Annotated in this window: 442 protein-coding genes, 6 tRNA genes, 16 pseudogenes and 1 riboswitch (2 of these 465 running past the window's edge); of the genes and pseudogenes, 194 read left to right on the top strand and 270 right to left on the bottom strand. The window is 73.0% G+C overall.

Annotation, left to right across the window (positions count from 1 at the left end; genetic code table 11):
- Positions 1-203, top strand: the 3' portion of a protein-coding gene (locus H1D33_RS29325) for a TetR/AcrR family transcriptional regulator (RefSeq protein WP_181570124.1). It extends 367 nt beyond the left edge of the window; 203 of the gene's 570 nt are visible here — the last part of the coding sequence; its start codon lies beyond the left edge, outside the window; the stop codon is at positions 201-203.
- Positions 204-213: 10 nt separating this feature from the next.
- On the opposite strand, the gene H1D33_RS29320 is transcribed toward H1D33_RS29325, so the two are convergent.
- On the bottom strand, positions 214-726 hold the full coding sequence (locus tag H1D33_RS29320) for a GNAT family N-acetyltransferase (protein ID WP_181570125.1): 513 nt from the start codon (positions 724-726) through the stop codon (positions 214-216).
- Positions 723-938, bottom strand: a complete 216-nt coding sequence (locus tag H1D33_RS29315) for a biotin/lipoyl-binding carrier protein (RefSeq protein WP_013735733.1) — start codon at positions 936-938, stop codon at positions 723-725. The genes H1D33_RS29320 and H1D33_RS29315 overlap by 4 nt, the downstream gene beginning before the upstream one ends.
- Before the next feature lie 224 nt (positions 939-1,162).
- Between H1D33_RS29315 and H1D33_RS30375 the strand changes: the two genes are divergently transcribed.
- Positions 1,163-1,237: a 50S ribosomal protein bL37 gene (locus tag H1D33_RS30375; RefSeq protein WP_369700219.1), complete on the top strand. Its 75-nt coding sequence runs from the start codon at positions 1,163-1,165 to the stop codon at positions 1,235-1,237.
- Positions 1,238-1,329: 92 nt separating this feature from the next.
- Here the strand turns inward: H1D33_RS30375 and rsrA are convergent, their stop codons facing one another.
- From rsrA to H1D33_RS29290, 5 genes are all read right to left on the bottom strand, one after another.
- A complete protein-coding gene (gene rsrA, locus H1D33_RS29310) occupies positions 1,330-1,617 on the bottom strand; it encodes a mycothiol system anti-sigma-R factor (RefSeq protein ID WP_181570126.1) in 288 nt (95 codons plus the stop codon).
- A gap of 2 nt (positions 1,618-1,619) precedes the next feature.
- Positions 1,620-2,423, bottom strand: coding sequence for a sigma-70 family RNA polymerase sigma factor (locus H1D33_RS29305; protein ID WP_181570127.1), 804 nt, complete (start codon positions 2,421-2,423; stop codon positions 1,620-1,622).
- A gap of 514 nt (positions 2,424-2,937) precedes the next feature.
- Positions 2,938-3,552: an alpha/beta hydrolase family protein gene (locus H1D33_RS29300; protein WP_181570128.1), complete on the bottom strand. Its 615-nt coding sequence runs from the start codon at positions 3,550-3,552 to the stop codon at positions 2,938-2,940.
- Between the two features lie 128 nt (positions 3,553-3,680).
- Complete coding sequence (locus tag H1D33_RS29295; protein WP_181570129.1) at positions 3,681-4,073, bottom strand: WhiB family transcriptional regulator; 393 nt, start codon at positions 4,071-4,073, stop codon at positions 3,681-3,683.
- Between the two features lie 212 nt (positions 4,074-4,285).
- Positions 4,286-4,993, bottom strand: a complete 708-nt coding sequence (locus tag H1D33_RS29290) for an SOS response-associated peptidase (RefSeq protein WP_181570130.1) — start codon at positions 4,991-4,993, stop codon at positions 4,286-4,288.
- A gap of 103 nt (positions 4,994-5,096) precedes the next feature.
- On the opposite strand from H1D33_RS29290, the gene aroA reads away from it, so the two are divergent.
- The 4 genes from aroA (at position 5,097) to H1D33_RS29270 (ending at position 9,398) form a co-directional block, all read left to right on the top strand.
- Positions 5,097-6,398 (top strand): 3-phosphoshikimate 1-carboxyvinyltransferase, encoded by a 1,302-nt coding sequence (aroA, locus tag H1D33_RS29285; RefSeq protein ID WP_181570131.1) that lies wholly within the window; start codon positions 5,097-5,099, stop codon positions 6,396-6,398.
- Positions 6,399-6,602: 204 nt separating this feature from the next.
- On the top strand, positions 6,603-7,502 hold the full coding sequence (rsgA, locus tag H1D33_RS29280; RefSeq protein WP_246412117.1) for a ribosome small subunit-dependent GTPase A: 900 nt from the start codon (positions 6,603-6,605) through the stop codon (positions 7,500-7,502).
- Positions 7,503-7,562: 60 nt separating this feature from the next.
- Positions 7,563-8,381: a histidinol-phosphatase gene (gene hisN / locus H1D33_RS29275; RefSeq protein WP_181570133.1), complete on the top strand. Its 819-nt coding sequence runs from the start codon at positions 7,563-7,565 to the stop codon at positions 8,379-8,381.
- 60 nt (positions 8,382-8,441) lie between these two features.
- The gene (locus H1D33_RS29270) at positions 8,442-9,398 is read left to right on the top strand and encodes a hypothetical protein (RefSeq protein ID WP_181572546.1); all 957 of its coding nucleotides are present in this window, start codon (positions 8,442-8,444) and stop codon (positions 9,396-9,398) included.
- Here H1D33_RS29270 and H1D33_RS29265 read toward each other — a convergent pair.
- Complete coding sequence (locus H1D33_RS29265; protein ID WP_181570134.1) at positions 9,296-10,549, bottom strand: glycosyltransferase; 1,254 nt, start codon at positions 10,547-10,549, stop codon at positions 9,296-9,298. The genes H1D33_RS29270 and H1D33_RS29265 overlap by 103 nt on opposite strands.
- Before the next feature lie 190 nt (positions 10,550-10,739).
- Here H1D33_RS29265 and H1D33_RS29260 point away from each other — a divergent pair, with 190 nt between their 5' ends.
- From H1D33_RS29260 to H1D33_RS29250, 3 genes are all read left to right on the top strand, one after another.
- Positions 10,740-11,741, top strand: coding sequence for an SDR family oxidoreductase (locus H1D33_RS29260; RefSeq protein WP_181570135.1), 1,002 nt, complete (start codon positions 10,740-10,742; stop codon positions 11,739-11,741).
- Between the two features lie 56 nt (positions 11,742-11,797).
- Positions 11,798-12,481 carry an ATP-binding protein gene (locus H1D33_RS29255; protein WP_246411806.1) on the top strand — a complete coding sequence of 228 codons (684 nt, stop codon included), beginning with the start codon at positions 11,798-11,800 and terminating at the stop codon, positions 12,479-12,481.
- 80 nt (positions 12,482-12,561) lie between these two features.
- The gene (locus tag H1D33_RS29250; RefSeq protein ID WP_181570137.1) at positions 12,562-13,134 is read left to right on the top strand and encodes a DUF5709 domain-containing protein; all 573 of its coding nucleotides are present in this window, start codon (positions 12,562-12,564) and stop codon (positions 13,132-13,134) included.
- Between the two features lies 1 nt (position 13,135).
- Here the strand turns inward: H1D33_RS29250 and H1D33_RS29245 are convergent, their stop codons facing one another.
- Positions 13,136-13,768 (bottom strand): response regulator, encoded by a 633-nt coding sequence (locus H1D33_RS29245; RefSeq protein WP_181572547.1) that lies wholly within the window; start codon positions 13,766-13,768, stop codon positions 13,136-13,138.
- A gap of 11 nt (positions 13,769-13,779) precedes the next feature.
- The gene (macS, locus tag H1D33_RS29240; RefSeq protein WP_181570138.1) at positions 13,780-14,904 is read right to left on the bottom strand and encodes a MacS family sensor histidine kinase; all 1,125 of its coding nucleotides are present in this window, start codon (positions 14,902-14,904) and stop codon (positions 13,780-13,782) included.
- A 115-nt stretch (positions 14,905-15,019) separates the two neighbouring features.
- On the opposite strand from macS, the gene H1D33_RS29235 reads away from it, so the two are divergent.
- Positions 15,020-15,484 carry an ATP-binding protein gene (locus tag H1D33_RS29235; RefSeq protein ID WP_181570139.1) on the top strand — a complete coding sequence of 155 codons (465 nt, stop codon included), beginning with the start codon at positions 15,020-15,022 and terminating at the stop codon, positions 15,482-15,484.
- 24 nt (positions 15,485-15,508) lie between these two features.
- On the opposite strand, the gene H1D33_RS29230 is transcribed toward H1D33_RS29235, so the two are convergent.
- Positions 15,509-16,447 carry a ribose-phosphate diphosphokinase gene (locus tag H1D33_RS29230; RefSeq protein ID WP_181570140.1) on the bottom strand — a complete coding sequence of 313 codons (939 nt, stop codon included), beginning with the start codon at positions 16,445-16,447 and terminating at the stop codon, positions 15,509-15,511.
- A 65-nt stretch (positions 16,448-16,512) separates the two neighbouring features.
- Between H1D33_RS29230 and glpK the strand changes: the two genes are divergently transcribed.
- A complete protein-coding gene (glpK, locus tag H1D33_RS29225) occupies positions 16,513-17,997 on the top strand; it encodes a glycerol kinase GlpK (RefSeq protein ID WP_220138727.1) in 1,485 nt (494 codons plus the stop codon).
- Positions 17,998-18,188: 191 nt separating this feature from the next.
- Here glpK and H1D33_RS29220 read toward each other — a convergent pair whose 3' ends face one another.
- Together H1D33_RS29220 and H1D33_RS29215 are read right to left on the bottom strand one after the other, a co-directional pair.
- Complete coding sequence (locus tag H1D33_RS29220) at positions 18,189-18,926, bottom strand: VOC family protein (protein WP_181570142.1); 738 nt, start codon at positions 18,924-18,926, stop codon at positions 18,189-18,191.
- Positions 18,927-18,948: 22 nt separating this feature from the next.
- On the bottom strand, positions 18,949-19,782 hold the full coding sequence (locus H1D33_RS29215; RefSeq protein ID WP_181570143.1) for a phosphoribosylaminoimidazolesuccinocarboxamide synthase: 834 nt from the start codon (positions 19,780-19,782) through the stop codon (positions 18,949-18,951).
- Between the two features lie 123 nt (positions 19,783-19,905).
- On the opposite strand from H1D33_RS29215, the gene H1D33_RS29210 reads away from it, so the two are divergent.
- Positions 19,906-21,243 carry an ABC transporter substrate-binding protein gene (locus H1D33_RS29210; RefSeq protein WP_181570144.1) on the top strand — a complete coding sequence of 446 codons (1,338 nt, stop codon included), beginning with the start codon at positions 19,906-19,908 and terminating at the stop codon, positions 21,241-21,243.
- Between the two features lie 79 nt (positions 21,244-21,322).
- On the opposite strand, the gene H1D33_RS29205 is transcribed toward H1D33_RS29210, so the two are convergent.
- From H1D33_RS29205 to H1D33_RS29185, 5 genes are all read right to left on the bottom strand, one after another.
- Positions 21,323-21,574 carry a hypothetical protein gene (locus H1D33_RS29205; RefSeq protein ID WP_181570145.1) on the bottom strand — a complete coding sequence of 84 codons (252 nt, stop codon included), beginning with the start codon at positions 21,572-21,574 and terminating at the stop codon, positions 21,323-21,325.
- A gap of 107 nt (positions 21,575-21,681) precedes the next feature.
- Positions 21,682-21,755, bottom strand: a tRNA-Met gene (locus H1D33_RS29200).
- A 118-nt stretch (positions 21,756-21,873) separates the two neighbouring features.
- A tRNA-Met gene (locus tag H1D33_RS29195) sits at positions 21,874-21,947 on the bottom strand.
- 61 nt (positions 21,948-22,008) lie between these two features.
- Positions 22,009-24,990, bottom strand: a complete 2,982-nt coding sequence (locus tag H1D33_RS29190; RefSeq protein ID WP_181570146.1) for a UPF0182 family membrane protein — start codon at positions 24,988-24,990, stop codon at positions 22,009-22,011.
- A 127-nt stretch (positions 24,991-25,117) separates the two neighbouring features.
- Complete coding sequence (locus H1D33_RS29185) at positions 25,118-26,131, bottom strand: YlbL family protein (protein ID WP_181570147.1); 1,014 nt, start codon at positions 26,129-26,131, stop codon at positions 25,118-25,120.
- Between the two features lie 114 nt (positions 26,132-26,245).
- On the opposite strand from H1D33_RS29185, the gene H1D33_RS29180 reads away from it, so the two are divergent.
- Positions 26,246-27,517 (top strand): zinc-dependent metalloprotease, encoded by a 1,272-nt coding sequence (locus H1D33_RS29180; protein WP_181570148.1) that lies wholly within the window; start codon positions 26,246-26,248, stop codon positions 27,515-27,517.
- A gap of 15 nt (positions 27,518-27,532) precedes the next feature.
- Here H1D33_RS29180 and H1D33_RS29175 read toward each other — a convergent pair whose 3' ends face one another.
- Both H1D33_RS29175 and H1D33_RS29170 read right to left on the bottom strand, forming a co-directional pair.
- Positions 27,533-28,135, bottom strand: coding sequence for a hypothetical protein (locus H1D33_RS29175; protein ID WP_181570149.1), 603 nt, complete (start codon positions 28,133-28,135; stop codon positions 27,533-27,535).
- Positions 28,136-28,271: 136 nt separating this feature from the next.
- Entirely contained in the window at positions 28,272-28,790 is a 519-nt protein-coding gene (locus H1D33_RS29170; protein ID WP_181570150.1) for a M48 metallopeptidase family protein, read from the bottom strand.
- Positions 28,791-29,263: 473 nt separating this feature from the next.
- Here H1D33_RS29170 and H1D33_RS29165 point away from each other — a divergent pair, with 473 nt between their 5' ends.
- From H1D33_RS29165 to H1D33_RS29155, 3 genes are all read left to right on the top strand, one after another.
- Complete coding sequence (locus tag H1D33_RS29165) at positions 29,264-29,431, top strand: DUF5679 domain-containing protein (RefSeq protein ID WP_007464795.1); 168 nt, start codon at positions 29,264-29,266, stop codon at positions 29,429-29,431.
- Between the two features lie 181 nt (positions 29,432-29,612).
- Entirely contained in the window at positions 29,613-30,725 is a 1,113-nt protein-coding gene (locus H1D33_RS29160) for a TOMM precursor leader peptide-binding protein (protein ID WP_246411808.1), read from the top strand.
- A gap of 10 nt (positions 30,726-30,735) precedes the next feature.
- Positions 30,736-32,082, top strand: a complete 1,347-nt coding sequence (locus H1D33_RS29155; protein WP_181570152.1) for an ABC1 kinase family protein — start codon at positions 30,736-30,738, stop codon at positions 32,080-32,082.
- 305 nt (positions 32,083-32,387) lie between these two features.
- Here H1D33_RS29155 and H1D33_RS29150 read toward each other — a convergent pair whose 3' ends face one another.
- The 3 genes and pseudogenes from H1D33_RS29150 to H1D33_RS29140 all read right to left on the bottom strand — a co-directional run bounded on the left by H1D33_RS29150 (position 32,388) and on the right by H1D33_RS29140 (position 35,424).
- A complete protein-coding gene (locus H1D33_RS29150; RefSeq protein ID WP_073828771.1) occupies positions 32,388-32,753 on the bottom strand; it encodes a WhiB family transcriptional regulator in 366 nt (121 codons plus the stop codon).
- A 132-nt stretch (positions 32,754-32,885) separates the two neighbouring features.
- Positions 32,886-33,137 (bottom strand): hypothetical protein, encoded by a 252-nt coding sequence (locus H1D33_RS29145; RefSeq protein WP_181570153.1) that lies wholly within the window; start codon positions 33,135-33,137, stop codon positions 32,886-32,888.
- Positions 33,138-33,260: 123 nt separating this feature from the next.
- A pseudogene (locus tag H1D33_RS29140) lies at positions 33,261-35,424 on the bottom strand (ATP-dependent DNA helicase UvrD2).
- Positions 35,425-35,514: 90 nt separating this feature from the next.
- On the opposite strand from H1D33_RS29140, the gene H1D33_RS29135 reads away from it, so the two are divergent.
- Complete coding sequence (locus H1D33_RS29135; RefSeq protein WP_091068606.1) at positions 35,515-35,757, top strand: mycoredoxin; 243 nt, start codon at positions 35,515-35,517, stop codon at positions 35,755-35,757.
- A gap of 57 nt (positions 35,758-35,814) precedes the next feature.
- On the opposite strand, the gene H1D33_RS29130 is transcribed toward H1D33_RS29135, so the two are convergent.
- Positions 35,815-37,080 carry an MFS transporter gene (locus H1D33_RS29130; protein ID WP_220138728.1) on the bottom strand — a complete coding sequence of 422 codons (1,266 nt, stop codon included), beginning with the start codon at positions 37,078-37,080 and terminating at the stop codon, positions 35,815-35,817.
- 203 nt (positions 37,081-37,283) lie between these two features.
- Here H1D33_RS29130 and H1D33_RS29125 point away from each other — a divergent pair, with 203 nt between their 5' ends.
- The 3 genes from H1D33_RS29125 (at position 37,284) to H1D33_RS29115 (ending at position 39,033) form a co-directional block, all read left to right on the top strand.
- Positions 37,284-38,255: a helix-turn-helix domain-containing protein gene (locus H1D33_RS29125; RefSeq protein WP_181570156.1), complete on the top strand. Its 972-nt coding sequence runs from the start codon at positions 37,284-37,286 to the stop codon at positions 38,253-38,255.
- Between the two features lie 71 nt (positions 38,256-38,326).
- Complete coding sequence (locus H1D33_RS29120; RefSeq protein ID WP_181570157.1) at positions 38,327-38,566, top strand: DUF397 domain-containing protein; 240 nt, start codon at positions 38,327-38,329, stop codon at positions 38,564-38,566.
- A 197-nt stretch (positions 38,567-38,763) separates the two neighbouring features.
- Positions 38,764-39,033, top strand: a complete 270-nt coding sequence (locus H1D33_RS29115; protein WP_181570158.1) for a hypothetical protein — start codon at positions 38,764-38,766, stop codon at positions 39,031-39,033.
- 138 nt (positions 39,034-39,171) lie between these two features.
- Here the strand turns inward: H1D33_RS29115 and nudC are convergent, their stop codons facing one another.
- Genes nudC through H1D33_RS29100 form a run of 3 tightly spaced genes read right to left on the bottom strand, consistent with a single transcriptional unit; the run spans position 39,172 to position 42,751 of the window.
- Positions 39,172-40,119: an NAD(+) diphosphatase gene (gene nudC, locus H1D33_RS29110; protein ID WP_181570159.1), complete on the bottom strand. Its 948-nt coding sequence runs from the start codon at positions 40,117-40,119 to the stop codon at positions 39,172-39,174.
- A complete protein-coding gene (locus tag H1D33_RS29105; protein WP_181570160.1) occupies positions 40,116-41,444 on the bottom strand; it encodes a M16 family metallopeptidase in 1,329 nt (442 codons plus the stop codon). Before H1D33_RS29105 ends, nudC begins: the two co-directional genes overlap by 4 nt.
- The gene (locus tag H1D33_RS29100) at positions 41,441-42,751 is read right to left on the bottom strand and encodes a M16 family metallopeptidase (RefSeq protein ID WP_181570161.1); all 1,311 of its coding nucleotides are present in this window, start codon (positions 42,749-42,751) and stop codon (positions 41,441-41,443) included. Before H1D33_RS29100 ends, H1D33_RS29105 begins: the two co-directional genes overlap by 4 nt.
- Before the next feature lie 148 nt (positions 42,752-42,899).
- Between H1D33_RS29100 and H1D33_RS29095 the strand changes: the two genes are divergently transcribed.
- From H1D33_RS29095 to H1D33_RS29080, 4 genes are read left to right on the top strand one after another with little or no spacing between them, the layout of a single operon-like run.
- A complete protein-coding gene (locus tag H1D33_RS29095) occupies positions 42,900-43,961 on the top strand; it encodes an ABC transporter substrate-binding protein (protein ID WP_181570162.1) in 1,062 nt (353 codons plus the stop codon).
- Positions 43,958-44,737, top strand: a complete 780-nt coding sequence (locus tag H1D33_RS29090; RefSeq protein ID WP_181570163.1) for an ABC transporter ATP-binding protein — start codon at positions 43,958-43,960, stop codon at positions 44,735-44,737. Before H1D33_RS29095 ends, H1D33_RS29090 begins: the two co-directional genes overlap by 4 nt.
- Positions 44,727-45,611, top strand: coding sequence for an ABC transporter permease (locus tag H1D33_RS29085; protein ID WP_181570164.1), 885 nt, complete (start codon positions 44,727-44,729; stop codon positions 45,609-45,611). Before H1D33_RS29090 ends, H1D33_RS29085 begins: the two co-directional genes overlap by 11 nt.
- 4 nt (positions 45,612-45,615) lie before the next feature.
- Entirely contained in the window at positions 45,616-46,053 is a 438-nt protein-coding gene (locus H1D33_RS29080) for an RrF2 family transcriptional regulator (protein WP_181570165.1), read from the top strand.
- A 298-nt stretch (positions 46,054-46,351) separates the two neighbouring features.
- Here H1D33_RS29080 and H1D33_RS29075 read toward each other — a convergent pair whose 3' ends face one another.
- The 8 genes and pseudogenes from H1D33_RS29075 to H1D33_RS29040 all read right to left on the bottom strand — a co-directional run bounded on the left by H1D33_RS29075 (position 46,352) and on the right by H1D33_RS29040 (position 57,778).
- Entirely contained in the window at positions 46,352-46,516 is a 165-nt protein-coding gene (locus tag H1D33_RS29075) for a hypothetical protein (protein ID WP_181570166.1), read from the bottom strand.
- A 186-nt stretch (positions 46,517-46,702) separates the two neighbouring features.
- Complete coding sequence (locus H1D33_RS29070) at positions 46,703-47,956, bottom strand: DEAD/DEAH box helicase (protein WP_181570167.1); 1,254 nt, start codon at positions 47,954-47,956, stop codon at positions 46,703-46,705.
- Positions 47,957-48,170: 214 nt separating this feature from the next.
- Positions 48,171-48,374: a transcription antiterminator/RNA stability regulator CspE gene (gene cspE / locus H1D33_RS29065; RefSeq protein ID WP_013288421.1), complete on the bottom strand. Its 204-nt coding sequence runs from the start codon at positions 48,372-48,374 to the stop codon at positions 48,171-48,173.
- A gap of 228 nt (positions 48,375-48,602) precedes the next feature.
- On the bottom strand, positions 48,603-52,082 hold the full coding sequence (locus H1D33_RS29060; RefSeq protein ID WP_181570168.1) for an ATP-dependent helicase: 3,480 nt from the start codon (positions 52,080-52,082) through the stop codon (positions 48,603-48,605).
- Positions 52,083-52,110: 28 nt separating this feature from the next.
- A pseudogene (locus H1D33_RS29055) lies at positions 52,111-55,577 on the bottom strand (ATP-dependent helicase).
- Positions 55,578-55,806: 229 nt separating this feature from the next.
- Positions 55,807-56,067 (bottom strand): hypothetical protein, encoded by a 261-nt coding sequence (locus H1D33_RS29050; RefSeq protein ID WP_307755276.1) that lies wholly within the window; start codon positions 56,065-56,067, stop codon positions 55,807-55,809.
- A 297-nt stretch (positions 56,068-56,364) separates the two neighbouring features.
- Positions 56,365-56,910 carry an LOG family protein gene (locus H1D33_RS29045; RefSeq protein WP_181570169.1) on the bottom strand — a complete coding sequence of 182 codons (546 nt, stop codon included), beginning with the start codon at positions 56,908-56,910 and terminating at the stop codon, positions 56,365-56,367.
- 1 nt (position 56,911) lies between these two features.
- The gene (locus H1D33_RS29040; protein ID WP_181570170.1) at positions 56,912-57,778 is read right to left on the bottom strand and encodes an LOG family protein; all 867 of its coding nucleotides are present in this window, start codon (positions 57,776-57,778) and stop codon (positions 56,912-56,914) included.
- 156 nt (positions 57,779-57,934) lie between these two features.
- Here H1D33_RS29040 and H1D33_RS29035 point away from each other — a divergent pair, with 156 nt between their 5' ends.
- Complete coding sequence (locus H1D33_RS29035) at positions 57,935-58,096, top strand: hypothetical protein (RefSeq protein WP_181570171.1); 162 nt, start codon at positions 57,935-57,937, stop codon at positions 58,094-58,096.
- A gap of 48 nt (positions 58,097-58,144) precedes the next feature.
- On the opposite strand, the gene dapE is transcribed toward H1D33_RS29035, so the two are convergent.
- Positions 58,145-59,218 carry a succinyl-diaminopimelate desuccinylase gene (gene dapE, locus H1D33_RS29030; protein ID WP_181570172.1) on the bottom strand — a complete coding sequence of 358 codons (1,074 nt, stop codon included), beginning with the start codon at positions 59,216-59,218 and terminating at the stop codon, positions 58,145-58,147.
- 103 nt (positions 59,219-59,321) lie between these two features.
- Here dapE and dapD point away from each other — a divergent pair, with 103 nt between their 5' ends.
- Complete coding sequence (gene dapD, locus H1D33_RS29025) at positions 59,322-60,281, top strand: 2,3,4,5-tetrahydropyridine-2,6-dicarboxylate N-succinyltransferase (RefSeq protein WP_181570173.1); 960 nt, start codon at positions 59,322-59,324, stop codon at positions 60,279-60,281.
- 115 nt (positions 60,282-60,396) lie between these two features.
- On the opposite strand, the gene H1D33_RS29020 is transcribed toward dapD, so the two are convergent.
- Entirely contained in the window at positions 60,397-63,732 is a 3,336-nt protein-coding gene (locus H1D33_RS29020; protein ID WP_181570174.1) for a S8 family serine peptidase, read from the bottom strand.
- A gap of 144 nt (positions 63,733-63,876) precedes the next feature.
- Here H1D33_RS29020 and H1D33_RS29015 point away from each other — a divergent pair, with 144 nt between their 5' ends.
- Positions 63,877-64,434 (top strand): sugar O-acetyltransferase, encoded by a 558-nt coding sequence (locus tag H1D33_RS29015; RefSeq protein ID WP_181570175.1) that lies wholly within the window; start codon positions 63,877-63,879, stop codon positions 64,432-64,434.
- 96 nt (positions 64,435-64,530) lie between these two features.
- Positions 64,531-67,104, top strand: a complete 2,574-nt coding sequence (locus H1D33_RS29010; protein ID WP_181570176.1) for a hypothetical protein — start codon at positions 64,531-64,533, stop codon at positions 67,102-67,104.
- Between the two features lie 127 nt (positions 67,105-67,231).
- Here H1D33_RS29010 and H1D33_RS29005 read toward each other — a convergent pair whose 3' ends face one another.
- The 3 genes from H1D33_RS29005 to H1D33_RS28995 are packed head-to-tail and all read right to left on the bottom strand — an operon-like array spanning position 67,232 to position 69,551.
- The gene (locus tag H1D33_RS29005) at positions 67,232-67,879 is read right to left on the bottom strand and encodes a nucleoside/nucleotide kinase family protein (protein ID WP_181570177.1); all 648 of its coding nucleotides are present in this window, start codon (positions 67,877-67,879) and stop codon (positions 67,232-67,234) included.
- Complete coding sequence (locus H1D33_RS29000; protein ID WP_181570178.1) at positions 67,879-68,520, bottom strand: SIMPL domain-containing protein; 642 nt, start codon at positions 68,518-68,520, stop codon at positions 67,879-67,881. Before H1D33_RS29000 ends, H1D33_RS29005 begins: the two co-directional genes overlap by 1 nt.
- 5 nt (positions 68,521-68,525) lie before the next feature.
- The gene (locus H1D33_RS28995; protein ID WP_181570179.1) at positions 68,526-69,551 is read right to left on the bottom strand and encodes a prephenate dehydrogenase; all 1,026 of its coding nucleotides are present in this window, start codon (positions 69,549-69,551) and stop codon (positions 68,526-68,528) included.
- 304 nt (positions 69,552-69,855) lie between these two features.
- Between H1D33_RS28995 and H1D33_RS28990 the strand changes: the two genes are divergently transcribed.
- On the top strand, positions 69,856-71,697 hold the full coding sequence (locus H1D33_RS28990; protein ID WP_181570180.1) for a M48 family metallopeptidase: 1,842 nt from the start codon (positions 69,856-69,858) through the stop codon (positions 71,695-71,697).
- 45 nt (positions 71,698-71,742) lie between these two features.
- Here H1D33_RS28990 and dapC read toward each other — a convergent pair whose 3' ends face one another.
- Both dapC and fdxA read right to left on the bottom strand, forming a co-directional pair.
- A complete protein-coding gene (gene dapC, locus H1D33_RS28985; protein ID WP_281370512.1) occupies positions 71,743-72,852 on the bottom strand; it encodes a succinyldiaminopimelate transaminase in 1,110 nt (369 codons plus the stop codon).
- A complete protein-coding gene (gene fdxA / locus H1D33_RS28980; protein WP_007464872.1) occupies positions 72,849-73,175 on the bottom strand; it encodes a ferredoxin in 327 nt (108 codons plus the stop codon). Before fdxA ends, dapC begins: the two co-directional genes overlap by 4 nt.
- 79 nt (positions 73,176-73,254) lie before the next feature.
- On the opposite strand from fdxA, the gene H1D33_RS28975 reads away from it, so the two are divergent.
- On the top strand, positions 73,255-74,205 hold the full coding sequence (locus H1D33_RS28975) for a GNAT family N-acetyltransferase (protein WP_181570182.1): 951 nt from the start codon (positions 73,255-73,257) through the stop codon (positions 74,203-74,205).
- Between the two features lies 1 nt (position 74,206).
- Here the strand turns inward: H1D33_RS28975 and H1D33_RS28970 are convergent, their stop codons facing one another.
- From H1D33_RS28970 to mshB, 3 genes are all read right to left on the bottom strand, one after another.
- Positions 74,207-74,671 carry a hypothetical protein gene (locus H1D33_RS28970; protein ID WP_181570183.1) on the bottom strand — a complete coding sequence of 155 codons (465 nt, stop codon included), beginning with the start codon at positions 74,669-74,671 and terminating at the stop codon, positions 74,207-74,209.
- 85 nt (positions 74,672-74,756) lie between these two features.
- Positions 74,757-75,254 carry a hypothetical protein gene (locus H1D33_RS28965; RefSeq protein ID WP_414685460.1) on the bottom strand — a complete coding sequence of 166 codons (498 nt, stop codon included), beginning with the start codon at positions 75,252-75,254 and terminating at the stop codon, positions 74,757-74,759.
- Positions 75,251-76,174 (bottom strand): N-acetyl-1-D-myo-inositol-2-amino-2-deoxy-alpha-D-glucopyranoside deacetylase, encoded by a 924-nt coding sequence (gene mshB, locus H1D33_RS28960; RefSeq protein WP_181570184.1) that lies wholly within the window; start codon positions 76,172-76,174, stop codon positions 75,251-75,253. The genes H1D33_RS28965 and mshB overlap by 4 nt, the downstream gene beginning before the upstream one ends.
- Positions 76,175-76,261: 87 nt before the next feature.
- On the opposite strand from mshB, the gene H1D33_RS28955 reads away from it, so the two are divergent.
- Entirely contained in the window at positions 76,262-78,409 is a 2,148-nt protein-coding gene (locus tag H1D33_RS28955; protein ID WP_181570185.1) for a S9 family peptidase, read from the top strand.
- A 95-nt stretch (positions 78,410-78,504) separates the two neighbouring features.
- Here H1D33_RS28955 and H1D33_RS28950 read toward each other — a convergent pair whose 3' ends face one another.
- The 5 genes from H1D33_RS28950 to H1D33_RS28930 form a co-directional block, all read right to left on the bottom strand.
- The gene (locus tag H1D33_RS28950; RefSeq protein WP_181570186.1) at positions 78,505-80,247 is read right to left on the bottom strand and encodes an ABC transporter substrate-binding protein; all 1,743 of its coding nucleotides are present in this window, start codon (positions 80,245-80,247) and stop codon (positions 78,505-78,507) included.
- A 108-nt stretch (positions 80,248-80,355) separates the two neighbouring features.
- Positions 80,356-81,342 (bottom strand): ABC transporter permease, encoded by a 987-nt coding sequence (locus tag H1D33_RS28945; protein ID WP_181570187.1) that lies wholly within the window; start codon positions 81,340-81,342, stop codon positions 80,356-80,358.
- Positions 81,343-81,353: 11 nt separating this feature from the next.
- The gene (locus H1D33_RS28940) at positions 81,354-82,361 is read right to left on the bottom strand and encodes an ABC transporter permease (protein WP_181570188.1); all 1,008 of its coding nucleotides are present in this window, start codon (positions 82,359-82,361) and stop codon (positions 81,354-81,356) included.
- Positions 82,358-83,404, bottom strand: coding sequence for an ABC transporter ATP-binding protein (locus H1D33_RS28935; RefSeq protein ID WP_246411810.1), 1,047 nt, complete (start codon positions 83,402-83,404; stop codon positions 82,358-82,360). Before H1D33_RS28935 ends, H1D33_RS28940 begins: the two co-directional genes overlap by 4 nt.
- A complete protein-coding gene (locus tag H1D33_RS28930) occupies positions 83,401-84,495 on the bottom strand; it encodes an ABC transporter ATP-binding protein (protein ID WP_181570189.1) in 1,095 nt (364 codons plus the stop codon). Before H1D33_RS28930 ends, H1D33_RS28935 begins: the two co-directional genes overlap by 4 nt.
- Before the next feature lie 237 nt (positions 84,496-84,732).
- Between H1D33_RS28930 and H1D33_RS28925 the strand changes: the two genes are divergently transcribed.
- The 6 genes from H1D33_RS28925 to H1D33_RS28900 all read left to right on the top strand — a co-directional run bounded on the left by H1D33_RS28925 (position 84,733) and on the right by H1D33_RS28900 (position 92,241).
- Positions 84,733-85,281 carry a Uma2 family endonuclease gene (locus H1D33_RS28925; protein WP_181570190.1) on the top strand — a complete coding sequence of 183 codons (549 nt, stop codon included), beginning with the start codon at positions 84,733-84,735 and terminating at the stop codon, positions 85,279-85,281.
- Between the two features lie 33 nt (positions 85,282-85,314).
- Positions 85,315-86,748: a TldD/PmbA family protein gene (locus H1D33_RS28920; RefSeq protein ID WP_181570191.1), complete on the top strand. Its 1,434-nt coding sequence runs from the start codon at positions 85,315-85,317 to the stop codon at positions 86,746-86,748.
- Between the two features lie 53 nt (positions 86,749-86,801).
- Positions 86,802-88,226, top strand: a complete 1,425-nt coding sequence (locus H1D33_RS28915) for a TldD/PmbA family protein (RefSeq protein WP_181572550.1) — start codon at positions 86,802-86,804, stop codon at positions 88,224-88,226.
- 213 nt (positions 88,227-88,439) lie between these two features.
- The gene (locus tag H1D33_RS28910; protein WP_181570192.1) at positions 88,440-89,246 is read left to right on the top strand and encodes a hypothetical protein; all 807 of its coding nucleotides are present in this window, start codon (positions 88,440-88,442) and stop codon (positions 89,244-89,246) included.
- 11 nt (positions 89,247-89,257) lie between these two features.
- Complete coding sequence (locus H1D33_RS28905) at positions 89,258-91,171, top strand: fumarate reductase/succinate dehydrogenase flavoprotein subunit (RefSeq protein ID WP_181570193.1); 1,914 nt, start codon at positions 89,258-89,260, stop codon at positions 91,169-91,171.
- On the top strand, positions 91,171-92,241 hold the full coding sequence (locus H1D33_RS28900) for a succinate dehydrogenase/fumarate reductase iron-sulfur subunit (RefSeq protein WP_181570194.1): 1,071 nt from the start codon (positions 91,171-91,173) through the stop codon (positions 92,239-92,241). Before H1D33_RS28905 ends, H1D33_RS28900 begins: the two co-directional genes overlap by 1 nt.
- A 125-nt stretch (positions 92,242-92,366) precedes the next feature.
- Here the strand turns inward: H1D33_RS28900 and H1D33_RS28895 are convergent, their stop codons facing one another.
- Positions 92,367-92,807: a (deoxy)nucleoside triphosphate pyrophosphohydrolase gene (locus H1D33_RS28895; protein ID WP_181570195.1), complete on the bottom strand. Its 441-nt coding sequence runs from the start codon at positions 92,805-92,807 to the stop codon at positions 92,367-92,369.
- Positions 92,808-92,991: 184 nt separating this feature from the next.
- Between H1D33_RS28895 and H1D33_RS28890 the strand changes: the two genes are divergently transcribed.
- From H1D33_RS28890 to H1D33_RS28875, 4 genes are read left to right on the top strand one after another with little or no spacing between them, the layout of a single operon-like run.
- Positions 92,992-93,300, top strand: a complete 309-nt coding sequence (locus H1D33_RS28890; protein ID WP_181570196.1) for a 4a-hydroxytetrahydrobiopterin dehydratase — start codon at positions 92,992-92,994, stop codon at positions 93,298-93,300.
- Between the two features lie 31 nt (positions 93,301-93,331).
- Complete coding sequence (locus H1D33_RS28885) at positions 93,332-93,694, top strand: PH domain-containing protein (RefSeq protein WP_181570197.1); 363 nt, start codon at positions 93,332-93,334, stop codon at positions 93,692-93,694.
- A 22-nt stretch (positions 93,695-93,716) separates the two neighbouring features.
- Positions 93,717-94,433: a SanA/YdcF family protein gene (locus H1D33_RS28880; protein ID WP_181570198.1), complete on the top strand. Its 717-nt coding sequence runs from the start codon at positions 93,717-93,719 to the stop codon at positions 94,431-94,433.
- 17 nt (positions 94,434-94,450) lie between these two features.
- Positions 94,451-94,945: a GNAT family N-acetyltransferase gene (locus H1D33_RS28875; RefSeq protein ID WP_181570199.1), complete on the top strand. Its 495-nt coding sequence runs from the start codon at positions 94,451-94,453 to the stop codon at positions 94,943-94,945.
- A 26-nt stretch (positions 94,946-94,971) separates the two neighbouring features.
- On the opposite strand, the gene H1D33_RS28870 is transcribed toward H1D33_RS28875, so the two are convergent.
- The 4 genes from H1D33_RS28870 to H1D33_RS28855 form a co-directional block, all read right to left on the bottom strand.
- Positions 94,972-95,787 (bottom strand): ABC transporter permease, encoded by an 816-nt coding sequence (locus tag H1D33_RS28870; RefSeq protein ID WP_181570200.1) that lies wholly within the window; start codon positions 95,785-95,787, stop codon positions 94,972-94,974.
- Positions 95,784-96,731 carry an ATP-binding cassette domain-containing protein gene (locus H1D33_RS28865; protein WP_181570201.1) on the bottom strand — a complete coding sequence of 316 codons (948 nt, stop codon included), beginning with the start codon at positions 96,729-96,731 and terminating at the stop codon, positions 95,784-95,786. The genes H1D33_RS28870 and H1D33_RS28865 overlap by 4 nt, the downstream gene beginning before the upstream one ends.
- 13 nt (positions 96,732-96,744) lie before the next feature.
- Positions 96,745-97,584: a DUF4097 family beta strand repeat-containing protein gene (locus H1D33_RS28860; RefSeq protein WP_181570202.1), complete on the bottom strand. Its 840-nt coding sequence runs from the start codon at positions 97,582-97,584 to the stop codon at positions 96,745-96,747.
- Between the two features lie 81 nt (positions 97,585-97,665).
- Positions 97,666-98,184 (bottom strand): toxin-antitoxin system HicB family antitoxin, encoded by a 519-nt coding sequence (locus H1D33_RS28855; RefSeq protein ID WP_181570203.1) that lies wholly within the window; start codon positions 98,182-98,184, stop codon positions 97,666-97,668.
- A 399-nt stretch (positions 98,185-98,583) separates the two neighbouring features.
- Here H1D33_RS28855 and H1D33_RS28850 point away from each other — a divergent pair, with 399 nt between their 5' ends.
- Positions 98,584-99,138 (top strand): DinB family protein, encoded by a 555-nt coding sequence (locus H1D33_RS28850; protein ID WP_181570204.1) that lies wholly within the window; start codon positions 98,584-98,586, stop codon positions 99,136-99,138.
- On the opposite strand, the gene ychF is transcribed toward H1D33_RS28850, so the two are convergent.
- From ychF to H1D33_RS28835, 3 genes are read right to left on the bottom strand one after another with little or no spacing between them, the layout of a single operon-like run.
- Positions 99,128-100,213, bottom strand: coding sequence for a redox-regulated ATPase YchF (gene ychF, locus H1D33_RS28845; protein WP_181570205.1), 1,086 nt, complete (start codon positions 100,211-100,213; stop codon positions 99,128-99,130). The two genes, H1D33_RS28850 and ychF, sit on opposite strands and share 11 nt — an antisense overlap.
- A gap of 20 nt (positions 100,214-100,233) precedes the next feature.
- On the bottom strand, positions 100,234-100,986 hold the full coding sequence (locus tag H1D33_RS28840; protein WP_181570206.1) for a Type 1 glutamine amidotransferase-like domain-containing protein: 753 nt from the start codon (positions 100,984-100,986) through the stop codon (positions 100,234-100,236).
- 30 nt (positions 100,987-101,016) lie between these two features.
- Entirely contained in the window at positions 101,017-101,535 is a 519-nt protein-coding gene (locus H1D33_RS28835; protein WP_181570207.1) for a MarR family winged helix-turn-helix transcriptional regulator, read from the bottom strand.
- 93 nt (positions 101,536-101,628) lie between these two features.
- Here H1D33_RS28835 and H1D33_RS28830 point away from each other — a divergent pair.
- Positions 101,629-102,399, top strand: a pseudogene (locus tag H1D33_RS28830) (EamA family transporter); the annotation flags it as partial.
- 218 nt (positions 102,400-102,617) lie between these two features.
- Here H1D33_RS28830 and H1D33_RS28825 read toward each other — a convergent pair.
- Entirely contained in the window at positions 102,618-103,082 is a 465-nt protein-coding gene (locus H1D33_RS28825) for a hypothetical protein (RefSeq protein WP_246411812.1), read from the bottom strand.
- A 242-nt stretch (positions 103,083-103,324) separates the two neighbouring features.
- Here H1D33_RS28825 and H1D33_RS28820 point away from each other — a divergent pair, with 242 nt between their 5' ends.
- The 4 genes from H1D33_RS28820 to H1D33_RS28805 are packed head-to-tail and all read left to right on the top strand — an operon-like array spanning position 103,325 to position 109,109.
- A complete protein-coding gene (locus H1D33_RS28820; RefSeq protein ID WP_181570209.1) occupies positions 103,325-104,776 on the top strand; it encodes a DNA-3-methyladenine glycosylase 2 family protein in 1,452 nt (483 codons plus the stop codon).
- A complete protein-coding gene (locus H1D33_RS28815) occupies positions 104,773-105,285 on the top strand; it encodes a methylated-DNA--[protein]-cysteine S-methyltransferase (protein WP_181570210.1) in 513 nt (170 codons plus the stop codon). The genes H1D33_RS28820 and H1D33_RS28815 overlap by 4 nt, the downstream gene beginning before the upstream one ends.
- A 36-nt stretch (positions 105,286-105,321) precedes the next feature.
- The gene (locus H1D33_RS28810) at positions 105,322-107,136 is read left to right on the top strand and encodes an ABC transporter ATP-binding protein (RefSeq protein WP_181570211.1); all 1,815 of its coding nucleotides are present in this window, start codon (positions 105,322-105,324) and stop codon (positions 107,134-107,136) included.
- Positions 107,133-109,109, top strand: coding sequence for an ABC transporter ATP-binding protein (locus H1D33_RS28805; protein ID WP_246411814.1), 1,977 nt, complete (start codon positions 107,133-107,135; stop codon positions 109,107-109,109). The genes H1D33_RS28810 and H1D33_RS28805 overlap by 4 nt, the downstream gene beginning before the upstream one ends.
- 35 nt (positions 109,110-109,144) lie before the next feature.
- Here the strand turns inward: H1D33_RS28805 and H1D33_RS28800 are convergent, their stop codons facing one another.
- Entirely contained in the window at positions 109,145-110,608 is a 1,464-nt protein-coding gene (locus H1D33_RS28800) for a hypothetical protein (RefSeq protein WP_181570212.1), read from the bottom strand.
- Positions 110,609-110,728: 120 nt separating this feature from the next.
- On the opposite strand from H1D33_RS28800, the gene valS reads away from it, so the two are divergent.
- Positions 110,729-113,293 carry a valine--tRNA ligase gene (gene valS, locus H1D33_RS28795; protein ID WP_181570213.1) on the top strand — a complete coding sequence of 855 codons (2,565 nt, stop codon included), beginning with the start codon at positions 110,729-110,731 and terminating at the stop codon, positions 113,291-113,293.
- 50 nt (positions 113,294-113,343) lie between these two features.
- Here valS and H1D33_RS28790 read toward each other — a convergent pair whose 3' ends face one another.
- The 5 genes from H1D33_RS28790 to H1D33_RS28770 form a co-directional block, all read right to left on the bottom strand.
- Positions 113,344-113,829: a hypothetical protein gene (locus tag H1D33_RS28790; RefSeq protein ID WP_246411816.1), complete on the bottom strand. Its 486-nt coding sequence runs from the start codon at positions 113,827-113,829 to the stop codon at positions 113,344-113,346.
- 113 nt (positions 113,830-113,942) lie between these two features.
- Entirely contained in the window at positions 113,943-114,653 is a 711-nt protein-coding gene (locus tag H1D33_RS28785) for an ABC transporter permease (protein ID WP_181570214.1), read from the bottom strand.
- Positions 114,653-115,615 (bottom strand): ABC transporter ATP-binding protein, encoded by a 963-nt coding sequence (locus H1D33_RS28780; RefSeq protein ID WP_181570215.1) that lies wholly within the window; start codon positions 115,613-115,615, stop codon positions 114,653-114,655. Before H1D33_RS28780 ends, H1D33_RS28785 begins: the two co-directional genes overlap by 1 nt.
- Positions 115,612-116,490, bottom strand: coding sequence for an ABC transporter permease (locus H1D33_RS28775; protein ID WP_181570216.1), 879 nt, complete (start codon positions 116,488-116,490; stop codon positions 115,612-115,614). Before H1D33_RS28775 ends, H1D33_RS28780 begins: the two co-directional genes overlap by 4 nt.
- Positions 116,483-117,397, bottom strand: a complete 915-nt coding sequence (locus H1D33_RS28770) for an ABC transporter ATP-binding protein (RefSeq protein ID WP_181570217.1) — start codon at positions 117,395-117,397, stop codon at positions 116,483-116,485. Before H1D33_RS28770 ends, H1D33_RS28775 begins: the two co-directional genes overlap by 8 nt.
- Positions 117,398-117,540: 143 nt before the next feature.
- On the opposite strand from H1D33_RS28770, the gene H1D33_RS28765 reads away from it, so the two are divergent.
- The 4 genes from H1D33_RS28765 (at position 117,541) to galT (ending at position 121,743) form a co-directional block, all read left to right on the top strand.
- Positions 117,541-118,098, top strand: a complete 558-nt coding sequence (locus tag H1D33_RS28765; RefSeq protein ID WP_181570218.1) for a DM13 domain-containing protein — start codon at positions 117,541-117,543, stop codon at positions 118,096-118,098.
- Positions 118,099-118,209: 111 nt separating this feature from the next.
- A complete protein-coding gene (cysC, locus tag H1D33_RS28760) occupies positions 118,210-119,739 on the top strand; it encodes an adenylyl-sulfate kinase (protein ID WP_181570219.1) in 1,530 nt (509 codons plus the stop codon).
- 145 nt (positions 119,740-119,884) lie between these two features.
- Complete coding sequence (locus tag H1D33_RS28755; RefSeq protein ID WP_181570220.1) at positions 119,885-120,673, top strand: DeoR/GlpR family DNA-binding transcription regulator; 789 nt, start codon at positions 119,885-119,887, stop codon at positions 120,671-120,673.
- Positions 120,670-121,743, top strand: a complete 1,074-nt coding sequence (gene galT, locus H1D33_RS28750) for a galactose-1-phosphate uridylyltransferase (RefSeq protein ID WP_181570221.1) — start codon at positions 120,670-120,672, stop codon at positions 121,741-121,743. Before H1D33_RS28755 ends, galT begins: the two co-directional genes overlap by 4 nt.
- A gap of 242 nt (positions 121,744-121,985) precedes the next feature.
- On the opposite strand, the gene H1D33_RS28745 is transcribed toward galT, so the two are convergent.
- Positions 121,986-123,203, bottom strand: coding sequence for an NADP-dependent isocitrate dehydrogenase (locus H1D33_RS28745; protein ID WP_181570222.1), 1,218 nt, complete (start codon positions 123,201-123,203; stop codon positions 121,986-121,988).
- Between the two features lie 100 nt (positions 123,204-123,303).
- Here H1D33_RS28745 and H1D33_RS28740 point away from each other — a divergent pair, with 100 nt between their 5' ends.
- Positions 123,304-124,149 (top strand): MBL fold metallo-hydrolase, encoded by an 846-nt coding sequence (locus H1D33_RS28740; protein ID WP_307755275.1) that lies wholly within the window; start codon positions 123,304-123,306, stop codon positions 124,147-124,149.
- Between the two features lie 95 nt (positions 124,150-124,244).
- Here the strand turns inward: H1D33_RS28740 and mdh are convergent, their stop codons facing one another.
- The gene (mdh, locus tag H1D33_RS28735) at positions 124,245-125,195 is read right to left on the bottom strand and encodes a malate dehydrogenase (RefSeq protein ID WP_181570224.1); all 951 of its coding nucleotides are present in this window, start codon (positions 125,193-125,195) and stop codon (positions 124,245-124,247) included.
- A gap of 99 nt (positions 125,196-125,294) precedes the next feature.
- The gene (locus H1D33_RS28730; protein ID WP_181570225.1) at positions 125,295-126,158 is read right to left on the bottom strand and encodes a bifunctional methylenetetrahydrofolate dehydrogenase/methenyltetrahydrofolate cyclohydrolase; all 864 of its coding nucleotides are present in this window, start codon (positions 126,156-126,158) and stop codon (positions 125,295-125,297) included.
- 243 nt (positions 126,159-126,401) lie between these two features.
- Between H1D33_RS28730 and H1D33_RS28725 the strand changes: the two genes are divergently transcribed.
- From H1D33_RS28725 to H1D33_RS28705, 5 genes are all read left to right on the top strand, one after another.
- Positions 126,402-128,000 carry a peptide ABC transporter substrate-binding protein gene (locus tag H1D33_RS28725; protein WP_181570226.1) on the top strand — a complete coding sequence of 533 codons (1,599 nt, stop codon included), beginning with the start codon at positions 126,402-126,404 and terminating at the stop codon, positions 127,998-128,000.
- A 90-nt stretch (positions 128,001-128,090) separates the two neighbouring features.
- Positions 128,091-129,029 (top strand): ABC transporter permease, encoded by a 939-nt coding sequence (locus H1D33_RS28720; RefSeq protein ID WP_181570227.1) that lies wholly within the window; start codon positions 128,091-128,093, stop codon positions 129,027-129,029.
- Positions 129,022-129,978: an ABC transporter permease gene (locus H1D33_RS28715; protein ID WP_181570228.1), complete on the top strand. Its 957-nt coding sequence runs from the start codon at positions 129,022-129,024 to the stop codon at positions 129,976-129,978. The genes H1D33_RS28720 and H1D33_RS28715 overlap by 8 nt, the downstream gene beginning before the upstream one ends.
- A 5-nt stretch (positions 129,979-129,983) precedes the next feature.
- On the top strand, positions 129,984-130,997 hold the full coding sequence (locus tag H1D33_RS28710) for an ABC transporter ATP-binding protein (RefSeq protein ID WP_181570229.1): 1,014 nt from the start codon (positions 129,984-129,986) through the stop codon (positions 130,995-130,997).
- The gene (locus tag H1D33_RS28705; protein WP_181570230.1) at positions 130,987-132,009 is read left to right on the top strand and encodes an ABC transporter ATP-binding protein; all 1,023 of its coding nucleotides are present in this window, start codon (positions 130,987-130,989) and stop codon (positions 132,007-132,009) included. The genes H1D33_RS28710 and H1D33_RS28705 overlap by 11 nt, the downstream gene beginning before the upstream one ends.
- A gap of 127 nt (positions 132,010-132,136) precedes the next feature.
- On the opposite strand, the gene H1D33_RS28700 is transcribed toward H1D33_RS28705, so the two are convergent.
- The 3 genes from H1D33_RS28700 to purN form a co-directional block, all read right to left on the bottom strand.
- Positions 132,137-132,598 (bottom strand): hypothetical protein, encoded by a 462-nt coding sequence (locus H1D33_RS28700; RefSeq protein ID WP_181570231.1) that lies wholly within the window; start codon positions 132,596-132,598, stop codon positions 132,137-132,139.
- A 293-nt stretch (positions 132,599-132,891) separates the two neighbouring features.
- Positions 132,892-134,463, bottom strand: coding sequence for a bifunctional phosphoribosylaminoimidazolecarboxamide formyltransferase/IMP cyclohydrolase (purH, locus tag H1D33_RS28695; protein ID WP_181570232.1), 1,572 nt, complete (start codon positions 134,461-134,463; stop codon positions 132,892-132,894).
- Positions 134,460-135,080, bottom strand: coding sequence for a phosphoribosylglycinamide formyltransferase (purN, locus tag H1D33_RS28690; RefSeq protein ID WP_181570233.1), 621 nt, complete (start codon positions 135,078-135,080; stop codon positions 134,460-134,462). The genes purH and purN overlap by 4 nt, the downstream gene beginning before the upstream one ends.
- Before the next feature lie 176 nt (positions 135,081-135,256).
- Between purN and H1D33_RS28685 the strand changes: the two genes are divergently transcribed.
- Both H1D33_RS28685 and H1D33_RS28680 read left to right on the top strand, forming a co-directional pair.
- Complete coding sequence (locus tag H1D33_RS28685; RefSeq protein ID WP_181570234.1) at positions 135,257-135,553, top strand: CD225/dispanin family protein; 297 nt, start codon at positions 135,257-135,259, stop codon at positions 135,551-135,553.
- Positions 135,554-135,587: 34 nt separating this feature from the next.
- A complete protein-coding gene (locus tag H1D33_RS28680; protein ID WP_181570235.1) occupies positions 135,588-136,151 on the top strand; it encodes a DUF4190 domain-containing protein in 564 nt (187 codons plus the stop codon).
- Positions 136,152-136,215: 64 nt separating this feature from the next.
- Here H1D33_RS28680 and H1D33_RS28675 read toward each other — a convergent pair whose 3' ends face one another.
- Positions 136,216-137,556 (bottom strand): cell division protein PerM, encoded by a 1,341-nt coding sequence (locus H1D33_RS28675; RefSeq protein ID WP_181570236.1) that lies wholly within the window; start codon positions 137,554-137,556, stop codon positions 136,216-136,218.
- Between the two features lie 160 nt (positions 137,557-137,716).
- On the opposite strand from H1D33_RS28675, the gene H1D33_RS28670 reads away from it, so the two are divergent.
- Positions 137,717-137,986, top strand: coding sequence for a DUF4190 domain-containing protein (locus H1D33_RS28670; protein ID WP_181570237.1), 270 nt, complete (start codon positions 137,717-137,719; stop codon positions 137,984-137,986).
- Between the two features lie 57 nt (positions 137,987-138,043).
- Here the strand turns inward: H1D33_RS28670 and sucD are convergent, their stop codons facing one another.
- The 3 genes from sucD to H1D33_RS28655 all read right to left on the bottom strand — a co-directional run bounded on the left by sucD (position 138,044) and on the right by H1D33_RS28655 (position 140,940).
- Positions 138,044-138,931 (bottom strand): succinate--CoA ligase subunit alpha, encoded by an 888-nt coding sequence (sucD, locus tag H1D33_RS28665; protein ID WP_181570238.1) that lies wholly within the window; start codon positions 138,929-138,931, stop codon positions 138,044-138,046.
- Positions 138,932-138,933: 2 nt separating this feature from the next.
- Positions 138,934-140,112: an ADP-forming succinate--CoA ligase subunit beta gene (gene sucC / locus H1D33_RS28660; protein WP_181570239.1), complete on the bottom strand. Its 1,179-nt coding sequence runs from the start codon at positions 140,110-140,112 to the stop codon at positions 138,934-138,936.
- 423 nt (positions 140,113-140,535) lie between these two features.
- The gene (locus H1D33_RS28655; protein WP_181570240.1) at positions 140,536-140,940 is read right to left on the bottom strand and encodes a coenzyme B12-dependent isobutyryl CoA mutase small subunit; all 405 of its coding nucleotides are present in this window, start codon (positions 140,938-140,940) and stop codon (positions 140,536-140,538) included.
- 386 nt (positions 140,941-141,326) lie between these two features.
- On the opposite strand from H1D33_RS28655, the gene H1D33_RS28650 reads away from it, so the two are divergent.
- On the top strand, positions 141,327-142,043 hold the full coding sequence (locus H1D33_RS28650) for a M23 family metallopeptidase (RefSeq protein ID WP_181570241.1): 717 nt from the start codon (positions 141,327-141,329) through the stop codon (positions 142,041-142,043).
- A gap of 261 nt (positions 142,044-142,304) precedes the next feature.
- Positions 142,305-143,072 carry a M23 family metallopeptidase gene (locus H1D33_RS28645; protein WP_414685458.1) on the top strand — a complete coding sequence of 256 codons (768 nt, stop codon included), beginning with the start codon at positions 142,305-142,307 and terminating at the stop codon, positions 143,070-143,072.
- Positions 143,073-143,134: 62 nt separating this feature from the next.
- On the opposite strand, the gene pcrA is transcribed toward H1D33_RS28645, so the two are convergent.
- The gene (gene pcrA, locus H1D33_RS28640; RefSeq protein ID WP_181570243.1) at positions 143,135-145,525 is read right to left on the bottom strand and encodes a DNA helicase PcrA; all 2,391 of its coding nucleotides are present in this window, start codon (positions 145,523-145,525) and stop codon (positions 143,135-143,137) included.
- A gap of 287 nt (positions 145,526-145,812) precedes the next feature.
- Here pcrA and H1D33_RS28635 point away from each other — a divergent pair, with 287 nt between their 5' ends.
- Positions 145,813-146,166 (top strand): chorismate mutase, encoded by a 354-nt coding sequence (locus tag H1D33_RS28635; RefSeq protein ID WP_181570244.1) that lies wholly within the window; start codon positions 145,813-145,815, stop codon positions 146,164-146,166.
- 77 nt (positions 146,167-146,243) lie between these two features.
- Here the strand turns inward: H1D33_RS28635 and H1D33_RS28630 are convergent, their stop codons facing one another.
- The 7 genes from H1D33_RS28630 to H1D33_RS28600 form a co-directional block, all read right to left on the bottom strand.
- Complete coding sequence (locus H1D33_RS28630) at positions 146,244-147,260, bottom strand: ABC transporter ATP-binding protein (RefSeq protein ID WP_181570245.1); 1,017 nt, start codon at positions 147,258-147,260, stop codon at positions 146,244-146,246.
- The gene (locus H1D33_RS28625; protein ID WP_181572552.1) at positions 147,253-148,281 is read right to left on the bottom strand and encodes an ABC transporter ATP-binding protein; all 1,029 of its coding nucleotides are present in this window, start codon (positions 148,279-148,281) and stop codon (positions 147,253-147,255) included. The genes H1D33_RS28630 and H1D33_RS28625 overlap by 8 nt, the downstream gene beginning before the upstream one ends.
- Before the next feature lie 25 nt (positions 148,282-148,306).
- The gene (locus tag H1D33_RS28620) at positions 148,307-149,290 is read right to left on the bottom strand and encodes an ABC transporter permease (RefSeq protein ID WP_181570246.1); all 984 of its coding nucleotides are present in this window, start codon (positions 149,288-149,290) and stop codon (positions 148,307-148,309) included.
- 75 nt (positions 149,291-149,365) lie between these two features.
- Complete coding sequence (locus H1D33_RS28615) at positions 149,366-150,292, bottom strand: ABC transporter permease (protein WP_181570247.1); 927 nt, start codon at positions 150,290-150,292, stop codon at positions 149,366-149,368.
- Between the two features lie 144 nt (positions 150,293-150,436).
- The gene (locus H1D33_RS28610) at positions 150,437-152,080 is read right to left on the bottom strand and encodes a peptide ABC transporter substrate-binding protein (protein ID WP_181570248.1); all 1,644 of its coding nucleotides are present in this window, start codon (positions 152,078-152,080) and stop codon (positions 150,437-150,439) included.
- Positions 152,081-152,648: 568 nt separating this feature from the next.
- A complete protein-coding gene (locus H1D33_RS28605; RefSeq protein ID WP_181570249.1) occupies positions 152,649-153,326 on the bottom strand; it encodes a response regulator in 678 nt (225 codons plus the stop codon).
- A 2-nt stretch (positions 153,327-153,328) separates the two neighbouring features.
- Positions 153,329-154,606, bottom strand: a complete 1,278-nt coding sequence (locus H1D33_RS28600) for an ATP-binding protein (protein WP_181572553.1) — start codon at positions 154,604-154,606, stop codon at positions 153,329-153,331.
- A gap of 150 nt (positions 154,607-154,756) precedes the next feature.
- On the opposite strand from H1D33_RS28600, the gene H1D33_RS28595 reads away from it, so the two are divergent.
- The 3 genes and pseudogenes from H1D33_RS28595 to H1D33_RS28585 all read left to right on the top strand — a co-directional run bounded on the left by H1D33_RS28595 (position 154,757) and on the right by H1D33_RS28585 (position 158,591).
- Positions 154,757-156,634, top strand: coding sequence for a PspC domain-containing protein (locus H1D33_RS28595; protein ID WP_181570250.1), 1,878 nt, complete (start codon positions 154,757-154,759; stop codon positions 156,632-156,634).
- Positions 156,631-156,825 (top strand): annotated as a pseudogene (locus H1D33_RS28590) (hypothetical protein); the annotation flags it as partial. The gene H1D33_RS28595 and the pseudogene H1D33_RS28590, both read left to right, overlap by 4 nt.
- A 518-nt stretch (positions 156,826-157,343) precedes the next feature.
- Positions 157,344-158,591 carry a phosphatidylserine decarboxylase gene (locus H1D33_RS28585; RefSeq protein ID WP_181570252.1) on the top strand — a complete coding sequence of 416 codons (1,248 nt, stop codon included), beginning with the start codon at positions 157,344-157,346 and terminating at the stop codon, positions 158,589-158,591.
- 68 nt (positions 158,592-158,659) lie between these two features.
- On the opposite strand, the gene H1D33_RS28580 is transcribed toward H1D33_RS28585, so the two are convergent.
- The 3 genes and pseudogenes from H1D33_RS28580 to H1D33_RS28570 form a co-directional block, all read right to left on the bottom strand.
- Complete coding sequence (locus tag H1D33_RS28580; protein WP_181570253.1) at positions 158,660-159,571, bottom strand: CDP-alcohol phosphatidyltransferase family protein; 912 nt, start codon at positions 159,569-159,571, stop codon at positions 158,660-158,662.
- A gap of 346 nt (positions 159,572-159,917) precedes the next feature.
- Positions 159,918-160,828, bottom strand: a pseudogene (locus H1D33_RS28575) (NUDIX domain-containing protein).
- Between the two features lie 108 nt (positions 160,829-160,936).
- Entirely contained in the window at positions 160,937-161,884 is a 948-nt protein-coding gene (locus H1D33_RS28570) for an NUDIX hydrolase (protein WP_181570255.1), read from the bottom strand.
- A gap of 144 nt (positions 161,885-162,028) precedes the next feature.
- Here H1D33_RS28570 and H1D33_RS28565 point away from each other — a divergent pair, with 144 nt between their 5' ends.
- The gene (locus H1D33_RS28565; RefSeq protein WP_181570256.1) at positions 162,029-162,346 is read left to right on the top strand and encodes a PspC domain-containing protein; all 318 of its coding nucleotides are present in this window, start codon (positions 162,029-162,031) and stop codon (positions 162,344-162,346) included.
- A 7-nt stretch (positions 162,347-162,353) separates the two neighbouring features.
- Here H1D33_RS28565 and guaA read toward each other — a convergent pair whose 3' ends face one another.
- Together guaA and H1D33_RS28555 are read right to left on the bottom strand one after the other, a co-directional pair.
- Positions 162,354-163,910 (bottom strand): glutamine-hydrolyzing GMP synthase, encoded by a 1,557-nt coding sequence (guaA, locus tag H1D33_RS28560; protein WP_181570257.1) that lies wholly within the window; start codon positions 163,908-163,910, stop codon positions 162,354-162,356.
- Between the two features lie 120 nt (positions 163,911-164,030).
- Positions 164,031-165,713: an FAD-dependent oxidoreductase gene (locus tag H1D33_RS28555; RefSeq protein WP_181570258.1), complete on the bottom strand. Its 1,683-nt coding sequence runs from the start codon at positions 165,711-165,713 to the stop codon at positions 164,031-164,033.
- Positions 165,714-165,846: 133 nt separating this feature from the next.
- On the opposite strand from H1D33_RS28555, the gene H1D33_RS28550 reads away from it, so the two are divergent.
- Positions 165,847-166,947: an LCP family protein gene (locus tag H1D33_RS28550; RefSeq protein WP_181570259.1), complete on the top strand. Its 1,101-nt coding sequence runs from the start codon at positions 165,847-165,849 to the stop codon at positions 166,945-166,947.
- A 53-nt stretch (positions 166,948-167,000) separates the two neighbouring features.
- On the opposite strand, the gene H1D33_RS28545 is transcribed toward H1D33_RS28550, so the two are convergent.
- The 4 genes from H1D33_RS28545 to guaB all read right to left on the bottom strand — a co-directional run bounded on the left by H1D33_RS28545 (position 167,001) and on the right by guaB (position 172,783).
- A complete protein-coding gene (locus tag H1D33_RS28545) occupies positions 167,001-168,458 on the bottom strand; it encodes a M1 family metallopeptidase (RefSeq protein ID WP_181570260.1) in 1,458 nt (485 codons plus the stop codon).
- Positions 168,459-168,593: 135 nt separating this feature from the next.
- Positions 168,594-169,994 carry a M1 family metallopeptidase gene (locus H1D33_RS28540; RefSeq protein WP_181570261.1) on the bottom strand — a complete coding sequence of 467 codons (1,401 nt, stop codon included), beginning with the start codon at positions 169,992-169,994 and terminating at the stop codon, positions 168,594-168,596.
- 71 nt (positions 169,995-170,065) lie between these two features.
- Positions 170,066-171,184 (bottom strand): GuaB3 family IMP dehydrogenase-related protein, encoded by a 1,119-nt coding sequence (locus H1D33_RS28535; RefSeq protein WP_181570262.1) that lies wholly within the window; start codon positions 171,182-171,184, stop codon positions 170,066-170,068.
- A 36-nt stretch (positions 171,185-171,220) separates the two neighbouring features.
- On the bottom strand, positions 171,221-172,783 hold the full coding sequence (guaB, locus tag H1D33_RS28530) for an IMP dehydrogenase (protein WP_181570263.1): 1,563 nt from the start codon (positions 172,781-172,783) through the stop codon (positions 171,221-171,223).
- Between the two features lie 197 nt (positions 172,784-172,980).
- Between guaB and H1D33_RS28525 the strand changes: the two genes are divergently transcribed.
- A complete protein-coding gene (locus tag H1D33_RS28525) occupies positions 172,981-173,385 on the top strand; it encodes a DUF5319 domain-containing protein (protein WP_181570264.1) in 405 nt (134 codons plus the stop codon).
- A gap of 12 nt (positions 173,386-173,397) precedes the next feature.
- On the opposite strand, the gene H1D33_RS28520 is transcribed toward H1D33_RS28525, so the two are convergent.
- Positions 173,398-174,210: a response regulator transcription factor gene (locus H1D33_RS28520; protein WP_181570265.1), complete on the bottom strand. Its 813-nt coding sequence runs from the start codon at positions 174,208-174,210 to the stop codon at positions 173,398-173,400.
- A gap of 252 nt (positions 174,211-174,462) precedes the next feature.
- On the opposite strand from H1D33_RS28520, the gene H1D33_RS28515 reads away from it, so the two are divergent.
- The gene (locus H1D33_RS28515; RefSeq protein WP_181570266.1) at positions 174,463-174,846 is read left to right on the top strand and encodes a WhiB family transcriptional regulator; all 384 of its coding nucleotides are present in this window, start codon (positions 174,463-174,465) and stop codon (positions 174,844-174,846) included.
- 731 nt (positions 174,847-175,577) lie between these two features.
- Here H1D33_RS28515 and H1D33_RS28510 read toward each other — a convergent pair.
- From H1D33_RS28510 to groES, 3 genes are all read right to left on the bottom strand, one after another.
- Positions 175,578-177,227: a molybdopterin-dependent oxidoreductase gene (locus H1D33_RS28510; RefSeq protein ID WP_181570267.1), complete on the bottom strand. Its 1,650-nt coding sequence runs from the start codon at positions 177,225-177,227 to the stop codon at positions 175,578-175,580.
- Between the two features lie 124 nt (positions 177,228-177,351).
- Complete coding sequence (groL, locus tag H1D33_RS28505) at positions 177,352-178,998, bottom strand: chaperonin GroEL (RefSeq protein ID WP_181570268.1); 1,647 nt, start codon at positions 178,996-178,998, stop codon at positions 177,352-177,354.
- A 70-nt stretch (positions 178,999-179,068) separates the two neighbouring features.
- The gene (groES, locus tag H1D33_RS28500) at positions 179,069-179,383 is read right to left on the bottom strand and encodes a co-chaperone GroES (RefSeq protein WP_088998427.1); all 315 of its coding nucleotides are present in this window, start codon (positions 179,381-179,383) and stop codon (positions 179,069-179,071) included.
- Between the two features lie 252 nt (positions 179,384-179,635).
- On the opposite strand from groES, the gene H1D33_RS28495 reads away from it, so the two are divergent.
- The 7 genes from H1D33_RS28495 to H1D33_RS28465 all read left to right on the top strand — a co-directional run bounded on the left by H1D33_RS28495 (position 179,636) and on the right by H1D33_RS28465 (position 186,929).
- Entirely contained in the window at positions 179,636-180,868 is a 1,233-nt protein-coding gene (locus H1D33_RS28495; RefSeq protein WP_181570269.1) for a THUMP-like domain-containing protein, read from the top strand.
- A gap of 69 nt (positions 180,869-180,937) precedes the next feature.
- A complete protein-coding gene (ybaK, locus tag H1D33_RS28490) occupies positions 180,938-181,417 on the top strand; it encodes a Cys-tRNA(Pro) deacylase (protein ID WP_181570270.1) in 480 nt (159 codons plus the stop codon).
- Positions 181,418-181,605: 188 nt separating this feature from the next.
- Positions 181,606-182,709, top strand: a complete 1,104-nt coding sequence (locus H1D33_RS28485; RefSeq protein WP_181570271.1) for a sugar ABC transporter substrate-binding protein — start codon at positions 181,606-181,608, stop codon at positions 182,707-182,709.
- 106 nt (positions 182,710-182,815) lie between these two features.
- A complete protein-coding gene (locus tag H1D33_RS28480; RefSeq protein WP_181570272.1) occupies positions 182,816-183,634 on the top strand; it encodes an ATP-binding cassette domain-containing protein in 819 nt (272 codons plus the stop codon).
- The gene (locus H1D33_RS28475) at positions 183,631-184,890 is read left to right on the top strand and encodes a sugar ABC transporter permease (RefSeq protein ID WP_181570273.1); all 1,260 of its coding nucleotides are present in this window, start codon (positions 183,631-183,633) and stop codon (positions 184,888-184,890) included. Before H1D33_RS28480 ends, H1D33_RS28475 begins: the two co-directional genes overlap by 4 nt.
- Before the next feature lie 19 nt (positions 184,891-184,909).
- Positions 184,910-186,097, top strand: coding sequence for an ROK family protein (locus H1D33_RS28470; protein WP_181570274.1), 1,188 nt, complete (start codon positions 184,910-184,912; stop codon positions 186,095-186,097).
- 94 nt (positions 186,098-186,191) lie between these two features.
- On the top strand, positions 186,192-186,929 hold the full coding sequence (locus H1D33_RS28465; RefSeq protein ID WP_181570275.1) for a DUF4142 domain-containing protein: 738 nt from the start codon (positions 186,192-186,194) through the stop codon (positions 186,927-186,929).
- A 66-nt stretch (positions 186,930-186,995) separates the two neighbouring features.
- On the opposite strand, the gene H1D33_RS28460 is transcribed toward H1D33_RS28465, so the two are convergent.
- From H1D33_RS28460 to tsaB, 6 genes and pseudogenes are all read right to left on the bottom strand, one after another.
- On the bottom strand, positions 186,996-188,744 hold the full coding sequence (locus tag H1D33_RS28460) for an ABC transporter ATP-binding protein (RefSeq protein WP_181570276.1): 1,749 nt from the start codon (positions 188,742-188,744) through the stop codon (positions 186,996-186,998).
- Positions 188,741-190,447, bottom strand: coding sequence for an ABC transporter ATP-binding protein (locus H1D33_RS28455; RefSeq protein ID WP_181570277.1), 1,707 nt, complete (start codon positions 190,445-190,447; stop codon positions 188,741-188,743). The genes H1D33_RS28460 and H1D33_RS28455 overlap by 4 nt, the downstream gene beginning before the upstream one ends.
- An 80-nt stretch (positions 190,448-190,527) precedes the next feature.
- Positions 190,528-190,782, bottom strand: coding sequence for a hypothetical protein (locus H1D33_RS28450; protein ID WP_181570278.1), 255 nt, complete (start codon positions 190,780-190,782; stop codon positions 190,528-190,530).
- Positions 190,779-191,845 (bottom strand): annotated as a pseudogene (gene tsaD / locus H1D33_RS28445) (tRNA (adenosine(37)-N6)-threonylcarbamoyltransferase complex transferase subunit TsaD). Before tsaD ends, H1D33_RS28450 begins: the two are co-directional and overlap by 4 nt.
- A gap of 5 nt (positions 191,846-191,850) precedes the next feature.
- Positions 191,851-192,294: a ribosomal protein S18-alanine N-acetyltransferase gene (rimI, locus tag H1D33_RS28440; RefSeq protein ID WP_181570280.1), complete on the bottom strand. Its 444-nt coding sequence runs from the start codon at positions 192,292-192,294 to the stop codon at positions 191,851-191,853.
- The gene (tsaB, locus tag H1D33_RS28435; RefSeq protein WP_181570281.1) at positions 192,291-192,968 is read right to left on the bottom strand and encodes a tRNA (adenosine(37)-N6)-threonylcarbamoyltransferase complex dimerization subunit type 1 TsaB; all 678 of its coding nucleotides are present in this window, start codon (positions 192,966-192,968) and stop codon (positions 192,291-192,293) included. The genes rimI and tsaB overlap by 4 nt, the downstream gene beginning before the upstream one ends.
- Before the next feature lie 161 nt (positions 192,969-193,129).
- Here tsaB and H1D33_RS28430 point away from each other — a divergent pair, with 161 nt between their 5' ends.
- Positions 193,130-193,405 (top strand): helix-turn-helix transcriptional regulator, encoded by a 276-nt coding sequence (locus H1D33_RS28430; RefSeq protein ID WP_246411818.1) that lies wholly within the window; start codon positions 193,130-193,132, stop codon positions 193,403-193,405.
- Here H1D33_RS28430 and ung read toward each other — a convergent pair.
- The 5 genes from ung to H1D33_RS28405 all read right to left on the bottom strand — a co-directional run bounded on the left by ung (position 193,394) and on the right by H1D33_RS28405 (position 198,376).
- A complete protein-coding gene (ung, locus tag H1D33_RS28425) occupies positions 193,394-194,095 on the bottom strand; it encodes a uracil-DNA glycosylase (protein ID WP_181570282.1) in 702 nt (233 codons plus the stop codon). The genes H1D33_RS28430 and ung overlap by 12 nt on opposite strands.
- Positions 194,096-194,148: 53 nt before the next feature.
- Positions 194,149-194,631: a tRNA (adenosine(37)-N6)-threonylcarbamoyltransferase complex ATPase subunit type 1 TsaE gene (gene tsaE, locus H1D33_RS28420; protein ID WP_181570283.1), complete on the bottom strand. Its 483-nt coding sequence runs from the start codon at positions 194,629-194,631 to the stop codon at positions 194,149-194,151.
- Positions 194,628-195,719: an alpha/beta fold hydrolase gene (locus H1D33_RS28415; protein ID WP_181570284.1), complete on the bottom strand. Its 1,092-nt coding sequence runs from the start codon at positions 195,717-195,719 to the stop codon at positions 194,628-194,630. The genes tsaE and H1D33_RS28415 overlap by 4 nt, the downstream gene beginning before the upstream one ends.
- Entirely contained in the window at positions 195,716-196,834 is a 1,119-nt protein-coding gene (gene alr / locus H1D33_RS28410) for an alanine racemase (RefSeq protein WP_181570285.1), read from the bottom strand. Before alr ends, H1D33_RS28415 begins: the two co-directional genes overlap by 4 nt.
- A gap of 72 nt (positions 196,835-196,906) precedes the next feature.
- Positions 196,907-198,376: an NAD(P)H-hydrate dehydratase gene (locus H1D33_RS28405; RefSeq protein ID WP_181570286.1), complete on the bottom strand. Its 1,470-nt coding sequence runs from the start codon at positions 198,374-198,376 to the stop codon at positions 196,907-196,909.
- Positions 198,377-198,585: 209 nt separating this feature from the next.
- Here H1D33_RS28405 and H1D33_RS28400 point away from each other — a divergent pair, with 209 nt between their 5' ends.
- Positions 198,586-198,885: a hypothetical protein gene (locus H1D33_RS28400; protein WP_181570287.1), complete on the top strand. Its 300-nt coding sequence runs from the start codon at positions 198,586-198,588 to the stop codon at positions 198,883-198,885.
- Positions 198,882-200,510, top strand: a complete 1,629-nt coding sequence (locus H1D33_RS28395) for an alpha/beta hydrolase (RefSeq protein WP_181570288.1) — start codon at positions 198,882-198,884, stop codon at positions 200,508-200,510. Before H1D33_RS28400 ends, H1D33_RS28395 begins: the two co-directional genes overlap by 4 nt.
- Before the next feature lie 65 nt (positions 200,511-200,575).
- Here H1D33_RS28395 and glmS read toward each other — a convergent pair whose 3' ends face one another.
- Positions 200,576-202,489 carry a glutamine--fructose-6-phosphate transaminase (isomerizing) gene (gene glmS / locus H1D33_RS28390; RefSeq protein ID WP_181570289.1) on the bottom strand — a complete coding sequence of 638 codons (1,914 nt, stop codon included), beginning with the start codon at positions 202,487-202,489 and terminating at the stop codon, positions 200,576-200,578.
- Between the two features lie 930 nt (positions 202,490-203,419).
- On the opposite strand from glmS, the gene H1D33_RS28385 reads away from it, so the two are divergent.
- The 3 genes from H1D33_RS28385 to H1D33_RS28375 are packed head-to-tail and all read left to right on the top strand — an operon-like array spanning position 203,420 to position 206,259.
- Entirely contained in the window at positions 203,420-203,914 is a 495-nt protein-coding gene (locus tag H1D33_RS28385; protein ID WP_246411820.1) for an MmpS family transport accessory protein, read from the top strand.
- Between the two features lie 60 nt (positions 203,915-203,974).
- Positions 203,975-205,162 (top strand): pyridoxal phosphate-dependent aminotransferase, encoded by a 1,188-nt coding sequence (locus H1D33_RS28380; protein WP_181570290.1) that lies wholly within the window; start codon positions 203,975-203,977, stop codon positions 205,160-205,162.
- Positions 205,159-206,259, top strand: coding sequence for a threonine aldolase family protein (locus H1D33_RS28375; RefSeq protein ID WP_181570291.1), 1,101 nt, complete (start codon positions 205,159-205,161; stop codon positions 206,257-206,259). Before H1D33_RS28380 ends, H1D33_RS28375 begins: the two co-directional genes overlap by 4 nt.
- A gap of 37 nt (positions 206,260-206,296) precedes the next feature.
- Here the strand turns inward: H1D33_RS28375 and H1D33_RS28370 are convergent, their stop codons facing one another.
- On the bottom strand, positions 206,297-206,905 hold the full coding sequence (locus H1D33_RS28370; protein WP_181570292.1) for a PadR family transcriptional regulator: 609 nt from the start codon (positions 206,903-206,905) through the stop codon (positions 206,297-206,299).
- A 96-nt stretch (positions 206,906-207,001) separates the two neighbouring features.
- Between H1D33_RS28370 and H1D33_RS28365 the strand changes: the two genes are divergently transcribed.
- Both H1D33_RS28365 and H1D33_RS28360 read left to right on the top strand, forming a co-directional pair.
- A complete protein-coding gene (locus H1D33_RS28365) occupies positions 207,002-209,809 on the top strand; it encodes an ABC transporter permease (RefSeq protein ID WP_181570293.1) in 2,808 nt (935 codons plus the stop codon).
- Positions 209,810-209,811: 2 nt separating this feature from the next.
- Entirely contained in the window at positions 209,812-210,558 is a 747-nt protein-coding gene (locus H1D33_RS28360) for an ABC transporter ATP-binding protein (RefSeq protein WP_181570294.1), read from the top strand.
- A gap of 27 nt (positions 210,559-210,585) precedes the next feature.
- Here H1D33_RS28360 and glmM read toward each other — a convergent pair whose 3' ends face one another.
- The 7 genes from glmM to H1D33_RS28325 form a co-directional block, all read right to left on the bottom strand.
- Positions 210,586-211,941 (bottom strand): phosphoglucosamine mutase, encoded by a 1,356-nt coding sequence (glmM, locus tag H1D33_RS28355; protein ID WP_181570295.1) that lies wholly within the window; start codon positions 211,939-211,941, stop codon positions 210,586-210,588.
- Positions 211,942-212,051: 110 nt separating this feature from the next.
- Positions 212,052-212,516, bottom strand: coding sequence for a 30S ribosomal protein S9 (gene rpsI / locus H1D33_RS28350; RefSeq protein WP_089155217.1), 465 nt, complete (start codon positions 212,514-212,516; stop codon positions 212,052-212,054).
- 20 nt (positions 212,517-212,536) lie between these two features.
- Positions 212,537-212,980 carry a 50S ribosomal protein L13 gene (rplM, locus tag H1D33_RS28345; protein ID WP_091065920.1) on the bottom strand — a complete coding sequence of 148 codons (444 nt, stop codon included), beginning with the start codon at positions 212,978-212,980 and terminating at the stop codon, positions 212,537-212,539.
- Positions 212,981-213,177: 197 nt separating this feature from the next.
- Positions 213,178-214,551 (bottom strand): MFS transporter, encoded by a 1,374-nt coding sequence (locus tag H1D33_RS28340; RefSeq protein ID WP_181570296.1) that lies wholly within the window; start codon positions 214,549-214,551, stop codon positions 213,178-213,180.
- 123 nt (positions 214,552-214,674) lie between these two features.
- Complete coding sequence (locus tag H1D33_RS28335) at positions 214,675-214,980, bottom strand: type II toxin-antitoxin system PemK/MazF family toxin (protein WP_181570297.1); 306 nt, start codon at positions 214,978-214,980, stop codon at positions 214,675-214,677.
- Entirely contained in the window at positions 214,958-215,218 is a 261-nt protein-coding gene (locus tag H1D33_RS28330) for a DUF6364 family protein (RefSeq protein WP_181570298.1), read from the bottom strand. The genes H1D33_RS28335 and H1D33_RS28330 overlap by 23 nt, the downstream gene beginning before the upstream one ends.
- Positions 215,219-215,291: 73 nt before the next feature.
- Positions 215,292-215,990, bottom strand: coding sequence for a class I SAM-dependent methyltransferase (locus H1D33_RS28325; protein WP_181570299.1), 699 nt, complete (start codon positions 215,988-215,990; stop codon positions 215,292-215,294).
- A gap of 147 nt (positions 215,991-216,137) precedes the next feature.
- Here H1D33_RS28325 and H1D33_RS28320 point away from each other — a divergent pair, with 147 nt between their 5' ends.
- From H1D33_RS28320 to H1D33_RS28300, 5 genes and pseudogenes are all read left to right on the top strand, one after another.
- The gene (locus tag H1D33_RS28320; RefSeq protein WP_181570300.1) at positions 216,138-218,243 is read left to right on the top strand and encodes a molybdopterin oxidoreductase family protein; all 2,106 of its coding nucleotides are present in this window, start codon (positions 216,138-216,140) and stop codon (positions 218,241-218,243) included.
- Positions 218,240-219,736 (top strand): annotated as a pseudogene (locus H1D33_RS28315) (FAD-dependent oxidoreductase); the annotation flags it as partial. The gene H1D33_RS28320 and the pseudogene H1D33_RS28315, both read left to right, overlap by 4 nt.
- 197 nt (positions 219,737-219,933) lie before the next feature.
- Complete coding sequence (gene nirB / locus H1D33_RS28310; RefSeq protein ID WP_181570301.1) at positions 219,934-222,465, top strand: nitrite reductase large subunit NirB; 2,532 nt, start codon at positions 219,934-219,936, stop codon at positions 222,463-222,465.
- On the top strand, positions 222,462-222,809 hold the full coding sequence (gene nirD, locus H1D33_RS28305; RefSeq protein ID WP_181570302.1) for a nitrite reductase small subunit NirD: 348 nt from the start codon (positions 222,462-222,464) through the stop codon (positions 222,807-222,809). The genes nirB and nirD overlap by 4 nt, the downstream gene beginning before the upstream one ends.
- Positions 222,810-223,898 (top strand): uroporphyrinogen-III synthase, encoded by a 1,089-nt coding sequence (locus H1D33_RS28300; RefSeq protein WP_181570303.1) that lies wholly within the window; start codon positions 222,810-222,812, stop codon positions 223,896-223,898.
- Positions 223,899-223,905: 7 nt separating this feature from the next.
- Here H1D33_RS28300 and H1D33_RS28295 read toward each other — a convergent pair whose 3' ends face one another.
- From H1D33_RS28295 to H1D33_RS28275, 5 genes and pseudogenes are all read right to left on the bottom strand, one after another.
- A complete protein-coding gene (locus H1D33_RS28295) occupies positions 223,906-224,871 on the bottom strand; it encodes a ferritin family protein (RefSeq protein WP_220138729.1) in 966 nt (321 codons plus the stop codon).
- A gap of 160 nt (positions 224,872-225,031) precedes the next feature.
- Positions 225,032-225,649, bottom strand: a complete 618-nt coding sequence (locus H1D33_RS28290) for a GTP-binding protein (protein WP_181570304.1) — start codon at positions 225,647-225,649, stop codon at positions 225,032-225,034.
- On the bottom strand, positions 225,630-225,992 hold the full coding sequence (locus H1D33_RS28285) for a DUF742 domain-containing protein (RefSeq protein ID WP_091065900.1): 363 nt from the start codon (positions 225,990-225,992) through the stop codon (positions 225,630-225,632). Before H1D33_RS28285 ends, H1D33_RS28290 begins: the two co-directional genes overlap by 20 nt.
- A gap of 61 nt (positions 225,993-226,053) precedes the next feature.
- Positions 226,054-226,461 carry a roadblock/LC7 domain-containing protein gene (locus tag H1D33_RS28280; protein ID WP_013288588.1) on the bottom strand — a complete coding sequence of 136 codons (408 nt, stop codon included), beginning with the start codon at positions 226,459-226,461 and terminating at the stop codon, positions 226,054-226,056.
- Positions 226,458-229,483, bottom strand: a pseudogene (locus H1D33_RS28275) (sensor histidine kinase). The gene H1D33_RS28280 and the pseudogene H1D33_RS28275 overlap by 4 nt, the downstream one beginning before the upstream one ends.
- A 448-nt stretch (positions 229,484-229,931) precedes the next feature.
- On the opposite strand from H1D33_RS28275, the gene H1D33_RS28270 reads away from it, so the two are divergent.
- Positions 229,932-231,113: an ABC transporter substrate-binding protein gene (locus H1D33_RS28270; protein WP_181570305.1), complete on the top strand. Its 1,182-nt coding sequence runs from the start codon at positions 229,932-229,934 to the stop codon at positions 231,111-231,113.
- A gap of 255 nt (positions 231,114-231,368) precedes the next feature.
- Here H1D33_RS28270 and H1D33_RS28265 read toward each other — a convergent pair whose 3' ends face one another.
- Complete coding sequence (locus tag H1D33_RS28265; RefSeq protein ID WP_414685558.1) at positions 231,369-232,202, bottom strand: ABC transporter permease; 834 nt, start codon at positions 232,200-232,202, stop codon at positions 231,369-231,371.
- A gap of 110 nt (positions 232,203-232,312) precedes the next feature.
- The gene (locus H1D33_RS28260; protein ID WP_181570307.1) at positions 232,313-233,344 is read right to left on the bottom strand and encodes an ABC transporter substrate-binding protein; all 1,032 of its coding nucleotides are present in this window, start codon (positions 233,342-233,344) and stop codon (positions 232,313-232,315) included.
- Between the two features lie 286 nt (positions 233,345-233,630).
- Here H1D33_RS28260 and H1D33_RS28255 point away from each other — a divergent pair, with 286 nt between their 5' ends.
- The 4 genes from H1D33_RS28255 to H1D33_RS28240 all read left to right on the top strand — a co-directional run bounded on the left by H1D33_RS28255 (position 233,631) and on the right by H1D33_RS28240 (position 238,587).
- Complete coding sequence (locus H1D33_RS28255; protein WP_181570308.1) at positions 233,631-234,446, top strand: ABC transporter ATP-binding protein; 816 nt, start codon at positions 233,631-233,633, stop codon at positions 234,444-234,446.
- 2 nt (positions 234,447-234,448) lie between these two features.
- Positions 234,449-235,399 carry an LLM class F420-dependent oxidoreductase gene (locus H1D33_RS28250; protein WP_181570309.1) on the top strand — a complete coding sequence of 317 codons (951 nt, stop codon included), beginning with the start codon at positions 234,449-234,451 and terminating at the stop codon, positions 235,397-235,399.
- Complete coding sequence (locus H1D33_RS28245) at positions 235,396-235,704, top strand: cupin domain-containing protein (RefSeq protein WP_181570310.1); 309 nt, start codon at positions 235,396-235,398, stop codon at positions 235,702-235,704. The genes H1D33_RS28250 and H1D33_RS28245 overlap by 4 nt, the downstream gene beginning before the upstream one ends.
- Before the next feature lie 75 nt (positions 235,705-235,779).
- Complete coding sequence (locus H1D33_RS28240; RefSeq protein WP_181570311.1) at positions 235,780-238,587, top strand: hypothetical protein; 2,808 nt, start codon at positions 235,780-235,782, stop codon at positions 238,585-238,587.
- 43 nt (positions 238,588-238,630) lie between these two features.
- Here the strand turns inward: H1D33_RS28240 and thiC are convergent, their stop codons facing one another.
- From thiC to thiE, 7 genes are all read right to left on the bottom strand, one after another.
- Positions 238,631-240,214 carry a phosphomethylpyrimidine synthase ThiC gene (thiC, locus tag H1D33_RS28235; RefSeq protein ID WP_181570312.1) on the bottom strand — a complete coding sequence of 528 codons (1,584 nt, stop codon included), beginning with the start codon at positions 240,212-240,214 and terminating at the stop codon, positions 238,631-238,633.
- A gap of 17 nt (positions 240,215-240,231) precedes the next feature.
- Positions 240,232-241,020, bottom strand: a complete 789-nt coding sequence (thiD, locus tag H1D33_RS28230) for a bifunctional hydroxymethylpyrimidine kinase/phosphomethylpyrimidine kinase (protein WP_181570313.1) — start codon at positions 241,018-241,020, stop codon at positions 240,232-240,234.
- The gene (locus H1D33_RS28225; RefSeq protein ID WP_181570314.1) at positions 241,017-241,772 is read right to left on the bottom strand and encodes a thiamine phosphate synthase; all 756 of its coding nucleotides are present in this window, start codon (positions 241,770-241,772) and stop codon (positions 241,017-241,019) included. Before H1D33_RS28225 ends, thiD begins: the two co-directional genes overlap by 4 nt.
- A 44-nt stretch (positions 241,773-241,816) precedes the next feature.
- Positions 241,817-242,596 carry a thiazole synthase gene (locus H1D33_RS28220; protein ID WP_181570315.1) on the bottom strand — a complete coding sequence of 260 codons (780 nt, stop codon included), beginning with the start codon at positions 242,594-242,596 and terminating at the stop codon, positions 241,817-241,819.
- Complete coding sequence (gene thiS, locus H1D33_RS28215; RefSeq protein WP_181570316.1) at positions 242,593-242,793, bottom strand: sulfur carrier protein ThiS; 201 nt, start codon at positions 242,791-242,793, stop codon at positions 242,593-242,595. The genes H1D33_RS28220 and thiS overlap by 4 nt, the downstream gene beginning before the upstream one ends.
- Positions 242,784-243,914 carry a glycine oxidase ThiO gene (gene thiO, locus H1D33_RS28210; RefSeq protein WP_414685457.1) on the bottom strand — a complete coding sequence of 377 codons (1,131 nt, stop codon included), beginning with the start codon at positions 243,912-243,914 and terminating at the stop codon, positions 242,784-242,786. Before thiO ends, thiS begins: the two co-directional genes overlap by 10 nt.
- Positions 243,908-244,534 (bottom strand): thiamine phosphate synthase, encoded by a 627-nt coding sequence (thiE, locus tag H1D33_RS28205; RefSeq protein WP_181570318.1) that lies wholly within the window; start codon positions 244,532-244,534, stop codon positions 243,908-243,910. The genes thiO and thiE overlap by 7 nt, the downstream gene beginning before the upstream one ends.
- Positions 244,529-244,640: riboswitch (TPP riboswitch) on the bottom strand. (Overlaps the previous gene by 6 nt.)
- A gap of 119 nt (positions 244,641-244,759) precedes the next feature.
- Here thiE and H1D33_RS28200 point away from each other — a divergent pair.
- Positions 244,760-245,674: a DUF559 domain-containing protein gene (locus H1D33_RS28200; RefSeq protein ID WP_181570319.1), complete on the top strand. Its 915-nt coding sequence runs from the start codon at positions 244,760-244,762 to the stop codon at positions 245,672-245,674.
- Positions 245,675-245,982: 308 nt separating this feature from the next.
- On the opposite strand, the gene H1D33_RS28195 is transcribed toward H1D33_RS28200, so the two are convergent.
- Genes H1D33_RS28195 through H1D33_RS28180 form a run of 4 tightly spaced genes read right to left on the bottom strand, consistent with a single transcriptional unit; the run spans position 245,983 to position 250,094 of the window.
- Entirely contained in the window at positions 245,983-246,945 is a 963-nt protein-coding gene (locus tag H1D33_RS28195) for an aldo/keto reductase (protein WP_181570320.1), read from the bottom strand.
- 28 nt (positions 246,946-246,973) lie between these two features.
- Positions 246,974-247,771, bottom strand: coding sequence for a nucleotidyltransferase domain-containing protein (locus H1D33_RS28190; RefSeq protein ID WP_181570321.1), 798 nt, complete (start codon positions 247,769-247,771; stop codon positions 246,974-246,976).
- Positions 247,768-249,447: an ABC-F family ATP-binding cassette domain-containing protein gene (locus H1D33_RS28185; protein WP_181570322.1), complete on the bottom strand. Its 1,680-nt coding sequence runs from the start codon at positions 249,445-249,447 to the stop codon at positions 247,768-247,770. Before H1D33_RS28185 ends, H1D33_RS28190 begins: the two co-directional genes overlap by 4 nt.
- Positions 249,448-249,488: 41 nt before the next feature.
- A complete protein-coding gene (locus H1D33_RS28180) occupies positions 249,489-250,094 on the bottom strand; it encodes a class I SAM-dependent methyltransferase (protein WP_181570323.1) in 606 nt (201 codons plus the stop codon).
- A 125-nt stretch (positions 250,095-250,219) separates the two neighbouring features.
- Between H1D33_RS28180 and H1D33_RS28175 the strand changes: the two genes are divergently transcribed.
- On the top strand, positions 250,220-251,383 hold the full coding sequence (locus H1D33_RS28175) for a hypothetical protein (protein WP_307755274.1): 1,164 nt from the start codon (positions 250,220-250,222) through the stop codon (positions 251,381-251,383).
- 66 nt (positions 251,384-251,449) lie between these two features.
- Here H1D33_RS28175 and truA read toward each other — a convergent pair whose 3' ends face one another.
- From truA to H1D33_RS27875, 60 genes are all read right to left on the bottom strand, one after another.
- Positions 251,450-252,283, bottom strand: coding sequence for a tRNA pseudouridine(38-40) synthase TruA (gene truA / locus H1D33_RS28170; protein WP_181570325.1), 834 nt, complete (start codon positions 252,281-252,283; stop codon positions 251,450-251,452).
- Positions 252,284-252,357: 74 nt separating this feature from the next.
- Positions 252,358-252,918 (bottom strand): 50S ribosomal protein L17, encoded by a 561-nt coding sequence (gene rplQ, locus H1D33_RS28165; RefSeq protein WP_181570326.1) that lies wholly within the window; start codon positions 252,916-252,918, stop codon positions 252,358-252,360.
- 34 nt (positions 252,919-252,952) lie between these two features.
- Complete coding sequence (locus tag H1D33_RS28160) at positions 252,953-253,975, bottom strand: DNA-directed RNA polymerase subunit alpha (RefSeq protein ID WP_007073009.1); 1,023 nt, start codon at positions 253,973-253,975, stop codon at positions 252,953-252,955.
- Positions 253,976-254,070: 95 nt separating this feature from the next.
- Positions 254,071-254,697: a 30S ribosomal protein S4 gene (gene rpsD, locus H1D33_RS28155; RefSeq protein ID WP_091065834.1), complete on the bottom strand. Its 627-nt coding sequence runs from the start codon at positions 254,695-254,697 to the stop codon at positions 254,071-254,073.
- A 14-nt stretch (positions 254,698-254,711) separates the two neighbouring features.
- Complete coding sequence (gene rpsK / locus H1D33_RS28150; protein WP_014440747.1) at positions 254,712-255,119, bottom strand: 30S ribosomal protein S11; 408 nt, start codon at positions 255,117-255,119, stop codon at positions 254,712-254,714.
- A gap of 18 nt (positions 255,120-255,137) precedes the next feature.
- Positions 255,138-255,518: a 30S ribosomal protein S13 gene (gene rpsM / locus H1D33_RS28145; RefSeq protein WP_013288614.1), complete on the bottom strand. Its 381-nt coding sequence runs from the start codon at positions 255,516-255,518 to the stop codon at positions 255,138-255,140.
- A gap of 152 nt (positions 255,519-255,670) precedes the next feature.
- The gene (gene rpmJ / locus H1D33_RS28140; RefSeq protein ID WP_043965539.1) at positions 255,671-255,784 is read right to left on the bottom strand and encodes a 50S ribosomal protein L36; all 114 of its coding nucleotides are present in this window, start codon (positions 255,782-255,784) and stop codon (positions 255,671-255,673) included.
- Between the two features lie 89 nt (positions 255,785-255,873).
- Positions 255,874-256,095 carry a translation initiation factor IF-1 gene (gene infA, locus H1D33_RS28135; protein WP_007073013.1) on the bottom strand — a complete coding sequence of 74 codons (222 nt, stop codon included), beginning with the start codon at positions 256,093-256,095 and terminating at the stop codon, positions 255,874-255,876.
- 239 nt (positions 256,096-256,334) lie between these two features.
- Entirely contained in the window at positions 256,335-256,505 is a 171-nt protein-coding gene (locus H1D33_RS28130; protein WP_307755273.1) for a hypothetical protein, read from the bottom strand.
- Complete coding sequence (locus H1D33_RS30370; RefSeq protein WP_414685456.1) at positions 256,475-256,861, bottom strand: DUF1707 SHOCT-like domain-containing protein; 387 nt, start codon at positions 256,859-256,861, stop codon at positions 256,475-256,477. The genes H1D33_RS28130 and H1D33_RS30370 overlap by 31 nt, the downstream gene beginning before the upstream one ends.
- A 258-nt stretch (positions 256,862-257,119) precedes the next feature.
- Entirely contained in the window at positions 257,120-257,971 is an 852-nt protein-coding gene (gene map / locus H1D33_RS28120; protein ID WP_181570327.1) for a type I methionyl aminopeptidase, read from the bottom strand.
- A gap of 89 nt (positions 257,972-258,060) precedes the next feature.
- Positions 258,061-258,714 carry an adenylate kinase gene (locus H1D33_RS28115; protein WP_181570328.1) on the bottom strand — a complete coding sequence of 218 codons (654 nt, stop codon included), beginning with the start codon at positions 258,712-258,714 and terminating at the stop codon, positions 258,061-258,063.
- Entirely contained in the window at positions 258,715-260,040 is a 1,326-nt protein-coding gene (gene secY / locus H1D33_RS28110) for a preprotein translocase subunit SecY (RefSeq protein ID WP_181570329.1), read from the bottom strand. It abuts the gene before it with no gap.
- A gap of 235 nt (positions 260,041-260,275) precedes the next feature.
- Entirely contained in the window at positions 260,276-260,719 is a 444-nt protein-coding gene (gene rplO, locus H1D33_RS28105; protein WP_181570330.1) for a 50S ribosomal protein L15, read from the bottom strand.
- Complete coding sequence (gene rpmD / locus H1D33_RS28100) at positions 260,719-260,901, bottom strand: 50S ribosomal protein L30 (protein WP_091065818.1); 183 nt, start codon at positions 260,899-260,901, stop codon at positions 260,719-260,721. The genes rplO and rpmD overlap by 1 nt, the downstream gene beginning before the upstream one ends.
- Positions 260,901-261,515, bottom strand: coding sequence for a 30S ribosomal protein S5 (rpsE, locus tag H1D33_RS28095; protein WP_013288621.1), 615 nt, complete (start codon positions 261,513-261,515; stop codon positions 260,901-260,903). The genes rpmD and rpsE overlap by 1 nt, the downstream gene beginning before the upstream one ends.
- Before the next feature lie 33 nt (positions 261,516-261,548).
- Complete coding sequence (rplR, locus tag H1D33_RS28090) at positions 261,549-261,938, bottom strand: 50S ribosomal protein L18 (RefSeq protein WP_181570331.1); 390 nt, start codon at positions 261,936-261,938, stop codon at positions 261,549-261,551.
- Positions 261,935-262,477: a 50S ribosomal protein L6 gene (gene rplF, locus H1D33_RS28085; RefSeq protein WP_181570332.1), complete on the bottom strand. Its 543-nt coding sequence runs from the start codon at positions 262,475-262,477 to the stop codon at positions 261,935-261,937. Before rplF ends, rplR begins: the two co-directional genes overlap by 4 nt.
- Before the next feature lie 16 nt (positions 262,478-262,493).
- On the bottom strand, positions 262,494-262,901 hold the full coding sequence (gene rpsH / locus H1D33_RS28080) for a 30S ribosomal protein S8 (RefSeq protein WP_091065808.1): 408 nt from the start codon (positions 262,899-262,901) through the stop codon (positions 262,494-262,496).
- 98 nt (positions 262,902-262,999) lie between these two features.
- On the bottom strand, positions 263,000-263,185 hold the full coding sequence (locus H1D33_RS28075; protein WP_007073023.1) for a type Z 30S ribosomal protein S14: 186 nt from the start codon (positions 263,183-263,185) through the stop codon (positions 263,000-263,002).
- A 1-nt stretch (position 263,186) separates the two neighbouring features.
- Complete coding sequence (gene rplE / locus H1D33_RS28070; RefSeq protein WP_181570333.1) at positions 263,187-263,756, bottom strand: 50S ribosomal protein L5; 570 nt, start codon at positions 263,754-263,756, stop codon at positions 263,187-263,189.
- Positions 263,756-264,076 carry a 50S ribosomal protein L24 gene (gene rplX, locus H1D33_RS28065; protein ID WP_181570334.1) on the bottom strand — a complete coding sequence of 107 codons (321 nt, stop codon included), beginning with the start codon at positions 264,074-264,076 and terminating at the stop codon, positions 263,756-263,758. Before rplX ends, rplE begins: the two co-directional genes overlap by 1 nt.
- Positions 264,073-264,441, bottom strand: a complete 369-nt coding sequence (gene rplN, locus H1D33_RS28060; RefSeq protein ID WP_007465279.1) for a 50S ribosomal protein L14 — start codon at positions 264,439-264,441, stop codon at positions 264,073-264,075. Before rplN ends, rplX begins: the two co-directional genes overlap by 4 nt.
- Positions 264,442-264,538: 97 nt before the next feature.
- A complete protein-coding gene (rpsQ, locus tag H1D33_RS28055) occupies positions 264,539-264,817 on the bottom strand; it encodes a 30S ribosomal protein S17 (RefSeq protein WP_181570335.1) in 279 nt (92 codons plus the stop codon).
- Complete coding sequence (gene rpmC / locus H1D33_RS28050; protein WP_091065796.1) at positions 264,814-265,050, bottom strand: 50S ribosomal protein L29; 237 nt, start codon at positions 265,048-265,050, stop codon at positions 264,814-264,816. Before rpmC ends, rpsQ begins: the two co-directional genes overlap by 4 nt.
- Entirely contained in the window at positions 265,050-265,475 is a 426-nt protein-coding gene (gene rplP / locus H1D33_RS28045; RefSeq protein ID WP_073834927.1) for a 50S ribosomal protein L16, read from the bottom strand. Before rplP ends, rpmC begins: the two co-directional genes overlap by 1 nt.
- 3 nt (positions 265,476-265,478) lie before the next feature.
- The gene (rpsC, locus tag H1D33_RS28040) at positions 265,479-266,366 is read right to left on the bottom strand and encodes a 30S ribosomal protein S3 (protein ID WP_181570336.1); all 888 of its coding nucleotides are present in this window, start codon (positions 266,364-266,366) and stop codon (positions 265,479-265,481) included.
- Complete coding sequence (rplV, locus tag H1D33_RS28035; RefSeq protein WP_181570337.1) at positions 266,366-266,821, bottom strand: 50S ribosomal protein L22; 456 nt, start codon at positions 266,819-266,821, stop codon at positions 266,366-266,368. Before rplV ends, rpsC begins: the two co-directional genes overlap by 1 nt.
- Positions 266,822-266,861: 40 nt before the next feature.
- Positions 266,862-267,143 carry a 30S ribosomal protein S19 gene (gene rpsS / locus H1D33_RS28030; RefSeq protein WP_007073032.1) on the bottom strand — a complete coding sequence of 94 codons (282 nt, stop codon included), beginning with the start codon at positions 267,141-267,143 and terminating at the stop codon, positions 266,862-266,864.
- Between the two features lie 12 nt (positions 267,144-267,155).
- Positions 267,156-267,995, bottom strand: a complete 840-nt coding sequence (gene rplB / locus H1D33_RS28025; RefSeq protein WP_181570338.1) for a 50S ribosomal protein L2 — start codon at positions 267,993-267,995, stop codon at positions 267,156-267,158.
- A gap of 12 nt (positions 267,996-268,007) precedes the next feature.
- Positions 268,008-268,310 (bottom strand): 50S ribosomal protein L23, encoded by a 303-nt coding sequence (rplW, locus tag H1D33_RS28020; protein ID WP_076466668.1) that lies wholly within the window; start codon positions 268,308-268,310, stop codon positions 268,008-268,010.
- Positions 268,307-268,972, bottom strand: a complete 666-nt coding sequence (gene rplD / locus H1D33_RS28015) for a 50S ribosomal protein L4 (RefSeq protein WP_181570339.1) — start codon at positions 268,970-268,972, stop codon at positions 268,307-268,309. Before rplD ends, rplW begins: the two co-directional genes overlap by 4 nt.
- A complete protein-coding gene (gene rplC / locus H1D33_RS28010; protein WP_181570340.1) occupies positions 268,969-269,634 on the bottom strand; it encodes a 50S ribosomal protein L3 in 666 nt (221 codons plus the stop codon). Before rplC ends, rplD begins: the two co-directional genes overlap by 4 nt.
- An 11-nt stretch (positions 269,635-269,645) precedes the next feature.
- Positions 269,646-269,954: a 30S ribosomal protein S10 gene (gene rpsJ, locus H1D33_RS28005; protein ID WP_007073037.1), complete on the bottom strand. Its 309-nt coding sequence runs from the start codon at positions 269,952-269,954 to the stop codon at positions 269,646-269,648.
- Between the two features lie 355 nt (positions 269,955-270,309).
- Positions 270,310-271,503, bottom strand: a complete 1,194-nt coding sequence (tuf, locus tag H1D33_RS28000; RefSeq protein WP_181570341.1) for an elongation factor Tu — start codon at positions 271,501-271,503, stop codon at positions 270,310-270,312.
- 223 nt (positions 271,504-271,726) lie between these two features.
- A complete protein-coding gene (gene fusA, locus H1D33_RS27995; protein ID WP_181570342.1) occupies positions 271,727-273,823 on the bottom strand; it encodes an elongation factor G in 2,097 nt (698 codons plus the stop codon).
- Between the two features lie 77 nt (positions 273,824-273,900).
- Positions 273,901-274,371, bottom strand: a complete 471-nt coding sequence (gene rpsG / locus H1D33_RS27990) for a 30S ribosomal protein S7 (RefSeq protein ID WP_181570343.1) — start codon at positions 274,369-274,371, stop codon at positions 273,901-273,903.
- A gap of 1 nt (position 274,372) precedes the next feature.
- Complete coding sequence (rpsL, locus tag H1D33_RS27985) at positions 274,373-274,747, bottom strand: 30S ribosomal protein S12 (protein WP_007465318.1); 375 nt, start codon at positions 274,745-274,747, stop codon at positions 274,373-274,375.
- A gap of 486 nt (positions 274,748-275,233) precedes the next feature.
- Positions 275,234-275,605 (bottom strand): YidH family protein, encoded by a 372-nt coding sequence (locus H1D33_RS27980; RefSeq protein WP_181572556.1) that lies wholly within the window; start codon positions 275,603-275,605, stop codon positions 275,234-275,236.
- 614 nt (positions 275,606-276,219) lie between these two features.
- A complete protein-coding gene (locus H1D33_RS27975; protein WP_181570344.1) occupies positions 276,220-276,588 on the bottom strand; it encodes a hypothetical protein in 369 nt (122 codons plus the stop codon).
- 91 nt (positions 276,589-276,679) lie between these two features.
- Positions 276,680-280,567 carry a DNA-directed RNA polymerase subunit beta' gene (locus tag H1D33_RS27970; RefSeq protein ID WP_181570345.1) on the bottom strand — a complete coding sequence of 1,296 codons (3,888 nt, stop codon included), beginning with the start codon at positions 280,565-280,567 and terminating at the stop codon, positions 276,680-276,682.
- 80 nt (positions 280,568-280,647) lie between these two features.
- Entirely contained in the window at positions 280,648-284,079 is a 3,432-nt protein-coding gene (gene rpoB, locus H1D33_RS27965) for a DNA-directed RNA polymerase subunit beta (protein WP_181570346.1), read from the bottom strand.
- Positions 284,080-284,654: 575 nt separating this feature from the next.
- Positions 284,655-285,044: a 50S ribosomal protein L7/L12 gene (gene rplL / locus H1D33_RS27960; protein ID WP_089155263.1), complete on the bottom strand. Its 390-nt coding sequence runs from the start codon at positions 285,042-285,044 to the stop codon at positions 284,655-284,657.
- Between the two features lie 54 nt (positions 285,045-285,098).
- Complete coding sequence (rplJ, locus tag H1D33_RS27955; protein ID WP_181570347.1) at positions 285,099-285,647, bottom strand: 50S ribosomal protein L10; 549 nt, start codon at positions 285,645-285,647, stop codon at positions 285,099-285,101.
- 315 nt (positions 285,648-285,962) lie between these two features.
- Positions 285,963-286,652: a hypothetical protein gene (locus tag H1D33_RS27950; RefSeq protein WP_181570348.1), complete on the bottom strand. Its 690-nt coding sequence runs from the start codon at positions 286,650-286,652 to the stop codon at positions 285,963-285,965.
- Positions 286,649-287,674: an ABC transporter ATP-binding protein gene (locus H1D33_RS27945; RefSeq protein WP_246411824.1), complete on the bottom strand. Its 1,026-nt coding sequence runs from the start codon at positions 287,672-287,674 to the stop codon at positions 286,649-286,651. Before H1D33_RS27945 ends, H1D33_RS27950 begins: the two co-directional genes overlap by 4 nt.
- Positions 287,675-287,756: 82 nt before the next feature.
- On the bottom strand, positions 287,757-288,470 hold the full coding sequence (gene rplA / locus H1D33_RS27940; protein WP_181570349.1) for a 50S ribosomal protein L1: 714 nt from the start codon (positions 288,468-288,470) through the stop codon (positions 287,757-287,759).
- An 83-nt stretch (positions 288,471-288,553) separates the two neighbouring features.
- The gene (rplK, locus tag H1D33_RS27935) at positions 288,554-288,985 is read right to left on the bottom strand and encodes a 50S ribosomal protein L11 (RefSeq protein WP_091065740.1); all 432 of its coding nucleotides are present in this window, start codon (positions 288,983-288,985) and stop codon (positions 288,554-288,556) included.
- 152 nt (positions 288,986-289,137) lie between these two features.
- Positions 289,138-289,860, bottom strand: a complete 723-nt coding sequence (gene nusG, locus H1D33_RS27930; protein WP_181570350.1) for a transcription termination/antitermination protein NusG — start codon at positions 289,858-289,860, stop codon at positions 289,138-289,140.
- Positions 289,861-289,895: 35 nt separating this feature from the next.
- The gene (secE, locus tag H1D33_RS27925) at positions 289,896-290,300 is read right to left on the bottom strand and encodes a preprotein translocase subunit SecE (protein ID WP_181570351.1); all 405 of its coding nucleotides are present in this window, start codon (positions 290,298-290,300) and stop codon (positions 289,896-289,898) included.
- Positions 290,301-290,516: 216 nt separating this feature from the next.
- Positions 290,517-290,589, bottom strand: a tRNA-Trp gene (locus tag H1D33_RS27920).
- Positions 290,590-290,716: 127 nt separating this feature from the next.
- Complete coding sequence (locus H1D33_RS27915) at positions 290,717-291,109, bottom strand: MaoC family dehydratase (protein WP_181572557.1); 393 nt, start codon at positions 291,107-291,109, stop codon at positions 290,717-290,719.
- Between the two features lie 2 nt (positions 291,110-291,111).
- Positions 291,112-291,558, bottom strand: coding sequence for a MaoC family dehydratase N-terminal domain-containing protein (locus H1D33_RS27910; RefSeq protein WP_181570352.1), 447 nt, complete (start codon positions 291,556-291,558; stop codon positions 291,112-291,114).
- A gap of 122 nt (positions 291,559-291,680) precedes the next feature.
- Positions 291,681-291,848: a 50S ribosomal protein L33 gene (gene rpmG / locus H1D33_RS27905; protein ID WP_013288652.1), complete on the bottom strand. Its 168-nt coding sequence runs from the start codon at positions 291,846-291,848 to the stop codon at positions 291,681-291,683.
- Positions 291,849-291,979: 131 nt separating this feature from the next.
- Positions 291,980-292,052: transfer RNA gene (locus H1D33_RS27900), tRNA-Met, on the bottom strand.
- Between the two features lie 25 nt (positions 292,053-292,077).
- Positions 292,078-292,150 (bottom strand) — tRNA-Thr (locus H1D33_RS27895).
- Between the two features lie 95 nt (positions 292,151-292,245).
- Positions 292,246-294,771: a putative bifunctional diguanylate cyclase/phosphodiesterase gene (locus H1D33_RS27890; RefSeq protein ID WP_181570353.1), complete on the bottom strand. Its 2,526-nt coding sequence runs from the start codon at positions 294,769-294,771 to the stop codon at positions 292,246-292,248.
- 567 nt (positions 294,772-295,338) lie between these two features.
- A complete protein-coding gene (locus H1D33_RS27885; protein WP_181570354.1) occupies positions 295,339-295,596 on the bottom strand; it encodes a hypothetical protein in 258 nt (85 codons plus the stop codon).
- Between the two features lie 100 nt (positions 295,597-295,696).
- Complete coding sequence (locus H1D33_RS27880; RefSeq protein WP_181570355.1) at positions 295,697-295,948, bottom strand: hypothetical protein; 252 nt, start codon at positions 295,946-295,948, stop codon at positions 295,697-295,699.
- The gene (locus H1D33_RS27875) at positions 295,936-296,115 is read right to left on the bottom strand and encodes a hypothetical protein (protein ID WP_181570356.1); all 180 of its coding nucleotides are present in this window, start codon (positions 296,113-296,115) and stop codon (positions 295,936-295,938) included. Before H1D33_RS27875 ends, H1D33_RS27880 begins: the two co-directional genes overlap by 13 nt.
- Positions 296,116-296,328: 213 nt before the next feature.
- Between H1D33_RS27875 and H1D33_RS27870 the strand changes: the two genes are divergently transcribed.
- Positions 296,329-297,207, top strand: a complete 879-nt coding sequence (locus tag H1D33_RS27870; protein ID WP_181570357.1) for a helix-turn-helix domain-containing protein — start codon at positions 296,329-296,331, stop codon at positions 297,205-297,207.
- Positions 297,200-297,397, top strand: coding sequence for a DUF397 domain-containing protein (locus H1D33_RS27865; protein ID WP_181570358.1), 198 nt, complete (start codon positions 297,200-297,202; stop codon positions 297,395-297,397). Before H1D33_RS27870 ends, H1D33_RS27865 begins: the two co-directional genes overlap by 8 nt.
- 48 nt (positions 297,398-297,445) lie before the next feature.
- On the opposite strand, the gene H1D33_RS27860 is transcribed toward H1D33_RS27865, so the two are convergent.
- The 6 genes from H1D33_RS27860 to H1D33_RS27835 form a co-directional block, all read right to left on the bottom strand.
- Positions 297,446-297,673, bottom strand: coding sequence for a hypothetical protein (locus H1D33_RS27860; RefSeq protein ID WP_181570359.1), 228 nt, complete (start codon positions 297,671-297,673; stop codon positions 297,446-297,448).
- 449 nt (positions 297,674-298,122) lie between these two features.
- Positions 298,123-299,529: a hypothetical protein gene (locus tag H1D33_RS27855; protein ID WP_181570360.1), complete on the bottom strand. Its 1,407-nt coding sequence runs from the start codon at positions 299,527-299,529 to the stop codon at positions 298,123-298,125.
- A complete protein-coding gene (locus tag H1D33_RS27850) occupies positions 299,526-300,137 on the bottom strand; it encodes a hypothetical protein (protein WP_181570361.1) in 612 nt (203 codons plus the stop codon). Before H1D33_RS27850 ends, H1D33_RS27855 begins: the two co-directional genes overlap by 4 nt.
- Before the next feature lie 536 nt (positions 300,138-300,673).
- Positions 300,674-301,864 (bottom strand): DUF262 domain-containing protein, encoded by a 1,191-nt coding sequence (locus H1D33_RS27845; protein WP_181570362.1) that lies wholly within the window; start codon positions 301,862-301,864, stop codon positions 300,674-300,676.
- Between the two features lie 10 nt (positions 301,865-301,874).
- Entirely contained in the window at positions 301,875-302,513 is a 639-nt protein-coding gene (locus H1D33_RS27840; RefSeq protein WP_181570363.1) for a hypothetical protein, read from the bottom strand.
- A gap of 890 nt (positions 302,514-303,403) precedes the next feature.
- A tRNA-Tyr gene (locus H1D33_RS27835) sits at positions 303,404-303,487 on the bottom strand.
- 147 nt (positions 303,488-303,634) lie between these two features.
- On the opposite strand from H1D33_RS27835, the gene H1D33_RS27830 reads away from it, so the two are divergent.
- Both H1D33_RS27830 and H1D33_RS27825 read left to right on the top strand, forming a co-directional pair.
- Positions 303,635-304,129 carry a YajQ family cyclic di-GMP-binding protein gene (locus tag H1D33_RS27830; protein ID WP_091066126.1) on the top strand — a complete coding sequence of 165 codons (495 nt, stop codon included), beginning with the start codon at positions 303,635-303,637 and terminating at the stop codon, positions 304,127-304,129.
- 70 nt (positions 304,130-304,199) lie between these two features.
- Positions 304,200-305,384, top strand: a pseudogene (locus H1D33_RS27825) (MFS transporter); the annotation flags it as partial.
- Positions 305,385-305,390: 6 nt separating this feature from the next.
- Here the strand turns inward: H1D33_RS27825 and H1D33_RS27815 are convergent.
- On the bottom strand, positions 305,391-306,650 hold the full coding sequence (locus H1D33_RS27815) for an MFS transporter (RefSeq protein WP_181570364.1): 1,260 nt from the start codon (positions 306,648-306,650) through the stop codon (positions 305,391-305,393).
- Positions 306,651-306,827: 177 nt separating this feature from the next.
- On the opposite strand from H1D33_RS27815, the gene H1D33_RS27810 reads away from it, so the two are divergent.
- Both H1D33_RS27810 and H1D33_RS27805 read left to right on the top strand, forming a co-directional pair.
- Positions 306,828-308,462: an alpha/beta fold hydrolase gene (locus H1D33_RS27810; protein WP_181570365.1), complete on the top strand. Its 1,635-nt coding sequence runs from the start codon at positions 306,828-306,830 to the stop codon at positions 308,460-308,462.
- Between the two features lie 173 nt (positions 308,463-308,635).
- On the top strand, positions 308,636-309,820 hold the full coding sequence (locus H1D33_RS27805; protein WP_181570366.1) for an MFS transporter: 1,185 nt from the start codon (positions 308,636-308,638) through the stop codon (positions 309,818-309,820).
- A 76-nt stretch (positions 309,821-309,896) separates the two neighbouring features.
- On the opposite strand, the gene htpX is transcribed toward H1D33_RS27805, so the two are convergent.
- From htpX to H1D33_RS27770, 7 genes are all read right to left on the bottom strand, one after another.
- Positions 309,897-310,775, bottom strand: a complete 879-nt coding sequence (htpX, locus tag H1D33_RS27800; RefSeq protein WP_181570367.1) for a zinc metalloprotease HtpX — start codon at positions 310,773-310,775, stop codon at positions 309,897-309,899.
- 153 nt (positions 310,776-310,928) lie between these two features.
- Complete coding sequence (locus H1D33_RS27795; protein WP_181570368.1) at positions 310,929-312,392, bottom strand: NADH-quinone oxidoreductase subunit N; 1,464 nt, start codon at positions 312,390-312,392, stop codon at positions 310,929-310,931.
- Positions 312,389-313,891: a complex I subunit 4 family protein gene (locus H1D33_RS27790; protein WP_181570369.1), complete on the bottom strand. Its 1,503-nt coding sequence runs from the start codon at positions 313,889-313,891 to the stop codon at positions 312,389-312,391. The genes H1D33_RS27795 and H1D33_RS27790 overlap by 4 nt, the downstream gene beginning before the upstream one ends.
- Entirely contained in the window at positions 313,888-315,813 is a 1,926-nt protein-coding gene (locus tag H1D33_RS27785; RefSeq protein ID WP_181570370.1) for an NADH-quinone oxidoreductase subunit 5 family protein, read from the bottom strand. The genes H1D33_RS27790 and H1D33_RS27785 overlap by 4 nt, the downstream gene beginning before the upstream one ends.
- Positions 315,810-316,148 (bottom strand): NADH-quinone oxidoreductase subunit NuoK, encoded by a 339-nt coding sequence (gene nuoK / locus H1D33_RS27780; RefSeq protein WP_181570371.1) that lies wholly within the window; start codon positions 316,146-316,148, stop codon positions 315,810-315,812. The genes H1D33_RS27785 and nuoK overlap by 4 nt, the downstream gene beginning before the upstream one ends.
- Entirely contained in the window at positions 316,145-316,729 is a 585-nt protein-coding gene (locus H1D33_RS27775; protein ID WP_246411826.1) for an NADH-quinone oxidoreductase subunit J family protein, read from the bottom strand. Before H1D33_RS27775 ends, nuoK begins: the two co-directional genes overlap by 4 nt.
- Complete coding sequence (locus H1D33_RS27770) at positions 316,726-317,313, bottom strand: NuoI/complex I 23 kDa subunit family protein (protein WP_181570372.1); 588 nt, start codon at positions 317,311-317,313, stop codon at positions 316,726-316,728. Before H1D33_RS27770 ends, H1D33_RS27775 begins: the two co-directional genes overlap by 4 nt.
- A gap of 104 nt (positions 317,314-317,417) precedes the next feature.
- On the opposite strand from H1D33_RS27770, the gene H1D33_RS27765 reads away from it, so the two are divergent.
- On the top strand, positions 317,418-317,993 hold the full coding sequence (locus H1D33_RS27765; RefSeq protein ID WP_181570373.1) for a Uma2 family endonuclease: 576 nt from the start codon (positions 317,418-317,420) through the stop codon (positions 317,991-317,993).
- Here H1D33_RS27765 and H1D33_RS27760 read toward each other — a convergent pair.
- Positions 317,974-318,396: an ester cyclase gene (locus H1D33_RS27760; protein ID WP_181570374.1), complete on the bottom strand. Its 423-nt coding sequence runs from the start codon at positions 318,394-318,396 to the stop codon at positions 317,974-317,976. The genes H1D33_RS27765 and H1D33_RS27760 overlap by 20 nt on opposite strands.
- A gap of 105 nt (positions 318,397-318,501) precedes the next feature.
- Between H1D33_RS27760 and H1D33_RS27755 the strand changes: the two genes are divergently transcribed.
- Entirely contained in the window at positions 318,502-319,548 is a 1,047-nt protein-coding gene (locus H1D33_RS27755) for a glutathione S-transferase family protein (protein ID WP_414685455.1), read from the top strand.
- A 58-nt stretch (positions 319,549-319,606) separates the two neighbouring features.
- Here the strand turns inward: H1D33_RS27755 and H1D33_RS27750 are convergent, their stop codons facing one another.
- Both H1D33_RS27750 and H1D33_RS27745 read right to left on the bottom strand, forming a co-directional pair.
- A complete protein-coding gene (locus tag H1D33_RS27750) occupies positions 319,607-320,569 on the bottom strand; it encodes a complex I subunit 1/NuoH family protein (RefSeq protein ID WP_181570376.1) in 963 nt (320 codons plus the stop codon).
- A gap of 239 nt (positions 320,570-320,808) precedes the next feature.
- Positions 320,809-321,456, bottom strand: a pseudogene (locus H1D33_RS27745) (NADH-quinone oxidoreductase subunit C); the annotation flags it as partial.
- A 103-nt stretch (positions 321,457-321,559) separates the two neighbouring features.
- Between H1D33_RS27745 and H1D33_RS27740 the strand changes: the two are divergent.
- Complete coding sequence (locus tag H1D33_RS27740) at positions 321,560-322,606, top strand: glucose 1-dehydrogenase (RefSeq protein ID WP_181570378.1); 1,047 nt, start codon at positions 321,560-321,562, stop codon at positions 322,604-322,606.
- 6 nt (positions 322,607-322,612) lie between these two features.
- On the opposite strand, the gene H1D33_RS27735 is transcribed toward H1D33_RS27740, so the two are convergent.
- From H1D33_RS27735 to H1D33_RS27725, 3 genes are all read right to left on the bottom strand, one after another.
- A complete protein-coding gene (locus H1D33_RS27735) occupies positions 322,613-323,929 on the bottom strand; it encodes a DUF2252 domain-containing protein (protein WP_181570379.1) in 1,317 nt (438 codons plus the stop codon).
- Positions 323,930-324,043: 114 nt separating this feature from the next.
- Positions 324,044-325,945: a carboxypeptidase-like regulatory domain-containing protein gene (locus H1D33_RS27730; protein ID WP_181570380.1), complete on the bottom strand. Its 1,902-nt coding sequence runs from the start codon at positions 325,943-325,945 to the stop codon at positions 324,044-324,046.
- A gap of 90 nt (positions 325,946-326,035) precedes the next feature.
- Entirely contained in the window at positions 326,036-326,596 is a 561-nt protein-coding gene (locus H1D33_RS27725) for an NADH-quinone oxidoreductase subunit B (RefSeq protein ID WP_181570381.1), read from the bottom strand.
- Between the two features lie 134 nt (positions 326,597-326,730).
- On the opposite strand from H1D33_RS27725, the gene H1D33_RS27720 reads away from it, so the two are divergent.
- The 3 genes from H1D33_RS27720 to H1D33_RS27710 all read left to right on the top strand — a co-directional run bounded on the left by H1D33_RS27720 (position 326,731) and on the right by H1D33_RS27710 (position 329,553).
- Positions 326,731-327,291, top strand: a complete 561-nt coding sequence (locus H1D33_RS27720; protein WP_181570382.1) for a SigE family RNA polymerase sigma factor — start codon at positions 326,731-326,733, stop codon at positions 327,289-327,291.
- A gap of 312 nt (positions 327,292-327,603) precedes the next feature.
- Complete coding sequence (locus tag H1D33_RS27715; protein ID WP_181570383.1) at positions 327,604-328,482, top strand: hypothetical protein; 879 nt, start codon at positions 327,604-327,606, stop codon at positions 328,480-328,482.
- Positions 328,483-328,599: 117 nt separating this feature from the next.
- The gene (locus tag H1D33_RS27710; RefSeq protein WP_181570384.1) at positions 328,600-329,553 is read left to right on the top strand and encodes a hypothetical protein; all 954 of its coding nucleotides are present in this window, start codon (positions 328,600-328,602) and stop codon (positions 329,551-329,553) included.
- Positions 329,554-329,604: 51 nt separating this feature from the next.
- Here H1D33_RS27710 and H1D33_RS27705 read toward each other — a convergent pair whose 3' ends face one another.
- Genes H1D33_RS27705 through H1D33_RS27695 form a run of 3 tightly spaced genes read right to left on the bottom strand, consistent with a single transcriptional unit; the run spans position 329,605 to position 332,782 of the window.
- The gene (locus tag H1D33_RS27705) at positions 329,605-331,083 is read right to left on the bottom strand and encodes a pyridoxal phosphate-dependent decarboxylase family protein (RefSeq protein ID WP_181570385.1); all 1,479 of its coding nucleotides are present in this window, start codon (positions 331,081-331,083) and stop codon (positions 329,605-329,607) included.
- The gene (locus H1D33_RS27700) at positions 331,080-332,435 is read right to left on the bottom strand and encodes an MFS transporter (RefSeq protein ID WP_181570386.1); all 1,356 of its coding nucleotides are present in this window, start codon (positions 332,433-332,435) and stop codon (positions 331,080-331,082) included. Before H1D33_RS27700 ends, H1D33_RS27705 begins: the two co-directional genes overlap by 4 nt.
- 32 nt (positions 332,436-332,467) lie before the next feature.
- Entirely contained in the window at positions 332,468-332,782 is a 315-nt protein-coding gene (locus tag H1D33_RS27695; RefSeq protein WP_091065638.1) for an MGMT family protein, read from the bottom strand.
- Between the two features lie 13 nt (positions 332,783-332,795).
- Between H1D33_RS27695 and proB the strand changes: the two genes are divergently transcribed.
- Positions 332,796-333,953 (top strand): glutamate 5-kinase, encoded by a 1,158-nt coding sequence (gene proB / locus H1D33_RS27690; RefSeq protein ID WP_414685453.1) that lies wholly within the window; start codon positions 332,796-332,798, stop codon positions 333,951-333,953.
- A gap of 71 nt (positions 333,954-334,024) precedes the next feature.
- The gene (locus tag H1D33_RS27685) at positions 334,025-335,266 is read left to right on the top strand and encodes a glutamate-5-semialdehyde dehydrogenase (RefSeq protein ID WP_181570388.1); all 1,242 of its coding nucleotides are present in this window, start codon (positions 334,025-334,027) and stop codon (positions 335,264-335,266) included.
- 546 nt (positions 335,267-335,812) lie between these two features.
- Here the strand turns inward: H1D33_RS27685 and H1D33_RS27680 are convergent.
- The 7 genes and pseudogenes from H1D33_RS27680 to H1D33_RS27645 form a co-directional block, all read right to left on the bottom strand.
- Positions 335,813-336,682, bottom strand: a pseudogene (locus H1D33_RS27680) (prenyltransferase/squalene oxidase repeat-containing protein); the annotation flags it as partial.
- A 107-nt stretch (positions 336,683-336,789) separates the two neighbouring features.
- Positions 336,790-338,037 (bottom strand): adenylyltransferase/sulfurtransferase MoeZ, encoded by a 1,248-nt coding sequence (gene moeZ, locus H1D33_RS27675; RefSeq protein WP_181570390.1) that lies wholly within the window; start codon positions 338,035-338,037, stop codon positions 336,790-336,792.
- A 41-nt stretch (positions 338,038-338,078) separates the two neighbouring features.
- On the bottom strand, positions 338,079-338,882 hold the full coding sequence (locus H1D33_RS27670; protein ID WP_181570391.1) for a DUF3152 domain-containing protein: 804 nt from the start codon (positions 338,880-338,882) through the stop codon (positions 338,079-338,081).
- Between the two features lie 75 nt (positions 338,883-338,957).
- The gene (locus H1D33_RS27665) at positions 338,958-339,818 is read right to left on the bottom strand and encodes a DUF3152 domain-containing protein (RefSeq protein ID WP_181570392.1); all 861 of its coding nucleotides are present in this window, start codon (positions 339,816-339,818) and stop codon (positions 338,958-338,960) included.
- A gap of 5 nt (positions 339,819-339,823) precedes the next feature.
- On the bottom strand, positions 339,824-340,864 hold the full coding sequence (locus H1D33_RS27660; RefSeq protein WP_181570393.1) for an alpha/beta fold hydrolase: 1,041 nt from the start codon (positions 340,862-340,864) through the stop codon (positions 339,824-339,826).
- Between the two features lie 41 nt (positions 340,865-340,905).
- Positions 340,906-342,707: pseudogene (locus H1D33_RS30365) on the bottom strand (hypothetical protein).
- Positions 342,708-343,813: 1,106 nt separating this feature from the next.
- Positions 343,814-344,095: a helix-turn-helix domain-containing protein gene (locus H1D33_RS27645; RefSeq protein WP_181570395.1), complete on the bottom strand. Its 282-nt coding sequence runs from the start codon at positions 344,093-344,095 to the stop codon at positions 343,814-343,816.
- Positions 344,096-344,195: 100 nt separating this feature from the next.
- Here H1D33_RS27645 and H1D33_RS27640 point away from each other — a divergent pair, with 100 nt between their 5' ends.
- Together H1D33_RS27640 and H1D33_RS27635 are read left to right on the top strand one after the other, a co-directional pair.
- Positions 344,196-344,444 (top strand): helix-turn-helix domain-containing protein, encoded by a 249-nt coding sequence (locus tag H1D33_RS27640; protein ID WP_181570396.1) that lies wholly within the window; start codon positions 344,196-344,198, stop codon positions 344,442-344,444.
- Positions 344,445-344,640: 196 nt separating this feature from the next.
- A complete protein-coding gene (locus tag H1D33_RS27635) occupies positions 344,641-345,693 on the top strand; it encodes a hypothetical protein (RefSeq protein WP_181570397.1) in 1,053 nt (350 codons plus the stop codon).
- 46 nt (positions 345,694-345,739) lie between these two features.
- Here the strand turns inward: H1D33_RS27635 and H1D33_RS27630 are convergent, their stop codons facing one another.
- Together H1D33_RS27630 and H1D33_RS27625 are read right to left on the bottom strand one after the other, a co-directional pair.
- Positions 345,740-345,868, bottom strand: coding sequence for a hypothetical protein (locus H1D33_RS27630; protein WP_307755268.1), 129 nt, complete (start codon positions 345,866-345,868; stop codon positions 345,740-345,742).
- A gap of 84 nt (positions 345,869-345,952) precedes the next feature.
- Positions 345,953-346,075: a hypothetical protein gene (locus tag H1D33_RS27625; protein WP_307755267.1), complete on the bottom strand. Its 123-nt coding sequence runs from the start codon at positions 346,073-346,075 to the stop codon at positions 345,953-345,955.
- Positions 346,076-346,251: 176 nt separating this feature from the next.
- Here H1D33_RS27625 and H1D33_RS27620 point away from each other — a divergent pair, with 176 nt between their 5' ends.
- The 24 genes from H1D33_RS27620 (at position 346,252) to H1D33_RS27505 (ending at position 356,922) form a co-directional block, all read left to right on the top strand.
- Positions 346,252-346,509 carry a hypothetical protein gene (locus H1D33_RS27620; protein WP_181570399.1) on the top strand — a complete coding sequence of 86 codons (258 nt, stop codon included), beginning with the start codon at positions 346,252-346,254 and terminating at the stop codon, positions 346,507-346,509.
- Positions 346,509-346,931 (top strand): hypothetical protein, encoded by a 423-nt coding sequence (locus H1D33_RS27615; protein ID WP_181570400.1) that lies wholly within the window; start codon positions 346,509-346,511, stop codon positions 346,929-346,931. The genes H1D33_RS27620 and H1D33_RS27615 overlap by 1 nt, the downstream gene beginning before the upstream one ends.
- On the top strand, positions 346,928-347,272 hold the full coding sequence (locus tag H1D33_RS27610; RefSeq protein WP_181570401.1) for a hypothetical protein: 345 nt from the start codon (positions 346,928-346,930) through the stop codon (positions 347,270-347,272). The genes H1D33_RS27615 and H1D33_RS27610 overlap by 4 nt, the downstream gene beginning before the upstream one ends.
- Complete coding sequence (locus tag H1D33_RS27605) at positions 347,272-347,556, top strand: sigma factor-like helix-turn-helix DNA-binding protein (RefSeq protein WP_181570402.1); 285 nt, start codon at positions 347,272-347,274, stop codon at positions 347,554-347,556. Before H1D33_RS27610 ends, H1D33_RS27605 begins: the two co-directional genes overlap by 1 nt.
- Positions 347,553-347,783, top strand: a complete 231-nt coding sequence (locus H1D33_RS27600) for a hypothetical protein (protein ID WP_181570403.1) — start codon at positions 347,553-347,555, stop codon at positions 347,781-347,783. The genes H1D33_RS27605 and H1D33_RS27600 overlap by 4 nt, the downstream gene beginning before the upstream one ends.
- Positions 347,780-348,793: a YqaJ viral recombinase family nuclease gene (locus H1D33_RS27595; protein WP_181570404.1), complete on the top strand. Its 1,014-nt coding sequence runs from the start codon at positions 347,780-347,782 to the stop codon at positions 348,791-348,793. The genes H1D33_RS27600 and H1D33_RS27595 overlap by 4 nt, the downstream gene beginning before the upstream one ends.
- Positions 348,790-349,605 (top strand): ERF family protein, encoded by an 816-nt coding sequence (locus H1D33_RS27590; RefSeq protein WP_181570405.1) that lies wholly within the window; start codon positions 348,790-348,792, stop codon positions 349,603-349,605. The genes H1D33_RS27595 and H1D33_RS27590 overlap by 4 nt, the downstream gene beginning before the upstream one ends.
- Positions 349,602-350,054: a hypothetical protein gene (locus tag H1D33_RS27585; RefSeq protein WP_181570406.1), complete on the top strand. Its 453-nt coding sequence runs from the start codon at positions 349,602-349,604 to the stop codon at positions 350,052-350,054. The genes H1D33_RS27590 and H1D33_RS27585 overlap by 4 nt, the downstream gene beginning before the upstream one ends.
- A complete protein-coding gene (locus H1D33_RS27580; RefSeq protein WP_181570407.1) occupies positions 350,051-350,644 on the top strand; it encodes a crossover junction endodeoxyribonuclease RuvC in 594 nt (197 codons plus the stop codon). The genes H1D33_RS27585 and H1D33_RS27580 overlap by 4 nt, the downstream gene beginning before the upstream one ends.
- Complete coding sequence (locus tag H1D33_RS27575; RefSeq protein WP_181570408.1) at positions 350,637-350,939, top strand: hypothetical protein; 303 nt, start codon at positions 350,637-350,639, stop codon at positions 350,937-350,939. Before H1D33_RS27580 ends, H1D33_RS27575 begins: the two co-directional genes overlap by 8 nt.
- Positions 350,923-351,729, top strand: a complete 807-nt coding sequence (locus tag H1D33_RS27570) for a hypothetical protein (RefSeq protein ID WP_181570409.1) — start codon at positions 350,923-350,925, stop codon at positions 351,727-351,729. Before H1D33_RS27575 ends, H1D33_RS27570 begins: the two co-directional genes overlap by 17 nt.
- A 5-nt stretch (positions 351,730-351,734) precedes the next feature.
- Positions 351,735-352,151: a hypothetical protein gene (locus H1D33_RS27565; protein WP_181570410.1), complete on the top strand. Its 417-nt coding sequence runs from the start codon at positions 351,735-351,737 to the stop codon at positions 352,149-352,151.
- Positions 352,148-352,387 (top strand): hypothetical protein, encoded by a 240-nt coding sequence (locus H1D33_RS27560; RefSeq protein ID WP_181570411.1) that lies wholly within the window; start codon positions 352,148-352,150, stop codon positions 352,385-352,387. Before H1D33_RS27565 ends, H1D33_RS27560 begins: the two co-directional genes overlap by 4 nt.
- Positions 352,384-352,755: a hypothetical protein gene (locus H1D33_RS27555; RefSeq protein ID WP_181570412.1), complete on the top strand. Its 372-nt coding sequence runs from the start codon at positions 352,384-352,386 to the stop codon at positions 352,753-352,755. Before H1D33_RS27560 ends, H1D33_RS27555 begins: the two co-directional genes overlap by 4 nt.
- Before the next feature lie 57 nt (positions 352,756-352,812).
- Positions 352,813-352,977: a hypothetical protein gene (locus tag H1D33_RS27550; protein WP_181570413.1), complete on the top strand. Its 165-nt coding sequence runs from the start codon at positions 352,813-352,815 to the stop codon at positions 352,975-352,977.
- Positions 352,974-353,333 carry a hypothetical protein gene (locus H1D33_RS27545; protein ID WP_181570414.1) on the top strand — a complete coding sequence of 120 codons (360 nt, stop codon included), beginning with the start codon at positions 352,974-352,976 and terminating at the stop codon, positions 353,331-353,333. Before H1D33_RS27550 ends, H1D33_RS27545 begins: the two co-directional genes overlap by 4 nt.
- 121 nt (positions 353,334-353,454) lie before the next feature.
- Positions 353,455-353,922 (top strand): hypothetical protein, encoded by a 468-nt coding sequence (locus tag H1D33_RS27540; RefSeq protein WP_181572967.1) that lies wholly within the window; start codon positions 353,455-353,457, stop codon positions 353,920-353,922.
- 3 nt (positions 353,923-353,925) lie between these two features.
- Entirely contained in the window at positions 353,926-354,117 is a 192-nt protein-coding gene (locus H1D33_RS27535; RefSeq protein WP_181570415.1) for a hypothetical protein, read from the top strand.
- Positions 354,114-354,506 carry a DUF6248 family natural product biosynthesis protein gene (locus tag H1D33_RS27530; protein ID WP_181570416.1) on the top strand — a complete coding sequence of 131 codons (393 nt, stop codon included), beginning with the start codon at positions 354,114-354,116 and terminating at the stop codon, positions 354,504-354,506. The genes H1D33_RS27535 and H1D33_RS27530 overlap by 4 nt, the downstream gene beginning before the upstream one ends.
- On the top strand, positions 354,503-354,781 hold the full coding sequence (locus H1D33_RS27525) for a hypothetical protein (protein WP_181570417.1): 279 nt from the start codon (positions 354,503-354,505) through the stop codon (positions 354,779-354,781). Before H1D33_RS27530 ends, H1D33_RS27525 begins: the two co-directional genes overlap by 4 nt.
- A gap of 53 nt (positions 354,782-354,834) precedes the next feature.
- A complete protein-coding gene (locus H1D33_RS27520) occupies positions 354,835-355,743 on the top strand; it encodes a helix-turn-helix domain-containing protein (protein WP_181570418.1) in 909 nt (302 codons plus the stop codon).
- The gene (locus H1D33_RS27515) at positions 355,740-356,399 is read left to right on the top strand and encodes a hypothetical protein (protein WP_181570419.1); all 660 of its coding nucleotides are present in this window, start codon (positions 355,740-355,742) and stop codon (positions 356,397-356,399) included. Before H1D33_RS27520 ends, H1D33_RS27515 begins: the two co-directional genes overlap by 4 nt.
- A gap of 17 nt (positions 356,400-356,416) precedes the next feature.
- Positions 356,417-356,668: a hypothetical protein gene (locus tag H1D33_RS27510; protein WP_181570420.1), complete on the top strand. Its 252-nt coding sequence runs from the start codon at positions 356,417-356,419 to the stop codon at positions 356,666-356,668.
- Positions 356,665-356,922 (top strand): hypothetical protein, encoded by a 258-nt coding sequence (locus H1D33_RS27505; RefSeq protein WP_181572968.1) that lies wholly within the window; start codon positions 356,665-356,667, stop codon positions 356,920-356,922. Before H1D33_RS27510 ends, H1D33_RS27505 begins: the two co-directional genes overlap by 4 nt.
- 88 nt (positions 356,923-357,010) lie before the next feature.
- Here H1D33_RS27505 and H1D33_RS27500 read toward each other — a convergent pair whose 3' ends face one another.
- Positions 357,011-357,214: a hypothetical protein gene (locus tag H1D33_RS27500; RefSeq protein WP_181570421.1), complete on the bottom strand. Its 204-nt coding sequence runs from the start codon at positions 357,212-357,214 to the stop codon at positions 357,011-357,013.
- Between the two features lie 492 nt (positions 357,215-357,706).
- On the opposite strand from H1D33_RS27500, the gene H1D33_RS27495 reads away from it, so the two are divergent.
- The 13 genes from H1D33_RS27495 to H1D33_RS27435 all read left to right on the top strand — a co-directional run bounded on the left by H1D33_RS27495 (position 357,707) and on the right by H1D33_RS27435 (position 366,503).
- On the top strand, positions 357,707-357,964 hold the full coding sequence (locus H1D33_RS27495; protein ID WP_181570422.1) for a hypothetical protein: 258 nt from the start codon (positions 357,707-357,709) through the stop codon (positions 357,962-357,964).
- Between the two features lie 163 nt (positions 357,965-358,127).
- The gene (locus H1D33_RS27490) at positions 358,128-358,622 is read left to right on the top strand and encodes a hypothetical protein (protein ID WP_181570423.1); all 495 of its coding nucleotides are present in this window, start codon (positions 358,128-358,130) and stop codon (positions 358,620-358,622) included.
- Positions 358,612-360,258: a hypothetical protein gene (locus H1D33_RS27485; protein ID WP_181570424.1), complete on the top strand. Its 1,647-nt coding sequence runs from the start codon at positions 358,612-358,614 to the stop codon at positions 360,256-360,258. Before H1D33_RS27490 ends, H1D33_RS27485 begins: the two co-directional genes overlap by 11 nt.
- Before the next feature lie 16 nt (positions 360,259-360,274).
- Positions 360,275-361,663: a phage portal protein gene (locus tag H1D33_RS27480; RefSeq protein WP_181570425.1), complete on the top strand. Its 1,389-nt coding sequence runs from the start codon at positions 360,275-360,277 to the stop codon at positions 361,661-361,663.
- 3 nt (positions 361,664-361,666) lie between these two features.
- Entirely contained in the window at positions 361,667-362,557 is an 891-nt protein-coding gene (locus H1D33_RS27475; protein ID WP_181570426.1) for a VG15 protein, read from the top strand.
- 44 nt (positions 362,558-362,601) lie between these two features.
- The gene (locus tag H1D33_RS27470; protein ID WP_181570427.1) at positions 362,602-363,084 is read left to right on the top strand and encodes a capsid assembly scaffolding protein Gp46 family protein; all 483 of its coding nucleotides are present in this window, start codon (positions 362,602-362,604) and stop codon (positions 363,082-363,084) included.
- 51 nt (positions 363,085-363,135) lie between these two features.
- The gene (locus H1D33_RS27465; protein WP_181570428.1) at positions 363,136-364,083 is read left to right on the top strand and encodes a phage major capsid protein; all 948 of its coding nucleotides are present in this window, start codon (positions 363,136-363,138) and stop codon (positions 364,081-364,083) included.
- Between the two features lie 17 nt (positions 364,084-364,100).
- A complete protein-coding gene (locus tag H1D33_RS27460; protein WP_181570429.1) occupies positions 364,101-364,343 on the top strand; it encodes a hypothetical protein in 243 nt (80 codons plus the stop codon).
- Entirely contained in the window at positions 364,343-364,681 is a 339-nt protein-coding gene (locus tag H1D33_RS27455) for a hypothetical protein (protein ID WP_181570430.1), read from the top strand. Before H1D33_RS27460 ends, H1D33_RS27455 begins: the two co-directional genes overlap by 1 nt.
- Positions 364,682-364,697: 16 nt before the next feature.
- Positions 364,698-365,306, top strand: coding sequence for a hypothetical protein (locus H1D33_RS27450; RefSeq protein WP_181570431.1), 609 nt, complete (start codon positions 364,698-364,700; stop codon positions 365,304-365,306).
- Entirely contained in the window at positions 365,303-365,698 is a 396-nt protein-coding gene (locus tag H1D33_RS27445) for a DUF6093 family protein (RefSeq protein WP_181570432.1), read from the top strand. The genes H1D33_RS27450 and H1D33_RS27445 overlap by 4 nt, the downstream gene beginning before the upstream one ends.
- The gene (locus H1D33_RS27440; protein ID WP_181570433.1) at positions 365,698-366,081 is read left to right on the top strand and encodes a hypothetical protein; all 384 of its coding nucleotides are present in this window, start codon (positions 365,698-365,700) and stop codon (positions 366,079-366,081) included. The genes H1D33_RS27445 and H1D33_RS27440 overlap by 1 nt, the downstream gene beginning before the upstream one ends.
- Positions 366,078-366,503, top strand: a complete 426-nt coding sequence (locus H1D33_RS27435) for a hypothetical protein (protein ID WP_181570434.1) — start codon at positions 366,078-366,080, stop codon at positions 366,501-366,503. The genes H1D33_RS27440 and H1D33_RS27435 overlap by 4 nt, the downstream gene beginning before the upstream one ends.
- Here the strand turns inward: H1D33_RS27435 and H1D33_RS27430 are convergent.
- Complete coding sequence (locus H1D33_RS27430; protein WP_181570435.1) at positions 366,500-366,700, bottom strand: hypothetical protein; 201 nt, start codon at positions 366,698-366,700, stop codon at positions 366,500-366,502. The genes H1D33_RS27435 and H1D33_RS27430 overlap by 4 nt on opposite strands.
- Before the next feature lie 76 nt (positions 366,701-366,776).
- Between H1D33_RS27430 and H1D33_RS27425 the strand changes: the two genes are divergently transcribed.
- The 15 genes from H1D33_RS27425 to H1D33_RS27355 all read left to right on the top strand — a co-directional run bounded on the left by H1D33_RS27425 (position 366,777) and on the right by H1D33_RS27355 (position 379,409).
- On the top strand, positions 366,777-367,109 hold the full coding sequence (locus tag H1D33_RS27425) for a hypothetical protein (RefSeq protein ID WP_181570436.1): 333 nt from the start codon (positions 366,777-366,779) through the stop codon (positions 367,107-367,109).
- 2 nt (positions 367,110-367,111) lie between these two features.
- The gene (locus tag H1D33_RS27420; protein ID WP_181570437.1) at positions 367,112-367,333 is read left to right on the top strand and encodes a hypothetical protein; all 222 of its coding nucleotides are present in this window, start codon (positions 367,112-367,114) and stop codon (positions 367,331-367,333) included.
- Entirely contained in the window at positions 367,326-367,805 is a 480-nt protein-coding gene (locus H1D33_RS27415; protein ID WP_181570438.1) for a phage tail tube protein, read from the top strand. The genes H1D33_RS27420 and H1D33_RS27415 overlap by 8 nt, the downstream gene beginning before the upstream one ends.
- Before the next feature lie 76 nt (positions 367,806-367,881).
- On the top strand, positions 367,882-368,397 hold the full coding sequence (locus H1D33_RS27410; protein ID WP_181570439.1) for a hypothetical protein: 516 nt from the start codon (positions 367,882-367,884) through the stop codon (positions 368,395-368,397).
- An 80-nt stretch (positions 368,398-368,477) separates the two neighbouring features.
- On the top strand, positions 368,478-368,795 hold the full coding sequence (locus tag H1D33_RS27405) for a hypothetical protein (RefSeq protein WP_181570440.1): 318 nt from the start codon (positions 368,478-368,480) through the stop codon (positions 368,793-368,795).
- A 165-nt stretch (positions 368,796-368,960) separates the two neighbouring features.
- Positions 368,961-371,636, top strand: coding sequence for a phage tail tape measure protein (locus H1D33_RS27400; RefSeq protein ID WP_181570441.1), 2,676 nt, complete (start codon positions 368,961-368,963; stop codon positions 371,634-371,636).
- Positions 371,637-372,584: a phage distal tail protein gene (locus H1D33_RS27395; protein WP_181570442.1), complete on the top strand. Its 948-nt coding sequence runs from the start codon at positions 371,637-371,639 to the stop codon at positions 372,582-372,584.
- Between the two features lie 11 nt (positions 372,585-372,595).
- Positions 372,596-373,783, top strand: coding sequence for a siphovirus ReqiPepy6 Gp37-like family protein (locus tag H1D33_RS27390; protein ID WP_181572558.1), 1,188 nt, complete (start codon positions 372,596-372,598; stop codon positions 373,781-373,783).
- Positions 373,783-374,700, top strand: a complete 918-nt coding sequence (locus H1D33_RS27385) for a hypothetical protein (protein WP_181570443.1) — start codon at positions 373,783-373,785, stop codon at positions 374,698-374,700. Before H1D33_RS27390 ends, H1D33_RS27385 begins: the two co-directional genes overlap by 1 nt.
- Before the next feature lie 13 nt (positions 374,701-374,713).
- Positions 374,714-376,198 carry a hypothetical protein gene (locus H1D33_RS27380; RefSeq protein ID WP_181570444.1) on the top strand — a complete coding sequence of 495 codons (1,485 nt, stop codon included), beginning with the start codon at positions 374,714-374,716 and terminating at the stop codon, positions 376,196-376,198.
- Positions 376,199-376,230: 32 nt separating this feature from the next.
- The gene (locus H1D33_RS27375) at positions 376,231-376,890 is read left to right on the top strand and encodes a hypothetical protein (RefSeq protein WP_181570445.1); all 660 of its coding nucleotides are present in this window, start codon (positions 376,231-376,233) and stop codon (positions 376,888-376,890) included.
- 53 nt (positions 376,891-376,943) lie between these two features.
- Complete coding sequence (locus H1D33_RS27370; RefSeq protein ID WP_181570446.1) at positions 376,944-378,629, top strand: PH domain-containing protein; 1,686 nt, start codon at positions 376,944-376,946, stop codon at positions 378,627-378,629.
- Positions 378,630-378,632: 3 nt separating this feature from the next.
- Entirely contained in the window at positions 378,633-378,923 is a 291-nt protein-coding gene (locus H1D33_RS27365) for a hypothetical protein (RefSeq protein WP_181570447.1), read from the top strand.
- The gene (locus tag H1D33_RS27360) at positions 378,907-379,110 is read left to right on the top strand and encodes a DUF7620 family protein (RefSeq protein ID WP_181570448.1); all 204 of its coding nucleotides are present in this window, start codon (positions 378,907-378,909) and stop codon (positions 379,108-379,110) included. Before H1D33_RS27365 ends, H1D33_RS27360 begins: the two co-directional genes overlap by 17 nt.
- The gene (locus tag H1D33_RS27355; protein ID WP_181570449.1) at positions 379,107-379,409 is read left to right on the top strand and encodes a putative phage holin; all 303 of its coding nucleotides are present in this window, start codon (positions 379,107-379,109) and stop codon (positions 379,407-379,409) included. Before H1D33_RS27360 ends, H1D33_RS27355 begins: the two co-directional genes overlap by 4 nt.
- Here H1D33_RS27355 and H1D33_RS27350 read toward each other — a convergent pair.
- Positions 379,406-379,720: a hypothetical protein gene (locus H1D33_RS27350; RefSeq protein WP_181570450.1), complete on the bottom strand. Its 315-nt coding sequence runs from the start codon at positions 379,718-379,720 to the stop codon at positions 379,406-379,408. The genes H1D33_RS27355 and H1D33_RS27350 overlap by 4 nt on opposite strands.
- A 29-nt stretch (positions 379,721-379,749) precedes the next feature.
- Here H1D33_RS27350 and H1D33_RS27345 point away from each other — a divergent pair, with 29 nt between their 5' ends.
- Positions 379,750-379,983, top strand: coding sequence for a holin (locus H1D33_RS27345; protein ID WP_181570451.1), 234 nt, complete (start codon positions 379,750-379,752; stop codon positions 379,981-379,983).
- Between the two features lie 80 nt (positions 379,984-380,063).
- Positions 380,064-380,333: a hypothetical protein gene (locus H1D33_RS27340; protein ID WP_181570452.1), complete on the top strand. Its 270-nt coding sequence runs from the start codon at positions 380,064-380,066 to the stop codon at positions 380,331-380,333.
- Between the two features lie 107 nt (positions 380,334-380,440).
- Here the strand turns inward: H1D33_RS27340 and H1D33_RS27335 are convergent, their stop codons facing one another.
- Complete coding sequence (locus H1D33_RS27335; protein WP_181570453.1) at positions 380,441-380,632, bottom strand: hypothetical protein; 192 nt, start codon at positions 380,630-380,632, stop codon at positions 380,441-380,443.
- 84 nt (positions 380,633-380,716) lie between these two features.
- Between H1D33_RS27335 and H1D33_RS27330 the strand changes: the two genes are divergently transcribed.
- A complete protein-coding gene (locus H1D33_RS27330; RefSeq protein ID WP_181570454.1) occupies positions 380,717-380,995 on the top strand; it encodes a hypothetical protein in 279 nt (92 codons plus the stop codon).
- A gap of 63 nt (positions 380,996-381,058) precedes the next feature.
- On the opposite strand, the gene H1D33_RS27325 is transcribed toward H1D33_RS27330, so the two are convergent.
- Genes H1D33_RS27325 through H1D33_RS27310 form a run of 4 tightly spaced genes read right to left on the bottom strand, consistent with a single transcriptional unit; the run spans position 381,059 to position 383,940 of the window.
- Positions 381,059-381,532 (bottom strand): hypothetical protein, encoded by a 474-nt coding sequence (locus tag H1D33_RS27325; RefSeq protein ID WP_181570455.1) that lies wholly within the window; start codon positions 381,530-381,532, stop codon positions 381,059-381,061.
- A 1-nt stretch (position 381,533) separates the two neighbouring features.
- The gene (locus H1D33_RS27320) at positions 381,534-382,028 is read right to left on the bottom strand and encodes a hypothetical protein (protein ID WP_181570456.1); all 495 of its coding nucleotides are present in this window, start codon (positions 382,026-382,028) and stop codon (positions 381,534-381,536) included.
- Positions 382,029-382,054: 26 nt separating this feature from the next.
- Positions 382,055-382,291: a hypothetical protein gene (locus H1D33_RS27315; RefSeq protein WP_181570457.1), complete on the bottom strand. Its 237-nt coding sequence runs from the start codon at positions 382,289-382,291 to the stop codon at positions 382,055-382,057.
- Entirely contained in the window at positions 382,291-383,940 is a 1,650-nt protein-coding gene (locus H1D33_RS27310; protein WP_307755266.1) for a hypothetical protein, read from the bottom strand. Before H1D33_RS27310 ends, H1D33_RS27315 begins: the two co-directional genes overlap by 1 nt.
- A gap of 149 nt (positions 383,941-384,089) precedes the next feature.
- Between H1D33_RS27310 and H1D33_RS27305 the strand changes: the two genes are divergently transcribed.
- Complete coding sequence (locus H1D33_RS27305; RefSeq protein ID WP_181570460.1) at positions 384,090-384,287, top strand: hypothetical protein; 198 nt, start codon at positions 384,090-384,092, stop codon at positions 384,285-384,287.
- Positions 384,288-384,420: 133 nt separating this feature from the next.
- On the opposite strand, the gene H1D33_RS27300 is transcribed toward H1D33_RS27305, so the two are convergent.
- The 5 genes from H1D33_RS27300 to H1D33_RS27280 all read right to left on the bottom strand — a co-directional run bounded on the left by H1D33_RS27300 (position 384,421) and on the right by H1D33_RS27280 (position 387,388).
- On the bottom strand, positions 384,421-384,942 hold the full coding sequence (locus tag H1D33_RS27300; protein ID WP_181570461.1) for a hypothetical protein: 522 nt from the start codon (positions 384,940-384,942) through the stop codon (positions 384,421-384,423).
- Between the two features lie 292 nt (positions 384,943-385,234).
- Positions 385,235-385,414: a DUF397 domain-containing protein gene (locus H1D33_RS27295; protein WP_181570462.1), complete on the bottom strand. Its 180-nt coding sequence runs from the start codon at positions 385,412-385,414 to the stop codon at positions 385,235-385,237.
- Positions 385,386-385,751, bottom strand: a complete 366-nt coding sequence (locus H1D33_RS27290) for a hypothetical protein (RefSeq protein ID WP_181570463.1) — start codon at positions 385,749-385,751, stop codon at positions 385,386-385,388. Before H1D33_RS27290 ends, H1D33_RS27295 begins: the two co-directional genes overlap by 29 nt.
- A 44-nt stretch (positions 385,752-385,795) precedes the next feature.
- Positions 385,796-385,978: a hypothetical protein gene (locus H1D33_RS27285; RefSeq protein WP_181570464.1), complete on the bottom strand. Its 183-nt coding sequence runs from the start codon at positions 385,976-385,978 to the stop codon at positions 385,796-385,798.
- A 198-nt stretch (positions 385,979-386,176) separates the two neighbouring features.
- Positions 386,177-387,388: a helix-turn-helix domain-containing protein gene (locus H1D33_RS27280; protein WP_181570465.1), complete on the bottom strand. Its 1,212-nt coding sequence runs from the start codon at positions 387,386-387,388 to the stop codon at positions 386,177-386,179.
- 134 nt (positions 387,389-387,522) lie between these two features.
- Here H1D33_RS27280 and H1D33_RS27275 point away from each other — a divergent pair, with 134 nt between their 5' ends.
- The gene (locus H1D33_RS27275; RefSeq protein ID WP_246411831.1) at positions 387,523-387,942 is read left to right on the top strand and encodes a winged helix-turn-helix domain-containing protein; all 420 of its coding nucleotides are present in this window, start codon (positions 387,523-387,525) and stop codon (positions 387,940-387,942) included.
- 1,024 nt (positions 387,943-388,966) lie between these two features.
- Here the strand turns inward: H1D33_RS27275 and H1D33_RS27270 are convergent.
- On the bottom strand, positions 388,967-389,917 hold the full coding sequence (locus tag H1D33_RS27270; RefSeq protein WP_181570467.1) for a tyrosine-type recombinase/integrase: 951 nt from the start codon (positions 389,915-389,917) through the stop codon (positions 388,967-388,969).
- 317 nt (positions 389,918-390,234) lie between these two features.
- Between H1D33_RS27270 and H1D33_RS27265 the strand changes: the two genes are divergently transcribed.
- Both H1D33_RS27265 and H1D33_RS27260 read left to right on the top strand, forming a co-directional pair.
- Positions 390,235-390,873: a TetR/AcrR family transcriptional regulator gene (locus tag H1D33_RS27265; RefSeq protein ID WP_091065616.1), complete on the top strand. Its 639-nt coding sequence runs from the start codon at positions 390,235-390,237 to the stop codon at positions 390,871-390,873.
- A gap of 65 nt (positions 390,874-390,938) precedes the next feature.
- Entirely contained in the window at positions 390,939-391,166 is a 228-nt protein-coding gene (locus H1D33_RS27260) for a DUF3107 domain-containing protein (protein WP_030502928.1), read from the top strand.
- A 102-nt stretch (positions 391,167-391,268) separates the two neighbouring features.
- On the opposite strand, the gene H1D33_RS27255 is transcribed toward H1D33_RS27260, so the two are convergent.
- Positions 391,269-391,910 (bottom strand): ferritin-like fold-containing protein, encoded by a 642-nt coding sequence (locus H1D33_RS27255; protein ID WP_181570468.1) that lies wholly within the window; start codon positions 391,908-391,910, stop codon positions 391,269-391,271.
- Positions 391,911-392,194: 284 nt separating this feature from the next.
- Between H1D33_RS27255 and H1D33_RS27250 the strand changes: the two genes are divergently transcribed.
- Both H1D33_RS27250 and H1D33_RS27245 read left to right on the top strand, forming a co-directional pair.
- Positions 392,195-393,886 (top strand): DEAD/DEAH box helicase, encoded by a 1,692-nt coding sequence (locus H1D33_RS27250; protein ID WP_181570469.1) that lies wholly within the window; start codon positions 392,195-392,197, stop codon positions 393,884-393,886.
- A gap of 165 nt (positions 393,887-394,051) precedes the next feature.
- Entirely contained in the window at positions 394,052-395,212 is a 1,161-nt protein-coding gene (locus H1D33_RS27245) for a class I SAM-dependent methyltransferase (RefSeq protein WP_181570470.1), read from the top strand.
- Here the strand turns inward: H1D33_RS27245 and H1D33_RS27240 are convergent.
- Positions 395,209-395,640: a hypothetical protein gene (locus H1D33_RS27240; RefSeq protein WP_181570471.1), complete on the bottom strand. Its 432-nt coding sequence runs from the start codon at positions 395,638-395,640 to the stop codon at positions 395,209-395,211. The genes H1D33_RS27245 and H1D33_RS27240 overlap by 4 nt on opposite strands.
- A 150-nt stretch (positions 395,641-395,790) precedes the next feature.
- On the opposite strand from H1D33_RS27240, the gene H1D33_RS27235 reads away from it, so the two are divergent.
- Complete coding sequence (locus tag H1D33_RS27235; RefSeq protein WP_181570472.1) at positions 395,791-396,210, top strand: helix-turn-helix domain-containing protein; 420 nt, start codon at positions 395,791-395,793, stop codon at positions 396,208-396,210.
- 17 nt (positions 396,211-396,227) lie between these two features.
- Here the strand turns inward: H1D33_RS27235 and H1D33_RS27230 are convergent, their stop codons facing one another.
- The 11 genes from H1D33_RS27230 to H1D33_RS27180 all read right to left on the bottom strand — a co-directional run bounded on the left by H1D33_RS27230 (position 396,228) and on the right by H1D33_RS27180 (position 410,452).
- The gene (locus H1D33_RS27230) at positions 396,228-397,307 is read right to left on the bottom strand and encodes a hypothetical protein (RefSeq protein WP_414685452.1); all 1,080 of its coding nucleotides are present in this window, start codon (positions 397,305-397,307) and stop codon (positions 396,228-396,230) included.
- Complete coding sequence (locus H1D33_RS27225) at positions 397,300-397,530, bottom strand: heavy-metal-associated domain-containing protein (RefSeq protein WP_181570473.1); 231 nt, start codon at positions 397,528-397,530, stop codon at positions 397,300-397,302. Before H1D33_RS27225 ends, H1D33_RS27230 begins: the two co-directional genes overlap by 8 nt.
- Before the next feature lie 126 nt (positions 397,531-397,656).
- Positions 397,657-399,774 (bottom strand): RecQ family ATP-dependent DNA helicase, encoded by a 2,118-nt coding sequence (locus H1D33_RS27220; protein WP_307755265.1) that lies wholly within the window; start codon positions 399,772-399,774, stop codon positions 397,657-397,659.
- A gap of 59 nt (positions 399,775-399,833) precedes the next feature.
- Positions 399,834-400,589 carry an SDR family NAD(P)-dependent oxidoreductase gene (locus H1D33_RS27215; protein ID WP_181570475.1) on the bottom strand — a complete coding sequence of 252 codons (756 nt, stop codon included), beginning with the start codon at positions 400,587-400,589 and terminating at the stop codon, positions 399,834-399,836.
- 81 nt (positions 400,590-400,670) lie between these two features.
- Positions 400,671-401,780, bottom strand: coding sequence for a branched-chain amino acid ABC transporter permease (locus tag H1D33_RS27210; protein ID WP_181570476.1), 1,110 nt, complete (start codon positions 401,778-401,780; stop codon positions 400,671-400,673).
- Positions 401,777-402,667, bottom strand: a complete 891-nt coding sequence (locus tag H1D33_RS27205) for a branched-chain amino acid ABC transporter permease (protein WP_181570477.1) — start codon at positions 402,665-402,667, stop codon at positions 401,777-401,779. Before H1D33_RS27205 ends, H1D33_RS27210 begins: the two co-directional genes overlap by 4 nt.
- Positions 402,664-403,392, bottom strand: coding sequence for an ABC transporter ATP-binding protein (locus H1D33_RS27200; protein WP_181570478.1), 729 nt, complete (start codon positions 403,390-403,392; stop codon positions 402,664-402,666). The genes H1D33_RS27205 and H1D33_RS27200 overlap by 4 nt, the downstream gene beginning before the upstream one ends.
- Positions 403,392-404,135, bottom strand: coding sequence for an ABC transporter ATP-binding protein (locus tag H1D33_RS27195; RefSeq protein ID WP_181570479.1), 744 nt, complete (start codon positions 404,133-404,135; stop codon positions 403,392-403,394). The genes H1D33_RS27200 and H1D33_RS27195 overlap by 1 nt, the downstream gene beginning before the upstream one ends.
- Before the next feature lie 3 nt (positions 404,136-404,138).
- On the bottom strand, positions 404,139-405,341 hold the full coding sequence (locus H1D33_RS27190; RefSeq protein ID WP_181570480.1) for a substrate-binding domain-containing protein: 1,203 nt from the start codon (positions 405,339-405,341) through the stop codon (positions 404,139-404,141).
- Between the two features lie 295 nt (positions 405,342-405,636).
- Positions 405,637-408,903 carry a VWA domain-containing protein gene (locus tag H1D33_RS27185; protein ID WP_181570481.1) on the bottom strand — a complete coding sequence of 1,089 codons (3,267 nt, stop codon included), beginning with the start codon at positions 408,901-408,903 and terminating at the stop codon, positions 405,637-405,639.
- A 433-nt stretch (positions 408,904-409,336) separates the two neighbouring features.
- Positions 409,337-410,452 carry a glycerophosphodiester phosphodiesterase gene (locus tag H1D33_RS27180; protein WP_181570482.1) on the bottom strand — a complete coding sequence of 372 codons (1,116 nt, stop codon included), beginning with the start codon at positions 410,450-410,452 and terminating at the stop codon, positions 409,337-409,339.
- 308 nt (positions 410,453-410,760) lie between these two features.
- Between H1D33_RS27180 and H1D33_RS27175 the strand changes: the two genes are divergently transcribed.
- A complete protein-coding gene (locus tag H1D33_RS27175; RefSeq protein WP_181570483.1) occupies positions 410,761-411,312 on the top strand; it encodes a MauE/DoxX family redox-associated membrane protein in 552 nt (183 codons plus the stop codon).
- Here H1D33_RS27175 and H1D33_RS27170 read toward each other — a convergent pair.
- The 4 genes from H1D33_RS27170 to H1D33_RS27155 all read right to left on the bottom strand — a co-directional run bounded on the left by H1D33_RS27170 (position 411,293) and on the right by H1D33_RS27155 (position 414,444).
- Complete coding sequence (locus H1D33_RS27170; RefSeq protein WP_181570484.1) at positions 411,293-411,769, bottom strand: S26 family signal peptidase; 477 nt, start codon at positions 411,767-411,769, stop codon at positions 411,293-411,295. The genes H1D33_RS27175 and H1D33_RS27170 overlap by 20 nt on opposite strands.
- Positions 411,766-413,586 carry an ABC transporter ATP-binding protein gene (locus H1D33_RS27165; RefSeq protein WP_220138731.1) on the bottom strand — a complete coding sequence of 607 codons (1,821 nt, stop codon included), beginning with the start codon at positions 413,584-413,586 and terminating at the stop codon, positions 411,766-411,768. The genes H1D33_RS27170 and H1D33_RS27165 overlap by 4 nt, the downstream gene beginning before the upstream one ends.
- 11 nt (positions 413,587-413,597) lie before the next feature.
- Positions 413,598-414,161: a TlpA disulfide reductase family protein gene (locus H1D33_RS27160; protein WP_181570485.1), complete on the bottom strand. Its 564-nt coding sequence runs from the start codon at positions 414,159-414,161 to the stop codon at positions 413,598-413,600.
- Between the two features lie 97 nt (positions 414,162-414,258).
- Positions 414,259-414,444, bottom strand: a complete 186-nt coding sequence (locus H1D33_RS27155; protein WP_181570486.1) for a hypothetical protein — start codon at positions 414,442-414,444, stop codon at positions 414,259-414,261.
- Positions 414,445-414,692: 248 nt separating this feature from the next.
- On the opposite strand from H1D33_RS27155, the gene H1D33_RS27150 reads away from it, so the two are divergent.
- The 3 genes from H1D33_RS27150 to H1D33_RS27140 all read left to right on the top strand — a co-directional run bounded on the left by H1D33_RS27150 (position 414,693) and on the right by H1D33_RS27140 (position 418,411).
- Positions 414,693-416,279 carry an XRE family transcriptional regulator gene (locus H1D33_RS27150; protein WP_181570487.1) on the top strand — a complete coding sequence of 529 codons (1,587 nt, stop codon included), beginning with the start codon at positions 414,693-414,695 and terminating at the stop codon, positions 416,277-416,279.
- Positions 416,280-416,418: 139 nt separating this feature from the next.
- Positions 416,419-417,753: a TrkH family potassium uptake protein gene (locus tag H1D33_RS27145; RefSeq protein WP_181570488.1), complete on the top strand. Its 1,335-nt coding sequence runs from the start codon at positions 416,419-416,421 to the stop codon at positions 417,751-417,753.
- A 25-nt stretch (positions 417,754-417,778) separates the two neighbouring features.
- Positions 417,779-418,411: a potassium channel family protein gene (locus tag H1D33_RS27140; RefSeq protein ID WP_414685557.1), complete on the top strand. Its 633-nt coding sequence runs from the start codon at positions 417,779-417,781 to the stop codon at positions 418,409-418,411.
- Between the two features lie 68 nt (positions 418,412-418,479).
- On the opposite strand, the gene H1D33_RS27135 is transcribed toward H1D33_RS27140, so the two are convergent.
- The 7 genes from H1D33_RS27135 to H1D33_RS27105 all read right to left on the bottom strand — a co-directional run bounded on the left by H1D33_RS27135 (position 418,480) and on the right by H1D33_RS27105 (position 427,261).
- Positions 418,480-420,108, bottom strand: coding sequence for a serine/threonine-protein kinase (locus H1D33_RS27135; protein ID WP_181570490.1), 1,629 nt, complete (start codon positions 420,106-420,108; stop codon positions 418,480-418,482).
- A 71-nt stretch (positions 420,109-420,179) separates the two neighbouring features.
- On the bottom strand, positions 420,180-421,733 hold the full coding sequence (locus H1D33_RS27130; RefSeq protein ID WP_181570491.1) for a fused MFS/spermidine synthase: 1,554 nt from the start codon (positions 421,731-421,733) through the stop codon (positions 420,180-420,182).
- A 36-nt stretch (positions 421,734-421,769) separates the two neighbouring features.
- Positions 421,770-422,810, bottom strand: a complete 1,041-nt coding sequence (locus tag H1D33_RS27125) for a coiled-coil domain-containing protein (RefSeq protein WP_181570492.1) — start codon at positions 422,808-422,810, stop codon at positions 421,770-421,772.
- Between the two features lie 119 nt (positions 422,811-422,929).
- Positions 422,930-423,733, bottom strand: coding sequence for an inositol monophosphatase family protein (locus H1D33_RS27120; RefSeq protein WP_181570493.1), 804 nt, complete (start codon positions 423,731-423,733; stop codon positions 422,930-422,932).
- On the bottom strand, positions 423,726-424,178 hold the full coding sequence (locus H1D33_RS27115) for a response regulator (protein WP_181570494.1): 453 nt from the start codon (positions 424,176-424,178) through the stop codon (positions 423,726-423,728). The genes H1D33_RS27120 and H1D33_RS27115 overlap by 8 nt, the downstream gene beginning before the upstream one ends.
- Positions 424,175-425,902 carry a sensor histidine kinase gene (locus H1D33_RS27110; protein WP_181570495.1) on the bottom strand — a complete coding sequence of 576 codons (1,728 nt, stop codon included), beginning with the start codon at positions 425,900-425,902 and terminating at the stop codon, positions 424,175-424,177. Before H1D33_RS27110 ends, H1D33_RS27115 begins: the two co-directional genes overlap by 4 nt.
- Positions 425,903-426,022: 120 nt before the next feature.
- Entirely contained in the window at positions 426,023-427,261 is a 1,239-nt protein-coding gene (locus H1D33_RS27105) for a PP2C family protein-serine/threonine phosphatase (protein ID WP_414685451.1), read from the bottom strand.
- 219 nt (positions 427,262-427,480) lie between these two features.
- On the opposite strand from H1D33_RS27105, the gene H1D33_RS27100 reads away from it, so the two are divergent.
- A complete protein-coding gene (locus H1D33_RS27100) occupies positions 427,481-429,904 on the top strand; it encodes a M28 family peptidase (RefSeq protein WP_307755264.1) in 2,424 nt (807 codons plus the stop codon).
- Here the strand turns inward: H1D33_RS27100 and H1D33_RS27095 are convergent.
- Positions 429,901-430,737, bottom strand: a complete 837-nt coding sequence (locus tag H1D33_RS27095) for an SDR family NAD(P)-dependent oxidoreductase (protein WP_181570497.1) — start codon at positions 430,735-430,737, stop codon at positions 429,901-429,903. The two genes, H1D33_RS27100 and H1D33_RS27095, sit on opposite strands and share 4 nt — an antisense overlap.
- Before the next feature lie 107 nt (positions 430,738-430,844).
- Here H1D33_RS27095 and H1D33_RS27090 point away from each other — a divergent pair, with 107 nt between their 5' ends.
- From H1D33_RS27090 to H1D33_RS27075, 5 genes and pseudogenes are all read left to right on the top strand, one after another.
- Positions 430,845-431,441: a TetR/AcrR family transcriptional regulator gene (locus H1D33_RS27090; protein WP_181570498.1), complete on the top strand. Its 597-nt coding sequence runs from the start codon at positions 430,845-430,847 to the stop codon at positions 431,439-431,441.
- A gap of 86 nt (positions 431,442-431,527) precedes the next feature.
- Positions 431,528-432,130 carry a dihydrofolate reductase family protein gene (locus H1D33_RS27085; RefSeq protein WP_181570499.1) on the top strand — a complete coding sequence of 201 codons (603 nt, stop codon included), beginning with the start codon at positions 431,528-431,530 and terminating at the stop codon, positions 432,128-432,130.
- An 80-nt stretch (positions 432,131-432,210) separates the two neighbouring features.
- Positions 432,211-432,597: pseudogene (locus tag H1D33_RS30230) on the top strand (SET domain-containing protein); the annotation flags it as partial.
- A 216-nt stretch (positions 432,598-432,813) separates the two neighbouring features.
- Entirely contained in the window at positions 432,814-433,296 is a 483-nt protein-coding gene (locus tag H1D33_RS27080; RefSeq protein WP_181572562.1) for a GNAT family N-acetyltransferase, read from the top strand.
- A gap of 8 nt (positions 433,297-433,304) precedes the next feature.
- The gene (locus H1D33_RS27075; protein WP_181570500.1) at positions 433,305-433,760 is read left to right on the top strand and encodes a hypothetical protein; all 456 of its coding nucleotides are present in this window, start codon (positions 433,305-433,307) and stop codon (positions 433,758-433,760) included.
- Positions 433,761-433,775: 15 nt separating this feature from the next.
- Here the strand turns inward: H1D33_RS27075 and H1D33_RS27070 are convergent, their stop codons facing one another.
- From H1D33_RS27070 to H1D33_RS27060, 3 genes are all read right to left on the bottom strand, one after another.
- A complete protein-coding gene (locus H1D33_RS27070; protein ID WP_013288724.1) occupies positions 433,776-434,030 on the bottom strand; it encodes a Smr/MutS family protein in 255 nt (84 codons plus the stop codon).
- Between the two features lie 55 nt (positions 434,031-434,085).
- Positions 434,086-434,448, bottom strand: a complete 363-nt coding sequence (locus H1D33_RS27065) for a tetratricopeptide repeat protein (protein ID WP_181570501.1) — start codon at positions 434,446-434,448, stop codon at positions 434,086-434,088.
- Between the two features lie 86 nt (positions 434,449-434,534).
- The gene (locus H1D33_RS27060; protein WP_181570502.1) at positions 434,535-435,305 is read right to left on the bottom strand and encodes an ROK family protein; all 771 of its coding nucleotides are present in this window, start codon (positions 435,303-435,305) and stop codon (positions 434,535-434,537) included.
- Positions 435,306-435,390: 85 nt separating this feature from the next.
- Between H1D33_RS27060 and H1D33_RS27055 the strand changes: the two genes are divergently transcribed.
- From H1D33_RS27055 to H1D33_RS27045, 3 genes and pseudogenes are all read left to right on the top strand, one after another.
- Entirely contained in the window at positions 435,391-437,028 is a 1,638-nt protein-coding gene (locus tag H1D33_RS27055) for an ABC-F family ATP-binding cassette domain-containing protein (RefSeq protein ID WP_181570503.1), read from the top strand.
- A 38-nt stretch (positions 437,029-437,066) separates the two neighbouring features.
- Positions 437,067-437,312, top strand: a pseudogene (locus H1D33_RS27050) (hypothetical protein); the annotation flags it as partial.
- A gap of 223 nt (positions 437,313-437,535) precedes the next feature.
- Positions 437,536-438,259: pseudogene (locus H1D33_RS27045) on the top strand (methyltransferase domain-containing protein).
- A 132-nt stretch (positions 438,260-438,391) separates the two neighbouring features.
- Here H1D33_RS27045 and H1D33_RS27040 read toward each other — a convergent pair.
- A pseudogene (locus H1D33_RS27040) lies at positions 438,392-439,386 on the bottom strand (LacI family DNA-binding transcriptional regulator); the annotation flags it as partial.
- Positions 439,387-439,537: 151 nt separating this feature from the next.
- On the opposite strand from H1D33_RS27040, the gene arfA reads away from it, so the two are divergent.
- The 5 genes from arfA to H1D33_RS27015 are packed head-to-tail and all read left to right on the top strand — an operon-like array spanning position 439,538 to position 445,230.
- Entirely contained in the window at positions 439,538-441,049 is a 1,512-nt protein-coding gene (gene arfA, locus H1D33_RS27035; RefSeq protein ID WP_181570504.1) for an arabinosylfuranosidase ArfA, read from the top strand.
- 38 nt (positions 441,050-441,087) lie between these two features.
- Complete coding sequence (locus tag H1D33_RS27030; protein WP_181570505.1) at positions 441,088-442,422, top strand: ABC transporter substrate-binding protein; 1,335 nt, start codon at positions 441,088-441,090, stop codon at positions 442,420-442,422.
- A 6-nt stretch (positions 442,423-442,428) separates the two neighbouring features.
- Positions 442,429-443,391, top strand: coding sequence for a carbohydrate ABC transporter permease (locus H1D33_RS27025; protein ID WP_181570506.1), 963 nt, complete (start codon positions 442,429-442,431; stop codon positions 443,389-443,391).
- A gap of 10 nt (positions 443,392-443,401) precedes the next feature.
- Positions 443,402-444,226, top strand: a complete 825-nt coding sequence (locus H1D33_RS27020; protein WP_181570507.1) for a carbohydrate ABC transporter permease — start codon at positions 443,402-443,404, stop codon at positions 444,224-444,226.
- Entirely contained in the window at positions 444,223-445,230 is a 1,008-nt protein-coding gene (locus tag H1D33_RS27015) for a glycoside hydrolase family 43 protein (protein ID WP_181570508.1), read from the top strand. Before H1D33_RS27020 ends, H1D33_RS27015 begins: the two co-directional genes overlap by 4 nt.
- Positions 445,231-445,307: 77 nt before the next feature.
- On the opposite strand, the gene H1D33_RS27010 is transcribed toward H1D33_RS27015, so the two are convergent.
- Positions 445,308-445,426: the end of an amino acid permease gene (locus H1D33_RS27010; RefSeq protein WP_181570509.1), read on the bottom strand. The gene runs 1,375 nt beyond the window's last position; the window shows 119 of its 1,494 coding nt (coding positions 1,376-1,494); the start codon falls outside the window, past its right edge; it ends in the stop codon at positions 445,308-445,310.

Raw genomic sequence — 445,426 nt, 5'->3', positions numbered from 1 at the left:
GCGACCGGATGATGCGGCTGGCCGGCGAGCTGAGCCGCGGCGACGACTCGCCCGCCGCGCAACTGCGCGCCGCGCTCACCCTGTTCGCGGTGCACAGCAGTTGGTTCGCGGTGCGCGCGCCGGGCGTCACCGACGAGGAGCGCAAGAAGATCGCGCTGGAGGTCGCCGACGAGCTGCTCGCGAAGATCGGCGAGGGCGACTGATCCGCCCCGCTCAGCGGGCGGCGGTCAGGTCCAGCCGCAGGCCGAGCAGATCGACTCCGGGCGCCGGGGCCCAGTCCTTCTCCGGCGCGCGCACGAACCCGAGCCGGCCGTAGAGGCGTCGCGCGCTCGCCGACATACCGGCCCGCACGCAGATCACCACCGCCGCGCACCCCAGCTCGGCGGCGCGCGCCACACACGCCCGCGCCAGCGCCGCGCCCGCGCCCCGACCCTGCGCGGCCGGGTCGACCGCCAGCATCCGGAACTCCGCCTCGCCCGGCCCGGCGAGTTCCGCGTACGGCGTGCCGGACAGCACGAACGTCACCGAACCGAGCACGTCGCCGCCTGCCTCGTCCACCGCGACCAGCACCTCGCCGGTCCCCGCCCGGCCGGCCACGTCGGCGAGCACCGCCGCGTACCCGTTCTCGGCCTTGAGCTGGCCGTCCGCCTCGTACGCGGCCACCGTCAGGCGGGCCACCGCCGGGAAGTCCGCCGGCTCGGCGCGACGGACGAGCGGGCCGGTCAACCGATCACCGCGATCAGGTCGCCGTCCTGCACCACGTCACCCTCGTTCACCGCCAACTGCTGCACCACGCCGTCGGACTCGGCGACCACCGGGATCTCCATCTTCATCGACTCCAGGATCACCAGCGTGTCGCCCTCGGAGACGGTGTCCCCGGCCGCCGCGACGACCTTCCAGACGTTCGCCACCATCTCGGCGCGGATCTCCTCGGCCATTTCCCGGCCCTCCCTCAGTCCGACGGTCCTGCGAACGTATCCAACCATGACGCCGGTCACGCCGGCCCGCTGACCACCGGCCGGCCGATCGCGCCCCACCGCGCCCGGCGCGGAACCGGCGGCACTAGCATCGTGCGGGTCGGCGCCCGGCGATCCGCCGGCCGCACGCGACCTCCGCCGCGCTCGCCCGCGGCCGGACCGTGACCAGCACAAGGAGGCAGAGCATGGCGAAGAAGGCCCGGAAGAAGAAGGCCCGGAAGAAGAGCGGCGCCAACCACGGCAAGCGCCCCAACTCCTGATCACCGATCAGCGACGCCGGCCTCGGGCCGGACACACCGGTGGCCCGGGTCCGTGCGGACCCGGGCCACCGGTGTGTGATCGGTCGCCGGCCTCAGTCGGCCAGCTCGCGGGACTCGCTGGTCTCGAACACCACCAGCTCGGTCAGCCGCAGCCGCAGCCGCTCGCGCAGCTTCTCGGGCGCGGCCTCGTTGCCGCAGCACCGGGCCACGAGCGCCTTGACCTCCTGCTCGACGCCGTATTCGCGCAGGCACGGCCCGCACTCGTCCAGGTGGTGCCGGATCAGCATCCGGCGCTCCTCGGCGCACTCCAGGTCGAGGTAGAGGTAGACCTCGGCGAGCACCTCGCGGCAGTCCGTCTCGTGCGGTTGTCCACAGCTCACGGTCACACCTCCCGGCCGGCGGTGGCGGTCGGACCCTTCGGCGCGGCGCTGAACCCGCGCTCCGCCGCGTAACGCTCCAGGAGCTTGCGCAGGTTGCGCCGACCGCGGTGCAGGCGGGACATCACGGTGCCGATCGGCGTGCCCATGATGTCGGCGACCTCCTTGTAGGAGAAGCCCTCGACGTCGGTCAGGTAGACCGCCAGCCGGAACTCCTCCGGCAACTGCTGGAGGGCCTCCTTGACGTCGCTGTCCGGCAGCCGGTCGAGCGCCTCGGTCTCGGCCGAGCGCAGGCCGCTGGACGTGTGCGACTCGGCCTCGGCGAGCTGCCAGTCGGTGATCTCGTCGGTCGGCGCCTGGATCGGCTGCCGCTGCCGCTTCCGGTAGGAGTTGATGTAGGTGTTGGTGAGGATCCGGTACAGCCAGGCCTTCAGGTTGGTGCCCTGCTCGAACTGGTGGAAGGCGGCGTACGCCTTCAGGTAGGTCTCCTGGACCAGGTCCTCGGCATCCGCCGGGTTACGGGTCATCCGCAGCCCGGCGGCGTAGAGCTGGTCGACGAAGGGCATCGCGTCCCGCTCGAAGCGGGCCCTGCGCTCGTCCGTCTTCTCGGTGGTCAACCGCACATCCCCTCGCGTCGGATGCTTTCCCGCCGAGGATACGCGTACCCGCCTGCCGGCAGATTCACTTCCCGAGTGTGTGCCGGTGCTCACGGCCGACGCCACCGCGGGCCACTCCGGCGCGTCGAGCAGCCGTCGAAGCTGCCGTTCGTCCCGTTCGTCCCGCTCCCGGCTCCGTGTCTCGATCGGCACCGGTCACCCCCCTCGCGCTGACAATGTCGTCCAGGGGTGTCAACGCGGGCCACGGGCCGCCGCATTCCGCCACACCCGCCGAAGCCTCCGGCTCCCCGCTGTCGTCACCCCGAGCGGGGTACCGGCCGTCGCCGATTCGCCCTTGCTCTGCAGCCACCCACGCAGCCCCGCGTTGAGCAGGCACTTTCGCCTGATCGGCCGCTGCGTCGGAGGCGATCGGAACGTTTTCCCACCGGGCAGGAATGCCGTTCCACCCATCAGGAACCGAGGAGATCTTGGTAAACGACGGCCCCTATGGGGGCCGTTTCGTACCAAGATCTCGAAGACGGGGCGGTGGAGCGGCCACCCGTCCCGGCCCCAGCCTCGGCCGCGACCGACGCTGGGACCAGGAAGGGCCTGGGAGGTGGTCCCGGCCCCGCCCGAACCGGGCGGACGGCACCAACCGGTGCAACGACCGCCCACCGGGGGCGGTCACGCGTGCCGGTGCCCGCACCGCTTCGCCCTCGGGCCGACGTCACGGCAGCCAACCTCGGGCCGCGAGCCACCCGCGCACCACCTCGGCCGTGCCGGCCGGATCCCGCCGCAGGTCGTGCCGCTCCCCCGGCCGGAGGACCACCTCGATCCCGGGCCCCGCATCGGGTACGCCGAACGGGTCCCGGTCGCCGTTGACCACCAGCGTGGGCAGGCCGGTGCCCAGCTCGTCGGCCCGGGAACGCTCCGGCCGCCCGGGCGGGTGCAGCGGGAACGCCAGCGCCACCACGCCCACCGCCCCGACCGCGCCGGCGGTCCGGCAGGCCACCCGCGCGCCACTGGAACGGCCGCCCACCACCCAGCGGCCGGCCTCCGGCAGACGCCGGCGCAGTTCGGCCAGCACCGCGGTCCACGCCTCGTCCAGGTGCCCGGCCGGCGCGGGCGCGCGCCGGCCGGCGACCCGGTAGGGCTGGGTCACCAGCGCCACTCCCGCCCCGGCGTCGCACACCGCGTCGCGTACCGCCACGAGATCCGGCGCGTCGACGTCGCCGCCCGCGCCGTGGCCCAGCACCAGCACGGTGCCGCCGGCCGCCGACGGCGGGTCGAGCCGGACGCGGGCCGGCCCCCTCGGTGTGTCGATCTCGTCGTCGTGCCGCACCGGCCCATTCTGCGCACGGCACATCGCCCGGCGACGGCAGACCCGACGACCGCGTCACCGCCGGAGCACCCCGGTGCGGCAACTCCGTCGCTCGTGGGCCGGCGGGCGGACCACGGGCGACGTCGGCGTCAGCTCAACGGCACCAGCGTGAGCAGGCGGTCGCGCACCGGCGGGCCGGGCTCGTCGAGCGCATCCGGATCCGGCTGCACCTCGCTGCGCCAGGCGACCAGCATGGCCCGGCGTTCCCGCGGCGTGGTCGCGCCCCAGACGCCGTGGCAGTCGCCCACCTCCAGCGCCCAGGCCAGGCAGGAACCCTGGACGTCGCAGGTGCGGCAGAGCGCCACCGCCGCGTCGGCCGGCTCGTTGGGCGCCGGGAAGAACGTCTCCGGATCGACGCTCTGACAGGTTCCCCTGGTGCGCCACGCCTCGTCCTGGCGCCGTTCGCGCAAGGCCCGCAACAGTCGCGGATCACGCCGCGCGGCGGCCACCTCGTGCGGGCGCGGCATGCGTGCCCGTGTCAATACACCCACCTCCCCCGTGGGACCGGCAATGATCTTGATGGAGATCGATGAGTGTCATCCGCCCCGTGCGAACAGACGCCCACCACCGGCGCTGTGTTCTATCGCACTCGCGCACGCGGGGACAAGTGTCTTCGGTAAACATGACTAAACAGCCGGGCGACGTTTCAGGCGCAACCCCGGCAAATCAGCACCCGACAATGTGCTGAGTGTGATCAGAACAGCGTCGGCTCGGAGTCGGCCTCCACGCCCGCCGGAACCACCCGCGCGATCAGCTCCGGGCCGTCGTTGCGGACGTCGCCGACCGCCGTCGAGACCGGCCGGATCTCCAGCCCGGCGAGCTGCCCGGCGTCGGGCGGGACGAGCAACGCGGCCGGCTCCTCGGTCGGGCCCAACCAGGACGCCCAGCGTTCCGGGGGCAGCAGCACCGGCATCCGGTCGTGCACCTCGGCCAGCTCGCCGACCGCAGCGGTGGTCAGCACGCTGAAGGTGAGGCGGGTCGCCCCGGCCGACTCCCAGACCGACCAGATGCCCGCGAGGGCCAGCACCGAGCCGTCGCGCGGGGTCATGAAGTAGGGCTGCCGCGAGCCGTCGGGCTGGCGGACCCACTCGTACCACCCGTCGGCCGGAACCAGGCAGCGGCGGCGGGCGAACGACGGCGCGTACGCCCGGCTGGTGGCGACCGTCTCGGCCCGCGCGTTGATCATCCGGGCGGCGCCGCCCGGGGTGCGGGACCAGGGCGGGAGCAACCCCCAGCGGCCGAGGCAGAGCAGCCGGTGACCCTCGGGCGCGAGCCGGACCAGCGGGGCGGGATCGGTCGGCGCGACGTTGAAGTCGGGCCCGACCTCGCCGGTCGAGTCGACCGACTCGAACAGCGCGCTCAGGTCGCCCGCGCTCCGGCTCGTCGCGTACCTCCCGCACATGGCGCACACGCTAGCCCCACCCGACCGTTCCGGCTGTCCCGCCCACCGGGAGCAGGCCCGACGACCGCTCCCACCGGCCCGGCCGGGTTGGCAGAATGTGAGCGTGGGGAATCTGACCGCTACGCGTCCGCCGCAGCCGTGGACCGCGCCGACCGCGAGCGACCCGGTCGCCGCGACGCTGCGCCTGCCCGGCTCCAAGTCGATGACCGCCCGGGCCCTGGTGCTCGCCGCGCTGGCCAGCGGGCCGTCGACGCTCGACCGGCCACTGCGCGCCCGGGACACCGAGCTGATGGCCGGCGGCCTGCGCGAGATGGGCTCGCACATGTCGGTCTCCGACGACGACCGCTGGCTGGTCCGGCCGCACCCGCTGGTCGGCCCGGCGCACGTCGACGTGGGCCTGGCCGGCACCGTGATGCGCTTCCTGCCCCCGGTGGCCGGGCTGGCCGCGGGGCGGGTCACGTTCGACGGCGACCCGCACGCCCGCACCCGCCCGCTCGGCCCGCTGATCGACGCGCTGCGCGCCCTCGGCGTCCGCGTCGACGCCCCGCCGACCGGCAGCCTGCCGCTGGTCGTCCAGGGCGCCGGCCGGGTGACCGGCGGCGAGGTCGTGATCGATGCCTCCGCCTCCAGCCAGTTGGTCTCCGGGCTGCTGCTGGCCGCGCCCCGGTTCGAGCGCGGCGTGGTGGTCCGGCACCAGGGTCCGCCGGTGCCGTCCGCGCCGCACGTGCGGATGACCGTGCAGATGCTGCGCGCCGCCGGGGCGGCGGTGGACGACACCACCCCCGACGTCTGGGTGGTCGAGCCCGGCCCGCTCACCGGGCGCGGCTGGGCGATCGAGCCGGATCTCTCCGGCGCCGCGCCGTTCTTCGCCGCCGCCCTGGTCACCGGCGGCGAGGTCACCCTCCACGGTTGGCCGCGCAGCAGCCTCCAGCCGGTGGAGCGGCTGCGCGAGCTGCTGCACCGGATGGGCGGCGAGGTGACGCTGGGCACCGACGGCCTGCGGGTGCGCGGCACCGGCGCGGTGCGCGGGCTCGACGCCGACCTCTCCGACGTCGGCGAGCTGACCCCGGTGCTGACCGCGCTCACCCTGCTGGCCGACACGCCGTCCCGACTGACCGGGATCGGCCACATCCGGGGTCACGAGACCGACCGGGTGACCGCGCTGGCCAAGGAGTTCGCCGCGCTGGGCGCCGACATCACCGAGACCCGCGACGGCCTGGAGATCCGGCCCCGCCCGCTGCGCGGCGGGACCTTCCGGACGTACGCCGACCACCGGATGGCGCACGCCGCGGCGGTGGCCGGGCTGGCCGTCCCCGGCATCGAGGTCGACGACGTGGCGTGCACCTCGAAGACCATGCCGGAGTTCCCGGCACTATGGTCGGGCATGGTGACCGGCAAGAACTGAGAGCGGGGGGACGTCCTGGCGACCAGGCGGCGGGAGTACGACGAGGACGACGTCCGGGTGCGCCCCGGCCGCTCGTCGCGGCCCCGCACCCGCACCCGGCCCCGCCACGCCGACGCGGTCGACGGTTTCGTGGTCGCGGTCGACCGGGGGCGCTACACCTGCGTCCGGCCCGGGGCCGGCCTGGACGACCCGGTCGTCACCGCCATGCGCGCCCGCGAGCTGGGCCGCAAGTCGGTCGTGGTGGGCGACCGGGTGGGGCTGGTCGGTGACGTCTCCGGCGCGCCCGGCGCGCTGGCCCGCATCGTGCGGATCGCCGAGCGCACCTCGGTGCTGCGGCGCACCGCCGACGACGACGAGAGCACCGCCGAGGGCCGGCTGGAGCGCGTGGTGGTGGCGAACGCCGACCAGTTGGTGATCGTCAGCGCGCTGGCCGACCCGCCGCCGCGCACCGGGTTCATCGACCGCTGCCTGGTGGCCGCGTACGACGCCGACATCGAGCCGCTGCTCTGCCTCACCAAGGCCGACCTGGCCGGCCCGGAGGCGGTGCTCGGCTACTACACCGAGCTGGAGCTGCCGTACGTGCTGATCCGGCCGGGCTCCGAGCTGGCCGAGCTGCGCGCGCTGCTCGCCGGCCGCGTCTCGGTCATGGTGGGCCACTCCGGCGTGGGCAAGTCGACGCTCGTCAACCGCCTGGTCCCGGAGGCGGAGCGGGCGGTCGGCACGGTCAGCGCGATCGGCCGCGGCCGGCACACGTCGACCAGCGCGGTGGCGCTGCGCCTGCCCCCGACGCCCGACGCGGGGGCCGACGGCGACCCGGGTTGGATCGTCGACACCCCAGGGGTCCGCAGCTTCGGGTTGGCGCACGTCTCGGCGGAGAGCCTGCTGCACGGCTTCGGAGACCTGGTCGAGGCGACCGTCGACTGCCCGGCCAACTGCCCGCACACCGCCGACGAGGCGACCTGCGCGCTGGACGCCTGGGTGGCGGCCGGCCGGGCGGATCCGCGCCGGCTCGCCTCGTACCGCCGGTTGCTGGCCTCGCGCACCGGCGAGGGTGACGCGCGCGAGCCGGAGCGCAACCCCGGCGATCCGCTCGCCGGGTCCTGACCGGCGGGCCGGCGGGCACCCGCCGCCGCCGGCCGCCGGGCCGCCGCTAGCGTGTCGAGCATGACCGGGTACGCCGACGACCTCGCCCTCGCCCACCTGCTCGCCGACGCCGCGGACGCGGTCTCGTCGGCCCGTTTCCGCGCACTCGACCTGCGGGTGGAGTCGAAGCCGGACCTGACCCCGGTCTCCGATGCGGACACCGCGGTGGAGCGCGGGATCCGCGCGTTGCTGGCCGCCCACCGGCCCGACGACGGCCTGCTCGGCGAGGAGTACGGCGAGCAGCCTCCGGCCGGGCCGGACGGGCGGCGCTGGGTGGTCGACCCGATCGACGGGACGAAGAACTTCGTCCGGGGCGTACCGGTGTGGGCGACGCTGATCGCACTGCTGGAGCACGACCGGCCGGTGCTCGGCCTGGTCTCCGCGCCGGCGCTGGGCCGGCGCTGGTGGGGCGCGCTCGGCGCGGGGGCGTTCGCGGGCACCGGCCCGGCGGACGGCGCGCCGATCCGGGTCTCCGGCGTCACGGCGCTGGCCGACGCGAGCGTCTGCTACTCCTCGCTGACCGGTTGGGAACAGTCCGGCCGGCTGGACGCGATGCTCCAGCTCATGCGGGACACCTGGCGCAGCCGGGCGTACGGCGACTTCTACGGCTACATGCTGCTGGCCGAGGGGGCACTGGACGTGATGGTGGAACCGGAGCTGTCGCTGTGGGACGTCGCCGCGCTGGTGCCGATCGTCACCGAGGCCGGCGGCCGGTTCACCGACCTGGCCGGGCGGCCGGCGCCGGCCGGCACCGACTCCGCCGACATCAGCGCCGTGGCCAGCAACGGCCCGCTGCACGACGACATCCTCGGCCGGCTGGGCCGGCCGGCCGAGCGCTGAGGGGGCGCGAGCCTCTATCCTCGCCAGGTGGTCTCCTCAGGTTGGTGCTTCCTCGCGGCGATGATCGTCGCGTACGGCTTCGCCAATCTCCTCCAGTCGGTGGCCGCCGCGCGGACCACCGTGCACCACACCTTCGACCCGGGGCTGCTGCTGCGGCTGGCCGGTCACCGGACGTACCTGATCGGGCTGGGCTGCCAGGTGGTCGGGTTCGTGTTCGCCTTCCTGGCCCGCCGGGACCTGCCGCTGTTCCTGGTCCAGGCGTCCGTGGCGGCCGGGCTCGGGGTGACCGCCGTGCTGGGTGTGGTGGTGCTGAAGTGGCGGCTGCCGGCCGCCGAGGTGGTGCTGCTGGTGCTGCTGTTCGGCGGCATCACCGCGCTGGTGCTGTCGGCCGAGCCGGCGCAGTCCCGGCAGCTCGGCACCGCCGGGCTGGTCGGTCTGGTGGCGGCGCTCGGCCTGATCGCCGGGTCGGGTTTCTTCGCCGCCCGGTTGCGGGGCGCGCTCGGCTCGGTGGTGCTCGGGTCGTTGGCCGGGATGGCGTTCTCCGCCGCCGCGGTGGCGGCCCGGCCGCTCGCCTCCGCCGGCTCGGCGGAGGCGTTCGTCCAGGACCCGCTGCTCTACCTGCTGATCGCCCACTCGGTGGTCGGGCAGTTGCTGCTCGGCCTGGCCATGCAGCGCGGTTCGACCACGGCGGCGGTGGCGGCGATGGACGCGGCCGGCGCGGTGCCCGCGGCGGTCGTCGGCCTGCTGCTGCTCAACGACAAGATCTGGCCGGGCCGGGAGTGGCTGGCCGGGCTCGGCTTCCTGGTCACGCTCGCGGCCGTGGTGGGCCTGACCCGGTACGCCGAGCCGCAGCACCACCACTCGACCGCTCGCGACCGGAGCCCGGCCATGCTCGGCGCGCCGATGGTGCCGGCTCAGGCCGCCTCGACCGGCCCCCGCTCGGAGACGGCCACCTCGACCGGGGGCGTCGGCTCCACCGGGATGGCCGGCCGGCGACGGCCGATCACCCGCTCGTAGAGCCGCTCCAGCGCGGCGGCGGTCCGCTCCCAGGTGTAGCTGCACCGCACCCGGTCCACCGCCGCGTGCCCGTACGCGAACCGGCCGGCGTTGTCGGTGAGCATCCGGCGCAGGGTGACCCCGAGGGTCCGCACGTCGCCGGGCGGCACCAGCTTGCCGGTCACCTCGTCGACCACCGCGTCGGCGATGCCGCCCATGGCGTAGCCGACCACCGGCACGCCGCAGGCCATCGCCTCCAGCGACACCCGGCCGGCGGAGGAGTAGTGCGGGGTGCAGGCGACCACGTCGGCGGAGCGGTACCAGGTGGCCATCTGGTCGTGCGGGACCGCGCCGACGAGGTGGATGCGCTCCGCGACGCCGGCCCGCTCGGCCAGCTCGCGCAGCCGGCGCGCCTCGGCGTGCCCGGCCAGCCGCTCGGCGGGCGGGCCGCCGGCGATCACCAGTTCCGCGTCGCCGACCAGCCGCATCGCCCGGATCAGGTCATCCTGGCCGTGTCCGGGCGCGAGCCCGCCCACGGAGAGGATCCGGGGCCGCTGGTCGCGGGGGGCCGCCTCACCGTCGGGGTGGAAGTAGCCGGTGTCCACACCGGTCGGCACCATCGCCACCGAGGTCCGTTGCAGGCCCATCCGGGTCAGCTCGTCGACCTCGTCGTTGCACTGGGCGACCGCGACGTCCACGGCCCGGGTCAGCGCCCGTTCCAGCGGGATCCGCTGGCCCGGCCCGGTGTAGGCGCGGCCGAGGTGGCGCAGTTGCTCGACGCCGAGCGAGTGGAACGTCTGCACCACCGGGATGTCGGTGGCGCGTACCGCGTGCGCGGCGGCCAGCCCGCCCACCCAGTAGTGGCCGTGCACCACCTCGGGCGCCCAGTCGCCGGCCCACTCGCCGGCCAGCCAGCGGCCGAAGTCGGCCACGTACGGCACCAGCTCGGCGGTGGGCAGCGGATCGGCCGGGCCGACCGGCACCCGCTCCACGCGGTAGCCGTTCAGCTCGACCAGGGCCGGTTGGGCGGCCGCGTCGCGACGTTCGTACACGCGGACCTCGTGGCCCCGGGCGGCGAGCTCAGCCGCCACGCGCGCAATATGCTCCTGAGTCCCGACGATGGGACCGTCGGTGGACGAGCCGGCGTGCGCGCAAACAAGGCCGACGCGCATGGTGCACCTCCATGCGTTCTCGGTAGCGGGGTCTCCCGGTAGAGCGTCCCATTAACCCGGGGTCGGCGGCCCCAAACCTGGCAGATCGGCATGGCGTCCGCCGTCGCGTGGACGGGACACCGGGTCCGACCGAACCCGATCAGCGCGGTCTCGGCGGCATGACCGGCCGGCACCGGGGTACCGGCGGGGAATGCCGCTCACCCGCAGCCTCACCGACGCCACCGTCGTCATCACCGGCGCCTCCAGCGGCATCGGTGCGGCCACCGCGTACGCGCTTGCCGGCCGTGGGGTCGCGGTGGTGCTGGCCGCCCGGAGCGAGGCCGCGTTGCGGCGCGTCGCCGAGCACTGCCGGGATCTGGGCGGGCGGGCCCTCGTGGTGCCGACCGACGTGACCGATCCGTACGCGGTGGAGCTGCTGGCCGCCCGGGCCGCCGAGGAGTTCGGCCGGATCGACGCGTGGATCAACAACGCGGCCGTGGGCACGGTGGGGCTGTTCGACGAGATCCCGGTCGCCGAGTTCCGCCGGGTGGTCGAGGTGAACCTGCTCGGCACCGTGCACGGGACCCGGGCCGCGCTGCCGTGGCTCGCCGCGGCGGGCGGCGGTGTCCTGATCAACAACGCGTCCGTGCTGGCCGAGGTGGCCATGCCGTACCAGTCCGCGTACAACGCCACCAAGCACGCCATCCGCGGGCTGACCGACACGGTGCGGCAGGAGCTGCGGGTTACCGGCCGGGGAAACATCTCGCTCTGCACCGTGCTGCCGGCCAGCATCGACACCCCGTTCTTCCGGCACGCGGCCAACCACACCGGGCGGGAGCTGACCCCGCCTCCCCCGGTCTACCCGCCGGAGATGGTGGCCGAGACGATGGTGCGGCTGCTGCGCCGGCCGCGACGCGAGGCGTACGCGGGCGGCGCGGCCCGGCTGATGGGGCTCCAGTGGCGGCTCGCCCCGGCGCTGGCCGAGCGGGCGCTCGGCTGGTACGCCGCGCGGACCCAGTTCGGCCCGGGCGTCCGCCTGGACGCCGCCGGCACCGTCTTCACGCCCGACGCGACGGCCGAGCGGACCGACGGTTGGGCCGGTCGGCGCGGCCAGTTGCTGCGGATGACCGCCGCGTTCGGCCTGGCCGCCGCCGGCACCGCGGTCGGCACCGTCGCGGCGATCAACCGACGCTCCCGGACGGCGCGATCATGAGTCCCGTCGACCGGACTGATGCGCGCGCCGGAGCCGACGTGCACAATGGGACGATCATGCCGACGGACGCACGTTGCCTGGTCGAGACCGACGAATCCTCCGCGACGGTCCGGCTGACCGGCGTGCTCGACCGGGCCGGGGCGGAGACCGTGCGCGGCGCGCTGCTCGCCCGGCTCTGGCAGCGGCCGGGCCCGACCCGGGTCGACCTGTCCGGGGTGCTCATCCACGATCCGGCCGTGCACGACGTGCTCGACGGGGTCCGCCGCGAGGTGGCCGACTGGCCGGCCGCCGAGGTGCTGCTCGACCCGGCCGGCTCGCCGGCGCCCCGACCGGCGGCGGCCCCACCCGACCTGGTGGAGGTCGAGCTGTCGCCGGTGGCGGAGGCCGCGCGCGAGGCCCGGTCGCTGATCGCCGACGGGTGCGCCCGGTGGGGCCTGCCGGAGCTGGTCGAGCCGGCCTGCATCGCGGTCACCGAGATGGTCAACAACGTGGTCGCGCACGCGGTGACCCCGATGACGCTCCGGCTCGCGCCGCGCGGCGACGCCCTGCACGCGGCGGTCCGGGACCACGCCGCCGGGCGTCCGGCGTACGCCGGGCCGGCCCCGGTGGACTCGGTCGGCGGGCGCGGGTTGCTGCTCATCGACACGGTGGCCCGGCGCTGGGGCAGCACGCCGCTGCCGGACGGCAAGGTGGTCTGGTGCGTGCTGTACGCCGAGGACGAGACGGCCTTCCGCAACTGAGGTGCCGTTTCGACCCGTTGCTCCCGATTCACCCGCCCGGTCGCGGTTAATACGGTGAGCGCAGTGGGTAGTTCACCCGCATGCGCGACGACGAGTACCCCACCCCCGTGTCCGACCCCGAGGCGGAAGGTCTGCCGGACACCGCCGACGACGACTCGACCGCCAACGACGACGTGCTGACCGGGCGCGAGGCGGACGGCCCGGAGCCGGCCCAGATCCCCGGTGACCGCACCCCGGTCGCCGTCGACCGGTTCGGCACCACGGCCGAGGAGCAGCTCGACGGCGAGTCGCTGGACTACAAGCTCGACCGCGAGCAGTACGAGCGTCCCGCCGACGACCCGCTCGCCGGCACCGTCGACCCGGCCATCGCGGCCGAGGCGGACAGCGAGGAGGCCGCCGCGCAGGCCCAGCTCGACGCGGACGTGATCGACCCGGGCCCGGTCTCCGACCCGCACTCCCCGGTCTCGATCTACGACCACGGCCAGCTCGGGACCGTCGCCGACCACGAGGTGGGCCGGCTGGTCGAGCCGGACGAGGGCGCGCACACCGACCAGGAGACCGACAACGTCGCCTACGACGCCGGCGCGGCCGGCGGCGGCGCCACCGCCGAGGAGCTGGCCGTGCACGAGACGCTGCCGCCCGAGGCCCGCTGACTCACTCGTCCAGGCCCCGCTCGATGGCGTACCGGGTCAGCTCGACCCGGTTGTGCAACTGGAGCTTGCCCAGGGTGTTCTGCACGTGGTTCTGCACGGTCCGGTGGGACAACCGGAGCCGCTCGGCGATCTGCTTGTAGGACAGCCCCTTGGCGACCAGCCGCAGCACCTCGGTCTCCCGTTCGGTGAGCCGGGGCGCGTCGTCGTGCGGGGCCGGCGGCGCGGCGGCCAGCCGGCGATACTCGCCCAGCACCAGCCCGGCCAGCCCGGGCGTGAACACCGGCTCGCCCGCCGCGGTGCGGCGCACCGCGTCGAGGAACTCGGCCGGGGCGGCCGACTTGACCAGGTAGCCGGTGGCGCCGGCCTTGACCGCGTCCAGCACGCTCTGCGGCTCGCCGCTGGCCGAGAGCATCAGCACCCGCACCTCCGGCAGCGCGGCGCGCAGCCCCCGGACCACCTCCACCCCGGAGACGTCCGGCAGTTGCAGGTCGAGCACCACCAGGTCGGGACGGGCCGCCGCGGCCACCCGGACCGCCTGCCGCCCCTCCCCGCTGGTCGCCACCACGTCGAGGCCGGCCTCGGCGAGATCGCGGGCCACCCCCTCACGCCACATCGGGTGGTCGTCGACCACCATCACCCGGATGCTCACCGCCGTCGGCTCCTCGGCACGGTCAGCTCGATCTCGGTCCCGGTGCCCGGACCGGAGACGATCCGCACCTCGCCGCCCAGGTCCGCCACCCGGCCCCGGATGGACTGGGACATCCCGAGCCGGCCCTGCGCCGCGGCCTCCGCCAGCCGCCCGTCCGGGATACCCGGCCCCTCGTCGCGTACCGAGACGGTCACCGTCTCCTCCTCGTCCTCGATCAACACCCAGGCCCGCCCGCCGGCGTGCCGGGTCACGTTGTCCAACGCCGCGCCGACCGCCGCGGCCAGCTCACCGGCGGCCCGCGCGGGCAGCGGCACCGGGGTGGCCGGCGCGGCCACCTGGACCTCCGCCGAGGCGTAGCGGTCCAGCAGGTCGCGCAGGTCCCGGTCGGCGCCGGCCCGCTCCGGCCCGGCGTCGGCCCGGCCGATCAGCGAGCGCAGGGCGGCCTCCTGCTCCCCGGCCAGCCGGGCCAGCTCGGCCGCCTCGCCGTCCAGGTCCGCGCCGCGCCGCCGGACCAACGCCAGCACCTGGAGCACCGAGTCGTGGATGTCGCGGGCCAGCCGCTCCCGCTCCCGGGTCGCGGCCTCCAGCTCCACCGCCCGCTGCAACCGGGCCTCCGCCTCGGCGGCCAGCCGGGCCACGTGCCCGACCACCAGGCCGGCGAGCAACAGCAGGATCGCGCCGGTGAACGCCGACGGGTTGACCGGGTCCCGGGTGGCCAGGTCGGCGCCGCCGAGCACCAGCGCGGCCACCGTGCCGCGCCGCCGGCCGCCGGAGACCGCCCAGGCCAGCACCGGGCCGGCCAGCCAGGCCGAGGTCAGCACCGGCACGCCGGCGGCGAGCGCCGGCCGGCCGACCACCCACGGCGTGGCCAGGATGATCCCCAGCACCACGGCGAGGTCGGCCAGGAGCAGCGGCCACCGCCGCCCCGCCGGACGGCGGTAGCCGGCCGCCGTCACGCCGCTCCAGGCCAGCATGCCCAGCCAGACGGCGCCGGCCGCCACCGGGTGCGCGTACTCGCCGCCGTCGCGCAGCACGAGCACCCCGACGTACGCCAGCGACGCGAACCGGAACACCGCGATGGACCGCCAGAGGGGACCTTCCAGCCCGGAGGACGACGGCATGGGCGTCACCCTGCCACAGCCGGTTACGCCCGGGCCGTCGGGTGCGGTCCGAGAAACCCTGACGTACGGTGGAAAAGCCGCGAAAGTCGTCGGGAGCCATCGCCGGGACGGGGTCATGACAAACGCAGAACTCCCCGCACCGCGTACGGTTGTGCCCATCGAACCTTCCCTTCTGATCGCCGACGCCTTCGATCAGGCTCAGGTGACCGAGCTGCGGCACTCGGTCACCTCCTGCGCGCACGCGGCGGGGCTCGCCGGGCAGCGACTCGACGACTTCGTGCTGGCGATCAACGAGCTGATCACCAACGCGGTCCGCCACGGCGGCGGGCAGGGCTGGCTGCGGCTCTGGCTGCGCGGCGGTGACCTGGTCTGCGAGGTCGCCGACCACGGGCACGGGATCAGCGAACGGCGGCTGCGCGACCGCGACCGGCCGGCCCCGGAGACCGCCGGCGGCTGGGGCCTGTGGCTGGCCCGCGAGCTGAGCGACACCATGGAGGTCGAGACCGGCGACGCCGGCACGGTCGTCCGGATCACCGCGGCGCTGGCCACCCGGCCGACCGCCCGCCCGCTGGACGGCTGACCGGCCGCCGGGCCGCCGCTCGCCTCAGCCGAAGAGCGCGCTCACCGACTCACCGTTGTGGATCCGCCGCATCGCCTCGGCCAGCGCCGGCGCCACCGACAGCACCTCGAGCTTCGGCACCCGCTTCTCGACCGGGATCGGCACCGTGTTGGTGCAGACGATCTCCAGCACGCCGTCCTGCGCGCTCAGCCGCTCCAACGCGCCGCTGGAGAACAACCCGTGCGTGCAGGCCAGCCGGATCGAGCGGACCCGCCGCTCACGCAGGTGCGAGATCAGCTCGACCACCGTGCTGCCCTTGGCGATCTCGTCGTCCAGCACGATCACGTCCCGGTCCGCCACGTCGCCGATGACGGTGCTGATCTGCACCCGGTCGTCGCTGAACCGCTGCTTCGCGCCGGCCGCCACCGGGGTGCCGAGCATCCGGGCGAACGCCGCCGCCTCCTTGGCGTTGCCCAGGTCCGGCGAGACGACCACCGCGTTGCTCAGGTCGTGGCCCCGGAAGTGGGCGGCCAGCTCGCGCAGCGCGTGCAGGTGGTCGACCGGGACACTGAAGAAGCCGTGCACCTGCGGCGAGTGCAGCGTCATGGCCAGCACCCGATGCGCGCCGGCCGAGGTGAGCAGGTCGGCGACGAGCCGCCCACCGATGGAGATCCGCGGCGCGTCCTTCTTGTCCGACCGGGCGTACGCGTAGTGCGGCAGCACCACGGTGATCCGGGCGGCCGACGCGCCCCGGGCGGCGTCGATCATGAGCAGCAGCTCGACCAGGTGCTCCTGCACCGGCGGCACCAGCGGCTGGATGAGGAAGACGTCCCGCTCCCGGCAGTTCGCCTGCAACTGCACCTCCAGGCAGTCGTTGGCGAACCGGGACACCCGCACGGGGTGCAGCGGAACGGCGAGGTGGGCGCAGATCTCGGCGGCGAGCTCCGGATGGGCGGTCCCGCTGAACACGGCAATGTCACGCACGTCTGATGATCGTACGGGCCGGCCGGTGGGAGACGGGAGACGCGCCCGGCGGGTACGGTGCCTGCGTGACCGGAGAGTTCGTCGCCGCCATCGACCAGGGCACCACCTCCTCGCGGTGCCTCGTCTTCGACGCCGCCGGTGAGATCGTCGCGGTGGCCCAACGCGAACACCGGCAGATCTTCCCGCGACCCGGCTGGGTCGAGCACGACGCCGAGGAGATCTGGGCATGCGTCGAGCAGGTGGTGCGGGAGGCGCTGGCGAGCGCCGACATCGGCCCCGAGCGACTCGCCGCGGTGGGCATCACCAACCAGCGCGAGACCACAGTGGTCTGGGACCGGGCGACCGGCCGGCCGGTGGCCAACGCGATCGTCTGGCAGGACACCCGCACCGGCCCGCTGCTGGGCGAGCTGGCCGAGGCGTACGACGCCGACCGGCTGCGGGCCCGCACCGGCCTGACGCTGGCCACCTACTTCGCCGGGCCGAAACTGCGCTGGCTGCTCGACCACGTCGACGGGCTGCGCGAACGTGCCGAACGCGGCGAGGTGCTGTTCGGCACCATGGACAGTTGGATCATCTGGAAGCTGACCGGGCGGCACGTCACCGACGTGACGAACGCCAGCCGCACCATGCTGATGGACCTGGAGACCCTCGACTGGGCACCGGATCTGCTCGACGCGTTGCGCATCCCGGCCGCGATGCTCCCCGAGATCCGCTGCTCGGCCGAGGTCTACGGCACCGCCGAGGGCGTCCTCGCCGGGGTGCCGGTGGCGAGCGCGCTCGGCGACCAGCAGGCCGCGCTGTTCGGGCAGACCTGCTTCCAGCCCGGCGAGGCCAAGTGCACCTACGGCACCGGCAGCTTCCTGCTGCTCAACACCGGCGCGAGCCCGGTGCCGTCGCAGCACGGCCTGCTCACCACCGTGGCCTACCGGATCGAGGGGCAACCGGCCACGTACGCGCTGGAGGGCGCCATCGCGGTCACCGGCTCGCTGGTGCAGTGGCTGCGCGACAACCTGGGCCTGATCTCCACCGCCGGCCAGGTCGAGGAGTTGGCCCGCACGGTCGACGACAACGGCGGCTGCTACGTGGTGCCGGCCTTCTCCGGCCTGTTCGCCCCGCACTGGCGCAGCGACGCCCGGGGCGTGATCGCCGGCCTGACCGGCTACATCACCAAGGGTCACCTGGCCCGGGCGGTGCTGGAGGCGTCCGCCTTCCAGACCCGCGAGGTGGTGGACGCGATGAACGCCGACTCCGACGTGGCGCTGCGCCGACTGCGGGTGGACGGCGGAATGACCGGCAACACGTTACTGATGCAGTTCCTGGCCGACGTGCTCGACGTGCCGGTGGTGCGCTCCCGGATCACCGAGACCACCTGCCTCGGCGCGGCGTACGCGGCCGGCCTGGCCGTCGGCTTCTGGCCCGACCTGGCCACCCTGCGGGACAAGTGGCGCTCCGACGCCCAGTGGCAGCCGGCGATGGACCCGACCCACCGCGACCGCGAACTGCACCAGTGGCACAAAGCCGTCCAGCGCACCCTGAACTGGCAAGACTGACCCTCCCTCCCTCCCTCCCTCCCCGCGCCCCGGCCTGCCCCGCGATCTTGCACTTTCGGCCCGTGATTCGCCCTGAATGCCCCTTGTGTCGGGGCAGAAAGTGCAAGATCGCGGGGCGGGGCGGGCGGGGCGGGGCGGGGCGGGGCGGGGCGGGGCGGGGCGGGGCGGGGCGGGGCGGGGCGGGGCGGGGGTCAGGCTGGGGTGAGGAGGCAGAACTCGTTGCCCTCGGTGTCGATCAGGACCTTCCACCGGACATCGGTGCCGCCGAGGTCGGCGTCGGTGGCGCCGAGTGCCCGGAGCCGGTCCGCCTCGGCCGCCATGTCGTCACCCGGGTAGGGGCGGACGTCGAGGTGCACCCGGTTCCACCCCGTCTTCGGGTCGGGGTTGCGGACGAACTCCAGGTAGGGGCCGACACCCGCGGCGGAACGCAGCGAGGCGTGCTCGCCGGTCACCTCGTGCACGGTCCAGTCCGTCGCCTGGCCCCAGAACCGGGCCATCTCGTGCGGGTCCGCGCAGTCGACCACCACCGCGGCGATCGGCCCGGTGTCCCGGTAGATCGGGCGCGGCTCCAGCACGCAGAACTCGTTGCCCTCCGGGTCGGCCAGCACCGTCCACGGGACGTCGCCCTGACCGATGTCGACCGGCGTCGCGCCCAGCTCGGTCAGCCGCGCGACCAGCTCGGCCTGATGCTCCGCCGACGTGGTGGCCAGGTCGACGTGCACCCGGTTCTTGCCCACCTTGGGTTCGGTGGAGATGACGAGGTCGATGCAGACCGCGACCGGGTCGGGATAGACGAGGCCCACGGGTTCGAGGTTCGTCACGCCCGGCTCCTCGCTGGAGATGCCCCAGCCGAGCACCTTCGCCCAGAAGCCGCCGAGCGCGGCATCGTTCCGGGCCTTCATGTTGATCTGCACGAGCCTCGTCGCCATGCGGACGAGACTAGACGTCCGGTCAGTCCCAGCGGTTGCCGGTGAGCTTCTCGTACGCCTCGACGTACCGCGCGCGGGTCGCCTCGACCACGTCGGCCGGCACCTCCGGCGCCGGCGGGCGCTTGTCCCAGCCACTGGCGGTGGCCCAGTCCCGCACGTACTGCTTGTCGAAGGAGAACTGCGCCCGGCCGGGCTGGTAGGACTCGGCCGGCCAGAACCGGGACGAGTCGGAGGTGAGCAGTTCGTCGCCGAGGACCAGCGTGCCGTCCGGCGCCCAGCCCAGCTCCAGCTTGGTGTCGGCGATCAGGATGCCCCGGTCGGCGGCGATCTCCGCGCCCCGCCGGTAGACGTCGATGGTGATCTCCCGCAGCCGCTCCGCGACCTCCGGCCCGACCTTGTCCACCACCTGGTCGTAGGTGATCGGCTCGTCGTGCTCGCCGGTCGGCGCCTTGGTCGACGGGGTGAAGATCGGCTCGGGCAGGATCGACGCCTCCACCAGACCCCGGGGCAGCGGCACGCCGGAGACCGAGCCGGTGCGCTCATACTCGGCGAGGCCGCCGCCGGTCAGGTAGCCCCGGGCCACGCACTCGACCGGCACCATGTCCAGCCGCCGGCACCGGATCGCCCGGCCGGCGAACTCCGCCGGCACGTCGGTGGCGGACACCACGTGGTTCGGCACCAGGTCGGACAACTGCTCGAACCACCACAGCGAGAGCGCGGTGAGCAGGCGGCCCTTGTCCGGGATCGGGGTCGGCAGCACCACGTCGTAGATTGAGACGCGGTCGGAGGCGACCAGGATCAGGTCCGCGCCGTCGGCGTAGACGTCCCGGACCTTGCCCGAGTGCAGAAGTTCCACGGCGGTAAGTACACCATGGCCCGGGTACGCCCTCCGGCGCGCCCGCCGCCCGTCCCACCCGGCGTTGACACCCCCGGCCGGGGCCGGTGGAATGATCCGTCCAGCCCATCATCGGAGAGACCCGTGCGCGCTCAGCGGCCCGTCCCCCGTCCCGGCCTCGACCGGCGACGGTTCCTCGGCGCGCTCACCGGCCTGCCGCTGCTGGCCGGTGGGCTCGGCGGCGGGCTGGCCGGGTGCAGCCAGGCGGAGGACGACGGCGCGACCGACGACGGCCCGATCGAGCTGTCCGTGTTCTGGTGGGGCGGCAACCGCCGCGCCGAGGCCACCGAGCAGGCGCTGCGTCTCTACACCCAGCAGAATCCCCGGGTCAGTTTCCGGATCACCTGGCAGGGGTTGGCCGGCTACTACGACCGGCTCGCCACCCAGGCCACCGGCGGCAACGTGCCCGACCTGTTCCAGGTCGACGACACCCTGCTCACCGAGTACGACCGCCGCGGCATCCTGCTCGACCTGACCCGGCACACCACCGACGACCGGCTCGACCTGCGCGGCCTGCCGGAGCAGTTGGCCCGCTACGGCCGGGTGGGCGAGCGGACCGTGGCGGTGCCCGCCGCGGAGACCAGCGCGGCGCTGGTCTTCAACCGGGACCTGCTGCGCCGGCTGGACCAGCCCGAGCCGCGCACCGGCATGTCCTGGAAGGAGTACGCCCGCTGGGCCGCCCGCGTCACCCGCGCCTCCGGCAACCGGGTGGCCGGCACCATGGACCCCTCCGGTGACTACCGGGCGCTCTGGCTCTGGCTGCGCGGGCAGGGCAGCGAGCTGTACCAGGGCCGGCAGCTCGGCTTCAGCTCGGCCGAGCTGCTCGCCTGGTTCGAGTTCTGGGAGGTCGCCCGCTTCGACCGGGCCACTCCGAGCGCCGCGCTGGTGGAGCAGGCGGACACCGGCGAGCTGGCCCGCCAGCTCGTGGTCACCGGGCACACCGCGGCGTCCTTCGCCTGGTCGCACCAGCTCCCGGAGCTGCAACGCCTGACCGACGACGACCTGGGCGCGGTCGCCTTCCCGGGTACGCCGGCCGCCCAGTGGCCGCGGGCGTCGATGTACTGGGCCGGGTTCCACGGCACCCGCCATCCGGGTGTGGTGGTGGACGTGCTCAACTTCCTGACCACCAACGTGGCCGCCGGCCGGATCCTCGGTGTGGAGCGCGGGCTGAACCCGAGCACGCAGGTCCGCAGGTACGTGGCCGACGGGGTGACCGACCGGGCCGAGAAGCGGGTGGTGGCCCTCGGCGCGGAGCTGGACGAGCTGGCCGGCCCGGCGCCCGCGCCGCCGCCGCAGGGGCACGCCACGGTGCGGACCCTGCTGATCGAGGCGGCCGAGAGCATCCGCGGCAAGCGGGCCGGCGCCCGCACCGCGACCTCACGGTTCATCGCCCGAGCGAACGCCGCCCTCGCCGGAGGGTAAGGAGGGGCCCCCTCTTAACGCATTCGGTAGAGGAAGGGGCCCCGCCCAACGCCGGCGCGGCGCGCCACCGACCCGCGCGTCAGCGCGGCGGACGGTTACGCCGGTTGCGCATCAACATCAGCACCAGCAGCACGATCCCGCCGACCACCACGAGGCAGCAGAGCAGGCCGAGGACGCCGAACCCGCCGCCCCGGGAGCGCCGCCGCGCGGCCTCCACCACGATCTCGCCGGTGCCGGTCGACGCCCATGCCGCGACCGGTACGAAGACCGAGAGCGCGACCGTACCGATGACCGCGCTCAGGCGGCCCCACCATCTGTTCCATCCAGCCATGCCCCCATCCTCGCCGAGCCGCGCAACCGGGGCACGCCGGACGGGACGGAAAGATCCGGATACGACGAAGGGCCTCGGAGTTTCCTCCGGGGCCCTTCACGATCTCGTAGCGGGGACAGGATTTGAACCTGCGACCTCTGGGTTATGAGCCCAGCGAGCTACCGAGCTGCTCCACCCCGCGTCGGTATGTACAGCCTATCGCATCCGGATCCTGGAGATCAGCCGGGTCCCCGATCCCGATTCCGACGGGTCGGAAACGGCGAAGGCCCCGGAGCGAACTCCGAGGCCTTCGTCACGAGTAGCGGGGACAGGATTTGAACCTGCGACCTCTGGGTTATGAGCCCAGCGAGCTACCGAGCTGCTCCACCCCGCGTCGGCTCGTTAACCGTAGCGCACCGGCCCGGCGAGGCGCAAAACGGGGTGTCCGGCCCGGGTCAGCCGCTCGGTGTGGGCGACGGCGAGGCCGCCGCCGACGGGGAGGCGCTGCCCGAGGGCGCCGGGTTCGCCGATCCCCTCGCCGCCGCCTGGGCCTGCTGGAACGTCGTCATCGCCTCGTCCAGCGCCTTCAGCGCCCGCCCGTACCGCTCGAAGTCGCCGGACGCCTGCGCGGCCTTGACCTCGGCGATGGCGCTCTGCACCTTGCCGGCCGCGTCGGCCAGCTCGCCGGTGAGCGGCGGCGGGGTGTTGTTGCCCCCGGACGGCGGTGGCGTGCCACCGTCGTCGCTCGGTGGCGGGGTGCCCGAGCCGGCCCGCTTGCCCTGCTCGACCAGTTGCTTGATGCCGTCGCTCAGGTTGTTGGCGAGCACCACGTACGAACCGCCGTCACCGTAGGAGAGCAGCACCTTCTGCAACAGCGGGTACGCGTCCTGGCTGCTGCTCTTCACGTAGACCGGCTCGACGTAGAGCATCCCGTCGGCGAACGGCAGGGACAGCAGGTTGCCGTACTGCACCTGGGCCTGGTTGGAGGAGAGCAGGTTCAACTGCTGCCGGATGTCGCCGTTGTTGGTCATCTGTTGATGGACCTGGGTCGGCCCGGAGATCCGGGTCTGGTCCGGCAGCTCCAGCACCTCCAGGCGCGGCTGCCCGTCCACGTACGAGCCGGAGACCAGCGCGGCGAGGTTCTGCCGCCCGTTCGGGGTGACCGCGGAGGTCAACTGGAACCGTGGCCCCTCCTGCCCGGGGAACTGGGTGAACAGGTAGTAGGGCGGCTGCTTCTGCCCGCTGTCCGGCGCGTCCGGCACGTTCGGCACCTGCCAGAAGTCCTGGCCGGAGTAGAAGTCGCCGGGGTCGGTGACGTGGAACTTGGTGAGCAGGTTGCGCTGCACCTTGAACAGGTCGGCCGGGTAGCGGAAGTGCTCGGCCAGCTCCGCCGGGATGTCGCCCTTGGGCAGCACCAGGTCGCCGCCGAACGCCTTGTTCCACGCCTTCAGCACCGGGTCGCTGTCGTCGTACGAGTAGAGCTTGACCGTGCCGTCGTACGCGTCGACGGTCGCCTTCACCGAGTTGCGGATGTAGTTGACGTTCTCCCGGGCGAGCTGGAACGTGCCCCGGCCGGTCAGCTCGTCGGCGGTCTCCGACTGCAGGTTGACCCGCTCGGCGTACGGATAGGTGGCCGCCGTGGTGTAGCCGTCGATGATCCACAGGACGCGGCCGTTCACCACCGCCGGGTAGGGGTCGCCGTCGAGCGTGAGGAACGGCGCGACCTTCTCCACCCGGTCGCGCGGGTTACGCACGTAGAGCAGCTTGGAGTTCTCGTTGACCGCCTCGGAGAGCAGGAAGTTCGACTCCTGCTCCTTGATGGCGTAGAGCAGCCGGCGCGGGAACGAGCCGACCTTGACGCCGCCCTCGCCGCTGTAGGTGTAGTACTGCTCGCCACCGGTCTGGGTGGGCCGGTCGAACTCGACGTTGCGGTCGCCCTTCTGCCCCACGATCGCGTAGTCGTCGGGCTCCATCCGCTCGCCGTAGTAGATCCGCGGCTGCTGGGCCGGGATCTCCTCGGTCGGCGAGGAGCACGCCTCCTGCGCCTTCTCGCCGAGGAAGCCGGAGACGAAGTACGGCTGACCACCGCAGACCACCTGGTTGGCCGGGGCGGCGACCAGGCCGTAGCCGTGGGTGTAGACGGTGTGCCGGTTGATCCAGTTGCTCTGCTGGTCGGTCAGCTCGCCGTAGTTGATCTCACGGACGCCGACCACGTAGTCGGAGGTCTTGTCCTTGACCGCGTACCTGTCGATGTCGAGCTTCGAGCCGAAGTCGTAGAAGCCGCGCACCTGCTGCAACTGGGTGTAGGTCTCGGAGACGAGCTGCGGGTCGAGCAGCCGGACGTTCGACACCACCGAGGTGTCGGTGGCGAGACTGGCCGGTGGCACGAGGTTGCTCGCCGCGTACCCCGTGGTCTTCGTGCTGTCCAGACCGAACGCGGACCTGGTGGCCTTGATGCTGCGTTCGATGTACGGCGCCTCCTTGTCCCTGGCGCTCGGCTTCACCTCGAACGTCTGCACCGCCCACGGGTAGATCCCGCCGATCGCCACCGCGGAGACGCCCAGCAGGGCCAGCGAGATGCCCGGCCAGACCAGGTTCCGCATCACCGCGTTGGAGAACACGATGATCGCCAGCGCCACCAGGACGGAGATCCAGGCCAGAATCTCCTTCGCCGGCAGCAGCGCGTTCACGTCGGCGTAGCCGGCGCCGTAGAGCTTGGCGCCCTCGTTGTACTCCAGCAGCATGGCGCGCCGGTCGAGCACGTAGGCGACGGCCTTGAGCAGCACGAAGACGGCCACCAGCGTGCTCAGGTGGGCGCGCGCGGAGTTGGTCATCCGGTCGCCGACACCCTGCAGGCGCACCCCGCCGAAGATGTAGTGCACGGCCAGCGCGCCGAGCAGGGCCAGCACCACCGCGGTGAAGCCGACGCCCAGCACGTAGCGCCAGAACGGGAGCTGGAAGACGTAGAAGCCGACGTCGACGCCGAACTCGGGGTCCTTGACGCCGAAGTTGCCGCCGTTGCGGAACAGCAGCCACTGCGCCCACCGGGTCTGCGCGGAGAGCCCGGCGAAGAGCCCGATGACGGCGGAGACCAGCACGATCCAGGTGCCGAGCCGCGGGGTCAGCAGCATCCGGTAGCGCTCCAGCGTGGCCTGTTCGGCCGAGTGCGGACGCATCCGGGGTCGCAGCCGGTGGGCCAGCCAGAGGTTGCCGCCGACGATCAGCGCCAGGCCCACCCCGACGACCAGGAACAGCAGCAGCCGGGTGGCGAGCACGCCGGTGAAGACCTGGGTGTAGCGGACCTCGTCGAACCAGAGCCAGTCGGTCCAGGCGTTGACCCCCCAACCGAGCAGGGTGAACAACACGAACACCCCGACCAGGACCCCGATGGTGACGCGCCCGCGTCGACTCATCCTCGGCAGGGGACTGCTACGCATGACCACTATTGGCTCCGCACGTTTGAGGTGATCGGCTCCGACCAGGCACCCAAGAGTACGGGGTGTTCCTGAACACGTCGGGTCAAGGTCACGTCACGATCGCCCGGGGGCCGATGACCGGTCCTGCTCAGCAGCGCGTCGGCTGCCCCCCGGCGCGCAGCGTCTCCAGCGCCTTGAGCGCGTCGTCGAGCGTCGCCACCCGGAGCAACGGCAGATCCGGCTGCGGGTTACGGACCGCCTCGGCGCAGTTGTCCGCGGGCACCAGGAAGACCTTCGCGCCGGCCTCCTTCGCGCCGACCAGCTTCTGCGCGATGCCGCCGATCGGGCCGACCCGGCCCTCGTCGTCGATGGTCCCGGTGCCGGCGACGACCTTCCCGCCGGTCAGGTCCGCCGGCTCCAGCTTGTCGATGATGCCCAGGGTGAACATCAGGCCGGCGCTCGGCCCGCCGATGTCCCCGAGATCGATCTTGAGGGTGAACGGGTGCGGCTGCTGCTGGTCGATCTCGACGCCGATGCGCGGGCGGCCGTCCTGCTCGCGGCTGGTCACCGTGGCGGTGCCCGGGGTGTCGCCCCGGGTGTAGCCGATCCTCAGCGCGGTGCCGGCCGGCTTGGCCCGGATCAGCTCGGTGAGCTTGGCCGCGCTCGTCACCGGCGTGCCGTCGACCGAGGTGAGCACATCGTCGGCCCGCAGCGCGTCCACCGACGGCCCGCCCGGGGTGACGGTCTTGACCAGCACCCTGATCGGGTAGCCCAGCTCCCGCAGGGCGGCCGTCTCGGCGCTGGTCTGCGAGTTCTGGAAGTCCTCCGCGTTGCGCTTCTCGACCTCCTCCTGCGACTCGCCCGGCGGGTAGACCAGCTCCCGCGGCACCACCGCCTCGTCCGAGGAGAACCAGCCGGCCAGCGCCGACCGGAGCCGGACGGTGGGCTGCACGCCGACCGTGGTGAGCCGGAGCTGCCCGGCGGAGGTGGACGTCGCGCGGCCGGTCACCTGGATGACCTCCTTGCCGTTCTCACTGCCGAGCGTGTTGACGGTCGGGCCGGGGCCGAGCACCACGTACGGCAGGGGCACGCTCAGCACGCCGACGCTGAGCAGGGCGGTGAGCAGGGCACCGAGCAGGACGGTCACGCCGCGACGTCTCATGCGCCAGAGCGTACCGATCCGAGCCCCGCCGTCCGGCGCGGTGACCGACGGACTTCGCCCTCAGCGCAACGCCGACGGCACGACCTGCGGCGGGGCCCGCGTACCGTAGAGGTCGTGCCTGATATTCCGTTCGGCTTCGCGCTCCCGGGTGGTCAACCACCAGACCCCAACGATCCCGCGCAGATGCAGCAGTTCATGTCGCAGTTGCAGCACCTGCTGTCCGCGCCGGGCAGCGGGCCGGTCAACTGGGACCTCGCCCGGCAGGTCGCGGCGAGCCAGCTCGCCGCCGCCGGCGACCCGGCGGTCTCGCCGTTCGAACGCAACGCGGTGGAGGAGGCGCTCCGGATCGCCGACCTCTGGCTGGAACCGGCGACCTCGTGGCCCTCCGGCATCCACTCCTCGGTCGCCTGGAACCGCAACGAGTGGATCTTCAAGACGCTCGACGTGTGGCGCAAGCTGTGCGACCCGGTGGCCAGCCGGATGGTCGGCGCGATGGGCGACCTGGTGCCGCCGGAGGCACGTGCCCAGCTCGGCCCGATGCAGTCGATGGTCGCCACGTTGGGCGGCGCGCTCTTCGGCGGTCAGCTCGGCCAGGCGCTCGGCTCGCTCGCCGCCGAGGTGCTCTCCGCCGGTGACATCGGCCTGCCGCTGGGGCCCGCCGGCGCCGCCGCGCTCATCCCCGCCAACATCAAGGCGTACGGCGAGGGCCTGGAGCTGCCGGAGGACGAGGTCCGCCTCTACGTGGCCCTGCGCGAGGCCGCCCACCAGCGGCTCTTCCAGCACGTGCCGTGGCTGCGCGGGCACGTGCTCACCGCGGTGGAGAACTACGCCGCCGGCATCCGGGTCAACCGGGAGGCGATCGAGGAGGCGATGGGCCGGGTCGACCCGACCGACCCGGAGTCGATGCAGGCGATCGCCCTGGAGGGCATCTTCACTCCCGAGGACACCCCGGCGCAGAAGGCCTCGCTGGCCCGGCTGGAGACCGTCCTCGCCCTGGTCGAGGGCTGGGTCTGCCACGTGGTGGACAGCGCCGCCGGCGACCGCCTGCCCAACGTGGTGAGCCTCGGCGAGGCGTTCCGCCGCCGCCGGGCCGCCGGCGGCCCGGCCGAGCAGACGTTCGCCGCCCTGGTCGGGCTCGAACTGCGGCCGCGCCGGCTGCGCGAGGCGACCGTGCTCTGGGCGGCGCTGACCGAGCAGCGCGGCATCGCCGGGCGGGACGCGGTGTGGGGCCACCCCGACCTGCTCCCGTCCGACGACGACTTCGCCGCCCCCGAGGCGTTCGCGGCGACCTCCACCGATCTGGACGACGAGCTGGCGAACTTCGACTTCTCCGCGCCCGGCGGACCGGAGGAGCCGACCCCGGGCGAGGACGACGGCAAGTCCTGACGCCGGACGCGCTGGTCAGCCGGGGTGGCCGGAGAGCAGCGCCCGGGTCGCGTCCCAGCCCTCGAAGGCCGGGTCGAGGGCGCCGAGGTCGGCCGGGCCGCGCAGGCGCCGCCAACCGGCGGTGACCGCCACGTCGCCGGGCCGGGGCGCCGCGGCCCGCACCTCGGCCGGCGCGGTCGTGTCGAGGTCGAGCGCCGGCAGCCACTGCGGTACGGGCAGCCGCGCGGCCACCCCGAGCAGGCCCGGCCCGGCCCCCTCGACCGGGGCGACCGCCACCGGGCGGCTGGACAGCGGCCGGAGCAGCTTGCCGAGCGTCAGCCCGGGCACGTCGGGCGCGTCGGCGGCGACCACGGCCGCCTGGTCGTAACCGGCGAGCGCGGCGAGGACCGCGTTCGGGGTGGGTTCCGGCACCTCGTACACGGTGGTGCCGGGCCAGACCACCGCGTCGGCCAGCCACCGGTCGGCCGGCGTGACCGCCACCGCGGTCTCCACCTCGTTCAGCGTGGCCAGCAGGTCAACCACGTCCTCGGCGAGGGCGGTCCGCCACCGCGCCGGGTCGATCCCGGGCGGCGCCCAGACCACCGGACCGAGCAACGCCACCACCACACGTCGGACCATCCGCCGACCCTAACCCCACCACCCCACGCGGGCCCCACTCAGCGGTTGACCATGAGGTTGGCGGCGACAAAAGGGGCGAGACGCGCGGCCAACTTCATGATCGACGAGGCGGGGCGGGGGAGGGGAGGGAACCGGGTCAGATGCTGGCGGTGGCGGCTACGCCCTCCAGGTAGCCGCGGGCCCGCTCGGACTTCGGGTAGCGGGCGACCAGGGACCAGAACGCGGTGTTGTGACTGGGAACGATCAGGTGCGCCAACTCGTGGAGGAGGACGTAGTCGATCACCCAGTCGGGCATGTCCTGGATCCGGTGGGAGATGCGGATGGTGCGGTCGGCCGGGGTGCAGGAGCCCCAGCGGCCGTTCTGGTTGGTCACCCAGCGCACGCTCGCCGGCTCGGCGGCCGACCCGTGCTCCGGCAGGTAGAGCGCGATCAGGCGGCAGGCCCGGGCGAGCAGCTCGGCGTCCGAGCGGGCGAAGCGACCCTCCCGGGCGGCCAACCGGGCCAGCATCCGGTCGACCCACTCGCTCTCCTCGGCGCGGGAGAACTGGTCCGGGATGAGCACGACCACGCGCTCACCGTCCCGGTACGCGGACACCGTGCGTCGCCGACGCTGACTGCGCCGCACCTCGACGACCGGCTTCCGCGCCACGGCCATTACCGCGCCGCGCAGCCTCGGTTGACTGTCACGAAGGAAAGGTAATGCGTACTGACCAGGAGTCCGCAAGAGTCAACCCGACGACACGCGCCCGGAAAATGACAGTTGATGGTAAGGAGTCCCGAAAAATTTCTTTGCGGCGGTAGTTGACCATCACCAACCGGTCGCTCCCCACGTTAAATGATCTACGCCGAGTCGTCGGCTCGGGGGTCGCGCGAAGGGGAGCTGAGCGCATTTAACCGGCGTGTCCTCGCGAAACTGACTTATCAGACGTTACTCGGCGTGCACACTCTTGCCGTCGACTTGCTCACAGAGTCGGCGTGCAGCTGACATGGAACCGCCCATACCTGGGTAGGGTCCGCCAACCACGATCAGGTGACTGATCGCGGAGAACCCCCGGCGCCGGCGTCACGCGTGGCCCGCCGCAGGGAGACCCGCCGGGCACCTCCGGCGGACGAGACGAGGAGGCTACCGTGGCCGACCAGGCCCAGACCTACAACGGTTACTGCGTCAAGTGCAAGGAGAAGCGGGACTTCGAGGGGCACGTGGAGGTCTCGAAGACCGGCATGAACATGGCCAAGGGCAAGTGCCCGGTGTGCGGCACAACAGTGAACCGCATCCTGGGCAAGGCCAAGGTCTGACCCGTCCGGGTTCGTTCGGGGGAGGGGTGGCTGTCGGCCGCCCCTCCCCCGTCGCGGATCCGACACGGTTACCCGCCGGTTGTGGAAAACCGGCGATGTGCTGTGGACAACGCTGGCCATGGCGCGCCGCGCCTGTGGACAACGAACGACGGAGCGCGCGGAAGCGGTCACCATTCGTGGTGTGACCAAGCCGACGCCGCTCATCCGTCCCACCCTGCTGCCCGGCCTCACCCGCCTGTGGCGCGACCGGCGCACCCTCCAGCTCGGCGTGGAACCCGGGCCGGCGGTGCTGCTGGAGGTCTCCACCCCGGGCACCACCCACCTGCTCGACCTGCTCGACGGCACCCGCAGCGAGCGAGCCGTGCTGGCCGCGGCCCGCGCCGCCCGGGTCCCGCCGGACGAGGCGCGGGCCCTGCTCGACGCGCTCCGGGGCGCCGGTCTGCTCGTACCGGCGCAGACGCTGCTCCCGCGCGACCTCGCCGGACCGCTCCGGGCCCGACTGGTTGCGGAGGCCGACGCCCTGGCCCTGGCCACCGGGCACCTGCCCGGCACGCCGGCCCGGCTGCTGCGCCGCCGCCGCAGCGCCCGGGTGCTGGTCACCGGCTCGGGCCGGCTCGGCGCGGCGGTCGCCGTCGCGCTGGCCCAGGCCGGGATCGGGCACGTCGTACCCGACCTGACCGGCCCGGTGCGAGCCGGCGACCTGGTCGGGACCGGCCTGTCCGGCGCGGAGCTGGGCCGGCCGCTGGCCCCGGCGGTGCGTGCGGCGCTGGACCGGTGCGCGCCGGGCACGGCCACCGGTCCGCTCCGGTCCGCCCGGCCCGACCTGGTGGTGCAGCTCGGCGTGGGCCGCCCGGCCGAGCTGCTCGCCGCCGGCTACGCCCGCCGCCGACAGCCCCACCTGCTGCTCGACCTGCGCGGCGGGGTGCCGGTGGTCGGGCCGCTGGTCCGCCCGCCCACCGGCCCCTGCCTGCGCTGCCTCGACCTGCACCGGGGCGACCGGGACGCGGACTGGCCGGCGCTCGCCGCCCAGCTCGCGGCCGACGGCGGTGAACCGGCCTGCACGGCCACCACCCGGCTCGCCGCGGCGGCCCTCGCGGCGGCCGAGGCGCTGGTCCAGGTGGACGGCGGCACCCCGGAGACGCTCGGCTCGGCGGTGGAGGTTCGGGGCGCCGGCCACCTCCGGCGACGCCGGTGGTCCCCGCACCCCTCGTGCGGCTGCTGCGGGCGTCGCCCGATCCGGTCGGCCGCGCCCGCTCCCGGCCGCACGGCAGCAGCGGGACCCTCGCGTCGGTAACAATGGTCGGGTGACCGACATCCCGCGGCGGGCCGTGTCCCGCACCGCCAAACTCGCCGCCCTGCCGCTCGGATTCGCCGGTCGAACCGTCCTCGGCATGGGGAAGCGGGTCACCGGGCTCGCGTCCGACGTCATCTCCGCCGAGATCCAGCAGCGCACCGCCGAGCAGTTGTTCAGCGTCCTCGGGCAGCTCAAGGGCGGGGCGATGAAGTTCGGTCAGGCCCTGTCGGTGTTCGAGGCGGCGCTGCCCGACGAGATCGCCGCGCCCTACCGGCAGGCGCTCACCAAGCTCCAGGAGGCCGCCCCGCCGCTGCCGGTGGCGACCGTGCACAAGGTGCTCGCCGAGCAGCTCGGGCCGGAATGGCGGGACCGGTTCGTCTCCTTCGACGACGTCCCGGCCGCCGCGGCGAGCATCGGCCAGGTGCACCGGGCGGTGTGGCGCGACCCGGGCTACGGGCCGAACGGCGGCCCGCGGCACCGGGACGTCGCCGTGAAGATCCAGTACCCGGGGGCCGGTGACGCCCTGCTCGCCGACCTCAAGCAGCTCTCCCGCCTGGGCGGCATGTTCCGCGCCATCCAGCCGGGGCTGGACGTCAAGCCGCTCCTGGCCGAGCTGCGCGAGCGGATCACCGAGGAGCTGGACTACGAGCTGGAGGCCGAGTCGCAGCGGACGTTCCACGCCGCGTACGCCGACGACCCGGACATCTTCATCCCGGAGGTCCTCGACGCCGCGCCCCGGGTGCTGATCACCGAGTGGGTCGAGGGCATCCCGCTCTCCGAGATCATCCGGGAGGGCACCGAGGAGCAGCGGAACGAGGCCGGGCGGCTGATGGCCGAGCTGCACCTCTCCGCGCCGGAGCGGGCCGGGCTGCTGCACGCCGACCCGCACCCGGGCAACTTCCGGCTGCTGCCCGACGGCCGGCTCGGCGTGATCGACTTCGGCGCGGTGGCCCGCATGCCGGAGGGCACGCCGGAGCCGATCGGCCGGATCGCCGCGCTCGCCCTGCGGGGCGACGCCGACGGCGTGGTGGACGGGCTGCGCGACGAAGGCTTCGTCGGCCGCAACGAGTCGATCGACGCCCCGGCGGTGCTCGACTTCCTCCGCCCGATGCTGGAGCCGATCGCGGCCGACGAGTTCCGGTTCACCCGGGCCTGGCTGCGGGCCGAGGCGGCCCGGCTGGCCAGCCCCCGCTCGGCCGCCTACCAGCTCAGCCGGCAGCTCAACCTGCCGCCGTCCTACCTGATGATCCACCGGGTGACGCTGGGGTCGATCGGGGTGCTCTGCCAGTTGGAGGCGAAGGCGTCCTACCGGTCGATCCTGGAGCGCTGGCTGCCCGGGTTCGCCCCGGTGGCCTGAGCACGGAGCACGCCGAAGGGGCGGTGACCATCCGGTCACCGCCCCTTCCTCATTTGTCGATCTAGAGAACGCCCAGGTCGCGGGCCGACTGGCCCCGACCCCGCATGGCTACGGTACGGGCGGAACGGGTTGCCTCAGTGCTCGTGGTGGTGCGACCGGCCTGAGGCCGGGGCATTCGAGCCCTCGACAACGCTTCGTGGAGTAGTTGCATCTCGGTTCCGTTCGGCAGGTGCAGCATCGGTTTCTCTTCTCAGGTCGGCCGGTGGAGGGACACCGGCATCGGTCGGTCGTGGAACGTAGGTGTGTCAGGCTGCCAGCCGGACGGCGCTACGCGACTCGGACAGCCCGCTGGCCGCCAGTCGCGCCTCCGCCTCGACCCGGAGCTGCGCGTCGCGGGCGAGGTCCTCCTTACGCGGACGGCCACGGGGCCGCTTACGCGGGACGACCGCGCCACGCTCGAAGATCTCGCCGCCCCAGACGCCCCAGGGCTCGGCTCGCTCCACCGCCCCGGCCAGGCACTCGACGCGCAGCGGGCAGTCCCCGCAGAGCGACTTGGCCAGCTCGAGCTCGGCGGGCGAGTCGGAGAACCACAGGTCGGGGTCGAACTTCCGGCAGGGCAGGTTCGCCTCCACCTCGACGCTCACGTCGAGTGGGGCCAACGCCAGACTCATCCTCCGGTCACCTCTCTCTCACTTCGATCTCGTGGATCGCATTTCCGACGTACGGCGGCGGTACAAAAAACTGAGGCCGCGGATCCCGGTGTGCGGGTTCCGCGGCCTCGAGGTGAGCCGGTGGTCTGTGGATCAGACCGGTCTACCTCGAGGTGGAACGCCGCGGACATCAGTGCGCTTCTTGGCGCCGATGCCCATGCCCGTGAAGCCACTGGTCCCGTCGACCCCGTTGATCGGCGCGACGGTCAGGTTCAGCTCGGCCTGAACCTGGACCTGGTGCGCCTGCGGAGCCCACGGTCGAGCGGCAAGGGCCACCCGGACGGACGACAGGGGAACGCCGGCAGCTGGCATCGCCGCCGGACGCTCGTAGATGTAGATCTCCATTGGTGCCACCTCCCTGACCTTCCTCGTGCCGACCATGGACTCATCCCCCGTGAGCAGCCAGAACAGCGCCGCTTCGAGGTGTGTCCTGAGGCTATTCCTCGCCCTCGGGGGAGGGCAAACGATTTACGGCCAGATTTTGAAACTTTTCTGCGGGCAGAACCTGGTCCACCGTCGCCCCGGCCACCAGGGCCAGCACCGTATCGCCGTAAAGCCCCACTTTCCGGGGCCCGATCCCGGCGATCGCGACCAGGTCCTCGGTGCGTCCCGGCTTCCGCTCCGCCAACGCGGTGAGCGTGGCGTCGGTGAAGACCACGTACGCCGGCACCTTCTGCGCGCCGGCCACCCGCTGCCGCCACTCGCGCAGCCGCTCGTACAGCTCCTCGTCCAGGTCCGACGGGCAGGTCGGGCAGCGGCCGAGCTTCCGGTCGGCGCCGGCGAGCAGCGTGGCGCCGCAGATCCGGCAGGAGACCACCTGCGGTCGCCGCCGCTCGGCCTTCCGGGCCGGACCCGTGCCGCCGGCCCGCTCGCCGCCGCCGGAACGGTCCAACTGGGGCAGGAAACGCGACGGCCGCCGGGCCCGCCCGCCGGGCGAGCGCGCCGCCGCGTACGACAGCCAGAGCCACTCCCGGGCCCGGGTGATCCCCACGTAGAGCAGCCGCCGCTCCTCCTCGACCTGCTCCGGCGTCTTCGCGTACGTGGTGGGCAGCGTGCCCTCGGCCAGCCCGACCAGGAACACCGCGTCCCACTCCAGGCCCTTGGCCGAGTGCAGCGACGCCAACGTCACCCCCTCGACGGTGGGCACGTGCTGCTGGGCGGCGCGCCGCGCCAACTCCTCGGTGAAGGCGGCCAGCGTCACCGGCCGCTCCACGGCGGCGGCCTCGCCGATCGGCACCACCTCGGGCGTCGCGGCGTACTCCTCGGCGAGCTGGACCAGCGCGGCGAGCGCCTCCCAGCGCTCGCGCGCCGCGCCGCCGGCCGGGGGCGCGTCCGGGGCCCAGCCGACCGCGGCGAGCCCTTCCACCACGGCCGTCCTGAGCGGCGTCTCCCCCGGGACGGACCGGACGGCGGCGCGCAGCGCGATCATCGCCTGGCGCACCTCGGGCCGATCGAAGAACCGCTCCGCACCCTGCAACACGTAGGGCACCTCGGCCTCGGAGAGCGCCTTCTCGTACGCCTCGGACTGCGCGTTGGTGCGGAACAGCACCGCGATCTCCCGCGCCGGGGTGCCGCCGGCCACCAGCGCCCGGCAGCGGGCGGCGACGGCGTTCGCCTCGGCCGGCTCGTCGGTGAAGATCCGCAGCTCCGGCTCGGGGCCGGGCCGGCGCTGGCCGTGCAGCTCCAGGCGCAGCCGCGCCTCGGCGCCCCGGGCCGCCGAGATCACCGCGTTGGCCAGGCCGACCACCTGCGGGGTGGAGCGGTAGTCGCGGACCAGCCGGACCACCGTCGCGCCGCGATGGTGGCGCGGGAAGTCGACCAGGTAGGACGAGGTCGCGCCGGTGAACGAGTAGATGGTCTGGCTGGCGTCGCCGACCACGGTGAGGTCGTCCCGGCCGCCGAGCCAGACGTCCAGCAGCCGCTGCTGGAGCGGGTTGACGTCCTGGTACTCGTCGACCACGAAGTGGCGGTACTGGTTGCGCACCTGCTCGGCCACGTCCGGGTGCTCCTCGATCCCCCACACCGCGGCGCGCAGCATGTCCTCGAAGTCGATCACCCCGTTGCCGCGCTTGAGCCGCTCGTACGCGGTGAACACCTCGGCCACCCGGGCCGGCTCGTACGGCGTCTCGCGCAGCGCCTTCGCCGCGGCCACCGCGTATTCGTCCGGCTCGACCAGGGACGACTTGGCCCACTCGATCTCGGCGGCGAGGTCGCGGGCGGCGGCCCGGTCGGCGCGCAGCCCCACCTTGGCGGCGGCCAGCGTGACCACCCGCACCTTGCTGTCCAGCAGCTCCGGCATGGCCCGTCCGGCCAGCAGCCGGGGGGCGAAGTAGCGGACCTGGCGCAGCGCGGCGGCGTGGAACGTGCGCGCCTGCACGCCGCCCACCCCGGCCACCGTGAGACGACTGCGCATCTCGGCGGCGGCGCGGGCGGTGAACGTGACCGCCAGCACGTGTCGGGCGGCGATGTCGCCGGTCAGCGCCCGGTAGGCGATCCGCGAGGTCACCGCCCGGGTCTTGCCCGTGCCGGCGCCGGCCAGGATGCAGACCGGGCCGGCCGGGGCGGTGACCGCGGACCGCTGCTCCGGATCCAGCCCGGTCAGCACCCGTTCCGCCGCTGAGTGAACCCCCACAGCAGGGAATCATCCCAGCCCCGTCCGACGTTGCAGCGGTTAGCCTGGCCTGATCGGACCGGGCGTGAGCCACCCTTGGAGGACCAGACCATGCTGACGATGTATTCCACCCCGTGGTGCGGCTACTGCCACCGGCTGAAGTCGCAGCTCGACCGGGAGGGCATCGCGTACGAGGTGGTCGACATCGAGCAGGACACCGCGGCCGCGGAGTTCGTGATGGGTGTCAACGGCGGCAACCAGACCGTGCCGACGCTGCGTTTCGCCGACGGCAGCGCCCTGACCAACCCCTCGATCAACCAGGTGAAGCAGCACCTCGCCGCGCTCCCCGGCTGACCGGAGCGGACCTGCCGAGCGGCCGCACCCCGTCGGGTGCGGCCGCTGGTCGTCTGCTCAGCGCGTGCGGCGCCGGTCGGTGGTGGCGAGCATCTCGTCGTCGAGCGGCCGGCGGGGACCCGGCACGCGGGCCGGACCGGCGCCCGGCGGGGTGAGCCCCCGACCCCGCCAGAGATAGAGGCCGGCCGCCGTGGTGATCGCCCCGACCAGCGCGAACAGCAGCCGGTAGTCGAACACCCCGACGAGCAGCGCGCCGGTGCCGATGGAGACCGCCTGCGGCCCGCTGATCAGCGCCTTCGACGCGGCGGTGACCCGGCCCAGCAGCGCCGGCGGCGTCCGGCGCTGGACCAGGGTGTGCAGCCCCACCATGGTCAGCGGCAGGGAGATGCCGGCCAGCAGCAGCGCCACCACCCCGAGCCAGAGCCGGGGGTACGCCAGCGCCAGCGCGGCCGGGCCGAAGAACGTCACCCCGACGGCGAGCGCGCCCAGCTCACCGAGCCGGCGGACCACCGCGGCCGAGAACAGGCCGCCGATCAGGCCACCGACGCCCTGCACCATGACCAGCACGCCGACGAACGCGGCGTCACGGCGCAGGCCCAGATCGACGTACGCGAAGATCAGCGACTCGGTGAAACCCATCACCAGCGAGCCGAGCCCGTAGCCGACGAGCGCCCGGCGCAGCGCCGGCTGGCGGGCCAGGTGGCGCAGCCCGGCGCCCACCCCGGCCGACCAGTGGCGCCCCGGGTCCGGCGGCACGCTCTCGTCCGCCCGCAGCAGGCCGACCACCGCCGCGGCGGCGAGGAACCCGCCCATCGCCAGGGTCACCAGCAGCCAGCCGCCGACGGCGGCGTAGATGCCGGCCCCGGCGAGCGGCCCGACCAGCCGCAGCCCCTGCCGGACGGTCTGCAACGCCCCGTTCGCGTCGGCCAGCAGGTCGGCCGGCACCAGGTGCCGGATCAGCCCGTTGAGCACGGCGGTCACCGTGATCGAGGAGAAGCCGTAGAGCGCCGCCACCAGGTAGATGACCCACACGTCGGAACGGTCCCGGACGGTGAGTAGCGGACCGAGCAGCACGGCGGCGACCAGGTTGGCGGTGATGAAGAAGGGCCGGCGGCGGTAGCGGTCGACCACCCAGCCGACCAGCGGGGCGAACGCCATCGGCGCGATCACGGCGAAGACGGTGGCCCCGGCCATGCTGTCCGAGCCGGTCAGGTCCTTCACCCAGACCGCCAGGGCGAGCAGCAGGATCGACTCCGCCGCCATGCTCGCCACCATCGCGGCGAAGAGCAGGCGGAAGTCGGGGCGGCGCAGGACGGTGCGCATCGGTTCCCTCCGGCAGGGGTGCGCCCGCGGGCGCGTCGGGGGCGGGCGCCCCATGTAGGCGCTCTCCAGAGTCCTCTTTTTGTCTCGTGACACGCCCTCGCCGGACCCGCCGACACCGGTCGCGCCGTCCATACTGGCCGTGGGGGGCGAATTCCATACAGTTACCGTCGCGTCTCGCGACGGTCGACGGGAAAGAGGACGCCGTGCCTCCTGCCGCACCAGGCCCGTTTCTGCGTCGTCGCCGCCTCGGCACCGAGCTGCGCCGGCTCCGTGAACAGGCCGGTCTCACCGGTGACCAGGTCATCGAGCGGATCGGTTGGGCCTCCGCATCCAAGCTGTCCCGGTTGGAGAACGGCCGCAGCCGCCCCGACCCGGACGACGTCGACGCGCTGCTGACGCTCTACGGCGCCGACGACGAGCAGCGCGCGGATCTGACCGGCATCACCCACGAGGCCGGCGACATGCGGGGTTGGCTGCGCAACTTCCCGGTGATGACCCAGCAGCAGCGCGCCTTCGCCGAGCTGGAGGTGGGCTGCGCGGAGATCTCCGAGTACAACCCGGTGCTGGTGCCCGGGCTGCTGCAGACCCCGGGGTACGCCCGGCACCGGATCCTGTCCGCGGCCCGGGTGGCCGAGGAGGCCGGCGACCCGGATCCGGAGGACCCGGAGACCGAGGTGGCCGCCCGGCAGGCGCGCCAGTCCCTGTTGTCCCACGTCCCCCAGTACACCGCGGTGCTGGAGGAGGCCGCGCTCGGCCGGCGGGCCGGACCGCCGGAGGTGTTGCACGAGCAGCTCGTCCACCTCTGTGAGCTGGCCCTGCTGCCGAACGTGGAGCTGCGGCTGCTGTTGCGGGACACCCGGGTGGGCGACTGGTACCTTCCGCCGACCGCCTTCTCGGTCTATCGGTTCGCCGATCCCCTCGATCCGGAGACGTTGGCGATCGAAAGTGGGTTCACCGACGTCATGTCGACCGAGGCAAACACCCTAAATCGCTATAAAGTGGTGTTCGAGTGGCTATGCTCGTCGGCACTCTCCGCATCGGACACCCTCTCCTGGTTGATCGAGGCGACGGGACGGCTGACCGGCACGGCAGTCGAGTCCACCGTGGCGCACGGGCCGGCAACGGCGCCGACCCAGCGTCGCCGGGACTCGGGGCGTCTCACGACGGAACGGTGATCCCGCCGGACACCGTCCGGCGACGGCGTCGCTCGTTCCCCATCGGAGCACCTCATCAGGAGCAGGACACCATGAACGAGATCCGCCACAGCACGACCGCCCGCTCGGGGCACCTCGCCGGCGCCGCCTGGCGCAAGAGCACCCGCAGCCAGACCTCGAACTGCGTCGAGGTCGCGCCGCTCGGCACCGGGCCGGCGACCATGGCGCTGCGGGACAGCAAGGACCCGAGCGGGCCGGTGCTGCTGTTCAACCGGGCCGGCTGGCTCGGCTTCATCGCCGGAGCGAAGAACGGCCAGTTCGACCTGAACTGATCCGGCGAGTGCCCGGGGGCCGTCGGCGTCACGCCGGCGGCCCCTCGCATGTCCACCCCCGACAACCGTGCTGACCTGGGATCCCCCGAACGGTCGAGCCGGCCGGTTTCACTTGCTGGGACGAGGTGCGGGCGTACGATGACGCATGGAGTGACGTGGAAGTTCCACCGCGCATCCGTCCGTCTCCGGGGGACACCATGCGGTTCCTGATCGTCCGCACCGAGATCCGTAACGCCGCCGACGCCGACATCGCCGCCGCCTGGGCCGACGGGGGTCGCCTGCGGGACGAGACCCGCGCCCCGGAGCCCCGCCGCCAGGTCGTCCACGCCGAGGACCGGGACGCCGCCCTCCTGCTCGCCCGCGCGTTGTCCGCCGTCGGGGCGGTCCGCGCCGGCCGGCACCGGGTCAAGGTGCTGCCCATCGACGAGCCCGCCCCCGGCCACCCCTACCGCTGGGACGGCGGATGACCCGCCGCTGACGTCCGTCGTGGCCGGAACCGGCTCCCCCGCCGTGCTCCACGCCTCACCCGGCCACGACGGCCCGTGTTCCCGGCCCGAGACCGCCGCGGCAACGACGGTCCGGGCCGGGACCGCGTCCGCCCCGGGTCAGCAGTGGCCGTCGAGCCAGCGGTGCACCAGGAACAGCGCGATCGACGACGGCGGCGGCAGAAGCAGGCGGTCCCCGCCGTCCACCGGCACCGCCTCACCGGCCAGCGCGGCCCCGATCTCCCGCCGGCTGAACCAGCGCGCGTGCGCGATCTCGGCCGGGTCGACCCGGATCTCCTCGTCGGCGTTTGCCCGGGCCAGGAAGCCGAGCATCAGCGAGCCGGGGAACGGCCAGGCCTGGCTCGACACGTACCCGATCTCCTCGACCGCGACGCCGACCTCCTCGCGGACCTCGCGCAGCACGGCGGCCTCGGCCGACTCGCCGGGCTCGACGTAGCCGGCCAGGCAGGAGTAGCGACGCACGCCGGGGCTGCTCGGCCAGGCGGCGTTGTTGCCCAGCAGGCAGCGCCCCTCCGGGCCGTCCACCCCGTCGTGCACCAGCACGATCATCGCCGGGTCGGTACGCGGCCAGGTGCGGTGACCGCCCGGGTCGACCCGCGACCAGCCCGCCTCGTCGACCTGCGTGGGCTGCCCGGTCGACGCCGAGTAGCCGTGCCGCAGATGCCAGTTGAGCAGCGCCAACGCGGTGGTGAACAGGCCCGCGTCCCGGTCGGTCATCAGGTGGCCGACCTCGCGCAGGTGGGCGCGGCGGGTGCCGGGCAGCGCCGGCAGCGGCCCGTCCACCGCGAAGACCGGCACCCCGTCCGGCTCCAGGCCGAGGAACATCGGCACCGATCGGGGCACCTCGGGCAGCTCGCCGGCGCCGACCAGGACAAGTTCCGGCGGCGCGCCCTCGCCGCGCACCAGGGCGCGGCCCTCGTCGGCCGAGTCCAGCACCAGCACCCGGGAGACCTCCCACGCCTCCGCCAGCCAGGCCGGGTCGGTACGCCGGTGGGCGGCCCGGTCCAGGGTGGACCGGGCCAGCGGCGGCGCCGCCTCACCCGTCATGCGTCTTCCCTGTGCACCGGGGTGAGCGCGGCGAGCGAGTCGGCGATCCGGGCCGCGTCGCCGAGCACCACGGTGACCGCGTGCGCCGGGGCGAGGTAGCGGGCGGCCACCTCGGCGACGTCGTCCACGGTCGCGGCGGCCAGCCGGGCGGCGTGCTCGGTGAGGAAGTCCAGGCGCAGCCCGTTGCCGGCGTACGCGCTGGTCAGCGACGCGAGACCGGCCTGGGTGGACATGCCGAGCTGGAGTGTGCCGAGCGCGTACTGGCGGGCCTGCTCCAACTCGTCCGGCTTCGGCGGCACGGTGGCCAGCCGGCCCAGCTCGTAGCTGGTCTCCAGCAGCGCCGGCGCGGTCACCTCGGTCGCCACCTCGGCGCCGGCAACCAGCACCGAACCGGCCACCGAGTGCTCGACCAGCGAGTGCGGCCCGTACGTGTAGCCCTTGTCCTCGCGGATGTTCTCCACCCAGCGGGAGGAGAAGTAGCCGCCGAAGATCAGGTTCGCCAGTTGCAGCGCCGCGTGGTCGGGATGGGTGCGGGGCACCGCCGGCAGCGCCAGGCGCAGCGACGACTGCACCGAGCCGGGCCGGTCGATCAACAGCAGCGGCCCCGGCTCCAGCGGCGGGGCGGGCGGCAGCTCGGCCACGTGACCGTCGCCCCGCCAGCCGGCGAGCGCCGCCTCGGCCGCGTCCAGCGCCCGCTCCGGCCGCACGTCGCCGACGAGCACCAACACCGCACCGGCCGGGTGCACCCGCTCGGCGTGCAGCTTGCGCAGCGCGGCCGGCCGGACCGCCCGCACCTGATCGGGCTCGGGGGTCTGCACCGCGTACGGGTGGCGGCCGTAGATCCGCTTGAGCAGCGCGGTCCGGGCCAGGTGGGACGGCTGGCTCTGGGCCACCTGGATGTGGTCGACCAGCCGGTCCCGCTCGGTCGCCACCCAGTCGCCCGGGTAGCTCGCGCCGGTGAGCACCTCGGCGAGCAGCTCCAGCATCCGGTCCAGCCCGGTCACCAGGCTCGCGCCGGAGAGCATCAGCCGGTCCGGGTCGAGACCGGCGGAGAGCCCGCCGCCGACCTTCTGCAGCTCGGCGGCGATCTCGGTGGCGCTGTGCGCCTCGGTGCCGGCCAGCATGGTCTGCGCCAGCATCGCGCCGCGGGCCAGGTGGGTCCGCCCGAACGGCATCCAGAGCCGCACCTCGACCAGGGGTACGGCGGGGCGGCGTACCGCGATCACGGTGAGGCCGTTGCCGAGCGTGCGCTCGGCCTGCTTCGGCACGGTGAGTCGCCGGTTGGGCCCGAGGGCCGGCAGCGGCCGGACGGTGGTGGCGGTCACTGAGCACCTCCGGCGACGACCTCGACGGACGCGCGGCGCTCGGGGCGCAGCGTGGCGGCGGCGGCGCGGACCTGGTCCTCGGTGACCGCGCCGACCAGCCTGGGCAGGTCGTTGAGCAGCCCCGGTTCGCCGCGTTGCTGCTCCAGCACCGCCATCCGCAACGCCCGGCCGAGCACCGCGTCGGTGTCCCGCAGCAGGTGGGTGGCCATCCGGGCCTGGGTACGCGCCAGCTCCCCCTCGACCAGCCCGTCGGTGGCCAGCCGGTCCAGCTCCTCGTCGACGGTGCGCAGCACCTTGTCCACGTCGCCGCCGGGCGGCAGGTGCGCCTGGAGCAGCAGCGCGGTGGGGTCGCGCACGTCGAACGGGTCGCCCATGAAACCGAGGTAGCCGCCCACGCCGGTGACCGTGCGGTCCCGCTGCACCAGCCGCTCGACCAGCCGGGACGCGTCGCCGTCGGTGAGCACCTCGGCCAGCACCACGTAGGGCAGGTAGCCGGCGAAGTCGGTGACCGGGTCGGGCACCCGCCAGGCGCCCGCCACCGCCGGCAGCGGGGCCAGCGCGTCGGTGTACGTGCTGCGCCGCTCGGTGGTCAGGTCCGGCTCGGTGAAGTCGGGCCGTTCCGGGGCGGGGCGGGCCGGCACGTCGCCGAAGTGCCGTTCGATCAGCGCGGTCGCCTCGGCCACGTCGATGTCGCCGCTGACCGCGAGCACCGCGTTGCCGCTGGCGTAGTAGCGGCGGAAGAAGTCGGCCGCGTCGGCCACGGTCGCCGACTCCAGGTCGTCGAAGGAGCCGTAGCCGTCGTGCGCGTTGGGGAAGGTGTCGAACATCACCGGGGGCAGCGTCAGCCAGGGGAACCCGCCGTACGGCCGGTTGAGCACGTTGACCCGGATCTCCTCCTTGACCACGTCGACCTGGTTGCGCAGGTTCTCCTCAGTCAGCCGGGGGCCGCGCATCCGGTCGGCCTCCAGGAACAGCGCCCGTTCCAGGGCGTTGCTCGGCAGCGTCTCGAAGTAGTCGGTGTAGTCCAGGTGGGTTGAGCCGTTGAAGGTGCCGCCGGCGCCCTGCACGTGCCGGAAGTGGGCCAGCTTCTCCAGGTTCTCCGAGCCCTGGAACATCAGGTGCTCGAAGAGGTGGGCGAAGCCGGTGCGGCCCTCCGGCTCGGAGCGGATGCCGACGTCGTAGACCACCGCCACCCCGATCACCGGGGCGCTGCGGTCGGGAGTGAGCACCACTCGCAGGCCGTTGTCGAGGGCGAACCGCTCGACCGGGTACTTCGTGGCGGGAATCCTGGCTCTCCTGGTCGGCACGCGATCGACACTAGCGCCTCCGTACCGGCCGCACCGGCGGTGTGCCCTGGCCGAACGGTGGACAGACGCGGGACGGGGCTTGACGGCGGCCCCGTCCTGCCCCACTCTTCCTACCAACTAAATAGGAATACTGCGGATTGGACATTCGATGAGACGGCTCCCCCTGCGCCGCCTGGTCACGCTGGCCACCCTGGCCGCGGTCGGCGCGGCCACGCTCGGCACCACCGCCGCCTGCGGCGACGACAGCGACGCCGCCGGCGCCTCCGGTCCGGTGACGCTGCGCCTGGGCTACTTCCCCAACATCACCCACGCGCCGGCCGTGGTCGGCGTGGAGAAGGGGATCTTCAAGGAGAAGCTGGGCAGCGACGTCACGCTGGAGACGAAGACGTTCAACGCCGGCCCGGCGGCCATCGAGGCGGTCTTCTCCGGCGCGCTCGACGCCACGTACATCGGTCCGAACCCGACCGTGAACGCCTTCTCGAAGTCCAAGGGCGAGGCGGTCCGGGTGATCTCCGGCGCCGCGTCCGGCGGCGTCGCGCTGGTGGTCAAGCCCGGCATCACCTCGGCCGAGCAACTGCGCGGCAAGAAGATCGCCACGCCGCAGCTCGGCAACACCCAGGACGTGGCGCTGCGCTACTGGCTCAAGGAGAAGGGCCTGGAGACGACCAAGGAGGGCGGCGGCGACGTCAAGGTCGTCCCGCAGGAGAACGCGCAGACCGTCGAGACCTTCGGCAGCGGCGCCATCGACGGCGCGTGGGTGCCGGAGCCGTTCGTCTCCCGACTGGTCAACGCCGGCGGCAAGGTGCTCGTCGACGAGCGCGACCTCTGGCCGGACAAGAAGTTCGTCATCACCAACCTGCTGGTCAGCACGAAGTTCCTCAAGGCGCACCCGGACGTGGTGAAGAAGCTGGTCGAGGGCCAGGTGGCGGCGAACGAGTTCGTCAACGCCAAGCCGGACGAGGCGCAGCAGGCCATCTCCGAGCACATCGGCAAGATCACCGGCAAGCCGCTGGACATCAAGCTGATCAAGCAGGCCTGGCCGACGCTGGAGTTCACCAACGACCCGATCTCGTCCTCGCTGAAGACCGGCCTGGACCACGCGGTCGCGGTCGGGCTGACCCAGCCGGTCGACCTGAAGGGCCTCTACGACCTGACGTTCCTCAACGAGGTGCTGAAGGCCGCGGGCAAGCCCGAGGTCACCCAGCCGTGACGTCGACCACGACGACCCCGCGCAGCGCGACCGGCTCGGTCGCGCTGCGCGGCGTGACCAAGGTGTACGGCCAGGGCGAGCAGGCGGTCCTGGCGCTGGACGGGCTGTCGCTGGACGTCGCGCCGGGCGAGTTCGTCTGCCTGGTCGGCGCGTCCGGCTGCGGCAAGAGCACGCTGCTCAACCTGGTCGCCGGGCTGGACCGGGTCAGCGGCGGCACGATCGAGCTGGGCGAGGGCGTCAACCCGGGCCTGATGTTCCAGGAGCCGGCGCTGTTCCCGTGGTCGACCGTCGAGGGCAACGTCGAGGTGCCGCTGAAGCTGCGTGGCCTCCCCCGTGACCAGCGCCGGGAGCGGGTCGCCGAGCTGCTGCGCACGGTCCACCTCTCCGAGTTCGGCCGCAAGCGCCCGCACCAGCTCTCCGGCGGCATGCGGCAGCGGGTCGCGCTGGCCCGCACGCTCGCGTTGGACACGCCGGTGCTGCTGATGGACGAGCCGTTCGGCGCGCTCGACGCGATGACGCGCGACATCCTGCACGACGAGCTGGAGCGGATCTGGGGCGAGCGCAAGCTCACCGTCCTGTTCGTCACGCACAACGTCCGCGAGGCGGCGCGGCTCGCCGACCGGATCGTGCTGCTCTCCAGCCGGCCCGGCCGGATCATCTACTCCACCCCGGTCGACGTGCCCCGTCCCCGGCGGATCGACTCGCCGGAGGTGTCGGCCATCGCCGCCGAGGTCACCGACCGGCTGCGCAAGGAGGTGGGCCGGCATGGCCAGTGACACCCTCACCGGGTCGGCGCGTACCGACGCCGAGATCTCCGGCCTCGACGCACTGGAGATCGCCGGGCAGGAGAAGGGCCCGTCCCGGGTACGCCGGCTCTGGTCCGCCACCTGGCCCAAGTTCGCCGCGCTGGCGCTGGCCGTCGCCCTCTGGCAGGCGGTGGTGTGGAGCGGCTGGAAGGAGCCGTGGGCGCTGCCCGGCCCGGCGGTGGTCTTCGCCGACCTCGGTCACTACCTGGTCAGCGCGGCGCTGTGGGAGGGGCTGGCCACCACCGCCCGCCGGGCCGCCGTCGGCTTCGCCGCCGCGGTCGCGGTCGGCCTGCTGCTCGGCCTCGGGGTGGCCCGGGTCAAGGTGCTGCGCGCGGCGCTCGGTTCGATGATCACCGCGTTGCAGACCATGCCGTCGATCGCCTGGTTCCCGCTGGCCATCCTGCTGTTCCAGCTCAGCGAGCAGGCCATCTTCTTCGTGGTGGTGCTCGGCGCCGCGCCGTCGGTCGCCAACGGCGTCATCCACGGCGTCGACTACGTGCCGCCGCTGCTGGTCCGGGCCGGCCGCAACCTCGGCGCCCGGGGGCTCAACCTCTACCGGTACGTGATCGCGCCGGCCGCGCTGCCCGCCATCGTGGCCGGGCTCAAGCAGGGCTGGGCGTTCGCCTGGCGCAGCCTGATGGCCGGCGAGCTGCTGGTGGTCATCGCCACCCGCACGTCGATCGGCGCGCAGCTCACCTACGCCCGGGAACTGAGCGAGGCGCCCCGGCTGATGGCCATCATGATCGTCATCCTGGTGGTCGGCCTGCTGGTGGACACCGCGTTCGGCGCCGCCGACAAGGCGATCCGCCGCCGCTGGGGCGTGCTGGACCAGGCCGGCAACTGACGACGTGTACATCTCCGCGCGCGCCGACTACGCGCTCCGTGCCATGCTCGCCGTCGCCGACGCCGGCGCCACCGGCGACGGGCTCTCCGGCGGCGAGCTGGTCAAGGCGGCGAGCCTGGCCGACAGCCAGGACATCCCGCTCAGCTTCCTCCAGGGGATCCTGCTCGACCTGCGCCGGGCCGAGCTGCTGCACAGCCACCGTGGCACCGAGGGCGGGTACGCGCTGACCCGGCCGCCCGCCGAGATCAGCGTCGGCGACGTGCTCCGCGCCGTCGGCGGCGCGCTCACCAGCGTGCGTGGCCTGCCCGCCGACCGGGCCGGCTACCACGGGGTCGCCACCGGACTGCGCGACGTCTGGCTGGCGGTGGACGGCGCGATCGCGCTGGTGGTGGACCGCACCACCCTGGCGGACCTGCTGGCGGACCGCACGCCGGCGCCGTGACCCGGCCTGCCGCGCCGCCCGCCCGGACGTGCCGGTGCCGGGGACGCCGGGCGGGGCCCGGTGCCGGGGCCCCGCCCGGCTGCTCGCGCCCCGGGCGGTCGCGTCGGGCACGCCGATGCCGATGGCCACGACGTCCTCGACGGCGCTGACCGGCCCGGCCGGTGGATGCCACGGAAGAAGGCATCGCTCCGACGCGATATGACCGAGAGGCATTCTTATGCCTCTGAGGTATATCCCTTTTTATCGAACGGCCGCCGATCGACGTCACCGCGCGTGACGATCCGACCGGCGAAGATGATCAGCCGGGGTTGAACGTGCGGGCCGCACCCCGGTCCGGTGGACCGCCCCCGGTCGGATGCCAGGGGCCGAACGCGACCACCACGGCGAGCGCCAGGCCGGCACCCGCCACCGCGAGCACCAGCAGCACCTCCCGGGCCCCGCCCGGGCCGGCGTCACCCGCCATGGTCCCCTCCCGCCTCCGGCCGGTCCACCCGGACCGCCCGGGACCAGCTTCGTCGCCCCGACGACAGCGGACAGTCGGCCACCCGACTGAAGATTCGCTGATCCCCGACTCAGCGCCGTGGCGCCGAGCGAGCGGTCGGCGAGGCGGGCACGGGCCCGCCGAGGGAGGGCCGCCGGGACCCGCCGGTCAGCGGCGGCGCGGGCGGCGGCGGGGACGGGTCGCCGGAGCGGGGTGCGCCGCGGCCGGCGGCGTGATGGTCACCGGCGTGCCGGAGGGCTCCCGCGCGCCGGTCAGGCGGCCCAGCTCCGCGTCGCCGGGGCGTACCCGGGTGGTCTTCGGGTTGATCCCCGCGGTGCTCATCAGCCGGGCGACGTCGCGGCGCTGCTCCGGCAGGACCAGGGTGACCACGGTGCCCGACTCCCCGGCCCGCGCGGTCCGGCCGCCCCGGTGCAGGTAGTCCTTGGCCTCGGTCGGCGGGTCGGCGTTGACCACCAGGTCCAGCCCGTCGACGTGGATGCCCCGGGCCGCCACGTCGGTGGCCACCAGCGCGGTGACCTGGCCGGTGCGGAACTGCTCCAGGATCCGGGTGCGCTGCGGCTGCGACTTGCCGCCGTGCAGGGCGGCCGCGCGGACGCCCTTGGCCAGCAACTGGCGGGCCACCCGGTCGGCGCGGTGCTTGGTGGCGATGAAGACGATGGTGCGGCCCTCCCGCGCGGCGATGCTGGCCAGCGCGCCCGGCTTGTCCTCCGGCTCCAGGTGCAGCACGTGGTGGGTCATCGCGGTGACCGTGGCGGTGCCCGGGTCGACCGAGTGGGTGACCGGGTCGGCCAGGAAGCGGCGGACCAGCCGGTCCACGCCCCGGTCCAGGGTGGCCGAGAAGAGCATCCGCTGCCCGCCCGGCGCGACCTGCTCCAGCAGTTTCGTCACCTGCGGCAGGAAGCCCATGTCGGCCATCTGGTCCGCCTCGTCGAGCACGGTGATGTCCACCTGGTCCAGCCGGGCGGAACCCCGGTCGATCAGGTCGTGCAGCCGGCCCGGCGTGGCCACCAGCACCTCGGCGCCGGCGCGCAACGCGTCCGCCTGCCGGGTCAGCGAGAGCCCGCCGACCACGGTGGCGCAGCGCAGCCCGAGCGCGGAGGCGTACGGGGTGAGCGCGGCGGTCACCTGCGCGGCCAGTTCCCGGGTCGGCACCAGCACCAGCGCGAGCGGGCGGCCGGGGCGGGCCCGGCGACCGGCCGTACGGTGCAGCAGCGGCAACCCGAACGCGAGCGTCTTGCCGGAGCCGGTCCGGCCGCGGCCGAGCACGTCCCGGCCGGCCAGCGAGTCGGGCAGGGTGGCCGACTGGATCGGGAACGGCGCGGTGATGCCCTGCGTGGCCAGTTCGGCGACGAGCGCCGGGGCCAGGCCGGTGGAAGCGAACGTGGGCAGGGTCGTGGTCATGCGGACAGCCTTCCTCGAGGCGGCACGTGTCGAGGAAGGGCGCCGATCAGCGGCGCGTCACCGGCGTGGCCGGTGGTCACAAGCACGAACCGAAAAGGTACGGGCCGGCCCGCCTCGGCGCGCCACGTCCCGGGGTACGGGAGGGCGGCGCGGCGGGCCGGCCCGTGCACCACGCCCGGCGGGGCGCGGTGGTGGTGCCGGTTGATCTAAAAGATCAGAGCGGGCGGATGTTCTCCGCCTGCGGGCCCTTCTGGCCCTGGGTCACCTCGAACTCGACCCGCTGGTTCTCGTCCAGGCTCCGGTAGCCGGAGGTCTGGATCGCCGAGAAGTGGGCGAAGACGTCAGCGCCGCCGTCGTCCGGGGTGATGAAGCCGAAGCCCTTGTCAGCGTTGAACCACTTCACGGTGCCAATTGCCATGTGTTTCGTCTCCTTGACGGAACGGTCGGCCCGCACGTGTTGCGGGCCGGAGAGGAGCACCCCACGCATTGCTGCGTGGCGTGCCTGTCGCTGCTGGTCGCCCCGCCCGGAGAACTCCGGACACAACAAAGAGCGCCTGGGGCCACAATCCGCCAGGCGCACACAGAGTCTCTGGAAACCAAAACTGCAACGAGGACAACGTACCACGGATCTCGCCCGGTGGGGAGATCACGCCGCAAATTCCGGTACGGCGGTCACCAGGCCGGTCAGCCCCTCGACGTCGAGCAGGTCGGCCGGGCGGACCGTCACCGCGTCCCGGACGTAGTGGAACGCCGCGCCCACCCGGTCCACCGGCACGCCCGCCAGCTCCGCCCAGGCCAGCCGGTAGACCGCCAACTGCACCGCCGCCGCCTCGGCCTCCCGGCCGGCGGGCTGCCGGCCGGTCTTCCAGTCGACCACGTCGAAGCGCCCGCCCGGACGGGCGAAGACCGCGTCCATCCGGCCCCGCACCACCACGCCGGCGATCACCGTGGCGAACGGCACCTCGACCTCCACCGGCACCCGGTCGGCCCACTCGCTGGCCAGGAAGCGCTCCTGCAACTCGGTCAGCGCGTCGTCCGGCGCGGCGCCCTCGTCGGCGGCGCCGGGCAGCTCGTCGACGTCCAGCAGCCGGTCGGCGCCGAAGCGCTGCTCCAGCCAGGCGTGGAAGGCGGTGCCCCGCCGCGCGTACGGGCTGGGTTCGCTCGGCATCGGCCGGCGCAGCGTACGGGCCAGCGCCTCGGGGTCGCGCCGCAACGCCACCAACTGGGTCACCGAGAGCTGGCCGGGCAGTTCCACCTCGACCGCCTCGGCCCGGCGGGCCAGCTCCGCCCGCTCGGCGAGGAGCAGGTCGGCCTCCCGCCGCCACCGGGCCACCTCCGGATCCGCCGGCGCCGGCTCCTCGGCCCCGGCCACCCCGCCGGCTCCGGCCGCGGCGCCGTCGCCCACCCGGGTCCCGATCGCACCGGCGCCGGTCGCCGGGATCGCGGTGTCGGCGACGGTGGCCAGCAGGGCCGCCTCGCGGCGGGCCGCCTCCGGGTCGGCGAGGTGACGGCGGACCAGCGCCGCCGCCTCCGTCAACGCCGGCCGGCGACCGCCGAGCGGGTCGGCCGGCCACTCCGCGCGCAGCACCGTCTCGGTGGTCGGGTTCACCGCGTCCCCGGCCGGCTCCGGCGCCCACGCGTCGACCACGTGCCCGTCCGCGCCGGTGAGACCGGCGTCGTGCACCTCGCGCAGGAACACCGACGGCCCCCGGAACCGCTTCGTCCCCTCCCCCCACCAGTAGCCGGAGCAGAGCAGCAGCCGCCGGGGCCGGGTCACCGCCACGTACGCCAGCCGGCGCTCCTCCCGCTCGTCGTGCGCCCGCCAGGCGTCGGTGAACTCGGCCAGCGCGCGGGCCACCGCACGCTGGTCCGCGGCCTCCGGCAGGGCCAGCTCGGGCAGCCCGTCCGCGTCGCCGCGCAGCGGGAACGGCAGCACGCCGAGCCCGCCCAGCCAGTGGTCGGAGTTCCGTACCGGCCCCGGCCAGACGCCCCGGGTCAGCCCGGCCACCGACACCACGTCCCACTCCAGGCCCTTCGCGGCGTGCGCGGTGAGCACCTGCACCGCGCCCGCCACCACCTCGACCTCGCCCGGGGCCAGCCCACGCTCCTCGTCCTCGGCGGCGGACAGGTAGGCCAGGAAACCGGCGAGCGTGGCGCCCGGCGTCTCGCCGCTGAACCGGGCCGCCACGTCGCCGAGCGCGTCCAGGTGGGCACGGGCCAGCCCGGCGTCCCCGGCGCCGTCCCGGCCGGCCCGGACCGCCACCTCCACGTCCAACCCGATCGTGCGTTCGATGTCCGCGATCAGCTCCGGCAGCGACTGGTCCAGCCGGTAGCGCAGCAGCGCCAGCTCCATCCCGTACGACCGGAGCCGGGCGAAGCCCTCCGCCGAGTACGCCTGGGCCGGCCCGAGGTCGGCCAGCGCCTCGACCAGCGTCGCCTCGTCCAGCACGTCCACGACGATCTCCGGGCCGTCGTCCCCGGTCAGCTCCCGGCGACCGCGGGCGATGGCCCGGGCCCGCCGGTGCAGGGCGACCAGGTCACGCGGGCCGATCCGCCAGCGCGCGCCGGTCAACAGCCGCAACAGCGCCGCCCCGTCGGTCGGGTCGGCCAGCACCCGCAGGGTGCACACCACGTCCCGTACCTCCGGGGTGTCCAGCAGGCCACCGAGCCCGACCACGTCCACCGGCAGCCCCCGGGCCCGCAACGCCGCCTCGATCGCCGGGATCTGGCTGCGCAGCCGCACCAGCACGGCGGTGGTGGGCCGGCGGTCGGCCGGGATGTGCTCGGGCAGCGCGCCCGGCATCCCGGCCGCGCCCCGCCACGCCGCCAGCACGCTGTCCGCGATCCAGTCGGCCTCGTCGGCGTACGTCGGCAGCAGCGCGCAGTGCACGGTGCCGCCGGCCCGACCGGCGGGCGTGCGGTGCGGGATCGGATCACTGACGCTGAGCGCGGCGTGCAGCTCGGGCACCCGCGCCCCGGCGGCCCGCAGCGGCACCGAGAGCGCGTTGGCGACGTCGAGGATCTCCGGCCGGTTGCGCCAGCTCGTGGTGAGACCCAGCACGTCGGCGGGGGTGCCGTCGGCGCGGGCGAACTCGCCCGGGAACCGGTCCAGCGTGCCGGCGCTGGCCCCGCGCCAGCCGTAGATGGACTGGCACGGGTCGCCCACGGCGGTGACCGGGTGCCCGCCGCCGAACAGCGCGTTGAGCAGCACCACCTGCGCGTGGCTGGTGTCCTGGTACTCGTCGAGCAGCACCACCCGGTAGCGGTCCCGCTCGATGACCCCGACGCCCGGGTGGTCGCGGGTCACCCGGGCCGCGCGGGCGAGCTGGTCGGCGAAGTCCATCGCCTCGAAATCGTCCTTGCGCCGGCCGTACGCCCGGACCAGCGGCAGCAGCTTCAGCCTGGTCCGCTGGAGCTGGAGCGCCCTGCGCACGTCGGCGTAGACCCGGCCGGGGCGCGACTGCACCTCGGCGAAGAACCGGCCGGTCCAGCCGGCCAGCTCGTCCGGGTCGACCAGGTGCTCGTCCAGCTCGCCGGCGAGGGCCAGCACCGCGTCGGTGATGGTGGACGGCATCCGGTCCACCTCGGACATGTCCCCGTCGTAGTTGCGCACCAGCAGGTCCACCAACTGCCAGCGGGACGCCTCGGTGAGCAGCCGGGTGGTCGGCTCGTAGCCGGCGCGCAGCCCGTGCTCGGTGACGATCCGCCCCGCGTACGAGTGGTAGGTGGACACCGTCGGCTCGCCCGCGAACGGATCGTCGCGCGGATCCCGGCGCGGCCGGCCCAGTCGACGGACGAGCTGGTCGAGGCGGGTCCGCACCCGGTGCGCCAGCTCGCCGGCCGCCTTGCGGGTGAAGGTGAGCCCGAGGATGTGCTCGGGGCGCACGTACGCGTTGGCGACCAGCCAGACCACCCGGGCGGCCATCGTCTCGGTCTTGCCCGACCCGGCGCCCGCGACCACCAGCAGCGGCTCCACCGGCGCCGCGATGATCGCGGCCTGTTCCCGGGTGGGCGCCGGCAGCCGGAGCAGCCGGGCCAGCTCGACAGGCGTGTAGCGGGGGCCGGCGTCGGCGGTCCGGGGCGCGGGCGTGCCGGCGGCGTCGAACAGCGCCGGTTGGATGGTCATGGTCCGGTCCTCGTTCGGCTCCGCGCGCTCACGGCTGACTCTCCGGGGGCGGCTCGACCACCTGGCGACCCTGGCCGGAGACCGGGCAACTGGTGCGTACCGGGCAGACCCGGCACTTCGCGTTGGCCACGGCGGCGAACGTGGAGGCGGCCATCGTGTCGGCGGTCCGGCGGACCAGCGCGGTCGCCCAGCCGGCCTCCGGGCCCTCCCCGGCGGCGGCCTGGGCCTGCTCCCGGGCGTCCTTGGCGCCGGTGCCGAGCTGCACCAGCGCCGCGCCACCCGACTCCTCGCCGAACTCCGCGAACCCGCCCGCCTCGACCGCCGCCTGGTAGGCGCCGAGCTGCGGATGCTCGGCGACCTCCCGCTCGGTGACCGCGGTGGACTTGCCGGTCTTCAGGTCGATCACCACGAGCCGACCCTCCGCGTCGACCTCCAGCCGGTCGACCCGGCCGGTCAGCTCGATCGGCCGGGTCGGGTCGTCCAGGCGGACCGCGAACTCGTGCTCGATGGCGAGCAGCCGGCGCGGGTTGCCGGCCAGCCAGCGCAGCAGCTTGTCGACCATCGCCTCGGCGCGCTGCCGTTCCGGGCCCACCATCCAGCGGGCGGCCAGCTCGATCGCGTCGAACCGGGCGGCCACGTACTCCAGCAACGCCTCCCGGTCGACGCTCGCGTCCTCGGCCAGCATGGCGGCGGCGTGCACCAGGTTGCCGACGCCCTGCGCCGCGCTGGCCGGCCCGCTGCCGCCGTGCCGTTCCAGCAGCCAGCGCAGGCTGCACCGCATCGCGCTCTCCATGGCCGACGGGGTGACCCGCACCGGCTCGCCGTCGTCGACGAGCGGCCGGTCGTCGGAGAGGCCGCGCAACCCCCACCAGTCGTCCGGGTGCGCGCCGGGCACCCCGGCGGCGGCCAGCCGGGCCAGCTCACCCGCCGCCGCGCGCCGCCTGGTGATCGGCGCCGCCGGGTCGGTGATCGCGGTACGCAGCTCCGCCACCAGCGCGGACAGGGTGAGCCCGCGCGGCGGCAGGGTCACCGGCAGCGCGCCGGGCGGCCCGTCCTGGGGTGCTCGTCGCCGTGCGGCACCGGCCCGTCCCCCGCCGGTTCCCCTTCGGCCGGTCCCCCGCCGGCCGCGACCCGGTCCCGACCCGTCCCGGCCGGGTCCACGCCGGGCCCGTCCGGGTCGGCGCCGTCCACGCCGCGCCCGTTCGGAGCGGTGCCGTTCGAACCGGCGCCGTCCGGGTCGGTGCCGTTCGGAGCGGTGCCGTTCGGAGCGGTGCCGTTCGGAGCGGTGCCGTTCGAACCGGCGCCGTCCGGGGGTGGCGGGGCGGTGCCGCGCGCGCCGGTGGCGGGCGGGTCGCCGGCGGCCAGCTCGTGCAGGAAGCGGCTCGGCTGCTCCTCGTGGTCGTCGCCGCCGACCGCCGCCGAAGCGACCGCGGTGACCAGCAGCCGGCGCCGGGCCCGGCTGACCGCGACGTGGAACAGCCGTCGTTCCTCGTCCAGCAGCGCCGACGTCTGCCCGACCAGGCTGGCCCGCAGCCCGGCCCCGTCGGCCCGACCGGCGAGCACGTCGACCAGCCGCTCGGAGCCGAGCAGGCTGCCGCGCAGGCGCAGGTCCGGCCAGACGCCCTCCTGCACCCCGGCGACGGCGACCAGGTCCCACTCCAGGCCCTTGGCCGCGTGCGCGGTCAGCAGGCGGACCGCGTCGCCCCGGTCGGCCGCGGCGGCGAGCGTGTCGGCCGGCAGCTCCTGGCCGAGCACGTGATCCAGGAAGACCTCGGTGCGCGCGCCCGGCAACCGGTCGACGAACCGGGCCGCCGCGTCGAAGAGCACCAGCACGGCGTCCAGGTCGCGGTCGGCGGCCTCGGCCCGCCAGCGCTGGGCCGTCTCGTGCTCACCGGTGGCCGCCCGGCCCCGGGTGATCGCCCCGGCCCAGCGCTCGGCCAGGCCGCTCTCCCGCCAGAGGGCCCAGAGCACGTCCTCCACGGTCGCGCCGGGGGTGCCGGCGGCCTGCCGGGCGGTCGACAGCAGGTGCGCCACGGCCTGCGCGGGCGCGGCCCAGCGGCGCTCGATGGTGGCCAGCTCGGCCGGGTCGCGCAGCGCCTCCACCAGCAGCTCGCCGGAGGGACGGCGGTCGCCGCCGGCCAGCGCGAGCGCCCGCAGCCCCTGTCGCAGCCGCCGCTCGGCCAGCGGGTCGGCACCGCCCAGCGGGGAGTGCAGCAGCGCGACGGCCGCCTCCTCGTCCAGCCGGTCGGTGTCGAGCGCGCAGCGGAGCAGGAGCAGCAGCGGAGCCACCGCCGGCTGGAGGTGCAGCGGCAGGTCCTCGCCGTGCACCACGGTGGGCACGCCGGCGGTGTGCAGGGCGCGCCGCAGCGACGGGAGCTGCCGCCCGGTGGACCGGACCAGCACCGCCATCCGGGACCAGGGCACCCCGTCGAGCAGGTGCGCCTCGCGCAGCGCGTGGGCCAACCAGGCGGACTCGCTGGTGGCCGAGCGGAACGTGCGGACCTCGACCGCGCCGGCCGGCGCGTCCGGCAGCGGGCGCAACCGCCGGTGCGCCGCCGGGCCACGGAGCCGGCGGGCCAGCCGGGCGGTCGCCGCCAGCAACTCCGGCCCGGCCCGGTAGGAGGTGGTCAGCGTGACCTGGGCGGCCGGCGCGCCGGAGGCGGTGCGGAAGCGGTGGCCGAACGTGGCGACCGCGGCCGGGTCGGCGCCGCGGAAGGCGTACGTGGAGGAGTCCGGGTCGGCGAACGCGACCAGGGACTTGCCGCCGCCGGCCACCACGGCGAGCAGGTCCACCTGGGCCGGGTCGGTGTCGGCCAGCTCGTCGACGTAGATGTGGGTGAGGCGGCGGCGCTCGGCGGCGAGCAGCTCGGGGTCGTCGAGCAGCATGCCGGTGGCGGCCCGCACTAGCTCCGCCGGGTCGTACGCGATCGAGCCCCGGTTGCTCACGTCGCGCAGCGCGAGCACGGCGACGTACTCCCGGAGGAAGCGCGCGGCGGCCGGCCAGTCGTCGCGGCCCAGCTTCTCGCCCAGCCGGGCCAGCTCGACCGGGCCGACGCCCCGCTCGGCGGCCCGCATCAGCAGGTCGCGGAGCTGCTGGGCGAACGCCCGGGTGCGCAGCGCGGGAAGCAGGTCCTCCGGCCAGCCGACCGGGTCGTCGCCGGGCTCCCCGCCGACCACGTCGAGCAGTTCGCGGATGATCAGATCCTGCTCGGGGCCGGTGAGCAGTCGCGGCGAGGGCTCGCCCCGCTCGGCGGCGGCGCGGCGGAGCAGCCCGAAGGCGTACGCCGGGAAGGTGCGGACCAGCGGCTCGCGGACCACGCGGTGCCCGTCGCCGGCGATCCGCGCCTCGATCCGCCGGCGCAGCTCGGTGGCGCCCCGCCGGCCGAAGGTGAGCACCAGGACCCGCTCCGGGTCGACGCCCTCGGCCACCCGGGCGGCGACCGCCTCGACCAGGGTGGTGGTCTTCCCGGTGCCGGGCCCACCCACGACCAGCATCGGCCCGCCGGTGTGCGCGACGACCTCGGCCTGCGCCGGGTCGGCCCGACGCCGCCCGCCCGTGGCCCGCTCGTCCGTGGCCCGCCCGTTCGTGGCCCGCCCGGTCGCGGCCCGCCCGTCCGTGGCCCGCCCGGTCGCGGCGGGAGCCGGGACGACATCGCCCGGTGGAGATGCGGCGGCTGGCCCTGGGTGCGCGGCATCGCCCGCCGACCCCCGGATCGCGGCTCCGTCACGGCCGGCCCATCGGACCGGCCCACCCCTGCCCCGCCCCGGCGTCGTGGGTGACCCCCGCCCCCGCACCGCCGGGCCGGCGCACCAACCGGTACGCCTGCATCACGGACATCCCACCACGCCGGTACGACACCCGGAAACCGACGCCGTCCGGCGCGCCGCAGCTCACCGGACAGCAGGAACGGCCGCCACCCGGCGATCCGCCCGGCCGGCAGACGCGCTCGCCGTGCCCCGAGCGCCGGTCATCCAGGACGCCCACCGCCAGCAGACTCGGGACGCGCGCGGGCCAGCACCTCGGGCCGCACCCGAAGTCCCAGCAGACACCCATGCCGTTCCACCCGTCCGCCCCGCGCGCCATCAGTGGAACGGCATGGGTGTCAAACGGGGCCTGAGGCACCCATGCCGTTCCCCCACCCGGTCCGCAAGCGGTGAGTGGAACGGCATGGGTGCCAGGCGACGGGGAGGGCGGAGGGCGGAGGGTGGAGGGTGGAGGGCAGCGCAGGGCAGAGGGCTGGGGCGCGGAGGGCGGAGTGCCGCGCGGGGCGAGGGGGGAGCGTCAGGTGAGACGGGCGTCCAGGAGGTCCAGCGCGGCGGGGACGCTGTCGGCGACCATCAGCAGGTCGAGCCCGGCCGGCTTGAGGAAGTGGCGATCGGCCAGCGTGGTGAGCCAGTCGAGCAGCGGCCGGTAGAACCCGTCGGCGTCGACCAGCACCATCGGCTTGGCGTGCAGGGTCAGCGTGGCGGTGGTCCACACCTCGAACAGCTCGTCGAGCGTGCCCAGGCCGCCGGGCAGCGTGACGAACGCGTCCGACTTGTCGACCATCAGCGTCTTGCGGCTGGCCATCCCGTCGGTGACGAGCAGCTCGTCGGCGGCCAGGTCGGCGACCTCCAGGTCGACCAGGGCCTGCGGGATGACGCCCAGCGTGCGACCGCCGGCCGCACGCGCGCCGTCCGCCAGCGCGCCCATCATCCCGACGCAGCCACCGCCGCTGACCAGCGTGTGCCCGCGCCGGACCAACTCGGTGCCGGTCTCGGTGGCCAGCGCCAGCCAGCGGGCGTCGAGGGTACGGGAGGACGCGCAGAACACGCAGACGTTGGCCATGTCAGCGTGACCCGGCCGGGCCCTCGGGCGCGGCCTCGGCGGCGGCCTGCTGGTCGGCGGCGACCCGGGCGACCGCCTCCTCGCGGACCGCCTCCTGCTCGGCGGAGAGCACCGCCTCGGCCTCCACGATGTGCCGGACCGCCTCGTTGACGTCGTCGGTGACGCAGATCAGGTCGAGGTCGCCCGGCCCGATCTTGCCCTCGGCGGCCATGGTGTCGCGCAGCCAGTCGAGCAGGCCGCCCCAGTAGTCCACGCCCATCAGCACGACCGGGAACCGGGTCACCTTGCCGGTCTGCACCAGGGTGAGCGCCTCGAAGAGTTCGTCCATGGTGCCGAAGCCGCCGGGCAGCACCACGAACGCCTGGGCGTACTTGACGAACATGGTCTTGCGGGCGAAGAAGTAGCGGAAGTCGATGGCGAGGTCGACCCAGTCGTTGAGGCCCTGCTCGAACGGCAGCTCGATGCCGAGCCCGACGGAGAGGCCGCCGGCCTCGCCGGCGCCCCGGTTGGCGGCCTCCATCACGCCCGGCCCGCCACCGGTGATGACCGCGTAGCCGGCCCGGGCCAGCGCGCCGCCCAACTCCTCGGCCAGCCGGCACTCGGGGCTGTCCGGCTTGCTGCGGGCCGAGCCGAAGACGCTGACCGCGGGCGGCAGGTCGGCGAGCGTGTCGAACCCCTCGACGAACTCGGACAGGATCCGCAGGGCCCGCCAGGCGTCCTTGGTCTTCCAGTCGCTGCGTCCTCGGGAGTCGAGCAGCCGCTGGTCCGCGGTGCTGGTCGGGATCGCCCGGTTGCGCAGCGTGACCGCTCCCCGGTGCCGCTCCATCCGCGGCCCCTGGTCAGCCGGCCTGCCGCTGCTCTCACTCATGGGGCCACCGTAGTGGAGCGGCAGCGACACGGCGCGCGGGCCGGCGAGCCGGAGAAAATCTTTGCGATCAAGGCAACTAATTCGCTCGCTGGTACGTCTTACTATTCACATACCCGGTATGCCCGGGGGACGCGCCTTCGGGGGAGGAGCCAGCGTTTGATCAGCAACAGCGAGATGATCCGGATCCGCCGGCAGATGCAGCGGCGGATCCACGATGTGGTGGCCGAGCGCCGCCGTGCCCGGATGGCGGAGGCGCACCGCGCCGAGCCGACCGGCGGGACCGACGAGGCGGACACGCCGCTGACCACGAGCGTCTGAGCGATCCGGGGCCCGCGGGGCCGGCGCGGGCCCCGGATCATCGGTACGTCAGGCCGAGGCGAGCCAGCGGTGCAGGGTGGCCGCGCCGTCCCGGATCTTGGTCAGCTCGACGTGCTCGTCCTTGTGGTGGGCCAGGTTCGGGTCACCGGGTCCGAAGTTGAGCGCCGGGATCCCCATGGCCGCGAACCGGGCCACGTCCGTCCAGCCGAGCTTGCCGATCGGCGCCGCCCCCACCGCGGCCAGGAACTCCTGCGCGGCCGGGTTGTCCAGCCCCGGGGCCGCGCCGGCCGCCGCGTCGGTGACCCGGAAGTCGAAGCCGGCGAACACCTCACGCAGGTGGGCCTCCGCGCCGGCCGGGTCACGGTCCGGGGCGTACCGGTAGTTGATCTCGATCTCGCAGAGGTCGGGGATCACGTTGCCGGCCACCCCGCCGTGGATCCCCGTCGCGTTGAGGCCCTCGCGGTAGTCGCAGCCCTCGATGGTCACCCGACGGGCCTCGTACGCGCCGAGGCGGCGCAGCACCTCCCCGGCGCCGTGGATGGCGTTCACCCCGTGCCAGGACCGGGCCGCGTGGGCCCGCTCGCCGTGCGTGCTGACGATCGCCCGCATGGTGCCCTGGCAGCCCGCCTCGACGATCCCGTAGGTGGGCTCCAGCAGCACCGCGAAGTCGGCCTCCAGCCACTCCGGGTGGCTCTCCCCCACCAGGGTGAGGCCGTTGAAGCGCGACTCGATCTCCTCGGCCTCGTAGAAGAGGTAGGTGACGTCGTAGCGCGGGTCGGGCAGCGACACGGCCAGGTGCAGGGCGAACGCCACGCCGGACTTCATGTCCGAGGTGCCGCAGCCGTACATCAGGTCGCCGCGCATGGTGGACGGGAAGTTGCCGTTGAGCGGGACGGTGTCCAGGTGGCCGGCGAGCACCACCCGCTGCGCCCGGCCCAGCTCGGTGCGGGCCATCACGGTGTTCGAGTGCCGATAGGTGCGCAGGTGCGGTACGCCGCGCAACACCTCCTCGACGCAGTCGGTGATCGCCTTCTCGTTGAGGGACACCGACTCGATGTCGACCAGGGCACGGGTCAGCGCCACCGGATCGGCCAGGACCTCGGGGGTCAACGGGTTCTGCATGTCTCGCACGGTACCGTCATCCTCGGTGGGTGCGAGGCACACGTTGCGCGCCCGCGGCCGCGAGCAGCGGCGGACGCCGCCGCCGGAGCAGAGAGGTGTCACCGTGACGTCCGCACCATCCGCCTGGGGCATCGGGCTGGCCACCGTCACCGCCGACGACCAGGTGCTCGACACCTGGTACCCGACCGGCAAGCTGGGTCTCGGCGAGTTGCCCCTGGTGCCCGGGGAGGACCAGGCCGACGTGCTGGACCTGCCGCCGGGCGCGATCGGCGAGCGGGCGCTGCCCGGCCTGCGCACCGTCGAGGTGACCACGGTGATCGGCTCGCTGGACGACCCGATCAAGGACGCCGCCGACGCGTACCTGCGGTTGCACCTGCTCTCCCACCGCCTGGTGCGGCCCAACGAGCTGAACCTCGACGGCGTCTTCGGCAAGCTGGCCAACGTGGCCTGGACCTCGGCCGGGCCGTGCCCGCCGGAGCGGGTGGACGAGCTGCGCGTCATCGAGCGGGCCGCCGGCCGCCACCTGGCCGTCTACGGGGTGGACAAGTTCCCCCGGATGACCGACTACGCGGTGCCCTCCGGGGTGCGCATCGCCGACGCGGACCGGGTCCGGCTCGGCGCGCACCTGGCCGCCGGCACCACCGTGATGCACGAGGGCTTCTGCAACTTCAACGCCGGCACGCTGGGCACCTCGATGGTCGAGGGGCGGATCGTGCAGGGCGTGGTGGTCGGCGACGGCTCCGACGTCGGCGCGGGCGCCTCGATCATGGGCACGCTCTCCGGCGGTGGCACCGACAAGGTGCGCATCGGCGAGCGCAGCCTGGTCGGCGCGAACGCCGGCATCGGCATCTCGCTCGGTGACGACTGCGTGGTGGAGGCGGGCTGCTACGTCACCGCCGGTTCCAAGGTCACCCTGCCGGACGGGCGGGTGGTCAAGGCCCGCGAGCTGTCCGGCGTGGACGGGCTGCTGTTCTGGCGCAACTCGGTGACCGGCGCGCTGGAGGCCCGACCCCGCACCGGCCGGGGCATCGAGCTGAACGCCGCCCTGCACGCCAACGACTGACGTTCGCCGCGGGGAGTGAGCCGGGCTTGCGAGCCGCGCAGTCGCGAACATGAACGGCACTGACGACCCGTCCGGGTCCGCGGCCTGACATCGCCGCGGACCCGGACGGTCGGACTCACCGCAGGCGGTACGCCTGGATGATCCGCTGGGTCACCGTGTTGCCGGCGTCGTCACGGGCGGCGGCCCGCAGCGACACGTAGCCGGGCCCGGCCGGGTGCCGGACGGTGGCGGTCCAGCCGGCGCCCTGCTTCTTCAGCGTCGCCTTCCGCCAGGTCTTCCCGCCGTCGTAGGAGACGTCGACGGTGAGCGCCGCGACCGTGCCGGACGGCGCGCCGGGCTGGCGTTGCACCGTCACCGGGACGGTGAACGTCCGGCCGGCCGGCGCGGTGCCGTCCACCGAGAGCGACGGGGCGAACCGGACCGCCATCGCGGGCAGCCGGGCGGGCGTGTCACCCGGCACCCGCTTCGAGCGGAACGTCCAGCTCGCCGAGACCTCGGTGCTCAGGTCGGTGAAGCTGCGCGTCGCCAGCGTGTCGACCCGGTAGTTCGCGACACCCGGCGGCGCCTCGAACTCGCCGTACCCCGGTGCGTCGACCTCGGCGACCAGCTTGCCGTTGCGGTAGAGCGCGGTGCGTGCGGTGTCGGTGAGCGAACCGCCCGAATGCCCGGCCGCGTCGCTGAAGACCGGCAGCGCGACCACCACCCGGTTCCCGGCGCGGGTGATGCCCTGCTCCGGCCAGCGTGGCTGCGGGAACGACGGGCCGTACGGCGCGTTGTTCCAGTTCTCGGTGTAGTGGTGGCCGGCCCGGTAGCGGATCGGCCCGTCCTCCAGGATGGCCTGGTAGTCGAGCCAGCCCTCGGGCGCCCGCGTGCCGAAGTCCAGCTCGGCGTTCCAGCGGGTGCGGGCGGTGCTGACGTGCTCGATGCGCTTCCCCGGCACCTGGACCGGCAGGATGATCGCCGAGGCGCCCAGGTTGTAGTCGGGTTCCGGGTAGACGATCCGCTCGTTCTCCAGGCCCGGGTAGCCGTTGGCGAACCGGCTCGTCACGTGGGCCAGGTCGGCCGGCTGGTAGTGCCGGACGAAACCGGTCGGGAACCGGCCGGGGAACACCTCGCTCAGCGCGTAGAAGTAGGGGCTGCGTTCCGGCGCCTTCACGTCGGCCCACTGGCTGGCCAGCGATCCGACGAAGAGCTTGTCGGACACGGTGCGTCCGAGCTGGGCCGAGTAGAGGCCGTCGAAGCTGTCCGTCCAGAGCCCGAAGCCGGCCTGGAACTCGTCGCTGAACCAGGTGGCCCCGAAGTCGATCAGCAGCGGCGCCGCGCCGCGCTGCGGCACGGTGCTGCGGACCGGCTTTGCCCGCCGGGCGTCCAGGTCGAGGCGCTGGTGGCCCTTCACCACCAGCTCCGGCTGGGTCAGCACGGAGATCTCCGTCCAGCGCTCCTCGTCGCTCACGAAGAGCAGGCTCTGCACGCCGTACCGGCCCTTGGGCACCCGGATGGTGGCCGTCCCGTCGGCGTCGATCACGTCTCGGGTCGCGCCGTCGTCGAGCCCGAGCAGGGTGGTGTAGAAGTCACCGGTGAGCGCGCCGGACCGGTTGCGGTGGGTGATGGTCAGGTCGTAGCTCTCCACCTCGCGGTTGACCGCCAGCGGGGTCACCGCGACGGTGTCGCCGGACCGGGCGGTCAGCCGGCCGGTCCAGTAGCCGTCGACGCCGAGCCGGGTGTCCACCACGACGGTCACCTGGGCGGTGCCGCCGGCCGGGACGGTGAGCCGGGTCGCGCTGAGGGTGATCATGCCGGCCGGCGCGGACCGCCCGCCCGGGCCGGTGAACCCGGCGCCCAGGTCGAGCGTGAGCGCGGCGGCACCGCTGTTGCGGTAGGTGACGGTCTTGCTGATCGGCTTGTCGTCGGAGTGCGGCCAGAGGGCGGTGCCGAAGGAGACCGACGGCGGTTCGCTGGTCACCTGCTCGGTGATCGCGTGAGCCACGTCGACCCGGCCGGCGCCCTGCTGGAACGCGGTCTGGTCGGGGTGCGGCCGGGCCGAGGCCATCAGCGTGGCCTTGTAGCGGCCCGCGTTCCAACCGGGGTGCTGCTGGGCGATCAACGCCACCGCGCCGGCCACGTGCGGGGCCGCCATCGAGGTGCCGGAGAGGGCGACGTACCTGTCCCCCACCGGGTCGCCGATCTGGCCGTGGGCGGCCCTGGCGGCCACGATGTCCACGCCCGGTGCGGTGATGTCCGGCTTGATGGCCCCGTCGCCGACGCGCGGCCCGCGGCTGGAGAAGTCGGCCAGGTCGTCGTTCCGGTCGACGGCGCCGACCGACAGCGCGGCGTCGGCCGTGGACGGCGAGCCGACCGAGCCGTCTGCGCCGTCGTTGCCGGCGGAGATCACGAAGAGCGTTCCGGTCTGCGCGGTGAGCGTCTCGACCGCCTGCTCCAGCGGGTCGACCTCCGGGGTGTCCCATCCGCCCAGGCTCATGTTGATCACGGTGGCGTGCTGCTCGGCGGCGGCCCACTGCATGCCGGCCAGGATCGCCGAGTCGGTGCAGCCGAACTCCTCGCAGACCTTCCCGGACAGCAGCGTGGCGTCCGGGGCGACACCCCGGTACTTGCCGCCCGAGGCGGCGCCGCTGCCGGCGATGATGGAGGCGACGTGGGTGCCGTGCCCGACGATGTCGTCCGGGTTCGCCTCCTCGCTGAAGTTGCGCGACTCGGCGACCTTGCCGGCCAGGTCCGGGTGGGTGAGGTCGACGCCGGTGTCGAGCACCGCGACCTTCACCCCCTTGCCGGTCCAGCCGGCGGCCCAGGCGGCCGGCGCGCCGATCTGCGGCACGCTGTGGTCCAGTGTGAGCTGCCGCCGGCCGTCCAGCCAGATCCGGTCGACACCCCCCGCCGCGTCGAGCCGGGCTCCGGAGCGGTCCGCGCCGACGGCCCGCCAGAGCGCGCCCGCGTCGGACTTGGCCGCGGTGAGCGCCGCGCCGCCGATCGCCGGCAGGTCGCGGGTCACCCGGGTGCCGGCGAGCGGGGCCGCCGCCCGCCGGGCCACCCCCGGGCGGTACGACACCAGCAGCGGCGTGCTGTCGCGGTGCGCGTCGTCGTAGCCGGCCGCGATCAGCCCGGTGACGTTGAACAGGCGCGGGTCGAGCCGGCCGGAGCGGACCAGTGGCAGCGCGTCCTGGGGGACCACGCTCAGGCCGGTCTTCTCGCGGCGGACCAGGAACTGGAGTTCGGCGCGCCCGGCGCCGGGGCGTACCGCCGCGCGGTTGCCGTCGGCGACGGTGACCTGGTCGCCGGTGATCAGGGTGACGGTGGTGGGACGGCTGGCCGGCCCGGTGCGGGCGGGCGTGCCGGTCGGGGCCGCCGGGGCGGCGGCGTGTGCGGGCACCGGCAGGCCGAGTGCCAGGCCCAGGGTGAGGCCGAGTGCGGCCAGTTTTCTGCGGTTCCGGGGCAACCTTTTCTCCTCCGTGCGGCGTCATCATCGATGAGAGACACATCGACGCGGGTTATCAGAATTACATACCGGGTATGCAACGGGAAGTCACCATTCCGACGCAATCGGTTCCATCCCACCGGTCGAACCCGGGATGATCCCCCGATGACCTCCATGAAGGACCGGATGCTGGCCGGCGAGCCGTACCTCGCCGACGACCCCGCGATCGCCGCCGACCTGGACCGCGCCGCCCGGCTCACCGAACGCTTCAACCGCAGCTCCGCCGACGACCCGCAGGGGCGCGTCGCCGCGCTGCGGGAACTGCTCGGCACGCTCGGCGAGGACGCCTGGGTCCGGCCGCCCTTCCACTGCGACTACGGCTACCAGACCCACATCGGGCCCCGCAGCTTCGTCAACTTCAACGCGGTCTTCCTCGACGTCGCCCGGATCACCGTCGGCGCGGACGTCCAGATCGGACCGAACGTGCAACTGCTCACCGCCACCCACCCGGTGGAGCCCGAGGCCCGGCGGGCCAAGTGGGAGGCGGCCCAGCCGATCACCATCGGCGACAACGTCTGGCTCGGCGGCGGCGCGATCGTCCTCGCCGGGGTGAGCATCGGCGACAACACGGTGGTCGGCGCCGGCGCGGTGGTGACCCGCGACCTGCCCGCCAACGTGGTGGCGGTGGGTAGCCCCGCCCGCCCGGTCAGATCCCTGGAATAACCACCTGAGCTGCGAAAACAACTCCTTCGGGGGGATGCGGATTCAGGAATCAGCGTGCACTCTGGGTAGTGAGATGCTCACTCTGGGGAGGCCGCGATGGAGCGCGTGCTGGAACTACGGGTCCACGGGGTCTCGAACACCCCACCGGATCAACTGCTGGGTCTCGACCCCGGAGCGGGAGCCGGCGGCACACCACCGGACCTCGTGGCCGGCGGGCAGGTGACCGGTTTCTACCGCTCGGCCACCGCTGCGCGGGACGACCCGATCAGCGTCGAGGCGTACAGCTGGGGGAAGTTGACCTCCGGCGCGCGGACCCGGCGGGACGTCGAACGCGCCCTCTGGACGCTGCTGCTGCCCTTCGCCCTGGCCAACGTCGCGCTGCACGCCCGCGCCGGCATCCCGGCGGACCCGGACCGGGAGCGCTGGGCCAGCCGGTCCGGCATCACCGCCTGGCTCATCCGCCTGTTCTGCCTGAGCCTGACCTGCACCCTGGTGATCACCGTGACCGGGATCGGGGTGGACCTCGTCGGCTGGCAGTGCGTGAGCCGGGAGTGCCTCGGCCAGATCCCCGGACCGTGGGAGTTCCTCGGCGACCCGTGGTGGCGGGCGGGCGCCCGCACGCTGGCCCTCGGGCTGCTGCTGCCGCTGCTCGTGCTGGCCGCCATCGGCGTGCTCGCCTGGCGCACCTACCAGTACGAGGCGGAGATGCCCGCCGAGCCGCGCCACCGGCCCACCGGCCACGAGGACGAGCCCGCCGAGCCGCCCGAGCGGCTGGAGAACCCGCTGCAGGACCCGACGTTCTGGAACGGGGAGGGCCAGCTACGCCGGGCCGCCGTGTTGCACCTGTGCACCGGGGCGGTGGTCGCCGCCGCCGTGCCGGTCGCCGCGGTGCTCATCATGGATCCGCCGCGCGGCCTGCGGGCCGCCGTCGCCTGGCCCACCGTGCTGCTGTTCGCCACCGTGGTGACCATCGCCGTGATCGCGGTGGGCCGCCCGTGGCTCAGCCGACGCCAGGGCGCCACCCCGCTGGGCCGGTGGAGCGTCGCGGTGGCGGCGTGCACCGGGCTCGGGCTGCTCGGCACGTTCGTCCTCCTGCTGCTCCCCGACGGGCCGGCCGGCGCGCCGCTGGCCACCTACCGACTGCCCGTCGGGTGCGCCACCGCTCCGGACCTCGCCGGCTGCGACACCGTGCGACCGCTACCCGGCTACGAGACCGCGCTGGCCTGGCTGGTCACCTACCAGGTGCTGCTGCTGGTGGCCATCGGCGCCGCCAACCGCTCCGGCCGGCGGGCGCTGGTCGGGCCGGTGATCGCCGGCGCGCTGCTGCCGCTCGCGGTGGTCTGGATCGAACGCGGCCTGCCCGGCCTGCCCGCTGCGCCGGCCGGGCTGCACACCTGGATGCTCGTCGGCCCGGCCATCGCGGTGGCTGTCGCCGGGCTGCTGCTGCCCCGGCTCCGACCCGCCGTGCCGACCCAGCCACTCGGCGCGTACACCGGTCTGGCCTGGCACGGATGCGCGCCGGCGGTCATCGCCGGCTTCGGCTGGATGATGGCCGTCGCCTACTGCGCCGGGCTGCTCTACTGGGTCAGCGAACGACTGGCCGGTCCGGGCGAGCCCGGCGACCCGGGCCGGGTGGCGCCACCGCTCGCCGTCTTCTGGGCCGGGCTGGCCTGCGTGATCGGCCTGCTCACCCTGCTCGGGCTGCTGCTGCGGGTCGCGGTCCTGCTGCGCGGCCTGCGCCGTGCCGAGTACGCCGGACTGACCGCCGGTGGCGGCCTCTCCGCGCACGACAGGCGCCGCTGCCGCGACGTCAGCACCTACCGGGCGCTGCACCGGCTGGTGGGCGAGCACGCCGTCCGGTTGCTCGGCTGCTACGCGGCCGTGTCCGCGGTCCTGATCACGCTCTGCTGCGCCGCCGCGCTCTCCGGGCACCGGCCCGACCCGCTCTCCCCCGCCGGCTGGCAGACCGTGATCCACTGGACCGCCGACCTCGGTGACGCGGTGCTCGGCTGGCTGCCGGTGGTGACCAGCGCGCTCGGGTTGCTCGTCTACCGCACCGACTCGGTACGCCGCTCGGTCGGCGTGATCTGGGACGTGTGCACGTTCTGGCCCCGGGCCGCGCACCCGCTCGCCCCGCCCAGCTACGCCGAGCGGGCCGTGCCGGAACTCCAGACCCGGGTGGCCGGCCTGCTGGCGCTGCCGCCGCACCACCCGGACCGGATGGACGGCGTGATCCTCTCCGGGCACAGCCAGGGCACCGTCATCTGCGCCGCGGTGCTGCTGCAACTGCCCCGCCGCTGGCGCCGGCGGACCTGGTTCTTCTCCTACGGCTGCCAGCTCACCCGCCTCTACGGCCGGGTCTTCCCGTCCTACTTCGGACCGGAGCGGCTGCGCACGCTGGCCCGGGCGGTCACCTGGCCCGACGGGCACGTCGCCTGGACCAACTTCTGGCGGGACACCGACCCGCTCGGCTGGCAGGTCAGCGCCGGGCAGCGGGACGTGCCGGTGACCGACCCGGAGGCGCTGCACCCGTCCGGTGGGGAGGTGGCCGACCCGCCCATCCGCAGCCACAGCGGCTATCCGGAGGCGGTCGAGTTCGCCCGCGAGCGGGCCGTGGTGGCCCGCCTGCTGCGCCGAAGCGTGCCGTCACCGCGCCCCGGAACCGGCTGACCGCGCCCGGCCCGGGATCCGGCTGGACCGTGCCCCGGCCGGCGCGATCGGCCCCAGCGCGATCGGCCTGGCGCGATCGGCCCGGCGCGATCGGCCCGGCGCGATCGGCCCGGCGCTCGCCGGCCGGTCAGCCCGGTGGCGGCTCGGCCAGCCGGACCACCAGGTCGGCGTGCGCGGCGGTGCCGGTGACCAGCCGGGCGTTCTCCTCGTCGCTGCCGCGCGCCCAGGCGCGAGCCTGCTCCGGCGACTTCCCGTAGGCCTCGTGCCGGGCGGTCAGGCGGCGCAGCCGCAGCTCGGCGTCCAGGTCGAGGAACCACGCCTGGTGCAGCAGCGAACGCACCTCCTCCCACGGGTCGTCCCGCAGCAGCAGGTAGTTGCCCTCGGTGACGACCAGCCGCACCTCGGGCGGCACCTCGATCGCGCCGGCCACCGGCTCCTCCAGGTCACGGCGGAACTCCGGCGCCCACACCGAGGTCGGCTCCAGCCGGCGCAACCGGCGCAGGGTGGCGACGAAGCCGTTCACGTCGAACGTGTCCGGCGCGCCCTTGCGCGCCGCCCGACCCAGCCGGGCCAGCGCCGAACCGGCCAGGTGGAAGCCGTCCATCGGCACCAGCCGGGCGACCGGGCCGACCCCGGCGACGACCCGCTCCGCCAGGGTGGACTTGCCCGCGCCGGGCGCGCCGGCGATGCCGAGCAGTTGCCGCGGGCCGTCCTCGGCGAGCGCCCGCGCCCGGGCGACCAACTCGTCCAGCGCGAGCACCTCGGCCGGCGGCATCAGCCGAGCACCGGCTCGCTGATGGTGAACCGCGCCTCGACCGCCGCCTGCACCGGCTGCGGCGCCGGATCCAGCTCCAGCTCCGGCACGGACTCGCCGGAGCGGGCGTACGCCGCCTTGGCGAACATCGGCGGGGCCGCGGTCAGGCCGGTGTCGGCCAGCTCGCGCAGCGCGGTGACGCGGGCGCCGAGCGCCTCGGCGTACTCCCGGGCGCGGGCCAGGGCGTCGGCGATCGCGGCGTGCCGCGCCTCCCGGTAGGCCGGGCTGTCCGGCCGCAACGACCACACCGGACCGGCCACCTCGACCTGCTCCTGGTCGGCCAGGCGGAGCATCAGCTCACCCAGCGAGGTGAAGTCGGTGACCGTGACCGTGGTGCCGACGCTGCCCTGCCAGGCCACCACGCGGTCACCCGACCGCTTCGTCACCGGCCAGACGTTGACCTGGCCGGTCTCCCGCCGCTCCACCGCCGGTTCGGCCGCGTCGAGCAGCGCCCGCACCGCGGCGGCCCGCTCGGCCAGCCGGGTCAGCGTGGTCTCGCGATCCCGGTCCCGGACGGTCGCGGTCACCGTGAAGCGGGCCAGCTCGGGAGCGACCTCCCGGTAGGCCTCGCCGCGTACCGCCACGACCGGTGCGTCCGCCATGCCGCTCAGCCTAACGGCGGAGCGCCCGGCAGGTGCGCGGTGTATCCGACCGCGCCGTCGGTCACCCGGCACCCGGTCAGGTGGCCCCCCGCCGCGCCCACCTCGCGCAGGTAGGCCAGCTCGACCGCGGGGTCGGCGCCGGCCGGGAACTCCCGCCGGTGCGCGGTGAACGTGCGGCCCCGCAGCGCCTCCCGCGCCGTACGCGCCTCGGCCAGCCGGCCGGCCAGCGCGCCGGCGTCACCGGCGCGCAGCGCGCCGGCCAACTCGTCCAGGAACACGCCCACCTCGGCCAGCTCGGCCAGCACCCGGTCCCGGTTGCCGAGCAGCATGTTCGCGGTCCGCTCGGGCGGCCCGCCGGCGACCCGGGTCCCGTCGGAGAAGCTGCCGGCGGCCAGCGCCAGCACCGCGTCCCGCAACGCCGAGCGCTGCACCGCGCCGGCCAGCGCGCCGGCCAGCAGGTGCGGCAGGTGCGAGGCGAGCGCGGCGGCGGCGTCGTGCTCCGGGGCCGACATCGGCACCACCCGGGCGTGGAAGACGTCGACCAGCAGCGCGGCGAGCCGGCGGAACGGGTCCACCCCGGTCGGCCCCGGGCACAGCACCCAGGCCGCGCCGTCCAGCAGCTCCGGGCCGGCCGCGCCCAGGCCGGCCCGGTCGGCGCCGGCCATCGGATGCCCCGGCACGAACCGGTGCCCCAGCCCCTGCGCGGTGGCGGCGGTGGCCACCTCCGCCTTGACGCTGCCCACGTCCGTCAGCACGCACCCGTCGTCGGTGGCGGCGGCCACCCGGGCCAGCATGGCGGGCAACGTGGGCAGCGGGCCGCAGACGAACACCACGTCCCGGCCGGCGACCGCCGCCTCGACCTCGTCGGGGGCCTCGATGCCCCGCCGGCCCACCTGCCGCCGGGCGGCCGGGTCCGGATCCCAGGCGGCGACGTCGAGCCCCGCGTCGCGGAGCCGGAGCAGCACCGAACCACCGATCAGCCCGGTGCCGACCACCGCCGCGCGTGCCAGCCCGCCGGCCTCGCCCACCATCGGTCCACCTCGGCGTCCGCGTCGTCGGCGGAGCCCGGGCGGCCCCGCGGGAAGTCCCGCCGAGGATATCGCCCCACCCGCCGAGGCCGGGTTGTAAGGCGGGGGCCCTTCTTAACACCTCGCGTTAAGCGGGGACCCCGCCTCTACCGGAAGCGTTAAGCGGGGGCCCCGCCTTACGGATCGACGGTGGAGATCGATTCGGCCGGACGGGGGATGTCCGGGTTGGGGGCGCGTCGTACGGTCCTCCGGCGGCTCGACCGGACCCACCGGTCGGGCCTTCGTCAACGGGGGAAGAGGGACACACATGTCCGCGACGTACCGGGCGCTCGCCTCGGTGGTCATGTTGATCGGTTTCTACGTCGTCGCGCTGCTCCAGCTCGCCGCCGTGGTCGCGCTCGGGGTCTGGCTGTTCGGCCACACCAACGGCGTGGTCACCGGAAAGCTGCTGCTGCCGCTGGTGGTCGCGCTGGGCGCGGTGGGCGTCGGGATGTGGAAGGCGATCCGTACGAAGAACGAACCCGCGCCCGGCCTGGTCCTGGACGAGCGGGCGGCGCCGGGGCTCTGGGCCACGGTGCGCGAGCTGGCCACCGCGGTCGGCACCCGGGCGCCGGACGAGATCCGGCTGGTCCCGGAGGTGAACGCGGCGGTCGGCGAGCAGAGCCGGCTGCTCGGCCTGGTCGGCGGCCGGCGCACGCTCTACGTCGGGTTGCCGCTGTTGCAGGCCATGCGGATCGACCAGCTCCGCTCGGTGCTCGCCCACGAGCTGGGCCACTACTCCGGCCGGCACACCCGCCTCGGCGGGGTGGCCTACCGGGGCCGGCTGGCCATCGGGGAGACGATCGAGCGGATCAGCCCGCGCAACCCGATCGGCTGGGTGTTCAAGGGCTACGCGCTGCTCTACCTGATGGTGGACAACGCCGCCTCGCGTCGCCAGGAGCTGGAGGCGGACCGCGCGTCGGTGGCGCTCGCCGGCACCGAGGCGGCCACCTCGGCGCTGCGTACGCTGCCGGCGCTGGACGCCGCCTGGGCCTTCTACATGCGCCGCTACGTCGAGTCGGGCTGGTCGGCCGGGCTGGCCCCGGACGACCTCTTCGGCGGCTTCGCGCAGTTGCTCGACGCCCGCCGCGACGAGATCGACGCGTTGCGGGAGAACGCGCCGGAGCGCGAGCCGTCCCGCTGGGACACCCACCCGCCGATCGGCGTGCGGGTCGCCGCGATGACGGCCGCACCCGCCACCGGGCCCGGGGCGGACGAGCGGCCGGGACGGACGCTGCTGGCCGACGTGGCCGGCGCCGGCCGCCACCTCCAGTCGCTGGTGGTCGCGCACGGCTCCCGGCGGGTGCTGCCGTGGCCGGAGTTCGTCGCCGAGTCGGTGGCGGCCGGCGTGCAGCGGCAGGCCGACGGCATCTACCGGGCGGCCGGCCGGTTCACCGGCACCCCCTCCCCGGGCCTGCCGACGGTGCTGGAGCTGGTCCGGTCCGGCCGGCTCGGTGAGTTCGCCGAGCAGTTCTTCGACGGCGCCACCCGCAAGGAGGCGGCGGCCGCGTTCGCCGGCCCGATGGAGACGCTGCTGGACAACGCGGCGGTCCGCTCCGGCCGGGCCCGCTGGGAACTCTCCTGGACCGGCCCGGCGCGGCTGGTCGGGCCGGACGGCGAGCCGTGGGACCTGGCCGACGTGGCCGAGCTGGCGGTCGCCCCGGCGAGCGTGGACGAGGCGTTGGCCCGACTGGCCGAGCGGGGCGTCGACGTCGCCGGCGCCACCGTCGTGCAGTCCCGAGCCTCGGCCCGGAACGCCGACCTGATCGCCGGGCTGGCCAACATCAAGATCGACGGCCGGGAGCACGACGTGCTGGTGCTCGACAACGGCCTGGTGCTGATCGCCGACCCGGGCAAGGCCGGCGAGGGCGAGAAGCGGCTGACCGCGCTCGTCGGCTCGGTGCCGGTCGCCGACCTGGCCGCCCGCCACCCCTACCTGCCGTACGAGGAGATCACCTCGGTGGAGGTGCGGCGGGAGGTGCCGCTGAAGGCCACGCTGACGCTGTTCGACGGCCGGACCGTGCAGATGCAGGAGCTGATGGCCAGCGAGTTCCTGGAGAAGCGCAGCCGGGACACGCTGCTGACGGTGTTCCGGCGGATCAACGGCTGAGCCGCGCCGGCCGCCGGCCCTGCTCCGGGGCCGACGGTCGGCGTGTCAGGACTCGGCGAGCCGCCCGGCCACCGCGTCGACGTGTGCGTCGGACTCGGTCAGCGCCACCCGCACGTGCCGGGCGCCGGCCGGGCCGTAGAAGACGCCGGCGGCGACCAGGATGCCGCGCCGGGCCAGCCAGTTGACGGTGTCCCAGCAGTCCTCGTCGCGGGTCAACCAGAGGTAGAGCCCGGCCTCGGAGTGCTCGACGGTGAAACCGGCGGCGGTGAACGCGGCCCGCAGCGTCTCCCGCCGGGCCCGGTAGCGCTCCCGCTGGGCGTCGGCGTGCGCCTGGTCGGCGAGCGCGGCCACCATGGCGGCCTGCACCGGGGCCGGCACGATCATGCCGGCGTGCTTGCGCACCTTGAGCAGCTCGGCCGTCAGCGCCGGGTCGCCGGCCACGAAGCCGGCCCGGTAGCCGGCGAGGTTGGAGCGCTTGGAGAGCGAGTGCACCGCCAGCACGCCCGCGTACGAGCCGCCGCAGACCTGCGGCGAGAGCACCGAGACGGGCTCGGCGTCCCAGCCCAGCGGCAGGTAGCACTCGTCGCTGGCGACCACCGCGCCGCGCTCCCGGGCCCAGTCGACCACCTTGCGCAGGTGGGCGGCGGGCAGCACCCGCCCGGTCGGGTTGCCGGGCGAGTTGACCCAGACCAGGCGGACCCGGGGGTCGGGGCCGAGCGCGGTCAGCGAGTCGGCGCGCACCACCGTGGCGCCGGCCAGCCGGGCCCCGTCCTCGTAGGTCGGGTAGGCGACCGACGGCACCACGACCACGTCACCCGGGCCGAGCCCGAGCAGCGTGGGCAGCCAGGCCACCAGCTCCTTGGAGCCGATCGTGGGCAGCACGCCGAGCCCGTCGACGCCCGCGCCGCAGGCCCGGGCCACCCAGGCCGCGATGGCGTCCCGCAGGGCGGGCGTGCCGGCGGTCAGCGGATAGCCCGGCGCGTCCGACGCGTCGGCGAGCGCCTGCCGGATCAGCGGCGGCACCGGGTCGACCGGCGTGCCCATCGAGAGGTTGATGAGACCGCCCGGGTGCGCCGCGGCCGTGGCGGCCGCGGCGTCCAGCGTGTCCCAGGTGAACTCGGGCAGCCGCGCCGAGACCGGCGTGGGCCGGCTCAGTGGCCCTCGCCGCGCGGCGGCTGCGCGGCGACGAAGGTGGCGTCCTTCTCCACCTTGCCGATCTTCGAGGCGCCCCCGGGCGAGCCCAGGTCCTCGAAGAACTCGTAGTTCGCGCCGGTGTAGTCCTTCCACTGCTCCGGCACGTCGTCCTCGTAGAAGATCGCTTCCACCGGGCAGACCGGCTCGCAGGCACCACAGTCGACGCACTCGTCGGGGTGGATGTAGAGCATCCGGTTGCCCTCGTAGATGCAGTCGACCGGGCACTCCTCGATGCATGCCTTGTCGAGCACATCCACGCACGGCTCGGCGATGATGTAGGTCACCGGTCTTCTCCTCCGCAAGACTCGTCGCGATCATCCGCAACGGTAAGAGCCTAGTATCTCGCCGGGGAGGGGGTCGATCGTGCTCCGACAGCAGGACGTGGGACACCGGATCGTGGTCCGCCGGATTGTGGGGATTCGCGAGGGCCGGCCGCTGTTCACCGACGCGCTCGGCGAGCTGGTCGAGCTGAGCGAGACCCACATCACCCTGGCCACCGACGGCGGGCCGCTGCGCGTACCGGTCGGCGAGGTGCACCGGGCCAAGCGGGTGCCGCCGGCCCGGCGGCCGACCGCCGCGGCCGTCGTCGCGCTGGAGACCGCCGCCGACGAGGCCTGGCCGGCGCCGGTACGCGGGCGGCTCGGCGACTGGCGACTGCGCTCCGCCGCCGGCTGGACCGGGCGGGCGAACAGCGCGCTGCCGATCGGCGACCCGGACCGGCCGCTGCCCGAGGCGCTGGACGCGGTGCAACGCTGGTACGCCGACCACGGCCAGCCGGCGATGGTGAACACGCCGCTGCCGCTGGCCGCCCCGGTCGGCGCGGAGCTGGACGCGCGCGGCTGGACGTCGCGCCCGCCGGTGCTGGTGCAGACCGTCCCGCTGGCCACCCTGACCGCGCCGGCCGACCCGCACCTGCCGCCGGTGACCCTGCCCGGCGCGCCCGCCGACGACTGGCTGGCGGTCGCCGCCGACCGCAAGGGCGGGCTGCCGGAGGCCGCCCGGCACGTGCTCACCGCCGTGGACCGGATCCGCTTCGCCGAGCTGCGGGTCGACGGCCGGCTGCTCGCGGTGGGCCGGGGCACCGTCACCGGCGAGGGCCGGTGGCTCGGCGTGAGCCTGCTCGAGGTGCTGCCGGAGGCCCGCCGGCGCGGGCTGGCCGGCGCGGTGGTGCGCGCCCTGGCCGGCTGGGCCGCGGCCGAGGGCGCCACGCACGCCTTCCTCCAGGTCGAGCAGCGCAACGTCGGCGCGGTGGCGCTCTACCGCCGGCTCGGCTTCACCACCCACCACACCTATCTCACCCGGGTGGCGCCCTGACTCAGCGGCGGACGATCTTGCGGGGCCGGGACTGCTTCAGCTCGGCGTACCGCTTGAGCTGGCGGGACCGGAAGTCCCGGCCGAGCGCGGTGAGGGTCAGGTAGCCGACCAGCACACCGGCCGCGGTGGCCGCGAGATAGAGCCAGATCTGGGCGAAGAAGAGCCCGGCGCCACCGCCGAACGGGTTCTCGCCGACCAGCAACGGGCCGACGAAGACCGTCAGCGCCAGCGCCGCGACCACCGCCAGGGCCAGGTCACCGGCCCAGTGCCCGAGCGGGCGGGCGGCGCCCCAGCGGAACGCGGCGCCGGCCAGGACCAGGCCGATCGCCAGGAACATCACCAGGGAGACCCGGTTGGCGGCGGTGTCGTCGTCCGGGAAGGCGAACCTGATGACCAGCCGCGCCACCACGTTGACCGCGAACAACGCGGCCGCCAGCACACCGACCGCACGCCACCGCTGACCCATCGCACGCCTCCCGCCGTACCGCCCGCCACCGCGGCGGGCCTCTGGCAGGAATGTCTACCACCGTCGCCGGTGCGGCGTCAGCACCTCACCGGGCAGCGGGCGCGGGTGGCGTCACGACGTGCCGGAAGCCGAGCACCGCGAAGGTCACCGCGCCGGTCACGATCAGCGCGAGGCCGAGCACGTTGTCGCCGGCCAGCGCCAGATCGCCCTCGGTGGTGCGGAAGCCGCCCACCACGATCACCAGGAACCACGGCAGCGCGACCAGCGCGACCGCCCACCGGCTGCCCGTCGAGGAGTGCGCGAACCAGCCGAGCAGCACCGTCGAGGCCGCCACCGCGGCGATCCCGGCGACCGCCAGCCCGATGCCGACCAGCGCCTGGGCGCCGCCGGACCGGCCCTGCACCGTCTCCCACGCCCAGGTGGCGAAGATCAGGTCGAGCAGCGCGGCCAGCACGCCGGCCCAGAGGGCCACCACGCCGCCGGCCACCCGCAACACGCGGTCCAGCACCCGCTCCGCCCGGCTCGGCGGGGCGGGTGGCGGCGGCTCGGGCAGGACCGGCACTTCTACGGCGGGCGACGTCACCGGAGACCGGCCGCCGCGACCGGGGCGCGGTCTGGTTCGTCCCGCCCCACCCCGGCGAAGAGGTCGTCCTCCCAGCCGTACCGACCCCGGCCCGGGCCCTTCTCGCCGACCGCGAGCGTGAAGTATTCGACCCCCATGAACTCGGCGCCGAAGTTGCCGGCGATCGCGTAGAGCCAGGAGTTGGCCGGGATCTGGGTGGCGTGCGCGCGCATCGCCGCCTCCTTGGCCGCGTGCTGCTCGGTGGCGTCGATCCGCGCGGCGATCTGCGCGTCCGGGGTGCCGAAGGGCAGCTCCGACGCGTCGTCGATGCCGGCGAACGGATTGTCCGACGACCCGGTGAACGCCTCCAGGCCGGCGTCCAGCACGCTGCGCGGCATGGCCGTCCAGTAGACCTTCGCCGGGGCGATCCCCTCGGCCACGGCCAGCTCCACCGCGCGCATGGCGACCCGGTGCGCCTGGATGTGGTCCGGGTGGCCGTAGAAGCCGTTCGGGTCGTAGGTGACCAGGACCTGCGGCCGGATCTCGCGGATCACCTCGAGAAGCTGCCCGGCGGCGGAGTCGAGATCGGCCCGCCAGAACGCCCGCGGGTGGTCGTTGGTGGCCAGCCCCATCATCCCGGAGTCGCGGTAGCGGCCCGCGCCGCCGAGGAACCGGTGGTCGGTGACGCCGAGCGCGGCGCAGGCGTCGGCCAGCTCGCCGATCCGGTAGCCGCCGAGCTGGTCGGCCTCCGCCGCGGCGAGCCCGGCCAGCGCCGGCACGTGGATCTCGCCCTCCTCGCCCAACGTGCAGGTCACCAGCGTGACGTGGGCGCCGGCGGCGGCGTAGTGCGCCATCGTCGCGCCGGTGCCGATCGACTCGTCGTCGGGATGCGCGTGGACCAGCAGGAGGCGTCGGTCGGGCAGCGTCGTCACGCCCGTCACTCTAACCGGCGGTCCTGCCCCTCGGACGGTCATGCGTCCGCCCAGGTCGGCCACATCACGCCCGACGCCCGCCTACGATCTGCAGGCGTGGACTTCCCCGAGCTGGCCGCCCGTACCCGTCGGTTCAGCCATGGCGCGCCGCGCGCCGTGACCGTCACGGGCGACGGCTGCCGGGTGCTCTTCCTGCGCTCGGCGGGACCGGAGGACCCCACCGACGCGCTCTGGCTGCTCGACGTGGACAGCGGCGAGGAACGCCTGGTCGCCGACCCGGCGGTGCTGCTGGGCGCGGACGCCGACCCGGCCCGCCTGGCGCCGGGCGAGCGGGCGCTGCGCGAGCGGCTGCGGCTCAGCTCCGGCGGCATCGGCTCGTACGCGCTGGACGCCGCCGGGCGGATCGCCGCGTTCGCGCTGGCCGGGCGACTGTTCCGGGCCGACCTGGTGCACGGCGACGTGATCGAGGTGGCCGCCGCCGGCCCGGTGATCGATCCGCGACCCGACCCGACCGGCGAGCGGCTGGCATACGTCACCGACGCCACCGAGGGCGTCCGCCGGGGTCAGCTCCGGGTGGTCGAGCCGGACGGCACCGACAACCTGCTGGCCGGCGAGGACAGCGGCGTGACCTGGGGGTTGGCCGAGCACGTCGCGGCCGAGGAGTTCCACCGCTACCGGGGCTACTGGTGGGCCCCGGACGGGCGGTCGGTGCTGGCTGCCCGGGTGGACGAGTCCCGCCTGCCCCGCTGGTACCTGCACGACCCGGCCGAGCCGGCGAGCCCGCCGACGTCGTTGGCGTACCCGGTGGCGGGCGGCCCGAACGCGGAGGTCAGCCTGCACCTGCTCGACCTCGACGGCGGTTGGGTCGACGTGCACTGGGACCGGGAGACCTACCCCTACCTCAGCTCGGTCGAGTGGGCCGACGGCGGGCCGCTGATCACGGTGCTGCGGCGCTCGCAGCAGCACGGCCTGGTGCTCGCGGTGGACCCGCGTACCGGCGAGACGCAGGTGCACGCCGAGCTGGCCGACCCGCGCTGGGTGGAGCCGATCCCGGGCACCCCGGCGCACCTGCCCGACGGGCGGGTGCTGGTCGGCGGCGAACTGGCCCACGACGGGTACGACGCCCGCTGCCTGTTCGCCGACGGCACGCTGCTCACCCCGCCCTCGCTGTACGTCCGGCGGGTGGTCGGGCGGCTGCCGGCCGGCCCGGGCACGGCCGCCGACCTGCTGGTGGAGGCGAGCGAGGGCGAACCGAGCCAGCGCCACCTCTACCGGGTGCGGACCGCCATCGGCGGCGGGATGGACGCCCGCCGGATGGGCAGCGACCCGGGCTGGCACACCGCCACGATCGGCGGGTCCACGCTGGCGGTCGGCGTCGCCTCGCTGGAGCACGCCGGGGTCCGCTGGCGGGTGTGGCACGGCGACCGCGAGGTGGCCGAGCTGCGCTCGCTCGCCGCCACCAGCTCGTACGCCCCGCGGCCGACGCTGGTCCGGGTGACCGACCGGCGGCTGCCCAGCGCGGTGCTCTACCCCACCGAGCACGTCAAGGGCACCCGGCTGCCGGTGCTGGTGGACATCTACGGCGGCCCCGGTCACCAGGAGGTGATCGCGGCGCGCGGCGCCTGGCTGGAGCGGCAGTGGTGGGCCGACCAGGGCTTCGCGGTGGTGACCATCGACAACCGGGGTACGCCGGGCATCGCGCCCTCGTTCGAGAAGGCGATCCACCGCCGGGTGGCGGACGTGATCCTGACCGATCAGGTGGACGCGCTGACCGCGCTCGCCGGCAAGCACCCCGACCTGGACCTGGGCCGGGTGGCGGTGCGTGGCTGGTCGTTCGGCGGCTGGCTGGCCGGGCTGGCGGTGCTGCGTCACCCGGAGTTGTTCACCTGCGCGATCGTGGGCGCGCCGGTCACCGACTGGGCGTTGTACGACACCGCGTACAGCGAGCGCTACCTGGGCATGCCCGAGGACGGCTTGGACGTCTACGCCCACCACTCGCTGGTCGAGCTGGCCGCCGAACCGGTCGGCGACCCGGCCGAGGCCCGGCCGATGCTGCTGGTGCACGGCCTGGTCGACGACAACGTGCTGGCCGCGCACACGCTGCGGCTCTCCGCCGCGCTGCTGTCCACCGGCCGCCCGCACGCGGTGTTGCCGCTGACCGGGGCGAGTCACCTGGCGGCCGGCGGCGTGTCCGAGCGCCTGCTCCGCCTGGAGCTGGACTTCCTCCGCCGCCACCTGGTGTAAGGAGGGGGCCCCGCTTAACGCATTCTGCATAGGAGGGGCCCCCTTTTAACAACGAGTGTTAAAAGGGGGCCCCTCCTTACCGGCAGGGCCGGGGGTTACTGCTTGACGAAGGCGTTGACGAAGTTCGGGTAGCCGAAGACGGACGAGATGAAGACGCCGCCGGCCTTGGAGCCGTGCACGTTGTAGGCCACGTCGACGTAGAGCGGCACCACAGGCGCGTGCTCCTTCATGATCCGCTCGTCGAGCTTGCCCCACTCCGGGCCCTGGTCGGCCGGGGGCATGGCCAGGATCCGGTCCATCTCGGCGTTGATCGCGTCGTCGTTGAAGTAGGACTGGTTGCTGTTGCCCTCGGCCTTGATGGTGCGGCCGTCGTAGAGCACCGGCAGGATCGACGCGCCGCTCGGCCAGTCGGCGGCCCAGTTGCCGATGTAGAGGTCCCAGGGGTTGTTCTTCTTCTTGACCTCGTCCAGCTTCGCGTCGTCCGGGATGTTCCGGACGGTGATCTTGAAGCCGGCGCGCTCCAGGTTGCCCTTGAGCTGGACCGCGATCTGCTGCTCGTCGGTGTTGTCGGCGGCGCCGAGGACCAGCTCCGGCGTCTGGCCGCCGAGCAGTTCCTTCGCCTTCTCCGGGTTGCCGTTGGCACCCGCCGGATAGGCGTCGTACGCCTTGTAGCCGATGGTCGACGACGGCATCAGCGTGGTCATCGGCTGGGCGACGGTCTGGCCGCCGAGCGCCTTGACCAGGCCCTCCCGGTCGATCGCGTAGTTGAGCGCCTGGCGGATCTTCAGGTCCTTGACCCGCTGCGTGTTGATCACGAGCTGGTTCGCGCTCGGGGTCGGGGACAGCAGGGTGCGGGACTTCAGCGCCGGGTCACCGGCCACCTTGGCGACCAGCGCGGGTGGCACCGAGTTGAACGCCAGCGCGCTCTGGTCCGCGCCGTTGTCGGCGATCACCCGGTTGTTGGCGGCGTCCTGGGTCGGACCGAAGGTCCACACGAACTGGTCCGGGTACTGGTGCCGCACCGGGTCGGTCTTCGCGTCCCAGTTCGGGTTGCGGTCCAGGGTGAGCTGGACGCCGACCTGGTTCTTGGCGATCTTGTAGGGGCCGGACGAGAACGGCTTCTGGTCCAGGTTGACCCCGGTGTCCGCCTGCGGCTTCAGCGGCGCGGTGGTCGGCAGCGAGACCGCGAACGGCAGGTCGCAGCGGGGCTTGGCGAACTCGAAGCGCAGCGTCTTGTCGTCCGGCGTGGTCAGGCCGGGCGGCAGCGACGTCTTGTTCTTCTTGAAGTCCCACTTGGTGTCGAACTGCGGGCTGTCGGCCAGCCACTCCTGGATGTAGGTCGGGCCGCCGGTCAGGTCGGGGTCGAAGGAGCGGGCGATGCCGTACGCGATCTCCTTGGCGGTGATCGGGCTGCCGTCCTCGAACTTCACCCCGTCCTTGATGGTGAATTCCCAGACCTTGCAGTCGTTGTTGACGTTCTTGCCCGGGGTCTCGGCCAGGTCGCCCACCAGGACCAGGCCGCCCTTGCCGTCGTCCTTCCAGGTGGTCAGGTAGCGGGCGAAGAGCGGGTTGGCCATCAGACCGGCGAACGAGTACGTCCGCTGCGGGTCCAGGTGGGAGATGGGGGTCTCCCGGATGATGGTGAACGTCCCGCCCTTGGCCGCGCCGTCGATCTCGGCGGCCGGCCCCTGCGAGTCCTTCGGATCGGTGGCGATGACCCCGGTCTGCTGCCGGTTGCCGTCCACCTTGGTGCCCTCGCCCGTGTTCTCCGAGCAGGCACCGAGTGCCACAACCAGTGCGATGGCACCGCCCGCGGCGGCCGCTGCGCGTGGTCGCATGTCCTACCTCCTCCACCCGTTCGCCGAGCGCATCCGCCGACGTCCCGAGGATCGTAAAGAAGAAAAACTACAAGTTGGGTAACAGTTGTCGATAAATTTCGTCGCGGTTCAGCCGAGCCGTACCCGCGGGTCGATCACCGCGTAGAGCAGGTCAACCACCACGTTCGCCAGCACCACGAAGACCGCCGCGATCAGCACGGTCGCCATGATGGTCGGCAGGTCGCCGGAGCGGACCGCGTCGACAGCGGTACGCCCCATCCCGTTCAGGCCGAACGTCGTCTCGGTGATCACCGTCCCGCCCAGCGCCCCGCCGACGTCCAGCCCGGCGATGGTCACCACCGGGGTGATCGCGGCGCGTAGCGCGTGCCGGCCGTACACCGTGCGTTTGGCCAGGCCCTTGGCCCGCGCGGTGCGGACGAAGTCCTCCGACAACGTCTCCAGCATCTGCGCCCTCGACAGCCGGGCGTAGATGGCGGAGAAGAGGAAGGCCAGCGCCACCCAGGCCAGCACCAACCCGCTGACCCACTTCAACGGATTGTCGAACAGCGAGGTGTAGCTCGGCACCGGCAGCAACCGCAGGTTGTAGACGAAGACGATGAGCAGCACCGCGCCGACGAAGTAGAGCTGCAACGACGCGCCGGTCAGCGAGAAGCCGATCGCCGCCCGGTCCAGCCAGCTTCCCCGGCGCAGCGCCGAGAGCATGCCGAGCCCGACGCCGAGCAGCAGCCACAGGATCGCCGCCGGGATGACGATGCTCAGCGTCACCGGCAGCACCCGGGCGATGGTGTCCGACACCGCCTCGTTGGAGACGTACGACCAGCCGAGGCAGGGCGCGTCGCACCGGCCGCCCTGGGCGCTGCCCAGGTCCCGACCGGTGACGATGCCCTTCATGTAACCGGCGTACTGGCTGATCAGCGGGTCGCGCAGGCCCAACTCCTGCCGGACCCGCTCCAGCCGCTCCGGGTTGCAGTTCTTCGGGCACATGCCGGTGACCGGGTCCCGCGGCAGCGCGAAGAACATCAGGAAGCTGAGCACGCTGACCGCGAAGAGGGTGAGCGCGGCCGAGAGCAGCCGGCGGACGAGGAAACGCGTCATGGGTCGGCCTCCTACCGGGACGACTTCGGGTCGAGCGCGTCGCGCAGCGCGTCGCCGAAGAGGTTGAAGGCGAGCACGAGCGCGAAGATCGTGATGCCGGGGAAGAAGACGTACGACGGGTCGGTCTGCAGGTAGTCCAGACTGCGGTAGATCATCCGCCCGAAGCTCGGCGTCTCGTCGGTCAGGCCGACGCCGATGAACGACAGCGCCGCCTCGCTGGTGATGTACTGCGGGACCGCCAGCGAGAAGGCGACCAGGATCGGCGCCCAGACGTTCGGCAGCAACTGGCGGAACAGCATGTGCCCCAGCCCGGCGCCGCTGGCCCGGGCCGCCTCCACGAACTCGCGCTCACGCAGCGCGATGATCTGGCCGCGCACCAGCCGGGCCGTACTGGTCCAGCCGAACAGCGCGAAGATCGCGATGAGCACACCGATCTGGAAGTACGCGGGCACCGCCTCCCGCTGGCCGTAGAAGCGCAGCGCGACGGTGGGCATCAACGCCAGCGCGATGATCAGGAACGGCATGGCCAGGGTCAGGTCGGTGATCCAGTTGATCACCGAGTCGAGCCAGCCGCCGAGGTAGCCGGCGAGCGTACCCAGCGTCACGCCGATCATTGCGGTCAGCACGGCGGCGGCGAACGCGATGAACAGCGACGTCCGCAGCCCGTGCACCATCCGGATGAAGATGTCCCGGCCCAGGCCGGGCTCCAGCCCGAACCAGTGCTCGCCGGCGACGCCGCCGGCATAGCCCAGCGGCATGCCGTAGCCGTCGAGGCGGCTCTGGAACTGCTCCTTCGGGCCGACCCCGTACAGCGCCTGGATCAGCGGCACGGCGAGCGCGACCAGCACGAAGAAGACGAGCAGCGCGCCGCTGATCATGGCGGTGCGGTCCCTCCGGAGCCGTGCCAGCGCGAGTTGACCGGGCGAGCGGCCGACGAACTCCCGGTCCCGGCGTTCGTCGCCCTCACCTGGGGACTCGATCTCCGCGAGGGCCACACCCTCGACCGGGGAGAGGCTCATTCCGCCACCTCCTTCAGTTGCGGGGTGCCGCCGGCGACGGTCGCGGGCGCACCGGCGTCGACCGGTCCGCCCTCCGGGTAGTGGCAGGCGGTGAGTTGGGTGCCGCCGTCGCGGGTGGTCAGTGCGGGTGTCTCGGTGGCGCAGTGGTCGGTGGCTTTCCAGCAGCGGGTGCGGAAGCGGCAGCCTGAGGGTGGGTCGAGGGGGGTGGGGACGTCGCCGGTGAGGCGGATGCGGCCGGCGGGTCCGAGGGTGGTGACGTCGGGGATGGCGGAGAGCAGGGCTCGGGTGTAGGGGTGCTGCGGCCGGGTGTAGATGGTGTCGCGGTCACCGATCTCGACGATGGTGCCGAGGTACATGACGGCGACGCGGTGGGAGAAGTGGCGGATGACGGCGAGGTCGTGGGCGATGAACACGAACGCCAGGTCCAGGTCGCGTTGCAGGTCGCGTAGCAGGTTGATGACCTGGGCCTGGATGGAGACGTCGAGGGCGGAGACGGGTTCGTCGGCGACGATGAGTTTGGGTTTCAACGCGAGGGCGCGGGCGATGCCGATGCGTTGGCGTTGTCCGCCGGAGAACTCGTGTGGGTAGCGGTTGTAGTGCTCGGGGTTGAGCCCGACCAGTTCCAGCAGTTCCTGCACGCGGTGTTTCACGCCGCCGGGTGGGGTGATGTTGTTGACCTGCAACGGCATGGCCACGATCCGCCCGACGGTGTGGCGGGGGTTCAGCGACGCGTAGGGGTCCTGGAAGATGATCTGCAGGTCCTGCCGCAGTGACCGCAGGTCACGGCGGCCGGCGTGGGTGATGTCGCGGCCGGCGAAGGTGATGCTGCCGCTCGTGGGTTCCAGCAGCCGCACCAGCATCCGCCCGGTCGTGGTCTTGCCGCACCCGGACTCCCCCACCAGCCCGAGGGTTTCGCCGGGGCGCACGTCGAAGTCCAGCCCGTCGACCGCCCGCACCACCGCCTTGCCCCGCAAGCCTTGGCGGACCGGGAAATGCTTGGTCAACCCCCGCACCGACAGCAGCGGCTCGGTCTCGACACTCATCGGGCCACTCCCGTCTGCGCGACGTCCTGCCGATACAGCCGGGTGCGGTCCTGCGCCGACAGGTGACACGCCACCAGGTGCCCCGGCTGGCCGGCATCACGCAGTTCCGGCACCTGGGTGCGGGAGTGGTCGTCGGCGTAGCGGCAGCGCGGATGGAACGCGCACCCGGACGGCAGGTTGATCAACGACGGCGGGTTACCCGCAATGGGCACCAGGTCCGCGTCCGCGTCACCGTGCAACGACGGCACGCTCGACAACAACCCCCAGGTGTACGGATGCTGCGGCGAGCGCAACACCTGCGCCACGCTGCCCTGCTCCACCGCCCGACCGCCGTACATCACCAGTACGTCGTCGGCCACCTGCGCCACCACACCCAGGTCATGGGTGATCAGGATGATCGCCGAGCGGAACTCCTCCTGCAGATCCGCGAGGAGGTCCAGGATCTGCGCCTGCACCGTCACGTCCAGCGCGGTGGTCGGCTCGTCGGCGATCAGCAGATCCGGATCGTTGACCAGGGCCATCGCGATCATCGCCCGCTGCCGCATCCCACCGGAGAACTCGTGCGGATACTGCTCGAACCGCTTCGCCGGCTGCGGAATCCCCACCCGCTGCAGCATGTCCACCGCCCGCGACCGGGCCTCCCGCTTCCCGGCCTTCGGGTGGTGCACCCGATACGCCTCCGCGATCTGCCTGCCCACCGTGTAGTAGGGGTGCAACGCGGAAAGCGGGTCCTGGAAGATCATCGCCATGTCCCGACCCCGCAACCGCCGCACCTCCTCCTCGGGCAGCCCGACGAGCTGACGGCCACCCACCGAGATCTCCCCGGTGATCGACGCCCGCTTCGAGTGGTGCAGACCCAGGATCGCCAGCGACGTCACGCTCTTGCCCGAACCGGACTCCCCCACGATCCCGAGCGTGCGGCCCCGCTCGACGGCGAAGGACACACCGTCCACGGCCTTGACCACACCGTCCTCGGTGTCGAACCGCACCCGCAGGTCGCTGACCTGGAGATAGGGCGCTTCACCGGAGCGCTGCTCCGGCACCTCCGGGCGGTCCGGCTCCCCGGACGGCACCGCCTCCGACCTGCCCATGACCGCCTCCCCTTCGGTGATGAAGAGAACCTACAGGAAACCTCTGGAGGCGAAAATAAGCTACAAAGGCCGGGCTGTCAGCGGTCAGAGCGTAACGACTAGGTTTCCGACCTGAACAGCCCTCACCTGGGACATTCACCGCCGCAACTGACTGCCACCGCCCCGTCGTCGCATCGGAGGTGCGACCATGGTCCTGGCAACCAGGGGACCATTCCCGCCGACACGAGGGAGGTAGCCATGACCACGGCGGTGTTCGGCCACGACGGCCCGTGGACCGAAGAGGAGTACCTCGCCCTCGGCGAGACGCAGGAACGCGTCGAACTCTTCGACTGGAGCCTCTGCGTGACCCCAGGTCCCACCCCACGGCATCAGAACATCTCCGGCGAGCTGCGCGCCGCTCTACGGACACCGGTACGCCAAGCCGGGCTCCGCGTGCTGGAGGCGGTGAACGTCCGACTCAGGCCCGGTCGGATCCCGATCCCGGACCTCGCCATCGTCGAAGACGTCGACCTCCGCATTCCGGTGATCGAGGCGAACAGTGTCCGGTTGGTCTGCGAAATCATCTCCCCCAGCAACGCCGCCACCGACAAGGTGCTCAAGATGCACTACTACGCGGCCGCCGGCATCGAGTGGTACCTCCTCGTCGACCAGGAGTCCCTGACGATGCACCTGTACCAGCGGCGGGGCGCGCACTACGTCGAACGGTCCGTCACCAAGGCGGGCGAGACGCTGGAGCTGACGGATCCCGTCCGGGTCACGATCCGGCCGGAGGATCTGCTCGACTGACGGATGTCGGTGCGCTCGCCTAGGGTCGGGCGCATGGGATTCGACGCGGCGACCGCCGCCGTCCAGGCCGCCCTCGACGCGGGGGCCCGCTACGCGGACGCCCGGGTGATGCACCGGCGCTACGAGTCGATGTCGGCGCGCAACGGCGACGTCGAGGAGCTGGCCCAGCACGAGAGCATCGGGTTGGGCGTACGCGCCCTGGTCGGCTCCGGCTGGGGCTTCCACGCCGTACCCGAGTTGTCCGACGCCGCGGCCCGCGACGCCGGCCGGCGCGCGGCGGCGGTCGCCACCGCGAGCGCGCGGGTCCCGGGCCCGCCGATCGACCTCGTGCCAGTCGACGCGGCGGTGGCGAGCTGGGCCTCCGACTGCGCGGTCGACCCGCTCGGGGTGCCGCTGTCCGACAAGGGTGACCTGCTGGTCGGCGCCACCGCCACGATGCGCGAGCACGGGGCCGACCTGGCCGAGGGGCTCTACCAGATCTGGGACACCACGAAGTGGTTCGTCTCCAGCGAGGGCCACCGGATCGACCAGCACATCCGGGAGTGCGGCGGCGGCATCTCGGCCACCTCGATCGGCGACGGCGAGACGCAGCGCCGGTCCTACCCGAGCTACCGCGGGCAGTACGGCACCACCGGCTGGGAGCTGGTCACCTCGCTCGACCTGGCCGCGCACGCCGCCCGGATCGCCGAGGAGTCCCGGGAGTTGCTGACCGCCCCGGAGTGCCCGGCCGGCGAGACCGACCTGATCCTCGGCGGCGAGCAGCTCGCGTTGCAGATCCACGAGTCGGTCGGGCACGCCATCGAGCTGGACCGGATCCTCGGCTGGGAGGCGGCCTTCGCCGGCACCTCCTGGCTCGACCTGGCCCGCCTCGGCTCGCTGCGCTACGGCTCCGAGCTGATGAACGTGACCATCGACCCGACCATCCCGGGCGCGCTGGGCAGCTTCGGCTTCGACGACGAGGGCTCCCCGGCGGTCCGCCGGGACGCGGTACGCGAGGGGCGGTGGGTCGGCGTGCTCGCCGGGCGGGACTCGGCCGCCGTCGCCGGCCTGGACTACGGCGGCAGCGTACGCGCCGACGGCTGGGCCCGGCTGCCGATGGTGCGGATGACGAACGTGGGCCTGGAACCGGGCCCGCACACGCTCGACGAGATCATCGCGGCGACCGACGACGGGGTGCTGATGGACATCAACCGGTCCTGGTCGATCGACGACAAGCGGCTCAACTTCCAGTTCGGCTGCGAGGTCGGCTGGGAGGTGCGCAACGGCCGCCGGGGGCGGATGCTGCGCAACCCGACCTACACCGGCATCGGGCCGGTCTTCTGGCGCTCGATGGACATGCTCTCCTCGGAGACGGTCGCCTGGGGCACGCCCAACTGCGGCAAGGGGCAGCCCGGCCAGGTCGGGCACACCGGCCACCCGGCCGCGCCGGCCCGGTTCCGCGGCGTCCGAGTGGGGGTGCGCGCATGAGCGAGCGCACCGAGCGGAGCGAGGGCCGTGAGCGCATGCCCGGTCGGCACGGCATGAGCGAACGCACCGAGCGGAGCGAGCGGGATCTCGCGGCCCGGGTGGTGGAGCTGGTCCGGCGGGTGGCCGGTCCGGCCGCCGAGGCGGAGGTGCTGGTGACCCGCACCGACCTGGCCCTCACCCGGTTCGCCAACTCGTTCGTCCACCAGAACGTGGCCGAGACCGGCACCGCCGTGCAGCTCCGGCTGCACGTGGACGGCCGGACCGCCGCGGGTGGCGGCAGCCGGGTCGACCCGGACGGGCTGGCCGCGCTCGTCGAGCGGACCCGAGCGGCGGCCCGGCTGGTCCCGCCGGACCCGGCCTGGCCGGGGCTCACCGCGCCGGCCCCGGTGCCGGCCGGCGCGGAGGTGGACGAGGCGACCGCGTTCGCGTCGCCCGACGAGCGGGCCGCCCGGGTACGCGCGTTCGTGGACGCGGTCGAGGGGTTGGAGGCGGCCGGTTACTGCCGCACGTCCTACCGGTCCGGCGCGTTCGCCAACTCGGCCGGCCACTCGGCGGTGGGGCGGGCCGCCGAGGCGGCGATGGACGGCATCGCCCGGGCCGGCGGCGCGGACGGGGTGGCCCGGCTCTGCGCCGACCGCCTCGCCGACCTGGACGGCGCCGCGCTCGGCGCCCGCGCGGCGGCCAAGGCGCGGGCCGCGGCCGACCCGGTCGAGCTGCCGCCGGGTCGCTACGAGGTGGTGCTCGAGCCGGCCGCCGTGGCCGACCTGCTGCAGAACCTCGCCTGGTACGGCTTCAACGGCAAGCGGCACGCCGAGCGCCTGGCCTTCGCCGAGCCGGGCACGGCCCAGTTCGACCCGGCGGTGACGCTGGTGGACGACCCGTTGCACGCGTCGACGCTGCCGTTCGACCTGGAGGGCACGCCCCGGCGGGCGTTGTCCCTGGTGACGGCCGGCACCACCGGCGCGTTGGCGTACGACAGGCGCAGCGGCGCCGAGGCGGGCACGGGGTCGACCGGGCACGGCATGCCGGGCGGGTCGACCTTCGGCCCGATCCCGCACAACCTGCGCCTGCTGCCGGCGGAACGGGTGGCGGGCGCGACCGGCGACGGTCCGGCCGCGACGGTGGGCGCGGGGGTGACCGGGGCGGTCGGCGACCCGGACACCGCGGCCCTGGTGGCTGGTGTGCGGCGGGGGCTGCTGGTCAGCGACTTCTGGTACACGCGGGTGCTGGATCCGAAGCAGTTGGTGGTCACCGGGCTGACCCGCAACGGCGTCTGGCTGGTCGAGGACGGTGTGCCCGTCCGGGCGGTGCGCGACTTCCGGTTCACCGAGTCCTACCCGCGGGCGTTGGGGCCGGGGCGGGTGCTCGGCCTGGGCCGGTCGCCGGTGCGTCAGCCGGACCGGTCCGACGGGTCGTGGTGGGAGGCGCCCGCGGTGCGACTGTCCTCGTGGAACTTCACCGGCGGCGCGTCCGGCTGACCGGTCGGCCCGCGCGGGTGACCGGTGGGCGCGCCACGCGCGTCGCCACGCATATTGATCATGATTCGGGTCTTTCCAACCAGCGGGACACACGGGACACTGCGTTGCGCGGCCGGGCCGTGAAGATCGGCGTAACGTGTGTCACTTAGCCGCGCCGGTTCGCGGCGTGGTCGTGCGTGCGCAATGACGGGCAGTGACGTCAGGGAGACTCGAATGACATCAACGGCGACGAGGCCGCGGGGAGCGCGGGCACGTGCCGCCATCGCGGCGAAGACGTTGCGGACCGACCGATGGTGGCTCGCCCCACTGATCACCGTGGTCGGGCTCAGCGCCTGGGTCATCTACGCGACGGTCCGGGTGTTCATGCACAAGTGGTACTGGGTCGAGCAATACCACTACCTGACGCCGTTCTACTCCCCGTGCGTGACCGAGCGGTGCGTCGAGGGCTCCTCGCACTTCGGCAGCTTCCTGCCCGGCTGGTGGATCATCCCGGACGCGGCGCTGACCCTGCCGTTCCTGCTGCTGTTCCGGCTGACCTGCTACTACTACCGCAAGGCCTACTACCGGTCGTTCTGGCTGTCGCCGCCGGCCTGCGCGGTGCCGGACGGGCACCAGACCTACAGCGGGGAGACCCGGTTCCCGCTGCTCGGGCAGAACCTGCACCGCTACTTCTTCTACGCCGCCGCGATCATCTCGCTGATCAACACCTGGGACGCCGTCCTCGCCTTCCACTCCCCCGAGGGCTTCGGCTTCGGCCTGGGCAACATCATCCTGCTGCTCAACGTGGTGATGCTCTGGGCGTACACGATCTCCTGCCACTCCTGCCGGCACATCATCGGCGGCCGGCTCAAGCACTTCTCCAAGCACCCGGTGCGATACAAGGCGTGGACCGGGGTGTCCTGGTTGAACGTCCGGCACATGCAGCTCGCCTGGATCACCCTGGGCACCCTGGCGCTGACCGACTTCTACGTGATGGCGATCGCGGCCAACTGGTTCCCCGACCTGCGGTTCATCAACTGAGGGCCCCTGACATGACTGAAACGCGAATCGAACGACACCACTACGACGTCGTCGTGATCGGGGCCGGTGGCGCCGGCCTGCGCGCGGCGATCGAGGCCCGGTTGGCCGGCAAGAAGACCGCGATCATCTCGAAGTCGCTGTTCGGCAAGGCGCACACGGTGATGGCCGAGGGTGGCGCCGCGGCGGCCATGGGCAACGTGAACTCGCGGGACAACTGGCAGGTGCACTTCCGGGACACCATGCGCGGCGGCAAGTTCCTGAACAACTTCCGGATGGCCGAGCTGCACGCGAAGGAGTCGCCGCAGCGGATCTGGGAGCTGGAGACGTACGGCGCGCTCTTCGACCGCACCAAGGACGGCAAGATCTCGCAGCGCAACTTCGGCGGCCACGAGTACCCGCGCCTGGCGCACGTCGGCGACCGGACCGGCCTGGAGCTGATCCGCACGCTCCAGCAGAAGATCGTCTCCCTCCAGCAGGAGGACAAGCGCGAGTTCGGCAGCTACGACGCGCGGATCCGGGTCTTCTCCGAGACCACGATCACCGAGCTGCTGCTCGACGGGGACCGCGTGGCCGGGGCGTTCGGCTACTACCGGGAGTCCGGCGAGTTCATCCTCTTCGAGGCGCCGGCCGTGGTGCTGGCCACCGGCGGTGTCGGCCGGTCCTACAAGGTCACCTCGAACTCCTGGGAGTACACCGGGGACGGTCACGCGCTGGCACTGCGCAGCGGGGCCACGCTGATCAACATGGAGTTCCTCCAGTTCCACCCGACCGGCATGGTCTGGCCGCCCTCGGTGAAGGGCATCCTCGTCACCGAGTCGGTGCGCGGCGACGGTGGCGTGCTGAAGAACTCCGACGGCAAGCGGTTCATGTTCGACTACGTCCCCGACGTCTTCCGCAAGCAGTACGCGGAGACGGAGGAGGAGGCGGACCGCTGGTACACCGACCCGGACAACAACCGGCGCCCGCCGGAGCTGCTGCCCCGCGACGAGGTCGCCCGGGCGATCAACACCGAGGTCAAGGAGGGCCGGGGTACGCCGGCCGGTGGCGTCTACCTGGACATCGCGTCCCGCAAGTCGGCGGAGGAGATCCGTCGGCGGCTGCCTTCGATGTACCACCAGTTCAAGGAGCTGGCCGACGTCGACATCACCAAGGAGCCGATGGAGGTCGGCCCGACCTGTCACTACGTGATGGGTGGCGTGGAGGTGGACCCGGACACCGGCGCGGCGGCGGGCACCGTACGCGGACTGTTCGCCGCCGGCGAGGTCTCCGGCGGGATGCACGGCTCCAACCGACTCGGCGGCAACTCGCTGTCCGACCTGCTGGTCTTCGGCAAGCGGGCGGGCGGCCACGCCGCGACGTACGCCGATCAGCTCACCGCGCGCCCGGCGGTGCCGGTGGCGGCGGTGGAGGCCGCGGTGGAGACGGCACTGGCGCCGTTGCAGCGCGACACCGGCGAGAACCCCTACCAGCTCCAGCAGGACCTCCAGGTGGTGATGGGCGACCTGGTCGGCATCATCCGGCGGGAGGGCGAGCTGGCCGACGCGTTGGGCCGGCTGGCGGAGCTGCGGGAGCGGGTGGCGAAGGTGAGCGCGGTCGGCGGCCGGCGCTACAACCCGGGCTGGCACCTGGCGCTCGACCTGCGCAACATGCTGGTGGTCTCGGAGTGCACCGCGAAGGCGGCGCTGGAGCGGCAGGAGTCGCGCGGCGGGCACACCCGGGAGGACTATCCGGCGATGGACCCGAAGTGGCGCCGGGTCAACCTGGTCTGCGCGCTGGACGGCGACGCCGTCCGGCTGACCCACAAGCCGCTGCCCAGGATGCGCCCGGAGCTGATCGGGCTCTTCGACCGGGCGGAGCTGTCCAAATATCTCACCGACGAGGAACTCGCCGAGTTCGACGCCCTCACCGAGGAGGCGAGCAACTGATGGGAAGCAAGCGGCAGTTCCGCATCTGGCGGGGCGACGAGACCGGCGGCGACCTGCAGGACTACACGGTCGAGGTGAACGAGGGCGAGGTCGTCCTCGACGTCATTCACCGCCTCCAGGCCACCGAGGCGCCGGATCTGGCGTGCCGGTGGAACTGCAAGGCCGGCAAGTGCGGCTCCTGCTCGATGGAGATCAACGGCAAGCCGCGACTGGGCTGCATGACGCGGATGTCGACGTTCGAGGAGGCGGAGACCGTCACGGTCACCCCGCTGCGCACCTTCCCGGTGATCCGGGACCTGGTCACCGACGTCTCGTTCAACTACGAGAAGGCCCGGGAGACCCCGGCGTTCGCGCCGCCGGCCGACGTGGCGCCCGGCGACTACCGGATGCAGCAGATCGACGTGGAGCGGTCGCAGGAGTTCCGCAAGTGCATCGAGTGCTTCCTGTGCCAGAACGTCTGCCACGTGATCCGTGACCACGACGAGAACAAGCCGGCGTTCTCCGGTCCCCGGTTCTTCATCCGGGCCTCGGAGCTGGACATGCACCCGCTCGACGCGCGTACCGACCGCAAGGAGTACGCGCAGTCCGAGATGGGGCTCGGCTTCTGCAACATCACCAAGTGCTGCACCGAGGTCTGCCCCGAGCACATCAAGATCACCGACAACGGGATCATCCCCATGAAGGAACGGGTCGTCGACCGCAGGTACGATCCCCTTGTGTGGCTCGGTAACAAGATCTTCCGGAGGGGTCAGGTGCCTCAGACCAGCGCGACCAGCGGGCATTCCAGCGGTGCGGTGACCAGCGGCGCGGCCCATGGCGGCGTGCACTCGCACGCCGGCGGCTCGCACGACAGCGGCGCCGAGCGCCAGGCCCAGCAGGGCGTCAACTGGCAGCGCGAGGTGCCGCACCCGACGGCGCCGGCGGTCGACGCCAGCGGCAAGCTGCCGCTGACCGAGCTGACCTTCGACCGGGCCGCCGCGCCGTCGCCGTTCGGCGACGACGTGGAGTTCCCGCTGCCGGCCGAGCACCTCAACTTCGCCCACCCACAGCAGGACGAGCCGAAGCACTGAGCAGCGGCGCGACGATGACGGGGGCCAGCGGCACACGCCGCCGGCCCCCGTCCCGTTTCCGACCGGCTGTCCGGTTCGACGCCGTCCCCGCGCGGCGCGAGGGCGGCGCGCCCGACCGGCGCGGCTCAGGAGGCGGCGAGCAGCGGGCGCAGCGCGGAGACGATCGGCACGTCGGCCGGCAGCCAGTCGACGCTGTCCAACTCGGTCGCGGAGAGCCAGCGCAGGTCGCCGTGCTCCAGTGCGGTCGGCTGGTCGCCGTGGAGCAGGCGGGCCGCGTAGACCCGCAGCACGGACCGGCCGTGGGCCATCCGCACGTCCCGACCGACCCGGTCGCCGATCGCGACCCGGACGCCCAGTTCCTCGGCGCACTCGCGGGCCAGCGCGTCGGGCTCGGTCTCCCCCGGCTCGACCTTGCCGCCGGGGAACTCCCACCGGCCCGCCACCTCGGGGGGCGCCGCGCGTTCACAGGCGAGGACGCGGCCGTCCACGATGATCGCCGCCCCGACGACCACCTTCGGCTCGCGCCGGTCGGCCTGCCCGCTCCCGCTAAACCGTTCGGTCCGCACGAGCCACCAGCGTGCCAGATCAATCGGCGGTTCGGGTAACTGAGTCGGCCATCAGGCCAGCAGAACACGGAAGTGTGGGCGTGGACACACCATCTGTGCGACGACAGACTAGAGGGCGTCGACTGGGACACGGGATGGCGACGATTTGGCCACAAGCCGGCAACGACGCCTGGGAGGTGCGGTGATGCGCGTGCTGTTCAGCAGCCGGGCGAAGCACGACTACCTCAGCGACGCGCTCGCTCTGCTGTCCGGATGGACGCGCGAGGGTGAGCAGATCCGCCGCACGCTGGTGCTCGACGACACCCAGCACGCCGCGCTCACCGAACGGGTGGCCGTGGTCGCCGACGCGCTGCGGCTGCGCCCCGACATCAGCCGGCGGGCCGACCGGACCCAGATCCGGCTGGGTCACGACGACGGCGAGCCGCTCACCGAGGGTGAGGTGCTGCTCGCGGCGCGCATCGAGGACGCGGTCCGCGCGGTCACCGAGCACTGAGCGCTGGCGCGCCTGCCCTACCGTCGAGGTCATGTCTGGCCCGACGTACGACCGCAAGGAACAGTTCCAGCAGATCCAGAGCGGCCTGCTGCCCGGTGAGCAGATCATCGCCGTCTACGACGCGATCGGCACCGGCACCGGCTTCATCGGCCTGACCGACCGGCGGGTGATCGTTCAGGACCGCTCGTTCGTCGGCAAGAAGTACGCCATCACGAGCATCCCGTACTCGAAGATCACCAGCGTGAGCGTGGTGAGCAACAAGTCCTGGGGCGGCTCGTTCTTCTCCACCGGGGCGATCGCCGTGCACGTCGGCACGCACAGCTACGAGGTGGAGTTCCGGGGCGCGGACAAGAGCCACCACGTGCACAACGTGATCCTGCACCACATCTCCTGACCGGACTGACACAATCGCCGCCATGCGGGGGTTGATCGCACGCGGGCGCGCCTGGCGCGCCGACCACCGGCGGGCCGTACGCCTGCTCCGCCGGCTCGTCCTGGTCGCCGCGGCCGGTGTGGTGCTGCTGGCCGTGGCGACCGTGGCCAGCGCGGTCTGGATCCGCGGCGACGCCCGGGGGCACGTGTTCACCGCCGCCGACGTGCCGGACGCGCCGGTGGCGCTGGTGCTCGGCGCCAAGGTGGAGGCGGACGGCACGCCCTCGCCGTTCCTGGCCGCCCGGTTGGAGATCGCCCGGCAGTTGTTCGCCGCCGGCAAGGTCGAGGTGGTGCTGGTCTCCGGCGACCACATGGACTGGGACTACGACGAGCCGGACGCGATGCGCCGCTGGCTCGTCGAGCGGGGCGTGCCGGCGGAGCAGGTGGTGCTCGACCACGCCGGCTTCGACACCTACGACTCGTGTGCCCGCGCCCGGCGCATCTTCGGCGTGCGGCGGGCCACCGTGGTCACCCAGTCGTTCCACCTGCCGCGCGCGGTGGCGCTCTGCCGGGAGTTGGGCATCGAGACCAACGGCGTCGGTGACGACACGGTCCGCCGGTTCGACCGGCAGTGGCGGATCAGCACCACCCGGGAGTACGGCGCCGGCGTGAAGGCCGCGGTGGACGTGCTCTCCGGGCGGGACCCGGTGCACCTCGGCCGCCGGGAGACCGGAGTGGACGACGCCCTGCGGGCCGGCTGAGGCGGACGGACGAGTCGATGACCGTGACCATTGCCGCGATGGACGACACGCACGCCGACGCCGTGTTGGACATCTACCGCCTCGGGATCGCCGAGGGGCACGCCACCTTCGAGACCGAGCCGCCCGACTGGGGCCGGTTCACCGCCGGTCGGCTGCCCGGCCACCGGTGGGTGGCGCTCGACCCGGCGGGGCGGGTGCTCGGCTGGGTGGCCTGCTCGACGGTCTCCGATCGCTGCGTCTACGCCGGGGTGGTCGAGCACTCCGTCTACGTGCACCCCGAGGCGCGGGGGCGCGGCGTCGGCGGGGCGCTGCTGGACGCGTTGATCGACTCGACCGAGGCGGCCGGCGTCTGGACCGTCCAGTCCGGCGTGTTCCCGGAGAACACCGCCAGCCTGGCCCTGCACGCGGCGCGCGGGTTCCGGGTGGTCGGCACCCGGGAGCGGATCGGGCGCCACCACGGCGTCTGGCGGGACGTCACGCTGATCGAACGGCGCAGCCCCCGGATCCGCTGACGCGGTCCGGGGGCTGCGCGCCGGTTTCAGCGCGACTCGCGGTTGAACAGCCGCCGGGACCAGAGGTACCCGCCGAGCGCGATCGCCGCGCACCAGCCGAGCGCGATCCAGCCGTCGTCGCCGAGCGGCTCCGCCATCAGCAGGGCGCGCAGGCTCTCGATGATCGGGGTGAACGGCTGGTATTCCGCGAACCAGCGCAGGCCGGCCGGCATCGAGTCGGTGGGTACGAAGCCGCTGCCGAGGAACGGCAGCAGGATCAGCGGCATCGGCAGGTTGCTCGCGGTCTCCACGCTCTCGCTCACCTGACCGAGCGCGACGGCCAGCCAGACCAGCGCGAACGTCACCGCGGCGAGCAGGCCGACCGCGCCCAGCCAACCGGCCGGGCCGGCGGTGGGCCGGAAGCCGACCAGCAGCGCCACGCCGATCACCACGGCCAGGCTGATCGCCGCCTGGATCATGCTGCCGAGCACGTGCCCGGTCAGCACCGACACCCGGGCGATGTGCATGGTGCGGAACCGGGCGATGATGCCCTCGGTCATGTCCATGGCGATCGAGATCGCGGTCCCCTGCACGGTGGCCGCCACCGTCATCAGGATGATCGCCGGCGCCACGTAGTTGGCGTACGCGGCGCGCGAACCTGCGCCGGCCACCCCACCGTCGAGCCCGGCGCCCAGCGTGCCCCCGAGCACGTAGACGAAGAGCAGCAGGAACACCACGGGCATCCCGACCAGCATCACGGTCATCGACGGGTAGCGCAGCATGCGCCGGAGGTTGCGCCGCAGCATCGTCACCGAGTCGTGCAGCGGGTGGAAGCGGAGGTCGGCGGGGGCGGAGACGCTCATGACGTGGTCACCTTCTCGTCGGTGGGGTCGCCGGTGAGGGCGAGGAAGACGTCGTCCAGGTCGGGGGTGTGCACGGACAGCTCGTCGACCTCGACACCCTGGTCGTCGAGCCGGCCGATCAACGCCTTGAGCGAGCGCAGGCTCCCGTCGCCGGGCACCCGCAGGGCGAGCGCGTCGCCGTCGCGGGTGGCCCGGTCGAGCACGCGTACCGCCGCGTCGCGAGCCCTCGGGTCGGCGAACCGCAACCGGACGTGCCCGCCCGGGATGCGGCGCTTCAGCTCCTCGGGCGTGCCCTCGGCGACCACCCGGCCGCGGTCCAGGACCGCGATCCGGTCGGCCAGCTCGTCCGCCTCCTCCAGGTACTGCGTGGTGAGGAAGATGGTGACGCCACCGGCCACCAGGTCGCGGACGATCTGCCACATGTCGCGGCGGCTGCGCGGGTCCAGCCCGGTGGTCGGCTCGTCCAGGAAGATCACGCGCGGGTCGCCGACCAGCGTCATCGCCAGGTCGAGCCGCCGCAGCATGCCACCGGAGTAGGTGGACGCCGGCTTGCCGGCCGCCTCGGTCAGGCCGAACCGTTCGAGCAGCCCGGCGGCGCGCCGCCGGCCCTCCTCCCGGGGCAGGTGGTGCAGGTCGGCCATCAGCCGCAGGTTCTCCGCGCCGGTGAGCAGCTTGTCCACCGCGGAGAACTGCCCGGTGACGCCGATCGCGGCGCGTACCGCGTCCGGCTCGCGGGCCAGGTCGTGCCCGGCCACCCGCACCTCACCGGCGTCGGCGGAGAGCAGGGTGGAGAGGATCTTCACGGTGGTGGTCTTCCCGGCGCCGTTCGCGCCGAGCAGCGAGAAGACGGTCCCCTCGGGGATGCGCAGGTCGATGCCGTCGAGCACGACGTGGTCGCCGAACGACTTCCGCAGCCCGGTGACGGTGATCTGGTTCGTGGTCACGGTGCCCTCCCTCTCAGGACCGGTGGATGGTGATGTCGCCGTACGAGGTGCGACCGCGCACCTCGACGGTCTGCTCGGCGCCGCCGGGCCGGGCGGTGCTCTCCAGTTGGTTGTGCACCTGGCCGAAGCTGGTGTTGACCTCCAGCCAGGCGGCAGTGCCCTGGGCGACACCGACGTCCAGGTCACCCATGGCCGTGCCGAGTACGACCGAGCCGCGCACCACCTCGGCGATCCGGATGCCGCCGTTGGAGGTCTTCGCGTCGACGCCCGCGCCGGCGCGGGTCACCTCGATGCCGCCGTTGGCGTTGCGCACCCGCACGTCGCCGGTGGCCGCGTCGATCGTGGTGTCGCCGTTGGAGTTCTTCACCGCCACCGCACCCTCGACCCGGCCGACCTGGACGGCGCCGGAGCCGGTGGAGATCTCCGCGTCGCCGGTGACGCCGTCGATGCTGACCCGCCCGACGCCGGTGTGCAGGCGCAGCGGCCCGGTCTGCTCCAGCCGGACGTTGCCGGTGGTCTTCACCCGGGTCTCGCCGAGCCGGCCGGCGGCGCTGACGTCGCCCATCAGCAGGTGCGCGGCCAGCTTGGAGTCGCTCGGCAACTCGATGGTGACGTCCACCGACCTGCTCTTCTTCGAGAAGTCGAAGGCGCGCCTCGGTCCGGTGACCTGGAGCGTGCCGTCGGTGTAGTCGACGCGCACCTGCGCGGCGGCCTGCACGTCGGACTCGTCGTCGGCGTTGCTGGGGCGGACCTCGACCACGGTGTCGGCGCGGTCGCTCGCGGCGATCCGCACCGAGGCGACGCCGAGCTCCATCGTGACGGCGATCGATCCGGGTGTGTCGAAAACAGGCATGGTTGTCCCGCATCCTGGGTGGGTGGGTCGTCCCCGCAGGTCAGGGGGACGGGAGAGAAGGAGTGGCGCGGCGGGGTGCGGTCAGTGCACCCAGCCGGTGAACCGCTGCCGGGACCGCGTCCCGGCGTGGGGCGGCTCGGGACGAGGCTCCCGGTCGCCGCCGCGCAGGCCGGCGGCGGCGGCCCGGACCAGCCAGGCGTTGACCGAACGCCCCTCGGCTGCGGCGGCCTCCTCGACCGCGGCCTTGAGCTGCTCGGGCATCCGGACGTTGATCCGGGCGACCGGGCCGTCCTCGGTGATCGGCAGGTCGATGTCGGGCGCCGCGCCCGCCTCGGGCGCGGCGTGGGGCGGTTCGGCGGGCGGCACCGACACGACGAAGTCCGGGTCGCGACCGCGCAGGCGCAGTTCCACCGAGCCCGGGGCCAGCTCCCGGGTGATCTCGTCGGCGGCGGCCGACAACGCGTCCAGCAGGGTCATCCGGACCGCCGACTCCAGCGGCCCGGTCAGGCGCTCGACCAGCGCACGCGACTCCTCACCACCGGCTTCGGCGAGCGCGGCGAACTCCCGCCCGAGGTTGCTCACATACGAGGTCAGGTCCATGGCACTACTGTGACACAGGTCGTGGCACCAAGGCAAGCCATTCTGGCATCACATTGGCACCAAACCTGCCCCGGCTCTTCCCTTAAACGCGCTTCAGCAGCTCATATGCCTGCCGCCACCGCGATGCCACCGTGATGCCATCAGCCCTGCCCCCAGGAGATCAGCCAGCCCGGGATCGTGACCCGCACGCCCTGTCGACCTGATATCGCCAACAACTCAGCAGATCTTGGTACGCACCGGCCCCGGGAAGGGCGTGCTCGTACCAAGATCGCAACGTGACGCTTCGACGGGTATCGCGGGGCAAGCGGCGCTGGTCGGGCGTGCGCCCGGCGGCAGGTCACGCCGGCGTGGCCTCCGCGAGGGTCCCGACTAGGTCTCCGATGCCCGTACGGTGCGGAAGTGACAAGTAGTGAGCAGCTCTCGGAGCAGTTGGACTGGCACTGGCGTAGGAACCTGCGGCCACGGCTGGAGGGTCTCACCGACGAGGAGTACTTCTGGGAGCCGGTGCGCGACTGCTGGAGTGTCCGCCCACGGAGCACGTCGGCCCAGCCGATGCCGGAAGGTTCCGGGGAATGGACGATGGACCACGCGTTCCCCGAACCGGTGCCAGCACCGGTGACCACGATCGCCTGGCGGCTGGCGCACATCATCGTCTCGTGTCTGGGCTACCGGGTCGGATGGTACTTCGGCGGCCCGGACGTCGACTCCGAGACATTCGCCTACGCGGGGACCGCTGACAAGGCGCTGAACCAGCTCGATGACATGTACCGGAGATGGAACGCGGGGGTTCGCGGCCTCTCGGACGCCGACCTGGAGAATCCACCCGCGGTCGGTCCCGAGCGGTTTCCCATGGCGAACAGGATCCTGCACGTCAACCGGGAGCTGATCCATCACGGCGCCGAAATCTCCCTGCTGCGCGACCTCTACCGTCGGCAGGACGGGGTCAGACGTTGAAGCGGAACTCCACCACGTCGCCGTCCTGCATGACGTACTCCTTGCCCTCGATCCGGACCTTGCCGGCGGCCTTCGCCGCCGCCATCGATCCGGCCGCGACCAGGTCGTGGTAGGAGACCACCTCGGCCTTGATGAAGCCGCGCTGGAAGTCGCTGTGGATCACCCCGGCGGCCTCCGGCGCGGTCGCCCCGACCGGCACGGTCCAGGCCCGCGCCTCCTTGGGGCCGGCGGTGAGGTACGTCTGGAGCCCGAGCGTCCGGAAGCCCACCCGGACCAACTGGTCCAGCCCCGGCTCGGACTGCCCGATCGACTCCAGCAGCTCACGGGCCTCGTCCTCGGGCAGGTCCACCAGCTCGGACTCGATCTTGGCGTCCATGAAGACCGCCTCGGCCGGCGCGACCAGGCCGCGCAGCTCGTCGAGGAACTCGGCGTTGCCCAGCTCGGCCTCGTCGACGTTGAAGACGTAGAGGAACGGCTTGGTGGTGAGCAGGTGCAGCTCGCGCAGGTGTTCCAGCTCGACCTTGGCGGCGGCGGCGCCCGCGTACAGCGTGATGCCCTGGTCGAGCACTTCGGCGGCCTTCTTCGCGGCCTCGACCGCGGCGGCCCGGTCCTTGCGGAGCTTGGCCTCCTTCTCCAGCCGGGGCAGCGCCTTCTCCAGCGTCTGGAGGTCGGCCAGGATCAGCTCGGTGTTGATCGTCTCGATGTCGTCGGCCGGGGAGACCTTGCCGTCGACGTGCACCACGTTCGGGTCGGAGAAGGCGCGCACCACCTGGCAGATCGCCGAGGCGTCGCGGATGTTGGCCAGGAACGCGTTGCCGCGGCCCTGCCCCTTGGAGGCGCCCCGGACCAGGCCGGCGATGTCGACGAACGAGACCGGCGCGGGCAGCACCTTCTGCGAGGAGAAGATCTCCGCCAGCTTGCCGAGCCGCTCGTCGGGGAGCCCGACCACGCCGACGTTCGGCTCGATGGTGGCGAACGGGTAGTTCGCGGCGAGCACGTCGTTCTTGGTCAGCGCGTTGAACAGGGTGCTCTTGCCCACGTTGGGCAGGCCGACGATGCCGATGGTGAGACTCACGACGAGCCAGCTTACGCGGTCTACCGGCCGTCCGGCCCGGCGGGCAGCAGCCGGGGCTCGATCCGGGTCTCCCGCACCGTGCCGTCGTCGGCGCGCACCAGCTCGTACGCGGCCACGTCGGGTCGGTCGGCCACCGCCTCGGCCAGCCGGGTGCCCCGGTAGATCAGGCCGACGCCGTCGTCGGTGCAGTGGCTGGTCGGCAGCGTCCCGTCGGCGACCAGCCGGTGCATCAGCGGCCGGCGCTGCTCCTCGCTGTCGTAGTGCACGCCGTTGCCGTACGGGAGCCAGCCCAGCCCGTCGGTGAAGGCCCGCAGGTCGGGGCCGTAGCTGTCGGTGGCGCCGCCGGCATGCCAGCAGATCGAGCCGGCGGAGACCCCGCCGAGCACCACGCCGGCCTGCCAGCACTCGTGCAGGATCTCCGGCAGGCCGTGCACCCGCCACACCGCGCACAGGTTGGCCACGCTGCCGCCGCCGACCCAGACGATGTCCTGGGCGAGCAGGTGGGCGCGGATGTCGTCGACGGTCGGCATCGGGAAGAGCGCCAGGTGTGACGCGCGGTACCGGGTGTTCGCGAACGCGCCGTAGAACACGGTGAGGCCGGTGGGCTGGTCACCGACGGCCTGGCCGAGGTAGCAGACCCGGGGCGCGTCGCCGGCCTGCGCCAGCTCGGCCATGTGGTCGAAGAGCTGGCTTGGCCGGGCGTCCCACGGGCCTCGCCGCCGGCTGAAGTAGCCCATGCTGGTGGCGACGATCGTCGGTTCAGAGGCGGGCACGGGTGTCCTTCCGGTCGGCGGCGGTGGAGATCATTGTGCCCCGTCCGAGGCCGGTTCCGCCGCCTCGGCGGCGGCGAGCAGCGTCCGCAGCAGGTCGGCCAGCCGGTCCTGGTCGGCGGCCGGCAGCGCGTCGAGGATCCGGCGCTGCACCTCCAGCCCGGCCTCCGCGGACTCCTCCACCACCCGGCGGCCGGCGTCGGTGAGGCTGACCCGCAGCGCCCGCCGATCGGCCGGGTCGGGCGCGCGGCGCACCAGCCCGGCCCGCTCCAGCCGGTCGAGCCGGCCGGTCATCCCGCCGGACGTGAGCATCAGCGTGGCGGTGAGCGCCTTCGGCGCGAGGGTGTACGGCGCGCCGGAGCGGCGCAGCGCGGCGAGCACGTCGAACTCGCCGCGACCGATGCCCCAGTCGGCGTACACCTTCTCCTGGCGGTCGCCGACCAGCCGGGCCAGCCGGTAGATGCGACCGAAGACCGCCATCGGCTCGGGCCGCATGCCGGCCCGTTCCCGGCGCCACTGCTCGACGATCGCGTCGACCTCGTCCGTTGCCACGGCTGTCGATTGTGCCGTACCTCGCCCTTCCACTTTCACTCGACATCAAGTAGCTTAGAGCTAAGATACTTAGCGGCATGAAAAGAGGCCGGGATGACCCGTCGGACCGACGTCGCGCTCACCGCGCTCGCGCCCGCCACCTGGGGCACCACCTACCTGGTGACCGCCGAACTGCTGCCCGCCGACCGACCGCTCTGGGCCGGGGCGATCCGCGCCCTGCCGGCCGGCCTGCTGCTGCTGGCCCTCACCCGCCGGCGTCCGCACGGCATCTGGTGGGCCCGGGCCGCACTGCTCGGCACGCTCAACATCGGGGCGTTCTTCCCGCTGCTCTTCGTCGCCGCCTACCGGCTGCCCGGCGGCACCGCGGCCGTGCTCGGCGCCGCCCAGCCACTGCTGGTCGCGGTGCTCACCGTCGCCCTGCTCCGGGACCGGCCCGGCCGACCGGCCCTCCTCGCCGCCGTGGCCGCCCCGGCCGGCGTCGCGCTCGTCGTGCTGCGGCCGGACGCCGGGCTCGACCCGCTCGGCGTCGCCGCCGGCCTCGCCGGCACCGCGGCCATGGCCACCGGCCTGGTGCTCACCCGCCGCTGGGGACGGCCGCCGGGGGTGGGCACGCTCGCGGCCACCAGTTGGCAGCTCGTCGCCGGCGGCGTGCTGATCCTGCCGGTCGCCGCCGCCGTCGAGGGCGCGCCGCCCGCACCGGACGGCCCGGCCCTGCTCGGGTACGCGTGGCTCGGGCTGGTCGGCACCGCGCTCGCCTACGTGCTGTGGTTCCGGGGCGCGGGCCGGCTGCCGGTGTCGCAGGTGTCGATGCTCGGCGCGCTCAGCCCGCTGACCGCCGCGGCGCTCGGCTGGCTGGTGCTCGGCCAGGCGCTCGGCCCGATCCAACTCGCCGGCTTCGCGGTGGCGGTCGCCGCCATGGTGCTCGGCCAGCTCCCCGGCCGGCCGGCTCCGGCCGCGGTCCGGGCGGGGTCGGGTCAGCCGGCTCCCGGCGCGGTCCGCCCGCGGTCGGGTCGGCCGGCTCCGGGCGCGGTCCGGGCGCGGTCCGGTCTGCTCGGCCGGGCCAGGATCTCCGGACGAGCGGGTCAGCCGGCCCGCAGCCGGCGCCAGTCCGCCGGCAGCGTGTCGATCGCGACGCCCTCGGGAAGCGCGCCGGGCGGCAGTTCGGCCGCTGCGGCGAGCGGCAGGGTGAACCGGTGCGCGGCGGCGGGCCCGGCCGCGTAGGAGCGGTCGAGCAGCCAGCGCACCTCGTCGGCGGTCCAGCCGAGGCCGGGCCGGGCGGCGAGCTGGCGGACCAGCCGCACGCCGACCCGGGTGTCGTCGTCGTAGAAGCGCATGCACCAGTGGTGCGCCCACATGCCGAGCGCCCGCAGCCCGGCCGGGTCGAGCGACGCGACGAGCCGGCCGCAGGCGGTGTCGGTGAAGGCCCGTTCCGGGTCGCCGGCCCGGTCCCGCTCGATCGCGCCGTAGGCGGCCGGCGCCACCGCCCGCATCCGGTCGTAGAAGCCCTGCACCACCGCGGCGTCGATCCGTGCTCGCCCCGATCGCATCAGCGGACACCCCGCCCGGCCACGCTCGCCATGCCTCGCACCTCTTCTTGAGTTGGTGGCGGGACGGTACCGACCACTTACGACAGTTTCTCGGATCGGTCGGCAAGATCCACGCCACCTCGCCGGGACGGCGGCATCCGCAGGGCCGGGACACCGCCACGTCGCCGAGCTGGCGCGACTCCCGCACGTCATGTCCGAATCCCGCCAGCCGAGCGTCCGACCTGCAAGGCAGGATCGGTGTCATGGAACTGGACTTCGAGCGGTGCTACCGGGCCGTCGACAGCCGCGACCCGCGGTTCGACGGCTGGTTCTACACCGGTGTCACCTCGACCGGGATCTACTGCCGGCCGTCCTGCCCGGCGATGACGCCGAAGCGGCAGAACGTCCGGTTCTTCCCGTCCGCCGCCGCCGCCCAGGGCGCCGGGCTGCGGGCCTGCCGCCGGTGCCGGCCCGACGCCGCGCCGGGCTCGCCGCAGTGGGACGTCCGGGCCGACCTGGTGGGTCGCGCGATGCGGCTGATCGCCGACGGTGTGGTCGACCGGGACGGCGTGCCCGGGTTGGCCGACCGGCTGGGCTACACCGAGCGGCACCTGCACCGGATGCTCCGGGAGGGGCTGGGCGCCGGCCCGCTCGCGCTGGCCCGGGCGCAACGCGCGCAGACCGCCCGGATCCTGGTCGAGACCACCGGGCTCGGCCTCGCCGAGGTGGCCTTCGCCGCCGGGTTCGGCAGCGTGCGGCAGTTCAACGAGACGGTCCGCGAGGTCTACGGCGTCACCCCGTCCGAGCTGCGGGCCGGCCGGAGCACCCGACAGGCGGCCGGCGGGGCGGGCACCATCACGCTGCGCCTGGCCCACCGGCCGCCGCTGCACGCGGGCGCGCTGCTGGACTTCCTCGCGCTACGCGCGCTGCCCGGCGTCGAGGAGGTCCGCGACGGTGCCTACCACCGGGGCCTGCGCCTGCCGCACGGGCCCGCCACGGTGACGCTGGCCCCGGCCGACGGGCACGTGGCGGCCACGCTCCGGCTGGCCGACATGCGCGACCTGGCGCCCGCGGTGGCCCGGTGCCGCCGCCTGCTCGACCTCGACGCGGACCCGGTCGCGGTGGACGCCACCCTGGCCGGCGACCCGGCCCTGGCCCCGGCGGTCGCCGCCGAGCCCGGGGTCCGGCTGCCGCACGCGGTGGACGGCTTCGAAATGGCCGTCCGGGCCGTCACCACCCAGCAGGTCTCGCTGCGCTCGGCCCGGACCACGCTCACCCACCTGCTCGCCGCCGTCCGGCGTGCCGACGGGTCGGCCGTCGACCTCACGCCGGGCGGGCCGCGGGCGTTCCCGAGCCCGGCCGAGGTGCTCGCGGCGCCGGATGCGGCGTTCCGGATGCCGGGGGCCCGGCGGGAGACGATCCGGGCGCTGGCCCGGGCCGTCGCCGACGGTGAGCTGGACCTGGAGCCGGGCGGCGACCGGGAGGAGGCGGTGCGGCAGTTGACCGCGCTGCCCGGCGTCGGGCCCTGGACCGCCGGCTACCTGGCCATGCGCGCGCTCGGCGATCCCGACGTCATCCTCGCCACCGACCTGGGCGTCCGCCGGGGCGCAGCCGCGCTCGGCCTGCCCGACGACCCGAAGACCCTGCACGCCTACGCCGACCGCTGGCGCCCCTGGCGGTCGTACGCGACGATCCGACTCTGGAGAGCGACATGACCATGGTGGACAGCACCGTCATCGACACCCCCGCCGGCCCGCTGAGCGTGCTCGCCGGTCCCGACGGGGCGGTACGCGCCGCCGGCTTCACCGCCGACCCGGCGACGCTGGTGCCGTTGACGCACCTCAGCCTGCGCGGCGACCTGCGCGAGCGGGCCGACCTCGGTCCGGTGACCGCCGCGGTCCGGGCCTACCTCGACGGCGACCTGGCCGCGATCGACGCGGTCGAGGTGGAGCAGCACACCGACGGCGTCTTCCTGGCGCACGCCTGGCGGGTGCTGCGCGACGTCAAGCCGGGCGACCCGGTGACCTACACCGGCTTCGCCGCGCTGGCCGGGCGACCGGCCGCGGTCCGTGCCGCCGCGGCGGCCTGCGCGCGCAACGCCGCCGCGCTCTTCGTCCCCTGCCACCGGGTGCTGCGCACCGACGGCGCGCTCGGCGGCTACCGCTGGGGGCTGGACGTGAAGAAGTGGCTTCTCGGGCATGAGGGACGGGTGACGGCTAGCTGACCCCGCACCGTCACACCAGGCCGCTACCGTCGGCTGGTGCCCGCGCCCAGCGATGGCAATCCCGCGGCGCATCCCGGCGCCCGGTCCCAGCCGCTGCGCAACCTCTGGCGGCTGCGCCCCTACCTGCGCCCGTATGCGGCGGAGTTCGCCTGGCTGCTGGTCGCGGCGCTGGCCGCGACCGCGGCGAGCCTGGCCGTCCCGCTGGTGGTGCAGCGGGTGGTGGACGGGCCGGTGGCCCGGCACGACGAGGCCGGGCTGTTCCGCCTCGGCGCGCTCGCGCTGCTGCTCGGGCTCGCCGAGGCGGCGCTGATCTTCATCCGGCGGTGGACGCAGTCGTCCTCCTCGGTCGGCATGGAGGCGGCCATCCGCGCCGACATCTACGCGCACCTGCAACGGCTGCCGGCCGGCTTCCACGACCGCTGGCAGTCCGGCCAACTGCTCTCCCGGGTCACCAGCGACCTCTCGGTGATCCGCCGGTTCCTCTCCTTCGGCCTGCTCTTCCTGGTGCTCAACCTGGTCACCTACGCCGCCGTGGTGGTGCTGCTGATCCGGCTGCACCCCTGGCTGGGCCTGCTGGTCGCGGCCAGCGCGGTGCCGCTGTTCCTGATCAGCCGCCGGTTCGCCCGGCACTACCACGCGGCCTCCCGCCGCATGCAGGACCAGCAGGGCGACATCGCCACGCTGGTCGAGGAGACGGCGCAGGGGCTGCGCACCATGCGGGCGTACGGGCGAGGCCCGGAGCTGGCCGCCCGGTTCGCCACCGGTGCGCGCCGGCTGCACGACACCGGGATCGACAAGGCGCGGCTGCTCGCCCGCACGTCCGCGCTGTTCGACCTGGTGCCCAACCTGACGCTCGGCGCGGTCCTGGTCGCCGGCGCCGCCGCCGTGGCCGACGGCGCGCTCACCATCGGGCAGTTGGTCGCCTTCGTCAGCCTCCAGCTCATGCTGATCTGGCCGGTGCAGTCCCTCGGCTGGATCATCGCGAACGGGCAGGAGGCCGCCACCGCCGCCGACCGGATCCAGGAGGTGCTCGACACCCCGCCGACCATCGTGGACGCCCCCAACGCCCGGTCGCTGCGGCGCGCCGAGGTCAGCGGCCGGCTCCGGTTCGACCGGGTGAGCTTCCGCTATCCGGGCGCGCCCGCTCCGGTGCTGCACGAGCTGGATCTCACCGTCGAGCCGGGAGAGACGCTCGCGTTGGTCGGCGCCACCGGGTGCGGCAAGAGCACGCTGCTCTCGCTGGTCCCCCGGTTGCACGAGGTGACCGGCGGCCGGATCACGCTCGACGGCCACGACCTGCGCGACCTGCGGCTCGGCTCGCTGCGCCGGCTGGTCGGGGTGGCCTTCGAGGAACCGACCCTGTTCTCCATGTCGGTCCGGGAGAACCTCACCCTGGGCCGGCCGGACGCCGGCGACGAGGAGGTCCGGGCCGCGCTGGCGCTGGCGCAGGCCGACTTCGCGTACGACCTGCCGTGGGGTCTGGCCACCCGGATCGGCGAGCAGGGGCTGTCGCTCTCCGGCGGGCAGCGGCAGCGGCTGGCGTTGGCCCGGGCCGTGCTCGGCCGGCCCGCGCTGCTGGTCCTCGACGACCCGCTCTCCGCGCTGGACGTGCACACCGAGGCGCTGGTCGAGGCGGCGCTGCGCCGGGTGCTGCGGGACACCACCGCGCTGCTGGTGGTGCACCGGCCCTCCACGGTGGCGCTGGCCGACCGGGTGGCGCTGATGGAGGGCGGCCGGATCGTCGCGGTCGGCACCCACTCCCGGATGCTGGCCGAGGTGCCGGCCTACCGGGCGGTGCTCTCCGCCGAGCCGGAACGCCGGCCCGACGGCGTCGGCCTGGTGCGGTCGTGACCCGCCGCGGCGCGCGGGTGCCGCCACCTCGCGGCCCGGCCGCCCGGCACGCCGCCGCCACCAGCGACGCCGCCGGGCGCGCCGCCTCCGATTGCGACGCCGCCGGTCGGGACGCCGACGGTCGGGACGCCGACGCCGGACTCGCCAGGTGGCGAGGTCGGGCCACCGACCCGGACGCCGACCGCAGCCGCGCCGAGGACTCGTCACCGGAGGCGGTCACCCGGCTGCGTGCCCGCAGCCGGCTCCTGCTGCGGCGCCTGCTCCGCCCGCACCGTCGCCCGCTCGGCCTGGCGGTGACGCTGCTGCTGGTGCAGAACGCGGCCGCGATGGCCGGCCCGTACCTGGTCATGCTCGGCATCGACCGGGGCATCGGTCCGCTGCGGGCCGGCGACGCCGGGCCGCTGATCGCGGTGGCCGCCGTGTTCGTGGTGGCCACCGCCACCGAGTACGCGGCCCGGCGCGCGTTCCTCGCCCTCGCCGCGCGGATCGGCCAGGCCGTCCTGCTCGACCTGCGACGCCGGGTGTACGCGCACTTCCTCCGCCTCGACGTGGGCTTCCACGAGCGATACACCTCGGGTCGGATGGTGTCCCGGCTGACCAGCGACCTGGAGTCGATCGGCGAGCTGGTCGACGGCGGCATCGACCGGCTGGTCATGGCCGTGCTGTCGGTGCTGTCCGTGGCGGCCATCCTGCTCTGGCTGGACCCGCCGCTGGCCGCGGTCACCCTGGTCGCCTTCCCGTTCCTGTTCTGGCTGTCCCGCTGGTTCGCCCGGGCCTCGGCCGGCGCGTACCGGCGCACCCGGGAGGCGGTGGCGCTGGTCATCGTGCACTTCGTCGAGTCGCTGCGCGGGATCCGGGCGGTGCAGGCGTTCCGCCGGGAGGCCCGCAACCAGCGCATCTTCGCCGCGGTCAACGACGACTACCGGGCGGCCAGCCTGCGCGCGTTCCGGCTGATCGCGATCTACTCCCCCGGCATCCGACTGATCGGCAACCTCACCGCCGCGACGGTGCTCGCGTACGGGGGCTGGCGGGTGCTGGGCGGCCACACCGAGGTCGGCGTGCTCGCCGCGTTCCTGCTCTACCTGCGGCGGTTCTTCGAGCCGATGGAGGACCTGAGCCAGTTCTACAACTCGCTCCAGTCGGCGACCGCGGCGCTGGAGAAGCTGGCCGGGGTGCTCGACGAGCGTCCCGCGGTGGCCGAACCGGTCCGGCCGGCGTCGCTGCCCGCCGGGCCGCCACGCGGCGCGGTGACCTTCCGGTCGGTCTCCTTCGGCTACCGGCCGGAGACGCCGATCCTGGCCGGCCTGGAGCTGACCGTGCCGGCCGGGCAGACGGTCGCGTTGATCGGGCCGACCGGCGCGGGCAAGTCCACGGTGGCGAAGCTGCTGGCCCGGTTCCACGACCCGGACGCCGGGTCGGTCCGCCTGGACGGGGTCGACCTGCGCGAGCTGGCCGACGCCGAGTTGCGCCGCGCGGTGGTGCTGGTCACCCAGGAGACCCACCTGTTCAGCGGGTCCGTCGCGGAGAACATCCGGTTCGGCCGGCCGGACGCCGACGACGCCGCCGTGGTCGCCGCCGCGCGGGCCATCGGCGCGCACGAGTTCATCGCCGCGCTGCCCGACGGGTACGCCACCGACGTGCACCGGCGCGGCGGCCGCCTCTCCGCCGGGCAGCGGCAGCTCGTCGCGTTCGCCCGGGCGTTCCTGGCCGATCCCCGGGTGCTGATCCTCGACGAGGCCACCTCGTCGCTGGACGTGCCCACGGAACGGCTGGTGCAGCGGGCGCTGCGGAACGTGCTGCGCGACCGCACCGCGCTGGTGATCGCGCACCGGCTCTCCACCGTGGAGACCGCCGACCGGGTGCTGGTGCTGGACACCGGCGGGATCGTCGAGGACGGCTCACCGGCCGACCTGGCCGCCGCCGGCGGTCGCTACGCCGCGCTGCACCGCCAGTGGCGCGACTCGCTGCTCTGAGCAGGACGGCGGGTCCGCCGGCGCCGCGCCGCACCCTAGGGACGGGCGGCCGGCCCGGCGGCGGCCTCGGCGCGCAGGTCGCGCCGGAGCCGGTCGACCGCCCAGCCGAAGCCGTGCAGCAGCACGAGGAGCGCCGCGCAGGCGGTGACGAGCACCGGCACGGTCAGGGCCACCCCGCCGGACGGGACGGTGCCCAGCCCGACGAGCAGGGTCGGGGCCAGCGTCAGGGCGGACAGCGCCGTCGCGGCCGCCCCGAGCGCCAGGATCCCTGCCGTGCGCCCCGGCTCCGGCTCGGCGGCAGCTTCCGGACCGGAAGCGGCGAGTGCCAGGCCGAAGCCGAGCGCCAGGCCCAACCCGACGGCGGCGGGCAGCGAGACGAGGAGATCGGTGGCGCCCGGCAACTCGGCCCGGACCGCCGGGGCGGCCAGCGGCACCGCGAGCGCGGCGAGAAGCAGACCGACCGCGTCCCACGGCAGCAGGCCGGGACGCAGCCGGGCCACCACCGCACCGGCCACCGCCGCCGCCACGCCGGCCAGCACGACGAGGTACGCCTGGGACCGCTGACCGGCGAACCCGATCCGCAGCCCGAGGAAGAGCAACGGCCCGGCGGCGAACCCGAGCACCACCCAGCGGGCGGCCACCGCCCGGCCGACCCGGTAGGCGTAGCCGAGCAGGACCAGCCCGACCACCACCGCGACGGCCACCGGGGCGAAGTAGGCGACCGACTCGACGAACCGCGCCCGCCTCGGCCCGGCCAGCCCGTCCGGGCTGAGCCGGAACACGTCCACCACCCACCAACGCGCCGCCAGCCCGACCAGGGTGAGCACGGCCGCGAGGGCGGTGACCACCGCGGGACCGAACCGGGGCGGCCCGGCCGACACTCGACCACCGGGCCGGGCGAGATGCGCCAGCACCGCGGCCACCGCGACCACCGCCAGGCTGACCCCGGCCTGGGCCGGCCAGGCCCGGCCGACGCCCTCGTAACTGTCGCTCACCGCGACGCGGAACATGTCCTCGACGCCCGGATGCGCCACCAGGCCGGCGGCGAGCGCGGCGGCGACCGGCCAACGCCTCGACGGCCCGAGGCGGGCCAGGGCGGACAGCGCCCCGCCGAGCGCCAGACCCGCGCCGAGGGCTGCGGCGAACACGGTCAGCGCCTGCGCGGCGGTGGGCGGCTGCTGGGGCACGATCCCGGTCCCGCGCCCGAGGAGCACCCCGCCGGCCAGGTAGTCGAGCGCCAGGCCGGCCAGCGCGACCGGCCAGCCGGGCAGCCGGTCGACCACCGCGACCGCGACCAGGGCCACGGCGAGCAGGCCGCCGGCGACCAGCGGCACCAGCGTCACGCCGTAGCGCAGTGACCCGGTCGGGAAGCCCTGGACGAGATCGGCGAAGCCGGCCTGGCGGGCCACGGCGAGGCCACGGGTGCCGAAGTAGGCCCCGACCGCGAACGCCGCGACCGTGGCGGCGGCCAGCGCCGGGGCGCGTGTGTTTCCGTCCATCGTGGTGCCTCCCCCGCATCCGTGGACGGCCAGATGCTGTCACACCCGCCGACCGGCCCGCTGTCCCTCGACCGTGCGAAAGCCGTGGAGCGGCCCGCTGGGCCCGCCTACCATCGGCAGATGACCGACACGACGAGGACGGCCCGCGCTGGCGTCCCCGAGCGTCCGAGCCTGGACGGCCTCGAAGAGACCTGGTCCCGCCGCTGGCAGTCCGACGGCACGTACGCGTTCGACCGTTCGAAGGAACGCGCGGACGTCTACTCGATCGACACCCCGCCGCCGACCGTGTCGGGCGAGCTGCACATGGGGCATGTCTTCTCCTACACGCACACCGACGCGGTGGCGCGGTTCCAGCGGATGCGCGGGCGGACCGTGTTCTACCCGATGGGCTGGGACGACAACGGGCTGCCCACCGAACGCCGGGTGCAGAACGTCTACGGGGTGCGTCCCGACCCGGCGCTGCCGTACGACCGGGACTGGCGACCGCCGGCCGCCCCGGTGGGCGACGACGCCCGGAAGAATCCGACGGCGATCTCCCGGCGCAACTTCATCGAGCTGTGCGAGACGCTGACCGTGGAGGACGAGAAGGTCTTCGAGGCGCTGTGGCGCCGGCTGGGCCTGTCGGTGGACTGGTCGCTGACCTACACCACGATCGGGCGGCCGGCCCGCGCGGCGAGCCAGCGCGCGTTCCTGCGCAACCTGGCCCGGGGCGAGGCCTACCAGGCGGAGGCGCCGACGCTCTGGGACGTGGGCTTCGGCACCGCGGTCGCCCAGGCGGAGTTGGAGGACCGGGACCGCCCGGGCGCGTACCACCGGCTGCGGTTCACCGGCCCGGACGGGCGCGAGGTGCTGATCGACACCACCCGGCCGGAGCTGCTGCCGGCCTGCGTGGCGTTGGTCTGCCACCCCGACGACGAGCGGTACGCCGACCTGGTCGGCGCGTCGGCGCGTACCCCGGTCTTCGGGGTGGAGGTGCCGGTGCGCGCGCACCCGCTGGCGGACCCGGCCAAGGGCACCGGCATCGCGATGGTCTGCACGTTCGGCGACCTGGCGGACGTGACCTGGTGGCGGGAGCTGCGGCTGGACACCCGGGTGGTGATCGGCCGGGACGGCCGGCTGCTGCCGGAGGCGCCGGCCGGCGTGCCGGCCGGGCCCTACGCGGCGCTGGCCGGCCAGACCGTCAACGGCGCCCGGCGGACGCTCGTGGAACTGCTGGCCGACGCCGGTGACCTGGTCGGCGAGCCGCGCCCGATCACCCATCCGGTGAAGTTCTACGAGCGCGGCGACCGGCCGCTGGAGATCGTGTCGACCCGGCAGTGGTATCTGCGCAACGGCGGCCGGGACGCCGACCTGCGCGAGGAGTTGCTGGCCCGGGGCCGCGAGCTGCGCTGGGTGCCGGAGCACATGCGGCACCGCTACGAGCACTGGGTGGGCGGCCTCACCGGTGACTGGCTGGTCAGCCGGCAGCGGTTCTTCGGCGTGCCGGTGCCGGTGTGGTACCGGCTCGACGACGCTGGCGAGCCGGACTGGACCCACCCTCTCACACCGGACGAGGCGATGTTGCCGATCGATCCGACCAGCGAGCCGCCGCCCGGCTACCAGGAGGCGCAGCGTGGCGTCCCCGGTGGTTTCACCGGGGATCCGGACGTGCTGGACACCTGGGCCACCTCGTCGCTGACCCCGCAGGTCGTCGGCGGTTGGGAGACCGACCCGGACCTGCACCGGCGGGTCTTCCCGATGGACCTGCGCCCGCAGGGCCACGACATCATCCGCACCTGGCTGTTCGCCACCGTGGTCCGGTCCCATCTGGAGCACGGCGTGCTGCCCTGGCGCACGGCGGTGCTCTCCGGCTGGATCCTCGACCCGGACCGGAAGAAGATGTCGAAGTCCAAGGGGAACGTGGTCACCCCGATGGGGCTGCTGGAGCAGCACGGCTCCGACGCGGTGCGCTACTGGGCCGCCAACGGCAAGCCGGGCATGGACCTGGCCTTCGACCCGGCCCAGGTCAAGGTGGGCCGCCGGTTGGCCACGAAGGTGCTCAACGCGTCCCGGTTCGCGCTCGGGCTGGGCGCCGCCGACGCGCTGCGGGCCCCGGTGACCCAACCGTTGGACACCGCGATGCTCGCCGAGCTGTCCGGCGTGGTCGCCACCGCGACCGCCGCCTTCGACGGGTACGACCACACGGCCGCCCTGATGGCCACGGAGGCGTTCTTCTGGCGGTTCTGCGACGACTACATCGAGCTGGTGAAGGAGCGCGCCTACGGCTCCGGGCCGGCGGCCGACTCGGCCCGGGCGGCGCTCGCCACCGCGTTGTCGGTGCAGTTGCGACTGTTCGCCCCGGTGCTGCCGTTCGTCACCGAAGAGGTCTGGTCCTGGTGGCGGTACGGCTCGGTGCACCGCTCGACGTGGCCGACCACCTACGAGGTGGGCCGCGCGATGGCCGCGCCCGGTGACCCGGAGCTGCTGCGGCTGGCCGCCGACGCGCTGGGGCAGGTGCGCCGGGCCAAGTCGGAGCGGAAGCTGTCGATGAAGGCGGAGGTGCCGCTGGCCGAGGCGCTCGGGCCGGCGGCCCTGCTCGACCAGCTCACCACCGTGGCCGACGACCTGAGGGCGGCGGGCCGGATCGCGAAGCTCGACCTGCTGCCCGACCGTACCCCGGAGCTGGTCGTCGCCTGCGCGTTCTGAGCACGGCGAAGGGGCGGCCGGCACGAGGCCGAACCGCCCCTTCAGGTGGGTCAGCCGGCCGCGCAGGTCGCCTTGAGCTTGCCCTGGGCGGCGGTGAGGTCCGCCCTGCTGGGCGCCTTCTTCGGTGCCTTGGCCCAGGTGTCGGCGAGGTCGCCCATCTCGGTGGCGACCGCCTTCACCGCCTCGTTGACCTCGTCGCTGCTGGTGAACGCGTGCGTGTACATGGTCGCCGCGCCGGCGGAGTATTGCGCGCTCACCGCGGAGTGACCGGCCGGCGGGCCGATCTTCTCCGCCTCGGCGACCTCCTTGAGCGCGGCCGTGATGTCCTTCTGGGCGGTGGCGCAGGTGGTGCGGGTGGCCGCGTCGAGGCCCACCGGGGCGGGCGACGCGGCCGGCGCCGACGGCGTCGAGGCGGCCGGAGCGGACGCGCCGGCGGGTTCGGCCGCCGACGTGTCGTCACCGTCGGTGGTGCAGCCGGACATGATGATCAGCGCCACCGCGGCCGGAGCCAGCAGGGCGGGTCGAGCGGGACGCAATGTGTTCTCCCCGTGTCTGGTGTCGTCGACGCCGCAACCTAGCAGAGCGGGGAGCATGCGGCGGGACCCCTTTCCGCCACCGGACGGTCGGCGGAAAGGGGTCCCGTCAGGCCTCAGCTCGTCTCGCCGGCCACGCTGAACGACCGGAGCCGGTCGATCGCCAGGACCGTGAAACCGACCGCCACCAGGGCGGTCAGCACGGCGGCGACCGGCACCGAGACGGTGGTGCCGAGCAGCGGGGTGGGCGCCATCCGGTCGGCCAGCGCGATCACCCACTGCTGGACCGACAGCACCTTGGTGCCGTCGACGAACCGGCCGAGCAGGCCCTCCCAGATCAGCACGTAGACCAGGCCGAGCAGCACCGGCCGCCGGCTCACCAGGCTGAGCGCCAGGAACAGCGCCGAGTAGGCGAGCGCGCCCGCCGCCGACGCGGCGACCAGGGCCAGCCCGAGGCGTACCGAGTCGGCGAGCACGCCCGCGACGTAGATCGGGACGCCGACGGTGACGGCGGTGACCGCGGCCGCGACCGCGAGCTTCGGCAGCACGATCTGCCAGCGGGGCATCGGCTTGGTGAGGATGTGCACCACGGTGCCGTCGTCGATCTCGGCGCCGAGCACGCCGGTGCCCACGATCAGGGCGACCACCGGCAGCACCACCGCCAGGCCGAGACCGACCAGCACCGGCGGCCCCCACTGGCCCGGGTCCACGCCGAGCGCCCGGCAGAGCGCCGCCAGGCCGATCAGGATCAACGGCAACGGCAACAGCATGAGGAACCGGCTCCGGCCGAACAGGCCGCGCGCGGTGATCCAGGTAACGGTCGACATCAGGCCTCCACCAGATACGAGAAGACGCTCTCCAGCGACTCGTCCTCCGGCAGCAACTGCCGGACCCGGATGCCGTGGCGGAGTGCGATCCTGGGCAGCGCCCGGGTGAAGGCGCCGTAGTCGCCGGCCTTCACGGTCAGGCCGGTGCGGCCCAGCTCGACGCCGGACACCGACGGCTCGGCCATCAGCGCCACCGCCAGGGCCCGGTCGTCGGTGGAACGCACCGCGAAGACGTGCGGCCGGTTGGTCATCAACCGGCGGATGGTGCGGTAGTCGCCGGAGGCGGCCAGCCGGCCGGCGACCATCACCTGGACCGTGCCGGAGACCTGCTCGACCTCCTCCAGGATGTGCGAGCTGAACAGGATGGTCCGGCCGGCGTCGCCGAGCCGGTGCAGCAGCCCCATCATGTGCAGCCGCTGCCGGGGGTCCATGCCGTTGAACGGCTCGTCGAGCAGCAGCACCTGCGGGTCGTGCACCAGCGCGGCGGCCACCCGGGTGCGCTGCCGCATGCCCTTGGAGTAGGTGCCGATGCGGCGGCCCTGCGCGCTCTCCATCTCGACCAGCTCGATCGCCCGGCGGGCCGCCGCCTCCGGGTCGGGCAGCTTGTGCAGCTTCGCGCTGGCCAGCACGAACTCGTACGCGCTGAGGAAGGTGTGCACCGCCTCGCGCTCGCTGACCAGGCCCAGCCGCCGGTAGACGCCCGGGTTGCGCCAGGTCGGCTCCCCGTCCAGCGTCACCGTGCCCCGGGACGGGGCGAGGAATCCGGCCATCATGTGCAGCAGCGTGGTCTTGCCGGCCCCGTTCGGGCCGAGCAGGCCGGTCACCCCGGGGCCGAGCCGCATGGTGACGTCGTTGACCGCCACCACGTTGCCGTACCAGCGGGAGACGCCGGCCAGGTCGAGGGTGCTGGTCGTCGCGGCGGCGGGCGCGTCGGCCGCCGGTTGCGTGCTGATCGCCGTCATCGGGCGGCCACCTTCCGGTATCGCAGGAGCAGCAGGCTGACGCAGGCGGCGACCAGCAGCACGGCGACCACGGCGTAGACCGGGCCGAAGTCGCCGATCGGCATGCCGCCGCGACCCTGGGTCAGCTTGTCGCCGAGCGCCCAGTTGCCCACGCCGCCGACGAGCGTCGACGGGGAGGCGAGGAAGGACAGTTCGTTGACCGTCCGGGAGGGCATGATGTTCAGCACGCCGACCACCGGCGTGGTCATCAGGAACACCGCGACGATGCCGCCGGCGGCGAAGGCGCGCTTGCCGGTGAGCGAGGCGACCAGCAGGGCGATCGAGGCGAAGACCACCGCCCACAGCCCCGCGTAGAGCAGGCCGGGCAGCAGGTCGAGCAGCTCGTCCCACACCCCGCGCATGCCCTTCGAGGTGGTGAACGCGGCGCCCAGGAACATCACCAGTTGCGGGCCGCCGAGCAGCAGCCAGAGCGACGTGACCAGCGCCAGCAGCTTGGCCAGCGCGTAGTCGCCGCGCGGCAGCGGCCGGGAGAAGTAGAGCGGCAGCACGCCGCTGCGCAGGTCGCGGGAGACCAGCTCGGGGGCGGCCACCGCGGCGAAGAAGATGACCAGCCAGCTCATCGCGTCGGCGAACTGGGCGTACGTCATCACCACCTGGCCGATCTGGCTGCGCACCGCGGTCAGCCCGGCGGCCACCACGGTGACCACGGCGACCACCAGCCACGGGAAGATCTTCGCCTTGGCGCTGCGGCCCAACCCGAAGACGGTACGCACGCCGTGGCCGTAGAGCGCGCCGAAGACCTGCCGGCGGCCGAGCCGCGGGCCGGTGTAGCGCTGGTAGCCGATGTCGTGGATGACGCCGGTGGCTTCAGGCATGGCTGGGCTCCCTCGGGGCGAAGAGTTCGGCCACCCGGTGCCGCCGCTGGTCCAGCCGGTGCAGCGGCAGGTCCAGCTCGGCGACCGCGCCGAGGATCAGGTCGTAGGTGTGCTCGTCGGTGAGCGGGACGAGCAGCAGCCGCCCGTCCCGGGACACCGGCAGGTCGAGCGCGGCCAGCCGGGCGGCCAGCTCGTCCGTGCCCTCGCTCACCTCGACGGCGAGCACGTCCGTGGCGGTGGTCATCGCGGCGACCCGGTCGGCGCGCAGCAGCCGGCCGCCGTCGATCGCGACGAGCGTGTCGCAGATCCGTTCCACCTCGCCGAGCAGGTGCGAGCAGACCACCACGGAGATGCCGAACTCGGTGCCGATCCGGTGCACCAGGGCGAGCATGGCGTCCCGCCCGGCCGGGTCGAGGCCGTTGGTGGGCTCGTCGAGCAGCAGCAGGTCGGGGTCGTGCACCAGCGCCTGGGCGAGCTTCACCCGCTGCTTCATGCCGGTGGAGTAACCGCCGACGGCCCGGTGCCGCTCCTCGTGCAGGCCGACGTGGCGCAGCGCCTCGGAGGCCCGTTCCCGGGCGACGGTGCGCGGCAGCCCGCTCATCCGGCCCAGGTGGGTGACCAGCTCGGCGGCGGAGAGGTCCGGCGGGAGGGCGTCGTGCTCGGGCATGTAGCCGACCCGGGCGCGGACCGCGGCCGGGTCGGTGGTGGGGTCGAGGCCGAGCACCTGCACCCGGCCGGTGGTCGGCGGGAGCAGACCCAGCAGGATCTTGATCAGCGTGGACTTGCCGGCGCCGTTGGCGCCGACCAGGCCGATGATCCCCGGCTCGACCGACACGGTGAGGTCGGCCAACGCGGTGACCCGACCTCCGTACGTCTTGGTCAGCGACTCGGTCGCGAGCAGTGTCACGCTGCCAGCGTAGGAAGCGAGGGCTCACCGGTGCACCGGGAAACGCTCGGGGATGTCCCTGATTCCGCCCGGACACCGCCGGTAAGGCTTCCGTAAGCGGCCGGACCGGTGACCGCCCGGCCCGGCCCCGGCAGACTCGACGCATGCCGATGCGTCTCCTGCGGGCCCCGCTGACCTGGGTCGCCGTCGCCGTCCTCGCGCTCGGCGCGGCGACCGCGCTCTACTGGTTCCAGCCCTGGAAGCTGGTCACCGACACCGAGGTGCACGAGGAGTTGGCGGCGGTGCCGTCCGTGACCGCGCCGGCCCCGTCGCCGTCGGCCGCGCCCGCCTCGACGCCGGCCGGCCCGGTGCTGCTCGCCGGCGGCGAGTTCGTCAGCCACGAGCACGACACCCGCGGCGCCGCCCGGATCGTCCGCACCGCCGACGGGCGGCACCGGCTGGAACTGGTCGGGCTGGACACCTCGAACGGTCCGGATCTTCAGGTCTGGCTGACCGACCAGCCGGTTCGGACCGGGCCGTCCGGGTGGCACGTGTTCGACGACGGCCGGCACGTGGCGCTCGGCGCGCTCAAGGGGAACCGGGGCGACCAGGCGTACGCGATCCCCGCCGGAACCGATCTCGCCGGGCTGACCAGCGTCTCGATCTGGTGCGAGCGGTTCGCCGTCTCGTTCGGCGCGGCGGCGCTGGCGCCCGCCGGCTGAGCGGCCGGCGACGCCCGGCCGACCGCCCGGTGGCCGCCAGGTGGAGTGGCGCTCTCGACCGATCGCCGGTGGGCTGCGAAACTGTGTGCCGGCCGGCGAGTTGGGGGTTCGATGAGCAACGGGTGGATCCTGCCCGAGGATGTGCTGCGGGATGCGCCGTCGTACGCGCCCAGACCCACTGAGCTGGCCGATCTCGAGCTGTTGGTGACCGGGGCGTACGCGCCGTTGACCGGTTTCATGACCCGGGCGGACCTGGCGGCGCTCAGCCGGCGCGGCCGGCTCGCCGACGGCACGCCGTGGCCGGTGCCGGTGACCCTGCAGGTGCCGGCGGCGCTCGCGGACGGCCTGGAGCCGGCCGACCCGGCCCGCCGCGCGCTGGTGCTCACCGACGGCGAGGGCGCCCCGGTGGCGGCGATGGACGTGGTCGACGTCTGGCCGACCCGCGAGGGCATGGTCGGCGTGGGCGGCGCGGTGCGCCGGCTCGGCGACGGCGGCCATGGTCCGTTCCAGCGCCTGCGACGCAGCCCGGACGAGGTGCGCGGGCTGCTGCCGCCGGGCCGGGTGCTCGGCGTCTTCGCCGACCGCCCGCTGCACCGCCCGCAGTTGGCCCAGATCGCGCACGCGGCCCGCACGCTCGGCGCGCACCTGCTGGTGCTGATCCCGGTGGGCGAGGAGTCGACCGGCGGCCTGCCGGCCGAGGCGCTGGTGCGCAGCGTGTTCGCCGCCCGTGACCGGATGCCCCCGGCGACGCTGGTGGCGGTGCCGCTGGCCCGCCGGTCCGACGAGATCAGCGACGCGTTGCTGCGGGCGCGGGTCGCCGCCGCCTACGGCGTGAGCCACCTGCTCTCCACCGAGGGCATGCTCTCCGGCGCCGGCCTGCGGGTGCTGGTGCCCCGGGAGTTGGCCTACGACAACCGGGACGGGCAGTGGCGCTGGCGGGAGGACATCCCGCCGCGCAACCGCCGGTTGGCGCTCGGCCAGGCCGAGATCGACGACCTGCTCGACCGGGGCTTCCCGCTGCCCGAGTGGCACACCCCGCCCGCGGTGGCCCGGGAGCTGGCCCGGGCCCGCCCGCCCCGGCGGCACCGCGGCCTGGTGATCTTCCTGACCGGGCTGTCCGGCTCGGGCAAGTCGACGATCGCCCGGGGCCTCGCGGACGTGCTGCGGGAGCAGGGCGACCGGAGCATCACGCTGCTCGACGGCGACGTGGTGCGGCGGGAGCTGTCCGCCGGGTTGGGCTTCGGCAAGGCCGACCGCGATCTCAACGTGCGCCGGATCGGCTGGGTGGCCGCCGAGATCGCCCGGCACCGGGGCGTCGGCATCTGCTGCCCGATCGCGCCGTACGCGGCGGCCCGGGCGACCGCCCGGGAGATGGCCCAGGCGGCCGGGGCGGGCTTCCTGCTGGTGCACGTGGCGACCCCGTTGGCGGTCTGCGAGCAGCGTGACCGCAAGGGCCTCTACGCCCGCGCCCGCGCCGGTCTGATCACCGGGATGACCGGGATCGACGACCCGTACGAGGAGCCCACCGACGCCGACCTGGTGGTGGACACCTCGGACCTGACCGTCGACGAGGCGGTCCAGCGGGTGATGGAGCACCTCGGCGAGACCGGCTGGGTGGAGCCCCGCCTCCAGCCCGCCTGACCCGCACGGATTCGCCGGCCGCCGTCGTCCCCACCGGGGACGGCGGCGGTGTCGCGTTCGCCCACGCCGACCGGTAGTGTTCGTCTTTGTTGGAACACGTTCGACCGCGTTCGCACGGTCGGTGACGCTCGGGAGGCGAGGCGGGATGCTGGCGCGACAGCGGCAGACGACCATCCTGGAACGGGTCCGCGCCGAGGGCGGGGTCCGGGTCACCGAGCTGGCCGCCGAGTTCGGCGTGTCCGACATGACCATCCGGCGCGACCTGGAGACGCTGCACGAGCAGGGGCTGCTGGCCAAGGTGCACGGCGGGGCGACGGTGGCCGGGCCCGGCTCGACCGACGAGCCCGGTTTCCGGGCCAAGTCCGTCCGGCAGTCCGCCGAGAAGACCGCCATCGCCGAGCACGCCGCCGGGCTGGTCCGCCCCGGCGCCGCGATCGCCCTGTCCGCCGGCACCACCACCGCCGAGCTGGCCCGCCGCCTGGTCGACGTGCCGGCCCTGACGGTGGTCACCAACTCGCTGCCGGTGGCCGAGATCCTGCACGTCGGTGGCCGGCCGGACCAGACCGTGGTGCTAACCGGCGGGGTCCGCACCCCGTCCGACGCGCTGGTCGGTCCGCTGGCCGTGGCCGCGATCGCCGCGCTCCACCTGGACCTGCTCTTCCTCGGCGTGCACGGGATCAGCGAGCGGGCCGGGTTCACCACGCCCAACCTGATGGAGGCGGACACGAACCGGGCGCTGGTGGCGGCCGCCGACGCGCTCGTGGTGCTCGCCGACCACACCAAGTGGGGCACGGTCGGCATCTCGTCGATCGTCGGCCTGGAGGCGGCGGACGTGCTGGTCACCGACGACCGGTTGACACCCGACGCACGGCGGGTACTCGAGGACAGGGTGGGTGAGCTGGTGACGGTGCCGGCGACGAGGGGGGCGGCGTGAAGCGTACGCAGATCGAGCTGGCCGACGGCCGCGAGCTGATCTACTTCGACGAGCGCGACGACGCGGTGCGGGACCAGCCGGACCGGCGGGACCTGCCCCCGCCGCCGCCCGCCTCGCAACTGCGGTACGACCCGCTGACCGACGAGTGGGTGGCGGTGGCGGTGCACCGGCAGACCCGCACCTTCCTGCCCCCGGCCGACCAGTGCCCGCTCTGCCCGTCCCGGGGCGACCGGCACAGCGAGATCCCGGCACCGGACTACGACGTGGTGGTCTTCGAGAACCGGTTCCCGTCGCTGAGCCAGCGCCCGGCCGAGGAGCCGGCCGAGATCACGCCGTTCACCCCGGTACGCCCCGGGCTGGGCCGCTGCGAGGTGGTCTGCTTCACCGACGACCACAACGCCTCGTTCGCCCGCCTCTCCCCGCTGCGGGTGCGGACCGTGCTGGACGCGCTCGCCGACCGCACCGCCGCGCTGAGCGAGCTGCCCGGCGTGGAGCAGGTGTTCCCGTTCGAGAACCGGGGCGTGGAGATCGGGGTGACGCTGCACCACCCGCACGGCCAGATCTACGCGTACCCGTTCCTCACGCCGCGGACCCGGAGCCTGCTGGCCGCCGCCCGGCGGCACGCCGAGCGCACCGGCGGCAACCTCTACGCCGACGTGCTGGCCGCCGAGCGGGCCGCCGGCGACCGGGTGGTGGCGAGCAACGAGCACTGGACCGCGTACGTGCCGGCGGCGGCCCGCTGGCCGTTCGAGGTGCACGTGGCGCCGCACCGCCCGGTGCCGGACATCCCGGCGCTCGACGACGCCGAGCGGGACGCCTTCGGTCCGCTCTACCTCGACCTGCTGCGCCGCTTCGACGGGCTGTTCGACCTGCCGATGCCCTACATCGCGGCCTGGCACCAGGCGCCGGTGCGCGTCGACCGCGAGCTGGGCCACCTGCACCTGCAGTTGTTCAGCGTCCGGCGGGCGAAGGACAAGCTGAAGTACCTGGCGGGTTCGGAGTCCGGCATGGGTGTGTTCATCAACGACATCGCTCCCGAGCGCGCCGCCCAACTGCTGCGCGCCGGGTAAGGCGGGGCCCCCGCTTAACGCCTCCGGTAGAGGAGGGGCCCCCGCTTAACACCCCCGCGCCCCGGAGACAGGGCGCGGGGGCCCGGAGACCGGGCCCCCGCGGGGAAGGGACAGCTGGACGCCGACTGGCATCGCGTCCACCTGGTGCAACGAGTCCGGCCAGGCCCGGGTGACGCCCGCCCCGCGGGACACGACGGAGCCCGCCGGCGCGTGCCGGCGGGCTCCGTGGTGGTCGGCGAGGGTCAGGCCGCGAGCTTGCGGGCCAGGTTCTCGTCGAGCGCGTTCATGAACTCGTCGGTGGTCAGCCACGGGGCGTCCCGCGAGATGAGCAGCGCGAGGTCCTTGGTCATCTGGCCGCCCTCGACGGTGTCCACGATGACCTTCTCCAGCGTGTTCGCGAACTCGGTGACCGCCGGGGTGCCGTCCAGCTTGCCCCGGTGGGCCAGGCCCCGGGTCCAGGCGTAGATCGAGGCGATCGGGTTGGTCGAGGTCTTCTCGCCCTTCTGGTACTGCCGGTAGTGCCGGGTCACCGTGCCGTGCGCGGCCTCGGCCTCGACGGTGCGGCCGTCCGGGGAGAGCAGCACCGAGGTCATCAGGCCGAGCGAGCCGAAGCCCTGCGCGACGGTGTCGGACTGCACGTCACCGTCGTAGTTCTTGCAGGCCCAGACGTACCCGCCCTCCCACTTGAGCGCGGCGGCGACCATGTCGTCGATCAGCCGGTGCTCGTAGGTCAGGCCGGCGGCGTCGAACTCGGCCTTGAACTCGGCCTCGAACACCTCGGCGAAGATGTCCTTGAACCGGCCGTCGTACGCCTTGAGGATGGTGTTCTTGGTCGACATGTAGACCGGGTAGTTGCGGTCCAGGCCGTACCGGAACGAGGCGCGGGCGAAGTCCCGGATCGACTCGTCGTAGTTGTACATGCCCATGGCGATGCCGCCGCCGGGGAAGTTGGCGACCTCCATCTCCATCGGCGCGGAGCCGTCGGCCGGGGCGTAGGTGATGGTGACCTTGCCGGGGCCGGGGACGACGAAGTCGGTGGCCTTGTACTGGTCGCCGTGCGCGTGCCGGCCGATGATGATCGGCTTGGTCCAGCCCGGGACGAGCCGCGGCACGTTCGACATGATGATCGGCTCGCGGAAGACCACGCCGCCGAGGATGTTGCGGATGGTGCCGTTCGGCGACCGCCACATCTTCTTCAGGCCGAACTCCTCCACCCGGGCCTCGTCCGGGGTGATGGTGGCGCACTTGACGCCGACGCCGTGCTCCTTGATGGCGTTGGCGGCGTCGACGGTGACCTGGTCGTCGGTCTCGTCGCGGTACTGGATCGACAGGTCGTAGTAGTGCAGGTCGACGTCGAGGTAGGGCAGGATCAGCTGCTCCCGGATCTGCTTCCAGATGATCCGGGTCATCTCGTCGCCGTCGATTTCCACGACCGGGTTGTTTACCTTGATCTTCGCCATCGGCCGGCGCTCCTCTCGGGGGACACGTGCTCAAGCAGTACGAGCGTACTGGAAACCGACCGGGGCGCCCCAGCCGGCCTCACGGTGGCATCCTTCCCGGATGCCGTCGACGCACACGCTCGGGTCTATCACGGTCACCGCTCTGCTCGACGGGACGGGCCCCTTCTTCCAGCCGCGCGCGGCGGCGTTCGACGGCGCCACCGAGGCGCAGTGGCGCGAGGCGGACCGTCGGGACCCGGACGCGGTCGGGCCGGACGGCGGCTGGATGCTCCCGTTCCGCGCGTTCGCGCTGCGCCGCGGCGACGGTCCGGTCACCCTGGTCGACGCCGGCATCGGTCCGGCGGACGCGCTCGCCGCGGGCTGGGCGCCGGTGCCGGGGCGGCTGCCCGACGAGCTGGCGGCCGCCGGCATCGACCCGGCGGACGTCCGCACGGTCGTCCTCACCCACCTGCACAGCGACCACGTCGGCTGGGCCGGGCCGCTGTTCGGAAACGCCGACCATCTCGTCCAGCGCGCCGAGCTGGCCGCGCTGGAGCTGTTCCACCCGGAGCTGCCGGCCCGGCTGCTCGGGCCGTTGCGCGCCGACGGCCGGCTGCGGGTGGTCGACGGCGACACCGACCTGACCCCGGGGGTACGCGTGCTGAGCACGCCCGGCCACACCCCCGGCCACCAGTCGGTGCTGGTGGAGCAGGGCGACGACCGCCTCCTGGTCACCGGCGACCTCCTGGTGCACGCCATCCAGTTGATCGACCCGGCGCTGCCGTACGCCCACGAGGAGAACCCACCCGAGGCCCGCCGAACCCGCGAGCGGATCCTCCGGACCCTCTCCCCGTCCTCCTGGCCACCCCCACCTGACCGCCCCTTCACCCCCACCCCCACCTGCACCCCGCCTGACCCCGTCGATCATGAAGTTGGCGGCATTTTCGATCTCCGAAACTGCCGCTAACTTCATGATCGACGCGGCGAGGCCCGGGGAGGCGGGGACGCGGAAGGGCGGCCGGCGGGGAGCCGGCCGCCCTTCGGCGGGTGGTGCTGGGGGGGTCAGAGGGAGGAGATGTCGTTCTGCTTGGCGCGGACGGCCTCGGCGGCCTCCATCAGGGCGGCCCGCTCGTCGGCGTCCAGCTCGGTCTCCACGACCCGCTTTACGCCCTGCGCGCCGATCTCGGCCTCGACGCCGAGGTAGACGCCGGAGATGCCGTACTCGCCGTCGACCCAGGCGCAGACCGGCATCACGTCGCCGGAGTCCTCGGCCACAGCCTTCGCCATCCGGGCGGCGGCGGCGGACGGAGCGTAGTAGGCCGAGCCGGTCTTCAGCAGCGCGACGACCTCGGCGCCACCGTTGCGGGTCTTGACGACCAGCTCCTCGATCTGCTCGGCCGGCATGACGTCGCGCAGCGGCTTGCCGTTCACGGTGCTCTTGGACGGGACCGGGACCATGGTGTCGCCGTGCGAGCCGAGGGTCAGGGTCCGCACCGACTTCACCGGTACGCTCAGCGCCTCGGCGACGAAGTTGGTGAACCGGGCGGTGTCGAGCATGCCGGCCTGGCCGAGCACCCGGTTCTTCGGGAACTGGGTGGCGAGCTGGGCCAGCGCGGTCATCTCGTCGAGCGGGTTCGACACCACGATGACGACGGCGTTCGGGGCGTACTTGGCGACGTTCTCGGAGACCTGGCGAACGATCTTGGCGTTGGTCTCCAGCAGGTCCATCCGGCTCATGCCCGGCTTGCGGGGCAGGCCGGCGGTGATGACGACGACGTCCGAGCCCTCGATGGCCTCGTAGCCCTCGCCGTTCGGGCCGGTGGTGACGCCGACGATCGTGGTCTCGAAGCCCTCGACCGGCCGCGACTGGTTGAGGTCCAGCGCGAGACCCGCCGGCTTGCCCTCCACGATGTCGGTGATGACGACGGTGTCGAAGACGTCGTACTCGGCCAGACGCTGTGCGGTGGTGGAGCCGTAGAAGCCGGCCCCGACGACAGTGACCTTCTTACCCATGGTCGTCCCACTCCCTGATACCAGTCGGTTTCCCGGACCGTATCAGCCATCCTGGCACCGAACGGGCGAGGGGCGGACGGTTATGACCTGTCTGGGTGGTCAGCGGTCCCGCTCGGCCCGCTCGACCACGTTGGTCAGCAGCATGGCCCGGGTCATCGGCCCGACGCCGCCCGGCATCGGGACGATCCTGCCGGCCACCTCGGCCACCTCCGGGTCGACGTCGCCGGTGTAGCGACCCTTGCCGTCGTCGCCGATCACCCGGGTGATGCCGACGTCCACCACGGTCGCGCCGGGGGTGACCATGTCGGCGGTGAGCAGCCCGGGCACGCCGGCGGCGACGATCACCACCTCGGCCGCGCGGGTGTGCGAGGCGAGGTCGAGGGTGCCGGTGTGGCAGAGCGTGACGGTGGCGTTCTCGCTGCGCCGGGTGAGCAGCAGGCCGAGCGGCCGGCCGACCGTGTTGCCCCGGCCCACCACGGCGACGTTCGCGCCGCGCAGCGGCACGTCGTGCCGGCGCAGCAGTTCGACGATGCCGCGCGGGGTGCAGGGCAGCGGGGCGTCGTAGCCGAGCACCAGCCGGCCCAGGTTGACCGGGTGCAGGCCGTCGGCGTCCTTGTCCGGGTCGATGGACTCCAGCGCCCGCTGGGTGTCCAGGTGGGCCGGGAGCGGGAGCTGCACGATGTAGCCGTGGCAGGCCGGGTCGGCGTTCAGCTCGGCCAGCGCCGCGTCCAGTTGCTCCTGGGTGGCGTCGGCGGGCAGCGTCACCCGCAGCGAGGCGATGCCGACCTCGGCGCAGTCGCGGTGCTTGCCGTTGACGTACGCCTGGGAGCCGGGGTCCTCCCCGACCAGGACCGTGCCGAGGCCGGGGGTGATGCCCCGCTCGGCGAGCGCCTTGACCCGCGCCCGCAGCTCGTCCTTGATCTCCGCCGCCGTGGCCTTGCCGTCCAGGATCGTCGCCGTCACCAGGTGATCGTCTCACGTCCGCGAGGCGGGACCGCGACGCCCGCCGACAACGCGCTGACGCGTGGCCTTCATCACTCAGAGTCACGAGACATCCCTCAAAACGGAACATTCGGGCACGATGCGTCACCACTCCGTTACCCAACCGTTGTCGACCCGCCGCATCGCGACCTACCGTTACGGCTCGTTGCGCAGCGTCACCCAGCGCCGGGCCGACCGCGCAGCGTGAGGAGATGAGGAGACTCCATGCGTGTTCGTAGGCTCGCGGCCTGGACCGCGCTCCCGCTCGCGGTGACCCTGGGCCTGGCGGCCTGCGGCTCGGGCGGCGGCAGCGGCGGCGCAAGCGACCCCGATGCGGCCGTGCGGATCGAGATCGCCGAGCCGCAGCACCTGGTGCCGACCAACACCAACGAGACCAGTGGCTCGCAGGTGCTGTCGGCCCTGTTCAGCCCGCTCGTCGACTACGACGAGGCGAACAAGCCGCACGAGGTGGCCGCCGAGAAGGTGACGTCGTCGGACAACAAGGTCTGGACGATCAAGCTGAAGCCCGGCTACACGTTCCACAACGGCGAGAAGGTCACCGCCGACAACTACGTCGACGCCTGGAACTACGGCGCGTACGCGCCGAACGGCCAGAACTCCAGCTACTTCTTCGAGAAGATCGCCGGCTACGACGACCTGCAGGGCGAGACGCCGAAGGCGAAGACGCTCAGCGGCCTGAAGAAGGTCGACGACCTGACCTTCACCGTGACGCTCACCGAGCCGTACGTGGACTTCAAGACCATGCTCGGCTACACCGCCTTCTACCCGCTGCCCAAGGCGGCCTTCTCCGCGCCGGGCGTGCTCGCCGACGGCTACGAGCAGGCGCCGATCGGCCAGGGCCCGTTCAAGATGAAGGGCAACTGGCAGCACGACGCCAAGGTCGAGGTGGAGAAGTACGACGCGTTCCCGGGCCAGCAGCCCAAGGTGGGTGGCGTCGAGTTCCGGATCTACCAGCAGCCGACCGCCGCGTACGCGGACGTGCTGTCGGACAACCTCGACGTGATCAAGACGATCCCGACCGAGAACCTGTCGACCGCCGCCACCGACCTCGGTGACCGGTTCCAGCAGAGCCCGGCCTCGTCGCTGCAGGTGCTGGCGTTCCCGACGTTCCAGAAGGAGTTCGCCAAGCCCGAGGTGCGCAAGGCCATCTCGATGGCGATCGACCGGGACGAGATCACCAAGTCGATCTTCAAGGACTCGCAGCAGCCGGCCCGCTCGTTCGTCTCGCCGGTGGTCGCCGGCTACCGGGAGAACACCATCGGCACCGCCGGCTCGTTCGACCCGGCCAAGGCCAAGGCCATGTACGAGGCCGCGGGCGGCCCGAAGAAGATCGAGCTGTCCTACAACGGCGACGGCGGCCACAAGGACTGGATCGACGCCACCTGCAACCAGCTCAAGACGAACCTGGGTGTGGACTGCGTCGGCACCGCCGAGCCGAAGTTCGCGGACCTGCTGACCAAGCTCAAGCAGAAGCAGTCGGTCGGCCTGTTCCGGATGGGCTGGGTGATGGACTACCCGTCCATGGAGAACTACCTGGGCCCGCTGTACAGCACCAACGGCTCGTCGAACTACTACGGCTACAGCAACCCGGAGTTCGACAAGCTGCTCGCCGAGGGCGCCCGCGCGGCGACCGAGGACGAGGCGGTCAAGAAGTACCAGGCGGCGGAGGACCTGCTGGCGCAGGACATGCCGGTGATCCCGCTGCGGTACGGGCAGAACAACTTCGGCCACTCGACCAAGGTCAAGAACGTCCACGTGGACCTCTTCGACCGGGTGGACCTGCTGAAGATCGAACGCGCCTGACCTGACCGACCACAGGGCCGGGCCACCCCCACGGGTGGCCCGGCCCTGGCATTGGCCCGCATTTGCCCGGCTTTCGGCACACTGGCCAGCATGCTCCGGTTCATCCTGCGGCGACTGCTCCAGATGGTCCTCGCCTTCTTCGGGACCACGCTGATCGTCTACGCGTTGATGTTCGCCGGGCAGGGCGACCCGATCCAGGCGCTCGCCGGGGAACGACCGGTCACCGCGGCGCAACGCGCCTACCTCACCGAGAAGTACCACCTGGACGCGACCGGGATCGGCGGCTTCTTCTACCGCTACTTCAACTACCTGGGCGGCCTGCTCCGGGGCGACCTCGGCCAGTCGCTGACCGGCCGGCAGATCGGCGACATCCTCGCCGCCGCCTGGCCGGTCACCGTCAAGCTCGCCCTGATCGCGATGGCCGTGACCATCCTCGTCGGGGTCACCGCCGGAGTGATCGCCGGCATCCGGCGCGCCGGCGTCTTCGACCACGCGACGCTCGTCCTCACGCTGCTCGTGCTCGGCATCCCGACCATCGTGCTGGCCCCGCTGGCCCAGTACTTCCTCGGCGTACGCTGGCCGATCTTCCCGCCCACCGCCGGCGCGCAACCGTCGCTCTGGGCGCTGCTGCTGCCCGGCATCGTGCTCGGCTCGCTGTCGCTGGCCACCGCGCTGCGGCTGACCCGCACGTCGGTGTCGGAGAACCTGCGCGCCGACTACGTGCGGACCGCCCGCGCGAAGGGCCTGGTGCGACGCCGCATCGTCGGCGTGCACGTGCTGCGCAACTCGCTCATCCCGGTGGTCACCTTCCTCGGCGTCGAACTCGGCAACCTGATGAGCGGCGCGATCATCACCGAGGGCGTGTTCAACATCCCCGGCGTCGGCTTCAACCTGTTCCGCGGCATCCGCACCGAGGACGGCCCGCTGGTGGTCGGCATCGTCAGCGTGCTCGTCGTGGTCTACCTGCTGTCCAACCTGGTGGTGGACGTGCTCTACGCCGTACTCGACCCGAGGATCAGATATGAGTGACTTCGAGACGGTGGCGGCGACCGAGGACCAGTCGGCGCGGCGGGGCGTCTCCGGCGAGCCGGGCACCCCGGACCGGGCCGGCGAGCCGGGCCGGCCGCGCAGCCTGGCCGGCGACGCCTGGCGCGACCTGCGCCGCAACCCGGTCTTCTGGCTGAGCCTGCTGCTGGTCGTGCTGGTCGCCGCGATGGCCGTCGCCCCCGGGCTGTTCACCTCCAACGACCCGCGCGACTGCGTGCTGTCCCGGCAGCACGCCGGGCCGTCCGGCGGGGCCATCTTCGGGTACGACTTCCAGGGCTGCGACACGTTCGCCCGGGCGGTCTACGGCGCGCGCGCCTCGCTGCTGGTCGGCGCGCTCTCGGCGCTGATCACCGGCGCGATCGCGCTGGTGGTCGGGATGCTGGCCGGCTTCTTCGGCGGCTGGTTGGACGCGGTGCTCTCCCGGGTGATCGACATCGTGCTCGGCATCCCGCTGCTGCTGGCCGCGATCGTGCTGCTCAAGCGGGTCAGCACCAGCGGCGAGACGGTACGCCTGCTCGCGGTCATCCTGGTGCTGGCGCTGCTCGGCTGGACCACCGCGGCCCGGGTGGTGCGCTCCTCGGTCATCACCGCCCGGGAGCAGGACTACGTGGCCGCCGCCCGGATGCTCGGCGCCGGCAACGGCCGGATCATGTGGCGGCACATCCTGCCGAACGCGCTCGCCCCGGCGATCGTGGTGCTCACCATCGCGCTCGGGTCGTTCATCGCGGCCGAGGCCACGCTGAGCTTCCTCGGCATCGGCCTGAAGGCGCCGACCATCTCCTGGGGCATCGACATCGACGCGGGCCGGGTGCACATGCGCGAGTCGGCGACGCCGCTGATCGTCCCGTCGACGTTCCTCGCGCTGACCGTGCTCGCCTTCATCATGCTCGGCGACGCGATCCGCGACGCCTTCGACCCGAAGCTGCGGTGAGACCCATGCCGACACCCGCCTCCCCCACCCCGCCCGACGGGCACCTGCTGGAGGTACGGGACCTGCACGTCGAGTTCCGCACCGGCGAGGGCGTGGCCCGGGTGATCAACGGGGTGAGCTACCACCTGGACGCCGGTGAGACGCTCGCCGTGCTGGGCGAGTCCGGCTCCGGCAAGTCGGTCACCGCCCAGGCGATCATGGGCATCCTGGACACCCCGCCCGCCCACGTCCGCTCCGGCGAGATCCGCTACCGGGGGCGGGACCTGCTCACCCTCGGCGAGGAGGAGCGCCGGCGGATCCGCGGCACGGAGATCGCGATGATCTTCCAGGACGCGCTGTCCGCGTTGAACCCGGTCTTCCCGGTCGGCTGGCAGATCGGCGAGTCGCTGCGCGAGCGGGCCGGAATGTCCCGGGCCGACGCGCGCCGCCGCACGGTCGAGCTGATGGACCTGGTCCGGATCCCGGCCGCGGCGAAGCGGCTCGGCGACTACCCGCACCAGTTCTCCGGCGGGATGCGGCAGCGCGTCATGATCGCCATGGCGCTGGCGCTGGACCCGAAGGTGCTGATCGCCGACGAACCCACCACGGCGCTCGACGTCACCGTGCAGGCGCAGATCATGGACCTCCTGGCCGACCTGCGCCGGGACCTCGGCATGGCCCTGATCCTGATCACCCACGACCTCGGGGTGGTGGCCGGCGTGGCGGACCGGATCGCGGTCATGTACGCCGGCCGCATCGTCGAGCACGCCGACGTGCGCCCGCTCTACCGGGCGCCCGCGCACCCGTACACCAAGGGGTTGTTGGAGTCGATTCCCCGGCTCGACGTGCGCGGCCAGGCGCTGTCGACCATCCGGGGGCTGCCGCCGAACCTGATGCGGATCCCGTCCGGCTGCCCGTTCCACCCCCGCTGCCCGTACGCGCGGCAGGTCTGCGTCGACGAGGTGCCCCACGACCTGGTCCTCGGCGACGGCCGGACCAGCGCGTGCCACTTCGCGCAGGAGGTCCACGATGACCGCTGACCCGGCCAAGGTGCGCGGCGAGACGATCCTCGGGGTCGACGAGCTGGTCAAGCACTTCCCGATCACCCAGGGCGTGCTGTTCAAGCGGCAGATCGGCGCGGTGCGGGCGGTCGACGGGGTGAGCTTCGAGCTGCGCCGCGGCGAGACGCTCGGCGTGGTCGGCGAGTCCGGCTGCGGCAAGTCCACGCTGGCCCGGCTGCTCATGCGGCTGGAGACGGCGACCTCCGGCCGGGCCACGCTGGAGGGTCGGGACCTGTTCCGGGCCTCCGGGTCGGAGCTGCGCCGGCTGCGGCGGAACATGCAGATGGTGATGCAGGACCCGTACACCTCGCTCAACCCGCGGATGACGGTCGGCGACATCGTCGGCGAACCGTTCGTGATCCACCCGGACGCCGCGCCGAAGGGCAGCCGGCGCCAGCGGGTGCGGGAGCTGCTGGACGTGGTCGGGCTCAACCCGGAGCACATCAACCGCTATCCGCACCAGTTCTCCGGCGGCCAACGGCAGCGCATCGGCATCGCCCGGGCGCTGGCGCTGCGACCCGAGATCATCGTCTGCGACGAGCCGGTGTCCGCCCTGGACGTCTCCATCCAGGCCCAGGTGATCAACCTGTTGGAGCAGCTCCAGGACGAGTTCGGGCTCTCCTACATCTTCATCGCGCACGACCTGTCGGTGGTCCGGCACATCTGCGACCGGGTGGCGGTGATGTACCTGGGCCGGATCGTGGAGATCGGCACCGAGGAGCAGATCTACCAGCGCGCCACCCACCCGTACACCCAGGCGCTGCTCTCCGCGGTCCCGGTGCCCGACCCGGAGGCCCGCGACCGGCGGACCGTCATCCGGCTCACCGGTGACGTGCCCAGCCCGGCCGACCCGCCGTCCGGCTGCCGGTTCCGCACCCGGTGCTGGAAGGCGGAGGAGGTGTGCGCCGTCCAGGACCCGCAGACCGTGCCCCGGGCGGCCGACCCGCACCCGTCGGCCTGCCACTTCGCCGAGGTGCGTCCGGACGTCTGAGCCCCGCCCCCCGGAGGAAGTGGGGGCGGGGCTCGATTCGGCGTTCGGGTGGCGTGAGGCGCGCCCCCGTGAGCGACGTCGGCTCGCGACGGAACCGCCGGGTCGACGCGGCGGTTTCCGATGCGGCTCAGGCGGTGGGCGGCGGCGCCCGCGCCGCCGGCGCGCCACGCGGCGGCAGCGGCAGGGCCGGCGGCCGTGGCCCGGGCACGAACCGGGCCGGCACGACCGGGTCGGCCACCCTCGGGGGCGCGGCCGGAAGCGGGTCGTCCGGCCCGTCGCCGTAGGCGAGGCCATCGCGCCGGTCGCTCCACCGCCCGCCGGGAAGCTCCGCGCACCGCCGTTGCGGGTACCCGCCGACCGACGCGACCGGTCCGGCCCGACACCCCGAGGCGGGTACGACGGCGGACCGGGCGACGGCCGGGCCCGGGACGCTCGACCCTGCGACGACGGGTCCGGCGAGGAGCAGGTCGGCGGCGATCGACGCGACGGCGACGGGTCCGGCGGAAGGCGGGCCGGCGGCAGAGCCGGGCGCGGCCAGGGCGAACGACAGCGTGACGACGACGGCGGTCAACCGGTCGCGCACGCGCATGGCACACCTGCCGGGGCTCCTGAACAGCGGAGACGGTCGATCGATCGTCGCCGGGCACACGCTAGCAACCGCCCACGGCGGCCGGCAACGGCGCACGGCCGGACGCGCGGATGGCGGGCCGCCCGGGTCCGGCGCGTTGCGCCACCGGCCTTCCGGCGTGTCGGGGCCAGCGGCATTGAGGTGCTTGAAGCGGTATACCTCAGCGTCACAAATATGCCTCTGAGGTATACCGCTCAAATCTGATTGCTTCTTTCGCCGAGATCACGCACGGTAACCGGCGGCGAGGTGCGGACCTAGTGGAAGAAGTGCCGGGTGCCGGTGAGGTACATGGTCACGCCGGCCTCCTTGCAGGCCGCGATGGTCTCCTCGTCGCGGATCGAGCCACCCGGCTGCACGATCGCCCGGACACCGGCGTCGATGAGGATCTGCGGGCCGTCGGCGAACGGGAAGAACGCGTCCGAGGCGCAGACCGAGCCGCGGGCCCGGTCGGCACCGGCCCGGCTGACCGCCAGCCGCGCCGAGTCGACGCGGTTGACCTGCCCCATTCCGACGCCGACCGTGGCGCCGTCGCGGGCCAGCAGGATGGCGTTGCTCTTCACCGCGCGGACCGCACGCCAGGCGAACGCGAGGTCGCGCAGCGTGGACTCGTCGGCCGCGTCGCCGGTGGCCAGCGTCCACCCGGCCGGGTCGTCGCCGGGCGCGTCGACCGCGTCCCGCATCTGCACCAGCACACCGCCGGTGACCTGCCGCCACTCCGCCGGCCGCGGCGCGAACGCGGGCGCCCGCAGCAGCCGGATGTTCTTCTTGGCCCGCAGCAGCTCCAGCGCGTCGTCGTTGAAGCCGGGCGCCACCAGCACCTCGGTGAAGATCTCCGCCACCTGACCGGCCAGCTCCACGCCGACCGGCCGGTTCACCGCGATCACCCCGCCGAACGCGGAGACCGGGTCGCAGGCGTGCGCCTTGCGGTGCGCCTCGGCCACGTCCGCGCCGACCGCGATGCCGCACGGGTTGGCGTGCTTGATGATCGCCACCGCCGGCTGGTCCGGGAAGTCGTGGGCGGCGCGCCACGCGGCGTCCGCGTCGACGTAGTTGTTGTAGGACATCTCCTTGCCGTGCAACTGCTCGGCCTGGGCGAGCCCGGCCGGCGCGCCCGGGTCGGTGTAGAGCGCCGCCGACTGGTGCGGGTTCTCGCCGTAGCGCAGCACCGCCTGGCGGCGCAGCGCCAGCCCGGCGAACTCCGGCCAGCCGTCCTCGGCCGGGGCCACCGTGGCGGCGAACCAGTCGGCCACCGCCACGTCGTAGTCGGCGATGTCGGCGAACGCCCGGGCCGCGAGCGCCCGCCGACGCGCCAGCGTGAAGCCGCCGTCGGCGAGCGCGGCCACCACCGCCGGGTACGCGGCCGGGTCGGTCACCACCGCCACCGAGGCGTGGTTCTTCGCGGCCGCCCGCACCATCGCCGGGCCGCCGATGTCGATCTGCTCGACGCACTCGTCGGCGTCGGCGCCGGAGGCGACGGTGGCCTGGAACGGGTAGAGGTTGGAGACCAGCAGGTCGATGCCGGCGATGCCGTGCTCGTCGAGCTGGGCGGCGTGCGCGTCCTTGCGCAGGTCGGCCAGGAGACCACCGTGGATCTTCGGGTGCAGCGTCTTCACCCGGCCGTCGAGGATCTCCGGGAAGCCGGTGACCTGCTCGACCGGGGTGACCGGCACCCCGGCGCCGGCGATGGTCGAGGCGGTGCTGCCGGTCGAGACGATCTCCACGCCGGCCTCGTGCAGGGCCCGGGCCAGCTCGACCAGACCGGCCTTGTCGTAGACGCTGACCAGCGCGCGCCGGATCGGGCGGCGGCCTTCCTCGATGGTGCTCACGGAATGCTGACCTTTCTGCCGGTGATCGTCCAACCTTCACGGACCAGGCGGCCGACCTGCTCGACGAGCTGGCGCCGCTCGGCGGACTTGATGCGCTCGGTGAGCGTCTCCACGTCGTCGTCGTCGAGCACCGGAACGGCGACCTGGGCGACGATCGGGCCGGTGTCCATCCCGGCGTCGACGAAGAACAGCGTGGCCCCGGTGACCTTCACGCCGTACGCCAGCGCGTCGCGGGGGCCGTGGATGCCGGGGAACGCCGGCAGCAGCGTGTTGTGGGTGTTGAGGTAGCGGTCCCCGAACGCGGTCAGGAACTCCGGACCGACCAGCTTGAGGAAGCCCGCGCTGACCACCAGGTCGGGCCGGTGCTCGGCGACCCGGGCGGTGAGCGCCTTGTCCCAGTCGGCGCGGGTCGGGTGGTCCTTGACCCGCTCGACGAAGGACGGCACGCCGGCGGCGGCGGCCCGATCCAGGCCGGCGATCCCGTCCCGGTCGGCGCCCACGGCCACCACCCGGGCCCCGTAGCCGGGGTCGGCGGCGGCGTCCAGCAGCGCCTGGAGGTTGCTGCCGGAACCGGAGACGAGGACGACGAGGCGGGCGACGGACGCGGGCTCGGTCACGCGGCAACCCTATCGGGCAGGCCGGCCGGTCCGGCCGTCGGGCGGCGGCTTGTCGGATGATCTCCTGGGTGGCGCCGTCGCGGTACGCTGCCGGTCGCCCGGTGTCCGGCCCACGGCCGACCCGCATCCTGACGAGAACCCGGCACGTCGTGCCGCAGGACCTAGGAGTCACCCCCATGCAGCCCGGTTACCCCCAGCAGCCGCCGCAGCAGATCGACAACAACATGACGATGTCCATCGTCGCGATCTTCTTGTTCTGGCCGCTCGCGATCCCGGCGATCATCAACGCGTCCAAGGTCAACCCGCTGATCCAGCAGGGCGACTACGCCGGCGCCCAGGCCGCCGCCGCCGAGTCCAAGAAGTGGTCCAAGTGGGCCCTGATCGTCGGCCTGGTCTGGATCGGCATCATTGTGGTGTGTTGCCTGTTCGGTGGCCTGGCGGGTCTCGTCGGCGGCAGCACCGGCACGAACTGACCGACAGCCGACCCAACCTGAGGAGTTCCCTGACATGCAGCCCGGTTACCCCGGACAGGATCCGTACGGCCAGCAGCCGAACCAGGACCCGACCGCCCAGCCGCACGACCCGTACGGCCAGCCGCCGCAGGCCCCGCAGTACGGACAGCAGCCGGAGTACGGGCAGCAGCCGCAGTACGGGCAGCAGCCCACCTCCGGCCAGCCCTACGGGCAGCCCACCTCCGGCCAGCCCTACGGCCAGGACCCGTACGCGCAGCAGCAGCAGCAGCCGTACGGCGCCGCCCCGCAGTACCCGGCCGCCGGGTACCCCACCGGTCCGGCCGCGGGTCAGGGCCAGAACAACACCATGGGCCTGATCGGCATGATCGTCGGCATCGTGTCGATCGTGCTCGGCCTGTGCTGCCCGCTGCTGGGCGTCCCGGCCGGCATCGCCGGCGTGGTGCTCGGCGTGCTCGGCCAGAAGAAGGTCCAGGCCGGCGAGGCCAGCAACGCCGGCCAGGCCAAGGCCGCCCTGATCTGCGGTGGGGTCGGCGTGGTCGTCGGCATCATCAGCGCCATCGCCGGCACCATGATCAACATGGGCAACCTCGGCTCCTGAACCGGTCCCGACGAGGGGCGTCCGGCTGACCGCCGGGCGCCCCTCGCGCGTCGTCGGGGCCGCGTCAGCGTTGCGCGGGGTCGTCGCGGGGCGGGGTGACGCGCGGCGAGCGGGCCGGCGCGGCCGGGCGAATCAGGGTGCGGGTGGCGGCGGCGCCGAGCACCGCGCCGACCGCGACCACGAGCGTGGCCACGCCGAACACCGGCCAGGGCGACGGACCGACCTCGGCCAGCCGGCCACCGCCGAGCGGCCCACCGGAGGCCGCCGCGACCAGCCCCAGCAGCGCGCCGGCGACCGGCCCGGCGAGCGCGGCCGGGACCAGGAGCGCCGGCCAGCCGACCTCGGCGCGTTCCTCGGCCGCCGCGCGCAGCAGCCGCCGGGCGAGCAGCCAGCCGGCCGCCATGGCGACCAGCACCGGCACCGCGAGCAGCCCGGCGCCGAGCCCGTCGACCGGGCCGCGCGGCAGGCCGGCCAGCAGGGGTACGGCCGGCAGCGCGCCCACCGACACCTCGCTGGTGCGGATCGCGGTGTCGGTGCCGACGGCGAACCCGGGGCCGAGCAGGTAGCTGGCGGACCAGGCGGTGGCGTTCGGCGCGTAGGCGAGGCTGACCAGCGTGATGCCCGCCTGACCGGCCACCCCGGTCCGGTACGCCCCGATCATGTCGGCGGCGTCCCCGCCGCCGGTGGCCACCGACAGCCCGGCCGCGCCGGCGCTCGCCCCGAACAGCAGCAGCGCGGCGACCAGCCCGGCGCGCAACCCGTCGCGCACGGGCGGTGGGCAGCGCCTCGCCAGCAGCGCCCAGACCCCGGTGGTGCGCAGCGCGCCGACCAGGGCGGCCGGGGCGCCGAACGCGGCGAACGTGAGCGCGGCGGTGACCGGGGAGACCCGCAGCCCGCCGGCGCCGACGGCCAGCGCGGCGAGCGCGCCCAGCAGCGCGTACGCGATGCCGACCGCGACCGCGACGGTGAGCGCCTGGCGGGGCGACCCGCCGCCGCGCGCGCCCACGGCACGGCTGACGTGCACCCCGGCGCGGGTGAGCCGCCAGACGACGAGCGCGCTCAGGGCGAGCGGCGCCAGGCCGAGCGGCCCGGCGGCGGTCTGCAACGGCACCCCGTGCCCGAGCAGCCAGCCGGCGAGCCCGGCGCGCAGCGCGCCGCCGAGCGAGCCGGCGTCCTCGGTGAGCTGGGCGAGGCCGAGCACCACGGTGACCGGCAACCAGGAGGTCACCGCGGCCCAGAGGGCGGCCACCCCGGCGGCGACGGGCAGCGGGGGCCGGTTGCGGGACGGCTCGCCCGCCCGGGGCGTGGGCACCCGCCCGGTGGGGCGGGCACGGGCGCGCGGCCGGGCGCCGGCGGTCGGGCCGGTGGCCGCGCGGCGGGGCTGGTCAGGGGTGACACGTGACATCGCCGTCTACTCTGGCACGCCGCGCTGAGGACGGCAGTCCGATACCGGGCCGCGACGGTGGCGAGTTCGCCGAACCCGAGGATCGGCGCCGGTGATCCGGTCTAGCCTCGGCTTGAGGCGCGACCTTTCCTGTCGCGGCACCGACCGCTCGGAGGAAGCCGTGAACGCTCCGTACCCGCCGCCCCCGCCGCCACCGGCCGCCGGCCGGGACCGGACCACGCTCTGGGGCGTCCTCGGCATCGTGTTCGGCCTGTTCTGCTGCGGCATCCTGGGCATCGTCTTCGGCTGGTTGTCGATCCGGGACGCGCGGCGCAACGGCAAGTCGCAACTGCTCGGCTGGCTGGCCATCGCGTTCGGCGTGGTCAACATCGTCGCCAGCGTCATCGTGCGGGCCCGGGGCCACTACTACTACCCGTACTGGTACCGCTGAGCGACGAGGGGGCCGACCGGCGAACCGGTCGACCCCCTCGGCACGTCACGCGGCCGCTCAGCGACCGGACATGATCTCCCGCATCAGCTCGGCGGTCTCGGTCGGGGTCTTGCCGACCTTGACGCCGACCGCCTCCAGCGCCGCCTTCTTGGCGTCGGCGGTGCCCGCCGAACCGGAGATGATCGCACCGGCGTGGCCCATGGTCTTGCCGGGCGGGGCGGTGAAGCCGGCGATGTAGCCGACGACCGGCTTGGTGACGTTGGCCTTGATGAACTCGGCCGCCCGCTCCTCGGCGTCGCCGCCGATCTCACCGATCATGACGATGGCCTCGGTCTCCGGGTCCGCCTCGAACGCGGCGAGCGCGTCGATGTGGGTGGTCCCGATGATCGGGTCGCCGCCGATGCCGACGCAGGTGGAGAAGCCGATGTCGCGCAGCTCGTACATCATCTGGTAGGTCAGCGTGCCGCTCTTGCTGACCAGGCCGATCCGGCCGGCGCCGGTGATGTCGGCCGGGATGATGCCGGCGTTCGACGCGCCCGGCGAGGCGATGCCCGGGCAGTTCGGGCCGATGATCCGGGTCCGCTCGCCCTTGGCCACGTTGTACGCCCAGAACGCGGCGGTGTCGTGCACCGGCACGCCCTCGGTGATCACCACGGCCAGGTCGATGCCGGCGTCGATGGCCTCGACCACCGCGGCCTTGGTGAACTGCGGCGGGACGAAGATGACCGTGACGTCCGCCCCGGTCTCCTTCATCGCGTCCGCGACGGAGGCGAAGACGGGCAGCTCGGTGCCGTCGAAGTCGACGGTGGTGCCGGCCTTGCGCGGGTTCACGCCGCCGACGACGGTGGTGCCGGCGGCGAGCATCCGCCGGGTGTGCTTCGAACCCTCGGAACCGGTCATGCCCTGCACGATGACCTTGGAGTCCTTGGTCAGCCAGATAGCCATTGTCAGACCCCCGCCGCTGCCAGCTCGGCGGCCCGCTCGGCCGCGCCGTCCATGGTGTCGACCCGCTGGATGAGCGGGTTGGCCGCGCCGTCGAGAATGGCCCGACCGGCCTCGGCGTTGTTGCCGTCGAGGCGGACCACGAGCGGCTTGGTGGCCTTCTCGCCGCGCTGCTCCAGCAGCGCCAGCGCCTGCACGATGCCGTTGGCGACCGCGTCGCAGGCGGTGATGCCGCCGAAGACGTTGACGAAGACGCTCTTCACCGACGGGTCGGAGAGGACGATCTCCAGGCCGTTCGCCATCACCTCGGCGCTCGCGCCGCCGCCGATGTCGAGGAAGTTGGCCGGCTTGACGCCGCCGTGCCGCTCGCCCGCGTACGCGACCACGTCGAGCGTGGACATGACCAGGCCGGCGCCGTTGCCGATGATGCCGACCTCGCCGTCGAGCTTGACGTAGTTGAGGTCCTTCTCCTTGGCGGCCTGCTCCAGCGGGTCCACCGACGCCTGGTCGACCAGGGCCTCGTGGTCCGGGTGCCGGAACGCGGCGTTCTCGTCCAGGGTGATCTTGGCGTCCAGGAGCAGCAGCTTGCCGTCCTTGGTGGTGGCCAGCGGGTTCACCTCGACCAGGGTGGCGTCCTCGGCGACGAACGCCTGCCACAGCCCGACCGCGACCTCGACGATCTGGTCGGCGACCTCGGCCGGGAAGCCGGCCGCGCCGACGATCTCGCGCGCCTTGGCCTCGTCCACGCCGGTGTTGGCGTCGATCGGGGCCTTGACGACCTTCTCCGGGGTCTCGGCGGCGACCGCCTCGATGTCCATGCCGCCGGCGACGCTGGCGATGCAGAGGAAGGTGCGGTTCGCCCGGTCGAGCAGGTACGAGAAGTAGTACTCCTCGGCCACGTCCGCGGTCACCGTGATCATGACCTTGTGGACGGTGTGACCCTTGATGTCCATGCCGAGGATGTCGGTGGCCCGGGCCACCGTCTCCTCCGCGCCCTCGGCCAGCTTCACGCCGCCGGCCTTGCCGCGGCCACCGACCTTCACCTGCGCCTTGACGACCACCCGGCCGCCGAGGCGTTCGGCGATCGCGCGGGCCTCCTCCGGGGTAGTGGCGACGCCGCCGGCGAGCACGGGCAAGCCGTGCCGCTCGAACAGGTCCCGCCCCTGGTACTCGTACAGGTCCACGATTGCGCGTCCCGTCCCGTCTCCGCGGCGCGCCGTCGCGCCGCCACCAGCGTTGGAAAATCAGTTTGACGCCTGTCTTCAGAACAGACAGGCCATTTGCCGCAGCCTAACGAGATGGGAACCGGCGGCAACCGAGCGGGTGCGTGGTGTGCGGTAATGCACAGCCGTCGACGGAACCGCGGGCGCCGGCAGGCCCGGTACGGGGTCGCGCGTCAGCCGTCCGGGGGATGTCCGGACCGGGGCGTAACCCCCGGTCGGGGGCGTCGTTGAGTCTGATGTCGGAGCGCTGGTCAAGCGCGATGACGGGAGCGGCCGATGCCCTGTCGGTCGAGGGGTGGCGGCGGGGCATCGTGCATAGAGGGGCCGGGCGTGTGAGGGGTGCGTCCGGCCCCTCCCCCTGCCCGCGATTCGCCCGAGCGGCACTCAGCCGACCGGCTGCGCCACGTTCTCCCGCACCCAGTCGACGATCGAGCCGGTGGTGGCGCCCGGGGTGAAGATCTTGGCGACGCCGAGCCGCTGCAGCTCCGGGATGTCGCCCTCGGGGATGATGCCGCCGCCGAAGACCACGATGTCGGTCGCCTCGCGCTCGGTGAGCAGTTCGAGGACCCGCTTGAAGAGGGTCATGTGCGCGCCGGAGAGCACCGAGAGGCCGACCGCGTCCGCGTCCTCCTGGATCGCCGTCTCGACGATCTGCTCCGGGGTCTGGTGCAGGCCGGTGTAGATGACCTCCATGCCCGCGTCACGCAGTGCTCGGGCGACGACCTTCGCGCCCCGGTCGTGGCCGTCCAGGCCGGGCTTCGCGACGACGACCCGGATACGAGAGCTCATTCGCGTACACCTTTCACCGGCAGCGGCACTCCTGACCTGAACGAACGGTAACCCGGCCGGGCGGCGGGCCGGAAGCCGGGCCGTCCCCTACCGCCCGATCGCGCACGCCGGAAGTCGGACACCTCCGCCGAATGGTCACCGTCCGCGACGAATGGACGGTCGATGGGCCATCCATCCGGGGGCACGACCTATCACAAGACCGGACGGAAGCGGACATAAAGAATCGCCGGTTCGGCGCTTCGGCTTGTGACAGGAGTGGCGGTTGGCTAACGTGTCCACGGTTGTCATCGAGTCCACGGACGGGTGACGACGCGACACCGGAGGTTCGACCGAGCTTCACCGAACGGTCCGAGGTCGCATCGGATCCCCGACAACGGAGGGTGTGCGTGCGCCAGCGCCTGTCGTCTGAGCCCGATAGATATCGCGGCCGTCGCCGCGTACCCACCCCCCCGCGGAGCCGCTACGCGGCGGTCGTCACCACCGCCTTCGTCGGCGCCGGCATCGTCGCCCTCGGCGCGAACGCCCTCCCCGACGCCAAGAGCGTCAGCCCCTCGGTCCTCGACGAGCTCCGGCAGGCCTCGGTCGCCAGCCAGGACGCCGCCGACCGGGCGAGCACCGGCGACCGCGCCACCCGTGACGAGCGGTCCGGCGACGAGACCGCCGCCACCCAGCAGGACCCCTGGCTCCTCCCCCTGCACGGCTACGACTTCAAGTCGCCCTACGGCGTGCGCTTCGGCAAGTTGCACACCGGCGTCGACCTGGTCGCCCCGGAGGGCACGCCCTACCAGGCCATCCACTCCGGCACGGTCACCAAGGCCGGCTGGTTCGGCGGCTACGGCTACGCGGTGATCGTCAAGCACGCCGACGGCAGCGAGGCCATCTACGGCCACTCCTCCGCGGTGACGGTCAAGGAGGGCCAGGAGGTGAAGGCCGGCGACCAGCTCGGCCTGGTCGGCAACACCGGCCACTCCTACGGCTCCCACCTGCACCTCGAGGTCCATGTCAACGGCCAGCCGCTGGACCCGGTGCCGTGGCTCCAGGACCGCGGAGTGGACATCAAGCTCGAAACCGAGGCACTTTACAGCGATGTAGCCGCCTCCTGACGCTGCGCACCGCCCGATGACCGCCCGGATCCCGCGATCCGGGCGGTTTCGCGTCCGGGCAAGTCTGGCGCGTCACACCGACGGATGTGAGCGGCCGCACACCACCTCGTGATCGACTCTTGTCGGGAACCGCCCACCCGACGCGAAGCCGGACACTCGCCGGCGAGGCCCGCGCCCGGGCCGCGAACCCGCCACCCGCCGAAGCCGGGACCGACACCAGTATTTCCAGGTCCGTGTGCCCCTCGACCGGTGAAGGTTCTCGTGCAGCACAGCAGTCCCATCCCGAACGGCAACACCCCGGACCACGCCCCCGCCCGGCACCGCCGCACCGGCCGGCGTACCGCGTACCTGGTCACCGGCGCGGTCGCCCTGCTCGGTCTCGGCCTCGGCGGTGTCGTGGTCGCCACCGGCGACGACCCGGCCCCCACCCCGGCCGCGGTGGACTTCGACGCGCGGGCGCGCGCCGACGCCGCCGCCCGGGCCGACCGGTCGGCCCGCGAGTCGGTCAGCCCGGTCACCCCGTCCGCCACCCCGGCCAGCCCGACGCCGAGCCCCAGCGCCACCAGCCCGAAGCCGCGGAAGACGGCGAAGCCGAAGCCGAAGCCGAAGAAGAAGGTCGCGCCGAAGCCGAGCTGGGTCATCCCGATGAAGGGCGCCGACATCACCTCCTGCTACGGGCAGCGGTGGGGCACCCTGCACGCCGGCATCGACTTCGCCATGCCCGCCGGAACCCCGATCCGGGCCGCCGCCTCCGGCACCGTGGTCAAGGCCGGCGACGTGGGCGACGGCTACGGCAACTCCGTCTTCGTCGACCACCACAACGGCTACCTGACCCACTACGCCCACCAGAGCCGGCTCCTCGTCGACGTCGGCGACCGGGTGAAGGCCGGCCAGGTCATCGGCTACGAGGGCGCCACCGGCGACGCCACCGGCCCGCACCTGCACTTCGAGGTGCACAAGGGCGCCATGTGGAACCAGATCGACCCGGCGCCGTTCCTGCGCGCCCGGGGCATCGACGTGGCCTGCTGACGGCCCCGGCACGGGGAGGGGCCCGGCCCGGCGGCACGCCGGACCGGGCCCCTCCCCGTCGGTCAGAGCTTGTCGATCGGGGCGTGCCGCAGCACCAGCCACATGGTCTGGTCACCGAAGTCGATCTGGACCCGGGCGCCCGGCCCGGCGCCCTCCACCGCCAGCACCCGGCCCAGGCCGTAGCGCTGGTGGTTGACCCGGTCGCCCGCCGAGACCTTGGGCGCCTGCTTCAGCTCGCTCGCGGTGGCCAACCGGCTGGCGTCCACCCCGAGCCGCTTGGCGAGCTGGGTCGCCCTGGGTGTGCCGCCGGTGAAGCCGCCCGACATCCGGTCCGCCCGGCCGCCGACGCCGCCCCCACCACCGCCCCACGAGGTGTACGACCCCTCGGTGCGCTCCCACCGCACCAGCTCCGGCGGCAGCTCCTCCAGGAACCGCGACGGCGGGTTGTAGGCCGGCGCGCCCCAGGCCGACCGGGTGACCGCCCGGGACAGGTAGAGCCGCTGCCGGGCGCGGGTGATGCCCACGTACGCCAGGCGCCGCTCCTCCTCCAGCTCGCGGGTGTCGCCGAGCGACCGCAGGTGCGGGAAGACGCCGTCCTCCAGGCCGCTCAGGAAGACCACCGGGAACTCCAGCCCCTTGGCGGTGTGCAGCGTCATCAGGGTGACCACGCCCTGGTGGTCCGGGTCGTCACTGGGGATCTGGTCGGCGTCGGCGACCAGCGCCACCTGCTCCAGGAACCCGGCCAGGGTGGCCCGCTCGTCGTCGGCGCCCAGCGCCTCGATCCGCTCGGTGTACTCCCGGGCGACGCTCACCAGCTCCTGGAGGTTGTCCACCCGGCCGGCGTCCTGCGGGTCGAGGCTCTCCTCCAGCTCGGCCAGGTAGCCCGAGCGGGTCAGCACCGCCTCCAGGACCTCCTCCGGGGTCCCGGTGGCGGCCAGCTCACGCGCCGAGTCGAGCAGCGCGACGAACTCGGCGATGCCGTTGGCCGCCCGGGTGGAGATGCCCGGCGCCTCCCGGGCCCGCCGCAGCGCGGCGCCGAAGGAGACGCGGTCGCGCGCGGACAACGCCTCGACGCAGGCCTCGGCCCGCTCGCCGATGCCCCGGCGCGGGGTGTTGAGGACCCGGCGCAGGCTGACCGTGTCGTCGTCGTTCACCACGGCACGCAGGTAGGCCAGCGCGTCGCGGACCTCCTTGCGCTCGTAGAAGCGCACCCCGCCGACCACCTTGTAGGGCAGGCCGACCCGGATGAACACCTCCTCGAACACCCGGGACATGGCGTTCGTGCGGTAGAAGACGGCCACGTCGCCCGGACGGGTCTCGCCGGCGTCGACCAGCCGGTCGATCTCCCGGGCCACCCAGTCCGCCTCGGCGTGCTCGGTGTCGGCCACGTACCCGACGATCTGCTCACCGGCCCCGGCGTCGCTCCACAGCCGCTTGGGCTTGCGCGAGGTGTTCCGGTCGATGACCGCGTTGGCCGCGTTGAGGATGGTCTGGGTCGAGCGGTAGTTCTGCTCCAGCAGGATGGTCCGGGCGTCGGTGAAGTCCCGCTCGAACTCCAGGATGTTGCGGATGGTCGCGCCGCGGAAGGCGTAGATGGACTGGTCGGCGTCACCCACCACGCACAGCTCGGCCGGCGGGATGCCCTCGGTGCCGGAGACCAGCTCCTTGATCAGCACGTACTGGGCGTGGTTGGTGTCCTGGTATTCGTCCACCAGCACGTGCCGGAACCGACGCCGGTAGCTCTCCGCCACGTGCGGGTGCGACTGGAGCAGGTGCACCGTGGTCATGATCAGATCGTCGAAGTCCAGCGCGTGCGCCTCGCGCAGCCGCCGCTGGTAGAGCGCGTACGCCTCGGCCAGGGCCCGCTCGTTGGGCCCCTTGGCCCGGCCGGCGAACTCCTCCGGGTCGACCAGCTCGTTCTTCAGGTTGGAGACCTGGGCGGCGAGGCCCCGGGCCGGGTAGCGCTTCGGGTCCAGGTCCAGCTCGCGGGCGACGAGTTGCATCAGCCGCCGGGAGTCGTCGGCGTCGTAGATCGAGAACGTCGACTTGAGGCCGGCGTGCTCGTGCTCGGCGCGCAGGATGCGGACGCAGGCCGAGTGGAACGTCGACACCCACATCATCCGGGCGCGCGGGCCGACCAGCGCGGCCACCCGTTCCTTCATCTCGCCGGCGGCCTTGTTGGTGAAGGTGATCGCGATGATCTCGCCGGGGTGCACGTCCCGGGCGCCGAGCAGGTAGGCGATCCGGTTGGTCAGCACCCGGGTCTTGCCCGAGCCGGCGCCGGCCACGATCAGCAGCGGCGAGCCGGCGTGGGTCACCGCGTCCCGCTGGGGGCCGTTCAGGCCGTCGAGGAGGGCCTGCGGATCCGACCGCGCGCCCCCGGAACGGCGCGGCGGGGTCGGCCGGGACTCCGGCGCGGGCGGGGACGCGGGAATGTCGAAGAGAGGATGCATCGCAGTCCGAGTCTATGCCGCCGCCCGGACACTTCCCCGCCCGCGCCGCCGGTTCGCGCACGGCGTCGCGTCTCACCTGTTGGCCGGTTTCCTTGCGCGTCCGCCCCGCCGGTCGGCATACTCGACGACGTGTCCGATCAGCGCTTCTTTTACTACGGCTCCGGGAGTCCGGCAGCCGTGGGTCGCGCCTGATCGTCAGACCTACGAAAAAGCCCCGGGCTCCCAGAGCCCGGGGCTTTTCCGTCCCGGGATCCGGGTACCGGGCCCGAGCCCTGAGAGGGACGACGATGATGACTGACGTGGTGGAGTCCAGCGGCAGCCTGGCGCGGCACGACCGGCCGACCGGCAGCGACCCGACCGGCGCCGCGGCGTCGCGTACCGGCACCGACGACTCGGCGGCGGCCGAGCGGATCGGGGAGATCCGGCGACGCATCGACGAGATCGACCGCACGCTCGTCACGCTCTGGCAGGAACGCGCCGCGCTCTCCCAGGAGGTCGGTGCGACCCGGATGGCCTCCGGCGGGACCCGGCTGGTGCTCTCCCGGGAGCGGGAGATCCTGGAGCGGTTCCGGGCCGAGCTGGGCGCCGACGGCACCCAGCTCGCGCTGCTGCTGCTGCGCGCCGGCCGCGGCCCGCTGTGACCGGACCGGCGCGGGCGCCGGAAACGACGAACCGCCTGCCGGCGTCGAGGTGACACCGGCAGGCGGTCCGAGGTGGATCAGGCCACCTCGTGGGTGACGACGATCTCCCGCTTCTCGGCGAAGTGGCAGGCGCTCGGGTGGTCCGAGCCCGGCCGGATCTCCAGCAGCGGGACCTCCTGGGCGCAGACGTCCTGCGCCTTCCAGCACCGGGTGCGGAACCGGCAGCCCGAGGGCGGGCTGATCGGCGAGGGGACGTCGCCCTGGAGCCGGATGATCGCCTTGCTCTCCCGCACGGTCGGGTCCGGCACCGGCACCGCCGACAGCAGCGCCTGGGTGTACGGGTGGGTCGGCCGCTCGTAGATCTCGTCCTCGGTGCCGATCTCCACCATCTTGCCCAGGTACATCACGGCGACCCGGTCGGACAGGTGGCGCACGACCGACAGGTCGTGGGCGATGAAGACGTACGACAGGCCGAACTCGGCCTGGAGCTTCTCCAGCAGGTTCATCACCTGGCCCTGGATGGAGACGTCCAGGGCCGACACCGGCTCGTCGCAGACGATCACCTCGGGCCGCAGCGCCAACGCCCGGGCGATGCCGATGCGCTGCCGCTGACCGCCGGAGAACTGGTGCGGGTAGCGGTTGATGTGCTCCGGGTTGAGGCCGACCAGGTCGAGCAGTTCCTTGACCTTGCCCCGACGGCTGCCGCGCGGCGCCACCTCGGGGTGGATCTCGAACGGCTCGCCGATCAGGTCACCGACGGTCATCCGCGGGTTGAGCGAGGTGTACGGGTCCTGCATGACAAGCTGGATCTGCCGGCGCAGCCGCCGCAGCGCGCCACCGGAGAGCTTGGAGATGTCCTGGCCCTTGTAGAGCACCTGACCCGCGGTCGGCTTCTCCAGGTTCATCAGCACCCGGGCGAGCGTCGACTTGCCGCAGCCGGACTCGCCGACCACGCCCAGCGTCTCGCCGGCCTTGAGGTCGAAGGAGACGCCGTCGACCGCCTTGACCTGGCCGATGGTCTTCTTGAACACGATGCCCTGGGTCACCGGGTAGTGCTTGACCAGGTCACGAACCTCGATGATGTTCTCAGTCACGGTTCACGAGCTCCTCGGCGAAGTGGCAGGCGCTGGCCCGGCCGTTGCCCAACTGCAGCAGCGGCGGGACCTTCTCCCGGCACACCGGCTGCGCCATCGGGCAGCGCGGGTTGAAGGCGCAGCCCGGCGGGATGTTCATCAGGTTCGGCGGGAGCCCCTTGATGGTCCGGAGCTCCTGCCCCTTCTCGTCCATCCGCGGGATCGAGTTGAGCAGGCCGAGCGTGTACGGGTGCGCCGGCTTGGCGTACAGGTCGTAGACGTCGGCGTACTCGACGATCCGGCCGGCGTACATGACCGCGATCCGGTCCGCGACGTCGGCGACCACGCCGAGGTCGTGGGTGATCAGGATCATGCCCATCTGCCGCTCCCGCTGGAGCTCGCCGAGCAGGTCCATGATCTGGGCCTGCACGGTCACGTCCAGCGCGGTGGTCGGCTCGTCGGCGATCAGCACCTCGGGGTCCAGCGCCAGCGACATGGCGATCATCGCGCGCTGCCGCATACCGCCGGAGAACTGGTGCGGGTAGTTGCTGAACCGACCCTTGGCGTTGGGGATCTTCACCTGGTCGAGCATCTCGATCGCGCGCTTCTTGGCGTCCGAGCGGCTGAGGCCGCGCCGGATGCGGAACTGCTCGGCGATCTGGAAGCCGACGGTGAAAACCGGGTTGAGGGCCGAGAGCGAGTCCTGGAAGATCATGGCGATGCCCTCGCCACGGATCCGTCGCCGCTGCTCGGCGGACATCTTGAGCATGTCCTTGCCGTGGAAGCGCACCTGGCCGCCGGTGACGAACCCGGGCGGGGTGTCCAGGATGCCCATGACGGTCTGCGCGGTGACGCTCTTGCCGGAGCCGGACTCGCCGAGCACGGCGAGGGTCTCCCCCGCGTCGACGTGGTACGTCACACCGTTGATGACCTTGGCGACGCCGTCCCGGGTGCGGAACTCCACCCGCAGGTCGTCGACCTCGAGCAGGCGGCCCGAGGGGCGGCCGGATCCGTCGGCGCCCGCCGCGGACTGCTCGGACACGAGAATGTCGGACAACTCAGTTCCCCTATCGGAGCTTCGGGTCGAGGGCCTCGCGGACCGCCTCGCCGAGCATGACGAAGCTCAGCACGGCGGTGACGAGGAACGCGGAGGGGAAGAACAGCAGGAACGGCGAGACCCGGATGTAGTTCTGGGCTTCGCTGATCATGATGCCCCAGGAGACCACCGGGCTCTTCAGGCCGATGCCCAGGAACGACAGGGTGGCCTCGGCCCCGATGAACGAGCCGACCATGATCGTGCCGTAGACCAGCAGCGGCGCCAGGCAGTTGGGCAGCAGGTGCTTCAGGATGATCCGGCCGGTGCCGGCGCCCAGGGCGCGGGCCGCGACGATGTAGTCGGCCTCCTTGGTGGCGAGCACCGAGGAGCGCATCAGCCGCATCACGACCGGCCAGCTCAGCACGCTCAGGGACAGGATGACCAGCCCCATGATCGTCCACTCGCCGTTGTCGGTGCCGGAGCCGTTGAACGTGGTCAGGATGACGATCGAGCCGAGCACGAACGGCAGGCCGAAGAAGATGTCCGCGACGCGGGAGAGCACCGCGTCGACCCAGCCGCCGCGGTAGCCGGCGATGATGCCCATCGCGCCACCGAACAGCAGCGTGAGGACCGTGGAGACCACGGCCACCACGATCGACGCGCGGGCGCCGTAGATGACCCGCGAGTAGACGTCGCGGCCCTGCACGTCGTAGCCGAACCAGGCCGACGAGGACGGTTCGACCCGGCTGCGCTCCAGCGCGCCGTTCACCGCGTCGCCGGAGGTGAACAGCGACGGGAACGCGGCCATCACCAGGAAGAGCACGATGAACGCCGCCGAGATCCAGAACAGCGGCTTGCGCCGCAGGTCGATCCAGGCGTCGCCGAGCAGGCCACGGGGCTTCTGCTGCTTGGCGCTCTCCGGCAGGCCGGCGTTGGTGGGCGCGCCGGACCCGGCCTCGGTGGGCATGGTCGCGGGCGGCGTCGACACGATCGACGCGGTACTCGGGTCACTCATGCCCGCACCTCGCTGCGCTCGGCGCGGGCGTGGTTGCCCGCGCAGACTGCTGGGACGATTCGTTCGCTGCGACGGTCACTCATAGCGGATCCTCGGGTCGAGGGCGGCGTAGAGCAGGTCCACCAGCAGGTTCATCACGAGGTAGACGACCACCAGCACCACCACGATGCCGACAACGGTAGCGCTCTCCTTGGTGACGATCGAGCGGAGCACCTGCCGGCCGATGCCGTTGATGCCGAAGATGCCCTCGGTGACGATCGCGCCACCCATCAGGGCGCCCAGGTCGGTGCCGAGCAGCGTGACCACCGGGATGAGCGAGTTGCGCAGCAGGTGCACACCGACCACCCGGCGCATCGGGAGGCCCTTGGCGATCGCGGTACGCACGTAGTCGGCCCGCCGGTTCTCGGCGATGCTCGTCCGTGCCACCCGGGCGATGTAGGCCATCGAGGCGCTGCCGAGCACGAAGCCGGGGACGATCAGCTCGCTGAACCGCATCTCGTTGGAGACGGTCGGGTTGACGATGCCCCACTTCACGCCCAGCACCCACTGGAGCACGAAGCCGATGACGAAGACCGGCAGGGCGATCAGGAAGAGGGTGGAGACCAGGACCAGGTTGTCCAGGAAGCCGTTGCGCCGCAGACCGGTCAGGATGCCCGCGCCGAGACCGATCACGGCCTCGATGGCGAGGGCGACCACCGCCAGCTTCAGGGTGTTCGGGTACGACGTGGCGATGATGTCGCTGATCTCGCGACCGCCGAACGTGATACCGAAGTCACCCTGGAAAAGGTTCTTCATGTAGCTGGCGTACTGCACCCAGATCGAGTCGTCGAGATGGTACTTCTCGGTCATCATGGCCCGGTAGTTCGGCGGGCAGCCACGGTCGCCGCACTTGCCGGCGAAGGGGTCACCGGGCACCGACCAGACGAGCCAGTAGATCAGGAACGTCGTGCCGATGAACACCGGCACGAGTTGCAGCAGCCGTCTCAAGAGATAACGGCCCATGGGGTGGTCCTCCAGACAGGGAGCGCCGGGCACCCGACGCGGTGACGACAACGTGCGAGGGGTTTGTTGTACACCCCCTCGCGGAACGGCCCCGGGCCGGGCTCACCGGTGAGGCGAGCCCGACCCGGGGTCAGACCGTTCGGATCAGAGCTCGACCGAGGTGATGTCGAGCTCGCCGACGTTGGTCAGCTCCAGCTTCTTGATCTTCTCCGAGTGGCCGGACTGCTCGCCGCTGAAGTAGATCGGGATCGTCGGGACGTCCTCATCGATCAGCTTGACGGCCTCGGCGAACTTCTTGTGGGCCTCCTCGATGCTGGGGGCCGCGGAGGCCTCCTTGGCGAGGGCGTCCACCTGCGGGTTGCTGTACTTGCCGTCGTTCGAGGAACCGCCGGTCACGTAGAGCGGGTTGATCCAGTTCTCCACGTCCGGGTAGTCCTGCTGCCAACCGGCGCGGTACATGCCGGTCATCTTGTAGTTGTTGATGTTGGCGCGGAAGACCGCGAAGGTCGGCACGCCGACGGCGACCGCGTCGATGCCCAGGTTGGTCTTGATCTGCTGGGCGACGGCCTCCATCCACTCCTTGTGGCTGGCGTCCGCGTTGTACGACAGGGTCAGCTTGCCCTGGAAGCCACCGGCCTCGGTGAGGAGCTGCTTGGCCTGCGCCACGTCGAACTTGCAGGCGGTGCAGTTGCCGGGCGCGGCGCCCGGGGTCAGCGGGTTGGCCCAGCTGTCGGCCGGCTTGCGGTTACCGAAGAAGATCTTGTCGGTGATCGACTGCCGGTCGATGGAGAGCGAGATCGCCTTGCGCAGCTTCGGGTTGGTGAAGCGCTTGTCGTAGATCGGGAAGGCGATGATGCCGGTCGACGGGATCGTCGTGGAGATCGCCCGCTCGCCCAGGTCGGTCTTCCACTTGTCACCGGCCAGCGACGAGACCGGGACCTGCTGCTGGAAGTCCAGGTTGTTGGCGAGCAGGTCGTTGTAGGCCGCCGTGTCGTCCTGGTAGATCTTGACGGTGACGTCCTTGATCTTCATCTTGTCGCGCAGGCTGTAGTCGTCGAAACGAGTCAGCTTGATCTCGACGTCGTCCTGCCAGGCGGTCAGCTTGACCGGGCCGTTGCCGATCGGCTTCTTGCCGAACTCCGCCGGGGTGCTGGAGAAGAACGCGTCCGGCAGCGGCATGAAGGCGCTGTAGCCGAGCTTGGTCGGGAACACGGCGGTCGGCGCGGCGAGGGTGACCTCGAAGTTCCAGTCGTCGACGACCTTGAGGCCGGACATCTCCTTCTTCGCCGGCTCCGGGGCCTTCTTCGGGCCGTCCGGGCCGTCCGGGTCCTCGGTGAAGACGTCGCCGAAGCCCTGGATGTCGGAGAAGAAGGAGGCGTTCTGCGCGCCGTTCGGGCCGTACGCCGCCCAGTTCCAGGCCTTGACGAAGCTCTCGGCCTTGACGGTGGTGCCGTCGTGGAACTTGGTGTTCTGCTTGATCTTGATCTTGAAGACCTTCGAGTCGCTCGTGTCGATCGACTCGGCGAGCAGGTTCTGCGGCGCCCCACCGTTGTTGGGGTACTCGACCAGGCCGCTCCACACCCAGTCGATGATCTTGCCGCCACCGGTCTCGGTGGTGTTCGCCGGAACCAGGGGGTTCTCCGGCTGGGTGCCGTCGATGACGATCGCGCCGTCCGAGCTGGCGCCGGCGTCGCCACCGTCGTTGTTCCCGCTGGAGCAGCCGGACGCGATGAGCGCGAATGCCGCGCCCACCGCGAGCGCGCCGCTCGCCCGCTTCGAGACTCTCATTCCGAGGGGCCTCCTCTTTCTTAACCTGGTTCCGTCGTGGGTTTCACGCACGTGTGGGGGGTGACACCGCCGACGTCCCGAACCACAGGACGCCGGTTTACCGCAGAGGAAATCGGGACACCCCAGGGGTACCGATCCGCCGGGCGCCACACCCTTCGACGAGGACATCGCGCAGGGTCGACGACCACGGGGCGGCGCTGGTGGCGGCGTCACGTGGTCGGCAGGCCCGACGAGATGCCTCACACCGGGGGGTGAGGTGCTGCCACTGTGACACTCACCGGCCCTTTCCGTGAAGGTGCCGTTATCAAGCCGTTAGTTGCTCGCCACGTTGCCGATACTTGAGAAAAGATCACAAACGGCGCCTACCGCACCGCCCTGAACAGGTAAGACGTGCCCACACCGATCGACACCACCCGGTACCTCCGCCGTGGGGAGCGCGCCCAGGAGCGCGACCGCGCCCGGCGGACCGGCACCGGGATCGCGCAGTTCTGGCCGTCCGGACGATGGCACCTTCGGCTGTGCGGACACGCTCGCCGCCCGGGTGGACGAGGGCGTCGGGGTCGCGGGCTCAGACCAGCCGGCGGTCGGCGGCCCAGCGGGACAACTCGTACCGGTTCGACATCTGGAGCTTGCGCAGCACGTTGGAGACGTGCGTCTCGACCGTCTTGATCGAGATGAACAGCTCCTTGGCGATCTCCTTGTACGCGTACCCCCGGGCGAGCAGCCGGAGCACCTCGCGCTCCCGGTTGGTGAGCTGATCCAGCTCGGGGTCGGCGACCGGCGCGTCCGGCCGGGACGCGAACGCGTCCAGCACGAACCCGGCCAGCCGCGGGCTGAACACGGCATCCCCGTCGGCCACCCGGCGGATCGCGTCGGTCAGCTCCTCCGGCGAGATGGTCTTGGTGACGTAGCCCCGGGCGCCGGCCCGGATCAGGCCGATCACGTCCTCGGCCGCGTCCGAGACGCTCAACGCCAGGAACTTCACCTGCGGGTGGGTCCGCCGCATCGCCTCCAGCACGGCGCGACCGCCACCGTCGGGCATGTGCACGTCGAGCAGCACCACGTCCGGACCGGTGGCCGCGATGCGGGTGACCGCCTCGGCCACCGAGCTGGCCTCGCCCACCACCTCGACCCGGGTGCCCAGCTCGGCGCGGACGCCGGCGCGGAACATGGCGTGGTCGTCGACGAGGAACACCCGCAGCGGCCCCCGCGGCGCCGCGCCCTCGACCGGTTCCTGCTCGGACATGGTCATCTGTCCCTTTCCGCCGTGGAGCCCGAGCCGGTGATCGGCAGGATCAGCCGGACCTCGGTCCCCTCTCCCGGCTCGGACCGGATCTCCGCCCGGCCGCCGTGCCGCTTCATCCGTCCGATGATCGAGCCCCGGACGCCGTGCCGGTGATTCTCCACGGTATCCGGGTCGAAGCCCTTGCCCCGGTCCCGAACGAAGGCGCTGACCTGCTCGGGTTCCACCTCGGCGTAGAGCGACACGGTCTGCACCCCGGCGTGCCGGGCCGCGTTCACGAGCGCCTCGCGCGCGGCGGCGACGAGCGCGCCGACCCGCTCGTCGGTCTCCCGGTCGCCGACCACCACCGTCTCGACGGTGATCGCGAACGTGTCCTCCACCTCGGCGGCGGCCTGCTCCAGGGCGGCCGCGAAGCGTTCGGTCGGCGAGGCGGTCGGCTTGTAGAGCCAGTTGCGCAACGAACGCTCCTGACCCCGGGCCAGCCGCTGCACCGTCTTGACGTCGCTGGCGTTGCGCTGGATCAGGGCGAGCGTGTGCAGCACCTGGTCGTGCACCATCGCGGCCAGCTCGGCCCGCTCCTGCTCGCGGATGCGCCCCTCCCGCTCGGAGCGGAGCTGGTTCCAGGTGCGCCAGAGCACCGGGCCGGTCACCACGCCCACGCCGGCCAGCCCGACCAGCGCGAAGATGACGCCGTTGAGCACCGCGTCGAAGTTCTGCGCCGGCGAGTAGACCGCGGCCACGCCGATGATGCCGACCGCGACGAGCACCCCGCCGCCGATGAAGCGGAGCACGAACGCCCGCCGGTCGCTCTCCTCCACCACCGCGCCCAGCCAGGGCACCGCGGAGTCGCCCCACTGCCGGCGGCGCTCCGGCCCGGACTGGTGCCAGATGACCCCGGCGCCGACCGCGATGATCGCCACCAGCCAACCGGCGGTGCCGGCCGCGCCGACCGAGTCGAACGCGACGACCTGGAGCAGCAGCACGCCCAGCCCGATCACCACGAACGGCAGCAACTGGGCGAGATCGCGACGGGGCGGGGCCGCGGTGTCGCCGGGGCGGGGCGGGACCACCGCCCAGAAGGCGGCGTAGAGCAACAGGCCGAGACCGCTCAGCCCGAGCAGCACCATGAACGCCACCCGGACCCGGAGCACCGGGATGCCCAGGTGTTCGGCGATGCCGGCGGCCACCCCGGCGCCCAGCCGGTGCTCGGTGGCCCGGTAGAGACGCGGGGGGTGCGGCGTGACGGTGCTGGTGATCTCGGGCTCCCGGGTCGGCGCGGAGATGCCGGCGGCGGCCGACGCTCCGATCGTCACACGCTGGGTAGGCCCCGGACCACGGGGACGCCCCGGACATTCGCCGACGCCCGATCTCAGGGTGGGGTCAGGGTCGGTTCCTGAGGTCGTCCGGGCGGCCGGGGCCGCAGTATCGGAGGCATGACCGAGGACGCTGCCCGTCCGCCCCGCCCCTGGGCGGCAGCACAGGACGATCCGCCGCCGCCCCCGCCGGGGTCGGCGCCCGCCGGCGACGACACGCCCCCGCCACCCGGCGGCGCGCCGTTCGCCGACCCACCACCCGGTGGGTACGCTCCGCCGCCCGGCGCCGCCGGCTTCACCACCCGCTACGGGCTGGTCCGCCCCCGGGAGGGCCGCTACCTGGCCGGGGTGTGCGCGGCCGTCGGCCGGGCCACCAACACCGACCCGGTGCTCTGGCGCGTCCTGCTGGCCGTGCTCGGCTTCTTCGGCGGCATCGGGCTGCTCGTCTACCTCGCCGCGTGGCTGATCATCCCGGGTGAAGGGGACACCGCCTCCCCGGTGGAGTCGATGCTCGGCCGGGGCCGCTCCAGCATGTCGCCGGTCACCGTCATCGTGCTCGGCATCCTGGTCGCGGTCGGCTTCGCGTACGTCGTCACCGACGGCTTCCGGGCCATTCTGCTGGGCGCGGTGATCCTGATCGGCGGCGCGCTGATGCTCAACCGCGAGCAGCGCGGCCTCGCGTCCCGGGGCGGCACGGCGCCGGGTCCGCAGCCCACCCCCGGGGGCGGGCCGGCCGGGACGCCCTGGCCCGGCGGGCACGCGACACCGCCCGGCACCGTCGCCCCTCCCCGCCCCGGCGGACCGGTCGGGGTCACGCCGCCGGGCTGGCCCGCCGGCGGCGCGCCGTCCGGCGTCCGGGCCGAGCCGGGCTACCCGCCCGCGCCCTCCGCACCGACCGAACCCGGCCACCCGGCCTGGTCCGAGCCCGGCTACCCGCCCACGCCGTCCGATCTGACCGAACCCGGCCACCCGGCCCGGTCCGAGCCCGGCTACCCGGCCACGCCCTCCGGCCGGGTCGAGCCCGGCTACCCGGCCACGTCCTCGGTCGAGCCCGGGTACCCGGCCGCGCCGCTGCCGGCCCCCGGGTGGCCCGCCGCGGCCGGCACCCGACCGGTCCGGTCCGAGCCGGCGACCGCGGCGATGCCCGGGGTGACCGCACCGGCCGGTGACACCGGCGCGTGGCCCACCTCCGGCGCCGCACCGGCCTGGCCGGCCGCGCCGACCACCGGCGCCCCGGTCGGCGGGCCGGCCGCCGTGCCACCGCCCGCGCCGGTCGGCGCCCCGCTGCCGCCGGGCGGCTACCGGCCGCCGTTCGCCCCGCACGGCCCGTACGCCGGGTCGCCCGCCCCGGCGCCCGTCCGGCCGCCCCGGCCGCCGAAGCGGCCGAAGGAGCGCTCCCCGCTCGGCGCGATCACCTTCTCGCTGATCTTCCTGGCGCTCGGCCTGGTGGCGATGCTCGACCTGATGGGCGTGTTCCCGGTCGGCGCCGCCGGCTACTTCGCCGCGGTGCTGGCCACCATCGGCCTCGGGCTGCTCGTGGGCACCTGGTTCGGTCGGGCGCGATGGCTGATCGCTCTCGGTCTGGTGACCGCGGCGGCACTCGGCGTCGCCACCGTCGCCGAGTCCTACGACCGGGTCCGGGGCATCGACGGCAACGTCACCTGGGCCCCGACCGACCGCCGCGACCTGGCCGACCGGTACGAGAACAACTTCGGCGACGCGGTGCTCGACCTGCGCGGGATCGACTTCGACAAGCAGGACATCCAGGTGACCGTCGAGGTCAACCTGGGCAACGCGACAGTGGTGGTGCCACCGGACGTGGACGTGACCACGGTGGCCGACGTCAACGCCGGCGAGGCGAACGTCTTCGGCCGGCGCACCGGCGGGCTCGACGGCCGGCACTGGGAGAGCACCGACGCGGGCGCGGACGGCCCCGGCGGGGGCACCCTGCGCCTCTACGTCCATCTGAACGCCGGAAATCTGGAGGTGACCCGGTGAAGGCCCATCGGACGGACATCGTCTCGTTCGCCTTCGGCCTCGTCTTCCTGGGGCTCGCGCTCTGGTGGCTGCTGGCCCGCATCCTCGGGCTGGCCGTGCCGCCGGTCGGCTGGTTCCTGGCCGGCGGGCTGGTGGTGATCGGGCTGCTCGGCCTGGTCGGCGCGCTGCGCTCGGTCCGCGCCCCGGCGGCTCGTCCCGACCCGGCGGCTCGTCCCGACCCGGCGGCTCGACCGGACGCGGCGGCTCGACCGGACGCGGCGGGCGGGCCGGAGACGACCGTGGCCGCGCCGTACCTCGACGGCACCTCGACCGGCACCGTGGGCACCCCGGACGGGGCCGACGAGTGGGCCACCGACGCCGTGGGCGACGTGCCCGTCCCGGCGCGGGAGGACCGGGCGACGAGCTGGTCACCGGTCGGGACACCGTCCGGCCCCGAACCCGAGGACCGGTCCGACCCGGTCACCCGTGAGCTGCCGCCGGTCGACCCGGAGACCGGGGAACCGCCGACCGGGCGGCAGCCCTCCGGAGGGCCGACGGTCTGACCTCGCCGGTGCGGGAGCCCGGCGGCGCGGCCTATGCTGGTCGCGGGAGATCTCGCCGCTGCCGTCCGGTCCGTGCCACCGGTGACCGTGCCCGGCGCTCCCGGTCCCGGCCGGTCGCGACACCGGCGGTCCCCGTCCGTCTCTACCTCGTCAGGAGTTCATCCGACATGACCCAGTCCCCCGCCGTGCGCGTCACCGGTCCGTCCGGTGCGGTCCGCCTCGGCGAGCGCGCCGCCCGTACGCTCGTCGCCGAGTTCGCCCGGCGTAACGACCCGAAGGCCGGCCTGCTGGTCGGCGCGACGCCGGAGTCCGCGGTACTGGCCGCCGCGATCGAGGCGCTGCTCCCGGGTGACCGGCTGATCGTCGTGCCGGCCGAGGGGGCCGCGACGGCGGCGCTGCGCGAGCACGTGACCGCCCAGGGGCGCTGGGTCGCCGACCGGGTACGCGTGGTCGACACGCTCGCCGAGGCGGACGCCGCCGCGGTGGTGGTCGTCGCCGAGCCGTTCACCGGCACCGCCGAGGAGGCCCGCGCCGCGGTGGACGGGCTGTCCAAATATCTCGCCGAGGGCGCGGTGCTGAGCGTCGCCGCGCCGCTGTTCCGCACCGAGGGCGCCGGCGCCGAGCTGGACCGGCAGGGCGTGCTGCACGGCGTCCGCACCGACGTGGTGCTGCGCAACTCGCCGCCGGTGCGCGTGCACCACCTGCGCTTCACCCCGGCCCCGGCCGCGCTGGCCGCCTCGCTCTCGCCGGCGTACCGGCCGTCGAGCGTGCCGGTGACCCGGCAGATGCACATCGACTCCAACGGGGTGGCCGCCGCCGGCATCACGCTCGGCCTGGCCGCCCTGGCCCGGGCCGCCCGGCCGAAGTCCAAGCTGTGGCTGGTGCCGGCGCTGGCCGCCGGCCCGGTGGCCGCGTTCTTCCGCGACCCGGAGCGGGACGTCCCGGAGGACCCGTCGGCCGTGGTCGCCTCGGCGGACGGCCAGGTGCTGTCCGTGCAGCGGATGCAGGACGAGCGCTTCGGCGACGGCGAGTGGCTGCGGATCGCGGTCTTCCTGTCGGTGCTGGACGTGCACGTCAACCGCGCGCCGGTGGCCGGCAAGGTGGTCGACTACTTCGTCGCCGACGGCGGGTTCGTCAACGCCATGAAGCCGGACGCCGAGCACAACGTGGCGGCGTACACGGTGTTGGACACCGACCGCGGCACGGTGGTCGTGGCCCAGCGCACCGGGCTGATCGCCCGCCGCATCGTGCAGCGGGCGCCGGTCGGCTCACTGCTGGCCAAGGGCGAGCGGTTCGGCCTGATCCGGTTCGGCTCGCGTACCGACGTCTACCTGCCGGCCGACACCGCGGATCCGCTGGTCGGCCCGGGCGACAAGGTGGTCGGCGGGTCCACGGTCATCGCCCGCTGGCGCTGACGGGAGAGAACGGAATGAAAGGGGCGCCGCGCGATCGCGCGGCGCCCCTTTCGTCGTGCGTGTCCGCGCTAGGCGGCGCGACGCTGGTGCAGCCAGAGCAGCGGGCCGCTGACCAGGTAGCCCACCACCACGAGGGCGAAGGTGAGCCGGATGTCGACGAGCGCGCCGACCACCGGGACGAACCAGAGCCACGGCGGCAGCTTCAGCAGCCGGGCGAGCTTGGCGTAGGGGAAGCTCGACACCATCGCGAAGGCGAGCAGCGCCACGCCGGCGACCATGACCAGGCCAGGGACCGGTACGCCGATCGCCACGGTCAGGGCGAGCACCGCCGCCGCCATGGTGGTCGGCACGCCGCAGAAGAAGCGGCCGTCCTTCGGCGAGACGTTGAACCGGGCGAGCCGGATGGCGGCGCAGGCCGCGACCAGGGCGCAGGCGACCGCGGCGGCCGCCGGCGGCACCGAGCCGGCCAGTGAGGCGTAGACCACCACCGGCGCGGCGAGGCCGAACGAGCACATGTCGGCGAGCGAGTCCATCTGCGCGCCGAACGGGCTGGCCACGCCGAGCTTGCGGGCCAGCGCCCCGTCGAGGCCGTCGAACGCGACGCAGGCGATCAGGCAGACCGCGGCCAGCCGCACCTCGCCCTGCATGGCCAGGAAGATGGCCAGCATGCCGAGCATGAGGCTGCTCAGGGTGCACGCGTTGACCAGCGCGAACTTGGCGCGCCGGGCGGTGGTGCGCTCACCCGGCAGCAGCGGGATCGACATCGCCGGCGACTCGTCGACCGGCGCGGTCACCGGCAGCGCCGGGCTGATCGGGCGGATCGCCTCGACGTCGGCGTCGAGCCGGGGGTAGCGGATGCGCTGGCGGTCGGCGTAGCGGTGGTCGGGGGTGACCAGGTCGACCCCGGAACCGGCCAGGCCGTCACGGCGGCCCACCCGGACCAGAAGCACCTGGCGGGCGAACGTGCTGCTGCGGCGCAACCGGCCCGCCCAGCGACGCCCTGCGGGGCGCGGACTGTCAGTCGTACGACGCCGGCGCCATGGGGCTCTCGGCACGTTTCCTCCATCACCGGATCGACTGGCCGCCCACGTCGGGGCGGGTGTCCGGCTGTCTCGTGCCGGACCTTTCGGGCCCGGCAGCCCATTTGCGGAGTACACCATTGCACAGGGGACAAGGGCTTGGGTATAGCTGCCGGCGGTACTTATAACTCCCTTAACCGCGCGAACTGCTCGTTCATTCCCATCTCGGGCCTCAACGCCCATTTTTGTCTGCCGGTCCCAACTCCTGACTGTACCGGAGGTGGCCCAGGACGGCTCGGCGAGCGGTTCAGCTCACCCGTCGCCCGGTGGCCCGCACCGCCACCCCGGTCATCGACAGACCGGCCAACCGCTCCCGGGGGAACCAGGCGGCCCGGGCGGTCGATCCGCCGGCCAGCTCGGTCACCACGGCCTCGGTCGGCACGTCCACCCGCACCCGGTAGACCACCCGGATGCCGTGCCAGTCGAGCGGGCGTCCCTCCGGCCCCAGCGCGCCCGGCGTGTGCAGGTTGTCCACGTCCAGCAGGTCGACCACCCGGCCGAGCTGGCCGGCCTCCTCGACCAGCTCGCGGAGCAGCCCGGCCGCCGGCTGCTCGCCGTGGTCGGTGCCGCCGCCGGGCAGGTGCCACCGGCCGGCGCCCGGATAGCCGTCCGCGATCATGGTGAGCAGCACCCGGTCGTCCGGGTCGGTGACCAGCCCGTACGCGGCGAAGCGCTGCCGGCGGTCGGCGGCCGGGCCGGTCGGCGCGCCGGGCAGGCCCCGGGGCAGGTCGGCCGGCAGCGGCGTCACCGGCAGGCCGAGCAGCTCGGCGGTGAACGGCATCAGCGGTCGGGCCGAAGCCTCCTCGGCGCTGAACCAGCCCACGTCGTCGCTGCCGCCGTCCGGCTCCGGCCGCAGCCGCCCGCCCCGGGCCTCCACCTCGAAGATCAGCCGATCCGTGTGCACCGCGACGTCACCGGGCGGATAGGTGGCCACGTCGGCGACCGCGTCGGCGAGCCGGACGACCGCCACGGTCAGCCCGGTCTCCTCGGCGAACTCGCGGACCACCGCGGCGGCCGGGTGCTCGGCGTGCTCGACCCCGCCCCCCGGAAGCTGCCACACCCCCGGATACGGGCACCGCGTCCCCCGCGCGCCAGCAGAACCCGCCCGCCTTCGTCCCGCAAAACCCCGAACGCCGCCACCCGCCGCCGCTGCTCCACCCCACGCCTCCCCGTCCGTCCCTGCGTCGATCATGAGGTTAGCGGTCCCGGGACGGACATTTCGTCCCGTCAACCTCATGATCGCCGGGTCAGGGCGGTGGGCGCGGGTCAGAGGAGGTGGGCGGCCTGGACGGCCTCGGCGGTCACCTCGGTCAGGCGGTCGGTGGGGAGGGCGCCGAGCTCCTCGCGGCGGAACCAACGGGCCTCGCAGGTGGAGCCGCCGACGTCCGCCACGGTGGGCGGCGCGGGCTGGTCAACGACCACCCGGTAGAAGGCTCGCACGCCGTGCCAGTCGATCGGGTAGCCCTCCGGGCCGAGCGAGGCGGCGTCGCGGTGGCTGGCCACCCCGAGCAGCTCGACCAGGCGGCCGGTCTGCCCGGTCTCCTCGACCAGCTCCCGGATCAGCGCGGCGGCGGGCTGCTCGCCGTAGTCGGTGCCGCCGCCGGGCAGGTGCCAGCAACCGGCGCCCGGGTAGCCGTCGGAGACGCGGGTCAACAGCACCCGCTCCTCCGGGTCGGTCACCACCGCGTACGCGGCGAAGCGCTGCGCCCGGTGCAGCCCGTCCGGGCCGGGGACGGCGTAGAACGACGGGAACTCGGGGACCTCCTCCGGCACGATGTCGTCGGTGGAGGTGGGCAGGCCCAGCGCACGCGCGGTGAACAACCGCAGCGGCAGCTCCCGGGCCTCGTCGATGGTGAACCAGCGGGCCAGGTCGGTGGGGCGGTCGACCCGCTCGGTGAGCGTCCCGCCGCGCACCGAGACGGTGTAGAGCAGGCGGTCGGTGTGGATCGTGATGTGCCGCTCGGGCAGCGCCCGCATGTCGGCCAGCACGTCCTGCAGGCCGGCGACGGCCACCGAGAGCCCGGTCTCGGCCGCGGTCTCCCGGACGACGGTGTGCTTGGGGTCCTCACCGTGGTCGACCGCCCCGCCGGGGAGGGACCAGGTGCCGGGGGTGCCGGAGCGCTCCGATGCGCGGACCAGCAACACTCGGCCGTTTGAATCAGCACAAACTGCGTATGCCGCGATCCTGCGCAGCGGCTCCAGCGAGGTGGTCACGGAAGCAAATTCTCCCCGGACCGGGTTACCTCCATCGAAAAGAGTCAGATTCCTGACTCTTCGCTGGCGCCTCAGGGACGGGTCAGGGTAGGTCTCCGGGCGGTCACCGAGGTCGCCCGCCGACCGGCGCGGGACCGTGGACACATGACCTCCACGAACCCCTCGCAAGCGCCGTACAAGCAGCTCCGCCGCCCGGTCAGCGACCGCATGATCGCCGGGGTGGCCAGCGGGCTCGGCCGCTACTTCGCCCTCGACCCCACGCTCGTCCGGGTGGTCTTCGCGACCGCCACCGTGCTCACCGGCGGGCTCGCCGCGCTCGCGTACCCGATCATGTGGTTCCTGATGCCCGAGGAGCCGGCCGGCGCGCCCGCCTGGCCGCACCCGCCGGGCACCGCGCCCGGTTGGCCGCCGGTCCCGCCGGCCGGCCCGGGGCCGCAGGCCGGGCCGCCGCCCGCCGCCTGACCCGGCGTCACTCCCACTCGATGGTGCCCGGCGGCTTGCTCGTCACGTCCAGGACCACCCGGTTGACCTCGGCGACCTCGTTGGTGATCCGGGTGGAGATCCGGGTTACCACCTCGTAGGGCAGCCGGGACCAGTCGGCGGTCATCGCGTCCTCGCTGGAGACCGGGCGCAGCACCACGGGATGCCCGTAGGTGCGCCCGTCGCCCTGCACGCCGACGCTGCGGACGTCGGCCAGCAGCACCACCGGGAACTGCCAGACGCCCCGGTCCAGGCCGGCCGCGGTCAGCTCCTCCCGGGCGATCAGGTCGGCCTTGCGGAGCACGGCGAGGCGCTCCTCGTCGACCGCGCCGATGATCCGGATGGCCAGGCCCGGGCCGGGGAACGGGTGCCGCCACACCATCGCCTCGGGCAGCCCCAGCTCCAGGCCGATCGTGCGGACCTCGTCCTTGAACAGCGTGCGCAACGGCTCGACCAGCGAGAACTTCAGGTCCTCGGGCAGGCCGCCGACGTTGTGGTGGCTCTTGATGTTGGCGGTGCCGGTGCCGCCGCCGGACTCCACCACGTCCGGGTAGAGCGTGCCCTGCACCAGGAACTCGACGTCGCCGTGCGCGGCGATCTCCCGGGCGGCGGCCTCGAAGACCCGGATGAACTCCCGGCCGATGATCTTGCGCTTCTGTTCCGGATCGGTCACCCCGGCGAGCGCGCCGAGGAACCGCTCCCGGGCGTCGACCACCTTGAGCTTGATGCCGGTCGCCGCCACGTAGTCCTTCTCCACCTGCTCGGCCTCGCCGGCGCGCAGCAGCCCGTGGTCGACGAAGACGCAGGTGAGCTGGTCGCCCACCGCCCGGTGCACCAGCGCCGCCGCGACCGCCGAGTCGACGCCGCCGGAGAGGCCGCAGATGACCTCCTTGTCGCCGATCTGCTCGCGGATCCGGGCCACCTGCTCGTCGATGATGTTCTCGGGCGTCCAGGTCGGCGCGACGCCGGCGATGTCGTAGAGGAAGCGGGTCAGCATCTCCTGCCCGTGCGCGGTGTGCCCCACCTCGGGGTGGAACTGCACACCGGCCCGCCGGCCGGCCAGGTCCTCGAACGCGGCGACCGGGGCGCCCGCCGACTCGGCGGTCACCGTGAAGCCGGCCGGCGCCTCGGTCACGCAGTCGCCGTGGCTCATCCAGACCGGCAGGTCGGCCGGCAGGTCACGCAGCAGCACGCCGGGCTCGGTCAGGCGCGGGCGCAGCGGGGTGCCGCCGTACTCGCGGTTGCCGGTGCGCGAGACCGTGCCGCCGAGCGCCTGGGCCATCGCCTGGAAGCCGTAGCAGATGCCGAAGACCGGCACGTCGGCGTCGAACATCCCGGCGTCGATCTGCGGCGCGTCCGGCGCGTAGACGCTGGCCGGGCCGCCGGACAGGATGATCGCGGCGGGGTTCTTCGCCAGCATCTCGGACACCGGCATGGAGTGCGGGACGATCTCCGAGTAGACCTTCGCCTCGCGGACGCGGCGCGCGATGAGCTGGGCGTACTGGGCTCCGAAGTCCACCACGAGGACGGGGCGAGGCGTGCTCATGTGCGCAAAGCCTACCGACAGTCACCGGCCGCGTGGACGCGCCCCGGCGGCGCGTCGCTCGCCAGGTGTTAAGCAAGGGGCCCCGCCTCTACCGGAGGCGTTAACCGGGGGCCCCTCCTTTCACCTCAGCGCGGCGGGAGCGTGCGCCGGCACCGCTGGCGTACGCGGCGGCACCGCCGCCACCCGCGTGTACGCGGAGCCGGGCGCCGGGCGCGGGTCGGGCTCGCCCCTGTTGGGCCAGAACGACATCGCCCGCTCGGCCTGCGCGGTGATCGTCAGCGACGGGTTGACGCCCAGGTTCGCCGAGACCGCCGCGCCGTCCACCACGTGCAGCCCCGGGTGGCCGTACACCCGGTGCCAGGGGTCGACCACCCCGTCGTCGGGGGTGGCGCCGATCACCGCGCCGCCGAGGATGTGCGCGGTCATCGGGATGTTGAACGGCTCGGTCACCGCGCCGCCCGGGGTGCCGTCGATCTCCTCGGCGAGCAGCCGGACCGCCTCGTTGCCGGCCGGGATCCAGGTCGGGTTGGGCGCGCCGTGCCCGGGGCCGGAGACCAACCGGCGCCCCCGCCAGCGGGTGGTCAGCGAGTTGTCGACCGACTGCATGACCAGCGCGATGACGGTGCGTTCGGACCAGCCGCGCACGGACAGCATCCGCGCGGCCAGCCCCGGCTGCCGGACGATGCTGCCCAGCCACCGCCGGACCCGGTGCGGCCCGCCGTCGACCAGCAGCGACTGGAGCAGGCCCATCGCGTTGGAGCCCTTGCCGTAGCGGACCGGCTCGATGTGGGTCTGCGGGTCGGGGTGGAACGAGCTGGTGATCGCCACCCCCTCGGAGAAGTCCAGACCACGCCGCCGGGCCGCGCCGGATCCCACCGAGGCGCCGAGGATCGCCTCCGAGTTGGTCCGGGTCAGCTCGCCCAGCCGGGGCGACAGCGCCGGCAGCGCGCCGGTCGCCTTCATCTCGTGCAGCAGCCGCTGGGTGCCGAGCGCGCCGGCCGCGAAGACCACCTGGTCGGCGTGGATGACCGCGCGGCGCTTGCGCAGCCAGGCGCCGGTCCGCTCGGTGTGCACCGCGTAGCCGCCGGCCTCCTCCGGCCGCACGGCGGTGACGGTGGTCAGCGGGTGCACCTGCGCGCCGAGCCGCTCGGCGAGCCAGAGGTAGTTCTTGACCAGCGTGTTCTTCGCGCCGTGCCGGCAGCCGGTCATGCACGAGCCGCAGTGGCTGCACCCGGTGCGGTCCGGCCCGACGCCGCCGAAGTACGGGTCCGCCACCCGCTGCCCCGGCCGTCCGATGTGCACGCCGACCGGCGTCGGGTGGAACGTGTGCGCCACCCCCATCCGCTCGGCCACCGCCCGCATGGCCCGGTCCGCGCCGGTGTCGATCGGGTACGTGGTGACACCGAGCATCCGCTTCGCCTGGTCGTAGTGGCGGGCCAACTCGTCGCGCCAGTCGGTGATGTCCCGCCACTGCGGGTCGGCGTAGAACGCGTCCAGCGGCTCGTAGAGCGTGTTCGCGTAGACCAGCGACCCGCCGCCCACCCCGGCGCCGGAGAGCACCATCACCCCGCCGCCGGCCTTCCGGTCGGCGGAGCGGAGCAGGGTGATCCGTTGCAGCCCGAAGCAGCCGAGCTTCGGCGCCCAGAGGAACCGCCGCGCCTGCCAGGACGTCTTCGGGAACTCCTCGTCGGCGAAGCGCCGGCCGGCCTCCAGGACACCGACCGAGTAGCCCTTCTCCGCCAGGCGGAGCGCGGTGACGCTGCCGCCGAAGCCCGACCCGATGACGACCACGTCGTAGCGCATGAACGCATCATTACCGACGGGTAGCTATGGCGCCAGCACGGGTTTTTCGCAGATCATGCAGAGCGCTCCGGCCACCGGTGCAACCTTCGGGGTGCCCGGACGCGTCGAACACCACGGGGAGAGGAAAGAACGCGTGACGAGACGACGCCTGCTCGGCCTGGCCGCCCTGGTGGCGGCGCTGCTGGTCGCCGGCGGCACGGTGGTGACGACGCGGCTGGTCGGCAACCACGCGCCGACCCGGGCCGCCGCGCCGGCCACCTCGTCCCCGGGTTCGCCGACGCCGGCGCCGACCACCGCCAGCCCGACCCCGCCGCCCGGCGCCGACCTGACCGGGCCGCTCAACCTGATGCTCGTCGGCGTCGACACCCGGGTCAGCATCCCCGGCTGGGAGCCGCACGCCGACGCCGTGCTGGTGCTGCACGTGCCCGCCGGGCTGGACCGGGCGTACCTGTTCTCGCTCCCCCGCGACCTGGTGGTCGACATCCCGGCCTTTCCGAAGGCCCGCTACCCGGGCGGGAAGACCAAGCTCACCCACGCGATGAGCTACGGCAGCCGGGTGCCGGGCGACAAGGCCCACCCCAGCACCGCCCAGGGGTACGAGCTGCTGCGCACCACCGTCTCCCGCTACACCGGGTTGCGCATCGACGCCGGCGCGGTGATCACGTTCGGCGGCTTCGACAAGCTGGTGGACACGCTCGGCGGCGTCGACCTCTACGTCGACCAGAAGGTCGAGTCCCGGCACCGCCGGCCGGACGGGAAGATGCGGCCGCTGGGCGGCGGCGGCTACACCGGGCCGCAGATGGTCTACCAGAAGGGCGACCGGCACCTGGTCGGCTGGCAGGCGCTCGACTACGCCCGGCAGCGCTACACCGCCGGCGGCGACTACACCCGGCAGCGGCACCAGCAGCAGCTCATCCGCGCGCTCGCCGGCAAGCTCCTCGGCCAGGGCACGCCCCGCGACCCGCAGCGGGTCGAGCAGGTGGTCGCCGCGCTCGGCAGGACCCTGGTGTACGTCGGCGGTGGGCGGAAGCTGATCGACTTCGCGTACGCCCTGGGTGGCATGCCGGCGGGCCGGATCACCCTGGTCGGGCTCCCCGGCACCGGGGTGGGCAGCGGCGGGGCCTACCGCGGCGAGCAGCTCCAGAAGCCGGGCCGCGACTTCCTCACCGCCCTGCGCGGCGGCAAGGCCGACGCGTACCTCGCCGCCCACCCTTCGCTGCGCGTGAAGACCTGAGGCGTTAGGCGGGGGCCCCGCCTATGCAGAATGCGTTAAGCGGGGGCCCCGCCTTACTTCGCCTTGGGGAGAGCGGGGCGTTCGGTGCCGAGCAACCAGGTGTCGAAGAGCTTGTCCAGCTTCTTGCCGGACACCCGCTCCGCCAGCGCGCGGAAGTCCGCGGTGGTGGCGTTGCCGTTCTTCCGCTCCGCCGCCCAGGTCTTCAGTACGGCGAAGAACGCGGCCTCGCCCACCGCCAGCCGCAAGGCGTGCACGGTCATCGCGCCGCGCTCGTAGACCGAGCGGCCGAACAGGTTCTCCACCCCCGGCCTGCCCGGCGGAGTCCGCCACACCGGGCCGGGCGCGGCCGCGTACGTCTGCTCGAACGTGCGCTGGACGGTTGACGACCCGCTGTGCTCGGCCCAGAGCCACTCCGCGTACGTGGCCAGCCCCTCGTTGAGCCAGATGTCCTGCCAGCGCTGGATCGAGACGCTGTCGCCGTACCACTGGTGGGCCAGCTCGTGCGCCACCACGTCGGTGTTGTCGCCCCGCCGGAAGAAGCTCGACGCGTAGACCGGCCGGCTCTGCGTCTCCAACGCGTACCGGATCCGGTCGTCGGCGACCACCACGCCGCCGTACGCGTCGAACGGGTACGGCCCGAAGATGCTCTCCAGGTAGTCGGCGACCTCGACGGTGCGCGCGATCGAGCGGTCCGGCGCGCCCTCGGGCAGCCCGGTGGTGACCGCGCTGAAGACCGGACGTCCCTTGTGCTCGGCGGTGGTGACGCGGAACTTCCCGATCGCCACCATGCTCAGGTAACTGGCCATCGGCGAGCCCTCCGACCAGCGCCAGGTGGTCCAGTCGCCGGCCGTCGACTTCCCCTTCGGCACCCCGTTGGAGACCGCGGTGAGCCCCTTCGGCACGGTGATCTCGATGTCGTAGGTGGCCTTGTCCGACGGGTGGTCGTTGACCGGGAACCAGGTGCTCGCCGACTCCGGCTGGCCGAGCGCGACCGCGCCGTCGGCGGTGTGCAGCCAGCCGCCCTCGCCCAGCGCCTCGGTGCGCAGCGCCGCCGGCCTGCCGTCGTACCGGATCTCGGTGACGAACCCGTTGCCCGAGGTGAGGCCGGTGGCCGGCGTGACGACCAGTTCGTCGTCGGCGCGGGCGTGCCGGGCCGCGGCGCCGTCCACGGTGACCGAACGGACCGTCAGCCCGGCCAGGTCCAGGTGGAACGCGGACAGGTCGGCGGTCGCGGTGGCCCGCACCGTGGTGGTGCCGGTCAGCTTGTCGGTGTCCGGGTCGTAGCGCACCTTGATCGCGTAGTTCGCGACGTCGTAGCCGCCGTTGCCGTAGCTGGGGAAATAGCTGTCGCCGGCCCCGGCCGCGCCGGGCGCGAAGGTGCGGCTCGCCGTCGGGCCGGGCTCGGTGGGCGCCGCCGCGCTCCGGTCCGGCTCGGCCGATCCGCAGCCGGCCAGCAGCAGCGTCCCGCAGGCCAGCAGCCCGAGCCGTCGTCGTCCGCCGCGCCGCGCCATCGCCTCGATCCCTCCCGGGGCCCCGAACGGCGGCCCGCCCACGGGCCGTTCCGCCCGCGGCAGCCTACCGACTGTCGATCACGTCCGCGTCACGGCAGGCCCGCTCGCCGGCCACCGCGTCCGGGCGCGCCGGCGTCACGGTAGGCCCGGCGGCGTCGCGCCGATCAACCAGGTGTCCAGGAGCGCGCGCAGCGGGCGGCCGGCGGCGCGCTCCGCGTACCCGACGAAGTCCGCGGTGGTGGCGTTGCCGTCGCGGCGCTCCGCCAGCCACCCGCGCAGGACGCGGAAGAACGTCTCGTCGCCGAGCGCGCGGCGCAGCGCGTGCACCGCGAGCGCGCCCCGCTGGTAGACCGCGTCGCCGAACATCCCGGCCCGGCCCGGGTCCACCGACGGCTTCGACCAGTCGGTGGCGGCGTACCGGTCGGCGACGGTCCGCGCCACGCTCCGCCCGCCGTCGTGTTCGGCCCAGAGCCATTCGGCGTACGTGGCGAAGCCCTCGTTGAGCCAGATGTCGCTCCACTTTGCCACCGACACGCTGTCGCCGAACCACTGGTGGGCCAGCTCGTGCGCGACCACCTCGGTGTTCGGCCGGCCGGACCGGAAGAAGCCCGGCCCGTACACCGGTCGGCTCTGGGTCTCCAGCGCGTACCGGATCCGGTCGTCGGCGACCACCACGCCGCCGTACGCGTCGAACGGGTACGGCCCGAAGCGGGCGGCCAGGAAGTCGGCGACCTCGCCGGTGCGGGCCACCGACGCGGCGGCCGGACCGTCCGCGGGCAGTGCCGCGGCGACAGCGGTGACGAGTGGCCTGCCGGCGTGCGTGCCGCTGGTGACCCGGTAGTCGCCGATCACCAGCGTGGTCAGGTAGCTGGCCATCGGCGAGCGCTCCGACCAGCGCCAGGTGGTCCGTCCGCCAGCGCTCGTCCGGCCCTTCGGCACCCCGTTGGAGATGGCGGCGAGCCCGTCCGGCACGGTGACCGCGAAGTCGTAGGTGGCCTTGTCCGACGGGTGGTCGTTGACCGGAAACCAGGTGCTCGCCGACTCCGGCTGGCCGAGCGCGATCGCCCCGTCCGGCGTGTGGTGGAACCCGCCGTCGCCCAGCTCGGCGGCGGGCAGCGGCCGGGGCACCCCGCCGTACGCGACCTCGACGGTGAACCGTTTCCCGGCCGGCAGCCCGTGCGCCGGGGTGACGACCAGCTCCGCGTCGTCGTGGCGGTGCTTCGCCGGCTCACCGTCGACCCGGACCCGGTCGACGGTGAGGCCGGCCAGGTCGAGCTGGAAGCGCGACAGCGCCCGGGTGGCGGTGACGGTCAGCGTGGCGGTGCCGGTGAGCCGGTCGTCCGCCGGCTCGTAGCGGACGTCGAGCGCGTAGTGCCCGACGTCGTAGCCGCCGTTGCCGGCCCCCGGCACGTACGGGTCGCCGGCGTCCGCCGCACCGGGCCGGAACCCGTCGCGGTCGTCGTGCCCCGCAGTGCAGCCGCCCGCCGTCAGCGCGACGGCCAACGCCGCCCCGCACCACCGCCGCCGCCAGCTCACCCGGCGAGCCTAGACGCGCGTCGGCGCGGGCGGGGTCGGAACCCGCGCCCGCGCCGACGGGTCACATCCGCTCAGCGGTCCAGGACCAGGCCGACCTTCTGGAACTCCTTGAGGTCGCGGTAGCCGCACTTGGCCATCGCGCGGCGCAGCCCGCCGAAGAGGTTGAGCTGGCCGTCCGGCTCGTCGGCCGGGCCGAACAGCAGCCGCTCCATCGAGCCGATCGGCTCGCCGGCCACCTCGAACGCGCCCCGGGGCAGCGACGGGTGGCTGGCCGCCGAGTGCCACCAGGCGCCGCCGGCCGGGGCCTCCTCGCAGAGCGAGAGCGGCTCGCCGAGCATCACCGCGTCCGCGCCGCAGCCGAGCGCCTTGGCGATGTCGCCGGAGGTCTGCATGTCGCCGTCGGCGATCAGGTGCACGTACCGGCCACCGGTCTCGTCGAGGTAGTCGCGGCGGGCCGCGGCGGCGTCGGCGATGGCGGTGGCCATCGGCACCCGGATGCCGAGCACCGACTCGGTGGTCGACCAGTCGTCGCCGCCGATGCCCACGATCACGCCGGCCGCACCGGTGCGCATCAGGTGCAGCGCGGTCTTGTAGTCGGTGCAGCCGCCCACGATGACCGGCAGGTCGAGGTCGGCGATGAACTCCTTGAGGTTCAGCGGCTCGTCGGTGGTGGAGACGTGCTCCGCGGAGACGAGCGTGCCCTGGATGACCAGGATGTCCACGCCGGCGTCCAGGATCACCGGGGCCAGCGCCAGGGTGTGCTGCGGCGAGACCCGGACGGCCACCGTGCCGCCGCCGGCCCGCAGCTCGCGGACCCGCTCGGCGATCAGGTCGGGCCGGATCGGCTCGGCGTAGACCTCCTGGAGACGCTTGGTCGCGCGGGCGTCCTCGCCCAGGCCGGCCAGCTCCTCCAGGATCTTGGTCGGGTTCTCGTAGCGGGTCCAGAGGCCCTCGACGTTGAGCACGCCGAGGCCGCCCAGCTCGCCGAGGCGCACCGCCGAGGTGGGGCTCATGGTCGCGTCCGAGGGGTGCGCGACGCAGGGGATGCCGAACGGGTAGGCGTCGAGCTGCCACGCGGTGGAGACGTCGTCGACGTCCCGGGTGCGGCGGCTCGGCACGATGGCGATGTCGTCCAGGTGGTAACCGCGCTGCGCGGTCTTGCCCAGCCCGATCTCGACCACGTCACGCATGGGGACTCCAGGTGTGTTCGGGGGTGGAGGGAGAGGTCAGCGGGAGTGGTAGTTCGGCGCCTCGACGGTCATCTGGATGTCGTGCGGGTGGCTCTCCTTGAGCCCGGCCGCGGTGATCCGGATGAGCTGGCCACGCCGGTGCAGCTCGGGGATGCTCTCGGCGCCGACGTAGCCCATGGCGGCGCGCAGGCCGCCGGTGAGCTGGTGGGCGACCTGGGCGAGCGGGCCCCGGTAGGGCACCTGCCCCTCGACGCCCTCGGGGACCAGCTTGTCCTCGGCCATCACGTCCTGCTGGAAGTAGCGGTCCTTGGAGTACGACTTGCCCTGGCCGCGCGACTGCATCGCGCCGAGCGAGCCCATCCCCCGGTACGCCTTGTACTGCTTGCCGTTGATGAAGATCAGCTCGCCGGGGCTCTCCTCGCAGCCGGCCAGCAGGCTGCCCAGCATCACCGTGTCGGCGCCGGCCACCAGCGCCTTGGCGATGTCGCCGGAGTATTGGATGCCGCCGTCGCCGATCACCGGCACGCCGGCCGGTCGGGCGGCCCGGGCCGCCTCCATGATCGCGGTGACCTGCGGCACGCCCACCCCGGCCACGATCCGGGTGGTGCAGATGGCGCCCGGGCCGACGCCCACCTTGACGCCGTCGGCGCCGGCCTCGACCAGCGCCTTCGCGCCCGCGTAGGTGGCGATGTTGCCGCCGACGATGTCGACGGCCACGTCGCGCTTGAGCCGGGCGACCATCTCCAGCACGGCCCGCTGATGGCCGTGCGCGGTGTCCACGATGACCACGTCGACGCCGGCGTCGACCAGGGCACGGGCCCGCTTGTAGCCGTCCTCGCCCACGCCGACCGCGGCGGCGACCCGGAGCCGCCCCGCGTCGTCCTTGGTGGCGTTCGGGTACTGCTCGCTCTTGGTGAAGTCCTTGACCGTGATCAGGCCGCGCAGCGCACCGGACCCGTCGACGATCGGCAGCTTCTCGACCTTGTGGCGGCGCAGCAGGTCGAGCGCGTCGTCCTTGCTCACCCCGACCGAGGCGGTGATCAGCGGGGTGCGGGTCATGATGTCGCGGACCGGCGTGGCCGGGTCGGAGACGAAGCGCATGTCGCGGTTGGTGACGATGCCGACGAGCTGCCCCTGCCCGTCGACCACCGGCACGCCGGAGATGCGGTAGCGGCCGCAGAGCGCGTCGACGTCGCGCAGCGTGTCGTCCGGGCTGGCCGTCACCGGGTTGGTGATCATGCCGGACTCGGAGCGCTTGACCAGGTCGACCTGGAGCGCCTGGTCCTCGACCGAGAGGTTGCGGTGCAGCACGCCGATGCCGCCCTGGCGGGCCATGGCGATCGCCATCCGGCCCTCGGTGACGGTGTCCATCGCGCTGGAGAGCAGCGGCACGGTCAGCTCGATGTTGCGGGTGAGCCGGGTGCGGGTGTTGACCCGGCTGGGCACCACGTCCGACTCGCCCGGCTGCAGGAGCACGTCGTCGAAGGTCAGCCCGAGCGGCACCACCCGGGCGGAGCCGGCCGGCAGCTCGGGCAGGTGGCCGCCCAGCTCGCCGCCGTCGGGGCCGGTCGGGGTCTCGGTGCTGGGCGAATTCTCCACGATTGCTCCCCTGAGCTGGTCGAACGGGCTGCAGCGAGGCGGCGCGCGCGGGCACCGGCGCGCACCGGTGTGACGGCGCGTCGCCTCATCGTACCCACTGGCCCGGCCGGGTCCGGGCAGTGGCGGGCCCCGGGTAGGCCGGGCCACAGCGCGGCCGGGGGCGGGCTTTCCGGCGGCGCGGGGTCTACGGTGAGGGGGTGCACGACGAGCCCATCGACCCGTTCAACGGCGACCCGGCCGATCCGGCTGCCGGCCTGCACGATTCCGGCGAGGAGGAGACGCTCGACCCGCTGACCGAGGTCGAGCGGCAGGACGTCCTGGAGGATCTCGCCGATCTGGAGATCTACCAGGCCCTGCTCCAGCCGATCGGGGTGCGTGGCCTGGTGATCGAGTGCGAGGACTGCCGCGAGCCGCACTACTTCGACTGGGACCTGCTCCGGGGCAACCTGCGCCACCTGCTCAACTCGGGGCGCCCCCGGGTGCACGAGCCGGCCTACGACCCCGACCCCGACCACTACGTGAGCTGGGACTACGCCCGCGGCTACGCGGACGGCGTGCACGACACGCTCACCGAGGGCACGGACGACGCCGCCCAGGAGTGACCCGGCCGACGGTCAGGCGACCAGGCCAGCCCGGAAGCCGGCCGCCACCGCGTGCGCCCGGTCGCGCGCGCCGAGCTTGCGGAACAGCCGCCGGGCGTGCGTCTTGACGGTGTCCTCGGAGACGAACAGCTCCCGCCCGATCTCCGCGTTGCTCTTGCCCTCCGCCATGCCGAGCAGCACCTGAAGCTCACGCTCGGTGAGCCCGATCGCGCTGCGCGGCGTCCGTCCCGCGCGCTGGCCGGGGCCCGGCTGAGGCGTCTCCGCCCCCTCCGCCGCCGGGTCGTTGGCGTCCTCGCCCCGCTGCACCGGCACCACCGTGGGCAGGCCCGCGGCATCCACCGGCGCCGCCGGCCAGTTCGGCCCGGCCGGGGTACGCCCCGGCGCCGTCGCCCGGGTCGGCCCGCCGACCGCCGCCGCGTCCCGGGCGGTGTCGGCCACCCGGTGCCGGTTGGCCCGCCCGGGGGCGGAGAGCAGCAGCAGCGCCTTCGCCACCGCGCTGGTCAGGTCGTGGTCGGCGTTCTGGATCAGACCGCGCGCCCCGGCGCTGATGGTGGCCGCCGCCGACTCCGACTCCTCGGCGCCGAGCAGCAGCACCGCGGCCTGCGGCGCGCGGGCGAGCACCCGGCGCACGAAGCCGGCGCTGTCCGGTCGGGTGAGGGCGGTGTCCGCGAGCACCACGTCGACCGGGCGCTCGGCGAGCCGCAGCATCACCTCGGGATCGGAGACGGCCGTCCGGACGACGCCGGACAGCCCGAGCCGCGCCGCCGCGGAGGTCAGATGCTGGGCCGCCAATGGTGTCCGAACGCATACAAGAACGCTACGCACTGTGGTCTCCTCTCCGCCTCAGAGCAGACCACGTGCGGGTGGGGTCGGGAGGGGGTTCCGAGCAATCATCCGAACTTTTCCGACAGATGGGGCATATGCCACCGAGTGTCCGAGGTTTTCGATCACAGATGTGTGAGCCGGGGACGGCTCGGGTACCGAGTTGTCCATCCGGAACCGGCATCCCGCGCGGACCGCCGCCCGGTAGCTGGCCACGAACATTCTCCGCGGTGCCGCGCGGGAGGAGGGGTGCTGATGTCGAACGTACGTAGGCTGCCTGGACCCATCGTCGACCTCTGGGACTGGCAGCGGCTCGGCGCGTGCCGGGGCCGCGACAGCGCCCAGTTCTTCCACCCGGACGGCGAGCGCGGCTCGTCCCGACTGCGCCGCGAGACCGGCGCGAAGACGGTCTGCGGTGCCTGCCCGGTGCGCGCCGAGTGCGCCGCGCACGCCCTCGCCGTCCGCGAGCCGTACGGCGTCTGGGGCGGGTTCAGCGAGTCCGAGCGGCTGCGGCTGCTCGCCCTCGGCTGGGAGGACGCGGCCGACCGCAGGCAGTCCCGGGTGGACGTCGCCCGGCTGGAGGCCCGCCTCGGCCGCGCGCACAAGACCGCCGTCCCCGACCAGCGCAAGGTCGCCTGACCCGCTCACCTCCCGACGCTGTGCCCCGACCCGGGGCACAGCGTCGCTTCACGTCCGTGCCATGGTCCCGCCACCCGACACCGTCGCCGCCGCGCCTGGGCCGGCTTCCCCGCGACCGCCTGTCGAGCTGACATCACCAACGACTCGGGCCGGGACCGGACGAACCCTCAGGGCCGCCTGTCGAGCTGACGTCCCGAACGACTCAAGCCAGGACCGGACGAACCCTCAGGGCCGCCTGTCGAGCTGACATCACCAACGACTCAAGCCAGGACCGGACGAACCCTCAGGGCCGCCTGTCGAGCTGACATCACCAACGACTCAAGCCAGGACCGGACGAACCCTCGGAGCGGCCCGGAGATGAGCCACGGCCCGGGGCGCTCGCCGCTTCCGATCCCTGGCCCGGGCACACCGGAGCCTGCGGCCAAGCCTCGACGGTCGGGACGGCGCCTGAGTCGCTTCTGATATCAGCTCGAAAGGCGCTGAGAAGAGCGGCACCGCCCGCGCGTCACCCGGACCGGCAGCGCGCCCACCATCGGGCCGCGGCACCGGCCGGGGTGGCCCTGAAGGCCGGTGTCGGCACGCGCCCTCCGCGCACCCGCCGCGCACCTGCCGCGCACCTGCCGCGCGACTCGTCGGCTCGGGCACGTCGACCGGGGCGGGCGGACGGTCGAGCCGCCAGGACGCCGAAGTGGCGGCATCCCGGTCCGGTATCACCGCCTGTTGGGGCGCGGTCAGGCCACCGTCACCGTGACGGTGTGCCAGCCGGTCGCGCCGTCCGGGGCCACCGGGCTGCGCTGCTCCGGCTGCGTCTCGCCGGCCGCGTCGGTGGCACGCACCTGGAGACGGTGCTCGCCCGGGGTCGCGTCCCAGCGCCACGACCACTGGACCCAGGTGTCCGACGACACCGCCGGAGCCAGCGTCGCCTCCCGCCAGGGCCCGCCGTCGACGCGTACCTCGACGCGGCGGATGCCGCGGTGCTGCGCCCACGCCACGCCGGCGACCGTCACCGGGCCGGCGGCCGGGCGGCTGCGGGCGCGAGGCGTGTCGATCCGCGACTGCGTCTTGATCGGCCCCTGGGCGGACCAGCCGCGCGGCACCCAGTACGCGTCGAAGTCGGCGAAGCTGGTCAACTCCAGCTCGGTCAGCCACTTGCACGCCGAGACGTACCCGTAGAGGCCGGGCACCACCATCCGCACCGGGAAGCCGTGCTCGACCGGCAGCGGCTCGCCGTTCATGCCCACCGCGAGCAGCGCGTCCCGCCCGTCGCGCAGCGCCGACGTGGGGGTGCCGCAGGTCCAGCCGTCGGCCGCGCGCCCGACCACCTGGTCCGCGCCCTCCTCCGGGTCGGCCTCGTCCAGCAGCTCCTTGATCGGCACGCCGAGCCAGCGGGCGTTGCCGATCAGGTCGCCGCCCACCTCGTTGGAGACGCAGGCGAGCGTCACGTACCGCTCGACCATCGGTCGGGCCAGCAGGTCGTCGAAGCTCAGCTCGATCGGGTTGCGGACCCGGCCGTGGATGCGCAGCTTCCAGGTGACCGGGTCGACCTGCGGCACCACCAGCGCGGTGTCGATCCGGTAGAACTCCCGGTTCGGGGTGACGTAGGGGGCGAGCCGGGGCAGGGACAGGTCCGCACCGGCCGGCACCGGCGGGGCGGCGCCGGCCGGTGCCGGCAACGTCACCGCCTCCCGGGCCGCCGAGACGCCGCGCCGGCCGGCCAGCCAGTGCCCGCCGAGGCCGGCCACCGCCGCCGCACCGGTCAGCAGGCCGGCGCCGCGCAGGAACCGGCGGCGCGACTCCTGGTCACCGCCCACCGACGGCTCCCAACCTCCGGCGCCCTCCTCCTCGCGCGCGAGCGCGGCGGCCGCCGGGGGTGGCACGGGGCCGCGCCGGGCGACGGCCGTGTCGGCGTCACCGGAGCGCGCCGCGGGGGTGGCCGGGTCGCGGTCCGCGCGCAGCGGGCCGGCCACGAAGGCCCAGAGCGTCAGGCCGCCGAGGGCGGCGCCGACCAGGGACGGAAGCGCGTCGAACGCGTCCGCGCCGGGCCGGGTCAGCGCGGCGGCCACGCCGAGGACGGCGAACGCGGCGATGCCGGCCAGGCCGATCGCCAACCGACGGGCCGCGGCCAGGCCGAGCAGCGCCGCGAAGGCGGCCAGCAGCAGCGCCGTGCCGGTCAGCAGCGCGATCTTGTCGTACGTGCCGAAGACGTCGATGGCGAACTGCTTGAGCGGCTCGGGCACCAGGTCGACCACGAGGCCGCCGACGGCGATCAGCGGGGCGGACCGGGGACCGGTCAGGACGGCCACCGGCTCGGCGACGCCGAGCGCCACCGCGGCGGCGACGACACCGGACAGTGCCGCGTGGCGGCGGGAGATCGTGCTCACCCGGCCCAGTGTGGTCGACCGGTCGGCCCGGCCGCCAATCTCGTCAGCGTTCCGTAAGGCGGATACGCGTCAGGGCACACCGCCGGGTGGCGGTGTGCCCTGACGTCGGGCCGTGCTCCTCGGGTCAGAAACCCGGGCCGTGCTGGTGGCCGTGGCCGTGCGAGTGGCCGTGCCCACCGGCGGCGGCCGGCTCCGGCTCGGCCGGCTTCTCCACCACGAGGCTCTCCGTGGTGAGCAGCAGGCCGGCGATCGACGCGGCGTTGGAGACCGCGTTGCGGGTCACCTTCACCGGGTCGAGGATGCCGGCCTTGGCCAGGTCGACGTACTCGCCGGTGGCGGCGTCCAGGCCGGTGCCCCAGTCCTGGCCGACGACCTTCTGCACCACCACGTAGCCGTCGTGGCCGGCGTTCTGGGCGATCCAGCGCAGCGGCTCGACGAGCGCCTTGCGCACGATCGAGACGCCGACCTTCTCCTCGCCGGTGAAGCCCAGGTCGTCGTCGAGCACCGGCAGGATCTGGGCCAGCGCGGCGCCGCCGCCCGGGACCGTACCCTCCTCGACCGCGGCCTTGGTCGCGGCGATGGCGTCCTCGATGCGGTGCTTGCGCTCCTTCATCTCGACCTCGGTGGCCGCGCCGACCTTGATCACCGCGATGCCACCGGACAGCTTCGCCAGCCGCTCGGAGAGCTTCTCCCGGTCCCACTCGGAGTCCGACGCCTCGATCTCCTTACGGATCTGGGCGACCCGGTCGGTGACCTCGGCGGACTGGCCGCCACCGTCGACGACCGTGGTGTTCTCCTTGTCGACCACGACGCGGCGGGCGGTGCCGAGCACCTCCAGGCCGACCTGGTCGAGCTTGTAGCCCAGCTCCGGGGCGACCAGCTCGGCGCCGGTCAGCACCGCCATGTCCTGCAGCATCGCCTTGCGGCGGTCGCCGAAGCCGGGGGCCTTCACCGCGCAGACCTTCACGGTCTTGCGGATGGCGTTGACCACCAGCGTGGACAGGGCCTGGCCCTCGACGTCCTCGGCGATGATGAGCAGCGGCTTGTTGTTCTGGAGGACCTTCTCCAGCAGCGGCAGCAGCTCCTCGATCGCCGAGATCTTCTGCGTGGTGATGAGGATGTACGGGTCCTCCAGGACCGACTCCTGCGACTCCACGTCGGTGACGAAGTTCGGCGAGATGAAGCCCTTGTCGAACTGGAGACCCTCGGTCACCTCCAGCTCGGTGGTGAGCGCGGAGCCCTCCTCGACGGTGATGACACCGTCGCGGCCGACCCGCTCCATCGCCTCGGCGATCAGCTCGCCGATCGTGGCGTCCTGCGCGGAGACGGTCGCCACGTGCGCGATCGACTCCTTGCTGGCGACCTCGACGGCCTTGCCGAGCAGCGCCTCGGAGACCTTGGCGGCCGCCGCGTCGATGCCCCGCTTCAGGCCGGTCGGGTTGGTGCCCGCGGCCACGTTGCGCAGGCCCTCGCGGACCATGGCCTGGGCCAGCACGGTCGCGGTGGTGGTCCCGTCGCCGGCGACGTCGTTGGTCTTGGTCGCCACCTCCTTGACCAACTGCGCGCCGAGGTTCTCGTACGGGTTGGTGAGCTCGATCTCCTTGGCGATGGTCACGCCGTCGTTGGTGATCGTGGGCACACCGAACTTCTTGTCCAGGACGACGTTGCGCCCGCGCGGGCCGAGGGTGACCTTGACCGCGTCCGCCAGGGCGTTGACACCGTGCTCCAGCAGGTGCCGGGCGTCATCCGAGAAGCTCAGGATCTTTGCCATCGGTATCCCTTCGAAGCGACGTTGCCCCGGCCCGGCGAGCCGGACCGGGGCAACGACACTGATCGGTTGCTTACTTCTCGATGACCGCGAGGACGTCGCGGGCGGAGAGCACCAGGTACTCCTCGCCGGCGTACTTGACCTCGGTGCCGCCGTACTTCGAGTAGAGAACGGTGTCGCCGACCTTCACGTCGACCGGCACGCGGTTGCCCTTGTCGTCGATCCGGCCCGGGCCCACAGCGAGGACGGTGCCCTCCTGCGGCTTCTCCTTGGCGGTGTCGGGGATCACGATGCCCGAGGCGGTGGTGGTCTCGGCCTCGTTCGCCTGGACCACGATGCGGTCCTCGAGCGGCTTGATCGCAACCTTGGTCGCGGTAGTCACGGGCATACCCTCCTGGGGTACTTGGTGTCGTTACCGGTCGGCATGCCGACCAGCGTCAATCTGCCACATGCCACCGGGCGGGGCCGTCGTCGCGGGTGCCGGTCCGCCTGGCGTTCAACCCTCGGGCACCAGGGCCCGGAGGTTGGCACCCTCAGGGTGAGAGTGCTAATCGCAGGTTATTCCTCGGCTAGCACTCCGTCAAGGAGAGTGCCAGCGCCCCGCCCACCGTGTCGCCCTCCGGGTCGGGAGAATGAACCGGTGGACCTCGACCAGCTCACCGCGCTGCGTACCCCCGAGGGGTCGGCCGCGCTCGCCGCGGCGGCGGAGGTGGCCGGCGGCGACCCGCTGGCGGCGGCGGCCGCGCTGCGCTCGGCCGGTATCCCCGGCGGGCTCGCCGCGGCGGCGCTGACCCAGGCGGAACTGCGCCGCCGGGCGGCAGGCAAGTTCGGCCCGGCGGCGGCCGGCATGTTCCTCACCCGGGCCGGGCTGGAACAGGCCACCCGCCGGGTGGTCGCCGACCGGCGGGCCGCGCGGCTGCGCGCCGCGGGCGTGACGACCCTGGCCGACCTGGGGTGCGGGCTGGGCGCCGACGCGCTGGCCGCGGCCCGTGCCGGCATCCGCGTGCACGGGGTCGAGGCCGACCCGGTGACCGCCGCGATGGCCGCCGCGAACGCCGAGGCGGCCGGGCTGGCCGACCTGGTCACGGTCGAGTGCGGCGACGCCACCGCGTTCGACGTGTCCCGGGTGGACGGCGCGTTCTGCGACCCGGCGCGGCGGCGGGCCGGCACCGGCCGGCGGATCTTCGACCCGAACGCCTACTCCCCGCCGTGGGACTTCGTCACCGGGCTGGCCGCGCGGGTGCCGCGTACCGTGGTCAAGGTGGCGCCCGGCCTGGACCACGCGCTGATCCCGGCCGGCGCCGAGGCGGAGTGGGTGAGCGTCGACGGCGACCTGGTGGAGGCCGCGCTCTGGTGCGGGCCCCTCGCCGACGTCCCCCGCCGCGCCACCCTGCTGCGGAGCAAGGAAGGGGCCCCCGTTAACGCCTCCGGTAGAGAAGGGGCCCCCGCTTATCACCTCACCGGCACCGGCGCGGACGAGGCGGCGGTGGGCGCGGTACGGCGGTTCCTGTTCGACCCGGACCCGGCGGTGGTGCGCGCGCACCTGGTCGCGGAGCTGTCCGCCGACCTCGGCGCCACGCTCGCCGACCCGTCGATCGCCTACCTCTACGCGGACGCGGCACACGCCACCCCGTTCGCCCGCTGCCTGGAGATCACCGACGTGCTGCCGTTCTCCCTGAAGCGGCTGCGCGCCCTGCTGCGGGAACGCCGGGTCGGTCGGGTGGAGATCCTCAAGCGGGGGTCGGCGCTGGAGCCGGAGAAGCTGCGCCGGGACCTGCGGCTGGCCGGCGACGAGGCGGCCAGCCTGGTGCTGACCCGGGTGGCCGGCGCGCCCACCGTGCTGATCTGCCGCCCGGCGCCGGCGGCCGGCTGACGGCGTCACCCGGCCGCCGCGCCACGTGCCGGGTCGCCGTGACCCGACGGCCGGGTTAGCTTGACGGTCATGGCGGGACAGGGCACTCCGGCGACCGCGCTGCTGACCAGGCGGAAGATCGCGTACACCACGCATCCGTACGACGTGTCGCCGGACGCGCCGAACTACGGCGCGCTGGTCGCCGACGCCCTCGGGGTGCCGCCGGGGCAGGTGTTCAAGTCGCTGGTCACCGAGGTCGACGGCGGGCTGACCGTGGCGGTGGTGCCGGTGACCGGGGAGCTGGACCTGAAGGCGCTGGCCGCGGCGGTCGGCGGCAAGCGGGCCGCGCTGGCCGACCGGGTCGCGGCCGAGCGGGCCACCGGGTACGTGCGGGGCGGGATCAGCCCGCTGGGGCAGCGGAAGCGGTTGCAAACGGTGGTCGACGCGTCCGCGTCGGCGTACCCGGCGGTGTACGTGTCGGCCGGTCGCCGGGGTCTCCAGCTTCGGCTCGCGCCGGCCGATCTGGTGGCGCTGACCGGGGCCGTGACCGCCCCGATCGCGGCCGGCTGAACCGGACGTCCGGGAGCGTTTCCGCAGCCGGTGTCCGTGAGGTGACAACCGCGTTGCTGAATTGTTACCGCCGCCAACAAACTTCTGACCTCGGCACTCTTGCGGACCCCGGGAAGCGCGGAATACGTTGCCGGACACAACAAAACAACCGAACGCAACTCCCCCACCCCCCGAAAGGACCCGTGCACATGCGCAAGGGCTTCCTCACCTTCGCGGCCGTCGGTCTCCTCGCGACCGGCAGCATGGCCGCCTGTGGTGACAACGGCGGTTCTTCCGACCAGGCCGGCGGTTCGAACGACAAGAAGCCGAAGATCGGCGTGATCCTGCCGGACAGCAAGTCCTCCGCCCGCTGGGAGGGCGCGGACCGCAAGTTCCTCAAGGCGGCGTTCGACGCGGCCGGCGTCGAGTCGGACATCCAGAACGCGCAGAACGACAAGACCGCGTTCCAGACCATCGCCGACCAGATGATCACCAACGGCGTCAACGTGCTGATGATCGTCAACCTGGACTCCGGCACCGGCAAGGCCGTGCTCGACAAGGCCAAGTCGCAGGGCGTCGCCACGATCGACTACGACCGGCTGACCCTGGGCGGCTCCGCCCAGTACTACGTCAGCTTCGACAACGAGGCCGTCGGCAAGCTCCAGGGCGAGGGCCTGAGCAAGTGCCTGACCGACAAGGGCGCCAAGAACCCGTCGATCGCGTACCTCAACGGCTCGCCGACCGACAACAACGCCACCCTGTTCAAGAACGGGTACGACTCGGTGCTCAAGCCGAAGTTCGACTCGAAGGAATACACCAAGGTCGCCGACGACTCGGTGCCGGCGTGGGACAACGCGCAGGCCGCCACCATCTTCGAGCAGCAGCTCACCAAGGCCAGCGGCAAGATCGACGGTGTGCTCGCCGCCAACGACGGTCTCGGCAACGCGGCCATCTCGGTGCTGAAGAAGAACAAGCTCAACGGCAAGGTCCCGGTGACCGGTCAGGACGCCACCAAGGAGGGCCTGCAGAACATCCTCGCCGGTGACCAGTGCATGACCGTCTACAAGGCGGTCAAGAAGGAGGCGGACGCCGCCTCCGAGCTGGCCATCGCGCTCGCCAAGGGCGAGAAGAAGGACACCGGCCAGACCGTCAAGGACCCGGAGGGCAACCGGGACGTGCCGGCCGTGCTGCTGGAGCCGAAGGCCATCTACAAGGACAACGTCAAGGACGTCGTGGCCGACGGTTACGTCACCAAGGAAGAGCTCTGCACCGGTGCGTTCACCAAGCTCTGCACCGACGCCGGCGTGAGCTGACCCACCCCGCCTCAGGCGGCACCGCCCGGCACGGGAAGACTCCCGTGCCGGGCGGTACCCACGCCGGACGGGATCCGAGACCTCCCTCCGCCCAAAGGAGACCCCCGTGTCCGCAACCCCCCTGCTGGAGCTACGCGGGATCGACAAGAGCTTCGGTCCCGTCCAGGTGCTTCGCGACGTCGCCTTCGCCGCGCACCCCGGCGAGGTGACCGCGCTGGTCGGCGACAACGGCGCCGGCAAGTCGACCCTGGTCAAGTGCATCAGCGGCATCTACCCCACCGACGCCGGCGAGTTCCTCTTCGACGGCAAGCCGGTGAGCATCAGCAGCCCCCGGGACGCCGCCGCGCTCGGGATCGAGGTCGTCTACCAGGACCTGGCGCTCTGCGACAACCTCGACATCGTGCAGAACATGTTCCTCGGCCGGGAGAAGCGCAGCGGCCTCGTGCTCGACGAGCCGACCATGGAGCAGATGGCCGCCGAGACCCTGGCCGGCCTGAGCGTGCGCACCGTGAAGTCGCTGCGCCAGCACGTCTCCAGCCTCTCCGGCGGCCAGCGGCAGACGGTGGCCATCGCCAAGGCCGTGCTCTGGAACAGCAGACTGGTCATCCTGGACGAGCCGACCGCCGCGCTGGGCGTCGCGCAGACCGCCCAGGTGCTGGAGCTGGTCCGCCGGCTGGCCGACAACGGCCTGGCCGTGGTGCTCATCTCGCACAACATGAACGACGTCTTCGCCGTCTCCGACCGGATCGCCGCGCTCTACCTCGGCCAGATGGTCGCCCAGGTGAAGACCACCGACATCACCCACTCGCAGGTGGTCGAGCTGATCACCGCCGGTCGCTCCGGCGACCTCGGCCTCGCCGGCGAACCGGGCAGCAACGGCACCGGCGCCGCGCCCGCCGACACCACCCCAGGAGCCGTCCGATGACCGCCACCGTCGTGAAGAAGGAAGGCCCGGCCGGCGTCGCACCGGCGCCGACCGTGGGCAGCCACGTGAACAACTACTGGCGCCGGGTACGCGGCGGCGACATCGGGGCGCTGCCCGCGGTGGTCATGCTGCTCGTGCTCGCCATCGGCTTCTCGATCGCCCGCCCGTCGTTCTTCACCGCCGGCAACCTGGCGAACCTGTTCACCCAGGGCGCGGCGGTCACGCTGATCGCGATGGGCCTGGTCTTCGTCCTGCTGCTCGGCGAGATCGACCTCTCCGCCGGCTTCGCCAGCGGCGTGTGCGCGGCGATCCTGGCCAACGTGGTCACCGTGATGGGCTACCCCTGGTACGTCGCGGTGCTCGCCGCCGTCGTCACCGGCGTGGTGATCGGCACCGTGCTCGGCCTGCTGGTCGCGAAGGTCGGCATCCCCTCCTTCGTGGTCACCCTCGCCGGCTTCCTCGCCTTCCAGGGCGTGGTGCTGACGCTGATGGACGAGGGCGCCAACATCGCCGTCCGGGACGACACCCTGGTCGCGATCGCCAACCGCAACCTCTCCCCCGTGCTGGGCTGGGTGCTGGCCGTGCTGGCCGTCGGCGGGTACGCGGCCGTGCAGCTCCTGCGCCACCGCAACCGGTCCGCCCGTGGCCTGCTCACCGACCCGATCGCGGTGGTGGCCGCCCGCATCGGCGGTCTCGCCGTGATCCTCGGCGTCGCGGTCTACGTGCTCAACCTGGAGCGCAGCCGCAACGTCCTGGTGGTGTCGCTCAAGGGCGTGCCGATCGTGGTGCCGATCATCGCGGTGCTGCTGGTCGTCTGGACGTTCGTGCTCCAGCGCACCAGCTACGGCCGGCACATCTACGCGGTCGGCGGCAACGCCGAGGCGTCCCGCCGGGCCGGCATCAACGTGGACCGGATCCGCATCTCCGTCTTCGTCATCTGCTCCGGGATGGCCGCCATCGGCGGCATCGTGGCGGCCAGCCGGGCCAACTCGGTCGACCCCAACACCGGCGGCAGCAACGTGCTGCTCTACGCCGTCGGCGCGGCGGTGATCGGCGGCACCAGCCTCTTCGGCGGCAAGGGCCGGGTCCTCGACGCCGTGCTCGGTGGCGCGGTGGTCGCGGTGATCGACAACGGGATGGGACTGATGGGGTACAGCTCGGGCGTCAAGTTCGTGGTCACCGGCGTGGTCCTGCTCGCCGCGGCGACCATCGACGCGCTGTCGAGGCGGCGGGCCGCCGCCACCGGCGTGCGCTGACCCCGGGTACGGACACACGATGGCAGTGGCAACGCGCGCGGGTCCCAGCCAGGACGAGATCCGCCGGCAGAACCTGGGCGCATTGCTCCGCTACGTGCACGTGCACGGCGCCACCACCCGCGCGGAGCTGACCACCGCGCTCGGGCTCAACCGCAGCACCATCGGCGCGCTGACCGCGGACCTGGCCGGCGCCGGTCTGGTCAGCGAGGGGACGCCGAAGGAGACCGGCCGGGCCGGACGACCGTCACTCGTCGTCCGGCCCGAGTCGGGCCGGGTCTACGCGTACGCGTACAGCGTCGAGGTGGACCGGCTGCGGGCCGCGAGGGTCGGTCTCGGCGGCGAGGTGCTCGATCGTCGCGAACTGGACCGGCCGCGCAACCTGGTCGCCGGGGAGGCCGCCCCGCTGCTGGCCGGCGCGGTCAAGGAGATGCACCACGGGGTGCCGCCGGACTCGCTGTGCGTGGGCGCGGGGGTGGCCGTGTGCGGCATGGTCCGCCGCGACGACGGGCTGGTGCGACTCAGCCCCACCACCGGCTGGGTGGACGAGCCGATCGGCGCGGCGCTCGCCGCCGAGCTGGGCATCGACGTGCCGATCACGGTGGGCAACGTGGCCGACGTGGCCGCCTTCGCCGAGCACGCCCGGGGCGCGGCCACCGGCTGCGACAACGTCATCTACCTGTACGGGGACGTCGGCGTCGGCGCCGGCATCATCGCCGGCGGGCGGCGCCTGACCGGGCACGGCGGCTACGGCGGCGAGGTCGGCCACATGGTGGTGGTCCGCGACGGCGCGCGCTGCGAGTGCGGCCGGCGCGGCTGCTGGGAGACCGAGATCGGCGAGTACGGGCTGCTGCGCGCCGCCGGGCACGCCGAGGCGCGCGGTCGGGACGCGCTGTTGGGCGTCTTCGACGCGGCCGACCGGGGCGACGCGCGGGCGCAGAGCGCGGTCCGGCAGGCCGGCGACTGGCTCGGCTTCGGCGTGGCCAACCTGGTCAACATCTTCAACCCGGAGATGGTCATCTTCGGTGGCACCATGCGCGACCTCTACCTGGCCGCCGCCGCCCAGGTGCGCAGCCGGCTCAACCGCAACGGCCTGCCCGCCTGCCTGGAGCACGTGCGGCTGCGTACCCCGAAACTCGGCGACGACGCGGCGCTGATCGGCGCCGCCGAGCTGGCCTTCGAACGCCTCCTGGCCGACCCGCTGAACTGATCGGCGCGGTGATCCGTACCAGTGTGCGGACGGCCGCTCGGCTCGGCCGTCCGCGACCCCGCGTAGCGGTCCGGATCGAGGAGGCAACCCAACCATGGCATCGCTGGAATCCGCACGTCGCCGGCTGGCGCACCGGGTGACCCTGCTGCTCGTCGCGATCGGCGCGGGGATCGGCGTCCTTCCCGGCATGGCGCAGGCCGCGCCCAACCCCGGCGTGCAGATGAACGCCGCCGACATGACGCTGCTCAACGGCGTCCGGCTGGCCGGGCTGTGGGAGATGCCGGCCGGGACGATGGCCGCCGAGAAGGGCAAGTCCCCCCGGGTCCGGGAGGTCGGCGCGGAGATCGCCCGCCAGCACGGCGTGCTGGACCAACTGGTGGTCGAGGCCGCCAACAAGCTGGGCGCGGTGCTGCCGGCGGAGCCGACGACCCAGCAGAAGGGCTGGCTGACCGAGATGCAGAACGCCAACGGCGCCCAGTTCGACCAGATCTTCGTCACCCGGCTCCGGGTCGCCCACGGCAACATCTTCCCGGTGATCGGGGCGGTCCGGGCCAGCACCAAGGACCCGGTCGTGCGCAAGCTCGCCGAGGACGCCAACAAGTTCGTCAACGACCACATGACCATGCTGGAGAGCACCGGGCTGGTCCGCTGGCAGCAGTTGCCGCCGCCCGCGATCCCGGCCGCGCAGAGCGATTCCCTGGTGGCCGCCGCCCAGGCCAACGCGTCCAGCGGCGGCGGGCTCCAGGTGAGCACCGGGATCGTGTGGGCGGTCTTCCTGATCGCGCTGGGCACCGGCGGGTACACGACCTGGCGGCTGATGCGCCGCTCGTGAGCAAGCGGTGTTAAGCGGGGCCCCTTCCTCTACGCCAGGCGTTAAGAAGGGGCCCCTCCTTACACCTCACCCGTGCCAGGAGCGCCACAGCGCGGCGTAGGAGCCGTCGGCGGCGACCAACTCGTCGTGCGAGCCCAGCTCCACGATCCGGCCGTCGGACACCACCGCCACCCGGTCCGCGTCGTGCGCGGAGAAGAGCCGGTGCGCGATGGCGATCACGGTCCGCCCGTGCAGCACCGCCGCCAGCGAGCGTTCCAGCGCCCGGGCGGCCCGCGGGTCGATCAGCGAGGTGGCCTCGTCCAGCACCAGCGTGTGCGGGTCGGCCAGGACCAGCCGGGCCAGCGCGAGCTGCTGCGCCTGCGCCGGGGTGAGCGGATGCCCGCCCGCGCCGACGACCGTGTCCAGCCCCGCCGGCAGCGCCAGCGCCCAGTCCAGCGCGTCCACCGCGGCCAACGCGGCCCGCACCTCGGCGGGTCCGGCGGCCGGACGGACCATCGCCACGTTGTCGGCGAGCGTGCCGATGAACACGTGGTGCTCCTGGCTGACCAGCGCGACGTGGGTCCGCAGCTCGTCCAGGGGCAGGTCGGTGAGGGGTCGACCGTCGACGGTCACGGTGCCGGCGCTCGGGGTGTGCACGCCGGCCAGCAGCCGGCCCAGCGTCGACTTGCCGGCGCCGGACGGACCCACCATGGCCAGCCGCTCCCCCGGCCGGGGCACCAGCGTCACCCCGTGCAGCACGTCGTGGCCGGGCCGGTACGCGTACCGAACGTCGTGCGCGGCCAGCCGGCCGTCGACGTCGCGCCGGCCGGCGCCGGTGGACACCGGGGACCGGTCGTCCGGCTCGACGGCCACGCCGAGCAGCCGGGCCAGCGAGGCGCCGCCCACCTGGAACTCGTCCAGCCAGCCGAGCAGCCGCTCGATCGGGTCGGTGAGCTGCTGGGCGTAGAGCGTGGCGGCGGTGACCTGGCCCAGGCTGGCCCAGCCCTTCAGGTGGAACCAGCCGCCGATGAGCAGGGTGGCCACCATCGGCACCAGATAGCCGAACTCCGCCACCGGCCAGAAGACGGTGCGCAGGAACAGCGTGTAGCGCTCGGCCGCGTACGACCGCTCGATGTCGGCGTCGCCACGGGCCCGGCGGCGGGCGGCCTGGCGCAGTGCCTCGGTGGTCCGCGCGCCCTCGACCGTCTCGCTGATCCCGTCGGTGATGTCCGAGTAGGCGGCGTTCTCCCGCAGGTAGCCCTGCGGCGCGCGGCGCAGGTACCACCGGGTGCCGGCAACGAGCACCGGCACCGCGAGCAGGCTGGGCAGCACCAGCAGCGGCCCGGTCAGCAGCAGCGCGCCGAGGATCAGCAACACGGTCAGCGCCGCGATCAGCGTCTCCGGCCCGGCGAAGCGGACCGTCCGGGACAGCGCGGAGACGTCCCGCGAGGTGCGGGTGAGCAGGTCACCGGTGCCGGCCCGCTCCACCGTGGACAGCGGCAGCGCGAGCACCCGGTCGACGAACTCCTCGCGCAGCTCGGCGAGGACCCGCTCGCCGAGCCGGGCGGAGGCCAGGTGCGCGAAGCGGACCAGCACCGACTGCACCACCACGAACGCGGCGATGGCGGCCACCACCCGGTCGACGGTGGTCGCCGCGACACCCCGGGAGATCCCCTCGACCAGGTCACCGAGCAGGCGCGGGGTGACCAGCCCGGCCGCCGCGGCCAGCGCGTGCAGGCCGAGCACGGTGGCCAGGCCGCGCGGGTGCCGGCGGATCAGCTCCCGCACGTACCGGCGGACCCGCGCGCCGTCGGCGACGGGCAGCGCGTTGCTCATCGGTCCTCCTCCCGGCTCACCGTGGCCGCGTACCGGGGCTCGGTGGCGAGCAGTTCGTCGTGCCGGCCCTCGGCGACGACCTTGCCGTCCTCCACGAAGACCACGTGCTCGGCCCGGCCGAGCATCAGCGGGCTGGTGGTGCAGACCAGCGTGGTGCGACCGCGCCGGGCCGCGCCCAACCGGCCGGCGACCTGCGCCTCGGTGTGCGCGTCCACCGCGCTGGTCGGCTCGACGAGGATCAGCGTCTCCGGGTCGGCGACCAGCGCGCGGGCCAGCCGCAGCCGCTGCCGCTGCCCGCCGGAGAACTCCCGGCCGCGCTCGGCGACCGCGCCGTCCAGGCCGCCGGGCAGCGCCTCGACCACGTCGGTCGCGCTCGCCGCGACCAGCGCCGCCTCGACCGCGCCGGGCTCGGCCCGGTCGTGCGGGTCCAGCTCCGTGCGGAGCACGCCGCTGAAAAGCTGCGCGTCGTTGTCGGCCACCAGGATCCGCTCGCGCACCGTCGCCAGCGCCACGTCCCGCAGCGGTACGCCGTGCAGCGTCACGTCGCCGTCGGCGTACCGGCCGAGCCGGTCGGCGATCTCGGCGGCGTCCTGCGGCGCGGCGGCGGCCAGCGCGGTGAGCCGGCCCGGCCGCAGCACCAGCCCGGAACGCACGTCCACCAGCTCACCGGGCCCGGCCGGCACCGGCACCGGGCGCGTCGGGTCGGTGAACTCCGGCGCGAGCCGCAGCAGCCGGACCACCCGGCGGGCCGCGACGTGCCCCCGGGTCAGCTTGTCGGCCGCCTCGGTGAGGTTGCGCAGCGGGCTGACCAGGAACGCGGTGTAGCCGTAGAACGAGACGAGCTGGCCGGCGGTGATCTCGCCGCGCAGCGCGAACCGCGCGCCGAGCCAGGTCACCAGCACCACGAAGACGCCTGGTAGCAGGATCTGCGCGGCCTGGAGCAGCGACTCCACCCGGGCCACCCGCAGGCCGTCCGCGCGCAACGCCTGCGACCGTTCCCGGTAGCGGGCGGCCAGCACCGGCTCCCCGCCCACCCCGCGCAGCACCCGCAGGCCGGAGACGATGTCCGCGGCCCGGGCGGTGAGCCGGCCGGTCGACTCCCGGTAGGCGGCCTGCTTGTGGTGCAGCGGCCGGATCAGCAGCCCGACCAGCGCCATCAGCAGCGGCACGCCGAGCACCACCACGAGACCGAGCGGCAGGGAGGCGTCGAGCAGGATCACCGCGACGGTGACGATGCCGACCACGGACCCGGCGCCCCGGGCGGTGATGTCGATCGCGCCGCCGATGTGCTCGATGTCGGAGGTGCCGATGCTCACCACCTCGCCGGCCGCCACCCGGCGGGGCAGCGCCGCGCCGAGCCGGTTGGTGGCGTCCACGGTGACCTGCACGGTGCGGTAGGCGGCGCCGAGCCAGTTGTGCACCGCGCAGCGGTGCCGCAGGATGCCGGCGACGGCCTGGACCAGGCCCAGCCCGAGCAGGGCGAGGGCCCAGCGCAGCAGCGCGTCCGGGTCGCGTTGGGCCAGCCCGGCCTCCACCGCCCGCCCGATCGCGGCCGGCACCAGCGCCTGGGCCAGCATCCAGATCACGCCCAGCGTGATGCCGCCGCCGAAGTAGACGGGATGTCGCCCGGCGAGCCACACCAGGTAGCGGGTGGCGGACCGCGCGTCGGGGGTGCCGGGATCGCCGGCCGGTGAGAAGCGCATGACCCACCGACGCTAGGTGCCGGAGCCGATCGCCCGCCAACCAATTCCGGCCGCCGTGCCGGCCCGCCCCGGGGGCAGCCCTAGCGGTCGACCTCGGTGAAGTCCCAGCTGTGCGGCGGGCGGGCGACCAGCCGCATGGGCGGCTCGGGGAGGTCGCGCGGATTGTTCCGCCACTTGGAGATGACCACCAGGCGGTGGTCGGTGGAGGAGAACACCTCGCTGGCCACGTGCATCGGGTCGTGCTCGAACTCGGGCAGCGCGGTCTCGCAGACCCAGGTGATCAGGTCGGCGAAGCCGTACGGCTCGGCCTTCGCCTCCCACATCCGGACGATCATGTCGGTTCCTCCCCGGTCAGACGCTGACCACGGTCAGCGGCATCGCGGAGTCGGCCGGCAGGTCCAGCCGGCTCGGGGCGACCCCCGCGGCGACCAGGTGCGAACCGAGCGCCGCCACCATCGCGCCGTTGTCCGTGCAGAGCTTCGGCCGGGGCGTACGCACCCGGACGCCGTGCCTGGCGGCCCGCTGCTCGGCCATCGCCCGCAGTCGGGAGTTGGCCGCCACCCCGCCACCGATCACCAGCGTGTCGATCCCGCTGGTGCGGCAGGCGTCCAGCGCCTTGCCGACCAGCACGTCGCAGACCGCCTCCTGGAAGGACGCCGCCACGTCGGCCACCGGCACCGGCTCGCCGACCCGCTGCCGCGCCTCCACCCAGCGGGCCACCGCGGTCTTCAGGCCGGAGAAGGAGAAGTCGTACCGGTGCGCGGCCAGGTCCTTCGCGGCGGTCAGGCCGCGCGGGAACACGATCGACGCCGGGTCGCCGGCCCGCGCCTCCCGGTCGATGTACGGCCCGCCGGGGAACGGCAGCCCGAGCAGCCGGGCCACCTTGTCGAACGCCTCCCCGGCCGCGTCGTCGATGGTGGCGCCGAGCGGGACGACGCCCCGGGCCAGGTCGTCGACGCGCAGCAGCGAGGAGTGCCCGCCGGAGACCAGCAGCGCGATCGCCGGCTCGGGCAGCGGACCGTGCTCCAGCGTGTCCACGGCCACGTGCGCGGCGAGGTGGTTCACCCCGTACACCGGTTTCTCCGCGGCCACCGCGTACCCCTTGGCGGCGGCGACGCCGACGAGCAGCGCGCCGGCCAGGCCCGGCCCGGAGGTCACCGCGATGGCGTCGACGTCGGCGATGGTGACGCCGGCCTCCCGCAGCGCCCGGTCCATCGTCGGCACGATCGCCTCCAGGTGGGCCCGGCTGGCCACCTCGGGCACCACGCCGCCGAACCGGGCGTGTTCCTCGACGCTGGAGGCCAGCGCGTCGGCGAGCAGCGTGTGCCCGCGCACGATGCCCACGCCGGTCTCGTCGCAGGAGGTCTCGATGCCGAGGATCAGTGGTTCGTCAGCCATGCCCGTCAGTCCTCGTTGCGCTGCATGACCAGCGCGTCGGTGTTGCTCGGTTGGTAGTAGCCCCGCCGCACCCCGATCGGCTCGAAGCCGTAGGTGGCGTAGAGCCGCTGCGCCGGGGCGTTGTCCGCGGCGACCTCCAGCAGCGTGCTGCGGACGCCCCGCCGGGCCGCCTCGGCGAGCAGCGCCTCCAGCAGCAGGCGGCCGACGCCTCGACGCTGGGCGTCCCGGCGCACCGCGACGTTCTGCACCCACGCCTCGTCGGGCGGGGCGACGGCCAGCCCGGCGTAGCCGGCCACGCTGCCGTCGTCGTCGGTGGCGACCAGGTAGAAGTGCCCGTTGGCGAGTTCGTTCCAGAACATGCCCGGGGTCCACTGCTCGGCGCCGAACAGGTCCGCCTCGATGGGCAGCACCTCCTCGACGTGCCACCAGCGGAACCGGCCCAGCCTCATCGCAGGACCGGCTTGTGGCCGGTGGCCGCGACCGCGTCCGGGCGGCGCAGGTAGAGCGGGGTGAGCGGCTCACCGGGCCCACCCGCGCGGATCCGCGGCGCGGCGAGACCGGCCAGCACCAGCGGGTCCGGGTAGCGCGGCTCGTCCCGCACCGGCAGCCCGAGCACGTCGGCGTACCGGTGTGCGCCGTCGCCCACCGCGGCGGTGACCGCCAGCTCGCGGGCCCGCTCGGCGACGACCGCCGGGGCCGCCACGTCCGGCCCGGCGACGCGCCGGCCGGCGCCGTCGTGGACGGCCCAGTAGATCTCGCGACGCCGCGCGTCGCTCGCCACCAGCACCGACCCGCCGTCACCCGACGGTTGGCCGAGGCCGTCCAGCGAGCAGACGCCGTACGTCGGGACGCCGAGCACCTGACCCATGGTGGCGGCGGTGACCAGGCCGACCCGCAGCCCGGTGAACGGGCCGGGGCCGAGCCCGGCGACGATCGCGGCCAGGTCGCCGGGGCGCGCGCCGACGTCGGCGAGCACGGCGTCGACCTGCGGCGCGAGCAACTCGCCGTGGGCCCGGGCGTCGACCGTGCACCGGGACGCGCGGAGCGCGACGCCGTCCGCCGAGACCTCGACCAGCGCCGCGGTCACCGCGGGCGTCGAGGAGTCCACCACCAGTACGAGCACGGTGAACCAGCCTAGCCGCCGCCTGCGGCGCCCCTCCCACCCCATGCCCTCACGCTGGGTAGCACTCCCGATACGAGGCATCACTTTCGAGCGATATGCCTCTCGGTCATATTCATGACTCAGCGGCATATCGCCCGCGAGTGGACTGCCATTCTGCGGGGATGACGGAGAGTCGCCTGGTCCGGCAGTTCGCCCACACCCTGCGGCACGAACGCGAACGGGCCGGACTCACCCAGCAGGCGCTGGCCGCCCGCGCCGGGCTGAGCCAGGCCGCCGTCGCCCGCATCGAGCGAGGCGACCGGCTGCCCAGCCTGACCACCGCGGAGCGCCTGCTCACCGCGCTCGACCGCCAGCTCCGGATCGAGGTCGAGCCGTTGGACGACCACCTGGACGCAGCCCTCGACACGACGGCCGGAACCGGCGGGTCAGCCGGCTGAGCGGGACCAGTCGACCGGTGGGAGGCCCGCGTCGGCCAGCGCCTTGTCGGCCGCGCTGAACGGCCGGCTGCCGAGGAAGCCCTTCGGGTTCATCGGGCTGGGGTGCCCGGCCTCCAGCACCACGTGCCGCGGATTGGTGACCAGCGCCGCCTTCTTGCGCGCGTAGCCGCCCCAGAGCAGGAAGACCACCCGCTGGTCGAGCGCGTCGAGCGCCTTGATGGTGGCGTCGGTGAACTCCTCCCAGCCCCGGTTGGCGTGCGAGCCGGGCGTGGCCTGGCGGACCGTGAGCACCGAGTTGAGCAGCAGCACGCCCTGGGCCGCCCAACCGTCCAGGTTGCCGCTGCGCGGCTTCGGCACGCCCAGATCCGCCTCCAACTCCTTGAAGACGTTGCGCAGCGACGGCGGCACCGACACGCCCTCGCGCACGCTGAAGCTCAACCCGTGCGCCTGCCCGGCCTTGTGGTAGGGATCCTGCCCGAGGATGAGCACCCGCGTCTCCGCCGGCCCGCACAGCCGGTAGGCGGAGAACAGGTCCGCCAGCGGCGGGAAGACCGTGGCGGTCGCGTATTCCCCGGCGACGAACTCGGCCAGCGCCGCGGTGCGGGCCGGGTCGAGGTGCGGGGTCAGCGCCTCCCGCCACGGCTCGGGCAGGAGGGCCAGCAGGTCGAGGGCGGGGGCGTCGTCGGGCATCGGCAACCTTTCGCAGTCGTCCCCGGGACTCTAGGCAGCGGGTACGACAGCGCTCAGTCGAGGGTGGCCAGCCGGGCCGCCCAGTCGCCGCCGACCGGTTCCAGCGTCACCACCCGGGTGTCGTCGTCCCGCCGGTCGATGCGTACCCGCAGGTGGGCGTCGACCAACTGCTCGACCATCCCCTCGCCCCACTCCACCACGGTGACCGCCTCGTCCACCGAGGCGTCCAGGTCGAGGTCGTCGATCTCGGCCCGCGGGTCGGCGGACTCCCCCAGGCGGTACGCGTCGGCGTGCACCAGCGTCACCCGGCCGCCCCGCGCCGGATCCGGTCGGTGCACCCGGGCGATGACGAAGGTCGGCGAGGTGATGGCGCCGCGTACGCCGAGACCGGCGCCGACGCCCTGGGTCAACGCGGTCTTGCCCGCGCCCAGCGGGCCGCTGAGCAGCAGCAGGTCCCCGGCGCGCAGCACGCCGGCCAGCCGCCGGCCGAACCCGTGGGTGTCGTCGACGGTCTTCAACTCCACCACCACGGTCACCCGGTCACCGACTCCAGGAACCGCTCCAGCGCCGCGTTGACCTCGTCGGCGTGCTCCAGCATCACCACGTGCCCGCTGTCGTGGATCTTCACGAACTCGGCCTCCGGCAGCCGCCGGACGATCTCCTCCGAGTGGGTCACCGGCGTGATCATGTCCTTGTCCCCCACGATCACCAGCACCGGCGTGCCGGCCAGCGCGGCGAGCGCCGGGAACCGGGAGTGGGTGGCCAGCGTCCGCAGGTAGCGGGTGACCGTGTCGGCCGAGGTGCGGGAGTTCATCATCTCCACGTACGACACCAGGGCCGGGCTGGGCTTCGGGGTGCCGAAGCCGTACCTGCGGGTGAGCAGCCAGGCCACGTTCGAGGTCGACTTGCGAGCCTTGTCGATCACCGTGCCGCCGTACCGGGTGGCGTTGCTCATCATGTAGAGCACCGGCGCGCCGACCCGGCCGAGCAGGGCGGGCGCCACCAGCTTCGTCTCCGCCGCCAGGCCGCCCGAGGTGGCCATCAGTACGGTGCCGACCACCCGGTCGCCGAACAGCTCCGGATACAACTCGGCCAGCGCCATGATCGTCATGCCGCCCATCGAGTGCCCGACCAGCACCAGCGGCCCCTCCGGGGCCACCTCGTCGAGCACCCGGCGCAACGTGCGGCCCAGCGCGGTCAGGTCGTACTCGCCGGTCTCCAGCCGGCCGGACCGGCCGTGCCCCGGCTGGTCGTACGCCACCACCCGGTAGTCGCCCCGCTCGGCGAGCATCCGGCGCTGGAAGTGGAACGTCCCCATGTCCAGGCAGAAGCCGTGCACCAGCACCACGGTCGGATGCCCGGGGACCGGCCGGGTCGGCTCGACCACCTCCACGTGGATGTCGGTGCCGTCCGGCATCTCCAGCAGGTACGCCTCGTCGTAGCGCTGCTGGCCGAAGACCTCGTGGGCGTACCGGTCGGCGGGGTCGTTCTTGAGCCGGCGGACCAGCACCCGCTCGCTGACCACGCCCGCCGCGAGCCCGGCGGCGGCCACCCCGACGGCGGCGCCGACCAGCCCGGCGACCTTGCCGGCGGCACCCCGTGGACGCGGCACCCGGGGACTCATGCCCGCTCGCCGTCGTAGACGCGCGGCACCCGCACGCCGCCGAACCGGGTGACGATCTCGTAGTTGATGGTGCCGACCGCCTCCGCCCAGTCGTCGGCGGTGGGCTCGCCGTCCGCGCCGCTGCCGAACAGCGTCGCCACGTCACCGGCGGCCACCTCGTCGTCGCCGCAGTCGACCACGAACTGGTCCATGCAGACGCGGCCGGAGATGGTCCGCCGCTCACCGGCGAGCAGCACCGGGCCGGTGTTCGAGGCGTGCCGGGGCACCCCGTCGGCGTAGCCGAGCGGCACCACGGCCAGGTTGCTCTCGGCGTCGGTGAGGTAGGTGTGGCCGTAGGAGACGCCGGTGCCGGCCGGGACCCGCTTGGTCAGCATCACCCGGGCCCGGGCGGTCATCGCCGGGCGCAGCCCGAACCGCTCACCCTCGATCGGTGACAGCCCGTAGACCGCGATCCCGGGACGGACCAGGTCGAAGTGGGTGTCCGGCCGGGTCAGCGTGGCCGCCGAGTTGGCCAGGTGCCGGTACCGGGGCCGCAGGCCGGCCCGTGTCACCATCTCCAGCCCCTCGTGGAAGATCGCGAGCTGGCGGTCCGTCGTGGGGTGGCCGGGTGAGTCCGCGTACACGAAGTGGCTCCACACGCCGACCACCTCGACCAGGCCGTCGGCCTGGGCCTTCGCGGCGGCCTCCAACAGCGCCGGCCAGTCGGCGACCGTGGCGCCGCCCCGGGACAGCCCGGTGTCGATCTTGAGGTGCAGCCGGGCTGGACGACCCGCCCGGCGGCTCGCCTCGATCATCTCGTCGAGCTGGGTCAGGCTGGCGCAGCCGAGGTCGACCCCGACCGTGATCCCGTCGTGCAGCGGCAGGCCCGGATCGAGCAGCCACGCCAGCACCGGGGCGGTGATCCCCTCCTGGCGCAGCCGGAGCGCCTCGTCGAGGGTGCAGACGCCGAGCTGGTCCGCCCCGGCGTCGAGCGCCGCGCGGGCCGCCGGCACCATGCCGTGCCCGTAACCGTCGGCCTTCACCACCGCCATCAGCTCGGCGCTGGTGCCGGCCTTGAGCCGGGCCACGTTCTCCCGGATCGCGTCGAGATCGACACGCACCTCCGACTGCCACATGCCCCCAGCCTACTTCCGCGGGTGATCATCGTGGCCGTGAGCGCCCGGCCCGCCCCGCCGGCCGGGCCCGGATCAGCCCAGACGGGCCAGCACCGGACGCAACGCGGCGGCCACGTCGGGCGCGGTCACCGGACCGCCGCGCGCCGCCTCCCGCCCGGCCAACCCGTGCAGGTACGCCGCCGCGGCGGCCGCCCGCTCCGGAGCCAGCCCGGCGGCGAGCAGCGAGCCGAGCAGCCCGGCCAGCACGTCGCCGGTGCCCCCGGTGGCCAGCGCCGGGGTGCCGGTCGGGTTGACGTAGGCCCGGCCGTCGGGCGTGCCGACGATCGTCCGGTCGCCCTTGAGCAGCACCACCGCGTTCATCCAGGCGGCCAGCCGCAGCGCCGCGGCGACCCGGTCCTCGCCCGGCGTCTCGCCGCAGAGCCGGGCGAACTCCCGGTCGTGCGGGGTCACCACGATCGGGGCGTCGCGCCCGCGCAGCCGGTCGGCGAGCTTGCCGTCGACCAGCAGCGTCAGCGCGTCGGCGTCGAGCACCACCGGCACCGGCGCGGCCAGCACCGCGCGCAGCTCGGCGGCGGACTCGTCACCGGTGCCCAGCCCCGAGCCGCACACCCAGGCCTGCACCCGGCCGGCGTCCGCGACCCGCCCGGTGGCGATCACCGACGGATGCTGGTGCACCACCTCGGCCCGCGCGCCGCCGGCGTAGCGCACCAGGCCGGTGGGGCCGGCCAGCGCGCCGCCGACCGAGAGCACCGCGGCGCCCGGGTAGGTCGCCGAACCGGTGGCCACCCCGACCACGCCCCGGGAGTATTTCTCCGACGAGGCGCCGAGCGCCGGCCACCAGTCGACCAGGTCGGACCACTCGGTCACGCGCAGCGCCGGCGAGCCGCGCAACCACGGCGTGAGCCCGATGTCGACCAGGTCGACCTGCCCGGCCAGCTCGGCGGCCGGGCCGACCACCAGGGCCGGCTTGAGCGCGCCGAAGGCCACCGTCACGTCGGCCCGGACCGCGCCGGGCCGCCCGGCCTCGGTCAGCGGGACGTGGCCGGTGTCCACCGCGACGCCACTGGGCACGTCCACCGCGACCACGGTGGCCCGGGCGCCGTCGCGGCCGAGGCGACCGGCCAGGCTCGCGGCGAGCTGGTCGGCGGTCTCCCGCAACCCGCCGGTGCCGCCGATGCCCACGATGCCGTCGAGCACCAGGTCGACCACGCCGGCCGGCCGCTCGACCACCCGCCCGCCGGCGGCGCGCAGCGCGGCCAGACCCTCGGCGTGCGCCCGCCCGGGGGTGAGGAGCAGGGCGTCGACGGCCGCGCCCCGGCCGGCCAGGCGGGCGGCCGCGTAGAGGGCGTCGCCGCCGTTGTCGCCGGAGCCGACCAGCACCAGCACGCGGGCGCCGTAGACGCCGCCCCGGTCGGCCAGCAGCAGCGCGCACCGGCGGGCCAGCCCGGCCGCGGCCCGTTGCATCAGCGCCCCGGGCGGCAGGGTGGCCATCAGCCCTGCCTCCGCCGCGCGCACGTCCGCGACCCGCCACACCGGTCTCATGCCATCCCGCCCCGTTCGCCGCCGCCGGCCGGATCGGCCACGATCACCACCTCACCCTACCGGCGCGCCGGCTCCCGGGCCGGCCACCGACCGCGCCTGTGGACAACCGGCGACGTTGTCCACAGGGGCCCACGCGGACGGTTCCGCCGCCCCTAACGTCCCCGCTGTCCGGGACCGGCCGGTGGGGCCGGCGGGGTGGGGAGGTCGTGATGGTCGAGGAGCCGTTCGCCGTCGATCCGGAGCTGCTGCGCGCGGTGGCCCGGGAGCTGGCCGACGACGCGTACCGGCTGGCCCACGGACCGGGCGGGGCGCCCGGCCCGGTGGGGCCGCCGCCGGACGGGTGGCGGGCCGGTGCGGCGCTGGACGAGCTGGAGGCCGCGGTGCGGCGCTGGTCCGGCGCGCTCGCGGGCCGGGTGGCGGCCACCGCCGAGGCGCTGCGCAGCGGCGCGGAGGGCTACGAGGCGGTGGACGAGCGGGCCGCCCGCCGCCTCGCCGGGACCACGCGATGACCGGCGGCGGGCGGTCGCGGCCGACCGCCGCCGGCCCGGTCGGCTACGCGCAGCTCTGGCGGGCCGATCCGGGGGCCTGGCTCGCCACCGGCGCGGCCTGGCGCGGGCTCGCCGACCCGGTGCGCCGGCGGGCCGACGGGCTGAGCGCCCACGCCGGCGCGCTCCGGCCGGGGTGGTCCGGCACCGCCTCGACGGCCGCCCGGCGGCGGATCGGCGAGCTGCGCGCCGCGCTCACCGACGTGCTGCCCGCCCTGTTCGAGGTGGACCAGACGCTCGCCGAGTTCGCCGCCCGGGTGGGCGTGGCGAAGGCCCGGCTCGGCGCCGAGGTGACCCGGGCCGAGACCGGCGGCCTGGCGGTGGACCGCACCGGGGCGGTCCGGGCCGACCCGACTCGACCCGCCGACCGGGCCGGCCCGGCGGTGGTCCGGGCACAGGCCGGGATCCGTGGCGCGCTGGCGCTGGCCGGCGCGGCGGACCGCGAGGCGGCCGGCCGGCTCGGCGAGCTGGCCACGGCGGCGCTGACCGGCTGGGTCAGCGTTCCGCCCGCCCGGCGTCCGGGACCCGGCGCCGGGCCGGCCGAGGTGAGCCGTTGGTGGGCCGGGCTGAGCCCGGCCGAGCGGCGGTGGCTGGTCGGGCACGAGCCGGGCCGCGTCGGTCGGCTCGACGGCGTGCCGGCGGGCGCCCGCGACCAGGCCAACCGGCTGCTGCTCGCCGACCGGCGGGAGGAGTTGCTGGCCCGTCGGTCGGCGCTGCGGCACCCGCTGCCGGCCGGCCCGCTGGAGGTGACCCGGCGCGCCCGGCTGGCCCGGGTGGAGGCGGCGCTGCGCGGCCTTGACGGGTTGGGCGAGCGGCTCGCCGCGACCGGCGCGCCGCGGGCATACCTGCTGGGGTTCGACCCCGGCGGGGACGGGCGGGCGGTGGTGGCGCTGGGCAACCCGGACCGGTCCGGCGCGGTGCTGACCTACGTGCCCGGCATGACCGCCGATCTCGCCGACGCGCCCGCCGAGCTGGGCCGGGCCGCGCGGGTGCTGGCGCGGTGCGCGGCGATCGGGCCAGGCGAGGAGACCGCGGCGGTGCTCTGGCTCGACTACGACGCGCCGGACTTCCTCCCCGAGGCGACCGGGGCCCGGCAGGCCGAGGACGCCGGGCCGGCCCTGCACCGGTTCCAGGAGGGGCTGCGGGCCACCCACGAGGGGCCGCCGGCCCGGCAGACGGTGCTCGGGCACAGCTACGGCTCGCTGGTGGTGGGCACCGCCGCCCGGGACCACGGGCTGGGCGCCGACGCGCTGGTCTTCGTCGGGTCACCCGGGGTCGGCGTCGACCACGCCACCGAGCTGCGGATGCCGGCCGGACAGGTCTGGGCGTCGACCGCGCCGGACGACGTGATCCGGCTGGCCCGCGATCCGGACGAGCTGGCCCGCCGCACCGTGCTGGCCGGTACGCCGCTCGGCCCGGCGCTGGCCGTGCTGGATCCGCACGCCGACCGGCTCTGGTTCGGCGCGGACCCGAGCACGCCCGGCTTCGGCGGGCGGCGCTTCCCGAGCGCGCGGCGCGGCCACGCCGGTTACTGGGACGCGGACAACCCGGCGCTGGACGGGATGGCCCGGATCGTGCTGGGCCGGTGAGCCGCCGGGAGACGACCACGGCCCCCTCCGTGCTGCGGTGGAGGGGGCCGTGGCGCGGGTCGGGGCTACTCGACGGTGACCGACTTGGCGAGGTTCCGCGGCTGGTCGACGTCGTGCCCGCGGGCCGCGGCGATCTCGGCGGCGAGCACCTGGAGCGGCACGGTGGTCACCAGCGGCGCCAGCAGCGTCGGCGTACGCGGCACGTAGATCAGGTGGTCGGCGTAGCGGACCACCGCCTCGTCGCCCTCCTCCGCGATCACGATGGTGCGGGCGCCGCGGGCGCGCACCTCCTGGATGTTGGAGACGACCTTGTCGTGCAGCATGCCCCGGCCCACCGGCGACGGCACGATGCAGATCACCGGCGTGCCCTTGTCGATCAGCGAGATCGGGCCGTGCTTCAGTTCGCCGGCGGCGAAGCCCTCGGCGTGCATGTACGCCAGCTCCTTGAGCTTCAGCGCGCCCTCCAGCGCCACCGGGTAGCCCACGTGCCGGCCGATGAACAGCACGGTCGGCTCGGACTTCAGCTCACGGCCGAGCTCGCGGACCGGCTCGATCCGGTCCAGCAGCTCGCGCAGCTTGGCCGGCATCTCCTGGAGCTGGGACACCACCGCGCCCACCTCGTCGGCGAACTTGATGCCGCGCACCTGGGCCAGGTGCAGGCCGATCAGATAGCAGGCGACGACCTGGGTGAGGAACGCCTTGGTGGAGGCGACCGCGATCTCCGGGCCGCCGTGGGTGTAGAGCACCGCGTCGGACTCGCGCGGGATGGTCGAGCCGTTGGTGTTGCAGATGGCCAGCACGCGGGCCTTCTGCTCCTTGGCGTGCCGCAGCGCCATCAGCGTGTCCATGGTCTCGCCGGACTGCGAGATCACCACGATCAGGGTGGACCGGTCGAGCACCGGGTCGCGGTAGCGGAACTCGCTGGCCAGCTCCACCTCGCAGGGGATCCGGGTCCAGTGCTCGATGGCGTACTTGGCGACCAGCCCGGCGTGGTAGGAGGTGCCGCAGGCGACGATGAAGATCTTGTCGACGTCGCGCAGGTCCTGCTCGCTGAGGCGGACCTCGTCGAGCGCGATCTCGCCGCTCTCGGTGAGCCGGCCGAGCAGCGTGTCGGCGATGGCCTGCGGCTGCTCCTCGATCTCCTTGAGCATGAACCAGTCGTAGCCACCCTTCTCGGCGGCCGACGAGTCCCAGTCGATGTGGAAGTCCTTGCCGCTCGCGGGCTGGCCGGCGAAGTCGGTGATCTCGATGCTGTCCGGCGTGATCAGGACGATCTGGTCCTGGCCCAGCTCGACGGCGTCCCGGGTGTGCTCGATGAACGCGGCCACGTCGCTGGCGAGGTAGTTCTCGCCGTCGCCCCGGCCCACCACCAGCGGCGAGTTGCGCCGGGCGCCGACCACCGCGCCGGGGATGGCGGCGTCCACCGCGAGCAACGTGAACGCGCCTTCGAGCCGCTCGCAGACGACCCGCATCGCGGAGGCGAGCAGCTTCGGGCTGTCGGCCTCACCGGCGGAGCGCAGGTCGGCCAGCGCGCGGGCGATCAGGTGGGCGGCGCACTCGGTGTCGGTGTCGGAGGCGAACTCGACGCCCTCGTTCTCCAGCTCGGTGCGCAGCTTCGCGAAGTTCTCGATGATGCCGTTGTGGATCACCGCGACCCGGCCGTCCGGGGAGAGGTGCGGGTGGGCGTTGCGGTCGGTCGGGCCGCCGTGCGTGGCCCAACGGGTGTGGCCGATGCCGGTGGTGCCGTCGCCGATGCCGATCGGGCTGGCGGCGCAGTCCTCGGGGTTGTCGGCGGCCCGCTCGGAGAGCACCTTCTCCAGGTTGGCCAGCTTGCCGGCCTTCTTCTCGATCAGCAGTTCGTCGTCGCAGACGACGGCCACGCCGGCCGAGTCGTAGCCGCGGTATTCCAGCCGCCGAAGTCCGTCGAGCACGATGCCGAGCGCCGGGCGCGCACCGGCGTAACCCACGATTCCACACATGGTCCGCAGCCTAGCCCAGTTTCGCTCATCGCGCGTGCGCGGAAGGCCGGTTTACGATCACCGGCCATGAGCGAACCGGTCGCCCCAGCTCACCCACCGGACAAAACACGCACCCCCCGCGCACGCCCCTACCCGACACCCACCACCAATCGGGATCACCCATCCACATCGCGAGAACCTCGGAGATCTTGGTACGAAAGTGCCCCTCCGGCGGCCGTTCCGTACCAAGATCTCGGCCGAGCGGCCCGACCGGCGGAACCGCGGGGGCGCGCGGATGGCGGTGAGCCCCTACATTGAGGGCCCGCCTCGCCCCCTCCGCGTCGTCCGCGCCGTACCCCTGTGAGCTGAGCCGATGTCCGAGACGACCCCTCCCCGAGCCGACCCCCGGCCCGGCGGACCCGACCGTGGCACCGGCCGCCGGGGAGCCCGCTGCCTGGACGCCGCCGGATCCGCTGGCCGCGCCGCAGCCCTGGACGCCGCCCGCACCCTGGACGCCCTCGGAGCCGAGCCCGTGGGCACCGCCCGGCAGCGACCCGACCGGCCCGCCCACCCCGACCGGCCCGCCCACCCCGTCGGACGCCGACCGGCCGGGCGGGACCGGCCACCCGGCCGTCCGGCCGGCCGCACCCGACGACCTCGACGCCACGGGTCGATCCCGCCCGACCGACGGACCCGCCGGACCGGACGCGCCGGGCTGGCCGCCGGCCCTCCCCGACCGGGCCGTACCCGACCGGGCCGTACCCGACCGGGCCGTACCCACCCGCGTCCCACCCGGGCGGGTCGTATCCACGCGGGTCGCAACCGGCCGGGCCGTATCCCGCCGGGCCGTACCCGCCGCCGCCGTACCCCGCCGGCCCGTACCCGCCGGGGCCCTACCCGCCGCCGTACGCGTATCCCGGCGGGGTGCCGCGCCGGTCGAGCAGGGGTTGGGTGCTCGGGCTGGTGATCACCGTCGTGGTCGCGGTGGTGCTGGCCTTCTGCGGCTGCGTCGGCCTGGGAGCGCTCGGCGGCTTCGTCAACGGGGTGACCTCATCCGGTGAGCCCTACGACGAGCCCTACGTCTACGGCCCCGACGAGCCGACTCTGACGCCGGCCGCTCCGGCACCGACCACTCCGGCGCAGGCCGCGCCGGCCACCACCCCCTCGGGCGGGCCCGGCCGGTTCAGAGTGGTCTACGAGGTCACCGGCACGGGAGCAGCCAATGTTGACTTCTACGACGCCAATGGCGACTTCGTCCACGTCGACAGGATGAAGCCACCGTGGCGGCTGACGTTCACCGCCAACGACCGGAAACAGGTGCAGATCGTCGCCGTGGCCGACAACCAACAACGCGACGGGGTGACCTGCCGGATCACCATCGACGGAAAGGTCGTCTCCCAGGAGTCGACCGCGACGGACTGGATAGCGACCTGCTTCGGATGGTGACGCCGCAGACGGGTGGGTAGTGGGCTTGCGGCGTCGGCGCCGGGCCGTAGGCTGGCCGCCGTGACGACGACCGATCCGCTGGTGGCCCGGATGCGGCCGTTCGGCACCACCATCTTCGCCGAGATGTCCGCGCTGGCCGTGCGCACCGGCGCGGTCAACCTGGGGCAGGGCTTCCCGGACACGGACGGCCCGCCGGAGATGCTGGCCGCCGCCGCCGAGGCGCTGCGCACCGGCCACAACCAGTACCCGCCGGGCCCGGGGATCCCCGCGCTGCGCGCGGCCGTGGCGGCCCACCAGCGCCGGTTCTGGAACCTGGAGTACGACCCGGACGGCGAGATCGTGGTGACCGCCGGCGCCACCGAGGCGATCGCGGCGAGCATCCTCGCGCTCTGCGAGCCGGGTGACGAGGTGGTCTGCTTCGAGCCGTACTACGACTCGTACGCGGCCTCGATCGCGTTGGCCGGCGCGGTGCGCCGCCCGGTGACGCTGCGCCCCGGCGCGGACGGCCGGTACGCCTTCGACCCGGCGGAGCTGCGCGCGGCGTTCGGACCGCGGACCCGGCTGGTGCTGCTGAACTCGCCGCACAACCCGACCGGGAAGGTCTGCACCGCCGACGAGCTGGCCCTGGTCGCCGCGCTGTGCCAGGAGCACGACGCGTACGCGGTGACCGACGAGGTCTACGAGCACCTGGTGTTCACCGACGCCGCCGCGCCGCACGTGCCGCTGGCCACGCTGCCCGGCATGCGGGCGCGGACCCTGCGGGTCTCCTCGGCCGGCAAGACGTTCTCCTGCACCGGCTGGAAGGTCGGCTGGGTGAGCGGCCCAGCGTCGCTGGTCGCCGCCGTGCTGCGGGTGAAGCAGTTCCTCACGTTCGTCAACGCGGGCCCGCTGCAACCGGCGGTGGCGGTGGCGCTCGGGCTGCCGGACGCATACTTCACCGGGTTCCGTGACGACCTGCAACGCCGGCGGGACCAGTTGGTCGCCGGGCTCGCCGACGCCGGGTTCGGCGTGCTGGCGCCGGACGGCACCTACTTCGTCACCGCCGACGTCTCCCCGCTCGGCGGCCGGGACGGGGTGGAGTTCTGCCGGGCCCTGCCGGAGCGGTGCGGGGTGGTGGCGGTGCCCACGCAGGTCTTCTACGACGACGTGGCGGCGGGCCGCCGGCTGGTCCGGTTCGCGTTCTGCAAGCGACCGGAGGTGCTCGCCGAGGCGGTGACCCGGCTGGGCCGGCTCCGGGAGGACCGATGAGCGACGGGTACGCCGAGCGGCTGCGCCGGCTGGCCGCCCAGCGCGGCTGCGGGACGATGCTCTCCGGCGTACGCCCGGCGACGGTGCGGGAGCAGGTGGCCGCGCTGGCCGCGGTGGCCGGTGACGACCTGCCCGACTTCTACGGTGAGGGCGGGGCGGTGGCGGAGCTGGAGGCGCGGGTCGCCGAGCTGCTCGGCGCGGAGGCCGCCGCGCTGTTCCCGTCCGGCACGATGGCCCAGCAGGTCGCCATGCGGTACGGCGCGGAGCTGACCGGCCGCCCCGGTGTGGGCCTGCACCCGCTCAGCCACCCGCTGCTGCACGAGCGGGACGCGTACGCGCTGCTCACCGGCGTGCGGGCGGTGCGCACCACGACCGCGCCGCGCAACCCGACGGCCGCCGAGGTGGCCGCGCTCGACGAGCCGATCGGCACGCTCTGCCTGGAGTTGCCGCTGCGCGACGCCGGGTTCGTGCTGCCGACCTGGGACGAGCTGGTCGCCGTGGTCGCGGCGGCGCGGGCGCGGGGCGCCCGGGTGCACCTCGACGGTGCCCGGCTCTGGGAGTCGACGGTCCATCTGGGCTACTCGACGGCCGAGATCGCGGCGCTGGCCGACAGCACGTACGTCTCGCTCTACAAGTCGCTCGGCGGCCACTCCGGCGCGGTGCTGGCCGGCGACGAGGAGCTGGTCCGGTTCGCCCGCGCCTGGCGGCACCGGCACGGCGGCACGCTGTTCCAGCAGTGGCCGGTGGCGCTCGCCGCGCTGGCCGGGCTGGAGCGGGAGCTGCCCCGGCTGGCCGGCTACGTGGGGCACGCGAAGGTGGTGGCCGAGACGCTGGCGGCGCTGCCCGGCGCCCGGGTCCATCCGGCCCCGCCGCACACCCACCAGTTCCGGTTCTGGCTGCCGTATCCGGCGTCTGTGCTCGACGCGGCGAACGTCGCGCTCGCCGAACAGGAGCGGGCCTGGTTCGTCGGCGGCTGGCGGGACAGTGAGGTGCCGGGTCTGGCGCTGGCGGAGGTGACGATCGCCGGGCCGGCGCTGGAGCTGGATGCCGACGGCGTACGCGAGCTGGCCGACCGCTTCCTGCGCCGCCTGCCCTGATCGCGGCGCCCGCGCGCCGCCGGAGCGGGGCGGCGGCTCAGCCGGCGGCGCGGGCCGCGTCGGGTCCGGTCACCGGGGGCTCGACGGCGGGGGTGGCCGAGGCGGCGAGGCCGGCGAGCGTGGCGCCGCCGTCGGCGAGCAGCGCCGCCTCGGCGTCGTCGACGAAGGCCAGGTCGGCCTCGACGTGCCGGCCGGCGGCCGAGAGCAGCAGCCGGACCACCGGGTCGTCGGCGCCGCGCCGCAGCCCGTCGAGGTTGCGCAGCTCGCGCATGAGGTGGCCGCGCTGGTTGGTCAGCACGCCACGCACCACGTCGGGCCTGCCGGACCGGGCGGCGGCGGTCACCTTGAGGAAGAAGTCGTCCCGGAAGCCGCCGCTGCGCGGGCTGGGCGCGGTCAGCCAGCGGTCGAGTTCGGCGCGGCCGTCGTCGGTGATCTCGTAGACCACCCGGTCGGGCTTGACCGGTTGGGGCTGTCGTTCGGCGACCACCAGTCCGTCGCGGGAGAGCCGGTCGAGGATCTGGTAGAGGTGGCCGATGTTGAGCGGGCCCCACTGCGGCCCGACCGCCGTCTCGAACGCGCTCTTCAACTCGTAGCCGTAGCTGGGCCCGCGGGCGAGCAGGGCGAGGACCGCGTGCTGGATCGCCACCGTCTTCTCCGATCCGGATCGGGACAGGCACCCGGGCGGGGCCTTGCATTGTCACAATGTATCGCGCACAGTGTGCTCAGCACACGGGGAGGCGCCATGGTCGGGTTCATCTGGGGTCAACTGCGCGGTCGCGCCGGACGGTCGGTCGCACTGCTGCTCGGCGCGCTGGTCGCCACCACCGGCTTCGTCGTCCTCACCGGGGCCACCACCACGTCCCGGCTCGCTGTCACCGGCGCCGTCGAGCGGAACACCCGCGCCGCCTACGACATCCTGGTCCGGCCGAAGGGCACGCGCACCCCGCTGGAGGCGGAGCGCGGACTGGTCCGGCCCAACTACCTCTCCGGCACCTACGGCGGCATCACCACCGCCCAGTACGACCAGGTCAAGGCGGTCGACGGGGTGGACGTCGCGGCCCCGATCGCCATGCTGGGTCACTCCACCACCGAGGTCGAGCTGCCGCTCGACCTGACCGCCGCGGTGGACCGCTCGCTGGAGCGGCAGGTGATCCGGGTCGACCGCACGTTCCTCGCCGAACGCGGGTCGAGCCGCGCCGTCGCGCAACCGATCTACGTCTACGTCACCACGCGTCCGCTGCTCTACGCCCGCACCGACCTCGGCTTCCGCGCCGACGCGATCCCGTACAGCGACGGCCGCAGCTACGACTCGCAGCTCTGCGGCGACGTGCCCCGGGAGGTGCTGTCACCGGGGCGCAGCGCGCCCGTCTGCGACCCGCGCTGGTACCTCGCCCCGGCCATGAACACTCTCACCGACCGGCAGGTCTGGTCGGTCGAGGCGGTCCGGCTGCTGCCCGACGGACGGTTCGAGGGCCCCGCCCCCGGCTCACCGTCGAGCCGGCGGTCCGACCGGCTCGTGGTCCGGCCGAAGGTGACCGTGCCGTTCCTGCTCGCGGCCGTCGACCCGGACGCCGAACAGCGACTGGTCGGCCTGGCCGGGTCCGTCGTCAGCGGCCGGCCGCTGGACCGGACCGACACGATGCGGACGCGACGGACCCCGGGCACCCGGGTGCACACCGTTCCGGTGCTGGTCAGCGCGCGGCCCTACCTGGACGGCACGGTCCGCACCACCTGGCACCGGATCACCCCGCGGGGCGGTCTCGGCGACGTCGCGCCGGAGGACCTCGGCCGGGTGCTGCGCGGTGCCCCGACCACCCGGGTGGGCGGCGCCGACCAGCGGATCGCCGCCGCGTACCAGGCACAGCTCGCCGGTCAGCCGGACTGCTGCGCGGGCCAGCTCGCCCGGGTGGTGCAGCCCGGCCGGACCAGCTACGACCGCCAGCCCGACGGCAGCCTCCGGGCGCGGCCGGCCGAGGCGAACCCCCAGGTGTACGCCGGCAACGACCGCGCCATCGCCATCCCCCGCCCCTGGCTCACCGCCGACACGCCGTTCCGGCCGCTGGCCGCGCTCGGGCTGCCGTCGTCCGGCCGGTCCCTCGCCGACGTGCGGGGCTGGCGCTCGGTGGGCTCCTTCGACCCGGAGAAGCTGGCCGGGTTCAGCGACCTGGGCAAGGTGCCGCTGGAGACGTACGAGCCACCGCGCGCCGCGGGCGCCGACGACGCCAGCCGCGCCGCGCTGGGCGGCGAGCCGCTGGAGCCCAGCGGCAACCCGGCCGGCTACCTCACCGCGCCACCACTGTTGCTGACCACGCTCGCCGCCGTGCCCGAGCTGCTCAAGGGCGGCAGCAGCCCGCAACGGGCCGCGCCGATCAGCGCGATCCGGGTCCGGGTCGCCGGCGTGGACGGCTACCGTGAGCGCGCCGCCGAGCGGGTCCGGCTGATCGCCGAGCGGATCGCCACCACCACCGGCCTCGACGTGGACATCACGCTCGGCTCCTCCCCCGCCCCGCAGACCGTCGAGCTGCCCGCCGGCACCTTCGGCCGCCCCGACCTGCGGTTGACCGAGAACTGGTCCGCCCTCGGCGTCGCCTCGGTCATCACCCGGGCGGTCGACCGCAAGAGCGCCGTGCTGTTCGCGCTGGTGCTGGTGGTCTGCGCGCTCTTCCTCGGCAACGCGGTCACCGCCGCCGTCCGGGACCGCCGCGCCGAACTGGCCGTGCTGGCCTGCCTCGGCTGGCCGGCCCGTCGCATCGGCGCGCTCGTCCTCGGCGAGGTCGCCGCGCTGGGGCTGGTCGCCGGGCTGCTCGCCGTCGGCCTCGCCGTGCCACTCGGCCACGCCCTCGACATCGGCGTCGACTGGGGGCGGGCCCTGCTCGCCGTACCGGTGGCCCTGCTGCTGGCGCTGGTCGCGGGCCTGGCGCCGGCGCTGCGGGCGGCGCGCGCCCACCCGGCCGCCGCCCTGCGCCCGCCGGTGTCCGGTGCCCTGCGGGCCCGCCGGACCCGGACCGTCGCCGGGATGGCCCTGGTCAACCTGGCCCGCGTGCCCGGGCGCACCCTGCTCGGCGCCGCCGCGCTCGCCATCGGCGTGGCCGCGCTCACCCTGGTCGGCGCCGTCTCCTTCGCCTTCCGCGGGGCCGTCGTCGGCAGCCTGCTCGGCGACACCGTGTCGTTGAGCGTGCGCGGCGCGGACACCCTGGCCGCCGTGGCCACCGTGCTGCTCGGCGCCGCCGCCGTCGCCGACGTCGTCTACCTCGACGTCCGCGACCGGGCCACCGAGCTGGCCACCCTGCGGGCCACCGGCTGGACCGACGGCGCGCTCGGCCGTCTGATCGGCTACCAGGCCCTGTTCCTCGGCGGGCTCGGCGCGCTCACCGGCGCCGGCCTCGGCCTCGGCGGCGCGGCCTGGCTCGTCGGCGACGTGCCGGCCGCGCTGGTGGCCGTGGCCGCGGTGGTCGCCGCCGCCGGGGTGCTGGTCACCTGCCTCGCGGCGCTCGTACCGGCCGGCCTGCTCCGCCGCCTGCCCACCGCCCGACTGCTCGCCGAGGAGTGACCATGGACCCGACCACCGGAAGCACCGTACGCACGGACGGGCTGGTCCGTGAGTTCCGGTCCGGCACCGAGCGGCTCACCGCCGTCAACGGGGTGTCGCTGGAGATCGCGGGCGGTTCGGTGACCGCGCTGACCGGGCCGAGCGGCTCGGGCAAGTCGACGCTGCTGCACCTGATCGGCGCGATCGAACGGGCCGACCGGGGCAGCCTCACCGTGGACGACGTGGAGATCACCGCGCTGCGCCGGGCCGCGCTGGCCCGCTACCGGCAACGGGTCGGTTTCGTCTTCCAGCGCTACCACCTGCTGCCGGCGCTGACCGTGCTGGACAACGTGATCGCGCCGGTGCTGCCCCGCCCCGGCCGGGCCGACCACCAGGCCCGGGCCCGCGAGCTGCTGGCCGCCGTCGGCCTGGCCGACCGGGAACGGGCCCTGCCGGCCCAGCTCTCCGGCGGCCAGCAGCAGCGGGTCGCCATCGCGCGGGCGCTGATGGGCCGGCCCCGACTGCTGCTGGCCGACGAGCCCACCGGCAACCTGGACTCCACCACCGGTGCGCAGATCCTCGACCTGCTGCTGGAGCTGCGCGAGCGGCACGGCATGACGATCCTGCTGGCCACGCACGAACGGGCCATCGCCGCCCGCTGCGACCGGCTGATCCGGCTGGGCGACGGCCGGATCGTCGAGGACGTCGACCTCACCGACGGCGAAGACCCGGCCGACACGTTCGACCGGGCCTCCCGCCTGCGACTCTGACCGCCGGCACACCGCCGGCGGGCCCGCTCAGCCGACCGGGCTTGCGGTCCGGACGTGCCCGGCGATGCGCTCGGCGACCTCGCGCGCGGTGGCCTCGGTGGCCGCCTCGACCATGACCCGCACCAGCGGCTCGGTGCCGGACGGGCGGAGCAGCACCCGGCCGGTCTCGCCCAGCTCCGCCTCGGCCCGCTCGACCTCGGCGCGCACGGCCGGCGCGGCGGCGCCGACGGTACGGTCGCCGACCGGCACGTTGATCAGCACCTGGGGCAGCTTGGTGACCACGGCGGCCAGCTCGGCCAGGGAGGTGCCGGTGGCCGCCATCCGGGCCATCAGGTGCAGGCCGGTGAGCACACCGTCGCCGGTGGTGGCGTACGCGGGCAGCACGATGTGGCCGCTCTGCTCGCCGCCCAGCGCCAGGCCGGAGGCGCGCAGCTCCTCCAGCACGTACCGGTCGCCGACCTTGGTCTCGACCAGCCGGATGCCGTGCGCGGACATGGCCAGCCGCAGGCCGAGGTTGCTCATCACGGTGGCGACCAGGGTGTCCTGGGTCAGCTCGCCGGCCTCGCGCATGGCCAGGGCGAGGATCGCCATGACCTGGTCGCCGTCGACCTCCACGCCGTCGGCGGTGACCGCGACGCACCGGTCGGCGTCGCCGTCGTGGGCGAGGCCGAGGTGCGCGCCGTGCTCGACCACGGCGGCGCGCAGCGCGTCGATGTGGTTGGAGCCGCACTCGTCGTTGATGTTGAGCCCGTCCGGCTCGGCGTGGATGGCGATGACCTCGGCGCCGGCCTCCCGGTAGGCGACCGGGGCCACGTCGGCCGCCGCGCCGTTGGCGCAGTCGACCACGACCTTGATCCCGTCGAGGCGGTGCGGCACGGTGCCGACCAGGTGCTGCACGTAGTGGTCGGCGCCGTCGAGCAGGTCGTTGACCCGGCCCACGCCGGCGCCGATCGGACGCTCCCAGGCGGTGGTGGCGTTCGCCTCGACGGCCGCCTCGATCCGCATCTCGATCTCGTCGGGCAGCTTGTGCCCGCCGGCCGCGAAGAGCTTGATGCCGTTGTCCGGCATCGGGTTGTGCGAGGCGGAGAGCATGACGCCGAGGTCGGCCTTGATCTCGGCGGTGAGGAACGCCACCGCCGGGGTGGGCAGCACGCCGACCCGGACCACGTTGGCGCCCGCGCTGGTCAGGCCGGCGACCACGGCCGCCTCCAGCATCTCGCCGCTGGCCCGGGTGTCCCGGCCCACCACGGCCAGCGGCGGATGGCTCCGGTCCGTCTCGGCCAGTGTGTGGGCCGCGGCCACCGCGACCGCCAGCGCCAACTCCGGGGTGAGATCCGCGTTCGCCCGCCCGCGTACGCCGTCCGTGCCGAACAACCGGCCCATACCCGCCAACCTCCGTGCCGTCGAGGAGAGAAACGCGGAACGGCCGGGCCGCCCCCGCAGAAGGGAGGCGGACCCGGCCGTCCGTCAGAAGTACAAGACGCTGAGGGTGATCAGCGCTTCGAGTACTGAGGAGCCTTGCGGGCCTTCTTGAGGCCGTACTTCTTGCTCTCCTTGACCCGGGCGTCACGGGTCAGGAAGCCGGCCTTCTTCAGGGCCGGGCGGTCGTCGGGCTCGTTGACGATCAGCGCCCGGGCGATGGCGAGCCGCAGCGCGCCGGCCTGGCCGGTGGTGCCGCCGCCACGCAGGTTGGCGATCACGTCGAACGCCTCGGGCTTCTCGGCGGTGACCAGCGGGTCCTTGATGAGCTGCTGGTGCACCTTGCTCGGGAAGTAGGCCTCGAGGTCGCGGCCGTTGCAGGTGATCTTGCCGCTGCCCGGGATGATCCGGACCCGGACGATGGCTTCCTTGCGACGGCCCACGGTCTGGATCGGGCGGTCACCGCGGGGCGCGCGCGCGACGGGCGCCGGCGCCTCGGTGGCCTCGGGGGCGACCTCGGTCTCGGTGATGTCGGTCATGCTGCTTCCTTCGCCCGCGCTCACTGCGCGATCTGCTTGATCTCGAACGGCGCCGGCTGCTGCGCGCCGTGCGGGTGCTCGGCACCGGCGTAGACCTTCAGCTTCTTGAGAATCTGACGGCCCAGCTTGTTGTGCGGGAGCATGCCCTTCACGGCCAGCTCGACGGCCCGCTCGGGCCGCTTGGTGAGCAGCTCGTCGTAGCCGACCCGCTTCAGGCCACCCGGGTAGCCGGAGTGGCGGTAAGCAACCTTGGTCTGACGCTTGTTGCCGGTCAGCGCGACCTTGCCCGCGTTCACGATGACGACGAAGTCGCCCGTGTCGACGTGCGGCGCGAAAGTCGGCTTGTGCTTGCCACGCAGCAGCGTGGCGGCGTGGGTCGCCAGGCGGCCCAGCACGACGTCAGAGGCGTCGATGACGTGCCACTGACGCTCGATCTCACCCGGCTTCGGGCTGTACGTACGCACAGGTCTACCTTGTCTCGTCGTCGGTCTGGGGTCGCGCGCCGAGGTAACCGGGGCTTCCCAGTCGAACCAGCGCGCACGAACGACCAAGCGTACCTGATGCGGCACGCCTAAGAATGTCGTACAACAGCAGGCAACGATACCGGGCCGCCGGGCGGCAGGTCAAAACGGGGTCACCCCGCGCGCGGCCATGACTCCGCTCACACTCCGTGCAGCGTACGTGGTCCCGGCCGCAGGTAGACCGCCCAGGTCACCAGGAAGCACAGCGCGTACCAGCCGATGAAGGCCAGGTAGGCCGCGTCGGCGGTGCCGGAGGCCAGGAACGACTGCCGGAACGCCACGTTCACCAGCACCCCGCCGGACGCGCCGACCGCCCCGGCGATGCCGATCAGCGCGCCGGAGCGGCGTCGGGCCCGGCGCTGCGCCGCCTCCGGGTCGCCGGTCCGCCGCGCCTCGGCCGCGGCCCGGACCCGGAAGATCGCCGGGATCATCTTGTAGGTGGAGCCGTTGCCGATCCCGGAGAACACGAACAGCGCCAGGAAACCGGCCAGGTAGAGCGGGAACGACCGGTCCCGGGCGGCGTACAGCACCAGCGCCGCGCCGCCGGCCATCGCCACGAAGTTCCAGAACGTGACCCGGGCCCCACCGAGCCGGTCGGCGAGCTGACCCCCGACCGGCCGGACCAGCGAGCCGACCAGCGGCCCGAGGAAGGTCAGCCAGGCCGCGTCGACCGGGGTGGGGAACCGGTCGTGGAACTGGAGCTGGAGCACCTGGCCGAAGGCGAACCCGAAGCCGATGAACGAGCCGAACGTGCCCACGTACAGCAGCGACATCACCCAGGTGTGCGGGTCGCGGGCCGCCGCACGCAGCGCGCCCGGCTCGTTGCGCGCCCCCGGCACGTTGTCCAGCCACCGCGCCGCGGCCAGCGCGGCGAGCACGATCAGCGGCAGGTAGACCGCCGGCACCAACCGGGGGTACGCGGCCCCGGCGGTGCCGAGCACCGCCAGCCCGACGAGCTGCACCGCCGGCACGCCCAGGTTCCCGCCGCCGGCGTTGAGCCCCAGCGCCCGACCCTTGAGGCGGTCCGGGAAGAACAGGTTGATGTTCGCCATCGAGGAGGCGAAGTTGCCGCCGCCCACGCCGGACAGGCAGGCCAGCACCATCAGCGTGGCGTACGACACCCCGGGCTCGATCAGGATCGTCATCGGCACCGCCGGCACCAGCAGCAGCAACGCGCTGACGATGGTCCAGTTACGGCCGCCGAACCGGGCCACGGCCAGCGTGTACGGCAGCCGCAGCACCGCGCCCAGCGCGGCCGGCACGGCGGTGAGCAGGAACTTCCCGGCCGGGTCGATGCCGTACTCCGGGCCGAGGAAGAGCACGGTCACCGACCAGAGGCTCCACACCGAGAAGCCGACGTGTTCGGCGAAGATCGACACGTACAGGTTGCGGCGGGCGGTCCGGGCGCCGCCGGCGGCCCAGAACGCCGGGTCCTCCGGGCGCCATTCGGTGATCCGCCCGGGTCGGTCGGCGACGGCCGGGACCGGGGTGGTGGCGGAAGCGAGCGTGCTCACGGCGACTCCTCCTCGTCGGTGACGAGGGGGACGCTAGGAACGGCCGGTTTCGCAACCGGTGCCCCACCCGCGTCGGCCCGGATACGGAGATCGCACGTCCGCCGCCCGGCGGTGGTGAGACGGTCACAGCTCCTGGAGGATCCGCAGCGCGCGGGCGACCCGCTGCATGGTCGCGGTGTCCGCCACGTCCACGCACTCGGTGAACCACTTCTTCATCGGCGAGGAGAGCCGGTCGGGCATCACCACGAAACCGCCCATCCGCACGGCGAGCGGGGAGTCGCGCAACAGCGACTCCTCGACCACCTCGGCCACGATCACGATCGGCACGTCGGTGGAGTTGTAGACGTCGGAGCTGATGACCAGGCCGTACCGTTCCCGGGCGCCGGAGATGCGCCAGACCTCTCCCCTACGCAGCACGCGGGCGCCCACCGCCGAACAGGGCGTCGTGGACCATGCCGGCCTCCTGGGCGTCGGCCAGGGCGGCGGATTCCAGGTCCAGGCCGGCGCGGCCGACCGCGTCGGCGTGTGCGGTGAACACCTCGCGCAGCGCCTTCTCCCGGGCGGCCCGGTCCATCCAGGCGGAGAGGGAGAGCCCTTCCCGCTTGGCGAACCGGCGCGCCTCCTCGATCGTCTCGTCGGAGAACGACAGTGTCACCTTGGCGGTCATGCCGAGGAGATTACCCATCGGTATGACCGCCAGTCATCCCCGCGCGCGCCGATCGCGGAACCGGACACCCGGCTCACCGCGGACGGTGGCCGCCGAAGACCGCGAAGCGCCACTCCTTGAAGAAGCAGTCGACGTCGGCCAGTCCGGCCTCGCCGAGCCAGCGGCACTGGTCGGCGACCGTGGCCGGGCGGTCGTAGCGCATCCGCTCCCGGGAGGCGGCGATCTCCTCGGCGCCCGAGCCCAGCTCGGTGATCCGGGCCGTCCACACCTCGTCGTAGCGTCGGTCGAGCGCCGGGGTCGGGCCGGCGACCTGCTCGGCGTTGACGAACACCCCGCCGGGGGCCAGCGCGTCGGCGGCCCGTCGGTAGAGCGCCCGCTTGCCGTCGTCGTCCAGGTGGTGCACGGCCAGCGCGGAGACCACCGCGTCGTACCGGCCGGCGGGCAAGGGGTCGGCGAGGTCGGCGTGGACCGTGCGGTGCGGCACGCCCCGGGCGGCCAGGTGTCCGGCGGCCACCGCCAGCATGCCGGGGGCGCCGTCGACGAGCGTCAGCCGGACGCCCGGGACGGCCGCGGACAGCAGCAGGGAGAGCAGGCCGGTGCCCGCGCCCAGGTCCAGCACCTCGGGGGTACGCCCGGCGGCGAGCGCCGCCCGCAGTGGCGGCGCGGCCACCTGGACGGCGGTGCCGTAGAAGGCGTCGAAGCAGGGCACGAGCCGGCGCCGGGCCTCGTCGTAGGTGCCGGCGACGGCGTCGAACGCATCCGTCACGCTCATGCGTGCCTCCTGAATAATGAGACAGTTTTCTCACATTCTAGACCCTGCGGTCCGTCTCGTCACGCCCGTGCGGTGTGAGGCGCTCTTGACAGGACCGAAACAGAAGGGACCCGGACCGGAAACCGCCCGGCGGCACGCTTTTCCGACATGACAGACGGTGCACGCGTGGCGACGCAACCGGGGGTGCGCCCCCGGGAGGCGGCCACGCACTGCCCGTACTGCGCGTTGCAGTGCGGCATGGTGCTGCGCGACTCCGCCGTCGGCGTCGAGGTCGCGCCCCGGGACTTCCCCACCAACCGCGGCGGGCTGTGCCAGAAGGGCTGGACCGCCGCCGAGTTGCTCGACCACCCGGAGCGGCTGACCACGCCGCTGCTGCGCGACCGGCCCGGCGGCGAGCTGCGCCCGGCGGGCTGGGACGAGGCGCTCGACCGGGTCGCCGCCGGGCTGCGGGCGGTCGCCGACCGGCACGGACCGGACGCGGTGGCGGTCTTCGGCGGCGGCGGGCTGACCAACGAGAAGGCGTACGCGCTGGGCCGCTTCGCCCGGGTGACGCTCGGCACCCGGCACGTCGACTACAACGGACGGTGGTGCATGTCGTCGGCGGCGGCGGCCGGGAACCGCGCCTTCGGCGTGGACCGCGGGCTCCCGTTCCCGCTCGCCGACCTGGGCCGGGCGGACACGCTGCTGCTGGTCGGCGCGAATCCGGCCGAGACCATGCCGCCGCTCATGCGTCACGTCACCGACCTGCGTGAACGCGGCGGCCGGCTGATCGTGGTCGACCCGCGCGCCACGGCCACCGCCCGGCAGGCCGACCTGCACCTGCAACCGCTGCCCGGCACCGACCTGGCGGTGGCGAACGCGCTGCTGCACATCGCGCTCACCGAGGGCCACGTCGACCGGGCGTACGTGGCGGCCCGGACCACCGGCTTCGACGAGGTCCGGCGCACGGTGGCCGGCTACTGGCCGGCGGCGGTGGAACGCCTCTCCGGCGTACCGGTGGCCGATCTGGAGGCCACCGCCCGCGCGCTGGCCGGCGCGGAGCGGGCGATCATCCTCACCGCGCGGGGCGCCGAACAGCATGCCAAGGGCGTGGACACGGTCACCGCCTTCGTCAACCTGGCGCTCGCCCTGGGCCTGCCCGGCCGGCCCGGCTCCGGCTACGGCTGCCTGACCGGGCAGGGCAACGGGCAGGGCGGCCGGGAACACGGGCAGAAGGCCGACCAGCTTCCCGGCTACCGCCGGATCGACGACCCGGCCGCCCGGGAGCACGTCGCCGGGGTGTGGGGCGTCGACCCGGCGACGCTGCCCGGGCCGGGCGTGCCCGCCTACCAACTGCTCGACTCGCTCGGCACCGACGCCGGGGCGCGGGCGCTGCTGGTGTTCGGCTCGAACCCGGTGGTCTCCGCGCCGCGCGCGGCCCGGATCGAGTCCCGGCTGCGCGACCTGGACCTGCTGGTGGTCGCCGACTTCCTCCGCTCGGAGACCGCCGAGCTGGCCGACGTGGTGCTGCCGGTGGCGCAGTGGGCCGAGGAGGACGGCACGATGACCAACCTGGAGGGTCGGGTGCTGCGCCGGCGCGCGCTGCGGCAACCGCCCGCCGGTGTCCGTACCGACCTGGAGGTCCTCTCCGCGCTCGCCGGCCGCCTCACCGGCGCGCCGCTGCCGACCGACCCGCGCGAGGTGTTCGAGGAGCTGCGGCGGGCCTCGGCCGGCGGCCCGGCCGACTACGCCGGCATCACCTGGGACCGGATCGACGCCGACACCGGCGTCTTCTGGCCCTGCCCGGACCCGGACGGGCCGGACCGCCCCCGGCTCTTCGCCGACCGGTTCCCCACCCCGGACGGCCGCGCGCGCTTCCACCCGGTCACCCATCGCCCGGCCGCCGAGCCGGTCTGCGCCGACTACCCGCTGCACTTCACCACCGGCCGGGTGCTCGCGCACTACCAGTCCGGCGCGCAGACCCGGCGGGTGGCGGCGCTGCGCCGCGCCGCGCCGGAGGGCTTCGTCGAACTGCACCCCGACCTGGCCGCGCGGCTCGGCGTCACCGAGGGGACGCCGGTGCGGGTGGTCTCCCGCCGGGGCGAGCTGCGGGCGCCGGCCCGGCTCAGCCCGACGATCCGGCCGGACACCGTCTTCGCGCCGTTCCACTGGCCCGGCGCGGCCCGGGCCAACTCGGTCACCAACGACGCCGTCGACCCGGTCTCCGGGATGCCGGAGTTCAAGGTCTGCGCGGTCCGGGTGGAGCCGGCATGACCGACCGGATCGTGGTCGTCGGGCACGGCATGGCCGGTGCCCGGCTCACCGCCGAACTGCACGCGCGCGGCGGCGGCCGGCGGGTCACCGTGCTCGGGGCGGAGCCGGACCGGGCGTACAACCGGATCATGCTGTCCACCCTGCTCGCCGGGAAGATCGGCGAGGCCGACGTGGAGCTGGTCGAGGCCGTCGGCCCGGGCCTGGACGTGCGGACCGGCACGCCGGCCGCCGCGATCGACCGGGCCGCCCGGGAGGTACGCACCGTCGACGGCGACCGGCACGGGTACGACCACCTGGTGCTGGCCACCGGCAGCCGGGCCGTGGTGCCGCCGCTGCCCGGGCTCGACCCGCTGCCCGAGCGGGTGGTCCCGTTCCGCACCCTGGCCGACTGCCGGCGGATCCTCGCCGCCGCCCGGGGCGCGCGCCGCGCCCTGGTGCTCGGCGGTGGGCTGCTCGGGCTGGAGGCGGCCCGCGCGCTGGCCACCCGGGGCCTCGACGTGACCGTGGTCCACCCGCTCGGGCACCTGATGGACCGGCAGCTCGACCCGACCGCCGGCACGGTCCTCGCCGGCACGCTCGCCAGATTGGGCGTCCGGGTGCGGCTCGGCGCGGCGGCGACCGGCGTGACCGCCGACGCGGGCGGCGTACGGCTGCGCCTGGCCGACGGCGAACCGCTCGCCGCCGACCTGCTGGTCCTCTGCTGCGGGGTACGCCCGGACACCACGCTGGCCGCGTCCGCCGGGCTCGCCGTCGACCGGGGCGTGGTGGTGGACGACCGGATGCGGACCAGCGACCCGCGGATCTCCGCGATCGGCGACTGCGCCCAGCACGACGGGACGCTGACCGGGCTGGTCGCGCCGGCCTGGGCGCAGGCCCGGGTGGTGGCCGACGTGCTGGCCACGGCCGACCCGCTGGTCCGCTACCGGCCCCGGCCGGTGGTCACCCGGCTCAAGGCGGCCGGCATCGACCTGGCCGCGATGGGCGACGTGGCCGGCGCACCCGCCGGCACCGGCGCGGGCTACGTGGCCGGCGCATCCGCCGGCACCGGCGCGGGCGACGTGGCCGGCGCACCCGCCGGCACCGGGCCGGTGGAGGAGTTGACGTTCGCCGACCCGGCCCGGGGCACCTACGCCCGGCTGCGGATCCGCGACGATCGCCTGACCGGGGCGATCCTGCTCGGCGACAACCCGGCGGTCGGCGCCGTGGTGCAGCTCTTCGACCGGGGCGCGCCGGTGCCGGCGGACCGGCGGTCGCTGCTGCTCGGCCGGGCGGTCGGCGCGGCCCCGGCCGAGCCGGCCGCCTCGCCGGCGCTGATGCCGGACGCCGCCACGGTCTGCCGGTGCAACGACGTGACCAAGGGCGAGCTGGTGGCGTGCTGGCGGGCCGGCGCGCGGACCGCGGCGGCGCTGTCCGTGGCGACCCGGGCCGGCACCGGTTGCGGCGGCTGCCGGGACGCGGTGGCCGGCATCGCCGGCTGGCTCGCCCAGGCCGAGCCGCCCGCGAACGGGGAGCAGCCGGATGCGACCCCGCCGGCGGACGCCCGGCCGAGCACGGAGACGCGGAACGGCAACCCGCCGACCGGCATCGGCCCGGACCCGGAGACGCGGAACGGCGACCCGACGACCGGCGTCGGCCCGGTCGCGGAGGAACGAGGCGCGGGAACGGACCGCGCGGTGGTGGAGGTGACGCGATGAGCGAGCGGGGCGGCCGGCTGGTGGTGGTCGGCAACGGCATGGTCGGGCAGCGCTTCGTCGAGGCGCTGCGGGCCCGCGACCGGGACGGGCGGTGGCGGGTCACGGTGCTCGCCGAGGAGCGGCGCCCGGCGTACGACCGGGTGCGGCTCTCGGCCGTCTTCGACGGGGTCGACGCGGACGAGCTGAGCCTGCACACCCCGGACGACGGGGTGGACCTGCGGCTGGGTGAACCGGCCACCGGTATCGACCGGGCCCGGCGGGTGGTGACCACGGCGACCGGCGAGATCCGGTACGACGCGCTGGTGCTGGCCACCGGGTCGGCCCCGTTCGTGCCGCCGGTCGAGGGCACCGACCTGCCGGGCGTCTTCGTCTACCGGACGCTCGACGACCTGACCGCGATCCGGGAGCACGCCCGGGGGCGGCACACCGGCGCGGTGATCGGCGGCGGGCTGCTCGGCCTGGAGGCGGCGAACGCGCTGCGGCTGCTCGGGCTCGCGACCGCGGTGGTCGAGTTCGCGCCCCGGCTGATGCCGGTGCAGGTGGACGAGGCCGGCGGGGCGATGCTCCGTCGCTACGTGGCGGAGCTGGGCGTCACCACGTACCTCGGGGTGGCCACCACGGCGCTGCGGGCCGGGCCGGACGGCGCGGTGGCCGCGCTCGCCCTCGCCGACGGCCGCACCGTCGACGCGGAGCTGGTGGTGGTGGCCGCCGGCATCCGGCCCCGGGACGAGCTGGCGCGGGCGGCCGGGCTGCCGCTCGGCCCGCGCGGCGGGGTGCTGGTGGACGCGACCTGCCGGAGCGCGGACGAGCGGATCTGGGCGGTCGGCGAGTGTGCGGCGGTGGACGGCACCTGTCACGGGCTGGTCGCGCCCGGGTACGCGACCGCCGAGGTGGTGGCCGACCGGCTGCTCGGTGGCGCGGCCACGTTCCCCGGCGCGGACACCGCGACCAAGCTCAAGCTGCTCGGCGTGGACGTGGCCTCGTTCGGCGACGCGCACGGCGTCACCGCCGGCAGTCTCGACGTGACCTACACCGACCCGGCCACCCGGTCGTACGCGAAGCTGGTCCTCTCCGACGACGCGCGGACGCTGCTCGGCGGCGTGCTGGTCGGGGACGCGAGCGCCTACCCGGCGCTGCGGGCGAGCGTCGGCGGGCCGCTGCCCGCTCCCCCGCTGGCGCTGCTCGCCCCGGCCGGCGGGCCGGGCGCCGGCGCCGGCGCGCTGCCGGCCGGCGCCCAGGTCTGCTCCTGCAACGCGGTGACCCGGGCCGACCTGGACGCGGCGATCGCCGGCGGGGCGACCGACGTGCCGGCCTTGAAGGAGTGCACCCGGGCCGGCACGAGCTGCGGCTCCTGCGTGCCGATGCTGAAGCAGTTGCTGGACGCCGCCGGGGTGCGGCAGTCCACCGCGCTCTGCGAGCACTTCGACCTCGGCCGGCAGGAGTTGTTCGACCTGATCCGGGTGCGCGGCATCCGGACGTTCTCGCGGCTCGTCGCCGAGCACGGGCGCGGGAACGGCTGCGACATCTGCAAGCCGGTGGTGGCCTCGATCCTGGCCTCGCTCGGCGCCGGCCACGTGCTCGACGGCGAGGCGGCGTCGTTGCAGGACACCAACGACCACTTTCTGGCCAACCTGCAACGCGACGGCAGCTACTCGGTGGTGCCCCGGATCCCCGGCGGCGAGATCACCCCGGAGAAGTTGATCGCGATCGGTGAGGTGGCCCGCGACTTCCGGCTCTACACGAAGATCACCGGCGGGCAGCGGATCGACCTGTTCGGCGCGCGGGTCGACCAGCTCCCGCAGATCTGGCGGCGGCTGGTGGACGCCGGTTTCGAGTCCGGTCACGCGTACGGCAAGGCGTTGCGCACGGTGAAGTCCTGCGTCGGCGACACCTGGTGCCGGTACGGCGTGCAGGACGCGGTCGGCCTGGCGATCGCGTTGGAGCTGCGCTATCGGGGCCTGCGCGCGCCGCACAAGCTGAAGTCGGCGGTCTCCGGTTGCGCCCGGGAGTGCGCCGAGGCGCGCGGCAAGGACTTCGGCGTCATCGCCACCGAGACCGGCTGGAACCTCTACGTCGGCGGCAACGGCGGCTTCCGGCCCCGGCACGCCGACCTGTTCGCCACCGACCTGTCGACGGAAGCGCTGATCACCATGATCGACCGGTTCCTGATCTACTACATCCGCACCGCCGACCGGTTGCAGCGCACGGCCGCCTGGATCGAGGCCATGGACGGTGGGCTCGACCACCTCCGGTCGGTGCTGGTGGACGACTCGCTCGGGCTCTGCGCCGACCTCGACGCGGCCATGGCCCGGCACGTCGCCGGCTACTCCGACGAGTGGCGGGACGTGCTGGAGGACCCGGTGCGGCTGCGCCGCTTCACCTCCTTCGTCAACGCGCCGGACGTGCCGGACCCGTCCATCACCTTCGCGGTGGAGCGGGGCCAGCCGGTGCCGGCGCGCGGCGCGCCGCCGGGCCCCGACCGCCGCCGCCAACCCGTCGCGCTGGGCCTGCCGGAGGTACGGCGATGAGCCGCGCGACGACGCCGGCCTGGACGCCGGTCTGCCCGCTGGACCGGCTCGACGAGGATCGCGGCGTCGCCGCCCTGGTCGACGGCGTGCAGGTCGCGCTCTTCCGCACCGCCGACGGGCTCTTCGCGGTGGACAACCTGGACCCGGTCGGCGACGCGTACGTGATGTCGCGGGGTCTGGTGGGCAGCCGGGGCGAGGTGCGGACGCTCGCCTCCCCCCTGCACAAGCAGGTCTACGACCTCACCACCGGGCGATGCCTGGACGTCGCGGGGGTGACGCTGCGGCGGCACCGGGTGCGCTGCCGGGACGGCCTGGTCGAGGTGCGGCTGCGGCAGGAGGAGTGAATGCGGGACGAACTGGCGGGCTTCACCATCGGGGTCACCGCGGACCGGCGGCGCGACGAACTGGCCGCGCTGTTCCAGCGCCGTGGCGCCCGGGTGGTGCTCGCCCCGGCGCTGCGGATCGTGCCGCTGGCCGACGACAGCGACCTGCGCGAGGCCACCCGGGCCTGCCTGGAGCACCCGCCGGACGTGTTGATGGCGAACACCGGCATCGGGATGCGGGGCTGGCTGGAGGCGGCCGAGGGCTGGGGCCTGGCCGAGCCGCTGCACCGCACGCTGGCGGACGCGTACGTGGTGTCGCGGGGGCCGAAGGCGACCGGGGCGATCCGCGCCGCCGGCCTGCGTGAGCACTGGTCGCCCGCCTCGGAGAGCTGCGACGAGGTGGTCGAGCACCTGGTCCGGCGCGGCGTTGCCGGTCAGGTGGTGGCGCTGCAACTGCACGGCGACCGGCAACCGGAGTGCACCGAGGCGCTGGTCACGGCCGGGGCCACGGTGATCGAGGTGCCGGTCTACCGGTGGGCGCCGCCGGCCGACCCGGCACCGCTGCACCGGCTCATCGACCTGGTCGCCGGGCGGCTGGTCGACGCGGTCACGTTCACCTCCGCCCCGGCGGCCGAGGCGCTGCTGCGGGCGGCCGGGGACCGGACCGAGACGGTGCTGGCGGCGTTGCGCGGCGACGTGCTGGCCGGATGCGTGGGCACGGTCACCGCCGAGCCGCTGGTGCGGCGTGGGGTGCCGGTGAGCGCGCCGAGCCGGGCCCGGCTCGGCGCGCTGGTCCGCACGATCGTCGAGGAGCTGCCCCGCCGGACGGTCTCGGTGAAGGCCGCCGGGCACCTGCTCACGCTGCGCGGGCACGCCGCCGTGGTGGACGGCGAGCTGCGCCAGTTGGCGCCGGCCCCGATGGCCGTGCTGCGGGCCCTGGCGGCGTCACCGGGGAAGGTGCTCTCCCGCACCGCGCTGCTGCGGACGCTGCCGCGCGGTGCGGACGAGCACGCCGTCGAGATGGCGGTGGCCCGGCTGCGGGTGGGGCTGAAGGCGCCCCGGGTGGTGCAGACCGTGGTGAAGCGCGGCTACCGCCTGCGAGTGGACTGACGCCGGTTCAGGCCCCCCGGGCCGCGCGGTCGCCCCCGCCGCCGACCTGGAGGTCGACCAGGGCGAGCAGGAACGCGGACGCGTGGCCGGCCTCGTCGTGCGCGATCTCGGCGAACAGGTCCGCCGCCGCGTCCTCGCCCACCGAGGCCGCCTGCCGGGAGAAGGCCGGGTACATGGTGCCCGCCTCGTAGACCTCGCCGTCGATCGCGTCGCGGAGGTTGTCGGCGTCGGTGCGGACCAGGCCGGCGAGCGTGGCCGCCTCGCTGAAGTGCTCGCCGAGTTCCTGGCCGGCGGTGTTCTCCCAGAGCTGGGCCAGCCGCAGCCGGCCGCCGTCGCGCGCGTGCCGGGCGTAGAGCGTGTACCTGGCGTACGCGAACGCCTCGCCACGCATCGTCGCCTCCAGGTTGGCCTGCGTCGCGCCGGAGCACACCGGTGTCCCGGCGACGATCGGGACCGGCGGGACGGCCTCGCCCGTCGGGACCCGTACCCCCGAGCCCGGGTGGGTGAGCGCGTAGAGGGCGAGGCGGAACTGGGTGGCATGCCTCGCCTCGTCGGCCGCCAGCTCGTCGAAGAGTCGGGCCGCCCGGGGGCAGCGGTCGCGGCGGGCCTGCCGGGCGAACCCCGGATAGACGACGGTGGCCTCGTGCCACTCGCCGTTGATCGACGTCCGCAGGTCGGCCACGTCGGATCCGACGAAGTCGATCAGCGCCGCTTCCTCGGTGAAGTGCTCGTTCAGCTCGGTGTCGCCGGTGGACCGGAACAGGTCGGCGATGTCGTCGTGGCCGGTGCGCGCCGCCTCCGCGCCGTACGCGAGGTACTTGGCGTGGGCGAATGCCTCCCCTTCCATCGCCGTCAGCGTGTTGGCGCGGGTCCTGGGGTTCGTCACCGCCGCCGCCTGGGCGGGCACTCCCACCAGGCCCACACCGAGCAGGGCGCCGACGACCAGCGCGGTGATGCCTCTGACTGTCCGCATCGGGATTCCCCTCTCACTACGCACGCCGTGAAGAGGTATTCACACAGCGTGACGATGCTCGGGGGGATCCTAAGTTTGCACAGGTCAGGGACGGAACAGCCGCAGTCCGGCGGGTCGCCCGGCCACTACGGGCGCCGCCGCGAACAACGACAAATCCGGCTCAGCCCACCGACGCCGGGTAACCGTGCTCGGCCTGGAGCCGGAGCATGGCGTGCTCCACCACGGTCACCAGCACCTGCTTCACCGAGTCCCGCCGGCGGGCGTCGCACATGACCATCGGCACGTCCGGCGAGATGGCGAGCGCCTCGCGGATCTCCTCCAGCTCGTAGTGCGGCGCGTCGTCGAACCGGTTCAGCGCCACCACGTACGGCAACTTGCGGTTCTCGAAGTAGTCCAGCGGCGCGAACGCGTCGGTGATCCGACGGGTGTCCACCAGCACCGCCGCGCCCACCGCGCCCCGGATGATCTCGTCCCACATGAACCAGAAGCGGGTCTGCCCCGGGGTCCCGAAGAGGTAGAGGATCAGGTCCTCGGCCATGGTGATCCGGCCGAAGTCCATGGCGACCGTGGTGGTCTCCTTGCCCGGCACCTTCGACGAATCGTCGATGCCCACGCCGGCGGCGGTCATCAACGCCTCGGTGGTCAGCGGCTGGATCTCGGAGATCGCCCCGACCAGGGTGGTCTTGCCCACCCCGAAGCCACCCGCGACCACGATCTTCGCGGAGATGATCTCCCGGCCGCGGCTCGCCCCGTCGGGGTCATAGTTCGCGAAGTCCACTTAGCACCCTTCCAAGCAGGTTCATCCGCGCCGCGAAACCCGTCGCGGGAGCGGCACTGTGTAGCGTCAGCAGGCCCTCGGCCACCATGTCGGCGACCAGCACCCGGGTGACGCCCAGCGGCATCCGGGTGTAAGCGGCGATCTCCGCCAGCGACTGCGCCCGGCCTTCACAGACCGAGGAGATGCGGTACTTGTCGTGCCCGGCGAAACGCGCCTCGGCCGACTGGGTGGCCGTGCTCGACAGCACCGCCTCGAGCGCGATGTTCTGCAACGGCTCGGTACGGCCGCGGGTGACCGCGTACGGTCGCACCAGCGCGCCGCGCGGATCACGTCGCGGTTCCATCTCGCGATCACCTCCCCTCGTACGGAGCCGGACGGCCCCGGATCACCAGGTCGACAGCCGGTCAGGACCGGACGGCATCCCTGGGCAGCGGCACCAACGCCTGGCCGACCCGTTCCACCAGCAGCGCCATCTCGTAGCCCACCTGGCCGACGTCGCAGCTACGGGCCGCGAGCACGGCCATCGACGAGCCGTCGCTGATGGACATCAGGAAGAGGTATCCGCTGTCCATCTCGATGACGGTCTGCAACACCCCGCCGGCGCTGAACATCCGCGCCGCGCCCTCGGTGAGGCTGACCACGCCGGAGGTGATCGCGGCGAGCTGGTCGGCGCGGTCACCGGGCAGGTCCCGGGAGGAGGCGAGGAGCAACCCGTCCGCGGACACCGCCACCACGTGCGCGATGCCCGCCACGCTGTCGGCGAAGTTGGTGAGCAACCAACCCATGTCCTGCATGGCCGCAGGCCTGTTCATCGGTTCGTCTCCTTGGTCGAGGTGCTGTTCAGGTCGGTGCCGGCCGTACGGCCCCGCTGGACGCCACGGTGGTAGGCGGAGAGCAGACCCCGTACTTCGTCCGGGGTGCGCCGGCTGCGGTCCCGACCGCTCTTGGGTTCGATCCCGCCGGGCACGAGCTGCGCCTGCGGCACCCGCTTGGGCAGGCCGGAGCGGGTGGTGCCGCCGGTGGTGGGCTCCGCGGCCTGGGTGGCCCGGCTCCATCCGTCGTCGGCCGCCGTCCGCCAGGCCTCCGGGTCGATCGCCGACGGGGCCGGGGCCGGCTCCGGCGTGGGCGTGGGCGGCACCGGGTTGGCCGGCGGCGCGGACGCGGCGGGCGGCGTGGCCGGGACCGGCGGCGGGCTGTACGCCGGCGGGTGGTCAGCCCGGACGCCTGGGCGCCGGGGGTGCGGGTGGGCAGCGGCGGCCGGGCGGCCGCGGCGGGCTGCGCCGGGGCGGGCGGCGGCTCGTCGAACCGGGGCCGGGTGAAGATGGTGGTCTCGTCCTCTCCGTGCGAGCGGAACCAGACCGCCTCCATCTCCCGGAATATCGGCGCCTCGGCCGGCCGGTCGGGTCGGGCCACCACCGGCGCGGCCGGGGTGGTCTCGACCGCCGGCGCGGCGGCGAGCGGCTGGTAGGCCGGCGGGGCCGGCACGGCCGCCGCCTCCGCCTCACCGGCCGGCGTCCGCTTGGGCAGCGGGTCGAGAGCGGGGTACGCGACCGTCGGCCCGCCCGCCGACCAGCCCGCCCCCGAGGCCGGCGCGGGCACGGCGGAGACCGGGCCGGCGGCGATCGGCGCGGCGGACATGCCGCCGAGCTGCACCGCCGGGGTGGTGTCCCGCACCTCGGCGGGAGCCTGCCAGCGGGCCGGCGGCGGCGTGGTCGTGTTGCGCCACTGGTCGGCCAGGGTGGCGGTGCCGCCCCGGCCGGCGCCGGCCAGCGCGTCGGCGACGCCGACCTGGCTGAGCGGCGACGGCTCCACGGCCAGCGGCTGGCGCTGCCGGGTCAGCGGGGCCTGGCCGCGGTTGGCCGGCAGCACCACCGTCGAGTTCGGCAGGGTGACCTGGGCGACCGTGCCGCCCTCGACGTTGCGGCGCAGCTCGACCCGGATCCCGTAGCGGGAGGCGAGCCGGCTGACCACGGCCAGACCCATCAGCCGGAACGCGGCCACGTCCACGGTCGGCGGCGCGGCCAGACGCCGGTTCAGCGAGTCGAGCTGGTCGTCGGTGAGGCCCAGACCCCGGTCCTCCACCTGGATCAGCACGTAGTCGCGGATGCGCCGGCCGTCGGCCACCACCACCGTGTTCGGCGGCGAGAACCGGGTGGCGTTGTCGAGCAGCTCGGCGACCAGCCGCACCACGTCGTTGACGGCGTGCGCGGCGACCGAGATGTCGGTGTCCACCGTGCCGAACTCGATCCGGTTGTAGAGCTCCACCTCGGACTGGGCGGCGCGCAGCACGTCGACCAGGAGGGCGTCGTCGCGGCGCGGCACGGCCGAGTCGGCGCCGGCCAGGACCAGCAGGTTCTCGTCGTTGCGGCGCATCCGGGTGGCCAGGTGGTCCAGCTCGAAGAGCTGGGCGAGCCGCTTCGGGTCCTCCTCGCCGCGCTCGATCGCGTCCAGCTCGCCGATCATCCGGTCGACCAGGCTCTGCGAGCGGCGGGCCAGGTTGAGGAACATCGCCGAGACGCTGGTCCGCAGCGCGGCCTGCTCGGCCGCGACCCGGACCGCCTCCCGGTGGACCACGTTGAAGGCCACCGCCACCTGGCCGACCTCGTCGCGGTTGGTCAGCTTGATCGGGTCCCGCACCTGCTGGACGATCTCGTCCACGCCGCCGTCGCCGATGGCGTTGACGTTCTGCAGCCGGCTCACCGCGTCCGGCAGGTCGTGGTTGGCCACCGAGAGCGCGCCCTCACGCAGCCGGCGCAGCGAGTCGTTGAGCGAGCGGGCGAGCACCACGGCGAGCGTCACGGCGACGGCCAGGGTCAGCAGCACCAGCAGGCTCTCCACGAAGGCCTGCCGGATCACGTCGGTACGCACCGCGTCGGCGTCGGCCAGCAGCTCGTCGAGGAGCTGGATCTCGGCCCACCGCATCAGGTCGTCGACCGCGCCGACGGCGTCGGACGCCTGCTTCCCGGTCACCACGGCGGGCTTGCCGACCGACCGGGACAGGTCGCCGGCGACCCGGTCGGCGAGCTGGACGGCGTCACCGGAGACGGTGCGGTCCACCAGGGCCCGCTGCTCCGGGGTGGCGGCCCGGGAGAAGGAGAGCAGCGCCTCCTGCTGGCCGGTCAGCGTGGCCACGAACGAGGAGAACTGCTCCTCGTCGATCCGGCCGCCGGCGGAGAGCGCGGTGAAGGCGACCGCCTCCTCCTCCGCCACCTCGGCCTTGGCGTGGGCGAACGCGGCCACCGCGCGGCGGGCGTCGGCGAGGCTCTCCGCGCCCGGCTGCTGGGCCAGCGTGTCGCCGTACGCGACCAGGTCGTCGAGGACGATGCCGTAGCGCAGGCTCGCCTCGGCCACCGGCATCTGGGTGCGGTCGAGCACCTCCTGGCGGGTGCCGTTCAGCGTCTCCAGGTGGTCGTCGATCACCTTGAGCCGGTCCCGGACCGAGGCCGGCACGTCGCCGAGCGAGCCGCGCTCCTCCTTGTACGCCGCGATCCGCTCGTCGGTCCGGCGTACCCGCAGGTTGTAGGCGTCCGGCTTCTCGGCCGGGTCGGCCAGGAAGACGGCCGCCGCCATCCGCTCCTTGTGCAGGTCCTGGGTGAGCGCCGAGACATCGACCGAGACCGCGGTCAGCGCGCGGACCTGGTCCGCCTCGTAGGCGCCCTGGCCCACCGAGATGAGTCGGATAGTTGCCAGTGCAATGACAGCGGCGACCGGAACGACCAGGATGAGGGCGAGCTTGGAGCGGATCCGCGCGTCACGCAGCCGGGGCAGGCGCCGTCGCCGGTTCCGCTGATCGGCGTTGGGGCTCCCGGGCAGGGTCGTAGGTCCGGTGCTCACGACATCGCCTCCGTCGTTTCTTCCACGCGTGACCCGCTGACCCGTGCCTGGTGCAGCGGCCAGCGCCACGCGCGGCACGGCCGCGATTTCATCAGACGAGATCCTTTTTGGGAAGCCGCGGTGAGGCAGGAAACGGTCGGCGTCGACTCAAGCCGTGATCCGGTCACCTAATACCTTCTTTTCTCCAGCGCCCTGAACTGGGGATGTCACTCCAGAGTGGTCGCGCGCATCTGGGCAGTAATTGTCAGTTAACGTTTCGTGTCCCCACCATGTGGGATGGGCGTCCCGAAACGGCATCCGGCCGCCGCGCTTGACCGCAGGGCCCGGCATTGGCAAGGTTTTGCAGGCTTCGCGCACACCGTACGGCACACCAATCCCGTTCCTCCACTGAGGACGGTCAAGCGGCGGTGGTCGGGCGCCGGCCCGCGCCGCACCATGGAGGACTGAGTTGAGCCCCATCCGCTCCGCGCGTATCGCGGCGCTCGCATCGGCCATGCTGGCCACCACGCTCACCGGCTGCGGGATCGGCGGGGAACCGCAGGACACCAGCCCGATCGTGATCGCCGCCGACCTCGAACTCTCCGGCGCTTCCGCGCCCATCGGCAAGGTCTACCAACGGGCCCTGGAACTGAAGGTCGACCAGATGAACGCCTCCGGCGCGCTGGGCGGCCGGAAGATCGAACTGAACGTCAAGGACAACCGCTCCGACGCCGCCGAGTCCTTGCGCAACATCAATGATTTCAGCGGCGACTCGCGGGTGAGCGCCGTCATCATGGGCGGCTGCAACGAATGCGCCGTCGGCGCGGCGCGCACGATCAACGACAAGCGCATTCCGACCATCGCGCTCGCTTCGGCGGGAGCGGTCACCGAACCGGTCGACCAGCGCCGCTACGTCTTCAAGCTGGCCCCGAATGCGGTCGACAGCGCGGCGGCCCTCACCGCCGAACTCACCCGGCGCCAAATCCGCAAGGTGGCGGTGCTGCACAGCGCCGACGGGTACGGCCAGGAAGGGCTCGCCGCGCTGCGCCGCGAGTTCGGCAAGACCACGCTGCGGCTGGTCGCCGCCGAATCCGTGCGTACCACCGACACCGAGGTGAGCGCACAGATCGGCGACCTGATCGAGAAGAAGCCGCAGGCGCTGATCCTGTGGACGCCACCGGAGCAGGCGACGCTGGCCGCCACCACCGCGCGGCAGGCCAAGTTCGGCGGGTCGCTGTTCTTCGACGCCTCGGCGGCCGGGGACCTGTTCCTCGGCCCGTCCGCCCGCTCCACCGAGCAGGCCACGCTGATCTTCACCCAGACCATGGTGATCGACGACGTGATCGCCACCACCCCGGCCAAGGCCGCCCGGCGACAGTGGTTCCAGGACTACACGGCCCGGTGGGGCGGCTACAACGGCTTCTCCTCGTTCGCGGCGGACGCCGTCCAGCTCATCGCCGACGCCGAGCAGCGCGCCGGCGGCAAGTCGGGCGAGGTCGACCGGGACGCCCTGCGCGAGGTCCTGGAGACCTCGCAGCTCGACGGGCTCTCCGGGCCGATCCGGATGACTCCGGACAACCACTCGGGGTTGATGCCGCAGGCTCTGACGACGCTCGTGGCTCGTGGGGGTCGGTGGCGTCTCGCCGGGTAGTCGCGGTGGGGGTGTGGGCCCCGGCACAACCGGCTCCGGGCGGTCAGGCTTGATCCCTCCGCCGGTTGCGCCGGGGCCCACACCTGTCGTGGTCGGGCGCCGTCCGGACCGCTGCTGGGTTGAGCTTGCGTGTCCCCGGTCGACGTCGGTCCCCGCCCGGGGGTGGGCTTGCGTGTCCCCGGTCGACGTCGGGTTCTCGGTCGAACGGGTGGGATGGGTCTGCTCGGTCGACGGCGGTTGCCGGTCGATGGGGGGTCAGCGGGCGGAGGTGGTGGCGCGGACCCAGGGCAGGGCGAACCGCTCGATCGCGCTCAGCGCCGCATAGAGCACGATGCTCATCAGCGCCACCAGCAGGATGGCCGCCCAGGCGGTCGCGGTGTCACCGACGCCGTTGTACTGCAGGATCTGGTAGCCCAGGCCGGGCCGGTCGGAGTAGAACTCGCCGATCACCGCGCCGATCGCGGCCAGCGGCATGGCCACCTTGAGCCCGACGAAGATCTGCGGCAGCGCGGCCGGCAGGCGCACCTTGCGGAACGACTGCCACCAGGAGGCGTTGAGCGATCGGCCCAACTCCGCCAGGTCGGCCGGGGTGGTGGTCAGCCCGGTGGCGGTGGAGAGCACGATCGGGAAGAAGCAGAGCAGGAACACCATCGTCAGGATCGGCTTCTGGCCGAAACCCACGGCCACCACGAGCAGCGGGCCGAAGGCGATCTTCGGGACCGCGTTCACGGCCACCAGCAGCGGCGCGAACATCCGTTCGACCCGGCTGGAGGCGGCCAGCGCCATCCCGATCAGCACGCCGACGGCGGACGACAGCAGGAAGCCGGCCACCGTCATCCAGGTGGTGATCCCCAGCGCGGGCAGCAGCACGTCGGTGGTGGCGGCCAGCGAACGGGCCACCGCCTGCGGCGGCGGCAACGCGACCGGGTGCACCAGGTGCAGCCCGGACGTGACCAGCCACCAGGCGGCCACCGCGATGACCAGGCCGAGCAGCGGCAACCCGACCGTGGCCGGGGGTACGGCCCGGCGCCGCCGGACGGCCGCCGCCGGAGGCGGTTCCGCCGGCGCTCCCGGCCGGGCCTCGGTCAACTGCGACAACGTGTCCTCCTTCTCCGTCCGGTCGGGACGACCGGCACGCGAAGGGGGTGCGACCCACCGGGTGTCCGGCGGGTCGCACCCCCGTGGCCCGAGCCGACCGGTCAGGCCTTCGGCGCCAGGTCGAAGTTGATGATCTGGTCGGGGGTGAGGTTCTGCTTGAGCGCGCCCGCGCCCTGGAGCAGCGCGATGCTCTTGGCCACCCGGCCGCTGTCGAGCGTGCCGATGGCGGTGCCGGAGTTGCTCGACCGGACGTACGCGGCCATCAGCTTGAGCTCGGCGGCGGACGCCGCCGGGTTCGCGGCCGGCACGTTCTTCTTCAGGATCTCGCCGGCCTCGTCCGGGTGCTCCAGCGAGTAGTTCAGGCCCTTGAGCAGCGCGGCGGTGAACTTCTTCACCATCTCCGGCTTCTCCTTGGCGATCTTGCTGGAGGTGATCAGCGCGTTGCCGTAGAGGTCCTGCATCACGTTGCTGTAGGGCAGCACGACCGGCTTCTTCTTCGTCACCACCTCCACGGTGGGCTGACCGACCACGAACTGGCCGATGCCGTCCACCGAGCCCGAGCCGAGCATGCCGATCAGGCCCTGCGCCTCACCGTTGACCCAGGTCACCTTCTTCTCGTCGATGCCGGCCAGCCGGGCGTACGTGGGGAAGAGGTTGCGCACGACGGAGGTCGGGGTGTCGGCGAGCTTCTTGCCCTCGAGGTCCTTCGGGGTGGCGATGTTCTTGCCCTCGACCGTGACGATGGCGGCCATGGTGCGCTGCTGGATCGCGGCCACCGCGACGAAGTCCTTGGCCTGACCGTTGCCGAGCTGCAGGATGCCGCCGGTCAGGTCGATCGGGCCGAAGTCGGCCTGGCCGCCGGTGATGGTCTGGATCACCGAACCGGTGCCCTGGCCCGGCTTGATGTCGACGTCGAAACCGGCCTCCTTGAAGAAGCCCTTGTCCTTGGCCACCCAGGCGTAGGAGTCACGGCCGAAGTTACCGAACGACGTGAGGTAGGTCACCTTCTCCAGCGCCCCACCGTTGCCGCCGCTGCCGGCCTCGGACTTGTCCGAGTCACTGCTGCAGCCGCCCACGAGGGCGAGGGCGGTCGCCAGCGCCGCGGCGGCGACCGTGCGGGTCAACCTTCTCATCAGTGCACCATGTCCTTTCCGACCAGGAGATCTTCGCCGGTCGGGTCGTGGGTCCGACGGGGTCGGCAGGAGGGTCGGCCGACTGGACCGTCGCGAGGGGACTCTTCGCGCGCAACAGCGTACGAGAAGGGGGATGACGCGCAGCAACCGTCCGGGTTGCGGAAAGGAAACGAAGTAGCGTGACGGAAAGCGGACTGACGTCCACCCCGGACGGTGCTATAAGCACGCGACCGCTACGCTAGCCCGGCTCACGTTCGCGACGAGGTGGGAAGGGAGCCGGCGGGAGATGATCCGACTGTCCGGGGTGTCCCGCACCTTCGACGGCCGCTCGGGGCGGGTGGAGGCGCTGCGCGGCATCGACCTCGACGTCGCCGAGGGTGAGTTCGTCGCCGTCCTCGGCCGATCCGGCTGCGGCAAGTCCACCCTGCTGCGCATGATCGCCGGCCTGCTGCCGGTCACCGCCGGTCAGATCACCGTCGCCGGCACGCCGATCACGAAGCCGCGCCAGGACGTCGCCATGCTGTTCCAGCGCCCGGCGCTGCTGCCCTGGCGCACGGTGCTCGACAACGTCCTGCTGCCGGTGGAGATCTTCGGCTGGCGCCGGGCCAAGCACCGCGAACGCGCCCGCGAGCTGCTGGAGATGGCCGGGCTGGGCGGTTTCGAGAAGCGCCTCCCGCACGAGCTGTCCGGCGGCATGCAGCAGCGCGTCTCGCTGTGCCGCTCGCTGATCGGCTCGCCCCGGGTGATGCTGATGGACGAGCCGTTCTCCGCGCTCGACGCGCTCACCCGCGAGGAGCTGTCCGGCGAACTCCAGCGGGTGCACATGGACACGAAGGCGACGATCGTCTTCGTCACCCACTCGATCGACGAGGCGGTGCTGCTGGCCGACCGGGTGGTCGTGCTCAGCCCGCGTCCGGGCCGCATCCGTGAGGTGGTCGAGGTGGCCGTCCCCCGGCCCCGCACCCTGGGCCGGCACGCGCACCTGGCCGACGTCGCCCGGATCAGCGCCGAGCTGCACGAACTGCTGATGGAGCGGGACGCCCCCGGCGTACCGGCGCCGGCCGGGACGCCGCCGCGGGCCGCGACCACGGGAGGGCGCTGAGCATGCGGGTCTCGATCTTCACCGAACCGCACCGTGGCGCGGACTACGACGATCAGCTCCGGTTCGCCCGGCTGGTCGAGGATTCCGGCTTCGAGGGCTTCTTCCGCGCCGACCACTACCGGTCGATGGGCGACGAGCCGGCGCTGCCCGGGCCCACCGACGCCTGGCTGACGCTCGCCGCGCTGGCCCGGGAGACGTCCCGCATCCGGCTCGGCACGCTCGTCACCTCCGCCACCTTCCGGCTCCCCGGGCCGCTGGCCGTCATGGTCGCCCAGGTCGACCGGATGAGCGGCGGCCGGGTCGAGCTGGGCATCGGCGCCGGCTGGTTCGAGCGGGAGCACACCGCGTACGGCATCCCGTTCCCGCCGGTCAGCGAACGGTTCGACCGGCTGGCCGAGCAACTGGAGATCGTCACCGGGCTGTGGCGCACCCCGGACGGGGAGACCTACAGCTACAGCGGCGAGCACTACCGGCTGGTCGACGCGCCCGCGCTGCCCAAGCCGGTGCAGCGGCCCGGCCCGCCGGTGATCGTCGGCGGCAAGGGCCCGAAGCGCACCCCGGAGCTGGCCGCCCGGTACGCCGACGAGTTCAACATGCCGTTCAAGAACGTCGCCGAGACGGCCGCCGCGTACGAGCGGGTCCGCGAGGCGTGCGACCGCACCGGGCGGGACGCGTCCGGGCGGGCGCCGCTGACCCTCTCCGCCGGGATCGTGGTGGCGATCGGGCGCACCGACGCCGAGGCGCAGCGACGGGCCGCGCCGCTGCACGTCGCCAGCGCGCTCCCGCCGGAGGACCCGGTGGTCGGCTCCCCGGCCCAGCTCGTGGAGCGGCTCGGTGAGTTCGCCGCGGTCGGGACCAGCCGGGTGCACCTGCGACTGATCGACTTCGACGACCTCGACCACGTGGAGCTCATCGCCGCCGAGGTGCTCCCCCAACTGGACGGAACCCGATGAGCGAACTCTCCACCGACCTCGAACTCGGCCCGGTGGGCCAGGAGATCGTCTACGAGAACGACCGGGTCCGGGTCTGGCACATCCGGCTGGAGCCGGGCGAGCGGCAGCCGCTGCACCGGCACGACCACCCGTACCTGGTGATCGCGGTCCAGGGCGCGAAGAACGTGGTGCAGACCATCGACGGCACCACGATCGACGCCGACGAGCCCACCGGCGGGGTGGTCTACCGCGACCCGGGTGCGGTGCACATGCTGACCAACGTCGGCGACACCACCTACCTCGCCCGTCTGGTCGAGTTGAAGTAGCCACCCCGGCGCGGTTCGCCGCGCCGCGCGGCGGCAAGGTGGCGAACCACCTCACCGGGCCGTAACGTGCCCGACATGGCCTTTCGGACGTGGGGCAGGCTGCTGCTCACGGCGCTCGGGGTGAGCGTGCTGGCCGGTGCCGGCCAGCTCGGCATCGCGTACGGCTTCGGTGTCGTCCGCCTCGACGGCGCGTTCGTCGACGGCTCGGTCAACCGGTGGCCCGCCCAGCTCGTCTGGGTCGCCTGGTTCGCCGCGGTCGCCGCCGTCGCCGGGGCCGTCCTCACCGAGCGCTTCGCCCGCCGCGACGACCGTCCCGGTGGCACCACCGAGCTGCTCTCCGTCGCCGGCGTCAGCGCGCTGGGCGCGATCGTGGTCGCCCCGCTCTGCATGCAGCCGGCCCGCGCCGCCGAGCTGGGCGGCTCCGTCGACCCGGTGTGGGCGGCCGGCATCTGTGCCGTCCTGGGCGCGGTGGTGGGCGCGGGCGCGGCGATCGCCGTGCTGCTCAAGCCACCGTTCGGCTGGGGCGTCGCGCTCTCCGCCGGGATCGTCTGGCTGCTCGCCCTGCTCTCCGTCGCACCCGCGATCGTGTCCAACCGGCCGCTGGCCACCGTGCGACTCGGCGTCCTGGAACCGTCCTGGCTCGACGCCGGCGCGGCGCAACGCCTGGCCATGCTGCTGCTGCCCACGCTGGCGCTGCTCGCGGGCGGGGCGATCGGCGTGCTGGCCCGCCGGGCCGGGCACCCGCCGCTGGTCGGTGGCGCGGCCGGCGCGGCCGGACCGGTGCTGGTGGCCTTCGCCTACCTGACCGCCGGCCCGGGCGCGGCGAGCGACCGCTACCAGGTGGCGCCCTACTACGGCGCGTTGATCGCGATCGTCGCCGGGGCGCTCGGCTCGACCGCCACCACGGTGCTGCCCCGGCCGGCCACCGGGGCCGACGCCGTCGAGCCCACCGACATCCTCGCGCCGCTGCCGACCGGTGCGCCGGTGCCGGCCGGCGTCTCCGCCCCGGCGGTGGCCACGACGACGCCGGCGACGCCCGGCGCTCCGGCCCCCGCGCACTGGGACTGGCCGGAGGCCGGCGGGTCCGCCACCGCGCCGGCAGCCGCTCGGCACGCCGCCCCGGCGTCACCCACCGCACCCGACTCCCCCGATCCGCACCCGGCCGCGCCCGCTCCGGCGCGCGACGGCGAAGGTTCGGCGCACGGCTCGCCGATGCCCAACCTGCTGCCACCGGGCCGGCGGACCTCGGCCATCGACGTGCTGTCCGCCGGCCGCCCCGAGCCGCAGCCGGCCGCCGGCGCGACCCCGTCCGGCGACGACACGCCCGGCCCGGGGATCGCCGCCCCCGCACCGTCCGACGCCGGCACGCCGGCCGGCTCGTCCCGGCCGGCGGTCGACGCCGCCGGGCCGGTGGGGCGGACCGCCGGGCGACCCACGCCCGAGCCGCGAACGTCGCCGGAGGAGCAGGCGACCGGCACCGAGCCGTCCGCCGCCCCGAGCACGGTGGAGGCAACTCCGCGGGCGACCCGGCCACGGCGGAGCCGCACCGCCGCCCGCGCCACGTCGCCGGCCGACGACCGGACGCCTACCGGCACCGCCGCGGCGGCCACCGACGGGCCGACGTCCGGCGCGGCGGCTCCCGGAGACGCCCCCGCTCCCGACGCGCCGGTCACCGACGCCGACGACACGACGGCAACCACCCGGGCCGGCCGGGCCCGGCGCACCCGGGCCCCCCGCACCACCCGGAGTGACACCGCCCCGGCGACCGCGCCCCGGCCCGACGACACCTCGACGCCCGGCGAGACCACCACTTCCGCCGCGCCCACCGTCGCCACGTCCGCCCCGGCGGGCGGCACGTCAACCCCGGCGAGCGCCACGTCCGGCCCGACGAGCGCCACGGCCACCCCGACGACCGCCACGTCCGGCCCGACGAGCGACACGTCCGGCCCGACGAGCGCCGCATCCGGCCCGACGAGCGACACGTCCGGCCCGACGAGCGCCGCATCCGGCCCGACGAGCGCCGCATCCGGCCCGACGAGCGCCGCGTCCGGCCCGGCGGGCGACACGAACGCCACGACGAGCGGCACGGCCACCCCGGCGGACGGCACGTCCGCTCCGACGGCGGACGGCACGTCCGCCCGGACGACCGGCCCGTCCACCCGGGCGGCGGGCGACACGTCCGTCCCGCTCGCGGGCGATGCCGACGCCTCGGGCGAGTCGCGGGCCGTGAAGCCGGCCGGCCGGCGGAGCTTCTTCTTCGACCCCGAGCCGGCCGACCGGTCCGCCTCGTCGCCCCGGCCACGGTTCCCCATCTTCGAGGACGTGACCGAGCGACCGGGCGACGTGCGACCGGCCTGGCCGATCACCCCGGCGGCGGGCCGGCCGCCCCGGCCGCTCGACGCACCCGCGCCGACCGAGCCGGCGACCGGCCGGGACCGCGACGACACGACCGCGCGGGCCGAGCCGGCCCCCCGCCCCCGGCACCAGGGCCTGCCCGAGCCGGGCCGCAGCACCGGATGGGACGCGCTCGCCACCGGCGCCCGCCCCGCCGGGCGGCCGGCGCCCGAGGTGACCGGGCCGACCCCGGCCGCCGACGCGACCGTACCCACCCAGGCCGGACCCGCCACGGCGGCCGACCCGGAGCCCGCCCGGGGCCGGCACGCCGGAGCGGACGAGGCCGAGGCCGCCGGCGGGAAGGCCAAGGCCCGGCGCGGCCTGTTCCGGCGCAACCGGGGCAAGGACGAGCCGGAGCAGGTCGACGAGACGGCCCAGCCGAGCGCCACCGGCGACGACGAGTACGTCGACTGGGTCGCCGGTCTCGCCTCGGACGACAACGCCGACGACGCCCGTTCCCTGCGTACCGGCCGGCACCACCGGGACTGACCGTTCGGGGGCCGGGCCGGCGACCGGGCCGGCCCCCGGCGGCTCAGGCCAGCGGCAGGTAGACCCGCGAGCCGCCGGCGACGAACTCCTCCGACTTGCCGCGCATGCCCCGCGCCGCGTAGTCCTTCAGCTCCTGGGTGATCTTCATGGAGCAGAACTTCGGCCCGCACATCGAGCAGAAGTGGGCGGTCTTCGCCGGCTCGGCGGGCAGTGTCGCGTCGTGGTACGCCCGCGCCGTCTCCGGGTCGAGCGCCAGGTTGAACTGGTCGGACCAGCGGAACTCGAACCGCGCCTTGGACAGCGCGTCGTCCCAGGCCTGCGCGCCCGGATGCCCCTTGGCCAGGTCGGCCGCGTGCGCCGCGATCTTGTACGCGATCACGCCCGCCTTCACGTCGTCCCGGTCCGGCAGCCCGAGGTGCTCCTTCGGCGTGACGTAGCAGAGCATCGCGGTGCCGAACATGCCGATCATCGCGGCGCCGATCGCCGACGTGATGTGGTCGTACGCGGGCGCGACGTCGGTGGTCAGCGGGCCGAGCGTGTAGAACGGGGCCTCGTGGCACCATTCCTGCTGGAGGTCCACGTTCTCCTTGATCTTGTGCATCGGCACATGCCCGGGGCCCTCGATCATCACCTGGACGTCGTACTCCCAGGCCACCTTCGTCAACTCGCCGAGCGTCCGCAGCTCGGCGAACTGCGCCTCGTCGTTGGCGTCCGCGATCGACCCGGGGCGCAGCCCGTCGCCGAGGGAGAAGGTGACGTCGTACCGCGCGAGCAGCGCACACAGCTCCCGGAAGTTGGTGTAGAGGAAGTTCTCCTCATGGTGCGCCAGGCACCAGGCCGCCATGATCGAGCCGCCCCGGGACACGATCCCGGTCACCCGGTCCACGGCCAGCGGCACGTACGGCAGCAGCACCCCGGCGTGCACCGTCATGTAGTCGACGCCCTGTTCGGCCTGCTCGATCACGGTCTCGGCGAACACCTCCCAGCTCAGCTTCACCGGATCGCCGCCGACCTTCTCCAGCGCCTGGTAGATCGGCACGGTCCCGATCGGCACCGGCGAGTTGCGGACGATCGCCTCGCGGGTCTCGTGGATCCGCTTGCCGGTGGACAGGTCCATCACGGTGTCCGCGCCCCACCGGGTGGCCCAGGTCAGCTTCTCCACCTCGTCCACCACCGACGACGTCACCGCCGAGGTGCCGATGTTGGCGTTGACCTTGACCAGGAACGCCTTGCCGATGATCGCCGGCTCGCACTCCGGGTGGTTGACGTTGAGCGGCAGCACCGCCCGCCCGGCCGCGATCTCGTCCCGGACGAACTCCGGCGTCACCCCCTCCCGGATCGCCACGAACTCCATCTCCGGCGTGATCGTCCCGGCCCGCGCGTAGGCGAGCTGGGTGGGACGGGTCCCGGCCAGCGGCGTGCCGGCGCCCCGGACCGGCGCGACGTCACCCCGCTCGGCGATCCACGGCCCGCGCAGCGCGGGCAACCCCACCTCCGGGTCGGAGCCGGGACCCGAGGTGTCGTAGAGCCGCACCGGCGGGTTGTCCCCGGTCAGCGTCACCTCGACGAACGGCACCCGGACGTCCGGCCGGCTCCCGTCCACGTACACCTTGCGACGTGCCTGCATGACAGCCTCCCTGTCGCTCAAGCGGACCAGCCGAAGTGGTCCAGCGGGCCGTGTCCCGCGCCCAGCTCCCAGCTCCGCGCGCCGGTCAGCGCGCGGGTCACGTACTCCTTGGCGGCGGCCACCGCGACGGGCGCCGCGTCGCCGGCGGCCAGCCGCACCGCGACGGCCGCCGCGAACGAGCAGCCGGTGCCGTGGCTGTGCCGGGTGTCCACCCGGGGCGCGCGCAGCAGCCGCGTCGTCCCGCCGCCGGCCAGCACGTCCACCGACTCGCCGGCCGCGTCGACGTCGCCGCCGGTGACCACCACGAACGCCGGCCCGCGCGCGGCCAGTGCCTCGGCCGCCGCGACCATCTCCTCGACCGTGCCCACCGGGCCACCGGTGAGGGCCGCGGCCTCCGCGCAGTTCGGCGTCGCCACCTCGGCGTACGGGAGCAGCCGCTCGACCGCCTCCACCACGCCGAGCCGGTGCCCGCTGGTGGCGACCAGCACCGGGTCGACGACCAGGTGGGGCAGCCGCCCGCCCCGGGCCGCCTCGGCCACCGCGTCGGCGACCGCCGGGGTGCCGAGCATCCCGGTCTTCACCGCCCGCACGTGGAAGTCGCCGAGCACGCTGTCGAGCTGGTCGCGCACGGTCTGCGGGGGCAGCGGCAGGACCGCGTCCACGCCCCTGGTGTTCTGCGCGGTGACGGCGGTGAGCACGCTCGTGCCGTACGCGCCGAGCGCGGCGAACGTCTTGAGGTCGGCCTGGATGCCGGCGCCGCCGCCGGAGTCGGAGCCGGCGATGGTGAGTAGTACCTGCGGCGTCACTGTCTTTCCTCTGTGGTCGCGGTGGGGGGCTGCGGCCGACCGTGCCCACTCTGGGCGGTCAGGCTTGATCCCTCCGTGGGCACGGTCGGCCGCAGCCCTCTCGTGGGGACGTCCGTCGGTGGGTGGAGGGTGCGCGCCAGACGGGTGGACGCCTCCTGGAAGGCGCTGCCGAGCGTGGTGGCGGTGTCGGTGGGGTTCTCGGCGCGCATCAGTGCACCGAGGACGGCGACGCCTGTGGCGCCGGGGTCGACGCAGGCCCGCACCTGGTCCGGGGTTTCGATGCCGCCGAGGGCGAGCACCGGGACCGGGCTGGCCGCCACCAGTTCGCGCAAGCCGTCCGGGCCCAGCGCGGGGCCGTAGCCGGGTTTGGTGCGGGTCGGGAACACCGGGGACAGGGTCGCGTAGTCCTCGGTGGTCAGTCGGGCCAGCTCGGCGGCGTCGTGGCAGGAGCGGCCGACCAGCGCGAGGCGCGGCGGCGGGTACGGGCCGGCGGCGGGCAGGTGCACGGCGTCCCCGTCGAGCGGGTCGGGGCCGGCGACGATCAGCGCGCCGTCGACGTCGGCGAGCACCGCGCGCAGTTCGACGGCGAGGGCGAGGCGCTCGGCGCGGGGCAGGTCCTTCTCCCGCAGCACGACCCACCGCACTCCCCCGCCCACCGCCGCCGCCACGACGTCCACCAGCGGCCGCCGCGCCACCCGCCGATCCGTCATCAGCACCAGCCCGCCCGGGCATCGGCGGACCTTGGTACGCATCCGCCCCTGAAGGGGCGCCGTCGTACCAAGATCGGAACAGGCCGTCACAGGTTCGGTCGGCCGGCGTCGGGGGTGGACGGCAGCGCGTGGTCACGGCGGGGGATGCGACCGGCGCCGTACGCCAGGTGGCCGGCCTCGACCGCGTACCGCATCGCGGTGGCCATCGCCACCGGGTCGGCGGCCCGGGTGACGGCGCTGGCCAGCAGCACCGCGTCGCAGCCCAGCTCCATGGCGAGCGCGGCGTCGGAGGCGGTGCCGACACCGGCGTCGAGGATCACCGGCACGTCCACGGCCTGCCGGATCAGCCGGATGTGGTGCGGGTTGCCGATGCCCAGGCCGGAGCCGATCGGCGAACCGGCCGGCATCACCGCCGCGCAGCCGACGTCGGCCAGCCGGCGGGCCAGCACCGGATCGTCCGACGTGTACGGCAGCACGGTGAACCCGTCGGCGACCAGGTCCTCGGCGGCGCGCAGCAGCTCCACCCCGTCGGGCAGGAGCGTGCGCTCGTCGCCGATCACCTCCAGCTTCACCCAGTCGGTGTCGAACGCCTCCCGGGCCAGGTGCGCCGTCTTCACCGCCTCCACCGCCGTCCGGCAGCCCGCCGTGTTCGGCAGCAGCCGTACGCCGCAGCGGTCCAGCAGGTCGAGCAGCCCGCCCGCGCCGACCGGTGCGGTGTCCACCCGGCGCAGCGCCAGCGTCACCAGCCCGGTGCCGGAGGCGCGGATCGCCGCCTCCAACACGTGCAGGTTGGCCGCGCCGCCGGTGCCGAGCACCAGCCGGGAGCCGAACGCGACACCGCCGATCTCCAGGGACATGCCGCTCACCCGCCCTGCGCGGCGCTGAGCACCTCGACCCGGTCGCCGTCGCGCAGCACGCTCACCGGCCAGCCGCCGCGCGGCACCACCTCGCCGTTGACGGCGACCGCCAGGCCGCGCTGCTGATCGGTGACCGCGCGGACCACCTCGGCCAGCGTGACGCCGTCGGGCAGCGTCCGTCCCGTGCCGTTGACGATCAGTTCCACCGGGGCTCCTTCGGAAACCGGTCGGGGGTGAACGGGGCGAGCGCCGGATCCGGCTCGCCGGTGACGATCAGCTCGGTGACCAGGTCGGCGGTGACCGGGGTGAGCACGATGCCGTGCCGGTGGTGCCCGGTGGCGGCGAGCACGCCGGGCCGGCCGGGCAGCGCCCCGATCAGCGGCGCGTTGTCCGGCGTCGCCGGGCGCAGCCCGGCGACCGCCTCCACCAGCTCGTACTCGGTCAGCTCCGGGACCAGCTCGACGGCGGCACGCAACAGCCGCAGCACGCCGCCGGCGGTGACCTCGGTGTCCGCGCGTTCCTCCACGGTCGCGCCGACCACCACCTCGCCGCCGGCCCGGGGCACCAGGTAGACCGGCTCGCCGTCGGCGTACCCCCGGATCACGTGCCGGAAGCCCGGCGGGCCGCCGCCTGGCGCGCGGAGCCGGAGCACCTGGCCCTTCACCGGCCGCACCGGCAGGCCGGTCAGCGCCGCCGCGCCGCAGCCGGCCGCGACCACGGTGACCGCCGCGTCCACCTCGGACAGCGCGCCGACTCGCGCCGGCCGGAACACCACGCCGGCCCGCTCGGCGGCGACGCGCAACGCGGCGACCAGCCGGCGCGGGTCGACCTGGTGGTCGCCGGGTGCGACCGCGCCGCCGCGCACCCGGGTGGCCAGCGCCGGCTCGCGGTCGCGCAGCGCCGACGGGCGCAGCGGCGTGATCGGCAGTCCCAGACCCTGCTGGTACGACCACAGCCGCCCCGCCTCGGCCAGGTCGTCGGCGGTGAGCCCGACCACGAGCGTGCCCTCGGTGCGATAGCCCGGGTCGACGCCGCTCGCCTCGGCCAGCTCGGCGGCGAAGCCCGGCCAGCGGGCCGCCGACTCGACGAGCAGCGCGGTCAGCTTGTGCTCACCGAAGTACGCCTCGGCGACCGGGGAGAGCATGCCGGCGGCGACGTGCGACGCGCCCGACCCGGGGCGGTCGTCGTACACGCTGACGCGCAGCCCGCGCTGCGCGCACCGCCACGCCACCGCCAGCCCCACCGCCCCCGCCCCCACCACCCCCACCTGAGTAAGGCGGGGCCCCCGCTTAACGCTTTCGGTAGAGGAGGGGGCCCCGCTTAACACGTCAGCGCCCCGAGCAGCTCGGCGGTGGCGCGTGCGGGGTCGGCCGCCGAGGACAGCGCGCCGACCACCGCCACCCCGTACGCCCCGGCGGCCCGCAACGCCGGCACCGACGCGGCGGTCACCCCGCCGATGGCGATCACCGGCACGGTCACCGCCCCGGTCACCGCGCGTACCCCGTCCGGGCCGATCGGCGCGGGCAGGCCCGGCTTCGTGGTGGTGGCGTGGCACGGGCCCACGCCCAGGTAGCCGGCCCCGGCGGCGACCGCGGCCCGGGCGGTGACCGGCTCCCGGGCGGTCGCGCCGAGCACCGCGTCGACGCCGAGCACCCGCCGGGCGGCCGCCACGGGCAGGTCGTCCGCCCCCACGTGCCCACCGGCCGCGCCCACCGCCAGCGCCACGTGCAGCCGGTCGTTGACCAGGCACCGCGCCCCGTACGGCCGGCACGCCTCGACCACCCGCCGGGCCAGCTCGTACGCCTCCCGGTCGGTGGCGTCGTCCGCCACCCGCACCTGCACGACGAGTTCCGCGCGGGCCACCGGCAGGGCGGCGCGCAGCACGGCGAGCGGGTCCCGCCCCGGCCGGGTGTCGGTGATGAGATGCAGTCGTCCCAGGGACGGCACGGCAACGCTCCTCCCTGCGCCGGCATTACCCGGATCAGGTTCGACGGTCGGGGGCTGTCAGCCCCCCTCTCAGCCCGGTCCGCACCGGGCTCCCGTGGGTCACTTGCGGCCTACCGTACGACGCTCCCCCGGCCGGACGGAAGAGCGGGTGAGGTTTTTCCCACGACCGCACCACTCGACGGAACGGGACGGCGGGTGACTGTCGCATCACGACACGCTGACCGGATGGCCGCACCCGCCCGTGTCCCGCGCCGCCTGTGGTCGGTGCCGTTCCGCGCCGGCGACGCGGTGCGCGACGGTCTTCTCACCCGGGCGATGCTGCGCGGGCCGACGTGGGTCCGCCTGTTGCAGGACGTGTACGTGCACGGCGACGCCTACCGCCCCGACGACCATCGGATGTGGTGCGAGGCGGTCGCGCTGCGGCTGCCGCCCGGCGCCGCCGTGGCCGGCCGCAGCGCCGCCTGGCTTTTCGGTGTCGACCTGCTCACCCGGGACGAACCGGTGACGGTGCTCCTGCCGACGACCGCCCGGCTGCGCCCGCATCCCCGGCTGTCGATCGTGCGATCACCGCTGCCCGATGAGGATCGCACCCGGTTCGCCGGGCTGCCGGTCACCACCACGCTGCGCACGGCGTTCGACCTGGGTCGCCACAGCCCCCGGGTGGAGGCGGTGGTCGCCGTCGACGCGCTGCTGCGTCGCCGGGTGGTGGAACCGGCCGCGTTACGCGCCTACGCCGCGGAACGCCCGGGCTGGCCGGGCTCGGCGCTGCTGCGCGAGGTGCTGAAGTTGGCCGAGCCGTCGAGCGAGTCCCCCATGGAGACGCGCCTGCGGCTGCTCCTCCTCGACGCCGGTCTCGGCCCGCTGACCGCCCAGCACGAGGTGCGCCACGGCGGGCGCTTCGTGGCCCGGGTGGACCTGGCCTGGCCGGCGTTGCGCGTCGCGGTCGAGTACGACGGCGACCAGCATCGGGAGCGGGCACAGTTCCGGCGGGACGTGGCGCGCCTCAACGCGCTCCGTTCCGCTGGCTGGATCGTGCTCCGCTTCACCGCCGACGACGTGCTCCGCCGCCCCGAGGCCACGGTCGCCCTGGTGCACCAGGCCCTCGTGGAACGCCGCCGCATCACCGCCCGGCCGCGCTGACCTCGCGCACGCCCTAGCCGACCTTGGCTCGCCCCGGAACTGGACGGCGTCGCGGCGTCGCATGCCCCAGCCTGCGCTGGCGTGACCGGGGCGGCCCGACGCACACCGGAGCATCTCATCACCGGACGCTTTGCCAGGCAGCACGACCCTGGTTGCCGTGGAAGTCCGACCCACCTCGCTGACGTTCATAGCGTTCCACCCACCGGCGTCTCCGCCCGTGAGTGGAACGCTATGAACGTCAAACCGGTCCGGAGACAGCCATCGCGTTCCACTCACCGGACCGCTCACCGAACACTTCGCCCAAGAAGTCAGAGGAGGGCGTCGAGGGCGTCCTGGTCCTCGTCGGTGGGCTGCCAGGTGCCGGCGTCGGCGTTGGCGCGTACCTGCTCGGGCGTGGTCGCGCCGGCGATCACCGAGGTCACCGCGGGCCGGGCGGCCAGTCCGCCGATGGCCACCTGGAGCATGCTCACCCCGCGCTCGGCCGCGTACGCCTCGATCGCCTCGATGGTGTCCCAGCGCGCCGCGGCCAGCCGCTCGGCGTACCGGCCGCCGCCAGCGAGCCGGCTGCCCTCGGGGGGCTGCTGACCGCGCTGGTACTTGCCGGTGAGCAGCCCGTTGGCGAGCGGGAAGAACGGCAGCATGCCGAGGCCGAACCGCTCGCAGGCCGGGATCACCTCGTCCTCCACGCCCCGCTCCAGCAGCGAGTAGTGGTTCTGCGCGGAGATGAAACGGGTACGCCCCTGCGACGACGCGGTCCAGTCGGCGTCGGCGATCTGCCAGCCGGCGAAGTTGGAGTTGCCGAGGTAGCGCACCTTGCCGGCGGTCACCAGGTCGTCCAGCGCGGCGAGCGTCTCGTCGATGGGCGTACCCGGGTCGGGCTCGTGCATCTGGTAGAGGTCGATGTGGTCGGTGCCGAGCCGGCGCAGCGACGCCTCGACGGCGCGGGCGATGTAGCGGCGGGCGCCCCGGGCGCCGTGGTCCGGCCCGTTCGCCCCGTTCATGTCCATGCCGAACTTGGTGGCGAGCACCACGTCGTCGCGGCGGCCCTTGAGCGCCTGGCCGAGCAGTTCCTCGGAGCCGCCCTGGGGTTCGCCGTAGATGTCGGCGGTGTCGAAGAAGGTGATCCCGGCGTCGAGCGCGGCGTCCACCACCGCCCGGGTGCCGTCGAGGTCGAGTTTGCGGCCGAAGTTGTTGCAGCCGATGCCGACCACGGACACCACGAGCCCGGAGTCGCCCAGTCGGCGATAGGTCATCTCACTCACGAGATCCACCCTATGCCCGCCGGACGCGGGCGGCGCCTCAGCCGAGCACGTCGACGGCCAGCGCGCGGGCGTCGGCCACCGTCGCCGACAGCTCGGCGGGGGTACGCCCCACCGCGCCGAGCAGCGCCTGGGCCCGATCGGTGAAGTCCGGCGGCGCGCCGGGCAGCCGGCCCGCGGAGGCGAGCATGCCCTTCTCGTTGACCAGCCACCGCCCGGCCCGCCCGTGCAGCGCCTGCGCCAGCACCCCGACCACCCGGAACAGGCAGCCGGCCACGTAGCCGGCGTCGCCGCCGGACGCGCCCTTGGCCGCGCCGTCGAGCAGCAGGCCGGTCTCCCAGCCGCCGGCGACCAGCGCCGCACCGAGCGCGGGCGGGTAGTCGACGGTCTCGGCGCGCAGCGCGGTCAGCTCACCGGTCGGGTCGGCGAGGATGCGGCCGAGCGCCACCTCCCCGGCGTACGCGTGGGAGTAGAACCCGAGCGGGTGCCCGGCCTGCACCTCAACCGTGTAGCGGCCGGCCCGGCACTCCGCCCACACCCGGTGCACCCGGTCGAGGTCCCGGTAGATCCAGTCCACCGCCGCCCCGCCGACGCGCAGCCAGCCGCCGCCGTCGACCCAGGGACCCCAGCCGCCGGGGGCGGTCAGCTCGACCGGTTCGTCGGCGATCGAGGCGGCGACCGCGCGCAGCCCGGCCAGGTCCGGCGTACCCCGGTAGTAGAGGCCGAGGTCCCAGTCGGAGTCGGGCCGGTGCTCGCCGCGGGCCCGGCTGCCGCCGAGCGCCACCGCCACCACGCCGTCGACGGCGCAGAGCCGGGCGGCCAACTCCCGGTCGATCATCCGACGTCCCAGACCGGTTCCGGCGTCTCCACCACGTCCCCGTCGCCGCGGAACAGCACGAACCGGTCGAAGGTGCGGGTGAACCAGCGGTCGTGGGTCACCGCGATCACCGTGCCGTCGAACGCGCCCAGGCCGGCCTCCAGCGCCTCGGCGGAGGCCAGGTCGAGGTTGTCGGTCGGCTCGTCGAGCAGCAGCAGCGTGGCACCGGACAGCTCCAGCAGCAGCACCAGGAAGCGGGCCTGCTGGCCGCCGGAGAGCGTGCCGAAGCGCTGGTCGCCCTGCCCGGCCAGCTCGTAGCGGGACAACACCCCCATGGCCGCGTGCCGGTCCATGCCGGTCCGGTGCTCGTCACCGCGCCAGAGGATCTCCACGAGCGTCTTCGCCATCAGCTCCGGCCGGTCGTGGGTCTGCGAGAAGTGCCCGGGCCGGACCCGGGCGCCGAGCCGGACCACGCCGTCGTGCGTGACCGGGGTGAGCGCGGCGGCGCCGTCGACCGGGGTGTTGCCCGGGTCGGGATCGGTGCCGCCGCGGGCGAGCAGGCGCAGGAAGTGCGACTTGCCGGTGCCGTTCGCGCCGAGCACCGCGACCCGGTCGCCGTACCAGATCTCCAGGTCGAAGGGGTAGGTCAGGCCGTCCAGCTCCAACTGCTCGGCGATCACCGCGCGCTTGCCGGTCCGCCCGCCGGTCAGCCGCATCCGGATGTCCTGGTCCTTCGGGGGTACGGGCGGCGGCCCGGCCTCCTCGAACTTGCGCAGCCGGGTCTGCGCGGCCTGGTAGCGGGACGCCAGCCCGTCGTTGTACGCGGCCTTCTGCTTGTACATCAGCATCAGCTCGCGCAGCTTCTGGTGTTCCTCGTCCCAGCGCCGGCGCAGCTCGTCGAGGCGGGCGTGCCGGGCCACCCGCGCCTCGTGCCAGCTCGCGAAGCCGCCCGGGTGCACCCAGGCGCTGCCGCCCTCGACGGCGACCACCCGGTCGGCGGTCTGCGCCAGCAGCTCACGGTCGTGCGAGACGTAGAGCACCGACTTGCCGGACTCGCGTAGTCGCGCCTCCAGCCAGCGTTTGCCCGGTACGTCGAGGAAGTTGTCCGGCTCGTCGAGCAGCAGCACCTCGTCCGGGCCGCGCAGCAGCAGCTCCAGCGCGAACCGTTTCTGCTGGCCGCCGGAGAGGGTGCGGACCGGCCGGTCGCGGGCGGCGTCCCACGGCAGGTCCAGCACGATGGTGGTGACGGTGTCGAAGAGCACCTCGGCGTCGTACCCGCCGCTCTCGCCCCAGGCGGCCAGCGCGTCGGCGTACGCGAGCTGGGCCTTGCCGGCGGCGGTGCTGTACTTGCCGCGGACCTCGGCCGCCCGCATGGCCGCCTCGGTCTCGACGAGCCGGCGCCCGGCGTCCTGCAGGGCCGGCGGGGCGAGCGACAGGGCCAGGTCGGCGAGCGTCGACTCGTCGCCGATCATGCCGATGAACTGCCGCATCACGCCCAGGCCGCCGGCCCGGGCGATCGCGCCGGTGCGCACCGGCAGGTCGCCGGCGACCATCCGCAGCAGGGTCGTCTTGCCGGCGCCGTTGGGGCCGACGAGCGCCACCTTGGCGCCCTCGCCGACCCGGAACGACACCTCGCCGAACAGCTCCCGCCCGTCCGGGAGGATGTGCCCGACCGCTGCCACGTCCACGTATCCCACGCCGGCATCCTGCCCGAGCGGGCGGTGCCGGCGACACCGGATTACCGGGTGACGCGGAGCACCCGGAAGCCCTTCTGGCTGGCCTGCCGTTCGACCTGCCAACCCTGCTCGACCAGCCAGCGGTGCAGCGAGTCGCCGCCGAGGTGGCGGGCCACCACGAGCCAGGCGACGCCGTCCGGGGCGAGCCGGGGCAGCCAGCGCCGCAGCAGGTCGTGCAGGTCCGCCTTGCCGACGTGGATCGGCGGGTTCGACCAGATCTGGGCGAACGTGACGTCCGCCGGCACGTCGTCCGGCGCGACGGCCCGGACCCGGTCGGCGGCGCCGATCCGGGCGGCGTTGGCGGTGGTGAGGTCGCGGGCCCGGGCGTTGACGTCCACCGCCCAGACGGTGGCGGCCGGCGCGACGGTGGCCAGCACGCAGGTGATCGGGCCGAATCCGCAGCCGATGTCGAGCAGCGGGCCGGCGACGTCGGCGGTCGGCAGGTCGGCCTTGCGCAGCAGCACCGCGGTGCCGGGGTCGAGCCGGTCGGCGGAGAACACGCCGCCGGCCGAGGCGAGGGCGTAGTCGCGCCCGGCGACGGAGAACTCGACCTCGCGCGGGCGGGCCGGGGCCGTGGGTTCAGCGGTGAAGTAGTGGTCGCCGGTCACGTCGGCATTCTCGCACCGCCCGTCGGCGGGCCGGGCGACGGTACGGCGGGTACGGGCGGACGCCACCCCGCCGGAATTTCCCGATATTCCCCCTGAAAGGGACAATCGGTCTTACTCTATCCCACATGGTGTACCGGTACGAGTCCGATGAGGACGCCTTCCTGGAGTACCCGGAGCCCGGGTCGGCACCGACCGGGCCCGTGGCCGCGACGCCGCCCCCGGCCGGGCCGTCGCCCTCCCGCTTCCCCACGCCGTCACTGCCGCCGGCGCGGGCCACCCGCCCGGCCCTCGACGACGGCCGGGCGCCCGCCCCCGCGCCGCCCGCCCCCGCGCCCACACCGGGCCGGCCGGCGCCGCCGCCCGGGGAACCCTCACCGGTGCCGCAACCCCTGCCACCCGTCCCGCAGCCGGTGCCCGCCGCGACGACCCGGACCACCGTGCCCATCCCGGCCGGCCCGACCTTCCGCACCGCCGAGGTGTCCGAGCTGTCCCGCAACCGCCGCGCCGGCCGGCGCGGCGGCCGGGTCTGGCAGACGCTGATCGGCGGCGCCGCCGTGCTGCTCCTGCTCTCCCTCACCGGCCTGGCCGTCGCGGCGCTGCTCGACGAGCGGGCCGCCACACCCCCGGCCGGCCAGCCCACCCCGCAGCCCACGGCGGCGGAGACGACCCCGTCGACCGGGTCCGACCTGGACTCCCGGGACACCGACCAGGCGCCACTCACCGTCAAGGAACTCTTCCCCGGCAAGCAACTGGTGGTCACCGACGGCAAGCCCGCCTACCGGGTGCTCAAGACCCAGACGAGCGCGAACTGCGCGGTCGCGGCCGCCGGCGAGATCGCCGACCTGCTGGTGCGGCTCGGGTGCAACCAGGTCGTCCGGGGCACGCTCCGCTCCCCCGACGGCGACCACCTGCTCACCGCCGGCCTGTTCAACCTGACCGACGTGGCCAGCACCCAGCGGGTACGCGACCGGATCCGACCGCTGCTCGACGACCGGCAGGGCCGGTTCCGGGGCCTGGCCGCCGGCGACGACACCGAGGCGGTGGAGAAGGCCGCCGCCCGGGTCGGCTGGCAGGTACGCGGGCACTACCTCGCCTTCTGCCTGGTCACCCGCGCCGACGGCGAACGCATCCCGACCGACGACGCGACCGCCCGCGAGATCATGTACGACCTCATCGAGCTGCACCTGAACCGGGGCGTGCTGGACCGCCGGGCCGCCGGCGGGACGGCCACGCAGCCCACCGGCGGCCCCACCGACGACAGCGCCGGCCAGCAGAACAACGACGACTGACCGCAGCACGACCACGGCCCGCCACCGACGCCGGTGGCGGGCCGCGCTGCGGTACGGGGAGGGCTCTCAGCCCTCGGCGACCGGCACCCGGAGCCGGCGGGTGAGGTCGGCGCGGCGGGCGTACCCGGCCGGGTCGGCCGGGTATCCGACCTCGACCAGGGCCAGCCCGTGCGCGGGCGCCACGGTCACCTCGCTGGAGCGTTCCCGGCGGGTCAGCAGGCCGGCCGGCCAGGCCACCGGACGCCGACCGTCCCCGGCGACCAGCATGGCGCCGACCAGGCTGCGGACCATGTTCTGGCAGAACGCGTCGGCCTGCACCGTGGCCACCAGGATCCCGTCCGGGTCGCGTCGCCAGTCGAGCCGGGTCACCTCACGCAGCGTGGTGGCGTTCTCCTTGCGCCGGCAGTACGCGGCGAAGTCGTGCTCGCCGACCAGACCGGCCGCGGCCTCGTTCAGCGCGGCCAGGTCCAGCGGCTTCGGCCAGGCCAGCGTGTCCCGCCGGCGCAGCGGCTCGGCACCCCACGGCGCGTCGGTGACCCGGTACTCGTAGCGCCGGAAGGTGGCCGAGAACCGGGCGTCGAAGTCGGCCGGCACCTCGGTCATCGCCCGTACCCGGGCGTCGGTGGGGAGCAGCCGGGCCAGCCGGCGCAGCAGCCGCCCCTCGTGCGCGCGCCACACCTCGGTCGGCAGGTCGAGGTGGCAGACCTGCCCGGTGGCATGCACCCCGGCGTCGGTGCGGCCGGCCACGGTCAGGCCGGTGACCGTGCCCGCGCCGAGCACGAGGTCGAGCGCCTCCATGAGCACCCCGGCCACCGTGCGCCGGGTGGGCTGCGGGGCCCAACCGGAGAAGTCGGTGCCGTCGTACGAGACGTCCAGCCGCAGCCGGGTCCGCTCGTCCACCTCGTACCTCCCGTTGACGGCGTCGGGCCCGGCACCCCGCGAGGGGATGCCGGGCCCGACGATGCTGCAGGCGATCAGGCCTTGTCGTTCTCGGTGGCCTCGTCGCTGTCCTCGCGGGCGGCGGCGGTGTCACCCGACGCGGAGACCGGCGCCTCGGCGTCCTGGTCACCGGCGGTCGACTTGGGGGCCTCCTCGGCCGGGGCCAGGGCCTCGACCTTGTCCTGCTGGGCGGCCTTGCGAGCGGCGGTCTTCTTGTTCGCCTTCGGCTCGGCGACCTGAAGCTCCTCCACCAGCTCGATGATCGCCATCGGAGCGGCGTCACCCTTGCGCGGACCGGTCTTCACGATCCGGGTGTAGCCACCGTTGCGGTTGGCGTACCGGGGCGCGATCTGGTCGAACAGGGAGAAGACCACGTCCTTGTCCTTGACGACGCCCGCCACCCGCCGGCGCGAGGCGAGGTCGCCACGCTTGGCCTTGGTGATGAGCTGCTCGGCCAGCGGGCGGAGCCGCCGGGCCTTCGTCTCGGTGGTCTGGATCTTGCCGTGCTGGAACAGCGCGGTGGCCAGGTTGGCCAGCATCAGCCGCTCGTGCGCGGGGCTGCCGCCGAGGCGGGGGCCCTTGGTGGGCGTGGGCATGCTTGGTGCTCCTCAGGTGTGGCGGCAGCGCGGACTAGAGCTGCTCGGTCTCGCGGTAGTCGTCGGTGTCGTAGTCGGCCTCGCCGAAGGCGTCCACGACGTGCGCCGGGTCGAAGTTCGGAGCCGAGTCCTTCAGCCCCAGGCCCATCCCGGCGAGCTTCATCTTGACCTCGTCGATCGACTTCTGACCGAAGTTGCGGATGTCGAGAAGGTCGGCCTCGGTACGCCCGATCAGCTCACCAACGGAGTTGATGCCCTCGCGCTTGAGGCAGTTGTAGGAGCGGACGGTGAGGTCCAGCTCCTCGATCGGCAGAGCCAGGTCGGCCGCGAGCTGGGCGTCCTGCGGGGACGGCCCGATGTCGATGCCCTCGGCGGTCTCGTCCAGCTCACGGGCGAGCCCGAACAGCTCCACCAGCGTCGAGCCGGCGGAGGCCAGCGCGGTGCGCGGGCCCATCGACGGCTTGGTCTCGACGTCGATGATCAGCCGGTCGAAGTCGGTCCGCTGCTCGACACGGGTCGCCTCGACGCGGTACGTCACCTTGAGCACCGGCGAGTAGATCGAGTCGACCGGGATCCGGCCGATCTCGGCGCCCGCCTGCTTGTTCTGCGCCGCCGTGACGTAGCCCCGGCCCCGCTCGACGGTCAGCTCCATGTCGAGCCGACCCTTGCCGTTGAGGGTGGCGAGCTTCAGGTCCGGGTTGTGCACCGAGACACCGGCCGGGGGCTGGATGTCACCGGCGGTCACGTCGCCCGGGCCCTGCTTGCGCAGGTACATGCTGACCGGCTCGTCGTGCTCGGAGCTGACGCACAGCTCCTTGATGTTCATGACGAGCTCGACCACGTCCTCCTTGACCCCGGGGATCGTGGTGAACTCGTGCAGGACACCGTCGATCTTGATCGAGGTGACCGCCGCACCGGGGATGGAGGACAGCAGGGTACGCCGCAGCGAGTTGCCGAGCGTGTAGCCGAAGCCGGGCTCCAGCGGCTCGATGGTGAACCGGGACCGGGTCTCGTTGATCGACTCTTCGGAGAGAGACGGTCGCTGGCTGATGAGCATCTTTTCTCTTCTCTTCCGGGGCGCCCGCTATTTGACGCCCACGACACAACTGTTCCGGTGGCCCGCCCCGGAGGGCGGGCCACCGCAACGAGCCCTTACTTGGAGTAGAGCTCGACGATCAGCTGCTCCTGGACCTGGGTGTCGATCACCTGGCGGGCCGGGAGCGAGTGCACGAGGACCTTCATCTGGCTGGGGATGGCCTCGAGCCACGCCGGAACGGTCTTGGAGCCGGCCTCGGCCTGCGCGACGATGAACGGGGTGAGCTCCTTGCTCTTGCCCCGGACCTCGACGATGTCGTGCTCCTTGACGCGGTACGACGGGATGTCGACCTTCTTGCCGTTCACCGTGAAGTGACCGTGCTTGACCAGCTGGCGGGCCATGTCCCGGGACTTGGCGTAGCCGGCCCGGTAGACCACGTTGTCCAGCCGCGACTCGAGGATCTGCAGCAGAACCTCGCCCGTCTTGGCCTTCTTGCCCACGGCCTCTTCGTAGTAGCCGCGGAACTGCTTCTCGAGCACGCCGTAGACGCGGCGGGCCTTCTGCTTCTCACGGAGCTGGAGCAGGTACTCCGTCTCCTTGGTGCGGCCGCGGCCGTGCTGTCCGGGCGGGAACGGCCGGGACTCGAACGGGCACTTCGGGCCATCGCACTTGCTGCCCTTGAGGAACAGCTTCATCTTCTCCCGCCGGCAACGGCGGCAGTCAGCACCGGTGTAACGAGCCATCTCTCTCTAACCTCTCAGACCCGACGACGCTTCGGCGGACGGCACCCGTTGTGCGGCTGCGGCGTGACGTCGGAGATCTGCCCGACCTCGAGGCCCGCGGCCTGCAGCGAACGGATGGCGGTCTCCCGGCCGGAGCCGGGGCCCTTGACGAACACGTCGACCTTGCGCATGCCGTGCTCCATGGCCCGACGCGCGGCGGCCTCGGCGGCCAGCTGCGCGGCGAACGGGGTCGACTTGCGGGAGCCCTTGAAGCCCACCTGGCCGGAGGAGGCCCAGGAGATGACCGCACCGGTCGGGTCCGTGATGGACACGATGGTGTTGTTGAAGGTGCTCTTGATGTGCGCCTGCCCGTGGGCGACGTTCTTGCGTTCCTTGCGCCGGACCTTCTTGACGGCGGCTCCGGCACGAGCCTTCGGTGGCATAAGTCTTCTGCGCTCCTATTACTTCTTGCCGGGCTTCTTCTTGCCGGCCACGGTCCGCTTCGGGCCCTTCCGGGTCCGCGCGTTGGTCTTGGTGCGCTGGCCACGCACGGGCAGACCGCGACGGTGCCGGATGCCGGCGTAGCAGCCGATCTCGACCTTGCGGCGGATGTCAGCGGCGACCTCGCGGCGCAGGTCGCCTTCAACCTTGTAGTTGCCCTCGATGTGGTTCCGGAGCTCGACGAGCTCCTCGTCCGTGAGGTCCCGAACGCGCTTGTCCGGCGAGATGCCGGTCGCGGCGAGCGTCTCCAGGGCGCGGGTGCGACCGACCCCGAAGATGTAGGTGAGCGCGATCTCCATCCGCTTCTCGCGGGGGAGATCCACGCCGACTAGACGTGCCATGTGCGGGCGTACTCCTCATGATTGTGGCGGAGGTGTGGACCCGTCCCACCCCGCTGCCCGAGCGGGCCCCGGCCTCCGACCGGGGGTCAACCACGAGGGGTACGCGCTGAGCGCACCGTCCGCGGCTGGGACGAACTTGGTGATGTGGGGCGTCAGCCCTGGCGCTGCTTGTGGCGCGGGTCGCTGCAGATGACCATGACCCGGCCGTGCCGGCGGATAACCCGGCACTTGTTGCAGATCCTCTTGACGCTCGGCTTGACCTTCACGGTTGCCTTACTTCCCATCTGGCCCGGAGCGCGCGAGCGCGACCCGGACGTCGAAGACGGACACGGGGACGTCCCGGCCGTCGTCAGGCTTACTTGTAGCGGTAGACGATGCGCCCGCGGGTCAGGTCGTACGGCGAGAGTTCGACGACGACCCGGTCCTCCGGCAGGATGCGGATGTAGTGCTGCCGCATCTTGCCGCTGATGTGAGCCAGCACCTTGTGGCCGTTCGCGAGCTCCACCCGGAACATGGCGTTCGGCAGGGGCTCGATGACCCGACCCTCGATCTCGATGGCTCCGTCTTTTTTCGGCATGTACTCCGCTGTCCTGACGTCGGTTGCTCCGGACGGCCCACAACGTCTTACACGGGCCACCAGACCAAGATCAGGAAGCCCGCGCCAGCCGCGGCTCCGACTCCCACCGAAGCGCAGGGTGGGCATGGCGGAGTGGACGCTGTGCGCCGATCTGAAAGTCTACGCCCGCCCGCGCACCGCCGCCAAACCGGCCGGCCCGGACGCCCGATTTCGGTCCCCGCTGTGACCAGCGGCACAGATCAACGGCGGCGGTCGCGGCGCTTCCGGCCGTGATCCACCCCGATCAGCCCCACCGACTGCATCAGCACCAGGCCGCCCCACGGCCCCAGCACCCAGAGCGGCCAGACGCCGGCGGCGTGGCCGGTGGTGATCACGCTGATCAGCCAGATCGGCACCAGCAGCGCGGCCACCCGCAGCCACGGCGTCCAGAGCCCGAGCAGCCGCGAGCGGGCATCCGGCTCGGCCACCGCCCCCGCCGGGGCGGTCGCCTCCGGCCCGGCCGGCGGGCCGCTGGTGGCCGACGCGGGCGGGGCGGGCGGCGGAGCGGGGCGGCCGGCACCACGGCCGACCGCTCGGCGGGCGCCGGGCCGGGCAGGTCGGCCACCACCTCGTCCAGCTCACCGTAGGTGCGGGCGCCGTACGTGCGAGCCAGCCGCTCGTCGTACTCGTGCAGGCCGAGCCGCCCTTCCTCCAGCGCCACCCGGAGCCGCTCCGCGATGGCCTCCCGGTCGCGGTCGGCCGCCCGCATCTCCCGCTGCCCGTCCATGACGGCAAGGATGCCACCGATCCGCCACCGCACGGGAACCCGGTCCTGCCGCGACCGAGCCGGTACGGCCGACGGTGGTCACGCATGGTGACGCCAGTGACGGACGATCACGCTTTTGAGCGTCATACCTCTCGGTCATAAATATGACCGAGAGGTATGACGCGAGAAGTAGTGATGCCGGGATCCGCCCGACCGAGAACCTAGCCGTCACACGCCGACGCGCCGGTCGATCAGCGCGCCGAGGTCGACCGGGGCCGGTCAGCGCGTCGGGGAGTCCACGGGCTGGCGGGCGGTCACCAGGTCGCCGAGGCGCGCCCGCCCGCCGTCGAACGCGGTCAGCACCCACACGCCGTCGTCCAGCAGCGCCATCGAGTGCTCGACGTGCACCGCCATCGAGCGGTCCCGCGTCACCACCGTCCAGCCGTCGGACAATTCGACGGTACGCGGGGAGCCGGCCGTGATCATCGGCTCGATGGCGAGCGCCAGGCCGGGCACCAGGCGCGGGCCCTTGCCGGGGCGGCCGTGGTTGAGCACGTGCGGGTCCTGGTGCATCTCGGTGCCGATGCCGTGGCCGCCGTAGCCGTCCACGATGCCGTACCGGCCGCCCTTGCGGACCGCGGTCTCCACCGCGTGCGAGATGTCGGTGAGCCGGCCCCTGCCGGAGGCGGCGCCCCGGGCGGCGGCGGCGATGCCGGCCCACATCGCGTCCTCGGCGACCTCGGCCATCCGCAGGAGCGCCGGGGCGACCTCCCCCACCGCCACGGTGACAGCCGCGTCGCCGTGCCAGCCGTCCAGCACCGCGCCGCAGTCGATCGAGATGAGGTCGCCCTCGCGCAGCACCTGCTTCGGCGACGGGATGGCGTGCACCACCTGCTCGTTGACCGAGGAGCAGATCGACGCCGGGAAACCGTGGTAGCCCTTGAACGACGGGACGGCGCCGGCCTCCCGGATGGTGGCCTCGGCGATCGCGTCCAGGTCGGCCGTCGTCACGCCGGGCGCGACCGCCTCGCGCATCCGGGCGAGGGCACGGGCCACCACCAGACCGGCGGCCCGCATCAGCTCGATCTGCTCGGGGGTCTTCAGCTGGATGTCCAGCTGGGGACGGCGCATGACGGCGTCACCTTTCGTTACACGGAACAGCGGGGCACGTCGCGCGTACCCCGCTGTTCTCACTCTATCCGCCGGCTGGCGGCGGCGCGTCAGCCGCCGTAGGAGCGCAACGCGTCGATGGCGCGGACGGTGACGTCCTCCACCGGCCCGGTCGCGTCGATGCCCACCAGCTTGCCCTGCGCGCCGTAGTAGTCGACCAGCGGCGCGGTCTTCTCCGAGTATTCCCGGAGCCGGGCGGCGATGGTCTCCGGCTTGTCGTCGTCCCGCTGGAACAGCTCCGCGCCGCAGCGGTCGCAGATGCCCTCCCGGGTGGTGGCGTCGAACTCGACGTGCCAGATCTTGCCGCAGCCGCGACAGGTGCGCCGGCCGGAGAGCCGCCGGATCACCTCGTCGTCGTCGACGACCAGCTCCAGCACCAGGTCCAGCGCGCTGCCCAGGTCGGCGAGAAGCTTGTCCAGCTCGGCGGCCTGCGGCGTGGTCCGCGGGAAGCCGTCGAGGAGGAAGCCCTCGCCGGCGTCCGGCTCGGCGAGCCGGTCCCGGACCATGTTGATCGTGACGTCGTCCGGGACCAGCTTGCCGGCGTCCATGTATCGCTTGGCCTCGACCCCCAGGGGCGTGCCCTGGGTGACGTTGGCCCGGAAGATGTCACCGGTGGAGATCTTCGGCACCGAGAGGTGGGCGGCGATGAACTCCGCCTGTGTGCCCTTGCCCGCGCCCGGCGGGCCAACCAGAACGAGTCGCATCTACCGCAGGAACCCTTCGTAGTTCCGCTGCATGAGTTGGCTCTCGATCTGCTTCACGGTCTCCAGACCGACGCCGACCATGATGAGCACAGCGGTGCCGCCGAACGGGAAGTTCTGGAACTGCTGGTTGTCCAGCCAGATGAAGAAGAAGTTCGGCAGGATCGCGACGATGCCCAGGTAGAGCGCGCCCGGCAGGGTGATCCGGCTGAGGATGAAGTCGAGGTACTCGGCGGTCGGCTTGCCGGGGCGGATGCCCGGCACGAAGCCGCCGTACTTCTTCATGTTGTCCGCGACCTCGGTCGGGTTGAACGTGATCGACACGTAGAAGTACGTGAAGAAGATGATCAGCAGGAAGTAGATCGCGATGTGCTCCGGCGCGCTCGCCTTGACGATGTGGTTCTGGATCCACGCCTGGGTCTTGCCCGGGTCGTTCTGATCGAAGAACTGCAGCGCGAGCGTCGGCAGGTAGAGCAGCGACGAGGCGAAGATGACCGGGATGACGCCGGCCTGGTTCACCTTCAGCGGGATGTAGGTGGACGTGCCGCCGTACATCCGCCGGCCGATCATGCGCTTCGCGTACTGGACCGGGATCCGGCGCTGCGCCTGCTCGATGAAGGTGACCGCGGTGATGACCAGCAGCACCAGGGCGATGACGAGGAGGAACATCCCCCAGCCCTTGGTGGTCTTGATCTTCCAGCCCTCGCTGGGGAGCCGGGCGGCGATCGAGGTGAAGATCAGCACGGACATGCCGTTGCCGACGCCCCGGTCGGTGATCAGCTCGCCGAGCCACATCACCACGCCGGTGCCGGCGGTCATGGTCAGCACCAGGATGGTGAGCGTCAGCCAGTCCGGGATGCCGGTGCCCTTGGGCACGATCGGGAACTGGTCGCACTGGTTGTTGAAGAGCTGCCCGGAGCGGGCCAGCGCCACGAACGCCGAGGACTGGAGGACGCCCAGGCCCAGCGTGAGGTAGCGGGTGTACTGGGTGATCTTCGCCTGACCGGCCTGGCCCTCCTTGCGGAGCTGCTCCAGGCGCGGGATCACCACCGTGAGCAGCTGCAGGATGATCGACGCGGTGATGTAGGGCATGATGCCCAGCGCGAAGACCGAGAGCTGGAGCAGCGCGCCGCCGGAGAAGAGATCCAGCAGGTTGAGCACGCCGGTGCTGCCCTGGATGGTGTCGAGGCACTTCTGCACGTTGCCGTACGAGACGCCCGGGCTGGGCAGCGTGGCGCCCAGCCGGTAGACCGCGATGATGCCTACTGTGAACAGCAGCTTCTTGCGCAGGTCAGGCGTACGGAACGCACTGAGAAAGGCGGACAGCAACTTCTTCCTCCTGCGCGACGCGGGCCGCCGGTGACGATCCCTGGCGGGGCGGGGTGGATGCCGGGCCCAGTGCCCGGTATCCATGGCTGGCAACGGACTCTAACAGCCCGATCCCGGTCCGGGCAGATGCGCCCGGCTACATAAAACGAATCCGATGTTACCCGGCGCACACGTGGCCGGTAGACCATGACGCCCGCCCAGTTGCGAACAACTGAGCGGGCGCCACGAAGATGCCTTACAGCTCGGTGACCGAGCCGCCGGCCGCGGTGATCTTCTCCTTGGCCGACGCGCTGAACGCGTGCGCCGACACCTGGAGGGAGACACCGCCGAGGTCGCCGGTGCCGAGCACCTTGACCGGGTGGCCCTTGCGGACCGCGCCGGACTCGACCAGCTCGACCGGGCCGACCTGGCCGCCGTTCGGGAAGAGCTCCGCCAGCCGGTCCAGGTTCACGACCTGGAACACGACCTTGAACTTGTTCTTGAAGCCCTTCATCTTCGGCAGGCGCATGTGGATGGGCATCTGCCCACCCTCGAACGCCGGCGAGATGTTCTTCCGGGCCTTCGAACCCTTGGTACCGCGACCGGCGGTCTTGCCCTTCGAGCCCTCACCGCGACCCACACGGGTCTTGTCGGTCTTGGCTCCGGGCGCCGGGCGCAGGTGGTGCACCTTGATCGTCATTACTCGACCTCCTCGACCTTCACGAGGTGGTTGACCGTGAAGATCATGCCGCGGATCTCCGGCCGGTCTTCCTTGACCACCACGTCGTTGATCCGCTTGAGCCCGAGCGAACGCAGCGAGTCACGCTGGTTCTGCTTGCGCCCGATACCGGACCGCACCTGGGTGACCTTCAGACGTGCCATCAGGACGCCACCCCCGCACGCGACGCCAGCATGGCGGCCGGCGCGACGTCCTCCACCGGCAGGCCACGACGCGCCGCGACCTGCTCGGGGGACTCGAGCCCCTTCAGGGCCGCCACGGTGGCGTGCACGATGTTGATCGGGTTGGACGAGCCGAGGCTCTTGGAGAGCACGTCGTGGATGCCCGCGCACTCCAGCACGGCACGCACCGGACCACCGGCGATGACACCCGTACCGGCCGAGGCCGGCTTGAGCAGCACGACGCCGGCGGCGTCCTCGCCCGTGACCGGGTGCGGGATCGACTGACCGATCCGCGGCACCTTGAAGAAGTGCTTCTTGGCCTCCTCGACACCCTTGGCGATCGCCGCGGGCACCTCCTTGGCCTTTCCGTAGCCCACGCCGACGGTGCCGTCGCCGTCGCCCACGATCACGAGGGCGGTGAAGCTGAAGCGACGACCACCCTTCACGACCTTGGCGACGCGGTTGATCGCGACGACCCGCTCGAGGTGCGGGGTCTTCTCGACGGGCGCGTTTCCGCGGCCGCCCTCACGGCGGTTGTCGCGGCGACCACCCTCGTTGCCACCGGACCCGCCGCCACGGCGCTGTTGACCTGGCATCAGCAGCCTTCCTTCTCTCTCGTGACGGGGTTTCTAGAACTCGAGCCCGGCTTCGCGGGCGGCGTCGGCAAGCGCGGCGACCCGCCCCGCGTACCGGTTGCCACCGCGGTCGAAGACGACCTTCGAGACGCCGGCGGCCTTGGCACGCTCGGCGAGCAGGGCGCCGACCTTGCCGGCCAGGGCGCTCTTGTCGCCCTCGGCGCCGCGCAGCGAGGCGTCCATGGTCGAGGCCGACGCCAGGGTGTGACCCTTGGTGTCGTCGACGACCTGGGCGACCATGTGCCGCAGGGAACGGGTGACGACGAGGCGGGGACGCTCGCCGGTGCCGCTGACGTTCTTGCGGACCCGGAAGTGCCGACGCGCACGCCCGACGGCACGCTTGGCGGCAACGCCGCGGCGGCGCTTGAGCAGCGTGGCGCTCACTTCTTACCTGCCTTTCCAGCCTTACGGCGGATGACCTCGCCCTGGTACTTCACGCCCTTGCCCTTGTAGGGCTCCGGCGGACGGATCTTCCGGATGTTGGCGGCGACCTCGCCGACCTGCTGCTTGTCGATGCCGGCCACGTGGAACAGGGTCGGCCGCTCGACCGTGAAGGTGATGCCGTCCGGCGCCGGCACGACCACCGGGTGCGAGAACCCGAGCGCGAACTCGAGGTCCTTGCCCTTGGCGGTCACGCGGTAACCGGTGCCGGCGATCTCCAGGCTCTTGCGGTAGCCCTCGGTGACCCCGACGATCATGTTCGCCACCAGGGTACGGCTCAGGCCGTGCAGTTCCTTGGCCTTGCGCTCGTCGTTGGGCCGGTTGACCTGCAGCTCACCGTTCTCGCTGCGCTCCGCCGTGATCGGCTCGGCCAGCACGTGGCTCAGCTCGCCCTTGGGGCCCTTGACCTTGACGGTCTGGCCGTCGATCGTGATGTCGACGCCGGAAGGCACCGGGATCGACTTACGTCCAATACGCGACATTTCTACCTGTCTCCCGTTACCAGACGAAGGCGAGGACTTCCCCGCCAACGCTCCGCTTGCGGGCCTGCCGGTCGGTGAGCAGCCCCTGGGACGTCGAAATGATCGCCACGCCCAGCCCGCCGAGCACCCGGGGGAGCCCGTCCGACTTGGCGTACACCCGGAGACCGGGCTTGGACACGCGCTTGATGCCGGCCAGGCTCCGCTCGCGGCTCTGGCCGTACTTCAGCTCGACGACCAGTCGCTTGCCGACGGCACCCTCCTCGGGGTCCTCGACCGACCAGGCGGCGATGTAACCCTCGGCCTTGAGGACCTCGGCGATGTTCGCCTTGATCTTCGAGTAGGGCATCGTCACCCGGTCGTGGTACGCCTGGTTGGCGTTACGCAGACGCGTGAGCATGTCTGCGATCGGGTCGGTCATCGTCATGAAAACTCGTCAACCTTTCTCGCCGGGGTTCCCCGGGCCAGGCCCGGGGCCTACGGCGAAGAGACAGTTCAGCTGACGCGCCGGAGCGCGCCGGGCTATTACCAGGAAGCCTTGGACACGCCGGGCAGCTCACCGCGGTGGGCCATCTCCCGGATGCACACCCGGCAGAGACCGAACTTGCGGTAGACCGCCTTCGGACGCCCGCACCGCTGGCAGCGGGTGTACGCGCGAACCGAGAACTTCGGCTTCGCGGCCGCCTTGAGGATCAGCGCCTTCTTGGCCATCTCAGTTCTCCTTGAACGGGAAGCCCAGGAGCTTGAGCAGCGCCCGGCCCTCGTCGTCGGTCGTGGCGGTCGTGACCACCGTGATGTCCATGCCCCGCTGGCGATCGATCTTGTCCTGGTCGATCTCGTGGAACACCGACTGCTCGGTCAGACCGAACGTGTAGTTGCCGTGCCCGTCGAGCTTGCGCCCGTCCAGACCGCGGAAGTCACGGATACGCGGCAGCGCGATGGACAGCAGCCGGTCCAGGAACTCCCACATCCGGTCGCCGCGCAGGGTGACCTTCGCGCCGATCGGCATGCCCTCGCGGAGCTTGAACTGCGCGATGGACTTGGTGGCCCGCCGGACCAGCGGCTTCTGGCCGGTGATGGTGGCCAGGTCACGGACGGCGCCGTCGATCAGCTTGGCGTCCCGAGCGGCCTCGCCGACACCCATGTTGACGACGATCTTGACCATGCCGGGCACCTGCATGGGGTTGCCGTAGGCGTACTGCTCCTGCAGCTTCGCCACGACCTCGTTGCGGTACCGCTCCTTGAGACGCGGCAGGGTCTTCGTTTCGGTAGCCGTGGTCATCACAGGTCCTTACCGGTGCTACGCGCGATGCGGACCTTCTGGCCGTTGTCGTCGATCCGGTAGCCGACGCGGGTCGGCTTGCCGTCGGAGTCCATGACCATCACGTTCGAGACGTGGATCGGGGCCTCCTGGGTGACGATGCCACCGGTCTTGGCGCCACGCTGGGTGGTGCTGATGCGAGTGTGCTTCTTGACCCGGTTCACGCCCTCGACCAGGACCTTGTCCTGCCGCGGGTAGGCCGCGATGACCTTGCCCTTGGCACCCTTGTCCTTGCCGGCGATGACGACGACCGTGTCGCCCTTCTTGACCTTCACGGTCACAACACCTCCGGCGCGAGAGAGATGATCTTCATGAACCGCTTGTCCCGCAGCTCGCGGCCCACCGGGCCGAAGATGCGGGTACCGCGCGGGTCCCCACCGTCCTTGATGATGACGGCGGCGTTCTCGTCGAAGCGGATGTACGACCCGTCCGGCCGCCGCCTCTCCTTGGCGGTCCGAACGACGACGGCCTTGACGACGTCGCCCTTCTTCACACCGGCACCGGGGATCGCGTCCTTGACCGTGGCCACGATGACGTCGCCGATGCTCGCGTAGCGCCGACCGGAGCCACCGAGAACCCGGATGCACAGGATCTCCCGGGCACCCGTGTTGTCGGCGACGCGCAGTCGCGACTCCTGCTGAATCACGTCTATCTCCTATGTCTGCCGGTTCTCCGGCCGCCGGGGGCGGCCGGAGCCTGGCGGAACCTGCGCCCGACCGATCCCGGCCGAGCTCGAGCCTTCGCTACTTGGCCTTCTCGAGGATCTCCACGAGCCGCCACCGCTTGGTGGCGGAGAGCGGCCGGGTCTCCATGATCGAGACGCGGTCGCCGATCCCGGCGGAGTTCTGCTCGTCGTGGACCTTCAGCTTGCGGGTACGACGCATGATCTTGCCGTACAGCGCGTGCTTGACCCGGTCCTCGACCTCGACCACGACGGTCTTGTCCATCTTGTCGCTCACCACGAGGCCCTCACGGACCTTACGGCGGGCCCGCACGGCGGCGGTGGCGTTCTCGTCACTCATGATGCAGTCACCTCAGTCGGCGCGGTCGAGAGACCCAACTCACGCTCACGCATGATCGTGTAGATCCGGGCGATCTCCCGACGGATGACCTGCAACCGCCGGTTGTTGTCCAGCTGCCCGGTCGCGCCCTGCACGCGGAGGTTGAACAGCTCCGCCTTCGCCTCACGCAGCTTCGTGACCAGCTCCTCCTCGGAGAGCTCACGCAGCTCGGAGGCCTTGACGCCCGCTGCCATCAGGATTCACCCACTTCGCGCGTAACAATGCGGCACTTCATCGGGAGCTTGTGGATCGCGCGACGCATCGCCTCTCGCGCGATCTGCTCGTTGGGGAAGGACATCTCGAAGAGGACCCGCCCCGGCTTCACGTTGGCGACCCACCACTCCGGCGAACCCTTACCGGAACCCATCCGGGTCTCGGCCGGCTTCTTGGTGAGGGCCTGGTCCGGGAAGATCGTGATCCAGACCTTGCCGCCACGCTTGATGTGACGGGTCATCGCGATACGCGCCGACTCGATCTGGCGGTTGGTCACGTACGCCGGCTCGAGAGCCTGGATCCCGAACTCGCCGAACACCACCCGGTTACCACCCTTGGACGCGCCGTGGCGGTCCGGGTGGTGCGGCTTGCGGAAGCCCTTCGGAGGCTTGCGCGGCATCAGCATCTGTCAGCCCTCCTGCTGCTGTTCTGCCGGCTGGTTGGCGGCCGGAGCCGAGGCGGCCGCGGCGACAGCGCTGCTGTCGACCGGGTCCCCGGCCGGCGTCTCCGCCTGCTGCGCGATGGTGGTCGCGGCAGCCCGGCCGGCCTCGGTACCGCCGGCGGTCGTACCCGACGAGCCCGACCGGCCACGACGCGGCCGCTCCGGCCGGTCGCCACGGTCGCGGCGCGGGCCGCGCGACGGGGCGGCCTCGGCCGGGGCCTCGCGGCCCGGGACGGCGTCGCCCTTGTAGATCCACACCTTCACGCCGATCCGGCCGAAGGTGGTACGGGCCTCGAAGAAGCCGTACTCGATGTTGGCCCGCAGCGTGTGCAGCGGAACCCGGCCCTCGCGGTAGAACTCGGTCCGGCTCATCTCGGCGCCGCCGAGACGGCCCGAGACCTGAACCCGGATGCCCTTGCAGGCGGGGTTCTTCATCGCGGACTGCATCGACTTGCGCATGGCCCGACGGAAGCTGACCCGGCTGGACAGCTGCTCGGCGACGCCCTGGGCGACGAGCTGCGCGTCCGCCTCCGGGCTCTTCACCTCGATGATGTTCAGCTGGACCTGCTTGCCGGTGAGCTTCTCCAGCTCACCACGGATCCGGTCGGCCTCCGCACCCTTACGGCCGATGACGATGCCCGGCCGGGCGGTGTGGATGTCCACGCGGACCCGGTCCCGGGTGCGCTCGATGTCGACCTTGGAGATGCCGGCGCGCTCGAGGCCCTTGGACATCATGCGGCGGATCTTGACGTCCTCGCCGATGTAGTCCTTGTAGAGCTTGTCCGCGAACCAGCGGGACTTCCAGTCGGTCGAGATGCCGAGCCGGAACCCAGTGGGGTGAACCTTCTGACCCATTACTCGGCACCCTCCGTCGTGCTCTGCCCCTGCGCCGGCTCGGCCTGCTTGGCCGGAGCGGCCTTCTTGGCCGACTTCTTCGGCGCGGCCGGAGCCACCGCCTCGACCGCCACGGTGATGTGGCAGGTCCGCTTGCGGATCCGGTAGGCACGACCCTGCGCCCGCGGCCGGAACCGCTTCATCGTCGGGCCCTCGTCGACGAACGCCTCGCTGACGAGCAGCGCATCGGGGTCCAGCCGCTCGTTGTTCTCCGCGTTGGCGATCGCGCTCGCGAGCACCTTGTACACCTGCTCGCTCGCAGCCTGCGGCGCGAACTGCAGCACCGTGAGCGCCTCCTTCGCGGGCAGGCCGCGGACGAGGTTGACCACCCGGCGCGCCTTCATCGGCGAGATGCGCACGTGCCGCGCAACCGCCCGCGCGCCCGGAAGCACCGGAGCGTCGCCCTTTCCTGGCATCGCTGTAACCCCTTGTTCCTCTATCCGTATGCCCGCGGCGTCAGCGCCGGCGGCTCTTCCGGTCGTCCTTCTCGTGACCCTTGAACGTGCGGGTCAGCGCGAACTCGCCGAGCTTGTGCCCGACCATGGCCTCGGTCACGAAGACCGGGACGTGCTTGCGTCCGTCGTGCACGGCGATCGTGTGACCCAGCATCTCCGGGATGATCGTCGAGCGCCGCGACCAGGTCTTGATCACGTTCTTCGAGCCCTTGTCGTTCTGCGTCTCCACCTTCTTGAGCAGGTGGTCGTCGACGAACGGGCCCTTCTTCAGGCTGCGAGGCATGTCTTATCTCCCTCAGCCGCGCTTACGCGTGGCGTAGCGGCGGCGGACGATCAGCCGGTCGCTCGGCTGGCCCTTACGACGGGTGCGGCCCTCGGGCTTACCCTGCGGGTTGACCGGGTGGCGACCACCGGAGGTCTTACCCTCACCACCACCGTGCGGGTGGTCGACCGGGTTCATCGCGACACCACGGACGGTGGGGCGCTTGCCCTTCCAGCGCATACGGCCGGCCTTGCCCCAGTTGATGTTCGACTGGTCGGCGTTGCCGATCTCGCCGACGCTGGCGCGGCAGCGCACGTCGACCCGCCGGATCTCGCCGGACGGCATACGCAGGGTCGCGTACGCGCCCTCACGGCCGAGCAGCTGGATGCCGACGCCGGCCGAACGGGCCAGCTTGGCGCCGCCGCCCGGACGCAGCTCCACGTTGTGGACCGTCGTACCGACCGGGATGTTGCGCAGCGGCAGGTTGTTGCCCGGCTTGATGTCGGCGCCCGGGCCGGACTCGACGCGGTCGCCCTGCTTCAGGTCCTTCGGCGCGAGGATGTAGCGCTTCTCGCCGTCGGCGTAGTGCAGCAGCGCGATGCGCGCGGTGCGGTTCGGGTCGTACTCGATGTGGGCGACCTTCGCCGGCACGCCGTCCTTGTCGACCCGCTTGAAGTCGATCAGACGGTACTGCCGCTTGTGACCGCCACCGTGGTGCCGCGCGGTGATCCGGCCGTGGGCGTTGCGTCCGCCCTTCTTCGGCAGCGGAGCCAGCAGCGACTTCTCCGGCGTGGACCGGGTGATCTCGGCGAAGTCGGCGACGCTGGAACCGCGTCGGCCCGGCGTCGTCGGCTTGTACTTACGGATAGCCATTGTCTACACCCCTCAGCTGACCGGGCCGCCGAAGGCCTCGATACGGTCACCGTCAGCCAGCTTCACCATCGCGCGCTTGGTGTCCTTGCGCTTGCCGAACCCGGTGCGGGTCCGCTTGCGCTTGCCCTCGCGGTTGAGCGTGTTGACCGTCAGGACGCGGACGTTGAAGATCTGCTGGATAGCGATCTTGATCTCGGTCTTGTTCGCGTCCGGGTGCACCAGGAAGGTGTACCAGTTCCGGTTCAGCTCGCTGTAGCTCTTCTCCGAGACGACCGGCGCGACGATGATGTCGCGCGGATCGGCGATCGTGCTCACTTGCCACCCTCCTCGGTGGTCTCGGCTGGCACGCCCAGGAACTCGTCCAGGGCCTCCTTGGTGAAGACCACGTCGTCGGCCACCAGCACGTCGTAGGTGTTGAGCTGGCCGGCCTCGATCAGGTGCACCCGGCTGTCCCGCGTGTTGCGCAGGTTCCGCAGCGACACCCAGTTCAGCTCGTCGGTGCTGCTCAGCACGACCAGGACCCGACGGGCGCTGGTCAGCTTGGTCAGCGTGGCCAGCGCCGCCTTGGTGGACGGCTGCTCGCCCGAGACGAACGCCTCGACGACGTGCACCTGGCCGGCGCGGGCCCGGTCGGAGAGGGCGCCACGCAGGGCGGCGGCCTTCATCTTCTTCGGGGTCCGCTGGCTGTAGTCACGCGGCACCGGGCCGTGGACCACGCCACCGCCGGCGAACTGCGGCGCGCGGGTCGAGCCCTGGCGGGCACGACCGGTGCCCTTCTGCTTGTAGGGCTTCCGGCCACCGCCGGAGACCTCGCCGCGGCTCTTGGTCTTGTGCGTGCCCTGGCGGGCCGCCGCGAGCTGAGCCACCACGACCTGGTGCATCAGCGCGATGTTCGCCTGCACGTCGAAGATGTCGGCCGGCAGCTCGACGGAGCCGCTCTTGCCGCCTTCGACGTTGAGGACGTCAACGGTGGTCACTTGGCCACACCGCCCTTCTTCACCTTCGCCTTGGCCGCCGTGCGGACCAGGACCAGCGCGCCCTTCGGGCCGGGGATGGCACCGCGGACGAGCAGGAGGTTGTTCTCGGTGTCGACCGCCTGGACGGTCAGGTTCTGGACGGTGTAGCGCACGCCACCCATCCGGCCCGCCATCCGGGTGCCCTTGAAGACGCGACCCGGGGTCGCGCAGGCGCCGATGGAGCCGGGCGAGCGGTGCTTGCGCTCGACACCGTGGCTGGCGCGCAGACCGTGGAAGCCGTGCCGCTTCATCGGGCCGGCGTAGCCCTTGCCCTTGGTCTTGCCGGTCACGTCGATCACGGCGCCGGCGGGGAACTCGCCGACCGTGACCTCCTGGCCCGGCGTGTAGTCCGCGGCGTCGGCGGTGCGCAGCTCGACGATGTGCCGGCGCGGCGCCACGTCCGCCTTGGCGTAGTGCCCGGCGACCGGCTTCTTGACCTTGCGCGGGTCGATGGCTCCGTAGGCGAGCTGAACGGCGGAGTAGCCGTCCTTGTCGGCGCTACGAACCTGGCTCACGACGCACGGGCCGGCCTCGACCACGGTCACGGGGACGACCTTGTTGTTGTCCCAGACCTGGGTCATGCCGAGCTTGGCGCCCAGGATCCCCTTGACTTGCCTGTCCATTTGATCGATCCCTACAGCTTGATCTCGATGTCGACGCCAGCCGGCAGGTCGAGGCGCATGAGCGAGTCGACCGTCTTCGGGGTCGGGTCGATGATGTCGATCAGACGCTTGTGCGTGCGCATCTCGAAGTGCTCGCGCGAGTCCTTGTACTTGTGCGGCGAGCGGATGACGCAGAAACGGTTGATCTCCGTGGGCAGCGGCACCGGGCCAGCGACCTGCGCCCCGGTACGCGTCACCGTCTCGACGATCTTCCGAGCCGACGAGTCGACGACCTCGTGGTCATAGGCCTTGAGCCGGATGCGGATCTTCTGTCCCGCCATGGTGGCTTCTGTTCCTTCTCTCGATGCCGCTGTCTTGCGGGTGCCTGTACCGGCTGGTGCAGCCCCGCTTCGCCGACCCCCGCGGTCGGGCGTGTCGCGCCCGTGGACCAGGCTCCGCCCCGGGGCTCCGGAGCGATTCTCTGACCTCGCGGTGGGTCATGGCGCCGATCGCGGATAACACGACCTGGACGCCGCGCGAGGGTGGTTGACCGCTGATGGCGATCAACCACCCCACGCGATGACAGTCTGCCTTCCGGAGGTCCAGCCTCAACCGGACGCGGTCGACCTACTGCCGTTACGCAACCTGACTAGTATGCCGCACGACCGGCGGCGACGCTAATCGGGGTTACCCAGCTCACTTGACGATCTTGGTGACGCGACCCGCGCCGACCGTACGACCACCCTCGCGAATCGCGAACTTGAGGTTGTCCTCCATGGCGATGGGCTGGATCAGCTTCACCGACATGGTGGTGTTGTCGCCCGGCATGACCATCTCGGTGCCCTCGGGCAGCGTGACGACGCCGGTGACGTCCGTGGTCCGGAAGTAGAACTGCGGGCGGTAGTTCTGGAAGAACGGGGTGTGCCGGCCGCCCTCCTCCTTGGAGAGGATGTAGACCGTCGCCTCGAACTCCGTGTGCGGGGTGTTGGTGCCCGGCTTGATGACCACCATGCCGCGCTCGACGTCCTCGCGCTTGGTACCACGCAGCAGCAGGCCGACGTTCTCACCTGCGCGGGCGTCGTCCAGGGTCTTCCGGAACATCTCGATCGCGGTGACCTTGGTCTTGAAGCCCTTCTCGCGGATGCCGACAACCTCGACGTCCTCGTTCGGGAGCAGCACGCCACGCTCGACACGGCCGGTGACGACCGTACCGCGACCGGTGATCGTGAACACGTCCTCGACGGGCATGAGGAACGGCTTCTCGGTCTCGCGCTCCGGCTGCGGGATCGCGGTGTCGACCGCGTTCATCAGCTCGAGCAGCTTCTCGGTCCAGACCGGGTCGCCCTCGAGCGCCTTCAGCGCGGAGACCTGGACGACCGGCAGGTCGTCACCCGGGTACTCCTGCGCCGACAGCAGCTCGCGGACCTCGAGCTCGACGAGCTCCAGGAGCTCCTCGTCGTCGACCATGTCGCTCTTGTTGAGCGCCACGACGATGTACGGCACACCGACCTGACGGGCCAGCAGCACGTGCTCGCGGGTCTGCGGCATCGGGCCGTCGGTCGCCGCCACCACCAGGATCGCGCCGTCCATCTGCGCGGCACCGGTGATCATGTTCTTGATGTAGTCGGCGTGACCGGGGCAGTCGACGTGCGCGTAGTGACGCGCCTCGGTCTGGTACTCGACGTGCGCGATCGAGATCGTGATGCCGCGGGCCTTCTCCTCCGGCGCCTTGTCGATCTCGTCGAACGGCGTGTACGGGTTCAGGTCCGGGTACTGGTCGTGCAGGACCTTCGTGATGGCCGCCGTCAGCGTCGTCTTACCGTGGTCGATGTGACCAATGGTGCCGATGTTGACGTGCGGCTTAGTCCGCTCGAACTTCGCCTTCGCCACTGGTGTCCTCCTGTGGACTTTCTTGGTTCGTTCGCCCCGGTGCGCCGGTCGGCGCGTAGGACTCTGTCGACAGCCTTTCCGGCCTGACGGCCGGAGAGCCTTGGTGGGTTCTGCGGCGATGAAGCCTACAGGCCCGGATTCACACAACCCGACCGAGGTGGTCGCGGGCGGGAGAGCCCTCCCGCGACCAGCCCCGGATCACCGGGTCAGCTCGGGGTGAGTGTCACTCACCCGTCGCCTTGGCGATGATCTCCTTCGCCACGCTCTGCGGCACTTCGGCGTAGGAGTCGAACTGCATGCTGTAGCTAGCCCGGCCCTGGGTCTTCGACCGCAGGTCGCCGACGTAGCCGAACATCTCCGACAGCGGCACCAGGGCCCGGACGACGCGAGCGCCGCTGCGCTCCTCCATCGCCTGGATGATGCCCCGCCGGGAGTTGAGGTCGCCGATGACGTCACCCATGTTCTCCTCAGGAGTGGTGACCTCAACAGCCATCATCGGCTCGAGCAGTGCGGGGTCGGCCTTGCGGGCCGCCTCCTTCATCACCATCGAACCGGCGATCTTGAACGCCATCTCGGACGAGTCGACCTCGTGGTACTGGCCGTCCAGCAGCGTCAGCTTGACACCCACCAGCGGGAAGCCGGCGAGAATGCCGTACTGCATGGCGTCCTGGGCGCCCGCGTCCACCGACGGGATGAACTCCCGGGGGATGCGGCCACCGGTGACGGCGTTCGCGAACTCGTAGGTCGGCGAGTCGTTGCCCATGGGCAGCGGCTCGACGCTCACGATGACGCGGGCGTACTGGCCGGAACCACCGGTCTGCTTCTTGTGGGTGTACTCGATCTTGTCCACCGTGCGGCGGATCGTCTCGCGGTACGCCACCTGCGGCTTACCGATGTTCGCCTCGACGTTGAACTCGCGGCGCATCCGGTCGACCAGGATGTCCAGGTGCAGCTCGCCCATGCCGGAGATGACCGTCTGACCGGTCTGGTCGTCGAGCTTGACCCGGAACGTCGGGTCCTCCTCGGCGAGCCGCTGGATGGCGGTGCTGAGCTTCTCCTGGTCGGCCTTGGTCTTCGGCTCGATCGCGACCTCGATGACCGGCTCCGGGAAGGTCATCGACTCCAGGATGACCGGGTTCGCCGAGTCGCAGAGCGTGTCGCCGGTGGTGGTCTGCTTCAGACCCTGCACCGCGATGATGTCGCCGGCCTTGGCCGAGCCACGCTCTTCCCGCTTGTTGGCGTGCATCTGGTAGATCTTGCCGATGCGCTCCTTGCGGTCCTTGGTGGAGTTGACCACCTGGGTACCGGTCTCGACCACGCCGGAGTAGACCCGGACGTAGGTGAGCTTGCCGAGGTGCTTGTCGGTCTGGATCTTGAACGCCAGGCCGGAGAACGGCTCCGAGGGGGACGGCTTCCGCAGCATCGGCGTCTCGCCGTCGGTGGCCGTACCCTCGATCGCCGGAACGTCCAGCGGCGACGGCAGGAAGTCGATGACGGCGTCGAGCATGGGCTGCACGCCCTTGTTCTTGAACGCCGAACCGCAGAGCACCGGGTTCGCCTTGCCCGCGATGGTGGCACGACGGATGGCGGCCTTGATCTCCTCGGTGGAGATCTCCTCGCCCTCCAGGTACTTCTCCATCACCGCGTCGTCGACGTCGGCCAGGGTCTCCATCAGCTTCTCGCGCCACTCCGCCGCGGAGTCGGCCAGCTCGGCCGGGATCTCCTCGATCGCGTAGTCCTCACCCTTCTGGGTCTCCCCGCGCCAGGTGAGGGCGCGCATGCCGATCAGGTCGACGACGCCGATGTGGTCGCCCTCGAGGCCGATCGGGATCTGGAGCACCAGCGGGGTGGCGTTGAGCCGGTCGATCATCATCTGCACGCAGCGGAAGAAGTCGGCGCCGGTCCGGTCGAGCTTGTTGACGAAGCACATCCGGGGGACGTTGTACTTGTCCGCCTGGCGCCAGACGTTCTCCGTCTGGGGCTCCACACCGGCCACGCCGTCGTACACCGCGACCGCACCGTCCAGAACACGCAGCGACCGCTCCACCTCGACCGTGAAGTCGACGTGGCCGGGCGTGTCGATGATCTGGATCGTGTGGCCCTTCCACTCGCACTTCGTGGCGGCGGAGGTGATGGTGATACCGCGCTCCTGCTCCTGCTCCATCCAGTCCATGACGGCGGCGCCCTCGTGGACCTCGCCGATCTTGTACGTGATGCCGGTGTAGAAGAGGATTCGCTCGGTGGTCGTGGTCTTACCGGCATCGATGTGCGCCATGATGCCGATGTTGCGTACGTTGGCGAGCGCGTCTGCGGCGGCCACTTCAATCCCTACTTATCGTCGTCTCGACACAACTGGTGGTTGGTTCCGGCGCCTGGTGGGCGCCGGAACCTCAGGTGTTACCAGCGGTAGTGCGCGAAGGCCTTGTTGGACTCGGCCATCTTGTGCGTGTCCTCGCGCCGCTTGACGGCGGCACCGAGGCCGTTGCTCGCGTCCAGCAGCTCGTTCATCAGCCGCTCGACCATGGTCTTCTCCCGCCGGGCCCGGGAGTAGGTCACCAGCCAGCGCAGACCGAGGGTGGTCGCGCGGGCCGGGCGAACCTCGACCGGAACCTGGTAGGTGGCGCCACCGACCCGGCGGCTGCGCACCTCGAGCGTCGGCTTCACGTTGTCCATCGCCCGCTTGAGCGTGACGACGGGGTCGGTGCCGGACTTCTCGCGGCAGCCCTCCAGGGCGGCGTACACGATGCGCTCGGCGAGCTGGCGCTTGCCGCGCAGCAGGATCTTGTTCACCAGCTGGGTGACCAGCGGCGAGTTGTACACCGGGTCAGCGACCAGCGGATTCCGCGGAGCGGGTCCCTTACGCGGCATGTCAGCTCTTCTCCTTCTTCGCGCCGTAACGGCTGCGAGCCTGCTTGCGGTTGCGGACACCCTGGGTGTCCAGCGAGCCGCGAACGATCTTGTACCGCACGCCGGGGAGGTCCTTCACACGGCCGCCACGCACGAGCACGATCGAGTGCTCCTGCAGGTTGTGGCCGACGCCCGGGATGTAGGCGGTCACCTCGATCTGGCTGCTGAGCTTGACACGAGCGACCTTGCGCAGCGCCGAGTTCGGCTTCTTCGGGGTGGTGGTGTACACGCGGGTGCACACGCCGCGCCGCTGGGGAGACCCCTTGAGCGCCGGGGTCTTGGTCTTGGTCGTCTTGGCCTGTCGGCCCTTCCGGACCAGCTGCTGAATGGTGGGCACCGGGTTTCTCCGCTCCCTTCGGCCGCTTCGAGGCGACCGCGCTGTCTGCTCCAGCCGGCCTGATGGACGGCTCTCCTACATTCCAGCCGGGACCACCTGACGGGGTCCCAGCACCCGCGGTCGGGCGTGTCGCCCGAGTCACGGCCCGGTGGCGCCGCTGACGCGTCGTACCGGATCTTTGGTCTTGGTGGTGCGACCGCGCGATCACCGGCTGACCGGCTCCAGCGCACGCACGCATTGCCCGGGCGAGCCCGGGCGCAAGGGGAAAGAGTACCTATCACAGCCGCGCCGGTCAAAACGGATCGGCTCGGAAGGACCGCGTCGCAGCCCCGCCGACCGGCTTCCGGATCGCCGGTGCGCCCTCGATGGGCACCTACGTCGTCAAGTGTACCGGCTCGTCCGGGGCGCGACCCGTCGGGCCCGACCTCCCCCCGGCCGCACAGAACCGGGCATTCCGGCCAGAACCGGATGCTACTCCGGCCGGGCTCACGTGATCTGCACCACCAGCGCGATCCCGAGCCCGACCACGCTCAGCAGCAGCCCCACCGCGCCGCAACTGAGCCCGGCCACGGCCAGGCCGCCGCCGGTGAACCGGACCGCCGGCGGCGGCGCCGGACGCCGGATCTGCCGGCGGGCGAACAGCCAGGCCACGATCGCCCCGACGCCGGCGAGCGCGCCGAGCACGGTGAAGGCCCCGGCCGCCCAGGCGCCGCCGTAGTCCGGGCCGGCGACGCCGAAACAGAACACCAGCAGCGACACCAGGATCGAGGCGATCCCGGTGACCAGCGAGCCGATCGCCAGCCCGGACGTGACCGGCGGCACGTCGAGGTGGACCACCCCGAACGGGGTGCCCGGCACCGCGTCGACCCGCTTCGGCGGCCGGGGCGCCTCCCGCGGGGGCGGCGGCAGCGCCGGCCCCCAGCCGCCGCCGGGCGCGTTCCCCGGCGCCCCCCAGCCGCCGCCGTGGCTCGGCCCACTTCCCGGGTACGCCCCGAGCGCCGCGCCGTGCCCCGACTCCCCCGGGTGGTACGCCCACTCGTGCGGCCCGGCGTGGCCCGGACCGGCCGTGCCCGGCTGGTACGGCCCACCAGGTCCCGGCCCGGGCACCGGCGGGTACGGCCCACCGGGTCCCGGCCCGTGCATGCCCGGCGGGTAGGGCCCCGCCGGCGGCCAGGGGCCGGGCGGCGCGGAGTGCGGCGGCAGCGCCGATCCCGGCGGCGCGGAGTGCGGCGGGGCGGAGTGTGGCGGCGGCGAGGACTGCGGGGCGGCCCACGGGCTGACCGCGTCGGCGGCCGGCGGCGCGGCGGGATCCGACCCGGCGTCCGGGCGGGTCGGGTCGCCTCCCGGCGGGGCCGGTTCCGTCACGGCGTCCTCCTGTCCACATGGCTCACCCGCCACCCGGCGGACACCGGCCAGGCTACCGTCGCGGGTCACCAGCGGGTGGGCGGGCGCGGGGCCGCTCCCCCACCCGGTCAGTCGAAGTTCGGGGCGAAGTCGTGCCCGAACGAGGCGTCGGCGTGCCGGAGCACCCCGACCACCACGGCGGCCACCACCGCGAACGCGGTCAGCACCAGGCCGATCCGGGCCAGTCTCTCGCCACGACGCAGCCAGTCCGCGCCGGTGAGGTAGCCGCCCGACGCGTACGCCTCGCGGCGGGCCTGCCGGGCCAGGGTGAGCGCGAGGGTGGCGGGCACCACCCCGCCGACGAAGAAGCCGGTCAGCGCCCCGATCAGGCCGAGGGCGAAGACGGCACGGGCCTTCGTGGAGCGGACCGGCTCAGGATCGTGCGGGTGGCGGTGCGCCTGCGGCACGACGGGCACCTGCCCGGGCACGGTCGTCATGCCACCCATTCTGCCCCGCTACGACCCCGGCACGACCCCCGGACGCGACGAGGCCCCCGGCGGCTGCCGGGGGCCTCGTCGTTCGTGCGATTTAGCGGTACGACCCGAAGTCGAAGTCGTCCAGCGGCACCGCCTGGCCGCTGGCCGGCCCGAAGCCGTAGTCGGTCTCCGGGTAGCCGGTCATCGAGTAGACCTTGGCCTTCGCCTCCTCGGTCGGCTCGACCCGGACGTTGCGGTACTTGCTGATGCCCGTACCGGCCGGGATGAGCTTACCGATGATCACGTTCTCCTTGAGGCCGATCAGCGAGTCGCTGCGGGCGTGGATCGCCGCGTCCGTCAGCACCCGGGTGGTCTCCTGGAAGGAGGCCGCCGACAGCCAGGAATCCGTGGCCAGCGAGGCCTTGGTGATACCCATCAGGACCGGGCGACCGGCGGCGGGCTCGCCACCCTCGCCGACGAGTCGGCGGTTCTCCGACTCGAACAGCGCCCGGTCGACCAGCACGCCCGGCAGGAACTCGGTCGAGCCGGAGTCGATGACCGTCACCCGCTTGAGCATCTGGCGGATGATGATCTCGATGTGCTTGTCGTGGATGAGCACACCCTGCGAGCGGTAGACCTCCTGGACCTCCTGGGTCAGGTGGACCTGGACCGCGCGCGGGCCGAGGATCCGCAGCAGCTCGTGCGGGTCGATGGTGCCCTCGGTGAGCTTCTCGCCGACCTCGACGTGGTCGCCGTCGTGCGCCCGGAGCCGGACCCGCTTCGAGATCTTGTCGTAGACGATCTCGTCGCTGCCGTCGTCCGGGATGACGACGATCTTGCGGGACCGCTCGCCGTCCTCGATCCGGATGCGACCGGGGGTGTCGGCGATGGGCGCCTTACCCTTCGGCACCCGGGCCTCGAAGATCTCCTGGACACGGGGCAGACCCTGGGTGATGTCCTCACCCGCGACACCACCGGTGTGGAAGGTACGCATGGTCAGCTGCGTGCCCGGCTCACCGATCGACTGGGCGGCGATGATGCCGACCGCCTCGCCGACGTCCACGGTCTTGCCGGTCGGCAGCGAGCGGCCGTAGCACGCACCGCAGACGCCCAGCTTCGACTCGCAGGTGAGCACGCTGCGCACCCGCACCGTCTCCACGCCGGCGGCGACGATCGCGTCGACGCCGATGGAGTTGATGTCCTGGCCGCGGTGGGCCACCACGGTGCCGTCCGGCCCCTTGATGTCGTCGGCCAGCGTCCGGGCGTGCACGCTGGTCTCGGCGTGCTCGTGCACGACCAGCTTGCCGTCCAGGTGCTCACCGATCTGCATCGGGATGGCCCGGTCGGTGCCGCAGTCCTCCTCGCGGATGATGACGTCCTGCGAGACGTCCACCAGACGACGGGTCAGGTAACCCGAGTCGGCGGTACGCAGGGCGGTGTCCGCGAGACCCTTCCGGGCACCGTGCGTGGAGATGAAGTACTCCAGCACGGACAGACCCTCCCGGTACGAGGCCTTGATCGGCCGCGGGATGATCTCGCCCTTGGGGTTGGCCACCAGACCACGGATCGCCGCGATCTGCCGGAGCTGGAGCAGGTTACCGCGGGCACCCGAGTTGATCATCTTCCACAGCGGGTTCTCCTGCGGCAGCGCGGTGTCCATCTCCTTGGCGACCTCGTTGGTCGCCTTGGTCCAGATCTCGATGAGCTCGCCGCGACGCTCCTCGGCGGTCATCAGACCACGCTGGTACTGCTTGTCGATCCGGTCGGCTTCCTTCTCGTACCGCTCCAGGATCTCCCGCTTGCGCGGCGGAGCGATGACGTCCTCCATGCCGATGGTGACGCCGGACCAGGTGGCCCAGTGGAAACCGGCCTCCTTGAGCCCGTCCAGGGTGGCCGCCAGGGCCACCTTCGGGAACCGCTCGGCGAGGTCGTTGACGATCGCGGAGAGCTGGCCCTTGCGGATCTCGTAGTTCACGAAGCGGTAGCCCGGGGGCAGCGTCTCGTTGAACAGGACCCGGCCCAGGGTGGTCTCCACCGTCACCGGCTCGCCCTCGACCCAGCCCTCGGGCGCGGTCCACGGCTCGGCGCCGGCGCCGTTGTCGACACCGACCACGTCGTGCAGCCGGATCTTGACCGGGGTCTGCAGGTGCAGCTCGCCGTTGTCGTACGCCATCCGCGCCTCGGCGTCCGAGCTGAACGCCCGGCCCTCGCCCGTGCCCCCCGGAGTGAGGTGGGTGAGGTGGTAGAGACCGATGACCATGTCCTGGGTGGGCATGGTGACCGGCTTGCCGTCGGCCGGCTTGAGGATGTTGTTCGACGACAGCATCAGGATCCGCGCCTCGGCCTGGGCCTCGGCGGACAGCGGCACGTGGACCGCCATCTGGTCACCGTCGAAGTCGGCGTTGAACGCGGTGCAGACCAGCGGGTGGATCTGGATGGCCTTGCCCTCGACGAGCTGCGGCTCGAAGGCCTGGATGCCCAGTCGGTGCAGGGTCGGCGCCCGGTTCAGCAGGACCGGGTGCTCGCCGATGACCTCTTCCAGCACGTCCCACACGACCGGCCGCTGCCGCTCGACCATCCGCTTTGCGGACTTGATGTTCTGCGCGTGGTTGAGGTCGACCAGCCGCTTCATCACGAACGGCTTGAACAGCTCCAGCGCCATCTGCTTGGGCAGGCCGCACTGGTGCAGCTTGAGCTTCGGGCCGACCACGATGACCGAACGGCCGGAGTAGTCGACGCGCTTGCCCAGCAGGTTCTGGCGGAACCGGCCCTGCTTGCCCTTGAGCATGTCGGACAGCGACTTCAGCGGCCGGTTACCCGGGCCGGTGACCGGACGACCACGACGGCCGTTGTCGAACAGCGCGTCGACGGCCTCCTGGAGCATCCGCTTCTCGTTGTTGACGATGATCTCGGGCGCGCCGAGGTCGATCAGCCGCTTGAGGCGGTTGTTCCGGTTGATCACACGCCGGTAGAGGTCGTTCAGGTCGGAGGTCGCGAAGCGGCCACCGTCAAGCTGCACCATCGGGCGCAGGTCCGGCGGGATGACCGGGACGCAGTCCAGCACCATGCCGAGCGGCGAGTTCCGGGTGTTCTGGAACGCCGCGACGACCTTCAGCCGCTTGAGCGCACGGATCTTCCGCTGGCCCTTGCCGGAGCGGATGGTCTCGCGCAGGTTCTCCGCCTCGGCGGTGAGGTCCATGTTCTGGACCAGCGCCTTGATGGCCTCGGCGCCCATGCTGCCGGTGAAGTACTCGCCGAAGCGGTCGCGCAGCTCGCGGTAGAGCAGCTCGTCAGTGACGAGCTGCTTCGGCTCGAGCTTGCGGAAGGTGTCGAGGACCTCGTCAAGGCGGTCGATCTCGCGCTGGGCCCGGTCGCGGATCTGGCGCATCTCGCGCTCTCCGCCCTCCTTGACCTTGCGCCGGACGTCCGCCTTCGCGCCCTCGGCCTCCAGCTCGGCCAGGTCGGCCTCGAGCTTGGCGGCCCGCTTCTCGATCTCCGAGTCGCGGCTGTTCTCGGACTGCCGCTTCTCGGCCAGGATCTCGTTCTCGATGGTCGAGAGGTCGCGGTGACGCGCTTCGGCGTCCACGCTCGTCACGACGTACGAGGCGAAGTAGATGATCTTTTCGAGGTCCTTCGGGGCGAGGTCCAGCAGGTAGCCCAGCCGGCTCGGCACGCCCTTGAAGTACCAGATGTGGGTCACCGGAGCGGCCAGCTCGATGTGACCCATCCGCTCCCGGCGAACCTTGGAGCGGGTCACCTCGACGCCGCAGCGCTCGCAGATGATGCCCTTGAAGCGGACCCGCTTGTACTTACCGCAGTAGCACTCCCAGTCCCGCTGCGGACCGAAGATCTTCTCGCAGAAGAGCCCGTCCTTTTCCGGCTTGAGCGTGCGGTAGTTGATGGTCTCGGGCTTCTTGACCTCGCCGTGGGACCACTGACGGATGTCGTCGGCGGTGGCGAGACCGATGCGCAGCTCGTCGAAGAAGTTGACGTCGAGCACTGTGTCCCCTATGTCGTCGTCTGTACTGCTAGCTAACGGGCGGGATCGGGGGCCGGCGAGCCGGCCCCCGAATCACCGCCTCAGACCTCTTCGACCGAGCTCGGCTCGCGCCGGGACAGGTCGATGCCCAGCTCCTCCGCCGCCCGGAACACCTCGTCGTCGGTCTCGCGCATCTCCAGGGCCACACCGTCGCTGGAGAGCACCTCGACGTTGAGGCACAGCGACTGCAGCTCCTTGAGCAGCACCTTGAACGACTCCGGGATGCCCGGCTCGGGGATGTTCTCGCCCTTGACGATCGCCTCGTAGACCTTGACCCGGCCGAGGACGTCGTCGGACTTGATGGTCAGCAGCTCCTGCAGGGCGTAGGCGGCGCCGTACGCCTGCATGGCCCAGCACTCCATCTCACCGAAGCGCTGGCCACCGAACTGCGCCTTACCACCCAGCGGCTGCTGCGTGATCATCGAGTACGGGCCGGTCGACCGGGCGTGGATCTTGTCGTCGACCAGGTGGTTGAGCTTGAGGATGTAGACGTAGCCGACCGCGATCGGGTCGGGCAGCGGCTCGCCGGAACGACCGTCGAAGAGCTGCGCCTTGCCGGAGCGCCCGATCAGCTGGTTGCCGTCCCGGTTGGGCAGGGTCGACGCCAGCAGGCCGGAGATCTCCTCCTCGCGGGCACCGTCGAAGACCGGGGTGGCCACGTTGGTGTCCGGCTCGGACTCGTGCGCGTTGATCGACTTGAGCTGGCGCTTCCACTCCTCGTCGTCACCGTCGACGCTCCAGCCGGTCTTGGCCACCCACCCGAGGTGGGTCTCCAGGACCTGGCCGATGTTCATCCGGGACGGCACACCGAGCGGGTTCAGCACGATGTCGACCGGGGTGCCGTCCTCCAGGAACGGCATGTCCTCGATCGGCAGGATCTTGGAGATGACGCCCTTGTTGCCGTGGCGGCCCGCGAGCTTGTCACCGTCCTGGATCTTGCGCTTCTGGGCCACGTAGACCCGCACCAGCTCGTTCACGCCCGGGGGCAGCTCGTCGCCGTCCTCGCGGGAGAAGGTGCGTACGCCGATGACCGTGCCGGTCTCGCCGTGCGGCACCTTCAGCGAGGTGTCGCGGACCTCGCGCGCCTTCTCACCGAAGATCGCGCGGAGCAGCCGCTCCTCGGGGGTCAGCTCGGTCTCGCCCTTCGGCGTGACCTTGCCGACCAGGATGTCGCCGGGGACGACCTCGGCGCCGATCCGGATGATGCCGCGCTCGTCGAGGTCGGCGAGCATCTCCTCGCTGACGTTCGGGATGTCGCGGGTGATCTCCTCCGGGCCGAGCTTGGTGTCCCGGGCGTCGACCTCGTGCTCCTCGATGTGGATCGAGGTGAGCACGTCCTGCTGCACGAGGCGCTGCGACAGGATGATCGCGTCCTCGTAGTTGTGGCCCTCCCAGCACATGAACGCGACCAGCAGGTTGCGTCCGAGCGCCATCTCGCCCTCGTCGGTGCACGGCCCGTCGGCGATGACCTGACCGGCCTCGACGCGGTCGCCCTCGAAGACGACCGGCTTCTGGTTGACGCAGGAGCCGGCGTTGGAGCGGCGGAACTTGTGCAGCAGGTACGTCCGACGGTGGCCGTCGTCCTGGTGGACGGTGACGTAGTCGGCGCACAGGTCCTCGACCACGCCGCCGACCTCGGCCACGACCACGTCGCCGGCGTCCACGGCGGCCCGGTATTCCATGCCGGTGCCGACCAGCGGGGCCTCGGCCTTGACCAGCGGCACCGCCTGACGCTGCATGTTCGCGCCCATGAGCGCGCGGTTCGCGTCGTCGTGCTCCAGGAACGGGATCATCGCGGTGGCGACCGAGGTCATCTGCCGCGGCGACACGTCCATGTAGTCCACGGCGCCCGGCGCCACGTCCTCGGTCTCGCCGCCCTTACGGCGGACCAGGACGCGGTCCTCGGCGAAGGTGCCGTCGGCCCGCAGCGGCGCGTTGGCCTGCGCCTTGACGAACCGGTCCTCCTCGTCCGCGGTCAGGTAGTCGATCTGGTCGGTGACCCGACCGTCGATGACCTTCCGGTACGGCGTCTCGATGAAGCCGAACGGGTTGACCCGGGCGAAGGTGGAGAGCGCGCCGATCAGGCCGATGTTCGGGCCTTCCGGCGTCTCGATCGGGCACATCCGGCCGTAGTGGGACGGGTGCACGTCACGGACCTCGAAGCCGGCCCGCTCCCGGGACAGACCACCCGGGCCGAGCGCGCTCAGCCGGCGCCGGTGGGTCAGACCCGCCAGCGGGTTGGTCTGGTCCATGAACTGGGACAGCTGCGACGTGCCGAAGAACTCCTTGATCGCCGCCACCACCGGGCGGATGTTGATCAGGGTCTGCGGCGTGATCGCCTCGACGTCCTGCGTGGTCATCCGCTCGCGGACGACCCGCTCCATCCGGGAGAGACCCACCCGGACCTGGTTCTGGATCAGCTCGCCCACGGTGCGCAGGCGACGGTTGCCGAAGTGGTCGATGTCGTCGGCCTCGTAGCCCTCCTCACCGGCGTGCAGCCGGCAGAGGTATTCCACGGTGGCGACGATGTCGTCCTCGGTCAGCGTGCCGGTGTTCATCGGCACGTCGACTTCGAGCTTCTTGTTGAACTTGTAGCGCCCGACCTTGGCGACGTCGTACCGCTTCGGGTTGAAGAAGAGGTTGTCGAGCAGGGTCTGGGCGTTCTCACGGGTCGGCGGCTCGCCAGGGCGGAGCTTCCGGTAGATGTCGAGCAGCGCCTCGTCCTGGCCGGCGATGTGGTCCTTCTCGAGCGTGGTCATCATGAGCTCGGACCAGCCGAACTTCTCGCGGATGCGCTCCGCGGACCACCCGATGGCCTTGAGCAGGACGGTGACGGCCTGCCGACGCTTACGGTCGATGCGGACGCCGACCGTGTCGCGCTTGTCGATGTCGAACTCCAGCCAGGCACCCCGGCTGGGGATGACCTTGACGCTGGAGAGGTCGCGGTCGGAGGTCTTGTCCGGCTGCTTGTCGAAGTAGACGCCCGGCGAGCGGACGAGCTGGCTGACCACGACGCGCTCGGTGCCGTTGATGATGAAGGTGCCCTTGGGCGTCATCATCGGGAAGTCACCCATGAACACCGTCTGGCTCTTGATCTCGCCAGTCGTGTTGTTGGTGAACTCCGCGGTCACGAAGAGCGGCGCGCAGTAGGTCAGGTCCTTCTCCTTGCACTCCTCGATCGAGGCCTTGACCTCGTCGAAGCGCGGAGCGGAGAAGGACAGCGACATGGTGCCGGAGAAGTCCTCAATGGGACTGATCTCGTCGAGGATTTCCGCGAGACCCGAGCGTGCGTGCGGGTCGTCCGCCGACCGGCCCTGCCAAGCCTCGTTGCCGACGAGCCAGTCGAACGACTCGTTCTGGATGGCGAGGAGGTTGGGGACCTCGAGGTGTTCGGTGATCCGACCGAAAGAAACTCGGCGGGGTGCGAAAGCGCTCGACGTACGACTGGTCTTCGCAGGGCGGGAAGCTGCCAAGATGCGTCCTTCCGAGGACCGGTGCTGCAGAACGGCTGGTACGCGTGCACTCCAATGACCCCACCAGAAATATCCGCAATCGGACATTTCCGAGCAGGGGTCAAGTCGGAAGGCAGCGCAAACTAGCAGTGTAGCCGAGAGGCTAACCGCTGTCCAGCCCACCCCGCAGGTCGTCGCGGAACAAGCCCTGGGACCTCGGAAAACCGGGTCCGCCGGGCCGCTCAGAACGCGACGCTCCTGCCGGTCCGCTCGTGGGGCGGCGGCGGTGGTGCTGCCGTTGCCCTTACCCGAGAGGCGGCCGTTGCAAGCGCGGAAGGTCTTGCTGATGTCAGCGTGCCTGCACTGCCGGTGCCGCGTCAAGGGCCGGTTACCGCTCGGGGTGTCTTTCCCACCGACGGACTACCGGCAACGCCTCCCTGGGAGGTCGGTGCGAGCACCCTGTACGCCCAGCTCACGCCGCTGGCACCGGGTAGCGCCAACACGACGGGCGGTGATCCGGTTCCGGATCACCGCCCGTCGTAACGCGGTTGTGCCCGGGCTCACGTGAGCCGGACGCGCGTCAGGTCAGACCAAGGTCACTTGAGGGTGACCTTGGCGCCCTCGCCCTCGAGCTTGGCCTTGGCCTTCTCGGCGGTCTCCTTGTTGGCCTTCTCCAGGACGGCCTTCGGAGCGGCCTCGACCAGGTCCTTGGCCTCCTTGAGGCCCAGGCCGGTCAGCTCGCGCACGACCTTGATGACCTGGATCTTCTTGCCACCGTCGGCGTCGAGGATGACGTCGAACTCGTCCTTCTCCTCCTCGGCCGGGGCGGCGGCGGCGCCACCGGCGCCACCGGCAGCGGCGACCGCGACCGGAGCGGCGGCGGTGACCTCGAAGGTCTCCTCGAACTGCTTCACGAACTCGGAGAGCTCGATCAGCGTCATCTCCTTGAACGCGTCGAGCAGCTCGTCGGTGCTGAGCTTCGCCATGTCTGGCGTCCTTTCCTCAAAGAATTAACTAAGAACGTGGTGCGCCGCGGGGCCTCAGGCCGCCTCGGCGCCCTCCTGCTCGCGCTTCTTGTCCGCCAGGGCGGCCGCCGCGCGGGCGGCCTTGGAGAGCGGAGCCTGGAACAGGGCCGCGGCCTTGCTCAGGTTGCCCTTCATGGCGCCGGCCAGCTTGGCCAGCAGCACCTCGCGGGACTCCAGGTCGGCGAGCTTCGTGACCTCGGCCGCGGAAATGGCCCTGCCCTCGAAGACACCGCCCTTGATGACGAGCTTCGGGTTGGCCTTCGCGAAGTCGCGAAGACCCTTCGCCGCCTCGACGACGTCGCCCGAAACGAAAGTCAGCGCGGTAGGACCGGTGAACAGCTCGTCGAGGCCGGAGATGCCCGCATCGGCCGCGGCACGCTTGGCCAGCGTGTTCTTCGCGACCGTGTAGCTGGTCTCCTTGCCGAGCGTGCGCCGCAGCTGGGTGAGCTGCGAAACCGTGAGCCCGCGGTACTCGGTCAGCACGGTGGCGCCCGACGAGCGGAAGCTCTCGGTCAGCTCGGCGACGGCCGTGGCCTTGTCGGCCCGGATCGGCTTGTCCGCCATGTCCCTCCTCTCTCGTTACTCGGAGCTGGCACGCCGGCGACGAGAGAACTCGCGACGGCGGCGGAGGCGCCACGACAACGAAAAAGCCCCGGCGCGGGGCGCACGGGGCGAGGGCCGGGATCATGGGCACAGTCGGCGGACCGTGTATGACACCGAGTTTCGCTTGCCGCCCTGCGCGGGTCGCCCGTCGTCGCGGGACCTTCGACCGTGCCGGGGCACGGTGACCAGCGGTCTGTGGGTGGAACTACCGCACCAGGTTACGCGACCGCGCCACGCGCGCCAAATCGCCCCCGGGTGCTCCCGGTCACCCGTCGCTCAGGCGCGGGTGCGGCGGACCCAGGCGTAGCCGGCCAGCGCCACCGCCGACCAGAGCGCCGCCCAGCCGGTGAGCAGCAGCCCGGTGCCGGACGCGACCGGCCCGGTGACCGCCCGCGCGGTCGCCATCAACGGCGGGACCAGCCACGGCACCAGCGAACCGGACAACCCGAACACCACGAACCCGACCGAGCCGACCGCCAGCACGGCCACCCCGTAGCCGGCGCTGCGGGTGATCGCCCGGCTGGCCAACGCGCCGAGGGCCACCGCCGCCGGCAGGGCGAGCAGGTGCGCCCACAGCCCGAGCGCCACGCCGACCAGGGCCGGCCGCCCGTCCGGCCCGGCCGCCGGGGTGAGCCCGCCGAGCGGCCACGGCAGCACCAACGCCACCGCCACCACGGCGAGCCCGGCCAGCGTCGCGGCGAGCAGCCCGGCCGCCCGCTCGCGGGCCGGCCCGACCACCACCTGGGCCAGCCGGCGCTGCACGTCGGGCTCGATGTCGAGCAGGATCTTGGTCTGCCAGGCCAGCACCGGGAAGAGCACCACCGCGGAGACGCCGTAGGCCTCCGCCGGCCGGGCCCGGCCACCGCCGTAGAGGATGCCGAGGGCGAGCAGGCCGGCCAGCACCGGCGCCAGCGCCCGTCCGGTACGCACGAAGCCGGCGAGCCGCAGCCGCACCAGCGCGATCACCCGCTCACCTCCGACGTCACCCCGGAGCGGCCGGCGTCGCCGCCCGGTGCCTCCCGGGCGACATCGGACACCACGCCCGGAGCGCCACCGGCCCTCGCCCCGGAGCCGACCTCGGACACCACGCCGGGAGCGCCGCCGGGAACCGCCTCGGACACCACACCCGGAGCGCCACCGGCCCTCGTCCCGGAGCCGACCTCGGACACCACGCCGGGAGCGCCGCCGGGAACCGCCTCGGGGTCGGCGGGGCACGGGGTCACGCTCCGCTCGGGTGACCCGGCGGCGGGCGGGACGGCGTGGTCGCGTATCCGGAGGATCTGGTGGCCGTCGGCGCGCAGGCGGGCGACGGCGGCGGCGAGGCCCGCGGCCGGCACCGCCAGCTCGACCACCGCGACGGCCGAGCCGTCGGACGGCGCCGCCTCGGTCAGCGTGCCGTCGGCGACCGACCAGTGCCGCGCGCCGGGCAACCGGACCGTCTCGCCCCGGTGGTCGCTGACCAGGACCGCGCCGCCGCCGGCCAGCACCTCGCCGATCATCTCGGGGACCAGCTCGCGGGCGGCCGCGTCGAGCCCCTCCCAGGGCTCGTCGAGCACCAGCAGGCCTGGCGGGCGCAGCATCGCCTGCGCCAGGCCGACCTTCTGCGCGGTGCCCTTGGACAACTGCGGCAGGCGCACGTCGTGGAAGCGGGTCAGGCCCAGGCGCTCGACCCAGTGGGCCACCGCCCGGTCGGCGGCCGGCCCGGACAGGCCGGCGACGCGGCCCATCGCGGACAGGTAGGCCCCGACGGTGAACGGTTGGTCGGCCGGGAAGCGCTCCGGCACCCAGCCGACGACCGCCGGCCGGTCGACCACCCGGCCCCGGCTCGGTCGCAGCACCCCCGCGGCGAGCTGGAGCAGCGTGGACTTGCCCACCCCGTTGCGGCCGAGCACGACCGCGACCTCACCCGCGCCGATCGTCGCGTCGACCTGCCGCAACACCCACGGGCCGTGCCGTCGATAGCGGAGCCAGACCCCGTCGAGCCGCATCCGCCGAGCCTGCCACACCGGACAGACGAACGGGGCCCCGCCACGGTGTGGTGGCGGGACCACGTTCGGGACGTGCGGTTGCTCAGGCTTCCGAGCCTTCCTGCAGGTTCTTGACCACCTTCGGGTCCACCGGGACGCCCGGGCCCATGGTGGTGGTCAGGGTGACCTTCCGGAGGTAGGTGCCCTTGGCCGCGGACGGCTTGGCGCGCAGCACCTCGTCCAGCACCGCGGCGTAGTTGTCGACCAGCTGGGCCTCGGAGAAGGAGGCCTTGCCGATGATCAGGTGCAGGTTCGAGTGCTTGTCCACCCGGAAGGTGATCTTGCCACCCTTGATGTCCGCGACCGCCTTGGTGACGTCCATGGTCACGGTGCCGGTCTTCGGGTTCGGCATCAGGCCGCGCGGGCCCAGGATCCGCGCGATCCGGCCGATCTTGGCCATCTGGTCCGGGGTGGCGATGGCGGCGTCGAAGTCCAGCCAACCACCCTGGATGCGGGCGACCAGCTCGTCGGTGCCCACCTCGTCCGCGCCCGCCGCGGCGGCCTCCTCGGCCTTCGCGCCGGCGGCGAAGACGATCACGCGGGCGGTCTTACCGGTGCCGTGCGGCAGGTTGACCACGCCGCGGACCATCTGGTCCGCCTTGCGGGGGTCGACGCCGAGGCGCATCGCGACCTCGACCGTGGCGTCGAACTTGACGTTGGTGTTCTCCTTGGCCAGCTTGACGGCCTCGGCGGGGGCGTAGAGCTTCGACCGGTCGATGACCTCGGCGGCCTTGCGGTAGCTCTTGCTGCGCTGCATTTCTGGTGACTCCTGTGGTCTCTGGCGGGCGCGCGGGATCGCGGCCCTCCCACGAACGGATCGGGTGGAGCGGTGGAGCGAGATCAGTCGGCGACGGTCAGGCCCATCGACCGGGCGGTGCCGGCGATGATCTTCTCGGCCTGGTCGATGTCGTTGGCGTTGAGGTCCGCCATCTTCTTCTCGGCGATCTCGCGCAGCTGGGCGCGGGTCACCGAGCCGACCTTCTCCTTGTGCGGGACGCCCGAGCCCTTCTGCACACCGGCGGCCTTGATCAGCAGCCGGGCGGCGGGCGGGGTCTTCAGCACGAAGGTGAAGGTGCGGTCCTCGTAGACGCTGATCTCGGCGGGGACGACGTCGCCCCGCTGGGACTCGGTCTGCGCGTTGTAGGACTTGCAGAACTCCATGATGTTCACGCCGTGCTGGCCGAGCGCCGGGCCGACCGGCGGCGCCGGGGTGGCCTGGCCCGCCGGGAGCTGAAGCGTGAACGTCTTGACGAGCTTCTTCTTCGGAGGCATGTCTCTTCCTGGGGCTTGAAACTGGGATTCTCCGCCGCCCGCGGGCGCGCACGGTCAGCGCGGTGCGGACGGCCGACGTTCAAGAGTAGCGCAGTCCCACACGACACCGGCGGCCGGCCCGCGAAGGCCGACCGCCGGTGCGGACGTGCGCGTCAGATCTTGGCGACCTGGTTGAAGTTCAGCTCGACCGGCGTCTCCCGGCCGAAGATCGACACCAGCACCTTGAGCTTCTGCTGGTCGGCGTTGATCTCGCTGATCGTCGCCGGCAGCGACGCGAACGCGCCGTCGGTGACGGTGACCGAGTCGCCGACCTCGAAGTCGAGGACCTTGATCTCGGGCTTGGCCTTCTTCTGCTCGGTCTCGACCGCCGGCGCGAGCCACTTGAGCACCTCGTCGAGGCTCAGCGGCGCCGGCCGGTCGGCCCGGTCGGTGGCACCGACGAAGCCGGTGACCCCCGGGGTGTTCCGGACGCAGGAGTAGGACTCGGCGGTCAACTCCATCCGGACCAGGATGTAGCCCGGGAAGACCTTCGCCTGCACCTGCGACCGCTTGCCGTTCTTGACCTCGACCTCTTCCCGGGTCGGCACCTCGACCTGGTAGATGAAGTCCTCCATGTCGAGGGAGGTGATCCGGGTCTCGAGGTTGGTCTTGACCTTGTTCTCGTAGCCGGCGTACGAGTGCACCACGTACCAGTCGCCGGGCGCGTAGCGCAGCTTCTGGCGCAGCTCGGCGACCGGGTCGAAGTCTTCGTCCGGGGCCGGCTCGGTGGTCGGGAACTCCGGCTCGCTGGCGGCCTCGACCGACTCGTTGCTGTCCGCCGTCGCCACCGCGGACTGCTCGTCCGGGGTCTCGGCGGTCTCGTCGTACTCAGGCACGCTCGCTCACTTCCGTCAGTATCGCTGTCCGCAGGTCAGCTGGGGTTGCCGAAGACCCACAGCACCGCCTTGGCGAAGCCGTAGTCCAGGAGAGCCACGATCGCCAGCATCACCGCGACGAAGGTGACCACCACCGCCGTGTAGGTCAGCAGCTCCTTGCGGGTCGGCCAGATGACCTTACGCAGTTCGGCCACGACCTCGCGGAAGAACCGCGCGATGCGGGCGAAGAGCCCGATCCGCTCGGTGTCCTTGCGCGTCTTGCGGCCCTCGGCCGGCTCGGCGTGCGCCCGCTTGCGGGTCGCGGTGCCGCCCCGGGATACCGGCTCGTCCGCGTCGGCGGCGTCGTCGGCCACATCGTCGTCGGCAACGCCGTCGACGGTCGCGTCGTCGTTCAGACGCTCGTCGCCGTCGTCCTCGCCGCGCCGCTTCTTCTCGGCCACTTCGCCCTCCGTGCGGGGTATGGGGTCGCACGCCGGGCGGCGTGCGCGGCGTGTTGGTCACGCCGGCCGGACCAACCGTCCCGCGACGGGCCGCGGCCGGCGGACCGGCCGGGAGTGCCCCGATCGCCTCGGAACCACCCCACCGGTGCCACCACCACGGGCCGGACGCCGCCGCGAACGGCGGCGCGACCCACGGGAACGGTCAGGCCTGAGGCGCAGGGGTGACAGGACTTGAACCTGCAGCCTGCGGTTTTGGAGACCGCTGCTCTGCCAATTGAGCTACACCCCTGTGCGGCAACTCACCTCCACCCGGACACGCTGTGCCGAGCGGGGGTCACTTGCCCCACGGCGGACCAGTGTACGGGTAGTCGTACGACTTTCCCAACCGGTCCACCCCTCGCGCGTCGGTCCGCTCTTCAGCGCGGGGTGCGGACCAACGCGCGGGCCTGCGACAGCACCTTCTCGCCCCGGCAGGTGGCGGTGATGTCGAGCCTGGTCAACCCGTCCTCGGTGACCTCCTTGACCACGGCGGCCACCTCGATCTCGGTGCCCTCGTCGGTGTCCGGGACGACCACCGGCCGGGTGAAACGGACGCCGAAGTCGACCACCGCGTCCGGCGCGCCGGCCCAGCCGGCGACCGCACGGCCGACCAGCGCCATGGTGAACATGCCGTGGGCGATGACGCCCGGCAGGCCCACACCGGTGGCGGTCCGGTCGCTCCAGTGGATCGGGTTGAAGTCGCCCGAGGCGCCCGCGTAGCGGACCAGGTCCGCCCGGGTCACCCGGTAGGTCTGCACCGGCAGCTCCATGGTCACGCCTCCCCGCGTACGACGATCTTGGCCCAGACCGCGACCACCGGCTCACCGTCCACCGTGCTCACGTCCGTGCGGGTGGTCAGGAAGCCGTGCCCGCCCCGGGTGCTCACGTCCTCGATGGTGTTCACGCAGACCAGCTCGTCACCGGCCACCACCGGCCGGGTGTACGCGAACCGCTGGTCGCCGTGCACCACCCGGCTGTAGTCGACGCCCAGCTCGGGGTCGTTGACGATCTGCCGGCTGGCCGCCATGGTCACCAGCACCGGGAAGGTCGGCGGCGCCACCACGTCGGCGTGGCCGAGCGCGCGGGCCGCCTCCGGGTCGTGGTGCGCCGGGTCGGTCGCCCCGATGGCGGTGGCGAACTCGCGGATCTTTTCTCGGCCCACCAGGTAGGGGGCGGTCGGCGGATAGGTCCGGCCGACGAAGGACGGGTCCAGGGACATGCCGCGAACCTACACGGAAAACACGAACGCCGATCCGAGCGGTCGGGTGGCCCTGCGGGCCGCGCGACCGGGCGGATCGGCGTTCGGGAAAGCTGCTGCGGGCCGGCGACGCCGGCCGTGGGTCAGCGGGTCTCGCGGTGGACGGTGTGCTTGCCGTCCCGGGGGCAGAACTTCTTCAGCTCGATGCGGTCCGGGTCGTTACGACGGTTCTTGCGCGTGATGTAGTTGCGCTCCTTGCACTCCACACACGCCAAAGTGATCTTCGGCCGGACATCGGTCGCCTTCGCCACGGCGGAGTGCCTTCCTCGCTCACGGATATCAACTACGGCGTGTCAGCCTACGCGCTGACGACGCGGACATGCAAAGTGGGCGCCTGTGGCGCCCATCCCACCGGCCACCGGGCGAACCCGGAGGACGAGAGTAGCGGTGGCCGGAATTGAACCGGCGACACAGCGATTATGAGCCGCTTGCTCTGCCATCTGAGCTACACCGCCGTGGCGGGTCCAGCCGGACCCTTTGAGCCCCCTTACGGAATCGAACCGTAGACCTTCTCCTTACCATGGAGACGCTCTGCCGACTGAGCTAAGGGGGCCTGCTCGATCACCCTTCGGGTGCCGCGCAGAGGAAACAGTACACGACCGCGTCGCCGAGGTGAAATCGGATCCCCCCGACAGGTGTCGCGCCTGATCAGGGCACCACACGCAGGCGCGGAAGCTCCCCGGCGACGATCGTCTCCGGATCGACCTGGGCGCCGAACCAGGCCTCCAGGCGCTCGTACGGCAGCGGCCGGCTGAACAGGAAGCCCTGGCCGATCTCGCAGCCGATGTCCTGGAGCAGTTCCAGCGTCAGCTCGCTCTCCACACCCTCGGCCACCACGGTCAGGCCGAACTGCTGGGAGAGCGTCACCACCGCGTTGACGATGGCCAGGTCGCCCGGATCGGTCGCCATCCCCTGCACGAACGACCGGTCCACCTTCACCTCGTGCACCGGCAGCCGGCGCAACTGGGCCAGGGACGAGTTGCCGGTGCCGAAGTCGTCCACGGAGAGCCGGACACCGAGGTCGCGGAGGCTGCGCAGGGTCGGGATGGGACGTTCGGTGCCGTCCAGGACACCCGACTCGGTGATCTCCAGCGTGAGCCGCTGCGGGGGTACGTCGTACTCCTCCAGCAGGTCGCGCACGAGCGCCGGGAAGTGCTGGTCGTTGAGCGTACGCGCGGCGAGGTTGACCGAGACGGAGAGCGCCTGCTCCCCGTGGCTCCAGTCGCGACTGCGCCGCAGGCTCTCCCGGAGCACGAACTCGGTGAGCCGGCCGAGCTGGCCGGTGTGCTCGGCCACCGCCACGAAGTCGTCCGGCTCGACCGCGCCGTGCGCCGGGTGCTCCCAGCGGGCCAGGCACTCCACGCCCACCAGGCGGCGGTCCCGCAGCGTCACCTTGGGCTGGAAGTAGACCTCCAGGTCGCCGTCGGCCAACGCCCGCTCCAGGTCGCCGGCGAGGCCCAGCCGGCGCAGCGAGCGGGACTCCAGCGCCGGGCTGTAGAGCTGCACACTGCCCGGCACCGACTTGGCCGCGGTCGCGGCCAGGTCGACCCGCTGGAGCAGTGCCACCGCGTCGCCGCCGTGGTCGGGGTGCACGGCCACGCCGACCGCGGTGTCCACGTCCAGGGTGAGCACGTCGAAGACCATCTCGTCGCGGATCTGCTCGCGGAGCTGCGCGGCCAGCTCCAGCGCCGCGTCGGCGCTCTCCAGCCGCAGCGTCACCAGGAACTCGTCACCCCCGGCGCGGCCCACCAGCGCCGAGGAGGGCGCGCAGGCGCGCAGCCGCTCGGCCACCTCGACCAGGACCTTGTCGCCGGCGGCGTGGCCCAGCGACTCGTTGACCTGGCGCAGCCGGTCGACGTCGAAGAGCAGCAGCGCCACCACCTCGTCCGGCGCCCCGATCTTGATCGCCTCGGCCACCGCCGAGGTGAGCCGGCGCCGGTTGGGCAGCTTGGTGAGCGCGTCGTGGTCGGCGTCGTGCCGCAACCGGTCGACGAGGCGCGAGTTTTCCAGGGCCACCGCGGCGTGCGCGGCGACCGTCTCGAAGACGGGCAGGTCACGCGGCGTGAAGTGGCCGACGTCGCTGATCCGGTTGACCACCTCCAGCGTCCCGATCACCGCCTGGCCCGACCGCAGCGGCACCACGATGGCGTCCTTGACCTGCTTCACGTCGGCCACGCCGCGCAGCGCGGTGTCGGCGCCCAACTGCCGGCCGGTGGTCAACGTGCGGCCCAGGCTGCGCGCCTGCTCCCGGAACACCGCGGGGGTCGGGGCGACGTCCAGCAGGCCGGGCGCGTCGACGCGGGCGGTGAGCAGCACCTCCGGGTGACGACCCTGGGCGGGCAGCCAGAGCGTGGCGTATTCCGCCTGCATGAGCGCGCGGACCCGGTCGAGCAGCACGTCACCCAGCGCGCCCTGGGTGCTGGTGGTGATCAGGCGGGCCAGGTCGTACATGCCGGCCAGCGTGCGGTGCTGCTGGAAGAACTGGGAGTAGGAGCGGTAGACCTGCCCGAGCGCGACGAACAGGGCGGCGAGCAGCAGCGCGGACCACCAGGTCGTCTCCAACGCGATCAGGATCAGCAGGCCGACCGACGCGTTGATGGACGAGGTGAGGAAGACGGACGGGGCGGTGCGCAACGCCTCGCGGCCGGGCTGCCAACCCTGCAGGAGCACGTGCACGCCGACCACGGAGAGCAGGCTGACCAGGGTGATGGTGTTGATCGCGACGAAGAGGCTGGCCCAGGTGCCCGGCCGATCGACGCCCTGCAACGGCGGCAGGGCGAGGAGGACGAGACCGGCCAGCGAGGTCGCGGCGGCGGCCTTGGCCGCGTTGAACCACAGTTTCGCCGGCGTGAAGCGGTGCCAGACGCACCAGCCCAGCGTCGACAGCGTGTAGATGAGGACCACCGTCAGTGGTGGCAGGTAGAACAGTGCCACCACCAACGGCACTTCGGTCAGCGTCACGGCCACCGACTGGCGCCGGACGATGAAGTTGAGGACGGGGACGCTGACCGCCGTCATCACGAGGAGCAGGATGAGGCCCCAGCCCCAGTCACCGATGGGGTCGTCCGCGATGATCGCGATCGCGGTGCTGAAGACGACCGCGCTGAGCGTCAGTGGTGCGGTGATGAGCCAGGCCCGCTCCGTCGATCGGCGTCCTTGGTTCCGGCCGGCCATACCACTCCCCTGTGCCGCACGAGGCGGTCCTTGGGTCACCGGGTGATGTCGGCGGCCCAGATGACGTCGCCCAGTTGCGCTTCGTTGCTGCCGATGACGCCGGAACCAACCAGAAGGGCAGCGAGCACGAGGAGCGAGCCGAGCAGCCGGCCCAACCTTCGACCAGACATGATTGCTCCTGTCGGGAGAGTGTCACAGGGATGGTGGAGGTTCCACGATCGTGCCACACCGGTCAGGGGCAGAAAAGGAGAGAAGACCTGTGCAGCCCGAGTAGCTGTCAGGTTCCGCCGTTCGGCCCAAGCACCCACCACACGCAGCCAGGTCATCGGGTTGAAAGGCGTCCGCCGAGTCCGTCCACTGCGGATTCCGACGTTCGCCGCGAAGCGATCAAGGCACGCGAAATCTCCATCCCACCAGCACTCATGCTCGCCTGGCCCACGACCCGTCCGCAGGACGAAGTCGGCTCCGGCCATAGACCACCATACCTGCATTCGGCATGAGCGCCAGAGGGTGATTCCCTCACTCACGGCGAAACCCACCTGACGTACGCCAACCGTGGCGTGACCGTCAACGCCGGGCACGGGAGCCAACCCTCGACAACACGACGAGCAGCCCCGCCCCGACGACCAGACCGATGACGGCGAAGACGAGCGTCTGCGCCAACCAGTGCGCGCCGCCCAGGAACGAGGTGGCCAGCCAGACGCAGAGCAGCCCGGCCGCCGGCCCCGCCACCAGGGCGAGCACGATCGCGGTCAGTCGCTGGCCGTCACTGGCGTCGAGGTACGTGTTGAACCTGTCGACCGAGCGGCGACCAGAGACTGACATGTATCGCTGAATACCCGGACCCCGCACTGTCGCAAACCGGCCACCAGCGACGATCATGTGGCGATGCTCGCCGATGCCTGGTGGGCGGACACCGATACCGTCAGCGCGGCGCCTTGACCGTCCGCCGGCGGCTCGGGATGGAACCCGGCCTCAACCCGCTTCGCAGGACGAAGATCGAGCGACGGGCCACCGCGTCACCCCGCTCGTCGAGCTGGTATCCGTCCAGCCAGTTCCAGCCGTCGTAGGTGGTCCAGTCCAGGACGCGGATCAACCGGAAGTGGAACGGCTTCACGAACTGGACGCTCGCCGCCCTGCTGACGAGGAGCAGCGCGCCCGACCTCAACTCCGCCACTGCTCGCGGACCCGACGCCACGCGCGGATGCGGGCCCGCGCCACCACGACCCGAGGACACCAGCCGTACGGCCGGCAGCGGGAGCACGTGTACGCCACGTGGTAGTCGATGATCGCCCAGGACAGCGCCACCAGGAACGGCGTGTCCAGCCGCTGCTCCGGCGTCACGGCCGGCCGCCGTGGCGATGTCTGCCGCGTCGGGACATCACGCACCTCCGCTGATCGTCGGTCAGCCTCGTCAGCAGCCAACCTGGTGGAGCGGGTGCTCGATCTGCAACGTCTCAGCAAGCGATTCGAGGGAAAAGATTGACGTCGCATCATCGCTGCGTGCACGCTGGCTCGAATGAGACAGACGGGCATCTGAGGTGAGATTGGGGTCAGATGGTCGAGACGGGATCGTCCGTCCCGCGCCGCCAGCTCGGGCGGCTGCTGCGACAGGCTCGCGAGGAAGCCGGCATCAACCTGGAGGCCGCCGCCACCACGCTTGAGTGGTCGCGAGCGAAGATGTACCGCCTGGAGGCTGGCCAGACCTCGCTCCGCACCCACGACGTGAACCTGATGTGCCAGCTCTACGGCACCTCCACCGAGCTGACCGAAGTGCTCGTCTCGCTGGCCAGGGAGAGCAAGAGCAAGGGCTGGTGGCACGCCTACGGTGACGTGATCCCCGCGTGGTTCGAGCTGTACGTCGGCCTCGAAGCGGCGGCGTGTCACGTCCGGCAGTACGAACCGAACCTCATCCCCGGGCTCCTTCAGACACCGGAGTACATGTCCGCCGTCTTCGAGACCAAGCCCGGTCGCACGGCGCAGGAGGTGGCTCAGAAAGTCGCCCTCCGGATGGAGCGGCAAAAGCTTCTGGCCCGAAGAAGTCCGGCCGCGCCCCTCTTCGAGGCGATTGTCGATGAGGCCGTCCTACACCGGCCGACCGGCGACGTGGAAGCGTGGCGGGCCCAACTGGCCTATCTGGTCAATGCGGCGCAGTCGACCAACATCAGTGTCCGCGTGCTCCCGAGCAACATCGGCCCCCACCGGGCGTCGGTGGCGGGCAACTTCGTACTGCTCGACTTTCCGGCGAAGGGCACCCGGCCCGCCGAGCCGACCACGGCTTACAGCGAGTCGCTGACCGGCAGCATCTACCTCGACCGGCCGAACGAGGTAGAGGCGTACACCTCGGTTTGGGAGACTCTGTGGAACCTCGCCCTGGACGAACGCGCCTCCGAGGATCTGGTCGGCGCCCTGATCAAGGAGACCTACGATGACTGAGATGGGCACGCCTCGGTGGCGCAAGAGCAGCTACAGCGGCAACGAGGGCAACTGCGTCGAGGTGGCCGACAATCTTCCTGGCGTCGTCGGCGTGCGGGACAGCAAGGACATCGCCGGCCCGTCACTGACCTTCGCCGCCGCCCGCTGGGCTTCCTTCGTAGAGTTCGCGAAGCACCACACCAGCAATTAGTGAGCAGTTGCGGGAGGTCGTTCCGCGTTCGACCTCAGCCGGCGGGACTCATTCGTCCGCCGGCATCGGCCACACGTCCCGCGAGTCGTTGAACGGCCCGACCGGGTGCGGGTCGACGGTCAGTGCCTTCGCCCAGTGCCACCACCTGGACGGCCACCGCGGCACCGACCGCCACAGCCACCGCGTCAGGTGCACGAGAGGGACCAGTACGACCAGTCCTAAGGCGAGCAGCACCAGGAACAGCAGCACGAAGGCATAGAAGAGCCCTTGAAGCACCTATCCATCCTCGCGCATCGCCGCGACGACTCATCCGAGGGCGTGGCCGCACCTGGTACGACGAGCCGCGAAAGGCGGGACTCGTCTGGACTCAGCTAGATCAACGACACCAGAGGCTCCTTGACTGCGGAACGGGTCAACCCAGCGCGAACCGGTCGCCGTCGAAGAGCAATAGCAGTTCCCGCCTTCGGCACGGCCTCAAGGTGGCCCTGAGCGGTCGGAAGGTGACGCCGCTTGGACTCACGGGCCTGCGCGCCGTTGTCGCTGCGCTCCCGGCCACGCCACACGTCTCGGGGCTTGCGCGAACAGCGGGAAGTGCGGTCGGCCGCCGCAGAACGAGAAGCCCATGGCCGCGTCAAGGTCCGGTTGATGTGGCGGGCGGACGGCGGCCCGCCGCCAACAAGGGCGAACCGATGGCAGCGCGAACGGCAGGGTGGCTAAACAGTCCGTCATTCCCAAAGTGGGTCTTGAATTACTACTGGATCACGACCAGGGACTAGCCTCACGTCGGAATCCGGAACATTGCGATGACTAAGTTCAAGTAAAAGTCGAACTGCGGCTTGCGCCAGCTCATCGAGCGAAAAAGAGGCATTAGTGTGACCCATGGCCGTTCCGGTAACGAAGTCCGCGATCAAATTGCGTCCGCTGGACATCGCTATTGCGGCTGCCTGCGCCACCGAGTCGCCACGGTCTACTAGTTGACCGAAGTCTGGGCTGTCGACAACGTCGGCATCGCCAACTGCTTGGATCGAGATGGCGAAGTTATCCTGCTGTACTTTGACGTCGGTCATCCGGACTCCCAACTGACGGATACCCTCAACCAAGGTGGTAACCGAAACGCCGTGACGCACCTCGTGCGGAGGCAAGTCGTTCGACCGAGCGGCGAAATAGGCGATCCAGCCGTCACCGCGCAGCGCTAGACAGTCTCGTTCGATGCCCCAGTCCGCCCGTTGCCCCCCAGAGGTGGACGCACCGCTTTGGCCGAATACACGTGCTCCACGTGCTAGCAATCGATCCAGGTTCGCTTCGACTAGATAGCCCAAGTTTGGCCCTGACTCTGCCCCCAAAGCTACCACTTGTTCAAGTCGAACGCTCCGGCCAACTCTGCGCCAGAAGTGGGCGTCAGCAGTTGTCAGGGTTGCAAGGAGAAGGGAAAGATCCCCGCCTGTTAGCGGGCCAGTCAAGTTTCGATGGGAGGGGAAGTTCTCTGCAGTCCCACCCTGCCCCTCCCAGACTGCCCGGTAAAGTCGGCTGAAGCGGTTGGCCTGCTCGTCGTCCAACATGCCTTCAGCGGCTACGAGCGCCGACCTAATGGGCCCCGCCTCCAAATTCTCCGCAGCAGAGAAACCTGCGATGGCTGATTCGGTTGCACCTCTCGCGGCCTGCTCATCAATTAGGCCCAGGCCGCCACGAATTACCGCGTTACTAAGGACCGAGGTAATTGGAACGCGAGGAGAGACGAATTCCTCGATCGCGTCTGGATCCGTGATCAGTGTCCGCGCCTTCTTCGCGGCCGTCACCAAGAGTTCATGAGCAGTTGAATCCTTCTCGGATCCGGAGTCATCCAACGTGAGCATAATAGGGTGGCTAGATGCGATGACCTTAAGGTCGGCTGCTAACCATTCTGGGTTCGGATTGGTGCGTAGGAAGACCAGTCTCTCACGCCTTTCATCCGGCCAGGTCAGCACTAAGTCAGGTGCGAAGGTGTGATTGAAGTACTCAGTCTTCCTGACGCGGGCAGACTGATCGCCAGATCGCAGAAAGTTGCTGACGCTCGTTTTCAAGGAGTCGATTCGTCGATCCGGCGTGTCGAAATCTAACGCGTGGCGTAGAGCCGCGCTGAATTCGCCGCTCATTGAGACTCCTCCCCGATACCCATGAACGTCATAACCCGCTGGTAGTGGTCGCTCGTGATAACGAGACCTTCTTGCTCCTCGCAAAGCGTCAGCAGCCACAAGCGGTTGGTCAATTCGTATACAACTTGCTCGTCTAGCTTTCCCAGCGCCTCCTCGGCCGAATCCGTGCCGAATACCCGAAACATGTTGTCAGCATGAAGAAGGTGCTTTTTAATAGATTCTGCACTTCGATGTTTGTGCCAGTTTTGCGCTTGGAAAGGCGCCCAGGATAACCACAAGAGGTTGTCGCATCGATCCGGCTTCTCTTGGAAGGCTACGTAGCATTCGGCGACGAACTTCCGATACTCCGTAGCCGAATCCATCTCGTAGCGGTACGCCTTCACCTCGGCCATGAATGACTTATCATGTAGAGTGCCGCCACGGAATTTTCCCCCAAGGTCAAAGCTAAAGGGTTGACCGCCGTAGGGCCACTCGAAATGCAGCAGGTCTCTAAACACTTTGTCAGTGTTCGTGTAGATTGACGCAACGCGGGTCGAATAGTTCAGCCACCGCTTAGCTCGATCTACGCCAATGCTGCCGGTCTGCTGTCGTAGCTCGCCCGCCACCATCACTGGATGATATGCCAGGCACACGTACAGCAACAGGACCGAAGATCCACCCAGCGCGCGCCGCCTAGCTGACGACGACGCCTGTTTGGCTCTCGGCCCCCGCTGGGGGGCCCTCAGCAGGGCGATGTGCGTCGCGGGCCTATTTTGGCGCCGTCCGCACGAGACAGGTTCACCAGCCGTCGCCGACGACGTAGCCGCCCCGCTGTGCCAGCAGGCACCGATCAGCGTTCCCGCTGGTGCCGGGACGGCGACTCCAAGTTCCGCTTCAACCAACGGTCGCTTCGGCGCAATCCGAGGTCAGGGGAACACACCATGCCCCTTAGGGTGAGGCGTTGCCTCGTAGTGGTGGGCGGCAAAGAGTTGGCGGGTCATGGGGCTCCCGCTCGGACCCGTGCAGCCACGTGGAGCCCTCCCACAGCCCAGATCCTTCGGAGGACCTGCACACCGATGACTCCGCTTCCTTATCCACCGCCGTCTGCCATGGGCCGTCCGCCCATAGCGGACCCCGATCGCTACCCAACCTCACCGAGCTCACCTCACCGCACCTGCTCGTCCTCACCCTCGTCAGTCGGGATTGGTTCGAGGAGCGAGTCAAGGGTGGGAAGCTTCGCCAAATGACGGTTGTTGACGGTCCGTTCGGGGTGACCTAAGTCGTCTTGCTTCCCCGAGGGCCACACGAACTCCTCGAGCGCCCGAAGCCGCATGCGCCGACTCCCCAAGTCACTTGAATTTCGCACACCGCGCGCGTACGCGGTTACTGGCACCATTCGGTGAGATTCCGACGGCTCTTCCCCCTCGTCCTTGAAAGACAGCACGTCGCTCACCCTTGCCGCAAACTCCTCGAGGCGGGTCGCCGTTCGAGCTGCTTCATCCCGGTCGAAAGGCAGATCCTGACTGCGATCGGCGAGAGCGACGAAGAGAGTGTAGAAGTCGACCTTGCGTGACCAGCGCAGACTTGTTGGCCACTCAAACAGAAGCGAGAGTTGGGTCAGAACCTTCTCGAACTTCTCTTCGACTTCCTCTCTATCAGGGAACTCTGATTCGAAGTCCGCATACATGCGGTCAAGTCGGTCTTTCTTATTCTGAACACCATATAGAGCGGCAACCACCAGCTCGCTGACATATTCAATGTCGAGCATTCGACGGAAATCATTGCTTGTGAACAGGCCGGATTTGACCCAAAAAGAGTGCTGGCTTAGCTTGGTGACCGTTGTGATAAATTCGCCCCAGTATGTCGCCTGCCGCAACTCTTGGCGATTCAAAGCGACGTTATTCCGGTTAAGCCTCCCAAATATTTCGCGAACTTCAGCCTGCTCCAAGGAGGGCAAGGCTCGAACCACGAACTTGTATCGGAACAACTGCTGACGGGTTCCCTCGTCAAGGTCACTAAAGTAATAACCACTCAATTCACCGGACTCATCGCCGAGGGGGTATTCATCCGCGAGGTATTCGACGCAAGCGCGTATTCTTTGCTGACCGTCCACTACCACGTGCTTCTCTGAACCATCCGCGGTGACAGAGGTCTGCAGATAGAGCTCGGGTACAGGATAGCCCCGCAGAATGCTATCAATCAAATATGCCTTCTGGGCCTCTTGCCAGACCGGGTTCCTCTGAAAAGGAGGCTGCATCTCCAGTTCGTCGGCCTGGAGACGCTTCCAGAACCAGGCAACGGTTTGTTGCGTAGCATCCAAGAACCGAGCGTTAGGAATCCCGGACTGAACCTGCATATCGGTCCTCCTATTCTTGTTCGTCTAATGTGCTGAGCGCCTCAGGAACCTCACTCCCCGCATCCATGCGGTCGGCCAGGATCTTCGTTTGGAGCTTGGCAATACTCCGCACTTGATATTCACGAAGCGACTGAATGTCTCGATAAATTCTAGTCTTGACTGAGTGCCCCCTTGTGGGGTCCCTCTTTCCGGCGGCCAGAAGAGCCGTCCGCCACTCAGCTCCGAAGGGTAATCGGCCGAGCAACTTGTCGGTGGCTATAGTGCCATCGAAAACGAGCGAACTGCGATGCTCCTCAAAAAGCCTGTGCTGGTTCTTACTGCCAAGTGCAGCCACGGGACTAAGGTCCCGCAACCACCGCCATGCTTGATCGAAATGCATGACGCTGATAACAGCTACATCAATATCTGATCTCGAATGAAAGCTGGAAAAATTTTTTGATGGCGAGAGGCTAAATCCAGTGCAAGCACTGCCAACGACAATGATCGAGTATGGGTCAACCGCCAAGCCTTCAGCTAAAGCGATCTTCCATTCGACGTATTGCCTGCGAGAGGCAAACAGCCACGGAGTTCGATCAAGGACATAGTGGTTCGCGAACAGCTCTGAAGTGCTCTCCAACAGTTCGGCGGTGAGGGACTCCGCTTCATCCACCTCTACTCCAGCACATTTGGCTTAACTGGGCGGCTTACCGGAAGCATCCTAGCGCCGGCCGACCCCACGGGGAACGGGCCTTTGCCGGGCTCTTCGGCCACCCGCCAAGGTTAGGACCTGAATGCTGACGGTAGTACCCGGGCCTCGCCGGACCGCGCAAGCCCCGACTTGGCCATTTCTGCACCCGGAGATGTGTCATAAACCGGCACACGCTGCCTGCAAGCAGCCAGCTCGGGAGTGCCAACTCTCGATGGCGGGGCGGCAGTGGCGCGTCGCCATCGAGAGCCGGGTGCCGGTGTGGACATCTAGCCTCACCCGTGAGCGATCCTCAAAGACCTAGAGCAATCTCGCGCGGCTCTCGCGCGGCTCCAACTGCTGAATTTCCCTATTTTTGATCAAGGCGCCGCGCTCCGCGCGTCGCGGGGCGGTAACCCGGCCGGCGGCAAGCCGCCCCGGCCGCCTCCGGCGCCGGGGCGGAGAGCCACCGACTGCCGCCGGACCGCCGCCCCGAGTCTGCTGATCCGGCCCGACGACACGATCACGGCCAGGCGGTACGGAAGCCAACCCGGTCGGCCTCGTCGACGGTCAGGGCTTCCGACTGCCGCGCCAGTCCAGACCCAGGACTGGCTTGCCCCCGACCTCTCGCCCACAGCCGGCGACACCTCACCGCGGACCCTCAGCCGATCGCTACACGCGCGGCCCCGTCAGACCAGGCCCAGGCCACCAACCCCAGCCTTCGTAGCCACAGGAAAGCCCTCAGCAGGCAAGATCGACCTGCCCACCATCTGCCCACAACCAGTCGTCAACGGCTGGACTCAGCCAGACTCCGCTAGATCAACAAAGACGGCCCCCGAACAGCATCTCTGCTGGTCAGGGGCCGCATCTGCACCTGGTGGCGGGTAGAGGATTCGAACCTCTGAAGCTTTCGCGACGGATTTACAGTCCGCTCCCATTGGCCGCTCGGGCAACCCGCCAGGGCACCCCACCGCGTCGCAACGCGGCGGCGGAAGCAAGGATAGCGGTTGCCCCCGGCCTCTCCGCAACGGGGTACCGTCAGGGAGTCCCACGCTGGTCAGCGCGGGACGGATCAGGACACATCGCCGGACAGCAGGAGCATCAGCATGGCAGCGAACCCGTCGTTCGACATCGTGAGCAAGGTCGACCGCCAGGAGGTCGACAACGCCCTCCGCCAGGCGGAGAAGGAGCTCTCGCAGCGGTTCGACTTCCGCGGCACCGGCGCCGAGATCTCCTGGTCGGGCGAGGAGGGGATCAGCCTCCAGGCGGAGACCGAGGAGCGGGTGCGCGCCGCGCTCGACGTGTTCAAGGAGAAGCTGGTCAAGCGCAACATCTCGCTGAAGTCGCTGGACGCGGGCGACCCCAAGGCGTCCGGCAAGATCTTCAAGATCGACGCCAAGGTGATCCAGGGCATCGACACCGACAAGGCGAAGGCGATCAGCAAGAAGATCCGCGACGAGGGCCCGAAGGGCGTCCAGGCGCAGATCCAGGGCGACCAGCTCCGCGTGACCGGCAAGAAGAAGGACGACCTCCAGGCCGTCATCGCGCTGCTCAAGGGCGAGGACTTCGGCGTGGCGCTCCAGTTCAACAACTACCGCTGACCGCGAGCGGGCTTCTGCCCTGAGGCAACTTCGTTGAGTTGAGGGCCCGGCGTGCGGTCGGGTGGGGAGCATGTCGCTCCTCCCCTACCGCCCGGTCCTCGCCCAACCGGTGCTGCGCCGGCTGCTTCCCGGGCTCGCCGTGTCGGCCCTCGGCGACGGGCTGGCCCTGGTCGCGGTGACCTGGCTGGCGCTGCAACTCGCGCCCGCCGGGCAGCGCGGCACCTGGACCGCGTTCGCGGTGGCCGCGTACACGTTGCCGGGCGCGGCCGGCGCGGTGCTGTTGGGGCGGGTGCTGGGTGCGCGGAGCGGCGCCCAGCTCGCCGGCTGGGACGCGAGCCTGCGGGCGCTCGCCCTGGGGGCGATTCCGGTCGCCCACCTGGCCGGGGTGTTGGACGTCGGGCTCTACGTGGCGCTGCTGGCGGTGTCGTCGCTGCTGCACCCGTGGGGGACGGCCGGCCGCTTCACGCTGGTGGCGGAGCTGCTGCCGCAGCGGCACCACCTGGCCGGCAACGCGCTGCTCGGGCTGTTCGGCCAGGCGGCGACCGTGGTCGGGCCGCCGCTGGCCGGGCTGCTCATCGCCGGGGTGGGGCCGGTGTGGGTGCTCGCGGTCGACGCGGCCACGTTCGCGGTGCTGGCGGTCAGCTACCGGCTCGCGGTTCCGGCGGATCGTCGGCGCGCGGGGCGGGCGGCGGGGGCCGGGCCGTCGCGTACCTCGGGTTTCCGGGTCATCGTCCACGACCGCGCGCTGCTCGGCCTGCTGGCCCTGACGTTCGTGTTCTTCTTCCTGTTCGGGCCGTTCTACGTGGCCATGCCGGTGCACGTGATCCAGGACCGGCACGCCTCGGCGGCGCTGCTCGGCGCGTTCTACACCGCGTTCGGCGTCGGGTCGCTGCTCGGTGGGCTGCTCACCGGTTTCCTGCGGGACCGGCCGCCGCGCGGGGTGCTGGCCGGCGTCGTGGTGCTGTTCGGCGCGGCGCTGCTGCCGCTCGGCCTGGGCGCGCCGGTCGTCGTGTCGCTGCCGGCGTTCGCGCTGGCCGGGCTGGTCTGGGCGCCCTACCTGCCGACCGCGACGGCGCTGTTCCAACGCCGGGCCGACGCGGCCGAGCTGCCCCGGGTGCTGGCCGCCAACGGGGCGGTCACGGTGCTGGCGGTGCCGCTGGGCACCATGCTCGGCGGCCCGGCGACCGCCGCGCTCGGGGCGCGGCCCACGCTGCTGTGGTGCGCGGCGGCGACCGTCGTGGTCGGGCTGGTGGCCGCGGTGTCAGGCGGCCAGGGACTGCTCGGCGCGGACCGCGGCGGCCTCGGCGCGGGCGATCGGCCCGCGGGGCAGCGCGGCGACCACCGCGCCCACGCCGACCGCCGCGCCGGCGAAGAGGAACGCCCACGGTACGCCGCCGGCGTGGTCGACGATCAGCCCGGCGACCGCGCCGCCGACGGCGCTGGCCGCCACCGACATGGTGACCACCCAGGTGTACGCCTCGTTCAGCATGCCGGCCGGGGCGACCCGCCCGACCAGCGTGTTCTCCAGGGTGAGGGCGGGTGCGATGGCCGCGCCGCCGAGCACCAGGGCGACGCCGAGCGCGACCGGGCCGGGCATCACCGCGAAGACGGCGAAGCTGGCCGCGACGGCACCGAGCAGCCAGGCGAACTGGCGGGTCATGTTGGCGGCGGGCTTGCGTACGCCGAAGGAGAAGCCGCCGACGGCGCTGCCGACGCCCCAGACGGCGAGCAGCACGCCGGCCAGGCTCTCCGGGTCGGCGGCGCCGGTGTTCCCGGCGAAGGCCGGGACGATCACGCCGGAGGCGCCGAACGCGATGCCGAGGCTGGCCACGCAGAGCAGCAGCGCGGGGAAGCCGCCGACGCGCAGCGGGCCGAGGCCCCGGGCGTGGTGCTCGCGCGGGTGCGGGCGCCAGCCGCGCATGACCCGGCCGAGCGCGACCGAGCCGGTGCCGACCAGGGTGACGACGGCGGCGCCGACCAGCGCGGCGGACGCGTCGGCGAGCAGCACGAAGGCGGCGACCAGCAGCGGGCCGAGCACGAAGACGATCTCGAACAGCGAGGTCTCGGCGGCGAGCGCGGTGTTGCGCAGGTGGCCCCGGCCGGTGGCCGGCGCGGTCAGGTCGTTCCAGGCGCCCCGGATAGCAGCGGTCAGCGGCGGGTAGGTGGCGCCGGCGAGGCCGGCCGTCAGGTAGATCAGCGGGAGGTTGGCGACGTCGGCGCGGCTGGCGCCGAGCAGCCCGAGCAGGGCCAGCGGGTGGGCCAGCGCGGTGACCAGCAGCACCGGGGTGGGGCCGACCCGGTCGGCGATCCGGCCGGCGACCGGGCTGAGTGCCGCGCCGGCGAGCGCGTAGATGCCGCCGGCGACAGCGGCCAGCGAGTAGCGGCCGGTGACCTGCTCGACCACGAGCAGCAGCGCCAGCGGGGTCATGCCGATCCCGAGCCGGCCGATGATGCCGAGGACCAGCAGCATCGGCGCGCCGGGGATCCGCCAGACGCCCAGGTACTGGCGCAGTGCGGCCACGGTCGACCTCCCGGATGTAATGAGTCAGATGCCCTCCGACCCTAACGCCGATGGTGACCGGCGGAAACGGTCGACTGCCTCACAGCGGCCCCGACCGTGCGCCATTCCGCCGATTCCGTCCCGCGCCGGCACCCGGCGTCGGAGAGTCAGGACGGGACGTCGGGCCGAGGAGGAGTGGTGAGCCACCCGAGGAGCAGGCTGCTCGGACTCGTCGCGCTCGCCGCGGTCGTCCCGGTGGCACAGAACGTGCTGTTCCTGATGCTCGACTTCCAGAGCGCCGAGGGCCTGTCGCCGCAGGGATCGGCCGTCTGGCCGTACGACTCGTACAACGACATGCGCTGGCTGCTCGTCTATCACAGCACCTGGCAGGCGTACGCGGTCGGACTGGTGGTCGCGATCGGGCTGCGCGGGCTGCTCTGCGCCGCCCTGGTGGGCCTCGCCTGGCCGGCCGGGTCACCCCGGCCGACGCGCCGGCGGATCCTGCTGCGCAACCTGGGGATCGCGGCGCTGACCGCGGTGATCGTCACCCCGTTCGCCGCGCTCGCCGTCGCCGCCGGAGTGGTGTCGCTCTCCTGGTTCGTGTTCGCCGCGGTGGCACCGATGCTGCTTCTCGCGCCGTTCCTGCAACGGGCCGCGATCGGCGCGGGCTGGTGGCGCGGCCTGCCGTCGGCGGCACTGGTCGGCTGGTCGCTGCTCGACTTCGTGGTGATCACCATCGCCGGCGCGGTCGTCTGGCGGGTGCCCGGCTGGTGGACGCTCGCGGTGGCGGCGGTCGCCGGGGCCGCCAACGGGCTGCTGTGGAACCGGTCGGTACGGGCGGCGGTGCGGCCGGCGCGGGTGCGCTGGGCCCGGGTGCCGGTGGCCCCGTTCGTGGTGGCGCTCGCCCTGGCCATCCCGCTGACCGCCCAGGTGGTGACGTCGAGCCCGGCGTACCAGGTGGGCGCGTTCCGGCCGTTGCTGCTCGACCGGAAACTGCCCGCCTCGGTGCCGTACGCGGTGATCGTGCTCGGCCCGCACAACTCCCGCTACGACGGGCGGCCCGCCCACGACCCGGTGGTGGAGACGTTCTCCTACAACGGGCGGGACGCCGCCGGCCGCCCGAAGCCGTACGGGTCCCGGGACACGCACCGCTCGCTCGACTCCAGCTCGGCCCTGCTGGACGAGCAGGTACGGGCGCTGCACGCGCGGACCGGCCGGCCGGTGGCGCTGCTCGGCGAGAGCGAGGGGGCGATGGTCGGGCGCACCTACCTGCGCGACCATCCGCGTTCCCCGGTGGCGGCGCTGCTGATGTTCAGCCCGCTGGTCCGCGCGGCCCGGGTCTACTACCCGCCGGAGGACGCGGCGGCGGGCTGGGGCATCGCCCCCGGCTGGCAGTTGCGGGGCATCTTCGCGCTGGCGGCGCGGCTCAGCGGGGGTTCGGACAGCCCGGACGAGCCGTTCATCCGATCGCTGATGGAGAACGCGCCGTTCTACCGGTTCCAGACCATGTGCCCGGTCCCCGGGGTCCGGATGATCGCCTTCCTGCCCACGGTCAGCGCGACCGAACTCCCGCCGGGTCCGTTCACCCAGATCCCGGTCTACGAGGTGCCCGCCCTGCACGGCGGGCTGCTGGGCCAACAGGTGATCACCGACCGGGCGATCGACTTCCTCTCCGGCGAGAACCTCCAGTCGTGGCGGCCCGAGTACGGCACGCTCCAGTTGCTCGGCGCGGCCTGGCAGGTCCCGGCGCTGGCGGTCACCATCAACCCGGTCTGGCGGGGCCACGTGTCGCCGGGACCGGCGTTCTCCCGGGCCCGGCTCTGCGGGAAGTAGACCGGCACCGGTTCAGGGGCTGCCTTACCGGCGGCCAGCGGGTAGGTTGCTCATCGAACTGAGTCCATGCCAACGGCGGCGGGGTCGGCCGCCGGCGTGATCGGAGGTCGGATGAGCGGCAGGGCCGTCGCGCCGCAGCGGAGCGGCGTCGAGGAAGCGGACCGCTCGCGCCGATGACCGACACCGCGACGCCCGCGCCCGGCTACCGGGCCCTCTTCCGGCACCCGGTCGCGGCTCGCCTGCTGATCGCCCGGGGCGTCTCCGAGCTGGGTGACTTCATCGGGCTCGCCGCGCTGCTGCTGCTCGCCTACGACCAGACCAATTCGGTGCTCGGGCCGGCCGCCGTCTACGCCGCCCGGATGCTGCCGGCGCTGCTGGTCGCGACCGTGTTCAGCGGCTGGCTGGACGTGCCGTCCCGGCGCGCCATGCTGGTCGCGCTCTCGCTGGCCGGCGCGGCGCTGATCGCCGTACCGGTCGCGGTTCCCCGGCCGCTGCCGGCGATCCTCGCGGCCGGCCTGCTCGGCGCGGTCCGGGCCGCCTATTCCAGCGTGCACGTCGCGGTCGCCGCCGAGGCGGTCGCGGCCCCGCTGCGGTTGCCGCTGTTCGGGCTCTCCGCGTTCGCCAACCAGACCAGCCAGGTCCTCGGCCTGCTCGCCGGCGCGAGCATGACGGTGGCGCTCGGCCCCCGGCTGGCGCTCGCCATCGACCTGGTGTCGTTCCTGGTCGCCGCCGCGGTCCTCGCCGGCCTGCCGGTCGGCCCGCGGGAGGGGCGACGTCGGCGACCACCCGCCATGGCGGGCATCCGGATCATCGCCGGGCATCCGGTGCTGCGCACCGTCGGCCTGCTCACCCTGGCCACCGTGCTGTCCGGCGCGTTGCCGGAGACGCTCGCCCCGGACCTGGCCGGTGGCGGGTGGCGGCCGGTGCTGCTGGCCGCCTCGTCGTTCGGCGGCGCGGTGTTCGTGCTCCTCGCCGGCCGACGCAGCTGGCTGGCCCGGGTCGCCGGGCAGGTGGTCGCCGTCCGCGCGCTCGGACTGGCGCTGCTGCTGGCCGGCCTGCTGGTCGCGCTCGACGCCCCGGTCTGGACGCTCGCCCTGGCGAACGCGTCGATCGGCGCGGGCGCCGGCTGGCTGATCGGCGCGCAGGCCACGTTCGCGCGGCTGGCGCCCCCGGAACGGATGGGTCAGGTGGAGGTCACCATGATCGCCTCCAACATCATGTTCGGCGGGATCGGGATCTTCCTGCTCGGCGGCACCGCCGCCCTGTTCGGCCCGGCCGCGGCCTACCTGGCGGCGGGGCTGGTGCTGCTCGCCGTGGTGCTGGCCACCCGCGCGGGCCGGCTGGTCGAGCCGGCCTGAACCGCGCCGCGCGCGCCGGCCCGAACACGGCTCCGCCCGCGTCCGGAGCGGACGCGGGCGGAGCCGGGCGGTCGGGTCAGCGCTGGAACTGCACCGGCCCGGAGTTACGGGCCATCTGCTCCAGCCGGGCCACCCGCTGCTCCATCGGCGGGTGGGTGGCGAACATCGCGGCGATGCCGCCGCCCCGCTTGAACGGGTTGTCGATCATCAGGTGGGCGGTGCTGGCGAGCTGGCCCTGCGGAGCCAGCGGACGCGCCTGCGTACCCATGTGGATCTTCTTCAGGGCGCTGGCCAGGGCCAGCGGGTCGCGGCTCAGCTCGGCGCCGGACGCGTCGGCCTGGTATTCCCGGCTCCGGCTGATCGCCAACTGGATCACCGTGGCCGCGATCGGGCCGAGGATCAGGGTGAGCAGCAGCACCGCCGGGTTCGGGCCGTCCTCGTCGTCGGACGAGCCCAGCGGGATGAACCAGGCCAGGTTGGCCAGCATCGTGATGATGCCGGCCAGGCCGGCCGCCACGCTGGAGATCAGGATGTCCCGGTTGTAGACGTGGGACAGCTCGTGCCCCATCACGCCGCGCAGCTCCCGGTAGTCGAGGATTTCCACGATGCCCTGGGTGACGCAGACCGCCGCGTGCTCCGGGTTACGCCCGGTGGCGAACGCGTTCGGCTGCGACGTGGGGCTCACGTAGAGCCGGGGCATCGGCTTGCCGGCCTGCGTCGACAGCTCCCGCACCATCCGGTACAGCTCGGGGAACTGTGCCTCGCTGACCGGTTGCGCCTTCATCGAGCGCAACGCGAGCTTGTCGGAGAAGAAGTAGGTGACGCCGTTCATCAGCAACGAGACGACCACGGCGATGACGAGACCACCGCTACCGCCGAACCAGTAGCCGACCGCGAGGATCAGCGAGGTCAACAGGCCGAGCAGCGCTGCGGTCTTGAGACGGTTGTGATGCACGATCGATCGCTCCTTCGGTGCGCGGGCCCGTGCGGGTGTCCCGCTGACCGGTTCAACACACCGGTACCCGTCAACCATCCGGCTCATGGCTGAAAGTTGGCTGGGGAATCCTGTGCACCCGCTGAACCACCCGCCCAACCGGGCACGAAGCGGTCAGCGCGCCGCCACGTCCAGCACGAGCTGCGGTGCGAAACCGATCACCACGGCCGCCACCGTGGCCACCCCGAGCGTCCACGCCACGGCACGGGCCGGCCGGACCGCGCCACCGCCGGCCGGCGCGTAGAGCGACGCGGCCACCCGCAGGTAGTAGGCCAGGCCGAGCACCGCGTTCAACGCCACCACCAGGGCCAGCCAGCCGGCGTGCCCGGCCAGCAGCGACCGGACCACGGTCACCTTGGCGAACAGCCCGGCCAGCCCCGGCGGCAGGCCGGCCAGCCCGATCAGCGCCAGCGCGAACGCACCACCCACCCACGGGTGCCGCCGGGCCGCGCCGCGCAGGTCGGCGAGCGTGCCGCCGTCGCCGTCCGCCGGCCGCAACGCCACCACCGCGGCGAACGCGGCCAGCTCCAGTAGCACGAAGAACACGGCGTACGCGACGGCCGCCGCGTACGCGCCGTCGCGCGCGTCGGCGGTGCGCCCCGCCGCCAGCGCCAACGCGCCGAGCGGGGCCAGGATGTAACCCGCCTGGGCCACCGACGACCAGGCCAGCAACCGGACGGTACGCCGCTGGCGCAGCGCCACCAGGTTGCCCACGGTCATGGTCAGCGCGGCCAGCAGGGCCAGCACCGGACCGGTCACGCCCGGCGGCAGCGCCCGCTGCACCACCGCCAGCAACGCCACCACGCCGCCCAGCTTCGAGGCGGTCGACAGGTAGGCGGCCACCGGCAGCGGCGCGCCGTCGTAGGTGGCCGGCGCCCAGGCGTGGAACGGCACCGCGGCCACCTTGAACGCCAGCCCGGCCACCACCAACGCCACCGCGACCGTGGTCAGCGGCAGGTCGCGCAGGTCGTCCCGGGCGGCCAGGGTGTCGCCCAGCCGGTCCAGGTGCAGGCTGCCGGCGACCGCGTAGAGCAGCGCCGCGCCGAGCAGCGTCACCGTGGTGGCGACCACGCTGACCACGAAGAACGTCACCGCCGCCTCGGCGCCGGCCAGGCTGGCGCGGCGCAGCCCGACCAGCACGTAGAGCGGCAGCGTCAACGTCTCCAACGCCACCAGCAGGGTGATCAGGTCGCCGGCCGCGCCGAGCACCACACCGCCGGTCATCGCGCAGGCGAGCAGGAAGCAGTATTCGCCGGCCGGGGTGCGCCCGGCCCGCAGCAGCGGCCCGGAGATCACCAGCACGCCGAGCGTCAGCAGCGCGATCACCGCCGCCACCAGGGCCGCCCGGCCGCCCCACACCCAGGAGCAGTCCGCGCCCACGCAGAACGTGCGCCGCTCACCGGCCGCCCCGACCAGTGCCGCGCCGGCCGCGGTGCCGGCCGCGCCGAGCGCCGCCACCGCCACCGTCACCGCCCGGCGGGCCACCAGCAGGTCGACCAGGAGCACCAGCACGGCCGTGCCGGCGGCCAGGTAACCCGGCAGCAGCGCCACGTTGTCGACATGCTGCACCAGACTCATGGCACGACCCCCAGCAGGGCCTCCACCGGGCCGGAGGCGTAGGACAGGACCAGCGCCGGCGCCAGGCCGACCGCGAGCGCGAGCACCACCAGCGGCGCCCAGGCGGTCAGCTCCGCCCCGGCCAGCCCCGGCCCGAGCGGCGCCACCGCCGCGCTGGGCCGGCCGTGGCTGACCCGGCGCAACAACCGCAGCAGGTACGCGGCGGTCAGCGCCCCGCCCAGCGCCGCCAGCACGGCCAGCGTCAACCACAGCGGGCCGCCCCGCCGCACGGCGGCCACCACCGCGAACGCCTCACCCCAGAACCCGGCCAGGCCGGGCAGCCCCAGCGAGGCCACCGCCGCGAAGCCGAGCAGCCCGGCCAGCCGGGGCGCGGTCTCCCGCAACCCGGACAGCTCGGCCAGCGAACCGGTGTGCGTCCGGTCCTTGATCGCCCCGGCCAGGAAGAACATCAGTCCGGTGATCACCCCGTGGGCGATGTTGCCGATCAACGCCGCCTGGAGGCCGGTGGCGGTGAGCGTGGCCACCCCGAGCAGCACGAAGCCCATGTGCCCGACGCTGGAGTAGGCGATCAGCCGCTTCAGCTCGCGCTGAGCCAGGCAGACCAGGCCGCCGATCAGGATCGCCGCGACGGCGAGCGCGCCGAGCACCGGCGACGCCCAGCGGGCCCCCTCCGGCGCCACCCCCACGGCCACCCGGATCAGCCCGTACGTGCCCATCTTGAGCAGCACCCCGGCGAGGATCACGCTGCCCACGGTGGGCGCCTGGGTGTGCGCGTCGGGCAGCCACGAGTGCAGCGGCCACAGCGGGCTCTTCACCGCGAACGCCAACGCCAGCAGCGTGAACGCGGCGAGCTGCGTGTCGCGGGACAGGCCGGCGCCGCCGGTCAGCGTGACCAGGTCGGCGGTGCCCGCGGCGGCCACCACCACGTAGACGCCGACCAGCAGCAGCACCGAGCCGAACAGCGTGTAGAGCGCGAACTTGCGGGCCGCCCGCCGCCGGTCCGCCCCGCCCCAGCCGGCGATGATCGCGTACATCGGCAGCAGGACGACCTCGAAGAACAGGAAGAACAACACCAGGTCGAGCGCCAGGAACGTGCCGAGGATGCCCACCTCGACCACCAGCAGCAACGCCACCAGCGCCCGGCCGCCGCCACCACCCGGCACCCGCCACAGCGTGTAGCCGCAGCACAGCAACGTGAGCAGCGCGGTCAGCACCACCAGCGGCCAGGAGATGCCGTCCACCCCGAGGTGGAAGCGCAGGTCCAGCCCCGGCACCCAGGTCAGGTCGAGCTGGTGCCACGGCTGCACCGCCGGCCGGGGACCGTACCCGAACCAGCCGTGCTCGCCACCGACCAGCGGCAGCGTCGCCAGCAGTGTCAACGCGGCGGCCACCGTGCCGACCAGCCGGCCGGCCCGGTCACCCGGCACGGCGGCCGTCGCGACCGCGCCCAACGCCGGCACCGCGACCACCGCGACCAACAGGACCTGCCCGAACGTCATGAGGTGACTCCGATCAGGGCGACCGCCAGGCCGATCAGCAACGCGCCGGCCAGCACCCCGGCCGCGGCCCGCGGCAACGCCGCCCGGTGCGCCGCGGCCAGCCCGTCGCCCGCCTCCACCGCCGCCCGGCCGGCGCCCTCCACCAGGCCGTCCACCCCCAGCTCGTCGCCGGCCCGCACGGCCCGCGCCAGCGCGCCGACCGGGCGTACGACGAGAGCGTGCTGGACGTCGTCGAGCCGGAACGCCCGGGCGAACACCGGCCGCAGCGGACCCAGGAAGCGGGCCGGGTCGGCGGCCGGATCCCGACGCCAGCCGGCCCAGGCCACGCCCGCGCCGGCCGCGAGCAGCAGGAACGGCAGGATCAGGTTCGGCGCCAGGTGGACCAGCTCGACCGCCTCGCCGGTGTCGCCGCCCGGCACCCGCAGCCGGTCGGCGAACCACGGCGCGAACGCGGCCGGCCCGAGCAGCGCGGCCGGGACCGCGAGCAGCAGCACCGGCCAGCGCAGCGACGCGGGCGGATCGTGCGGGCGGACCAGCGGCGTGCGGGACACGCCGAAGAACGTGCGCAGCAGCAGGCGGGTCGCGTACCAGGCGGTGACCGCCACGCCGAGCAGCCCGGCCAGCCAGACCAGCCAGCCCACCCAGGTCGCGGTCGGGCCGGCACCGTCCAGCGCGGTGGCCTCGGCGGCGGCGAGCACGCCGTCCTTGCTCCAGAACCCGGACAGCGGCGGCACCCCGGCCAGCGCGCCGAGCCCCACCACCGTGCACCAGAACGTCACCGGCATGCCGGCGCGCAGGCCACCCATCCGGGACATCAACGTGGTGCCCACCGCGTGGATCACCGCGCCCGCGGCGAGGAACAGCAACGCCTTGAACGCGGCGTGGGTGAGCAGGTGGAACAGCGCGGCGGCGGGCGCGCCCACCGCGAGCGCACCGGTCATGTAGCCGATCTGGGACACCGTCGACCAGGCCAGCACCCGCTTGATGTCGTCCTGCGCGGTGGCCGCGAACGCGCCCAGCAGGATGGTGATCGCGGCCATCACCCCGAGCACCGCCAGCGCGGCCGGGGCCTGCGCGAACAGCGGGAACAGCCGGGCCACCGCGTAGACGCCGGCGGCCACCATGGTCGCGGCGTGGATCAGCGCGGACACCGGCGTGGGGCCGGCCATCGCGTCCGGCAGCCAGGTGTGCAGCGGGAACTGGGCGCTCTTGCCGGCCACCCCGGCCAGCAGCAGCAGGCAGGCGGCGGTCAGCGTGCCGGTGGACCAGTCGTGCGCCAGCACGTCGGCGATCCGGAAACTGCCCGCGCCCACCCCCAGCAGCGCGATGCCGAGCAGGAAACCCACGTCACCCACGCGGGTGACCAGGAACGCCTTCACCGCCGCGCCGGGCGCCTCCGGCAGCCGCCGGTCGTGGGCGATGAGCAGATACGAGCAGATGCCCATCACCTCCCAGCCGACCAGCAGCATGATCAGGTCACCGGACACCACCACGGTCAGCATGGCCGCGGTGAAGAGGCTGAGCTGGGCCGCGTACGGCGGGTAGCGGTGGTCGACGTCCACGTCGTCGTGCGGGCCGCGACGCAGGTAACCGGTCGAGTAGACCTGCACGGCCAGCGCCACCACGGTGACCGCGGTGGCCACCAGCACGGCCACCCCGTCGAGCCGCAGGCCCAACGTGACCCGCAACCCGCCCATCTCCACCCAGGTGGTGGCCGCCTCGACCTGCCCGTCCACCCGGAGCACCAGCGCCAGCGCGGCCAGCAGCGCCACCGCCGCGCCGGCCACGCCCAGCCCGACCGCCAGCCTCCGGGCCGGCGCCCGGTCACCGTGCGAGACGGGCGGCAGCAGCAGCCCGAGCAGGCCGGCGACCAGCGGCGCGCCCGGCAGCACCGCCGCCAGCCACAGCGTCGACGTGCTCATGAGGCGACCTCGTCCCGGACGGCCGGCGGACGCTCGGTCAGCGGGACGTCGTCGACCGTGACGCTGGCCCGCAGCCGGTAGAGCTGAAGCACGATGGCCAGCCCGACGCCGATCTCGGCGGCGGCCAGCACGATCACGAACAGCGCGAACACCTGACCGGAGTGCGGCAGCGCGGCCCGGACCGTGGTGTCCGCGGTGACCAGCACCAGGTTGACCGCGTTGAGCATCAACTCCACCGCCATCAGCACCAGCACCGCGTTGCGGCGACGCAGCACGCCGTAGACGCCGAGGCCGAACAGCAGCGCGGCGGTGACGTACGGGATGACCGGCCTCACCGGCGCCCGCCCTCGTCGGCGCCCACCCCGGCCGGCCCGGTCCTCGCCGCTCCCGGCGTGGCCGGGTCGACGGCGGCCGGGGCCGGACGGCCGATGTCGGGGCGGGAGAGCACGATCGCGCCCACCAGCGCGGCGAGCAGCAGCACCGACAGCACCTCGAACGGCAGCACCCAGGAACGGAACACCTGCTCGCCGAGGCGCTCGGCGGTGCCCGCGGCGGGCAGCTCCACCCGCGACCGGCGGAACGCGTCGACCAGCAGCACGGCCAGGCCCAGGCCGCTGCCGGCGCCGACCAGCGCGGCCGGCCAACCCGGCCGGTCCAGGTCGTCCGACGGGCCGATCGGCGCGCGGGTCAGCATCACCGCGAACAGCAGCAGCACCACCACCGCGCCCACGTAGATCAACACCTGCACCCAGGCCACCAACTCGGCGGTGAGCACCAGATAGTTCCCGGCCAGCGCGCCCAGGCAGACCACCAGCCACAGGCCGGCCCGCACCAGGTGGCGGGTGGCCACCACCAGCGCGCCCGAGCCCACCGCCACCGCGCCGAGCGCGAGCAGCAGCACGTCCGCACCGGTCATGAGGCCGCGCCCTCCTCCGGCTCGGCGGCGTCGGAGCGTACCCGGGTCGGGGCCGGACGGGCGGCGGGCGCCACGGCCTTACGGGCGGCGGTGGTCTCCTCCTTCGAGGGGTCGCCGAGCGGGTCGTGCGCCGGCGGCGGCGGTACGGTGCCCATCCACTCGCCCAGGTGGTCCTTGTCGTGCAGCAGGTTCTTGATGTCGTACTCGGCGTACTCGAACTCGGGCGACCAGTAGAGCGCGTCGAACGGGCAGACCTCGATGCAGATGCCGCAGTACATGCAGAGCGAGAAGTCGATGTCGAACTTGTCGAGCACGTTGCGCTGGCGGGGGCGGGCGGCGCCGGGCACCGCCACCTCCTCCTTGTGCGAGTCGATGTAGATGCACCAGTCCGGGCACTCGCGGGCGCACAGCATGCAGACCGTGCAGTTCTCCTCCAGCAGCGCGATCACGCCACGGGAGCGGGGCGGCAGCTCGGGTGCCACGTCCGGGTACTGCTGGGTGGTCGAGCGGCGGGTCATCGTCTTCAACGTGACCGCCAGGCCCTTCACCAGCCCGCCGCCGGGCACTCCACCGTGCTCGCTCATGCCGCCCATCCTGCCCTGTGCCCCGGGCGCGCGCGACCACCACCCGACTCTTGGCGGCGGTATCGTGAGCGCGGGGAGAACGACACACCGGGAAGGGCTCACCGATGACCGCCGCGCTGGAGAGCGACCACCCGCAGGAGCGCGAGTGGACGACCGACGATCTGGACGCGCTGCCGGAGGACGGTCGCCGCCGCGAACTGCTCGATGGAGTGCTGCTCATGTCCCCCTCCCCCACCCGGATGCACCAGAGCATCGCTGCCCTGCTCATGGTGGCTCTCGACGACGACTGCCCCGACGGGTACGACGTGACCCAGGCGGTCGGGGTGCGGATCAACCGCACCCGCTACTTCATTCCGGACGTGCTGGTCACCACCGCCGCCGCTGCCGCACGTGAGCCATCCCGGTACGAGCCACACGAGGTGGTGCTCGCCGTGGAGATCGTCTCGCCCAGCACCCGGTCCATCGACCGCGTGCTCAAGCCGGCGCTCTACGCGCAGGCCGGGATCCCGTTCTACTGGCGGATCGAGATCGAGGAGGAGGGCTTGGTCGTCCACACCTACAAGATCGATCCGGTCCACGAGATCTACGCGGAGACCGGCCGGTGGACCAAGTTCGTGGACACCGGCGAGCCCTTCCCGGTCAACCTCCCGATCAGCCGGATCACGCCTCGCCGGGTGTGAGCGGGGGCAGCATCTGCACGCCGAGCTGCTGGAGCACCTGGAACAGCTCGTTGACGCTCCACACGTCGACGATCCGGCCCGCCTCGTCGAAGCGCAGGAACGACGCCCCGGAATAGCTGACCACCCGGCCGGTCGGCGGCACCGGCCCGAACTGCCCCGCCTGGGTGCCGGCGGCCCGCCAGCGCACCGCCACCCGCCCGCCGCCGGCCACCACCTCGACGATCTTGTAGCGCAGGTCGGGGAACGACGCCCGCCGGTCCCGGTGCCAGGCCAGCACCGCCTCCGGCCCGGCGCCACCCAGCCCGGGGCACTCCGGGGCCACCAGCTCGTACACGCTCTCCTCGCGGCCCGCGTTCCACACGTCAGCGACGAAGCGTCGGGCCGCCGCCTCCACATCGGTCACGGCCGGCAGCCTATGCCCTCCGCCGCGCGCCCTCTGCGCCGCTCGGCCTGCCGGGAGCGGCCGGAGCGACCATGATGGGATCGGAACCCGACTCGGGAGGTGGGCGTGGGCGGCAGCGACGACGAGGTCCTCGACCGGACCGGCGGCAAGTACGTGGAACCCGGTGGCGAGTTCACCCGGGACCAGCGCTACATCGCCACCCGGATCACCGCGGACGCGCGGGACGGCTGGCCGGTGGAGCCCGGCCGCTACCGGCTCGCGGTCAGCCGGGCCTGCCCCTGGGCGAACCGGCTGATCATCGTACGCCGGCTGCTCGGGCTGGAGGACGCCATCTCGCAGGCGGTGGCCGGTCCCACCCACGACAAGCGGAGCTGGACGTTCGACCTGGACCCGGGCGGCAAGGACCCGGTGCTGGGCATCGAGCGGCTCGCCGACGCCTACTTCGCCCGCTTCCCCGGCTACGAGCGGGGCATCACCGTGCCGGCGCTGGTGGACGTGCCCACCGGCCAGGTGGTGACCAACGACTACGCGCAGATGAGCCTGGACCTGTCGACCGAGTGGACGACCCACCACCGGCCGGGCGCGCCGGAGCTCTACCCGGAGCGGCTGCGCGGCGAGATCGACGAGGTCAACGCGGTGGTCTTCGCCGACGTCAACAACGGCGTCTACCGGTGCGGGTTCGCCGGCAGCCAGGAGGCGTACGACAAGGCGTACCACCGGCTCTTCGACCGGCTGGACTGGTTGAGCGAGCGGTTGGCCGGGCAGCGGTACCTGGTCGGCGACACGATCACCGAGGCGGACGTGCGGCTGTTCACCACGCTGGCCCGCTTCGACCCGGTCTACCACGGGCACTTCAAGTGCAACCGCCAGAAGCTGAGCGAGATGCCGGTGCTGTGGGCGTACGCCCGGGACCTGTTCCAGACGCCGGGCTTCGGCGACACGATCGACTTCGACCACATCAAGCGGCACTACTACGAGGTCCACCGGGACATCAACCCGACCGGCGTCGTGCCGCTCGGCCCCGACCTGGCGAACTGGCTCACCCCGCACGGCCGGGAGGAGTTGGGCGGTCGCCCCTTCGGCGACGGCACCCCGCCCCCGCCCCCGGCCCCCGACGAGCGCGTGGATCCGCAGCACACGCCGCTGCGCTGAGACGAGGTGTTAGGCGGGGCCCCTTCCTCTACCGCAAACGTTAAGCGGGGGCCCCGCCTTACATCGCCAACCGAACCGCCACGGTGAGCACTAGCTGGGCGAGGGCGAGCGGCACCAGCACCAGCCAGCAGAGGCGCTGGAGCTGGTCCTCGCGCAGCCGGGGATAGCTCACCCGCAGCCAGATGATCACGAAGGCCACGGCGAACACCTTGAGCAGCGTCCACAGCCAGCCGAGCTGGGCGTCGGCGAACGGGCCCTGCCAGCCGCCGAGGAAGAGCACCGTGGTCAGCGCCGCGATCACCACGATGCCGACGTACTCGGCGAGCAGGAAGAACGCGAACCGCAGGCCGGTGTACTCGGTCATGTAGCCGAACACCAGCTCGGAGTCGGCGATCGGCATGTCGAACGGCGGGCGGCGGATCTCGGCCAGCCCGGCCACGAAGAAGATGACCATGGCCGGCGCCTGCCAGAGCAGCCACCACGGCCGCCACGCCTCGACGATCCCGCTCAGGCTGAGCGTGCCCGCCGCCATCGCCACCGAGGCGGCGGCCAGCACCAGCGGCAGCTCGTACCCGAGGAGCTGGGCCGCGCCGCGCAGCCCACCGAGCAGGCTGTACTTGTTGGCCGACGCCCACGCCGACATGAGCACCGCCAGCACCCCCACGCCCACCACGGCGAGCACGAAGAACAGGCCGATGTCGAGCGGCTGGGCGACCAGGTCACCCGGCCCGAGCGGGATGACCAGCAGCACCAGCAGATAGGGCACCAGCGCCACGGCCGGGGCCAGCCGGAACACCTGCCGGTCCGCCTCGCGCGGGGTGACGTCCTCCTTCTGCACGAACTTCACCCCGTCGGCCACGAGCTGCGCCCAGCCGTGGAAGCCACCCGCGTACATCGGGCCCAGCCGGCCCTGCATGTGGGCCATCACCTTGTGTTCGGCCTGGCCCACGATCAGCGGCAGGGTGAGGAACGCGACGAGCACGCCGGCCACCCGCAGGACCAGCTCCAACCAGTCCGGCATCAGCTCTCCCCCGCTTCGGCCGCGCCACCGGGCTCCGGCCCGGCCGGGTCGGCCGCCGGCTCCTGCCGCGCCGGGCCGGTCGGCCGCTCGCCGGGCACCGGGCGCCCGAGCGGGCCGGGTTCCGGCGGCGGCGGGGCGGGTTCCCGGCGGGCCGGACCGGTCGGCCGGGACGCAGCCGGGATCGGACGATCATCGGGACCCGGCCGCGCCGGGCGCTCACCCGGGGCCGGCCGCGCCGGGCGTTCGCGGGCCGGGCGGGCCGGCGTACCCCCGCGGGGGCCCTCACCGACGCCGGCCGCGCCGGCCGGCGTGGGCGTCGTCCCCCACTCCCCCGGCGCGGGCACGCCCGGCGGCCGGATCGGCCGGCGACCGCCGCCCGCCTCCGACTCGCCCGGCTCCTTCGCGCCCGGCCACGGCTTCGCCACCCGGGAGGCCAGCACGAACTCCTTGCGCAGCGGATGCCCCTCGAACTCCGGCGGCAGCAGCAGCGGCCGCAGCTCGCCGTGGCCGGCGAAGTCGATGCCGAACATCTCGTGGGTCTCCCGCTCGTGCCACGCCGCGCCCGGGAAGACGTCGACCACGGACGCGACGACAGGCGCGTCCCGGGGGATCCGGGTGCGCAGCAGCAGCCCGTGCCGGTGCCGGACCGACCAGAGGTGCGCGACCACGTCGAAGCCGTCGGCCAGCTCGTCCACCGCCGACAGCCAGTCGAGGAAGTCACAGCCCAGCCCGGCGTCGTCGCGTGCCGCGCGCACCGCGTCCGCCCAGCTCGCCGGCGGTACGTCGACGGTGGCGCGGGCGTACCCCTGACCGCCGGAGACCGACGCGGTGGCCTCGACGGGCGCGAGCAGCTCGACCACCCGCCGGCCGACCTCTTCCGGAGTCATGCGCTGATCCTATGGCCGACGGCTTCCGCCCGGGTCGGGCCGTCCGGGCCCGGATCGTCGCTTTGCCGGGCGGGTGGGCGGCCGGCGGGGAAAGATGAGGCTCGTGCGCGCTGTGACTGTGACCCCCGGTGTCCCCGACTCGCTCCGACTTACCGAGGACTGGCCGGACCCGGCGCCCGAGGAGGGCGCGATCCTGGTCGAGGCGCTGGCGGTCGGCGTCTGCGGCACCGACCAGGAGATCATCGCCGGGGAGTACGGCGACGCGCCGCCCGGCCAGGAACGGCTGGTGCTCGGCCACGAGTCGCTGGGCCGGGTGCTGGAGGACCCGACCGGCACGTTGCACCCCGGCGACCTGGTCGCCGGCGTGGTCCGCCATCCCGACCCGGTGCCCTGCGCGAACTGCGCGATGGACGAGTGGGACATGTGCCGCAACGGGCAGTACACCGAGCACGGCATCAAGGGGTTGAACGGCTTCGCCCGGGACCGCTGGCGGGTGCAACCCAAGTTCGCCGTCGGCCTCGACCCGGCGCTCGAGTCGGTGGGCATGCTGCTGGAGCCGACCAGCGTGGTGGCCAAGGCGTGGGACCACATCGAGCGGATCGGCCGCCGCGCCGAGTGGAAGCCGAAGACCGCGCTGATCACCGGCGCCGGGCCGATCGGGCTGCTCGCCGCGCTGCTGGCCAGCCAGCGCGAGCTGTCCGTGCACGTGCTGGACCGCAACACCACCGGCCCGAAACCGGACCTGGTCCGCGCGCTCGGGGCGACCTACCACACCTCGACCGTGGCCGAGCTGGACCTCGAACCGGACGTGGTGGTCGAGTGCACGGGCGCGCCGCCGGTGGTGCTGGACGCCATGTGCAAGGCCGCCCCGAACGGCATCGTCTGCCTCACCGGCGTTTCCAGCGGCGGCCGGACCATCAACTTCGACGCCGGCGCGCTCAACCGGGAACTGGTGCTGGAGAACAACGTGGTGTTCGGCTCCGTCAACGCCGGCCGCCGGCACTGGGAGCTGGCCGGCGAGGCGCTCGCCCGCGCCGACCGGTCCTGGCTGAACTCGCTGATCACCCGACGGGTGCCGGTCTCCGCCTACCGCGAGGCGTACGCGTCGACCGGCGACGACATCAAGGTGGTGCTGGACTTCGCCCGGTGAGCCGGCTCAGATGCCGGGCAGCCGGCCGTTGCGGAACAGGTCCACGAAGAGCTGGTGGTCCTCCCGGGCGCGGATGCCGTACCGGTGGGCGAAGTCGACCAGGTAGTCGGTGAACCCCTCGGCGTCGGCGTCCACCGCCGCGACGATCGACTCCTCGGTCGAGTAGTCGACCAGGTCGTGGCTGGACTCGTCGTCGGCCACCGAGTGCATCCGGGCCACCGCCCGACCCAGGTCGGCCAGCACCCCGGCCAGCTCCTCGGGCTCGTTCACGTCGGCCCAGTCGAGGTCCGCCGCGTATGGCGAGACCTCGGCGACGAGCTGGCCGACACCGTCCAGCTCGGTGAAGCCCAGCCACGGGTCGGCGTGCGCCTGCAACGCCCGCTGCGACTCCGCGGTGCGGTGCCCCTGATGCCGGAAGTACGACCGGACCTGCTCGTCGTCGATGTGCCGCGCCACCGCCGGCACCTGGGCCTGCTTCATGTAGATGACGACGTCGTTCTCCAACGCCTCGGTGTGCCCCTCCAGCAGGAGGTTGTAGGACGGCAGCCCGGCCGAGCCGATGCCGACGCCCTTGCGCAGCACCACGTCCTTGATGGTGGTCGCCACCGGGCGCAGCCGGGCGCTCGACTCCGGCAGCGTGTGCAGGTAGTCGCCGAACGCGGCGCACACCCGCTCCCGGGTGGCGGCGTCGATCTCGTGCACGCCGTCGCCCAGCGAGAACCGGCGCTCGTAGTTGTCGACCGTGGTCTGGGCGGCCAGCAGGTCCACCCGGGTGCTCAACCGCGCCTGCTGGAGCACCCGGCGCAGCACGCCGTCGGCGTTCTCCAGCGTGATCGAGCCGATCGCGTCGTCCCCGCCGGCCGCGATGGCCCGCAGCTCGGTCAGGTAGGACCGGGCGAAGCCGGTCACCAGCTCGCCGATCACCCGGTCGGAGAGCGCCTTGGCGTAGCCGAGCAGGGCGACGGAGGCGGCGAGGCGCTTCAAATCCCAGGTGAACGGCCCGACGTACGCCTCGTCGAAGTCGTTGACGTTGAACACCAGCCGGCCGGAGGCGTTCATGTAGGTGCCGAAGTTCTCCGCGTGCAGGTCCCCGTGGATCCACACCCGGCTGGTCCGGTCGTCGAGGTAGCGGTCGCTGGTGAAGTCGCCGCGCTGGTCGGCGTAGAAGAGCGAGGCGCTGCCCCGGTAGAAGGCGAACGGTGAGGCGGCCATCTTGCGGAACTTCCGGCGGAACGCCGCCGGGTCGATCGCCATGGACGCGCCGAACTCCTCGGTCAGCACGTCGACGATGTTGGCGGAACGCTTCTCCGCGGAGTCGGTCATGGTCCGCAGGCTAGCCGCCGGGCGCCAGTCGCGACGCCGCCTCGCGGATCGACCGGAGCGGCCGGTCCGACGGGATTATCCGCCGGACCGGCCACTCGGCTCATGAGCGCGAGGTCAGCGGCCGGTGTGAGCGCCGAGCGGCGCGCTGCGGGCCCGGTTCACCCCGGCGGGCGGGCTCCCGCAGGTACTCGTGGTGTTCATCGCGACCGTGGTGGTCGCACCAGCCTTGATCCGGACGGTGTTGGCGTTCGGGCTGCCGTACCAGCAGTCCTTGTTCACCCAGTACTGGACGTAGACGTCCTGGGTGCGGTGCCCCTTGACGGTGAACGCCCCACCGGTGCCACGGTCGAAGTACCCGTAGGAGGCGCTGGCGATGTCGCCGGTACGCGCGTTGTACGTCCAGACGTAGCCGGCTGCATCCGGGTCCGCCGGGTCGGTCACCTTGCCGGCCAGGACGCCACCGGCGACCAGCTTGGCGTCGACGGTGGCGCTGCGCCCGGCCGTGACCTTTGTGTAGGTGGCGGCGAACCGGTCGGCGACGTTGCCGGACCACTGCCACGCGTATCCGGTGTTGGCGGCCGGCGCGAACTCGACCGGCCAGCGGTAGGGGCCCAGGTCGTCGAGCACATACCGGCCCGCCGCGTCGGTACAGTTCTTCCCGAAGATGTTGCCCTGGCCGGGATGGAAGGCGAACGGGTAGGCGCAGATCCCCGGGACCACCGCGCCGGCGGCGTTGCGGACCGTCCCGGTGATCGTGCCCGGCTGGTCCATCCGGACGGCGGGCAGGGTGGTGGTCTTCCCGGCATGCAGCGTCACCGCCAGCGCGTTGCGCTGGTCGCCACTGCCGCCGTTGGCGGTGACCCACTGGTCGCCGTAGCGGCGTGCCGGCGGATCGTACGGGTTGTCCGCCTGGTAGGCGTAGAGCTGCCAGGTGGCCAGCTCGTTGGCCTCGAACGGTCCGGCCTCCAGGTAGCCATCGGCGCCGGAGCAGTACTGCGACATGTGCGCGGACTGCCCGCCCCACTTCGGCTGGACCAGGTGCACGCAGATGCCCGCGACCGGGGCGGACGTCATCGCGTCCCGGACCATGGTGGCGAACGCCGCGCCGGGACGCAGGGCGTACGCCACCGTGGTGACCTGGCCGCGTCGCACGTCGATGGTGGGCTTCGGGTCCGCCGCGAAGTAGGAGGCGCCACCGGTCACCTCCGTCTCCCAACTGCCCGGCCGCACGCCGGTCACCCGGACCACGCCGTCCGTGCCGCAGACGAACTCGTCGCGCCCGCCGTAGACGTAGAGGCAGGGACGCGGCACCGGCTTGCCGGTCACCGCGTCGGTCACCCGGGCCTCGATCCGGCCGAGTGGCAGCAGTTGCTCGTCCACGACGAGCGGGGCGCCGTCAGCCACGTCGAACACGGTGGCGGTGTCCTGGGTCTCCTGCCCCGGCACCCACTGGAAGCCGCGCTCGTTGTCGTAGACGGAGATCCGGTAACGGCCGGGCGGCACGTTGTCGATCCGGTAGCGCCCGTCGCCGAGGTCCCAGGTGTACGCGAAGGCCTCGTAGTTCGAGTCCTCCCCGTAGATCCGGACGGTGGCGTCGGACGGTGCGCCGTTCTCGTCGGTGATCCGACCGGTCACGCCGCCCGAGCCACGCCCGAGGGTGACGTCCCGCTCGATGAGGTCGTACGCGGGCAGGCCGACGCGGTCCGCGTTGAGGTAGTCCGGGGCGCGGTACCACCACTCGGTGCGGAAGCCGTCGGCGTGCATCCGGATCTTGTAGCCGGAGTCGTCCCCGGGACCGGGGATGGTGTACCGGCCCTGCGCGTCCGAGCAGTATTCGGCGGCCACCTCGGTCGCCGAGGTGTGCAGGGCGAAACAGGCGTTCGCGACGGGCGCGCCGTCGGGGTCGGTGACGAGCCCGGTGTAGCCGAAGGTGTCAGCGGCTGCCGGAGCACCGGTCAGGGAAAGGGTGACGAGCGCCGCCAGGAGGACGGCCCCCGCAGCCCGTAACGATGTCATGCTCGGCAATCTAGCGACAACGGTCGACATTCAAGATCATACAATCGGCCGAGGCCGGCGTGACGAGCGCCACGGTCCGCCCGGTCGGGCTCAGCCGGCCGGTGGACGCACCGGGGGCGCGGTCAACGCCTCCACCGGGCGGGGAACCACGTCCGCCGGGGAGGCGAGCTGGTCCGGGCGGGGCACGCCGCCGACACCGGACTGCTCGGCGGCGATCTTCTCCTGGAGGCGGAGGATGCCGTGCAGCAGCGCCTCCGGCCGGGGCGGGCAGCCGGGCACGTAGACGTCGACCGGGATGAGCTGGTCGACGCCCTTGGTCACCGAGTAGGAATCCCAGTACGGGCCGCCGCAGTTGGAGCAGGCGCCGAACGAGATCACGTACTTCGGTTCGGGCATCTGGTCGTAGAGCCGCTTGACCGCCGGGGCCATCTTGTCGGTGACCGTGCCGCTGACCACCATGAGGTCGGCCTGCCGGGGGCCGTGCGCGAACGGGATCACGCCGAGCCGCATGAAGTCGTGCCGGCCCATGCTGGTCGCGATGAACTCGATGGCGCAGCAGGCAAGGCCGAAGTTGAACACCCAGAGCGAGTAGCGGCGGCCCCAGTTCAGCACGAACCGGATCGGCTCGCCGAGCACGGCCGGCAACTGCACCTCGGGCCTCCTCCGCTGTCCCTGAACCGACAGTCAACCACAGCGCCCGGACCGGCAACCCGCGCAACCCGGGCCGGCGTCCGGACGTGTGACCGGTGTGACCGCGTCGGCGGCATGCTCACGGGGAGGACCAGATGACGGTGACGAGGGAGCCGCGGCTCGACGATCCGCCGCCCGAGCGGACGGTGAGGCGGCCGGACGGGCCGGAGACGGTCGACTTCGACGGTCTCTACCACGCCCATTTCCGGTCCCTGACCATCCAGCTCACCGCCTACTGCGGCGACCTGGCCCAGGCGCAGGACCTGGTGCAGGAGGCGTTCTGCCGGGCGTTCGCGCGCTGGTCCAAGGTGTCGCGTTACGACGACCCGGTGGCCTGGGTGCGTCGGGTGGCCTGGAACCTGGCGACCAGCCGCTGGCGGCGGTTGCGGACGGCCCAGGCGTGGCTGCACCGGCAACGCGAGGAGCACGTGCCGGGGCCGGGGCCGGACCGGGTCGCGTTGACCGCGGCGCTGGCCGAGCTGCCGGCCGTCCAGCGCCGCGCGGTGGTGCTGCACTACCTGGCCGATCTCAGCGTCGCGCAGATCGCGGCGCAGGAGGACGTGCCGGAGGGCACGGTCAAGTCCTGGCTGCACCGAGGGCGGGCCGCGCTGGCGGCGAAGCTCACCACCACGAACGAGGTGAACCACCATGACTGAGCCCGACGACATCCTGGTCGGCGGCGAGTTCGCCGAGTTCCGCGCGGCGTACGCACCGGTGGTGCACCCGGCCGGGACGGCCGCGGTCCGGCGGACCGTCCGGCGGCGTCGCCGGCGGACCGTGGTGGTCACCGCGGCGGCCGTGGTGCTCGCCGTCGCGATCCCGGTGGGCGCGAACGCCGCCATGCACCGGCGGCCCGCCCCGACGCCCGCCCCGCGCAGACCCCCACCCCGAGCCCGTCCGAGAGCACGTCGCCGTCGCCGTCGCCGACCTCGTCCCCGTCGCCGAGCACGGCCAGCCCGAGCGCGGCCGTGCCGGACGGGCGGATCAGCCGGTCGCAGCTCCTGGCCGCCCGGATCGACCTGCCGGCGTGGGCGCCGGGGCCGGTCTGCGCGGCCGGGCCGACCCGGATCGCCGCCGACTACCGCAAGGAGGGCGACGTGCTGGTGGAGGAACTCACCCACGGCGACGTGGACGGCGACGGCGCGGACGAGACGGTCGCCCTGCTCCGCTGCCAGATCTTCCAGCAGGGACCGTCCCAGGTGGTGGCGCTCGACCGGGACGCCGACGGCCGGATCGTGGTGCTCGGCCAGGTCGCCCGGTCCGCGAGGACGGCGCCCGAGTGGTTGCTGGACACGCAGGTCACCGAGCGGGGCACGGTCCGGGTGGAGATGGCGGACCGCGCGCCCGGGGGTGGCTGGTCGCTGGACTGGTCGCAGCGTCAGTGGCGCGGCTACCGCTGGTCCGGCACGCGTTTCGCCCAGGTGGACGGTCCCACGTCGTTCGGACCGAACCCGCACCTGACCGATCTGACGGTCACCGCCGGCGACGTGACGTGGAGCGCGCCGGACGCGGACGGCGCGCGGACCGGGACGATCGCGGTCACCGTGCGGAACCTCGGCGCGGTGCCGGCCGGCCTGGTCGAACTGCACCTGCGGATGCAGGTGGGCACGGTCGCGGACGGCGCCGAGTGGTCGGCCTGTGCGGGCGGCGCGCCGCCGAAGGGACCGATCGTCTGCCGGTTCGGTCCGCTCGCCCCCGGCGCGCAACGGACGTTCCGCCTCGGGCTGCGCAACACGAACAGCGCCAGCGGCACCGGCATCGCCGAGGTGACACCGGTCGGCAGCGACGCCGATCCGCTGATGGACCAGAACCACGAGAACGACGAGGACCGCTACGCGTACCGCTGACGCCGCTGTCGGATGTCGTACCGAAAAGATCGCAACCGGATCGACATCCGTCGCGTGCTACGGGTGACACCGCGCGGACGAGCCGCGCGGTGACGGGGACCACGGGAGGACCATCCAATGACGACACGTACCGGACGTCGACTGGCCGGCGTGCTGCTCGGCACCGGCGCCGCGGTGCTGGCGCTCGCCGCTCCGGCCGCCGCCGCACCGATCACCGCCGAGCCCGCCGCCGACATCTCGGTGGGCCGGCTGGTGCTCGAACCCACCGCCCGCGGCTACCACGGCAGCCTGCCGGTCACGGTGACCAACAACGGCCCGGCCGCCACCTACTACAGCGTCTTCCTGACCGAGCCGGTGGCCGGCTCGTTCCGCGGGGTGGACCCGGCGGAGGCGTGCGGGTTCGGGGGGTTGCAGGACAACCGGCGGACCGCCACCTGCGGCGTGCCCGGCGGTGACATCGAGCCGGGCGAGAGCCGGACGTTCGCCGTCACGTTCGAGGTGCTCACCCAGACCCGGGACGTCGCGATGATCGCTAAGGGCGGCAAGATCTCGGTGAACGTCGGCGACGGCCGGAACGAGGTCGCCGACCGGGCCAGCTACGCGGCGCGCTTCCGCTCCACCACCGGGTCGCTACGCAACCCGGTGCCCTACGTGCAGGACAGCCAGGCCCGCGCCTCGCTCACCACGGCCGGCGCGGCCACGCTGACCCGCCAGGAGGACGGCAGCTACCGGGGGCGGCTGCCGGTGACGGTCAGGTGGGCCGGCGACGCCGGGCACGACCAGCTCTGGGCCGAGGCCACCGGTCTTCCGGCCGGGGTGCAGATCTGGGGCACCGACCCGCAGGACGCGCCGAGCTTCTTCACCAGCTTCACCGTGCCGGGCGGCCGTTTCATGGCCGGTGAGCAGCGGAGCTTCGACGTGCTGCTCTACGCCGAGCCGGGCACCGTGCCGGGTGACCTCGGCACCACCACGCTCCAGCTCAACACCCAGTGGGACGCCCTCACCGTGCCCGACGCCACCCCGGCCGACAACTCCGCCTCGTTCACCGTGACGGTGACCGACGCGGGCTGACCGGTCCGTCGTCCGGCCGGCGCCCGTGGGCGCCGGCCGGACGTCGCCGCGTCACCAGGTCGGGCGCTGGAGCAGCCCGACGAACTCCGCCAGCAACCGCTCGCGCACCGGTGCCGGCGCGGCGTCGAGCAGCGTGTTGACCACCGCCATCTTCTCCGGCGCCCCGGCGCCGCCGCCCAGGCCCAGCCCTTCGGCCAGCCCGGCCACCAGCTCGGGGGTGAGCGCCTCCGGGGTGAGGCCGCCGGCCAGCGCCGTCAGCTCGGGCGGCAGCGCGACCGGCCCGGCGGCGCGGGCGGCCGCGACCGCGTCGGCCAGCGCCGGAGCGAACTCGGCCACCCGGGGCGCCACCGCGGCGGTCACCGTGAGGTGCACACTGGCCGGCAGGTCGGCGTACCGGAGCTGGGGCTGGGTGTGCCAGCCGCGCGCGGTCAGCTCGTCCACCAGCACGAACAGGTCCAGCTTCGGGTCGTCGGCGGTGAAGCAGACCACCGTCGACTCCGGCTCGGCCATCAGCCGCAGCCCGTCGGTCGCCCGCACCGCGCCGGCCAGCCCGGCGACCGCGTCCCGGGTCGACGCGGCCAGCCGCAGGTAGCCGTCCTCACCCAGGTGGCGCAGCGTGGCGTACGCGGCAGCGATCGGTCCGCCGGAGCGGGTCGAGGCGATCACCGGGTTGACCATCGTGTAGCCGGGCCAGTCCGCGTACGCGAAGAACTGCGGGGCGCGCCGCGCGGCGTCCCGGTGCAGCAGCACCGAAACCCCCTTCGGCGTGTACGCGTACTTGTGCAGGTCCACCGAGATCGAGGTGACCCCGGGCACGGCGAAGTCGAACGGCGGCACCGGCAGGCCGAGCCGGCGCAGCCAGGGCAACGCCCAGCCGCCGAAGCAGGCGTCCACGTGACAGCGCACCCCGGCGTCCGCCGCGACGGCGGCGATCCCGGCGACCGGGTCGACGACGCCGTGCGCGTACGACGGGGCGGACGCGACCACCAGCACGGTCTCCGGCCGGATCGCGGCGGCCACCGCGTCGACGGCCGGGCGCAGCGTCACCGGGTCGACCGGCACCCGGTCCAACGCCACCCGCAGGTAGTGCGCCGCCTTGGCGAACGCGGCGTGCGCGCTGGCCGGCACCACGATCCGCGGTTCGGCGAGGTCGGGCCGGGCGTCGCGGGCGGCCTTGACGGCGAGCAGCAGCGACTCGGTGCCGCCGCCGGTGACGCTGCCGACCACGTCCGGCGCGTCGGTGCCGGGACCGCCGCCGAGCAGCCGGGCGGCGGCGCCGACGAGCGCGTTCTCCATCGCCAGCAGCGACGGGAAGGCGGTCGGGTCGAGGCCGTTGACGTGCGCGCTCTGCGCGTACGCGGCCTGGGCCAGCTCGTCCAGCCCGGCCACGTCGGGGTCGTAGACGTAGGCGAACAGCCGGCCGCCGTGCGTCGGCCGGTCGGCCGCCCGCAACGCCCGGATCTCGTCCAGCACCCGGGTGGCGGGCAGCCCTTCGGCGGGCAGCGCGCCCGCCCCGGCCGGGTCGGTCATCGGGTGGTCCTCTCCTCGTGACGGGTCGCGGTCGCCGGTGCGGCCGGGACGAGCGTGTAGCCGCGCAGCAGCACCACCGGGGCGGCCACCAGCAGGGCCGGCAGCACGGTGAAGCCGAGCAGCACGCCGAGGCGGGCGCTGTCCGGCTGGGCGGCGGCGGACCCGGTCGACGAGGAGACGTAGCCGGAGACCTGGAGCACCAGGCCGTAGATGCCCGGGCCCAGGGCCAGGCCGAACGTCTCCCCGGCGGTCCACAGCCCGGTGAACACGCCGGCCTGCCGGCGGCCGGTGCGCGCGGTGTCCTCGGCGATGCAGTCGGGCAGCATGGCCAGCGCGAAGACCTGCTGGCCGGCGTACCCGACGCCGATCAGCGCGACCACCGCGTACACCCCGGCGGCCGGCAGCGCGGGCGCGGCGACCAGGGCGAGCGCGCCGGCCGCGAAGAGCAGCGACGCGGCGACCAGCGAGGTGCGCTTACCCAGCCGCGCGCCGGCGCGGCTCCACAGCGGCATGACCAGCAGGGCCGGCGCGACGAAGCAGGCGAACAGCAGCGTGGGGCCGCTGTCCGGGGCGCGCAGCACCTGGTCGGCGAAGTACTTCACGCCGGCCAGCACGGTGGCCACCCCGGCGGACTGGACCACGAAGCAGACCAGCAGCAGCCGGAACGACCGGTTGCGGCCGGCGACCGCGAGCTGGGCCCGCAGGCTCGGCTCGCTCTCCGCCACCGTCCCGGCCGGCGTGGAGCGGGTGCCGAGGAACACGCCGAGCGTGCCGACCACGATCAGCGCCGCGACGAACAGGCCCATCCAGCGGTGGCCGGGCACGCCGTCACCGCCGGCCGCCACCACCGCCGGGGCCACCGCGCCGGAGACCAGGATGGCCAGCGCCAGCACCGCGATCCGCCAGGTCATCATGCGGGTACGCTCCGCCGGGTCGGCGGTCAGCTCGGCCGGCATGGCCACGTAGGGCACCTGGAAGAACGCGAACGCGGTCGCGGTGGCCAGGAACGCCAGCGCCACGTACGCGGCGGCGGCCGGCCCGCGCCCGAACGGCGCGGCGAAGATCGAGGCGAACAGCACCGCCAGCGCCAGCCCGCCGCCGAGCAGGTAGGGCCGACGGGCACCCCAGCGGGACCGGGTCCGGTCGGAGATCCGCCCGGCCACCGGGTTCACCAGCACGTCCCACGCCTTCGGCAGGAGCACCAGCAGCGCGGCCAGCCCGGCCGCGACGCCGAGCGTGTCGGTGAGGTAGGGCAGCAGGAGCAGCCCCGGCACGGTCCCGAACGCGCCGGTGACCAGCGAGCCCGACGCGTACCCGAGGTGCACCCGGCGGGGCAGGCCCGAAGCTGTCATGGAGCCGAATGCTACTCACGTTATGGTCGCGGTCACATCCCCTGCTCCGGCGACCACGCGGCCGCCGCCAGGTCCACCCGGTCACCGCGCAACGGGCACCCCTCGGCGCGCAACCGGGCCCGGGCCTCCCGCTCGTGCCCCGGCGGCAGCCGACCGGCCGCGTTCACCACCCGGTGCCACGGCACCCCGCCACCGTGCCGCGCCATGATCGAGCCGACCAGCCGCGCCGACGCCCGCCCGGACCGCTCGGCCAGCGCGTCGGCCACCGCGCCGTAGGACATCGCCCGCCCCGGCGGGATCCGCTCGACCAGCGCCAGCACCGCCTCGACGTACTCGTCAGGTGTCACGAGCTGCCACGATATGGGAACGCGCCACGGTGTTGCGGATCGCAACCCGCAGAATGGTCGGGTGCGCGACGCAGTCACCTCGGCCCGCCGGATCGTGGTCAAGATCGGATCGTCCTCGCTGACCACCGCGACGGGCGGCCTGGACGACGCCCGGGTCGACGCGCTCGTCGACACGCTCGGCGCGCTGGCCGCGCAGGGCCGCGAGGTGGTGCTGGTCTCCTCCGGCGCGATCGCCGCCGGCCTCGCCCCGCTCCGGCTCCCCCGGCGCCCCCGCGACCTGGCCACCCAGCAGGCCGCCGCCAGCGTCGGCCAGGGCCTGCTCATCGGGCGGTACGCGACCGCGTTCGCCCGGCACGGGCGCACCGTCGGGCAGGTGCTGCTCACCGTCGACGACGTGACCCGGCGGGCGCACTACCGCAACGCGTACCGAACCCTGCGCAAGCTGCTCGACCTGCGGGCCGTGCCGATCGTCAACGAGAACGACACGGTGGCCACCGAGGAGATCCGGTTCGGCGACAACGACCGGCTCGCCGCGCTGGTGGCCGCGCTCGTCGACGCCGACCTGCTGGTGCTGCTCTCCGACGTGGACGCGCTCTGGACCGGCGACCCGGCCCGCCCCGGCAGCACCCGGATCACCGAGGTGCACGGCGAGGGCGACCTGGCCGGCGTGGACGTCGGCGGGGCCGGCCGGGCCGGGGTGGGCACCGGCGGCATGGTGACCAAGGTCGAGGCGGCCCGGATCGCGACCGGCTTCGGCATCCCGGTCGTGCTCACCGCCGCGCCGCTGGCCGCCCCGGCGCTGGCCGGTGACCCGGTCGGCACGTTCTTCCACGCCAGCAGCCGCCGCCCGGCCGCCCGGCTGTTCTGGCTGGCGCACGCCACCGCGCCGCGCGGCCGGCTGCACCTCGACCCGGGCGCGGTGCAGGCCGTGGTGGGCCGGCGCAAGTCACTGCTGCCGGCCGGCATCACCGCGGTCGACGGCGCGTTCACCGCCGGGGACCCGGTGGACCTGGTCGACACCGAGGGCGCGCCGGTGGCCCGGGGCCTGGTCAACTACGACGCGGTGGAGCTGCCCGGCCTGCTCGGCCGCTCGACGTCGGAGCTGGCCGCCGCGCTCGGCCCGGCCTACGAACGTGAGGTCGTCCACCGAGACGACCTCGTCCTGCTGTAAGGCGGGGGCCCTTCTTAACGCATTCTGCATAAGAAGGGCCCCCGCCTAACAACTCTGCGAAGGAGCGCACGATGAGCGTCGTCGAGCAGGCCCGCCGGGCCCGGGACGCGGCGGAGGAACTCGCCACGGCCACCCGTACCGTCAAGGACGCCGCGCTGCACGCGATGGCCGACGCGCTGGTGGCGCGTACGCCGGAAATCCTCGCCGGGAACTCGACGGACCTGGCGGCCGGGCGCGACGCCGGGCTCAGCGCGGCCGTGCTGGACCGGCTCGCCCTCGACGAGCACCGGGTGGCCGCCATCGCCGACGCGCTGCGCGAGATGGCCGCGCTGCCCGACCCGGTCGGCGAGGTGGTACGCGGGTCCACCCTGCCGAACGGGCTGGAGTTGCGTCAGGTGCGGGTGCCGTTCGGGGTGGTCGGCATCGTCTACGAGGGCCGGCCGAACGTGACCGTGGACGCGGCCGGGATCTGCCTGAAGTCCGGCAACGCGGCGCTGCTGCGGGGCTCGTCCTCGGCGGCGCACTCGAACGCGGCGCTGGTCGCGGTGCTCCGGGACGCGGTCGCCGGCGCCGGCCTGCCGGCGGACGCGGTGCAACTGCTCGACTCCTCCTCGCGCGACTCGGTCAAGGAGCTGATGCGGGCCCGGGGCCTGGTCGACGTGCTGATCCCGCGCGGCGGAGCGTCGCTGATCCGCACCGTGGTCGAGGAGTCGACGGTGCCGGTGATCGAGACCGGGGTGGGCAACTGCCATGTGTACGTGGACGCCGCCGCCGACCTCGACAAGGCGGTGGCGATCACGCTGAACGCCAAGACGCAGCGGTTGTCCACCTGCAACACCGCCGAGTCGCTGCTGGTGCACCGGGACGTGGCGGACGCGTTCCTGCCGGTCGTGCTGGCCGCGTTCGCCTACGCCGGGGTGACCGTGCACGGCAGCGGTGACGTCGCCGCGCACTCCCCCGCCGTGGTGCCGGCCACCGAGGAGGACTACGCCACCGAATACCTCTCCGCCGACATCTCGGTCGCGGTGGTCGACTCGCTCGACGCGGCGGTCGCGCACATCCGGCGGTACGGCACCGGGCACACCGAGGCGATCGTCACCGACTCGCAGCGGGCGGCCCGGGAGTTCGTGGCCCGGGTGGACGCCGCCGCCGTCATGGTCAACGCGTCGACCCGGTTCACCGACGGCGGCGAGTTCGGCTTCGGCGCCGAGATCGGCATCTCCACCCAGAAGCTGCACGCCCGCGGCCCGATGGGCCTGCCGGAGCTGACCAGCACGAAGTACGTGGTGACCGGCGACGGCCACCTCCGCTGACAGCCCGGCCGGGGCGGGCCTCCCGCCGGCTCGGCGGAGTGGCCCACATCCGGCTCGCGGGATGCGCCGCGCTGCGCTGCGCCGCGCCGCGCCGCGCCGCGCTTGGGATCTTGGAAGGAAATGGCCCCCAGGAGGGCCGGTAGCTTCCAAGATCTCCGGGATCGCCGGCTACGCCACCCGGAGGGGGTCTCCGGCGGACGTCGCGGGTGGATCGATCGACGGCGGACCGCTCGGGGGTGGTCCGGGCCAGCCGGCGCCGGCCGTCGGCAGGGCCGAGACGGGAGGCAAGGCCAGCCCGGAAAACGGGCCCGAGGACCGGTCGGGGGCGGGAGGCGAGGTCAGCCCGGAAAACGGGTCCGAGGACCGGTCGGGAACGGGGTCCGAGGACCGACCGGGAACGGGGTCCGAGGACCGGTCGGGGGCGGGATCCGCGGGTCGAAGCGACGGCCGGTCGGGCCCGGGGCGCGGGGACGGCGGCGCGGGCAGCGCGACGGTGTGCGGCACCACGAACGGCGCGCCGGAACGCGGGGCCTCGGGCGCGGTGGGGCGGCAGGCCCGGATGGCGCGCAGCGTGGTGTGCACGTCGAACTGGTGGCCGTCGTCGCTGTCCCAGCCGCCGTCGCTGCGCTGCGTCTCGGCGAGCCGCCGCCGGGCCGAGACCAGCAGCCACTGCTCCTCGCCCACCTCCACCCGCCGCAGCGTGGCGGCCAGCCAGGCCACGTCGGCCGGGGACATCTCGGGGATCCGGTCGGCGAGCACCGCCTGGATCCGCGCCGATTCGAGGAACATCTGCTGGCGGTGCAGCACGGCCGCGGCCAGCCACCCGGCCGGCAGGAACGACGGCCAGGTGCCGTCCGGGGCGAGCCGTCCGGCGAGCGTGTGCGCCGCAGCCTGCACCACCCCGGCGTACGCGCCGCCGACCCGGTGGTCGAGCGGACCGGCGGCGCGGGCGTCCAACCCGGCCACGGTGAGCCAGAACCCGGCGTCGGCGGTCAGGTAGAACCGTGCCTCCGGGTCGCCGGGAGCGGCCCACTCCGGCGCGAACCCGGCCAGCGACGGGTGCTCGTCCCAACCGCCGTCGGCGAGCTGGCCGCTGGCCAGCCAGTCCAGCGCGTGCCGGGCGGCGGGGCGGCCCAGCGCGCCGAGGTCGTCCAACTCGGACAGGCGGAAGCAGGTCGCGTCGACCGAGGCGACCTCGCCGCCGAGCACGGCGGGCCAGCCGCCGCTCAGGGTCTGCCCGGACTCCGCCGCGTCGAGCAGGTCCGGTGACACCGGAGCGCCGGAGCGCAGCCGGGACATGCGGGCGCGGTCCACCGCGTCCCCGTGTGCCACGACGAACCCGATCGCCGCTTCCAGATCGACCACGGCGGTGACGCTACCTGCGCGGACGTGGTTACGCCTCGGTAGCTCGGCCAGGGTTTGGCGCGGACCGCCGGGCGGCCGGGGACACAAGGCGCGAAAGCCCCATCACTCACAGGCATGAATGTTCCCGGAGCGATGGGGCCGCCGAGCGAGGGGGTGGCTCAGTACGCGGGCAGCGACGGGTCGACCTGCTTGACCCAGGACAGCACGCCGCCCTGCACGTGCACCGAGTCCTTGAAACCGGCCGCCTTCAGCGCGGCGAGCGCCTCGGCCGACCGGACGCCGGACTTGCAGTGCAGCACGATCTGCCGGTCCTGCGGGAACTTCGCCAGCGCCTCACCGGAGAGGATCTCGCCCTTGGGGATCAGCGTCGCACCGGGGATCCGGACGATCTCGTACTCGGCGGGCTCGCGCACGTCGACCAGGAAGATGTCCTTGCCGGCGTCCTGCCACTCCTTCAGCTCCAGCGCGGTGATGGTGGAGTCGACCACCGCCTCCTGCGCCTCCTCGGAGACCGCGCCGCAGAAGTCCTCGTAGTCCTCCAGCAGGTCGGTGACCGTGGGGTTCTCGCCGCAGAGCGCGCAGTTCGGGTCCTTGCGGACCTTGATCTTGCGGTAGCTCATCTCCAGGGCGTCGTAGACCATCAGCCGGCCGACCAGCGGCTCGCCGATGCCGGCGAGCAGCTTGATCGCCTCGTTGACCTGGATCGACCCGATGGACGCGCAGAGCACGCCGAGCACGCCGCCCTCGGCGCAGGACGGGACCATGCCGGGCGGCGGGGGCTCCGGGTAGAGGCAGCGGTAGCAGGGGCCGTGCTCGGCCCAGAAGACCGACGCCTGGCCGTCGAAGCGGTAGATCGAACCCCAGACGTACGGCTTGCCGAGCAGCACGGCCGCGTCGTTGACCATGTAGCGGGTGGCGAAGTTGTCGGTGCCGTCGACGATCAGGTCGTACCGGGAGAAGATGTCCTTGACGTTCTCCCGGTCCAGCGCGGTGTTGTGGATCTCCACGTGCACCAGCGGGTTGATCTCGCGGATCGTGGCGGCTGCGGACTCGGCCTTGGACCGGCCGACGTCGGAGACGCCGTGGATGATCTGGCGCTGGAGGTTGGACTCGTCGACGGTGTCGAAGTCGATGATGCCGAGCGTGCCGACACCGGCGGCGGCGAGGTACATCAGGGCGGGCGAGCCGAGACCGCCGGCGCCGACGCAGAGCACCCGGGCGTTCTTCAGCCGCTTCTGCCCCTCGACCCCGACGTCCGGGATGATCAGGTGGCGCGAGTAGCGGCGGATCTCGTCAACGGTCAGCTCGGCGGCGGGCTCGACGAGCGGGGGCAACGACACGGTGGACTCCCCGGGATCGGCGGTGGGACCGCGCCATTGTCGCTCGCCGCACCGACGATCGGCCATGACGAGGGACACCCGGCCCGAACTGCGGGACCGGGAATAACTCAGACGCCGTCGGTCTGCTCGCCTTCGTACCGCACCCCACCGAGGTACGGCCAGGCGTTCGGCACGCAGCCGTCCAGCCCGTACGTCTGCTGCTGCATCACCGGCGCGGGCCGGCCGGGGCCGGGGCAGGCCTGGTGCAGCTCGCCGAACTCGTGCCCGACCTCGTGGTTGATCACGTAGGTGCGGTAGACGTCCAGCGGGGCGCCGTAGTCGGGCACCGCCGTCATCCAGCGCGCCAGGTTGAGCACGACCCGGCCGGGCAGCCGGCACGACGTGTACCGCTCGGTGTGCAGGCCACCCTCGGCGCACATCCGCTCCGAGGTGGCCGGCGTGGCCAGGTAGACGGTGAAGTCGGCGGCTGCCGCCTCGGGCACCCGCTGCACCCGCAGCAGACCGGAGGCGGTCCAGCTCCGCGGGTCGCCGAGCACCGTGTCGACGGTGGCGGCGAACGCGTCGGCGCCCTGCCCCGTGCCCTGCTCGACCTCGACCCGGTAGCGGCGCAGCGGGCCGGCCCGGCCGCGTACCGGTGACCGGCCGGCGGCCACCGCGAAGGTGCCCGGGCCGGCGGTGGGATAGCCGGTCGGCGACGTCGCCGGTTCGGTGTCGGCGTCCGGCATCAGCGTGGGCTCGGCGGCGAGCGGGACCCGCGCCGGTCGCGGCGACCCGCTCAGCCGGGTGATCCCCACCGCGCCGCCGGTGGCCGCGACGAGCATCGCCAGCAGCAGCACCGCCCGCCGGCGGCGGCGCCGCATCCGGCGCAGCCCGGGGCGTTCGGGCGGGTCGTACGGGGACGACGACGTCATGCGATCAGCGTGACACGCAATTCGGGCATTCAGCCGCTTTTACCGCTTATGCCGCGAAAAACTTTCGCGATCCGGTCATCGCGACGGGCCGGTGTACCGCTTCCCGGCCAGGTACGGCCACGGGTTCGGCCGGCAGCCGTCGAGGAACAACGTCTGCTGCTGCATCACCGGCGCGGCCCGGCCCACGCCCGGACACGCCTCGTGGTGGTGCCCCAACTGGTGCCCCACCTCGTGGTTGACCACGTAGAGCCGGTAGGTGTCCAACGGCATCCGCGCGGCCACCAGGTGCGGCGCCGACGTGCGCCACCGGTCCAGGTTGATCACGACCTTGCCCGGCACCCGACACGACGTGTACGGCACGCCGCCCTTGCGGATGTCGATCCCGCCCGCCCCACACAACCGGCCGGCGGTGTCCCGGGTGGCCAGATAGATCGTGAAGTCGTACCGGCCGCCCGGCGGCACCCGCTGCAACCGCAGCCGGCCACCGTCCACCCAGCTCCCCGGCCCGGCCAGGGCCCGGTGCACCGCGTCGCCGAAGGCCCGCGCCTGCTCACCCGAGCCGTCCTCCACCGCCACCCGGAACCGGCGCAGCACCCCGGCCCGGCCCAGCACCCCGCTGGACCGGTCGTCGTAGGAGAAACCACCCCCGCCGCGCGCCGGCACCGGACCGGACAGGGCCAGCACCGGCGTTGACGGCGGACTGGGCGCGGCGGACGACGGCGCGGCCGACGACGGCGAGACGCTCGGCGTGGGCTCCGGCGGCGGCGCGGCGAACCTCTCGGCGACCAGCTCGTTCGCGCCGGCCGGCGGCAGCCGCAACACGACGCCGACACCCACCCCGGCGGCGGCGAGGAACGCGCAGACCACGACGGCGGTGCGCCACCGGCGGGCAAGGGGCGTGGGCCGCGCGGTACGCGGACGGCGTGAGCTGGGCATCCGGCTCAGACTGCCACGTCGTGGCCGCCTCCGCTCTCCCCCGTTCCGGTGACCAGCGCCGTGGCCTGAGATTTCCGCTCGTCCGGCCCCGGCGTGGCGGCCGGCGCCGCCTCGCCGAGCAGCGCCAGCACCGCCCGCGCCACCACCCGGGGCACCTCCAACTGGGCCACGTGCCCGACGCCGTCGAGCAGCAACAACCGGCTGTCCGGGATCACCCGGGCGGTCTGCGGGGCGACCCGCACGTCGACCAGGCGATCCTGCCGCCCGCCCACCACCAGCGTGGGCACCCGCACCGACGCGGCCTGCCGCCACAGCGCGCCCTCCCCCGGCAGGTACGACCGCAGGAAGCTGCCGACCAGGCCCCGGAACGTCCGCACGTACGCGGCGGCGTAGTGCGCCGCGTCGTACCGGACCCGGATCTCGTCGATCGCCTCCTGCCGGCGCTGCTCGCTGATCCGGGTCAGGTCCGCCACGCACGACTCCATCACCTGCTGCGCCATCACCTCCGGGGCGACCTGGGCCAGCCGCCAGGCGGCCAGCCGCTCGCCCCGGGGGATCACCAGCACCGGCAGCATCCGCCCCTGCAACGACCGCCGGAAGTCCAGGAACGGCAGGGCCGGCGAGATCAGCGTCAGCGTGCGGACCAACTCCGGCCGCAGCGCCGCCACCCGCACCGCGACCGCGCCGCCCAGCGAGTTGCCGAACAGGTGCACCGGCCCCCGGTCGCTGTGCTCGATCCAGCGGACCACCCGGTCGGCGAACGCCGGGATGGTGTAGCGCGGCCCGGGCTCGCTGCGCCCGAACCCCGGCAGGTCGATCGCCTGGCCGTCCAGCCGGCCGGCGAGCAGGCCGGCCAGGTCGGTCCAGTTCTGCGCGGAGCCGCCGAGACCGTGCAGGTACAGCGCCGGCTCGGCGCCGGGCGCGGTCGCCGGGGTGTCCCGGACGTGCACGAGCGTGCCGTCGAGCGGCACGTGCCGGCCGGGCCAGGGCGGCGGGACGTGGGGTGCGGGAAGGAGATGATCCGGCCAGAGTGCGGCACGCTTCATGTCTCCAGTCTTCCCCGCGCCGGCCCCGGCCGCACACTCCCTCAGGTGAGCAACGCCTCCAGGCGGCGGTTCACCGCGGCCAACGTGGCCCGGACCACCGCCTGCCGGGGATCGCCGGCCACCAGGGCCGAGCCGGCCAACTGCTCCACCCACCCCTCGCAGACCAGCAGCACCACCACGGTCGCCACCTCGCAGTTGCCGAACGGCACCACGGCGGCGTGCTCCACGAAACACCGGCCCCGCTCACCCGCCGGGACGTCCCCGCCGCCGAGCAGTTCGTCCACCGCGGCGGCCGCGGCCACCGCGCAGAGCCGCAGCACGTAGCCGTCGACGGCCGGCCCGGTCGCGTGCCCGTCGGCCGCCCGGTCCCCGGCGAGCAGGCGGACCTCGGTGGTGGCGTCCAGCCCGAACGTGCTCACCAGCACGTGGTCGATCACCACCCGGGGGCCCGGCGTGCCGCCCGGGTCCAGCGGTCGCGACGGCGCGGTCTCCGTCGTGGTCATCTGCCCACCGGAGTACGAGGTGCCGAGCGTGACCGGGCTGCCGGTGGACATGCCGACCGGCGCGGCGGCCAGCGACGTCTCGTCCACCGTGGCCCGACCCCGGTGGCTGGACTGCCGGCGCCGGCGCGGCGGCTCACCACCCGGCTCGACGATCTCGGCCGGCGCCTCGGCCGACCGGCCGGTGCGCGACTCCGCCCCACCGAACCGGCCCTCGCCGGAGCGGTTCTCGGCCGGCCGGTTCGCCGGGCGTACCCCGCCGGGCCGGGCGGGCGGGTCCTCCCCGGGGCGCCGGTCGCGGCCGGCGGCTCGTCGGCGCGCGGCTGGGGCGTACCGGACCGGGGTTCGGCCGGTAGCTCGGCGAGGCGGTCGCCGCGCGCGGCGGCGGACCGGCGGCGGACCGGCGGCGGTGGCACGGCCGGCGCGCCGGGCAGGTTCTGCGGGGCGGCGGCCAGGCCCATCCGCTCCTGGAGCAGGCGGGCCACCAGCCGGCTCACGTCGGCCGGGTCGGCGCCGTCGGCCAGGTCCAGCCGGAGGCTGTGCGCGCCGGCCGGGGTGCGGCGGAGCGCGGCGTCCCGCACGCCGGCCACCTCGCGGACCGCGTCCAGGATGGCGTTGACGTCGAAGCCCTCCGGCCGCTCGCGCAGCGGCGCGGGCTCGTCGTCCCGGCGCAGGTGGGTGGCGATGCGGGCCAGCTCGGGAGTCTCGGCGGACGGTTCCACCGCGGGCGGCTCCGGCACGACCGGCACGTCCGGCTCGGCGGGCACCCGCTGCGGCAGCACCGGCGCCGGTGGGGACTCGGCGACCGGTTCGGCGGCGGGCGGCGGCTCGGGGGCGGACCGGCGGGCCGCGTAGGGCGGGGCGCTGGTCGGCCGGGGCGACCGGTAGGGGTCGAACGCCGCGGGCGCGGGCGGCGCCGGGGCGGCGGAGACCGGCGGGACACCGGCCGGCTCGGCGGGCGGCTGGTCCGGCGGGCGGTGGGACTCGTCGGCCGGCTCGCCGACGGCCCGGGCGGCCGGCGCGGGAGCGTACGCGGCCGGCGGCGGACCGGCCGGCGCCTCGCGCGGCGACACCGGCGCGCCGGTCGGCTCGGGGCGCGCGCCGAACGGGGTCACCGGCACCGGCGGGCCGGCCCAGGAGGGGCGCTGGGTGGCCGGCTCGTGACCCGGGCGCGGCTCGCCGTCCTCCCGGGGCAGCCGGAACGGCCGGGTCGGCTCGGGGTGCGGCGGCTCGTGCCCGGCGGTCGACTCCGCCCGCAACGGCTCGTAGGGCCGGACCGGCTCGGGCCGGGGCGGCTCGTAGCCGGTGGGCGGCTCGACGCGGGCCGGCTCGTACGGCCGCACCGGCTCGGGCGCCCACTCGGCGGCGCGGTCCGCACGGGCGGCGCGACGGCCGGTCGGCTCGTCCTCCCGGTGCGCCCGGTCGGCGGGCTCGTCCTCGCGGGCCCGGCGCGTGCCGGGCCCCTCGTCATGGACCGCCCGGCGTCCGGCCGGCTCGTCCGTGCGGGCCCACGGCGGGGCCCAGCCGTCGCCCCAGCTCGGGCGGTTCCAGGACGGGCCGGACCAGTCCGGCTCACCGGTCGGACCCGTGCCCGGGTCGTCCGGGCCGGTGCCCCGGGGGTCGGCGGCGGCCATCGGGTCGGCGACGGCACGGGGTCCCGGGTCGGCCGCGGCACGGGGGCCGGCGGCGGCCATCGGGTCGCCGGTGGCACGGGAGCCGTCCGGCGGGCGCAGGTCGGCCTGGTGGTGCGCCGGCGGCTCGGTCGGGGACGGCTCGGCGCGGCCGGCCGGCTCCCGGTCGGCCCAGCCCCGGTGCGGCGCCGGGGCGGCGGGGTCGACGGTCGGCGCGTGGAACCCCGGCGGCACCTCGAAACCGGAGGCGGCGGCGCCGACCGGCGGCACCTGGAGCGCCGGGGGCGCGGAGGTCGGACCGCTCTCCGCCCAGCGGGGGATCCGCCCGGCGGAGGTGTCGTCCGAGGCGTGCCGGGAGCCGCCGGCGTCGGCCGGCTGCTGCTCGATCGCGGGCGCGGGTCGCGGGGCCGGCACGGCCAGCCGGTCGCCGTCGGTCTCCCGCGGCGGCTCGCCCACGGGCGGGGCACTCACCGGCGCCTGGCGGGTCACGGGCGACTCCTCCCCGGCGTGACGCACGCCGTTGACGTGGCGACCGTTGACGTGGGCCGGCGGCTCGTCGGCCGGGTGACCGGGCAGCGGGGCCGGCAGGTCGCCGTGCCGGGGCGACGAGGCGGCCCAGCCACCGCCCAGGTCACCGTAGGGCCAGCCACCGGGCGCCGGGGCGCCTCGGGACCAGCCGTTCGCCGGGGGCGCCCAACCGCCGCCGGTGCGGGCCGGGTCGTCCTGCTGACCCGTCCCGTCGCCGTGCTCTCCCGGGGTGGCGGCTCCGGGTTGCCCTGTTTCACTCACCGCGCGCTCCTTGGTCGCCCCCGCTGAGGCTACCGTGTGGTGGCCTCAGAGCGAGATACCCGTTGCGAGGCGTATTCCGGTAGCAGGTCCTTCACGAGGATGCCGAGCGCGTCGGCGATGCGCTGCATCTCGTCGAGGTTGATCGCGACGGTGGCCTTTGCGCTGATCCGGACGGATAGCCACTGGGCGTTCTGGCCGATGCGCCGTGCGAGTTCGGCTTGGTTGACCCCGAGGCGTCCCATCCAGGCGCGGATCTCTGCTGCCACGTCCGCTGAGAGGGTCGCGGTCCCTTCACCGGCGTTTGTCGTCATGCCCTGAATCCTAACGGCCATGCCTGAGACGTCAAGGCACGATTGTCAATATCTCGTGAACGCTTGACGCAGTCAGGCTGAGCCTGACATAGTTCAGCTCATGCGAAAGAACATCGCCGAGCACATCTCTTCTGAGGTTCGCGCTGAGCTTGCCAGGCAGAGACGACCTCAGCGCGACATCGCCGACGTCCTCGGCATCTCCGTCAACCAGGTATCCGAGCGCATTCGCGGCGACGTCGAGTGGCGCGTCTCCGAGCTGGTGGCGGTTGCCGACTTGCTCGGGGTGCCACTGATCCAGTTCCTCCCGGCCCCGGCAACGGCCGAGCAGGTCGCGGCGCCGGCGGCGTGACGCCAGGTCCCGCCGGCCCCGCGCCGACGCATCCCGGTAATCCGCGCCCCGCTGCTCCGCCCCGCCCGAGAAGCCCCGGGTGGTCGGCCGTGACGTAGGGCTCCGGCCGGCCACCCCGGACAGCAAGACGCGGGCCGCCCGGACAGGGGCGACCCGCGAGGACCAGAGCGACCACACCACCGAAAGGACATGGTCGATGACCCAGCAGGAGACTACCAACCGCCGCCCGATCGAGACGCTGACGGCCGGTGAGCACGTCAGCGACAGCCAGGGCGTGCACGAGATCGTCCACGTCCTCGGGATGCAGGACGGCGGGGCGCGGGAGATCACGCTGACGCTGCGCCCCCTGGGTCCGGGGAAGCCGTGGCTGATGCGTCACCCGGAGGGCACGCCGGTCTGGGCGGCCACCTCGGCGGAGGTCCGGGAGTACGAGGACCAGGGCCGGCGGCGCGCGCTGGCGGAGTTGCTGCACAAGCTGGCCGACGACATCGTCGAGCACCAACTTCCGCTTCCCTCGTACCACTTCACGGTCTCGCCGGGACACTTCAGCACCCAGGCGGACGTGGAGCGGTGGGCAACGTACCTCGGCGCCGAGGTCGGTACCAGCCGCGCGGCCCCGGACATCGCGGTGACGAGCGCCAGCCGGCCGATCACGGACCGTCTGTCGCTGGACATCCGGGTGCAGGGCAACGCGGATCCGGTGGTCGAGCCGGCGGTGGGTGCGGAGCTGGCCGCGAAGGTGCAGGCCGAGGCCGACGCGCTCCCGGCCGAGCCGGAGCACTACCACGCGGCCGGGGCCGGTGGTGAGGCCGGCGCGTGCGCGGCGGTGTGCGCGTGCGGGGTGACGTTCGCCGGCTTCGACTCGATCGCGGAGGCGGTCGTCGAGCTGGACAAGCACATCGCGAACCCGGATCCGGAGCAGGACTGGTACTTCACCTTCGGCTCCGGCCAGCAGCACGACGGCAAGTACGTCGTCATCGCCGGCACGTACGACTCCGCCCGGGCGCGGATGCTGGAGGTGTTCGGGAACCGCTGGTCGCACCAGTACGCGAGCGCGGAGGCGGCCGGCGTCTACGAGTTCGGGATGGCGCTCCTGCCCGAGGCCGAGTGGCCGAAGCCGGTGTGCGTCAACCTCCTGGACGGCGACAAGCCGTGCAGCAACCCGCCCGCGACGGGCGCGATCTTCTGCGCGCAGTGCATCGCGTCGGGCCGTGACGCCGACGAGCTGCCGCAGTCGGCCGGGGAGTGACCGTCATGCGTCCCCTCGACGAGTCCGCCCGCGCCTGGGTCGACCTTCAGCTCATCCTGATGCGCCGCCACGCCAGCAAGGCCAGCGAGGCGTCCGCGAAGTGGAACCAGCTCAACGACGAGTTGATGGCGAAGTTCCGCGCGGAAGGCCGGACCGACCAGCAGATCGCCGGCATCAAGGGCGTCAACCTGGCGCTCAACGACCAGTACGCGGCGTACGCCTTCCACGCCGGGAAGGCCCAGCTCCACGCGGCCGTGCTTCAGGCCGAGCTGGCCGCCCGCCAGATGCTCGACGCGGACGACGACCCGGCCGGGCTGCGGTACTCCCGCGACGACGAGCCGCCGACCATGCCGGTCCCGCCGGGCGTTGACGGTCTGTCCATCACCGGCCGCCCTGCGCGGCCCACGAACTCCCCGGCCGGGTACACCGAGACGCGCACTCGTCGCTTGTCCCGGCCGGGGTCCAACCAGCCGTCCGCGCCCGTCGGGGGACAGGGTGTCGGCGGCCAGGGGTGGCCGGGCTGGGGAGACCGGCCACCCCCGCCCCGGGCGGTGCCCGGTGATCGCCCTGGCCGTGGCGCTCATCCTGGTCGGCTTCGTCGCCGCCATCGGCTGGCTGGTGTGGGAGTTCGTCCACGCCCCGACCATCCCCAACCCCGACAAGCAGGTGGCCGCCGCCGCGCTCACCCCCGACGCCCCGCTTTTCACCCCGGCCGCCGAGGCCGCCATCGACGACGCCGCGCTCAAGGCAGACATCGAGCTGTTCCTCAACGAGCTGTTCCCCGCACCCCGCTCTGCCACCCCGGAGGACTCCTGATGCAGATCATCGACCTGAACGCGGCCCTGGCCGGCCTCGGCGCGATCGCCCTCGGCCTCGGCGGGCTGCTCGTCTTCGGCCGGGACCGCACCGCCGACCAGCACGACCTGTCCGACTACCACGACGACTCGAAGCCGGCCCCGGCCCCGGCCCTCGGCGTGGACCGGCCCGGCCTGGCCCGGTCGCGCCGGGACTGGCCGCTGGTCGACGTCGACTCCCGGCCGGGCGGTCGGCGGCTGCGGCCCGGTGCGGTGCTGGCCCTGGCGGATCCGGTGGTGAGCGTGGTGACGCCGCCGGTGGCCCGTCGGCTGCTGATCGACCACGCGGTTCCGACGTTGTCGGACGCGGCGATCCGGGGGATCGCGGACGAGTGGCTGCGGGAGATCGCCGACGAGCAGCGCGCCTTGGCTGGTGCGCGATGACGCTGGACTTGGACGCGATCGATGCGCGGGTGAAGGCCCATGCCGCGTCGATCGGTCCCGGCGGCGACAAGGCGTGGAACGCCGGCCTCCTGGCCGCCGACGTGCCGAAGCTGCTGGCCGAGGTGCGCCGGCTCCGCGTCGCCCTGGCCGGCCGCGAGCCGCAGATCCTGGCCGAGGAACCCGGACCGGGCGTGACTGAGGTCTACGACCGCGATGGCAGCCCGTGGAACCGGGACGAGAAGGGCCGGTGGTGTGCCTTCGGCGTCGGCGCCGGTGCGCCCATCTCGTGGCAGAGGCTGACTGCGGTGTGGGGGCCGATCACCACGAGGCCGGCCGGCTGATGTCGACCCAGCTCGCCTCGGTGGCCGCCGACACCACGCCGGCGGCCACCCGGCCACCCGCGTTTCACCGGCTCACCCGCGACCAGATCCGGCTGCTCCACATGCTCGCCGACGGACTCACCCACGACCAGATGGCCACCCGCGTCGGCTGCCACACCACCACCGCCCGCGCCCGGCTGCACCGCGCCTACCAGCACCTCGGCGCGAGTAACGGCCCGCACGCCGTGGCGATCCTCGCCCGCTCCGGGCTGCTGCCCGGCACCGGGAAGGCGGCCCGCCTGTGACCGCCCCGACCGTCGACGACGGCCAGGCGGCCACCACCGCCGGCCAGCCGATCCACGTCACCTGCTGCGACCCGATCGAGGCGCTGTGCGGCGCCATCGTCGTCGGCCGGCCCGACGCCGCCGACGACGCCGAGGTGACCTGCCAGCTCTGCGCGATCGCCTTCGCCAACGTGCTGCCCTGCGCCAACCCCGCCTGTCCCGAACCGAAGGGCGCCGACCACCCATGACACAGAGCGCCACCGCAGCAGCCGCACGGCGGGTCACCCCGACCGCGGTGCGGCTGCTGCCCGCAGACGCCCCCCGCGACGAATGGCTCACCCGCCGCCGCGACGGCATCGGATCCTCCGACGTCGCCGCGATCCTCGGCGTCGCCGACCACAACACCGCCGTGCACGTCTACCGCGACAAGCGCGGCGAGCTGGTCGACGACGCCGGCGAAGCCGCGTTCTGGGGCACCGTCCTCGAGGAGCCCGTCGCCCGCGAGTGGGCCCGCCGCAACAAGTCGGTCATCCAACGCGTCGGCCTGGTCGCCCACGTCGACGAGCCGTGGCAGATGGCCACCCTCGACCGGCAGGTCCTCGAATGCCCCATGGACCGCAGCGTGAAGACCCACTGCGCCCTGGAGGTCAAGTGCCGGTCGGCGTTCAAGGCCAACCGGTGGCGCTCCGACGTTCCCGACGACGTCCTCGCCCAGGGCGTGTGGCAGATGCGCGTCACCGGCTACGACCACATCCACGTCGCCGTGCTGCTGGGCGGCAACGAGTTCAAGCAGACCGTCATCCGCCGCGACGAGCGGATGGAGCGATACGTGGTCCGCGAGGTCGAGCGGTTCCGCGCCGACAACCTCATCGCCGGCGCCGAGCCCGAGTGGGACCTGGACCGGGCCGCCGCGCTGATCGAGATGGACCAGCTCATGCACCCGGCCAGGGTCGGCGAGATCGACCTCGACGGCGTCGGCGAGGTCATGGAGTACGGCGAGTTGTCGGCGAAGGCCGGCGCCGCGAAGCGGGCGCTGGAGCGCGCCCGGGCCACCCTCGCCCGGCTCGCCGCCGGCGCCCGGACGGTCACCTTCGCCGGCGAGCTGGCCTACGAGTTCAGCCCGGTCACCCGCCGCAGCGTCGACCTGGACGCGCTCGCCGAGCGGTGGCCGCAGGCGTACGCGGACGTGGTCACCGAGAAGACCACCCACCAGATCCGGCTGGCGCCGGAGTTCCGACGGACGGGAGAGTTCGAATGAGCAAGCTGCGCGAGCGCGTCGACGAGGCTGAGGGCGTCCCGGCCGGTGACGGCTGGCCGGAGCTGGCGGAGCCGGGCAGCGGACTGCCGGCCGCCCGGCCGCCGGCGGCGGCCGAGCCCGTCGACGAGCTGCCCGACATCGAGTACACCGGCGCGATCGCCGACGTCGACCAGGTGCCGGTGCACACCGCGTGGGCGCGGGTGATGGCCGACGTCCAGTCGATCGGCAAGGGCGACCGGTTCTCGGCCGGCGGCGGCGGCAACTACCAGTACCGGGGCGTCGACCGGGTCCTCAACGCGGTCGGCCCGGCGCTGCGCCGCCACGGGGTGATGGTGATCCCGGTCCGGACCGAGGCGAACTACCGGGACGTGCTCACCGCGGCGAGCAAGAAGATGCGCGAGTGCACGGTCACCGTGACGTACTCCATCCGGGGGCCGCGGGGCGACGAGATGCCCGCCCAGTCGTGCGGGGAGTCGATGGACACCGGCGACAAGGGCACGACGAAGGCGTGCACGGTGGCGTACCGGAACCTGCTGATCACCGCGCTGTCGATCCCGACCCGCGACCCGCGTCTCGACGCTGAGGCGTCGAACCATGAGCGGGGCAGCGCGCCGGCGCCGCGGCCGGCGGACTACCGGGACGAGATCTCCGACCCACGCACGTCGCTGGGCCGGCTGAAGCAGGTCGCCGGGGAGTTGCAGCAGCACAACCTGCTCGCCGCGGTGGTAACCAACGAGGTTGGGGAGCAGGAGCCGCTCGGGGCGATGTACTCCCGGGTGGTGCGGCAGCGCCGGGCGGAGGCCGGCCAGTGAGCGGCTGGCTGGTCGTCGCGGTCGACGGCACCCTCACCCACCACACCACCACCCCCACCAGCGCCCTGATCAAGGAGGCGATCGGCGACTGGTGGGACATGGTCCACCTGCCGTCCGGGCTGATGGGCTGGGTCGACGGCGACGGCCACCCGAAGGGCCTGGAGCGCAACGTCGCCGGCAGCATCCTGTTGATGGCGCTGGGCGCCGGGCGCATGCCGTACGCCGGGCCGGTCGTGGTGACCGGCTGGCACCCGGTCCGCGAGATCAGCGAGCTGACCGAGGACGGCGAGTATTACGTCCGGACGGTGCACGAGCAGATCGCGGGCGCGCTCGCCGGCGTCGCTGGCGACGCGGTGTTCGCCGACGCAGTCCGTAAGACGGCCACCGACGTGCTGGGCGCGCCGACGCCGGCGATGACCGTGATCCCGCTGGGCGGTGAGGGTCGGTGAGCGCGCTGCGGATGGTTGCCCTCGACCTGTCCCTCGCCGGGACCGGCATCGCCGCCACCCACGACCACCACGGCCAGGCCGGCCTCCTCGCCCGCACCGTCCTCACCGCCCGGACCGCGCACGGCACCACCGACATGGACCACACCCGCGTCAACCGGGTCCTGGCCGACGTCGCCGCCGCGGTCGCCTGCCGGCCGCACCTGGTCGTCGTCGAGTGGCTGCCGATGTACGACGGCAAGGGCGCCACCACGCTGCGCCTGGCCGAGCTGCACGGGGTCATGAAGCACTGGCTGCACGTCAAGGGCATCCGCTACGTCGACGTGCACCCGCCCGAGGTGAAGACCTGGGCGACCGGGAAGGGCAACGCCAACAAGACCCAGGTGTTGGAGGCGATCACCGCCACGTACGGGCGGCTGGTCCACGTGGAGGACCACAACGCGGCGGATGCGGTGTCGCTGCTGACGATGGCGTTGGCGGCGTACGGGCAGCAGTTGGTGGCGCTGCCGCACCGGCATCACCACCGGGCGTTGGAGAACGTGCGCTGGCCGGCGTTGGCGACCGAGCACGGGCCGGTGGTGCCCGGTGCCTGAGATGCCGCCGCACATCGCGGCCGCCACCGACCAGGACCGGGCCGAGCTGCGCCAGCTCGTCGAGTCCGCCCGCCACCACACCGACGCGATGGCCTGCGAGTACGCGGGGACGTGCGCTGGCGGAACGGTCGCTCTGGCGCTGGAGGACATGCCCTGGCAGCGCGTCGAGCTGCTGCTGAACATCGCGATCGCCGAGCTGGCCGCCCTGGACTACGGGCAGCCGATCCACCTGACCGACGCGGCTCTGGCCGCGCTGGACCGCCCGGAAGGGGGCGACGATGACCACCACCGCTGAGCCGCTGGTCGACCTGGGCCCGTGCGACTGGTGCGGGCATCCGCAGTGGTCGCACAAGCGGGGCAAGGGCGGCTGCAAGGACGTGGAGTGCGGCGGCGTGTGCGACCGGTACGCGCCGCCGAAGGACCGGCCCATGCCCGCCGCCGACCCGCAGCCGGCCGGCCACCCGACGCTGGCCGAGGTGGAGGCCGAGCCGGAGCCCGCCGACGAGCCCGACCCCGAGCCGGAGCCGGAGCCCGTGGTCGACCCGGCCGCGCAGGCGGAGCACGCCGACCAGGTCGCCGCCGTCGACGAACAGCTCGCCCAGCCCGAACCGGCCGACGACGAAACCGACCCCGCCCGGCTCGCCGGCCAGCTCGGCGCCCGACTCCGGGACCTCGACCAGGCGCAGGAGCGCGTCGCTCAGCTCCAGCGCGGCGCTCGGGTGCTGTCCGCCGAGCGGAACGAGGCCCGGGCCGAGCTGGCGAACCTCCGCCGCGAGGTCGTCGAGCGTGAGGAGCAGGTCGCCCGCGAGCGCGGCGCCCGGCTCGCCGAGATCGCGCAGCTCCGCGAAGAGCTGGACCGCGCCACGGCCGCCCGGCAGCGCCTCCAGGAGCAGGTCGACACCGCCGTGCACACCGGCCTGAACGCGGCCACCCAGGTGATCGGCCGGTACCCGGCGCACGCCTGCCTCACGTGCGGCGCCCGGTACGGCCTGCCGTTCACCGACCACGGCTGCGGGCCGCTCGTGCCCGTGGTCGTCACGATCGCCCGCGCCGACCGGCCCGGGCCCAACACCAAGGAGCAGTAGCCGACATGGCAGTGAAGATCGCCGCGCAGCTCACCGGCGCGAACCGGGAGTTCAACGGCCTCAACCGCATCGAGCACGAGCTGGTCGACCAGCCGCGCGGCACCCGGTACGCCGTGGTGGCGTACGAGGTGAAGCGGGTGACCGACGAGGTCGACGAGGGCGTGAAGATCCCGACGGCGACGATCGCGCACATCGAGCCGTTGGACAGCGACGACGAGCGGGCGCGGGACCTGCTGGCGGAGCTGTACAAGGACAGGACCGGGAAGAGCCTCGACGGCGACCCGACGCTGTTCGACAGCGTGGTGCCGGACGGCGACGAGCGGGAGGTGCCGGAGGCGTCGGCCGACGAGATCCTCGCCGAGCGGGCGGAGCGGAAGACGGCCGGGCTGCCGGCGTTCTCCGACGGGGACGGCGCGGCATGACGCCCGAGCAGCACCGCGAGCAGGCCGAGATCCTGTTGGAGAACCTCTGGCCCGACGGCGACGCATTCCTCCGCACTCCAGAGCAGAGGGCGGAGATGCTGCACAAGGCTCAGATCCACGCCACGATCTACGCCGCCGACACCCAGCGGCTGCTGGTGGGGCGTGTCGACAAGTCCCTGGCGCTGGCCCAGGCCGAGATGGCCCAGGCCGAGAGCGCGCCGGAGCAGACGTCGTGACCGCCGCCCTGACCGTCCGGGACCTTCAGGACCGGGTCGCCCGAGGCGTCGTCTGGCTGGACGCCAATCTGCCCGACTGGTGGAAGACGGATCGGCCCGACCGGGGCGACAACGGCGGCCCGATCCGCGTCGACGAGCTGTCCATGTCGCACAACTGCTACTGCGTCCTCGGGCAGCTCCTCGGCAACTACTACCGGGCCGAGATCTCCATCGAGCAGGCCGTCGAGTTCGGGTTTGACAGCTCGGTCGGGTCGCTGGCTCGGGACGTGAGCGAGGTCGACGAGGCGATGGCCGACGAGTTCGACGCGCTGCGCGAGCTGTGGATCCGGGTTCTGGAAGAGCGGCGCGCCGGCGTTAGTACCCCCTGACCGACTGCCCCGCCCGGCCACCACGGCCGGGCGGGGCCCGCCACGAGAGGAGCCACGGTGGCCACCGAAACCGCCACGAAGAAGCTGTCCGAGCGGTCGGTGTTCGGCCGGTTCGCCGGCCGGCAGACCATGCACCCGGCACGCCTGCGTAACGGGCAGTGCGTCGAGTGCTTCGGCTGGCCGGACGACCCCCGCCACCCCGTCACCGAGGCGTCGTCGTGACCGGCGCGCTGATCGCCACACACGACCAGGCGCTCCACGCCATCGCCGAACGACTGGAGCAGCCCGACACCGACCAACTCCTGCGCGGCGTCGTCCTCGCCGTGATCGTCATCCACTACAGCCTCCCGTCGCCGACCGGCCGGCCTGATCCGGACTGCGCGTCCTGCGAAGGGAAGGGCTGGTTTCCGGCGCCGAGCGGCGGCCGGGAGCACTGCCACTGCCGCTGCCCGTGGTGCACGGGCTGCGAAGAGCCGGTGTGCGAGGGGCCCTGCCCGACCGTCGAGGCCATCGCGCAGCGGTTGGACCTGTTCGGCCTGGGCGAGGAGTGGCCGCGCCGCCCGGACGGTGCCCCGTGACCGACCGTGCCGTGCGCGCCGACGCCGTCCGCCACCAGGCGCTCCTGCGCATCCGCGCACGCCGCAACCGGGCCCTGCGCCTGGCCCTGACCGCCGCCCTGATCCGCCGCTGGAGGAACCGATGACCGAGCCCGCGCACAACCTGGCCGCCTTCCGCGCCGCCCGCGACTGGGCGGCCGAGCACGGCCACCAGCAGCCCGACGACCGGATGCTCACCGCGTACGGCCGCGTGCTGCTCGACGGCACTCCACCCAACCTGACCGGCCGGCTCACCGCCGCCCTCGCCGATGTGGTTCGCCGCTGCGACGAAGGCGTCCCCTTCGGTTCTGGCGGCGGGCGGCACACCGGGTGGATCCGAGCCGAGGTCATCGACGGGTGGCGGGCACTGCTCGCCGAGGCAGCCTGTTGCACTTCCGGGCCCGCCAACGATTCAAGAGGTGTGAGCGAACCGACCACCCCGGACACCGACCCCGGCGACGGCCGCACCGAATGCGACCGCTGCGGCAAGTGGGTGTGGCCCGTCACCCACTCCTGCAAGGGCGTCCCCGTCACCGACCGGGCCCGCGCCCGCCGCCAGGCCGAGGGCTGACCCGTGGACGAGCCCGACGACGGCCTCACCTGCGACCCGTGCAAGGAGGGGCGCTGCCACGAGTGCGAAGGCGGCTGCTGCTGGCACGGCTGCCCGTGCGACTGCGGCGACCCGGACTGCGGCTGGTACGACCGGTGCGACGACGCCGACTTCCGGCCCATCGAAACCGTCGAGCTGCCCGGGATCAGCCGATGACCGCCATCCCCGCCGACGCCGCCACCTGGATCCGCGACGTCGTCCTCCCGCCCGCCTATCGCAAGGGCACCCGGGACCAGTCGGTCTGTCCGTGCCAGTGGGGCGTCTGCGGCCACTGCCAGGCCGGCCGGCACGAGAAGTGCAACGTGGTCGCCTGGGGCGGTGCTCCGCGCGCCCACGGCGACACCCGCATTACCGACGCCCGCGGTCTCGTCGCCGGAGGGTGGGGCGTCCGCTCCACCGAGGTGTGGCGGTCCGGCCGGCCCTGCCGCTGGATCTGCCCCTGCGGCTGCACGCCGATCGGCTGCGCCCTGCCGCCGGCGAGCCCGGCCGGCCCCGAGCAGCTCGACCTATTCGCCGCCCTCCCCGTCGGCGCGGTGCGGCCATGACCCACCAGGCCCCGCTGCTTCACGTCCCCGGCCGAGGCGGCATCTGGCGCCGGTTCCTCCTCGACAACCGCCGCCACATCAACGCCGCGCCCTGGATGGATGCCCTCGCCCAGCACGCCCCGGTCGGCACCTGCCCGCCGTGCGGCGGCTACCTGTTCCCCAACGGCCAACCCGACCGGATCGGCGGCCGCGACGTCTACCCCGTCCGCTGCAACGGCTGCCACCGCGAATCCGCCGCCCACGGCCCCGCACCCCGCAAGAAACGCGGCCGGTAGCCCGCGCGCACCAGCCAGCTCCGCACGCACAACCCGAAAGGCACGGCCACCAGATGACGATCCGCCCCGTCGACCGGTGGGAATGGCTGGACCTGATCCGCCGCGCCCGCCTCGGCCGCACCACCAAGCTGGTCGCGGTCATGCTCGCCCTCTACGCCAACGAGGACGGCTCCAAGGTGTTCCCCGGCATCGCCCGCCTGTCCGTGGTGTGCGAGCTGGGCTACAACACCGTGAAGGCCTCGCTGGCGGACCTGCGTGAGGCCGGGTGGATCGAGCGCGTCGGCCACGGCACCCTCGGCGGCCGCGCCGACGAATACCGGCTCACCGTCACCGACGGCGCGCCCGTCCCGACGCCCTCCGACATCGAACGGCAGATCGAGCGGATCCGATCCGCGAAGCGGGGCGTGCGGCCCAGCCGCCAGGCCGCACGCCCCACCGACGACACCACCGTGCGGCCCACCGCGCTGGCTGCACAGCCTGTGGATAACTCCGACGTGCAGCCCACGGCGCAGGCCGCACGCCCCACCACCGAACCCGCCGTGCGGCCCACCCCACAGGCCGCACGCGACGACACCACCGAGGACCGTGCGGCCCACTCCACGGGCCGCACCGACGACCGTGCGGCCCGTTCCACGGACACCGTGCGGCCCACGGCGCGGGCTGCCACCAACCATGTACCTAAACCTCTAACACCACCCGACCAACCGACAGCTGATCTTCGTACGGCCGTCACCCACTCGCGCGAGGGCGAGGCCGCGAACGAACCGGATTCTGATGAGGGTGGGTCGACCGGCGACGCCCGGCTGCTGCGGCTCGTCGCCGGCACCCCCGACCTGACCGTCGGCACCCTGCGTGGCGTCGGGTTCTGCATCCCCTGCCACGCCGCCGGCAAGACCGTCCTCGCCGCCGACCCCGTCAACGGCGGCGAATGCCTCTTCCACCTCCGCCGGAGCGCATCGTGAACCACCCGCACCAGCTCCACGCCACCCGCGCCGCCCAGAACCTCACCGACGCCCGCCGCCACCTCGACTCCGCCGTCACCAGCGAACACGCTGCACGCCTCAACGACGCCCGCATCACCGCCGCCGCCAGCGCCATCCAAGCCTGGCGACCCATCCCCGGCCCGACCGGTAAGGGCGGCCACGGCGACCCCGCCAGCCGCGCCGCCGTCGGCACCCTCGAACCCGAAGTCCGAGACGGCCGCCTCGCCCGCCTCGCCGCGTCGACCACCAGCACCCTGACGTGGCTCGCCGACCGCCTCCACCTCCAGGCCGCCGGCGACCCCCTCGACGCGCTCACCGCCGCGATCCCCACACTCCGGCCGGCCACCTGCCGCGAGCTGACCCGCTGGCTCGACGATGCCGACCAGCAGATCCGCGAGGTGCTACACCTCGACCCCGCCGGCCAGCCGATCCCCGGAATCCGCTGCCCCCGCTGCGCGCGCCGCCAACTCACCAGCCACACCACCGGACCCCGCCCCACCTGGACGGTTACCTGCACCGGCGACTGCGTCTGCATCGGACCCGACTGCCCCTGCACCACGGCCCAGCCCACCGCCGGCGTTCCGCACATCTGGGGCCACGACCACCCCCTTGTGACCAGCAGCAACGCGGCCTAGAAAGGTACGATCACACCGTGGACCTCCAGTTCCCGCTCGGCCTCGCCGAACCCCACCGGCGCATCGTCGCCGCCTGGGTCACCGAGAACGGCCTCGACCCCAAGGACATCCCCGTCGACGCCAAGATGACCATCGCAGACGACACCCTCACCATCGAGAAGTTCGTCCGCGACGAGAACGGCAGGGTCGTCGTCGAGACGAACAACGTGCTGCGCGAGACGGTGACCGTGCCGCTGCGCAAGCCCTGGCCGGGACTCAGCCGGCCGTGATTCGCCTCGACGGCCGTCAGTACGGCACCGCCCCGCAGATCGCCGCTGCCCTCGGCCCCGACATCACCGTCGCCATGATCCGCAACTGGGCCAACCCCGACCGCGAACCACGCCCACTCACCCGCATCCGCACAGGTCAGACCGTCTACTACCCACTCGACGAAGCCCAGGCCAAGGAAGCCGAGAAGTACCTCTCCGGCCTCGGCCGCAAACGCCGACTTGACGAACGCGCCCTCACCGCCGCATCCTATTGATCACTCCAACACCTAGGCAGACCCTGCCCGAAAACTGACGAACGGCCCGGTCGAGCACCCAGCTCCCGGGCCGTTCGCATGCCCGCAGCTACGAGGCGACCTGCTCGTCGCGGCCGCTGCCGTGCTTCGCGCTCAACCACTGACCAGGCGCGTAGATGGCGATGTCCGCGTCGAAGCTCTGGACGAAGAGGTGCCCGTCGTGAACGTAGATCTTCAGCGCCGTGGGGTGGCGATCGAACTGACTGGCGTTGCGCTGGACGACGACGCCCGGCGCAGTACGAGGGTTGGTCACGTGCTCGGTCTCTCTGTGATGGACGGTGCCAATCAGGACACCTGATCAGCAGTTGCTACAGAAAGTGTAGTACCCCTCACCGGAGGCGAAGTCCGGCGGGAGCGGAGCGAAGATCGTGCCCCACGCCCTCAAGACCTGCTCAACCCCCGGCTGCCCCGAACTGGTGCCCACCGGCCGATGCCACGGATGCCAGACCAACGCCGAGCAGCAACGCGGCACCGCACGCCAACGCGGCTACGACGAACGCCACGAACGCCAGTTCCGCAGCCGCGTACTCCGACGCGACCCGCTCTGCGTCTGCGAAGACCAAGCCCACGACCACGGCACCCAGTGCCTACGACCCAGCACCGTGGCCGACCACCACCCCCTGTCCCGCAAGGAACTGGTCGACGCAGGGCTCAACCCCAACGACCACCGACGCGGACGCGGCCTGTGCAAGGGATGCCACGACCAGCACACCGCAGTCGCCCAGCCCGGAGGATGGAACGCCAGGTGACCGCCACCATCGAAGCCCGCACCATCGACGGCACGGTCTACCTCAGCGCCCCCGACCTGGTCGCTCTCCTACGAGGCCGAGCCAACGAGGTGAAGGCCGTAGCCCTAGCGATGGGCGACGACCTCACGCCCGAGCAGTACGAGACCGCCGTGGCATACCACACCACGGTCGAGGAGCTGCGACAGAGAGCCGACTGGATCGACCTCGCCGTCATCGCGCACCTGACCGACGAGCCCGGCGACTCCCCGACCTAACGCTGAGTGACGAGGGGTGGGGGGTGACCCCCAAGACCCGCAGGCCACCGGACCGCCGGGGAGGGCTCTGTCCGGTCGGCACGGTTCAAACCGACCCGACCGTCACGCGATGTGACGGCCATCCGAGGTGCCGCGCGATGCGCGCCGAGGGAGATGATCGAAGATGCCCAGTGGTGGAGCGCGCGCCCGATCAGGGCCGCCACCGGACCCGGATGCCCTCGCTCGCCTGCGCGGCACCGACGCCGGATGGCACGTCCTGCCGATCCTCGGCCGGCCCGGTCCGGCTCCGGAGTGGCCGCTGCCTAACCCGTCCGGCCGGGAGCTGGAGCTGTGGGCCAAGCTGTGGGCGAAGCCGCAGGCGACCCGGTGGGAGGTCCTCGGCCAGGAGGACGAGGTGGCGCTGTACTGCCGCCGGTTCGTCCGCGCCGAGCAGCCCGACGCGCCGGTCGCCACCGTGGTGGTCGTCCGGCAGCTCGGTGAGGCGCTCGGCCTGACGATCCCGGGGCTGCTGCGCAACCGGTGGCAGATCGGCGGCGGGCCGGGCACGACCGCGGCCGCGCCGGCCGGCCAGACGCCGACGGGCACCGACGGGGCGGCCACGCCGGCGGCGTCGTCGCGGCAGCGTCTGCTGAGGTCCGTGCCGTCCGATGGCAGCTGACCGGTACGTCGTCGACTTCCCGGCGCTGTGGATCGTCCCGGACTGGATCGAGCGGCACTGCCCGCAGCCGGACCGGTTCGGCCGCGGCGGGCCGCTGAAGCTGTACGAGACGCAGCTGTGGTGGACGGTCAACCACTACCGGGTGAAGCCGACGGCGGTGTGGCGGCCGGAGAATCCGCTGCTCGGGCCGGCGTTCCACTACCGGCGGTCGCAGATCATGGGGCCGCAGAAGATCGGCAAGGGCCCCTGGTCGGCGGCGATCTGCCTCGCGGAGGGCGGCGGGCCGACGCTGTTCGCCGGCTGGGCGGAGGCGGGCGACGTCTACCGGTGCGCGGACAACGGCTGCGGCTGCGGCTGGGTGTACGCGTACGAGCCGGGCGAGCCGAAGGGGATGCGCTGGCCGACGCCGCTGATCCAGATCACGGCGACGTCGGAGGACCAGACCGACAACATCTACCGGCACATCAAGGCGATGATCCGGCTCGGCCCGCTGTCCGACCTGATGCGCGTCGGTGAGGACATGGTCCGCATCGGCCTTGAGGGTGAGATCGACACGGTCACCACGGGCGCGCTGTCGAAGCTCGGTAACCCGGTCACGTTCGCGATGCAGGACGAGACGGGCCTCTACAACGACTCCAACAAGCTGCGGAAGGTCGCCGAGACGCAGCGGCGCGGCGCGGCCGGCATGGGCGGCCGGTCGATGGAGACGACGAACCCGTACGACCCGTCGGAGGACTCGGTCGCGCAGCGGACGTACGAGTCGTCGGCGCGCGACGTGTTCCGGTTCTACGAGCCGCCGCCGGCGAACCTGTCGTACCGCAACAAGCGGGAGCGGCGCCGGATCCACGCGTTCAACTACGCCGGGTTCCCGCACAACGACGTCGACAGCATCGACGCGGAGGCCGCCGAGCTGGCCGAGAAGGACCCGGCGCAGGCGGAGCGGTACTACGGCAACCGGTTGGTCTACGGCGCCGGCACGTGGCTGGAGGGCGACAAGTGGGACGCCCGGGCGGCGGCGCGGACCGTTCCTGACGGCACGGCGATCTGCCTCGGCATGGACGGCTCCGACGTCGACGACTGGACGGTGATCCGCGCGGAGACCGCCGACGGGCACCAGTTCACGCCGACGTACGGCCCGGACCGGCTCCCCACCGTGTGGGATCCGGCGCGCCATGGCGGGCAGGTGCCGCGGTTGGAGGTCCGGGCGGCCGTCGACGAGCTGTTCACCCGGTTCGAGGTGGTGCGGTTCTACGCCGACCCGCCGGACTGGAAGACCGAGATCGACGACTGGTCGGCGGCGTACGGCGAGAAGCGGGTCATCCGGTGGGCGACGTACCGGCTGACGCAGATGCACGACGCGGCGGTGCGGCTGCACACCGACGTGGTGAAGCAGGCCTCGACGTTCACGCATGACGGCTGCCAGGCCACGGCGACGCACGTGCGGAACGCGCGGAAGCTGGCCCGGGCCGGGCAGCGGTACGTGCTGGGGAAGCCGTCGCAGACGCAGAAGATCGACGCGTGCGTGACGTCGATCCTCGTGCACGAGGCCGCGTCGGACGCGACTGCGGCGCTGCTGTGGCCGGGCATGCAGAAGAGCGGGCTGACGAAGGTCAAGGGCAAGGCCCGCGGTTACTGACCAGGGAGGGGGGACGGTGACGCAGCCTGAGCAGCCGCTGACCCCGGACTGGTGGGTCCGCCGGCTCTACCGGCGCCTGCAGGAGCAGGCACGCACCTTCGAGCTGTACGACGCCTACTACCGGGGCGAGCCGCCGAGGTTGCCGTGGCTGCCGGAGCAGGCCCAGGATGAGTTCGCGCGGCTGCTGAAGCTGACGAAGGCCAACTACATGGGCCTGGTCATCGACAGCATGGTCGAGCGGATGCAGATCGAGGGCTTCCGGGTGGGTGACCAGCCGGACGCCGACGCCGGGACGTGGGACATCTGGCAGGCCAGCAACATGGACAGCCTGTTCGACCAGGTGCTGCTGGAGTCGGCGATCTGCGGCAGCTCGTACCTGCTGGTCGCGCCGAACCCGGACCGGCCGGACCGGCCGCTGCTGCACGCCGAGCACCCGACCCAGGCGATCGTCGAGTACGCGCCGGGCACGGCCCGGCAGGTCCGGGCGGCCGGGTTGAAGGTGTGGCTCGACGACTGGACCAGCCGGCTGATGGCCACGCTCTACCTGCCTGACGGGATCTTCAAGTACGAGGCCGACGCGCCGCGCTCCGGTGCGGTGCCGAACCCGCAGTGGCGGCGCCGCGCGGTGGCCGGTGAGAGCTGGCCGGCGCCGAACCCGCTCGGCGAGGTGCCGCTGGTCGAGATCGCGAACAACCCGCGGCTGCTGTCGGGCGGGGTCAGCGAGATCGCCGACGTGATCGGCATCCAGGACCGCATCCACAAGACGCTCGCCGACCGGCTGATGACGCAGGACTTCGGGGCGTTCCCGCAGAAGTGGGCGACCGGGTTCCCGGAGGAAGACGACGACGGCAACGAGAACCGCATCGACGTCGGCCGGAACCGGATGGTCACCTCCGACGTGGAGGAGACCCGGTTCGGGCAGTGGGACGCGGCGCCGCTCGACCCGTACTCGGGTGCGAAGCGGGAGGACGTGAAGGACGTCGCGTCGCGCACCCGCACGCCGGCGCAGTACCTGCTCGGCGAGATGAGCAACGTCAACGGGGAGACCTTGAAGGCCAGCGAGAGCGGCCTGGTGTCGAAGGTCCGGCAGCGGCACCGTACGTCCGGGGAGGGCGCGGAGGACGCGGCCGGCCTGGCGCGGCGGGTTGCCCAGCTGGCCGGGCAGGGTGAGCGGATCGAGGCGATCTGGCGGAACCCGGAGTTCCGCACCGAGGGCGAGCTGATGGACGCGCTGGTCAAGGCGCGGCAGACGCTGCAGGTGCCGGTGGAGGCGCTGTGGGAGCGGTGGGGGGCCTCGCAGGAGGAGATCCGCCGCTGGTCGCAGATGCTCGACGCCGAGGCGGAGCGGGACCCGATCGGCGCGGCCACCCGATCCCTGGGCCAGCAGGACCTGGTGCAGGGCTGACGGGTGGGTGTCGATCAGGTCGCGGCCGCGCACTACCGCCGGCAGGCGGCTCTGGCGCGCCGGGTCGCCCGGGAGTTGGCCCGGCTGTGGCGGCGCGTCGACGGGCAGGCGATCGCCGGGTCGTGGCAGGCCAGCCTCCCGGCCGCCGTGCAGGTGCTGTCCACCGGGCAGGCGCTCGCGGCCGCGGCCGCCACGGTGTACGTCGACGACGCGCTGGAAGCGCAGGGACTCACCGGCGCGACCGAGGGCCGGCTGCAGGTCGCGGCTTTCGCCGGCGTCGCCTCGGACGGCCGGGACCTCGCCGGTCTGCTCTACCAGCCGGCGGTCACCGCGCTGACCGGCATCAGGCAGGGCGCGACCGTGGGGCGGGCGCTCGCCGGCGGGCAGCTGGCCCTGGACGCCATCGCCCGCACGCAGGTCGCCGACGCGGGCCGCGCCGCCGACCAGGTGGCGCTGGTGACCCGGCCGGACTGCGGCGGGTACGTGCGGCTGCTGGTCGGCCGGTCGTGCTCCCGGTGCGTGATCCTGGCCGGCCGCTGGTATCGGTGGAACGCCGGATTCCGCCGGCATCCTCGCTGCGACTGCCGGCACATCCCCTCCAGGGAGGACCGGGCGGGGGACCTACGCACGGATCCGCGCGAATACTTCGCCAGCCTGCCTCGCGAGGAGCAGGATCGGGCGTTCACGGCGGCCGGTGCGGCGGCGATCCGCGACGGCGCGGACCTCGCGAAGGTAGTCAACGCCCGCCGCGGGACGCAGGTCGCAGGTGGCCGGTTGTTCACCACCGAAGCTGCCGGCCGGCGGCCGCGGCTGATGCCGGAGCAGATCTACCGCGACGCCCGGGACCGCAAGGACGCGATCCGGCTGCTGCGGCTGCATGGCTACATCACCTGACGTCCCCTGCCGCGAGGGCGGGGCGAGCACGAGGAGCAGCCGCGATGGCTGAGGACAGCATCACCACGGCCGGCGAGGACACCGCGACGGAGTCCGGCGAGCAGGCCAACCAGGCGCCCGACGAGCTGCGCGACCCCGGCAAGAAGGCGCTGCAGGAGGAGCGGGCCAAGGCCCGCAAAGCGACCCGCGAGCTGGCCGAGGCGCAGGCCCGGCTGAAGGAGTTCGAGGACCGCGACAAGACCGAACTGCAGAAGCTCACCGAGGCGCAGCAGACCGCCGAGCAGCGGGCCGCCGCAGCGGAGCAGGCCCTGGCCCGATACCGGGTCGCGACCGCCAAGGGCGTCCCGGCCGACCTCGTCGACCGGCTGCGCGGCGACACCGAAGACGAGCTGGCCGCCGACGCCGACCGGCTCCTCGAGGTGATCGGCGTCCGCCGGCCGCCGAACTTCGACGGCGGGGCCCGCACCACCGCGGCGGCCGCGCCCGACATGAACGCGCTGATCCGGCAGGCCGCCGGACGGCAGTAACCAGCAGCACCCGTACGGCACGGGCCCGCTGCTTGATCATCAGGAGGTCCAGTGCCGTACAACAACCTGATCTCGCGCACCAGCGCGCAGGCGCTCATCCCCGAGGTCGTCGCCAACGACCTGCTCGACGGGCTGGCCAACGACTCCGTGGCCCTGCAGATGTTCCGGCAGGTGCGGATGTCGACCAACCAGACCCGCATGCCGGTGCTGGCCGCCCTGCCGACGGCGTACTTCGTCAACGGCGACACCGGCCTGAAGCAGACCACCCAGGTGGACTGGGCCAACAAGTACCTCAACGTCGAGGAGATCGCGGCGATCGTGCCGATCCCCGAGGCGGTCCTCGACGACGCGTCGTTCGACGTGTGGGGCAACGTGATGCCGCTGCTGCGCGACGCCATCGCCCGGGCCCTGGACGCGGCGGTCATCTTCGGCACCAACAAGCCGGCGAGCTGGCCGGCCGCGATCGCCGTGGACGCGGCGAGCGCCGGCAACGTCGTCAACCGGTCCGTCGGCACCCCGCGTACCGACAAGGCCGGCATCAGCGGCTACTTCTCCGACCTGTTCGCCACCGTCGAGGCCGACGGCTTCGACGTCAACGGCATCGCCGCGAACACCGCGTACAAGGGGCTGCTGCGCAACGTCCGCGACGCCAACGGCCAGCAGCTGCCGGAGGTCAACGCCAACTCGGTCTACGGCGTGCAGGTCCGCTACCCGATGCGCGGTCTGTGGCCGGCCCCGGCCACCGGCGCCGTCGAGGCGATCGCCGGTGACTTCACCCAGGGGATCCTCGGCATCCGCCAGGACATCACCTACAAGGTGCTGGACCAGGCGGTCATCCAGGACGGCTCCGGGGTCATCCAGTACAACCTGGCCCAGCAGGACATGGTCGCCCTGCGGGTGGTGTTCCGCAGCGCCTTCCAGGTCGCGAACACCCTCAACTACGACCAGCCCGTCGCGGGCAACCGGTACCCGTTCGCCGTGATGAAGCAGGCCGCGTAACCCAGGAGGTGCCAGCGATGGCAGCGAAGAGCGGTGGCCGCGGCAACGCGGCCGACGTCAAGGCCAGCGCCGACGAGGTGCAGGCGAACTTCGACGAGATCAACGACCAGGGGTACTTCGGGGAGCGCGTCGACCCGACCCCGCTGGACAACTACACCGTCAGCGGGGTGATCGCCGGGAAGCCCACCCCGGAGACCGACGCGCAGGCGGCGGCCAGGGCGGCGGAGGCGACGAACACGCCGCCGCAGGTGACCGGCTGATGGGCGTCCCGACGCAGGCCCCCGGCCTGGTCTCGGAGAGCCTGTCCGCCGCTGCGACCAACGGGTTCCTCGGCTGGTCGCCGGAGGCCGACCGGTCGCAGTACACCGTCCGTGGCGGCGCCGACGGCAGCGCGGCCACCGCGTACGCCGACAGCACCGCCTACGCGGTCGGGAAGACCGTCACCTACGGCGGGAAGACGTACGTGGTCCGGACTGCGGTCGGGTCGGGCAACACCACCAAGCCGGACGTGAACAGCGCGTTCGTGCTGGCGGACAACCGGAAGGGCCCGGCGGAGATCCAGGCCGCGACGGTCCGACGTCCGCAGTTCTACCGCTGAGAGGGGGCGAGGTTCGATGGCTGACCAGCTGGCGACGGCAACGGACCTCGCCCTCCTACCCGGCGTCGACCCGGATCTCCCCGAGGACACGAAGGCGCTGCTGATCGAGTGCGCCACTGCGGTGGTGCAGGCGGTGTGCGGCGGCCAGCGGATCGTGCAGGTCGTCAACGACCAGGTGGTCATCGACCTGGACGGCCACGACGTCGGCGCGTACCTACGCCTGCCGCAACGGCCGGTCACCGCGGTGGCCACCGTGCTGGTCGGGTCGTCGCCGGTGACGGACTGGTCGGCGCAGTTGTCCCGGGGGCGGCTGTGGCGGCCGTCGGGGTGGCGGTCGACGCTGCTGGGCTACCCGCTGTCGCAGCCGTCCGGGGTGACCGTGACCTACACCCACGGGTACCCGACCGGCGACCAGCGGCTGCAGCTGGCCCGCTCGGCGGTGCTGTCGCTGGCCGCCGGTGCCGCGTCGGGATCGCTCGGCGTGGCACGGGAGCAGATCGACGACTACTCGGTGCAGTACGAAGCGATGGCGGCGCGGATGGAGGCGAGTCCGTTCCTGATGGGACGGCTTCGTGGCCAGTACGGCCGGCCCGCCCGCTCTGCGCGGCTGGTGGCACCGCAGTGAGCGCGGGCGGCGCGCTCGCGCGGGCCCGCCGGGCGGCGGAGCGGCTGATGGTCGACCAGTGCCGGATCCGGCGGGCCGGTGGCGCGACCGAGGACGATGACGGGAACGTCACCCCCACCTACACGACCCTCTACGAGGGGCGGTGCAAGGTGCAGCAGCAGGCGGTGCAGTCCCGGCCCTCGGATGCCGGTGAGGCGTCGCTGTTGATGGTCCGCCGCGAGCTGCACCTGCCGGTCGTGGCGTCGGCTGGCGTGCGCGCCGGTGACCGGGTCGAGTTGACCGCCTGCACGTACGACCCCGACCTGGTTGGCCGCGAGCTGGTGGTCCGCGACGAGGCGGCGAAGAGCATGGCCACCGCCCGGCGCCTCGGTGTGGAGGAGATGACGAGCTGATGGAGATCGACACCCGGGAGCTGCGCCAGCTGGAGTACGACTTCGCCGAGGTGGTCACCGCCGCACCGCAGGAGGCCCGCAAGGTCGTGCAGCGGGCGGTCCTGAACATCAAGACCGACGCGCAGCGGCGGGTCGGCGGGCTGCGGCACGCCCCGGCGTACCCGCGGTCGATCTCCTACGACACCCGGGAGACGCCGGTCGGACCGGAGGCGGAGATCGGCCCGGACAAGGGCCGCCGGCAGGGCGCGCTGGGCAACCTGATCGAGTTCGGCTCGGTCAACAACGCCCCACGCCCGCACATCAACCCGGCCGCGGACGCGGAACTGCCGCGGTTCGAACGGGCGATGGAGGACCTGGCGGTGCGGCTGCTGGGGGAGCGGTGATCCGCGCCCACGCCGACGCGGTGCTGGCTCTGCTGGCTGCCGCGCCGGGCACCGGCCCGCTGGCCGTCTACGACGGCGCGGTCCCCGAGGACGCGACGGGCCGATCCAAGCCGCCGCCCTACGCGTTGGTGTACTTCGCCGACGCGGATCCGGAGGAGCCCGACTCGCGGCCGCTGTCCGGCCGGCCGGCCCGGTACGTGCTCCGCGCGTACGTGCACAGCGTCGGCCTGACCGCGTCGGCGTCCCGATCGGTCGGCGAGCGGGTCCGGGCGGCGCTGCTGAACGTGCGGCCCACGGTGGCCGGCCGGCAGTGCTGGCCGATCCGCCGGGAGGACGGGCAGCCGCCGCAGCGCGACGACTCGACCGGCTCGCCCGTCATGGACCGCGTTGACGTCTACCGGCTGGAGTCGGAGCCGGCCTAGCGGCGGCCGGGCCGGAACTGGGTCACGAGCCCGTACGTCACCGCCGCGACGAGCAGAAACATCAGCACGTCGACCGCCCCGTGGATCAGGTCCAGCTGGCGGCCGATGAACGACACGACGAGTCCGACCAGGACGGCGAGCAGGACCCGGTTCCCGGTGTGGGCCAGGCTCCACCGCGATTCGTGCTGCTGAGTCATGCCGGGCACCGTACCGCGCGTTCGCAAGAGATCACCCTCCGCCGATCGGCGGGACCTACCTGAAAGGACGCCGCCGATGGCTGCGCTCACCTCCCAGTCCGCCACGACCACCGGCACCACGCCGAACCCGATCACCCCCACCGCGTCCGACACGATCGCCGCCGGCCAGTTCGGCCCGAACGGCTGCGAGCTGCGGGTCATCACGACCGGCACCGCGTCGAACATCACCGTGCTCGACCCGGGCCGCACCCCGTCGGGCAACCCGGGCACCGCCTCGGCGGTGGCCGCCCCGGCGACCGGCGTGCGGCGGCTGCTGATCCCGCTGTCGGCCATCGACCCGACGGCCAGCGTCGCGACGGTCACCAGCTCGTCGCAGACCGGGCTGACCTACGAGCTGTTCCGGCTCTGACCGTGGACGAGCACGTGTGGCTGATCCACCCGGGCACTGGCGGGCAGTGGCAGTGCCCGGCCGCCGCGGTCGACGACTGGCTGGAGCGGGGCTGGAAACGCGCGGGCGAGCCGCCGGAGGAACCGAACCCGGTGGTCCCGCAGCAGACCTCGGCCGCGCCGGCGGCCGTGCAGACCGACACCACGACCGCCGGAGGCGGGACAGGAGAGATGAGCGATGGCTGACGTCCTCGCCGATGGCATGACCCGCGTTTCGTGGGTGGGGGCCATCGCGAACATCAACAGCCCGACAGCCGCCGAGCTGAACGCCGGCATCCAGCTTCAGTACGTGATCACCCCGGACGGGCTGATGGGCTTCGAGGCCACTACCGCTGAGGTCGACAACTCGGCGCTGGCCAGCACCTTCGACACGAAGACCATCGGCCGGGACAGCTACAGCGGCACGGGCCTGCGAATGAAGAAGCAGACCGCCCCCGATACCGCGCGCAACACCCTGACCCGGGGCACGAGCGGCTTCATCGCGATCCGGCGGGATCTCGCGGAGACCACCGCCTGGGCGTCCGGTCAGCCGCTCGAGGTGTACCCGGTGACCTGCGGGCGCCGTAAGGAGCTGGCGCCGGAGGCCAACTCGGTACGCAAGTACGAGGTGCCGACGCCGATCACGCTCCCGCCGGCGACGGACGCGGTCGTCGCCTGACCAGTGACCGGGGCGGCCGGGCCACCAGCCCGGCTCGGCCGTCCCGCACCTTCCTGGGCTGGGCGAAGGGCTGGACATGAACATCAAGGACCGCATCAAGAACGCCCGCCCCACCACTCGTACCGTCCGGGTGTGGCTCGGCGCGGACCTCGACCTGGTCGACGAGTACGAGGCCGCGGTGGCCGCGCTCGAGGAGGCCCAGAAGCCGGCGGACTCCCTCGCCGGGAACGGCTCGGTCACCGACGCCGAGCAGTTGGTCGCCGACCTTCGGGCGCGGCTTGACGAGTTCGCCGTCGACTTCCGGCTGCGGGGCCTCGACGATCTGCGGTACGCGCAGTTGCTGCGGGACCACCCGGCCCGCGTCGACGCCGTCGGCAAGACGATCGAGGCGGACGAGTCCGGCTGGAACCGGGACACGTTCCCGACCGCGCTGGTGCGCCTGGCCGTCGTCGACCCCGAGCTCGACGACGAGGACTGGACCGCGCTGCTCGGCGACGACACCACCCTGGGGGTGCTCACCTCCCGACAGCTCGACCGTCTGGCCACGGTCGCGTTCCAGTTGACCCGGCAGATCGCCGACATCCCTTTCTGACCGGCCGTCTCCGTGACGACCCGGAACTCCGGGCCCGCGTCGAGACGGCCGAACGGCTAAACATCAGCCGCCGCCGGTTCATGGGCTGGGAGCCGGAGGAGGTCACCGAGCACGAGTACGACGAGCAGGGCCGGCTGGTCAGGTCGGTGACGACCCGAGAGCCGGAATGGGACGACGAAGAGCGCGGCTGGATGCTCGCGCTCGCCGCCCACCGGGCGAGCCTGTGCCCGCACTGCGGCCGGCCGCTGTCGGTGTGCGCCGACCCAGAGTCGGAAGGCCAGTGGACGGTACCGCCGCCGCGCCGGTGCTTCGCCACCACGGCGTTGCGCGCGATGGCCCCGGAGTACAAGGACTCGCCGCAGCCGGAAGCGCTGCTGCTGCACGCTGAGCGGAGGTGACCGGTGGCTGGTCTACGGACGGTTGGAGTGCGCCTCGCCGCCGACGTCTCCGGGTTCCGGTCTGGTCTACGTCGGGCCGGCGCAGCGACGTCCGAACTGCGCGGGGAGCTGGACAAGGCGGCTCGCGCGGGCCGGCTCGACGCGCTCGCTGACCAGGCGTCTCGGATGGGTCTCGTCGCCGCGGCCGGGTTCGGTGCGGCCGTGGCGATGGCCGCGAAGTTCGACAAGCAGATGTCGGAAGTCGCGGCGGTCTCCGACGCCACCGGCAAGGAGCTTGACCAGCTTCGGCAGGCCGCCTTGAAGGCCGGGGCCGACACGGCGTTCTCCGCGACCGAGGCGGCGAAGGCGGAGGCCGAGCTGGCCAAGGCCGGCTTGAAGACCTCCGACATCCTCGGCGGCGCGCTCAACGGGTCCCTGGCCCTGGCCGCGGCTGGGTCGCTGGACCTGGCCGAGTCGGCGGACATCGCCGCGAAGACGATGAACGTCTTCAAGCTCAAGGGCGCCGACGTCGGGCACATCGCCGACGTCCTCGCGGCCGCGGCCAACAAGTCCGCGACCGACGTGCACGAGATGGGCGAGGCGCTCAAGCAGGGCGGCCTGGCGGCCAACGCGGCCGGTATGGGCTTGGAGGAGACCGTCGGCACGCTGGCGGCGTTCGCCGACCGGGCGCTCGTGGGCTCGGACGCTGGCACGTCGCTGAAGACCGCTCTGATGATGCTTCAGGCGCCGACGGATAAGGCCCGGGCGCTGATGGACCAGTTGGGCATCGCCGCGTACGACACGAACGGCGAGTTCATCGGCACGACGCGGCTGGCCGGGGTGTTGCAGAAGGCCCTTGGCGGGCTCACCCAGGAGCAGCGCAACGCGGCGCTCGCTGCGATCTTCGGCGCGGACGGTATGCGCGCGGCGAACATCATGTACGAGCTGGGCGAGAAGGGCATCCAGGACTACGTCAAGGCCGTCGACGACCAGGGTGCCGCCGCCGACGTCGCGGCGAAGAAGATGGACAACCTCGCCGGCGACGTTGAGAAACTCAAGGGATCGCTGGAAACGATGGCCATCGAGGCCGGCTCCGGAGCGAATGGTGGCCTGCGGCTGCTGGTGCAGGCGGCCGGCGCGCTCGTCGACGAGCTGGGGCAGTTGCCGCCGGCGCTGACGTCGACCCTCACCGTCATGGCGGGGGTGGCCGGTGGGGCGATGCTCCTCGGCGCGGGCTGGGTGCGGGTTCGCCGGTCGACGCGGGACATGCTCGAGGAGCTGCGCGAGGTCGGCCCGCAGGGGCAGCGGGCCGCCCGAGGGCTGGAGACGACGGCGAAGTGGGCGGGTCGGGTGACGCTGGCGTTCGCCGCGTTCGAGCTGGCCGGCACGGCCGTCGGCGCGATGCAGAAGGACCTGAACCCGCAGATCGACGCTATGGCCCGAGGCCTCGGCGAGTGGGGTAAGACCGGCCGGCTCGCCGGCGAATCGGCCCGCGTGCTGGGTACGGACATGCAGGACCTGGCGGTCGGGCTGAAGTTCCTGGCCGACACCGACAACTCGCGCCGCCAGTGGACCAAGGGGCTCCAGGAGGGACTCGAGGCGATCATCCCGGGTCTGGACGGCACCAACACCTCGCTGACCCGCACGAAGGAGCGCGTCGACGCGATGGACTCGGCGCTGGCGCAGCTCGCCTCGGGTGGTAAGGCCGACGAGGCTGCGGCCGCGTTCAACCGGCTCGCGGAGGCAGCCGCGAAGGACGGCGTCTCGATCGAGGAGCTGAAGGTGCTGTTCCCGCAGTACGCGGCCGCGCTCGAGGTGGCTGGGAAGGCCTCGACCGGCGCCGCGGGCGGGGTGCAGCAGGTCGGCGGGGCCGCCGGCCAGGCCGCCGACCAGGTGCAGGAGTTGAAGGAAGCGTTCGACGCCCTGTTCGAGCAGGAGATGTCGTACGACAAGTCGTTGCTGGCCTACAAGCAGGGCATCGCCGACGTCAAGGAGGAGCTGCGCGACGGCACCCGCACGCTGAACGACAACACCCAGGCTGGCCGGGACAACATCGCCGCGGTGTTGGAGCAGGTCGACCGGATCAAGGCGCTGCGGGATGCCCGGCTGGAGCACGGCGAGACTCTCGACGAGGTCAACGGCAAGTACGTCAAGGACATCGACGGGCTGCGTCGCACGATGTTGCAGGCGGGCTACACCAAGGGTGAAGTCGACGCGCTGATCGGCAAGTACAAGGCGGTGCCGGGCAACGTGTCGACGAACGTGTCGGCTCCGGGCACCACGAAGGCGACCGGGCAGGTGCAGGACTTCAACTTCGCCGTGAGGTCGGTACCGCCCAGCAAGACGGTGCCGTTCTGGGCGACGACGGCGGAGGCCAAGGCCGCCGTCGAGGCGCTCAAGGCGAAGATCAACGAGCTGAAGGACAAGCACATCTACATCTCCGGCACGGTCCGCTGGACCAGCACCGGCGACCTGAAGGTGCCGGGCGGCACCCAGCTGAAGAACCGGTGGGGTGGCGTGTACGAGCACGCGGCGACCGGGCTGCTGCGGGAGGCGCAGATCGCGGCGCCGCAGGGCCCGGCCCGGTACGCGTGGGCGGAACCGCAGACCGGTGGGGAACTGTTCGCCCCCCGGTTCGGGGACATGGCCCGGACGCGGGCGCTGGTCGGGTACGCGATCGAGAACTGGTGGGGCGGCTGGGAGCGGTTCGCGCCAGCGGCGACCGCTGGCGGCGGCGCGGCCGGCGGACAGGTCAGCAACCACTACTACTGGCAGCCGCGCACGGCCACGGCCACCATGGCCGACTTCCAGGCCTACCAGGCACGGCAGGACGCGCTCGCGCGGGTGGGGAGGCCACGGTAGATGCCCGTCTACGTCGGCACCATCGCGACACCACCGCCGCCGGTCGACCCGCCGTCACCGATCCCCACACCGGCGCCGCCGCCGATCGACCCGGGCCGGCCGGTGGCGGTATGGATCGCCCCGGACGGCACGGAGTGGCCGCTCACGAACGACTCGACGTTGTTCTTCACGCTGAACGCGGTGACCGGGTGGGGCGCGGCGCCGATCAACATCGTGGCCGACGACCACCCGCGTGGCGGCACCCGGGTGCGGCACATCCAGCCGCAGGCCCGCACGATCACGTGGCCGCTGCGGGTGCGGGCGGACACTCACCTGGAGCTGGTGGCCGGATGGCGGGCGCTCGCGCGGGCGTTCACCCAGACCCGCCGGCTCGGGCCGGGCCGGCTGCGGGTGCTACGCCCGAACGGCGACGCCCGGGAGATTACCTGCTACTACCAGCAGGGCTTCGACGGCGAGCCCGGCCAGGGCCACACGTACGACACGGCGGTGCTGAGCCTCTACTGCGAGGATCCGTTCTGGCGGGCGATCCGGCCGCAGAGCCTGCCGTACGCGTACGGCACGGCAGTGTCGTACCTGTCGCCGTACCTGACGGTTTCGCCGTCGTCGGTGCTCGGCGTCGCGACCGCGGTCAACGAGGGCGACATCGAGGCCTGGCCGTCCTGGACGATCGTCGGGCCGGCCACCGCGCTCGTCGCGACGAACCGGACCACCGGTGAGGCGTTCACCCTGACCGGCACCCTGACCTCCGGGCAGGTCGCCACCATCACCACCGACCCGCCCGCCGTGCGCGGGCCGGGCGGCGCGAACTGGACCGGCAAGCTCACCTGGCCCGGCGCGCAGCTGTGGGCGTTGCAGCCCGGCCTGAACGACGTGGAGTTCGCCGTCGCCGGTGCGGCCGCCGGCACGGCGATCACCCTGTCCTACGTCCCTCGATACGAGACGGCCTGACCATGCCTCTGATGCTGTCCGCGCCGGCGCGGACAACCCTGCTCATCACCGACCGGAACCTCAACGTCCTCGGCGACCCGGTCTCCGGATGGACAGACCTGGACGTCACGTTGCGGTTCAACGAGCCCGGCTCCGGGTCGTTCACCGCGCCGGCCCGGCCGGAGCTGCTTCAGCTGATCGCCGCCGGTGGTAACCGGGTGGTCGTGATCCGCGACAGCGTCATCTTCGCGGCCGGGCCGATCGAGCGGGCCGGCCCGCAACGCTGGTCGGTCGACGGAGCCGACACCGACCCGGGCACCGTCAGCGTGGGATTTACCGACGACCTTGCGCTCATCGCCGGCCGGGTCACCTACCCGAACCCCGCCGCTGTGGCGACCGCGCAGACGTCGACCGCCAGGTGGACGGCCACGGACGAGGCCGGCGACATCATGCGGTCGCTGGTCAACCTCAACGCCGGCCCGGGCGCGCTGACGGTCCGGCGGGTGCCGCAGCTGGTCCTCGGCGCGGGCGCCGGCCTCGGCGCCAGCATCACTTTCGGGACTCGCTTCGAAGCGCTCGGCGACGCCCTGCGGTCGGCGGCGATCGCCGGAGGCGGGCTCGGGTTCCGTACCCAGCAGGTCGGCACCACGATCGAGTTTCAGGTGTACGCGCCGGTCAATCGGACCAGCGGCGACGGCGCGGTCCGCTTCAGCCGCGGTCTGGGCAACCTGCGTTCCTACTCGTACGAGCCGGTCGCCCCGACGGCCACCGTCGCGATCGTCGGCGGGAAAGACGTCGGCACGTCGCGGGTGATCGTCGAGCGGGTCAACAGCCCGGCGGTCGCGAAGTGGTGGCGGCTGGAGACGTTCGTCGACCAGCGGCAGTCCGACGCCACCGCCGCCGCCGCGGCGGAGCTGAATCAGGCCGGCGACGAAGAGCTGGAGCGGTCGGCCGAGACAGCCCGGCTGACCAGCGTCACCGTCGACACCCCCGACCAGCGGTACGGCACGCACTACCAGCTCGGCGACCGCGTGTCGGTCGAGCTGAACTCCGGCGCGGAGGTCGCCGACGTGGTCCGCGCCGTGCACCTCGAGGTGAGCCCGCGCGACGGGGAGACAGTCACCGCGCTGGTCGGCTCGCAGGACGCCTCCGCCGATCCGGCGTGGGTGAAGGTGACGCGGGCCCTGGCCCGCCGGCTCGCCGGATTGGAGACCATCTGATGGCCGAGTCCTCCTACCCCAACCCGGGGGTGACCCAGCTTCAGCACGAGCGGCTGCTGGGCCGGGCACTGCCGTCAGGGCTGATCGGTGACCCGGCCGATCAGCCGCTGATCTACGCCGACGGCAGCGGCACCCGGGAGATCCGGATCCGGGTGTCACGGCAGGCGGTTGTCGACGGCTACGGCTGGCAGAACGACGCCGCCGTGGTCACCAAGACCGTCGCCGCGAACTCCTCCGGCTCAACCAGGGTGGACCTGGTGGTGCTGCGCCTCAACCGGGCCGACTGGACCTGCACCGTGCAGATCGTTCAGGGCACCCCGGGGGCGGGCGCGCCGGCGGCCACCCGCACGCCGGCGTCGGCCGGCTCCGGTGTCTACGAGATCGAGCTGGCCACGGTCACGGTCGCGAACGGCGCCACCACGTTTGCCGGCTCGGCGGTCACGGAGCGGGCCTGGTATCTGGGTGAGGACGGGCAGATCCTGTGCAAGTCGTCGACGAGGCCGCCGCACCAGAAGGGCCGCACAGCGTTCGAGACCGACACCGGCCGGTGGATTCTCTCGGACGGCACGACGTGGCGTAACGCCGTCGACGACTCGGGGATCGTCGCGGTGACGATGGTCTCAGGGTTCTCGGCGACGGAGAACTCGCTCCAGCGGCGCGGTGGTGTGTGCGTGCTCAACCTGAAGGTGCAGCGCACCACCGGCGCCATTCCGGCCGGCGCCACGACGCGCGTCGCGAACGTGCCTGCCGGGTTCGAGCCGACGTTCCCGGTGCAGTCCACCGCCCTCTACTGGTCCGGTGGGGCGCCGGCGGCGCTGCGGGTCACCTCGGCAGGTATCTACGTCGTCACCGCCGCCGGCATCGCGATCAACGAGGACCGCACGGTAGACGGGTCGCTCGTCTGGCACGCCGCGTAGGAAGGGGTAGGGCATGACTCGCTACTGGGCCGGCGGTGGGCCGTCGGACTACACGATCGTCTCCGGTGACACCGTCACGATCGGCGCGCTGTCGGGCAAGGCCGCCGTGGTGGTGGGCGGCGTGGAGATCACCTGGTGGAACGCGGAGACCAGCGGCACCCAGTACACGGACCTGCTGGACAGCGGCGGCGCGGCGGTGTCGGCGGTGCTGTCGTCGACGACCGCCGACGGTCGGGCGCTCGGCCAGATCCCGCGGGTGCAGTACCCGGACGGGATCACCGGGGCGTGGGCGTCGGCCGGCGGCGGACCCCGCGTGTGGATGGCCGCCGACGTCGGCGACCAGGCCGTGGCGACCGCCGTCGGGTTCGCCGCTCACGTCGCCCAGAGCAATGGGCATGGGACAGGCGTGGCGAACCTGGTCGACGCCTCCGTGCCGCCGCCGGGCAGCCGGAACGTCGGCGACCTGTTCGGGGTGGTGACGGGTGGTGGGTTCGGGTTGATCCCGCCGTCGGCGGCAGCCGGGGCGGTGTTGCTCAACCCGCCGCTGTCCGGCGGCTCGTACGTCGGGAACGCGGTCACGCCGCCGCTGTCCAGCCAGGGCCAGAACGGGCAGCCGTGGCTGCGGCTTCAGCAGCCGTACAGCTCCACCGACGACAACCCGGACGCCGTGCAGTTCTTCTCCACCACGTCCGGTGGCTCGTCGGTGAAGACGGGCTGGTTCAACGGCAACGGTGAGGGCCGGTCCGCGCCGTCGACGGTCAACCGGATCGCCCACCGGGTCTTCGAGTACGCGGAGGGGTTGGGCGGGCCGAGCACCGGCCGGTACGCGGAATGGTCAACGAACCCGACCAACGCGGCGAACCGGGAGCCGCTGCTGGGCGGCTACGGCACCGGCCACAGCACGAAGCCCGGCTGGATCGAGGCGACGCGGATCTTCAGCGGGTTGCAGGGCGTACGAGCAGGCGGCTCGTACAACTCGCTGTCCGGCATCACCTTCCGAGGACAGCGGAGCGGCACGGGCGCGCCCACCAGCGGCACCTGGGCCACCGGAGACGCCGTCGTCGACTCTGCTGGCGCGCTGTGGCTCTGTACGGCAGGCGGCACCCCGGGCACCTGGGCCGGCGCGGCCGGAGGCGGAGGCGGCAGCACGGTCAGCGTGATGCCCACCTGGACGCAGGACACCGCAGCGGTCGGCACCGGCACGTATCGGGTCTACAACCCGGCCGCGTCCACGCTGACGCTGCGGTCGGTCGTCGCGTCGATCGGCGGCACCGCGCCGGCCGGGTCATCGCTGATCGTGCAGGTGCGAGTCGACGGCACGGCGGTGTTCACGTCGGGGAACCGGCCGACGATCACCGCCGGGAACAGGTACTCCGGGGTCGCCTCAACGTTCGTGTCCGCGTCCTGGGCGGCCGGCTCGTATCTGACCGTCGACGTCGACCAGGTCGGCTCCACCACGGCCGGTACCCGCCTCACCGTCCAGGTCCTGGCGTACTGATGGCCATCAGCAGAGTTGACGACCAGGAGGCTATGCCGACTGGCGCCCAGTCCACGGTGACGGTGTCCGGTCTGACCGGCGTGGTCAACGGGGACCTGGTGCTGCACTTCTTCGCCCAGCTCAACGCGTCTGCGACCGTCACCGAGCCGGTGTCCGGGCTGACCGTGCGCGGCGATGCGACCAGCGGGGCGAACCTCGGCGGCCGGATCCGCTCCCGGGTCGCCGCTTCGGAGCCGGGCAGCTACGTGTGGACGACCTCGGCGACCCCGAAGCTCGGCGCGTGGGTGGGCGCCTATCGAGGCCTCGACGTGACCACGCCGGTGGCTGCCGCGTCGATGGTGGCCGGGGTGTCGGGCACGTCGCAGACCACGCCCGCGGTGGACGTGCCGGCGGGCGGCTGGCTGGTGTACGGGGTGGCCACCCGCCACGCTCCCGGCGCGGCCGGCGCGTCCACCTGGTCGTCGTCGGCTTCCGGTGAGGCGGAGCGGGCGGAGCTGGCCACGAACGCCGGCTCGGCCGACGTCACCTTGGCGGTGTGGGACTCGGGCGGCCCGCTGACGGCAGCCACCGGGGTCACGCGGACGCTCACCAGTTCCCTGTCGGAGGGCAACGCGGTGGTGTTCGCGATCGCGCTCAAGCCCGACGCCGCGGCGCCTGCCGTCGAGCCGGCGCCTGGCATCCCCATCTTCTAGGAGGCGGCGTGACCCTCATCGGTTGGTGCCCGGGCGGCCGGAGCGTAGCGGAGATGCTGGCCATGTACCGGGACACCGGTGCAGGTCGGATCTTCGTGCAGCCCGGCAAGCCGATGCCCACCTGGGACGGCTCAGTGCTGGGTCCGCTGGTCGCAGCGGGCGTGACGGTCCACGTGTCGTACAAGACCAACCCGCTGGCGGAGGTGTTGGCCTGGGCGGCGCGGAAGCCGGCCGGGTCGCGCCTGAAGTTGACCAAGAACCACGAGCCGGAGCAGGGACCGGCTTCCGGCGACCCGACGCCGGAGGAGTTCCACGCCGCCTGGGCGGAGCTGTGGTCGGCGTTCGACGCGGCACCGATGCGCGACGAGATCTGGCTCGGCCCGACGTACACCCGGTATTGGTGGCAGGCCAACCCGGGTGACACCCGGTGGATGCCCCGGCAGCCGGTCGACTTCGTGGGCTGGGACGTCTACAACAACGGCACCACGTACAGGTCGCCGGACGACCTGCTGTCGATCCCCCGTGCCGTCGCCGAGCAGCTCGGCGTGCCGTACCTGGTGGCCGAGCTGGGCGCGCAACGGCTCCCGGGCGACCGCGACGGCGCAGGCCAGCAGGCGTGGATGCGCGCCATGGTCGACGCGATCAAGGCCGATGGCGGCCTGACCTGCTGCTGGTACCACAAGGAGGGCTGGGACCTGGCCGCGCCGGGTTCGGAGCCGGCCCGGCTGACCTGGCAGACCATCATCTCGGAGGAGACGCCGGTGGCCACCACCGCACCCAAGACGCTGCTCGACGCCCGCCAGCTGCTGCTGGACCACCTCGACATGCACCCGGGTAAGACGGTGGACGACGACCTGGACCCGGCCGAGGTGGGCATCGTCGGCGACTCGGCGCACCGGGGCGGCTACCACTGCGGTGAGGACCGGGTCGTGTCCGGCGACTACAGCGTGGTCGAGTCGGCGCGTGACCGCACCGGCCTGGACCGGTGGGCGTGCGCGCTGGATGTCGGCCAGTTCGAGGTCACCACCAGCACGGGAACGTACGACCTGCCGCACTACTCCCGTTGGCTGGTCGCCCAGTGCGAGGCCGGCACCGACGACACGCGCGATATCCGCGAGGTCATCTACAGCCCGGACGGGAAGACGGTCCGTCGCTGGGACCGGCTCGGCCGGCGGTCGTCCGGCGACATCACCCACCTGTTCCACACCCACAAGAGCTACTTCCGCGACGCGATCCGCGCCGGCCGCGACCAGACCGCCGTGATCCGCCGCTACCTCACCACCATCGGACTCATCGAAGGGGACGACGACATGCCGACTGCCGCCGAAATCGCGAAGGCCTTGCTCGCCGAGGACCTCAGCTACACCGGGTCCGGGGCGCTGCCGCTGCGGACCCTGCTGCGCAACCTGCACCAGCAGCAGCGCGGACCGGCGTTCGCCGACTGGCAGCAGACCAGGGAGGCGGCGGCACTCAAGGCGCAGGTCGCCGCGGTTGCCACGGCCCTGGCCAAGCTGCCCGCGCTGGTCGGTGCCGAGGGGACGAGCCCGGCCGAGCTGGCCGCCGCGCTCGCCGCGCTGCCCCGGCCGGAGCCGGTCGACGTTGGCCAGCTCGCCAGCGCGGTCGCCGAGCGGGTCCTCGCCGGCTTGCCGCCCGCCGATGGGCCGGTGTCCCGCGACGACCTGGAAGCCGCCCTCCGCACAGTCCTCGGGTCCCTCGACGGCGCCGCGCCGCAGGCCTGACCGGTGCCGGACATCCCCGCCGCGCTGCTCAGCTCCGGCGGCCCGGTCGGGGTACTGCTCTTCGTCGTCGCCCTGGTCCTCACCGGCCGGCTGGTGCCGCGCACCGTGCACGAGGACCGGGTACGCGACAAGGACGAGCAGATCACCCACCTGAGGGCCACTCTCGCGGTACGCGACGAGCAGGTCCGGGTACGTGATGAGCAGGTGCAGAAGCTGCTGCCGAACACCGACCTGACCGTGCAGCTGCTGCAAGGCTTGGCTCGGGAGGCTGGCCGCCATGATCTGGAGACGTAAGCGCCGGCCGAAGCCGTCGCCGGAGACGACCGAAGCCCGCACTCTGTTGGAGCGGGCGCAGGCGGATCTGGCGGCAGCCCGCGCCGACGACGACCAGGTGGACGCGGCGGCCCGCCGGCTGGCGGAGATCCGCCGGCGTAACCACTTCGGCCCAATGATCACCGACGCGTTGAGGGGGTCGCGGTGAAGGACCTGAACACCGTGCTTGCCGTCATCGGCGCAGTCGCCTGCTGGTACTTCGTGGTCGCGTTCTGGGTGACCACGCGCGGGGACTGGCGGCACAACCCGGGCGGCCGGCACCTCATGCAGTTCACCGCCAATCTCGGCGTGCTGATGTCCCTGATCGTGGCCGCGCGGATCTGGCCGGACTACCCCGGCCGCACCACGGCCACGTTCGTGACGTTCGCAGCCCTGGTCGGGCAAGTGGTGTGGCGGTGCGTGCTGCTGCACCGCGCCCAACACGACCGGCAGGCGGCCGGTAGCTAACTGTCGTACCGGGTGCCCTGGGCTTCCATCCGGGCCCGCACCTCGGCCGCGTGGGCTGCGGCCGTCTCCATGTCCGCGCCCGCCTCGCGGAGCAGGTCGACCGTCGGCCCGCTGATGCCCTGCGGGTCGGCCATCGCAACCCCGGCCTGGACGCCCAACAGCGTCGGGTCGGTGGTCACCGCGCGCACCGCCGTCACGGCTTCGTCGCGGGGCTTTTCGCGGTCGCTGCCGTGCCCGTAGCGGCCGGCCACCCCCGACAGCTCGGCCAGGACCAGCCGGTCCCGGGCTGGCAGAGAAGGCACGTGCACCATCCACCGACTGTACCCAGGAGGGCACCACCATGTTCGAAGGCAGGTTCTGGAAGGCGACCGCCGAGCGGGCCGTCAAGAGCGCGGCCCAGGCGCTGTTGCTCTACTGGGGCGGCGACGCCGTGTTCAACGCCTGGCACGCCGACTGGCCGGCGGCCGGCGGCATCGCCAGCGGTGCGCTCGTGCTGTCCGTGCTCACCTCGCTCGTTTCGGCGAAGGCCTCCGGCGAGCCGGACTCGCCGAGCCTCGTAACCGGCCAGCTCTGACCGCCGTGCTGCCCCGTCTGATCTCCCGCGCCCGGTCCTGGGCACGGGTCCCCGCAACCCTCCACCGAATGGAGCACCAGATGTCCACCCTGAGCGAGCAGCTCGACCAGCAGAACGCCACCCTCGGTACCGTCCGCGACGGTCTCGCCGGGATCCAGGCCGACGTGCGGATCCTGATCGAGCGGGCCGCCGGCGACCCCGAGGCCCAGGCCGCGGCCGACCGGGTGCAGGCCACCCTCGACGGCCTGGTCGGCGAGCTGGGCGCGTTCCGATCGGAGACCCCCGACGCGGACGGCTCCGACACCCCGGCGACGGACCCGGGCGAGCCGGAGACCTTCTCCCGCCGCTGACCACGCACCATGACGAAGTGCCCCCACCTGGCCGGATGGCCGGGTGGGGGCACTTTCGCGTGGAGGAGCGCGGAGCAGGGGCCCGGTTGCCCGGGCCCCTGGGTGCTTCAGGCGGTGGCCTGCCACTCGGCGCTGGCGGTCCAGCTCCGCTCCCGGTGGGCCTCTCGGACCGCCTGAGCCTGGGACATGTTCGGGTTGGCGCGGAGCTTGTCGAGGGCGAGCTGGGTGTCGGCGTCGGCGTCGGCGCGGTGCATCTGGAAGGTCTTCTCGCTCTTCTGGGCGATGGTCTTGAGGTTCATCTCTGGCTCCTTCTCTCGCTCCCTGTACCTAAATTCTACATCGCACTAGCATTTACTGCAACAGGGTAGTGTAGAATTTTTCCCATGGACCTCCGCGACCTCGCCCGTCAGCTCGCCGCCGCAGCGGACACCCCAGACGACCTGGCCCGCTACCAACTCCTGCGCGACCTCGCGCCCACCCTCAAGGCGGCCATCGCGGCTGAGATGGACGCCGCCATCTCAGCGGCCCGCGAGACCCAGCCGGAGGACCAGGTCGCCGAACGCGCCGGCGTGACGGTCCACGAGGTCCGCCGGCGGGTCACCGCCCACCGCAAGCGCATCGGCGCCGCGCGCGGCCCGGGCCGTCCGGCCAAGCAGCAGTAGCCCCAGCGCGACAGCGCCCCCGCGTGGCCACCAGGCCAGCGGGGGCGCTGTCGCGTGTCCAGGTCAGCTAGTCGACCGGGCCTGCCGGCTGGTGCGGATGGCCCGCTTCGCGGTCGACTCCGACACCCGGTGGTCGGCCATCACCCGCCGGACGATCTCGGCGTACGCGACGCCCTGCCGGTCCAGCCGGTCGACGGCTTCCTCGAGCGTCTCCGGCTCCGGGTCGGCGCCGTCCAGGTCGAGGTCCAGCTCGGTGTCCCGGCCGCTGTCGTAGACCCGGACGCGCCGGCCGGCGCGGTTGACGATCCGCCCCCACGGGCTGGTGTCACGGTCGGTGTCACCGGTGTCAGACACTGAGCTGACCTGCGAGTTGACACCAAGATCAGTGTCACCCTCCTCGGTGGGGGAGGGGAACCAGATGGTGGTCCAGGCGTAGTGCACGCCGATGAAGAGCAGGAACAGGACGACGGCGATGAGCAGGGCGACCGGCCCGCCCCAGCCGCGCTGGGGCTCGGTCGCCTCGGCGAGGGTGAACATCTCAGGCAGCTCCGAACAGGATGGCGGGAAGCGGGGCGACGAGGTGCGCGGCCATGTCGACGAGCGACCGAGTGGTGCTGCCGACCAAGCCCTGGGGCAGGTCGGACATCATGCCGAGGAGGATGGCGACGATCCACAGGCGGGCGTTGAGCCGGTAGATCCCGGACTGCGGGAATGCCAGCGTCGCGAACCGGCCGAGCCGCTTCGACGCCTTGACCGGCAGCATGCAGCCGAGGGCGTAGATCCACAGCAGGCCGATCAGCGCGCCGATCAGCGCGTTGACGCTGGCGCCGGCGATGTAGGCACCGCCGGTGGAGTCGAGCAGCGCCTGGATGACATTGCCGATCGCCTCGACGGTCTTCTGGTCGGCTGGGCTGCCGTCGAAGCCTTCGCGGATGACCGGCACGGCGACGATGAACGCGAGCCGGTCGCGCAGGCTGTTCGGTCCGACGCTCATGTAGTCGATGATCAGCGCGAGGAGCAGCAGGATCGCCACCCCGGTGGGGGACATGGTGTGCGGCATCAGACCCCCGTCCAGTTGAGCACCAGCGCGCCGGTGCCCGGGTCGCGGACCTCGAGGCGGGGCGCGTCCATCGGTTCGTTCGCGGCGACCGCGTCGCGGGTGAGCGCCTGGAGCTGCTGGGCGAGGATGCTCCCGTAGCCGGGCAGGGACAGGTCCAGCACGACGATGTGCCGGCGGCCGGCCAGCACCTCGTACTGGCCGTCGAAGATGTGCAGGCGGTACGGCAGGGCGGCCATCAGCGGTCCATCTCCCGGTGCGTGGTGATCGGGAACAGGGCGACGCCGAGCAGCACCATGACGATGCCGGCCACCGCGGTGACGGTCAGGTGGCCGGCCAGCCGGGCGGCCAGTCCGGTGGCCAGCGCGGCCAGCACCCCGACGAGGTCGGCGGCCAGGATGAGCGTCCACGGCACGCGGCGGGGCTGGATGACGGTCGGGTCGACGTTCATGCGGAGCAGCTGGCCGGCCGGCGCGTCGGGCGGCGGCTGGCCGGGCAGGGCGTGGTGGGTGGGCATGATGGAGGTCCTTCCTTCCGGGGAGGGCCCCGGGGCGCGGCGTGCTGTCCAGGCGTTGGCCGCGCCCCGGGGAGCTTCTACTTCTTCCTGTGATGCTCGTTGAGCCAGTCGTTGGCCGTGGTCTTGCTGACCTTGGCGCGCTTGGCCACCTGCCGGCCGGACGGCGGCCGGCCGATCTCCTTCAGCAGCTCGTCGTAGGCGGCGGCGACCTTCGCGATGGCGCTGTCGTCCGGCGGCGGGGCGGCGGGGTGGAGTCGCCGGCGGTTCGGGCGGCTCCGGCGGGGGACTGGCCGGGCCGGCCGGTGCCGGTGGCCGGCCGCTGGCCGGTGGCTGGCCACCCGACTGGCCACCGCGCCGGCCGCTGGCCGGCCACAGCCCGAGCGACCAGTCGGCCACAGCGATCCGCGCCAACCGGGGCCGCAGACCCTGCGTCGCCGACTCCATCGACCGGGCCAGCTTCCGGCACTCCCGCACGCCCGGGTCGGACTCGTCGAGCACCGACGCCCGCTTCGGCGCCGGCGGCTGGATGGCCACCGCGCGACCGCGCAGCGCCGCCCACGCCGACCCGAGCCGGCCCGGCCGGACCTGCGCCCGGCAGGCGGCCCGCTCGGCGTGGTAGCCGTCCCACGCCACCCGGGGGTCGCGGATGTGGTGCTCGATGCTCCAGCGCTCGGCCCGCCACGTCCGGATCGGGAACGCCCGGCGCCGCTTGCGGTCGAACACGGCGCCGGTTTCGTCGACCAGATCGGCGCGCAGGAGCTGGAGTTGCTGGGCGCGGCGGGTGTGCAGGCCCCACAGCCACGGCGAGAGCAGGGAAGCCATGCCGGAGCCGACCGCGAACGGCGTCGGTGTCCAGTGCTCCCCGTCGAAGTGCGAGTAGTTCATGGCCGCCACCACGGCGGCGATCAGGTAGGCGCGGCGGCGCATCTCGGTGGCGGTGCCGGTGGCCCGGTGCATCAGCGCGTCGTGGGCGTGCCAGTTCACGTAGAGGGCGATGGACTCGACGGTCGCGGCGTAGACCAGGGCGACGGCGAGGCGGGCTGGGGCGGGCCAGGACTCGGGGGTGCGGGTGATCGCGTAGCCGGTCTGTCCGCCGACGGCGGCGGCGTTGACGAGCAGCAGCGGGGCGATGGTCCGGGCGGCTCGGAGGCCGGCGCCGATGCGGTGCCAGAAGCGGGCGCGGGCCTTGGCTCGGGCCTTGCGGCGCTTGCGGTCGGCGCGGGCGCGTTCGCGGTCGAGGCGGCGGCGCTCGGCTCGGTGGGCGGCGGCCTGGTCCCGGTCGAACTGGGCCTGAAGCCGGCGGCGCTCGTCCTGAGCACGGGCGGCCGCGGCGAACTCCTCGGCGGTGCGCCGGGGACGGAACAAGGTCATGACAGCCATCCTGGCGTGTCTGTCGCGTCTGGCGCAACTGTCGTGTCGTGTCGTAGCGTGTCGGCGTGGCTATCGGGGTCGTGACTGGCGTGAGATCATGCCCGGGTGAGCACAGGAGCAGGGAGCACAGGTTGAGCAGCACGAAGTGGGTGAGCCCGGCAGAGGCAGCCGAGCTGCTGGAGGTCTCCCCGCGCCACGTGCAGCGATCCCTGCAAGACGAGGCGCAGCGCCTGGAGGAGTGGGGCGAGGAGGGGCAGGGCTGGCGGTACAAGCCGCTGTCGACCCGCAGGACGTACCAGCTGCGTCGGACCTGGGTTGAGCGGAAGGCCGGCCCGGCCGAGGCCTGAACTGGACGCGAAGCGGCCCCGCTCCTTTCGGGTAGGAGCGGGGCCGCTTCCTGTCACACGGTGGGCTGGCGGGATCCGGGGCAGTTGCCGCGGCTGCCCATCGCCTGGTGGGGCGGGCAGGGCTGGCCGGCGGCTACGCTGACGCGCGCTCCGCAGATGGAGCACTGGGACTGAGGTGCCATGACTGGACTCCTTGGGGGATTCGGTAGTCCGGGTACGGATCGTTCTCCGGCTCGCGCTGCTGCCCTGACGCCGCGATGCCCCGCAGGTAGACCACCGACCGGTCGCGGGCGGTGATGCGGATCCCGGCGGCGACCGGGGAGTGCGTGCCGTCCTGGGTGACCAGCTCCCACCCGGCGAGCTGCTCGGGCCGGGCGGCGTCGAGGAGCTGGTGAACCAGGACCAGGATCCGAGCCGCCCGCCACTTGGGCGGCAGCGGCTCGGTGAGGACCGGTACGGGCTGGGCGGTGCGCGGCGGGACGTCCGCCATCAGCAGCGCCCGGGTGTCTGACGACCGGTGCTGCACCCGGATCCCGGCGGGGGACTGGCCGCCGGGCTGTGCGTCCCGGCCGTACCGCTCGACGGCGGCGATGTCCGGGTGCTCGGCAGCGTTGAGGAGGGCCTCGATGATGTCCAGGGCCTGGGAAACCTGCACGGTGCTCTCCTGATCGATCGGGATCTTGGCAGCTCACGAGCCGGGTCAGTCTACCGACGGGCCCGGCGGCGCCCGGCTCCGGCGCGTCGTGGTGCCGCGCTCGTCTCGCCGGCCGCCCGGCCCGCACCCGGGCCTCGGGCAGGCGCAGAACCCGCCGTACGGCACCAGCTCGTGGGCGCCCGCGCACCGGTGCGTCTTGACGATGATGCCCTCGACGCAGCCCATGCAGGTCGACGACGACGCGGCCGACCTCGCGCTGGTGGAGGTCGGCCGCGTCGTCATGGCGTGGCTGTCAGAACGTCTGACCGGCGCGGATCGAGTCGATGAACGTCGACCACTCCGACTCGTCGAACGTCACCTGGGCGTCGGGGCGCTGCGACGAGCGGACGATCCGGTTCTGCTGGGCGTCGATGGCGACCTCGACGCAGTTGGGGCCGGAGTTGTCACACCGGTTGGGGCGTACGAACTGCACGGTTGATCTCCTTCTTGTTGCGCCGGCCGTCGGGTGCGGCCGGACTCTTGCGGGGCAGGGAGCGGGTCCACCGGATGAACGCGCCGTACAGCCAGTCCGCCGACGTTGTCGGTAGTTCGTTGAGGGCGGCGGCGTAGAGCGCGGACATGTAGACCGACAGGCCGGTGCGGTCGCCGGCGTACGCCTCGGCGAGGCGGACCTTCGCGGGCGAGCACGGCCAGGGGCCGCCGCAGGACTGGCAGTTCCAGGCGGGCCGCGCGGGTTGGTGGTCGAGCTGGTTCAGCCGCTCGTCGAGGACGGCGAGGGCGCGGGCGGACCGGGCCGGGCGGTCGGTCACCGCTCGAGCGACGCCCCCCGGACACGCCGGTTCGTCGAGGCGGCTCATCGCTGGTAGCCGCCCTCGCGCTCGTTGCGGCTGTTCAGGATTCGCGCCTGGGCGATCATCCGCTCCTTGGCGGCGCGTGCCTCGGCGTCCTGGAGTTTCTGGGCTTGGTCCGGGCGAGCCGACACGAGCGGCTTCTCGGTCCGGATCAGCCGGCGGAGCAGGGATCGGATGGGTGCCACGCTGTTCGCCTCCGTCAGTCCGGGGGCGTGGGTCCGTGCTCTACGGGGGCAGAGCACGTACCCACGTCCGGCTCAGGGCGGCGGGGCGAACAGCTCGTCGTACGCCGTGCGACTCCCCACCACCACCAGCAGCGATGACGGTAGGTAGAGAAGCGAGTCGCTATGGGTACATGGTGTACCCGGTGACTCGGTGTACCTCTACTGAGGAGCGGAGATGCGGTGAGCCAGCTCGGCCGCCTCGGCGCGGATCGCCGCCGGGGCCTCGCGGGCGAGGCGCCCGGCCATGTCCTGCGCCGGCGGCGAGAACCTGACCGTCTCCGGTGACGTCGCCTCGGCCCGGGTGAGCAGGTGCAGGGTCGCTTCCGGCGCGCCTTCCAGGTCGGCGGAGCGGGCCAGCTCGACGTAGTGACGGCCGCGCCGCTCGGTCGACGGGATCGACTGAGGGTCGAGGGAGTGCGCCCGGCGCTGGGCTTCGTCGGGGTCGCCGAGGTCGACGGCGCACATCACCGCGTACACCTCGACGAGTGGCTTCGACACTCGGGTGCGCAGGCCCACGTACCCGTCCGGGAGCGCCCGGTCGACGACCTGCCGCGCGGTGTCCCAGTCCGACCACGCCCCTTGGTCGCCGGTGCGGGCTCGGGTCAGCGCGGTGCACAGGTGGAGGTCGGCGAGCATCTCGGCGTACTCCACGCCGCCATCGGCCACCCGCGGTTCGATCAGGGCTCGTGCCTCCCTGAGCCGCTCGAGGGCTTCGTCGCCGCGGCCGACGGCGCGCAGGATGTGCGCCGCGTACCAGATGCTGCTGGCGATCGCGAGGGGGTCGTCGGCGTCGAGGGCGGCGGCCATGCCGCGGTCGACGGTGAGCCAGCACAGCTCACGGTCGCCGTGCCACGCCAGGTATGCCTGGGCGAGGTGGTAGGCCTGGGCGAGGTGCGCGAGTGCGGCTCGCCGGTCCTGGCCGGTGTGCAGCCGCGCGGCCCGCTGGGTGGCGTCGAGGAGGCCGGGGAGGACGAGGCCGGCCTCGGTGCGCTGGTTGCGGCTGGTGTGCCAGGTCTGCCAGGCGGAGTCGACGGCGCCGCGGAGGTAGTCGGTGCTCTCGGGCTGTCCGTCGATGGTGATGTGCCAGGCGGTCAGCGCGCGGCGGACGTCGTCGACGGCGGGGTGGGTGGCGCGGCCGTCCAGGGAGAGGGTGACGGTGGGTCCGAAGAGGTCTCCGAGGTCGTGGACGCCGAGGTGCGGGGCGATGCGCTGGGCGACGTTGAGGGTGAGCTTGCGGCGGCCGTTCTCGACGAACTTGATGGTGCTGAGGCCCAGGCCGGTGAGGCCGGCCAGGCGCTCGCGAGAGAGGCCGACGCCGCGGCGGAGCTTCTCGACGCGTTGGCCGGGGGTGAGGGCAGACTGGTCGACCATCGGGCACCTCCGCAAGGGGTTACATCGTGTACCCCACGGTACGCCGACGTGCCAACCCTCACCCTCAGGTAGTGGCGATCAAGCTACTCAACTAGCTCACCTACATGTCTCCGCATGCTGCCTACCCTGCGGCGGTGATTTACCCCGGGCAGGAGCCGGTCGGCTACCAGGATCTGGCCGCGATCCTCCGTGAGCGGGTGACGTCTGGGCAGCTCAGGCCAGGCGACCGCCTTCCGTCCGAACGTGATCTGTCGCAGACCTACGGCGTCGCGGCGATGACCGCCCGAGCCGCCGTCAAGCAGTTGCGCGCGGAGGGTTTGGTCGAAGCGGTGAGGGGCCGCGGTGTCGTGGTGCGCGAGTCGGTGGAGCCGGAGGAGGTCGTCGTGGACCTCGGCGACTGGGTGTCGGCGCGCAGCCCAACTCCCCAGGAGCGGCGGGACTACGGGGTGCCCGAGGGAGTGCCGCTGTTGGTGATCGCACATCCGGATGGTTTGCAGGATCTGTATCCGGCGGACCGGTATCGCGTCACGTTCGCGCAGGTCAGACCGGATTGATGCCGGTTGACCCGGAAGGTTAACGACGCGTTCACAATGTGAGTAACGCTTCGGATCTGCCGCGTTCACATAGCGCGATTTCGGGCGGTCCAGGGTTGCTCGGTCCCGCTCGCGGGATGATCGTCTCTGCATGCGTCGCAGCATGGGGGGGATCCTGCTGGCGCTGGGAACGGCAGCCGTCCTTTGCGCGGCCACCGACGACCCAGCGTCCGCCGATCCTGGCCTGCCGCTGCCCGTGCCGCTGCCCTCGCTGCCCACGCTCCGGCCGCTGCCCATTCCGCTGCCGAGCCTCCCGGTCCCACCGCTGCCGCTGCCGGAGCCGCTACCGTCGCTCATCCCCGACGTGCCCGGGCTGCCCGACATCGACGGCGACGACGCCGAACCATCCCCGAGCCCTCGGCCCAGCCGCTCCCCCCGTCCGACCAGGTCAGCGACTTCAGCGCCTTCGTCGGCGTCGCCGCCGGCCCGATCGACCACGCTAGCTCCGCCGCCGCCGCCGCCGTCGCCGCCGACGGCCGGCGCCTCGGCGGGCCCGCCGCGTCAGCAGTCGCAGTCCCGGCCGCCTGCGCGGCGAACAGACCCGTTGACGCAGGCCGCCGACCCAGGCCCCCGCCCGACGCCGCTCTCACCGTTCGGACGGTGGGAGCCGGGGTACGCGACGAGCGGCGCGGCCTCGGGCAGCGCGGGCATGGCTGGCGCGGCGTCGGCGGACCTGACGGCGACGCTCGCCGCTCCCGAGCTTCAGCGCGGCGGGGTGGCTGCCGCGCTCGACAACCGACCGCCGGGGCGACCGGTGGAGCGGGGCCCTCCCCCACCGAAAGTCCTCCCTGATCAATGCGGCCTGCACAGCCATTGACCAGGGAGGACCTTGAGATGACCAATGCGTTGATCTACGTGACAGCAGCCAACCTAGACCGTTACACCGATCGATGTGCAGAATACTGCAACCGGCTGGGCCTTCGCCTCGCGGCCGTCGTTGTCGACGACCTGAGCGGCGGCCGATGGCCGGAGGTGGTGCAGATGCTCATGGACGGGCGCGTCCAGGTCGTCGTGGTCGCCGACCGCGACGAGCTGCCGGCGGATCGGACGCCTCGGATCGATGTGGTGGCGGAGCAACGGCGCCGCCAGATCCCGGGGCAGCGGTCGGCGTGCCGGCCGCGGATGGTGCGCTGAACGGCAGCACGGTGACCGCCTCCCGGAGACGGGAGGCGGTCACTGCTGTGTACCGCTGGGTGGTCATCACCGAGGCGTGCCCGAGCAGCTCCTGGACCACGCGGATGTCCCCGTACCGCTGGTTGATCGTCGACGCGAAGTAGTGCCGCAGCGGGTACAGCTTGGTGGGGATGCCTGCGGCGGCGAGGTAGTGGGCGGTCTGGGTCGACACCCAATCGCCGGTCGGTGTCCGACCGGACGGGCGCCGGACGATGTGCCCGGGCGGCAGCGGGGCGATCAGCTCCCAGATCAGCGGGTGCGTGGGGACGACCCGGGCCTTGTCGCCCTTGCCCCACAGGTGCATCACCTCGGCGGTGACGTCCTCGCGGCGCAGGGCGGCGATCTCGCAGGCGCGCAGCCCGCCGAGCGCGGCGAGGCGGCAGTTGATGCGCCACGGGTCGGCGGTGTCGTAGATCGCGGCGCGGACCAGTTCTGCGCCGGCCGGGCGCGGCACGCCCGGGTTGACCTTCGGCGCGCGCAGGTCGGCGGACGGGTCGAAGGACAGCCAGGGGTCCTTCGGGCTGCACGCCCAGCGGTAGAACCGGACGAGGTGCTTGTGGTAGGCGCACTTCGTCGCGCGGACCCAGTCGGGGTTGTCGAGCCAGCCCGCCAGCTCGGTGCCGATGGCGGCGTGGAGGCCCTCGGGGAGCTCGGCGTGGGCCTTGCGGAGGACGCGGCTGGACGCTCGGACGCTCTTCTCGGCGTAGCCGCCGGCGCGCATCCAGGTGAGATGCGCCTCGATCATCTGCTCTGGGGTAGCCACGTACTCGACGGTGCCCGAAGTCGTGGTCATCGCCTATGCCCTGACCAGGCGGGGAAGGACGGCGGGACGGCGGGTGTCGGGTTTCGGGGTCCCCCCGGCGGGGGAGGTCGCGGCCTTGGGTCGCCTTTTCGGCTGAGGTGCGCGGGCGGGGGCGGTCCGTACGGTCGGCTCCGGGGTGGGCCGTTCGGCGTCTCCCCGATAACGTGTGGTGACAGTGGCGATAAGTTACAGCGGCGGGCCAATTCCGCGACGGGTTCACGAACCCGGCCCGGTTCGGGCGATACGTGCCGGCTCGACGCAGATTCTCGGAGGTTCCCATGACCGCAGTGGGGAACGGTGCTCAGACCGCCGGCCGGCCCACCCGCCTGCCCCGCTCGGCGCGCCGTAAGCAGCTGCTCGCCGCTGCGCAGGAGGTGTTCGTCGCGCACGGCTACCACGCCGCGGCGATGGACGACATCGCCGAGCGGGCCGGCGTCTCCAAGCCGGTCCTCTACCAACACTTCCCCGGGAAGATGGAGCTCTACCTGGCGCTGTTGGACACGCACTGTGACGCCATCGTCGCGAAGGTGCACGACGCGATGCGCGGCACGCAGGACAACAAGGAGCGGGTCGGCGCGGCGGTGCGGGCCTACTTCGACTTCGTCGACCACGAGAGCGAGGCGTTCCGGCTGGTCTTCGAGTCCGACCTGCGCAACGACCCGGCCGTGCGGCAGCGGGTGGAGCGGGTCGAGCAGGGCTGCATCGCGGCGATCACCGACACCATCATCTCGGACACCGGGTCGAGCCGCGCGCACGCCGAGCTGCTCGCCTCCGGGCTCGTCGGTGCCGCCGAGACGGCCGCCCAGTTCTGGCTGGCCGGCGGCCGGCAGGTGGCCAAGCCGGAGGCGGAAGCGCTGGTGGCGGCGCTGTCCTGGCGTGGCATCGCCAGCTTCCCGCTGCAAGGTGAGTCAGCCTGACCATCGCGCCGCCTGATCGGATAGCCTTCCCACGGTGGCTTTTTCGCCCCAGTTGAGGAGGCACAGTGGAGGTCAAGATCGGCGTGCAGTACGCGCCGCGGGAGCTGGTCCTGGAGAGCGCGCAGTCGCCGGCCGAGATCGAGCAGATCGTGACCGACGCCTTCGCCAGGAGCGAGGGCACGCTCTCCCTGACCGACGAGAAGGGCCGACGGGTCATCGTGCCGGTCGGCAAGGTCGCCTACGTCGAGATCGCGGAGGCCTCGCCCCGCGCCGTCGGGTTCACCGTCCGCTGATCCGCGTCGCACCGGTCGCCGTGGCGGGGTGACCTGCCGCGGCGACCCGGTCGTTCCGGGGTCGGCCCAGCCGTCCGGTCCGGCCCGGTCGCCCGGTCCGACTCAGTTGTTCAGGCCCGCCGCGGACATCCGCGCGGCGTGCGCCTCGGTCAGCTCGCGCAGCAGCGCCGGCACGTCCACGCCGGCCCGGCCGATCAACGCGACGAGCGCGCCCCGGTCCGCGGCGGCGACGCGGCCGGCCTGCGAGAGCGCCTCGCCGAGCAGCCGGCGCGCCCACATCGACAGCCGGCCGGCCGCGCTCGGGTCGGCCCCGATCGCGGCCCGGATCTCGGCCGCCGCGAACTCGACGTACCGGGAGTCGTGCAGGACGTCGAGCAGCAGCGCGCGGTCCGGCCCGGCCAGGCCGTCGGCGATCCGGCGCAGGAAGTCGTCGGTGATCGCGTCGCCCACGTACGCCTTGGTCACCGCCTCGGCCCAGTCCCTCGGCTCGGTCGAGTCGTGGTACGCCCGCAACGCCTCGACGTAGGGGGCCATCGCCTCCTCGGGAGCCACGCCGAGCGCGCCGAGGCGGTCGGCGAGCCACCGGTAGTGCGCGATCTCGGCCGCGGCCATCTCGCTGAGCGCCGCCCGACGGCGCAGGTCGGGGGCGAGTCGGGCATCGGCGGCCAGCCGGTCGAACGCGAGCAGTTCGCCGTACGCGACGAGGCCGAACAGGTCGGCGGCGGCGGGGTCGGGGGCGGGCACGAGCGCAGGCTACCGCCCGCGCGCAATGTGGCACAGGTCACACCGGGCACCCCTGGATGCGCGGCCGGCACCCGGAATCGGGACGGCTGAGAGGCTGTTCAGGTAGGATGAGACAGTTGCCGTGGGCACCGAACAGGTCAGCTTCGCTGATCAGCACCGGTCCCCGGAGCGCGTGCGGCCCGGTCCGGCTCGGCGAAACCGCCGCCGACCGCGTGGCCCGCGCCAAACCGTTCGCGCCCTGAGGACATGAGGGGCGCACCACGAGAGGGCACCCCCACATCCACATGAGTGAGCAGACCATCGGCCAGCCACTGGCCCCCACAGCTCCGGTCCCGCCGGAGGCACCCACGTTCGCCGCGCTCGGCGCCCGTCAGGAGACCGTCGAGGCGCTCGCCGCCGCGGGCATCACCCGCGCCTTCGCCATCCAGGAATACGCGCTGCCCATCGGGCTGCGCGGCGTCGACCTGATCGGCCAGGCCCCGACCGGCACCGGCAAGACGCTCGGCTTCGGCATCCCGCTGCTCGAGCGCGTCTTCGCCCCGTCCGAGGGGAGCGACGGCGTGCCCCAGGCGCTGGTCGTCGTCCCCACCCGCGAGCTGGGCATCCAGGTCGCCAAGGACCTCGACGCCGCGGGCCGCACCCGGGGCGTCCGGGTGCTGCCGATCTACGGCGGCGTGGCGTACGAGCCGCAGATCGAGGCGCTGCGCAAGGGCGTCGAGATCCTGGTCGGCACGCCCGGCCGCCTGCTCGACCTGCAGAAGCAGAAGCACCTGCGGCTCGACCGGGTTCGCGCGCTCGTCCTCGACGAGGCCGACCGGATGCTCGACCTGGGCTTCCTCGACGACGTCGAGAAGATCCTCGCGATGCTGCCGGAGGACCGGCAGACGATGCTCTTCTCGGCCACCATGCCGGACCCGATCGTCGCGCTGTCCCGTCGCTTCCTGCGCCGGCCGGTGACGATCCACGCCGGGCACACCGCCGAGACCGGCCCGTCACCGCAGACCCAGCAGCTCGCCTACCGCACCCACTCGATGAACAAGGTCGAGATCGTGGCGCGGATCCTGCAGGCCGAGGGTCGCGGGCTGACGATGATCTTCACCCGCACCAAGCGGGCCGCCGACCGGGTCGCCGAGGACCTCGACTTCCGCGGCTTCGCCGTGGCGGCGGTGCACGGCGACCTGGGCCAGGGCGCCCGGGAGCGGGCCCTGCGGGCGTTCCGCGCCGGCAAGATCGACACCCTCGTCGCCACCGACGTGGCGGCCCGGGGCATCGACGTCACCGGCGTCACCCACGTCATCAACTACGACTGCCCCGAGGACCAGGACACCTACACCCACCGGATCGGCCGCACCGGCCGGGCCGGGGCCACCGGTGTCGCGGTGACGTTCGTCGACTGGGACGACGTGCCCCGCTGGCGGATCATCGACAAGACCCTCGGGCTGGACATGCCCGAGCCGCCGGAGACCTACCACACCTCCCCGCACCTCTACACCGACCTGGAGATCTCCCGGGACGTCAGCGGCACCCTGCCGACCGCCGAGCGCACCCGCGCCGGCCTGTCGGCCGAGGTCGAGGAGGACCTGGGCGGCGGCCGGTCGCGGCGCGGCGACAGCCGGGGCCGCAGCGGCGACAGCCGGGGGCGTGGCGGGGACAGCCGTGGCCGGGACCGGGACCGCCGGCGCGGTCGCGGCGGCGAGTCCGGCGGCGCACCCGCCGCCGGGGCCGAGGCCGAGGCGATCGAGGCCGGGGCCGACGAGGGCACCCGCACCCCGCGCCGCCGGCGTCGCCGCCGGGCCGGCGAGACGGTGGCCGGTGAGCAGCCGACCGGCGTGACCGGCGCCGAGGTCGCCGGCGAGCCGACCGTGGCGGCCACCGCCGAGGGCGAGACCGCCGCCAAGCCGCGCCGTCGCCGGCGTCGCCGTGCCGGCAGCTCCGGCGCTCCCGCCGCCGAGGCCACCAGCACCACCACCGACTGACCACACACGCACACGGCCCCCGGACCCACCAGTTCCGGGGGCCGCTCCCTGCCCGACGCCGACGGCGTCGATCATGAAGTTGACGGGGCGACACGCCGCGACCACGGCCGCCAACTTCATGATCGACGATCCTGGTCGGGCCCGGGCAGCAGGAAGGGGTACGCCATGGCGGAACCGTTGGACGCGGCGCTGCGGGAGGTCCGGGCGCTGCTGCTGGACCCGGGCCTGACCCGGGCGGTGGCCGCCGGCCGGCGGCGCGGGCAGCGCCCCTCGGTGGTCCGCGCGGAACTACGTCCGGTCACCCTGAAGGCCGGCCCCCGGCTCCAGATCGCCACCTCGGACGGCGCCCGGCCGCACACCCGCAACGTCGCCCCCGGTGCGGAGGCCGGCACGGCCGTCGACGAGCTGCTCGCCGAGCCGTTCGGCAACTGGCACGTGGAGACCGCCGACACCACGGTCCAGCTCCGGGTGACCAAGTCCGGCGAGGCGCAGGTGCACCGCGCCGCGGCCAGCCGCCCCGCCGCCGAGCCGGCCGGGCACGACCGGGCGAAGGACTGGCTGCTCGACCCCGGCGACCCGCTCTTCGACGCGATCGGCGGGTCGGCGGCCAAGCGCCGTCAGGTCGACGCGTTCCTCCGGGCGCTCGCCGCCACCCTGCCGGACGACCTCGCCGGCCCGCTGCGCGTGGTGGACCTGGGCTGCGGAAACGCGTACCTCACGTTCGCCGCGCACCGCTACCTGACCCGGCGCGGCCTGGACGTGACGCTCGTCGGCGTGGACGTCCGCGAGGACCAGCGTCGCCGCAACACCGAGTTGGCCGAGCGGCTGGGCTGGGCCGACCGGGTCAGCTTCGTGGCCGGCACCATCGCCGAGGCGCCCGTCGAACCGGCCCCGGACCTGGTGCTGGCGTTGCACGCCTGCGACACGGCGACCGACGAGGCGCTGGCCCGCGCGGTGCGCTGGGGCGCCCGCTGGGTGCTCGCCGCCCCGTGCTGCCACCACGACCTGGCCGCGCAACTGCGGGCCCGCCCCGCGCCCGGGCCGGACGAGCTGCTCACCCGGCAGGGCATCCTGCGCGAGCGGTTCGCCGACGTGCTCACCGACGCGCTGCGCGCCGGGCTGCTCCGGCTGCACGGCTATCGCGCCGAGGTGGTGGAGTTCGTCGACTCCCGGCACACCCCGCGCAACCTGCTCATCCGCGCGCGGCGGACCGCCGGCGCGCCGACCGACGGCAATCGATCCGAATATCGCGAGCTGGTGGACCGGTGGGGCGTCACGCCCCGGCTGGAGACGCTGCTCGCGGACGTGGACCGGGCTTCTCGCTAACGGCGGCGTTCGCCCCGGTTGCGGTCGCCCCGGTCGAAGACCGACACCCGCTCGCCCGGACCGCGGTTGGTGGACCGCTCGCCCTCCTGCGGCGGGCTCGGGAACGGCACCACCTTCGCCGGCTGGTCGGAGTTGCCGGCGGCGGCGAACGCGTTCCAGGAGATGTCGACCAGCAGCCGCTTCAGCTCGGCGTGGCGGGCCGCGGCATTGCGCTGGAGCGCCATCCGCGCGCCCAGCACCACGCCGACCAGCGTGGTGCAGACCGCGCCGGTCGCGGCGATCAGGTGCAGGCCCTCCGCCGGGTCCCCCTGCACGGCCAGCACCAGCAGCCAGATCCAGAAGCCGAGCGCGAAGACGCCGGCCTTGGCCACGAAGAAGAGGCTCACCGCGCCCGGGCGGTGCGGGACGGGACGGTCCGGCTCGGCCATGCTGCTCCTTCGAACTCGGTGCCGGGGAGGGGTTTCGTCCAGCTTAGTTGACAGTTCGCAACTGTTCACGCGGTGTGGGTCCCACCCATGGGACCTTCCGACCGATCAGTCAGTTGTTTTGTCGCGCGGGCGTACTAGGCTCGGGACGCAATGGGCTCCACCGACGTGTCACCACAGATGGCCTTCGCACGCTTCGTGCGACGGGCCATCGACGACGCGCGCGAGGAGCGCGGCTGGACGGTGACCGACCTCGCGACCCACACCGGCGTCGGCCGCTCCACCGTCTTCCGCTGGCTGGCCGGCGACTGGCAGGACTACCCCGAACTCGCCAAGGTGCGCGGCTTCTGCGCCGCCCTCGACCTGCCGGTGGCCGCCGCGTTCCGGGCGCTGGGCCTGCCCGACGCCGGATCGGTGCCCCGCCGCCGGGGCGCCGAGGACGGCCCGGTCGAGGCCGACGTGCGGGTGATCCTGGATCGGCTGGCCGACCCGAACGTCCCCGCCGAGGAGAAGCACCACATCCGCGACCTCCTCCGCTACCTGGCCCGCCGCCCGGTCCGCCGGGCCGGCTGACCGACGCCCGGCCCGGCTCAGGCGACCGTGAGGGTGAACGCGGCGGTCCGCACCACGCCGCCGACCTGGAAGTCCAGGAACATCCGGTAGCGACCCGGCCCCGGCGCGGTCAACCAGAACGTCACCGCGTCGCCGTCGCGCACCGGCTCCGGGTGCACGTGCAGATAGCCGAGATCGCCCTCGCGCAGCGCGACCAGGTGCCCGTACGCGCCCAGGTAGGGCTCCAGCGGCGCGGCGCCGCCGCCGCCCGGGGCGGTGACCCGGAACCGCAGCGGCGCCGAGCGGCCCACCTCGGGCGTGCCGGTGTACGCGGCGGTGAACCCGTCGACCGTGGCCGACGTCGCGGGCGCGGGCAGCGGGCGGGGCGCGTACCCGCCGGGCACCGCCAGATCGGCGCCGAGCACGGCGGCCACCTGCCGGCCGTCGTCGGCGACCGCGGTGAAGTCCGCGTACATCCGCCAGGCGCCCGGGTCGGACGGCGTCAGCGGCACCGACCAGGTGCCGTCGGCGGACATCGTGGGGTGCAGGTGCCGGTAGCCGGTGAGGTCGCGGCGCACCACGATCACGTGCATCGGCTTGTCGTGCACGACGGCGAACCGGGTGACCGCCCGCCGGCGGTCGTCGCGGATCTGGAACCGCAGCTCACCGGCGCGGCCGGCGGTCAGCACCGGGCCGGTCGGGACGAGCGTGTAGCCGGCCGAACTGATCGACAGGCCGGTCGCGCCGTCGCCGCCGCCCTGGGTGACCGTGGCGCCGTCGTGCGAGTGCGCGCCGGTCCCGGGCGCGTGGGCGTGGTCGCCGCCGGCGCTGTCGGGGGCGCCGGTGGAGGCCGCGCCGGCCCTCGCCGGGTTCGCGGGCGGGTTCAGCCGGCCGAGCCCGAAGCCGAGCAGCACGGCCAGCACCAGGCCGCCGACCACCAGGGCGAGCCGCAGCGTCTCCCGGTCCACCGCGACCGGACCCGGCGCGCCGGAACCCGCAACGCCGGTACCGGTCGCGCGGTCGGTCGAGCCGCTCGCGGCACCGCCGGCCCGCGACCCGGGGCGTCCGGTCGCCGGATCGTCGACCGCGGAGGCGGTGCGGGCCGAGGACTCAGGCAACGCCGCCGACCAGTTCGTAGCCCGCCTCGTCGACGGCGGCGCGGACGGACTCCACCGGCAGCGGCGCGTCGCTGGTGACCGTGGCCGTGCCGCCGGCCAGGTCGATCCGGACCTCGTCGACGCCCGGCAGGGCGGACAGTTCCTCGGTCACCGCCCGGACGCAGTGTTCGCAGGTCATCCCGGTCACGGTGTACGTCTGGACGACGGGTCGGCGCTCGGTCATGGCCCCACGTTACCGCCGGCCGGACCCCCGCCCCCGACGCCCACGCCCCCGTGGCGCCGCTCGCACCGGTCGCCGTGTTAAGCGGGGCCCCTTCCTCTACCGAAAGCGTTAACCGGGGGCCCCTCCTTACACCGTGGCAAGCGCGAGCGGGAGCACGTCCGGCGCGCCGGCCCGGCGCAGCAACCGCGCCACCATGCCCATCGTCCAGCCGGAGTCGACCAGGTCGTCGACGAGCAGCACCGGCCCGTCCAGCGCGGGCAGCGCGTCGGTCAACTCGTCCGGCAGGTGGAAGGCGTCGTGCAGCGCACGGACCCGCTGGGCGCTGTTGCCGCGCGGCCCGTCGGCGCCGGCCGGGCCGGTGGGGACGACGGTGCCGAGCAGCGGCAGCCGGCCGACCGTGGCGATCCGCTCGGCCAGCGAACCGACCAGCCGCGGCCGGGTCCGGGAGCCGACCGCGACCACGCCGGCCGGGCGGCGGGGCCACGGGTCGTCGCCGTGCGCCCACGCCTTCAGCACCTCGACCACGGCGGCCACCACGTCGTCGGGCACCGGGCCGTCCGGCGCCTCCGGCCCGACCAGGCTCCGCAACCGCCCGCCCCACCCCAGGTCGGACAGGCGGCCCACGGCCCGCCCGGCCAACGCCTGCTCCGCCGGGGCGATCCGGCCCTTGAGCGGTACGCCGACCGCGTCCATCCCGGTCGGCCAGAGCTTCTTCGGCGCGATCTGCACGCCGGGGCGGCCGAGGAAGGTCTGCGCGGCGGTCAGCGCCTCGGCGGACACCTCGACGTCGAACAGCGGGCCGGCGCAGTTGTCGCACCGGCCGCAGTCCGCCGCCCCGGTGTCGTCCAGCCCCTCCCGCAGGTAGCGCATCCGGCAGGTGGTGGTGGCCGCGTACTCCCGCATGGCCCGCTGCTCGGCGGCGCGCGCGTCGGCGACGCGTCGCAACCGGGCCTCGTCGTAGACCCAGGGCTCGCCGGTGGCGAGCCAGCCGCCACGCACCCGGCGGACCGCGCCGTCCACGTCGAGCACCTTGAGCATCAGCTCCAGGCGGGCCCGGCGCAGGTCGACGAGCGGTTCGAGGGCCTGGGTGGAGATCGGCCGGTCGGTGTCCAGCGCGGCGAGCACGGCGCGCACCTGCTCCTCGGGCGGGAACGCGAGCGAGGCGAAGTAGCGCCAGATGGCCGCGTCCTCGACGCCCGGCAGGAGCAGCACCTCGGCCTGGTCGACGGCGCGGCCGGCGCGGCCGACCTGCTGGTAGTAGGCGATCGGTGAGGGTGGCGCGCCGAGGTGCACCACGAAGCCGAGGTCGGGCTTGTCGAAGCCCATGCCGAGCGCGCTTGTCGCCACCAGCGCCTTGATCTTGTTGTCCAGCAGGTCCTGTTCGGCGGCCCGGCGGTCGGCGTCCTCGGCCTGCCCGGTGTAGGACGCCACCGACCAGCCCCGCCCGCGCAGGAAGTCGGCCGTCTCGGTGGCCGCGGCCACGGTGAGCGTGTAGACGATCCCCGAGCCGGGGAGCCGGTCCAGGTGGTCGGCCAGCCAGGCCAGGCGGTGCGCCGGGCTGGGCAGGTCCAGGACGCCGAGGCGCAGCGACTCCCGGTCCAGCGTGCCGCGCAGCACCAGCGCGTCGCCCAACTGCTCCGCCACGTCGCGGGTGACCCGGGCGTTGGCGGTGGCGGTGGTGGCGAGGACCGGCGTGCGCTCCGGCAGGTTGGCCAGGAACGTCCGCAGCCGCCGGTAGTCGGGGCGGAAGTCGTGCCCCCAGTCGGAGACGCAGTGCGCCTCGTCCACCACCAGCAGCCCGGTGGTGGCGGCGAGCTTCGGCAGCACGCCGTCCCGGAAGTCCGGGTTGTTCAGGCGTTCCGGGCTGATCAGCAGCACGTCGACCGCCCCGGCGTTGATCTCGGCGGTGATCTGGTCCCACTCGTCGAGGTTGGCGGAGTTGATGGTGCGGGCCCGGATGCCGGCCCGGGCGGCGGAGTCGACCTGGTTGCGCATCAACGCCAGCAGCGGAGACACGATCACCGTGGGCCCGTGCTCGCCGTGCTCGCGCAGCAGCGCGGTGGCCACGAAGTAGACCGCCGACTTGCCCCAGCCGGTGCGCTGGACGCAGAGCACCCGACGCCGGTCGACCACCAGCGCCTCGATGGCCCGCCACTGGTCCTCGCGCAGCCGGGCGTGGTCACCCGCGAGCCGCCGCAGCACCGCCTCGGCTCGGTCCCGCACGGCCATCCGGTCCTGACTCATCCGGCATTTCTACCAGGGGCGGCGGCGGCCACACGGGGGGCCGCCGCCCGGCGCGGCGTTCAGCGGCCGAGGACGGAGCCGCCGTTGACGCCGAGAACCTGACCGGTGACGTAGCCGGCCGACGGGCCGACCAGGTAGCGGACCGCGGCGGCGATGTCGTCCGGCACCCCGGCCCGCCCGACCAGGGTGGCCGCCACCCGCCTGGCGTGGCCCTCCGGCGTCATCCGGTCGCCGAAGAACTCGGTCTCGGCGACGTACCCGGGGCTGACCACGTTGACCGTGATCTGGTCCGGACCGAGCTGCCCTGCCAGGTCGTACGCCCAGCCGTGCAGCGCCGCCTTCGCCGCCGAGTAGGGCCCGCCGCCACCGCGCTGGGCGGCGATCGAGCTGAGCAGGACCACCCGCCCGCCGGGGCGGCGCAGCGCGGGCAGCAGCGCCTCGGTGAGCAGGACGGCGGTGAGCACGTTGGCGTCGAGGTTGGCGCGCCACCAGGAGGCCACCTCGCCGAGGGTGCCGGTCGGCCCGCCGAGATAGCCCCCGGCGTTGTTCACCACCGCGTCCACGGTCCGCTCCCCGACCGCGTCGACCACCGCCGACACCTGCGCCGGGTCGGTCAGGTCCGCGGCCACCGGCACGACGGCGTCCGCCCGTCCACTCCCGGCGGTGATGTCCCGGGCCGCAGCCGCGAGCACGTCCCCCCGCCGCCCGACGACCAGCACGTCGAACCCGTCCGCCACGAGCCCTCGCGCCACGGCGGCCCCGATCCCGGTCCCACCCCCACTGACCACCGCCAGCCGCTGCCGCTCCGCACCCATCCCCGACCCCTCCCCTGACCCACCGAACCCCGTTGACCATGAAGTTAGCGGCAACGGACAGGGCGTGTCGCGCCGCCAACCTCATGATCGACGAGTCAGTGCCCGACGGAGGGGGGTCAGGCGGGAGCGGAGGCTGGCCAGGCCGCCGGGGAAGAAGTAGACGGCCAGGATGAAGACGGTGCCCAGGACGAACAGGGGTTGGCTGAGCGGGTGGCTCAGGAACGCGGGCAGGCTGTTCACCGCGTCGCTGCTGCCGAACGCCGTCAGGCGGTGGTCCAGGTACATGTAGAGGATGCCGCCCAGCACCGGGCCCCACCGGGTGCCCGGGCCGCCGAGCACCACCATGACCAGCAGCGACAGGGTCAGCTCGCTGCTCGTGATGTGCGGGCTGGCGCCGCCCACGATCAGCACGTAGACCACGCCGCCCGCGCTCGCCAGGCCGCCGGCCAGGGTGAACGCGACAAGCTTGAACCGGTACGGGTCGAGCCCCAGCACCCCGATCCGCCGCTCGTCGTCGCGCAGCCCGGCCAGCACCCGACCGGTCGGCGAGCCACTGACCCGGTGCACCACCAGGACCACCAGCGCCAGGTACGCCAGCGCCAGCCAGTAGAGGTTGACCGTGTTGGTGACGCCGACCAGCGCCGCCGGCAGGCCCGACACGTCCAGCGGCAGGCCCTCCTCGCCGCCGGTCAGCCCGCCGAAGTCCCGGGCCACCAGGATCGCCCCGACCTGCGCGAACGCCAGCGTCACCATGGCGAACGCGATGCCCACCGTGCGCAACGCGACCGCGCCGAGCAGCGCGGCGAGCGTGGTGCCGCCGAGCACGGTCAGCACCGCGGCCTGCCACAGCGGCAGCCCGGCCTTGGTGACCAGCACGTCGGTGCCGTAGACGCCGGCGGCGAAGTAGAGCGCGTGCCCGAAGGAGAGCATGCCGGTGCGCCCGAACAGCAGGTCGTAGCCGGCCGCGAGACCGCCGAAGACCAGGCAGATGGCGAGCAGTTGCAGCGTGCCGGGCGAGTTCAGCGGCCCCTCGAAGATCCCCGGCAGGTTCAGCGTCGAGTACGGCAGCACCGCGGCCACCACCAGGGCCACCAACGGCAGGTACGGGCGGAGGCCGTGCCAACGGGAACGCCCGGGGGTCAGTTCGTCGGGCACCTGCGCCGGGGGCGCGTCGACCACCGAGTTGGTCATGCGTGAGCCACCTTTCCGGCCAGGCCCTGCGGACGCAGCAGCAGCACCACGGCGAGCAGGCCGACCACGCAGAGGTCGCCCAGCCCGGACGTGCCGTAGTAGTTGACGAACTGTTGCAGCAGCCCCACCGCGACCGCCGCGTACGCGGACCCGACCACCGAGCCCATCCCGCCGATCACCACCACGATGAAGGCGAAGATCAGCAGCGAGCCGCCCTGGCCCGGCGAGACGGTGCCGAAGTAGACGCCGCCGAGCGCGCCGGCCAGCGCGGCGGCGGCCCCGCCGATCGCGAAGACCAGCGTGAACGCCTTGCGCACGTCGATGCCGAGCGCGGTCACCATCTCCCGGTTCTCCACGCCGGCCCGGATGATCAGGCCGTACCGGGTCCAGCGCAGGAACGCCAGCAACGCGCCGAGCACCACCACGGCGGCGACGATCAGCAGCAGCCCGGCGTTCGGCACCTGCGCGCCGAGCACAGAGGTGACGTTCCGGCTCCAGTCGGGGCGCGGGAAGGTGCGCGGGTCCGCGCCCCAGGTGGCCTGGAGCAGCGCCACCCCGGCCAGCGACAGGCCGACGGTGACCAGCACCTGTTCGATGGTGCGGGAGTAGAGCGGCCGGATCAGCACCAGCTCGACCAGCACCGCGACCAGCGAGCCGGCCAGCACCCCGAAGAGCACCGCCACCACGAAGCCGAGACCGTCCGGCCCGGCGCCGGGCAGGTTGCCCGCCGCCCACCAGGTCGCGTACGCGCCGACGCCGAGGAACAGCCCGTGCGCGAAGTTGAGCACGTCGGCGAGGCCGAAGACCAGGGACAGGCCGGACGCGACGAGGAAGTAGAGCGCCGCCAGGCCCAGCCCGGTCAGCGTCAACAGGACGACCGTGTTCATGAGTGCACCTCCGCAGCGCCGACACCCAGCAGCGACTTGGTCAGCGCGGTCTCCAGCAGCAGCTCGCGGGCGTCGCCGGTCCAGGCGACCCGGCCGGCGGAGAGCACCACCGCGTCCGACGCCAGCCGCCGCACCACCGCCAGGTTCTGCTCGACCAGCAGCACCGGCACGGATTCCGCGACCCGTTCCAGCACCTCGGCCACCTCGGTCACCACCTTCGGCGCCAACCCCTTGGTCGGCTCGTCGACCAGCAGCAGCCGGTTGTCGTTGAGGAGCACCCGGCCGATGGCGAGCATCTGCTGCTGCCCGCCGGAGAGCGAGCCGGCCCGTTGCCGTCCGCGCCGGTCCAGCTCCGGGAAGAGCGCGAAGACCTTGTCGTACGCCGGGGTCGTGCCCCGCCGCTCGGCCAGCCGCAGGTTCTCCGCGACGGTGAGCCCGGCGAAGACGCAGCGGTCCTCCGGCACGTAGCCGAGGCCGCCACGGACCAGCCGGTGGGTGGGGCGGGCGAGCAGGCTCCGCGCGCCCATCCGCACCGTGCCGCGCACCTCGCCGCCGCGCGGCGTGAGGCCGACGATCGCCCGCAACGTGGTGGTCTTGCCGACGCCGTTGCGCCCGAGCAGCACGGTGACGCCGGTCGGCGCCACCTCGAACGACACGCCCTGGAGGATGTGCAGCCCGGCGATCCGCACGGACAGGCCCTCCACCGACAGCACAGGTTCGACCATCAGAGCGCCTCCCCCAGGTACGCCTCCTGCACGGTGGCGTTGGCCATCACCGTGTCCGGGGTGTCGCAGGCCAGCAGCGCGCCGTGGTGCATCACGGCGATCCGGTCGGCCAGCTCCAGGATCACGTCCATGTGGTGCTCCACCATGAGCACCGCCCGGCCGCTGTCCCCGGTCAACGACTTGATCACGCGAACCAGCTCGGGGACGTCCTCGGCGCTCACCCCGGCCATCGGCTCGTCCAGCAGCATCACCCGGGGTTCCCCGGCGAGCAGCAGGGCGATCTCCAGCTTGCGCTTCTCGCCGTGGGCGAGCGTGCCGGCCAGCGCCGTACCCCGGTGGTGCAGGCCGACCCGGTCGAGCGCCGCGTCGGCGGCGGCGGCCACGTCCCGGTCGGCCGCCGCCCGCCGCCACAGCTTCATCGAGCCACCCCGGTGCGCCTGTACGGCGAGCCGGACGTTCTCCCGCACCGTCAGCGAACCGAAGACCGAGGACGCCTGGAAGGTGCGCCCCAGGCCGAGCCGGGCCCGCCGGTGCGGGGGCAGCGTGGTGACGTCCGCCCCGTCCAGCAGGAGCCTGCCCTCGGTGGGCCGGCGCAGGCCGGTGATCAGGTTGAACAGGGAGGTCTTGCCGGCGCCGTTGGGCCCGATCACGCCGAGGAACTCCCCCGGCTGAAGGTCGAGGTAGACGGAGTCGACGATGGCAACCTCACCGATCCGCCAGGTCAGACCGCGGGTGGCGAGCATTCCTCAGCCCTTCATCTGCGCGACCGGCGGCGCGCTCTCGTCACCGGTCAGCGTCTTCTGCGCGGTGGCCGTGAACGTGGTGCCGCTGCCGGTGAGCTTGGCCTGGTACATCGGCTGGAGCAGCGCGTGGTCCTCGGCGCGGATCTTCATGGTGCCCTTGACGCCCTCGAACTCCCAGCCCTCCAGCGCCTTCACCATCTTCTCCACGTCGTCGCCGCCCTCCTGCACGGCCCGGACGACCATCTGCGCGGCGGCGAACCCGTCCGGGTGGAACAGGTCGAGCGTGCCGCCGGGGATCTTCGCCTTGGCGGCCTTGGCCGCCTCGGTGTCACTGGCGCCGTCGAAGTAGTGCGACAGGAACGAGATCTTGCTGCCGGCCGCGCCGAACGTCGGCCAGGAGGCGCGGATGTCCAGGCCGGTGACGACCGTGGTGGCGGCGAGCACGCCCTGCTGGTCGAGGGTCTGCCACATGGCGCCGGCCGTGGTGCCGGCCCAGGCGACGAAGAGCAGGTCCGGCTTGGCGGCCTTGATCTGGCTGGCGAACGGGGTGAACTCGGTGGCGCTGGCCGGCGCGCGGACGCTGCTCACGCTCGCGCCGGCACCGCCGATCACGGCCTTGACGGCGGCCTCGTTGGCGTCGCCGAACGCGCCGTCCTGGGCGAAGACGACGACCTTCTTGCCGGCCGCGTCGCCGATGAACGACTTGGCGGTCACCACGTCCTGCCACGACTGCCTGCCGGAGCGGAAGGTGTACTTGTTCGCGCCGGTCACCGCGTCGGTGGCGGCCGGGCCGGAGACGAACAGCACCTTGTTCTGCGCGGCGATCGGGGCCACCTGGAGCGCCACCCCGGAGGAGGTGGACCCGGCGATGATCTTCGTGCCCTTGCCGATCAGGTCCTTGGCGGCGGACACCGCCTTGGCCGGGTCGCCGGCGTCGTCGGCCTCGGTCACCTCGATCTTCCGGTCACCGACCTTGCCGGTGCCCTTGGTGGCGAAGTCGAGGCCGGCCTTGAAGCCCTCGATGTACTGCTTGCCGTAGCTGGCCAGCGGCCCGGACTGGGAGTAGACCAGGCCGACCTTGACCGGCGCGGCGTCGCCGCCGCCGGAGGCGGTGTCCTGCGGGCTGCCACAGGCCGTGGCGGCCAGCGCGGCCGCCATCATCGTGGCGGCGGAAAGGAACACCCGTCGCGTGTGCCGGATCGTCATTGCGACTCCAGGTGAGGACAGGGGAATGTCAGTTGTCGGCTCACGCTAGAAGTGACGTCACCCACGGGCTATGTGGCCGGAGCACACAAGTCTCCGGAGCGGGATGGCCGCACGTTACAACGTGGGACACCACCTCGTAACCCCACCGACTCGGGATGGCCGGGCCCACCACGCGCAGCCCGGCCGGAATGTCGGCCCGGACCATCGCGGAGGCGGACGCGCGGCGGCCCGGCGGGAAACTCCCCGCCGGGCCGCCGTCGTACCGGTCAGCCGGTCACCGGCCGACCGTCGTCCGTCACGTCGTCCGGCGTCGCCGCCAGCCGAGGACGGTCAGCACCACACCGGCGGTCACCGCCAGCGCGCCGCCGCCGATCAGCCCGGTCAGCTTCATGCCGGTGACCGGCAGGTGCTTGCCGGGATGGAACGGCGGGAACGGCTTCTCCACCGTCCGGTTGGTGAACGTGCAGGTGATGTCCTGCCCCCGCGCCGGGGTGACCACCCCGTTCACCACCGACACCCGGGTGTCGGTGCCGGTGAGCACGCACTCCGGCGGTCCGACCTGCTGGTAGCCCTTCGGGCCGCCCGACTCGCCGAGCCGGTAGCCGACCCCGACCCGCACCGGCACCGAGGTCACCTGGGGGCTGCCGGACGGGCCGCTGATCGGGGTCGCCGCGTTCTCCGGCGCCGCGATCAGCGTCCAGTCGGTCGCAGCGGCCTTGCCCCAGACCTTCTTGACCAGGGTCAGGTGCGCCCCGTTCGGGTCGAGCTGGCCGTTGCGCCAGGTGCAGGTGTACCCGCGCCCCGCGGCCGGGGTGAGCACGTTGCCCGGGGTGGGCGCCGGCTCGCCGGTGTCGTTGAAGACGCAGCGCAGCCCGGTCAGCTCGTACCCGGCCGGACCGCCGCTCTCGCTGAGCCCGTACGGCACGCCGGCCGTCACCGCGGCGTCGGTCACCGCCGGTTCACCGCTGCGCCCGCTGACCGGGTTCGCCCCGGAACCCTGCGGCGGGGTGGCGCTCAGCACCCAGTCGGTCGGCTTCGCGGTGCCGCCGTAGGTGTTCGCCACCTCCTTGACCAGCGTGACCGTGCCGGTGGCCGGTGGCACCGGCACGTCGGCGTTGACGAACGTGCAGGTGACGTCCTGACCGAACGTCGGCGTCAGCACGTTGTCCGGCGTCGCGACCGGGGTGGACGTGCCGGTGAGCACGCAGGTGGGCGCGCCGACCTGCTCGTACCCCGTCGGGCCGCCGCTCTCGGCGAGCGTGTAGGCCAGGTTCGGGTTCACCGTCGCCTTCGTCACCGCGGAATCGCCGCTGCGGCCGGTGACCGGTGTGGCGGAGCCGGCCGGTGGGGTGGCGGCGAGCACCCAGTCGGTCGGCTTCGCGGTGCCGCCGTGGGTGTTGCGCACCTCCTTGACCAGCGTCAACAACGCCGGCTGGGCCTGGTTGACCGCGGTGCAGACGACCGTCTGGCCGATCTGCACGGCCACCTGGCCGTTCTCGCCGCCGAAGTCGGGGTTGACCCCCGGCCCGGTGCGGTCCCGGACGCCGCAGCTCCAGCTACCGGTGGCCGGCGGCACGATGGTCGCGCCCGGCACGACGGTCTGGGTGAAGCCGGGGACGGTGCTCTCCCCGAGCGAGTAGATCGCCTCCGCGACGACCGGTCGGGCCGGGTCGCCGCTCTTCACGGTGAACCCGTCCGGCCCGTACGCGGTCAGGTCCCAGGCCGTCGCCGGCGGCGCCGGCGGGCCGTACGGGTTCTGCACCGACTTGGCCAGGATCAGCTTCGTCTCGCAGGTCACCGTGTTGGTGATCTGGTACGTGTTGGTGCCGGCGGCGAGCGTCTGCTCACCGAGGTCGCCGCTGGCCGTGTTGCTGCAGCCGGGCGGCAGCGCGGTGATCTTCTCGTCGACGACGATCGACTGCCCCGCCTGGAAGGTGTGGTACTCCACGCCCCAGGCCGGCTGGTCGACGCCGGGCAGCAGCAACTCGGCCTGGATGGAGGCGTCCTGCTGCGGGTCCGGGAAGCTCTGACCGTTGACCACCCAGGTCTTGTTCACCACCACCGAGGCCGGCTCGGGCTCGGCCTGATTGACAATCACGCAGGTCACCGCGTCGTTGGCGAGCGCGTTCACGCTGAACCCGGCGGCGCCGACGTTGGCCACCAGCACCGGCTGGCCGCCGGCCGTGCAGGTGGCGTTGAGGCCGTCCTGCTGGACCAGGGCGTACCCGGGCTTCGGCGTCTCCGCGATCGCCACCGCCCGGCTGGGCTGTCCGCCGAGGTCGACGGCGAGGCTGACCGCGCCGGTGGCGGTGTCCGTGACGGCGCTCGCCGGGGTCACGTCGGTGCTGCTGGAGGAGATCGTCCAGCCGCCGGTCGGCAGCGGGTCACCGCCGCCGGGCGGGATCACCATCTTGACCACGCTGACCGTGCCCCGGCAGTTTTCCAGGGCGAGTTCCCGGAAGACGGCGGCGAGCTGGTCGTAGTCGGTCTGGTAGTAGTCCGAGTTGGCCACCGGGCCGGAGATGGCGATCAGGTTGTCCGGCGCGCCGGAGACGCCCGCGCCGACGCCGACCGCGACGACCCGGGTTCCCTTGGCCTTGACCGCGTTCGCGGAGAAGATGCCGTTCTCCACCTCCACGAACCGGGTGAAGCTGCCGGATCCCTGGGCGGGCGGCGGGCCGTACACGGTGGGGTTGCCGTCGGTCAGGACGATCACCGCGTCGTAGTCGTAGGGTGCGGCGGCGATCTGCCACAGGCCCTGGTCCCAGTTGGTGGAGCCGTTGGCGGTGAGGCCGTTGATCGCGGCCTTGACCGTGTTCGCGCCGCTCTGGTCGGAGACCGGCACCGGGTTCAGCACCGCTTCGGCGTTCGTGGAGAACGTGTAGAGCCCGATCTCCGACGGGGTGCCGGTCAGCGCGTCCACGAAGCCGTTGGCGGCGTTCTTCACCACCGGCAGGTCCGGCCGGATCGACCCGGACACGTCGATCAGCAGCGCGACGCGCAGGCCGCACGAGGCCGGCAGGGCCGGATTGTCGCGCTCGTCGGCCCACATCGAGCCGCGCGCGGTCCGGTTGGTGTTCCCGGTGGTCACCGCGGGGAAGGTGTACGTCCGGTTGTTGGCCACCGCCCCGGTGAACACCCCGTTGTACGGCGTGGACTGGTAGGGCGCGTTGCCGCCGTTGCCGGTGACCAGGCTGTCGACCACCCGCCAGCCGCTCGGCGCGCTGCGCTCGACGATCCAGTAGCCCTGGTTCGTGCCGGTGCGCCCCGGCACGTCGACCGCGCATCTGCCGGTGGCGTCGGTGGTGCAGGACGCGTCCGGGGTGGCGCCCGGTCCGGGTCGCGTCCCGCTGGTGCCCGCGTAGAAGTCGAAGGTGGCGCCGGCCAGCGGCCCGACGGCCTGTTCGCCGGTGCGGTCGCCGCCCTTGTTGACGACCAGCGTCGCGTGGGTGGCGTCGGCGGCCCGGGCCGGCGTCGCCGCCTGCGGGCCGATGAGCGGCAGCAGGCCGCCCACCAAGGTCAGGGCGGCGGCCGCGCACCACCGGCGCCGCGCACGTGTCATCGTCGGAATGGACATTCACAAACCCCCGTACAGCGCCTGCCCTTGTCGCAGGACAACCAGGCCAGTATTGGATGAAATGTCCGTTTCTTGGAACGCTTTGCCGATGGTGAGCATTGGTCACCTCCCCCGCACCCGTCGTAGGCATCACGCGGGATTTGCCCTCGCCGCCTTCAGAGCTGATGTCAGCAACGACTCGCCCGTCGACCCTCCCGGCCCGACGCCACAACTCGGCGTACGCCAGAACCACCGCCGAGGGCCGCTCGGGAAGCCCACATCTGCGGCAGCAACGACCGCGAAGGCCGACCACGCAGCCTGAGTCGTTTCTGCCATCAGCTCCAAAGGCACCAGAACGAAGGGCTGCCCCGGGCTGGGCCGGCAGCAGTTCCGAGCGGCAGCAGCCTGCGTGACAACGCCCTGAACCCGATCGTGCGGGTCAGCGGCCGGCGCGGGCGGCCACGGCGGTGTCGGGCTGGTCGGCGAACACGCCGTCCAGGCCAAGTCCGAAGAAGAGTTCGTACTCGGACGTGATGTCGCCGCGCGCGTTCGGGTCGGCGCCGAGACGGAAGTCGAGCGGCAGGAACTGGTTCTCGGCGCGGAACGTCCAGGCGTGCACCACCAGGTTCAGCCGGTGCGCGTCCCGGATCACCGGGGTCGGCGCGAGCAGCCGGCCGGCGGTGTCGCGGGGCACGATCAGGTTCTTGTTCAGGCCGACGCCGTCGGCGTACCGGGAGACCCAGGCCAGGCCGGCGGCGGTGGCCAGGTCCGCGTAGGTCCGGCGGTCGCCGGCCGCGGTCAGGTCGTAGGGCGCGCCGGTCGCATCCATCAACTGGACCAGCCGCACATCGATCATCGTGTCCAGCTTGCGCAGGTTGGCGGTCTCGAAGCTCTGCACGAAGACCGGGTCGTTCCGGTGGGTAAGCCGGTTCCTGCGGAGCGCCGCGACCAGCGGCTCCTCCAGCGCGAGCCCGATCGACGCGAAGTAGGTCGGGTGCTTCGTCTCCGGGTAGACGCCGATGGTCCGGCCACGGGCCTTCGACTCGGTCCGGGCCAGGTCGACGACCTCCTGGAAGGTGGGGATCTCGAACCGCCCGTCGAACGCGGCGTTGGTCACCCGCACCTGCGGCAGCCGCTCCTTGGCCCGCAGCGTCTTCAGCTCAGCCAGCGTGAAGTCCTCGGTGAACCAGCCGGTCACCGCCACCCCGTCGATGGTCTTCGTCGCCTTCCGGGTGGCGAACTCGGGGTGGCCGGCCACGTCGGTCGTACCGGAGATCTCATTTTCGTGCCGGGCGACCAGAACGCCGTCCTTCGTCGAGACCAGATCCGGCTCGATGAAGTCGGCGCCCTGCCGGATGGCCAGCCGGTAGGACTCCAGGGTGTGCTCCGGGCGGTAGCCGCTGGCCCCGCGGTGGCCGATCACCAGTGGCCGCTGGGTCGCGCGGGGCCGCTCGGCGCGGTCCGGGCCGGCCTGGGTGGCCACGGTCGGCACCACCACGGCCGCCGCCGCGAGCAGCGTGCCGGCCAGGCCGAGAGCGGAAAGGGTACGTCGCAACGCCGTCTCCTGTCGTCGATGGGTACGCACAGCAGACCCGGCGCGGTTGACGTCCAGTTGGTCGGTTCCTGACCTGCCGGTGAATCTCCGGACGGAAGATGACCTCGCGCGCCGTCTGCTCCGGCGCATCAGGGCGAGCCTGTCCGACGCGGTCTCCCATTCGGCGTAGAAGTTGGTCATAATTCAAGGGCCGACGCGGGTCAATGCATGTCACTACGTGGGCGGCACCGCACGGCGTCTCAGCGCAGGTGTCGCTACCTACGGCACCGGGTCAGGACGCCGAAGCCTTCAACTCGGGGGAGTAGTTCGTGGCATACGTGGCCGCATTCATTCGATTCCTTCTTCTGGCGGTGTTTCTCGTCGCCGCCGTGAGCAAGCTTCGGGACGGTCGGCGATTTCGCGAATTCTCGTCCTCGGTGGCAGCTCTCCCCGTTGTTCCGGCCCGCCTGGTCGGCCCTGTGTCGCTGGCCGTGGTAGGGGCGGAAGTCGTGGCGTCCGGCCTGCTCATGGCGGTGCCGTCGCCTGCGTTGACCGCAGCCGGGCTGGGCCTGGCTACGGTGCTCTTGACAGGCTTCACGGTGGCCATCACCGTGGTCCTGCGGCGAGGGCTGACCGCGTCGTGCCGCTGCTTCGGCGGTAGCGCGTCAGCGCCCTTCGGCTGGCACCATGTGGCACGCAACGCGGTGCTGGGGCTGCTCGGCCTGGTGGGGGTTTACGCCGTCCTGCGCGGGCCCGACCCGGGCGTCGACACGCTCGCCCTGATGGCTCCGTTCGCGCTGATCACCGCCCTGCTGACGATCAGGCTGGACGACTTGGTTCAGCTGTTCACGCCAATCTCCGTCACCGACGGTAGGAGGTGACGGGCGCGGGCACCGAACCACCGCCCGCCTTTCGGACCACGACGCCGAGTATCCCCTCAGCCGGAACGGCCCCGAAGTGCCGCGAGTCGCGGCTCAAGCCAGGGTTGTCTCCCAGAACCACGAACATGGCGGGCTCGACGACGCCGGAGCCCCGTATCCAACTCGGCAGCACCGCAGGCATCGGCTCGCCCGGGCCGGCGGCAACTCGCTTGACGAGCCAGGGACCCTTTCCCTCGCCGTTCGAGTCACCTGGCCGGCACGGACCCGCGACTCGGAGCACGATGACATCTCCTCGACGGATCCGGGAGGTGGAAACCCGCCGGACCATCACCCGATCACCGGGGAGGAGCGTCGGTGCCATACTCATCCCGATCACCGTCACCAACGTCATTCGAGCTCGCAGCGCCACCATGCCGGCAACGAACAGCACAGCCGCCCCGAACAGCACGGCACTCATGACGCAACCCCAGCCGTCGAGGCGCGGTAGCCTGCCGCCTGCAGCTCGAACAGGGCGGAGTACGCGCCGCCTGCCGCGATGAGTTCTTCGTGATTGCCACGTTCAGTGATCCTGCCCTCGGCGAGCACCACGATGAACTCAGCCTCCCGCACCACACCGAGCCGATGGGATATCAGCAGACCCGTTCGGCTCCGCCGCGCGTCACGCAACCGGGAATGCACGTCGTGTTCCGCCTCGGCATCCAGTGCCGAGCTCGGTTCGTCGAGGATAAGCAGGTCCGAACCACCAAGGATCAGGCCACGCGCGATCGCCAGGCGTTGTTGCTGACCTCCGGAGAGCACCATCCCCGTCTCGGGATCACCATGCTCGGACTCGGCGAAGAAGATCCGGGTGAGCAGGGTTTCGTAGCCGCGGGGTAGCTTGTCCAAGGTTTCATGGATGCCAGCAGTGCGCGCTGCGGCCTCGATCCGAGCCTGGTCCGTCAAGGCGGTGAGGTCACCGAGAGCGATGTTCTCGCGGGCAGTCAGATCGTAGGCGAGTGCGTCCTGGAAAACCGTGCGAACACGTTCGCGCAAGTTGACCGGATCAAATTCTCTCACGTCGATGCCGTCCCACAGCACCGAACCGCGGGTGGGGTCGTACAGCCGGCAGAGGAGTTTGACCAGGGTCGACTTGCCGGCGCCGTTGAGGCCCACCACAGCGGTGGTCGAACCCGCCGGGATCACGAGGTTCACTCCGCGAAGGACCCATGGCTGGTCGTCGGCGTAGCGGAACCAGACATCGCGCAGCTCGATCTCCCGGCGCAGCACCGGAACCGGTCGAGGCTTCACGGGAACGGGAAGGTCCGGTCCGGCGTCGACCACGGTCAGGTAGTGGCGGAACAGGAGCAGCGCCTGGTGGGCCGACACCGTGTCGGTGACCAGGCCGGCAAGAGCTGTCTGGACGCTGGCAACCGCGGCCACCACCAGCACCACGTCACCGACCGAGAGTTCGCCGCGCACGGCCGCACGCACCGCGAGCAGGAGCAACGCCCCGGTGATGCCTGCGCTCAGCAACGCCAACGCCGCCTGCACCACCAGTTCACGTCGGTCGATCCGGCGGTGCTCCCGATTGATGACGTTGATCTCTGCCGTCATGCGCTGCCACAGGTAACGGCCCACCCCGAACAGCCGGATCTCCTTAGCCGCATCGGGGTCGATGAGCAGGCTTGAGAAGAAGAGCTCCCGTCGTTGTCTCGGGCCCATCCGCGCCACCATTGCGGCCCGGCGGCGACTGACCGCAATCTCAGCCACCATGGCCGGTATCGCACTGACCAGCACAACCGTCGCCACCCACGGACCGAGCAGCAGCAGCGTGCCGGCAAAGCCAAGGACGGTGATCAGCGACCGCAGCATTCCGAGCCCGCTGTCGACCACCTCGCCGGGGCCGTTGATACCGGCTGACTGAGCGGTCTGCATGTGGTCCAGGAAGGCCGGGTCCTCGAATCTACCCAGACCGGTGAACTGATCGACGGCCGCGTACAACCGGCCTGTGCAGGTGAGGCGTACCCGGCGCTCCATTTCCAGCTTCAGGTAGCGGATGGCATGTGGGGCGAGCGCCGCCGCGACACCGATTGCGGCGAGTGTCACGGCGAGCCCTACGATGTCCGACCAGCTCACCGAAGCAGCGGCCAGGCGGTCCACGACTGCCTTGGTCAGCCATGCCACGGCGAGTGGGGTCAGTCCGCCCAGGACCTGGGCGGACATGTAGCCGGCGAGCTGAGCCGGCGCCGCGTCACGGGCGATCGCCAGTGCACGGTTGGCGGCGCGAACGACCATCGTGGTCCGGTTCAGCGGATCGACGGCACAGCGTCGGCGTCGGTGATCGAGGTGAACTCGAAGTCCGACACCTTCACCCGATCACCGTCCACCAGCACGAAGGCGGGGAAGCCGTCCACGCCGAAGGCCTGCTGCACCGGACCCCGATCGGGTTCCACCACGACGGTTGCCACCGGCAGCAGTTGCTCGAGCAAGGCGGCGGCTTCGTCCGGGCTGCCGGCGATGACGGCCAGGATGCCTTCCCGCCCACCCGGCCGGGAAGCGGCGTGCGCGACGAAGCCAGGCAACCGCTCCTTACACGGCGTGCAGGACGGGGAGAAGAAGCCGATCAGCGGCTGGGTACCCATCGAGTCGAGTGCGATCGGACGCCCGTCGACGCTCTCAGCGATGAAGTCCCCGACGCGGGAGCCGGCCGGCAACGCCACGGGGCTGTCGTCCCGTCCGGCACCGCCGCCGCGCATCCTGGCAAGCTCGGCGGTGTGCTCACGCAACCGGCGGATGACACCAAAGGTGAACAGGAGATTGACGGCGGCCAGCGCCCCTACCAGGGCTATGGCAACAGCTGAGTAGTCCATCGGGCTCCTCGTCGACAGGACGAACGCAGGTACGGAAGGGAGTTGGCGCCCGTCGGAGCCGGCGAGAACGCCCGACTCCGACGAGCCATTTCGGTTGTCAGCAGCCTTCGCCGACGTACCGACACGCCTTGCAGGGGTACGCCGGGCAGCACCACTGCGTGTACAGCGAGAGACCGCGGCAGTAGCAGAACTTCTCGTAGCAGGTGTCGCCTGCCTGAGCCTCCACCCGGGGCACCACCATGCCGACGATCCGATCGGCGAGCGCCGTCACCATCCGAGTCACCGGAACCTCCTCACTCAAGGGTCGCCAGGTGCAACCGATGCGTTCATCAAAGTCGTCGTCTCGCTGCCGCACCACGACGTTGCACCGGACGTTTCACAGGATGCGGTGGGAAGTGTCTGTCGTTCGGCATCCGGACGATTGATCCGAAGGACTTACATAAAGCGCCTTCTGCCTGAAGCGTCGTTCAGGCCCGCCGATGGGCGCCGCCTCAAGTATCGTCGATCACGGATACGTCACGGGGAGCCAACATGTCGGACAGATTCGTTGCCCTGCTGCGGCGGCACCGCCTCCGGCGTCGGTTGACGCAGGAGGCGCTTGCCGAGCGGGCGGGCATCAGCACACGTTCAGTCGGAGCTATCGAACGCGGGGCCGGACGCGCACCTCGGCCACAGACGATCGAACAACTCGCCACCGCACTCGTGCTGGCGGGCGACGAACGGGCGGATTTCATCAATGCCGGCCATGCGCTCTTGTGGGCGACTCGCCGGACCGTAGCGCGCTCCTCCCGCCACCGGGCAGGGGCACCGCCTCAGCCGACGCCGGCGATGGAAGATGTTCCATCACCCCAGCAATTGCCGGCAGACCTGCCTGATTTCGTGGGACGGACCGACGAGTTGGCAGCGCTCAGTTGTATCGGCACCGGCTCCGTTCGGCTGGCTTCGGTGTCGGGCCCACCCGGCGTCGGCAAGACAGCGCTCGCGATCCACGCCGGCCACAGGCTCGCGCCCCACTTCCCCGACGGACAGTTGTACGCGTCACTGCGCGGCACCAGCGACGACCCGGTCGAGGTGCTCGGGCAACTGCTGCATACGCTTGGCTACGACGAACCGACACTGCCCGGGGGGCTGGACGCCCGCGCGGCGCTGTTCCGGGCCAGTCTCGCCGGACGGAGGGTGCTGCTGGTCCTTGACGACGCGACGGGGCATCGACAGATCGAACCGTTGATCCCGCCGGACGGCAGCGTCGCACTCCTGACCAGCCGGCTTCCGCTGACCGGGATACCGGGAATCATGACGCTCGACCTCGGCCCGCTGAACACGGCGACGGCGATCGAACTGATGTGCCAGGTGGTTGGTGCGCAGCGGATCCACGCCCGTCCGGAAGCCGCCAACCAGCTCGCGACCATCTGCGGCGGGCTGCCGCTCGCGGTAAGGATCGTGTCCGCGCGGCTGGCCGCCCGGCCAAGCTGGACGGTGGAGGCATTCGCGGACCGCCTCGCCGACAAACGGCGACGGCTGGATGAGCTGCGACATGGTGATCTGGCGCTCCGGCCCGGTCTCGAACTGGCGTACGGTGCCCTCAGCCCAGCAGCACGGCGGGCCTTCGCCCTGCTCGGTGAGCTGGACGTGCCATCGTTTCCGGAATGGTTCCTGGCAGCGTTGCTGCGCACCACCCCGGCTGCGGGTACCTCAGCTCTTGACGAGCTGATCGACGCCCGCCTGCTGGAGACCCTCGGTCCGGACCTTGCCGGCCAGCCCCGGTTCCGCCTCCACGACGTCACTCGCCTGTTCGCTCGGGAGCGCCGCGAGGCTGAGATCGGCCAGGACGACTGGGAGAGCGGCTTGAGCCGTCTCGGACTGACCCTTCTGGCGCTCGTTCAGGTGGCGGGCCGCCGGATGGCGGGCGAGCGGCCGGATGCCATTCAAGGGACTGCCCTCGCACCCCACCCGGCTGCCAGCACGGTCGCCGCGTCACCGGTCGACTGGTATGAGGCCGAGCGCGAGACGGTGGCCGTGCTGGCGCAGGCGTGTTTTGTCGCCGGGCAGGCCGAACTCGCCCGGGACCTCACCAACAACAGCATTGACTTCTACGGACGCCTGCCTGCCGCCAGCTAGCTGAACCGGCTCGTTCCCTCGGGCGACGACAGCGAGAACCGCTCGCCGACGCACGGTGCCCTCAGCAGACCCGGCGCGGTTGACGTCCAGTTGGTCGGTTCCTGACCTGCCGGTGAATCTCCGGACGGAAGATGACGGGGTGCGCCGTCTGCTCCGGAAGCCGGTACGGCTGGTGCCGCTCGGGTTCCTGGCGGTGATCCTGGTCGGCACCGGGCTGCTCATGCTGCCCTGGGCCACCAGCCAGCAGCGCTGGACGCCGTTCCTGACCGCGCTGTTCACCTCCACCTCGGCGGTCTCGGTGACCGGCATGGCGATCACCGACACGCCGAACTACTGGAACGACTTCGGGCTCGTGATGATCACCGTGCTGACCCAGCTCGGCGGCCTCGGCATCCTGACCGGCGCGGCGCTGGTGATCCTGGCGGTGTCGCGGCAGCTCGGCCTGCGTAACCGGCTGCTCGTGCAGGCCGAGACCGCCGAGTTCGGCCTCGGCGACGTACGCCGGCTGCTGTTGCGCATCGCGGTCACCGTGTTCGTCACCGAGGCGCTGATGACCGCCGTGATCAGCGGGCGTTTCTGGCTGGTCTACGACTACCCGCCCGGGCGGGCGCTCTGGTCGGCGGTGTTCCACTCGGTCCAGGCGTTCAACAACGGCGGCTTCGCGCTCTACACCGACGGGCTGGTCGCGTTCTCCCGGGACCCGTGGGTGGCGTTGCCGCTCAGCTTCGGCGCGATCATCGGCGGGCTCGGCTTCCCGGCGCTGTTCGAGGCGGTACGGGAGTGGCGGCGACCCGGCCGGTGGGCGGTCGCCACCAAGCTGACCGTCTGGGGCAGCGTGGCGCTCACCGCCTTCGGCCTCGGCTACCTGCTGGTGTCCGAGTGGCGGAACCCGTACACGCTGGGCACGTTCGACGTGCCGGGGAAGGTGCTCGCCGCGTTCACCCAGATCGCGTTGAGCCGCACCGGCGGCTTCGACGTGATCCACGTCGGGCGGCTCACCGAGGAGAGCTACCCGATGTTTATCGGCCTGATGTTCGTCGGCGGGGGCAGCGCCAGCACCGCCGGCGGCATCAAGGTCTCCACGTTCTTCCTGCTCGGCTTCGCCATCTGGGCCGAGCTGCGCGGCGAGCCGGACACCACGGTCGGCCGTCGCCGGGTGTCCCCGGCCAGCCAGCGGCAGGCGCTGACGGTCGCCCTGCTCAGCGTGGCGCTGGTGGCCGGCGGCACGGTCGTGCTGATCGCGATGACCGACGAGGTGCGCTACTACGCCGCGCTGTTCGAGGTCACCTCCGCGTTCAGCACCACCGGCCTGACCGTCGGTCTCACCCAGCGGCTGCCCGCGCCCGGCGTCTACCTGCTGACCGCGCTCATGTACGTCGGCCGGATCGGACCGCTCACCCTCGGGTCGGCGATCGCGTTGAACACCCGGCGACGCCTCTACCGCTATCCGGAGGAGCAACCCATTGTCGGCTAGACACTCGGACGACACCGGCGTCGTGGTGATCGGCCTGGGCCGGTTCGGCTACCACCTGGCCGGCGCGCTCGCGCGCCTCGACCACGAGGTGCTCGCCATCGACCGGGACCCGGCCCGGGTGCAGCGCTGGTCCGCCGAACTGGACCGGGTGGTGCAGGCCGACGCCACCGAGGAGGTGGCGTTGCGCCAGCTCGGCGTGGCCGACTTCGCCCGGGTGGTGGTCGCCATCGGCGCCTCGGTCGAGGCGAGCGTGCTCACCGTGCTGGCGCTGACCGAGCTGGGCGTGCCGCAGATCTGGGCGCGGGCCACCTCGGAGAAGCACGCCAAGATCCTGCACTCGGTGGGCGCGCACCACGTGGTGTTCCCGGAGGCGGAGACCGGCGAGCGGGTAGCCCACCTGATCGTCAGCCGGATGCTCGACTTCATCGAGTTCGGCGACGACTTCGCCATCGCCAAGGTCCGGGTGCCGGCGCCGCTGGTCGGGCGCGCGCTGCGCGAGCTGGCCCCGCGCGAGCGGTACGGCGTGATGGTGGTCGGCGCGAAGCTGCCCGGCGAGCCGTTCCGCTACGCCGGGCCGGACACGGTCCTGACGGCGGAGAGCGTGCTCATCGTGGAGGGCGGCATCACCCAGGTGCAGCGCTTCGCGGCGCTGACCTGACCGTCAGCCCTTCGGGCCCTTGCCGCCCTTCCCACCCTTGCCGGGCCCACCCCCCTTCGGCTTCTCACCTACCCTTTTCCCTTGCCACCGTCCTTGCCCTTCTTGCCGGGCTTCGGCGGCTCCGCCTTGGGTTTCGGCGCCGGCTTCGCCTTCGTCGGCGCGCTCCTGGTGGTGCTCTTCGTGGTCTTCGTGGCCGGCTTGGTCGGCGCCTTCGTCTTCGGCGCGGTGGTGATCGGCACCGAGCCGGCGAGGCCGGACACCTGCACCCCGCACGCCCGGCCGCCGACCTCGAACTCCACCGGCAGCGTGTTGCTCCCGGTGTAGCGCCCGGCCAGCGTCAGCTTCGTCGACGCGCCCGGCGCCAGCGCCGGGGTGGCCGTCGGGGCCGCCACCGACACGGTCCGCCCGACCTGCCGGGCCGGCGGCTGGGCCGTGGTGACCGCCTGCTTGCCGGGAAAGCTGAAGCTCATGGTCCAGTCGCGCAGTTCCCGGCCGCTGGTGTTGGTCAGCGTCAGCTCGGCGGAGAAGTCCTTGCCGGTGTCGCGGCGCAGCGAGTAGTCGACCGCGCAGGGCGCCGGCTCGGGCAGCCCCATCCGCGCCTCGGTCGGCTCCACCCCGCCGCTGGCCGGGCTCCTCGACGTCACCCCCCACATCGCGGCGGTGACCGCGATCAGGCCGGCGGCGGCCACCCCGGCCTCCACCTTCCGCCGACGCGCCACCGCCCGCCGGGTCCGGGTGCGGATCACCGAGTACGGCAGCGCGTCGGTCGCCGCCGACCAGGGCAGGATCGTGGTGCCGACGTTCTCGGTCAGCGCCGGGTCGACGCCGCCGAACGCCGGCGACACCGGCACGATCGACGCGATCCCGACCGCCTCGGCGAGCGTACGGGCCACCTCGGTGGTGAGCGGGCGGTCCTCCGGGCGCTTCGCCAGGCACCGCTGCACCAGGTGGGTGACCGGCGTCGGCAGCCCCGGCACCGGCGGCATCGGGTCCGGGTCGCGGTACATGTGCGCGCGCAGCATCTCGGTGGTGGTGCTGGCCTGCCACGGCAGCCGGCCGGTGAGCATCCGGTAGAGCAGCAGGCCGACCGCGTAGACGTCGGTGGCCGGCGAGACGTGGCCGTTGTCCAGCCGCTCCGGGGCGAGGTAGGCGGGCGTGCCGAGCAGCGCACCGTCCGGGCCCTTGTCGCTCTCCCCCACCAGCGCCGAGATGCCGAAGTCGACGACCTTCACGCCGGTCGGGGTGAGCATGACGTTGCCGGGGGTCACGTCCCGGTGCACCACGCCCCGGGCGTGCGCGGTGGCCAGCGCCGAAGCGACCTCCGCGCCGATGGCCAGCGCCTCCCGCCAGGGCAGTTGCCCGTCGCGGCCGAGCCGGCCGCTGAGCGGACCGCCGTCGACCAGCTCCATGACCACGTACGGCACGGTCAGCCCGACCTGGACCGACTCGCCGTAGTCGTACACGTTGGTGATGTTGGGGTGGCAGAGTCGCGCGGCGGCCTGCGCCTCGACGCGGATCCGGTGCCGGAACGCCTTGTCCGCGGCGAGCCGGGAGGCGAGCACCTTGACCGCGACCTGCCGGCCGAGCACCTCGTCGTAGCCGCGCCAGACCACCGACATGCCGCCGGCGCCCAACTGCTCGACCAGGCGGTAGCGCTCACCCAGCAGCTGCACGCCGTTCCTGATCGCTGCACCCATGGTCGGTGCAGTTGCCCGAAGTGGCACCCGCTACACCTCTCCGGTCGGAATCGGTCAGGAATGTCACCCGTTCAGGCGGTCGCCAGGAGTTGGTCCACCGGCGCGAAGTCGTCGGTGAGCACCCGCGCGTCGCCGACCCACGCGGCCGTCCTCGCCTCGTCGAGCAGTTCGGCCGGCTCGGGGAGACCTCGCAGCCGGGCGGGGATCCCGGCCAGCGGCAGCGGGACGTCCGAGGCGACGATGACGAAGTTCGCGCCGTGCCGCCCGGCGAGCGCGCCCGGCGGGGCGATCAGCGCGACGTGGTCGAACACGGCCGAGACGGTGGCCACCTCGGCCCGGATGAACCGGTCCGGCGGATAGTCGATGACGTTCTGCACGTAGATCCCGTCCGGGCGGAGCACCCGCCGGATGTCCGCGGCCATCTCCCGGGTGGCCAGGTGCCACGGCACCACCAGGTGGCCGAACGCGTCGCCGACGACGAAGTCGCGGCTGTCGGTCGGCTCGCCGCCGAGCAGCACCCGCGCGTCGCCGACCTCGGCGCGCAGCTTCGGCCCGGTGCGCAGCCCCATCTCCCGCTTGTCCAGGTCGACCAGCCCGCCGTCGACCTCGAAGACCAGGTTGTCGCTGCCGGGGCGGGTCGCCGCCAGGTAGGCGGGCACGGTGAAGCCGCCGCCGCCCAGGTGCAGCGCGTCCATCGGCTGCCCGGCCGGCCGCGCCAGGTCCGCGACCAGGCCGACCCACTGGGCGTACGAGTATTTCAGGTGGGTCGGATCGGTCAGGTCGACGTAGGAGTGCTCGGCCGAGTTGAGGTAGAGCGTGCGCCCGTCCGGCGAACTCGGGTCCACCTCCACCCGGGCGCAGTGGTAGGCGGTCTCCACGTCGCACGGGTTCGGCGCGGCGGCGGTCAGCCCGGCGGCGGAGAGCCCGAGCAGCGCCAGCGCCGCCTTGGCCCGCCCAGGCGTCGACAGCCCGGCACCGGACCGCCGCCGCAACCAGAAGCCCAGCGCCAGCCCGGTCACGCCGAGCACCGCGGCCAACGCCAGCACGATCACCGAACTGGGCAGCGCGGCCACCAGGATGAAGCCGGTGCCCAGTGTGGCGGTGATGCCGCCGAGCGTGCCGATGCTGGAGAGCCTGCCGACCACCTGACCGGTGCGGCGCAGGTCGGCGAGCTGGAGCTTCACCACCAGCGGGGTGATCCCGGCCAGCAGCGCGGCGGGCAGCAGCACGGTCAGCGCGGTCAGCAGGAGCACCGCGCTGGCCGCGCCGCCGCGCAGCGCCTCACCGGCGTACCTGACGATGGGCAGCGTGACCGCGGTGGCGATGCCGGCCAGCACCAGGGCCGGGGCGAGCAGGGCGCGCGGGTCCCGCCGGTCGGCGAGCCACCCGCCCATCCACGCCCCGTACGCGATGGCGGCCAGCGCCATGCCGATGACCGAGCTGGTCACCTGGAGCGTCACCCCGACGTACGGGCCGACCAGGCGCAGCGAGACGGTCTCCAGCACCAGCACCGCCCCACTGGACAGGAAGACCAGGAAGGCGGCGAGCCCGTTGGGCAGGGCGCGCGGCGGGGCCGGCGTGTCCGTCGCCGGCTCGATGACGATGTCGGACGATGTGCTGCTCACCGTCGCGAGGGTACGCGGCGTTCCTGGTCGTCCGGGTCAGTACATCGAGATGTGAACATGGTTTGTGTGGTCGGCGGCCGGGCTGCCGCCACCGCTGTACGCCCGCCAGCCGGTGTTCGGCATCCAGATCTGCCGGTACCAGATCACGTACATGATGCCGAGCCGGTTGGCGTTGTTCTTCGCCCAGCTCGCGAGCCGGTCGCCGTACGTCTTGTCGCCGCCGGTGGCGGTCTTGTCCTCGAACCCGCCGCTGGCGGCGGAGAAGTCGCAGGCCCGGCCCTTGGGGTGTTCCCCGCCGCCGCCGCTGCGGTGGCAGGAGGCGTAGCGCGTGAAGCCGGCCGACTTGGCCTGCTGGAGCATGTGCAGGGTGCGCGGCGTGATGCAGCCGCTGGCCGGCGTCGGGTCGTCCACCGAGCAGGACTCCGACGGCCACGAGCCGTCCGAGTTGCGCGGGGCCGGCTTGGCCGACGAGGAGCCGCCGCTGAAGCCGGAACCGGCGCCGGAGCTGACCTTCGCCAGCGCCACCTCGGCGTCCTTCTTCTTCCGGGCCAGCACGGCGACCTGCTTCGCCTGCTCCCGCACCTCGGCGTCGAGGGCCAGCTTCGACTCGGCGGCCTGCGCCTTCGCGGTGGCCAGGTCGCCCAGGCGCTTGCTGTCGCGCTGGGCCATCATGTCCAGCTCGGCCGCCCGGTGCAGGAAGTCGTTCGGCCCGGAGCTGGCCAGCAGCATCGACACCGGGGTCAGCCGGCCCTGCCGGTAGGACTGGACGGCCACCTCGCCGGCCTGCGCGGTCAACCCGACCAGGCGCGCCTCGATGTCCTTGAGCTGGACGGCCAGCTCGGTCTGGCGGCGCTTGGAGTTGTCCAGCTTGTTCCGGGCGTCGATGTGCCCCTTCGCCGCGGCCTCCAGCGCCGCCCGGAGCTGCTTGCTGTCGCCCTCGTCGGGGGCGTTCGGGCTGGGCGCGGCGGCGGCCGGGCCGGCCGCGGCGAGGCCGGCGCCGAGCAGCACGGCGGTCGCGGCGAGCAGCGCCAGCAGTGACCGGCGGACACGCCGGCCGGTGAGCCTGGTCCTGGGCACGTGATGGTCCTTCCGTCAACCGCGGTCACGATACCGGACCTGGCGCGCCGCGCCAGATCCGTGACCGCTGACGACGCCTGTCGTCGACGCAGCGTGTCGCGGGCGTCGCGCAGCGCTGCTCAGCGGGCCAGCAGCGCCGCGTACACGTCGTCCCAGATCTCCGGGCTGGCCGCGACCAGCAGGCCCCGCCCTTCGTCGGCCGGGTGGTAGTCGGTGCCGTCGAAGCGGCGGGCCACCCCGCCGGCCTCCCGGACCAGCAGCGTGCCGGGGGTGTGGTCCCACGGCAGCGTGCGCCAGAACAGCACGAACTGCTGCGCGCCGGTGAGCACGTCCAGGTATTCCCGGCCGGCGCAGTGCTGGCCGGGCAGCAGCTCGCCGATCCGGCGGCCACCGGCCTCGACGTCGCGGCGGACGTCGCCGGGCAGGAACTTCGTCATCGCGGTGCCGCGCAGCGCGTCCGGCGTCGGCCGGTCGGTCCGCACCGGCGCGCCGTCCAGCGTGGCGCCCGCGTCGAGCCGGCCGGCGGCCATCGTGTCGGCCAGCGGGTCGTAGACCCAGGAGGCCACCGGCACGCCGTCGGTGAGCAGCGCCGCCATCAGCGCGAACGGCCGCCTGCCGGCGGCGAAGTTGGCGGTGCCGTCGACCGGGTCGACCAGCCAGACGTCACCGGTGCCGTGCAGGTGCCGCAGCAGGTCCGGGTCCTCGGCGACGGCTTCCTCGCCGACCACCACCGAGCCGGGGCGCAACCGCCGCAGGCCCTCGGAGATCAGCTTCTCGGCCTCCCGGTCGGCGACGGTGACCACCTCGCCGGGTGCCTTCTCGGAGATGTCGGACGGGTCGAGCCGGCGGAACAGCGGCACGACGACGTCGGCCGCGGCCTCCCGCAGCAGCGCGGCGACGTCGTCCAGCAGCGGGTCAGCCACGCGGCGGCAGCTTGACCACGCTGACGAAGAACTCGTCGATCTGGCGGACCACCGAAATGAAGCGCTCGAAGTCCACCGGCTTGGTCACGTAGGCGTTGGCGTGCAACTGGTAGCTGCGCAGGATGTCCTCGTCGGCCTGCGAGGTGGTGAGCACCACGACCGGGATCCGGCGCAGGTGCTCGTCGTTCTTGATCTCCTCCAGCACCTCCCGGCCGTCCCGGCGGGGCAGGTTCAGGTCGAGCAGGATCAGGTCCGGCGTGACCGCGTCCTCGTACGGGCCCTCGCGGCGCAGGTAGGCCAGCGCCTCGGCGCCGTCGGAGACGACCGTGAGGCGGTTGCGGAGCTTGTGCTCCTCGAACGCCTCCTGGGTCATCAGCACGTCGCCGGGGTCGTCCTCGACGAGCAGGACCTCGATCGGGCTCTTGCCGTCCGCCGGCGCGGTCATCCCACCGTCTCCTTCATGCCACCGTTTGTATCCTGTCGGTCCGTCCCCGTGGGCGACTCTTCGCGTGTCGCGCCGTCCGGCTGCTCCGCGACGTCCGCCGGCGCGTCCTCGGCGGGCGTCCCGTCCGGCTCGACCGCCTCCGCGTCCGCCTGCCCGGCGGCCCGGGCGGCCTCGACGTCGGCCTCCAGCGCCGGCAGCGTGAACCGGATCGTGGTGCCCTCATCGGCCTCGGTGTCCACCCAGACCCGGCCGCCGTGGTATTCCACGATCTTCTTCACGATGGCGAGTCCGATGCCGGTGCCCGGGTACGCGTCCTTGGAGTGCAGCCGCTGGAAGATCACGAAGATCTTGTCGGCGAACTCCGGCTCGATGCCGATGCCGTTGTCCCGGCAGCCGATCTCCCACTCGCCGTCGACCAGCCGGGCCGAGACGTGCACCTTCGACGGCACGTCGGGGCGGCGGAACTTCACCGAGTTGCTGACCAGGTTGACCAGCAGGTTGGTCAGCAGCGGCTCCTCGCCGCGGATGGTCGGCATCTCGTCCCAGGTCAGCTCCGCGTCGGCGTACTGCCGGGCCGCCTCGGTCTGCCCGGCGACGTCGCCCATCACCCGGTTCAGGTCGACCTCGGTGAACCCGGTGGTGAGCCGGCCGATCCGGGAGAACGCCAGCAGGTCGTTGATCAGCCGCTGCATCCGCTGCGCGCCGTCCACCGCGAACGCGATGTACTGGTCGGCGCGCTCGTCGAGCTGGCCGGCGTAGCGGCGCTGGAGGAGCTGGCAGAAGCTGGCCACCTTGCGCAGCGGCTCCTGCAGGTCGTGCGAGGCCACGTACGCGAACTGCTCCAGGTCCCGGTTGGAGCGGGTCAGCTCCTCGGCCTGCTTCTGGAGCTGGTCGTTGACCCACTCGATCCGCTCCCGGGCCTGGCGCACCTCGTCCAGCTCCTGGGCGATCTTCTGCCGCATCAGGTCGATGTCGTCGGCGAGCCGGCGGAACTCCGGCGGCCCCGACCCCTCGATGTGGTGCTGGTAGTCACCCGCGGCGACCTCCCGCACCTGGCCGACCAGGCCGGCCAGCGGGCGGATCAGGATCCGGTCCAGCGAGAGCAGCATGACCGCGCCGGCCACCGCCACCACCAGCGCCGCGACGATCAGCAGCACGACCAGCGCGTTGCTCGTCGAGTTGACCCGTTCGGCGGTCTGCTGCCGGACGGTGAGGATCTCGTCCTGGAGCGTGGTGATCGAGGCCCGTATCCCGTCGAACTGCTGGCGGGTCTGGTCGGTGATCAGCGCCTGGCCGGCGGTCGGGCCGCCACGGTCGGTGGCCGCGACCACCGGCTCGGCCACCTGGGCCCGCCACTGGGTGGTCTGCCGCTCGACCGCGTCCAGCTCCCGGCGGACGTCCGGATAGTCGGCGGAGAGGCCACGGATCGAGCCGATCAGCGCCTGCTCACGCCTGACGCCCTCCTGGTAGGGAACCAGGTCGTTGCGGTCGCCGTTCACCGCGTAGCCGCGTACCGCGGTCTCCTGGTCCAGCAGGACGCTCATCAGTTCCTGCGCCTGGACGCGCAGCGGGCCGGTCTTGAGCAGCACCGCGTCGATGTTCTGCCGGTTCTTCGCGGCGACCGCCGCCTCCGCGGCGGCCAGCCCGAGCAGCAGCGCCAGGACCACGCCGAGCAGCGCGGCCACCCGCCGCCGCAGCGTCCACCCCTGCTGGTACGACTTCACGACTGTGCCATCTCCGTTCGCGACTGCGGGGCTCGCAGACCCGGCTCACTCCTCGCGCTCACCGTGCCATCTCCGTTCGCGACTGCGGGGCTCGCAAACCCGGCTCACTCCTCGCGCTCACTAACGCCCCCCGCCCCGGGTCACCAGCAACATCGCCACGTCGTCGGCGAGCGGGCCGCCGTTGATCTGCTCGGCACGGCCGACCAGCCAGGCGGGCAGCTCGGACAGCGGCACCGCGCGGTTGGCCGGTTCGGCGAGCAGACCGGTCAGCCCGGGCACGTCGAGCCGTTCGTCGCCGCCGTCGACCCGACCCTCGATGAGGCCGTCGGTGTACATCAGCAGGGACCAGTCATCGGTGTCGAACTCCAGGTCGAAGGCAACGGGGCGGCGGGGTCGGACGCCGAGCAGCAGCCCACCCTTGGCCGGCACCGGGGCGACCTTACCGCCGCTGAGCAGCAGCGGCGGCGGATGACCGGCGAGCCGTACGGTGGCCCGGGCGGACGCCAGGTCGAGCCGGGCGGTGGCCACCGTCGCGAAGATCTCCTGGAGCCGACGCTCGCTCATCAGCACCTGCTCCAGGGCGGGCAGCACCTCGTCGTCGGGCACCCCGGCCAGCACCAGCGCCCGCCAGGCGACGCGCAGCTCGACGCCGAGCGCCGCCTCGTCCACGCCGTGACCGCACACGTCGCCGACGATCAGGTCGATCCGGTCCGGCCGGGTCTGCACCACGTCGTAGAAGTCGCCGCCGATCAGCGCCGCGTGCCGGCCGGGCCGGTAGAACGTGTGCACCGCCACCTCGTCGGTGGTCATCAGCGGCTGCGGCAGCAGGCCGCGTTCCAGGCGGGCCGACTCGGCCTGGCGCAGCTCCACCTCGCGCAGCCGGCGGGCGTTCTCGTCGGCGCGCTTGCGTTCCACCGCGTAGCGCAGCGCCCGGGTCAGCAGGACGCCGTCGACCTGCCCCTTGACCAGGTAGTCCTGCGCGCCCTCGGCGACCGCCACGATGCCGAGGTGCTCATCGGAGCGGCCGGTCAGCACGCAGACCGCGGCGCCGCTGGCCATCTCCAGCACCCGGCGCAGCCCGTCCAGGCCCTGCGCGTCGGGCAGGCCCAGGTCGAGCAGGACGCAGTCGACGCCCATCACCCGCTGGCGCGCCTCGCTGAGGCTGGTGGCGACCAGCAGGTCGATCATCGAGTTGGTCTCGGCGAGCAGCTCGCCGACCAGGAAGGCGTCGCCCTCGTCGTCCTCGACCAGCAGCACCCGCAGCCGTTCGCCCGGCGGGAGGCCGCCGTGCAGCCCGGCGCCGGCGCGCGGCACGACAGGGGCGCCCGGCGCGGCGGTCCCCCGGTGCGGCCGGGCCACCGCCGCGAGACGCGGGAGTTCGCTGGTGATGGCGGGCTCCTTCCGAGTGCCCTTGCAGATGCTGGCGGGAACAACGGTCGCACACAACACGAAGCCCGCCGTGGGCGCGGGTGGGTGCCCGTCCCCCCGGACAGCGACGCGGCCGACCCACGATGTTACGCGGAACCGCTGCCAGTCCGGCAGCGCACCGACCGGGGAGTGCCGCCGCGCCCGGCCTGGGTGCAGGATGATGCCCACCCCCGTAGATCCACCCCGAGGAGTTCCCGTGGGCGCACCCCCACCCGCCCCGCCGACCGGGCGTTCGCCAAGCCCCGCCGCCGGCTGCTCGCCGCCGTCGCCGCGCCGGTCGCGCTGCTCGCCGTCGGGGCGGGCGTCCTGGTCGGCCTGGCCACCCCGACGCCCCGCCCGGCGGACGCGCCGGCCGGCGAGTTCAGCGCCGCCCGGGCGTACCGGAACGTCGAGGTGGTCGCGGCCCGGCCGCACGTGGCCGGCAGCGCCGCCAACGACCGGGTACGCGAGCACCTGGTCGGCACGTTGCGCGGCCTGGGCCTGGAGACCGAGGTGCAGGACGCGGTCGCGCCCGAGGCCGGGCAGCTCAGCAGCGCGGCCGGCGGGGCGACGCTGGCCCGGGTCCGCAACGTGGTGGCCCGGCTCCCCGGCACCGACCCGACCGGCAGGGTCTTCCTGGTCGCGCACTACGACTCGGTGCAGACCGGGCCGGGCGGCAACGACGACGCCGCCGGCACCGCCGCCATCCTGGAGGTGGCCCGGGCGCTGAGCACCGGCCCGCGCCCCCGCAACGACGTGGTCTTCGTGCTCACCGACGCCGAGGAGGCGTGCCTCTGCGGCGCCGCCGGCTTCGCCGCCGACCACCCGCTCGCCGCCGACGGCGGGGTGGTGCTCAACCTGGAGGCGCGCGGTTCCACCGGGCCGGTGATCATGTTCGAGACGTCGCGGAACAACGCGAAGCTGGTGGACGTGTTCGGCCGGGCCGCGCCGCACCCGGTGGGCACCTCGTTCGCGGTGGAGATCTACCGGGCGCTGCCCAACGACACCGACTTCACCGCGTTCGGGGACCGGAAGTTCGTCGGGCTCAACTCCGCGTACATCGACGGTGGCGCGATCTACCACACCCCGCTGGACGTGCCGGCCCGGATGGACCGGGGCAGCCTCCAGATGCACGGCGACAACGCGCTCGGCCTGGCCCGCGAGTTCGGCCGCACCGACCTGGGCGACCTGCGCTCCGGCCACGACGACACCTACTTCCCGGTGCTCGGCGGGCTGGCCCGCTATCCCGGCTGGCTGACCCTGCCGCTGGCGGTCGCCGCACTGCTCGCCGTGGGCGCGCTGGGCTGGCTGCTGCGCCGCCGGGGCCGGGCCACCGTCGGCACGCTCGCCGCCGGCGCCGGCCTGACCCTGGTGCCGGTCGTCGTGGCCCCGCTGGGCGCGTGGCTGCTCTGGGCCGCGATCACCACGATCCGACCGGGGTACGCCGAACTGCTCGACCCGTACCGTCCGGTCTGGTACCGCCTCGCCGTGGTGGCGCTCGCCGCCACCGTGCTGCTCTGCTGGTACGCGCTGTCCCGCCGCCGGGTCGGCCCGGCCGCGCTGGCGTTCGGCGGCCTGCTCTGGCTGGCCCTGTTCGGCGTGCTGCTCGCGGTGCTGGTGCCCGGCGGCGCGTACCTCACCACCCTGCCGGCGCTGGCCGGCGCGGTCGCCGGTCTCGCGGCGCTGGCCACCCGCCTGGACGGCCCGTGGCCGGTGGTCGCGGTGACGCTGGCCGGCGCGGTGGCCGTGGTGGTGCTGCTGCCCCCGGTGGTGCTGCTCTTCCCGGCGCTCGGCATGGGCATGGGCGCGGTGGCCGCGCTGGTCGCGGTGCTGCTCGGGCTGGCCCTGCTGCCGGTGGTGGACCTGCTGCACCCGCGCGCCGGCGGCCAGCGCGGCCTGCTGGCGCTGCGCGCCCGCCGCCTCGGCGCGCTGCCGGCCGGCGCGGCGTTCGTCGCGACGGTGGTGCTCGCCGGGGTCGGCCTGGCCGTCGACCGCTTCGACGCCGACCACCCCGTGCCCACCCACCTGATGTACGCGCTGGACGCCGGCACGAAGAAGGCCGCCTGGCTCAGCCGCGAGGAGAAGCCGCAGCCCTGGACCGACCGCTACGTCGACCGGACCATCTCGGTGATCGACGACTTCCCCGGACTCGGCGACGACGAACTGCGGGCGGGCCCGGCTGTCGCGGCCCCGTTGCCGGCGCCGAAGGTGGAGACGCTCGACGACAGTCGCAACGGCGGGCAGCGGGTGCTGCGGCTGCGGGTGACGCCGCAGCGGCAGGTGCGACTGCTGACGCTGCACGTCGACACCGGCACCGCCACCGTGCGGGCCGCCTCGGCGGCCGGGCGGAACGTGCCGTTGAAGGCGCGCGACGGCCGGTGGGGCTTCGGCATCGTGTTCCACGCCCCGCCGCCGGAGGGCGTCGAGGTGACGCTGACGCTGGTTCCTCGGGGCGAGACGGTGTCGGTGCGGGCGATGGACGCCAGCGACGGGTTGTCCGGGCTGCCCGGCTTCCGGCCTCGGCCGGCGAACGTGGGCGTGGTCGGCTCACACAGCTCGGAGTTGCTGGCGGTGGCGCAGACGTACTCGCTCTAGCCGGCCGTGCCGGGAGCGGGCGTCGCGTGCTCGGCGGCGCGGCTGACCCGCTCCCAGCCGGCCCAGGTGTCCATCCGCCGGCGGGTGATGTCGAACGCCAGGTCGTACACCATGCTGCCGAGCAGCAGCCGCAGCGGCGGATCGTCGCTGTCGACGAGTCGCAGCAGGGCCTCGGCGGCCAGCCGGGGCTCGCTGTCGACCGAGCCTTCCGCCCACTGTCGCTCCAGCTCGGCGCGGAGTGGCGCGTACGCGTCCATCGGCGTGGTCGCGCTGATGTTGCGGTAGAGGTCGGTCCAGTAGCCGCCCGGCTGCACGATGCTGACCTTGACGCCGAACGCCGCCGCCTCCGCGGCCAGGGCCTCGCTCATGCCCTCCAGGGCGAACTTGCTCGCGCTGTACAGGCCGGTGCTCGGGAAGCCACCGAGCGCGGCGATGCTGGAGATCTGCACGAGGTGGCCGGACCGGTGGGCGCGCAGGTGCGGCAGCACGGCCTGGCTGACCCACAGCGAGCCGAACAGGTTGACCTCGAACTGGGCGCGCGCCTCCGCCTCGGTGAACTCCTCGATCATGCCCATGGACATGGTGCCGGCGTTGTTGACGACGATGTCGAGCCGGCCGACGTGGTCGACGGCGGTGGCCACGGCGGCGAGGACGGCGGCCCGGTCGGTGACGTCGAGGGTCAGGGTCAGCAGCCGGTCGCCGTGCCCGGCGTCGAAGTCGTCACGGGTGACGGTCCGGGCCGCGGCGACGACCCGGTCACCTCGGTCGAGCGCGGCGTCGGCGAACGCGCGGCCCAGGCCGCGGCTGGCGCCGGTGATGAACCAGGTGCGCATGTCGGCGCTCCCTCCAACTGGTGAGACGAGACGGTCCGTCTCGACTCTGCCTCCTCGCGCCTCCTTCGTCAAGACGAGACGGTTCGTCTCGCTGATAGGATGCTCCCATGACGCCGCCGAACACGGCCCGCCGGCGCGAGACCTCCCGCCGCGCCATCCTCACCGCCGCCTTCGACCTGCTCCAGGAGGTCGACTACGCGAAGGTCAGCATCGAGGGCATCGCGAGCCGTGCCGGCGTCGGCAAACAGACCATCTACCGCTGGTGGCCGTCCAAGGGCGCGGTCGTCTTCGACGCGTTCCTCATGCTCAGCGAGAGCCCCGAGGGCGGGCCGGTGCGCCTGCCGGACACCGGCGACCTGACCGCCGACCTGACCGAGGTGCTCCGCGCCACGGTGGCCGAGCTGACCGACCCCCGGTACGAGCCACCGATGCGCGCGCTGGCCACCGAGATCGCCCACGACGCCGAGCTGGCAGCCGCGTACGCCGAGCGGTTGGACGGCCCGCTGCGGGAGGCGAAACGCGAGCGCCTGCGCCGCGCCCAGCGGGCCGGCCAACTCGCCGACGACCTCGACCTCGACGTCGCGGTGGACCTGATCTGGGGACCGGTGTTCCAACGATGGCTCCACCGCGCCGGACCGCTCACGACGGACTGGACGGACCGCCTGGTCACCACCGCGCTCGACGGGCTCCGACCCCGCCGCTGAACTTTTTCCGGCCGGGATGTCGAGGAACGACCGGTCGGCTTCTACCCCCGGGTGAAGGCTGGTTCGGACAACCCGAGGAGCACACGATGAGCAAGGTGACCACCGGCGCGACCATGTCCCTCGACGGCTACGTCGCCGACCCGTCGCACGGCGGGTTCGAGCACCTCTTCCAGTGGTACGACAACGGCGACGTGGCGGTGCCGACGGCGAACCCGGACATGACGTTCCGAACGTCGGCGGCCAGCGCCGAACACATCCGCGCGCTGGTCGGGCGCACCGGGGCGCTGGTCGTCGGCCGCACGCTGTTCGACCTGACCAACGGCTGGGGCGGCCGGCACCCGATGGACAAGCCGGTGGTCGTGGTGACCCACCGGGTGCCGGACGGCTGGGACGCCGAGGGCGAGTCGTTCGTGTTCGTCACCGACGGCATCGAGCGGGCCATCGAACGCGCCCACGCCCTCGCCGGCGGCAAGGAGGTCGGGGTGAACGGCGGGACGATCGCGCGGCAGGTGCTGGAGGCCGGGCTGCTGGACGAGGTGCACGTGGACCTGGTGCCGGTGCTGCTCGGCGACGGGATCCCGTTCTTCTCCGGCCTCGGGATCGCGCCGGTGCAGTTGGAGGGGCCGTTCCGGGTGGTCGAGGGGGTCGGCGTCACCCACCTGGCCTACCGGGTGCCCCGCTCCGCCTGATCCGCTCTCGCCGATGCCCCGGCCCCCGACCATCGGAGAAGGCCGGGGCGATCCGCGATTCGGCCACGACGAGGACCGACATGCCCTGCCTTGTGCGCCCGGCCCGCCCGGGCGAAGGTGGACGAATGTGGCACACGCCCGAAGCCGAGTGCTGGCTCCACCCCGACGTCGAGGTCCGCCCGTCCGCGATCTCGGGTGACGGCCTGTTCACCCGCGCTCCCCTGCCGGCCGGCACGGCGGTGTCACGGCTCGGCGGCCGGCTCGTCACCGATGCGGAGCTGCGCGACCTGCTCGCCCGACCGGACCGCCCCTACGTCGACACCATCACCGTGGCAGACGATCTGCACCTCGTCCTGCCGCCCGGACGCGCCAACGGCAAGGGCAACCACGGCTGCGACCCGAACCTGTGGTGGGCCGCCCCGTTCACCCTGGTCACCCGCCGGGACGTGGCGGCCGGCGATGAGCTGACGAACGACTACGCCACCAGCACCGGCACCGCCGACTTCGCGATGACGTGCGGATGCGGCTCGGCGCGCTGCCGCCGCGTCGTCACCGGTGACGACTGGCGACTGCCGGACCTCCAGCGCCGCTACGGGGACCACTGGGTCCCCGCCCTCCTGACCCGGATCAGGACCGGAGATACCCGCTCGCCCGGCCCCTGCCCGCTCGCTACGCTGCGCCGCATGCGGCTGGAGAAGGTCACCCCCGACAACTACGAGGCGGCACTCGCCCTGTCGGTACGCCCCGACCAGGACGATCTGGTGGCGCCGGTGGTCAAGTCGCTGGCCGAGGCGTACGTGTTCCCGGAGCACGCCTGGCCCCGGCTCGTCTACGACGGGGACCGGCTGGTCGGCTTCCTCATGGCGTTCTTCGACATCGCCTGGAACGACGACCCGGACGACGTGCGCGCCGGCCTCTGGCGGCTGAACATCGCCGCCGACACCCAGGGCCGGGGCTACGGCCGGTACGCCGTCGAGGCCGTGTGCGAGGAGATCCGCTCCCGGGGCGGCGACCGGGCGTACGTCACCTGGGAGCCCCGCCCCGGCGGCCCGGAGGAGTTCTACCTGAAGCTGGGCTTCCGGCCGACCGGCGAGCAGAGCGGCGGCCAGACCGTCGCCGTCCGGGACCTGCAGACCGGTCCCCGGTGTCGGCCCGGGCTGGCATGATCCGCGCCGTGGGCATCCTCTGTGACTACTTCTCCGCCCCCACCGACGAGGCGGCGGCCACGGCCGCCGACGTCCCGGGTGGGCCGCGCGCCGCGTCCGATCCCGGTTTCGAGGTCGTCGAGCTGAAGGGCATCGAACCCGTCGTGCAGCTCGGCACGCTGGAGGCGATCCTGACCGGCGTCGACTACGACGTCGTGACGCGGAACCCCAGGCAGGGCCACGCCGTGGCGGTCCGGCACGACGGCGAGGTGCTGGTCATCTCGCTGACCGACGAGCTGCGCGGGGCGTTGGCCGACGCCGAAGAGGGTCGCCTTCGCGAGGTGGCGGTGTCGTGGTCGGAGACCGAGGAGTTCCGAGGGCTGGCCGAGCCGGCGATCCTGGCCGAGGCCCTGGTCGAGCTGGCAGGTCTGGCCCGTCGCGCCACGGCCCGAGACGAACGCCTCTACTGCTGGGTCTGCGTCTAGCCCGACGAGCGGGCGCTACTTCCAGCGGAAGTGCACGAACAGGCGGCCGAAGTTCTTCGAGTCCTTCTCGACCCGGTGGTAGAGCTGCTTGACGTCCTTCTGGTCGAGGAAGCGCAGCACCTTCTTCTTGAGCGCGCCGGAGCCCTTACCCGGGATGATCTCCACGAGGGTGGCCTTCTTCGCCACCGCCTCGTCCATGATCCCGCGCAACGCGCGGTCGATGTCGTGGCCCTTGTTGTAGATGTCGTGGAGGTCGAGCTTGAGCTTCACGCGTCCATCCTAGGTATGTCGAGGGGCAGCCCACCCGGGCTGCCCCTCGTCAGAACTAACGACCGACTCGCCCCTCGACCCGGCGAAGGGCCGTGGCGTAGTCGGTGTTCGTGGAGTGCATGGCCGCCGCGATGCGCAGGTGTCGCAGCGCGTCCGCCGGCCGGTTCATCCGCTCCAGCGTGCGACCGAGCACGTGGTGCGCGTAGTGGTCGCTCGGGTCCCGGTCGACCAGCTCACGCAGGTGCTCCTCGGCCCGGTTGAGCTGGGCCGACTGGAAGTAGGCGCGGGCCAGCAACTGCCGCACCGAGGAGTTGTCGGGCTCCGCCTCGATGATCGGCTCGAGCAGCCGGGCCGCCCCGGTCGGATCCCCCGAGTCGAAGAACATGGTCGCCCGCCGGTACTCCGCCAGAAGGTCCACTCGACCCACCTCCTCGTGTCGCGTCAGCCCTTTGTCCGACGCTGGCACAACACCGGAGGAACCGCGAGTGTTCCACCGGGTGAAGATCAGGGCGTGGGGTCGTACCTTTCGCCCACCAGATCCCAGGCTCGGACACCACCCACGATTCCCGCCGTGTTCGGGACGACCACGACATCGTCCCCCATCCTGGCGACCTGCTCCGGCCGGATCAGCCGGGAGTTGCCGCCGCCGAGGTAGAGCCGGTCCCAGCGGAAGACCGGCCGCAGGCCGTCCACCACCTGCCGGATCCGCCGGGACCAGAACGCGTCGCCCAGCCGCCGCCGTTCCGGCTCCCCGACGTACGTGTCGTAGGTGGTGTTCCACCGCACCGGCGCGTGCGACAGCTCCAGGTGCGGGGCGATCGTCCCGCCGTCGAAGAGCGCGCTGCCCAGCCCGGTGCCGAGCGTCAGCACCAGCTCGCAGCCGGTCCCGGCGACCACGCCGGCGCCGTGCACCTCGGCGTCGTTGAGGACCAGCGCGGGCACGCCGAACGCCTCGGCCAGCGCGCCGCGCGCGTCGTACCCGGACCATTCTGCGACCAGGTCCGGGTCCACCCGGCTGCGCGGCCCGGCGCGGGTCACGTAGTGCGGGGTGGCCACCACCACGCCGTGCCGGATCATGCCGGGCATGCCGACGGTGAGCCGGTCCGCGGCGGGCAGCCGGGCGCCGAGATCCCGCAGCGTCTCCACGAACAAGGCCGGGGGCAGGGGGTACGGCGTGGGCACGCGCAACGGGCGGGCCCGCATGGTGCCGGCGGCGTCAAGCACGGAGGCCTTGATCCCGCCGCCCCCGCAGTCGATCGCCAGTGTGGTCGCCACGGCTGTGAGTCTCCCTCAGACCGGCGTCGCCCCGAGCGCGGGTCACGGTAATCCGGATGCGCGCGCCGGTAGGCTCGGTGACCTGATGAGCGCCACGTTGATCGCCAAGGATCTCACCGCCGGCCACGGTGACCGCCTCCTCTTCTCCGACCTGAGCCTGGTCGTCGCGCCCGGCGACGTGATCGGCCTGGTCGGGGTGAACGGGGCCGGCAAGTCCACGCTGCTGCGCACGCTCGCCGGCCGCCAGCCCCGCGAGCAGGGGTCGGTGGCGTTGAACCCGCCCAGCGCCACGGTCGGCTACCTGCCGCAGGAGCCGGAACGCCGGCCGGGTGAGACGGTCCGCGACTTCCTGTCCCGGCGCACCGGCGTGACCGCCGCGCAGGCCGCGCTGGACGCCGCCACCGAGGCGCTGACCGCGGGGGCGGCCGGCGCCGACGACGCGTACGCGATCGCTCTGGAACGGTGGTTGGACCTGGGCGGCGCGGACCTGGACGAGCGGGCCGAGCAGGTCGCCGCGGAGCTGGGCCTCGACGTCGGCCTGGACCATCCGACGGTCGGGCTGTCCGGCGGGCAGGCGGCCCGCGCCGGGCTGGCGTCGCTGCTGCTCAGCCGCTACGACATCTTCCTGCTGGACGAGCCCACCAACGACCTCGACCTGGCCGGGCTGGACCGACTGGAACGCTTCGTCACCGGGCTGCGCGCCGGCACCGTGCTGGTCAGCCACGACCGCGAGTTCCTCACCCGGACGGTGAACCGGATCGTCGAGCTGGACCTGCACCAGCGGCAGGTCAACCACTACGGCGGTGGCTACGCGGCCTTCCTGGAGGAGCGCGCCGTGGCGCGCCGGCACGCCCGCGAGGAGTTCGAGGAGTACGCCGACACGAAGGCCGACCTGGAGGCGCGCGCCCGGACCCAGCGGGCCTGGATGGAGAAGGGCGTGAAGAACGCCCGGCGCAAGGCCACCGACAACGACAAGATCGGCCGCAAGTTCCGGGCCGAGTCGACCGAGAAGCAGGCCGCGAAGGCCAAGCAGACCGCCCGGCTGATCGAGCGGCTGGAGGTGGTCGAGGAGCCGCGCAAGGAGTGGGAGCTGCGGATGGAGATCGCCGCCGCGCCCCGCGCCGGTGCCGTCGTGGCCTCGCTCCGAGGAGCGGTGGTACGCCGGGGCGCCTTCACGCTCGGGCCGGTGGACCTCCAGGTCGACTGGGCCGACCGGGTGGCGATCACCGGGGCGAACGGCTCCGGCAAGAGCACCCTGCTGGCCGCGCTGCTGGGCCGGCTACCGCTGGACGAGGGGCACGCCGCGCTCGGCCCTGGCGTGGTGGTCGGCGAGGTCGACCAGGCCCGGGGGCTGTTCCTCGGCGACCAGCCGCTGCTGGACGCGTTCGCCGCCGCCGTACCCGATCTCAACCCGGCGGACGTCCGGACGCTGCTGGCCAAGTTCGGCCTGCGCGCCGACCACGTGCTGCGCCCGGCGGCGACGCTGTCTCCCGGCGAGCGGACCCGGGCCGCGTTGGCGCTGCTCCAGGGTCGTGGCGTCAACCTGCTGGTGCTCGACGAGCCGACGAACCACCTCGACCTGGCCGCGATCGAGCAGTTGGAGTCGGCGCTGGCGACCTATCCCGGCACGCTGCTGTTGGTGACCCACGACCGGCGGATGCTCGACGCGGTGAGCGTGAACCGGCGGCTGCGGGTGACGGACGGACGGATCGCCGAGGACTGATCCGTGCCGACGCGTCCGCCCGGGGCCACAATGACCTCATGCCCAAGTGGGAGTACGCGCTGCTGGTCCGCCGTCGCCAGCCCGCCACCAACGACGCCGGGTGGGAGATCGTCTTCATCTGGTACGGCCCGGACGGCTCCATGGTCGACGTCACGCCCTACGGCGACACCGCGCTGGCCCACCTGAACCGGGCCGGCGACCAGGGCTGGGAGCTGGTGGCGATGAGCGAGGACCCGTCCCTGGCCGGCAACAACGAGTTGCACCGCTACCACCTCAAGCGCCCCAAGCCCGCCACCCCCATCCCCGCCAGCGCATGCGCCCTTCCCGCCGCTCCCTCCCCACCTGACCCTCCCCTCCCCTCCCTCCCCCGCTTGTCCGTCGATCATGAAGTTGACGGCGCCGGTTGCCCCTTTCGTCCCCGCCAACTTCATGGTCAACGCGCCGGTGGGTGGGGCGGGGAGCGTGTATCGGGGTGGAATGGGGGTAACGCGCGGCCGGAGGTGGCGCATGGTGGCGATGGGGCGGGCCGCGCTCTCGGGTGAGCGGCTCCGGCAGGCCGACGGGTTCCTCGCCGAGGCGTGGGCCGATCTGGCGCGGCACGACGAGCGGCTGCGCGGCACCACCGTGGAGGCGCGCTTCGACCGGGGGGTGGCACACCTGACCGGTGAGGTCGCCGACCCGGCGGAGCTACGGCTGGTGCGGGAGCTGATCGGCCGGCTGGACGGGGTGCTCGGGGTCTGGTGCCGGGTCGGCGTGGCCGGCCGGGCGCCGGTGGTGGTGGACCTGGGGTGCGGGGCGACCAAGCAGTGGCCCGGGAACCTGGGGCTGGACATCTACCCGGCGGCGGGGGTGGACGCGGTCGCCAACCTCTCCGGTTCGCTGCCGCTGCGGGACGACTCGGTGGACGTGTTCTTCGCCGTGCACATCGTCGAGCACCTGATCGACTTCCTGCCGCTGTTCGACGAGTGCCACCGGGTGCTGCGGCCGGGCGGCGTCCTGCACGTGATGAGCCCGTGGTGGCGGCACGTCAACGCGGTGGCCGACCCGACCCACGTCCGCCTGCTCGACGTGCAGACGTTCAAGGGCATCTGCGCCCAACGCCCACCCGGCGCCCCACGCTGGTATCCGCTGCACGTCGGCTGTGACGGCGCCTCCATCTTCGCCGACCTGACCCCCTACCCCCGACGCCCCCGCCCCACCCCCATCCCACCTGGCCCGCTTCTTCGACTGACCCCGCCCTCCCCGCCCCCGCCCTCCTCGCTGATCTTGCAGTTTGTGCCCCTCGAATGAGGCATTCACCCCGAATGCCGGGGCACAAAGTGCAAGATCGCCGAGGAGGGAGGGAGGAGGGGGTCAGGGTGGGGGCGGATTCGCGGAGGGAGAGGCGGTGGGGGCGACCAGTTCTCGGGGTGGGGCGTCTCGGTCGGTGGTGAGGCGGCCGGCCAGCAACTCCACCGCCAGGCGGGCGATGCGCTCCTTGTCGGGGGCGACGGTGCTCAGGGTGGGGATCGAGAAGCGGCCGTCCTCGATGTCGTCGAAGCCGGCGACCGCCACGTCCTCCGGCACGCGCAGCCCGGCCTCGTGCAGCGCCCGCAGCGCACCGAGGGCGAGCGTGTCGTTGAAGCAGAAGACGGCGTCGGGGCGTACCCCGGAGGTGAGCAGGTGCCGCATGGCGGCCGCGCCGTCCGCGCGGTGCCAGGCCGGCGCGGGCGCCACCAGGCTGTCGTCGTACCCGATGCCGGCCTCGGCCAGCGCGGCGGCGTAGCCCTCCAGGCGGAGCCGGGCGCTCGCGCCCTCGGGGGTGCGTTGCGAGCCGATGGCGGCGATCCGGCGGCGGCCGAGCCCGACCAGGTGGGCGGTGATCTCCCGGGCGGCGGCCACGTTGTCGATCATGACGTGGTCGGCGGGGCCGTGGTCGACGCGTTCGCCGAGCAGCACCATGGGCAGGCCGTCGAGGCCGGCGAGGTCGTCGGCGGTGAGCGCGAGCGGGCTGAGGATCAGGCCGTCGATCATGTGGTCGCCGATGCCGCTGGCGGCCTTGCGTTCCTGCTCCGGGCCGCCGCTGGTCTGGTCGATCAGCACCGTCCAGTCGTGGTCGGCGGCGGCGGCGACGACGTGGCGGGCCAGCTCGGCGAAGTAGGGGATGTCGAGTTCGGGGACGGCCAGCGCGATCACGCCGGTGCGCCCCTTGCGCAGGTTGCGGGCCGACAGGTTGGGCCGGTAGTGCAGTTCGGCGATGGCCTCCTCGACCCGGGCCCGGGTGTCGGCGCGTACGTGCTGGTAGCCGTTGACGACGTTCGAGACGGTCTTCACCGACACGCCCGCGCGCTCCGCCACGTCCTTGAGCCTGTGCCGCACTGAACTTCCTCCCCGACGAGCGCTCCGGCCGCACTCTACCGCGTCACGACGTCGTAACGACCTCTTTACAGCACGGGTTACAACGTTGTAGAAACCAGGGACACGGTGACCGTGGTCACCGGGCAACGGCTCCGAGGGAAAGGTGGCATCCGTGCCGAACGCGCAGCTCACGGTCGACCCGGCGTTCCGGGTCGGCGAGGCCGACCGGCGGATCTTCGGCTCCTTCGTCGAGCACATGGGGCGATGCGTCTACGGCGGGATCTACGAACCCGGGCACCCGAACGCCGACTCACGCGGCTACCGCCGCGACGTGCTGGACCTGACCCGCGAGATGGGCGTCTCGGTGGTCCGCTACCCCGGCGGCAACTTCGTCTCCGGCTACCGCTGGGAGGACGGCGTCGGCCCGGTCGGCGACCGGCCGCGCCGGCTCGACCTGGCCTGGAAGACGATCGAGACCAACGCGTTCGGGCTGGACGAGTTCATGACCTGGGCCGCCGAGGCCGGCGTCGAGCCGATGATGGCGGTCAACCTCGGCACGCGCGGCATGCCCGAAGCCTGCGACCTGCTGGAGTACGCCAACCACCCGGGCGGCACCCAGCTCTCCGACCTGCGCCGCAAGCACGGCGCCGAGCAGCCGTACGGGGTGCGGCTGTGGTGCCTCGGCAACGAGATGGACGGGCCGTGGCAGGTCGGGCACAAGACCGCCGACGAGTACGGCCGGCTGGCCGCCGAGACCGCCCGGGCCATGAAGATGATCGACCCCTCGATCAGCCTGGTCGCCTGCGGCAGCTCCAACCGGGGCATGCCCACGTTCGCCGGGTGGGAGGCGACCGTGCTGGAGCACACCTACGAGCACGTCGACTACATCTCCGCCCACACCTACTACGACCCCTCCGACGGCGACCGGGCCAGCATCCTGGCCTCCGCGGTCGACATGGACGCCTTCATCACCGAGGTGACCGCCACCGCGGATCACGTCGGCGCCAAGCTGCGGCAGAAGCGCAAGCTGAAGGTCTCGTTCGACGAGTGGAACGTCTGGTACCAGTCCCGCCTGCAGGCCGACCTGGACCGGCGCGGCTGGGTCGAGGCGCCCGCGCTGATCGAGGACGACTACACCGCCGACGACGCGGTGGTGGTCGGCGACCTGCTGATCACCCTGCTCCGGCACGCCGACCGGGTCGGGGTGGCCTGCCAGGCGCAGCTCGCCAACGTGATCGCCCCGATCCGCACCCGCAACGGCGGTCCCGCCTGGCGGCAGAGCATCTTCCACCCGTTCGCCCTCACCGCCCGCCACGCGCGCGGCACCGTGCTGCGCACCGAGCCGGTCGGCCCGACGTACCCGACCGAGCGGTACGGCGACGTGCCGGTGCTGGACACCGTCGCCGTGCACGACGAGGAGACCGGCGGCCTGGCCGTCTTCGCGGTCAACCGGGGCCCGGACGCCCTGCCGCTCGACCTGGACCTGCGCGGCCTGCCCGGCCTGCGCGGCGAGGCGCACACCACCCTCTCAGCCGGCGACGACCCGGCCGCCACGAACACCGAGGCCGACCCGGAGCGGGTCACGCCCCGGGAGCTCACCACCCCCACCCTCGACGGCGGTCGCTGCACCGTGGCGCTCCCCGCCACCTCCTGGAACCTGCTGCGTTTCGTCCCGCAGTCGTGACCAGGCAATACTCCAATTCCGTCCCCCAAGGAGTTCGCATGATCCAGAACGAGATGAGCCGGCGGCGCCTGCTCGGCCTCGGTGTCGGCCTCGGCACGGCGGCCTCGCTGACCCTGGCCGGGTGCGGTGGCGGCAGCAGCAGCCCCGACAAGGCCGGCTCGGCGGGCAACGGCGGCAAGGACTACACCGGCCCGAAGGTCGACCTGAAGCTGTGGAACGGCTTCACCGGCGGTGACGGCGACATCTTCAAGGCGCTGGTGCAGCAGTTCAACAGCGAGCACCAGAACATCGCGGTCAGCGTGGTCACCTACGAGTGGGCGGACTACTACAGCAAGCTGCCCGGCGCGGTCTCCAGCGGCAACGGCCCGGACATCGCGGTCATGCACATGGACCAGCTCGCCACGTTCGCCGCCCGCGGCACGATCAGTGAGCTGGACGACGTGGCCAAGAACCTGGAACTCAACGAGGGCGACTTCGCCCCCACCGTGTGGAAGGGCGGCCTGTACAACGAGAAGCGGTTCGGCATCCCGCTGGACATGCACCCGCTGGGCTTCTACTACAACAAGGCCGTGATGCAGAAGGCCGGCCTGGACCCGAACAAGCCGCCGGCGACGAAGGACGAGTACACCGCCGCGCTGACCGAGCTGAAGAAGTCGGGCGTGCAGGGCTTCTGGGTCAGCCCGTTCCAGTTCACCGGCGGCATGACGTTCTACAGCCTGCTGCACCAGTGGGGCGGGAAGCTCTTCGACGACGAGGTGGCGAAGGCGACCTTCAACTCCGACCCGGCGGTCGAGGCGTGCACCTGGCTGGTCGACCTGATCAAGCAGGGCCACTCGCCGGCCAACGTCGGCCAGGACGCCGACTACCTGGCGTTCAAGAGCGGCAAGAACGCCTTCAACTGGAACGGCATCTGGCAGATCAACGACCTGAAGAAGAGCCCGAACGTGCAGTGGGGCGTCGCGCCGCTGCCCCAGATCGGCAGCCAGCCCGCCGCCTGGGCGAACTCGCACAACTTCACCATCGTCAAGCAGCGCTCGGCCAACGAGAACAAGGTCTCCGGCGCGAAGGTCTTCATCAACTGGCTCAGCCAGCACTCGCTGGACTGGGCCAAGGGCGGCCAGGTGCCGGCCCGCAAGGCGGTCCGGGACAGCGCCGAGTTCAAGGCGCTCACCGAGGTCAACGCGCTCGCCCCGGAGCTGGAGTACGCGGCGTTCCCGCCGGCCGTGCCGGGCCTCGGCGAGGTCGTCCTGACCTTCTACAACGCCTTCAACGAGGCGGCGCTGAACAAGAAGTCGCCGAAGCAGGCGCTCGACGACGGCGTGGCCAAGGCCAACAAGCAGCTCGAGGACAACCGCAAGAAGTACGGGAACTGATCCGTCGTGGCGGACGTGATCGAGGCCGGGGCGGCGCGTGACAGCGCGCCGCCCCCGTCGGGGCCCACCAGTCGCCGGCGCGCGACGCAGCGCGGCAACCGGGCGACGCCGTACCTCTTCCTCGCGCCGTACCTGGTCCTGTTCGGCGTCTTCGGCCTGGCACCGATCCTGTTCGGCGTCTGGATCAGCCTGCACCAGTGGGACCTGCAACTGCCCAACCGGCCGTTCATCGGGTTCGACAACTACCAGGACCTGTTCTCCAGCGACTCGGCCATCTACGGGGACTGGTGGTCGAGCGTCCGGGCGACCGGCATCTTCACGCTGTTCTCGGTGCCGCTGCTGGTGGTCATCCCGCTGGGGCTGGCGCTGCTGCTGAACCGCTCGTTCCCCGGCCGCACCTTCTTCCGGGCCGCGTTCTTCGCCCCGTACGTGCTGGGCGTGGCGGTGATCGGCCTGCTCTGGCGCTTCCTGCTCGACGCCAACCTGGGCCTGGTCAACCTGCTGCTCGGCGCGGTCGGCCTGCCCTCGGACACGCCGTGGGTCACCGACGTGCCGTGGGCCTGGGTCTCCCTGGTCGGCGTGACCGTCTGGTGGACCTGCGGCTTCAACGCGGTGATCTACCTGGCCGGTCTCCAGGACATCCCGCCCGAGCTGTACGAGGCGGCGAAGGTCGACGGCGCCGGCGGGTGGGACCGGTTCCGCCACGTGACGATCCCCGGCCTGCGCCCGGTCGTGCTCTTCGTCCTCACCACCACGATCCTCGCCTCGGCGAACGTCTTCGGGCAGGCGCTCCTGATCACCCAGGGCGCGCCGGGCGAGCAGACCCGAACGGTGGTCTGGCGGATCGTGGACGAGGGCCTGCGCGACTACGACGCCGGTCGGGCCGCCGCGATGAGCGTGTTCTTCGCGCTGATGCTGGCGGTGGTGAGCGTCGTCAACTTCCGGCTGTTCCGCTACCGGGAAGACTGAGGGGCCGACCATGTCGAAACTGCGCCCGGTGGCGCGCTACGCCGCGCTGATCCTGATCACCCTGATCTTCGTGACCCCCCTGGTGTGGATGCTGTTGACGTCGGTGAAGACGTACGACGTCGCCCAGCAGGACCCGCCGAGCTGGCTGCCGAACCCGTTCTCCACCTACGGCTACGACCAGATCCTCAACAACACCGCCAATCCGGTGCTGCGCTGGTTCCTCAACAGCATGCTGGCGGCCACCCTGCACACGCTGCTGGTGCTGGTGACCGCGTCGATGGCCGCGTACGCCCTGGCCCGGATGCGGTTCCGCGGTCGCGGCCTGCTGTTCGCGCTGATCGTGGGCACGCTCTTCCTGCCGCCCACCTCGCTGATCATCCCGAACTTCATCATCGCCGAGCGGATCAACTGGATCGACACCTTGACCGTGGTGGTGGTGCCCGGCGCGGCCAGCGCGTTCGGGGTGTTCTTCCTGCGCCAGTTCTTCCTCTCCATCCCCGCCGAGCTGGAGGAGGCGGCGGTGCTGGACGGGGCGAACCAGTGGCAGATCTTCCGCCAGGTGCTGCTGCCGCTGTCGAAGCCGGCCCTGGCCACGCTGGCCGTGCTGTCGTTCCTGACCAACTGGAACGACTTCCTCTGGCCGGTGTACGTGCTGTTCAGCCCGGAACGGCTGACCCTGCCGGCGGGTCTGGGCCTGCTCCAGGGCGCGTACGTGACCGACTATCCGGTGATCATGGCGGGGGCGATGCTGGCCAGCGTGCCGGTGCTGATCCTGTTCGTGTTCGCCCAGCGCCACGTCATCCAGGGCGTCTCCCGCAGCGGCCTGAAGGGATGACCGACCGACGTGTCCGGCGCGGCGCGGCGGCCCTGGCCGCCGCGCTGCTCGCCACCGGCTGCGGCGGCGGGTCCACCACCGAATCGAGTACGCCGAAGGACGCGAACGTGTTCACCAACCCGGTCGTCAAGACCGACGCCCCCGACCCGCAGGCGATCCGGGTCGGCGACACCTGGTACCTGTTCCACACCAACGCCGGCGGCCGGAACGTCCCGGTGCTCACCTCGCCCGACCTGGTCGAGTGGACCCCGGCCGGTGACGCGCTGCCGGAACTGCCGGACTGGGCGGACGCGGGCAAGACGTGGGCGCCGGAGGCGATCCAGCTCGCCCCGGACCGGTTCGTCCTCTACTACACGGTGGCCGACCGCGCCTCCGGCCGGCAGTGCCTGGGCCGGGCGGTGGCGAGCACGCCGCTCGGGCCGTACGCGGACGACTCCGACAAGCCGCTGGTCTGCCAGCCGGACCTGGGCGGCTCGATCGACGCGAGCCCGTTCCGGGACACCGACGGCAGCCTGTGGCTGCTGTGGAAGAACGACGGCAACGCGATCGGGGTGGACACCTGGCTCTGGTCGCAGCGTCTCTCGCCGGACGGGCTGACGCTGACCGGCCCGGCGACGAAGCTGCTCAGGCAGACCGAACCGTGGGAGGGCACCCTGATCGAGGGGCCGTTCTTCCACCGGCACGACGGCAAGCTGTTCCTGTTCTTCGCCGCCAACGCCTACGACAAGGACACGTACGCCGAGGGCTACGCGGTGTGCGAGGGCCCGACCGGGCCGTGCGTGAAGGCGCCGGAGAACCCGATCCTGAAGAGCAACGACGTGGCGACCGGGCCGGGGCACGCCTCGATCGTCGAGCAGGACGGCCGCACCTGGCTGCTCTACCACGCGTGGCCGCCGGGCCAGGAGGGCACCACCGACCCGGGCCGCCAGATCTGGCTGAACGAGCTGACCTGGACCAACGGCACCCCGTCCGTCCGAGGCCCGCTCCGCGAGGTGCAGCGGTAAGGCGGGGGCCCCGCTTAACGTTTTCGGTATAGGAAGGGGCCCCGCTTAACACCCGAGTGTTAAGCGGGGCCCCCGCCTTACACCTGGGCGGGCTCGGGGGTGTCGTCGGCGTGCTCGCGGCGGGCCAGCCGGTTCTTGCGGTGCCCGTAGCCGAAGTAGATGATCGCCCCGAGCGCCATCCAGATCAGGAACCGCA

The sequence above is a fragment of the Micromonospora ferruginea genome, assembly GCF_013694245.2.
Classification (GTDB): Bacteria; Actinomycetota; Actinomycetes; order Mycobacteriales; family Micromonosporaceae; genus Micromonospora; species Micromonospora robiginosa.
Note: the sequence above shows the minus strand (reverse complement) of the source record. Positions and strands in the feature narration are given on the sequence as shown.

What these genes read in the sequence shown, in the direction of transcription:
- H1D33_RS29315 (WP_013735733.1), bottom strand. Translation starts at nt 938, where the DNA reads ATGGCCGAGGAGATCCGCGCCGAGATGGTGGCGAACGTCTGGAAGGTC.
- H1D33_RS29290 (WP_181570130.1), bottom strand. Translation starts at nt 4,993, where the DNA reads ATGTGCGGGAGGTACGCGACGAGCCGGAGCGCGGGCGACCTGAGCGCG.
- rsgA (WP_246412117.1), top strand. Translation starts at nt 6,603, where the DNA reads ATGCGCGCCCGCGAGCTGGGCCGCAAGTCGGTCGTGGTGGGCGACCGG.
- hisN (WP_181570133.1), top strand. Translation starts at nt 7,563, where the DNA reads ATGACCGGGTACGCCGACGACCTCGCCCTCGCCCACCTGCTCGCCGAC.
- H1D33_RS29270 (WP_181572546.1), top strand. Translation starts at nt 8,442, where the DNA reads ATGATCGTCGCGTACGGCTTCGCCAATCTCCTCCAGTCGGTGGCCGCC.
- H1D33_RS29265 (WP_181570134.1), bottom strand. Translation starts at nt 10,549, where the DNA reads ATGCGCGTCGGCCTTGTTTGCGCGCACGCCGGCTCGTCCACCGACGGT.
- H1D33_RS29260 (WP_181570135.1), top strand. Translation starts at nt 10,740, where the DNA reads ATGCCGCTCACCCGCAGCCTCACCGACGCCACCGTCGTCATCACCGGC.
- H1D33_RS29255 (WP_246411806.1), top strand. Translation starts at nt 11,798, where the DNA reads ATGCCGACGGACGCACGTTGCCTGGTCGAGACCGACGAATCCTCCGCG.
- H1D33_RS29250 (WP_181570137.1), top strand. Translation starts at nt 12,562, where the DNA reads ATGCGCGACGACGAGTACCCCACCCCCGTGTCCGACCCCGAGGCGGAA.
- H1D33_RS29245 (WP_181572547.1), bottom strand. Translation starts at nt 13,768, where the DNA reads ATGGTGGTCGACGACCACCCGATGTGGCGTGAGGGGGTGGCCCGCGAT.
- macS (WP_181570138.1), bottom strand. Translation starts at nt 14,904, where the DNA reads ATGCCGTCGTCCTCCGGGCTGGAAGGTCCCCTCTGGCGGTCCATCGCG.
- H1D33_RS29235 (WP_181570139.1), top strand. Translation starts at nt 15,020, where the DNA reads ATGACAAACGCAGAACTCCCCGCACCGCGTACGGTTGTGCCCATCGAA.
- H1D33_RS29220 (WP_181570142.1), bottom strand. Translation starts at nt 18,926, where the DNA reads ATGGCGACGAGGCTCGTGCAGATCAACATGAAGGCCCGGAACGATGCC.
- H1D33_RS29205 (WP_181570145.1), bottom strand. Translation starts at nt 21,574, where the DNA reads ATGGCTGGATGGAACAGATGGTGGGGCCGCCTGAGCGCGGTCATCGGT.
- H1D33_RS29190 (WP_181570146.1), bottom strand. Translation starts at nt 24,990, where the DNA reads ATGCGTAGCAGTCCCCTGCCGAGGATGAGTCGACGCGGGCGCGTCACC.
- H1D33_RS29185 (WP_181570147.1), bottom strand. Translation starts at nt 26,131, where the DNA reads ATGAGACGTCGCGGCGTGACCGTCCTGCTCGGTGCCCTGCTCACCGCC.
- H1D33_RS29175 (WP_181570149.1), bottom strand. Translation starts at nt 28,135, where the DNA reads ATGGTCCGACGTGTGGTGGTGGCGTTGCTCGGTCCGGTGGTCTGGGCG.
- H1D33_RS29170 (WP_181570150.1), bottom strand. Translation starts at nt 28,790, where the DNA reads ATGGCCGTGGCGCGGAAGCCGGTCGTCGAGGTGCGGCGCAGTCAGCGT.
- H1D33_RS29150 (WP_073828771.1), bottom strand. Translation starts at nt 32,753, where the DNA reads ATGAGTCTGGCGTTGGCCCCACTCGACGTGAGCGTCGAGGTGGAGGCG.
- H1D33_RS29145 (WP_181570153.1), bottom strand. Translation starts at nt 33,137, where the DNA reads ATGGAGATCTACATCTACGAGCGTCCGGCGGCGATGCCAGCTGCCGGC.
- H1D33_RS29135 (WP_091068606.1), top strand. Translation starts at nt 35,515, where the DNA reads ATGCTGACGATGTATTCCACCCCGTGGTGCGGCTACTGCCACCGGCTG.
- H1D33_RS29130 (WP_220138728.1), bottom strand. Translation starts at nt 37,080, where the DNA reads ATGCGCACCGTCCTGCGCCGCCCCGACTTCCGCCTGCTCTTCGCCGCG.
- H1D33_RS29120 (WP_181570157.1), top strand. Translation starts at nt 38,327, where the DNA reads ATGAACGAGATCCGCCACAGCACGACCGCCCGCTCGGGGCACCTCGCC.
- H1D33_RS29115 (WP_181570158.1), top strand. Translation starts at nt 38,764, where the DNA reads ATGCGGTTCCTGATCGTCCGCACCGAGATCCGTAACGCCGCCGACGCC.
- nudC (WP_181570159.1), bottom strand. Translation starts at nt 40,119, where the DNA reads ATGACGGGTGAGGCGGCGCCGCCGCTGGCCCGGTCCACCCTGGACCGG.
- H1D33_RS29095 (WP_181570162.1), top strand. Translation starts at nt 42,900, where the DNA reads ATGAGACGGCTCCCCCTGCGCCGCCTGGTCACGCTGGCCACCCTGGCC.
- H1D33_RS29085 (WP_181570164.1), top strand. Translation starts at nt 44,727, where the DNA reads ATGGCCAGTGACACCCTCACCGGGTCGGCGCGTACCGACGCCGAGATC.
- H1D33_RS29075 (WP_181570166.1), bottom strand. Translation starts at nt 46,516, where the DNA reads ATGGCGGGTGACGCCGGCCCGGGCGGGGCCCGGGAGGTGCTGCTGGTG.
- H1D33_RS29070 (WP_181570167.1), bottom strand. Translation starts at nt 47,956, where the DNA reads ATGACCACGACCCTGCCCACGTTCGCTTCCACCGGCCTGGCCCCGGCG.
- cspE (WP_013288421.1), bottom strand. Translation starts at nt 48,374, where the DNA reads ATGGCAATTGGCACCGTGAAGTGGTTCAACGCTGACAAGGGCTTCGGC.
- H1D33_RS29060 (WP_181570168.1), bottom strand. Translation starts at nt 52,082, where the DNA reads ATGACCATCCAACCGGCGCTGTTCGACGCCGCCGGCACGCCCGCGCCC.
- H1D33_RS29045 (WP_181570169.1), bottom strand. Translation starts at nt 56,910, where the DNA reads ATGGCCAACGTCTGCGTGTTCTGCGCGTCCTCCCGTACCCTCGACGCC.
- H1D33_RS29040 (WP_181570170.1), bottom strand. Translation starts at nt 57,778, where the DNA reads ATGAGTGAGAGCAGCGGCAGGCCGGCTGACCAGGGGCCGCGGATGGAG.
- dapE (WP_181570172.1), bottom strand. Translation starts at nt 59,218, where the DNA reads ATGCAGAACCCGTTGACCCCCGAGGTCCTGGCCGATCCGGTGGCGCTG.
- H1D33_RS29015 (WP_181570175.1), top strand. Translation starts at nt 63,877, where the DNA reads ATGACCTCCATGAAGGACCGGATGCTGGCCGGCGAGCCGTACCTCGCC.
- H1D33_RS29010 (WP_181570176.1), top strand. Translation starts at nt 64,531, where the DNA reads ATGGAGCGCGTGCTGGAACTACGGGTCCACGGGGTCTCGAACACCCCA.
- H1D33_RS29005 (WP_181570177.1), bottom strand. Translation starts at nt 67,879, where the DNA reads ATGCCGCCGGCCGAGGTGCTCGCGCTGGACGAGTTGGTCGCCCGGGCG.
- H1D33_RS29000 (WP_181570178.1), bottom strand. Translation starts at nt 68,520, where the DNA reads ATGGCGGACGCACCGGTCGTGGCGGTACGCGGCGAGGCCTACCGGGAG.
- H1D33_RS28995 (WP_181570179.1), bottom strand. Translation starts at nt 69,551, where the DNA reads ATGGTGGGCGAGGCCGGCGGGCTGGCACGCGCGGCGGTGGTCGGCACC.
- H1D33_RS28990 (WP_181570180.1), top strand. Translation starts at nt 69,856, where the DNA reads ATGTCCGCGACGTACCGGGCGCTCGCCTCGGTGGTCATGTTGATCGGT.
- H1D33_RS28970 (WP_181570183.1), bottom strand. Translation starts at nt 74,671, where the DNA reads ATGGGTCAGCGGTGGCGTGCGGTCGGTGTGCTGGCGGCCGCGTTGTTC.
- H1D33_RS28950 (WP_181570186.1), bottom strand. Translation starts at nt 80,247, where the DNA reads ATGCGACCACGCGCAGCGGCCGCCGCGGGCGGTGCCATCGCACTGGTT.
- H1D33_RS28945 (WP_181570187.1), bottom strand. Translation starts at nt 81,342, where the DNA reads ATGACGCGTTTCCTCGTCCGCCGGCTGCTCTCGGCCGCGCTCACCCTC.
- H1D33_RS28940 (WP_181570188.1), bottom strand. Translation starts at nt 82,361, where the DNA reads ATGAGCCTCTCCCCGGTCGAGGGTGTGGCCCTCGCGGAGATCGAGTCC.
- H1D33_RS28935 (WP_246411810.1), bottom strand. Translation starts at nt 83,404, where the DNA reads ATGAGTGTCGAGACCGAGCCGCTGCTGTCGGTGCGGGGGTTGACCAAG.
- H1D33_RS28930 (WP_181570189.1), bottom strand. Translation starts at nt 84,495, where the DNA reads ATGGGCAGGTCGGAGGCGGTGCCGTCCGGGGAGCCGGACCGCCCGGAG.
- H1D33_RS28925 (WP_181570190.1), top strand. Translation starts at nt 84,733, where the DNA reads ATGACCACGGCGGTGTTCGGCCACGACGGCCCGTGGACCGAAGAGGAG.
- H1D33_RS28920 (WP_181570191.1), top strand. Translation starts at nt 85,315, where the DNA reads ATGGGATTCGACGCGGCGACCGCCGCCGTCCAGGCCGCCCTCGACGCG.
- H1D33_RS28915 (WP_181572550.1), top strand. Translation starts at nt 86,802, where the DNA reads ATGAGCGAACGCACCGAGCGGAGCGAGCGGGATCTCGCGGCCCGGGTG.
- H1D33_RS28910 (WP_181570192.1), top strand. Translation starts at nt 88,440, where the DNA reads ATGACATCAACGGCGACGAGGCCGCGGGGAGCGCGGGCACGTGCCGCC.
- H1D33_RS28905 (WP_181570193.1), top strand. Translation starts at nt 89,258, where the DNA reads ATGACTGAAACGCGAATCGAACGACACCACTACGACGTCGTCGTGATC.
- H1D33_RS28900 (WP_181570194.1), top strand. Translation starts at nt 91,171, where the DNA reads ATGGGAAGCAAGCGGCAGTTCCGCATCTGGCGGGGCGACGAGACCGGC.
- H1D33_RS28890 (WP_181570196.1), top strand. Translation starts at nt 92,992, where the DNA reads ATGCGCGTGCTGTTCAGCAGCCGGGCGAAGCACGACTACCTCAGCGAC.
- H1D33_RS28885 (WP_181570197.1), top strand. Translation starts at nt 93,332, where the DNA reads ATGTCTGGCCCGACGTACGACCGCAAGGAACAGTTCCAGCAGATCCAG.
- H1D33_RS28880 (WP_181570198.1), top strand. Translation starts at nt 93,717, where the DNA reads ATGCGGGGGTTGATCGCACGCGGGCGCGCCTGGCGCGCCGACCACCGG.
- H1D33_RS28875 (WP_181570199.1), top strand. Translation starts at nt 94,451, where the DNA reads ATGACCGTGACCATTGCCGCGATGGACGACACGCACGCCGACGCCGTG.
- H1D33_RS28870 (WP_181570200.1), bottom strand. Translation starts at nt 95,787, where the DNA reads ATGAGCGTCTCCGCCCCCGCCGACCTCCGCTTCCACCCGCTGCACGAC.
- H1D33_RS28860 (WP_181570202.1), bottom strand. Translation starts at nt 97,584, where the DNA reads ATGCCTGTTTTCGACACACCCGGATCGATCGCCGTCACGATGGAGCTC.
- H1D33_RS28855 (WP_181570203.1), bottom strand. Translation starts at nt 98,184, where the DNA reads ATGGACCTGACCTCGTATGTGAGCAACCTCGGGCGGGAGTTCGCCGCG.
- H1D33_RS28825 (WP_246411812.1), bottom strand. Translation starts at nt 103,082, where the DNA reads ATGCGATCGGGGCGAGCACGGATCGACGCCGCGGTGGTGCAGGGCTTC.
- H1D33_RS28820 (WP_181570209.1), top strand. Translation starts at nt 103,325, where the DNA reads ATGGAACTGGACTTCGAGCGGTGCTACCGGGCCGTCGACAGCCGCGAC.
- H1D33_RS28815 (WP_181570210.1), top strand. Translation starts at nt 104,773, where the DNA reads ATGACCATGGTGGACAGCACCGTCATCGACACCCCCGCCGGCCCGCTG.
- H1D33_RS28800 (WP_181570212.1), bottom strand. Translation starts at nt 110,608, where the DNA reads ATGGACGGAAACACACGCGCCCCGGCGCTGGCCGCCGCCACGGTCGCG.
- valS (WP_181570213.1), top strand. Translation starts at nt 110,729, where the DNA reads ATGACCGACACGACGAGGACGGCCCGCGCTGGCGTCCCCGAGCGTCCG.
- H1D33_RS28785 (WP_181570214.1), bottom strand. Translation starts at nt 114,653, where the DNA reads ATGTCGACCGTTACCTGGATCACCGCGCGCGGCCTGTTCGGCCGGAGC.
- H1D33_RS28780 (WP_181570215.1), bottom strand. Translation starts at nt 115,615, where the DNA reads ATGACGGCGATCAGCACGCAACCGGCGGCCGACGCGCCCGCCGCCGCG.
- H1D33_RS28775 (WP_181570216.1), bottom strand. Translation starts at nt 116,490, where the DNA reads ATGCCTGAAGCCACCGGCGTCATCCACGACATCGGCTACCAGCGCTAC.
- H1D33_RS28765 (WP_181570218.1), top strand. Translation starts at nt 117,541, where the DNA reads ATGCCGATGCGTCTCCTGCGGGCCCCGCTGACCTGGGTCGCCGTCGCC.
- cysC (WP_181570219.1), top strand. Translation starts at nt 118,210, where the DNA reads ATGAGCAACGGGTGGATCCTGCCCGAGGATGTGCTGCGGGATGCGCCG.
- H1D33_RS28755 (WP_181570220.1), top strand. Translation starts at nt 119,885, where the DNA reads ATGCTGGCGCGACAGCGGCAGACGACCATCCTGGAACGGGTCCGCGCC.
- H1D33_RS28745 (WP_181570222.1), bottom strand. Translation starts at nt 123,203, where the DNA reads ATGGCGAAGATCAAGGTAAACAACCCGGTCGTGGAAATCGACGGCGAC.
- H1D33_RS28740 (WP_307755275.1), top strand. Translation starts at nt 123,304, where the DNA reads ATGCCGTCGACGCACACGCTCGGGTCTATCACGGTCACCGCTCTGCTC.
- mdh (WP_181570224.1), bottom strand. Translation starts at nt 125,195, where the DNA reads ATGGGTAAGAAGGTCACTGTCGTCGGGGCCGGCTTCTACGGCTCCACC.
- H1D33_RS28725 (WP_181570226.1), top strand. Translation starts at nt 126,402, where the DNA reads ATGCGTGTTCGTAGGCTCGCGGCCTGGACCGCGCTCCCGCTCGCGGTG.
- H1D33_RS28720 (WP_181570227.1), top strand. Translation starts at nt 128,091, where the DNA reads ATGCTCCGGTTCATCCTGCGGCGACTGCTCCAGATGGTCCTCGCCTTC.
- H1D33_RS28715 (WP_181570228.1), top strand. Translation starts at nt 129,022, where the DNA reads ATGAGTGACTTCGAGACGGTGGCGGCGACCGAGGACCAGTCGGCGCGG.
- H1D33_RS28710 (WP_181570229.1), top strand. Translation starts at nt 129,984, where the DNA reads ATGCCGACACCCGCCTCCCCCACCCCGCCCGACGGGCACCTGCTGGAG.
- H1D33_RS28705 (WP_181570230.1), top strand. Translation starts at nt 130,987, where the DNA reads ATGACCGCTGACCCGGCCAAGGTGCGCGGCGAGACGATCCTCGGGGTC.
- H1D33_RS28700 (WP_181570231.1), bottom strand. Translation starts at nt 132,598, where the DNA reads ATGCGCGTGCGCGACCGGTTGACCGCCGTCGTCGTCACGCTGTCGTTC.
- H1D33_RS28685 (WP_181570234.1), top strand. Translation starts at nt 135,257, where the DNA reads ATGCAGCCCGGTTACCCCCAGCAGCCGCCGCAGCAGATCGACAACAAC.
- H1D33_RS28680 (WP_181570235.1), top strand. Translation starts at nt 135,588, where the DNA reads ATGCAGCCCGGTTACCCCGGACAGGATCCGTACGGCCAGCAGCCGAAC.
- H1D33_RS28675 (WP_181570236.1), bottom strand. Translation starts at nt 137,556, where the DNA reads ATGTCACGTGTCACCCCTGACCAGCCCCGCCGCGCGGCCACCGGCCCG.
- sucD (WP_181570238.1), bottom strand. Translation starts at nt 138,931, where the DNA reads ATGGCTATCTGGCTGACCAAGGACTCCAAGGTCATCGTGCAGGGCATG.
- H1D33_RS28655 (WP_181570240.1), bottom strand. Translation starts at nt 140,940, where the DNA reads ATGAGCTCTCGTATCCGGGTCGTCGTCGCGAAGCCCGGCCTGGACGGC.
- pcrA (WP_181570243.1), bottom strand. Translation starts at nt 145,525, where the DNA reads ATGCATCCTCTCTTCGACATTCCCGCGTCCCCGCCCGCGCCGGAGTCC.
- H1D33_RS28635 (WP_181570244.1), top strand. Translation starts at nt 145,813, where the DNA reads ATGATGACTGACGTGGTGGAGTCCAGCGGCAGCCTGGCGCGGCACGAC.
- H1D33_RS28620 (WP_181570246.1), bottom strand. Translation starts at nt 149,290, where the DNA reads ATGAGTGACCCGAGTACCGCGTCGATCGTGTCGACGCCGCCCGCGACC.
- H1D33_RS28615 (WP_181570247.1), bottom strand. Translation starts at nt 150,292, where the DNA reads ATGGGCCGTTATCTCTTGAGACGGCTGCTGCAACTCGTGCCGGTGTTC.
- H1D33_RS28610 (WP_181570248.1), bottom strand. Translation starts at nt 152,080, where the DNA reads ATGAGAGTCTCGAAGCGGGCGAGCGGCGCGCTCGCGGTGGGCGCGGCA.
- H1D33_RS28605 (WP_181570249.1), bottom strand. Translation starts at nt 153,326, where the DNA reads ATGTCCGAGCAGGAACCGGTCGAGGGCGCGGCGCCGCGGGGGCCGCTG.
- H1D33_RS28595 (WP_181570250.1), top strand. Translation starts at nt 154,757, where the DNA reads ATGACCGAGGACGCTGCCCGTCCGCCCCGCCCCTGGGCGGCAGCACAG.
- H1D33_RS28585 (WP_181570252.1), top strand. Translation starts at nt 157,344, where the DNA reads ATGACCCAGTCCCCCGCCGTGCGCGTCACCGGTCCGTCCGGTGCGGTC.
- H1D33_RS28565 (WP_181570256.1), top strand. Translation starts at nt 162,029, where the DNA reads ATGACCTCCACGAACCCCTCGCAAGCGCCGTACAAGCAGCTCCGCCGC.
- guaA (WP_181570257.1), bottom strand. Translation starts at nt 163,910, where the DNA reads ATGAGCACGCCTCGCCCCGTCCTCGTGGTGGACTTCGGAGCCCAGTAC.
- H1D33_RS28555 (WP_181570258.1), bottom strand. Translation starts at nt 165,713, where the DNA reads ATGCGCTACGACGTGGTCGTCATCGGGTCGGGCTTCGGCGGCAGCGTC.
- H1D33_RS28545 (WP_181570260.1), bottom strand. Translation starts at nt 168,458, where the DNA reads ATGGCGCGGCGCGGCGGACGACGACGGCTCGGGCTGCTGGCCTGCGGG.
- H1D33_RS28535 (WP_181570262.1), bottom strand. Translation starts at nt 171,184, where the DNA reads ATGCGTGACGTGGTCGAGATCGGGCTGGGCAAGACCGCGCAGCGCGGT.
- H1D33_RS28515 (WP_181570266.1), top strand. Translation starts at nt 174,463, where the DNA reads ATGTCGAACGTACGTAGGCTGCCTGGACCCATCGTCGACCTCTGGGAC.
- groL (WP_181570268.1), bottom strand. Translation starts at nt 178,998, where the DNA reads ATGGCAAAGATCCTGAGCTTCTCGGATGACGCCCGGCACCTGCTGGAG.
- groES (WP_088998427.1), bottom strand. Translation starts at nt 179,383, where the DNA reads ATGCCCGTGACTACCGCGACCAAGGTTGCGATCAAGCCGCTCGAGGAC.
- ybaK (WP_181570270.1), top strand. Translation starts at nt 180,938, where the DNA reads ATGGCGGGACAGGGCACTCCGGCGACCGCGCTGCTGACCAGGCGGAAG.
- H1D33_RS28485 (WP_181570271.1), top strand. Translation starts at nt 181,606, where the DNA reads ATGCGCAAGGGCTTCCTCACCTTCGCGGCCGTCGGTCTCCTCGCGACC.
- H1D33_RS28475 (WP_181570273.1), top strand. Translation starts at nt 183,631, where the DNA reads ATGACCGCCACCGTCGTGAAGAAGGAAGGCCCGGCCGGCGTCGCACCG.
- H1D33_RS28470 (WP_181570274.1), top strand. Translation starts at nt 184,910, where the DNA reads ATGGCAGTGGCAACGCGCGCGGGTCCCAGCCAGGACGAGATCCGCCGG.
- H1D33_RS28465 (WP_181570275.1), top strand. Translation starts at nt 186,192, where the DNA reads ATGGCATCGCTGGAATCCGCACGTCGCCGGCTGGCGCACCGGGTGACC.
- H1D33_RS28460 (WP_181570276.1), bottom strand. Translation starts at nt 188,744, where the DNA reads ATGAGCAACGCGCTGCCCGTCGCCGACGGCGCGCGGGTCCGCCGGTAC.
- H1D33_RS28455 (WP_181570277.1), bottom strand. Translation starts at nt 190,447, where the DNA reads ATGCGCTTCTCACCGGCCGGCGATCCCGGCACCCCCGACGCGCGGTCC.
- H1D33_RS28450 (WP_181570278.1), bottom strand. Translation starts at nt 190,782, where the DNA reads ATGATCGTCCGGATGTGGGAGGCGAAGGCCGAGCCGTACGGCTTCGCC.
- rimI (WP_181570280.1), bottom strand. Translation starts at nt 192,294, where the DNA reads ATGAGGCTGGGCCGGTTCCGCTGGTGGCACGTCGAGGAGGTGCTGCCC.
- H1D33_RS28430 (WP_246411818.1), top strand. Translation starts at nt 193,130, where the DNA reads ATGACGGAGAGTCGCCTGGTCCGGCAGTTCGCCCACACCCTGCGGCAC.
- ung (WP_181570282.1), bottom strand. Translation starts at nt 194,095, where the DNA reads ATGCCCGACGACGCCCCCGCCCTCGACCTGCTGGCCCTCCTGCCCGAG.
- H1D33_RS28415 (WP_181570284.1), bottom strand. Translation starts at nt 195,719, where the DNA reads ATGAGTCCCCGGGTGCCGCGTCCACGGGGTGCCGCCGGCAAGGTCGCC.
- alr (WP_181570285.1), bottom strand. Translation starts at nt 196,834, where the DNA reads ATGTGGCAGTCGGAGGTGCGTGTCGATCTCGACGCGATCCGGGAGAAC.
- H1D33_RS28405 (WP_181570286.1), bottom strand. Translation starts at nt 198,376, where the DNA reads ATGAGACCGGTGTGGCGGGTCGCGGACGTGCGCGCGGCGGAGGCAGGG.
- H1D33_RS28400 (WP_181570287.1), top strand. Translation starts at nt 198,586, where the DNA reads ATGGTCGAGGAGCCGTTCGCCGTCGATCCGGAGCTGCTGCGCGCGGTG.
- H1D33_RS28395 (WP_181570288.1), top strand. Translation starts at nt 198,882, where the DNA reads ATGACCGGCGGCGGGCGGTCGCGGCCGACCGCCGCCGGCCCGGTCGGC.
- glmS (WP_181570289.1), bottom strand. Translation starts at nt 202,489, where the DNA reads ATGTGTGGAATCGTGGGTTACGCCGGTGCGCGCCCGGCGCTCGGCATC.
- H1D33_RS28375 (WP_181570291.1), top strand. Translation starts at nt 205,159, where the DNA reads ATGAGCGACGGGTACGCCGAGCGGCTGCGCCGGCTGGCCGCCCAGCGC.
- H1D33_RS28365 (WP_181570293.1), top strand. Translation starts at nt 207,002, where the DNA reads ATGGTCGGGTTCATCTGGGGTCAACTGCGCGGTCGCGCCGGACGGTCG.
- H1D33_RS28360 (WP_181570294.1), top strand. Translation starts at nt 209,812, where the DNA reads ATGGACCCGACCACCGGAAGCACCGTACGCACGGACGGGCTGGTCCGT.
- glmM (WP_181570295.1), bottom strand. Translation starts at nt 211,941, where the DNA reads ATGGGCCGGTTGTTCGGCACGGACGGCGTACGCGGGCGGGCGAACGCG.
- rpsI (WP_089155217.1), bottom strand. Translation starts at nt 212,516, where the DNA reads ATGACCGACATCACCGAGACCGAGGTCGCCCCCGAGGCCACCGAGGCG.
- H1D33_RS28330 (WP_181570298.1), bottom strand. Translation starts at nt 215,218, where the DNA reads ATGACCGCCAAGGTGACACTGTCGTTCTCCGACGAGACGATCGAGGAG.
- H1D33_RS28325 (WP_181570299.1), bottom strand. Translation starts at nt 215,990, where the DNA reads ATGAGCGTGACGGATGCGTTCGACGCCGTCGCCGGCACCTACGACGAG.
- H1D33_RS28320 (WP_181570300.1), top strand. Translation starts at nt 216,138, where the DNA reads ATGACAGACGGTGCACGCGTGGCGACGCAACCGGGGGTGCGCCCCCGG.
- nirB (WP_181570301.1), top strand. Translation starts at nt 219,934, where the DNA reads ATGAGCGAGCGGGGCGGCCGGCTGGTGGTGGTCGGCAACGGCATGGTC.
- nirD (WP_181570302.1), top strand. Translation starts at nt 222,462, where the DNA reads ATGAGCCGCGCGACGACGCCGGCCTGGACGCCGGTCTGCCCGCTGGAC.
- H1D33_RS28300 (WP_181570303.1), top strand. Translation starts at nt 222,810, where the DNA reads ATGCGGGACGAACTGGCGGGCTTCACCATCGGGGTCACCGCGGACCGG.
- H1D33_RS28295 (WP_220138729.1), bottom strand. Translation starts at nt 224,871, where the DNA reads ATGCGGACAGTCAGAGGCATCACCGCGCTGGTCGTCGGCGCCCTGCTC.
- H1D33_RS28285 (WP_091065900.1), bottom strand. Translation starts at nt 225,992, where the DNA reads ATGGAACCGCGACGTGATCCGCGCGGCGCGCTGGTGCGACCGTACGCG.
- H1D33_RS28280 (WP_013288588.1), bottom strand. Translation starts at nt 226,461, where the DNA reads ATGAACAGGCCTGCGGCCATGCAGGACATGGGTTGGTTGCTCACCAAC.
- H1D33_RS28260 (WP_181570307.1), bottom strand. Translation starts at nt 233,344, where the DNA reads ATGAGAAGGTTGACCCGCACGGTCGCCGCCGCGGCGCTGGCGACCGCC.
- H1D33_RS28255 (WP_181570308.1), top strand. Translation starts at nt 233,631, where the DNA reads ATGATCCGACTGTCCGGGGTGTCCCGCACCTTCGACGGCCGCTCGGGG.
- H1D33_RS28250 (WP_181570309.1), top strand. Translation starts at nt 234,449, where the DNA reads ATGCGGGTCTCGATCTTCACCGAACCGCACCGTGGCGCGGACTACGAC.
- H1D33_RS28245 (WP_181570310.1), top strand. Translation starts at nt 235,396, where the DNA reads ATGAGCGAACTCTCCACCGACCTCGAACTCGGCCCGGTGGGCCAGGAG.
- H1D33_RS28240 (WP_181570311.1), top strand. Translation starts at nt 235,780, where the DNA reads ATGGCCTTTCGGACGTGGGGCAGGCTGCTGCTCACGGCGCTCGGGGTG.
- thiC (WP_181570312.1), bottom strand. Translation starts at nt 240,214, where the DNA reads ATGCAGGCACGTCGCAAGGTGTACGTGGACGGGAGCCGGCCGGACGTC.
- H1D33_RS28225 (WP_181570314.1), bottom strand. Translation starts at nt 241,772, where the DNA reads ATGCGTACCAAGGTCCGCCGATGCCCGGGCGGGCTGGTGCTGATGACG.
- H1D33_RS28200 (WP_181570319.1), top strand. Translation starts at nt 244,760, where the DNA reads ATGGCCGCACCCGCCCGTGTCCCGCGCCGCCTGTGGTCGGTGCCGTTC.
- H1D33_RS28190 (WP_181570321.1), bottom strand. Translation starts at nt 247,771, where the DNA reads ATGATCGACCGGGAGTTGGCCGCCCGGCTCTGCGCCGTCGACGGCGTG.
- H1D33_RS28175 (WP_307755274.1), top strand. Translation starts at nt 250,220, where the DNA reads ATGGTGTACCGGTACGAGTCCGATGAGGACGCCTTCCTGGAGTACCCG.
- rplQ (WP_181570326.1), bottom strand. Translation starts at nt 252,918, where the DNA reads ATGCCCACGCCCACCAAGGGCCCCCGCCTCGGCGGCAGCCCCGCGCAC.
- H1D33_RS28160 (WP_007073009.1), bottom strand. Translation starts at nt 253,975, where the DNA reads ATGCTCATCAGCCAGCGACCGTCTCTCTCCGAAGAGTCGATCAACGAG.
- rpsD (WP_091065834.1), bottom strand. Translation starts at nt 254,697, where the DNA reads ATGGCTCGTTACACCGGTGCTGACTGCCGCCGTTGCCGGCGGGAGAAG.
- rpsK (WP_014440747.1), bottom strand. Translation starts at nt 255,119, where the DNA reads ATGCCACCGAAGGCTCGTGCCGGAGCCGCCGTCAAGAAGGTCCGGCGC.
- rpsM (WP_013288614.1), bottom strand. Translation starts at nt 255,518, where the DNA reads ATGGCACGTCTAGTCGGCGTGGATCTCCCCCGCGAGAAGCGGATGGAG.
- infA (WP_007073013.1), bottom strand. Translation starts at nt 256,095, where the DNA reads ATGCCGAAAAAAGACGGAGCCATCGAGATCGAGGGTCGGGTCATCGAG.
- H1D33_RS30370 (WP_414685456.1), bottom strand. Translation starts at nt 256,861, where the DNA reads ATGGACGGGCAGCGGGAGATGCGGGCGGCCGACCGCGACCGGGAGGCC.
- map (WP_181570327.1), bottom strand. Translation starts at nt 257,971, where the DNA reads ATGCGCCGTCCCCAGCTGGACATCCAGCTGAAGACCCCCGAGCAGATC.
- H1D33_RS28115 (WP_181570328.1), bottom strand. Translation starts at nt 258,714, where the DNA reads ATGCGACTCGTTCTGGTTGGCCCGCCGGGCGCGGGCAAGGGCACACAG.
- rplO (WP_181570330.1), bottom strand. Translation starts at nt 260,719, where the DNA reads ATGACGATCAAGGTGCACCACCTGCGCCCGGCGCCCGGAGCCAAGACC.
- rpmD (WP_091065818.1), bottom strand. Translation starts at nt 260,901, where the DNA reads ATGGCACGTCTGAAGGTCACCCAGGTGCGGTCCGGTATCGGGCGCAAG.
- rpsE (WP_013288621.1), bottom strand. Translation starts at nt 261,515, where the DNA reads ATGCCAGGTCAACAGCGCCGTGGCGGCGGGTCCGGTGGCAACGAGGGT.
- rplF (WP_181570332.1), bottom strand. Translation starts at nt 262,477, where the DNA reads ATGTCGCGTATTGGACGTAAGTCGATCCCGGTGCCTTCCGGCGTCGAC.
- rpsH (WP_091065808.1), bottom strand. Translation starts at nt 262,901, where the DNA reads ATGACGATGACCGACCCGATCGCAGACATGCTCACGCGTCTGCGTAAC.
- H1D33_RS28075 (WP_007073023.1), bottom strand. Translation starts at nt 263,185, where the DNA reads ATGGCCAAGAAGGCGCTGATCCTCAAGGCGGCCGCGAAGCCGAAGTTC.
- rplE (WP_181570333.1), bottom strand. Translation starts at nt 263,756, where the DNA reads ATGACCACGGCTACCGAAACGAAGACCCTGCCGCGTCTCAAGGAGCGG.
- rpsQ (WP_181570335.1), bottom strand. Translation starts at nt 264,817, where the DNA reads ATGAGTGACGAGAACGCCACCGCCGCCGTGCGGGCCCGCCGTAAGGTC.
- rpmC (WP_091065796.1), bottom strand. Translation starts at nt 265,050, where the DNA reads ATGGCAGCGGGCGTCAAGGCCTCCGAGCTGCGTGAGCTCTCCGAGGAG.
- rplP (WP_073834927.1), bottom strand. Translation starts at nt 265,475, where the DNA reads ATGCTGATGCCGCGCAAGCCTCCGAAGGGCTTCCGCAAGCCGCACCAC.
- rpsC (WP_181570336.1), bottom strand. Translation starts at nt 266,366, where the DNA reads ATGGGTCAGAAGGTTCACCCCACTGGGTTCCGGCTCGGCATCTCGACC.
- rplV (WP_181570337.1), bottom strand. Translation starts at nt 266,821, where the DNA reads ATGCCAGGAAAGGGCGACGCTCCGGTGCTTCCGGGCGCGCGGGCGGTT.
- rpsS (WP_007073032.1), bottom strand. Translation starts at nt 267,143, where the DNA reads ATGCCTCGCAGCCTGAAGAAGGGCCCGTTCGTCGACGACCACCTGCTC.
- rplB (WP_181570338.1), bottom strand. Translation starts at nt 267,995, where the DNA reads ATGGCTATCCGTAAGTACAAGCCGACGACGCCGGGCCGACGCGGTTCC.
- rplC (WP_181570340.1), bottom strand. Translation starts at nt 269,634, where the DNA reads ATGGACAGGCAAGTCAAGGGGATCCTGGGCGCCAAGCTCGGCATGACC.
- rpsJ (WP_007073037.1), bottom strand. Translation starts at nt 269,954, where the DNA reads ATGGCGGGACAGAAGATCCGCATCCGGCTCAAGGCCTATGACCACGAG.
- rpsG (WP_181570343.1), bottom strand. Translation starts at nt 274,371, where the DNA reads ATGCCGCGTAAGGGACCCGCTCCGCGGAATCCGCTGGTCGCTGACCCG.
- H1D33_RS27975 (WP_181570344.1), bottom strand. Translation starts at nt 276,588, where the DNA reads ATGACGACCGTGCCCGGGCAGGTGCCCGTCGTGCCGCAGGCGCACCGC.
- rplL (WP_089155263.1), bottom strand. Translation starts at nt 285,044, where the DNA reads ATGGCGAAGCTCAGCACCGACGAGCTGCTCGACGCGTTCAAGGAGATG.
- rplJ (WP_181570347.1), bottom strand. Translation starts at nt 285,647, where the DNA reads ATGGCGGACAAGCCGATCCGGGCCGACAAGGCCACGGCCGTCGCCGAG.
- H1D33_RS27945 (WP_246411824.1), bottom strand. Translation starts at nt 287,674, where the DNA reads ATGCGGCTCGACGGGGTCTGGCTCCGCTATCGACGGCACGGCCCGTGG.
- rplA (WP_181570349.1), bottom strand. Translation starts at nt 288,470, where the DNA reads ATGCAGCGCAGCAAGAGCTACCGCAAGGCCGCCGAGGTCATCGACCGG.
- rplK (WP_091065740.1), bottom strand. Translation starts at nt 288,985, where the DNA reads ATGCCTCCGAAGAAGAAGCTCGTCAAGACGTTCACGCTTCAGCTCCCG.
- H1D33_RS27915 (WP_181572557.1), bottom strand. Translation starts at nt 291,109, where the DNA reads ATGGAGCTGCCGGTGCAGACCTACCGGGTGACCCGGGCGGACCTGGTC.
- H1D33_RS27910 (WP_181570352.1), bottom strand. Translation starts at nt 291,558, where the DNA reads ATGTCCCTGGACCCGTCCTTCGTCGGCCGGACCTATCCGCCGACCGCC.
- H1D33_RS27890 (WP_181570353.1), bottom strand. Translation starts at nt 294,771, where the DNA reads ATGGCCGGCCGGAACCAAGGACGCCGATCGACGGAGCGGGCCTGGCTC.
- H1D33_RS27885 (WP_181570354.1), bottom strand. Translation starts at nt 295,596, where the DNA reads ATGTCAGTCTCTGGTCGCCGCTCGGTCGACAGGTTCAACACGTACCTC.
- H1D33_RS27870 (WP_181570357.1), top strand. Translation starts at nt 296,329, where the DNA reads ATGGTCGAGACGGGATCGTCCGTCCCGCGCCGCCAGCTCGGGCGGCTG.
- H1D33_RS27865 (WP_181570358.1), top strand. Translation starts at nt 297,200, where the DNA reads ATGACTGAGATGGGCACGCCTCGGTGGCGCAAGAGCAGCTACAGCGGC.
- H1D33_RS27855 (WP_181570360.1), bottom strand. Translation starts at nt 299,529, where the DNA reads ATGAGCGGCGAATTCAGCGCGGCTCTACGCCACGCGTTAGATTTCGAC.
- H1D33_RS27850 (WP_181570361.1), bottom strand. Translation starts at nt 300,137, where the DNA reads ATGGTGGCGGGCGAGCTACGACAGCAGACCGGCAGCATTGGCGTAGAT.
- H1D33_RS27845 (WP_181570362.1), bottom strand. Translation starts at nt 301,864, where the DNA reads ATGCAGGTTCAGTCCGGGATTCCTAACGCTCGGTTCTTGGATGCTACG.
- H1D33_RS27830 (WP_091066126.1), top strand. Translation starts at nt 303,635, where the DNA reads ATGGCAGCGAACCCGTCGTTCGACATCGTGAGCAAGGTCGACCGCCAG.
- H1D33_RS27805 (WP_181570366.1), top strand. Translation starts at nt 308,636, where the DNA reads ATGACCGACACCGCGACGCCCGCGCCCGGCTACCGGGCCCTCTTCCGG.
- H1D33_RS27795 (WP_181570368.1), bottom strand. Translation starts at nt 312,392, where the DNA reads ATGAGTCTGGTGCAGCATGTCGACAACGTGGCGCTGCTGCCGGGTTAC.
- H1D33_RS27790 (WP_181570369.1), bottom strand. Translation starts at nt 313,891, where the DNA reads ATGACGTTCGGGCAGGTCCTGTTGGTCGCGGTGGTCGCGGTGCCGGCG.
- H1D33_RS27785 (WP_181570370.1), bottom strand. Translation starts at nt 315,813, where the DNA reads ATGAGCACGTCGACGCTGTGGCTGGCGGCGGTGCTGCCGGGCGCGCCG.
- H1D33_RS27775 (WP_246411826.1), bottom strand. Translation starts at nt 316,729, where the DNA reads ATGACCGGTGCGGACGTGCTGCTGCTCGCGCTCGGCGCGGTGGCGGTG.
- H1D33_RS27770 (WP_181570372.1), bottom strand. Translation starts at nt 317,313, where the DNA reads ATGAGCGAGCACGGTGGAGTGCCCGGCGGCGGGCTGGTGAAGGGCCTG.
- H1D33_RS27765 (WP_181570373.1), top strand. Translation starts at nt 317,418, where the DNA reads ATGACCGCCGCGCTGGAGAGCGACCACCCGCAGGAGCGCGAGTGGACG.
- H1D33_RS27750 (WP_181570376.1), bottom strand. Translation starts at nt 320,569, where the DNA reads ATGCCGGACTGGTTGGAGCTGGTCCTGCGGGTGGCCGGCGTGCTCGTC.
- H1D33_RS27735 (WP_181570379.1), bottom strand. Translation starts at nt 323,929, where the DNA reads ATGACCGACTCCGCGGAGAAGCGTTCCGCCAACATCGTCGACGTGCTG.
- H1D33_RS27730 (WP_181570380.1), bottom strand. Translation starts at nt 325,945, where the DNA reads ATGACATCGTTACGGGCTGCGGGGGCCGTCCTCCTGGCGGCGCTCGTC.
- H1D33_RS27720 (WP_181570382.1), top strand. Translation starts at nt 326,731, where the DNA reads ATGACGGTGACGAGGGAGCCGCGGCTCGACGATCCGCCGCCCGAGCGG.
- H1D33_RS27710 (WP_181570384.1), top strand. Translation starts at nt 328,600, where the DNA reads ATGACGACACGTACCGGACGTCGACTGGCCGGCGTGCTGCTCGGCACC.
- H1D33_RS27705 (WP_181570385.1), bottom strand. Translation starts at nt 331,083, where the DNA reads ATGACCGACCCGGCCGGGGCGGGCGCGCTGCCCGCCGAAGGGCTGCCC.
- H1D33_RS27700 (WP_181570386.1), bottom strand. Translation starts at nt 332,435, where the DNA reads ATGACAGCTTCGGGCCTGCCCCGCCGGGTGCACCTCGGGTACGCGTCG.
- proB (WP_414685453.1), top strand. Translation starts at nt 332,796, where the DNA reads ATGGGAACGCGCCACGGTGTTGCGGATCGCAACCCGCAGAATGGTCGG.
- H1D33_RS27685 (WP_181570388.1), top strand. Translation starts at nt 334,025, where the DNA reads ATGAGCGTCGTCGAGCAGGCCCGCCGGGCCCGGGACGCGGCGGAGGAA.
- moeZ (WP_181570390.1), bottom strand. Translation starts at nt 338,037, where the DNA reads ATGGCCGATCGTCGGTGCGGCGAGCGACAATGGCGCGGTCCCACCGCC.
- H1D33_RS27670 (WP_181570391.1), bottom strand. Translation starts at nt 338,882, where the DNA reads ATGACGTCGTCGTCCCCGTACGACCCGCCCGAACGCCCCGGGCTGCGC.
- H1D33_RS27665 (WP_181570392.1), bottom strand. Translation starts at nt 339,818, where the DNA reads ATGCCCAGCTCACGCCGTCCGCGTACCGCGCGGCCCACGCCCCTTGCC.
- H1D33_RS27660 (WP_181570393.1), bottom strand. Translation starts at nt 340,864, where the DNA reads ATGAAGCGTGCCGCACTCTGGCCGGATCATCTCCTTCCCGCACCCCAC.
- H1D33_RS27645 (WP_181570395.1), bottom strand. Translation starts at nt 344,095, where the DNA reads ATGACGACAAACGCCGGTGAAGGGACCGCGACCCTCTCAGCGGACGTG.
- H1D33_RS27640 (WP_181570396.1), top strand. Translation starts at nt 344,196, where the DNA reads ATGCGAAAGAACATCGCCGAGCACATCTCTTCTGAGGTTCGCGCTGAG.
- H1D33_RS27635 (WP_181570397.1), top strand. Translation starts at nt 344,641, where the DNA reads ATGACCCAGCAGGAGACTACCAACCGCCGCCCGATCGAGACGCTGACG.
- H1D33_RS27630 (WP_307755268.1), bottom strand. Translation starts at nt 345,868, where the DNA reads ATGCCGGCGATCTGCTGGTCGGTCCGGCCTTCCGCGCGGAACTTCGCC.
- H1D33_RS27625 (WP_307755267.1), bottom strand. Translation starts at nt 346,075, where the DNA reads ATGGACAGACCGTCAACGCCCGGCGGGACCGGCATGGTCGGCGGCTCG.
- H1D33_RS27615 (WP_181570400.1), top strand. Translation starts at nt 346,509, where the DNA reads ATGCAGATCATCGACCTGAACGCGGCCCTGGCCGGCCTCGGCGCGATC.
- H1D33_RS27610 (WP_181570401.1), top strand. Translation starts at nt 346,928, where the DNA reads ATGACGCTGGACTTGGACGCGATCGATGCGCGGGTGAAGGCCCATGCC.
- H1D33_RS27605 (WP_181570402.1), top strand. Translation starts at nt 347,272, where the DNA reads ATGTCGACCCAGCTCGCCTCGGTGGCCGCCGACACCACGCCGGCGGCC.
- H1D33_RS27595 (WP_181570404.1), top strand. Translation starts at nt 347,780, where the DNA reads ATGACACAGAGCGCCACCGCAGCAGCCGCACGGCGGGTCACCCCGACC.
- H1D33_RS27590 (WP_181570405.1), top strand. Translation starts at nt 348,790, where the DNA reads ATGAGCAAGCTGCGCGAGCGCGTCGACGAGGCTGAGGGCGTCCCGGCC.
- H1D33_RS27570 (WP_181570409.1), top strand. Translation starts at nt 350,923, where the DNA reads ATGACCACCACCGCTGAGCCGCTGGTCGACCTGGGCCCGTGCGACTGG.
- H1D33_RS27565 (WP_181570410.1), top strand. Translation starts at nt 351,735, where the DNA reads ATGGCAGTGAAGATCGCCGCGCAGCTCACCGGCGCGAACCGGGAGTTC.
- H1D33_RS27560 (WP_181570411.1), top strand. Translation starts at nt 352,148, where the DNA reads ATGACGCCCGAGCAGCACCGCGAGCAGGCCGAGATCCTGTTGGAGAAC.
- H1D33_RS27540 (WP_181572967.1), top strand. Translation starts at nt 353,455, where the DNA reads ATGACCGAGCCCGCGCACAACCTGGCCGCCTTCCGCGCCGCCCGCGAC.
- H1D33_RS27530 (WP_181570416.1), top strand. Translation starts at nt 354,114, where the DNA reads ATGACCGCCATCCCCGCCGACGCCGCCACCTGGATCCGCGACGTCGTC.
- H1D33_RS27525 (WP_181570417.1), top strand. Translation starts at nt 354,503, where the DNA reads ATGACCCACCAGGCCCCGCTGCTTCACGTCCCCGGCCGAGGCGGCATC.
- H1D33_RS27520 (WP_181570418.1), top strand. Translation starts at nt 354,835, where the DNA reads ATGACGATCCGCCCCGTCGACCGGTGGGAATGGCTGGACCTGATCCGC.
- H1D33_RS27490 (WP_181570423.1), top strand. Translation starts at nt 358,128, where the DNA reads ATGCCCAGTGGTGGAGCGCGCGCCCGATCAGGGCCGCCACCGGACCCG.
- H1D33_RS27485 (WP_181570424.1), top strand. Translation starts at nt 358,612, where the DNA reads ATGGCAGCTGACCGGTACGTCGTCGACTTCCCGGCGCTGTGGATCGTC.
- H1D33_RS27470 (WP_181570427.1), top strand. Translation starts at nt 362,602, where the DNA reads ATGGCTGAGGACAGCATCACCACGGCCGGCGAGGACACCGCGACGGAG.
- H1D33_RS27460 (WP_181570429.1), top strand. Translation starts at nt 364,101, where the DNA reads ATGGCAGCGAAGAGCGGTGGCCGCGGCAACGCGGCCGACGTCAAGGCC.
- H1D33_RS27455 (WP_181570430.1), top strand. Translation starts at nt 364,343, where the DNA reads ATGGGCGTCCCGACGCAGGCCCCCGGCCTGGTCTCGGAGAGCCTGTCC.
- H1D33_RS27450 (WP_181570431.1), top strand. Translation starts at nt 364,698, where the DNA reads ATGGCTGACCAGCTGGCGACGGCAACGGACCTCGCCCTCCTACCCGGC.
- H1D33_RS27440 (WP_181570433.1), top strand. Translation starts at nt 365,698, where the DNA reads ATGGAGATCGACACCCGGGAGCTGCGCCAGCTGGAGTACGACTTCGCC.
- H1D33_RS27430 (WP_181570435.1), bottom strand. Translation starts at nt 366,700, where the DNA reads ATGACTCAGCAGCACGAATCGCGGTGGAGCCTGGCCCACACCGGGAAC.
- H1D33_RS27425 (WP_181570436.1), top strand. Translation starts at nt 366,777, where the DNA reads ATGGCTGCGCTCACCTCCCAGTCCGCCACGACCACCGGCACCACGCCG.
- H1D33_RS27415 (WP_181570438.1), top strand. Translation starts at nt 367,326, where the DNA reads ATGGCTGACGTCCTCGCCGATGGCATGACCCGCGTTTCGTGGGTGGGG.
- H1D33_RS27410 (WP_181570439.1), top strand. Translation starts at nt 367,882, where the DNA reads ATGAACATCAAGGACCGCATCAAGAACGCCCGCCCCACCACTCGTACC.
- H1D33_RS27405 (WP_181570440.1), top strand. Translation starts at nt 368,478, where the DNA reads ATGGGCTGGGAGCCGGAGGAGGTCACCGAGCACGAGTACGACGAGCAG.
- H1D33_RS27400 (WP_181570441.1), top strand. Translation starts at nt 368,961, where the DNA reads ATGGGTCTCGTCGCCGCGGCCGGGTTCGGTGCGGCCGTGGCGATGGCC.
- H1D33_RS27395 (WP_181570442.1), top strand. Translation starts at nt 371,637, where the DNA reads ATGCCCGTCTACGTCGGCACCATCGCGACACCACCGCCGCCGGTCGAC.
- H1D33_RS27390 (WP_181572558.1), top strand. Translation starts at nt 372,596, where the DNA reads ATGCTGTCCGCGCCGGCGCGGACAACCCTGCTCATCACCGACCGGAAC.
- H1D33_RS27385 (WP_181570443.1), top strand. Translation starts at nt 373,783, where the DNA reads ATGGCCGAGTCCTCCTACCCCAACCCGGGGGTGACCCAGCTTCAGCAC.
- H1D33_RS27380 (WP_181570444.1), top strand. Translation starts at nt 374,714, where the DNA reads ATGACTCGCTACTGGGCCGGCGGTGGGCCGTCGGACTACACGATCGTC.
- H1D33_RS27375 (WP_181570445.1), top strand. Translation starts at nt 376,231, where the DNA reads ATGCCGACTGGCGCCCAGTCCACGGTGACGGTGTCCGGTCTGACCGGC.
- H1D33_RS27370 (WP_181570446.1), top strand. Translation starts at nt 376,944, where the DNA reads ATGCTGGCCATGTACCGGGACACCGGTGCAGGTCGGATCTTCGTGCAG.
- H1D33_RS27360 (WP_181570448.1), top strand. Translation starts at nt 378,907, where the DNA reads ATGATCTGGAGACGTAAGCGCCGGCCGAAGCCGTCGCCGGAGACGACC.
- H1D33_RS27350 (WP_181570450.1), bottom strand. Translation starts at nt 379,720, where the DNA reads ATGGTGCACGTGCCTTCTCTGCCAGCCCGGGACCGGCTGGTCCTGGCC.
- H1D33_RS27345 (WP_181570451.1), top strand. Translation starts at nt 379,750, where the DNA reads ATGTTCGAAGGCAGGTTCTGGAAGGCGACCGCCGAGCGGGCCGTCAAG.
- H1D33_RS27340 (WP_181570452.1), top strand. Translation starts at nt 380,064, where the DNA reads ATGTCCACCCTGAGCGAGCAGCTCGACCAGCAGAACGCCACCCTCGGT.
- H1D33_RS27335 (WP_181570453.1), bottom strand. Translation starts at nt 380,632, where the DNA reads ATGAACCTCAAGACCATCGCCCAGAAGAGCGAGAAGACCTTCCAGATG.
- H1D33_RS27330 (WP_181570454.1), top strand. Translation starts at nt 380,717, where the DNA reads ATGGACCTCCGCGACCTCGCCCGTCAGCTCGCCGCCGCAGCGGACACC.
- H1D33_RS27325 (WP_181570455.1), bottom strand. Translation starts at nt 381,532, where the DNA reads ATGTTCACCCTCGCCGAGGCGACCGAGCCCCAGCGCGGCTGGGGCGGG.
- H1D33_RS27315 (WP_181570457.1), bottom strand. Translation starts at nt 382,291, where the DNA reads ATGGCCGCCCTGCCGTACCGCCTGCACATCTTCGACGGCCAGTACGAG.
- H1D33_RS27310 (WP_307755266.1), bottom strand. Translation starts at nt 383,940, where the DNA reads ATGACCTTGTTCCGTCCCCGGCGCACCGCCGAGGAGTTCGCCGCGGCC.
- H1D33_RS27280 (WP_181570465.1), bottom strand. Translation starts at nt 387,388, where the DNA reads ATGGTCGACCAGTCTGCCCTCACCCCCGGCCAACGCGTCGAGAAGCTC.
- H1D33_RS27265 (WP_091065616.1), top strand. Translation starts at nt 390,235, where the DNA reads ATGACCGCAGTGGGGAACGGTGCTCAGACCGCCGGCCGGCCCACCCGC.
- H1D33_RS27250 (WP_181570469.1), top strand. Translation starts at nt 392,195, where the DNA reads ATGAGTGAGCAGACCATCGGCCAGCCACTGGCCCCCACAGCTCCGGTC.
- H1D33_RS27245 (WP_181570470.1), top strand. Translation starts at nt 394,052, where the DNA reads ATGGCGGAACCGTTGGACGCGGCGCTGCGGGAGGTCCGGGCGCTGCTG.
- H1D33_RS27240 (WP_181570471.1), bottom strand. Translation starts at nt 395,640, where the DNA reads ATGGCCGAGCCGGACCGTCCCGTCCCGCACCGCCCGGGCGCGGTGAGC.
- H1D33_RS27235 (WP_181570472.1), top strand. Translation starts at nt 395,791, where the DNA reads ATGGGCTCCACCGACGTGTCACCACAGATGGCCTTCGCACGCTTCGTG.
- H1D33_RS27225 (WP_181570473.1), bottom strand. Translation starts at nt 397,530, where the DNA reads ATGACCGAGCGCCGACCCGTCGTCCAGACGTACACCGTGACCGGGATG.
- H1D33_RS27220 (WP_307755265.1), bottom strand. Translation starts at nt 399,774, where the DNA reads ATGAGTCAGGACCGGATGGCCGTGCGGGACCGAGCCGAGGCGGTGCTG.
- H1D33_RS27215 (WP_181570475.1), bottom strand. Translation starts at nt 400,589, where the DNA reads ATGGGTGCGGAGCGGCAGCGGCTGGCGGTGGTCAGTGGGGGTGGGACC.
- H1D33_RS27210 (WP_181570476.1), bottom strand. Translation starts at nt 401,780, where the DNA reads ATGACCAACTCGGTGGTCGACGCGCCCCCGGCGCAGGTGCCCGACGAA.
- H1D33_RS27205 (WP_181570477.1), bottom strand. Translation starts at nt 402,667, where the DNA reads ATGAACACGGTCGTCCTGTTGACGCTGACCGGGCTGGGCCTGGCGGCG.
- H1D33_RS27200 (WP_181570478.1), bottom strand. Translation starts at nt 403,392, where the DNA reads ATGGTCGAACCTGTGCTGTCGGTGGAGGGCCTGTCCGTGCGGATCGCC.
- H1D33_RS27195 (WP_181570479.1), bottom strand. Translation starts at nt 404,135, where the DNA reads ATGCTCGCCACCCGCGGTCTGACCTGGCGGATCGGTGAGGTTGCCATC.
- H1D33_RS27190 (WP_181570480.1), bottom strand. Translation starts at nt 405,341, where the DNA reads ATGACGATCCGGCACACGCGACGGGTGTTCCTTTCCGCCGCCACGATG.
- H1D33_RS27185 (WP_181570481.1), bottom strand. Translation starts at nt 408,903, where the DNA reads ATGACACGTGCGCGGCGCCGGTGGTGCGCGGCCGCCGCCCTGACCTTG.
- H1D33_RS27170 (WP_181570484.1), bottom strand. Translation starts at nt 411,769, where the DNA reads ATGAGTGCCGTGCTGTTCGGGGCGGCTGTGCTGTTCGTTGCCGGCATG.
- H1D33_RS27165 (WP_220138731.1), bottom strand. Translation starts at nt 413,586, where the DNA reads ATGGTCGTTCGCGCCGCCAACCGTGCACTGGCGATCGCCCGTGACGCG.
- H1D33_RS27160 (WP_181570485.1), bottom strand. Translation starts at nt 414,161, where the DNA reads ATGGACTACTCAGCTGTTGCCATAGCCCTGGTAGGGGCGCTGGCCGCC.
- H1D33_RS27150 (WP_181570487.1), top strand. Translation starts at nt 414,693, where the DNA reads ATGTCGGACAGATTCGTTGCCCTGCTGCGGCGGCACCGCCTCCGGCGT.
- H1D33_RS27135 (WP_181570490.1), bottom strand. Translation starts at nt 420,108, where the DNA reads ATGGGTGCAGCGATCAGGAACGGCGTGCAGCTGCTGGGTGAGCGCTAC.
- H1D33_RS27115 (WP_181570494.1), bottom strand. Translation starts at nt 424,178, where the DNA reads ATGACCGCGCCGGCGGACGGCAAGAGCCCGATCGAGGTCCTGCTCGTC.
- H1D33_RS27095 (WP_181570497.1), bottom strand. Translation starts at nt 430,737, where the DNA reads ATGCGCACCTGGTTCATCACCGGCGCCAGCCGCGGCCTGGGCCGCGCG.
- H1D33_RS27090 (WP_181570498.1), top strand. Translation starts at nt 430,845, where the DNA reads ATGACGCCGCCGAACACGGCCCGCCGGCGCGAGACCTCCCGCCGCGCC.
- H1D33_RS27085 (WP_181570499.1), top strand. Translation starts at nt 431,528, where the DNA reads ATGAGCAAGGTGACCACCGGCGCGACCATGTCCCTCGACGGCTACGTC.
- H1D33_RS27080 (WP_181572562.1), top strand. Translation starts at nt 432,814, where the DNA reads ATGCGGCTGGAGAAGGTCACCCCCGACAACTACGAGGCGGCACTCGCC.
- H1D33_RS27055 (WP_181570503.1), top strand. Translation starts at nt 435,391, where the DNA reads ATGAGCGCCACGTTGATCGCCAAGGATCTCACCGCCGGCCACGGTGAC.
- H1D33_RS27030 (WP_181570505.1), top strand. Translation starts at nt 441,088, where the DNA reads ATGATCCAGAACGAGATGAGCCGGCGGCGCCTGCTCGGCCTCGGTGTC.
- H1D33_RS27020 (WP_181570507.1), top strand. Translation starts at nt 443,402, where the DNA reads ATGTCGAAACTGCGCCCGGTGGCGCGCTACGCCGCGCTGATCCTGATC.
- H1D33_RS27015 (WP_181570508.1), top strand. Translation starts at nt 444,223, where the DNA reads ATGACCGACCGACGTGTCCGGCGCGGCGCGGCGGCCCTGGCCGCCGCG.